Source organism: Bosea sp. 29B, assembly GCF_902506165.1.
Lineage (GTDB): Bacteria > Pseudomonadota > Alphaproteobacteria > Rhizobiales > Beijerinckiaceae > Allobosea.
Genome location: NZ_LR733817.1, coordinates 4,649,951 through 5,105,781, shown reverse-complemented (window position 1 = coordinate 5,105,781; position 455,831 = coordinate 4,649,951). Strand labels below are relative to the sequence as shown.

Here is a 455,831-nt window from a genome sequence, read left to right as displayed (position 1 = left end):
CCTTGCGTCTCAACCTGCAGAATCGGACCGACAAGCCGCTTTCGCTGCATTGGCACGGCCTGCGCGCCGACCACGCCATGGACGGTGTCGGCGGCTTCAGCCAGGAGCCGGTGCCTCCCGGCGGGCAATTCGAATACCGACTGACGCCACCTGATTCCGGCACATTCCTTTATCGGCCGATGCTGCTCGGCGGATCGTCCGAGCCGGCCGGGCGCGGGCTCTCCGGCCTGCTCATCGTCGAGGAGAAGGAGCCGCCCGCAGTCGATCTCGATTTGCCCGCCCTGATCGGCGACTGGCTGCTCGGCGACGACCAGAAACTTCTACCCTTTGCGGTGGACGCACAGGACGGCGCCGCGGCCGGCCGACTCGGCAGCTGGCTGACGGTCAACGGCAAGCCGCCGCCACTGCCGGTCAAGCTGCCGCCGGGCGCCCGCGTCCGGCTTCGGCTTGCTAATGCCTGCAATGCCCGGATCATGCGGCTGCGCTTCGACGAGATGAAGGCTTTCGTCGCCGCGGTCGACGGCCAGCCGACCGAGACCTTCGAACCGGTCCGGGGTCAGCTGCCTTTCGCGCCGGGCACGCGCTACGACGTGATCTTCGACATGCCCGAGACGGTCGGCGCCGCCGCCAGCGTCACCGCGCTGATCGGCCCCGGCGTGCCGCTGGTGCGCTTCGTCAGCGACGGGACGGCGAAGCCGGCGCGCCCGGCGATCACGGCCATGCCGCTCAATCCGGCGCTGCCGGCGGCGGTCAGGCTCCAGGACGCCAGGCGCTCCGAGATGATCATCGAGGGCGGCGCCAAGGTCACGCCGGAGAACAAGCTCGATCTCGCCGGCCTCGACCTCGCCAGGCCCTGGACCGTCAATGGCGGCCAGGGCGATCCGAAGGGCAAGCCGCTGTTCAGCGTCAAGCGCGGATCACCGGTGGTGATCGGCATCACCAACAAGACCGCCTTCCTGCAGCCCTTCCATGTCCACGGCCACTGCTTCCGCCTGCTGCATCCGCTCGACGACGGCTGGGAGCCCTATTTCCTCGACACAGTGCAAATCCCCGAGGGCAAGCGCCTGCATATCGCCTTCATCGCCGACAATCCCGGCCGCTGGCTGATCTCATCGACCGTGCTGGAGCGCTTCGACCGCGGGCTGTGGAGCTGGTTCGAGGTGACGTGAGTGATGACTGCGGGGCAGCAGGGCCTGCTCTGGCTGCTGGCGGCGTTTTATCTTGCTGCCGGACTGCTGCATCTGCGCTCGCCTGCAGCCTTCCTGCCGATCGTGCCGGATTGGGTCCCTGCGCCATACGGAACCGTGATCGCGACGGGCATCGCCGAAATTCTCGGCGCACTCGGCCTGTTGATTCCGCGGCTGCGCAAGACCGCAGGAACCGGCCTTGCGCTCTATGCGCTCTGTGTGTTCCCGGCCAATCTCAAGCACGCCCTAGAAGGTGTCGTCCTTCCGGGATTGCCGAGCAGCTGGTGGGATCATGGCCCTCGCCTAGCCCTGCAGCCGGTGCTGATCTGGGCGGCGCTGCACGCTTCCGGCGTCACGCGCTGGCCATGGCGGCGCTTGCCAGCCAAGTGAGCGGCTTCTAAACCAGCCGCCTCAGCCAGGAGCCTGCCATGACCGCCAACGCCATCGTCACCGTGGGCGCCGACCTCGCCAGGCCCGTCCGATTCGGTAACGGCCTGCCGCTCGCCTTGATCGCCGGCCCCTGCCAGATGGAGAGCCGCGATCACGCGCTGGAGATCGCCCTGGCGCTGAAGGAGACGTCCGAGAAGCTCGGCATCGGGCTGGTCTTCAAGGCTTCGTTCGACAAGGCCAACCGCACCAGCGTGAAGGGCCAGCGTGGCATCGGCCTGGAAGCCGCCCTGCCCGTCTACGCCGAGATCCGCGAGCGCACTGGCTTGCCAGTGCTGACCGACATCCACGATGTGAGCCAGTGCGCGCCGGTCGCCGAGGTGGTCGACATCCTGCAGATTCCGGCCTTCCTCTGCCGGCAGACCGACCTGCTCGTCGCCGCCGCCAAGACCGGCCGCGTCGTCAACGTCAAGAAGGGCCAGTTCCTGGCTCCGTGGGACATGGTCAACGTCGCCGCCAAGGTGACCGAGAGCGGCAATCCGAACGTGATGCTGACCGAGCGCGGCGCCTCTTTCGGCTACAACACGCTGGTCACCGACATGCGCGCCCTGCCGATCATGGCCGAGATCGGCGCGCCCGTGATCTTCGACGCCACCCATTCGGTGCAGCAGCCCGGCGGCAAAGGCGCCTCGACCGGCGGCCAGCGCGAATTCGTGCCGGTGCTGGCGCGTGCCGCGGTCGCGGTCGGCGTCGCCGGCGTCTTCATCGAGACCCATCCCGACCCCGACAACGCCCCGTCTGACGGGCCGAACATGGTGCCACTGCGTGACTTCCATGCACTGATCGCAGAACTGCAAGAGTTCGACCGGCTTGCCAAGCGCACGACGCATTCTACGCTGGCGTATGTCTGAGACGCCCGCCAGTACCGTTCCGCCCGCGCCCCCGCAAGGTTCGCTGAAGTCACTCATCCTGGTGCTCGGGGCGTGCGGCTTCGCCTCGACCTTCACCATGCGTCTGCTCGACCCGCTGGTACCGACGCTGGCGGCGGAGTTCACGCGCAGCATCGCGCAGGTCGCCGCGGTCGCGACGGCCTTCGCCTTCGCCTATGCGGTTGGCCAGCCCTTTCTCGGCCCGATCGCGGATTCGATCGGCAAGCTGCGAACGATCGCGGTCTGCCTCGGCGCGCTCGCCCTGCTCTCACTGGCCGCCGGCTTCGCCGGCTCTTTCGAGATGCTGACGGGCGTCCGCACGGTCGCCGGCATCGCTGCAGGCGGCGTCATTCCTGTCGCGATGGCGGCGATCGGCGACCGCGCGCCCATGGCCGAACGCCAGATCATGCTCGGCCGCTTCCTGGTGCTGATGATCGTCGGGCAGATGGTCGGCGCCGCCTGCTCCGGGCTGATCGCCGAGCACCTCGGCTGGCGCTACGTCTTCGTGATGGCGGGTGCGATCGCCGGAATCGCCGGGATGCTGGTCGTGCTGGTGCTGAAGCCCCGGCCGAACGCGTCGCGCCCGCCGCTCAGCTTCAAGACCGCGCTGACCAGCTATGCCGCCGTCTTCGCCAATCCACGCTCGAAGCTGCTCTATGGTCTCGTCGTGGTCGAGGGCAGCCTGATCTTCGGCATGCCGCCCTATATCGCCGCAATCCTGCACGAGCGCGCCGATGTCGGCCCGTCACAAGCCGGCCTCGTCATCGCCGGCACCGGGCTCGGCGGCATCATCTACGGCGTCCTGACCCGGATCCTGGTCGAGCGGCTCGGGCCGACCCGGATGACGACCCTGGGCGGCATCGTGATGGGCTTCGCCTATGCCCTGTTCTCGCTCGCCTTCCTGCCCTGGTGGAGTGCGGTCGCGATCTTCACGCTGAGTGGCTTCGGCTTCTTCCTGATGCACGGCACCTTCCAGGCGCAGGCGACCGAACTCGCGCCGACCGCCCGCGGCTCGGCCGTGGCGCTGTTCGCCTGCGCGCTGTTCTGTGGCCATGCGCTTGGGCCGGTGCTGATGGGCGCCGCCCTGCATCTGTTCGGCACCAGCAGCGCCATCCTGATCTTTGCCGCCGGGATCGCGGTGCTTGGCGTGCTGGCGCCGCGCATCCTGCCCTTGGCCGGAAGCCGGACTTAGAGCTTCAGTCCTGAGCGTCAGCGCCCGCGATAGGGCGCGACGCCCTGGTCGGGCAGCCAGAGGCCTTTCGGAGCCTCGCCGGTCTGGAAGAAGACGTCGATCGGGATGCCGCCGCGCGGATACCAGTAGCCGCCGATGCGGAACCATTTCGGCTCGAGCAGCTCGACCAGCGTCTTGCCGATGCCGACGGTGCAGTCCTCGTGGAAGGCACCGTGATTGCGGAAGGCGCCGAGATAGAGCTTGAGCGACTTCGATTCGACCAGCCAGTCGCCCGGCAGATAGTCGATCACCAGGATGCCGAAATCGGGCTGGCCGGTGACCGGGCAGATCGAGGTGAACTCCGGGCAGGTAAAGCGGGCGAGATAGTCGGTGCCAGCATGCGGGTTCGGCACGCGGTCGAGGCGAGCTTCCTCCGGCGAGCGCGGCAATTCGCTCGCCTTGCCGAGCTGGAGGGTCGAGGCGTCGATGGTCATGTCGTGGTCCTGATCGATGCACATCCGCCGTGGGCGGACGCTGAGTTGTCGCGGCTTTTAATCCCCGGCCCGGATAAATGCCACCGCCCCTTCCCGTCGCCGCCGCTTGTGTCTAGAAGCGCGACATCCCTTGCCCACCTAAGCTCCGGAGCCTGCCATGACCGCGATCATCGACATCATCGGCCGCCAGATCCTCGATTCCCGCGGCAACCCGACGGTCGAGGTCGATGTCGTGCTCGAAGACGGCTCGATGGGCCGCGCCGCTGTGCCGTCGGGCGCCTCGACCGGCGCGCATGAGGCGGTCGAGCTGCGCGACGGCGACAAGAGCCGCTATCTCGGCAAGGGCGTGCTGAAGGCGGTCGAAGCCGTCAACGTCGACATCGCCGAGGCGATCGTCGCGATGGACGCCGAGGACCAGGCCGCGATCGACCAGGCGATGATCGAGCTCGATGGCACGCCGAACAAGAGCAGGCTCGGCGCCAACGCCATTCTGGGCGTCTCGCTCGCCGTCGCCAAGGCTGCGGCGGACGCTTCGGGCCTGCCGCTCTATCGCTATGTCGGTGGAACCTCGGCCCGCGTCCTGCCGGTGCCGATGATGAACATCGTCAATGGCGGCGCCCATGCCGACAACCCGATCGACTTCCAGGAATTCATGGTGATGCCGATCGGCGCGCCCTCCTTCGCCGAGGGGCTGCGGATGGGTGCTGAAATCTTCCACACGCTGAAGAAGGCCCTGCACGACGCTGGCCACAATACCAATGTCGGCGACGAAGGTGGCTTTGCTCCCAACATCAAGTCGGCGGAAGCGGCGCTCGACTTCGTCATGCAGGCGGTCGAGAAGGCCGGCTACAAGCCCGGCGAAGACGTCGCGCTGGCGCTCGACTGCGCCGCGACCGAGTTCTTCAAGGACGGCGCCTATGTCTATGAAGGCGAACGCAAAACCCGCGACCCGAAGGCACAGGCGAAGTACCTCGCAAAGCTGGTCGCCGGCTATCCGATCGTCTCGATCGAGGACGGCATGGCCGAAGACGACTGGGAAGGCTGGAAGGCGCTGACCGATCTCGTCGGCAACAAGTGCCAGCTCGTCGGCGACGATCTCTTCGTCACCAATGTCACCCGCCTGTCGCAAGGCATCAAGTCGAAGACGGCGAACTCGATCCTGGTAAAGGTCAACCAGATCGGCACGCTGACCGAGACGCTGGCCGCCGTCGAGATGGCCCAGCGCGCCGGCTACACCGCGGTGATGTCGCATCGCTCGGGCGAGACCGAGGACGCGACCATCGCCGACCTCGCCGTCGCGACCAATTGCGGGCAGATCAAGACCGGCTCGCTGGCCCGCTCCGACCGGACGGCGAAGTACAACCAGCTGCTGCGCATCGAGGAAGAGCTCGGCGCGCAGGCGGTCTATGCCGGCCGCTCGGCGCTGAAGGCGCTGGCCTGAGTTTGTTGCGCTGCAATAGCCAGCGGCGCGGCCACGCCATGCGCTGATACCACTAACCGCATGCTCCAGCTTCGAACTAAGCTAGAGCATGCATCAATCCGTGCCCCTTTCGGACGAGCGGCTGCGCTGGCGCCGGCAACTCGCCTTTGCCGGCATGGCCTTCGCCATGCTGATCTTCGGGGCGAATTTCGTCGTCAGCCGTCACGCCGTGCTGAACGGCCTGTCATCGCACGACATGCTGGCGCTGCGCTTCGTCACCGCCGGCTTCCTGCTGCTGCCTAGCTTCATGATGGGCGGGGGATTGCGCGATTGCGCCGGTCTCGGCTGGAAGCGCGGTCTGGTCCTGGCGGTGATGAGCGGTTTCCCGATGAGCTTCCTGCTCATGACGGGACTGACCTATGCTCCCGCCGCCCATGGCGCGGTGATCGGGCCGGGCACCGTCACGGTGATCGGCATCGTCGGCAGCGTCGTCCTGTTCGGCGCGCTCTTGACGCGGCAGCTCGTGCTCGGCGTGATCGCGGTGCTCATCGGCCTCGCCTGCCTCGGCATTGCCGGCACGACGCATTCCAACCCGAGCATCGTCTTCGGCGATCTCTGCTTCCTCGGCGTCGGACTGGTCTGGGGCGGCTATCCGCTGCTGATCCAGCTCTGGCGGGTCAACGCCCTCAAGGCCACGGCCGTCGTCTCCGTGCTATCGATGGCCTATCTGCCGATCTACTTCGCCTTCTATTTCCGCGGCTTCGACGTCGCACCCTGGTGGGTCCTGCTGCTGCACGCGATCAATCAGGGCGTGCTCAACGTCATCGTCGGCCTGTGGATCTGGAGCTGGTCGACGCCGATACTCGGCCCCTCCGTCGCAGGACGCTTTCCGCCGATGATCCCGGTCGTCGGTACGTTGCTTGCGATTCCCGTGCTCGGCGAGATCCCGAGCGGGCTGCAGATCGGCGGCATCGCGCTGATCATCGCCGGGCTGTTCGTCGCCTCATGGCGTCGCCCAGCGGCGCCCTAGAGCCGGATCATCCCGTGATCGGCGGGGCATGCGCCTCCAGATTGCCGGCTGCAAAGAGCCGGTCGAGCGTCGCCACGAGCAGCGTCGTATCCGGGCAGATCAACAGGCGCGTCGCTCGCCCCCAGGCGAGATGCAGGACGTGGTGGCCGCGGTTGAAGGTGCGCACGCCATCGGTGCCGCTGTTGGTCTCGCGCCAATCCACGACCACGACCGCGTTCCATGGCGGTCCGGCGACATCGATCCGCTCGAGATCGAAGTGGATGTCGGGCAGCAGCCGGTAGAGACGCTCATACCAGTCGCGCACCGCCGAAAGCGAGGTGCGCGAACCACCAAGCGCGTGGTCGTCGCCGAGGAAGCGATGCTCGAAGGTTCGCGCGAAGGCGGCGATCACCGGCTCCGCGTCGCCCCTGTTCACCGCGTCGAACAGCGCACGCACCCGCGCCTGCACGATCCTCTGATACATCGTGCCAAACTCCTCGCTTCGACGACCGCAGCCGCGGCAGAGGCCTACGATACCCGGCGCCGGCGTCGCGCCAGTGACATCAGGCCGAGATTCCAGACGACGCAGACCAGCAGGCCGAGGCCGAGCGCCAGCCAGGAGCCGAGCGGCACGGCCGTGACATGGACCAGCGCCATCGCGAAGCCGAAACCGAGCAGCCCCAGCAGGCTGTTGGCGATGACCGCGGCGCTGGCCGGCCCGCCGATGCGCGGCTGCAGGATCGCGATCAGGCTCGACAGCACGATCGGAAAGGTCGCCAGCACGCCCGACCAGGCCGGGCCGACGCGCGCGCTGATGGTGGTAACCGTTCCGGCCAGGGCTGCGACCGCAGCGGCCCGCAGCGGGATGGCATACCAGGGCCGCCGCGGCGTGATCGCAGGACGTGCCGCGAGATAAGGCCGAACGATGCGGTGCAGGATCAGGAAGACGATCGGTGTCGCCACAAGCATGACACTGAAGGCTAAGGCCAACGCCTGCAGGCCGGAGACGAGCAGGAAGAAGGTCAGCAGCGCCGCAACCAGGCAGGTCACCGTTCCGAAACGCTGCGCCAGCAGCACATAGACCAGCGATAGACCGGCATTGGAGAGATTAGAGCTCATGCTGGCGAGCGCGCTCGCCGAGATGAAGGCGGAGTCGTGATCGAGCGCCAGGAAGACATAGACCGGCCCGGCCGAGATCGGCAGCGTCGCGATCATCGCCGCGAGCAACGGTCCCGATCGCTCGGCCAGCATCGAGCAGCTGACGACGATGGCGGCCGCGACCGCCATCTTCAGCAGCAGCAGACCGAGCCAGGGATCGATCACGCCGGCTCGCCTTTGGCCCAGCCTTCTTTCGTTTCAGCGATGAAGTCTTCCAGGCGCCCTGCGGCGATGGCAGCGCGCAGGCCCGCCATCAGCTCCTGGTAATAGGCGAGGTTCACCCAGGTCAGCAGCATCTTGCCGAGCATCTCTTCGGCCTTGACCAGATGGTGCAGATAGGCGCGCGAATAGCTGTTCGCCGCCGGGCAGGAGGATTGCGGATCGACCGGCCTGGCATCCTCGGCGTGCTTGGCGTTCTTCAGGTTCATCCGGCCGAAGCGGGTGAAGATCTGGCCGTGGCGGCCGGCACGTGTCGGCATCACGCAATCGAACATGTCGACGCCGCGCCTGACCGCCTCGACGATGTCGTCCGGCGTGCCGACGCCCATCAGATAGCGCGGCTTCTCACTGGGCAGATGCGGCTCGACCGTCTCGATCATCGCCAGCATCACATCCTGCGGCTCGCCGACCGCGAGGCCGCCGATCGCGTAGCCCTTGAGGTCCATGGCGGCGAGCTCGCGGGCGCTCTCGACGCGAAGCGCCGGCACGGCGCCGCCCTGGACGATGCCGAACAGCGCCCTGCCCGCCGGATCGCCAAAAGCCTTCTTGCAGCGCTCGGCCCAACGAAGCGACAGATGCATCGCCTTCTGCGCGACCTTGTCCTCGCAGGGCAGCGAGACGCATTCGTCGAGCTGCATGACGATGTCGGAGCCGAGCAGGTTCTGAATCTCGACCGAGCGCTCCGGCGTCAGCACATGTTTCGAGCCATCGATGTGGGACTGGAAGGTAACGCCCTCCTCGGTCAGCTTGCGCAGATTGGCCAGCGACATCACCTGGAATCCGCCGGAATCGGTCAGGATCGGATGCGGCCAGTTCATGAACTTGTGCAGGCCGCCGAGCCTGGCGACGCGCTCGGCACCCGGCCGCAGCATCAGGTGATAGGTGTTGCCGAGCACGACATCGGCGCCGAGCGCCTTGACCTGCTCGGGATACATGCCCTTGACCGTCGCGGCGGTGCCGACCGGCATGAAGGCCGGCGTGCGGATCACGCCGCGCGGCATGCGGACCTCGCCGGTGCGGGCAGAGCCGTCCTGGCCGAGGAGATGGAAGCTGAAATCGGTCGCGCCGGGTTGTGACACCTGCGGCTCGGACATGTCAGGCAGTGAGGTCATGGTTCGCGAGGTAGCGCAATCGGCAGCCTTGCGAAAGGCCATCCGTGCCGTGGCGGCCGCCCTCAGGCGCTCATCCGAGTGCGGTAAGATTGCCGCAACGCGAACACGAGAATTGCAACCGTCAGCCAGAGCCGGATCGTCGCGAAAATCAGGACATAGCTGAAGAAGAGCACGATCTTGAGGTCCTGCGGTGCTCCTTTCTTAAACCAGGCGTCGACGATCAGCTCCCGAAACCAGCCCTGGATCGGATGGAGCAGGATCGAAACCGCGGCTGCCAGAAGAATGCCAGGCACGAGCCAGAGAGCATGTCGACCGATCTCCTTGATTGCACGAGGCAAGCTGGGCTTGGCGTTTTCATCGACCTGCAGAACCATCATCAGGACAACAGCCGCGACGAAAGCGCTCCAGACCCGGCCGGGGTGCGTCCGCTGATCGAAGGCGATGCCGTCAAATCCCAGAATGAACTCCTGCGGCCGGGCGAAAAGGCCGGATCCAGCGGCAACAATCGCGGCCATGACCAGCAGACCAAATACGGGCAGCAGCACGCTCCGCGCCATCTTGAGCTTCGCGGGCAACCCCAATTGTCCAAGGCCGGTTCGACCATGGCTGGCCATGACCATGCGCCACGTCACGGTCACGAAGGCCATCAGCAATGAGACGTCGGCGATCACGATCGCGGGCACAGCGATCAGTCCGCCGGCGAATGCGAGCACACGCATCCACGCAGCCAATATCAGCCACGGCACCGCCCCAATGTGACGAAACGGGCCATAGGAGACTGAAGGTAATGCAATTTGCCGTGCAGAGCGGAGATCCGACATCCCGCATATCGTTCAATAAAACCTTGAACAGCCAGCTAATTAAACCCGGTCAGTCTGCCGGTTCCCTGATCGACAAGACACAGGTCCGCTTGCTCTCAGATTATCGCGCCCGGGAGAATGCGGCTGCGTAGACGTCGGGCTTGAAGGCGAGGATGCGGCGGTCGCCGAGATCGAGCACCGGGCGCTTGATCATGGTCGGCTGCGCCAGCATCAGTGCGATCGCCTTCTTCTCGTCGAGACCCTGCCTGTCGGCCTCGGGCAGCTCGCGGAAGGTGGTGCTTCCCTTATTGAGCACCTTCTCCCAGCCGAGCTCGCGGCACCAGGCCTCGAGCTTGGGCTTGTCGATGCCGGAGACGCGATAATCGTGGAAGGTGTAGGAAATCTCGTGCGCGTCGAGCCAGCTCCAGGCCTTCTTCATCGTGTCGCAGTTCTTGATGCCGTAGAGCGTGACCATCGTCCCGACCGTCCCTGATTGCCGTCGGCGCGGGGGTGGCATGGGCCTTTCCGGAGATCAAGCGACGTCTCCGCCGGGCCTCGGTGCACGAGGTGCACGGCAATTCGACGCCCCTCGCGTTCCGTCATCCGATCGGCAACGATGGCGGGTATCGGGCGAGCAGGGAATCGCATGGGCGTATCATGATCGATCGGCTGCAACAGGTCGCGAACCGCGACGACGACCTCGATATTCCGTTCCGCTCCTGGAAGAATCATCCTGCTGCCGGAGTGGATTTTCCCGACCTCTCCACCGCGACCAGCGAAGCGGCCCGAACCCGCCCGATCATCGACGCCCTCGCGTCGCGGATCCCGGCCGGGATCGAGGTGCTGGCCGGTCTCGACATTGGCGGGCTCGGCCTTGCGGGGGCACTGGCCTATCGCAACGGCCTCGGCTTCATCGACATCCGCAAGGTCGATTCGCTGCGCAACGAGGTGATGCGCAGCATCATGGCGAATTACGAGCTCGGCGAAGGCGTCGTGATCTCGAAAGGCGCCCGGCTGGCAGGCCGCCATGTCGCGATCGTCGACGATTGTTTGATCTCGGGCGGCACGGCGCTGGCGACGGCGCGGCTGATCCGCCGGCTCGGCGGCCATTGCAACACGGCGCTCTTCGTCTTCGACATCGAGGGCATGGGCGGGCTCGAGCGCCTGGCCCAGGGCGGCATCACGGCCGAGGTGCTGCGCACTGTCCCGCGCACGGCACCGGAGAATGCGGAGGGCGTCTAGATTACGTCGGCGCGATCGCGCAACGGCCAGCGAGCAAGATGGTCGTGATGGCTTGCGCCATGGACGCTGCGGATGAGCACGAACTCCCGGACTGGAAAGCTCTCAGGGGGGATTATCGGCTTGTCGAATGGGCATTCATCGTAGAGCAGCGTCACGTGCGGCCCGAATTTGGATGGCATCCAAAAACCTCTCGCCCGCATCTCGCGACATAGCCTCCTCTGAAGCCTATCGAGGATCGAGAACGTCTCGCTCGTCTCCAGAAAGATGGCCTGCCGATCGCCCGGGCCGCCATACCCCGCGACATGGTCGAAGGCGACAGAGAAACTCGGCGCGACAATGGACGCGGCGATCCTCTCCAAGGTCGCGATCTCCTCATCGGTGGCCCCGCCGTAACGCTCGATGCCCCCCAAAGTGAGGTGATAGCGTTCCGGTCCGATTGGCCACCCGCGCAAGCCGTGCGATCTGCGCAGAGCATGCGCGAAAGCGTGGATTGCCGCAGCGTGCTCCGGCGGCGGCACCAGCGCGAAGAAGTATCTGACCCAACCGGGTACAATTAGGGTTTTCGACCAGTCGCGGTCCGCCGCGATCCCATACCAGGGATCCCAACCGAACAGACCTGGTTGATCTGGAGACGGTTTTCCCATCTCCAGTATCTAGAACAAATAAAGAACAAATGCAATCCCCCTCACCCGGCCGCCCGGTATTCCGAGGGCGACATCCCCACCCGGGCGGCGAAGAAGCGGGAGAAATAGGCCGGGTCGGAGAAGCCGAGCCGGAAGGCGATCTGCGAGACCGGCGAGCGGGTGTAGACGAGGTCCCGCCGCGCCTCGATCATCAGCCGCCCCTGGATCACCCGCATCGCCGAATGGCCGAGCAATTCGCGGCAGACGCGGGTCAGATGCGGGCCGGTGACGCCAAGATCGCGTGCATAGGCATCGAGCGGCTCATGCGTGTGGAAATGGCTCTCGACCCGCTCGATGAAGCGGCGGACCAGGACGGCACGCGCGTCACCCGCGCCGCTGATCGCGACCGCATGAGAGCGCGCGGTGCGGGTGAACCAGATCGCGATCAGGCGCGCATGGGCGGCGAGCGCGAGCTCGCGGCTGCCACGATTGCGGCCGAACTCGGCAAGCGCCGCTTCCATCATCGCCGCGAGCTCGATGATGCTGGCATCGCCCGGCCCGCGCCTGCCGACGAACGCCTCGCCGAGCACGGCGCCGAGCGCGGGTTCCGCCTCGATCAGTGGCGCCAGGGTCGGACTTGCGACGCTGGCGACGAAGCCTTCGGTATCCGGCTCGAAGCGGAACTCGTGGATCGCCAGCGGCGGCAACAGCAGAACCGTGCCGGGGATGAGCCGATGGTCCGTGCCGTCGATCCGCACCAGCCCGCCGCCCGAGGCGATCAGGAAGAACTGGGCCATGTCCTGATGGCGATGCGGCTCGATTCGCCAGTCGCGCGGGGCGCTGCGAGCGCTGATCCGCTCGATATGCAGCGCATCCGGGAAACGCTGCTCGCGTGGCTCGTCATAGAGCCAGTAGGCGGGCACCGAGGCGAGCGTCATCGCACAATCCGATATTCGTTTTGTCCAAGAGGTTGGGTGAAAGCTCCATTCCGGTCAAGCGCTCGCAATGGCAGATTCGTGTGAAAGTACCGGGGCTCGGCGAGCACTGGATTCATGGGAGAACGCCATGCGCACCCAGGTCGTGATCGTCGGAGCGGGGCCGTCGGGCCTGCTGCTCGGCCAATTGCTGAGCCGCCAGGGCATCGACAACGTCATCCTCGAACGCAAGAGCACCGATTATGTGCTCTCGCGCATCCGCGCCGGCGTGCTTGAGCAGGGCACGGTCAACCTCCTGCACGAAGCCGGCGTCGGCCAGCGCCTCGCCGAAGAGGGCCTGCCGCATGACGGTTTCTCGCTCGCCTTCGAAGGGCGCCTGCAGCGCGTCGACCTCAAGGGCCTGACCGGCCAGCAGGTGACGGTCTACGGCCAGACCGAGGTGACGCAGGACCTGATGGAGGCAAGGCAGGCGGCCGGCACGACGACGTTCTACGAGGCCGAGGACGTCCAGCTCCATGATTTCGACGGTACATCGCCGCGCGTCAGCTTCATCGTCGAGGGCAAGCGGCGCGAGATCGCCTGCGACTTCATCGCCGGCTGCGACGGCTTCCACGGCATCTGCCGCGCCTCGGTGCCGTCAGGTGCGATCGAGACCTTCGAGCGCGTCTATCCCTTCGGCTGGCTTGGCCTGCTGGTCGACCGGCCGCCGGCAGCGCATGAGCTGATCTATGCCAGCTCGCCCTTCGGCTTCGCGCTGTGCTCGATGCGCTCGCAGACCCGCAGCCGCTACTATGTCCAGGTGCCGCTCGACGAGAAGGTCGAAGCCTGGCCGGACGAGCGCTTCTTCGACGAGTTGCGCCGGCGCGTGCCGGCGGACGTCGCGGCGGCGGTGATGCCGGGGCCGTCGCTGGAGAAGAGCATCGCGCCGCTGCGCAGCTTCGTCGCCGAACCCTTACGCTTCGGCCGGCTGTTCCTCGCCGGCGATGCCGGCCACATCGTGCCGCCGACCGGCGCCAAGGGGCTGAACCTGGCCGCCAGCGACGTGCATTACCTGTTCGAGGCGCTGCGCGAGCACTATGCCGAGCGCTCCGATGCCGGACTCGACGCCTATTCCGGCCGGGCGCTGGCGCGCGTCTGGAAGGCGGTGCGCTTCTCCTGGTCGATGACCAATCTGCTCCACCTCTTCCCGGAGGCCAGCGCCTTCGACCAGCGGATCAGGCGCGCCGAGTTCGACTACCTCACGCAGTCGCAGGCCGCGCTCACCAGCATCGCCGAAAACTATGTCGGCCTGCCCTATTGAGGCTGGGCAGGCCGCCGTGCCCTGCCCTCATCGCGGCGGCAGCTTCTCGTGCCTCGGAATGCCTGGAGGCACATGGTCCCAGGGCTGGGCGACCGAATGCCAGAACACCATCTCCGGCTTGTAGCGGCCGGGCTCGTCGAGGCTGCCGGCGCGGATGATGAACAGGTCGGGAATGTCCGGGAAGCTCAGGTAGACTGGTGAGCCGCAGGTTGGGCAGAAGGCGCAGCGCTTGACCGTGCCGCCTTCGCCGACCACGTCCCAAGTGCTGGCCTTGCCCTCGACCGTGACGGACGCTCCGACGAAGCTCAGATAGGAGCTGTGGCCGGTGCCGCTCTGCTGCTGGCACTGGCGGCATTGGCAGTCATTGCTCTCGACCGGCTCGGCCGAAATCTCATAGCGGATCGCGCGGCAGGCGCAGCCGCCGGTGTAGGCATGGCTCATCATCATGTCCTCGACAGATCAGTGGTAGACGGCAGTCTCGCGATGTCAGGCCGGCTCGCCAGCGACATCCCCGAGGCGGGGCAGGATGCTCTTCCAGCCGCGGCCCATATTGGTGAAGGCGGCCTCGTTGCGCGGCAGCTCGAAACCTGAGTGGACGAGGCGCACGCGGGTGCCGTTCGCTGCCTTGGACAGCGTCCAGGTGACGACCGTGTCGAGCCGGGAGCCGTAGCCGGCATTGCCGTCGTCTCCGCCCTTCCAGGAGTAGGCCAGGCATTCGTTCGGGGTCACCTCCAGCACCTCACAGCGGATCGTGCCGTCCCAGGCGCCGGCCGGCGTCGTCTTGAAGGTGAAGCGGGTCCCGGCGACCGGTGCGAAGCCGGAGGGCTCCATGATCCAGCGGGCGATCAGCGCGCTCGAGGTAAGCGCCTTCCAGATCGTCTCCGGGGCGTGCGGAAGGATTTCGTCGACGACGATGTCCTGTGTCGTGGGCTGCAGGTCGAGAGCGGTCATGGGTCGATCTCCTTGAGAAGGGTGCGGAGGTTGGCGAAGCGCTCGCGCCAGAACACGCCGTAATGGCCGATCCAGTCGACGAGCGGCGCCAGGCCTTCCGGCTCGGCGCGATAGAAGACATTACGGCCCTCCGGCCGCTCGGCGACGAGGCCCGCCTGCTTCAGTGATTTGAGATGCTGCGAGATGGCGCCCTGCGTCACGCCGCTGCCGCGAGTGAGTTCGGCGACGGTAATCTCGTCACAGGCCGAGATCCGCTCGAACACGGCCCGACGTGTCGGGTCGGCGAGCGCACGCATGACAGTGGAGACGGAAGCGATCTCAAGCATGGGAAATCAATTAGCAATCACTAATTCATTAGTCAACGCTAATTGAAAAAGACACAGGGACGCCGGCAGGCGACCGGCCCGCGCCTCGCCGTCTCTCAGTCGATGCGGTCGGTCAGCAGCTTGCGCGGCGCCGCAGTCAGCCTCCGGCAGCCTTCTGCCTCGACGACGATGGTCTCGCTGAAGCCGAGGCCGCCAGCCGAGACATACATGTGGAAGACCATGCCCTGCTCCAGCCGCCAGCGGGCATTCGGCAGGAAGACGCGAGAGAAGTCGCTGGTGCGTGGCGTGCGGCCATAGAGGCCGAGCGTGTAGCCGGTAACGTTGTCGTAGACCGGGCGCAGGCCCTCCGCCAGCACGGCCTCGCGCAGGACGGCATCGACCTCGCAGGCCAGGGCGCCCGGGCGCATCGTGGCGAATTGCTTGTCCTGCAAGGCGACGAGGCGCGCGGCCAGTGGCGCGAGGCCGCGCCGATCCGCCCCGATCAGGACCGGCCGCATCAGCCGGGCACCATAATTGCGGACCTTCGGGATCAGCTCGACATGCAGAATGTCGCCTTCGGCGAGCGGCCGGCCGGTCATGACGCCGTGCAGGAATTCGTGATCGCCGACGCCGGGCAGGATCGGCCCGGTCTCGCCGGTGTCGGCACCGTTCTCCAGGAAGCAGGCGGCGGCGATCGCAGCGGCGGCGCGCGGCGAGAATCCTGGCCGGGCCTGGGCCGCGATTGCAGCCATGGCCTTGTCGGCGATCCTCGACGCCTGCGCGATCAATGCGATCTCGGCCGGCGATTTCACCGCCCGCAGCAGGTCGCTCGCACGCGGCAAATCAACGAAACGCGCCTCTGGCAGCAGCCCGGCGAAGCGCTCGCGCGCTGCAGCTATGAAGCCATAGGAGGCGTGATCGGCGCCGATCGCAGCCTGTGCGAAGCCGCGCCGGCGGATTTCCCCTGCCATCACTTCATGCGGCTCGGCCGCATCGGCGAAGCCGACGATGTCGGCGAACCAGCAGGCATCGCGGCAGGGGCCGGCGTCGAGCGCGCGCAGCACGAACCAGGGCTCGCCCTCCCGCGGCAGGAAGGCGGCGCGGTACATCGTCTCCGAGACGGTGTAGCCGGTCAGCCAGGCCAGGAATTCGGCATGGTCCACCAGCAGCAGCTCGGCGTCCACCTCCGCCATCGCGGCCCGGGCCTGGGCGACCCGACCGGCAAACTCCTCGCGCGGGAAGAGCGGGCTCACGCCACTTCGCAGATGTCGAGAATGGTCAGCATGTAGATGCGGACCATGTCGAGGAAGTCGCGGATCTCGACTCGCTCGTCAGGCATGGTGTTGTAGCGCCCGCCCGGGCCGCAGACGATGCCTTCCATGCCAGCCTCGGCATAGAGATGGCCGGCATCGGTGCCGAAGAAGCCGGGCGGCTTGATCGCGCCGGTCGGTTGCGTCTCGCTGCGCACCACCTGGTAGGCCGCGTTGACGGTCTTTACGATCCGGGCGTCCTTGGCGACCTCGAAGGCCGGCATCGACTGGTGCCCTTCCTTCTTCTCGATGCGGATCGAGGCCTTGAGGCCGGGGAAGCGCTGCTCGAGCGCAGCGAGCTCGCGCTGCATGTCGGCAAGCGCACCGGCTTCCGTCTGCCCCGGCGCGTAGCGGCCGGAACCCTTGAGCTTGCAATAGTCCGAGACCTGCGGAGCGCGCCATTCGTGCAGCTCCTTGCCGAGCGCACCATGGACGACGCCGACATGGACGCGGTTGATCGATTCATGCTCGGGCGATGGCGCGCCGGAGAAGGTCATGGCGTTGAGCCGCGGGATCAGGTCGCAGGCGGCCATGATCGCATCGACCGCCTGCTCGCGCTTGGAGAGATGGCGGGTGTTGCCGGTGAGCTCGATGACGAAGGAGAAGGCACAGGCGTGCATGGTCACGGCCTGCACGTCGGTCGGCTCGCTGTTGACGAAATAGTCGGCGCGGATGCCGTTGCGGATCGCAGCGACCGTGCCGACGCCGCCCTGCAATTCGCCGACGACATAGGTCAGGATCACGTCGCCCTTCAGCTTCACGCCGGCGTCGCGCAGTGTCTTGACCGCGCAATAGGAGGCGGCGTCGCCTGCCTTCATGTTGGAGACGCCGATGCCGTAGATGAACTCGTCGTCGACCACCCCGCCCCAGGGATCGACCGTCCAGCCCTCGGTCGCCGGATTGGTGTCGAGATGGCCGTTGAAGAGCAGGCTCTTGCCGCCGCCAGTACCCTTCCAGCGGCCGATCGCGTTGGCTCGGCGCCCGTCGTCGAAGGGCTGCGCTTCCGCCTCGATGCCCATCGCCTGCATCTGACCGACGACATGGTGGACGAGCGCCTTCTCACCTTCGGTCTCGCTGTAGCTCTTGTGCTTCACCCAGTCGGAGAGCAGCGCGAGGCAGGCCTTCTCGTCGAGCACGTGGATCAGGTCACGGGGGTTCATCGTCAGCCTCGCAAGGTCAGGCGGCGGCCGTAGCCGGAGCGGGCACGGCGGCGAGCAGGGAGCGGGTGTAGGGATGGAGGTCGGCGCCGGAGAGCGCGGCGACATCGACGAGATCGACGAGGTCGCCGCGATACATCACCGCGATGCGGTGGGCGATCTGGCGGACCAGGTTGAGGTCGTGGGTGATGAAGAGATAGGCCGTGCCGAAGCGCTTCTGCAGGTCGACCAGAAGCTCGATCACCGAAGCCTGCACGGAAACGTCGAGCGCCGAGGTGATCTCGTCGCAGATCACCAGCTTCGGCCTGGAGGCGAAGGCGCGCGCGATGGCGACGCGCTGTTTCTCGCCGCCGGAGAGCTGGTGCGGATAGCGCTCGGCATAGGATGCCGGCAGGCGCACCTGCTCCAGCAGCGCGCCGATCGCGGCAGCATCCTTGCGCGCCCCCGGCCCGCCATAGAGCGCGAGCGGCCGCGACAGGATCTCGCGGATACGCTGGCGCGGATTGAGCGAGGAATCCGGGTGCTGGAAGATGATCTGGACGTCGCGGCGGTAGGCCCGGTCCATGTCGGAGAGACCGGTGATCCTGCGGCCGGCAAAGTGGATCTCGCCCTCGAAGCGGTTGAGGCCCGTCATCGCCTTGGCGAGCGTCGACTTGCCCGAGCCGGATTCGCCGACGATGCCGAGGATCTCGCCCGGCTTCACCGACAGGCTGACCTCGCGATTGCCGGTGAACTGCGTGTTCGTCCGACCGAGCAGGCGCCCGAGGAAGGGCTTGCGGCCATAATGGACGCTGACCTTCTCGACCTCGACCAGCGGCTTGTCCGCAGCCTCGGGAGCCGCCTCGACAAGGCGATTGTCAGGTCGCGGCACGGCGGCGAGCAGCCTTTGCGTATAGGCGTCGCGCGGACGGGCGAAGACCTCGGCCACGCCACCCTGCTCGACGACCCTGCCGCGATGGATCACTGCGACCCTGGTCGCGATCTGCGAGACCAGCGCGAGATCATGCGAGATGTAGAGCGAGGCGACGCCGGTCTCCTCTTGCAGGGTCTTGAACAGGTCGAGGATCTGCCGGGCGGTGATGACGTCGAGCGCCGTCGTCGGTTCGTCGAAGATGATGCATTCGGGCTGGCAGGCGAAGGCGGTGGCGATGACGACGCGCTGCTTCTCGCCGCCCGAGGCCTCGTGCGGATAGCGCCGCATCATCTGTCCGGGCACCTTGAGGCCGACATGGGCGAGGCGCTCCTCACCCTCCGCCCAGGCCTGGCGGCGCGTCAGGCCGCGATGGCGCACAAGCACCTCGGCGAGCTGCTCGCCGAGCGGCAGCGTCGGATTGAGCGAGGTGCTCGGGTCCTGGAAGACCATGCCGATCCGTCTGCCGCGGATCGCCTCGATCTGCGCCTCCGAGGCCTTGAGCAGGTCCTGCCCGGTCAGGCAGATGCTGCCGGCCTCACGCGCGTTCTTCGGCAGATGGTGCATGATCGCCCAGGCAAGCGAGGTCTTGCCGGAGCCGGATTCGCCGACGAGGCCGAGCACCTCGCCCTTGGCGATCGCCAGCGTGACCTCGTCGAGCGCACGGGTGAAGCCCGTCGGTGTCGCGTAGTCGAGGCTATAGCCGGCGATGTCGAGGATCGGTTCGCTCATCGCTCAGCTCCTCGGGTTCAGCACATCGCGCAGGCCGTCGCCGAGCAGGTTGAAGCCGATCGCGACCAGCGCGACCGCAAGGCTCGGCCACAGGATCATCCAGGGGCTCAAGTGCATGAAGCGCCGGGCTTCCGAGACCATCAGCCCCCATTCGGACGCCGGCGGCTGGGCGCCGAGGCCGAGGAAGGAGAGCGTCGCGAACAGCATCACCGCGAAGGCGACGCGGATCGTCATCTCGACAATGATTGGCGCGATCACATTGGGCAGCATCTCGCGCCCGACGATGAAGGCGGCGCTCTCGCCACGCGCGATCGCGGCGTTGACATAGTCCTGCTTGCGCACGGAGAGCGCGACCGAGCGGGTGACGCGCGCCATGCCCGGCGCGAAGGCGAGCGCGATGGCGAAGAGCGCGTTGAGACTGCTCTTGCCGAGCAGGTTCACGATCAGCAGCGCCAGCAGCAGGCTCGGGATCGACATGATCGCGTCGACGGTGCGCATGATCGCCTCGTCGCTGCGCCCGCCGAGGAAGGCCGAGACGGTGCCGATGACCGCCCCGACCAGCGTGCCGAGCGCGGTCGCCAGCACGGCAAGCAGAACTGTGGCGCGGGCGCCGTGCAGAAGCCGGCTCAGGATATCGCGGCCATACTGGTCGGTGCCGAGCCAGAACTGTGCGCTCGGCGGCTTGTAGCGCATCAAGGGCGCCATCTTCTCGGGATCTTGCGGCGCGAACCAAGGGCCGGCGATCACGACGAGCAGAATCAGCCCGACGATCAGGAGGCCGAGCGCGCCTTGCGGCGAGCGCAGCATGCGCCTGAGGATCTCAATCATACTGGATCCTCCGGTCGAGCCAGGCATAGGCGATGTCGGCGAGGAAATTGGCGATGGCATAGGTCGTCGCCATGATCAGCGCCCCGGCCTGGATCGAGGGCAGGTCTCGCGCCTGGATCGCGACGATGAGCTGCCGGCCGATCCCGGGCAGCGCGAAGATTTCCTCAACCACGATGACGCCGCCGAGCAGATAGCCGACATCGAGCGCCACGATGGTGATGGTCGGCAGCAGCGCATTGCGCAACGCATGCTTGAACAGCACCTGCCGCTTCGACAGACCCTTCAGCCGGGCAGCGCGGATGTAGTCGGAGTGCAAGACATCGACGAGCTCGGAGCGCACCATGCGCGAGACATGCGCGATCAGGATCAGCGACACCGTCAGCACCGGCAGGACGAGGTGCTTCAGGCCCCGCAGCGGATCCTCGGTCAGCGGCACGTAGCCGGTCGCCGGCAGCCATTGCAGCCAGTCGGCCAGCACCAGCACGATCAGCGTCGCGGTGACGAACTCTGGCAAGGAGACGCCGACATAGGAGAGGAAGCCGACGCCGAGATCGGCCGCCCTGCCCCGCCTGACCGCGGCAACGATGCCGAGCGGGATCGCCACCGCCAGCATCAGCGTGATCGAGAACAAAGCGAGCAGTAGCGAACGGCCGAGCGCCTCCAGCATCGCCGGGGCGACCGGCTGGCCGGTGCGCATCGAGACGCCGAAATCGCCGCGCACCACGCCGGAGAGCCAGTGCAGGTACTGCATCCAGATGGGGTCGTTCAGCCCCATCTTGGCGCGCAGCGCCGCCAGCGCGTCCGGCGTCGCATTCTCGCCCAGCATCATCACAGCCGCATCGGCCGGCAGGACCTGGGTGATCGCGAAGACGATCAGCGACACGACGAGCAACGTGTAGCCGATCAGCAGGATGCGCTTGAGGACGTAAGCCGGCGACACGGCGCTGCGATCCCGTCCGGCTCAGCCGCGCTTCGGCGCCTTGGCGCCGAGCGAGACATGGTCGAGCCGGAAGACGGCGCCGCGCGGGTGCAGCTGATAGCCCTCGACCCAGTCGCGCTGGGCGCCAAGCAGATCAAAGAAGGCCGGGATGATCGAGGGCACCTCGGCGTTCATCAGCTTCTGCGCCTCGCCGTAGAGCGCGCGGCGCTTGGCCTCGTCGACCGTGGCCCTGGCCTCGAAGACCAGCTTGTCGAAGACGGCGTTGTTCCAGCGCGTCTCGTTCCAAGCGGCGTTGGAGGTGTAGAGCAGCGAGAAGATGGCGTCGGCCGTCGCCTGCATGTTGTAGAAGCCGACATAGAACGAGCCCTTCTTCCAGACCTGGTCGAGATAGGTCGCGTGCGGCATGGTCTCGACCTTGATGTCGAAGCCGGCGGGCTTGGCCATCTCGCGCAGCGCGACCGCGAGCTGGGTGCGCTGGCCCGGCCGGTCGGAGGCGATCAGCGTCGCTTCGAGCCCCTTCTGATAGCCGGCCTCGGCGAGCAGCCCCTTGGCCTTGGCGATGTCGGCCTTCTTGGCCGGCAGGTCGGCATAGAAGCGATAGGCGGGGTTGAGCGGCGTGTCGTTGCCGGCCGAGCCGAAGCCCTCGGTGACGAAGTCGACCATCGCGGCACGATCGACGGTGAGCGCCAGCGCCTGGCGCACGCGCACGTCATTGAACGGCTTCTGGTCGCAGCCGAAATTGACGTTGCAGAACTGGCCCGAGGGCACGCGCAGCGCCTTGACGCCCGACGCCTTCTGCAGGCGCCCGAACTCGGTCGGCGGCGTGGTGGTGATGAGGTCGGTGTCGCCCGAGATCAGTGCGGAAGCCTCGGCGCTGACGTCCGGGTAGATCACGACCTCGATCCGGTCGAGATAAGGCCGGTCCTTGTCATAGAAGGCCTCGTTGCGAGCGACGACGATCAGGCGTTCCGGCTCGAAGGAGACGAGCTTGAACGGGCCGGTGCCGACCGCCTGGCGGTCGAGCTTCTCTAGCCCGCCTTTGATCACGGCGGCCGGCACGATCTTGGCGTTGGTGTAGGCCAGCGTCACCGGCAGGTCGGCGAACGGCGCCGACAGGTTGAAGACGACGGTGGCGTCGTCCTTGGCGGTGACCTTGGCGATCGGCCCGACATTCTGGCGGGCGGGCGAGGCGGTCTTGGCGTCGAGGATCGCCTCGAAGGTCGCGACGACGTCTGCTGCGGTGCAGGGCGAGCCGTCATGGAAGGTCAGGCCTTTGCGCAGGGCGAAAGTCCATTCGGTCAGGTCAGCGGAATTCGTCCAGGATTCAGCGAGATCCGACTCAGCGCTCATGTCGGGCTTCAGCCGGGTCAGGCCGGAATAGAGCAGTTCGGCGACGAGATATTCCGGGTTCACCCGGGTGACGAGCGGGTTGAGCTTGGCGACCGCCTGGTCGACGCTGACGCGCAGCGTGCCGCCACGGCGCGGCGCCTGGGCGAAGGCCGGCACGCCGGACAAAGCGAGACCGCTCAGCGCGGCGGAAGCGGCGAGGAAATCGCGACGATGGATGCTCGGCATGGGGCGCTCCTTCAGCTCTGGGACGGCGGGATGTCGGGGTTGAGATCGGGCCTGAAATCGGCGGCGAGATAGGACAGCACGGCCTGCGCCAGCGAGACGATGTCAGGCACCGTCGTGTATTCGCCGGGCGAATGGATGTTGCGGTCGGGCCGGCCAAGACCGCCGAGCAGCACCTCCTGCTGGCCGGTCGCGCGCTGGACCCAGCCGAAATCGGAGCAACTCGCCGCGCCCCAGCGCCGGAAATCCTCGGGCGCGTAGCCGAAGCCCTGCCCCATCGCCGCCTGCCAGCGCAGCCAATGTGGGCCGGCCGGATCGGCAGTCGGCATGAGATGGCCGACCAAGGCGGTCTCGACTGTGAGGCCCGGCACGGCGGCGACGCTGCGGTGGATCACCGCCTCGATCTCGGCCAACGCCGCCTCGAAGCGTTCCTCGGGGGCATAGCGCCGGTTGATCGTCAGTTCGAGGAGCGCAGGAACCTGGCCGCCGGCGGTGCCGCCCTCGATCGCGGCCAGGTTGAGCTGGGCGGTAAGCCGCGGTTTGCCGGGCGGTGGCGGTAAGGCGGAGGTCCGGGTCGCGATCTGTGCCTTCAGCTCCATCAGCGCATTGAGCAGCGGCAGGGCGCCCTCGATCGCGTTGAGGCCGGAGCCCTTGCGATTACCCTCGCCGGCGTGAACAGCCTGGCCGTGGATGCGCACCAGCAGATTGAACAGGCCAAAGCAGCCGGCCCAGATCCGCGCCTCGGCGCTGCCATTGAAGTTGAGGATGTGGCCGGGGAGATTCCCCTGCTCGGCGAGATAGCGGATGCCGGGATAAAGGCCGCCCTCCTCATCGGTGCAGAACAGCAACATGGGGTCATAAGCGAGCGCGACACCGCAGGCCCTCGCCGCACGCAAGGCCAGGAGGATCGCGGCGATGCAGCCCTTCATGTCGGCCGCGCCAAGTCCGATCAGGCAATCGCCATCGCGTCCCATCACGAGCGGGTTGCTTTCCCAGCCGGCCGCAGCAGGAACGGTGTCGACATGGAAGTAGAGGCCGCAGACCGGCCGGCCACTGGCGCGGCTGGCGATCAGGTTGGTGCGCGGGCCGGCGGCCGGACCGTTCGGCACCTTCCACCGGCTCTCGGGCACGGTCACGCGCTCGGTCGCGAAGCCGAGCGGTGCGACGAGTTCCTCCATCAGCCCGGCGAAGCCGTCATAGCCCAGGCCCGGCGGGAACGAGGTGTCGACCGCGATCATTCGGCCGAGCTCGGCGACGGCGCCTTCGATATTGTCGGCGATCCAGCTGCTGGCCTCGGCCAGCGCCTTTTCACCACGCGACAGGGATGCGGGCTCACTCATCGCTCAGCCCAACGACGCCGTGCTTGTCCAGCGGCAGCGTGATCTGCGATGGAACCCTCGAAAAGCCGCAGTTGGCAACGCCATTTGCGGATACCTCTCTTTCATATAAACTATATAGAAATAGGAACGATCGGCATGCCTCCTGTCAATGCCAAAAAAGCGACGGCCACTGCCGCCGGAACGGGCAACGGCGCCGGGGCCTCGGCACCGACCCTGCCGAATTTCGGCGCTGGGGAAGCCGCACCGCTCTATGAGCGCGTGAAACGGCACATGTCGGAGGCGATCCTCGTCGGCGAATGGCCGCCCGGCATGGTGCTGCCGAGCGAGACCTCGCTGGCCCAGGGCTTCGGCATCGCCGTCGGCACGGTCCGCCGGGCGATGGCCGATCTGGTGGCGGAGGGGCTGCTGACGCGCCGCCGCAAGACCGGGACGGTGGTGACCGGACGCACGCCGCATCACAGCCTGCGCTTCGTCTTCCAGTATTTTCGCCTCCACCGGGCCGATGGCAGCCTGGTGCGCTCGACCAGCCAGTTCCTCAGTGTCGAGGCCCTGCCTGCCACGCAAGCACAGGCCGAGGCTCTCCAGATCAAGGCCGGCGGCGTGATCAGCGTCCACCGCATCCGCCATGCCGACGGCCACCCGGTGATGCACGACAAGCTGCTGCTGGCGCAGGAGCGGCTGCCGGACTGGCCGCGCGACATCGCCGAGTTGCCGCCTTTGCTCTACCTCCACCTGCTCGAGCGCTACGGCATCCGGATTTCGGCCATGCGCGAGCAGATCACCGCCGACCTCGCAAGCGAGGAGGACGTCGCGCTATTGGCGCTCGCCGCTGGTGATCCGGTGCTGACGATCGACGAGGTCGCCTACGACCAGGCCGGTATCCCGACGATCCTCGGCTGGCATCGCGCCACGACGCGAGCCCATATCTACGTCAACGAGGTGCGGTAGCTGCGGCGCTTTCAGCAGCGCTGATAGATGTCCTCGATGCGGATGATGTCGTCCTCACCGAGATAGGAGCCGACCTGCACCTCGATGATCTCGAGCGGGATCTTGCCTGGATTGGCCATGCGATGGACGCAGCCGATCGGCAGGTAGATCGCCTCGTTCTCGTGCACGAGGATGGTCTCATGGTCGCGAGTCACCTGCGCGGTGCCGCGGACCACGACCCAGTGCTCGGCGCGGTGATGATGCTTCTGCAGGGAGAGCACGCCGTTCGGCTTGACAGTGATCCGCTTGACCTGATGGCGCTCGTCGAGATCGACGGAGAGATACTTGCCCCAGGGCCGGTGGATCTCGCGATGGCTGGCTGCTTCCGGCTCATGGTTCGCCGCGACCAGCGCGACGACGTCCTTGACCTTGTCGGCCTTGGCTTTCGACGTCACCAGGATGGCGTCGCGGGTCGCGATGACGGCGACATCGTCCAGCCCGGCGATGGCGACGACCGCATCCTCTGAGCGGACCAGGTTGTTCGCGCCATCGAGCACGTAGCCGCGTCCCTGGACGACGTTGCCGTGCGCGCCCTTCTCGGAAAGCTGCCAGACCGCGCTCCAGTTGCCGACATCCGACCAGCCGAAATGACCGGCAATCACCGCCGCCGTATCGGCCTGCTCCAGCACCTGAGGCTCTGCCGCGATCGCCGGCAAATCGGCGGAACCGTCGGCTTCGAGCATGCGGATGCCGAGATTGACCCCGTTAGCTTTACCGTTGCCGATCGGCGCCCTGGTAGCCGCCTGGAGCCTCACCTGCATCGTCGCCGCGTCGAAGACGACATTGCCGGAGTTCCAGAGATAGCCGTCGGCGAGATAGCGCGCCGCCAGCGCCGCGTCAGGCTTTGCCGCCACGTCCTCGACCCCGCGTACACCCTCGGCGATCTCGGTTCCCGGGCGGATATAGCCATACGCGGTCGCCGGATAGCATGGAGGTATGCCGATCGCGACGATACGACCCTGTGCGGCGACTGCCGCGGCCCTGGCGCAGGTTTCGACGAAGAGCTTGCCGTCCTGCACGACATGGTCGGCGGGGAAGATGCCAACGAGCGCGGATTCACTCCGGGCCAAGCCAAGCTCGGCCGCGATCGCCGCGGCGGAATGGGCGCCGCGCCCAGCCGGCTCCAGCACGATCTCGGCGCGCAGGCCGATCGCCTGCAACTGGTCGGCGACGGTGAAGCGCTGCTCCGCGTTCGTAACCACGATCGGTGTGTCGAACACGCCAGGATCGGACAGGAGCCGAAGCGTGCGCTGGAAGGTTGAGTCCCGGCCGAAGAGCGGGATGAACTGCTTGGGCATCGTCTCGCGCGCGATCGGCCACAGGCCGGCGCCATGTCCCGTGCATATCACGACCGGGATGATCTTCGGCATGGGCCCTGCTCCCAGAAAGCGGCTGCTGATCGCGCCGCAATACTGGAAGAGAAACCGCCGGGCTCAAGCGGCCATCTCGGCTGATCTCCCGAGCGAAGTTGCCGCATCGTCGGGCGATCGGCTCCTCCGATCGCCCTACCCCGTCTGCGCTCACTCCTCCCGGAAGCTCGACCGCATCGAGTCGGTCAGCGGCTGCATCAGATAGGCGATGGCAGTGCGCTCGCCGGTCGGGACATAGACCTCGGCCGGCATGCCGGGCCGGAGCTTGGCCCTGACCTTGGGCGGGAAGCCCGAGGCCGAGACGCTGACGCGCAATTCGTAGACCATCTGCTGCAGGACATCGTCGCGCAGCGCGTCCGCCGCGACGGATTTGACCTCACCGACGGTGAACGGCGTCGCCCGGCCCTTGAACGACGGCAGGCGCACCTCCGCGGCCATGCCCGGATGCAAGTTGTTCACGTCCATCGGCGAGACCTTGGCAGTGACGATGAGCTCGTCGTCCTGCGGCACGATCTCCATCAGAGTCTCGCCCGGCTTGACCACGGCGCCGACGGTATGGATCTTCGAAGCCACCACCCGCCCGGCCCGCGGCGCACGGACTTCCGCGCGCGCCAGCACATCCTCTGCCATGCGCAGCTTCTCGCGGGCATCGGCGAGCTTGACCCGGCATTCGGCGAGCTTGGTCGAGGCTTCTTCGGAGGCTTTCAGGCCGATCTGGCTCATCTGGAGCCTGATCTCGTCATTGGCGACCGAAAGCCGCGCCAGATCGGCCTCCAGCGAGCCCATGCGACCCTGCAATTCGGTCAGCGAGCGCTTTAGCGGGTTGATCCGCGTCGCGGCGACATAGCCCTTGTCGGCAAGAGGCCGCAGGCTGACGAGCTCCTCGTTGATGCTCGCGGCCTGCCCGATCGCGGCCTCGCGCTGCGCTTCGTTCGACTGGTACTGCTTTTCGGACTGCGTCAGCCGCTCCTTCAGGATCGAGACCTCCAGCTTCTGCGTGGATTGCCGTTCCTTGAACAGGCGCTCCTGGTCGAGCATGACCCGGCGTGCCTCCTTTGTTTCAGCGGTGTCGAGCAGTTCGCTCGGGAAAGTGATGCGGTCGAGCCGGTCGATTTCGGCCGTGAAGCGCGCTTCCTCACCCAGGGCCTGCAGCACGATCAGCCGCGCCACGCTGCGCTGCGCCGCCGCCTGCGTCGTATCGAGGCGCAGCAGGGTTTCGCCAGCCTTGACGTCGGCCCCGTCGCGCACCGCGATCGCCTCGACGAGCCCGCCTTCGAGATGCTGCACGGCCTTGCGATCGCTCTCGACGACGATGCTGCCATGCGCCACCACGGCGCTGTCGAGGCGCGCGGTCACCGACCAGAGGCCGCCGGCCCCCAGCGCGAGGCCGACCACGACATAGCCCTTGCGCACCGGGGCGCGCCAATCGCCATCCCCCGCAGCGGGCAAGCTCGTGCGCTGGAGCCATTGCCTCGCGACCGTGAACAGGGGTTCGAGGCGCCGGCGCCAGGCCAGCCGGTTCAGGATGGATTTCATTGTGTTCGGGACGAGCTTCAGCTTGTTCAGGACGGAATTCATCGACGTGCCCACCTTGCTGCCGAGAGCGGCTCGACCTGTCCCGTCTGGCCGCGCTGTGGCGGCTGGATGCGTGCGCCATTGCCCGGCTGCAGCAGCACCGGCAGGATTTCGTCGCGCCCGCCGACCCTGACGGCCTGGCCCTTCTGCATCAGGATGATCTTGTCGACCTGCGAGAGCAGTTGCGGGCGATGGGTGATCACGACGACGATCGCGCCGGCATCGCGCAGGCCGGCCAAGGAGCGCGCCAGCGCGGCATCGCCATCCATGTCGAGATTGGCGTTCGGCTCGTCGAGCACGACCAGCGCTGGCTGCCCGTAAAGCGCGCGTGCCAGCCCGATGCGCTGGCGCTGCCCGCCGGAGAGGATCGCTCCGCCCTCGCCGATCTGCGTGGCATAGCCGTCCGGGAAGCCCTGGATCAGCTCATGCGCCGAGGCGGCCGAGGCGGCAGCGACGGCGGCCTCGTCGGTCGCGTCGGGGTCGAAGCGGGTGACGTTGTCGCGCACGCTGCCGGCGAACAGTTCCACATCCTGCGGCAGATAGCCGAGGATGCGGCCGCGCTGCTCGTCGGGGAAATGCCTGATGTCGTTGCCGTCGAGCCGCACCACGCCATGGGCCGGGGACCAGACGCCGACCAGCGCCCGGGCCAGCGACGACTTGCCGGAGCCGGTCAGCCCGACCACGGCAGCGATCTCGCCGGGCTCGACCTCGAACGAGACGTTGTGCAGCAGCAAGGTCTTCCCGTTCGGGCTGCGCACGCTCAGGCCCTCGACCCGCAGCGAGCCGGCCGGGTTCGGCAAGGTCATCGGCGTCATATCATCCGACGGCGCCTTCAGGGTCCGGTTCAGGCGCTGCAAGGCGCTGCGGGCGGAGACGAAGCTCTTCCATTGGCCGACGGCGCCCTCGATGGGCGCGAGCGCGCGGCCCATGATCAGCGATGCCGCGAACATCGCGCCGGCCGCGAGGTTCTGGTTGATCGCGAGATAGGCGCCGACGCCGAGCACCGCGCATTGCAGCGTCAGCCGCAACAGCTTCGTCGCCGCCAGCAGCGTCCCGCCCCAATCGGCCGCGGCCGTGTGGTACGCCAGCGCCTGGCCACGCTGGCGCTGCCATTGCTCGCGGATCGGCTGGCCCATGCCGAGCGCCTTGATGATCTCGGCGTTGCGCAGCGAGGCCGTCAGCCGCTCGTTCGCGCCGTGGCCGAGCTCGGAAGCGCGGATCAGCGATCCCTTGGTGATGCGCTCGTTCAGTAGGGCGACACCCAGGATCGCGATGGCGCCTAGCGTGGCGACGGCGCCGATCGCCGGATGCAGGATGAAGCAGAGGGCGAGATAGATCGGAATCCAGGGCGCATCCATCAGCGACGGCACCAGGCTGCCGGAGAGAGTCGCCCGCAATGTCTCGACATCGCGAATGGGCAGGGTCGGCGAGCCCTTCGCGTCGAGCGCGCCGTTGAAGGCCGCTTCGAAGGCAGGCTCGGACAGCGCCTTGTCGACGCACAGGCCGAGCTGGACCAGCGCCCGGCTGCGGAAATGCTCGAGTGCGGCATAGGCCGCGAACAGGGCGAGCACGATCAGTGACAGCATGACCAGCGTGGTGCCGTTCCGGCTGGTCAGCACCCTGTCATAGATTTGCATCGTGTAGAGCGGGGAGACGAAGACGAACAGGTTCAGCACGAAGGAAAGCCCGAACAGCGATGCGAATGCGGGCGTCAGCTTGCGAACCGTTTGCGAGAGCATGTCCGTCGGTTTCCTTGGCGCGATTGCAGCCGTCGACGCCGGCGTATCCGGGCGGGCGGCAATCATTGGGAGAGGAAGGCATGGCCCCCGCGAAGCTCGTCGCGGAGATTGGCGACCCGGCCATCACGGCCGGGTCGCCTCGAGGCAGCGGCTAGATCGCCGTGCGTTCTAACGGACGCGAAATGGCGATCTAGCTCTTTGTTTCAGCATCGGATTTCCCGAAAAGTGGACTCCACTTTTCGGTCCGATGCTTCAGGCGCTACCAGTGCCAGTGCGAGAGCTGGCTGTGGCTGTGGTGGTCGTTGTCGTCGTCATGGCGCGACTGGCTGCCTCGCCAGTCATTACGGCTGGTGTCATCGCTGGCCACCTGACTGTCCCGCGACCAGTTGCGGCCGCCGCTATGGTCGTCGCCGCGCGATGAGCCGCCATCCCAGGACCAGCGGCCGCCACTGAGGCCGCCCCAGCCACCATGGCCGCTCCAGCCACCATGTCCGGAATTCGACGGAGTTTCCGCGTCCGTACCACCCGTACCGGCGTCGACCTCGGGAATGGTGATCACGTCCGGGTTCTCGGACGGATTGGAGACCGGCGTTTCCGATTGCGGCGTTTCGGGCTCGGCGGTGACCGGCGGGGTCTCGCTGCCAGGCTCGGAGGTGCCGGGCGTCGTGCCCTCCCCGGTCGCAGGCGTCGTCGGCGTCTCCTCGCTCGGCGTCGACGGCTCGGCGGTCACCGGAGGCGTCTCCGTAACCGGCTCGGAGGTCGTCGGCGGCGTGCCGCTCCCGTTCCCGCTGGATGGTGTCTCGACCTCGGGCGAGGTCCCGGTCAGCGCCGAACCGACCGAGTCGAACGGCACGGAGTCGATGCCATGCGCCTGCGCCATCGACCCTGAGACGAAGCCATAATTGCCGTTCGCCGCATCGACGAAGCCCGCTTGGCTCGTCTCGGCACTGCCGATATCGCCGCCCTGGCGCTGGAAGCTCGCCAGCGAGACGTCGGCGATGGTCAGCTCGCCACCATCCGGGTTGTAGTAGACGTTATCGTGGATCAGGCTCGGATCGGTCTGGTCGGTATCGATCGTGTTGCTGCCGTCTCCGGAGACCTGGATGAAGTTGTTGTAGGTCTCGTTGCCATTGATCGCGTGGTCGTCGGCCGTGATCGTCGAGATCCCGTACTTGCCGTTGTCGAGCAGCGTGTTGTCGTGGATCTCGTTGTTCGATCCGCCATGGACGAGGATGCCGCTGAACGTCGTCCCCTGAACGAAATTGCCGTAGATCTGGGCATTGCTCGCCATGTTGTCGAGATAGATGCCGGAGCTCCAGTCTTCCGCGAAGCCGCCATCCTTGGTGTTCGTTCCACCGGTGTCGACGATGGTGTTGTAGCGGATGACGCTGCCGTCCGCGCCGGAATCGTCGGCCGAGAACAGGTAGATGGCGCCGGTATCGGGCGTCTGCTGCCCGGAATGGCGGATGTCGTTGTATTCGATGGTGTTTCCGCCGGACTGGATGTCGGGATCGTAGTTGACCTCGGAGATGCCGAAGCGCGGCACGTTCGTGATCGTGTTGTGATCGATCTGGTTGCCCGCCGACTCCGTCATGTCGATCGAGCCGTACTGGACGAACACCTCGTTCGAATGGTCGACGGTATTGTTCGTGACGCGGTTGTCGCTCGTTCCTGCCGTCATCGCGACGGCGCTCGACCAGGTATGCTCGAAGCTGTTGCCCGAGACGGTATTCCCGCTGCTGTCGCCATGCAGGGCGACGCCGACGCCGACATTGGTGAAGTGGTTGCCCTCGACGACCAGTCCGGTTGCGTCATGCGCCTCGATCGCAGCGGTCTCGGGGTCGCCCGACTTCGAAGCGGTGTCGGTGAAGGTCATGCCCTTAAAGGAGACGTTGTCGGCGCCGTCGACGACGAAGATGCTGTGATCGCCGGAGACGACGCCGCCCTGGCCGGTGAAGCCGTCCGGAGCCTTGTACGAAATGGTCTGCGTCTCGGCGTCGTAGGACCACTCGCCAACATTGTCCGGCGTGTCCTGCGAAACATAGTAGCGGCTCGCGGCGCCAAGATCGTAATTGGCCTCCGTGGTGAAGGTCATCACATTGCCCTGGACCGAGGCGACGGTCAGCACCTCGCTGGAATAGCCGTTCTCGGTGAAGACCGTGACCGTGTCGCCGGCTTTCGGCTCCTCGCCGGCCGGGTAATCCGACGGGTTGTACGCCATCGACTTCTGGGCGTCGTATCCTGCCGGGAGATCCTGCCCCCAGAGCCAGCCGCCATGAACCGGATCGTTCGGATCGACGTCGGGGTAGCGGCTCTCGGTCTGCTTCTCGCCGTTGACGGTGAACTGCTGGACGTCCTCGGCATCGACATGCGCCGTCCAGATGCCGTTTGCACCTTCAGTCCAGCCGGTCACTTGCGTGCCGCCGCTGATGACGACGTTCTGTCCGGACATCGCTACGAAGGACGAACCGGAATCGGCGGAGGTCAGCTGGAGTGCGTCGTCCACATAATAGGTGCCACCGGCAATGTAGATCGTGTCTGCACCATTGCTCTGGTGCATGGCTTCCACCGCCCGCTCCAAAGTCTGGAAAGCTGAATTTGCATCCGATCCTGTATTGTTATCGTTTCCGGTGGTCGAGACATAAATTGTGGCCATAAAGGGGCTCCTTTTTTGGCGGGAACACATTAAGTGATCGCTGCCTAGATACCCTTGAGACCTGATTCGGCGCCACCTAAACCGACGAACGCTTACTCCGAGGGATTAGTCCAAACGAACTAATCCTCTTGTTTTGGCACAATATATCAATGGATTAATTCTTGGCGTCGCCAGCCTCATCCTGTTGATGGATTGGCCTCATACGCTCCGAGGCAGCGGTTTGCCTCACAGATCGGGCCCTCAAATGGCCTTATTCTCGAAACCAGAAGGCGAAATCACCGCTTATGTCAACGCGGTCGGGTCCGCCCCGGTTCCACCGTCCGAATGGCAGACCGTCAAATGATGGTCGCAGAACCGGGCACTCGCAGCCAGGCGATCGACATAGGCGCGGAAAGCCGCCAGCGTTCCGACGGGGCGCTGGCAGCCATCGCAGATGACCAGCGCCTCGGGTGACAGGTCGCTCGGCAGATGGACCGCGGGCGACCCGCATTCCTTGCAGCTGAACCCGCCCCCCGTCGATGGCGCAGGCGCGCCAATGTCCGGGGGCGCAAGCAGCGCTGCATAACGATGCAAGAGCCGGCTCATGCCGAAGCCTGATAGAAGGACTTGTAGTTGCGATAGACCCGGCCGCGGTCAGACACGTCGTACCGGCCCTGCTCCTCGAGATCGACGCCGTTGAGCACGACGCCTGCGACATCCAGACCGAGCTTGCCGAGATGGTCGAGCGTCGCGGAAACGGTGCTCTTCAGCGTGTCGTTCCATCTGACCACATGCAGCACGGTATCGGCGTGCTCGCGCAGCAAGGCGCTGTCGGCGGAGAGCAGCACTGGCGCCACCTCGAACAGGATGACGTCGTAGCGCGCCCGCGCCTCGCGCAACATCGCCTCGAAAGCCGGATTCGAATAAACGTTCTGGCTGTCGCGCAGGCCGGACGCGCGCCGGACCGTGGCGACCGGGCTCGTTCCCGGACCGCCGGCGTCGCCGACCTGCGGCAGGCACTGGTCGAGCAGCGCCTCGTGCGGGAAGTTCTGGCCGAGGAGAAGACGCCGCGGCGAGCCATCCACGACCAGGACCCGCTGGCCCATCATCGCCAGCACGCGCGCCATGGCGGAGGCGACGAAGGACTTGCCCTCCCCCGGCGCCGACGAGGTGATCAGCACGAATTTGGGCGGATTGCTGGCCGGAAACAGCTCGGCCACCATCGAGCGCACCGCCTCGGCGAAGACCAGGCTCTCCAGCCCGCCCGGATAATGCTCGAGATTCGGCAGAAGGCCGACGCAGTTGGTTCTCGTCTCGGTGGCGAACTCGTTCTCGCTGCGGAAGCCGCGATCGCGCTTCTCCAGCAGATAGGAGAGCCCTGCCCCGGCCATCAGCCCACCCGCCATGGCCAGCCCCAGCACCAGCGACGGCTTGATCGAGCTCGGCAGCGAGGGAATGTCGGCCGGCGCGACGATCTGGGCGATGATCGGCCGCAATTCGCTCACGGCGCTGGCCTGCTGATGGGCATCCGAAAGCTGCTTCAGGCGGTCGCGCGCCGCCGTCGCTTCGGCCTGCAGGGTGCGCAGCTGTCCTTCCAGCCCCCTCGCCTCGATCGACTTGGTCTGCAGCGCCGCGACGCGTTCGCGCAGCGCAGCCTCGGCGGCGCGGGCGGCCTGGACGTCGGTCTCGATATTGGCGACGGATTGCGCCAGCTGCTTCTGCAGCCGCTCCTGTACCGCCGTCAGCGACAGCCGCAGCCGCTGCACCGCCGGATGACGCTCGCCCGACACTGCGACCATCTCGTCGAGCGCCCGGCGGGCCTTGCCCTCTTCGTCGAGGAGCTGCTGGACCACCGGCGAGCTGCCGAGATCGCTGGTCTGCGGGACGTTGCCGGCCGCAAGCGAGACCCGCGCGCGCTGCAGGCGGGTCTCCTCGGCGAGCCGCGCGGCGGAAACCGTGTTGAGCTGGGTCAGCATGTCGCGAAGCTGCTGCTGCTGGATGTCGGCACCGTCCTGTCCGAGCTCGACGAAGCCGGTCCGTACTCGGAAGGTTTCGATCTCCTTCTCGATCCGTCCCAGATTGGCGCGGGCCTCCTGGGCCTGCGCGCCATACCACTGGCTGGAGCGCTGCGAGGCGTTCGCCGTAGCCTCCATCTTTCGACGCAGATACTCGTTCCCGAAGGTGTTGACGATCAGCGCCGCACGGTCGGGATCGGTGTCGCGATAGGTCAGCGTGACCAGATAGGCCTTGGTATCGTTGCTGACGCCGAGCGACGCGAGCAGCCGCTGGGCGGCGATGTCGCGCTGGGTCGGCTCGGCGGCATCGCCAAAACCGGTGAGGTCGCGCAACGTCCTGCGCACAGCCGACGGAAAGATCAGTTCGGCCGCCCCTCCGAGAAGGCCGGAGGACTGCGTCCTTGTCTCCTGGTCGAGACCCAGGCGCGCCGCGACGGCGCGCGCCGTCGCGAGCGAGCGGATGATCCGCGCCTCGCTTTCGACCAGCGTCGAGGCATCGAGCGCGACGCTGCTCGCCTTGCCGCCCCCGCCGCTGTCTTCGCGCGTGAAGTCGAATTGCAGCACCAGGTCGGCGGTGTAGCGCTGCGGCGTCACCATCAGATAGAGGGCCGCCATCAGCATGACCCCGCAGGTGACTGCGGCGATCAGCAATCTGCGGCGCCAAAGCATGGAGAGAAAGTCGAAGGTCACCACATCATAGTGCCTGGCGAGCGTCACAGGCTGACGGGGGCCTCGCATGTCGCTGAATAGATCCATGGCCTCGTGCCTCGCCTGCGGTTTCACCCGGGGATACCGACCGAACCGGCCGGCGCCTCGCGAGCGACCGGCTCCGGCTCAGATCGCCTTGCGCGCTATTTCGCGCCGCGCCCATGCAGAACGGCCGGGACCGTCTGCAGCAGCACGTAGAAATCCAGCCAGAACGACCAGTTGTGGATGTAGAAGCTGTCCTGCCGCTTCTGGACGACGAGATCGCCGTCGCTGCGGTCCGTGACCTGCCAGAGGCCGGTCAGGCCGGGCGGCACGCTGGTGCGCAGCGCCTGGAATGCGGTGTCGAAGCACTGGTTGTGATAGGCTGGGAACGGCCTCGGCCCGACGATGCTCATCTCGCCGCGCAGGACGTTCCAGAGCTGCGGCAATTCATCGAGGCTGGTGCGGCGGATGAGCTGGCCGATCCGCGGCAGGATCCGGGGGTCGTTCGACAGCTTGAAGAAGCGCTCCCATTCATGCCGCGCCGCGCTATCGGCCTCCAGATGCGCGGCGAGCCGCGCCTCGGCGTCGGCATACATGCTGCGCAGCTTGTAGACCTTGAAGACGTGGCCGTTCCGGCCGATCCGCGGCTGGGCATAGAAGGCGGGCCCGTTGTCGACCGCCTTCACCGCCAATGCGATCACTGCGATCACGGGCAGAGCCAGAAGGGCGAGCGGGATCGTGACGACGAGGTCGAGCACCCGTTTCAGGCGCAGGTTGCGCGGCATGTGGATGGCACTGCGCAATTCGAGGCCGAGCAGCCCGCCCATGGCCCGCAATTGGGGATTGAGGACCTGCAGCATCGAGGCGTCGTGGACCACGAAGATCTGGCGAAGCGGCAGGCGGGCCAGCCAGTCGGCCTTCTCGACATGGAGATCCCCCGAGGCGCAGAGCGCGACCTCGATCCCCGGCGAGATAATGTTGGCCTGGCCGCGGGTGATCACCGGAAGGCCCGCAGTCTCCAAAGCCTCGGTGAGCACATCGGCCTCCTCGTCGGTGAGGATGGCGACCGGCTTCAGGCCGAGCTCCGGGTGCAAAGCCAGATCGCGCGCCAGGGCCAGGCAGGCCGGCATCGTGCCGTAGAGCACGGTCGGGGCGGACCAGAGATCGCGCCGCACCAACGCGCCGCGAACCAGCGCCTCGACATAATAGCCGAGCACCACCGACAACCCCGCGCCGGCGACCACGAAGCCCCAGAGATGGCTGGCCGGATCATCCAGCGCGAGCCAGGCGAGCACCACGGCAGCGGCGACGACGTTGCCGAGCGTGCGCCGGCGCAAGCGGTCGACCGGTTCGGACCGGTCGGAACCATAAAGCCCGAAGCCGCCCAAGGCACCGCATAGCGCCAGGGCCCAGACCAGCATCAGGCTCGCCATATTGGTGTCGGTATCCGACACGGCGATAGCCGCGCCCAACTGCAGCAACCCGGCGACGATGGTCAGCGTGACGAGGTCCCCGACCATCAGAGCGGCGGCGACAAGCCGCCGCCGCTCGGCTGGCGTGACATTGGCGCCGAGCACCCGGCCCGGCTTTGCCATGCCGATAGAGGTGGGCACGACAGTCGTGACTACATCCGGCATGACAGACTCCTGGGATCTCGCTCGGCTGAGCATGTCCGCACTTCCTTGAAGCGCAGACATGCCCCAACTCTTTGTTTTGTCGCATTTTCTTCCCGCGAGCCGGTATCCACCTCGCTCGAAAATGCTCCAGGCGGAAAAGCGGCGCTACTGCGCCGCGATCGTGGGGATGTGCTCGATGCCGGCCTCGCGCTCGGCCCTCGCCTTCACCTCGCCCGAGATCCAGGCATAGGTCGGGATCAACCCCTCGCCGAGATGGATCGAGGGTTCCCAGCCGAGGACCTCGCGCAGGCGGTTGTTGTCGCTGTTGCGACCGCGCACGCCTTGCGGACGATTGATGTTGAAGCGCTTGTGGATCGTCTTTCCGGAGATCCCGGCGATGATGTCGACCAGCCCGCTGACATCGACCAGCTCGTCCGTACCGAGGTTGAGCGGCCCGGAATAGTCAGAGCGCATGATGCGGTAGATGCCCTCGACGCAGTCGTCGATGTACATGAAGGAGCGGGTCTGCTTGCCGTCACCCCAGACCTCGATCGTCTCGCCCGACTTCGCCATCGCGACCTTGCGGCAGATCGCGGCCGGCGCCTTCTCCTTGCCGCCGTCCCAGGTGCCGAGCGGCCCGTAGACATTGTGGAAGCGGACCAGCCGGGTCTGGAAGCCGTAGTCCTGGGTGAAATACTCGCACAGCTTCTCGGTGTAGAGCTTCTCCAGCCCGTATCCCGGCTCGGGATCGGCGGGGAAGGCATCGTCCTCCTTCAGGGGCACGACCGTAGGCACGTCCTGAAGATATTGCGGATAGACGCAGGCCGAGGACGAGAACAGGAAGCGCTTGACCTTGGCGTCGTAGGCCGCCTTCAGCATCTGCGCGCTGATCATCGTGTTGTTGAAGGTGATCGAGGCGTGCGCGCCGGAGATGTAGCCGATGCCACCCATGTCGGCGGCGAGATTGTAGACCTCGTCCATGCCGTGGACCGCTTCACGGCAATCATCCATCTCGCGCAGGTCGAGAATGCGGAATTCATCCGCCGCGCTGGCTTGGTACTCCGGGTCCTTGATATCGACTCCTCGGACCCAATAGCCTCGATCCTTGAGGTAATTGACAAGATGGAAGCCGATAAAGCCGCCAGCGCCAGTAACCAGCACAGATTTCTTGGACATTACTTCGCTCCACTGAAGAATGGGACTCAGTGATAGCGTTTTTATCTTTTTAAATCAGGTGGTTAAACGGAACTATAACCCTTTTGGGACGAGCTATCTCTTGGGGTTAGACCTACCTTTTGGAGGTAGCAGCCAGCGCGGTCCTCTGCCGGAGCAGTTGCAGGCTGGCGCCGAGCATGAACTGCGGCACGATCTTGCCGTAGCGGCGCCAGAGCCGCCGCGGTTCCGAGAGCAGCCTGAACAGCCATTCGAGCCCGCGCTTCTGCATCCAGGCCGGGGCCTGGCGCTTGGTGCCGGCGAGGAAATCGAATGCGGCGCCGACACCGATCATGACCGGCGCCTCGATCCGGTCGAGATGCGCGGCCATCCAGTATTCCTGCTTCGGCGTGCTGAGCCCGACCCAGACGATGTCCGGTTTGGCGGCGTTGATCATGCGCACGATCTCCTCGTCCTCCGCCGCCGATGAAGGACGGAACGGCGGCGAGAAGGTGCCCGCGACAGAAAGTCCGGGAAAGCGCGCGGTGAGACGCTCGCGCAGGCGCTCGGCAAGGCCGGGCGCGCCACCGAAATAATATTGGCGATAGCCCTTCTCGGCCGACAACGCCGTGAGACGCAGCATCAGGTCCGGGCCGTAGACCCGCTCGGTCCGGCCATGGCCGAGCTTGCGGGCCATCCAGACCAGCGGCATGCCGTCGGGCGTTGCCATCCCCGCACGCTCATGGATCGCCATCAGCCTGGGATCCGACTGGCTCTCGATCACGCCGTGGACGCCGGTGATGCAGACATAGTTCCGGGCCTTGCGGGCGATCCAGCCCTCGACCGCGCCGAGGGCGTCCGCCATGGTGATGGCGCTGACGTTGACGCCCATGATGCGTGCGCGGGGAAGCGTGCCGTCCTGCGTCACGAGCTCACCCTCGCGACCTCGACCCTACGCACGGGGTCGTGCATCTTCGACAGCACACCTTCGAAATAGGCGATCGTGCGCTTGAGCCCATCCCGCAGGGGCACCTTGGGCCGCCAGTGCAGCAGCTCGTGCGCCTTGCTGATGTCGGGGCAGCGCTGGCGCGGATCGTCCTGCGGCAGCGGCCTGAAGACGATCGGCGAGCGCGAGCCCGTCAGCGAGATGATCAGCTCGGCGATCTCGGCCATGGAGGTCTCGACCGGATTGCCGAGATTGACCGCGCTGTCCAAAGGCTGGGTCACGTTCATCAGCCGCATCAGGCCTTCGACCAGGTCGTCGACGAAGCAGAATGCGCGGGTCTGGCGGCCATCGCCATAGAGCGTGATCGGCTCGTTGCGCAGCGCCTGGACGATGAAGTTGGAGACGACGCGGCCATCCTCCAGATTCATCCGCGGCCCGTAGGTGTTGAAGATGCGGGCGACGCGGATCTCGACGCCATGGCGCCGCTTGTAGTCGTAGAACAGCGTCTCGGCGCAGCGCTTGCCTTCGTCATAGCAGGCGCGCGGACCGCTGATGCTGACGAGCCCGCGATAATCCTCGACCTGCGGATGGACGTCCGGGTCGCCGTAGATCTCGCTGGTCGATGCCTGCAAGATCGGGATGCCGAGCCGCTTGGCCATGCCGAGCATGTTGATCGCGCCGAGCACGCTGGTCTTCGTGGTCTGCACGGGGTCGCGCTGATAATGCACCGGCGAGGCCGGACAGGCGAGATTGTAGATCTCGTCGACCTCGAGATAGAGCGGGAAGGTCACATCGTGCCTGAGCGTCTCGAAATTGGGCAGGCCGAGCAACGCCGTCAGGTTCTCGCGGCGCCCGGTATAATAGTTGTCGACCGCAATGACCTGGTGCCCCTGGGCGACCAGCCGCTCACAGAGGTGGCAGCCAACGAAGCCGGCGCCACCTGTGACAAGGATACGCTTCTGCATGTCTGAGCTCCGCCGGATCGTGCACGGGAGGGAGCCAAAAGCTTTGCCGCAAGCGCCGCCTTCTCAAAGGACGCTTTGGGAGGTGAGCGCCCCGGCGCGAACAAGGAAGGGCTACTCCCACGCGACGCGAATGGCACCTCGGCCCGAGGATGGCTGCCGCGCTCGACTATGGGATTAATCCGGTAGCGACACGCCTTGGCCCGAATGCCAATGCGGAAAGCGGCCCTGCCCTGACATCCTGCCGGCATCGCATCGCCCCTCTTCGGGCACGACGATCGGAGCCGGCTTTGGACACGTCAATCCACCCCCGGAAACCTCACCATGCCTCGCGCGCCGCGGCACTCGCCGTCCCATCGGGATGGCATTGGCTCCAGCCGCTCATCCTGGCGCTGGTGGCTTGGGCACTCATCCTGGTCGTGACCGTCTCGGCCGCCGAGCGCGAGGCAGCCGACACGCTCTCGATCGGCGACAAGGTCACGATCTCGGTCTTCGGGCAGAGTGATCTCTCCGGCGACTTCGTCCTCGACGGCTCTGGCGCGGTCAACATGCCGCTGGCCGGGCGGATCAGGATCGCCGGGCTCTCGGCGTCGGAAGCGGAAGCGCGAATCCGCAGCGCGCTGATGGACGGCTATCTGCGCGATGCCGTGGTCAGCCTGCGGATCGCCGAGCTGAAGCCGGTCTACATCATGGGCGAGGTGCGCTCGCCGGGGACCTATCCCTTCCGGCACGGGCTCAACGTCCTCGCGGCGGTCGCACTGGCCGGCGGCTATCGGGTGGGCGACGAGTCGATCGCCGTCCTCAAATCCGAGCTCCTGCTCGCCGACGAGCGCGAGCAGCTGCTCACCGCCTCGCTCCAGACGTTGACGGCACGCCGCCAGCGCCTCGAAGCCGAGCGCGACGGCGTCAAGCAGCTCGTGGCCGATGCACGAAGCGCAGGCAGCGTCCAGATTCTGGCCGGCGAACAGGAGATCCTCGACTTCCAGCGCCGGGCGCGCGAGGGCGAGCGCGATTTGCTGAGCCAGCAGGTCGCGCGGCTCCAGTCCGAAAAGGCCGCCCTGACCGAGCAAGCTCGACTGGTCGAGCGGCAGGTCGAGCTGACGCGCGAGCAATCGAGCGAATACAACAAGCTGGCGACGACCGGCCACGGCTTGCGTACCGTCCAGGTCGAGCGCGAGCGCGACTATACCCGCACGCAGGGCGAAGCGGCGCGCCTGCGGGCGGAGCTGGCCAAGAGCGAGACGGCGCTCGGCGAGCTGACGCTGCGGCTGCGCGAGCTCGACACGACCTATATGCGCCGTGTCGTGCTCGAGCTGCAGGACACCCGGCAAAAGATCCTCGAGGTCGAGCGCAGCCTGCCGACCGCGCGCGAGATCGCTGAAAGCCGGCGTCGCAGGCTTGTGGCGAGCCAGGGCTCCGGTACGGCGGCGGATTGGGACATCAGGATCACGCGACAGGCCGGCCTCACGCCGGTGACGATCCAAGCGAATTTCGAAACCACCCTGCAACCCGGCGACATCGTCCAGGTGACCCCGAAGACGCGCGCTGCGGAGAGCTCCCTTCCAGGGGAGGCGGCAAAGACGCCGGTGCGCCAGCTCACCGGCCTCGCCAGCCAGCAATGACCCTGTCACGGCTCACGCCGGCTGCGCCGCCATGCCTGAAAAGGCAGTCGTCGACGACGTGGCCGAGCGCGATCCAGTTCAATGATCGGGCGATCTCAAGACGACGGGGAGAGCAAGCCCTCTCCCGGCCAGGACGGAGGCACTCTTGACGAGTTCGGAGAAGCACAGCCGGGACGATGGCAGCAGCGCACGCACCGCCCCCTTTCTTCCGGCGGTCCGGAACTCCGCCTTCGCGAAGCATTGGCTCGCTATCGACGAAGGCGGCGCGGAGCTGACCAAGGCCGTGTTCGGTGCGCCCATCCGGCGGGCACCGCCCGCGCCAACTCCGAACAAGGCGGCACAATCCTCGACCTCCTCCGCGCCCGCTTCGCACAGCGCGCCGGCCCCTTCCCGCCTGCGGGCAACCGTCGCCCTGCTCCTGCTCGTCCTGGCCGTGCTTTTCGCCACGCCTGCCGCCAGGCTGCTGGGTTTCGCGCCGCGGCCCGAGCGGGCCGGCACCGCCGAGGTCTCGCCGCGCGGCAAGGCGCCGCTACTGAAACCGAGCCCTCGCCCCGAGGCGAAACGCGCCGGCGAGGCCTGAACGATGCCCGCCAGCGCCACATGGAAACAGAGCCTGCGCCTGAGCGCCCGCACAGCCTCGGCGCACTGGCCCGGCATCGCCCAGTTCCGCCGGAAGCTCTACGAGGCCCGCTTTCGCGCCGGCCAATATCACTGCGGCTACAGCGGCAGGTTTGCCGGCTTCGAGGCGGCCGAGCGTGCCTTGCCGACCGGCCTGTCCGGCTTCGACCATGACGCGATGGCGGACATCGACCACTACACCACCATGGCCGGCGGAATCGAGCCGATGCCGGCGACCGAGTATCCGGTACTGTTCTGGCTGCGCGGCGCGCTCGACGAAGGCGCCCGGACGCTGCTCGATCTCGGCGGCTATGTCGGGCACGCCTTCCGCCAATACGACCGGTATCTCGGCTTTCCCGATGACTTCCGCTGGACCGTCTTCGACCTGCCGCACATCACCCGGGCGGGACAGGCGATCGCCGCACGGCAGCCCACGCCACGCCTGCGCTTCACCAACAGCGCCGACGACGGCTGCGGCATGGAGATCCTGCTCGCAGCGGGCTCGCTGCAATACCTGCCGGAGAACTATCTGCACGAGAGGCTGAAGGCCTGGCCGAAGCGCCCCCGGCACCTGATCGTCCAGCGCACGCCGCTCCACGCGCGGCACTCCTTCGCGACGATCCAGTCGGTGATCACGCGAACGGGCGAGGTCTCGTTCTGTCCTTACAGCGTTCCGGCGCGCACCGGCTTCATCGATGGCCTGCTCGCGCTCGGCTATGAGCTCGTGGATTCCTGGGAGAAGCCACGCAGCCTCGACGTGCCGTTCCATCCGGAATGCCATGTCGAGACCTATTCGGGGCTCTACTTCCGGCTAGGATCCTGACGTCCCCGAACCACGCCCCCGCATCCACAGCCCTTTCGGGCATGCTTTGCCCGGCTGAGCGCGCTTGGCATGTGTCATCCGCGCCGGGTGCGCCTACCCCATGGGAAGATGGCGTTACTCCACCTGCTCCAATGTTGTCGCGCGGGCTTGGCGCATAGCCTTCCCTGCATGACACAGACCATCGACAGGAAATCTGCCCGCCAGGCCCCGCGTCGTCGCCGGCCTCGGGCGTCCGCCGCTCCCGATCTCGCTGGAGCCGCCCGCCCGCAAGTCACCCGGCGAGAGGCGCCGCGAACCGCGCCAGCGACCCTGGTCGACCTCTTCGCCGCGCAAGTCGCGGCCCGGCCACGCGCCGTCGCCTTGTCCTTCGGCGCGACCCATCTCTCCTATGCGGACCTTGATGCGCGCGCCGAACGACTGGCCGAGCAGTTGACCGCGATGGGCGCCGGCCCCGGCGCAATGGTCGGGCTCTGCCTGCCGCGCTCGCTCGACCTCATCATCGCGCTGGTCGCGATCCTGAAGAGCGGCGCCGGCTATCTCCCGCTAGACCCGGCCTATCCGGGCGAGCGCCTCGCCTTCATGGTCGAGGATGCCGATGCCTCGCTCATCATCGCCTCCGAGCACGCCGACTGGCTGCCGCCCGGCCGGCAACGGATCGATCCGCATCCGGCCGAAGACGCCAGGGCGGCAGCTTCGCCGACGCGGCGCGCGGCTGCGGCCAGCGACCTCGCCTATGTGATCTACACCTCCGGCTCGACCGGCAAGCCGAAAGGCGTCGCCCTCGAGCATGCCGCAGTGACGCGGCTGTTCAGTGCGACGGATGGCTGGTTCGGCTTCCGGCCCAGCGATGTCTGGACCCTGTTCCACTCCGTCTCGTTCGACTTCTCGGTCTGGGAGATCTGGGGGGCGCTGCTTCACGGCGGGCGTCTCGTGATCGTGCCGGAGAGCACGACGCGGGACCCCGCCGCCTTTTTGCGGCTGCTCGCCGACGAGGGCGTCACGGTGCTCAACCAGACACCGTCGGCCTTCGCGGCCCTCGACCGCGCCGATCATGACCGCGGCGGACGCGACCAGCTCTCCCTGCGGCTGGTGATCTTCGGCGGCGAAGCGCTCGATCCGCGCCGCCTCGCCGGCTGGTACCAGCGCCGCGGCGAGCATGCCCATCTCGTCAACATGTACGGGATCACGGAGACGACGGTGCACGTCACCTATCGCCCCCTCTCGCCCACAGATACGGAACAGCGGTCGAGCCTGATCGGGCGGCCGATCCCGGACCTCAAGCTCCTGCTGCTCGACGGCGAGACCATGCGTCCGGTGCCGCGGGGCGAGATCGGCGAGATCTTCGTGGCGGGAGCCGGGCTCGCCCGCGGCTATCTCAACCGTCCCGAGCTCAACGCCGCGCGCTTCGTGCCGCATCCGGAGGAGCCCGGCGCCCGGCTCTACCGTTCGGGTGACCTTGCTCGGCAGGTCGAGGACGACGACTACGAATATCTCGGGCGGGCGGACCAGCAGGTGAAGATCCGCGGCTTCCGCGTCGAGCTCGGCGAGATCGAGACGGCGCTGATGGCGCATCCCGGAATCAGGCAGGCCGCCGTGCTGCTCCGCTCCGACGACGGGAACGAGCGGCTCGTCGGCTATCTCGTGGCCGATGGCGCGGAGCGTCCCTCCCCCGCAGCGCTGAAGGCCCATCTCGGCGAGACCCTGCCGGCGCATATGGTGCCCGCGGCGTTCGTCTTCGTGCCTGATATCCCGCTGACCGTGAACGGCAAGCTCGACCGCGTCGCGCTGCCGGCGCCCGGCCGCGCCCGGCCAGAGACGGCAGCGCCCTATGCTGCGCCCCGCAATGCGATGGAGCGGCGCTTCGCCGATGCCGTCGCCGATGTCTTCCAGATCGACATCGTCGGCATCGACGACAATTTCTTCGATCTCGGCGGCAATTCCCTGCTCGTCGCCGAATTGCACCGGCGCCTCGTCCGGGATCTGCCCTGGTTCGCCCTGGTCGACCTCTACCGTTACCCGAATGTGCGGGCGCTGGCCGGCCATCTGACGCCGCAGAAGCCGAGCGTGCTCGGCAGCCTCGCCGCGGCACGCGAACGCGGCCTGCGCTCGCGCGGCCTGCCCGCATCCTTCCCTGAAAGCACGTCGATAGGCGGCTCGCATGACTGATCCCCTCCCCGAGCGCGCCGTCGCGATCATCGGCCTGGCCGGCCGCTTCCCCGGCGCACCGACCGTCGGCACGCTCTGGCAGAACCTGCTGGACGGTGTGGAGTCGATCACGAGGTTCGATCCCGCCGCGCTCGAGGATGGCTTCGACGCGGCAACACGCGCGCTCCCGAACTTCGTTGCGGCGAAGCCCGTGCTCGACGGCATCGACCAGTTCGATGCACCCTTCTTCGGCATGATGCCGCGCGAGGCCGCGCTCACCGATCCGCAGCAGCGCCTGCTGCTGGAATGCGCCTGGGAAGCGCTCGAGGATGCCGGCTACGACCCCGCGGCGCCCGGCCACTGCATCGGCGTCTTCGCCGGCGCCACCTCCAGCACCTATCTGCTGCAGAACCTGCTGCACGACCGCTCGGCGATCGCCGACTACACCTCAGGCTTCCAGATCGGCAACCTGCCGCTGCTGGTCGGTTCGGCCGCGGATTTCACCGCGACGCGGATCGGTTACAAGCTCGGCCTCACCGGCCCCTGCGTTGCCGTCCAGTCTGCCTGTTCGACCTCGCTCTTGGCGGTCGCCCAGGCCGTGCAGAACCTGCTCTGCCATGGCTGCGACATGGCCCTGGCGGGCGGCGTCTCGATCACCTTCCCGCAGCGACGCGGCTATCTCGCCCAGGAGGGCGGCATCGTCTCGACGGACGGCCATTGCCGCCCCTTCGACGCCGGCGCCAACGGAACGATCTTCGGCAGCGGCGCCGGCCTCGTCGTCCTGAAGCGGCTGGAGGATGCGGTTGCGGATCGCGACCAGATCTACGCCGTCATTCGCGGTGTCGGCGTCAACAATGACGGCGCAGGCAAGGTCGGCTTCACCGCGCCGAGCGTCGACGGCCAGGCCGCGGCAATCGCCATGGCGCATGCCGCCGCCGATGTCGATGCGCGCTCGATCGGCTATGTCGAGTGCCACGGCACCGGCACGCCGATGGGCGACCCGATCGAGGTCGCCGGCCTCACCGCCGCCTTCCGGCTGACGACCGAGGACCGCGGCTTCTGCGCGCTCGGCTCGGTCAAATCCAATGTCGGCCATCTCGACGCCGCGGCCGGCGTCACCGGGCTGATCAAGACCGCGCTCGCGGTGAAGAACGGGATGCTGCCGGCGAGCCTGCACGTCACGCAGCCGAACCCGGCGCTGGAGTTGCCCGACAGCCCGTTCTTTATCGCCGACCACCGCCAGGAATGGGCCGGTCAGGACGGGCCGCGCCGCGCCGGCGTCAGCGCCTTCGGGTTCGGCGGCACCAATGTGCATCTCGTGCTGGAGCAAGCACCTGCAACTGAGCCCGTGGCGCCGGCCCGCCGTAACCAGCTCCTGACGCTCTCGGCCCGCAGCACAGCGGCGCTCGGCAGGGTGCGGGACAGGCTGGCGGAGCATGTCGAAGCGCACCCCGAGCAGAACCTCGCCGACATCGCCTTCACTTTGCAGGCGGGACGGCGTTCCTTCCCGCACCGCCTCGCCGTGGTCGCCGACAATCACGCCGAAGCTGCCGCGGCCCTGCGCAAGCAGAACACCGAGCGCGCCACGGCCGTGACCGGCGTCGGCGATCTCGTCTTCATGTTTCCCGGACAGGGCTCGCAATATCCGCAGATGGCGCGGGAGCTCTATGCCGGCGAGCCGGTCTTCCGCCGGACGGTCGACCTGTGCTGCGAATTGCTCAAGCCCGAGCTCGGGCTCGACTTGCGCAGCCTGCTCTATCCGAGCAATGGCGGCGATCCGGAGCGGCTCTCGGCGACGCTGCTCGCCCAGCCGGCGATCTTCACGGTCGAATACGCCCTGGCGCAGCTTTTGATGAGCTGGGGCCTGCAGCCCTCCGCCATGATCGGCCACAGCGTCGGCGAGTTCGCCGCCGCCTGCATCGCCAGCGTCTTCTCGCTGGAGGATGCGCTCTCGCTCGTTGCCAGGCGCGGCCGGATGATGCAGGAGCTGCCCGGCGGTGCGATGCTGGCCGTGCGCCTGCCCGACGCCGAGATTGCGGCGCTGGCGCAGGGCAATGTCAGCATGGCGGCGATCAACGCGCCCGGCATGGGCGTGCTCGCCGGGCCGTTCGAGGCAATCGAGGCGCTGGAAGCGGAGCTCGCGCAGCGCGGGGCGACGCATCGCCGCCTGCAGACCTCGCATGCCTTCCACTCCGGCATGATCGACCCGCTGGTCGCGCCCTTCACCGAGGCGGTCGCGGCCATTCGCCTCAATGCGCCGGAGCTGCCGTACATCTCCGGCGTGACCGGCGACTGGGTCAGCGCCGAACAGACCACCGACCCCTCCTATTGGGCGCGGCATGCGCGCGAGCCCGTGCGCTTTGCCGATGGCATCGCGACGCTCGTGCGCAGCCTCTCGCCCATCCTGCTCGAAGTGGGACCCGGCGCCGCACTGGCCAGTTTCGCATTGCAAGGTGCTGGTGCGGGCCGGGCCGCCATCTCCTGCCTGCCCGATGCGCAAGGCGATGCCGAAGCCATGCTCGCCGCCGCGCTCGGCCGCCTCTGGACCGCCGGGATCGTGCCCGACTGGTCGGCCTATCAGGCTGCCGGCAAGCCGAAGCGCGTCTCGCTGCCGACCTATCCGTTCGAGCGCAGCCGGCACTGGGTCGAAGCGCCGGCCGCCTCGGCCTCCCAGACAATGGCCGCGCCCGCGGCTGCGCCCGTTCAAACACCTCCCACTCAACCCGAGCAGGAACCGGCCATGGCTACCTCCGCGGACACCGACATCCCCCTGGGCCGTTCGGAGCTCGGCGGCCGGGTCGCAGCGATCTTCGAGAACCTTTCCGGGCGGCCCTTCGGCGCGGACGAGACGGGCGCGAGCTTCCTCGAGCTCGGCTTCGACTCACTCCTGCTGACGCAGGCCGCACAGGGCCTGCAGACGGCCTTCGGCGTCCAGATTCGCTTCCGCCAGTTGCTCGACGATCTGCCGAGCGTCGACGACGTCACGCGCCATATCGCCGAGCTTTGCCCGCAGGAAATGGCGAAGCCGGCTGTTGCAGTGCAAGCCGCTGCACCGGCCACACCTCTCTCTGCTGCTCCTGCCGTCGTGGCGACGGCTCCCGCCATCATGGCTGAGCGGCCGGCCGCCTCGGGCCTAGACGCGCTGATGCGCGAGCAGCTCGACGTGATGTCGCGCCTGATGGAGCGCCAACTCCAGACCTTGAGCGGCCAAGCGGCAGCGCCGGCCATCGCAGCCGTAGCGCCCGCCTTGCAGCCCTCCACCGCCCCGCAGCCGCAGGCGGCCACGCTGCTTCAGCCAGCCCCGGCTTCCCCGGCCGCGAGCGGCACGGCCGGTTCGACGGCACGCTTCAAGCCGTTGATCCGCACGGGCAACGAAGCGCTCACCGAGACGCAACGCGCCCATATCGCCCGACTGACGAAGCTTTATGTCGGCAAGACCGCGACCTCGAAGCGGCTCGCCGACCAGCACCGCCCGGTCCTGGCCGATCCTCGCACCGTCTCCGGCTTCGCCGCCGACTGGAAGGAAATGGTCTACCCGATCGTCTCCGCACGGGCGAAGGGCGCCAGAATCTGGGATGTCGACGGCAACGCCTATGTCGATCTCGTCAACGGCTACGGCCAGACCGCATTCGGCCATGCGCCCGATTTCGTCGTCGAGGCGGTTCAGGCACAGCTGACCGACGGCTTCGCCATCGGGCCGCAATCGCCGCTCGCGCATGAAGCCTCGACGCTGTTCTGCGAACTGACCGGCCATGCCCGCGTCGCCTTCTGCAATACCGGCTCCGAAGCGGTGATGGCGGCGATGCGGGTCGCCCGCACTGTCACCGGTCGTGACAGGATCGTTGCATTCTCAGGTGCTTATCACGGCCAGTTCGACGAAGTCCTGGTCCGCGGCGTCGGCGAGCAGCACCGTTCGGTGCCGGCAGCTCCCGGCATTCCGGCGGACGCCGTCGGGCGCATGACCATCCTGGACTACGGCACAGATGAGAGCCTCGCCTGGCTGCGCGAGCATGCGCATGAGCTCGCTGCGGTGCTGGTCGAGCCGGTGCAGAGCCGGCGGCCGGGCTATCTCCCCGTCGCCTTCCTCAAGGAATTGCGCGCCATTACCGAGAAGGCTGGTACCGCGCTGGTGCTCGATGAGGTCGTCACCGGCTTCCGCGTCCATCCGGCCGGCGTGCAGGCCCTGCTCGGCATCAAGCCGGACCTTGCGACCTATGGCAAAGTCGTCGGCGGTGGCCTGCCGGTCGGCCTGCTGGCCGGCACGCCGCGTTTCATGGACGCGCTCGATGGCGGCGCCTGGCGCTTCGGCGACGACAGCGTCCCCGAGGTCGGCGTCACCTTCTTCGCCGGGACTTTCGTCAGGCATCCACTGGCGCTGGCGGCGACGGTCGCCGTGCTCCGGCATATCAAGGAGAACGGGCCGGCGCTGACCGAGGCGCTGACGCAGCGCATGCAGGGCCTCGTCGAGGCGCTGCGGCGCGCCTTCGCGAGGGTCGGCTGGGACGTGCCGATCGAGAGCTATGGCAGCGTCGCCTATTTCGAGCCGGGCCGTGATCACCGCCTCGGCAGCCTGCTGCACTATCATCTGCGTGCCCGCGGCATCTTCATCCAGGAACACTATCCCTGCTTCCTGACGACCCAGCACGGCGACGCCGAGATCGCGGCGATCGTCGCCGCCTTCGAGGACAGCCTTGCTTTGATGCGCCGGGACGGAATGCTGCCCGGAACGGCCGCCGAAAGCCTGCCGCCGGACATGCCCGCCCCGACATCGGAGATCGAGCTTCCGCTGACCGAGGCCCAGACCGAGATCTGGCTGTCGGACCAGACCGGTCCCGAGGCCAGCGCCGCTTTCAACGAATCCATCAGCCTGACGCTCGACGGTGACGTCGATGCACTGCGCCTCGCCGAAACGGTCAGGCAGGTCGCGTGCCGGCACGCGATCCTCAATGCGCGCTTCTCGCCCGATGGCGAGATGATGCAGGTTTCGTCCTCGGGGACGTTGCCGGTCGCGATCAGCGACCTGCGCGGCGAGACCGACCCGCAGGCCGCGCTGCAGGCCAGGATCCAAGCTTATGCCAGCCGCCCATACGATCTCGTGCAAGGGCCGGTGGCCGAAGCCGAGATCATCCGGCTCGGCGAGCAGAAGCATGTGCTGATCCTGTCGGCGCATCACATCGTCTGCGACGGCTGGTCGACCAACATCCTGCTCGACGAGATCGCAACGGCTTATCGCTCCGGCATCGACGCGCTGCCGGCAGCAATGCCCTTCACGGACTACGCCTCGCAAACGCGGCAGGATCCGCGCACGGAAGAGGCTGCGGCCTACTGGACCAAGATGTTCGCGGAGCTTCCCGCCCCGCTCGAACTGCCAACCGACCGGCCACGGCAGGCGCCGCGCAGCTTCAATGGCGGCACACGCACCAGCTTCATCGAGGCCGAGCTCTATCGCAAGGTGAAGGCAGCGGGCGCTAAGCGCCGGCGGACGCTCTTCGCCACGCTCTTCGCCAGCTTCCAGGCGCTGCTGCTGCGGCTCTCCGGCCAGCGAGACCTCGTCATCGGCGTACCCGCCGCCGGGCAATCGCAGCTCGACGGCCCCTCGCCCGTCGGCCATTGCGTCAACTTCTTGCCGATCCGCAGCGGCATCGATCCGGCCGAGCCGTTCTCGGCCCATCTCGACAAGGTCGGACGCCTCGTCCTCGACGCCTATGACCATCAGAGCTTCACGCTCGGCGCCCTGCTGAAGCGACTGCGCGTCCCGCCGGTGTCCGGGCGGCTGCCGCTGGTCGAGGTGCAGTTCAATCTCGAGCGGCTGGCGGGCAATCTCGATTTCGGTGCCGGTGTCAAAGCCGGTGTAGAGCCGAACCCCAAGGCCTTCTCCACCTTCGATCTCTATTTCAACATCGGCGAATCCGACGACGGCTTGCGCATCGACTGTTGCTATGGCGCCGATCTCTTCGACGCGGCGACGATCGACCGCTGGCTCGGCCACTACCGGACGCTGCTCGCGGCCTTCGTCGCCAATTCCGACATGGTCATCTCGGCGATGCCGCTGATCGAGGGCGACGAGCGCCAGCGCCTCGTCTCCGAGATCAACGACACGCAGGTCGCGCTGCAGGGCGACGACGGCACGATCCAGGCCTTCGAACGCCAGGTCCAGCAGCAGCCCGAGGCTATCGCCGTCTCCTGCGGCGAGCAGCAGCTCTCCTATGCCGCCCTGAATGCCTGGGCCGACCGGATCGCGGCCGAGCTGACGGCGCGCGTCGACGCTCCCGAAAGCCGCATCGGCTTGTTAATCGAACGCTCGCCGGCGCTGATCGCCGGCATGCTCGGCGCGCTCAAGGCCGGCTTCCCCTATGTGCCGCTCGATCCCGTCATGCCGAAGGCGCGCATCCAGCGGATCCTGCGGGATTCAGAGGCCGTCGCACTTTTGACCGCGGGTCCGCTCGACCCGGCGATCGTCGAGCCAGATGAGAGCGTCATGCTGATCGATGTCGACCGGACCACGGCGAACCTCGCCGGGATCAGAACGGCGGCGATCGGGCCCGATCAGCTCGCCTATGTGATCTACACCTCCGGCTCGACCGGGGCGCCGAAGGGCGTCGAGGTCAGCCATGGCGGGCTGTCGAACCTGCTCTTCGCGATGGCGCGCGAGCCCGGCTTCGCCAGCTCGGACACGATGCTCGCCGTCACGACGGTGACCTTCGACATCGCCGCGCTCGAACTGCTGCTGCCGCTGATCCAGGGCGGCCGGGTCGCGATCGCGACCGCTGACGAAGCCAAGGACGGCGCCGAGCTACTGGCACGGCTGCAGCAGAGCGGCGCCAACGTGCTGCAGGCGACGCCGATGACCTGGCGCCTGCTGCTTGAAGCCGGTTTCCGCTCACGGCCGGGCCTGCGCATGCTCTGCGGCGGCGAAGCGCTGTCGCTCGACCTCGCCCGCAAGCTGCTCGAAGGCGGCGGCGAGCTCTGGAACATGTACGGGCCGACCGAGACGACGATCTGGTCCTCGGTCGCCCGCATCCAGCCGGAGGACGAGGTCGTCACGATCGGCCTGCCGATCGCCAACACGCAGTTCTACATCGTCGACGGCAACAACGAGCCTGTCGGCGTCGGCATCCCCGGAGAGCTGCTGATCGCCGGTACGGGCCTGGCGCGCGGCTACGCCAACAATCCCAAACTCACCGCCAGGAGCTTCATCGCCAACCCGGTCGATCCCGGCACCAGCGCCCGGGCCTACCGCACTGGCGACCGTGCCAAATATCTCCCCGACGGCCGTATCGTGCATCTCGGGCGGCTCGACCATCAGGTGAAGCTGCGCGGCTTCCGCATCGAGCCTGGCGAGATCGAGGCCGTCCTCGCCCGCAAGGCCGGCATCGTCTCGGCCGTGATCCTGCGCGAGGACGTGCCGGGCGAGCCGCGCCTGGTCTGCTACTACGTCACCAGCGCGGACAGCCCGCCGCCGGCCGAATTGCGGGCGGCGCTGGCGCAGGACCTGCCGGACTACATGGTCCCGACCGCCTGGGTCGGCCTGCCGGCCTTGCCTCTGAATCAGAGCGGCAAGCTCGATCGCGCCGCGCTGCCGGCGCCGGATGCCCAGAGCACAGCGCCCAGGGCCGAAAAGACGGCCGACGCAGCTGCGCCGCGGACCCCTGTCGAGGACACGCTGATCCGCATCTGGAGCGAGGTGCTGCGGCGCGAGGACATCGACGTCCACGACGACCTCTTCGACCTCGGCGCCGATTCCCTCAGCATCTTCCAGATCACCAGCCGTGCCCGCCGCGAAGGCCTCAAGGTCGCGGCCCGGGATTTCTTCCGGAACCGGACGATCGCCGCCGTCGCAGCCGCGCTTCCCGATGAGCCCGCCGCCGAAGCCACCGCGCCTGCCGCGACGTTCTGGAAGCGGCCATGGCGACGCCCGCGCGACGGTGCGCAGCAGCCGAACGAGCCAAGCGCCGTCTCGCAGCGCGAGAGAGGGTGAGCGATCATGGCAAACCAGTTCACCCGCGAGCCGGAGCCGCAATTGCGCGAGCCAGAGCACATCGTGATGACGGCCAGGTGCTCATCTGCGCAGCAGCGCTATTGGGAGATCGACGCCAGGGATCCCGGCACGCCAGCGCTCAACATCGCCGTGAAATGGCGGATTCGCGGTCATCTGGACGCATCCCTGGCGCAGGATGCGTTCCAGGCGATCCTCGATCGCCATGAATCCCTGCGGACCGCGATCCGGCTGGAGGATGGCCGGCCCGTCCAGGCGATTGCCGAGCAGGTTCCTTTCAAGCTGCCGGAGATCGATCTCTCCGGCCTGCCGGAGGCGGACAGGGCCCGGGAGGCTGATCGCATTGCTCAGAGCGAAGCCTGCACGCGCTTCGATCTCGGCGAAGCACCGCTGCTGCGGGCGACGCTGCTGCGCAAGAGCCGCGCCGAGGCGGTGATCCTGGTCGTCGCCCACCACATCGTCAGCGACGGCTGGTCGATGGGTCTCATCGCCAAGGATTTCGTCGCAGCCTATCAGGCGCTCGGCCGTGGCCGCGAGCCGGTCCTCTCCGAGCTTCCCCTGCAATATTCCGATTTCGCCGAAGGCAGCCAGGACAGCATGGAAGGCGGCGCGCTTGCACGCGAGGAAGCCTATTGGCAGCGCAAGCTCGCCGAGCTGCCCACCGTCGAGGTGCCGGGCGATCGTCCACGGCCGGCGACGCGGAGCACAAACGGCGCCTCGCTGTCGCGGCTGCTTCCCCGCCGCCTGACCGCGAACCTCGCCGATCTGGCACGCAAGGAAGGTACGACCTTCTTTTCAGTCGCTTACGCCGTTCTCCTGACCTTGCTCCGGCAACGCACCGGCGCCTGCGACCTCGTGCTGAGCACGCAGATGGCGAACCGGGACGATGTCGAGCTGGAGGCGATCGTCGGCCCGTTCGTCAACACGCTCGTGCTGCGGACAAAGGTTTCCGACGAGCAGAGCTTTCTCGATCTCTGTCAGGCCGCGCGCGACACCTTCGAGGACGCGGTCGATCATCACCAATGGCCGTTCGACAGGCTCACGGGACTGCTGCCAAGCCATCGCGACACCGGCCGGCCGCCGATCTCAGTCAACTTCATCGTCCAGCGCGCCTTCATCGGCGAGCTCGCCAATGACAGCTTCCAGCTGTCGGGGATTCCATCGCCTTTGCCGGGCGCGCTCTACGACCTGAACTTCATCCTGGTCGAGCGCGAGGAAGGCTGGCGCCTGACCTGCGAGTATCATCTCGACCTCTATGACGAGGCGACCGCAAGCGAGCTGGTGGCGCAGTTCGAGAGCCTGGCGGAGACGCTCGCCGCCAATCCGGCCGCACATCTGCCGCGCCCGGCACCGACCTCCCTGCCGATCGCATCGCCGCTCTGGCTGCCGGCGACGCCGGCATTGCCGCCGGTGATCGACGTGACGGGCCTGCGCCGGACGTGGCTGCAAAAAGGCGGCACGCAGCCGACCTTGTTCGCGCTCAACCACACCGCCCATAATCTGCGCCTGTATCGGCCGCTGGCGCAGGAACTCGGCCCCGACCAGCCTTTCGCCGCGCTGCAATTGCTAGACCCGCTAGTGAACGGCGCAGCGCCGAGCTCGATCGAACAACTCGCCGCGGCCTATTGCGAGGCGATCATCGCGACGGAGCCGGACGGCCGATATCGGCTCGCAGGCTTCTGCCGCTCCGGCGTGATCACCGTGGAGGTCGCAAAGCAGCTGGTAGCGAGCGGCAGGCAGGTCGATCTGGTGATGCTGATCGACTGCTGGGCGCCCGGCTACTTCCTGCGGCAGCCCTATGGCGCGCGCCTGTGGTTCCGCTTGAAGCGCGCGGGCCGCTTCGCCCGGCGCTTCTGGCAGGGCGGGCCACGCAGCTTCGTGACGCGGATGTCGTTCTGGCTGCAATCGACCGCCGCCGTCAGGCAGGCGAAGCGCCTGATCTTCTGGCGCCCGGCCGAGGAAGCCGCCGACGAGGCCGATTTCTGGCGGACGACCGACGAGCTCGAGGCGCTGGTCCAGCGCTATGCGTTGCCGAACTATGACGGGCGTGTCCTGGTCTTCCGGAGCGGCGCAATCCCGGCCGGCTGGCCGCCGGATGCGACGCTGGGCTGGGCCGGCCATCTCGTGCCGGGCACACCCTGCGTCTCGGTCGACGGCGAAGGCCATGAAGGCGCCTTCTCCGAAGCCGGATCGCGGACCATGGCCGAACACATCATCGAGATCACAGGGCGGAGCCGGGGCTGATCGCGGCGCCTTTGGTCGGCGAGGATCAAGGCCGGGCCATCCAGACCGGGGACCAGCCGCGATGGCGCGCGGCCAGCGTGCCGCAATAGCCGGGCGCCGGCTCCAGATCGGCGAGCTGCCAGAGATCGGCCTCGGCCGGGTCGGATTCCACCGTCAGAAGCCGCGCCCTGAACGGATCGAGCGAGACTTCGAAGCTCGATGGCGAGCCGTTGAGGCCGACGCCGATCGCCTTCAGGCAGGCCTCCTTGCGCGTCCAGCAGCGGATGAAGGATTCCTCGCGCAGCTCGGGCGTCAGAGCCGCGAGCATGGCGAACTCCCGCGGCGCGAGACATCCCGCCAGGAGATCGGCCGAAACCGGCCTGATCCGCTCGATATCGACGCCGACCGGCATGCCCTCGGCGACCGCGACGATCGCAAGCTCGCCGGAATGGCTGAGATTGAACGCGATCGGGCGCCCGCTGTGCTCGTTCACAAGAAACGGCTTGCCGAACGCCGTTTCGCCGAAGCGCAGCCGGGGCGGCGGAATCGGGACGTAGAGCGCCAGGACACGCCGCAGCCAGTTGCGCGCCACGACGAAAGCGACCCGCGCCTTCGCATCATGAAACCGGTCGGCGCGGGCGCGCTCCTCGTCCGACAGGATTGCACGACGCTCGGCCGCCTCCATCGGATGCAGATCGACACGACAGCACCAGAGATGCACCTGGGAGGGTGGCAGCTGCATCATGGCGAGGGCGCCGTCATCATGCGGCCGCTGACCGGCACAGCCGGCGGGCGGGCGAGCAGGCCCGGAACCCGCAGCGCGAGCATCACCAGGACGACAAGTGCGGCGAGTTCCGAGAGGAGGGTCACCGCGATCAGCCCAGCCACGCCGAAGGTCGCCGCCGCCGGATAGACCGTCAGCAGGCTGAAGCAACCTCCGACGAGCGATGCGAGGAAGACCGGCCGCGTGCGCTCCAGCGCTCGGAAGGCGCAACCGAGGACCAGGCTCGTCAGCGCCATCGGGAAGGCGAAGGCGTACCAGATGATCACCCAGTCGAATTCGAGGATCTCGCCGCCATAGAGCTGGTGCAGCAGCCAGGGACCGAACAGGCCGAGACCGAGAACCGTCGCGGCCCCGACGACGCCGGCGAACAGCATGGCGCGGCCGAGCGTTCGGTGGAGACCTTGCATGCCGCCCTCGGCAAAGGCCTTCCCGGCCATCGGCGGCACGATGTTCTCCAGCGCCTCGCGCACCACGTTGAGCACGGCGAGCAGGCTCTGCGCCGCCCGCAGCGCACCGAGCACCTTCGGCCCGAACAGGCCAGCCGTCACCAGGAGCCCGCTATAGCTCAGCACCCATTGCACCGAGCCGGTCAGGACGAGCCAGCGCGCCGAGCGCCATTGCCGCACGGTAACGCTGGTCAGGATCTGCCGGCGCCACAGCAGCGGTCCCGACATGCTCAATCCGCACAGCGTCGAGACGGTGGCAGCGCCGGCAACAGCCCATAGCGCATTCGCGACATCGAGCATCCCCGTCTGCCAGAGCGCTGCGAGCGCGCCGAGCTTGAGGAGCTGGTTGATCGCGTCGATCAGCAGGATTCCGGCGGGCCGCCGGCGGGCGAACAGGTAACGGCGCAGGAAATCCTGCGTCAGATAGGAGGCTGCCGCCATCGTGCCCGGCAGCGCGGCATCGGCCAGCGCTGAGTCCGCGCCTGCCGCGAAGACCAGGGCGGCGAAGATCGCGGCGGTCGCGACGACGACGTAACCGGCCTGATGCAGGAAGACGATCGTGTAGTAGGCCTCGGCCTCAGCCCCCTGCTCCTTCGTGCCGATGCTCATCATCGGGCTGACGATCAGGCCGAGCTGAAGGCTCATCGCCAGATAGAGCGCGAGCCAGACCATCGTGTAGACCCCGAAGGCTTCGAGCCCGAGCGCGCGGGCGAGCAGGATGGTCGTCAGGAAATTGCAGGCGCTCGACAGCGCCTGGTCGGTAAAGGACAACGCCGGATCACGCATTGCCCGCAGGCGTGCCCTCATGCCCTCGGATATCTTGCCCGGCCTGCGCTGATCTGAGCCGATACGACCCGGCTCGAGCCGCGCCCGGCCGAAATACCCACCCATCTTGCCCGCGCTGAACGTCATCGGGCCTCCGCTGACGATTGTCCGATCGCATCTTCTCGGGCGAAGTCTAGCGTCGCCCTCATCCTGACGGCGCTGGGCATAGGGACTGCCCAGAAGGAAGGTGGGCCAGTTGTCTCGCCGGCATGGCTACCTCGGATGCCCAGCCTGCTTCGGCCCGGCCGGGAGTTACGCTCCTCCCGGGACGGCAGCCGCCGCGCAGAGCAAGGGTCGACCGTGAAGGGAATGCCACGAGCACCGGCTGGCGCCGCGAGTGACCGGCGAGCGACCGATCGCTATTTGCCGATCCTGGCGTTCGGCTTTGCCGGCTATGTCGTTCTCGGCAAGAGCTTCGCCTATCTCGGCCTGCCACCGCTCTTCGTCGGCGAGATGCTGTTCGCACTCGGCCTGCTCGCCTTCCTCGCCTCGGGCTGCACCACGACGCTGCTCACAACCGTGCCGGCGCTCAGCGCGGCCCTGCTGATGGGCTGGGTCCTGCTGCGGACGCTGCAAGGCGTTGGCGCCTACGGGGTCGACGCGCTGCGCGACGGCGCGGTCGCGCTCTATGGCGGCTTCGCCTTCATCGTCGCAGCACTGATCGTGGAGCGTCCGATCCGCATCGCCCAGATCATGGGCTATTTCCGGATCCATGCGCGGGTGCTGATCCCGATCGCGATCGTCCTCTACCTGATCGCGCGGTTCTTCTTCGCCTCGATCCCGAAGCTCCCGGGCCAGAATGTCGAGATCATCTCGGTGCGCTCCGGCGAACTCGCCGCGCATCTCTGCGGTGCGCTCGTGCTCGTCCTGGTGGGGCTGTGCAAGGTCAGCCGGACCTGGCTCGTCGTCGCGCTCGGCGCGGCCCTGCTCATCGCCAGCCAGAGCCGCGGCGGCATGCTAGCCCTGCTGCTCCCCCTGGTTCTGGCCATGATCCTGACCGGCCAGATCGGCCGCTTCGCCGCCATCACCGCCGCCCTCACGGTCGTGATGCTCCTGGCTGCCGCCGCCGATCTCGAGATCGACCTGCCGCGTGGCGAGCGACCGATCAGCGCGGCCGCCGTGGTCGAGAACCTCGCCAGCGTCGCCGGATCGAGCGAGGCCAACAATCTCGACGGGACCAAGCAATGGCGGCTGGGCTGGTGGCAGGCGATCCGCAACTACACTGTCCACGGCCCCTATTTCTGGACCGGCAAGGGCTTCGGCATGAACCTGGCGGAGGCGGACGGCTTCGTCGTCGGCCTCGAACGCGGCGGACCGACCGTGCGCAGCCCTCACAGCGTGCACATGACCTATCTCGCCCGGGGCGGCGTGCCCGGCCTCGCCCTCTGGCTCCTGACCATCGGCAGCTGGACGATCGCGCTGCTGCGCGCTGCCCATCTCGCCTGGCGGCGCGGCGACCTCGACTGGGCGCGCTATTTCGTCTTCCTGGTCTGCTACCTCGCCTCGATCGTTATCGACGCCTCCTTCGACGTCGCGCTCGAGGGACCGATGCTCGGCATCCCCTTCTGGATCCTGTTCGGAATCGGCTTCGGCTCGCTTATGGTCTACCGCGCCTGGCACATCGTCGAGCCGCCGGTCCGCTTCGGTCGCGCCACGCGCGGCGGCGCGCACATCGCCGGTGCAGCTCTTCTCGGAGCGATGACATTGCTGGGCAGCTCGCGCTCCGAAGCTGCCGAAAATACGCATTGCCCATCCGGTTCGATCCTGGTTCCGGTCGGCGCATCCATCCAGGCGCTCGTCGACAAGGCTGCACCGGGCACAACATTCTGCATCGCAGCCGGCACTCATCGGGGCCAGTTGGTCTCGCCAAAGGACCGGCAGACCTTCATCGGTCAGCCCGGCGCCGTCCTGAACGGCGCCGAACTGATCACCGATATCAGCCGGAAGGACGCCTTCTGGGTGACCGCCATGCCCCAGTTCGGGATCAAGCCGTTCGGCTCCTGCCTGCCCAATCGCGCCCGCTGCAACGATCCGCGACGCTTCTTTCTCGATGGCCAACCGCTGGAGCCGGTCTCCGACCGTGCCGAGCTGCAGCCGGGCCGCGTCTATTCCGATGCCGCGACAGGGCTGAGCTATCTCGCGGACGACCCGCGCGGCCGGACCCTGGAGCGGACGCGCGTACTCTATGCTTTCAACAATCGAGGCGCACGCGGCGTCACCGTCAAAGGCCTGGTCGTCGAGAAATATGCGACACCCGCCCAGCAGGGTGCGATCTTCGGCGACGAGAACGCACGCGCTACCGACTGGCTGATCGAGGACAACGAGGTGCGCTTCAACAGCGGCGCGGGCATCGCGACCGGCGAGAGGAGCGTCGTGCGCCGCAACAAGGTGCATCACAACGGCCAGCTCGGGATCTCGCCCAATGGCAGCGATGTCGTGATCGAAGACAATGAGATCTACGAGAACAACATCTACGGCTTCGACGCCGCCTGGGAGGCCGGCGGCGTCAAGGCCGGCAAGGTCGAGCGCCTGACGCTGCGCGGCAACCATGTGCACGACAATTATGGCTCGGGACTCTGGTGCGATGTCGACTGCCGCAACGTCCTGTTCGAGAACAACCTCGTCGAGCGTAATTCTGACGCCGGAATCTTCTACGAGATCAGCTTCGACGCCATCATCCGCAACAATACGGTTCGCCTGAACGGGACCGGACGCGGCGGCCAGCAGGGCAGCGCCTGGATCTGGGGCGCCGGCATCCAGATCGCCGCGTCCGAAGGCGTGAGCGTCTACGGCAACAAGGTCACCGTAGCTTCCGGCGGCACCGGCATCGTCATCGTCGACCAGGGCCGTGAGCGGCTCGATCAACCCAGGTTGAAGGACGGCCAAAAGAAGCTGTTCTACCTGACGGCGCGCAACTCCGTGCACGACAACGAAATCGCCTACGACGGAAACTCCGGCCTGTCCGGTGGAGCAAGCGACGTTCCCGATTCCAATCCGAACTTCGGGATCATCGAAACAGGTGGCAACCGCTTCGACCGCAACACCTATGTGCTAAGCGGACCGACCAATGCCCCGCTCTTCATCTGGGGCGGAGAGCCGGTGTCCTACGAACAATTCCGCGATCTCGGCCAGGAAGCGAACGGCCGGATCATCCGGGCCGACCAGGGTCCGCCTGCCCAGAACGGCTTAGTCCAGAAACCCTAGCGTTCAGTCGTCGGACCAAGCTGCCAACTGAACGCCCGGCGCTAGGATCGCGCACGGGAACCGCACGTCATCGCGAGGCGAAGAGCTCATGAACATGATTCCGCGCTCGTTCCGCCGTTCCCAGTTCCGCGAGGAACGGTTCAAGACCTACGTCCGCCCGATCATCGACGCGGTGATCGAGAAGCGGGGCTCCTGCCGCATCCTCGACCTCGGAGGAGACGCCGATTACTGGCAGTTCGACCTGCCGCCTTCGGGGGTGGAGATCTCGCTCCTGAACATCGAAGCCAAGCCCCCCTCGCCCGATCCGCGCTTCCATGTCGTCCAGGGCGACGCGCGCGACGTCAATGCGTTCGGCGACCAGAGCTTCGACTTCGTCCACTCCAATTCGCTGATCGAGCATGTCGGCCGCTGGGCCGACATGAAGCGCGTTGCGGCTGAAATCAGACGGCTGGCACCGAACTACTACGTGCAGACGCCGAACTTCTGGTTTCCGCTCGATCCGCACAGCAATGCGCCGATCATGCACTGGCTGCCGCAGCCGCTGCAGCGGCGGATGGTGTCGAACAAGGCCCGCGGCTTCTACGCGAAAGCCGCCTCCCTCGACCAGGCGATGCAGATCGTCGAAGGCACCACGATGCTCGACCGGGCCCAGCTCGCCGAGCTCTTTCCGGACGCGGAAATCCTGACCGAGAACGTCCTGTTCCTGCCGAAATCGCTGATCGCCATCAGGGCTCCCGCAAGGTGAGACAGGCGGGTGACATCCGGCCGGATTTCGCCTTCCTGGCCCTGGCCAAGGATTGTGCCGCCACGATCCCGCCTTTCCTGGAGCTACTGCAAACGCTGCGGCGCAACGGCTCGAGTGTTGCCGCCTTCGTCGGGGAAAATGGCTCGCATGACGGAACGCAGGCGTTGCTCGAGCAGGCCCAGATGCGCGGGGAGATCATCCTCGTCCCGACCGCGTTCATGGCAAGCGAGCCGGAGCGGCTGAGGCGGATGGCGCTCGGCCGGGAGCGGCTCAAGAGCGAGCTCGAAGCATCGGGCCTCGAGCCCCGCTTCGTCTGTGTGCTCGACATCGACAACGTCATCGCCATGCCGCCCCCGATCCCGGCGCTGCTCGCCGCTGCCGCGAAACTGGATCGGCCGGGTGTCTTCGGAGTGTCGGCGAGCTCGCGCCCACATTATTACGATCTCCTGGCCTACGAAGACGAGCACAGATCCTTCACGACACTGCTCGATGAACTCGCGGGAAACCGCTCCGACATCGTCAGATACTACCGCTTCTTCCGCTCACGCATCTATCCGCACCAGCGCGCCCTTACCTCCGATCGCGAGATCGCCTGCGCCTCGACCTTCAACGGCCTGTGCCTCTATCGCGCCGAGACGTATCGTCTCGGCAGCTATCGTCAGGCGGGCCCCGCCATCTGCGAGCACCTCGTCTTCAATCGCCGCCTCGCCGCTCTGACCGGCGGAGCGATGCTGATCGACCCCGATCTGCTGCTGCGCACGCCGCCCGATCATGCCGAGCAGAGCTTCCTGCCCTTCGCCTGGCGACGCTTTCGCAAGCTGATCTCGCAGCCTCGTCCTCGGCACATTCGCCTGCCGAATCTGCCGGCCAAATGACGCAACGGAACTCTGTTGCGGCCAAGATCTTGACAAATGTGAACAGCCATCAACATTGACCTAGCGGCAACCGAGCAAGCCGATGCCTTGCGTGCCACTTTCGCCGCGGAATCGCGCGTGTGGACGCATCGATCACGAAATTCTTACCAGGAGGATGATTTGGCGGCCCGCCATCATTCGCACAGATACGAATCATTTTAGATGAACAAAATTTAGCCACATCTAGTCAGAACTATCATCTATTATAGAATCTAAGCTTATTTATCGCCACAAACATTCACCTGCAAATTGTTTGAATCTTATTTCAAATATTAAAATAGCATATATATTTGGATAATATTTTCCTATTTCTTTATCTATTCGACCCAAGGGGCGGCAACAACAGCTCTCTAAAACTCGAAACAAAATCGACGATACAACTTATGTTAGAATTCACAATTCAAAAAAAACGTTTTGGAAATACATCCTCGATTCAGGGCAGACAAACGCCGATAATGTGCTATTATCACCCTGAAGATAAGCACTCCGAGCCGAGATGGCTCGCACGATCCGTTCTATTGACGCCTTACTGGCCGCTGACCTCCTGTGTTTTTTTATCGGCATATCCAACATAAAACTCTCGGCAGAATTTGAGCAGAGCCATCTCAAGAGAACGATTTATTTCGATATTTTATGCTTTTGGAAATGGAACTCGTTTTATAATTATAATTTCGGAATATCTTTTATTTTGAACTCTATTTCAGTTTTTCACGAGAAACATTGCTCTTAAAACGATTTCTCGACGTAAAAAGAGAAACATACCAAGAAACACATCTCTGATCCAAGAGATAAGTTTCTGAACTATTCTTTCCCGAATGCCATCGGAGAAAGGCGATTGTTCTAACTTCCCAAGCGAATCAGCTGTCTCGTACAGAGCTGCGTGCGAAACATATTCACCTGGGACATCTGTCAATTCAGGGGGCTAGCGAGCGTGACTCCATCCGTCTCCAATATTTCGCCGAGTATCGGCGCTCTCGAGATCGACTTCGACCATCATGGTCTTTTCAATATCCTGGTGGCCGACATGGCCGAGCTGCTGGAAAGCATCGCAGGGGTCGAAGACGCCTGCGCCTATGTCAGCGGCATCGCCGCGCGCCTGGGCACCGATATCGAGAAACAGTACAAGACGGCACTTGGAGTCCAGCGCCTCAACCGCGATCAACTGCTCGAGATCCTGATCGACCTGAAAAACCGCGCCGGCGGTGCATTCTCGATCGTCGAGCAGGACGAAGACCGGGTCGTGTTCAGCAATTGCTCGTGCCCGCTCGGTCGGGCGGCAACGAACCATCCCTCACTGTGCATGCTGACATCGAACATCTTCGGCCGCCTGACCGCCAACGCAGTCGGATACGCCGCGGTCGATCTGGAGGAGACGATTGCCTCAGGGGCTGCTGGATGCCGTGTGGTCCTCCATCTGAAGCGGATGGAGCCTGGCCCGGGGACGAGGGAATATTTCCGAGATGATGCATCTGCAGCTTCGGCATGAGCTGGATCTCGAGGTCTATCTCGAGCCATCGGTCGTCGCCCTGACCGACGGAAGCATCCGCGCGCTCAATCGCGCCGCAAGCCAGCTGCTTGCCCCTGGCCACGCAGCCACGTCGCTGCTCGATATCTGCGCGAGCCGGGTCGATGCCTTGCGGACTTATCTCCTCGCCTGCTCGGGCTCGCGCCAGCCCCTGATCGAAAGGGTCAGCTTCACTGGCTCAGATGGCGCCGGCGATTACCGCTGCTTCGGCAATGTCCTGGTCCCGCGGCGCAAGAGCCAGCCGGCGACGCTCCTCCTGCGGTTCTTTCCCCTGCTCGATCCGCGGTTCTCGGCAGTTGCGGAGCGATTGAGACGCTTGACGGCCGAGCGGCAGCGTCGCCTTGCCATGCAGCAATTCGACGAGTTGCGCAGCGACCGCCTCCGGCTGGTCGAGCAATACTGCTTCGTCGCCGAGGCGCTGCGGGTCGTGGAGGCTCGGACGCATCAACTCCAGGACGAGCTCAACCACATCCGGACCGACGAGCGCGAGCGCATTGCACGGGACCTGCACGACCATGCCGGGCAAGAGATGGCCCAGGTCCTCGTCGAGCTGAGAGTCTTGCAGGAGAGCACGAAGGGACTGGCGAAACGGCGCATCGAAGAGATCGTCGAGCATGTCGCCGGGGTCGGGCGAAAGATCCACCATGCCGTCATCAGCGGCCGCCCCCGCATCGTCGAGGAGCTCGGCTTCAGCCGTGCCATCGAGGCCATGGCGACCTCGTTCGCCGCGGATGGGCGGCTCAATCTCTGCTTCAGGAAGAAGGGGCCCGAGCCCGACCCGATGCCTGCCGTCATCGAGGACGCACTCTACCGGGTGGCGCAGGAGGCGCTGACGAACACTCTCAAACACGCACTCGGCGCGCGAAAGCTCGATGTCGTCCTGGACTTCGCAAGCACGTCTGTCTCGCTGACCATAGCCGACGACGGCGCCGGGCTTCGAAGCCAGCCCGAGCGGCCGGGAGATGGCATCCACACCGGCATCGGGCTTCATGGCATGCGCCAGCGCATGGCGGATCTCGGCGGGACGCTGGGTATCGGGCCACGCTGCGGCAAGGGCACGATCGTCACCGCGGTCGCTCCCCTGACCGGCGTCGCGCCGCGGAGCGTCCCCTCGTGACGACGCGGATCATCCTGGTCGACGACCACCCGGTCGTTCTGGCCGGACTGAAGGCCCTCGTGCTCGGCCTGCCGGATTTCGAGCTGGTGGGACAGGCGAGTTGCGCGGCGGAGGCGCTCGCGCTCGTCCGTGGACAGCGCCCGGACCTCGCGGTTCTCGACATGGGGCTTCCCGGCATGAGCGGCCTGACGCTGGCCGAGCGCATCCTCGAAGAACTGCCCGACACCCTGATCGTCATGCTGACCCACTACGAAGAGCCGAGCTATGTCCAGAAGGCGCTGAGGGCCGGCATTCGCGGCTACGTCCTCAAGGCATCGGCGGGCGACAAGGTGGCCCAGGCGCTGAGGACGGTCCTGAGCGGCGGGGTCTACATCGATTCCGAGCTGGAGGATTTCCGCTCGGAATGGATTCGCAAGCTGTGTCCGGCGGCCGGCGTGAGCACGGCGACCGCGAGCGACACGCTGACCTATCGCGAGATGCAGGTCCTGCGCCTGGCTGCGGTCGGTCACTCCAACAAGGAGATCGCCCGACGCGTGGGCCTCGGCATCAAATCGGTCGAGACCTACCGCTACAGGGCCTGCAAGAAGCTGATGCTGCACTCACGTCTCGACATCATCAGATACGGCGCCAGCCATGGCTGGATTCTCGACGTCTGACGATACTGACTAAGCCGTTGGCGCGTTGAACTGCCAGACTTGCTCCTGTGCGGAGTACTCAGCTTGGCGTGACTGACACAATAATGGCCACGCCCCTGCAACGGCATCCCCCGAAGAGCGTCGCGACTTGAAGAGCCGTTCCCGCTACGACAGACCGGGGATAGGGGCCTGCGCTCGAGAACCGCCTTCGACCGGCGGAGCCCGACATCACGGCCGCATCCCCACCGAAAAAGCGACCAGAGCGGCGGCACGACCATGGCAAGGATTCTCGTTGCCGACGAACATGCGCTCTACCGCACGGGCCTGCGCACGATCCTGCAGGCCGCCTTGCCAGAGGCCGAGCTTCTCGAAGCCGAAGACTTCGACGGCCTGATGCGTAACCTGATGGAGGAACAGCCGATCCATCTCGTGCTGGTCAGCCTTGGCCTGACGGGATCCACCGATCCGGCGATCATCTGGGATTTCAAGCGAGCCTCCCCGACGACACGCTACGTCGTCATCTCGGGTAACGGCACCTTCGATCAGGTCCTCCATTACATCGCGGAGGGGTTCCACGGCTTCATCTCGAAGCTGCAGCGGGACGACGAGATCATCGAGGCGGTCCAGGAGGTTCTCGCCGGTCGCCTCGCGGTGCCCCGCGGCCTCACCCCGTTCGGCTCCGCCGCCGAGGCCTACCGCTCTCGCGAGGCGCCGCAGCGCCGGAGCAGCTCGCAGCAGGATCCGTTCGGGCTGACGCGCCGGCAGCGGGACGTCTTGGCGCTGCTGGCGGACGGGCTCTCGAACCGGGAGATCGCCCAGGCCCTCCATATCGCGGAGCCGACGGCCAAGATCCACGTCTCGGCACTGATGCGGACGCTCAACGTCCGCAATCGCACCGAGGCGGCCGTGCTCGCCAAGGATCTGATCCGCATCCTCAAGACCGACCCGACCGGCTGAAGCGGCTCGCGTAGAAAGCGGCCGAGCATCGACCGCCTTCCTCTACGGCAACCTGAAGACAATCTCTCTCCCAAATTGCAAGCCAAGCTGGTGAAATCGGACGCTTTGTCGCAGGTCGCGTGTAAGGATTTTCCTGACGGGATCGTATTTTTCCTGACAAGACGACTACATCCGAATGAACTAATTATTAACGATGACATTCAGGGTGTTTGCATCCCTCAGTGTCACTTTGTGGCCGTTTCGGATTAGTCACCGCCTGCTTCATCTCGGAATTTCTCAAACAGCGCTACGGAATACCTCCGCTGACGCGACTGGGCGATATGCGCCTCGCTGCGTCCGCCACCCCAGTTTTGTGTCGAGTAAGAGGGAAGTACCGATGTCAGACATCATCGAGACCGCTGTACTGAGCGACAATGCCCTTCTGCGCGAAGGCATAACCAAGTTGTTGGATGGTGCTCGCTTCCACGTAAGCCAGCGAACCGCCAGTCTCGACCTTCACCGATACGATATCGGCCAGCAAACACCGGACCTCTTCATCGTCGTGATCGATGACATGTCCTGCTCTATCGTCGGCGACATCAAGAGGCAGTTCAAGAGCGCCAAGATCGTCGCGCTCGCCCTGCGTGGCAGCCGCGAGTTGATGCATCGCGCGATGCAGCTCGGTGCGGTCGGCTATCTCGTCGAGTCCGTCTCGGCGCAAGATCTCATCACCTCGCTGGAAGTCGTCATCGCCAACGGCGCAGTGTTTCCGCCCGAGCTGCTGTCGCAACTCTCCGAGGTCGCGGTCGAGCCGCAGCGCCTGCTGCAGGGCGTACAACGCCGGGCTGACGGCTCCCCGTTCCAGGGGCTTTCGGCCCGCGAGGTGAGCATCCTGGAAGGTCTCATGCTCGGCGAGTCCAACAAGGTGATCGCACGCAAACTGGAGATCGCCGAAGCCACCGTGAAGGTGCACGTCAAGGCGATCCTTCGGAAGGTCCGGGTCAGGAACCGGACCCAGGCCGCGATGTGGGCCATGCAGAACGCGGTGACCCGGATTCCGGTCGTCGAAGAGGCCGATACCGCGGAAGCGGCGCCGATGCCGATCATCCCCGCGAGGCCCGAGATGGCGATCGCGCCTCGGCATGTCTGACCGCACCGGCTCCAGCAGCGGAACTGCGCCAATGATCGTGACAATAGTGACCCCGACGCTGAACGCCGTCGACTATCTCAAGGAATGCATCGAATCCGCGCGCCGGAACGCGACGCGCGGGATCGAGATCGAGCACGTCATCGTCGATGGCGGCAGCACCGATGGAACCGTGGAGCTCGCCCGCAGCTACGGACTGAAGGTGATGCAGGGCAAGGACAGCGGCATCTTCGACGCCATCAACAAGGGCTCCTTCAATTCCTCGGGCGAATTGCTGGGCTTCCTGGGCGCCGACGACGTGATGCTCCCGGGCGCGGCGGCGGCTGTCGTCGACGCCTACCGCAAGACCCGCCGGCGCTGGGTGGTCGGCGCGATCCGATGGATCGATTCGAACGGACACGGCCTCGGCGGGCTCGCGGCGCCCCCGAACTGGATGACGCCTGCCATGCTCGTCTGCCTGGGCTGGAATCCGATCATGCACATGGCGACCTATTTCTCCCGGACCTTTTTCGAGGAACTGGGCGGGTTCGACATCGCCTACAGAGATGCCGGCGACTACGACATGTTCTGCCGAGCCCTGGTGAAGGAACCCTATGGCCGGATCACCCAGCCGATCGCCTGCTTCCGACGGACGGGCGTCAACAATAGCGCGATCCATGGCAGCCGCACCGCCGCCGAATGCGCGAAGGTCTACGCCCAGCACGGGCCTTCATCGCAGGCGGAGCGCCTGTTCTGGCGGGTCCTGCTGAAGAGCTATTTCAATCTCGGCAATCCCGATTGGCTGCTGTCGAAGGTGGCCGACTCGACGCGCGCGACGCTGAAGCTTCAGCCGAAGGCGCATTTCTGATCCACCAGTCACCAGGTCGGCTGCTCTGGCAAACCACATCCCGACGGGCCATTCCAGCCCGCCGGGATGCCGGTTGTCCGGCGCTGAAGCGTCAGCGCATCGTGGGCAGACATTGGCGCTGCCCAAGACCGAGCTTCCGTCGTCCTTGTGCCAGCAGCAGGACACAGGCGACGAGCGGCCAGAAGGCGCAGACCAGAGCGACGACGAGGATGTCTTTCGCGGTGAGCCGATCGCGCTCGGCTTCGAGAACCGAATTGACCGCGATCAGGCTAGCGATACCCAGATAAGCCGCGAAGATGACGAGCGTGATGACCATCTGAACCGCCTCTCGGCGAATGGCTTCTGCACGTCACGCTAGCGCCGACAGAGGCATTAGCAACGAAGCAGGAAGATACCCCGCCGTCCCTTCGGGATTACCGCGTCGCCCCGGCGAACGGCGCGGCAACTGCCTCACCCGCAACAAACGTTGAGGATTTTGCTGCTCATCCGCTCGCTCTCAATAGGGGATGCACGTCTTCTTCGCCGCGTCCCAGCTGCTGTCCTGGCACGGCACATCGGCGAAGCCGGAAAGGGCCAGAGCCGCAAGCAACACGGCCAGGCAGCCCAATCCGGCGAGGATCGCAACGATGACAAGGCGTCTCACCGGCCGGAGGTCCATAGCTCGACGGCGTGATCGACGAGCGGCCGCATCCTGACCAGGATTCCTCGGCCCTCACCGAGCGAACGCGCAGTGGCCATTCCCGATCGCAGCACGCTCGCTCCGATCGGCAGAAACGCAGCACCATCCATTACGCTCGGGATGTCGAAGGCGACCCATTGCCGCTGCCCGTCGCGCATCAGCGGCGCACCCTCGGTGATCCTCGGCCGGTCGGGCCAGGCCCGGCGCTCGGCAAGATGCAAGGCGGTGCACTTGTCGAAATCGACACCGATCAGCAGGACCCTGGCATCAAGGCGGTAGAGCACGCCGAGCGGCGAGCCCTCCCCCAGCGGATCGGCCAGATCGTGATGGCCGATGATCTGCCGGGAGAGCGGGCCCAGCGCCGCAAACGAGGCCGACGGATGATCGCTGCGCTGGGTTCCGGGCCAGCCACGGAACAGCTCGGCGACCCTGCCCATGTCCCGCGTCGGCGTCGTGCCGGGATCGTAAGCCGGCATCGTCTCGCGGATCGTCTGATGCCATGACGCCGGAACGGGTGGAGCGCCCCAGTTGGCAGGGTCGGTCAGGTCCGCCGACTGCGCCGGCATGACGATGGTGCCCTCGGGCCCGACCGCTTCAAGCAGAGCTTGGATCACCGCGACCGGCCCGCCATTCACCCAGCCGAGAGAGCTGAGGGAGGCGTGGACGAGAAGCGTGTCTCCACGTGCTACCCCCAGCGACAGCAGGTCTCCCCCTAGGCTTGCCACCGTGACAGGCCTTGCGCTTCTGGCGATGCGCTCTTCTTCGGTCATCCGGATATCCCTGGAAACGCCGCCGGCTGATTTCCCGGGCGGAAGTGCCAGCCGCCTCTGGCAATCGAGTCAGCGAAACTCTCGCCCTCACCGACAAAACTCGGGTTTTTGTCGGCCATGAATGCTGTCGCGCATTCCAGCAATGCGTTGGCAAGTCGGCGCAACGGTTTTAGTGCCCCTCGCCGCCCCCAAGATAGGCGGCGATGAGCTTTGGATCGTGGATCAAGGTATCTGCCTTGCCCTGCTGGACGATCTCGCCGGTCTCCAGCACATAGCCGTAATCGGCGGTCTCGAGTGCGGCGCGGGCATTCTGTTCGACCAGCAACACCGAGACGCCGAGCTCGCGCAGGGAGGAGATCGTCCTGAAGATCTCGCGCACGATGAGCGGCGCCAGACCCAGGCTCGGCTCGTCGAGGATGAGCAGCTTCGGCTTGGCCATCAGGGCGCGGCCCAGCGCCAGCATCTGGCGCTCGCCGCCCGACAGCGTGCCGGCCTTTTGACGCCGGCGCTCCTGCAGCCGCGGGAAGCGCTGATAGACTTGCTGCAGGGCCGCATCGACGCCGGAGCGGTCCTTCAGGCTGTACGAACCGAGGATCAGATTGTCGGCGACGGACATGTCGGCGAACAGCTCGCGCTTTTCCGGCACGAGACAGATGCCACGCTCGACGCGCTCCTCGACGTCGAGCCCGGTGAGGCTGGAGCCCTCGAAGGTCACCTCCCCAGCCAACGGCAGAAGCCCCATGGTCGCCAGCATCATCGTCGTCTTGCCGGCTCCGTTCGGCCCGATCACCGAGACGATCTGGCCCGCCTCGACGTCCAGCGAGACGCCGCGGACGGCCTCCACCTTGTCGTAGGAAACGCTGACGTTGCGGAGGGATAGCAGCGCCATCAGACCGTGCTCCCCAGATAGGCTTCCTGCACGCGGGCATCGTTGCGGATCGCGGCCGGATCGCCCTCGCAGAGCTTGGTGCCGAAATCCATGACGACGATGCGGTCGACGAGGTTCATGACGAATTCCATGTCGTGCTCGACCAGCAGGATGGTGACATGCTCGCGGCGCAGATTGGCGAGAAGCTCGGCGAGCTTCTGCTTTTCGTTGCGGCGCAGGCCGGCTGCCGGCTCGTCGAGGACGAGCAGCAGCGGATCGGCCGCCAATGCACGGGCAATCTCCAGCAGCCGCTGGTTGCCGAGCGGAAGGTTGCCGGCGAGTTCGAAAGGATTATCGCCGAGGCCGATGCGTTCAAGTTGCCGCATCGCCTCGGCGCGGGCGCTCGCCTCCTCCTGCCGCTCCAGCCGGAAGGCGCCGGAGATGAGACCAGCCTTGGTCCGCGAATACGTGCCGAGCAGGACGTTGTCGAGCAGCGTCATGCGCGGGCGCAGCTTCACATGCTGGAAGGTGCGGGCGATGCCGGCACGCGCGATCTTCGCTTGCGAGAGCCGCTCGATGTTGCGGCCGGCGAAGACGATCTTGCCACTGTTGCAGGCGAGCGCACCCGTCAACAGGTTGAACATCGTGCTCTTGCCGGCGCCGTTGGGGCCGATCAGCCCTAGAATCTCGCCGGCGCGGACCTCGAACGAGACCTTGTTGACGGCGATGAGCCCTCCGAAGCGTCGCTCGGCGCCTTCGACCTGCAGCAGCACCTCGCCCGGCGCCGGCTGCTTGCGCAGCGGCAGGGGCGGCGCAGGCTCCGGGCGCTTCGGCTGCGGCTGAGGCAGGAAACGCGAGAGGAACGGCACGATGCCCTGCCGCGCACGCTGCAGGAACAAAATGAAGATGCTGGCGAAGACGACGATCTCGAGCTGGCCCGAGGCGCCCTTGGCGATCAGCGGCAGATAGTCCTGCACCGCGTTCTTCAGGAAGATGATGACCGCCGCGCCGACGATGCCGCCGAGCAGACTGGTCGCACCACCGATCATCGCCATCATCAGGTATTCGATGCCGGCCAGCGGCTCGAATGGTGTCGGGCTGATGAAGCGGCTGAGATGGGCGTAGAGCCAGCCCGACAGCGCCGCAAGGAAGGCGGCGATGACGAAAGCGGTGAGATTGACCCAATAGGCGCTGACGCCGAGGCTTTCGACCAGCGTCTTGCCGCCGCGCATGGTGCGCATGGCCCGGCCGAGGCGCGAGTTCAGCAGGTTGTGCAGCAGGATCAGCACGACCACCACGAACGCCCAGATCAGGTAGTAGATCTGCCAGCCCTCGCTCAGCGCATAGGAGCCGACCGAGATCGGCGGGATGTTGGACAGGCCGTTGAAGCCGCCGAGCCCGTCGATATTGCCGAACAGGAAGCCGATCGACAGCCCCCAGGCGATGGTGCTGAGCGAGAGGAAATGCCCTTGCAGGCGCAGCGTCACCAGTCCGAGCACGGCCGCGACGGTGCAGGTGAGGACGATCGCCAGGACGAGGCCGAGCCAGGGCGACTGGCCGTTGATCGCCGAGACCCAGGCCGTGGCATAGGCCGCGATGCCGATGAAGGCGGCCTGCCCGAAGGAGATGATGCCGACGATGCCGGTGAGCAGGACGAGGCCGACGGCGACGAGCGAGTAGATGCCGACATAGTTCAGCAGCGTGATCGAGAACGGGCTGAGCAGGAAAGGCGCCGCGGCGAGCGCCAGCACGGCCACGATCTTCACGGTGGCAAGCTGGGCGCGAGTCATTCCTCGACCTCTTCTTCGATATGCGGCGACACGATCGAGCGCCAGATCAGGATCGGGATGAGCAGGGAGAAGACGATCACCTCCTTCAGCGCGCTGCTCTCGAAGGAAGCGAAGCTTTCCAGCACGCCGACGAAGATGGCGCCGATAGCGGTGCCGGGATAACTGGCCAGTCCGCCGATGATCGCGCCGACGAAGGCCTTAAGGCCAAGCAGGAAGCCTGAATCGTAGAAGATGGTGTTGACCGGCGCGACCAGGATGCCGGAGACGCCCGCCATCAGCGAGCCGACGAGATAGGCGATGGTGCCCGACCTTGCCGGCCGGATGCCCATCAGCCGCGCGCCGGTGCGGTTCACCGCCGTGGCACGCAAGGCCTTGCCGGTCAGGGTGAAGCCGAAGAACAGATAGAGCAGCCCGCTGAACACGATCGAGGCGATCACGATCAGCAGCGTCTGGCCGTTGACGTGGACGCCGAGCACCTCGAAGGCGGAATCCGTCAGCGGTTGGGTGCGCACCCCCTCCGGCCCGAAGAAGAGCAGGCCGAGCCCAACCAGCGCGAAGTGCAGCGCCATCGAGACGATCAGCAGGAGGAGCACGCTCGCATCCGCGATCGGCCGGAAGACGATCCGGTCGAGCAGCGGCGAGATCGGCATGACGAGCAGCAGCGCCAGCACGATGCGGACCGGCATGGATGGCGCCAGCGGCATGGCCAACCGCACGAACAGGACGATCAGCACTGGCAGCAGCAGATAAAAGGCCAGCGCCTTCGGGATCTGACGCGCCCTCCCGCTCCGGCCCAGCGACCAGCACTCGGCCAGCGAGGCCAGCACTGCAAGCACCAGGACGAGGCCGACCGTTCCTGGGAGATGCCCGGTTTCGAGAGCCGCCAGGGTCAGCGCCGTGAAGGCCGCGATGTCACCGAAGGGAATGAACATCACGCGGGTGACCGTGAAGATCAGCACCGTCCCGACCGCAACCAGAACATAGATGGCGCCGGTCGCTATTCCGTCGATGGCGAGAATCGCCGCGATATCGCTCGTCATGCCGATGGTTCTCTATCCTCGCCTGGCCGCGCCTCAGGGTGCGTAGGTCCAGGCCCCGTTCTTCAGCTGAACCATCACGAGGCTGCGCTCGTCGACGCCGTGGGTCGCGCCGGGCTTGAAATTGTAGACGGCATGGACGCCAGGGACTTCCTTGGTCGAGAGCAAGGCGTTGCGCAGCTCGGTGCGAAATTCGGGCGAACCCGGCTGCGCAGATTTGAGCGCGCGCGGCACCGCGTCGAGCATCACGAGCCAGGCGTCGAACGAGTAACCCGAGAAGCCGTCGGTCGACGGAACCGCGTTGGCTTTCAGGAACGCTTCCCGGAAGGAGGCCGAGAGAGCCTTGGAGAAGTGGCCGTCCGGGAGCTGATCCGCGACAATGACCGGACCGGTCGAGACCAGGATGCCTTCGGCTGCCTTGCCGCCGACGCGCACGAAATCGGGATTGACCAGGGCTGTCGTGCCGTAGGTCTTGCCCTTGTACCCGCGCTCAGCCAGCGCCAGCAGCGGCAGCGCGCCCTGTGTGGCCGAGCCGCCGTCAAGGACGCCGTCCGGACGGGCGGCGACGACCTTGAGGATCTGGCCCGTGACGGAGGTGTCGGTGCGGGCATAGCGCTCATTGGTGACGATCTCGATGTCACCGCGGCTTTCGGCGGCCTTGGCGCCGTTGTAGACGAGATCGCCCCAAGCATCGGAGAAGCCGATATAGCCGACCTTCTTGACGCCGTCGCGCTTCATGCGGTCGGCCACCACCTTGACCAGTAGCGGCGCCGGCTGCGGGATCGCGATCGCCCATTGATTGTTCGGGTCGGCCGTCGGCTGGATCGGCGAGACGGCGATGAAGGGCACCTTCAGCTCGCTGGCGACGGCCGCCATCGCGATGGTCGAGGGCGCGGTCGCAGTACCGATCAGGATATCGACCTTCTCCTCCTCCGCGAGCTTGCGCGCGTTGCGGGTGGCGGCGGACGGATCGGAGGCATCGTCAAGCTGGATCAGCTTGATCTTCTGGCCCGCGACTTCGCTGCGATAGGCGAAGGCCGCGGCAATGCCGCGTCCATAGGGAATGCCGATCGAGGAACCTGCCCCGCTCAGCGAGGTGACGAAGCCGACAGTGATGTCGGCGCGGGCCACGGACGTCATCGCTGCGAGGGCAGCGAGCGAAATACAGGCCTTGCCAAAGCGTGACATATTATTTCCCCTCACCTGGTTGACATCAGTTATTGAAGATCAATAGCAGTATTGAACGCACCTATCATCGAATATCACTTGTTTCCGGAATGCATCTCTCATGCCGAAAACTGACCCCATCATTGAACGCAACTTCATCGGCGTCGAACATGGCCGCATGCACGCCGCGACGTGCGGCACGGGCTTTCCCGTCCTGCTGCTGCACCAGACCCCGCGCTCCTGGGACGAGTATCGCGACGTCCTGCCGCTGATCGGCGGACACCGGCGCGCCATCGCGATCGATACGCCGGGCTTCGGCGATTCCGAGCCGCTGCCGGGCATGCCCACCATCGAGGACTGGGCGGCGGCTGCCCTGGAGCTGCTGAGCGCCCTGGCTGTCGAGCGCTTCGCTGTCGTCGGCCATCACACCGGCGCCGCGATCGCAGTCGAGATCGCCGCTCGCGCGCCGGATCGCGTCGCGGCAGCCGTGCTCTCGGCCTGCCCCTTCGTCGACGCCGCCCGCCGAGAGCGCCATGCGAACCAGCGCGTCATCGACGACGTGACCGAGCGCGCCGACGGCAGCCATCTCGCCGAGCTCTGGAACCGCCGCCGCCCGTTCTATCCTGAAAACGACACCGAGCTGCTGGGCCGCTTCATGGCCGACGCGTTGCGCAGCGGGCCGATGGCGGTGGAAGGCCACCGCGTCGTCAATCGCTACCGCATGGAAGACCGGCTTGGCCTGATCGCCTGCCCCACATTGGTGCTGGTACCCGAGAATGACCCGAATGCCCGATCCGGCAATGCGGTCGCAGCTGCGATCTGCGGCAGCGTGATGCGCAGCATCCCAGGTGCGCAGGTGCCCTTCCCCGACCAGATGCCGGCGATCTTCGCCGAGCAGGTCGATGGCTTCCTGCGCGACCATGGCTGCTGATCCCGGAAACGGGATGCCTACAGCAGACAAAGTGAGCCTCGCCACGATCGTCTTCTCCGTTCCCCTTCGGCTCGCCTCGCCTCGGAGAGAGCGGCGGGGAGCAATTATTTAATGTCCTAAATATCTTTCGAAAATCCGTCAACCGTCATACTGCGGACTTTCCGTATCTCTCAGCTGACGAAAGCTGGCAAAATCGCATGAGATCGCGGCAAAACGCGCCGGATCAGCGCGGCCAAACCGAACATAAGGGGAGAGCGTCGCCCATCGGATCGCCGCCACTCGCGCTTGACCGAAAGATTCTTCGTGCTTTAATTAATTCGGGCATGAGCGATGATGCCCGCACCCCGAGGGATCTCGCGGCTCATGAAGATTTTCTGGCAAAGCTTCGTCGATGCGAGCCTCAACGGGCCCTATCTCAGCAAGCTTTCCTCCTATCTGAACGAGATTGCGGCGCCGGGCACAAGCGTCCATGTCACCGGGCTGACGCCACCCGACCGGGATTTCGGCCGGCTCAGCGAACTGCGCTGTGCCGTCGCAGCGATCGACAACGGGCTGAAAGCCGAAGATGACGGCTTCGACGCCTATGTCATGGGCCATTTCCAGGACCCCGGACTCTACGAGTTGCGCTCGGCCCTTCAGATCCCTGTCGTCGGCACCGGCGAGGCGACACTGCTGGCGGCCTCCCAACTCGGCCGCCGCCTTGGGCTGGTGACGATCGACAAGGTGTTTGCGACCTATCACTACGAGCAGGCCGATCGCTACGGCCTCGGCAGCCGCATCGGCGGCATCGTGGGGCTCGGCTGCAAGCCGGAGGATTTCTCAGAGGCCTTCGCCGGCAACGAGAGTGCCAGACTCAGGATGCTCGCCGATTTCACCGTCTGCGCCCAGCCCCTGATCGAGGCAGGCTGCGACGTGCTGGTGCCGGCAGGCGTCCTGCCCGGCTTGCTGCTCTGTTCCGAGCACAATCTCAGAGTCGCCCATGCGCCGGTCGTGAATTGCGCCGCCGTGGCGCTGAAATCGGCCGAGATGTGGGTCCAGCTCCAGCGCCTCAACGGTACGCAGCCGAGTAGAGGCTCGAGCTTCGCGCTCGCCAGCCGGCGCGCGCGTGACGATTTCAGCCGCCTCGCCCGACATGGCGGCGCCTCCATCACAGCAGCATCGAGCGAGGACCGCCCATGACCATCGTTCCGGACAAGATCCTCTTCGAGGCCGAGATGACTGCGACCGGCGGCCGCGAAGGCACGGCGAGCAGCCCTGGCGGCGCTTTCTCCCTGACGCTGTCGCTGCCGAAGGCGCTCGGCGGGCCGGGTGGCGAGGGGACCAATCCCGAGCAGCTCTTCGCAGCCGGCTATGCCGCCTGCTTCCTGGGCGCGGTCAAGCTCGTCGCCCGCACCAGCAAGGTGCCGCTGACGGACGATGCCAGCGTGACCGCCCGGGTCGGCATGGGCCCAATCGCCACCGGCTATGCGCTAGCGGTCGAGCTCAAGGTCTCCTTGCCCGGCGTCGAGCGGACTCTGGCGCGGGAGATCGTCGAAGGCGCGCATCAGCGCTGCCCCTATTCCAACGCGACGCGCGGCAATGTCCCCGTCGTACTGACGGTCGTCTGAGATGAGCGAAGCGGCGAGGCTGCGCCGCCCTTACGACGGCGTCGTCGTCGCGGCGCCTGTGACCATCCCCTATGAGCGCTACTCGATCGAGAGCGCGCAATGGTGGATCGGCCGGGCGCTGAAGGCGCTTGTCGAGAGCTCTGGCCTCGACAAGCGCGCCATCGACGGGCTGGTGATATCGAGCTTCACCCTCCAGCCCGACTCCGCCGTGGCACTGACCCAGCATTTCGGGCTCAGCACGCGCTGGCTCGACACGATCCCGCTCGGCGGCGTCAGCGGCGTCTCCGGCCTGCGCAAGGCGGCCCGCGCCGTCCAGGCCGGAGACGCCGATGTCGTCGCCTGCATCGCCGGCGACACCAACCAGGTCGACACCTTCCGGCGCACGCTGGAGAACTTCTCGCGCTTCGCCCAGGACGCCGCCTATCCCTATGGCGCCGGCGGCGCCAATGCCAGCTTCGCCCTGATCGCCCGGCACTACATGAATCGCTTCGGCGCGACCCGCGAGGATTTCGGCCGGATCGCCGTCTCCCAGCGCGCCAACGCCCTGCGCAACCCGCACGCGCTGATGAAGACGCCGCTCACGCTGGAACAATACATGGCGGCACGGCCGATCTCGGACCCGATCCATCTGTTCGACTGCGTGATGCCCTGCGCCGGCGCCGAGGCCTTCTTGGTCATGCGCGAGGACATTGCCGCCTCGCTGACGCTGCCGACCGCGCGGATCGCCGGCACGATCGAGCGCCACAACGCCTTCGCCGAGGACGTCGTCCAGACCCGTGGCGGCTGGGCGATGGACGTCTCCGATCTCTACGGCATGGCGGGGCTGCGACCCGACGAGATCGACGTCGTCCTCACCTATGACGACTATCCCTTCGTGGTGATGATGCAGTTCGAGGATCTCGGCTTCTGCGCCAAGGGCGAGGGCCCGCGCTTCGTGCGCGAGCACGATTTCACCATCGGCGGTGACTTCCCGCACAACACCTCCGGCGGCCAGCTCTCGGTCGGCCAGGCCGGTGCCGGCGGCGGTTATCTCGGCCTGACCGAGGCCCTGCGCCAGGTTCTGGGCCAAGCCGGCCCGACCCAGGTCGACGGCGCGCGCACGGCGCTGGCCTCCGGCTTCGGCATGATCAACTATGACCGCGGCCTCTCCTCCGGCGCAGCGATCCTCACGGGACCATCGGCATGACCGAGCCCCTCTCGCCGCCGCGCAAGCGCGATCCGCTCAACCGGACAAGGCTGCCCGCGCCGCCGCCGGCCGCCCGCAGCCGGACCTCGCACGGGCTGACGCGCGCCGCTGCGGAGGGCCGCTTCGCCCTGCAGCGCTGCGCCCATTGCGGAACCTTCTGCTATCCGGCCCGCGACATCTGCCCGCAATGCCTGTCGACGGAGCTGCCCTTCGCCGACGCGCCCACCGACGGCGTGCTCGTCTCGGAGACGGTGGTGCGCGTACCGGCCGACGTCTATTTCCGCGAGCGGGCGCCCTGGCGCATCGGCATCGTCAAGCTGGACTGCGGCCCGATCATAGTCTGCCATCTCCATGGCGATTGCGTCGAAGGGGAGCGCGTGCGTCTCTCGCTTCAGCTCGACAAGAGCGGACAGGCGGTCGCCTTCGCCAAGCCGCAGCAGGAGACACCGGCGATGCAGGACGACCGGCAATGGCGGGAACTCACCGCCGATCCGAAATTCCGGCGCATCCTGGTGACGAACGGGCGCTCCGCCGTCGGGCTCGCCACCGTCGACGCCCTGGTCAAGGCCGGCGCGCGCATCGTCCATGTCGGCGTGCCCGAGAACTGGAAGCCCTTCCCGGAAGAGGAGCGGCTGCGCGCCCTGCCCAGCGTCAAGCTCGTGCCGCTCGATCTCGGCGACGAGCGCTCGGTCCGCGACCTCGCCGCCGACATCGCCGGCAAGACCGACATCCTCGTCAACACCGCCGAGTTCGTGCGGCCGGGCGGGCTCACCGACCGCCAGGGCACCAGCTTCTTCCAGATGGAGCTGGCCGAGACCTATATGGGCCTCGTCCACCTCGCCCAGAGCTTCGGCCCGGTCATGCGCATGCGCGGCGCCGACGGCGTCGACAGCGCCGCCGCCTGGGTCAACGTCCTCTCCGTCTACGCGCTGGCGAATTGGCCGCCCTTCGGCGCCCATGCCGCCGCGCAGGCCGGCTGCCTCTCGCTGTCGCACTGCCTGCGGGCCGAATTGCGCAGCGGCGGGGTCAAGGTGATGAACGTCTTCACCGGGCCGATCGACGGCGACTGGTTCCAGACCCTGCCGCCGCCCAAGGTCGCGCCCCGCGCCGTCGCCGAGGCGATCGTCTCCGGCCTGCGCAACGGGCTGGAAGAGGTGTTCGTCGGCGACGTGGCACAGGATGTCCGCCGCCGCCTCGCCGCCAACCCCAAAGCGCTCGAACGCGAACTGGGCTGATTCAACGCCTTCATCGTCTCGACAGGAGCCTGCCATGGCCGCTTTCGACCTTACGACCTTCGCCTCCGCGCTGGCCGACGGCTCGGTGAAGGTAATCGACCTCACCTTCACACTGAGCCCGGATTTCCCGGTGATCGTGCTGCCGCCCGAATTCGGCCAGGCTTCGCCGCTCAGGATCGAGCAGATCTCGCGCTATGATGCCGCCGGCCCCGCCTGGTACTGGAACAACATCACGCTCAGCGAGCATACCGGCACGCATTTCGATGCTCCGATTCACTGGTTTACCGGCAAGGACCTGCCCAACAACGCGGTCGACACCCTGCCTGTGCGCGACCTGATCGCGCCGGCCTGCGTCATCGATTGCTCGGCGCAGGCCGCGGCCGATCCGGACTTCCTCCTGAGCATCGCCGACGTCGAGGCCTGGGAGGCGCGCCACGGCCGCATTCCCGAGCGCAACTGGGTGCTGCTGCGCACTGACTGGTCGAAACGCCAGGGGCGCGACTATGCCAATCTCGGCGAAGGCGGCCCGCATACGCCGGGACCGAACTCCGCCGTGATGCGCTGGCTGGTCGAGGAGCGCGGCATCATCGGCTTCGGCACCGAGACGATCGGCACCGATGCGGGCCAGGCCGCGCATCTGGAGCCGCCCTTCCCCGCGCATCATTTCCTGCATGGCGGCGGGCGCTACGGGCTGCAATGCCTGCGCGATCTCGACCTTTTGCCGCCGGCCGGCGCGATCATCATCGCGACGCCGCTCAAGATCGTGAACGGCTCGGGCAGCCCGGTGCGCGTGCTGGCGCTGGTCGGGGCGGCGACCTGAGCCCCGCCCCTCGCGCCATGCATCAATGCTTGCGCAGCCCGGCCTTGAGGGCGCGCAGGTCGATCACGCTTCCCTCGCTCACCGCCTTGGCGGCGAGCTGCTTGATCTCGCCGCGCGCGAGCTTCTTCGTGGCCGAGAGCGGCAGCTCCGTGACGAAGGCCAGATAGCCCGGCAGCTTGTGATAGGCGATCAGGGCAGCGCTCTCCCGCACGATCCGCTCGGCGAAGGCAGCCCTGTCCGCCAGGTCGTCGGGGTCGGCGACGATGAAGGCGAAGACCTCCTCGCCGCGCAATTCGTCGGGCACCGGCGTCACGGCCGTGGCGCGCACCCCCTCCTGGCGTTGCAGCACCGACTCGACCTCGAGGACGGCGATGTTCTCGCCGCTGCGGCGCACGATGCTCTTCTTCCGGTCGAAGAAGTAGAGCAGGCCGTCATCGCCGGTCTGGACGAAGTCGCCGGTATGGAACCAGCCGCCCTGCCAGGCCTCCTCGGTCGCGGCGGGATCGTCGAGATAGCTGCTGAAGAAGCCGGTGCGCGGATTCGCCCCGGCCGCGCGGACGAGAAGCTCGCCCGCCTGCCCGGCCGCGACCTCGCCACCCTGGTCGTCGACGATCCGGTATTCCATGCCGGCCGCCGGCTGGCCGATGCAGCGCGCGCCGAAGCCGGAAGGGACCTGCGCCGTCGTGGTCGCGGCGGCACCACCCGTCTCGGTCATCGCCCAGGCATCGACGATGCGAATCCCGAAGCGCTCCTCGAAAGCGGCGCGGTGGCGCACATCCACACCCGGCGCGAAGGCGAAGCGCACCTTGTGGCGGCGCTCGTCCGGGCTCGGCGGCAATTGCAGCAGGATGGCCGGTATGACCCCGAGGCAATGGATGATGGTCGCGCCGCTATCGGCGACACTCGCCCACCAGCGGCTGGCATGGAAGCGGTCGAGCGGCACGACGGCCCCGCCCTGCGCCATCATGCCGACAGCGCTGCAGCCCAGCGCGTTCATATGGAACATCGGCAGGGGCGTGAGATTGACCTCGCCCTCCGGCCGCAGGGCGGCGATGCCGCCCTGGCCGTGATACCATTGCGCGACCTGCAGGAAATAGCGGTTCGACAGGATGCAACCCTTGGGCTTGCCGGTGCTGCCCGAGGTGAAGAGCAGCGCGCATTCGGCCGCTAGATCGCCGGCCTGCGCCGTCACCGCCTTGCGGCAATCGGGAACGGGCGCGCCAAGCTCGATCGGCCGGAAACGGGCAAATTCGGGCGCACGGGCAAGCGGGGCAATGCGATCTCCCGTCCCGATGCCAAGGTCGACATCGGCAAGGGTCAATTGGTAGGCGAGCTCCTCCGGCCGCAGGTCCGGATTGATCGGCACGATCGACACGCCGAGCGCGCTGAGCGCGAGCCAGTGCACGAAGAACTCGGGACGATTGTCGAGCAACAGTGCCACCCGCGCGCCACGCCCGTAGCCGGCGCGGACGTAAGCTACCCTCGCCGCTTCGACCTGCATTCCGACCGCGCCGTAGGCGAGGCTGAAACCGTCGCGCGCATAAGGCAATTGGGCGCTCGCGGGCGCGACGAGGAAGGGCGCATCTGGCGATCGGAGAGCGGCGTTCTGGAAGGCGTCATGCGGCGACGAGAAGCGGCCAAGAACGTCCATGAAGCTTTCTCCGGATTGGAAGCTCCTCTTCTATAAGGCCATCTTGCCTCACGCGCGATAGCCACTTGCCAAATTACTTCAAGCATGAACTAAATTTGCGGAACGACACCCGCGCCACATCGGGCGCATCGCTTTCGCGAGAGATGGGAGAACCGCATGGACAGTCTCGATCGCAGCCGTCTGGCAGCAGTCGATGCGGTGAGGCGTTTCCAGCCGGCGGAGCGGGTGTTGCCGACGATCCTCCTGCGTCAGGCAGAACGCTATGGCGACCGCCGCCTCCTCGTCTTCGGCGACACGGTATGGAGCTTCGCCGATACCGCCAGGATTGCCGCAGCCTCGGCCCGGATGCTCGCCGATGCCGGCCTGCGCCATGGCGACCGCGTCGCGATCCTGTGCTCGAACCGGCCGGAATTCCTGCAAATCTATCTCGGCTGCGCCTGGCTCGGCATTATCGCCGTGCCGATCAACCTGGCGTTGCGCGGCGGCCAGCTCGAACATGTGCTGCGCAATGCCGGCCCTGCCCTTCTCGTCGTCGAGGACACCTCCATCCCGGCACTCGGCACGATCGACGCAAAGCTGCTGCCCGAAAAGGTCTGGATCGTCGGCGACGAAGCACCGTCGGACGCGCCCGCCCACTGGACGGGCCTGCCGGCACTGGGCGAAGGCATCGCGCCAGGAGCGGTGAAGCCCGGCGACACCGTCGCCATCCTCTACACCTCCGGCACGACGGGCCCGGCCAAGGGCGTCTGCTGCCCACAGGCGCAGATGTTCTGGTGGGGCGTCTATTCGGCCCGCGCGCTCGATATCCGCGAAGGTGAGACGCTGCTGACGACGCTGCCGCTGTTCCATACCAACGCGCTCAACGCCTTCTACCAGGCGATCATCAACGGCTGCACCTATGTGCTCGAGCCGAAATTCTCGGCCTCGCGCTTCTGGGATTCGATCCGGCGCCACGAGGCGAATGTCGGCTACCTGCTGGGCGCGATGGCGGCGATCCTGCTGGCGCAGCCGGAGCGGCCTGAGGACAGCGACCACAAGCTGCGGGTCGCACTGGGCGGCGGCGTGCCGGCCCGCTTCCACGATGCCTTCCTGAAGCGCTTCAACGTGCCGCTGCTCGACGGCTACGGCTCGACCGAGACCAATTTCGCCTTCGCCAGCCCGATCCCCTCCGACCATCCGGGCAGCCTCGGCTATCTCGCCGCCGGCATCGAAGCCCGCATCGTCGACGAGAACGATTCTCCCGTCCCCGACGGCGTCTCGGGCGAGCTGCTGCTGCGCCCGACCGAGGCCTATTCCTTCGCCGCGGGCTATTACAACATGGCCGAGAAGACGGTCGAGGCCTGGCGCAATCTCTGGTTCCATTCCGGCGACCGCGTCCTGCGCGAGCCCGGCGGCCATTACCGCTTCATCGACCGCATCAAGGACACGATCCGCCGGCGCGGCGAGAACGTCTCGTCCTGGGAGGTCGAGCAGATCCTGCTCGCACATCCCGCGATCGGCGCCTGCGCCGTCTATCCCCTTCCCTCCGAGCTCGGCGAGGACGAGGTCGCGGCGGCGATCCAGTTCGAACCGGGCGCCTCGCTGACGCCCGAGGAGGTCCTGCGCCATTGCGAGGACAGGCTTGCCTATTTCGCGCTGCCCCGCTTCCTGACCTTCGTCGAGGCTATGCCGCTGACCGAGAACGGCAAGATCAGCAAGCCGGCATTGCGCGAAGGCGGCGTGCGCCCGCAGACCTGGGACCGCGAGAAGTCAGGCTATCGGGTGAAGCGCTGAGAGGGGGTCGGAGACCGTCCAGCCTCCTCAACCCGCCGAGCGCATCGGCTGCTCTGCAGCGCCGCAGCGTTGGCGGTAGGCTTCGAAGGCCGCGCGCAGATCGTCGGGGACCGGCATGGCCTTGTGATCGACCAGCGACGTGACGACCGTGACGAAATTCCCCCGCGCGCATTCGACCCCATCCTTGAAGGCGTGCAGCGTCAGTGTCACGGAACTGCGGCCGAGCGCCTCGATGACGACGGCGACCTCCAGCGTCTCGCCCATGCGGGCCGGCATCGCGAAATCGGCCGAGGCGTGGGCATAGCCAAGGCCGGTGCGACGCGTGCCGATCAAATCGTAATAGGAGATGCCGAGCGCCTGCCCGTACCACTCTTCGAGGATGGTATTGAACAGATGGAAATATTGCGGCGTATAGACGATGCCGGCCGGGTCGCAATGGCCGAAATGGATCGCAAGAGTATGACGCCAGACAGCTGGCGAGAGATCGTTCGACCGCAGGGGAACGAACCGCGACATGAGCCCTCGCATTTAGTTAAGGCACTAATTAATTCATAGACAGCACCATCGGGACTGTCGAGCATCAAACACGCTTCCGGCAAAAAGATTGGTTCCACTGCGCATGTTTTTGCGCGATATCAGCGAAGACGGATATGAGGCCGACCGATCGGCCAAAGCTCAAAAGGATCATGCATTGAGCATCCAAAAGGATCTGGACGATCTCCGCCTCGGCGAGCGGTCCGGCGGCGATCAGGATCACCGGGGCGAAGTGCGCCTCTGGCTGCGGCTGCTCGCTTGCTCGACCCTGATCGAAGCCGAATTGCGTCGGCAATTCAGGGAGAACTTCGACTTCACTTTGCCGCGCTTCGACATCCTGGCGCAGCTCGACCGCGAGCCCGGCGGTCTGGTGCAAGGTGAACTATCAAAGCGGCTGATGGTTTCGCAGGCCAATGTCACGCCGATCATCGAGCGCCTGATCGCCGACGGCTTCGTCACCCGCAGCCCCTCCAATCTGGATCGGCGCATCCAGATCATCTGCCTGACGATCGAAGGCCGGCAGAAATTCCGCCGCATGGCCAAAAAGCACAACGCCTGGCTGGCGGATGCGATGGCTGGATTCCCCGAAGAGGAAATCGAGGAGATCGGCAAGAAGCTTGCGTTGCTCAAGCGCGCATTGATCGCCAACAGGAGCGACCCGCAGCGTTAGGACACTGCCCACGAGGTCGCCGCTCGTGCTCTATGATACTCACGCCTCGAAGGCGTGCTCCAGCGTCATGAGCGCGCCCGCCAATGCCTCGCCCTGCTCGTCGGCCAATGCCGCGGTGCGCAGGCGGCGCAGCCAGCCGGCGCTGTCGGGCTTGCCGACAAGGCCGGGCGCTGCCGACAGGACACGGTCGAACTTCGACTCGCCGCGCGCGTGGGTGTCGGAATAGCCCTTTATCAGCCGCCGGCAGCCCAGGACCTCCACGGCGAGCGGATAATCCTGCGCGACGATCCGCGTCGCCAGGGTTAGCCACCCCTCGATATGAGCCGTCTCGCGCGCATGGCGCAGCAGCCTCCGGCGCGCGAGGCGCAGCGCCGCGACGAGATTGAGCGAGAGGAACCAGCTGACATGACCCGTCTTGACGCGGCGGCCGCGATTGACCGCGCGGTCCAGCAGGCGGACGAGGCCCGGCTTGCCTTCGAGCCAAAGGCCAAGCCCTTTCGGCATGGTGCCGATGACCTCCTCCATGCGCGGATGCATGAACTCGGTCATGTAGAGCAATTGGTCGTCTCGCTTGCCGATCTCCTTGTCGATGCGCTCGAAACGCGACGCCCGCGTCTTGAGGTCGGCGACGCGGATGACATCGTCATAGGCCATGGCGACGGCGAGATATTTTGCAGCGGCATCGGTGAAGGCATAGCCTGCAACCTCCCCACCATGACGGCGGTCGAGCGCCAGCAAATCCCGCATCCGATCGAGATATTCGCCGGCATAGGCGACGTCCTGATAGTCCGTCAGGCGCTTGACGCCGGCGAACAGCATCGGCCGCACGGTCTCCGGAAACTCGCCGTGAATACGCATCAGCAAGCCATCGAGCTGCGGCACGCCGACACTCGTCGGGACAGGCGGCGGGGCTTCCGTGTCGGGCACAGGAGCGGTCTCGGCTGGACGCGAGGCCCGCTCGAAGCCGGCGCCGAAGGCGCGCAGGCTGGGCTCGACGCCCTTGCCGCCCTCGCGGATGGCGGCTTCGAAGGTCTCGCGCGGGAACGGCAGCACGCCGGACCCGGCCAGTGCGCCGAACATCACGGCCGAGATCACGCTGCCGTTCCGCTCCGCCAGCGCCTGCATGTCGAACTGAATCGCATGGCGCGCGGCGAAATCAGACGCTTCGAATACCGGCTCGGAGGATGCGATGCCGTCGCCAGGCTTTTCTTTCTCGCTCACTGCCAGGCTGCGATGGGTCGAGGCGATCAGCGTCGTCCGGTCCGGCGTGACGAGGCCCCGCAGCATGGCGCGGCCGGCTTCCATGAATTCAGCGGCAGCCACGACATCGACATCGCCTGGCGTCGGCATCAGCGAGAGCACGGGATGGCGTCCGTCGCGCGGCGGCAGCATTTCGACATAGTAGATTGTCGCACCGGTCCGCTGGGCCACGCCGGGCACGGAGGTCGATTGCGCGATCCAGCCGGCGTGTTCGGCTGCGGCAACGATCCAGTCGGTCAGGACACCGCCGCCCTGGCCGCCCATGGCGAGCACGGCGATCGACAGGGGGCGGTCGAAGGCTGGCAAACCGGCAGGGCTTACGGGCATCACGGCATTCACGAGAACACCACCCGGCGCGCGTCGCGGCGGCGCTGGAGATAGCCGATCACGGCGCCGCGCAGACGCGCCATCCAGCGATCGAGCCGCGTCGGGTTGTAGATGACGTCGGCGCGATAGAAGGACGGGCACAGCACGGCGGCCTCCGCCACCTCTCCGCAATTGCCGCAGCCGACGCAATTGTTGTCGATCGCGGCGACGGGGTCGTCGCGCAGCGGGTCGTCGAGATGCTTGACGGAGAGCGAAGGACAGCCGGAGAGACGCATGCAGGCATGGTCGCCGGTGCAGATATCCTCGTCCACGCCGAAGCGCTGCTTGACCGAGCGCTTGCCTTCCTTGACCGCCTTGTTGAACAACGGCTTCACACGGCGCTGCTTGTTCAACATGCATTCGGATGAGGCGATGATGATCTTCGGCCCCTCCTCCTTCGACGTCAGCGCCGCCTTCAGAGTGTCGCGCATCTTGGCCACGTCATAGGTGCGGTCGATCTCGCGCACCCATTTGGCGCCGATCCCGCGCACCGCCCTGGCAATCGGGTTCTTGGTGGAGCGGCGGTCATTGTCGGCACGCGAGGACATGATGTCCTGCCCGCCGGTCGCCGACGAATAGTAATTGTCGACAACCATGATGACCTGGTTCTGCTTGTTGAAGACAGCGTTGCCGACGCCCGACGACAGGCCGTTATGCCAGAAGCCGCCATCGCCCATGATCGAGATCGGCTTTTTCCCGGCCTCGACATTGAAGGCTGAGGCCGAAGCGGGCCCCAGGCCATAACCCATCGTCGTGCCGCCGAGATTGAAAGGCGGCAGGATCGAGAAGAGATGGCAGCCGATATCGGCCGAGATCTGGTGCGGACCCAGTTCCTTCTCGACGAGCTTCATCGCCGCGAAGATCGGCCGCTCGGGACAGCCGATGCAGAAGCCAGCCGGGCGCGGCGGCACGATCTCGACCAGTTGCTGGACGGGGGCGGCCGCAACGATCGCATCCGCGCTCGGCAGCGGCGGGCGGTTGCCGAGCAGATGCGGGGCGTTCTGGTCGAGAAAGGCGCCGATGCCCTTGCTCAGTACGGCCGCGGTATAGTCGCCTCCGAGCGGCAGCACATCCTTGCCTGCGAGCTTGGCCGCGATGCCGCGGCGGCGCAGCACCGTGCCGATCGCCTGTTCGATATATTCCGGGTGCCCTTCCTCCACGATCAGCACGGCGCGCTTGTCGCGGCAGAAATCGGCGACCTCGTCATCCGCCAGCGGATAGGTGACATTGAGGACGTAGAGCGGGATCTTGCTGTCGCCATAGGCGTCGGCCAAGCCGAGATATTGCAGCCCGCGCATCACGGAATTGTACATTCCGCCCTGCATGACAATGCCGATTTCGCCGGCATCGGGGCCGAAGAACTCGTTGAGCCTGCGGCGCTTGATGAAATCGACCGCCGCCGGCCAACGCTGTTCCAGCTTCTGCCGATCCTGCAGCATCGAGGCCGGCGGCAGCACGATGCGGTTGAGATCGCGCTGCGGATTCTCCAGCGCCTCGCGGATGGTGAAGGCGGGCTTGCGGTTGTCCTTGGCGATGAACTGGCCGTGGACATGGCAGGCGCGGATGCGGACCTGCAGCATGACCGGCGTGTTGGTGGCTTCGGAGAGCTCGAAACCGTCCTCGACCGATTTGACGATGGATTCGAGGTTAGGACGGGGATCGAGCAGCCAGAGCTGCGATTTCATCGCGAAGGCGTGGCTGCGCTCCTGCGGGATCGAGGAGCCCTCGCCGTAATCCTCCCCGAGGATGATGAGCGCACCGCCGGTCACGCCGCCCGAGGCCAGGTTGGTCAAGGCGTCGCTGGCGACATTGGTGCCGGCCGTCGACTTCCAGGTCACGGCGCCGCGCAGCGGGTACATCACCGAAGCCGAGAGCGAAGCAGCAGCGGCCGCTTCCGAGGCCGAGGATTCGAAATGGACACCGAGCTCGTCGAGCACGTCCTTAGCGTCGGCCAGCACGTCCATCAGATGGGAGATGGGCGAGCCCTGATAACCGCCGACATAGGACACACCGGATTGCAGAAGCGCCTTGGTGATGGCGAGGATGCCCTCGCCACGAAAGATCTCGCCCTCGCCGAGGCGCAGATCCTCGACCTCGCGCGCAAATGAGCGTTCCGCCATCGATCCCTCCACGCCAAACCGACGGCGGAACCGCTCGATGCACGCCCCCTCCCCTCGGGGCGCACGAGCCGAACCGCGCGGTCTTCAGGCTCTCTCGCCAATTACTTTATGCCTTAACTAATTCACGTCAAGCCTGCCGCCGGGCGAGGCCCTGCCTTTGCTGTGTCCACCTCTAAGGCAAGGCATTGAAATTCCTCACGATATCCTCTTTCACATATTTTCGTAAGAATTCCATTTCATCGAAAAACTTGACAGTGATTGTTCAGGCACGGATTGTCCCACCGCGCACGGCCATCACGCAAACTGCAGGGTCGCAAATATCCTGCGATTGGACGAGGCCATGCCACGCAGATGCAGATGGCGTGCCGCGAATGGCGACGCTCCAAACGATCATCATCAACAAGAGGGGAAATCTCGATGCGTCACCGGATCTGCGCCGCCGCGACGGCTATCTCGCTCGTACTCGCTGCGACGTCCGCACGCGCGGAAATCGTGGTCGGCTTCGTCACCGGCCTGAGCGGGCCGATTTCGTCGATCGGCATCCCCAACGCCAAGGGCATTGCGGCGGGCGCAGCCTATAAGAGCGAGGTCGGCGGCGAGACGATCCGCATCATCCAGCTCGACGACGCCTCCGACCCGACGGCCGCGGTCCGCAATACCCGCAAGCTCGTCGAGCAGGAGAAGGTCGATTTCCTGATCGGCACCTCAGGCGCTCCCCAGACAGTCGCGATGGCGACGGTCGCCACCGAACTCAAGGTGCCGATGGTCGCGATCTCACCGATCGCAGAGCCGGCGAAGGGCGATGGCGGCCCTTGGGTCGTGCAGATCCCGCACCCACAGATGCTGCTAGCGCAAGGCGTCGTCGCGGATATGAAGAAGCGCAACGTCAAGACCGCCGGCTTCATCGGCTTCAGCGACGCGCTTGGTGACCTGATGTATAATTCGCTGACCGCGGCGGCGCAGGAGGCCGGCATCAAGGTCGTCAACAACGAGCGCTATGCCCGCACCGACACCTCGGTGATGCCGCAGGTGCTGAAGACGATAGCAGCCCGCCCCGACGCGATCATGGTCGGCGGCACCGCCACGCCGGGCGCCCTACCCGTGCTGGCGCTCAGCGAACGCGGCTACAAGGGTCCGATCTATGGCAATAACGGTATGATCAGCACGGATTTCCTGCGCGTCGCCGGCAAGGCTGCAGATGGCCTGATCTGCCCGACCGGCCCGGTCGCCGTCGCCGAGCAGTTGCCGGACGACAATCCGATCAAGGCGGTCGCGCTGGCCTATCGAGCCGCTTACGAGAAGGCGAACGGCAGCAAGCCGACGGACGGCTTCTCCGCCTATGCCTTCGACGGCTGGGTCGTGTTCGTTGATGCCGCCAGGCGAGCGTTGGAGAGCGGCGCCAAGCCCGGCACGCCCGCCTTCAAGGAGGCGCTGCGCCAGGCGCTGATGTCGAGCAAGGAGGTCGTCGGCACCCACGCCGTCTATAACTTCACGCCGCAAAGCAGCTTCGGCGTCGACGAGCGCTCTCGCGTTCTGGTGAAGAGCGAACAGGGCGGCTGGAAGCTGCTGCCCTGACCCTGGAATGGCGCGCCGGCTTACTTGGCCGGCGCGCGCTCCATATAGCTTTCGACGATGGTCGAGGTCTTGCGATAATGCGCGGCAAGGAGCGCCGCGGCCTCGTCGCCACGGCGCTCCAGCGTCGCTTCCATGATCTGACGGTGTTCGAGCGCCACGTCGCGGCTGGCGGCGGGATTCTGGCCTGCCAGCGTCGGCAGGCGGTAGCGTTGCGTTTCGACATAGAGCTGGTCGGCAATGTCGATCAGGCGACGCGACCGGCAGCGGGCGATCAGGGCGCGGTGGAAATCCTGGTGCCGCGTCTCGAGCGCGATCAGTTCGTCATCGCCAATTCCGCCTGCGGCCGCCTTGCGGCGAACCTGCAGATCGAGCGCATGGAAGGCGGCAACGATGCCGGCCTCCCAATCGTCATCGCCATGGGCGATCGAACGACGCAGCGCCTCGCACTCGATCAGGATGCGCGTCTCGGTCGCGTCCCACATCTCCTCGATCGAAACCGGCGCGACCGAAAAGCCGCGCAGCGGGGCGGTCGCGACCAGACGCTCCGTCTGGAGCCGGTTCAGGGCCTCGCGCAGAGGTGAGAAGCTCAGGCCGTAGCGCTGCTTGAGCAGCTCCAGCCGCAAGGGTTGGCTCGGCGCGAAGACGCCGGCGACGATGTCCTGGCGCAGGCGCCGATAGGCGGCCTCTGCCAAGGTCGCGGCCCCGCCCTGAGAATCCAGGATCTCGTCATTCGCCGGCTGTGCTCCGCTTCGCCCCACACGCACCCGGTGTCTCCTCATTCGTCTCTCCCTTCAGGCTCTACACCAGCGTGGAGTCTAACGCAAAAATATCTTTCTTTCGAAAATATGACATGCCATATAAACCCCATCCTGATCCGAAGGGAGGCTCGCATGTCCAATTCCCGAGAGAACCACCGCGAGGACGTCGCCGGTCGCGCGAACGTCGAAGACACACCTGAGCTGCTGGCCTATTACGATCAGCTCGAACGCCTCGAGGCCGGCGCGCTCTGGACCGTCGCCAACAAGATCGAGCCCTGGCAGCCGAAATCGAAGTCCGAGCCGGTGCTGTGGCGCTATCGCGACCTGCGCGAGCACGTGCTGCGCTCGATCGAGCTGGTCACGCCGGAAAAGGCCGGGCGGCGGGTGATCTATCTCAACAATCCGGGCCGTCGCGACGTCTCGGCGGCCGTGGGCTGGCTCTATTCCGGCCTTCAGGTGATGAATCCGGGCGAAGTCGCCTCGGCTCACGCGCATTCAGCCTCGGCGTTGCGCTTCATCATGGAAGGCTCCGGCGCCTACACCATCGTCGACGGCCACAAGATGACGCTGGGCGCCAACGACTTCGTGCTGACGCCGAACGGAACCTGGCACGAGCATGGCGTCTCGGCGGACGGCTCGCCCTGTCTCTGGCAGGACGGCCTCGACATCCCGCTCGTCAACACGCTGGAAGCCAATTTCTACGCCGTCCATGAGGATCTGCAGCAGGCCGTCGGCTACCCCGTCGACGACGCCACGGGGACCTGGGGCAACCCGGGCCTGCGCCCTTACGGCACGCAATGGGACAAGCCCTATTCGCCGCTGCTGAAATACGAATGGGCACCGACCTACGAGGCACTGCAGCGTTACGCCAAGGTCACGGATGGCTCCGCCTTCGACGGCATCCTGATGAACTACGTCAATCCGGTGACCGGCGGGCCGGTGATGCAGACCATCGGCGCATCGATGCAGCTGTTGCGCCCCGGCGAGCGCACCAAGGCCCATCGCCATACCGGCAGCTTCATCTACCAGGCGGCGAAGGGCAAAGGCTACTCGATCATCAACGGCAAGCGCTTCGACTGGCAGGAGCGCGACATCTTCTGCGTGCCGGCCTGGGCCTGGCACGAGCACGCCAACGCCTCCGATCGGGATGACGTCGTCCTGTTCTGCTTCAACGACATGCCGGTGATGAACGCGCTTGGCCTCTACCGCGAGGAGGCCTTCGGCGAAAACGGCGGACAGCAGCCCCTGGCGGCCTGAGGACCTTCAATCATGCGTTTCGTGACCTATCGCAGCGTCGTCGACGCTGCGGCCCGCCTCGGCGTGATCGAGGACGATCTCGTCGTCGATGTCGAGCAGCTCGGTGCCAAGGCTGGACTGGGCTTCCCTTCCACCATGCTCGCATTCATCGAGCTCGGGCCGGCCGCCTTGGCGGCCCTGCGCCAGGCGCTCGACGATCAACGCGGGCGCTGGCCGGTGGGCGCGGCATTGCCGCTCGGCAATGTCCGGCTGCTGGCGCCGATCCCGCGCCCACGCAAGAACATCTTCGGCATCGGCCTGAACTATGTCGAGCATGTCGCGGAATCGGCCCGCACGCTCGACACATCCAAGGAACTGCCCAAGCAGCCGGTGATCTTCTCGAAGCCGCCGACCAGCGTCATCGGGCCGGGCGACGCGATCGAGCACAACCGGGCGATCACCCAGCAGCTCGACTGGGAGGTCGAGCTCGCGGTCGTCATGGGCCGGACCGCCCGGCGCGTCTCCGAGGCCGACGCCCTCGCCCATGTCTTCGGCTACAGCGTGCTGATCGACGTCAGCGCGCGCGACAACCGCCGCGCCGGACAGTGGATCTATTCGAAGGGACAGGACACCTACGCGCCCTTCGGGCCCTGCATCGTCACCGCCGACGAGATCGGCGATCCGCATGCGCTCGACCTGTGGCTGACGGTGAACGGACAGATCAAGCAGAAGTCGAACACGCGGCACATGCTCTTCAAAATCCCGACGCTGATCGCCGACATCAGCGCCGCGATGACGCTGGAAGCCGGCGACATCATCGCCTCCGGCACGCCGGACGGCGTCGGGGCCGGCAGGACACCGCAGGAATGGCTCTGGCCCGGCGACATCGTGGAAGCCGGCGTCGACGGCATCGGCACGATCCGCCATCCGGTCGTGGCGGTGTGACGAGTCGAGACGGCTGATTTTATTCCAACGAAACAAGAGGGGACGCACTAGATGACAAGGATATCCCTATCGCACCCGGCCATCGCCGCGGCCTTCCTCGCCGCGACCCTGGCCACGCCGGCCAGCGCCCAGAGCGGCCCGGCGACGCCGACCACGATCGGCTTCATCACCACGCTCTCGACCCCGGCAGGCTACATCGGCGAGGACATCCGCGACGGCTTCCAGCTTGCCTTGAAGGACGGCACGCTCGGCGGCGTGCCGGTCAAGCTCGAGATCGAGGATGACAGCCTGAAGCCGGCCAATGCCAAGCAGGCGGCCGACCGCATGGTACAGTCCGGCATCAAGCTCTTCACCGGAGTCAATTTCTCGAACGTGCTGGCGGCGGTCGTGCCTGGCGTCCTCGAAGCGGGCGGATTCTATGTCAGCCTCAACCCCGGGCCGTCGGTCTTCGCCGGCGAGAAGTGCAACCGCAACTATTTCGTCGCGTCTTACCAGAACGATGCCTTCCACGAGGCGGCGGGCCTGTCCGCCAATCGGCTGGGCTACCAGCGTGTCGTCCTGCTCGCGCCGGCCTATCAGGCCGGGCGTGACGCGCTTGAAGGGTTCAAGCGCACCTTCAAGGGCGAGATCATCGGCGAAATCTATACAAAGCTCGACCAGACCGACTTCTCGGTCGAACTTGCGCGCGTGCGTTCGCTGCAGCCCCACGCGATCTACCAGTTCCATCCCGGCGGCGCCGGCATTAACTTCGCCAAGCAATATGCCAATTCCGGCCTGTCGAAGTCCGTGCCGATGCTGATCCCGAGCTTCTCCATGGATGCGCGCATGATCGGCGCCACCGGCGAGGCCGCCGACGGCATCTATGCTTCCGCGGTCTGGACCACGGAACTCGACAATCCTGCGTCGAAGGCCTTCGTCGAAGCCTTCCGCAAGGCCTATTCGCGCACGCCGACGATGTATGCCCAGCAGGCCTACGATACGGCCAACCTCATCGGCAGCGCGCTCAAGGCGGTCAATGGCGACATCGGCAAGCAGGCGGAATTCCGCGACGCCCTGCGGAAGGCGCAGTTCACGGCGGTACGGGGCAAGTTCTCACTCGGGCCGAACCAGCACCCGATCCAGGACTACTACCTGACGAAGTTCGCGAAGAACGCCTCCGGCGAGATCGTGCAGACGATCATCAGGAAAGTCGCCGAGGACTACGGCGACGCCTACGCCGCGCGCTGCAAGATCGACTGACGTCGCGCGCCGCCGGCGGTCGAACGGTGGCGCTCTCAATCCATAAAAAGGGCGGTCCGGGGATGATCCTCTTGATCGAGCAGGTCCTGAATGGCCTGCAATACGGCGCCATGCTGTTCATGCTAGCGTCCGGGCTGACGCTGATCTTCGGTATCATGGGCGTCATCAACCTGACCCACGGCTCCCTCTACATGGTCGGCGCCTATTGCGCTGCCTTTGCGGTGCTGAAAAGCGGGTCCTTTCTCGTCGGCGTCGCCGCCGCCCTCGCCGGCGCCGGGCTCTATGCCGTCGTGCTAGAGCTTGCTGTCGTGCAATGGCTCTATCGCCGCGATCATCTCTACCAGGTGCTGGCGACGCTCGGGCTGATCCTGTTCACCAACGAGGCGGTGAGCCTGATCTTTGGCCGCCGCCCGCCCCTGATGGACATCCCGCCTTTCCTGCAGGGTTCGGTGGCCGTCCTTCCCGGACTCGACTATCCGCTGATGCGCCTGGCCTTCATCGGCGTCGGCGGCCTCGTCGCCATCGGGCTCTGGCTCCTCGTCAACCACACACGGCTCGGCATGCTGGTCCGGGCGGGCGCCGACGACCGCGAGATGGTGTCTGCGCTCGGCGTCGATATCCGCCGGCTCTACACGCTGGTCTTCGGTCTCGGCGGATTGCTCTGCGGACTGGCCGGCGTCATGGCGGCGCCGCTGCTCGCGGTCGAGATCGGCATGGGCGAGAGGGTGCTGATCACCACCTTCGTCGTCATCGTCATCGGCGGCGTCGGCTCGATCCGCGGGGCGCTCGTCGGGGCTCTGCTGGTCGGCATGGTCGACGGCCTCGGCCGCGCGTACCTGCCCCAAGGCCTGCAGATGCTGCTGCCGCCCTCGGTCGCCGATACGCTCAGCGCGGGCCTCGTTTCGGCGAGCATCTACGTCCTGATGGCGATCGTTCTGCTCGTGAGGCCCCTCGGCCTCCTGCCCGCGCGGAGCTGACTTATGCGCCTAACCTTGCGCACGATGGCGATCCTGCTCGGCCTCGCACTCTTCCTGGCCGTTCCGCCCGCCGCCGATGCGAGCGGCAGCCCGGCGCTGCTCGGCCTTGCGAACCGCATCCTGATCTATGCGATCGCCGCGGTCAGCCTCGACCTGATCATCGGCTACGGGGCCATGGTCAGCTTCGGCCACGCCATGTTCTTCGGCCTCGGCGGCTACACGGTCGGGATCGTCGCCCACCACACCTTCGGCGGCGATCCGCTGTTCGGCTGGTCGGGCACGAACGCGGCGCTGATCGTCTGGCCGCTCGCGCTCCTCGTCTGCGCGCTCATCGCCCTGGTGGTCGGCGCGCTGGCCCTGCGAACGAGCGGCGTCCAGTTCATCATGATCACGCTCGCCTTCGCGCAGATGGTTTTCTTCGTCCTGGTCTCGCTGCAGATTTATGGCGGCGACGACGGGCTGATGCTGGAGCGGCGCAACCAACTGCCACTGATCGATCTCGCCCGGCCGCAGACCTTCTACTATCTCTGCCTGGCGCTGCTCGTGGCCTGGACGGCAATCTGCGCCTCGATCGTCAACTCACGCTTCGGCCTCGTCCTCCAGGCGCTGCGCCAGAGCGAGCGGCGCGCCATCAATCTCGGCATCCGCCCCTTCCCGTTCCGGCTTGCGGCCTTCGTGATCTCAGCGGTCGGAACCGGGCTCGCCGGCGTGCTGTGGGCGAACTACGCGCGTTTCGTCACCCCGGACATGGCCGCCTGGAGCAAATCCGGCGAGTTCATGGCGATCGTCGTGCTGGGCGGGCTCGGCACCCTGCTCGGCCCCATCGCCGGCACGGCGGTGTTTATCGCGCTCGAGCAACTCCTCTCGACCTGGACCGAGCACTGGATGATCGTGATGGGACCGGTCCTGACGCTGGTTGCACTGTTCGGCCGGCGTGGCATCGCCGGCCGCCTGTTCGGAGGCCGTCGTGACTGATGCACTTCCCCGGATCGCCGCGACGCCCGTCCTTGCGATCGAAAAGCTTCGCAAGAGTTTCGGAGCGCTGGTCGCGACCGACGATGTCTCGCTGGAGGTCGGCCCCGGTGAGTTGCACGCGCTGATCGGGCCCAACGGCGCCGGCAAATCGACGCTGATCACCCAGATCTGCGGCGAGATCAGGCCGAATGCCGGGCGCATCCTGTTCGACGGCCGCGACGTCACCGGATTGCCGGCGCCGGCGCGCGCGCGGCTCGGCCTCGGCCGCACCTTCCAGATCACGCAACTCTGCCCCGACTTCACCGCGGTCGAGAACGTGCTGCTTTCGATCGAGGCGCGGCATGGCGGCTCCTTCGACATGCTGTCCAATCCGCGCCGGAATGCCGCCCATCTCGAGCTTGCGTGGGACTGGCTCGATCAGGTCGGCCTTGCAGCGCAGGGCGACCGCACGGTCGCGGAGCTGGCGCATGGCGAGCGCCGGCAGCTCGAGATCGCGGTGGCGCTGGCCCGCCAACCCAAGCTGCTGTTGCTCGACGAGCCGATGGCGGGAATGGGAGCGGAGGAATCGGCGAGCCTCACCAGGCTGCTCCAGAGCCTGAAACGCCGCTACGCCATCCTGCTCGTCGAGCACGACATGGATGCTGTCTTCGCGCTGGCCGACCGCATCAGTGTCCTGGTCTATGGGCGGGTCGTGTTCACGGGCACGGTCGAGGAGGTTCGCGGGCATCCGGAAGTCCGCGCCGCCTATCTCGGGGAGGATCGGCCATGCTGACGATCGAGGCATTGGAAGCCGGCTATGGACAGAGCCGGGTCCTGTTCGGCCTGTCGATGGTCGCGCGGGCCGGCGAGGTTGTCTCGCTGATCGGCCGCAATGGCATGGGCAAGACGACGACGGTGCGCGCCATCATGGGCATGACCCGTCCGACCGGCGGTAGTGTCAGCTTCGGAGGCCGCCCGCTCGCCGGTCTCGCGCCGCACGCGATCGCGCGGTTGGGACTTGGGCTCGTGCCGGAGGGACGGCGGATCTTCCCATCGCTGACGGTCGAGGAGAACCTCGTCGCCACCGCGCGCGCCGACGCGCAAAGCAGCGGTGCGTGGACGCTCAAGCGGGTCGTGGCGCTCTTCCCGCGGCTCGGCGAGCGGCGGCGGCAATCGGCGCGGACGCTCTCGGGCGGCGAGCAGCAGATGCTGGCGGTCGGGCGGGCGCTGATGACGAATCCACGCCTGCTCATCCTCGACGAGGCGACGGAGGGACTGGCGCCGCTGATCCGCGCCGAAATCTGGCGCTGCCTGCACCAGCTCAAGCAGGCGGGGCAGACCATCGTCGTCATCGACAAGAACCTGGGCGAGATGGCCGCGCTGGTCGACCGCCACCACATCGTCGAGAAGGGCCGCGTCGTCTGGTCAGGCACGCCCGGCGCGCTCGATCGCGAGGCCGACCTCGCCAAGCGCTATCTCGGCATCTGACGGAGGCGGAAGGATGACGCAGGCACCGATCCTCTATCACGGCATGGACAGAGCTACCCTGGCGCGCGAATACGATGCGCGCGGCAGCGTGCCGTCCTTCGATGCAGAATACGCACGCTACCTCGCGAACAGCCAGGCTGTGCACCGCGAGCATCGGCGCATCGCCGATATCGTCTATGACGAGGCCAGCGGCGAGACGCTCGACATCTATCCCGCCGAACCGGGCGCGCCGCTCTTCCTCTGGATCCATGGCGGCTATTGGCGGGCGACCTCGAAGGACGACAATGCCTTCGTCGTGCCCGGCCTGACGGCGCAAGGCTTTGCCGTCGCGGTGATGAATTACACCCTGGCGCCGCAAGCCTCGCTGGACGAGATCGTGCGCCAAACCCGCGCCGCCCTTGGCTTTCTCCATCGCGAGCGGGCGCGCTACGGCTTCGGCGGAGTTTCGGTAGGCGGCTCCTCGGCGGGCGGGCACCTCACCGCGATGCTGCTCGCCGGCGGCTGGCATGCCGCTTACGGCATGCCAGGGGATGTGATCGAGGTCGCGCTCGACCTCTCCGGCCTGCACGAGCTCGAGCCGCTTCGTCACATCGAGGTCAATAGCTGGCTCTCGCTCGACGATGCGATGATCGATCGCAACAGCCCCATCCGCCATATCCCCAGCCGCTCGTCGACGACGCTGATTACCGCCGTCGGCGGGCTCGAGACCAGCGAATTTCGTCGCCAGACCTCAGCTTACGCCACGGCCTGGGCCGATGCCGGACATCGCGGCGACACCATCGCCATGCCGCGACACAATCATTTCGACATAGCCCTCAGCCTCGGCGAACGCGACAGCGTCCTGGCGGCAAACGTCGCGGCCGCGCTGAGGCAGCAGTCCGCCTGACGACGGTAAGCCGGCGCCCTGACCTCGCGCATAGCGAACCTGCTGGACATCGCCGCCGAATTGCGGAATCTCGCGGCGATGACCGAAGCACCGCAAGCTGATGCGCATTTCCATCGTGCCGAATGGCCGTTCTACTGGATCGCGCGCGTCACCGGCCGCTATTTCCAGACCATGGAGACAGCGCTGGACCGGATCGGCATCGACGTTCCCAGCTATCGTGTGCTGATGACGCTCTATGAAGATCGTCGTGTCAGCGTTTCCGCCATCGCCGATGCCTGCGTGATCAAGCTCAGCACCGCCACGCGGATCGTCCAACGCATGGCGAAGGACGGGCTGGTCGAGACACAGCCGAGTCCAAGCGACCGCCGTGTCACCGAAGTCAGCCTGACGCCCAAAGGCGAGGCCCTGCGCCACCAGGCCTGGGCGATCGCGGAGGGTGTCCTTGCCCACGCCTTCGCCGGCGTCGATGAGCTCGAGCGGCAGCGTTTGAACCACCTGCTCGCCAACGTCTTCGATCGCCTGCCGGGCTGAGCGCCCCGTTCGCGCTCCTCACCCTACGGGACTGGCGGGCGTTCCGGCGCCCTTTGCGCATATGGCCGAAGGGTAGCGGGATGAGGGATTGCCAACACGGTAGGGATGCGTCATGTTACGTGAATAATCACGTAAATAACATTGAGAAACTCGCCCGCATGCCGTCGACCGCCGCGCGGCCAAGCCGCTGACGTGGCGGGCCAGGCGCAGCGCAAACTGTGGAGGGAAGAGCCATGAACAAGGCCTTGAACCCCGGCGCGGCTCGAGACGCCGTCCTGAGCGCACTTCTCGACGAGATCCGCGCGCGCCGCGACGAGTTCGAGAAGCTGACCTATGTGCCCCTCGACATGGTCGGCAAACTCAAGACTGTCGGAGCCTATCGTGCCTTCGTGCCGAAGGAGCTGGGGGGCGACGCAAGCAGCCCGGCCGAATTCTGCCGGCTCATCGAACGGCTTTCGGAGGCGGATGCCTCGACCGGGTGGGTCGCGAGCTTCGGCGTCTCCGCTGTCTATCTCGCCGCCCTGCCGCCCACGACCTTCCAGGCGATCTACGGGCAGGATCCCGACACCGTCTTCGCCGGAGCGCTTTTCCCGCCGCAGGCCGCGCGCGAGGTTGAAGGCGGTTTCGAAGTCCAGGGCCGCTGGCCCTATTGCTCGGGCTGCATGGGCGCGAGCCTGATCGGAGCCGGCATCCGCGTCGAGGGAGGCTCATCCTCGGGCCTGCCGCGCATGGCGGTGATGCCGCGCGACAAGGTCCAGATCAAGCACAGCTGGGACACGCTCGGGCTGTCCGCCACCGGAAGCCATGACGTGGTGGTCGATTGCGTGGTCGTCCCGGAGGAATGGACCTTCATCCGGGGCGGGCGCGCCCTGCGCGACGAACCGATCTTCCGCTATCCATCGATGGCGCTGGCCGCCCAGGTGCTGGCGGTCGTCGGACTGGGAACCGCCCGCGAGGCGCTGAACTGGCTTCACCGCGAGGCACGCGACAAGCCGGCGATCACCGGCGCTCCGCCGATCGGCGCCCGCCCGCACATCCAGGCCGAACTCGGCCGGGCCGAGGCCAGGCTGCGGTCTGCCCGCAGCTTTTTCTACGAGGCGATCGAAGAGGCGTGGGACGATATTCTCGCCGGCGACGAACTCGAGCGCGATGTGCATGTCCGTCTGCGCCTAGGTGCAACCGAGGCGGCCGCGGCCGGCGCCGAGGTCACCCGCATGGCCTTCGTCATGGCCGGGTCGGAGGCCATTCGCAGAGGCCATCTGATCTCGCGTTGCATGCTCGATGCCGCCGCCGTGGCGCAGCATGCCTTCCTTGGCCAGGGCACCTGGACGTCCGCCGGCGCGGCCTTGCTCGGCCAGCCCAGTTTCCCCGGCTATCCCTAAAGGAGATGGAAAATGACCGAAGCCAAGCCTATCCGCACCCTGTTCTGCATCGCCGTGCAGCAGAATTTCTTCGACCTGCCCTTCTCGCAGATTGGCCCGGTCTGGAAGGCCTTCGGCTCGATGATGAAGGGGATCTCGGAGCTTCCCGGCGTCAAGATCCTCGGCATGCTCGACGACGACGAAACCATGGTCGGCACATCTCCGGCCGGCTTCCCCTGGACGGCCTACATCATGGCCGACGTTCCGGACCGCGAGACCGTGCGGCTGGCCTGCAACCTCTTCCGCACCACGCCCGTGGGCGACACGGACGAGCGGCTTTGGAAGTACTGCCGGGTCGAGGCCCGGATGGGCCGGGCCCTGGAAGTTCCGACCAATCTCTGAAGGCAGCCCATCGCCTGCACGGAGCTCGCATGACCGCCAGCGACACCCCCCACACCGCCATCGTCACCGGCTCGGGCTCAGGCTTCGGAGCCGTCGCCACCCGCGCGCTGCATCAGGCCGGCCATCGGGTCGTCGTCACCGATATCGACGGCGATGCGGCACGACGTCTGGCCATGGAGCTCGACCCTGCCGGGGCGAGCGCCATTGCGGCCGTACTCGATGTCCGCCGGCCAGAGGATTTCGAACGCGTCCGCGACAAGGCGATCGGCCACTGGGGTTCGGTCGAGATTCTCGTCAACAACGCCGCCGTGACGGTTGCGCGGCCGCTGCTGGAGATCGAGCCAGCCGAGTTCAACGCCGTGATGGCGACCAATGCAGGCGGGGTCTTCGCCGGCAGCCAAATCCTCGGCCGGCACTTCAAGGAGCGCGGCTACGGCCGCATCGTGAACCTCGCCTCGCTCGCGGGCCAGAACGGCGGCACGGCGACCGGCGCCCATTACGCCGCCTCGAAAGGCGCGATCCTGACCCTGACGAAAGTCTTCGCTCGCGATCTTGCGCCCTTCGGCATCACCGTGAACGCGATCGCGCCGGGCCCGATGGACACTCCGCTCGTCCATGCGCTTGTGCCGGCAGAAAAGATGCCCGGCCTGCTCGCCAACATCCCGGTGGGGCAACTGATCGAGCCTGGCTTCGTCGCCTCGGTCGTCGTGCTGCTGGCGTCCTCCACAGCCTCCGCGGTGACCGGGGCCTGCTGGGACGTCAATGGCGGGCTCTTCATGCGCTGAGGCGCGACGCGCCGGACAAATTCGAGGGAGAGAGCCGATGGATGTCAGCGCCACGAGCTTCCGCGAAGGCATGAGCTGCCTGGGCGCCGCGGTCAGTCTCATCACCTCGGGTGGTCCCGAAGGGCGCCATGGGATGACCGCCTCGGCCGTCTGCTCGATCACCGACAGTCCGCCGACGCTGCTGGTCTGCGTGAACCAGAAGAACCGCTCGCACGACGTCTTCAACGGCAACGGCAATCTCTGCGTCAACGTCCTCGCCGGCAGGCACGTGGCGTTGGCGGACACTTTCGCCGGGCGCGGCGACACGACCCGCTTCGAGACCGGGAACTGGATGACCCTGGAGACCGGAGCGCCCGTACTGGTGGACGCGGTCGCCGCCTTCGACTGTCGGATCATGGAGCGTCGCGCGATCGGCAGTCATTCGGTCTTCTATGCGAGGGTCGTCGCCCTGCTCAAATCGGCACAGGCAGCCGAGACCGTGATCTGGTTCGACCGCCGCTATCACCCGCTGAAGGCGGCACTGCCGGAGCAAGGTGGCCCGGCCTGAGGAGCTGCGGCAATCCCCGTGCTCTTTTCCGCTTCCGCCGCGATCAATCGCCCCAGCCCGCAGCGCTGGATATGGCGGCGGCGCGTGAGCGCAGCGCCTCGGCGATCGGACCGGTGAGGTCGTCGTCCATGGTGCCGATCGGTCCCATCAGGGTGATCGCCGCGATCATCAACCCGGTCTGATCGAGAATCGGGGCCGAGAGCGAAGTGAAATTCGCCAGGAGCGCGTCACGGCAGCGGCTGATGCCTGCGGCGCGGATCGAGGCCAGCATTGTCTCGAGCTCGCCACGATCGCGCGGCGTGTCGTCAGGCCCTCCCCGCTCGTGCCGCGTCCGCTCCTCCTTGAGCGCCGCCACGACGAGCTCCTCGCTGAACGCGGGCGGCAGATGCGCGACGAAATTGCGCCCGAGCGCCGAGCGAAGCAGCGGCAGCACGCTACCGACGCGAAGCTCCAGAATGGGGCGATTCCCGCCGGCCTCGACACGGTAGATGATCGTCGGCCCGCGATTGCCCCAGACCCCGAGGAAGACGGTCTGGCCGATCTCCTCGGCGAGACCGGTCATGACCGGTCTCGCGGCCGTGAACACGTCGAACTGCTCGATCGCAGCCAGACCGAGCTTCAGCGCATAGGGGCCGAGCGCATAGCAGCCGGTGTCCTCCTCCTGCCGCACGATGCCCACCGCCTGGAAGCTGACCAGATAGTAGTGGACGTTGGCAGCCGACATACCGGTGCCCGCGGCGATGGCCTTGAGTGGCACCGGCCGCAGCGCCATGCGCAGATGATCGAGGATGCGGAAGCCGATCTCGATCGACTGGATGCCGCGCCGAGCCGGGCGTCCGGCCTTTTCATCTGCACCCGCGAAGAATTGTTCCGCGGCCGGCCTGGGCCGCTCGGCCTGCGAGGATGAAGCGGATCGCGACCGGGCCAGGCGCGCCGCCGAATCGGAATCGCCCGGCAAATTTCCCTTTTTTGTCAATTGAATAACCCCATTCGCGGCGTGCCTGAATTGTGGGCAAGGCCGGGTGGAATTTCAAGCTTGCTTGATTTGATAATATCAATCAGATTTGACGATAGAGAAAATGCAGCGGCTTCCGGCATCGACCTGAAGCACGACAACCGGGGAACGGGGGATATCATGGACACCGCGATGCGGGCCGGAGCGGCCCATCACGATCTGACACGCTCGGAGGAGAAGCAGGTCGTCCTCGCTTCGACGCTCGGGACGATCTTCGAGTGGTACGATTTCTTCATCTACGGCTCGCTCGCCGTCTTCATGAGTTCGGTCCTGTTCCCGCCGGACAATCCGACCGCCGCCTTGCTCGCATCGCTCGGGGCTCTCGCCGCCGGCTTCGTGATCCGCCCCATCGGCGCGATCTTCTTTGGCCGGCTGGGCGACCTCGTCGGCCGCAAGTACACCTTCCTGATCACCATCGTGATGATGGGCGCGAGCACGGCGCTGATCGGCTTCCTGCCGAGCTATGCGGCGGTCGGCCACGCCGCCTGGATCTCGCTCGTCGTGCTGCGGCTCGTTCAGGGGCTCGCGGTCGGCGGCGAATATGGCGGGGCGGTAATCTATGTCGCCGAGCATTCTGCCCCGGCGCGGCGGGGACTGCTGACGGGCTGGATCCAGATCACCTCCTCGATCGGGCTCGCCCTCTCGATCCTCGTCATCCTCGGGACGCAGGCGGCGATGAGCGATGCCGCCTTCCGGGAATGGGGCTGGCGGCTGCCCTTCATCCTCTCGATCGCCATGCTGGCCTTCTCCGTCTACATCCGCGCCAGGCTGCATGAATCGCCGGTTTTCGCCCGGATGAAGGCGGAGCGGCGGCTGTCGCCTACGCCGGTCAAGGACACGTTCGGCCGCTGGTCGAGCCTGCGCCTCGTGCTGATCGCCTTGTTCGGCGTCACCGCCGGAATGGGCGCGACCTATTTCACCGGCCAGTTCTACGTGATGATCTTCATGCAGCAGGTCGCCAAGATCGACCTGCAGACCTCCTACACGCTGATGGGAATCGGGCTGCTGATCGGTTCCCCCGCCTTTGTCCTCTTTGGATGGCTGTCCGACCGGGTCGGGCGCAAATGGCTGATGATGACGGGCCTGGCGCTCTCGGCGCTGCTCTACAAGCCGCTGTTCTCGTCACTGCTGGAAGCCGGCAATCCCGCCCTTCTCGCGGCGATGCGGACCGCACCGGTCACGGTCCATGCCGATGCCGCCAGCGACGCTTGCCGGTTCGGCCTCACCGCTTCGCTCATCAGTTCGCATCCCGACCACGCCAAGCCGTGCGTCCAGGCCAAGAAGCTGCTGATCGCGAGCGGAATCAACTTCCAGTACGGCACGCCGGTCGCCGGTACGCCAGTGGCCGTCAGCGTCGCGGGAACGACCGTTCCCGGCTTCGATCCGCCGGCGTACCGGCAGGCGCTGACCGCGGCGGGCTATCCCGCCAAGGCCGACCCGGCGCAAGTCGCATCAGGCCGGATCGTCGCGCTGATCGTCGCCATGACGCTGATCGTCGCCATGGTCTACGGCCCCGTCGCATCCTTCCTGGTCGAGTTCTTCCCTGCCAATATCCGCTACACGGCACTGTCCTTCCCCTATCACATCGGCGCCGGAATCTTCGGCGGGTTCCTGCCGTTCTTCGCGACCTGGCTGTCGCTGTCGGTCGGCGATGTCTTCGCCGGGCTCTGGTATCCCATCGTCATCACCGCGGTGGTGTGCGTGATCGGATCGCTGCTGCTGCCGAACCGTCCCGAGCTCGAGCCTGGCAACTGATCCCCTCAGCCACGCGGCGGCTCCGATCCGGGCTGCCGCGTGCACTCCCAATCATCGACTGAAGTGAGTTGATCCGATGCAGCAGCCACCCCTGCCACGCTACAAGGCTGCCGTCGCGCAGGCAGCCTCCGTTCCGGATGATGCGCAGGCTTCAACGGCGAAGGCCGCCGGGCTGATCAGGCAGGCGGCGCAGGCCGACGCGCGCCTTATCGTGTTTCCGGAGGCATTTCTCGGTGGCTATCCGAAGGGGCATTCCTTCGGTGCGCCGGTCGGCATGCGCAAGCCGGAGGGCCGGGAGGCGTTCCGCCGCTACTGGGAAGCGGCCATCGCGCTCGACGGACCCGAGGTTGCGCTGATCGCCGAAGCGACGGCCGAGACCGGTCTCTTCGCCGTCATCGGCTGCATCGAGCGCGACGGTGGCACGCTCTACTGCACGGTCCTGTTCTTCGACGGCGCGCGGGGCCTGGTCGGCAAGCACCGCAAGCTGATGCCGACCGCGGGGGAGCGGCTGATCTGGGGCTTCGGCGACGGCTCGACCATGCCCGTCATCGAGACCTCGCTCGGCCGGATCGGCGCCGTGATCTGCTGGGAGAACTACATGCCGATGCTGCGCATGCACATGTTCGCGCAGAACATCGGCATCTATTGCGCGCCTACCGCCGACGATCGCGACAGCTGGCTGCCCTCCATGCGTCATATCGCGCTGGAGGGCCGCTGCTTCGTGCTGAGCGCCTGCCAGCACATCCGCCGCGGTGCCTATGCCGGCGACTACGAATGCGCGCTCGGCGACGATCCGCAGACCGTGCTGATGCGCGGCGGCAGCGCCATCGTCGATCCGCTCGGCGCCGTCCTGGCCGGGCCCGACTTCGAAGGCGAAACGATCCTCTACGCCGAGATCGATCTCGGGCAGATCGCCCGCGGCAAATTCGATTTCGACGTGGCCGGGCACTATGCCAGGCCGGACGTGTTCCAGCTCACGGTCGATGACCGGCCCAAGCGCGCCGTCGCGACGCTCGGTGGCAAAGATATCACGTGGCAGGACTGACCTCGATGCTGTTCGACATGGAAGCGCTGCCGGCGCAGGAGCGCTACAAGATCCTGACCGCCACGATCGTGCCGCGCCCGATCGCCTGGATCACCACCCTGTCACGCGCAGGCATCGTCAACGCCGCGCCCTTCAGCTTCTTCAACATGATGGGCAACGACCCACCGACGGTCGCGATCGGCATCATGCCCCAGAACGGCAGGCTGAAGGATACCGCCGCCAACATCCTCGAAACCGGCGAGTTCGTGGTCAATCTCGTCGCGGAAGCGAATGCGGAAGCGATGAACGAGACCTGCATCGACGCGCCGCCCGAGGTCGACGAACTCGCGCTGGCGGGGCTGACGCCGCTGCCGTCGCACGCCGTCCAGCCGCCGCGCATCGGCGAGGCACCGGTCGCGCTCGAATGCAAAGTCCTGACCTCTCTGGTCACGGGACCGCTGCAAACCATCGTGATCGGCAGGGTGCTCAATGCCCATGTCGACGACCGCTTCGTCATCGATGCCGAGCGCCGCTACATCGACACGCCGGGGCTGAAGCTCATTGCCCGCCTGCACGCGAGCGGGGGATATCTGCGCTCGACCGACCACTTTCATATGGAGCGGCCGATTTGGGCGAAGCGGCAGGCAAAGCGTTCCGCAACGCGGGAAGCTTAACCCCCCTTTGGCATGCCCCAATGAACGGCCGGTTCAGGCTCGTCCATGCTTGGTTTGCGGCAAATCATTCCCACTCGATCGTGCCGGGGGGCTTGCTGGTCACGTCGTAGACGACCCGGTTGATGCCCTTGACCTCGTTGATGATGCGGGTCGCGGTGCGGCCAAGGAAGGCCATGTCATAGGGATAGAAATCCGCTGTCATGCCGTCGACCGAGGTCACGGCGCGCAAAGCGCAGACATGGTCGTAGGTGCGGTAGTCGCCCATCACGCCGACGGTGCGCACTGGCAACAGCACGGCGAAGGCCTGCCAGATCACGTCGTAGAGCCCGGCCTTGCGGATCTCCTCGAGATAGATCGCATCCGCCTTGCGCAGGATGTCGAGCTTCTCCTTGGTGATCTCGCCGGGGCAACGGATGGCGAGGCCCGGGCCCGGGAAGGGGTGGCGGCCGACGAAGGCCTCGGGCAGGCCGAGCTCGCGGCCGAGGACGCGGACCTCGTCCTTGAAGAGTTCGCGCAGCGGCTCGACGAGCTTCATCTTCATGCGCTCGGGCAGGCCGCCGACATTATGGTGGCTCTTGATCGTCACCGACGGGCCGCCGCTGAACGAGACGCTCTCGATCACATCGGGATAGAGCGTGCCCTGGGCGAGGAAGTCTGCACCGCCGAGCTTGGCCGCCTCGGCGTCGAAGACGTCGATGAAGAGCCGGCCGATGGTCTTGCGCTTGGCCTCCGGATCGGCGCCGCACTTGGCGAGCTCGCTCAGGAAAAGCTCTTCGGCCGCAACATGGACCAACGGGATGTTATAGTGATCTCTGAAGAGGCGCACGACCTCCTCCGCCTCGTTCATCCGCATCAGGCCGTGATCGACGAAGACGCAGGTGAGCTGATCGCCGATCGCCTCGTGGATCAGCACGGCGGCGACCGCCGAGTCGACACCGCCTGAGAGCCCGCAGATCACACGGCCAGTGCCGACCTGGTCGCGGATCTTCTTGATCATCTCGGCGCGATAGGCTGACATGCTCCAGTCGGGCTTGCAGCCGCAGATGTCGACGACGAAGTTGCGCAGCAGCTTGGCCCCGTCGGGCGTATGCACCACCTCGGGGTGGAACATCGTCGAATAGAAGCGCCTCTCCTCGTCGCTCGCCACCGCATAGGGGGCGTTCTCCGAGGTCGCCTTGACGGTGAAGCCGGCCGGCAGCTGCGTGACGCGGTCGCCATGGCTCATCCAGACCGGATAACGCCCGCCCTGCTCCCAGACGCCCGCGAACAGGGCCGAGGGGGTGACGATCTCGACATCGGCGCGCCCGAATTCGGCGGCATGACCGCCTTCGACCGTGCCGCCGAGCTGATGGGCCATGGTCTGCTGGCCATAGCAGATGCCGAGCAGCGGCAGCCCCGCGGAAAACACCTCCTGCGGCGCGCGCGGCGAATTGCCGTCGGGTACCGAGGCTGGGCCGCCGGAGAAGATCACGCCTTTCGGCTTCAGGCGCTGGAACGCCTCGGAGGCCGACTGGAACGGCGCGATCTCGCAATAGACCCCGATCTCACGGACCCGGCGCGCGATCAGCTGCGTGACCTGGCTGCCGAAGTCGATGATCAGGATGGAGTCGTGATGGGCGGGGTTTTGGGGCTGGGCGCTCATCGCGCCCGGTTACGCCATCGCGCGCGAGCGCGCAACGGCGCAGAAAGCGGATCAGGCCGGCACTGCATAAACCTCAGGACGAGACGCGGTTGAGGAAGATCAGCCGCAGCGGCTCGGCCAGCAGGCTGCCGGCCTTGGCCGCGAACGCCTGGAAGTGCGGCGTCGCCTTGTGAACCTCGAGCGCGGCCGCGCTGGTGAACGCCTCGCGCATGTAGAAGGTGCCGGGTTCGTCGCGCAGTTCGAACAGCACATAGTCGAGGCAACCCGGCTCGGCCCGCGTCGGCTCGATCAGCGCGAGCAGCCTCTCGCGCAACGCCTCTCGCTGGCCGGGCTTTGCCTTCAGGATCGCGATGGAGATCAAGGTCTCGTCGGTTGTCTGTGTCATGGGCGGCACCCTTGCTGATGAAGATACCGGAGATGTCGGCCCAGCCTGACCGGCGCAAGACGCACAAATCGTGCCCTTAGGGACAGGATTGATACCGCCGTCGCGTTGCGGCCATGGTCAGGCCGGCGCGGCAAGGCAGCTCAGATAGAACCCATCCGTCCCGGTCCGGCGCGGCGAGAGCTGCAGGCCGAAGCGCGTAGCGAAGCGAGCGAGCAGGCCGAAATCGACCTCGCCGGTATCGAGCAACGAACGCGTCGCCACCGGCGCGAAGCCGGCATGGCACGCCAGGAAGGCCTCGACGGCGCCGTCGTTCTCCTCTGGCAGCATCGAGCAGGTGATATAGGCGATGCGTCCGCCCGGCTTCACCAGGCTGGCGGCGCGGCCCAGCACCTGCGCCTGCTCCTTGACACGCTCGGCCAGCGCGCCAGGGCGCACCCGCCACTTCGCATCGGGATTGCGCCGCCAGGTGCCGGAGCCGGTGCAGGGCGCATCGACAAGCACGAGGTCGATCGTGCCTGACAGATCGGCGAGCGCGTCATGGCCGCGGTTCCTGGGCACGCGGACCTCGACATTCCCGGCCCCCGAGCGGGTAAGCCGGTCATGCAGCGGCGCCAGCCGGCGGCTGTCGAGATCGGTGGCGAAGATGCGGCCCTTGCCGCCGAGCACCGCAGCGAGCGCCAGCGTCTTGCCGCCGGCACCGGCGCAGAGGTCGACGACGCTCATGCCGGGCTGGGCGCCGGCGAGCAGGGTCACGAGCTGCGAGCCTTCGTCCTGAATCTCGAACTCGCCGTTGAAGAAGCTCGGCTCGCTCTGCAGCGACGGGCCGCGGCCATCAGGGCCGGGCAGGAAGCGCAAGGCATCAGGCGACCAGGCGCCCGGCTCGGGCTGAAGATGCGCCAGCGCGGCGCGCAGCCTGTCGCGATCGGTCTTCAGCCGATTGGTCCGGATATCGGCCGGCGCCCTACCCGCTAGCGCCTGCCCTTCTGCGATCGCATCCTCGCCGAAACCGGCCATAAAGGAGGGCCAGAGCCAGTCCGGTACATCGGCCTGCATCCAGCCGGGCGCGGCGTTGAGATCGAAGGCGGCGAGCCCGGCGACCTCGAACTCGGTCAGCGGTGCGGGGGCGTGATTCTGTCCGCTGCAGAGGTCCGAGATTTCCTCGACGCCCAGGCCGCGCTGGCTGACCAGCATGCCGAGCACGAGCGCCCGCGGCGTCTCCTCACCGAGCGCATGGACCGAGGAAGCGCGGCGGCGCAACGCGTCATAGACCAGCGAAGCGACGGCGGCGCGATCCTTCGAGCCGGCGAAACGGCGTGACAGCCCCCAGTCCTTCAGCGCGTCGGCAGCCGGGCGCCGGCGCTCGATCAGGTCCGCCAGGACTTCGATGGCGGCGCTGATGCGGGCAGCGGGGGTCATGTCCGGCAGTTCCTGTGCTTGCTTTGCATTGCGGTCCTCGAGCCCGGCGCCATTTGGAACGATTCCGAAGCGCGACAGCACCCTTGACGCCCTCGTCCCACAGGGCGCAAGACGATACAACTCCTTCCGCAACGCCAACCGCCCAGGAACCTCTGCAATGACCGCCCTCTCCCGCCTCGCGCTTGCCGGCCTGTTCTGCCTGTCGCTCGCCGCCTGCGCCACCCAGCCGGTCGACACCACGCCGCCGCCGGCCAAGCGCCTGGACGCCAAGACCTCGCTGGAAGGCCGCCGCTGAGATTTCGCGAAACGGGACAAGCCGGGGGCGCCACGCCTGGCTGGTCCCGTTTACGCCAACGGTCACACGAAGCCCGCTCCGGCCTCTGCCGAGGCGGGCTTTTTCTTGGCGAGGCGAGAGAGCGAGGGATCGGTGCAGGCCTGCGCTCCCGTAGTGCTCACTTTTTGCGAACGTCCAGGCCCAAAGCTCTGGCAACGACAATAGTCTGGTCGATCGTGATGATCGCGCCGCTGAGCTGGGTGTTGGCGGGCTCCAGCGCACTCAGATCGCTTCCTCGCAGATCACAATTCGAAAAATCGGCGCTGTGCAGCCAGGCTCCGGACAAATCGACCTCCCGGATCGAGCCATCCTGACACCGCGCGCCTGTCAGGTCCGCTTCCCGCAATCGGGTGCCGCGAAAGCTCGCTTTCCGCAAATCCGCCCCGGGAAGGCCGACGAAGGACCAGTCGCCGTCGATGACCTCCATGCTGTCAAACTGACAGCCGTCGAACATGCTTCCTACGAATTTGCATTCCGTGAAGGTGGTGTCGAAGAAATTGCACGCGGAGAAGGTGCAGTTCATGAAAGCCGCGCTGTGATGCGTAGAGCCGTTGAAGCGCGCCCGGCGAAAGGTGCATTCATTGAAGACGCAGCCCGTGTTCCGGGCCTCGCTCAGATCGAGATCGGTAAACAGCGTGCTTTGAAAGCGTCGCCGGTCGATCTCGTCGCCATACCAATCCGCACCGGCAATCGTTTCGACCGTCTTGGGGGCGGGCTCGCCATATCTCCGTTCAGCCATGATGTCCCTGCCCGTTCGAAACCCCGGCCTGCCTAGGGAGGGCGTCGGTCCGTTTCTGCTTGCAGCGCCGAGTTTCGAGTGGAGTGCGAACCGGCACCTGAGCCGATTCCCGACCTCCTCAAACCCGGGCGAGAGCCAAGACGCTTTCCTCGAATCCGAGCACTCGCTTTCATGGCCATGTCATATCCGCTGCCATAAGGTCGTGCACACTTCCGCGAGACTAGGTCAAACCATGATGAAGAACCTCCTTCTCTCGACATCGCTTCTCACCGCACTGGCGCTCCAGGCCTCGGCCGCACAGGCACAGAGCCCCGTGCCGACGCTCGACGGAAAGCCGGCCCTGATCGCCGGCCATCGCGGTGCCAGCGGCTATCTGCCCGAGCACACGCTCGAAGGCTACAAGCTCGCGATCGAGCAAGGCGCCGACTTCATCGAGCCGGATCTGGTCGCGACCAAGGACGGCCATCTCGTCGTCCGCCACGAGCCGATCATGTCGGGCACCACCGATGTCGCGACCCGGCCGGAGTTCGCCGCGCGCAAGACGACCCGCAAGGTCGACGGCGTCGACACCACCGACTGGTTCGCCTCCGACTTCACGCTCGCCGAGCTCAAGACGCTGCGGGCCAAGCAGGCCTTCGCCGATCGCGACCAGTCGCATAACGGCAAATACGAGATCCCGACGCTGCAGCAGGTCATCGATCTCGCCAAGTCCGAGAGCGCCCGCACCGGCCGCACCATCGGCATCTATCCGGAGATCAAGCACTCGACCTATCACTCGGCTCTGGGCCTGGCGATCGAGGACAAGCTGCTCGATCAGCTCAAGGCCGCCGGCTGGACGGAGAAAACCTCGCCGGTGATCATCCAGAGCTTCGAGACCGCCAACCTCAAATATCTGCGCGGCAAGACGCAATTGCGTCTGATCCAGCTCGTCGACGCCGATGATGTCGACAAGGATGGCGGCATCGTCCTCGCCGCCCCGTTCGACAAGCCCTACGACTTCGTCGTCACCGGCGACAAGCGCACCTTCAAGGACCTCGTCACTGCCGAGGGATTGAAGGAGATCAAGACCTATGCTGACGGCGTCGCCCCCTGGAAGCCCTATCTGATGCCGGCCAAGCAGGTGATCGGCGACGACGGGAAGCCGCGCGACCTCAATGGCGACGGCACGATCGACGAGCGCGACCGCGTACTGCTGCCACCGACCGACGTGGTGAAGAACGCCCACGCCGTCGGCCTCTTCGTCCACACCTGGACCTTCCGCAGCGAGCCCAAGCGCCTCGCCTCCGACTTCAAGGGCGATCCGCAGGCCGAATACAAGGCCTATCTGGCGCTCGGCATCGACGGGCTGTTCTCGGACTTCCCGGACCAGGCGGTGAAGGCACGCAACGCCAAGTAACCGCGCCGCAAAACAAGGCCGCCGCACCGACTGGGTGCGGCGGCCTCAAGAGACTCGACTGGACTTAACTCAACTCACGCTTAGTCGCAGACGCGTACCGTGCGACGCACCTCCCCACGCGGGGTTTCGCGAATCCGCGTCTCGGTGCGGCAATCACGCTCGGCACGATAGGCCCGGCGCCGCTCCCAGCGATCACGCTCGCGCCAGCGATCCTCGCGGTCCATCGCGCGCTGATGTGGCGTGCGCGGGTCGATCCTGACGCCGCCCGGCCCGATATCCACGGATTGCGCGAAGGCGCCGGAGCCGGCGAGCAGCAGGCCCGCGGCCAGGGTCGATGCAAGCAATTTCATCGGCTGTTCCTCCTGTGTTGGGAAAAGCAACGGCGAACGCCGGCAAAGGTTCCCTGTCGACATCGACTCCAGATGTGATGTCACCAACGCAAACGGCGCCCCTGAGGGCGCCGCCGCGATGACTTCCAGCGCTACCGGATCAGTGCAGGATCTGGCTGAGGAAGAGCTTGGTGCGCTCGTGCTGCGGGTTCTTGAAGAACTCGTTGGGCTCGTTCATCTCGACGATCTGGCCGGCGTCCATGAAGATGACCCGGTCGGCGACCTGGCGGGCGAAGCCCATCTCGTGGGTGACACAGAGCATGGTCATGCCCTCGTCGGCGAGCGAGACCATGGTGTCGAGCACCTCCTTGACCATTTCCGGATCGAGCGCCGAGGTCGGCTCGTCGAACAGCATGATCTTGGGGCTCATACAGAGCGAGCGGGCGATGGCGACGCGCTGCTGCTGGCCGCCGGAGAGCTGGCCCGGATATTTATGAGCCTGCTCGGGGATCTTCACGCGCTTGAGATAGTGCATGCCGATCTCCTCGGCGTCCTTCTTGGGCATCTTGCGCACCCAGATCGGCGCCAGAGTCAGGTTCTCGAGGATCGTCAGATGCGGGAACAGGTTGAAGTGCTGGAAGACCATGCCGACATCGCGGCGGATCTCGTCGATCTTCTTGAGGTCGTTGGTGAGCTCGGTGCCGTCGACGATGATCTGGCCCTTCTGGTGCTCCTCCAGCCGGTTGATGCAGCGGATCATCGTCGACTTGCCCGAGCCGGACGGGCCGCAAATGACCAGCTTCTCACCGCGCGACACCTTCAGATTGATGTCACGCAGCACGTGGAACTCGCCGTACCACTTGTTGACGCCGATCATCTCGACGGCGGTCGCGGTGTTGAGCGCGGTCTGCTTCAGCGCGGACGGGCGCGAGCTGGTGGTTTCTGCCATAGCCATGATTTGATCCCCTCAACGCTTCTGGCCGGCGGCGAGCCGCTTCTCGACCGCGATCGAGTAGCGAGACATGCCCCAGCAACACAGGAAATAGAAAACCGCAGCGAATGCATAGCCCGTCGCGCGGGTGGTCGGCGTCGCCCAGGTCGGATCGACCAAGGTCGCCTCGATGGTGCGCAGGAAGTCGAAGATGCCGACGATGGTGACCAGCGTCGTGTCCTTGAACAGCCCGATGAAGGTGTTGACGATGCCCGGGATCACGATCCGCAGCGCCTGGGGCAGGATGATCAACCGCATCATGCTCCAATAGCCGAGGCCGAGCGACATCGCGCCCTCGTACTGGCCCTTGGGCATGGCCTGCAGGCCGCCGCGCACCACCTCCGCCATATAGGCGGCAGCGAAGAGCGCGACGCCGACAAGCGGGCGCAGCAGCCGGTCCGGCGAATATTCCTGCGGCACGAACAGCGGCAGCATGGTGTTGGCCATGAACAGCACGGTGATCAGCGGCACGCCGCGGACGAACTCGATGAAGATCACCGAGAGCAGCTGGATGATCGGCAGCTTGGAGCGCCGGCCGAGCGCCAGGACCACGCCGAGCGGCAGCGAGAAGACGATGCCGACCGCCGCGATCAGGAAGGTCACGGTCATGCCGCCCCAGAGGCCGGTGTCGACCCTGGGCAGACCGGGGCTATTCGCGAGCAGGTTGAGGAGGACGAAGACCGCGAGAGCGAACAGGACGAGCTGTTTAGGCCCGGAGAAGCGCTTCCAGGTCGGCAACTCCCGGACCACACCGACCGCGGCCTCGCCAATGTAGAAGCTGACAAGCTGCGGCACGAATGACAGCACGACATAGAGCGCCGCGAGCACCAGCGTCACCGTCAGGCAGAAGCCAAGGAAGCGCTCGGCGCCAGGGCCGCCGAGCAGCAGCACATAAGCCGAGATCGGCAGCAGCACGAAGAAGAAGAAGATGCCGAGCTTCTTCTTCGGCGCGTTCGTCCACAGCAGCCAGACCACGCCGAGCGCGAACATGGCGAAGACGATGTTCACGCGCCAGCGCTGCGCGATCGGATAGGAGCCATAGATGAAGTACTGGAAGCGATCGGCGATATAGGCCCAGCAGGCGCCCACGGGCCGGCCGACCTTGTCGGCGAGGCAGGCGTCGCGGCTGGTGCCGGACCAGACCGCATCGAGGAAATAGAACCTGATCATCCCTGGCACCGTATCGATGACGAGATAGAGGCAGATCAGAGTCAGCGCGATGTTGAGCGGGCTGGAGAGCAGATGCTGCCTGACCCAGGCGAGCGGCCCGGCGACGGAGAGCGGCGCCGGCTGCTGCTCCAGCGTTTCCTTGCGGACGAAGGCGAAGGGGGCCATTTCGGTGGTTGCGTCGGTCATTGTGGCGCCCTCACCGTTCCACCAGCGCCATGCGCTTGTTGTAGATGTTCATGAACAGAGACGTGACCAGCGAGATGGTCAGATAGACCGCCATGGTGATGGCGACGACCTCGACTGCCTGGCCGGTCTGGTTCAGCACCGTGCCGGTGAAGACCTGGACGAGATCGGGATAGCCGATCGCGACCGCGAGCGAGGAGTTCTTGGTCAGGTTGAGATAGTTCGAGGTCAGCGGCGGGATGATCACGCGCATCGCCTGCGGAATGACGACGAGCTTGAGCGTCGGCCCCGCTCGTAGGCCGAGCGCATTGGCCGCCTCGGTCTGACCTTTGGATACAGCGAGGATGCCGGCACGGACCACTTCGGCGATGAAGCCGGCGGTGTAGGTCGTGAGGCCGACCAGCAATGCGACGAACTCCGGGAAGATCTGGATGCCGCCGCGCAGGTTGAAGCCGGCAAGCTCGGGATAGACGAAGGTGATCGGCCGACCGGTGACGAAATAGACCAGCGTCGGCAGGACGATGATCAAGCCGAGGGCGACGAGGCCGATGGGATATTGCTTGCCGGTCGCGGCCTGCTGCTTGCGGGCCCAGGACCGGAACACGAAGGTGGCGACGAGGCCGATCAGGAACGCCCAGATGATCAGGTTGCCGCCGGGCCCGAACTGCGGATCGGGAACGTAGAGCCCGCGGTTGTTGAGCAGGAAACCGGCCGGCAGCACGATCGACTGGCGCGGGTTGGGCAGCGGCTTCAGCACCGCATTGTACCAGAAGAACAGCTGCAGCAGCAGCGGCACGTTGCGGATGACCTCGACATAGATCATCGCGATCTTCGAGACGATCCAGTTGCTCGACAGCCGGGCGACGCCAACGAAAAAGCCGAGGAAGGTCGCCAGCACAATGCCGATCGAGGCGACGAGCAACGTGTTCAGCAGGCCGACCCAGAAGGCGCGGCCATAAGTGCCGGTCGAGGCGTCGTAGGGGATCAGCTTCTGGTTGATGTCGAAGCCGGAGGCGTTGTGCCAGAAGCCAAAGCCGGACGCGATCTTCTGAGCCCGCAGGTTCTCGATCGCGTTCGAGGCTGCGGACCAGATCAGGAAGCCCACCACGGCGAGCAACAGGAACTGATAGACATAGCCCCGGATCTTCGGGTCGTAGAGCAGCGAGGCCTTGCCCGGCTTGATCTCTGCGGAAGTGGTCGACACGTCTGACGCCCTTTTCGAGTGTTGGCGACCGAGGGTCCGGCAGCGACCCGAGAGGGTCACTGCCGGCCGGTATTCTTATCCGGTTCGCCGGAACAAGACAGCTTCAAGGATCAATGCGCAGTGGATGCCGCGCATTGGTGGTTCTCAGCGGATCGGCGGCGCGTATTGCAGCCCGCCCTTGCTCCAGAGCGCGTTCTGGCCGCGCGCAATCTTGAGGAGCGAGCCAGAGCCGACATTGCGCTCGAAGCTCTCGCCGTAGTTCCCGACGTGCTTGATGATCCGATAGGCCCAATCATTGGTCAGGCCCATCGGCTCGCCGAACTTGCCTTCGGTCCCGACGAAACGCTTGATCTCCGGATTGTCGGATTTGAGCATTTCGTCGGCATTGGCCTTGGTGATGCCCAGTTCCTCGGCATTGACCATAGCGAAGAGCGACCACTTGACGATATCGAGCCAGACATCGTCGCCATGGCGCACGACCGGACCGAGCGGTTCCTTCGAGATGATTTCCGGCAACACCATGTGGTCGTCCGGAGTCGAGAGGGTCAGGCGCTCGGCGTAAAGGCCCGAGGCGTCAGTGGTAAAGGCGTCGCAGCGGCCGGCCTCATAGGCCTTGACCGTCTCCTGGTTGGAGGCGAAGGCGACGACCTCGTACTTGATCTTGTTGCTGCGGAAATAGTCCGCGAGGTTGAGTTCGGTCGTGGTGCCCTGCTGGGTGCAGATCGAGGCGCCGGCGAGCTTCAGCACGGAATCGACGCCGAGCTTCTTGCGCACCATGAAGCCCTGGCCGTCGTAGTAATTGACGCCGGCGAAGTTCAAGCCGAGCGCGGTGTCGCGCGAGAGCGTCCAGGTCGTCGTGCGCGACAGCAGATCGACCTCGCCCGACTGCAGCGAGGTGAAGCGGTCCTTGGCCGAGAGCGGGATGAACTTGACCTTGGTCGGATCGTTGAAGACGGCCGCGGCGACGGCGCGGCAGACGTCGACGTCCATGCCGCTCCAGTTACCCTGCTGATCAGGGATGCCGAAACCGGCGAGACCCGTACCGGAGCCGCAATGCAGGATGCCGCGATTCTTGACCTGCGCCAGAGTAGGCGACTGGGCTAGCGCTCCGCTCGCGCATATGGCGGCGGAGACGGCGATGAGCGCCGCGCCAATGATCTGTTTCATTGTTGTTGTCCCCTGTTTGGCGGAACGGGTTTTCCCGCTCTCGGTTAGCTAGCAAGCTCCAGGCCAGTCCCCACCGGCCGCCTCCTCCTTTCCCACTCTCCCTGACAAAACCACCGCGCCGATCCGTCGGCGCCTACGCCGCCAGAACCTCACCGGATCGGCGGCGCGTACTGCAAGCCCCCCTTGGTCCAGAGCGCGTTCTGGCCGCGCGACATCCTCAGCACCGAGCGGCTGCCGACCGTGCGTTCGAAGCTCTCGCCGTAATTGCCGATATGCTTGACGATCCGGTAGGCCCAGTCGGCCGTCAGGCCGAGGCCTTCGCCGAACTTGCCGTCGATGCCGAGCAGGCGCCGGATCTCCGGGTTGGTCGAGCCCCGCATCTGGTCGACATTGGCCTTGGTCACGCCGAGCTCCTCGGCGTTCAACATGGCGAAATGGACCCAGCGCACCAGCTTGAACCATTGCGAATCGTTGTCGCGGGTCAGCGGGCCGAGCGGCTCCTTCGAGATGATCTCGACGAGGACCATGTGGTCGTCCGGCGCCGTCAGCTTCAGGCGCTCGGAATAGAGCGACGAGGCGTCCGTGGTGAAGGCGTCGCAGCGACCGGCATCGTAGGCCTTCAACGTCTCCGGACCGGTGTCGAAGGACACGATCGTGTGGCGCAGATTATTGGTCTTGAAGAAGTCGACGAGATTGAGCTCGGTCGTCGTGCCACGCTGCACGCAGATCGAGGCGCCGGCCAGCTGCATCACCGACATGACGCCGAGCTTGCGGCGCACCATCAGGCCCTGCCCATCGTAATAGTTGACGTTGGTGAAGAGCAGGCCGGGCGGGGTGTCGTTGCTGATCGTCCAGGTCGAATTGCGCACGAGCACGTCGACCTCGCTGGCCAGGAGCGCCTTGAAGCGGTCATTGGCCGAGAGCGGGATGAACTTCACCTTGCTCGGATCATTGAAGATCGCCGCGGCGATGGCGCGGCAATACTCGACGTCGAGGCCGCTCCAGTTGCCCTGCGGATCAGGCGCGCCGAAGCCGATCAGGCCGGTGTTGGAGCCACAGTTCAGGACGCCCCTGCTCTTGATCTGAGCGAGGGTCTGCTGCGCTTGCGCGCTCGCGGAGCCGAACAACGCCGCGACGGCGAACAGTGCCGCGCTGATGATCCTGATCATGCATGTCCCCTGTCTGGCGGAACGGGTTCGTCCCGTTCTCGGTCGGTGGGCGGGCGGGCCGTGACCGGCACGGCCCCGCAAGCCACCTTGTCCAGTGCCCTGGAAAAGAATCGGGGCGGACGCTGAAAGCGCCCGCCCCGCTTGGGCTTTTAGCGAACCGGCGGCGCGTATTGCAGGCCGCCCTTCGTCCACAGCGCGTTCTGGCCGCGGGCGATCTTCAGCAGCGAACCCTGGCCGACCGTGCGCTCGAAGCTCTCGCCATAATTGCCGACATGCTTGATGATCCGGTAGGCCCAGTCCGTCGTCAGGCCGATGCTCTCGCCGAACTTGCCCTCGGTGCCGAGCAGGCGCTTGATCTCCGGATTGCTGGATTTCAGCATCTCGTCGACATTGGCCTTGGTCACGCCGAGTTCCTCAGCGTTGAGCATGGCATAGTGGACCCACTTGATGAGGCCGAACCACTGGGCGTCGGTGTTGCGGGTCGCCGGTCCGAGCGGCTCCTTCGAGATGATCTCGGGCAGGACCATGTGATCGTCCGGAGCCGTCAGCTTCAGGCGCTCGGCATAGAGGCCCGAAGCGTCGGTGGTGAAGGCATCGCAGCGGCCGGAGTCATAGGCCTTGACCGTCTCGTCCGAGGTGGCGAAGGCGACGACTTCGTATTTCAGGTTGTTGGCGCGGAAGAAGTCGGCGAGGTTGAGTTCGGTCGTGGTGCCCTGCTGGGTGCAGACCGAGGCGCCATTGAGCTGCATGGCCGAGGTCACGCCGAGCTTCTTGCGGACCAGGAAGCCCTGACCGTCATAATAGTTGACGCCGGTGAACTGCAGGCCGAGCGCGGTGTCACGCGACATCGTCCAGGTCGAGTTGCGCACGAGCACATCGACCTCGCCCGACTGCAGGGCCGTGAAGCGGTCCTTGGCCGAGAGCGGGATGAACTTCACCTTGGCCGGGTCGTTGAAGATCGTAGCGGAGATGGCGCGGCAGAACTCGACGTCGAGGCCGGTCCAGTTGCCCTGCGCATCCGGCACGCCGAAACCGGCGAGGCCGGTATTGGAACCGCAGTTCAGGATGCCACGGCTCTTCACTTGACTAAGGGTCTGCGGCGCCTGCGCCTGTGCGCTCGCCGCCGCCAGCGCGAAGCCGAACCCGGCGACCGCGGCTGCCATGAATTTCTTCATATCGATTTCTCCCGTTGATGGCCCTGCCGGCGTTTGCCAGCCGGAACGTGCCGGTCCCCTCGCATCGTCGCGACTTGCTGCCCCGTTCGATGCCCAAAACTTATGCGAAGTTCGGCGCTGGCCGATTGCCAGAGCCATGCATGAGCGTCAAGCAAGGGCAGCTGGTATATCTGCCTCTTTTCACGGCCAACATCACATGCGACTTTCGGGGGGTGGTCAAGTGCGGCCACAACCTGCCCCATCCCGATCCCGCCCAGGCTCGTCTCCCGCCCCATGAAAAAGCTGTCCAAGCCCGAATTCGCGCGGCTGCGCGAGAAGACCCGCCTTGCCCTCGCCGGCCGCGACCCGTCCGACAGCTATGGCTTCGTCAACCCGCCGATCGTCCGCGGCTCGACGGTGGTCTACCCGAACACCGAGGATTTCCTCGTCCGCAAGGCGCGCTACAGCTACGGCACGTCGGGCAGCCCGACCATCGACGCGCTGCTTGCCGCCGCCGACACGATGGAGGGTGGCGCCGGCGTCCTCGCCTGCTCGTCCGGTCTGCTCGCCTGCACCTTGCCCACCCTCGCCTTCCTGAGGGCGGGCGACCACTTCCTCGTAACCGACAGCGTCTACCATCCGATGCGCAATTTCTGCGACCGGATGCTGCCGCGCTACGGTGTCGAGGTCACCTATTACGATCCGCTCATCGGCGAAGGCATCGCGGAGCTGTTCAAGCCGAACACAAGGGCGGTCTGGACGGAGTCGCCGGGTTCACAGACCCTGGAGGTCCAGGACATCCCCGCGATCGTGGCCGCGGCGCATGCCCGCGACATCATGGTGATGATGGACAACACCTGGGCGACACCGCTCTTCTTCGATGCGCACAAGTTCGGCGTCGACGTCTCGGTCCAGGCCGGGACGAAATACTATGCCGGGCATTCCGACGTGCTGATCGGCACGGTGTCGGCCCGCACGCCGGAGCACTATGCCCAGCTCAAGCTAACCTGGGACGCGCTCGGCGTGATCATCGCCGCCGAGGACGCCTATCTGACGCTGCGTGGCATCCGGACCCTGGCCGTCAGGCTAAAGGAACAGCAACCTGCCGGGCTGGAAATGGCGCGCTGGCTGGCCGCGCGCCCTGAGGTCGCCCGTGTGATCCATCCCGCGCTGCCCAGCGATCCCGGCCACGCCCTCTGGAAGCGCGATTTCACCGGCGCCTGCTCGCTGTTCTCCATCGAGCTCGAACCCGTCTCGATGAAGGCGGTGGCCGCCCTGCTCGACGGGCTCGCCTTGTTCGGCATGGGCGCATCCTGGGGCGGCTATGAGAGCCTTGTCCTGCCCTTCGACTGCAAGCGCTATCGCACCGCGACCAAGCCCGGGTTCAAGGGCCCGACGATCCGTCTCCATATCGGGCTGGAGGATCTGGAGGACCTGAAGGAGGATCTCGACGCCGGCTTCACGCGGCTGAGGGCGGCGAGCTGAGCACCGCCTCGATGTCGGAACGGCCGATCGTCTTCGCCTATCTCGACGAGCCGCCCTTCTGCTGGCCGGCAGCTGGCGGCACTGCGCAAGGCTGCGACGTCGAGCTGGTGGCGGCGGCTTTTCGGGCCCTCGACATCACGGAGTTCGAGCAGCAGCTGACGACCTTCGCCGAGCTGCTGCCTGGGCTCGCCAGCGGACGCTGGACGCTCACGACACCGCTTTTCATAACAGCCGAGCGCCGGCGGCTCGTCGATTTCGGCCGCCCTGTCTGGGCGCTTGCCGACGGGTTGCTGGTCCGGTCAGCCGATCATGAGCGGCTGACCGGCTATCGCGCCATCGCGGTGGCCGGCGCCCGCCTCGTCGTCGTCGGTGGGCAGGTTCAGGAGCAAGCCGGGCTCGCTGCCGGCATTGCGCCGGAGCGGATGATCCGCGTCGCGACACAGGAAGAGGCCGTAGCAGCGGTCAGGACTGGCCAGGCCGACGCCTATGCCAGTGTCAGCATGGCCCATCGCGGCTATCTCGCCCGCGAGCCCGATGCAGAATTGGCGATTGTCAAAGTACCAGACAGCGAAAGCACGCCAGCTGCCGGAGCCTTCGCCTTCGGCAAGCAGCACGCCGCGCTGCGGGAGCGCCTCAATACCGCCCTCGAAAGCCTCATTGGCAGCGGCTGGCACCGCACAATGATGGTGCGCCACGGCTTCCTTGCCGGTGAATACTAACGTCTCGCCTCAGCCTGGCCCGGAATTCGTGTCCTCGCCGCGTGCCTTCGCCCGCAGCACGAATTGCAGGTTGCGCAGGTAGACGAACACGCCGAAGCCCTGCCCGAGGATGAAGACCGGGTCGCGGCGGTAGAGCGCGTAGATCAGGAGCAGCATGCCGCCGCCGATCGAGAACCACCAGAAAGTCATCGGCACGACCGAGCGCTGCGCCTTCTCGCTGGCGAGCCACTGCACCACGAAGCGCATGGTGAACAGGCCCTGCGCGACCACGCCGAGCAGCACCCACCAATCGACATTGTTGACGAAGACGTCGTGGAAATAGTTCCCGATCATGTTCTGCAGGTCGATGAGCATCAGCGCGCCTCCGTCACGATCTGCGGCACGCGCTTGCGGCGCCTGATCAGCCACCAGACCCCGACAAGATCGAGGATGCCCACCCAGAGCCGGTCGAAGAAACCATAGTTCGAGACACCGGTGAGGCGCTGGCGGTCGCGCACCTCGTGGTGCAGGACGGCGAAGCCTTCGCGCACGACGAGCGCCGGCATGAAGCGGTGCAGCGCGTCGAAATAGGGCAGCGCCAGATACATCTCGCGCCGGAAACATTTCAGGCCGCAGCCGGTGTCGCGCGTGCCATCCTTGAGGATGGCGCCGCGGACCTTGTTGGCGATGCGCGATTGCATGCGCTTGAAGCCGGTGTCCTTGCGGCCGACGCGCTGGCCCTGGACCAGGCCGGCCGAGGGACCGGCCGCCTCGATCTGCGCCAGCATCGCCGGGATGAAGGCCGGGTCGTTCTGGCCGTCACCGTCGAGCGTCGCGACGATCGGCGCCCTTGCCGCCCTCACCCCGCTGCGCACCGCTGCCGACTGGCCGCAGGACTGGACATGACGGACGACCCGCAACCAGGGCCGTGTCAGTGCGAGATCGGCGAGCGCCGCGGCGGTGCCGTCGCTCGAGCCGTCATCGACATAGACCAGCTCGAAGGCGCCGATGCCGGCGCAGGCCGTCTCGATATCGCGGACGAGCGGGGCGATATTGCCCTGCTCGTTGCGGACAGGCACGACGATGCTGAGCCGGGGCTGGCCGTCTGAAGGCACGGGTTCGGTCACGGATTGAAGTCTTTCTGCATTGCGGCGCGCAAACTGCGTCAAGCGTCGCGACGGGGCAAGCGCCGATCACTCACGGACATAGACGCTCATCTCGAGGCGCTTGCCGCCATTGAGGTTGAAGCCGGCGACCGTGGTCAGCAGCCGCGGCGCGGCGCTCGAGGCGGCAAGCCCCTGCCGGAAACCGTCGAGGAAACGGCTCTCGACCAGTGCGACCCGGCAGCCTGGCTCGCGCAGGAAGGTAGCGGCGGTGCTGCCGTCCGCCCCCATGCGCAGATTGGTGCCGACCAGGAAGACGAGGCTCGGCTCGCGATAGCCGACGGTCATGACCTCGGGATTCGCGCAGGTGACGGCCTGCACTGCCTCGGCCAGCCGCGGCGAGAGCTTGAGGCCGCGCAGGCTTGGCGCTGCCAGGCCGTAGACGCCGGCTCCAAGCAGCAGACTCGCGACCACGCCACGCCAGAGTGCGCCCTCGAAGGCGCCCGCGCGGAACGCCAGGAAGCTGCGGAAGGCGACGATCAGCGCCAGCGCCAGCACCGGCAAAGCGAGCCAGGGCAAGGTCCTGTCGAGCGTCCAGGTGCCGTAGAGCAGCACGCCGACCAGCGCCGCCGGCACGGCAACGACGAGGAAAGCCGTCAGGTCGGAACCACGGCGGAAGCGATTGATGCCGCCATTGACCAGAGCGAGCAGGAGCAGCGCCGTGATCGCCGGATAGAGCGGCAGCACGTAATGCGGCAACTTGGTCGGTACCGCCTCGAAGACGATCCAGGACGGCACGATCCAGGCGAGGAGGAACAGGATCTGCGGCTCACGGCGCTTCACCCAGGCGAAGGGGATCGCCATCGCCGCCAGCGCAGCCGCGGGCCAATAAGTGCCGAAGAACAGCAGCAGATAGAGGCCGGGCGGCCCCCAATGCTTCTCCTGCCCCTCGCCGACCTTGGCGAGCATGTCCTTGCCGACGCTCTCGGCGAAGAAATCGCCGCCGGTCTTGATCGCGATGGCGACGAACCAGGGGAGCACCACGACGAGGCAAAGCAGCAGGCCGAGCCCCGGACGCAGCGGCGCGAACCAGCGCAGCGAACGCTCGCGGAGGCTGAGCACGATCACCGCCAGGCCCCAGACCATCGGTACGATCGGCCCCTTGAGCAGCAGGCCGAGCGCCGTCGCCGACCAGAACACCAGCCAGTTGTGGCGGCTCGGCACGAAGGCGAGCGAGCGAGTCCAGTCGAGCCAGGCGCGGGCGAGCGCGCCCATGGTCGCGACCGCACAGGCTGCGAGCAGCGCGTCGGTCTTGGCGAAGCGCGCCTCGACGCCGAGCAGCACGGCCGCAGCCATGAGGGCTCCACCGAGAAGAGCGAGACGGGCGCCGACGAAGGCGAGCAGCGCCCAGTAGGTCAGCAGCACGGTCGCGACCGCGCCGATGAGCGAGGGCAGCCGATAGAGCCACATCGTGGTCCGGGCCTGCGGCACGCCGAGCGCCTCGCCGGCGGCGACGCTTGCCGCCTGCAGCCAGTAGATGCCGACCGGCTTCTTGTGCCTCGCCTCGTCCTGGAAGCGGATATCGACGAAGTCGCGCGTCTCCAGCATCTGCTTGCTGGCCTGGGCGAAGCGGGGCTCGTCGCGGTCGAAAGGCTGCAGGCTGGCGAAGCCCGGCAGGAACGCCGCCAGCGACAACAGGACGAGCAGCAGGCAGGCGCGCCGATGGCTCGCGGACGCGAAGCTAGCGAGCCGGTCGAGACCGGAGCCGAGCGAGATCATCGACACTCCTTGTGGCCGAACCATGCATGGCCCGCCCCTTGCGGGTAGCGGACCGGCGAACAGGCAATCGGGTTGGCCGCGGCGCGTTTACGGCCTCGCATCGCTCGCGGCAAGCGCGCAGGCGCAATCCGTGGTGACGCGGGTCGGCACGTCCGAACCTGGCAGGCTCGCATTCGAGGCCAAGTTTGTCCTGAACATGGCGAAACGCGCGAAGGAACCCCAGATTGCGCCGGGGGTTGCTTGTGCGCACGGCGCGCCGGACGCCCGCGAGATCGTACACGCAGCAGGAAGGCAGGAGCACGATGAAGATGCCAATCGCCGTTCACACCGATGAAGACTATGAGCGCGCCCAGCAGCGCGTGACCGAGCTCAACGCCGCGCCCGACAGCAAGGACAAGGAGCGCGAGCTGGAAGCCCTGGCAGACGCCATGCTCGCCTTCGAGCTGCGCCGCGACGAGGCGGAGGACTGAAGCGGCGAGGCATCGACACCCCCTCTGAACTGAAGCCGGCGCAGACCTCATTTGTGTCATCGCCGACCCGCGGCACGCTCGCCAAAGCAGAATTTGCCACTTAATATCTGCAGCATTCGTCTTCACAGCAGCCTACTCTGCCCCAGCCTATGTGGCAGCCGAGCTTAGGTGATCCAGGACGCGATGAGCAGGCGCCACCATCATTCGAGCATGATCACGGCTCGAATCTTCACCCTTCTTGCGTTGATGCTCGGCTTTGCCGTGCCACCCGCCACGGCGGAGCCGTCACGCATCCTGGACGACAATTCGGATTCGATCGCGGTGGTAATCGGCAACCGCGACTACAAGCAGACCAGCACGGTCGACTTTGCCCATAACGATGCCGAGGCGATCCGCGACTATCTCGTCCGCGGGCTGCGCTTCCGCGAGCAGAACGTCTTCCTCTTGAAGGATGCGACGCTCGGCGAACTCACCCAGATGTTCGGCAGCGAGGCCAATCCGCAGGGCGGCAAGCTCTGGCGCAGCGCAGTCGAGGGCCGCTCCAACGTCTTCGTCTATTATTCCGGCCATGGCGTGCCGGATATTGCGACGCGGCAGCCCTTCCTGCTGCCACAGGACGGTAACCCCAACGCCAGCGAGAGCGGCTACGCGCTTCAGACGCTGTATCGAAACCTCGAACTGGTCCGCCAGAAAATTGGGGCCCAGCGGCAGTTGATCGTGATGATCGACGCCTGCTTCACCGGCGAGACCGGCCGCAAGGGGGAAAGCCTGCTGGCGGTATCCGCGCCGGGCTTCACGCCGGCCAAGCCGCGCAGCGGCGGCGGCATCGTCAAGCTTGTCGCAACCTCTGGCACGACCCCGGCCAATTGGGACACTAACCAGAACCTCGGTCTGTTCACCAGCCGCTTCCTGATGGGCGCGGCCGGGCTGGCGCAGGCTGGCAGCGACAGGCGGATCGGCTGGACCGAGCTGCAATCCTATGTCGTCCGCGAGGTCGAGATGGTCGCGCGGCGCGACAGCGGGCGCGAGCAGAAGCCCGAATTCGACACCGCCAGCCTGTCGCTGCCGATCGTCGAGCCGTCGGCCACGATCCGCCGCAGCTTCGAGAGCGCACAGGACGAAGCGCGCTGGCGCAGCGCGACGGCGGACGGCTCGCGCGAGGCCCTCGAACGCTATGTCGCGCAATGCACGGCCCCCTGCGCCTATCGACAGCAGGCGATTGATCGACTGCTGCAGCGGCAGCGCGATGCCGAGGCGACCAAAGATGACGAGAGCTGGCGGCAGTTCAGCGCCGAGGGCAAATACCAAGCCTATCTCGACGCCTGCAACCGGATCTGTGCCTACCGACAATTGGCGCTCGGCTATCTCGGCAAGGATCCGATCGCAGCGGCCGCGCCGGAGGGCACGCAAGCGAAGCCGCAAGTACTCGCAGCAACACCACAGCCGACCGTGACCAGCAATCCGGCCCGGGCCCTCGCCGAAGCGAAGGCGGCGGGAACGATCGAAGCGCTGGACCGCTTTCTCAAGCTCTACCCCGAAGGCAAGCTGGCGACGGAAGCTTTTGCCGCACGGGCAGCGCTGGTCCAATCTGCCAGGCAAGCTGGCGCGGGCCGCGCGCCGACCTCAGGCGCCAATGCGCGCTACTCCGCCGGTCAGACGCAAACCGACGCCATGGCTCCGGCAGGCTCCAACCGAACGCCCGGAGTGATCGGGGGAGATATACGCTTGGAGACATGCCGGTCCCAGGGCATCGTCGTGAAGCTCGGGCCCCGTCGTCCGGAAGACCCGAAGAGCGGGTTCCTGTCCGTGCGCTCCGGACCGGGCGGCAGCGGCTACTTCGAGACCGACCGAGTCTACAACGGCGATCTACTGATCATCTGCGACACGATCGGCCCGTGGCACGCGATCATCTACCCGAATCGTGGCCAGTCGCTTCAAGAGTGCCGAGCGCAGCTGAATGTGAAGTCAGCAGGCCCAGCGACTTACTCAGGCTCGTGCCGCTCAGGTTGGGTTCACAAAAATTATGTCGAGATAACCACAAGATAAGCGCGCACCTGCGCGGTGGCGCTCCTGATCACCGTATCGGACCCCGACGGTGCGCGTGGTAGTTTTGCCCCAATCGGAGCAAACAACTTAATGAAAACAGTGGCGAGCCCGACAGGATTCGAACCTGTGACCAGCAGCTTAGAAGGCTGCTGCTCTATCCAGCTGAGCTACGGGCCCTGAAGGGAGCGGCAGATTTGGTGTCCGCCGCTCACTTGAACTTCAATGCGTCCACTGGCCGACGCGGTTGAACTTGAAATTGTCCGAATAGGTCATGGCGCGGCGCTTGGCCTGATGCGGCTGCTCCAAGCGGTAGGCAATGCCGTTGCGCGTCGCATAGGCCACAGCCTCCTCGGCCGTGTCGAACCAGAGCCGGAGCTGACTCTTCATGTCGCCCGACGAGGTCCAGCCCATCAGCGGCTCGATCTCGCGCGGCCGCTCGGGCTCGTATTCCAGCAGCCAGCGGCCGCTCTTGGCCGTGCCGGACTGCATCGCGTTGCGCGCCGGCGAATAGATGCGTGCCGTCATGCTTCCCCTCGCCTTCCGGCAAAGCCCCGTCGAAATTGGTCGGGGCACCAGGATTCGAACCTGGGACCCTCTGCTCCCAAAGCAGATGCGCTACCGGGCTGCGCTATACCCCGAACATCCCTGCAAGTGCATGGAATCACTTGCCGAACTGCCGCAACACCTCGACGAAGCGAAGCGACGCGCTACGCCATAGCATCGAACTGGCAGGATGGAAACAGCTCGTGGCGCCGCAAGGCCTAGACGACGATCAAATCGCGCGAGCTCCGTGTCAGCAATTCGCAGCCGCCCCGGGTGACGAGGACGTTGTCGATGATGCGTGCGCCCAGCCCTTCCTCATGCAGGAAGACCGGCGGCTCGACGCTGACGACCATGCCGGCGCGCAGCGTATAGCGGCTGCCGCCGATCATATGCATCGGTTCACCCCAGCTCGGCGGGAAGCCGGGCGCGAGCCCGTAGCCGGAGGTGTGGACGCGGCCATGCTCGAGGCCGGCCTCGCCGATCACGCGCTTGGCCGCCTCATGCGGCGCGGTCGCAGGCGCTCCATCGCGAATCTCGGCGATGCAAGCGTCGCAGGCGCGACGGGCGACCTCGTAGAGCTCGCGCATCCTGGCGGTCGGCTGGCCGAGGCAGAATTGCCGGCCGAGCGTCGCGGTGTAGCGCCGGACGGTCGCGCCATATTCGACGCTGCCATAGTCGCCGGTTCGCAGCGGGCGTTCGGTCGGCGCGCCATGGCTGTAGCAGGAGCGCTCGCCGGAAACGAGGTTGATCGGGCTCGCAGCCAGGCCGCTGCCACGCGCCAGCAGCGCGCCATAGACCTCGCCAGCGATCTCGAGTTCGCTGCGACCCTGCCGCAGCGCCGCAGCGAAGACCGGGAGCGTCTCGTCCGCGATCGCCGCCGCCCGCCTGATGTAACCGAGCTCGGCCGGCGATTTCACCAGGCTGAGATCATGGACGAGATTGGTCGTCTCGACGAAGGCCACGCCGAAGAGATCGCGGATCGCGCTGTAGTGGTGCGGGTGGAGATAATAGGCCGGCACCTCGACGCCGACGCGACCCGCCAACAGGCCGAGTTCATCGGCAAGGCGCGCGAATCGCAGGATCGGGTCCTCGTTCTCGTTGCCGCCGAAGGTCTCCAACCGGTCGACCAGCGCATCATCGAGTATCTCGGCCCGCTCGCCCTCGCGCGCAATCATCGCCAGCGGCCCGTCGGCCGCCGGGATCAGCAGACACTGGAACTCCTGATAGCTCTTGGCGTCCGAGCCGGTCAGCCAGCGGATCGAGACGGGATGGAAGAGCACGAGCCAGTCCAGCCCCTGCTCCGTCATTACCCGTCGCACTTGGGCACGCCGTTCGGCGAATTCCTCGACCGCGAAGTCGTGCCTCGACATCTTCCGCGCCGTTCTCAGAGCGCCGGCAGCGGCTGCATCGGTCCGCCGAGCCACTTCCTGTGGAGCTCGTCGAGATCGCCGTTCAACGTGCTCTGGAAGATCAGCGTATCGAGCCAGCGCAGCAGGTCTTGCTCGCCGCGCCGGATGGTGATGTGCGCCGGGGCGCGCCGCAGCGCGAACTTGAAGTCGAATTCCTTGCTCGGGTTCTGCTTGGCGAGTTCGACCACGACGACACTGTTGGCCGCGAGCAACTGCGCATGGCCGGCCAGATAGGCCTGCACCGCCGTGGCATTGTCCTCGGTGCGCATGATGTCGGCCGAGGGCGCCAGCGCCGAGAGCACGAGGTCCTCGGTCGTGCCCTTGGCCACGGCGATGCGGCTCTTGCCGAGATCGGTGGCCGATTTCACCGCCAGCGACTTCGCGCCGTAGACCGCGAGCGCGGTATCGGCATAGGGCGCGCTGAACATCACCTGGCGGGCGCGCTCGGCGGTGATCGACATCGCCGCGATGTTCATGTCGGACTTGTCGGTGAGCAGGAACGGAATGCGGCTCGCCGCCGGCACCGGCACGAGCTCCAGCTTCACGCCGAGCGACTTGGCGACCAGCTTGGCCATGTCGACGTCGAAGCCTTCGAGCTCGCGCTTGGCGTTCATCATCCCGAAGGGCGGCACATCGGCGAAGACCGTGATGCGCACCACGCCCTTGGACAGGATGTCGTCGAGCTTGTCCGCATGGGCCTCGAGGCTGGCGATCAGCCCGGTGAACAGGGCAAGGGCGGCAAACAACGTCGATCTGAAACCGCGTGCCATGATGCTCCCCCGATGTTGACTGTTGTTGCCGGCCGCTTCTGCGACCGGATGGCCTGTCGCACCTGCCCTCCCCGGCAGCAGCGGCAATGACCTAGCGGAATGCTATTGGTTTCGTATATGCAGTCAAGCTTCGCTAATAAATCAAACCGGAGAGATCCGATGACGGCCGAGACCGCCGCCGATGCCCGCTCCCGCCCCTATCCGGCGCCCGCTCTGGAAAAAGGCCTGGAGATCATCGAGTTGCTGGCGCTGGCGCAGACACCGCTTTCGGCGCGGGCCATCGCGGAACGGCTCGGGCGCTCGAAGAACGAGATCTTCCGCATGCTGTTCGTGCTGATCGAGCGCGGCTATCTCGACCGCGACCCGGCGACCGACGAGATCGCGCTCAGCAACCGCCTGTTCGAGCTCGGCATGCGGGTGCCGCGCGCCCGCGACCTGGTCGAGGTGGCAACGCCGGCGCTGGAAGCCTTGAGCGAGACAATCGGCCAATCCTCGCATCTGGTCGTGCTGAGCAAGAGCGAGACTGTGGTGATCGTCGCCGTCGCCGGGCCGGGCGACATCAATTTCACGCTGCGGCTGGGCTATCGCCGGCCCGCTTCCGCCTCGACCTCCGGCCAGGTCATCCTCGCCCTCCGGGACGGCGCCGATTCAGATCCCGGGCTGGCGGCGATTGCAGCGGACGGCTTCCTGATCGCCGACAGCCACGACGTCGTCGGCGTGACCGACATCAGCGCGCCAATCCTCGATCGCAAGGGGCAAGCGATCGCCAGTATCGTCGTGCCCTATCTCAACCGGCGCGAAGCCCGCCCGCAGCATCGCGAGGCGCTGGCGGCGTTGCTCGCCACCTGTCGCGCCATTTCCGAAGAGCTGGGCTGAGCCGGAAGCCCGGCCTGGAGCACGCGCCGATCGGGTTGCGTAGCAACCCGATCGGATCACGCGTTCTCTATCAATAAGTTAGAGCCGGATATCAGCGCTTGAACAGCGGGTGCTCGACCTTGTCGCCGGGCTTGATGCCGAGCTTCTCGGCGATACCCGCGTTGAGCTCGAGCACCGAGAGTACCGGCTCGCCCGAGGGAATCGTCCGAGTCGAGAGCGGCTCCGCCCGCTCGGCGACGCGCGCGACCGTGCCGTCGGCGCGAATGAACAGCATGTCGAGCGAGATATAGGTGTTCTGCATCCACATCGCGACTGGCTCGACCTGCTTGAAGTCGAAGAGCATGCCGCGATCGACCGGCATGAACTGGCGGTGCATCAGTCCCCGCGCACGCTGATCGGGCGTACGCATCACCTCGACCTGGAAGGCATGGCGGCCAGAGCTCGTGACGATGGTGAGCGGCTCCATGCCATTGGCAGGCGCATTCTGAGCCCGTGCAGGCTCAGGCAGCATGGCGAAGGCGCCGACGACCAGCACGGCGGCAAAGACGCCCCGCAGCACACGTTCTACAACAGACATCATCGCGCCTCGCGCCCGACAGCCATCCCCGCGGCAGCCTTGCCGCGGCCTCGTGGCGGTTCTGGGGCCAATGGCACGAAGCTGCGCCCCGCCGTCAAGCTTTTCGCCGATCGGCGCCGCTCGCATCTTCCTTTCGCCGCCGCCTTGCGGCAGGGTCTGCGCCGACTTCCCACCGGAAGCGAATTTGCCGCGCCGTCGGCGAATCCGCCTCTGACGCCGCCAATCGGAGCTTGGCCCGGGCTATGCGCTCGCGGGCCTCGACGATGCTTCAGGAGACCATCAATGACGATCTTGTCCGGCCGCCGCCTCGCCAGCTCCCTGCCGCTGCCCACGGCGGGGCTCCTGCTCCTCCTCCTGACGGGCTCAGCTTCCGCCGCCGACTTCCAGCTCGACAATCTGAAGCTCGACTTCGGCAAGTTCGTCGTGTCGATCCCGAAGCTCGACGTGAAGGGCACGCCGCTCGACCGCGACAGCTTCCGCGCGCTGCTATTGTCGGGCACCAGCGCCACCCCGGCCGGCGGCGTGGCCGGTGCGATCGCCGGCGCGAGCCAGGCGGTCCAACCCGGCGAGAGCGCAATCACCCGGCTCGGCAAGCTCACGGCCAGCGAAATCAGCGCCCCGACCCTGGTGATGGAGCAGACGTTCGGCCCGCAGAAGCAGGTCACCACCTATCGCAACATCAAGTTCTTCGACATCAGCGAAGGCCGGATCGGGCGCGGCGAATCGAGCGACGGGTCCATCAAGGTCGAGGGCGCGGCCACCGGCCCGATGAACGGCGAGATCAAGCGCACCAGCTTCGAAGTGCTCGACCTGATGCAGATCGCCCGCATCTTCGGCGAGAAGGCCAAGCCCGGCGAGACCACTGCGCTGCAGCCGATCATCGGCAAGATCGATCAGGACGGCTACGTCCTCGACCTCGGCGAGCAGGGCAAGGTCACCGCCGGCAAGGCCTCGCTGCGTGGTTTCAAGGCGCGCGTCGCCTCTGAGCCGATGGGCGAGCTGCTGACCCGCATCGCCGAGCTCAGCGACGAATCGGAGAAGGCCTCGCGCAATCTCAACAGCAAGGAAGACCCGGCGATCGGCGAGGCGCGCGACCGCAAACTCCTCGTCGCCATGGCCGAGATCTTCGACGCCGTCGACTATGGCAGTGGCGAGGTCCGCGACATCGTGATGGCGCTGAAGACGCCTCCCAAGCCCGGCGCCAAGGCGGAGCCGGTGGACATGCGCTTCTCGCGCATCGCCTTCGGCGAGGACGCCCCTGAGAAGTCAGGCGTTGCCATCGAGGGGCTGCAGTTCGAAGGCAGCGGCGCCAAGGGCGTCATCGGCCTGCTCGGCTATTCCGGCTTCTCGCTGGAAGGTGTCATCCGCGAGGTCAAGGCCGTCGCCAACTCCGCCGTCGACATCAAGACGCTCGACTTCCGCCGCTTCATCCCGAAGCTCGGCACGGTCAAGATGAGCGGCGTGCAGATGAGCGTGCCGCAGGATGGCAAGCGCGGCCGCCCGGCCGGCCCGCCGATCCAGGTCGGCCTCGGCAATTTCGAGCTCAAGGCCGGCGAGCAGCTCAATGGCATCCCGACCGACATGACGCTGACGCTCGACAAGATCACCTTCCCGATCGTCGAGAGCGCCGACAATCCCGCCGCCAAGGACCTGCTGGCGATGGGCTACCGCAATATCGACCTCTCGGCGAAACTTGCGCTGGCCTGGCAGGAGGCGAGCAAGGAGTTCGCTATCCGTACGCTCTCGCTCGGCGGCGCCGGCATGGCCAAGCTCGACGCGACCGGCATGCTCGGCAATATCGGCAAGGAGGTCTTCACCGGTGATATCGCCCTGGCGCAGGTCGCGCTGCTCGGCGCCACCGCGAAGAATGTCGAGCTGAAGCTGCAGAATCTCGGCCTCGCCGAGAAGCTGATCGAGAACGAGGCGAAGAAGTCGAAGCGCAAGGTCGAGGACGTCCGTCGCGAATACGGCATGATGGCAAGCCTCGGCCTCGCGGCCATTCTCGGCCCGTCCGACGGCGCCAAGGCGCTGGCGAACGCGGTCGCCCGCTTCGTCGCCAAGCCGGGTACGCTGACCGTCAAGGCCTCCGCCAAGACGCCAGCCGGTCTCGGCCTCGCCGACGTGATCGCGCTCGGTGAGCCGACGGAGATCTTTGACAAGATCAATGTTGACGCCACGGCGGAGTGAGGTCGGCGCGTTGAGCTCGCCAATCCTGCCTGCTCCGGACGCCGACTGGCGCCCGGGTGCCCTTGCCACCTGGTGGGCCGGTCTCCCGACCGGCCCACGCGGCTTTCTGCGCCGCTGGATCAACCCGCATAACCAGACGCGCCTTCATCTCGCAAATCTGGTGGCGCGCTGGCCGGGCCAGATCACGATCGGCGCCTATTCCTATGGCCGGCCCAAGGTGCGCTTCGCCGAGAGCGGCGCGAAGCTGACGATCGGCCGCTACTGCTCGATCGCCGACGGGGTCGAGATCCTGCTCGGCGGCAACCACCGCACCGAATGGGCGACGACATATCCCTTCCCCGCCATGTCCGGCCTCTGGCCCGACGCCGCGGGCCTGGCCGGCGCCGATGTCTCGCGCGGCGACGTCGTCATCGGCTCCGATGTCTGGCTGGGCTCGCAGGCGCTCATCCTATCCGGCGTCAGCATCGGCCATGGCGCGGTCGTGGCTGCGCGCGCAGTGGTGACCAAGGACGTACCGCCCTATGCGATCGTCGCCGGCAATCCCGCCCGCATCGTGCGCTACCGGATGAGCGAGGAACGCATCGCGGCACTGCTGCACAGCGAATGGTGGCTGCTTCCGGAGGCTGAGATCAGGCGGCTCATTCCGACGCTTCTGTCCGAACGCATCGAGGACCTGCCCGGCGCCACGCCCTAGATAATTTGTCTTTTCGCATTTTCTTCACGCGAACCGGTGCCCACTTCGCTCGAAAATGCTCCAAATCATCGCGAGACAGGGTCCGCATCAGCGAGGAGCGGCTGCTCGCTCAGCCCCTGTCGCGCCAGCGCACTGCGGCCGGCCCGGCCGGCGAGCGTGCCCAGGGCCGAGCCGGCATGGGCGTACATCTTGTCGCGATTCAAGATCAGGCCGTAACCGATTGCCTTGGCGAGGTTTTCGGCGATCTTTCCTGAACCTGGCAGCGGCAGCCCCCATTTGCGTGCGACATGGCATTCCGACCAGGCGAGATGCCAGCGCGCCGTGAAACGGCGTTGCGGCGATGGCGCGCTCGACTTGCCGCGCCCATGCCGGGCGCCAGCGGCGTCGACATGGACCAGCGCCTGGCCGGCCTCGCGCAGGCGACGGCAGAGATCGTCATCCTCGTAGAACAGGAAGATCGCGGGATCGAAGCCCCCGAGCCCCAGGAAGACCTCGCGCCGCAGCAGCAGGCAGGCGCCCGACAGGAAGGGCAGGCAGGCATCGCCCTCAGGCAGGACGATCCGGCGCGCCCGGTTGAGATGATCGGGCGAGAGCAGCGAGCGTGGCTGCAGGAAGATCCGGCCCGACGGCTCGACCAGCCGCGGCGCAAAGGCGGCCGCGTCAGGATAAGCTTCCGCCGCCGCCAGCAGGGCTGCGACCGCCCCGGGCTGGATTTCGAGATCGGGATTGACGATCAGGACGAAGGGCGTCGTCGCCGCGCGCCCCCCCTGGTTGTTGGCGCGGCCATAGCCCTCGTTGCGCGCGTTGCGCAGGACCTGGGCACCATGGCTTGCAGCGAGCTCCGGCGAAGCGTCGCTGCTGGCATTGTCGACGACGATGGTCGCAACGCCCTCGCCTGCCAGCGCAGCGAGGCAGGCCGGCAGCACCTGCTCGCTGTCGAAGCTGACGACGATGGCGGTGACGTCGATAGCGGAATGGCTCATGGCCTGCATCTGCGCGGGATGAGCAGCTTTCGGCAAGAGCCGATCAGCGCTTGGAACCCAGGCGCAACTCCGCCTGTAGTCGCTCGCGCTCGGACGCCTCGCAGCGGCGCGGCGCGTTGTAGGACTTCACCGCATAGCTCGCATTGGCGGCGACGAAGCGGCCGCGCTGCTCGGCCGGCAGTCGCGCGATGATACCTCCCCGGTCGACCCTCAGCCCGCAATCATAGGCCCGCGAGACCTGCGCGGCCGTGAACTCGGGCGTGCCGGGCATCGGCCCGACGGCGGTGCAGCCGGCAAGGCCGATTGCCGCGAGCGCGACGAGACTGGGCTTCGGCAGAGTCATGGACGGTCAGGGCGCTTCGAAGCGGCCGGCGCGGACATCGTTCATCTTGCCGCGCAGCGTCGCCCGCTCCTCGGCGGTGCAGGGCTGCGGACGGATGTCCTGGTTGATCGTCTCGGCCTCGGAGATCGAGACATAGGCCGAGCGGGCCGCGGCAAGCTGATCGTCGCTCGCCCCGCGCGCCTTCTCGGCGGCGAGGAAGCGGTCCAGCGTCGTGCGCTGGGGTGAGCCGGCCTTGCAGGCGATGGCGCGCGACACGGTCGTCGCCAGCAGTGAGGCGCGCCCGGCGGCGGTCTCGGCGTGGCCGGCGACGCAGGCGCCGAGCGGCAGCGCGACGAAACAGGCGAGCAGCAAGGCTCGCCCGGCAGGCAGGAAGGCCATGGGTCGCTCAGCCTTCCTTTTCGGGCAGGTTCACGCGCAGATGCGCTTCGCGCAGCTGCTTCGGCGTCGCCGGCGAGGGCGCGCCCATCAGGAGGTCGACGGCCTGCTGGTTCATCGGGAACAGCGCGACCTCGCGCAGGTTCGTCGCGCCGGCGAGCAGCATGATGATGCGGTCGACGCCGGCAGCCATGCCACCGTGTGGCGGAGCGCCATACTGGAAGGCGCGGTACATGCCGCCGAAGCGCTCGATCACCGTCTCCTCGCCATAGCCGGCGATCTCGAAGGCCTTCACCATCGCCTCGGGGCGGTGGTTGCGGATGCCGCCGGAAGCGAGCTCGTAGCCGTTGCAGGCGATGTCGTACTGGAAGGCCTTGATCGTTAGCGGATCATCCTCCGTCAGCGACTTCAGGCCGCCCTGCGGCATCGAGAAGGGGTTGTGCGAGAAGTCGACCTTCTTTTCGTCCTCGTTCCACTCGAACATCGGGAAATCGACGATCCAGGCGAAGGCGAAGGCGTTCTCGTCGATCAGCCCGAGCTCGGAACCAACCTTGTTCCGGGCGCTGCCGGCGAACTTGTAGAACTTGTCGGGATCGCCCGCGGCGAAGAAGCAGGCGTCGCCGGCCTTCAGGCCCATCTGGGCGACGATTCCCGCGACGCGCTCGGGGCCGATGTTGTTGGCGATGGGGCCTTGGCCCTCGCCGCCTTCCTTGACCATCAGATAGCCGAGGCCAGGCTGGCCCTCGCCCTGCGCCCAGGAGTTCATCCGGTCGCAGAAGGCGCGGGAGCCGCCGCCTGGCGCAGGGATCGCCCAGACGCGGTTCTTCTCACCCTCGAGGATGCGGGCGAAGACCTTGAAGCCCGAGCCGCGGAAATGCTCGGAAACGTCCTGCATCTCGATCGGGTTACGCAGGTCAGGCTTGTCGGAACCGTATTTGCGCAGCGCCTCGGCATAGGGGATGCGCGGCCAGTTCCTGGTGACGGACTTGCCCTCGCCGAATTCCTCGAAGACGCCGGCGATCACCGGCTCCATGGTGGCGAAGACGTCTTCCTGCTCGACGAAGCTCATCTCGACGTCGAGCTGGTAGAACTCGCCCGGCAGGCGGTCGGCGCGCGGGTCTTCGTCACGGAAGCAGGGCGCGATCTGGAAGTAGCGGTCGAAGCCCGCCATCATCATCAGCTGCTTGTACTGCTGCGGCGCCTGCGGCAGGGCGTAGAACTTGCCTGGATGCAGGCGGCTCGGCACCAGGAAGTCGCGCGCGCCCTCAGGCGACGACGCGGTCAGGATCGGCGTCTGGAACTCGGAGAAGCCGGACGACTTCATGCGCTGGCGCAGCGAGTCGATCACCTTGGTGCGCAGCATGATGTTGCTGTGCAGCTTGTCGCGGCGCAGGTCGAGGAAACGGTACTTCAGGCGGGTGTCCTCGGGATATTCGAGGTCACCGAAGACCGGCAGCGGCAACTCGGCCGAGGGGCCCAGCACTTCGAGCGCCGTGGCGAAGACCTCGACGGCGCCGGTGGCGAGGTTGGCGTTCTCGGTGCCGGCGAGGCGCGGCTTGACCTTGCCGTCGATGCGGATGACCCATTCCGAGCGGGCCTTCTCGGCATCGGCGAAGGCCGGCGAATCCGGATCGACCACGACCTGGGTCAGGCCGTAATGGTCGCGCAGATCGATGAAGAGCACGCCGCCATGGTCGCGGATGCGATGGCACCAGCCGGAGAGGCGCACGGACGCGCCGATATCGCTCTCGCGGAGCGCGCCGCAGGTGTGGGAACGGTAGCGATGCAGGGTCACGGGTTCAGCTTTCCGGGCGTCCATGCGGCCGTGGTCGGGCGCGCAAGCGATTTGGCGCCGTAACCACACGCGCGCGGCGCGGTTGTCAAGAACGCCCGCGACATGGCGCGCTTTCATCTGCTAAGAGCGCCTGCCATGAAGCTGATCAATACCACCGAAGAGCTGGCTGACGCCTGCTCCCGCCTCGCCGCGCACCCGTTCGTCACCGTCGACACCGAATTCCTGCGCGAGACGACCTATTACCCGAAGCTCTGCCTGGTCCAGATCGCTTCGCCGGACGAGGCCGTCATGGTCGACCCGTTGGCCGAGGGGCTCGATCTCGCCCCCTTCATGGCGCTGATGACCGACCAGAACGTGGTCAAGGTCTTCCATGCCGCCCGGCAGGACCTCGAAATCGTCTGGATGCTCGGCCGCGTGCTGCCGACGCCGCTGTTCGACACGCAGGTCGCGGCCATGGTCTGCGGCTATGGCGACTCGGTCGGCTACGAGCAGCTGGTCAACGACCTCGCCAAGGCGCGCGTCGACAAGTCCTCGCGCTTCACCGACTGGTCGCGCCGCCCGCTCAGCGAGGCGCAGCTGGTCTATGCCGAATCGGATGTCACCCATCTGCGCGACATCTACCTCGCGCTGCAGGCCGATCTCGCCGCCAGCGGCCGCGAGAGCTGGGTCGCCGAGGAGATGGCGGTGCTGAATTCGCCCGGCACCTACGAGGTCAAGCCCGAGAATGCCTGGCAACGGCTCAAGGGGCGCCTGCGCAAGCCAAAGGAGCTGGCGGTGCTGATGGAGCTCGCCGCCTGGCGCGAGCGCGAGGCGCAGCATCGCGACGTGCCGCGCCAGCGTGTGCTCAAGGACGATGCGCTGATGGACATCGTCCAGCGCGCGCCGCGCTCAACCGAGGCGCTCGGCGAATTGCGCTCCGTGCCGAACGGCTTCGAACGCTCGCGCGCCGGCGGCGAGGTGCTCGCCGCGATCGAGCGGGCGCTGGCGATCGATCCGCGCGACCTGCCCCGGCTGGAGCGCGAGCGCGGCCGGCCAGGCAACGGCGCCGTGCTCGACCTGCTCAAGGTGCTGCTCAAGGCGACTGCCGATGCCGAGCGCGTCGCGCCGAAGATCATCGCCTCCACCGACGACCTCGAGGAGATCGCCGGTAACGACGAAGCGGATGTGCCGGCGCTGCATGGCTGGCGCCGCGAGATCTTCGGCGAGAAGGCGCTGGCGCTGAAGAACGGCTCGCTCTCGCTCAAGATCGTGCGCGGGCGGGTAACGGTCGGCTAGACGGTCACCACCGGGAAAGCCTGTTCCGGTCTATTCGGAAGGCGGGGCTTGTCCGGCGCGACGAAACTGAGGTCTGTTGCGATCGTTCGAGCGCTGACAGATTCCCGGGGGCGACGTGTTCATCCTGTTCCATCAATTGCCGCTGGCGGCGATGTTCCTCGCCGTGCTGGCGCTGAGCCTTGCGGTCTGCTGGCTGCTGATCGGCCTCGTGCGCTTCGCCATTCCACGGCTCGGCTACCGGCTGGACCAGCCGCTGCCGATCCGCGATTCCGTCATCAATGCCTGCGGAGGGTTGTTCGCGCTGATCGTCGCCTTCTCGGCCGCCGGCATCTGGAACGATGCCGTGTCGGCCCGCACGGCGGTACAGCGTGAGGCCGATGCGGTCGAGACCGCGCTCACCCTTTCGGTGGTGCTGCCGGAGGAGACGCGGTCCGAGCTGACCAGCGGGCTACAGGCCTATCTGCGCGAGGTCGTCGCGATCGACTGGCCGGCGATGGCCAGAAGCAGGCTGCTCAGCGACCCCGTCTTCGATCAGTCGGAAAAGCACTTGCTCGGCGCCATCCATCTGGTGTCCCGGCAAAATGCCGCGGCGGCCTATTCGCCGCTGCTCAACCAGCTTCTCGAGATCCGTCACGCCCGACAGGCGCGGCTGGCAGCCTCGATCGCCGGCATCACCTGGGCGCAATGGTTCGCGATGTGGCTGATCTCGACGACGACATTGCTCGCAATCATCATCTGCAACAGCCACGCCTTGCGCACGCAGATCGTGGCCGCGCATCTCTATCTGCTGGTCGCCTCGGCCGCCTATTTCGTCATCCTGGCGCATGACCGGCCCTTCGTCGGCCGGATCTCGATCCAGCCGACGGCCTTCCAGGGCCTGATAACGCGCTAGAAAAGATCTCGCGGCTCAGCGAAGGTCGATCTCGCGCCCGAGCAGCTTGGCGAGCTGCTTCAGCCGCCCGGTAACGCGTTCGCTCGCCAGCGACTTCAGATCATCCGGCAGGCGCAGGACGAGCCGGCTATCGACGCAGGCCAGCGGCGCCCGCGACAGGATGCCCGGCATGCCGGCCGAGATCAGATAAGCGACCCTGAAGGCCGCGGCGAGGATGTGCATGCGTTCGAGCAGGCGCATCGTCAGCAGCCGCCGCAGCCCTTCGGCCGCCGGCGCCGAGGCCTTCAGGCCGGCATAGCGATAGAACGCCGTCAGCGCCAGGAAGGCGCGGCCGGCATGATCGACGCCGCTGAACGAGGCATGGGCGATGACGTTCAGCGTCTGCTCGCCGCGATAGTCGGGATGGGCGCGCCAGCCGATGTCGGAGAGCAGGCAGGCAGCGAGCTGCAGCCGCTGCAAGGCCGGGTCGTCGTGCGGATAGGCGCTGGCGACGAGCTTGTCGGTCCAGGTGATCAAGTCGGCGGCATGGCGCGGATCGCGAGCACGCAGCTGGTTGTAGTCCTCGGCGCCGCGCAGCAGCGCGTCGGCAGAGCGCTCGCTTTCGTCGAGCTGCTCGTGCAGCAGGCCTTCGCGCACGCCATTGGCGGAGATCACGACATTGCGCGGCCGGCCGCGCTTGATGATCTGGTCGAGCACCAGCGCGCCATAGGCGAGCAGCGGACGCCGTGCCGAGGAGACCGCCTCGATCGCTTCCAGCATCGAGGCGTCGGCGCGCTCGACCAGCCGGACGAAGTCGCTCGCCTCGCGCGCCGGCACGATATAGCCGTGCATGACGTTGAGCGGGTAGCCCGACTGGCGCTGATGCAGGGTCGCCAGCGCACGCCAGGTGCCGCCGACGGCGTAGAAATCGCGCCCGCGCATGGCGGCGAGCTGCGGGTGATGGTCGAGATCGTCGCGGACGATCTTCTCGGCCGCCTTCATCGAGCTCCTCGAGCGGTCGATCAGCGCCAGGCCGCCGAGCGGCAGGCTGATCCCCTCCCCGACCTTGTCGCCGTCGACCGAGATCAGCTCGAGCGAGCCACCGCCGAGGTCGCCGACGACGCCATGCGGCTGGTCGAAGCCGGAGATCACGCCGAGCGCCGAGAGATAGGCCTCGCGGTCGCCGGAGATCAGCTCGATCTTCTGGCCGACGGCCGCTTCCGCCCGTGCGATGAAGTCGGGGCCATTCGAGGCATAGCGGGCCGCCGCCGTGGCGATGACCCTGAGCTGCCCGACATGCATCGCCTCGCAGAGGATGCGGAAGCGCACCAGCGCCGAGAGCGCCTTGTCGATCGCATCCTGCGCCAGCATGCCGGTCGAGGCGACCTGCCGGCCGAGGCCCGCCATCTCCTTCTCGTTGAAGACCTGCGCGGGCGCCCGCGACAGATTCTCGTAGACGACGAGACGGACCGAGTTCGAGCCGATGTCGATGATCGCAATGGTGTCGTCGACGCTCAGCCGGCCCGAAGCCTGCTCAGGCCTTCTTGCCGGCGCGGCGGGAGAGGCTGCGAGGGCTCGAACTGGAGAGAGATTTACCACGACCAGACAGGCTCGGATTCGTCATGAAATACTTGTGGGCGTTGAACGACTCTTCGGCCGATGGCGGGACAATGCGTCGCGAGCCGCCATCGGGCAAGATGGTCCAGCTCTGTTCGTTGTCGAGAAAGTTCGCCAGCATGATCTGCTCGAGCATCTGCTGGTGGACTGTCGCGTTCAGAATCGGCGTCAGCGCCTCGACGCGGCGGTCGAGATTGCGCGGCATCAGATCGGCCGAGGAAATGTAGAGCTTGGCCTTGGCCGAGGGCATGCCGTGGCCGGCGCCGAAGGCATAGACGCGGGTGTGTTCCAGGAAGCGCCCGACGATCGACTTGACGCGGATATTGTCGGAGAGCCCTGGCACGCCGGGCCTGAGGCAGCAGATGCCGCGCACGACGAAGTCGATCTGCACGCCGGCCTGGCTGGCGTCGTAGAGCGCGTCGATGATCTCGGGATCGACCAGCGAGTTGCACTTGCCCCAGATCGCGCCCCTGCGGCCGGCCTTCACATGCGCGACCTCCTCGGCGATGTCGTCGAGCAGGCGCTTCTTCAGGTTGACCGGCGAGACCGCCATGCGCTCAAGCTCGGCCGGCTCGGCATAGCCGGTGATGAAGTTGAAGATGCGGGCGACGTCCTGCGCCATCACCGGGTCGGCGGTGAAGAAGGAGACGTCGGTATAGATGCGCGCCGTGATCGGGTGGTAGTTGCCGGTCGCGATATGGCAATAGGTTGCGAACTGGCCGGCCTCGCGGCGCACCACCATCGAGAGCTTGGCGTGGGTCTTGAGCTCGATGAAGCCGTAGACGACCTGGACGCCGGCGCGCTCGAGATCCTTGGCCCAGCGGATGTTCGCTTCTTCGTCGAAGCGCGCCTTGAGCTCGACCAGCGCGGTCACCGACTTGCCGGCCTCGGCGGCCTCCGCCAGGGCCTGGACGATCGGCGAGTTCGAGGAGGTGCGATAGAGCGTCTGCTTGATCGCGACCACGTTGGGATCGCGCGCCGCCTGCTGCAGGAACTGCACGACGACGTCGAAGCTCTCATAGGGGTGGTGGACGATCAGGTCCTTCTGGCGGATGGCGGCGAAGCAGTCGCCGCCATGCTCGCGGATGCGCTCGGGAAAGCGGGCATTATAGGGCTTGAACTTCAGGTCCGGCCGGTCGGCGCCAACGAGCTGGGACAATTCGTTCAGGGCGATCATGCCATCGACGACCACGATCTCGTCAGGATCGACCTTGAGCTCGCGGATGATCATGCTGCGCAGATGCGCCGGCATGTCGGAATGGAGCTCGAGACGGATGACGACGCCGCGGCGACGCTGCTTCAGCATGGTCTCGAAGACGCGGACCAGGTCCTCCGCCTCCTCCTCGATGTCGAGGTCGGAGTCGCGGATGATGCGGAAGGAGCCGGTCCCCTTGACCTCGTAGCCAGGAAAGAGCTTGGCGATGAAGAGCGAGACAAGATCCTCCAGCATGATGAAGCGCTGGACGCCCTCGCGGGCAAGGTCAGGCAGTTCGATGAAGCGGTCCACCTTCACCGGCACGCGGATCAGCGCGTCGAGCGCGCGCCCGTCGCTGACCCGCTCAAGAGCGAGCGCGATGGTGAAGCCGAGATTGGGGATGAACGGGAAGGGATGGGCCGGGTCGATCGCCAGCGGCGTCAGCACCGGGAAGACATAGTGCAAGAAGCGGTCTTCCAGCCAGATGCGGTCCTGCGCGCCGATATCAGCGGGGCGCAGCAGCATGATGCGGTTCGCTTCCAGGTCCTGCTTCAGCTCGGTCCAGCGGATCTGCTGGTCGCGGGTCAGGGCCGCGACACCCTCGCCCAGGGCCGCGAGCTGCTCGGCCGGGCTGAGGCCATCCTGGCTCGGCGTCACCACGCCCGCCTTGAGCTGCTCGCGCAGGCCGGAGACGCGGACCATGAAGAACTCGTCGAGATTGTTCGCCGAGATCGAGAGGAAGCGCAGCTGCTCGAGCAGCGGATGGTTGCGGTTGGAGGCTTCCTCCATCACCCGGCGATTGAACTGCAGCCATGACAGCTCGCGATTCATGAAGCGCTTCGGCGATTGCCTGAGCTCCTCGTCGAGATGCAGGTCTGCAGCCGAGGGAACCGGGGCTACCGTCTTCGGGACCGGCAATTCCGCCACATCTTGGGTCATGCGCTTTGCTCTCGCTGTCGACGCCGCTCGTGCCACTGCCGGTCCTGTAGCTGTGCTATGTGTCGGTTTGCTTGCAGCCGAAGCGGCCGCCCTCGCCTTGAAGCCATCGTAGCGTGACGGTTCGATGACAGGCGAGACGCAAACGTCATGAACGCTCTTCGCTCACCGGATGTTTCAGCAAGCCGGCGAGGAAAAGATCGAGCGAGCGTTCCATCACGTTCTCGGCTTCGTTCTCCGCGATACCCCAACTCGGGAACTGCCCGTCGATCAGCATGCGCGCCAGGCCGTAGACCAGCGCCCGCCCGGTGATCTGGATCAGTTGCGGATCGCCGACGCGCAGGAGCCCGCGCCGGCCCGCCTCCTCGAGCAGGCTGACCATTTGCGCCTGGATCTGGGCATTGTCTGCGCCCAGCGAGGCCGAGCCGGCGAAATCGATCGCCCGGCGCGAAGAGATGATCTCGAAATGCGTCGGATTGCGCCTCGCCCAGTCGAGGAAGGCCTTGCCGATGGCGCGGATGCGCCGGATCGGGTCATCGCTGGTCTCGCGAGCCAGCGCGGCGGCGATCTCGACCCGGAAGCGCGCCATCGCCTCCTCGGCCACCGCCGTCATCAACGCCACTTTGTCGGGGAAATGCCGGAAGGGCGCCGCCGGCGAGACGCCGACGCGGCGCGCGACCTCGCGAATGCTGACCGCATCGAGCCCGCCTTCGGCAGCCAGCGCCAGCCCTTCCGCGATCAGCGCCTCGCGCAGATTGCCGTGATGATAGGACGAGGCGCTCGCTGCGTTCCCGCTCGGTCCCGTCCGATTCGCTTTCGTCGTGCTCATCGCAGCGAGCCTAGCCGAGTTCCCCGGCCAACAGCAGCCGAGCTTAAGCCGCCATACCGGGCCATCACGATCATGTAATCGCCGATTACATTCCATTGCCATCCCTCCATTAGAATGTAATCATTGATTACATTCTAATGGCACTCAAGCGGGTAGCGACAATGTCGAACGAACCAAAACGCAGCCCGGCACTTCCGATTGGCCTGGAAGGCTGGCCGCTATTGGGCGCGCTCACTGCAATCCTGACCATCGCAGCCCTTGCCGCGTTTGTTTCCGCTGGCAGCAGCGAGGGCATTCGCATGGCCATTCGGCTGACAGCGCGGACCTCGCTCGTCCTCTTCCTGCTTGCCTTCACCGCCTCTGCGCTGTTCCGCATCTGCCCCAATCCGTGGACGCGCTGGCAGCTGCGCAACCGGCGACAGCTCGGCCTCAGCTTCGCCGTCTCGCATCTGCTGCACGCCATCGCTATCGTCGCGCTTGCCGTCACCGATCCGAAGCTGTTCGCGGAGCTGGGCGGGTCGAGCATGCTGGTCGCCGGCGGCAGCGCCTATCTCGTGATCGTGGCGATGGCGGCGACCTCCTTCGATCGGACGGCCGCATGGATCGGCGCCGTCGCCTGGCGCCGCCTGCACCTGTTCGGCGCCTGGTACATCTGGCTGAGCTTCATGGTCACCTTCGGCAAGCGCGCCCAGCTCGACATGGCGTACTGGCCGTTCATCGCTGCGCTACTCAGCGCCGCCGCGCTGCGCATGGTCGTCAATTTCCCGCCATTTCCTGTGCTGCGACGCTGACGGCGCTTGCACCCGTTACGCCCCTGCTGTTTGGTCGGCATGTGAATCCCGCATGCCTTCAAACGTAGTCCAGAGAGCGAACTTGTCAGAGCAGAACCAGCAAGCCGACGACCACGGCGACATCGTCTACCCCTCGGCCATTCCCTTCGTGCTGGCGCATCTGGCCTGCTTTGGTGCGCTCTGGAGCGGCGTCAGCGCGACCTCGCTCTGGCTCGCCTTCGGTCTCTACTGGCTGCGCATGTTCGCGGTGACCGGCGGCTACCACCGCTACTTCTCGCACCGGACCTACAAGACCAGCCGGGCCGGCCAGTTCGTGCTCGCCCTCTTCGCCCAGTCGACGGCGCAGAAGAGCGTGATCTGGTGGGCCTCGAAGCACCGGCACCACCACCGCTTCTCCGACACAGAGCACGACGTGCACTCGCCGGTGCTGACCTCGTTCTTCTACTCCCATGTCGGCTGGATCTTCAGCAACGGCCATGATCGCTGCGACACCTCCACCGTCACCGACCTGACGCGCTTTCCCGAGCTCGCCTTCCTGCACCGGTTCGAATTGCTGCCGGCCTTCGCGCTGGCGCTGATCTGCTTTGCCATCGATGGCTGGAGCGGGCTGTTCGTCGGCTTCTTCTGGTCGACGGTCGCGGTCTACCACGGCACCTTCTGCATCAACTCGCTGGCGCATGTGCATGGCGACAAGGACTATGTCACCGGCGACGAGAGCCGGAACAACTGGTGGTTGGCGATCATCACCATGGGCGAAGGCTGGCACAACAATCACCACGCCTATCAGTACAGCGTCCGCCAGGGTTTTCGCTGGTGGCAGTGGGATCCGACCTATTACCTGATCCTCGGCCTGTCGAAGCTGCGCCTGACCTGGGATCTGAAGGCGCCGCCGCAGGCCGTGGTCGAGCGCTCGCAGGCGCTGCCGCCGCGCGTGATCGAGCGCTCGGCCGAGCGGCTCGCCGCCTCCGTCCCGGTGGAGCGCATCGTCCAATCCGTGCGCGACGCCTATGCCAACGTGCCCGGCCTGCCCGAGCTGCACCTGCCGACGCTGACGCTGCCGGAGTTCCGCGAAGCGCTCGCCGCCCTCCAGGCGCGGGCCAGCGAGCAACTGCATGCGATGCAGGCGCAGGCGCAGGACGCGATTGCGCAATGGCACATGCCGACCCTGCCGAGCCGCGAGGAATTGACCGAGAAGGCAGCCGCCATGTTCGTCAAGACGCCGTCGCTCGACGCGATCGCGGCGCGGGCGCACGACCTGCTGATCGAGACGATCCATGCCCGCCTGACCGGCACGGCGAATACGGCGAAGGCCTAAAGCCTCACTCGTCCGGGAAAAGCGAGGCGACCACCTCGGTGGCCATGGCGCGGGTGACGCGCCGGCCACGCTCGAGCGAAAGCCTGTCGAGTGCGTCGACAAGATCGCGCGCCGCGGCGAAGGAGCGCTCCATCCGCAGCGCCAGCGCTTCGATCGTGCCGGTGTCGACGATAAGTTGGCGGTCGACGAAGAGCTTGACCAAAAGCGCGCGCAGCAGTGCATCGTCCGGCGGCGCGATCTCGGCCTGCGGCGCCAGGCGCAGGCGCGAGAGCAGGTCCGGCACCTTCAGGCCCCATTGCCCCGGCTCCGTCCGTGCCGTCAGCAGCACGGAGGCGCCGCGCGCCTTGGTGGCGTTGAGCAGATGGAACAGCGCCGGCTCGTCGAGCGGAGCGCGGTCGCAATCCTCGATCACCAGCGCGCCACCTGAAGCCAGATGCGGCACCTTGGCCTCGTCGAGCTCGGCGGCGGACAGCGTCCAGGCATGGGCACGCGCCGCCCAGATCGCGGCGAGATGCGTCTTGCCCGCCCCTTCCGGGCCGACCAGACGCAGCCAGGAGGCCGGCCAGCCCGGCCAGCTCTCGATCAGTCCATAGGCCTGCTCATTCGAGGGGCCGACGAGGAAATCCTCGACGCCGTGGCGGCTGTCGACCGGCAGGTCGAAGGCGAGCTGGCGCGGCTTCACCGGCGGCTCAGGGTTCGGCACGGGGCACAGGTACCTGGCCGGTGTGGCCGCGATAATAAGGGCTGGCGAGATATTGCCGCAGCACGAAGCGGGCGAGCACGCCGATGATCGCCGCCAGCGGCACGGCGAGCAGCAGGCCGACGAAGCCGAAGAGCGAGCCGAAGGCGAGCAGCGCGAACATCAGCCAGACCGGATGCACGCCGATCGAGTCGCCGACGAGCTTGGGCTGCAGGATGTTGCCTTCGATGAACTGGCCGATGGCGAAGACGGCGAGCGTCAACAGCGGCATCGTCCAGTCCGGCCAGAACTGCACGGTGGCGACGCCGACGGAGAGCACGAGGCCGGTCAGCGAGCCGACATAGGGGATGAAGGAGAGGAAGCCGCTGATGATGCCGATCAGCGCGCCGAAATTGACGCCGACCAGCGACAGCCCGATCGCGTAGAACGTCCCGAGCAGCAGGCAGACCAGCGCCTGACCGCGCAGGAAGCCAGCGATGGCGACGTCCATCTCGTGCAGCAGGCCGCGGATCGTGTCGCGATGATCGAGCGGCAGCCAGCTATCGACCGTCGCGACCATGCGGTCCCAGTCGGCGAGCAGGTAGAAGGCGATGACGGGGGTGAGCACCAGCAGCGAGAACACGCCGATGATGGCCGTGCCGCCCGACCAGAGCGAGCCCAGGAGCTTGCCGACCCAGCTCGTCGCCTCGCCGACGAGGTTGCCGAGCGAGCTCTGGGCATCCTGCGCCAGCTTGGCGCCGCCGAAGCGCTCGATCAGAGGCGCGCCGCGCTCCATGATCAGCGCCTGCAATTTGGCCGCGTCGCCCGGCAGGCGCGCCACCAGCCCGGCGAGCTGCTGGCTGAGCAGCGGGGCGAGCAGCACCAGCCCGGCGACGAAGACGAGCAGGAACAGGCAGAGGATCGCGATCGTCGCGGTGAGCCGGCTGAGGCCCCAGCGCTCCAGCCGGTCGGCCAGCGGATCGAGCAGATAAGCCAGCGCCAGCGCCGCGATGAAGGGCAGCAGCACATCGCGGAACAGCATCAGCGCGAGCACGAGGACAGCGAGGGCAAGCAGCCAGAAGAGCAGTTGACGCTGAAGACTCATGCACTCGCCTCTACGGAACCTCTCGGTCCCTGATTATGGTGATCCGCCGGGGATCATCCAAGCTGTCGGTTCAGCCGGCCATGTGCCGCAGCCAGAGCGCGAGGTAGGCGCCCATGGAGGCGAGCGTCAAGGCCGCAACGATGATCTGCGCCGCAGGCATGATGGCGCCGACGTCGATCTCGAAGGATTTCGAACCGAGCACCAGCGCCGCGAAGACCAATTGGGCGGCGGTGTTGAGCTTGCTGACGACGATGGGCGCGATCGTCACCGGCTTCTCCAACAGCCAGGACAGGATGACCGCCGTGACGATCATCAGGTCGCGCGAGACGACGACGATCACCAGCCAGACCGGGATGATGCCGATGATGGCGAGGGTTATGTAGATCGAGACGATCAGCGCCTTGTCGGCGAGCGGATCGAGATAGGCGCCGAGCTCGCTCTTCATGTCGAAGCGCTTGGCGATGAAGCCGTCGATCGCATCGGAGACACCGGCCGCGACGAAGAGGAAAAAGGCTTCGTCCCAGCGGGCATTGACGATCATGACGATCACCAGCGGCACCAGGATCAGCCGGGCGATGGTGATCAGGTTCGGAAGCGTCATCGCGGGAAACCTGCCGACTGAATCGCAGCTCAGGGTAGAACATGGACGGGAGAAGTGCGAAACGCTTTCGCAGAAGGGCTTGCCCGCAGCCCTGCCCTTGCCTATTCGCTCGCGCAGCATGAGCAGTATCTGGTCAGGTCGAAGCGACCTGATCCGTAAAACAGGCTCTAAGGAGCGAAGCCGATGACCAAACCGGGCGCCAACGGGCTGACCTATGCGCAGGCGGGCGTCGACATCGATGCCGGCAATGCCATGGTCGATGCGATCAAGCCGCTGGTGCGCTCGACGCGCCGGCCCGGCGCCGACGCGGAGATCGGCGGCTTCGGCGGATTGTTCGATCTCAAGGCCGCCGGCTTCAGCGACCCGATCCTGGTCGCGGCCAATGACGGCGTCGGCACCAAGGTCAAAATCGCGATCGAGAGCGGCCGGCATTCGACCATCGGCATCGACCTCGTCGCCATGTGCGTCAACGACCTCGTTGTCCAGGGCGCCGAGCCGCTGCTCTTCCTCGACTATTACGCCACCGGCAAGCTCGACCCGAAGGCCGGCGTCGAGATCGTCCGCGGCATCGCCGAGGGCTGCCGCCAGGCCGGCTGCGCCCTGATCGGCGGCGAGACCGCCGAGATGCCGGGCATGTATGCCGGCAACGACTACGACCTTGCCGGCTTTGCCGTCGGCGCCGCCGAGCGCGGCACGCTGCTGCCGCGCGCCGATGTCATCGCCGGGGACGTCGTGCTCGGCCTGCCCTCCTCCGGCGTGCACTCGAACGGCTATTCGCTGGTCCGCCGCATCGTCGCGCTCTCGGGCCTCGCCTGGGAGGCGCCCGCCCCCTTCGCCTCGGACAAGACGGTGGCCGAGGCGCTGCTCGAGCCGACCCGGATCTATGTGAAGAGCCTGCTGCAGGCACTGAAGGCGGCGCCGGGCATCAAGGCGCTCGCCCACATCACCGGCGGCGGCTTCCCCGACAACATCCCGCGCGTGCTGCCCGACGATCTCGGCGTTGCGATCGACCTGCCGGCGATCAGCGTCCCGCCGGTGTTCGGCTGGCTCGCCCAGGTCGGCGGCGTCGCCGAGCGCGAGATGCTGCGCACCTTCAATTGCGGCATCGGCATGATCGTCGTCGCCGAGGCGGCGCAGGCGGATGCCGTCATGGCAGCGCTGGCTGAAGCTGGCGAGAAGCCGGTGCGACTCGGCGAGGTCACGGCGCGCGGCGCCGAGGAGGCTGTCACCTATCGCGGGAAGCTCGCCCTGTGAGCACGGCAAGGCGGGTTCGGACCGCGATCCTGATCTCCGGGCGCGGTTCCAACATGATCGCGCTGATCGAAGCGGCCACGGCTGCCGACTTTCCGGCTGAGATCGTGCTGGTCGCCGCCAATCTGCCGGATGCTGGCGGGCTGGAGCGGGCGGCCGCAGCCGGCATCGCCACGGCCAGCGTCGACCACCGCCCCTTCGGCAAAGACCGCGAGGCTTTCGAGCGGGCGCTGGACGCGGAACTGCAGGCTCACGGCATCGAACTCGTTGTGCTCGCCGGCTTCATGCGCGTGCTGACCTCATGGTTCGTGACGCGCTGGCAGGGCCGGATGATCAACATCCACCCGTCGCTGCTGCCCGACTTCCGCGGCACCCACACCCATGCGCGTGCGCTCGAAGCCGGCGTCGCCGAGCATGGCTGCACCGTGCATTTCGTCGTGCCCGAGCTCGACGCCGGGCCGACCATCCTGCAGGCCAGAGTGCCCGTGCTGCCCGGCGACGACGAGGCCAGCCTGTCGGCGCGGGTGCTGGAACAGGAGCACCGGATCTACCCGCAGGCGCTGGCGCTGGTGGCGTCCGGGGCGGCCAGGCTGGAAGACGGGACGGCGGTCGGCGCTTAGCTTCCCCCATGCGTCATCCTCGGGCGGAGCGAAGCGCAGACCCGGGAATCTTATGACGAGAAGGCGCTGACTGGAGCCTCCTCCGGCCAGAGATGCTCGGGTCAAGCCCGAGCATGACGCACCCGCCCCGTCGCTACTGCACCGGCACCGCCTCACCCTGCAAGCCGTGCTGCTCCATCGCCCGGCGGGCGGCAGCCTCCTGCTCCTCCTTCTGCCAGCGCCGAAACAGGTCGGCGCGGCGGGCGGGATAGCGCTCCTCGCGGGCGGTGAGCTCGGCGATGCGGTCGGTGCGGAAATGGCGGAAGGCCTGCCTAAGCTCGCACCAGGCGATGACGACGCGGACCCGGTCGAAGAAGGTCATGCCGATCGGCCAGATCATCCGCCGCGATTCGGCGCCAGCCTCGTCGCGATAGGCGATGTCGAGCTTGCGGCCATTGCGGATCGCGGCGCGGATCGCCGCGGCGTCGACCTGGTCGACGATCGCCGAATCCTTGCAATAGGCCGGCGCGAACAGCGCGCCGTCGAGCAGGATCGGACGCAAATGCGGCGGCAGCACCGCCGCGACCTTAGCGACGACGTCCTCGGCGGCGCGCGCCAACGTCGGATCGGCGCGCTCCGAGAGCCAGCGCATGCCGACCAGCACCGCCTCGATCTCGTCGGGCGAGAACATCAGCGGCGGCAGGTCGAAGCCGGCGTCGAGGACATAACCGATGCCGGCCTCACCGCGTACCGGCACGCCCTGGCGCAACAGCGCGGCGATGTCGCGATAGACGGTGCGGACCGAGACATCGAGCTCGGAAGCGAGCGTCTCGGCGGTGACGGGGCGACGCCGGCGGCGCAGCCCCTGAATCAGATCGAGCAAACGTTCAGCACGCTGCATGGCATAGTTCCGCTGATAGGAAGATGGCGTAAGCTCATCCTGCTCTACTCGCCCTGACATCAATTGTCAGGAGCGTGGCAGCAGCGCATGCTGCATACCGAATGCATCGGTCGGGGAGGAAACATGCTGGAGCTTCACGTCTTCGGGCCCGCCTTCGGCCAGCCCGACCCCAGCCCGTTCTGCATGAAGGGCATCATTCTGATGGAGATGTCCGGCCTGCCCTATCGCCGCGTACGCGGCAATCTGCAGAAGGCGCCGAAGGGCAAGTTCCCGGTGCTCCGCGACGGTGACAAGACAATCCCCGACACCACCTTCATCCGGATGTATCTGGAGCGGAATTACGGGGTCGATTTTGACAAGGGCCTGTCAGCCGAGCAGCGCGGCACGGCCTGGGCGGTCGAGAAGATGCTCGAGGATCAGGTCTACTGGCTGGTGGTGCAGGAGCGCTGGGCAAATCCTGCCAATTTCGACCGCGGACCGCGCCGCTTCTTCGACGCCGTGCCCGCACCGCTGCGGCCGCTGGTCATCGCGATGATCAAGCGCCGGATCAGCCGTAACCTGCATGGCCACGGCATCGGCCGTCACAGCGACGCCGAGCGGCTGGAGCTGGGGCGGCGGGCGCTCGACGCGCTCGCCGGAATCCTTGGCGGCAATCCCTACCTGACCGGGCCCGATCCATCCGGGGCCGATGCGACGCTCGGTGCCTTCATGATCGCAGGGCTATGCGACGTCTTCGACTCGCCGATCCGTGGCGCGCTGCAGGAGCACGCCAACCTCGTCGCCTATGCCGGGCGCATGCGCTCGCGCTATTTCAAGGACGAGGCGGCGTAGGCCGCCGTCCTGTCAGGGCCGCTTGAGCTTGCAGCGGTCGATGAACTCGAAGCCCTTCTCGCGGGCCGAGTCGTTGAAATAGCCGGTGTCGCGGAAGGCCTGGAGCTCGTCCTTGGTCATGGCGTTGACCGTGCCCTTTGCGTAGCAGCTGCACGGGGTGTGCACGGCCTCGCGGGTCGTGCTCATCAGCTGCGACTGGGTGACCAGGCAGGCGTCGAAGGCACGCAGCTGGATCATGTAGGGCGTCAGGTTCTTCGCCGTCGGGTCCGGCGGCGGCAGGGAACTCGTGCTGCCGGCAGCCAGCGCCGCTCCGGCGGAAACCAACAAGGACAACCCAGCAGCCCAGAGGACCGCACCAACCCGCCGCTTGATCATTGTTCGCACTGTCCGTTTCCGCGGCCGAGCCCGGGAGACCCGAATCTCCCCTTGACAGGCCATGCCGTCGCCCGGGCGCGGATGGTCCATAGCGCCAGCGAAAAAGCAATGACGCAAAGGTCACACCGCCTTGCGAATCCAGACCTTGTTGTCGTGGAAGGCGGCGCCGCCATAGGGCGCCGGCGAGTCGGCGCCGGTGATGGTGTTGATGCCGCGGCCGCCGCGATGGGCGCCGTTCGGCCAGATCGACTCGGCGATGGCAACACCGCGTACCAGCCCGTCGAACAGCACCGCGTCGAGCTCGACCGAGCCGCGCCGATTGCCGACGGTGACATGATCGCCTGCGGCGATGCCGAGCGCCGCCGCATCAGCCGGGTGCAGCATCAAGGTCGGCGCGCCCTCCTTCTTCTGCGAGGTCGGCGTCTCGGTGAAGCTCGAATTCAGGAAGTTGCGGGCCGGGCTGGTGGCGAGCCGGAACGGATGCTCGGCGTCGGCCGCTTCGATCACCGCCCAATGATCGGGCAATGAGGGCAGTGTCTCGTGCGGGCCGACCAGGCCGGCATTGCTGTTCGGCACCTTGGTCCAGTCCGGCTTGAAACGGAACTTGCCGCCCGGCCAGCCGAAGCCCTTGAGGTAATGCGCCGTCTCGAAATCCGGCTGGATGTCGATGAAATCATTGGCGACCAGCTCTTCCAGCGTGCCGCGGCCGGTTTCCTGCAAGGTCCAGTCGACGATCTCGCGCGGGGTCATCGCGAAGCCGCGATGCTCGGCGCCGAGGCGCTGCGCCAGGGCGCAGATCACCTCATGGTTGGAGCGGCACTCGCCCGGCGGGTCGACGAGCTTGCCGCCCCACATGATGTGCTGGTGGCCGCCGCCCTGGTAGAGGTCGTCATGCTCCATGAACTGCGTCGCCGGCAGCACGATGTCGGCCATCTGCGCAGTCTCGGTCATGAACTGCTCGTGCACGACGGTGAAGAGGTCGTCGCTGGCAAAGCCGCGCTTCACCAGCTCCTGCTCGGGCGCGACCGTGACCGGATTGGTGTTCTGGATGAACAGCGCCTTGACCGGCCCGCCCTGGCGCAGTGCCTGCGCATCGCCGGTGAGGACGCGGCCAATCTGCGACTGGTCGAGCTGACGGACATTGCGGTCGATCTTGTCGAGGCCCTCGATCAGGCCCTTGCGCCATTTGTAGATGCCGCTGTTCGAGTGGAAGGCGCCGCCGCCCTCGTATTGCCAGGCGCCGGTCACAGTCGGGATGCACGATGCCGCGTGAATATTGACCACGCCGTTGCGCTGGCGGGCAAAGCCGTAGCCGAGCCGGAAGAAGCTCTTCTTGCGGGTACCGATAAGGGTAGCGAATTCCTCGATCTCGGCGACTGAGAGGCCGGTGATCGCCGCCGCCCATTCCGGCGTGCGGGTGGAAAGATGGGCCTCCAGCTCCTCCGGAGCATCCGCGAAGCGGGCGAGATAGTCGCGGTCGGCATGGCCGTCGCGGAAGAGCACATGCATGACGGCGCAAGCGAGCGCACCGTCGGTGCCGGGCTTGAGCACGAGCGGGAGATCAGCCTGGTCGAGCGTGGCGTTGCGGTAGATGTCGATCGCGACGATCTTCGCGCCCCGCTCCTTCCGCGCCTTGACGGCGTGGTGCATGACGTTGACCTGCGTGTGCACCGGGTTCGTGCCCCAGATCACCACGCAATCCGACTTGGCCATCTCGCGCGGATCGGGGCCGGCGAGCCGGCCGGTACCGGCGATGAAGCCGGTCCAGGCCGTCGTCGTGCAGATCGTCGAGAACTGGCCGGAATAGCGCTTGGCGTGACGCAGGCGATTGATGCCGTCGCGCATCACGAGGCCCATGGTGCCGGCATAGTAATAGGGCCAGACCGCCTCGGCGCCGTGTTCGGCCTCGATCGCAAGGAAACGCCGGGCGATCTCGTCCAGTGCCTCGTCCCAGGAGATGCGCTCGAAGGCGCCGGAGCCCTTCGGGCCGGTGCGGCGCAGCGGATGCAGCAGCCGGTCCGGGTGATGGATGCGCTCGGCGTAGCGGGCGACCTTGGCGCAGATCACACCGTCCGTGTAGCTCTGGCGCTTGTTGCCGCGGACACGGCCGATCGTCCTGCCGTCGATGACCTCGACCTCGAGCGAGCAGGCCGAGGGGCAATCATGCGGGCAGACCGAAGGCAGGCGCGCGATACGGGGAAGCTCTGTCATGCCTCCTTCCTAGAACAGGTCCAGGGTCGGCGGAAGCGGGGCGGTTGCATTGTCCTGCGGCGGCGGCGCAAGGTGCCTTTATCCGGCGGCTGGGGATTCGGCCGGGCCATCAGCCAAACGAGCAGCGATGCCGCAGGCGGCTGCTCGTCAACTCCGGGTTAAGACTAATGATTCAAGTTGACCGCATCCGAGTAGTCCAAGGCGCTCACGCGCCGGAGTTCTGACGATGCGTTGCGTTGCGTTCCTTGCCGGCCTCGCGGCCGCCTGCCTGTCCCTGGCGCTGGCCGCGCCGGCGAAGGCACAGTCCTCCCAGTATGCGCAGTACACCTCGCCCGAGCAGGTGCAGAACTGGCATCTGACGCTGGGCGCCGGCCTGCGCTACCAGCCGGACTATTCCGGCTCGAACGACTACGTCTTCCGGCCGCGGCCGATCATCTCGCTGGGGCGCGGCACCAAGAGCACCTGGTGGACCTCCGAAGACGACGCGATCAGCATCGGCTTCTTCTCGGGCCAGGCCTGGCGCGTCGGCTTCTCCGGCAACCTGCTCTGGCAGCGCAAGGCCGACACCAATGTCGCCCTGCGCATCATGGGCGTGCCCGACACCAAGTTCGGTGCCGAGGCCGGCGCCTTCGTCGAATTCTACCCGACCTCCTGGCTGCGCACCCGCATCGACCTGCGCCGCGGCATCGTCGCCCATGACGCGATGGTCGCCGAGGCCAAGGTCGACGTGTTCCAGCGCATCGGCGCCTGGTCGCTCGGCGTCGGCCCGCGCATGACCATCGTCGGCGCCGACTATGTCCGCACCTATTTCGGCGGCACGACCGCGGGCACCGGCGGGCTGCTACAGCGCTACAACGCCGGCGTGCACTCGGTCGGTGCGATCGCGCAGGCGACCTATCACTGGTCCGACAAGCTGCAGACCACCGCCTATGTCGAGTACAAGCGCCTGATGGGCGACGCCGCCAAGACGCCGATCGTCAAGGCCTTCGGCGACCGCGATTCCGTCACGTTCGGCATCTCGGCGAGCTACGCCTTCGATCTCGGATTCTGAGGCGCTTCAGCCCGGCAAAGAAAAAGGGCGGGTCCAGCGGACCCGCCCTTCTTGTTTCCAGAACGGACTATCGGCTCAGCCGACGATCTCGTTGCCAGCGAAGAACTGCGCGATCTCGATCGCGGCGGTCTCCGGCGCATCCGAGCCGTGCACGGTGTTCTCGCCGACCGACTGGGCGAAGAGCTTGCGGACGGTGCCCTCGGCGGCATTGGCCGGGTTGGTCGCGCCCATCACTTCACGGTACTTGGCGATCGCGTCCTCGCCTTCGAGAACCTGCACGACGACCGGGCCCGAGGTCATGAACTCGACGAGCTCGCCGAAGAAGGGGCGTTCCTTGTGGACGGCGTAGAAGGTCTGCGCCTGCGCGGTGGTCATCTGGATGCGCTTCTGCGCGACGATGCGCAGGCCGGCCTTCTCGATGACCGCGTTGACCGCACCGGTGAGATTGCGCTTCGTCGCGTCGGGCTTGAGAATGGAGAAGGTACGCTGGACAGCCATCGTTGAGATCCTTGCGGGAAAATCGGGGAATGCGGCGCGCTTATAGCGGCGCCCTCCCCGGGCCACAAGGCTGCGACGGTCTTGTCGGCGCATGATCCGCCGCTATGATCAACGACATGATCACCGCGACCGCCCTCGTAATCCTGATGTCGACGCACCTGGAAGGGTGTGCGGGATCGGCATTGCGCTAGGCGCGCCGCGATCATCCCCCACAAACCCTGCCGCGGCGAGCAGGGTTCGATGGAATTCAGCTCTCCCGGTCATCTCGGAGAGCACATATGACAATTGGAAACGCCACGCAGCCCGATCGATCGAGGCATCGCGCTGCTTCGGACGGGCTCTTGATCCGAGCCGCGCGCAGCGATGATCTGGAAGCGCTGACGACGCTGGTCAACCTGCCTGGCTTTCGCGCCGGAACCCTGCGCCTGCCCTATCAACGGTCCGAAGTGACGCGACGCTGGCTGGAGGACCCGAACACCGATGGGCTCAATATCGTCGCGTTCCGTGACGGCGAGCTGGTCGGCCAAGCCGGCTTCGAGCGCTATCGCGGCCGAAGGGCACATGTCGCCTATATCGGCATCGGCGTGCATGACGAACATCACGGCACTGGCATCGGCACGGCGCTGCTCGGCGAACTCGTCGATGCTGCCGACAACTGGTTCGGCCTGAAGCGGCTGGAGCTAACGGTCTACTCGGACAATGCGGTGGCGATCGCGCTCTACCGCAAGTTCGGCTTCGAACCGGAAGGGCTTCTGCGCGCCTACGCTTTCCGCGCCGGCGCCTATGCCGATGCGCTCACGATGGCGCGGCTGCGAAGCTGAAGTTCAGTGCCGGGTCAGGAACCGGCGGGCCTCGCGCAGCGCCTCGGCGACCTCGTCGCGGCTCATCTCCAGCGCCAGCTCGGAACGATGCGAGGCGGCGCGGGCGCAGCCCTTGGCGAAGGCGACGTTGAACCAGGTCTGCGCCGCGACCAGATCGACCGGGCCGGAGCGGCCGGACGCATGCATCAGGCCGAGCTCGTAATAAGCGTCGGCGGAGGCTTCCATCGGGATCGCCAGCGAGGCCGGGATCGCGCTCATTTCCATGCGTGCCATGACAAACTCTCCCTGTTTTCCTTCGATGCCAGCCCGTTTGGAGGCCGCGGCTTGTGAGGAGAGGTTCGGGCCGGGCGGTAAAACAACCCGCTAAATTTTGAGATGAATCGAAGCTCAACGAGTCGCAAACGAGCGGTTAAAGCAAGATTCGATTCAGACTCATCCGGCCAATTCACCAGCGATTTCAATATGATCGAAATCCGGCAGCGACTGGCGCGTCAACCCGCGATTCACCTTGCCCCAAGGTCAGCCTGACGAGCGCGCCTTCATGAAGTGCCATCTTGGAAGCCGGCGCGGCTTCGGATATGGTTTATATCTGAACCATCTGAGCGACGAAGATCGCCACCACCGAGGAGGAACGCCATGGCCATTCGCCCCATCATCACCGCTGCCGGCCTGCTGCTCGCGCTCGCCGTTCCCGCTGCGGCGCAGGACGTCACCGGCACCTGGCTGCGCGACACCGGCGCCTCCAAGGTGCGCTTCACCAAATGCGGCGAGGCGATGTGCGGCACGATCTCCTGGCTCAAGGAAGCCAATGGCCCGGCCAAGGTCGGCCAGCGCATCTTCTACGACATGAAGCCGGCCAGTGCCGGCAAGTGGAACGGCAGCGCCTTCAACCCGGAGGACGGCAAAACCTATTCCGGCACGATGTCGCTCTCGGGCGACACGCTGACCACCGCCGGCTGCGTCTTCGGCGGGATGATCTGCCGCTCGGTGAAGTGGTCGCGCAGCAACTGATTACTCGGGAGCGTCATCCTCGGGCGAAGCGGAGAGCAGACCCGAGGATCTCTTGTCCGGAGATGCTCGGGTCAAGCCCGAGCATGACGCTCAACTCAGCGCGCCTTCTGGCCGAACAGAACTGCCTTTTCCTCGGGCGTCGAGATGCCGGCCGGGTTGCGCAGTTCCTCGGCGACGGCAATGCCGCGCTTCACGGCAGGACGAGCCAGCACCGTGTCGAGCCAGCGCCCGACATTGGGGAACTGCTTGATGTCCTGGCCCTGGCGCTCCCAGCCGCGGGCCCAGCCGACGCAGGCCATGTCGGCAATCGAATAGTCGTCGCAGATGTAGTCGCGGCCTTCGAGGCGCCTGTTCAGCACGCCGTAGAGGCGATTGGCCTCGTTGGTGTAGCGGTCGATCGCGTAGGGCACCTTCTCCGGTGCGTAGATACGGAAATGGTGGGTCTGCCCGAGCATCGGGCCGAAGCCGCCCATCTGCCAGAACAGCCATTCGTCGACGGCGACGCGGCCGCGCTCGTCCTTCGGATAGAACTGCCCGGTCTTGCGGCCGAGATATTGCAGGATCGCGCCGGATTCAAAGACCGAGATCGGCTTGCCGTCCGGCCCTTCGGGATCGACGATCGCCGGCATGCGGTTGTTTGGCGAGATCGCCAGGAACTCCGGCTTGAACTGCTCGCCCTTGCCGATGTTCACCGGGATGACATTGTAGGGCAGCCCGGTCTCCTCGAGCATGATGGTGATCTTCCAGCCGTTCGGCGTCGGCCAGTAATGGAGATCGATCGGCTTGCCCTGCACTGCTGACATGTCCCAGTCCTCGCGGGTTGTTGCGGGTCAACAGGACATCTAGGTCGCGGGTCCGGCCAGCGTAAGCGCCGGGGCCGTGCGCCCGAAGCGGGCGCGGCATGCGGCTAGAGCCGGATGCTCACAGCACCAGCTTGAAGCCTTCATGGCTCTGGTTGAAGCCGATGCGAAGATAGAAGCGATGCGCCGCCTCGCGCGTCTTGTCCGAGGTGAGCTCGACCAGGCCGGCGCCCTTCTGGCGGGCGACGTCGACGGCATGGGCGACCATGGCCTCGCCGACGCGCCGGCCGCGCAGGTCCGGATGGACGTGGACGCTTTCGAGCTTGGCGCGCTTGCGGCCGCGATAGGCCAGGCCCGGGATCAGAGTGAGCTGCAAGGTGCCGACCACCTTGCCATCGAGTTCGGCGACGAAGAGCGTGTTGTAAGGGCTGGCATCGACCTCCTCGAAGGCGGCGAGATAGGCCGGGTGCTGCGCCTCCTCCTCGATCTGCGCGAGCGTGCGTGTCTGCGTGGCGGCCCCCAGCATGATCAGGGAGGCGATGCGCGCGACATCCTCGCGGCGGGCCGGACGAATCTGGATCATATCATTGTCCAAAGTGGTCATCAGCAGGCTTCTTATTTTTGCTCGTAATGTCAGGGCCTTGTGACGGTGGATCTCTTCTCCAAGCTATAGCCTCAGCCTCGCTGATTGCCCTGCCGACATGCGTCATTTGATAGGCTGCGGCGGAAAGCGCCTCTGCAACGAGGCCTGACTTGACGAGGACATAGATGCTGTCGACCAGTATGTTAGCAAAATTTAGCCTGCGCTCTCTGCGCACGATGCAGTCATGCTGATCAGCATAACCGTCCGAGAGCACGATCTTGCAGGCGGTGGCGTAACATTGTCCGGAGTCAAATTTCTCCAGGAAGCCTGTAACGGGCCAAAAGTGAAGCAGGAACGTCCGTTCACCGAAAGGGATCACGTCGTAGGTTTTCATCCAACGAAGAGCCGCTTGGCCATGATCAGCGTATTGGGCGTGTCCTCGCGCCCGTCGAAGCGAGCCTGGCGCTGCAGGAAGAAGCCCATGCGCTCATAGAACGCGATGGCAAGCTCGTTCTGGCTCTCGACCTCCAGCCGCGCCACCGGCGCATCGGGAAAGCAGGCGAGCGCGACCTGCAGCAGCGTGCGCCCGATGCCCCCGCCCTGCCGCACCGGCGAGACGTAGAGCCGCGTCAGCATGGCAGCGCGGTCGGGCTCGCGACGGGCGGAAGCGGTGCCGACGATCTCGTCGCCCAGCAGCGCGATCAGGAAGACGCCGCTGTCGCGGCCGAGCTGGGCATTCAGCGCGTCGAGCGAATGCCAGGCATTGGTGATCTGCGCGACCCGTTGCCAGCCATAGATGCCGTCATAGGTGTCGTGCCAGGTCTCGACCAACAGCGAGCGGACCGCCGGCAGATCGGCGGCGAGCGCATCGCGGATGATCAAGTCCTTTTGCGTCACTCGATTCCCAACTTGGCTTTCAGGATCTCGTTCAGCGCCTGCGGGTTGGCCTTGCCGCCCGAGGCCTTCATCGCCTGGCCGACGAACCAGCCCAGCATGGTCGGCTTCGCCTTGACCTGCTCGACCTTGTCCGGGTTGGCGGCGATGATCTCGTCGACCGCCTTCTCGATCGCGCCGGTGTCGGTGACCTGCTTCATGCCGCGGGCCTCGACGATCTCGCGCGGGTCGCCGCCTTCGGTCCAGACGATCTCGAACAGGTCCTTGGCGATCTTGCCGGAGATCACGCCCTCGCCGATCAGGTCGACGAGACCGCCGAGCTGCGCCGCCGAGACCGGCGAATCCGAGACGTCCTTGCCTTCCTTGTTGAGGCGGCCGAACAATTCGTTGATCACCCAGTTGGCGGCGGCCTTGCCGTCGCGCCCCTTGGCGACCGCCTCGAAATAGTCGGCCTGATCGCGCTCGGCGACGAGGACCGAGGCATCATAGGGCGAGAGCCCGTACTGCGCGATGAAGCGACCCTTCTTGGCGTCGGGCAGCTCCGGCAGCTGCGCCTTCAGCTCAGCGACGAAGGCGTCGTCGAATTCGAGCGGCAGCAGGTCCGGATCGGGGAAGTAGCGATAATCGTGCGCCTCTTCCTTGGAGCGCAGCGAGCGGGTCTCACCCTTGCCGGGATCATAGAGGCGGGTCTCCTGGTCGATCGTGCCGCCATCCTCGAGGATGCCGATCTGGCGGCGGGCCTCGACCTCGATCGACTGACCGATGAAGCGGATCGAGTTGACGTTCTTGATCTCGCAGCGCGTACCGAAGGGCGCGCCCGGCTTGCGCACGGAGACGTTGACGTCGGCGCGCAGATTGCCCTTCTCCATGTCGCCATCGCAGGAGCCGATATAGCGCAGGATGGTGCGCAGCTTCGAGACATAGGCCTTGGCCTCGTCGGCCGAGCGCAGGTCCGGCTTGGAGACGATCTCCATCAGCGCCACACCCGAGCGGTTGAGATCGACGAAGCTCATGGTCGGGTGCTGGTCATGCATCGACTTGCCGGCGTCCTGCTCGAGGTGCAGGCGCTCGATGCCGACGCTGATCTGCTCGGTCGGCGACAGGTCGACCGCGATCTCGCCCTCGCCGACGACCGGGTGCTTGTACTGGCTGATCTGGTAGCCCTGAGGCAGGTCGGGATAGAAATAGTTCTTGCGGTCGAAGACCGAGCGCTTGTTGATCTGCGCATTGAGGCCGAGCCCAGTGCGGACCGCCTGGCGCACGCATTCCTCGTTGATCACCGGCAGCATGCCCGGCATCGCCGCGTCGACCAGGCTGACATGGGCGTTCGGCTCGCCGCCGAAAGCGGTCGAGGATCCCGAGAACAGCTTGGCGTTGGAGGTGACCTGCGCATGAATCTCGAGGCCGATCACGATTTCCCAGTCGCCGGTCGCACCCTTGATCAGCTTCTTGGGGTCGGCGGGGCGGACATGCGCATTCATGAGGGGACTTCCACGAGATGTTGCTGCTGACGCTGTCGCGTGCGTCCCTCAGGTAGAGCTTCGGCCCGTCGCCAGCAAGCGCCTGTTGTACCGGTTCCAGCCGGCGATGGAGCGAACATGGCCCGTTCGGGTGAAAATTGCAGCAAAATGTCGAGTGAAGAAACTTGACAATCGTCAGTGTGATGGAGTTGTTGCGCATTGGCCGGAAACCGTGAAGGTTGCGCCGCGCCCGCATTTTCGGAGTTTCACATGATCCGCCGCTCCAGCCGGGCCCTTGTTGCCCTGGCGGCCCTGCTCCCGGCCCTCTCAGCCGAGGCCCTCGCCCAAGGTGCGCCGCCGGCCCCGCCGGTCACGGTCGCGACCCCGCTCGCCAAGCGCGTCACCAACTGGGACGAGTTCACCGGCCGCTTCGAGGCCAGTGAACAGGTCGAAGTCCGCGCCCGCGTCTCCGGCTTCCTTGATTCGGTGCATTTCCGCGACGGCGACCTGGTTAAGGCCGGCGACCTGCTCTTCACCATTGACCAGCGGCCCTACAAGCTCGCCGTCGATGCCTCCCGGGCAGAGGTCGCGCGTGCCAAGGCGCAGGTCGACCTCAACCAGAACGAGGTCGAGCGTGCCGAGGCGCTGACGCAGAACCGCACCATCACCGCCCGCGACATCGACCAGCGCCGCGCCAACCTCAACGGCGCGATCGCCAGCCAGCAGGCGGCCGAGGCCAATCTGAAGACGGCCGAGCTCAACCTCGAGTGGACGCAGGTGCGTGCGCCGCTCGCCGGCCGCGTCTCGAACAAGCGCGTCGACCAGGGCAACCTGATCGCCGGCGGCCAGTCGGGCGCGACGCTGCTGACCACGATCGTCGCCGTCGATCCGATCAAGTTCGTCTTCGACGCCTCGGAGGCCGACTATCTGCGCTATGCGAAATCGCAGGATCTGCGGAAGCCCGGCACGCCGGTGCGCGTGCGGCTTTCGAGCGAAACCAAATGGGACCGCGAAGGCAAGATCGACTTCGTTGACAACGCGCTGAACGCCCGCTCGGCGACGATCCGCACCCGCGCCGTCTTCCCGAATCCTGACGGGCAGCTGACGCCTGGGACCTTCGGGCGGCTGCGGCTCTTCGCCGGCGAAGGCGACGCGTTGCTGGTGCCGGATGCGGTCATCGTCTCCGACCAGGCCAACAAGATCGTGTTCACGGTCGGCGCCGACAACAAGGTGGTGCCGAAGCCGGTTCAGCTCGGCGCGATCAGTGACGGGCTGCGCGTCATCACCAAGGGCCTCGCTGCGAGCGACAAGGTGATCGTGAACGGCATCGCCAATCCGATGGTGCGCCCGGGCGTCGCTGTGACGCCGCAGCCGACCGAGATCAAGGCCGCCGCCGCCAACTGACGGCCGCAACAGGCCGTACCAAGAGCGGACGGCATTGTCCGTCCGCCCTGCCCAAGCCTTCGTGTTCGCCGCAACTCCGAACGGAAAACTGGTCTCCACTTTTCCTGGAATTGCTTAAGGCCAGGACCATCGCATGTTCCGCTTCGCCCATTTCTTCATCGACAGGCCGATCTTCGCCACCGTGCTCTCGGTGCTGCTGACGATCGCCGGCGCCATCACGCTGCGCACCCTGCCGATCGCCGAATATCCCGAGATCGCGCCGCCGACCGTCACGATCACCGCGAACTATCCGGGCGCCTCGGCCGAGGTCGTCGCCTCGACGGTCGCCGCGCCGATCGAGCAGGAAGTCAACGGCGTCGACGACATGCTCTACATCTCGTCGCAGTCGACCGGCGACGGGCGCGTGACGATCAACGTCGTCTTCAAGGCCGGCACCGACGTCGACCAGGCACAGGTGCTCGTCCAGAACCGCGTCTCCGCGGCCGAGCCGCGCCTGCCGCAGGAAGTCCGCACGCTCGGCCTGCAGGTCCGCAAGGCCTCGCCGGACTTCCTGATGGTCATCCACATGCTGTCCCCGGACGGCTCGCGCGACCAGCAATACGTCTCGAACTACACCACGCTGAACGTCAAGGACGTGCTGACCCGCGTCGAGGGCGTCGGCGACGTCCAGGTCTTCGGTGCGCGCGACTATGCAATGCGCGTCTGGCTCGACCCCGCCAAGGTCGCGGCGCGTAACCTGACCGCCGGCGACGTCGTCGCGGCGATCCGCGCCGCCAACATCCAGGTCGCGGCGGGTGCGATCAACCAGCCTCCGGCGAAGTCGGACGGGGCTTTCCAGCTCTCGGTCAACACGCTCGGGCGCCTGACCAGCATCGACGAGTTCTACAACATCGTCGTCCGCTCGGATGCCGCCGGCGGTACGATCCGCGTGCGCGACGTCGCCCGGGTCGAGCTCGGCGCACAGGACTATCTGTCGAACTCCTATCTCGACAACAAGGAGGCCGTCGCGATCGGCGTCTTCCAGCGTCCGGGGACGAACGCGCTGGCGGCCTCCGAGGCGCTCATCAAGACGATGCAGACGCTGTCGAAGAACTTCCCGGCCGGCGTCGAATACACCATCGTCTACAACCCGACCGAGTTCATCAGGGAATCCGTCTCGGCCGTCGTCGCGACGCTGCTCGAAGCGATCGTGCTCGTCGTGATCGTGGTGATCCTGTTCCTGCAGACCTGGCGCGCCGCGATCATCCCGATCATCGCGATCCCGGTCTCGCTGGTCGGCACCTTCCTGATCATGAGCGCGGTCGGGATCTCCTTCAACACGATCTCGCTGCTGGCGCTCGTGCTGGCGATCGGCATCGTCGTCGACGACGCGATCGTCGTGGTCGAGAACGTCGAGCGCTATCTGGCGCAGGGAATGAGCGCGGTCGATGCGGCTCACAAGACGATGGACGAGGTCGGCGGCGCACTGCTGGCGATCGCCCTCGTGCTCTGCGCCGTGTTCATCCCGACCGCCTTCATCACCGGCCTGCAAGGCACCTTCTACCAGCAGTTCGCAGTCACGATCGCGGCCTCGACGGCGATCTCCTGCTTCGTCTCGCTGACCCTGTCGCCGGCCCTGGCGGCGATCCTCCTGAAGCCGCACAGCCATGAGGAGCCGAAGGGCTTCCTGGCGATGCTCAGCGCGCCGCTGCGCTGGTTCTTCAAGTACTTCAACAAGGCCTTCGACTGGCTTTCGCACGCTTACGGCTCGGCGACCTCGCGCCTGATCCGTTTCGGCGTGATCATGCTGCTGGTCTATGCGGGCTTGATCGCGGTCGCCGGCCAACGGCTCGCCGCAATCCCGACCGGCCTCGTCCCGCAGCTCGACCGCGGCTACTTCATCGCCGTCTTCCAGCTGCCGCCCGGCTCCTCCCTGCCCCGAACCGACGCGGTCATCCGCAAGGCGACCGATGTTCTGCTGTCGCGGCCGGGCGTCGCCCATGCCGTCGCCTTCGCCGGCCTCGACGGCGCGACCTTCACGCTCGCCCCCAATGCCGGCGTCGCCTTCGTCACGCTCACCGACTTCAAGGAGCGGGCCAAGCAGGGTCTCACCACACAAGGCATCCTCAACGATCTGCGTACCCAGCTGTTCTCGATCGGCGAGGCTTTCGCGCTGATCATCGAGCCCCCGGCGGTTCCCGGCATCGGCAATGGCGGCGGTCTCAAGGGTTACGTCCAGGATCGCGGCGGCAAGGGACTGGCAGCGCTGGAAGGCGCGACCTGGGCCGTGGCCGGGACAGCGGGCCAGACGCCCGGCATCCAGCAGCCCTTCACGCTGTTCTCGACCAGGACGCCGCAGATCTATGCCGATATCGACCGGACCAAGGCGGAGATGCTCGGCGTCCCCGTGACGCGCGTGTTCGAGACGCTGTCGATCTATATGGGCTCGGCCTATGTGAACGACTTCAACATCCTCGGCCGCACCTTCCGGGTCACGGCCCAGGCCGACAATCCCCAGCGGCTCGATATCCGCGACGTCGCCGATCTGAAGACGCGCAATGCCGATGGCGAGATGGTGCCGATCGGCTCGGTCGCGACCTTCTCGGACACGACCGGCGCCTATCGTGTGCCGCGCTACAACCTCTATCCGGCGGCTGAAGTGCAGATGTCGATGGCGCGCGGCTACTCGACCGGCCAGGGCATCGCGGCGGTGGAGAAAATCGCGAGCCAGGTGCTGCCGGCCGGCTTCGGCTTCGAATGGACCGAGATCGCGCTGCAGGAGAAGCTCGCCGGCAATACCGCGATTATCGCCTTCGGCCTCGCCGTCGTCTTCGTCTTCCTCTTGCTGGCGGCGCTGTATGAAAGCTGGACCTTGCCGCTGGCGGTCATCCTGATCGTGCCGATGTGTATCCTCGCGGCGATGATCGGCGTCGGCTACAAGGACTTCGACCGCAACGTGCTCGTCGACATCGGCCTTGTCGTGCTCGTCGGCCTCGCGGCGAAGAACGCGATCCTGATCGTCGAGTTCGCCAAGCAGGCCGAGGACGAGGGCATGAGCCGGCGCGATGCCGCGATCGCGGCGGCCCGGACCCGGCTGCGGCCGATCCTGATGACTTCGCTCGCCTTCATCCTCGGCGTCCTACCCCTGACGACGTCGGTCGGCGCCGGCGCCGAGATGCGCCAGGTGCTGGGTATCGCGGTGTTCTCCGGCATGATCGGCGTCACCTTGTTCGGCCTGCTGTTCACCCCGGTGTTCTACGTTGTGGTGCGCTGGCTCGCCGGGCTCGGCAGCCGCAAGAAGCCGGCGGAGCCGAAACAGGCGACGCCGCAAGCGCACTGACGAGGTGGCGCAATGAACGCCGCCGCCATCATCATCGGCATGGTGGTGGCGGTCGTTCTCCTGCTCGTCGCGGGCAATGCGCTCGCATCGTATCGGCGCCTGCGCCGGGCGGAGTTCATCCGGCGCTACCTCTGGCCACGCGGGCTACTCGACAAGCTCGCCCAGCATCACCCCGGCTTCACCCGCAAGGAGTCGGCGCTGGTCTCCGAGGGCCTGCGGCAGTTCTTCCTGGCCTACCTCAATTCCGGGCGGCGCGAGGTCGCGATGCCCTCACAGGTCGCGGATGATCTCTGGCACGAGTTCATCCTCTACACCCGCGACTATGGGCGGTTCTGCAACCAGGCCTTCGGGCGCTTCCTGCATCACACGCCGGCCATCATGCTGCGTGAAGGCGCGCGCCGCGACAATTCGGCCCTGCGCCGCGTCTGGTGGCAATGCTGCCGCGACGAGAATATCGACCCGGCTCGCCCGACGCGCCTGCCGCTGCTCTTTGCGCTCGATACCAAGCTCAAGATCGCAAACGGCTTCGTCTATGCGCCCGATTGCGAGGCGCTCAGGCGCAATGGCGACCGTGGTACGCAATGCGGCGGCGACTTCTCGAGCTCATCCGTCGACGGAGGCACAGACGGCTTCGGCGACAGCAGCAGTTCCTCCGACAGCAGCAGCTCCGATAGCAGTGGAAGCGACGGTGGCGGAGGCGATGGCGGGGGCTGCGGCGGTGGCGGGGGCGACTGAGCCGCTGCTCAATTCTGCTTGATCTTCGAGCCCTTGATCACGACGTCGGAGCTCGCCGTCGCATTGATCTTGCCGCTCGCCCGGATCGTGATGTCCTTGCCCTTGAGATCGACGGAGCCGTCCTTCTTCAGGTTGAGTCCGGCCGAACCGGTGTCGAGCAGGATGCTGTCGGCAGCTTTCACCACGAGCGCCTTGCCGCTGGCGATCTCGAAGTCCTTGCTGCTGTCGAGATCGATGCTGACCGCGGCGGCGACCTCGAAGGCGCGCGTCGCCAGGCTGATCTCGCGATTGGCGTTCATGTTGAGCGCGGTGCCCGCGATGATGCCGATACTCGTGCCCGCAGTCGTTCGCATGCCGCTGCCGACATTCACGAGATAGGCCGAGCCCACAGACGTGCGGAAATTGCTTCCGACCGTCAGGGCGAGTTCGGCGCCGACATTGACGGTGCAGGTGCCGCCGACCGTGATCGAGAGCCCGGCCGGGGCCGTGATCGCGACCGCGCCGCCACGCCCGACATTGAAGGCCTGCAGCAGGGCTGCGAGTTGCGCCTCGAGCGCGGCGATCCGCCGGCTCAGCGCCTCGACTTCCGGCGTAGCCATCAGCCCATCCCCTTCTTTTTGCGCGCAGCCGACATAATCTATCACGAACCGCAGCAACGATGGCGTCGCTATCCTTTTGCGTCGTGAAACTGATTCCGCTGCGCCAGCGTATGAGAACAGTGCATCGAGAGGCCGCCCCGAGTGACCGAACGCCCTGCCCTGCTCTGGTTCCGCGACGATCTGCGCCTGTCCGACAATCCAGCCTTGAGAGCGGCGAGCGAACACGGCCCGCTCACCTGCCTCTACATCCTCGACACATCGGCGGAGCGCCGGCCGCTCGGCGGCGCTGCGCGCTGGTGGCTATCGCGCTCGCTGACGGCGCTGTCGAATGCCATCGCGGCAAAAGGCGGCGAACTGCTGATGCTGCGCGGCGATCCGGCGGAGCTGCTGCCCGATGTCGTTGAGCGCACCGGCAGCCGCTATGTCGCCTGGAACCGGCGCTATGATAGCGCCGCGATTGCGCTCGACAAGGCGCTGAAGGCCACGCTCACCAAGGCCGGTGTCGCGGTCGAGAGCTTCAACGCCAATCTGCTCAACGAGCCCTGGCAGGTGAAGACCAAGGCGGATGGGCCATTCAAGGTGTTCACACCCTATTGGCGCGCCGTGCGCGAAGGTGGCGAGCCCTCGGCGCCGCTCCCTGCCGCTGCCAGGCTGAGCAAAGCGAGGTTACCAGCAGCACTGCGCGAACAGGCTCTCACGGTCGCAGATCTTGCTCTGGAGCCGACGACGCCCGACTGGACCAGCGGGCTGCGTGAAGCCTGGACGCCGGGCGAGGATGGAGCACGGGATCGGCTCGACGCCTTCCTCGACGAGACGATCGCCGGCTATCGCAAGGCCCGCGACCTGCCCGATCGGCTGTCGACCTCGCGGCTGTCGCCGCATCTGCGCTTCGGCGAGATCAGCCCGCGCCAGATCTGGCATGCGACCCAAGCCGCTCGGGAGGCTGGCAGCACGCCAGGCTCGGCCGCCGACGTCGAAAAATTTTTCAGCGAGATCGGCTGGCGCGAGTTCTCCTACCATCTGCTCTTCCACAATCCGGGCCTCGCCAGCATCAACTATGATCGCCGCTTCGACGCGATGTCGTGGGAGAAGGACGAAACCGGCCTGACGGCATGGCAGAACGGCCTGACCGGCTATCCGATCGTCGATGCCGGCCTGCGCGAGCTCTGGCAGACCGGCTGGATGCACAACCGCGTCCGGATGATCACGGCCTCCTTCCTGATCAAGCATCTGCTGACCGACTGGCGCGCGGGCGAAACCTGGTTCTGGGACACGCTGGTCGATGCGGACCCCGCCAATAATCCGGCGAGCTGGCAATGGGTCGCTGGCTCCGGCGCCGATGCGGCACCTTATTTCCGCGTCTTCAATCCGGTGACGCAGGGCGAGAAGTTCGATCCGAAGGGCGTTTACGTCCGGCGCTTTATTCCCGAGCTGGCAGAGCTGGACGACAAGTTCATCCACCGTCCCTGGGATGCACCTGCGGGCGAACTGAAAAAGGCCGGGATCATCCTCGGCAGGGACTATCCGAAACCGATTATCGCCCTCGACTTCGGCCGCCGGCGCGCCCTCGACGCCTTTGCCGCCCTCCGTTCGGAATAACTGATCGCCATGGCATCGCCCCTCGCCGCCTTCGTCACGCGAGCCTCGCTCGCTGCCGACCTGTCCCGGCTCGGCCTTGCGCCCGGCGACGCCGTCATGGTCCACGCCGCCGTGAGCAAGGTCGGCCGCCTGCTCGATGGCCCCGACACGATCATCGCCGCTCTGTGCGACGCAGTCGGCCCCCAGGGCACGGTCCTCGCCTATGCCGACTGGGAAGCACGTTACGAGGATCTCGTGGACGACGAAGGCCGCGTACCGCTGGAGTGGCGTGAGCATGTTCCGCCCTTCGACCCGCAGCGTTCGCGCGCGATCCGTGACAATGGCGTGCTGCCGGAGTTCTTGCGGACCACGCCCGGCGCCCGGCGTAGCGGCAACCCCGGCGCCTCGCTCGTGGCGCTCGGCGCGAAAGCGGAGTGGTTCACCGCCGACCACCCGCTCGACTACGGCTATGGCGCGGGCTCGCCATTGGCGAAGCTGGTCGAGACCGGCGGCAAGGTGCTGATGCTCGGGGCGCCGCTCGATACGCTGACCCTGCTGCACCATGCCGAGCATCTGGCCGACATCCCCGGCAAGCGCATCCGGCGGATAGAGGTGCCGCTGGTGACGCCCACCGGCACGCAATGGCGCATGATCGAGGAATTCGACACCGGCGACCCGATCGTCGCGGGACTGGAGGATGACTATTTTGCGGGAATCGTCACGGAATTCCTCGCCACCGGCCAAGGCCGGCAAGGCTTGATCGGCGCCGCTCATTCCGTGCTGGTCGAGGCTGCGGCGATCACCGCCTTCGGCGTCGCTTGGCTGGAGTCGCGGTTCGGCTCGTCTTCACCTCGACTATGAACCTTCTTGCCCAACCCGTTGGATCAGGAGTCTTCTGCGGTTACACCGCACCATCGCGGCGGCCGCCACGATGTTCGCCGGCCAGTTTGCCCACCACCCAGAAATAGACCGGATAAGGCAGCAGCCGCAGCGCCTTCATCAGCCAGGCTAGTCGGCGGGGAAAGGTGATTTCGAAGCCGCCGCGGGTAAAGCCGTCGACGATGCGCGCCGCAGCCTCGTCGAGCGGCAGCATGAACGGCATCGGGAAGCTGTTGCGCTTCGTCATCGCCGTGTCGACGAAGCCGGGATTGACCAGTTGCAGCCGGATGCCGTGCCGTTCGCAGTCGAACCGCAACGCCTCGCAGAGATGGATCGCGGCCGCCTTGGAGGCGCCATAGGCCGCCGCGCCCGGCAAGCCGCGATAGCCAGCCAGCGAGGCATTGACCGCGATCTGACCCTTGCCGCGCGCGGCCATGCGCGCCGCGACGGCGGCGGCCCCACGCACGACGCCCAGAAGATTAACCGCGAAGACCTGCTCAAAGGCAGCGACATCGATCAGGCCCGGCCCATTGCGCGGGGCAGTGCCGGCATTGAGGAAGGCGAGCGCGATCGGCCCGTGCACGCTCTCGATGCCTTCGACTACCGCCGCCATCGCGGCGGGATCGACGACGTCGCCGACATGGGCGACGATCCGCCCCGGCAGCCCGTCTGCGCTGAGCGCCAGCGCCTCGAGCTTGTCGAGCCGGCGCGCGGTCGCTGCGACCGTCCAGCCGCGTCGTGCCAGTTCGAATGCCACAGCCGCGCCGATGCCCGAACTCGCCCCGGTCACCCAGGCGACACCGTCCTTGGGCTGCATGCGCGGCGGGGTCATGTTGCGATCGGGCCTCCATGCCGCGGCAGTCCTGGCCGGACCCTAGTGATGCGGAGGCCGCAGCGGAAGCCCTGCCAGCGGCATCTCCGCTTGGCTACCCACCATCTTTTCCGCACCGGCCGCGCCTGCGATAAGTTCAGGCGATGAAGGAGATCGCGATGCCGACCGAATTGCTGTTCCGAGACGACGCCTATCTTGCCGAAACGCCCGCGACCGTCGTCGCGATCAACGAGCGCGGCGGCGTCGAACTCGACAGAACCGTATTCTACGCCACCGGCGGCGGCCAGCCGGGCGATGCCGGCGTGCTCGTCCGCAGCGATGGGTCGCAGATCACGATCGGCACGGCGATCTACAACCCTGAGGACAAGAGCCGGATCCTGCATGTCCCGCTCGAAGGCCAGATAGCGCCGACCGTCGGCGAGGTCCTGGTCGCAAAGCTCGACTGGGAACGCCGGCTGAAGCGCATGCGCATCCACACCGCACTGCACCTGCTCAGTGTCGTCCTGCCCTATCCGGTCACCGGCGGCGCGATCGGCGATAGCGGCGACGGCCGGCTCGATTTCGACATTCCCGAAGGCGGGCTCGACAAGGCGGAGCTGACCGAGAAGCTCGGCGCATTGGTGGCGAAGAACGCAGCGATCAGCGAGCGCTGGATCACCGACGAGGAGCTCGACGCCAATCCCGGCCTGGTCAAGACGATGTCGGTCAAGCCGCCGCGTGGTTCCGGCCGGGTCCGGCTGGTCTCGATCGAGGGTATCGACCTGCAGCCCTGCGGCGGTACGCATGTCCGCAACACCTCTGAGATCGGCGCGGTCGTGGTCACCGATGTCGAGAAGAAGGGCAAGCAGAACCGGCGCGTGCGCATCGCACTCGCTTGAGCTTTGCATCACAACATCCTGAGAACAGACTCATTTTCGAGGAACCGCGCATGGCCCGCAACGACATCTTCGTCTCCACGCAATGGCTGGCCGAACGGCTCGACGCTCCCGACATCGTCGTGCTCGACGGCTCGTACTACCTCCCTGCCCAGAAGCGCGACGCGGATGCCGAATATGCGCAGCAGCGCATTCCTGGCGCAGTGCGTTTCGACATCGACGTGGTGAAGGACAAGAGCTCCAGCCTGCCGCACATGCTGCCGCGGCCGGACGCCTTCGCCGCCGCGGTCGGCGCCATGGGCATCGGCGATGGCATGCGCATCGTCGTCTATGACGGGCTCGGCCTGTTCTCGGCGCCACGCGTGCGCTGGACGTTCCGCACCTTCGGCGCCAAGGACGTCGTCATCCTCGATGGTGGCCTGCCGCAATGGCTGACCGAGGGCCGGCCGGTCGAGGACGGCGCGCCACGGCCGCGGGCGCCGCGCAGCTTCACCGCCAGGCTCGACCATTCCGCCGTAGCCGACGCCGATGACATTGCGCGCGCCATCGCGAGCAACTCGGCCCAGGTCGTCGATGCGCGCGCCGCCGACCGCTTCCGCGGCGAAGCGCCGGAGCCTCGCGCCGGCCTGCGCTCCGGCCATATTCCCGGCTCGCTCAACCTGCCCTCCTCGGCGCTGGTGGCGGACGGCAAGCTCAAATCGCCCGAGGCCATCCTCGCCGCCTTCAAGGACGCCGGCGTCGATCTCGACCGGCCGGTGATGACGACCTGCGGCTCCGGCGTCTCCGCCGTGATCCTGTCGACGGCGCTGGAATCGATCGGCAAGTCGACCCGGGCTGTCTATGACGGCTCCTGGTCGGAATGGGGCGCGAGCGACCGCCCCATCGCAACCGGGCCGGCGAAGGGCTGAGCCTTCAAAAGACAGACCAGCCGGTGCGCTCGACCAGGCGCTCGAGTGCGAGCGCGCCGACATGCGAGGTGCCGGCGGCGTTGAGTCCCGGCGACCAGACCGCGATCGCTGCCTGCTTCGGCACGATGGCGAGGATGCCGCCGCCGACACCGCTCTTGCCGGGCAGGCCGACCTTGAAGGCGAATTCGCCGGACGCGTCGTAATGGCCGCAAGTCATCATCAGCGCCTTGACGCGGCGCGCCCGTGCCGGGCGGCAGATCACGGCGCCGCTCAGCGGATCGACGCCGTCGCCAGCGAGGAAGAGGCCGGCGCGGGCGAGTTGGGCGCAGCTCAGGCTGAGCGCGCATTGGTGGAAATAGACGTCGAGCACGTCGGCGACCGGGTTCTTCAGATTGCCGAAGGCGCGGATGAAATTGGCGAGGCTGGCATTGCGGAAGCCGGTCTGCGCTTCCGAGCCCGCTACCTCCTGGTCGATCGAGACCGTGCGATCGCCCGAGCACTTGCGCAGGAAGGCGAGGATCTCGGCCGCCGTCTTCTTCGGCGTCCTGCCGGTCAGCAGCGCATCCGTGACGACCAGCGCCCCGGCATTGATGAAGGGATTGCGCGGCACGCCGCGCTCCTGCTCGAGTTGGACGATCGAGTTGAAGGCCGAACCTGACGGCTCGCGTCCGACCCGGTGCCAGAGCCGGGCACCGACCCGCTCCAGCGCCAGCGTCAGGGTGAAGACCTTGGAGATGCTCTGGATCGAGAACGGCACATCGGCGTCGCCAGCCTCGGCGCTCTCTCCCGTGCAGGTGACGACGGCGAGCCCGAAACGGCGCGGATCGACCCGTGACAAGGCCGGGATGTAGTCGGCGACCTTGCCGGCGCCGATATGCTCGGCCATGTCGGCATGAATGCCCGCGACGATGTCCGACAGGTTGCGCATGTCCGAACTCCGCCACGGCTTGGTCGAGGCGACCTTGGCATTCGCCCGACCGCGTCGCAATCGGACAGTCCGGAAGCAAAGCGAAGACCGCGGCGCCATTATCGTCATTGCGAGGGGCGCAGCGACGAAGCAATCCAAGGGGACGTCGAGCGAGCCCTCTGGATTGCTTCGCTTACGCTCGCAATGACGGAGAAGTCAGCGCCGAGATTGCGTGAGTCGCCCTTGGCAGAAGCGGCAACCCTGCGCATTCTGCGCTTCGTGCTGGGAGCCACCCATGACCTATTGCCTCGGGATCCTGCTGCCGTCCGGCCTGATCCTCGCCTCCGATTCCCGCTCCAGCGCCGGCGTCGACCAGATCGCGGTGGTGAAGAAGCTCGCTTTGTTCGAGGTGCCGGGCGAGCGCGTGATCGCGATCCTCTCGGCCGGGAACCTGGCGACGACGCAGGCCGTGATCACCATGATCCGGCAGTACACCAGACATAAGCAGGACAGCGCTGCCGGCGGCGAGAACCGCGATATCCTGGCGGCACGCACCATGTTCGACGTGGCGCAGATCGTCGGTGGCGTGCTGCGCGAGGTGCTGCGCGCTAATCGCGCCTTCGTTGAACCCTATGGCGACCCGAACGGCTCCTTCATCGTCGCTGGCCAGATCGCCGGCGAGCCGCACCGGCTGTTCCAGGTCTATTCGGCCGGCAACTTCGTCGAGGCCTCCGGACGCACCCAGTTCCTCCAGCTCGGCGAGACAAAATACGGCAAGCCGATCCTCGACCGGGCGCTGCAGGAGGCGAGCGGCCTCGACGAGGCGGCCAAGCTGACTCTGCTGTCCTTCGATGCGACGGTGCGCTCGAACCTCTCGGTCGCACCGCCGATCGACCTCTTGCGTTATGAGGCCGACAGCTTTTCGACCCGGCATCTCGCCAAATACGACAGCAATCACCCTTACTGGGCCGATCTGCGCCAACGCTACAGCGACGGTCTCACTGCGCTGGTCGCGAGCCTGCCGGCGCCGGATTTTCCGAGCTGACTACTGCAGCAGCGCGACCATCGCCGCGTAGCCTCGGCGACGGGCATGTTCGAGCGGGGTGGAGCCCTCGCTGTCGGCAAGGTCGCGGCGCGCACCGGCGCCGACCAGTGCCCTCACCGTCTCGACATGGCGCGGCCCGCCATTGCCGAGGATCACCGCCTCGATCAGGGCGGTCCAGCCGAGATTGTTGACATGGTCGAGCGGCGCGCCGGCCGCGATCAATTCGCGCACCACGCCGTCATGGCCGAGATGGGCGGCCGCGATCAGAGCCGTGCCGAGATAGGGGCTGGTGATGGCGCGCGGGTCGCCGCCGATGGCGAGCGCAGTGCGCATGGTCTCGATATCATCCGCGACCGCCGCGATGGTGATCGCGTCATAGGCGCGGCTGTCGAGGGCACGAGGATCAGCACCTGCCCTGGCGAGCTCGCGCATCGCCTCGCGCTGGCGGGCATGGGCGGCGGCAAGCAATGCGGTACGGCCCTCACCGTCGCGGGTTTCGAGGCCATGGCCGGTCGCGATCGCCTGCCGGAGGGCTACAAGATCGCCGCGATAGGCCGACAGATGCAGCCCGTCATAGGCAGACACCTCGGCCGACGATGGCGGAACCTGAGCGCCGGCAGTCCCGCCCACGCTCATTGCCACAGTGATGAACAATGCTGAAAATCCATTTCGGCAAACGTTCGCCCCGCGTCGTTTCGTCTCAGGCATTTGCTTTTCACCTGCCATTTCGCCCGATCGGCGCGAAAAAACGCAATCTGCTCAAATTAGGGTCAGCTTTGCTGTCCCTTCCCCCTTGCAGCCTGGCCTGGAGGGCCTTATCTCGTGTGCACCGCAGCAGCGATGTTGCGGCGCCCTCCTTGGGCGTTTCCTCCCTAGACTTGGGCCTGCGCTCCGGCGTGGGCCTTTTTCTTTTGCGGGAAGGCTAGCGCGGCCGGCATCGGCCGCGCAACGATCAGTCGATCGCGATCATCACGTCGGAGGCCTTCACCACGGCATAGGCCTGCTGCCCGACGGTAAGCTTGAGCTCATCGACCGCGGCATTGGTGATCGCCGAGGTGACGATGGTGCCGCCGACATCGAGCTTCACATGAGCGGTGGTCGCGCCCTTCACGATCTCGACGATGGTGCCCTTGAGCTGGTTGCGGGCGGAAATCTTCATATCGGTCTCCTCGATCTGACATCCTTGCGAGCCGGCACCCACCGGACTCGACCTTTGGTCACTCGCCGTTATATTCGGCCGCACATAGCGACAGCAACCGTAGCGAGGACCCTCATGCCATCGAACCGCCGTCACGTGGGCTTCAGCTTCCTGGGTTTCACCGCCGCACTGCTGATCGGCGTCGCTTCCTTCACCGGTCCGGCCTTCGCCCAGAGCAAGGAACTGGTGGTCTTCGCCGCCGCGAGCCTGAAGAACGCGCTCGACGAGGCCACGGCCAACTGGGTCAAGGAGAGCGGCAAGCCGGCGCCGAAGATCTCCTATGCGGCGAGCAATGCGCTGGCCAAGCAGCTCGAGCAGGGCGCGCCGGCCGATCTCTTCCTCTCGGCCGATCTCGACTGGATGGACTACGCGGCCAGCAAGAGCCTGATCAACAAGGAGAGCCGCGTCAGCCTGCTCGCCAACCGGATCGCGCTGATCGCGCCGGCCGACGCCAAGATCACGGCGACCTTGGCGCCGGGCGTCGACCTCTCCGCTGCGCTCGGCTCCAGCCGACTCGCCATGGGCAATGTCGATTCGGTGCCGGCCGGCAAATACGGCAAGGCGGCGCTGGAGAAGCTCGGCGGCTGGGACAAGGTCAAGGACAAGATCGCGCAGAGTGACAATGTCCGCGCCGCGCTGCTGCTGGTCTCGCGCGGCGAAGCGCCGCTCGGCATCGTCTACACCACCGACGCCGCCGCCGATCCGAAGGTCAAGGTGATCGCAACCTTCCCGGAGGATACCCATCCGCCGATCGTCTATCCCGTCGCCATCACCAAGGATTCGGCTAACCCCGACGCGCAGGCCTTCCTGACCTATCTGCGCGGCAATGGTGCCAAAGCCAGCTTCGAGAAGCAGGGCTTCACGGTCCTGAACAAGCCTGCCAGCTCCTCGTAAGGTCTTGTTCGTGAGCGACTGGCTGACGCCGGAGGAGTGGACGGCCGTCCGCCTCAGCCTGATCGTCGCCACCACCGCCATGCTGGCGAGCCTCCCTCTGGGGCTCGCCATCGCCTGGTTGCTGGCGCGCGGGCGCTTCTGGGGCAAGTCGCTGCTCGACGCCGTCATCCACCTGCCGCTGATCCTGCCGCCGGTCGTCACCGGCTATCTCCTCTTGCTCGGCTTCGGCCGGCGCGGGCCGATCGGCCAGTTCCTTTATGACTGGTTCGGCATCGTGCTCTCCTTCCGCTGGACCGGTGCGGCGCTAGCATGCGCGGTGATGGGCTTTCCGCTGATGGTCCGGGCGATCCGGCTCTCGATCGAGGCGATCGACCGCAAGCTCGAGGATGCGGCGGGGACGCTCGGCGCCGGCCCGTTCTGGGTGTTCCTGACGGTGACCCTGCCGCTCGCATTGCCCGGCATCCTCGCCGGCATGATCCTGTGCTTCGCCAAGGCGATGGGCGAGTTCGGCGCGACCATCACCTTCGTCTCAAACATCCCCGGCGAGACGCAGACCCTGCCTTCGGCGATCTACACCTTCACCCAGGTGCCGAACGGCGATGCCGGGGCGATGCGGCTGACCCTGATCTCGATCGCGATCTCGGTCGCGGCGCTGTTCGCCTCGGAATTCCTGGCGCGGCTGGTCGGCAGGCGGATCGCCGTCGAATGAACGCGGTCATCGAGGTTTCCGTGGCGCACCGGCTGGGCGCCTTTTCGCTCGATGCCGAATTCGCCTCGGACGGGCGGCTGACGGCACTGTTCGGTCGCTCCGGCTCGGGCAAGACCTCGCTGGTCAACGTCATCTCCGGCCTGATCCGGCCGCAATCCGGCCGCGTCGTCATCGACGGGCGGGTGATGGTCGACAGCGCAGCCGGTATCTTCGTGCCCAAGCACAAGCGCCGGATCGGCTATGTCTTCCAGGAGGCGCGGCTCTTCCCGCATCTCTCAGTCAGGCAGAACCTGCTCTATGGCCGCTGGTTCGCGCCAAAGGCGGAGGATGGCGGCAGCAAGCTCGACGACGTGCTCGACCTGCTCGGCATCGGCCATCTCCTGCAGAGGCAGCCGGGGGCGCTCTCCGGCGGCGAGAAGCAGCGCGTCGCGATCGGCCGCGCCTTGCTGGCCAAGCCACGCCTGCTGCTGATGGACGAACCGCTCGCTTCGCTCGACGAAGAGCGCAAGGCCGAGATCCTTCCCTATATCGAGCGCCTGCGCGACGGCTTCGGCATCCCGATCGTCTACGTCTCGCATTCGATCGCCGAGGTGGCGCGGCTCGCCACCCATCTTGTCATCCTCGACCAAGGCAAGGTCTCGATGAGCGGGCCGACGGCCGAATTGATGTCCCGGCCCGATGTGCCGATCCTCTCCGCTTCGGCGGAGGCCGGCGCGATTCTCGACGCGCGCGTGCTGCACCACGAGCCGGAGCACGGCCTGACGATCCTGGAGACCGCAGCCGGGCCGTTGCAGATCGCCCGGCGCAATGTGCCGGAAGGAGCGGCACTGCGCGTGCGCATCCTCGCCAGCGACGTGATGCTGAGCCTGAAACCGCTCGATGGAATCAGCGCGCTCAACGTCCTGCCGGGACGGGTCTCGGCACTCGGCGCCCGGCATGGCGATGGCGGCGCGCTGGAGGTGCGGCTCGATTGCAACGGCGCCGGCCTGCTCGCCCGTCTCACGGTGAAGTCGGCCGAGCAATTGCGTCTGGCGCCCGGCAGCCCGGTCTATGCGGTGATCAAGAGCGTCTCGATCGATACGCCGTAGCCTGGCTCTTGCCTTGCTTGGACGGCGCCATTAGGAGAGCGGCCCCCACCACAACCGGCAGGAGGGTGCCATGACCAACAAAATCCGCCACTTCGACAACCAGCCGTCCTTTTGAGGTCACGAGCAAGCGCCGTAAATCCTATCCGTCCGAGACCTCCGTCAAACGCGGCATCCGCATCATCCATGGCGATGTCGAACTGCAGGAGAAACTTGGCCGCAACGATCTGTGCGTCTGCGGATCAGGACGCAGATTTCAAACGCTGCTGCATGCGCAGCGGCCGCTTCGACGGCTCAGACCGCGACGACTACTTTCAGGGACTGATCGTCGCCGGGACTGAGCGACGGAACTGATCTGTCCCGCCTCTCCGGAAGCCCATGCTTGAGCATACTCAGGCATGGGCTTCAGATTGTCACTCCGCGGGCAAATAAGGCCCCGTGCGCTCTCAGGAATCACGCAGGGCAACAGCACCCCGCAACGCCTCTATCTCCGCGGCCCCCGCTTCCAGCGCCTTCGCCTCGATGGCGCGATAGTTGGCGACGATCTCGCGGCCGAGCGCCGTCAGATGGGCGCCCCCGCCCTTGGCGCCGCCGGGCTGCGCCTCGACCAGCGGCGCGCGGAAGATGCGGTTGAGATCGTCGACCAATAGCCAGGCGCGGCGATAGGACATCTTCATCGAGCGACCGGCGGCGGAGATCGAACCGGTCTCGCCGATCGCCTCCAGCAATTGCATCTTGCCGGGCCCGAGGCGTCCGCCTGGTGTGAAATCGAGCCGGAAGCTGAAGCGCGTCGCCGGCAAGGACTGGTCAGCCTTCGACAAGGTCAGCCCTCCGCGGCCGCGCGCGCTCAATAGAGCCGCGAGCGGTAGGCCTCTTCCAGATTGGCATCGGCCTCGGCGGCATCAACCGCCTTGGTCTGCTCGGCGACGATGCGGCCAAGCGTCGGAAAGCTGCTGCGCTCGACCTGCGCCTCCTGAGCCCAGAGCTTCGAGCGGAGCAGCGCCTTGCCGCAATGGAAATAAGCCTCATCCACCTCGACGATCAGGCCGAGCTTCGGTGCCTTCTCCTGCATCGCCATGGGTTCCAGCAGCGCAGCGTCGGTGGTCATCCGCGCCCGTCCATTGACGCGCAGCGTCTCGGTGATCCCCGGCACGAAGAAGACCAGCCCGACGCCCGGTGCGCTCAGCACATTGCGGAAGGAATCGATCCGGTTGTTGCCGCGCCGGTCCGGGATCAGCAGCGTCCGCTCGTCGAGGACCTCGACGAAGCCCGGCCCGTCGCCGCGCGGGCTGGCATCCACGCCGCCCTCGCGGTCGGCGGTGGCCAGCACGAGAAAGGGCGAGAGCGCGATGAAGTCGCGGCAGAATGTGTCGAGCCGGTCGAGCACCTTCTTCTGGACGACCAGGGATTCCTCGCCGACGATCGCGCGCAGCTGGGCTGCATCATCGACCGTCGTGCCCGGCTTCTCGCTGATCGCGCTCATTTGGCTTCTCCGAAGGCATGCCGGCCCGGCCGGCAAAGCAGGCATAACATGGCTTCGAAATCGGTCGAAGCCTCACCGTACAACCTCAGGTGATGCGCCGGACGCTGTCGGCGATCTCCTGCGGCTCGAACAGGCGCTTCCAGTCCGGCCGAAGAATGGTCTCCTTGCCGAAGACGATCGCCTTGTTGCAGGCGTCGGAGAACACACCCTGGACCTCGCCGAAGGTCACCGCCGCCAGGATGTTCATATGGCCGAGCAGGAAGTCGCGCGCGGCCTCGCGCGGCACGCCGCGGGCGATCGTCTCCTCCATCGCCTCGCGCATCGCATCTAGCAGCGTGGCGCAGACGGTTTCCGACAAGCCGGGCTCGAGGATCGCCATCTGCTCGACGGTTACGCGGTGCGAGCGCATCACCGGCGCCCAGATCGCCCGGGCGACCTCCTCGCCAAGCGCGTAATGCGCCTCCGGCCCCTGCATCAGCGCGTTGACGATGTGCTGCTTTGCCGCGATGCCGCCAAAATGGTCCGCCCTTGCGGCTTCCTCGGTCTCGTCATTGAAGATCGGCGGATGGCAGGGATGGGTGACGAAATAGGTGATGTCGGCGCGCTCGGGCAGATGACCGGCATGAGGCGCGGCCGCGTCGAGGATGACGACGATCGTCCCAGCCGCCAGCTTCGGCACGAGATCGCGGGAGACAGCGCCGACGACGGTATCGGGCACCGCGAGGATCACGACCTCGGCCCCCGCGATCGCCGCGCCCGGATCGATGCAAGGCACGCCGAAGGCTTCGCGGATACGGTCCTGGCCGGCCGGGCTGATCTCGACATGGCGCGTCTCGAAGCGCGAGCGCGCGAGATTGCGGCCGAGGCGCATGCCCATCTTGCCGCCGGCACCGAACAGTGCAACCACCGTCATCGTCTTCCTCCGGGCTCCTGCGTCAGTTGCCGACGCTGCCCGACAAGCTCGCAAGGCTTTCCGCCGGACGTCAACGCCCGTGTTCCGCGACTCGCCAGCTCCCGTTGTCCGGTTGGCGCATGGGTCGCCTACCGATCTTGCATGCAAGATGGCGTCAAAGATTGACGCCTTGGGATGATGACGGGATAGTCGGCGCCCTCTGTCACGCATCCGGATCATCATGCCCCGCCCGACGCCGTCCACTGCCCTCGAACGCTTGCGCGTGCTCGACCTGACGCGCGTGCGCGCCGGGCCGACCTGCGCCCGCATCTTCGCCGATTTCGGCGCGGACGTGATCAAGATCGAAAGCCCGCCGGGTGTCGATCCCAACGAGAACATGAGCGGGCCGCGGCATGGCTACGACATGCAGAACCTGCATCGGAACAAGCGCTCGCTGACGCTCAACCTGAAGACTGCGTCCGGCAAGGCGATCCTGCGCAAGCTGATCGTCGATGCCGACCTCCTGGTCGAGAACTTCCGGCCGGATGTGAAGGAGCGGCTCGGACTCGATTTCGAGACGCTGCATGCGCTCAACCCGCGGCTGATCCTGGTCTCGATCTCGGGCTTCGGCCAGAGCGGTCCCTATCGCCTGCGCGCCGGCTTCGACCAGATCGCCCAGGGCATGGGCGGCATGATGTCGGTCACCGGCCTGCCCGGCCAGGGGCCGGTGCGCGCTGGCATCGCCGTCGCCGACTCCGCCGCCGGGCTCTATGGCGCGATCGGCGCGCTGGTCGCACTGCAGGAACGCGCGGTCTCGGGCAAGGGCCAGTGGGTGCAGACCTCGCTGCTCGAAGCCCAGATCGGCATGATGGACTTCCAGGTCGCGCGCTATCTGGTCGAGGGCAAGGTGCCGCCGCAGGCCGGCAACGACCATCCCTACGCGACGCCGATGGGCGTCTATGCGACGCGCGACGGCCACATCAATCTCGGCGTCGGCGCCGAGGGGCATTGGCGCTCCTTCTGCAGCGCCATCGGCCGGCCGGAGCTCGCCAGCGACCCACGCTATGACAATATGGAGAAGCGCTTCGCGGCGCGGCCGGAACTGCGCGTGCTGCTCGAGGAGATCATGTCCACGCAGGACAGCGCCTACTGGCTCGACGCCTGTGAGAAGGCTTCCGTGCCGGCCGGGCCGATCTATGCGGTCGATGCCGTCTTCGACGATCCGCAGGTGCAGCATCTCGGCATCGCGCAACCCGTCAGCCATCCCGCGATCGGCGACATCCGCGTCGTCGGCCAGCCGGTCAGCCTGTCGCGCACGCCGTCCAGCATCGCGACGCCGACGCCGGATGCCGGCGACCACAACCTCGAAATCCTCACCGAGCTCGGCTTCGACGAGGCGGCCATCGCCGGCCTCAAAGCCGAAGGCGCGATCTGAAAGGCATCCGATGAACGACGAGATTCTCTACGACGTCGCCGATGGGGTCGGCACCGTCACGCTCAACCGCCCACAGGCACGCAATGCCCTGACCTTCGCCATGTATGAAGGGCTGGCCGAGATCCTCGGCAATCCCGAGAAGCACGGCGCGCCGAAAGTGTTCGTCGTCACCGGCGCCGGCGAGAAGGCCTTCGCCGCCGGCACCGACATCTCGCAGTTCCGCGAATTCAAGACGGCGGAGGACGCCCTCGCCTATGAGAACCGGATCGAGCGGGTGATCACCACAATCGAGAGCTGCACGGTGCCGACCATCGCGGCGATCGCGGGCGCGGTCACCGGCGGCGGCGCGGCGATCGCCTGCGCCTGCGACCTCCGGATCGCGACGCAATCGGCCCGCTTCGGCTTCCCGGTGGCGCGCACGCTCGGCAACTGCCTGTCGATGGCGAACTATGCCCGGCTCGCCAGCCTGCTCGGCCCGGCCCGCGTCAAGGACATCATCTTCACCGCGCGGCTGGTCGAGGCCGAGGAAGGTCATCGCATCGGCCTCTACAACGAGCTCGTCGTCGACCATGCCGCACTGATGGCGCGCGTGAAGGAGCTTGCGCAGACGATCCGCGGCCATGCGCCCTTGACGATGCGCGCCACCAAGGAGGCGCTGCGCCGGCTCACGGCGGCGGCGAGCGCCGACATCGACGGCGATGATCTCGTCACCCTCTGCTACACCAGCGCCGATTTCCGTGAGGGCATGGAAGCCTTCCTCGGCAAGCGCACGCCGAACTGGCAAGGCAAATGAGCGAGACGATCGGCTTCATCGGCCTCGGGCTGATGGGCGCGGGCTTCTGCAAGCGCCTGATCGCGACCGGTCGCAAGGTGGTCGGATACGATCTCTACCCGGCCCGGCGGGCTGAGGCCGAAGCGCTCGGAATCGCCCTTGCCGGCTCCCCGGCCGAGGTGGCCGAGCGCGCCAATCCCATCTGCATCGCAGTGACCACCACCAAGGCGGTGCAGGCGGTGGTAACAGGCGAAGGCGGCATCCTCTCGGCCAAACCAAAGCAGGGCGCCATCGTCATCGACTTCTCGACGACCGAGATCGGCGTGACCAAAGCGCTCGGAGCGGCGCTGGCGGAAGCTGGTATCGGTTTCATCGACGCGCCGGTCTCGGGCGGGCCACCCGCGGCGGAAGCGGGCAAGCTCGCGATCATGGCCGGCGGCGCGCCTGAAACGATTGAACAGGTGCGGCTGCTCGCCGAGAGTCTTGGCCTCTTCACCCATATGGGCGCGGTCGGCGCCGGCCAGGCGACCAAGCTGGTCAACCAGGCGCTGTGCCTGACCAATTATGTCGTGGTGGCGGAATCGCTGCGGCTGGCCGAGGCCTATGGCGTCGATGCCGACAAGATCCCGGCGGCGCTGGCGCCGGGCCTCGGCAATTCGGCGGTGCTGCAGGCGATGATGCCACGCATGGTCGCGCGCGATTTCGCGCCGAAGGGCTATGCCAGGCAGGTGCTGAAGGACCTGGAGATGCTGATGGAGGCCGGGCGTGAGCAGCATTTGGCCATGCCGATGGTCGCTCAGGCGACGACGCTCTATCGCATGCTCGTCGCGCAAGGCCATAGCGAGCTCGACGCGATCGCGGTGCTGAAGGTGCTGCCGGAGGCCGAGCAGGCGCACTGAGGATAGGCACGCAACTGCCTATGCCGTCTTTCCGGGGCGCTGCGCAGCAGCGAGCCCGGAACCCATGACCACGACTCTGGTCCAGCTCGTCATGCTCGCCCTTGTGGCGAGCATCCACGTCTTGAACACCACACTCGGCGAAGGAAGACATGGATGGTCGGGACAAGCCCGACCATGACGGAAAGGGTAGTGTTCATGGGTTCCGGGCTCAGGCCTGCGGCCTGCCCCGGAATGACGGTGTGGTGGCTCAACGCCCCTCCGCAGCCGCTCCCCTCTCCTTCAGTGCCGCGACGAGCCCCGACAGCCCGTTGCGGACGTGCTCACGCAGGCGCTGGCTCGCCAGCGCGGCGTCGCCGGCGGTCAGCGCCGCCAGGATCTGCTCATGCTCCTGGATCGCCATCTTCCAGCGCTTCGGCCAGAGGTTCGAGGAGTAGCGGGCGCGGTCGACCCGCAGCGCCAGCAACTCCCAGATCCAGAGCAGGACGGGATTGCCGGAAAGTTCGACGATGCGGCGGTGGAAGGCCTTGTTGGCCTCGAAATAGCCCGGCAGCTCGTCGCGGGTGTGATGCAGCATCATCTTGTAGTGCAGCATGCCGATCTCGGCGACGGCCTCGTCGGTGGCACGCGCTGCGGCGAGCTCGCCGGCCAATCCCTCGATCGTCGAGACAACATCGATCAGCGCCTCGATCTCGCCGACATCGAGCTCGGCGACCACTGACGACTTGTTCGGCAGCGCCCGCAACAAGCCATCCTGGGTCAGCGTCTTGATCGCCTCGCGCACCGGCGTGCGTGAGACGCCGAGCTGCAGGCAGAGCTCGCGCTCGTTCAGCTTGGCGCCCGGCGCCAGCGCCCCGGTGACGATCAGATTGCGTAGTTTTGCGACCGTGCTGCCGTGCAGAGCGCCCTTGCGCCGGCCCGGCTCGGGCTGCGGTACCTGAGCGAGAAGCGCTGCGAGCGGGGTCGTGTCGGCCGGACTATCCATGATGCCCTGTATATCGCGCGGCTGGCCCGCTGTCGAAAAATTCTTGCATACAAGAATTCGGACACCTAGAACGGAGCCGCCGGCTAGCCGGCATCCCTTTCCGCAATCCAGGCAGGGCCATGCACATCGTCGACCTTTCCATGCCGATCGCACCGCATTTCCGCTGGCCGGTGGAGCTTTCGATCAAGGGCGATATCGCGGCGGGAGACCAGTTCCGGGTCTCGAAGATCAACGGCCCCTGCCATGGCTTCTCGCATGTCGATGCGCCGGCCCATTTCGTCGCCGGCGCGCCGACGATCGAGGCGACGCCGCTCAGCCGGGTCGTCGGCCCCTGCCGGGTGCTTGATCTAAGCGAGCGCCCGGCCAATGAGCCGATCGGCCCCGAGCATCTCGCCGCTGCCGATGCCGGCGGGGCCGATGGCGAGATCCTGCTGTTGGCGACGCAGTGGAACGACCGGCGCGACTATCATGACAAGAGCTTCTGGACCGAAGCGCCCTGGCTGACGCTGGAAGCGGCGCAGTGGCTGGCGGAGCGCAAGCCGACAGCCGTCGCCTTCGACTTCCCGCAGGACTACCCGATCCGCCTCCTGCTCGAAGGCAAGGAAGTGCCCAAGCCCGAGCATGTCACCCACCACGTCCTGCTCAGCCATGGCGTCACGCTAATCGAATATGTCGTCAACACCAGCAGGCTGACGGCACCGCGCAACCTGTTCTCGGCCGCGCCGCTGCTGATCCCGAACGCCGACGGCGCCCCCGCGCGCATCTACGCCATCGAGGGCCTGGCCGTCTGACGGCCGCCGCCCTGCCTTGCCCGAACGAAAGCGACCCCAGTGAACATCGAGAACCTCTTCGCGCTGAAGCCCAGCGCGCCCGATCGCGTGATCTCCGCCGCCCTGGTCGGCGCCGGCGAATTCGGCGCGAGCTTCATCGGCCAGGCGCGCCGCGCCCCGCATATCGAGCCGCGCGTCGTCTGCGACCTCGATATCGGCCGCGCCCGCAAGGCAGCGCTCGCCGGCGGCCTGAGTGAGGCTGAGGTCGTCGACTGCCATAGCGCCGCCGAGGCCAAGGCCGCTCTCGAACGCGGGCTGGTCGCGCTGATCGGCGATGCCGCCCATCTCGAAGGACTGCCGGTCGACGTCGTCGTCGAGGCGACCGGCGATCCGGAAGGCGCGGCGATGACTGCGCTCGCGGCGATCGAGGCCGGCCGCCACCTCGTCATGGTGACCAAGGAGGCCGAATGCATCATCGGCCCGATCCTCGCTCACCGCGCCAGGCAGAAGGGCGTCGTGCATACCCCGGTCGACGGCGACCAGCCGAGCCTGCTGATCGGACTGATCGGCTGGGCCCGCGTCCTCGGCCTGCCGATCGTCGCCGCCGGCAAGTCATCTGAGTCCGATTTCGTCTGGGATCCGGAGGCCGGCACCGTCACAGCCTGGGAGAAGGCTGTGACGGCCGCCGATTTCGCCGCGGCTTTCGGCAAGCTCGGCAGCGACCCGCTTGGCCTGCTCGAGGCCCGTGCAAAGCTGCCCTTCCCGCGCGCCACTGTGCCCGACCTTTGCGAGATGGGCATCGTCGCAAACCATACCGGGCTGATGCCGGACGTGGCCGCGATGCATGCACCGATCGCGCGGACCACGGAATTGCCGAGCCTGTTCCGGCCGGCGGCCGAGGGTGGCCTGCTCTCCGGCACCGGTCGCGTCGACATGTTCAACTGTCTCAGGCGGCCGGACGAGCTCTCCTTCGCCGGCGGCGTCTTCGTCATCGCCGAGACGCCTGATCTGGCGACCGGCAAGCTCTTTGCCGGCAAAGGCATCCCCTGCTCGCCGGATGGCCGCTATGTCCTGCTGCACAACCCTGTGCACCTGCTCGGAGCGGAAGCGCCGGTGTCGGCGCTCTCGGCCGCCCTCCTTGGCCAATCGACCGGCGGCGCCGAGGTCCTGCCGCGCGTCGACCTGACGGCGCGGGCGAGCCGCGACCTCGAGCCGGGCGAGACCCTGACCATGGGCTATCGCCACGTCATCGAGGGGTTGGAGCCGCAATTGACCCCTGCCCGTCCGCTCGGACCGAGCGAGCCGGTCCCCTATTACCTCACCGCCGGCCGGCCGGTGGTGCGCAAGGTGGCGCGCGGCGCGGTCGTCACCTGCGCCGATGTCGCCCTCGACGAGACCACCACCCTGGTTCGCCTGCGCCGCGAGCAGGACGCGTTGTTCAACCCCGGCGCGCTTTGACTCCGCGGCAACATTCTGTATGCAGCATACAACACTCAGATAGAACTAATCGAAAGCGGGCGACCGCTGAGGAAACGATCGGGAGGCAGGGATGACGGGCGCAAGCACCGGACCGGCCGGGCACAGCCCGAACCACACCTGCCTTCCGCCGCAGCGGAGCTGAGCCATGCCGGCAAGCTCCGACCAGCGCGCCCGCTTCCTCGCCTCCGGCAGCGATGACGACCTGCCGATCATCGACGCGCACCACCACTTCTTCGACCTCGCGCGCAATTATCATCCCTGGCTGAGCGACCACCCGGTCGCCTTCCGCTATGGCGACTACAGCGCGATCAAGCGCGACTTCATGCCGGCCGATTATCGCCGCGCCATCGACGGGCATCTCGTCGTCGGCAGCGTGCTGATGGAAGGCGAATGGGACCCGCGCGATCCGATCGGCGAGATGCGCTGGGCGTCCGAGGTCGCGCACGAGCATGGCCTGCCGAGCGCCGCGATCGGCCAGATCTGGCTCGACCGCGCCGATGTCGGCGAGGTCGTCGTGGCCTATCGCGAGATGCCCCTGGTCCGCAGCGTCCGGCACAAGCCAAGAGCCGTCGCCCGCGCGGATCACCGTTTGGATTTCGCTGCGCCCGGCTCGATGCGCGATGCCAAATGGCGCGATGGCTATGCTTTGCTCGCCGGCGCCGGACTCAGCTTCGACCTGCAAACGCCCTGGTGGCATCTGGACGAAGCCGCCGAGCTCGCCCGCGACTTCCCCGAGACCACCATCATCCTGAACCATGCCGGCCTGCCGGCCGACCGCAGTCCTGAGGGCCTTGCCGCCTGGCGCGCGGCGCTGGGCCGGCTGGCGCGCGAGCCGAACGTCGTCGCCAAGATTTCCGGCATCGGCGTGCCCGGACAGGCCTGGACGCTGGAGCTGCAGGCGCCGGTGATCGACGGCGTGATCGCGGCCTTCGGCGCCAGTCGCTGTGCTTTCGCCAGCAATTTCCCCGTCGACAGCCTCTGCGCCTCGTTCGGCACGATCTTCGACGTGTTCAAGGCCGCGGTCCGCCAGCGGCCAGCCGCCGAGCGCCTCGCTTTGTTCCACGACAACGCCGCGCGCTGGTACGGGCTCGCCGCCGAAGGAGCCGCCTGATGAAACTCCGCGCCCTGCTCCTGCGCCTGATCGAGGATGTGCTGATCGCCGGCTTCGTCGTGATGATCGCCATGGTCTTCGGCAATGTCGTGCTGCGCTACGCCTTCAGCTCCGGCATCATCTCCTCGGAGGAATTGTCGCGGCTGATCTTCGTCTGGCTGACCTTCGGCGGCGCCTTCCTGGTGGCGAAGGACGGCCAGCATCTCGGCATGACCACCGTCGTCACCATGCTCGGCCGCAACGGCCGCTGGTGGTGCCGGCTCGCGGTCGAGGCGCTGTCGCTGCTCTGCATGGGCATGCTGGTCGTCGGTTGCTGGCAGCAGGGCGTGATCAATATCGAGAACCACCAGCCGGTCACCGGCGTCCCGGTCGCTGTGACCTATCTTGCCGGGCTCGTCGGCGGCGTCGGCATCGGCGCGCTCAACCTGATCGCGCTGACGCGGCTGCTGACCGGCCGCATGCCCGATGACGAGCTCGTCGTCGGGGCGGAATCGGAGGAACTCACCGCCTTCGAGAACCAGCAGGCGGCGGAGAAGCGCTCGTGACCGTCTTCATCTTCCTGGGCTCGCTGATCGGGGCGATGGCGCTCGGCATGCCGATCGCCATGGCGCTGCTGGTCTGCGGCGTCGCGCTGATGCTGCAGCTCAGCACCTTCGACTCGCAGATCCTGGCGCAGAACCTGATCGGCGGCGCCGATTCCTTCCCGCTGATGGCGGTGCCCTTCTTCATGCTGGCCGGCGAACTGATGAATGCCGGCGGCCTGTCGCGCCGGATCATCGCGCTGGCGGTGACGCTGATCGGCCATGTCCGCGGCGGGCTCGGCTATGTCGCGGTGCTGGCGGCGCTGGTGATGGCGAGCATTTCCGGCTCGGCCGTCGCCGACACTGCGGCGCTCGCCGCGATCCTGCTGCCTATGATGCGCCAGGCCGGCTACAACCTGCCGCGCGCCGCCGGGCTGATCTCGGCCGGCGGCATCATCGCGCCGGTGATCCCGCCCTCGATCGGCTTCGTCGTCTTCGGCGTCGCCGCCGGCGTCTCGATCACGCGGCTCTTCATCGCCGGCATCGTGCCCGGCATTCTGATGGGCCTTGCGCTGATCCTCACCTGGTACATCGTCGCGCGCGACGAGCCGACCGCCCGTGCGAAGCGCGCCAACCTGCGCGAGATCGGCCAGGCGGTCCTGGACGGGCTCTGGGCGCTCGGCCTGCCGTTCCTGATCATCGGCGGCATGAAGGCCGGCGCCTTCACGCCGACGGAAGCAGCGGTGGTCGCGGCGGTCTATGCCGCTTTCGTCGGCGGCTTCATCTATCGCGAGCTGAAGTTCGAGCATCTGCGCCCGGCCCTGCTCGCGGCGCTGAAGACCTCGGCGGCGGTGATGTTCCTGGTCGCGGCGGCAATGGTCTCGGCCTGGCTGATCACCATCGCTGACATCCCTGCCCAGGTCTCGGCCCTGCTCGGCCCGCTGATCGACAACAAGACGCTGCTGATGCTGGCGATGATGTTCCTCGTCGTCATCGTCGGCACCGCGCTCGACTTCATCCCGACCGTGCTGATCCTGACGCCGGTGCTGATGCCGATCGTCAAGCAGGCCGGGATCGACCCGGTCTATTTCGGCGTGATGTTCATCATCAACAACGCCATCGGCCTTCTCACCCCGCCCGTCGGCACGGTGCTCAACGTCGTCTGTGCCGTCGGCCGCATCCCGATGGACCGCGTCATCAAGGGGGTGATGCCGTTCCTGCTGGCGCAGCTCGCCATCCTGCTTCTGCTGATCTTCGTGCCCGAGATCGTCACGGTCCCGGCGCGCTGGCTCTACGGGCGCTGACGCGCCCTGCTCTGCCTGCCCAACCAACGACAAGACCGGAGGACGCCATCATGACCATCACCCGCAGAACCGCCCTCACCGGCGCCGGCGCCGGCATCGCCCTCTTCGCCATCGGCCGCCCGGTCCTGGCCCAGGCGACGAAATTGCGCTTCGCCCACCCACATCCGGAGGCCGACAGCTGGCACAAGGCCGCCCTGCTCTTTGCCGAGCAGGTCAAGGCCAAGAGCCAGGGCCGCTACGAGGTCCAGGTCTTCCCGAACGGCGCGCTCGGCTCCGATGCGCAGACGATCAGCGCGGTGCGCGGCGGCTCGCTCGACATCTGCCTGACCGGCAACCCGTTCTTCACCGGCCTCGCACCCAAGCTCAACGTGCTCGACCTGCCCTTCCTGATCCAGAGCCGCAAGCACGCGGCCGCAGTGATGGACGGCCCGATCGGCGACGGCCTGCGCAAGGAGCTCGAAGGCTCGAACCTCAAGGCCCTCGCCACCTGGGAGATCGGCTGGCGCAACCTCACCAACAACCGCCGCCCTGTCGCAACCGCCGCCGACCTCAAGGGCCTGAAGATCCGCACCACGCCGAACCCGGCCCATATCAAGGCCTTCCAGCTGCTCGGCGCGATCCCGACCCCGATGGCCTTCACCGAGCTCTTCACCGCGCTGGAGACCGGCACGGTCGACGGCCAGGAGAACCCGGTCACGCTGATCCTCAACGCCAAGTTCAACGAGGTGCAGAAGCATCTCTCGCTGACGCGCCACGCCTTCACCACCGGCCCGGTCGTGATGAACAAGAGCAAGTTCGACGCGATGCCGGCCGACATCCAGCAGATGCTGGCTGCGATCGCGCTCGAATGCGCCGGTATCCAGCGCAAGATGAACGAGGATACGGAAGGGTCCAGCCTCGACGCGCTGAAGAAGGCCGGCATGCAGGCGGTCGAGAATCCTGATCGCGACTCCCTGGCCAAGGTCGTCACCGCCGAGGTCGAGAAGGAGTTCGTCGGCAAGTACGGCAGCGACGTGCTGGACGCGATCAAGAAGGCGGCTGTCTGAGGAAGCTGGCACCAACGCGTCATGCTCGCCCTTGTGGCGAGCATCCACGTCTTGAACACTGCCTTGCCCGAAGGAAGACGTGGATGGTCGGGACAAGCCCGACCATGACGAGGAGGCTAGCCGGCCCAGAACGGAACTTCTCCGGCTTCCGCGCGAACTGAGACGAACCCTCTACTCTGGTCGCTCCCCGGAGACGATTCTTGGCTTTTTGCGCGGCGCCATGGCGCGCCGGCTAAGGCAGGCATAGCTCAGCCTCCATTGAGCAACCGCCTGCCGAGGCCAGCCATGACGACCGCGCGCCAGCTTCATCTCGGGGCCTTCATGCGCCCCGTCAGCATCCATACCGGCGCCTGGCGCTATCCCGGCGCCTATCCCGATGCGAACTTCAATTTCGGGCATCTCAAGCGCTTCGCCCAGAAGTTGGAGGCCGGCAAGTTCGACGCCTTCTTCATGGCCGACCATCTCGCCGTGCTGAACATGCCGGTCGAGGCGCTGAGGCGCAGCCACACGGTGACCTCGTTCGAGCCGTTCACCCTGCTCTCGGCACTCGCCGGCGCGACCGAGCGCATCGGCCTCGTCGCCACCGCCTCGACCACCTTCGACGCGCCCTATCACATCGCCCGGCGCTTCGCCTCGCTCGACCATATCAGCGGCGGCCGCGCCGGCTGGAACATCGTCACCACCTCGAATCCGGACGCGGCGCTGAATTTCGGCCTCGACGCCGAGGTCGACCATGGCGAGCGCTATGACCGGGCGCGCGAGTTCTACGATGTCGTCACCGGCCTGTGGGATTCCTTCGCCGACGACGCCTTCATCCGCGATCGCGAGAGTGGGCTTTATTTCGATCCGGGTAAAATGCGACGCATCGATCACAAGGGCGAGCATCTCTCGGTGCGCGGGCCGCTCAATATCGCGAGGCCGCCGCAGGGCTGGCCGGTGATCGTCCAGGCCGGCGCCTCCGAGTCCGGCCGGCAGCTCGCGGCGGAGACGGCCGAGGTCGTGTTCGCTGCGCATGGAACGCTCGCCGCCGGCCAGGCTTTCTATGCCGATGTGAAGGGCCGGATGGAGGCTATCAGCCGCAATCCCGATCATCTCAAGATCCTGCCGGGTGTGCTGACCGTCGTCGGCGACAGCGTCGAGGAAGCCCGCGAGAAGCGGGCGCTGCTCGATTCCTTCGTGCATTACGACAGCGCCATCGCCTCGCTCTCGATCGCGCTCGGCCATGACGCCACCGGCTTCGATCCGGATGCCCCGCTGCCCGAAATCCCCGAGACCAATCACAGCAAGAGCGGCCGCGAGCGGACGATCGCGCTCGCCCGCCGCGAGAACCTGACCGTCCGCCAGCTCGCCCAGCGGCTCGGCGGCTATGGCGGACTCGCCTTCGTCGGCACGCCGAAGACGATCGCCGACGAGATGGAGCAATGGCTCACCGAGCGCGGCAGCGACGGCTTCAACGTGATGTTCCCCTATCTGCCGGAGGGGCTCGACGACTTCGTCGACAAGGTCGTGCCGGAACTGCAGCGTCGCGGCCTGTTCCGCCGGGAGTACCAGGGGCCGACTCTGCGCGACCATCTGGGCCTGCCGAGGCCGGCCAACCGGCATTTCGCCTGAATATTCCCCGGCGGGCCACCGCCGGGGACAATTCCACCTGCTGTCATCAAATCTTTGAACACCCGTTTCATTGACCCCGCAGCGGTGATTGCGAATGATTTGAAGATCGGACCGCAGCGATGCGGGCCGGTCGCGGGATTTGCCGGAGCAGCTTGCACCGCGTCACCAAAGCTAAAAGCGCCACGAGATTGTCGTGGGCTCCCGATCTGGAGACGCATGATGGTCTACGTGCTCTATTTCGCCACACGGCAGCTGCGGCGGCTCTCCGCCTTCCTGCTCTGGACGCGCAGCTGCCCCCCGCCTTCCGACCGGCGATAACCCTCGCAAAATCCGCTCGGGCGGCGCATATCCAGCCTCGACTTTACGGAGGCGAGCGATGTTCCAGGCGGCGACGATATCGGCCAGCGACAAGCCCGGCTTCTACAGGGAGCTCGTGCAGCAGCTCGAAGGCCTGCTGCATGGCGAGCGCGACGCGATCGCCAACGCCGCCAACCTCTCGGCGCTGCTCTATGATGCGATGCCGACTCTCAATTGGGCCGGCTTCTATCTGATGCGCGGCGGCGAACTGGTGCTCGGCCCGTTCCAGGGCAAGCCGGCCTGTGTGCGCATCCCGGTCGGGCGCGGCGTCTGCGGCACGGCCGTCGCAAAGCGTGAGTCGGTGCTGGTCGAGGACGTCCACTCCTTCCCCGGCCATATCGCCTGCGACGCCGCCTCGCGCTCGGAGCTGGTCGTGCCGCTGATCTGCGACGGCGAGGTGATCGGCGTGATCGACCTCGACAGCCCCGAGCCCGGCCGTTTCGACGCCGACGACCAGGCCGGCATCGAAGCGATTGCCAGCCTCTATCTCGAAGCCAGCGACCGCTTCTGACGGCTCAGCCCACCCGGCGCGGATCGGGCTTGGTCCGGTTGGCGCCCTGGCGCTCCAGCATCCAGCCCGGATATTCCTTCGGCAGGGCGCTGACGGCGTCGAGCTTCGCCAGTTCGTCAGCAGTCAACGTGATCTCGCTCGCAGCGATATTCTCCGCGAGTTGCTCAGGCCGCTTGGCGCCGACGATCACGCTGGTCACGGCCGGCTGGTGCAGCAGCCAGGCGAGCGCCACCTGCGCGACGCTGGCCTTGTGCGCCTCGGCGATCGGCCGCATCGCGTCGATCACATCATAGCCGCGCTCGCGATCGACCGGCGGGAAGTCGAAGCTCGCCCGCCGGCCCTCGCCGCCCTGCTCGTTGCGGCGGTCGTATTTGCCGGAAAGCAGGCCGCCGGCGAGCGGGCTCCAGACCATCAGCCCGACCTTCTCGGAGAGCAGCATCGGCGCGATCTCGCGCTCGAGGTCGCGGCCGGCAATGGTGTAATAGGCCTGCAGCGAGGCGATGCGGGCAAGATGCTTCCGCTCGGAGATGCCGAGCGCCTTGGCGACCTGCCAGGCCGCCCAGTTGGAGACGCCGACATAGCGCACCAGCCCCTGCCGGACGAGCGCATCGAGTGCTTTCAGCGTCTCCTCCATCGGCGTGACGCTGTCGAAGGCATGGATCTGGTAGAGGTCGATATGGTCGAGCTGGAGCCGCTTCAGGCTGGCCTTGGCCTGCTCGAGGATATGGTAGCGGCTGGCGCCCGAGCCGTTCGGCCCCTGCCCCATCCGGCCGAAAACCTTGGTGGCGACCACGACCTCGTCGCGAGCGATGCCGAGATTGCGCAGGGCCTGGCCGGTGATCTGCTCGGAATTGCCCTCGGCGTAGACATTGGCGGTGTCGATGAAATTGATGCCGGCATCGAGCGCGGTCTTCACCAGCGCATCGGCCTCCTGCTGGTCGAGCCGGCCGATATTGCCCCAGATGCCGGTGTCACCGCCTCCGAAGGTCATGGTGCCCAGGCACAGTTCGGAGACGAGCAGGCCGGTCTGGCCAAGCGTTTGATAGCGCATGACGTGTCTCTTTCGACGATAGGATTTTTTCGACTGACGCGGCCGCGGCGGGAAACGCCCATATGGCGCGGGGCGGCCTCCTCATAGGATAGGAGCCCGCCCCCGCGACGCGCAACGCGCCGGCGCTCACCGTTGCGTGATCAGCCGGCTACGATCAGCTCGCAGCGGGTGTCGCGGATCATTTGTGCCGTCGCAGGAGCCGGCTGTCGGTCCGTGACCAGCGTCGAGATCTCGCTGAGATGCGCCAGGCGCGACATGGCTACCCGGCTGAACTTGGTGTGGTCGGCGAGGAGCACCGAGCGGCGAGCATTGCGCAGCATGGTGCGCCCGACTACGGCCTCGTCGTCGCGGTATTCCAGCAGGTTCCCGGCCGCGTCGATGCCGCCGATGCTCGTCATGTGCAGATCGCAGCGATAATTCTCGATGAACGCGGCGGCGTGCATGCCGCCGCAGGCGCGGTTCGGCCCGAGCCAGTGGCCGCCCGTGATCAGGATCGAGATCTCCGGGCACTTGTCGAGGATCGCGGCGGCGGCCGTGCTGTTGGTGACGACGCGCAGGCCGCGCGGGCGGCGCTCGGCGATCGCCTTGGCGAGCGCGTCCATCGTCGTGCCTGGCGTCATGAACAGCGACGTGCCCGGCGTCACCAGCTCGGCGGCGGCCTGGGCCATCGCGGCCTTCTCCCCCGCCGTCTCGACGACACGAAGGCCGTAGTCGGTATTCGCCGTCGAAAGGTTGGCGCTCGCTCCGCCGTGATGGCGTCGCAGCAAGCCGCGGTCGGCAAGGTCCTGCAGATCGCGCCGAACCGTCTGCGGCGTGACGTTGAAGGCTGAGACGATCTCCTCGATCGCGACATAGCCGCGCTTGCCGAGGATATCGAGAATGTCTGCGTGACGTTTGCTCAGCGGTTCCATTGCAGGCCTGCTTCAGAGCCGAACCCGGATGGGTTGTATCAACCCAGCGATGAAACCGTCTCTACGACCAGTAGCGCTCTTCGCGCAATGCGCGTTTGCGAAAATAGTGTTGCGAAAGTGAAAGCGTCGGGCATCATTCCTTTCGCCGCGCAACCGGATCCTGCCGGCACGACAGAGAATGAGATCCGGCGGGACGAAACATGTTGACCACGCGGCCAGGGAGCCGGCGGATATCCCGCCATGCGCGCCTCATCCAATCGATCGCCCTTTCCGCCAGGGCGCAACAGGCATGAGCGGCCGTCTGATCGTCTGCGTCGGCAACCTCGTCCAGGACGAGGTTTTCGAGGTCGAGGCCTTGCCCTCCGCCGGGATCAAGACCGGCGTCCTCGGCTACACTGAACGTTTTGGCGGACCAGCCGCGACGGCGGCGGTGGCGATCTGCCATCTCGGCGGCAAGGCCGCCTATTGGGGCCGGGTCGGTGCCGATGCCGCCGGCGACACTGGTTTGCGGCTGTTGCGCGGCCACGGCGTCGATTGCAACGGTGTCGCGATCCTGCCCGAGGGACGCACGCTGCGGGCGATCGTCCTGGTCGACAGGCGCGGCGAGCGCAGCATCGTCTCGAACCGGCGCAGCCTGTCGCAGGATGCGAGCGTGCTGCCGCAGGGCGGGCTGGACCAAGCGGGCGCCGTGCTAGCCGACACGCGCTGGCCGGACGCAGCGGCAGTCGTGCTGGATCGCGCCCATCAAGCCGGCATCCCGAGCGTGCTCGATGTCGACGGCGGCACGCCGGAGGATAATCGCCGCCTGATCGCCAAGGCCGACCACATCGTTTTTTCGGCCGAGGGGTTGCGTGATTTCGCCGGCGACGGCCCGGCCGACGAACTGCTGCGGCGCTGCGCCGACGGTTCCGGCAAGGTCTTCGCCGTGACGCGCGGCAGCGCCGGCAGCCTCTGGCTGATCAATGGCGAGCTCGTCAGCGTCCCCGCCTTCAAGGTCGCGGCGAAGGACACCACCGGCTGCGGCGACGTCTTCCACGGCGCCTATGCTCTCGGGCTCTGCGAGGGGCAAAGCCCGATCGAGGCTGCGCGCCTGGCGGCCGCCGTCGCGGCACTCAAGGCCGAGCGGGCCAATGGCTGGGACGGCATGCCCGACCGCGCTGCCGTACAGGCCTTGCTGGCTACCGGCGAAACGCATCCGAACTGAGGTTCGGAGCAATTGCGCATTGCAACATGACTTATGTTGCAATGCGCGAAAACGATAATATGACTTGCGATAACGAAAACGGCATGCATTGATTGCGAACGTGATGAGGCGGGCTTCCGGCCCGCCCAGCCGGAGGCCCGGAAGCCCGCCGACGCTCTCCGTTTCGAAGCCGTTTTCGAAGGTATGACCCATGGCATGCGCCTCGCTCGCTGAGCTGACCGACGACCTCAAGACGATCGGCGTTGATCTCGCCGGTTCCTCGCCCGACTTCAGCAACAGCAAGCGGCCGCCGGATGCGATGATCGACCGCTGGGCCGAGACCGCTGCGCTGGCCGAGCCGGAGACGCGCGCGGTGGCGATCTGGGCGATCCGCGAAGCTGCCCATGCCGCCGGCATCGTGCCGGCATCGATCCAGGAACTCTATCTCGCCTGCGCCGCCGGCAAATGGTCAGGCAAGACCGTGCCGGCGATGAACCTGCGCGGCTGGAGCTATCACACCTGCCGCGCCGTCTTCCGCGCCGGCAAGGAGCTCGATTCCAAGCTCTTCATCTTCGAGCAAGCGGTGGGCGAAGCGCTCTATGCCCAGCAGCCGCCGCTTGAATACGCCGCAGCGGTGCTCGCCGCGGCGCTGCGCGAGGGCCACACCGGTCCGGTCTTCCTCCAGGCCGACCACGACCAGATCAACGCCAAGGCCTATCTCGCCGATCCGAAGGCCGAGGTCCGCAAGCTCGAAAACATCATGCGCGAGCAGGTCGCGGCCGGCATGTACAGCATCGACATCGACGCCTCCACCGTGGTCGACCTGTCGCTGGCGACGGTCGAGGACCAGCAGCGCGTCAACGCCGAGCTGACCGCGCATTTCACCGAGTTCGTGCGTGGCATCGAACCCAATGGCGTCTCGATCTCGCTCGGCGCCGAGATCGGCGAGGTCGGCCACGAGAACACCACGCCGGAAGAGCTGCGCGCCTTCATGAAGGTCTATCTCGAGGAGATGGCCAAGCGCAGCGCCAAGCTGCCGATCGTCAGCAAGATCTCGATCAATTCCGGCACCTATCACGGCGGCAAGGTGCTGCCGGACGGCACGCTCGCGCAGGTCAATGTCGACTATGATCTGCTGAAGACGATCTCGACGATCTGCCGCAGCGAGTACAACATGGCCGGCGCGGTCCAGCACGGCGCCTCGACCCTGCCCGGCACACAGCTCGCCAAACTGCCGAAGGCTGAGGCGGTCGAGGTCCATCTCGCGCTCGGCTTCAACAACCTGATCTTCGACCACCCGGCGCTGCCGCAGGCGATCAAGGACCAGATTCGGGAATATACCTTCGCCAATCACCTCTCGGAGAAGGGAGCGGGCGAGACCGACGCGCAGTTCTTCTACAACACCCGCAAGAAGTCCTGGAAGGTGATGAAGAAGCCGTTCTGGGAGATGCCGAAGGCGGCCGAGACGGCGATCATGGCCTCGCTCCAGGAGATGTTCCGCAACATGTTCACCTGGATGAATGTGGGTGGCACGAGCAAGCTGGTCGACGACAACACCACGCTGGTCAAGGTCGCCCCGCCCGTTCCGGAAGCCCTGCGCAAGGCGCGCGCGGCCTGAAAGTTGCGTTCGTGACTACGGCGCGCCCGCAACGACGGGCGCGTCGCCCAAATCTAAAAACGACAATCAACCGGGAGGAAACGCATATGGATCAGCATCGCAGGTCTTCCTTGCTGACGCTCGCGGCGATGGCGCTCGCCTCGGCGATCAGCCTGCCGACGCTCGCAACTGCCCAGCAGAAGGAAGTTCGCTGGGGCCAGTGGAAGGGCACCGAGGTCGGCGAGAAGTTCATGGGCGAGCTCAAGGCCGCCTTCGAGAAGGACCATCCCGACATCAAGCTGACGCCGGTCGACTCGCCGTTCACCGGCTTCCATGACCGTGCCATCGTGCTGCATCAGGCCAAGAAGCTGCCGGACGTGCTGCTGGTCCAGGTCGACTGGGTGGCGGAGTTCGCCGATCTCGGCATGATCGAGCCGATCGATGCGCGCATCGCCAAGGAACCGAAGGAATTCTTCTCGAACATCCCGGAGACCTTCCATGCGAAGTGGAAGGGCAAGCAGTACTACCTGCCGATCGAGAGCGGCGCGGTCGCGCTGTTCTGGAACACCGACCGGTTCAAGGAAGCCGGCCTCTCTGGCCCGCCCAAGACCTGGGACGAGTTCGCCGAGTACTCGCGCAAGCTGACCAATCCGGACAAACGCCAGTTCGCGATCACCGGCACGCTCCAGGCCGAGCCGCCGACCAACATGACCTACGACATCTACCCGCTGCTGCTGCAGGGCGGCGCGACGCTCATGGACCCGGCGACCAACAAGGCCGTGTTCAACAGCCCCGAGGGCGTCGCCGCGATCGAATGGTACATCGAGCGGGTGAACAAGGACAAAGTCTCGGTGCCGGGCGTGCTGAGCAATGGCGAGAAGGAAAAGCGCGCCAACTTCGCCTCGGGCAATGTCGCGATGATGTTCGAGGGGCCCTGGGGCGTCGCCATCCAGAAGCAGCTCAACCCGAACCTCAACTATGACATCGCCCCGCTGCCGAAGGGCAAGAGCACCGGCACCATGGTGCGCGGCTCGCTCAACACCATCAGCAGCCAGGCGCAGGACAAGGACGCCGCCTGGACCTTCATGAAGTGGCTCTCGGGGCCGAAGGGCATCGAGATGTGGGCGAAGGGGTCGGGCGGTTTCCCGGCCCGCACCGACGTCGCCAACCAGGACTGGTTCAAGGAGCGCAAGCTCTTCCAGGCCTTCGTGACCCAGATGGCGCAGCCGAACGCGCAGTCGCCGTTCCTGTCGATGCCCAACGCCGTGCAGATGAACAAGGTGATGAGCACCGAGATCCAGAATGCGGTGCAGGGCAAGAAGACCGCCAAGCAGGCGCTGGATGACGCCGCGGCCGAGTGGAACAAGGTCCTCTCCGCGGCCAAGTGACGCCAAGACACTCGTCGTCCCGGGCGACCGAAGGGAGACCCGGGACCCACGCCTGAGCCTTCATCTGCGAGGCTCCGGCATGGATCCCGGATCGGCGCGGCTACGCCGCTTGTCCGGGATGACCCCGATTTTCTGACAGGCCGGCCGTAAGCCGCCCTTCCGCAACGATCGGCGAGTCATGCTGCTGACGCTCAAACGCAAGTACCGCGAGGAATTCCTGGCCGCGTCCTTCCTGTGGCCGTCCCTGCTGATCCTCGTCGCGCTCCTGATCTACCCGCTGATCGACGTGGTCCGCCTGAGCTTCCACGACAGCAACCTCCAGCGCGAGGTCTGGGTCGGCTTCGGCAACTACATCGCGCTCGCCAACGACCCATTGTTCTGGCGCGCCTTCTGGCAGACCGTCGTCTTCACCGTCTTCAGCGTCCTGCTGCATCTGGTGATCGGGCTCGGCCTGGCGCTGCTGCTCAACATGAATCTCGACCCGGCCTTCCGCACCGTCGCGCGCGGCCTGCTGATCGTGCCCTGGCTGCTGGCGCCGACCGTCGCGGGCATGATCTGGGTGCTGATGCTGCAGCCCTTCGGCGTGCTCAACGGACTTCTCGCCTCGCTCGGCATCATCGACGCCAACTTCACCATCTCCTGGCTCGGCGATCCCTCGACGGCGCTGGGGTCGGTGACGGCGATGAATGTCTGGCGCGCCTTCCCCTTCTTCATGGTGATGCTGCTCGCCGGCCTGCAGGCGATCCCCAAGCAGCTTTATGAGGCCGCCGAGATCGACGGCGCCTCGCTGTTCCGGCAGTTCTGGCACATCACCCTGCCGCAGCTGCGCGGCGTCATCACCACAATCGTGCTGCTCGACTCGATCTGGACGTTCCGCGCCTTCGACCCGGTCTATGTGATGACTGGCGGTGGCCCGGCGCACAGCTCGGAAGTGCTGGCGACGGCGATCTATTTCGACGGCTTCCAGAAGCTGAAGTTCGGCTACGCGTCGGCCGAGGCCGTGGTCATGTTCATCGTGCTCTTCATCGTGAGCGCCATCTATGTCCGCCGAACCATGAGCAATCAGCAATGACCGTCGCCCAGTACGGCGCTGTAGCGCACACCCGGCCCTATCTCGGCAAGATCGGCATTCGCGGGCGCGAGCGCCTGATCAACGCCGCCTCCTATCTCCTTCTGCTGATCGCGATCGCGATCGTGTTCTTCCCGCTCGCCTGGATGCTGACGGTCTCGGTCAGGCCGAACATCGAGGTGATGCGGATGCCACCGACATGGCTGCCGCAGGTGTTCACGCTCGAGGGCTACCGCAAGATCTTCGCGAGCCCGCGCTATCTCCTCGTCTTCGCCAACACGATGGTGGTCTCGCTGGTGGTGACGGCGCTGTCCCTCATCCTCGGAGCGATGGCTGCCTATGCGCTGGCGCGCTTCAAGTTCGCCGGCCAGCGCGCGGTGCTGATGTTCCTGATCACCACGCAGATGTTCCCGCTGGTGCTGCTCTGCATCCCCTATTTCCGGATCTTCATCACGCTCGGGCTCTACGACACCCGGACCTCGCTGATCGTGGTCTACCTGACCTTCACTTTGCCTTTCTGCATCCTGATGCTGCGCAGCTATTTCATCAACATTCCCCGCGACATCGAGGAAGCGGCGATGGTCGATGGCTGCTCGCGGCTGGGCGCGATCTTCAGGACGCTGGTGCCGATGTCCTATCCCGCCTTCATCGGCGCCGGACTCTACACCTTCCTGCTCGCCTGGAACGAGTTCCTGTTCGCGGTAGTGCTGATCGAATCCTGGGAGAACCGGGTGCTGACCATGGCGATCTACAGCTTGATGGCCGAGTTCGTCACCGACTGGAACACGATGATGGCCTTCTCGGTGCTGGCGAGCCTGCCTTTGGTGATGGCCTTCATCTTCCTGCAGAAATTCATGGTCCAGGGCATGACCGCAGGCGCGCTGACGTCTTAGCGGAGGCTCGCCGCCATTCCAGCTCGTCATGCTCGCCCTTGTGGCGAGCATCCACGTCTTGAACACCGCGCTCGCCGACAGAAGACGTGGATGGCCGGGACAAGCCCGACCATGACGGGAGAGGCTGCGTTTTACCCCACCGGCACGCTGAGCCCCGTCTTGACCCGGTCCATCGCGACGAAGGTGCGGAACTTGCGGATGTTGGCGTCGGCGAAGAAGAGCCGGCGGGTCAGCGCCTCATAGGCCGTCATGCTCGGCACCAGCACGACCAGCATGAAATCGACCTCGCCGGTGACGTAGTAGCATTGCTGCACCTCCGGCGCGGCGAGGAAGGCGCGCTTGGCGGCGTCGATGTCCTTCGCTGTCTCGCTGACCAATTCGACCTCGACGAAGAGCGTGATCGGATGACCGAGCGCCGCTGGCTCGACGACCGCGACATTGGCGGTGATGACGCCGTCCTTCTCCATCCGGCGGATGCGACGCTGCACGGCCGGCGCCGAGAGGTTGACCTTCTCGCCGATCACACGCTGCGGCGTCGTGTTGTCCTGCTGCAGGATGGCGAGGATCGCCCGGTCGAAAGCGTCGAGGGTGGAGGCGGACGTTTCACGCAAGCGCAGCTCCAGGGGCAATGATTATGAAACAAACTTGCAAGGCTGACGAGTGATTGCAGCGCCTTTTTCGTGACGCTTGCAATATCTCTTCACCTGGACATCTCAATGAGGCAAGCCGTGCTCCTGCTCAACCAGCTCCCGGACTTCCGCCAGCCGCTCCACCCGGTCGATGCGCAGACACTCGGCCCCACCGGCGCCGACGCGATCGAGCGGCATCTCGCAGGCAGGGCCGAGCACGTACCGACGCCGCTTTGTGCCCTGCCCAGCCTTGCCGCCGCGCTCGGCATCGGCGCGCTGCATCTCAAGGACGAAGGCCAGCGGCTCGGCCTCGGCAGCTTCAAGGCTCTGGGCGGCGCCTATGCCGTGACGCGCCTGGTGCTGGAGGCAGCAGCTGAGCGGCTCGGACGAACCCTCGCCGAAGCCGACCTGACCTCGCCTGAGGTTCGCGAGATCGCGGCCGGGATGATCTTCGCCTGCGCCACCGACGGCAATCACGGCCGCTCGGTCGCGCAGGGGGCGCAGCTCGTCGGCGCGCGCTCGGTGATCTTCATTCATGGCGGCGTCAGCGAGCCGCGCGCCGCGGCGATCGCCCGCTTCGGAGCGGAGATCGTTCGTGTCCCTGGCACCTATGACGATTCCATCGTCGAGGCCGCCCGCGTCGCCGATGAGCAGGGCTGGACCACCGTCTCCGACACCTCCTGGAACGGTTATGAGCGCATCCCCGGCCTCGTCATGCAGGGCTACACCGCCATCATCCGCGAAGCCCTGCGCCAGTTGCCGGAGCCGCCGACCCACGTCTTCGTCCAGGCCGGTGTCGGCGGCATCGCTGCGGCGATCGCGGCACAGCTGTCGCTGGTTCTTGGCGACAAGCGGCCGCTTTTCACCGTGGTCGATCCGGCCCGCGCCGCCTGCCTGTTCGAGAGCGCCCGCGCCGGGCAGCCGACCAAGATCGCCCATGGCGCACCGACGGTGATGGCGATGCTGGAATGCTACGACCCCTCGCCGCTGGCCTGGCGCGTGCTGTCGCGCACGGCCGACGCCTTCATGACGGTCGAGGACGAAATCGCGGTCGAGGCGATGAACCGGCTGGCACGCCCGGCCGGCAGCGATCCGGCCATCGTCGCCGGCGAGAGCGGCGCGGCAGGGTTCGCCGGGCTGCTCGCGGCGCTGCGCGATCCGCAGGCGCGCACGGCGCTGAAGCTCGACGCGTCCTCGCGCGCCTTCGCCGTCGTCACCGAGGGCGCGACCGATCCGGAGCGCTATGCCGAACTGGTCGGGCTGACGCCGGCCGAAGTCGCCGGGACGGCGTGATGTCGGGCAAGCTCACGCTGCTCTACCAGAGCCACTCGCCCTATGCCCGCAAGGTGCTGGTCTGCGCGCATGAGCTCGGGTTGGTCGACCGTCTCGAAGTGATCCACCATGAGACCAGTCCGACCAACCGCAACGATGCCGTCTTCGCTCGGAACCCGCTCGGCAAGGTGCCGGTGCTGCTGACGCCCGATGCCGGCGCCCTCTTCGATTCCGTGGTGATCTGCGACTATCTCGACCGGCTCGCCGGTGAGGGCTCGCTGATCCCGCGCGAGGGGCCGGCGCGCTATGAAGCGCTGCGGCTGCAGGCACTAGCGCAAGGGCTGTGCGATGCCGGCATCGCCGTGCGCTGGGAGACCGAGCGCCGGCCGGAAGCGCAACGCTATCCGCCGCTCGCCGAGGGGCAAACGACCAAGCTGCTCGAAGCCTATGACTATCTGGAAACGCAGGTCGATCTCGACGGGCCGGTGACCGTCGGGCAGATCGGGCTCGCGACTGCGCTCGCCTGGCTGAGCTTCCGGCGCCTGCCAGATTTCCGCGCGCGGGCACCAAGGCTCGCCGGCTGGTATGACCGCTTCAACCAGCGCCCGTCGATGCGCGCCACGCCCTATGAGGGCGAGACGCAGGACTGATCGTCAATTTGGCGCCGAGCCACGCCGTCATTCCGGGACTTCGCGCAGCGAAGGGCCCGGAACCCAGAGCCGATGCCGGTTGTCATGATTGCGCGGCGGGTTGAGCTCCTCCGGGGATGACATCGGTTCTGGGTTCCGGGCTCAGGCCTTCGGCCTGCCCCGGAAAGACAGCCGTCAGCCTTCGGTCGGCACCATCGCTGCGACGACCAGATCGCTGGGGCGTTCACTCGCTCCCAGCCCCTCGGCAACGCCAACACGATCGGCCAGCGGGCGGTTCTGGCTCATCTTGCGCTTGCCTTCGAGCCGGGTGATCGGGATGCGCAGGCCGACGATGCCGCGCAGCTGCGCTTGCACGAAGGCGGGCGGCGCGTCATCGACCGCCCAGGGCTGCGCCCGGGTGCCCTCATGCAGATTGGTCAGGCGCGTGACCGCGTCGAGCAGACGCTCGGGATCGTCGAAGAACTCGGCCTGGCCATAGGCATGCACCGCCTGGTAGTTCCAGGTCGGCACGACCTTGCCGGTCTCGCGCTTGGTCTCGTACCAGGACGGCGTGACATAGGCATCGGGGCCATTGAACAGGACCATGGCCTCACCGATCGCCGCCTTCTGCCATTGCGGATTGGCACGGGCGAGATGGCCATGGAGCACGCCGAACTCGCCCTCCTCCTCCGCCAGGATTAGCGGCAGCGGCGTCGCGAGCAACCCCTCGGCCGTGGCCGTGACGAGGGTAGCGAGCCGGCAGGCGCGCATCATCGCGTGGATCTCGGCGCGGTCGTCGACGCGGAAGGCCGGCGGCGTGTACATGGAACAGGTCTCCTTGCGAGCGCCGTCGTCATGCCGCTAATCTGGACTGCATGAAACGACCAGTTTCGAGCATTCCAACTGGACCAGTCGAAAGCGAGATCGGTGCCCAACGCCGGGTCATCGCGGCGATCAAGCGCGAGATCGCGGCCGGTGTCCATGCACCCGGCTCGCGCCTGCCGTCGACGCGGGCGCTTGCGGCCGAATGGGGATTGTCGCGCACCACCGTCACCGCCGCCTTCGAGCAATTGGCGGCCGAGGGCTATCTCGAAACGAAGGCTGGCGCACGGGCTCGGGTGGCAGCTGGGTTGGCTCAGGCGGAGTCGGCAGCGAGAGACACTCCTTCGCCTCGCACGACCGAGCTCTCAGCTTATGGCCGACGGCTGGCGGCCGCCGCGCCGATTCCGTGGAACCCGCAGCCCTTCGCGCTCGATTTCCGCTACGGCGAGCTCGCCGGCGGCGATTTCCCGACATTGGCCTGGCGGCGGGCGCTGGCCAATGCCGTGACCAAGCGGCCGGCCCGCTTGCGCTATGGCGATCCGCGCGGCTTGCCAGAGCTGCGCGCTGCGCTGCAGGGCTATCTCTGGCGCGGCCGCGGCCTGCGTTGCGAGATCGACGACATCCTCGTCGTCAACGGCTCGCAGCAGGGCTTCGATCTCTGTACAAGGCTGCTGCTCGATCCCGGCGACCGCGTCGTCATCGAGGACCCCGGCTACAATCTGGCGCGCCAGGCCTTCCTGGCGGCAGGCGCCGAGCTTTCGCCGCAGCCGGTCGATCGCGAAGGCATGCAGACCGCTACGTTGCCGCCGGCACGGCTCGCCTTCGTCACGCCCTCGCATCAATTGCCGCTCGGCAGCATCCTCTCGGCGCCGCGCCGGCAGGAATTGCTGGCATGGGCGGCGCGCCATCGCGCTTTCGTCATCGAGGACGATTACGACGCCGAATATCGCCATGGCGTCGGCCCGGTGCCACCGCTGCGCTCGCTCGACCAGGCCGGCAGCGTGATCTATCTGGGCACGGTCTCGAAGACGCTCTCACCGACCTTGCGGCTCGGTTATCTCGTGCTGCCACCGGCGCTGCGCGAGATCTTCGCGCGGGCCAAGCGCATGGTCGACCGCCACACGCCCGAGCTGGAGCAGGCTGCTCTCGCCGAATTGATCGCAAGCGGCGCCTATGAGCGGCATGTCCGCCGCATCCGCCGCCGCAATGGCGAGCGGCGGGTCACCCTGCTGAAAGCCCTGCGCGAGCGGCTCGGCGAGCGCGTCGCGATTGCCGGCACCGATGCCGGCCTGCATGTCCTCGCCTGGATCAACGGGCTGCCGCAATCGCGCGAGAGCGAGCTGACGGAGCGGGCAGCTGCGGTGGCGCTCGGCCTCTATGGCATCAGCGGGCTCTATGACCGGCCTGATGATCCCGAGCGCCGTGCCGGCCTCGTCATCGGCTATGCCGCGCTCGATGAGGCGCAGATCACCGCCGGCATCGCGCGGCTGGATGGCTTGCTGTTGGAGCTGGGCTCCTAGCCCTCAATCCCGATAGACAGGTTCCTCGGCGTCGAGCTGGCGGCGGATCGAGGCCAGGTGCAGGCGCGCCGATTCCGGATCGCCCTCGCGCATCTGCCGATAGGCCGCCTCGGCGATCTCGGGCTTCACCGGCAGCACCTGGCGGCCGGTCGAGAGCGCCAGGGTCTGCACCTCGCAGGCACGCTCGAGATAATAGAGATCGTCCCAGGCCTCGGCGATGTTGGGGCCGAGCACCATGACACCGTGATGCTTCATGAAGACGATGTCGGCGTCGCCGACTGCGCCGGCGATGCGGTCGCCCTCGCGCTCGTCGAGCGCCAAGCCGTTATAGTCGCGGTCGAATGCCGTGCGGCCATAGAACTTCAGCGCCGTCTGCCCGGCAAAGATCAGCGGATCGCCTTCGGTCATCGAGAGCGCCGTCGCATAGGGCATATGAGTATGGAAGGCGACGCGGGCGCGCGGCAGGTTCTTGTGAACGCGGGCGTGGATGTAGAAGGCGGTCGCTTCGGGCTGGCCCTCGCCGGCGACGACATTGCCGTGGAAGTCGCAGATCAGCAGCTTGGAGGCGGTGAGCTCGCGGAAGGCCCAGCCATAGGGATTGACGATGAAGAGATCGTCATAGCCCGGCACCAGCGCCGAGAAATGGTTGCAGATGCCCTCCTCGAAGCCATAGCGCGCCGCCATACGGAAGCAGGCGGCGAGATCGCGCCGAGCCTCCCAGACCGCGTCGGAATCGAGGTTCGGTTGGTTCAGGCCAGCGGAGACGGCTGCCGGCGTCGCGCCGGCCTTGAGGGAGTGTGCCATGGCACCAGTCTAGGGCTGCTCCGAAGCGAGGCAAGCGAGCTGCCCTGCGCCTGGCGAAGAGGCCGGCGGTCATCCCCGCATATCGGGCGCGGGCCCGGCCGTCCGATCGAGTTTCGGCAGCAGCAGCGTCAAGCGCAAGCCGCCCTCGGCCCGGTTCTCCAGCGTGATCGAGCCGTCATGCGAGCGGGCGATGGCCAGCGCGATGGTGAGGCCGAGGCCCGAACCGCCGGTCTGACGGCCACGCGATTCCTCCAGCCGCACGAAGGGATGGAACACTCGTTCCCGATCGGCCTCGGCGATGCCCGGCCCCTCATCCTCGACGAGGACGGCGAAGCTCTCGCCAGCTTCGGCGATGGTGACCTTCGCAGCCTCACCGTATTTCACCGCGTTACCGATGATATTGGAGGCCGCACGCTTCAGGGAGAGCACCCTGCCCTGGACCGGAGCGGAGTTCAGCCCGACCAGCGAGACGCGGTGGCCCTGATCGACATGCTCGTCGACAATCGTCTCGATCACCGAGGCGAGATCGACCGGGCGCAGTGGCTCGCTCGAGGTGCCGCCGCGCAGATAGTCCAGGGTCGAGTCGATCATCGCTTCCATCTCGCCGAGATCGGCGTCGATCAGGCTGCGGGTTGCCTCGTCTTCCAGGAATTCGGACCGGAGCCTGAGGCGCGTGATCGGCGTGCGCAAATCATGCGAGACCGCGGCCATAGCCTGCATGCGCTCGGTGACCAGATTTCGGATGCGCTCGCGCATCGTGTTGAAGGCGCGCGCGGCGCGGCGCACCTCGACAGGCCCGGTTTCGGGAAGGGGTTGGAGAACCTGGTCGAGGCTGAAGCGCTCAGCCGCTAAAGCGAGATCGCGCAGGGGCCGCGTCGCCCAGCGCAGCAACAGCAGCGCAACGACGACGATGGCGACGGCGAAGCAGATCATGATCGCCGTCAGGCCCCAGTCGAGATGCTGCGAGGCGCCTAGCGCTGACGACGAGAAATTGACCCAGGAGCCGTCGTCGAGCCGGACCGAGACCAGCATCATGTGCTTGTAGGCATTGGCCTCGCCGGCGCCGAGGGCACCGTCGTCGGCGAAACCAACCCGGAAGGATTCCGCCGCCAGCTCCGGAGCGAGTTCCTTGAGCCGCGCCTCCATCGCGCGGGTCCGCTCGGTCATCGGCGCCGTGCCGAGCACCAGGCTGACCTTGCTCCAATGCACTTCCAGGCTGGCGCTCGACAGGTCATGCGCGACGCGGTCGCGTTCCGGCGCCTGCGGCAGGCTCGCGATCGCCCGCTTGATCGAGACGATACGCTCGGCGAGGCCGCGGTCCTGGCCTGCGGTCGCGAGGTTCTCGACGCCGACGCGATAGGCCCAATAGCCGAGCAGATGGAAGGCGAGCAGCGCTGCGACCAATATGAGGATGGCGCGGCTGGCGACGGTATCGGGCCAGAGCCGCTTGGCGAGGTGCGTCAAGCGGGCAGTCCTTGCTGATGGTCGACCTGCGAGGCGAACAGGTAGCCGGCGCCGCGGACCGTCTTGATCAACTGCCCACCCCGGCTGTCAGCCTCGAGCTTACGGCGCAGGCGGCTGATCTGGACGTCGATGGTGCGGTCGAAGGGATCGTCGCTCATCCTTGCCTTGGCGAACTGCATCAGTGCCTCGCGCGACAGCACCCGGTTGGCATGCTCGACGAAGGCGACGAGCAGGTCGAACTCGCCGGTCGAGAGGTCGATCAGCGTCCCCGAGGGTGACTGCAATTCGCGCCGCCGCAGATCCATGCGCCAGCCATCGAAGCTCACGACCGCATTCGACTGCGCGGCGGCGGTGCCCTGCCCTGCCCTTGCCCGGCGCAGCAATGCCCGGATCCGGGCCAGCAATTCCCGCGGGCTGAACGGCTTGGTGACGTAGTCGTCCGCCCCGCCCTCCAGACCGGTGATGCGATCGCTCTCCTCGGTCCGCGCCGTCAGCATCACGATCGGCACCTGCGAGGTGGCGCGCACGTCGCGGCAGAGCTCCACGCCGGAGCGCCCGGGCAGCATCAGGTCGAGCACGATCAGGTCGATGGCGCTATGCGCCAGCGCCTCCAGCATGGCTCGCCCGTCCGGTGCGCCGGTAACCTGATAGCCGTGCCGCTGCAGGAAGCGCGCGACGAGCAGCCTGATCTGCGGATCGTCGTCGACCACCAGGATATGGCCGTGGTCGTCGACGGTCGTCGCGACGGGAGCCTGCTCCATCTCTGGCTGTGCTTCGGTTGGAATGTCCGTGTCCCCGCGAGCGGGCTCCTGTCATCTCGCCAGCACAATAGCGCGCTCGCGGGCCAACCGCCCGCACCGCTTTGAAACAATTTGTAACGGACGCCCGCGAAAGGCCGCTGCTACCCCTGCTGCATCGAAACAGGGGAGCCGAGTCGTGAGGTTGGTGAAGGTGCCGTTGCTGATGGCGGTTGGTCTGGCGCTGGGCGCCTGCGCCGCAACGATCCCGGACCATCTGGCGCGGCCGGCCGATCCGAACGCCCGCGTTCCTGCTGTCGGCTATCGCAGCGTGACGGCCGGCGCCGCGAGCTTCCGCCCGGCCGAGCCCAAGGATTGGCACGAGCTGAACCGCCAGGTCGGGCCGAAATCATGACGCTGCCCGTCCAACCGATCACTTCGCTTGCTCCGTCGCTTGAAAGGCCGACCTTGATCGCTCCGACCATGCCGAATGCCCGCCGCATGCTGCGCTGGGGCCTGCTCGCCGGCACGACAGCGCTGCTCGGCGGCTGTGCCGGCTTCTCGCCCGATGGCGGGATGGCGCCGATCCAGGCCGCGACTTACGCCGATATCGGCAAGGACGTGGTCAAGATCGGCGACGACAGGATAGCGCTCACGGCGAAGGCGCGGATCGACCAGCTCCTGCGCAAGCCGCTGACCGCCGACAGCGCCGTCCAGGTCGCGCTGCTCGGCAATCGCGGGCTGCAAGCGTCCTTCAACGAGCTCGGCATTGCCGAGGCGCAGATGGTCGCCGCCAGCCTGCCGCCCAATCCGCGCTTCGGCATCTCCAAGCTCTCCGGCCGCTTCGAGGTCGAGGTCGAGCGCCAGATCGTCGGCAGCCTGCTCGCGCTCATCACCTTGCCGGCGAGGGCCGAGATCGCTGGCGATCGCTTCAAGACCGCGCAATTGCGCGCGATCGAAGCGGTGCTTCGGCTCGCTGCCGATGCCCGCCGCCAGTACTACCGGGCCGCCGCCGCCAATGCCCAGGTCGCCTTCTACCAGGAGGCCAAGAACTCCGCCGACGCCGCTTCCGAACTGTTCAAACGGCTCGGCGAGTCCGGCGGCGTCAACAAGATCGACCAGGCGCGCGAGTTCGCCTTCGAGGCCGAATTGACGGTTCAGCTCGCCCAGGCGCGCCAGCAGCAACGCCAGGAGCGCGAGCGGCTCATTCGCCAGCTCGGGCTCTGGGGTGACGACCTGAAATTCCGGCTCGGCAGCTTGCCTCCGCTGCCGCGGCTGCAATCGGTCAAGGCGATCGAGGCCGAGGCGCTGCGCAAGCGCATCGACATCCAGATTGCGCGGGCCGAGCTCGACACGCTGGCGAAGTCGCTCGGCCTCGCCAATGCGACGCGCTTCGTAGACGATATCGACCTGCTCGGGCGCCGCACCTATGACCGCAGCCGCAGCATCGACGACCATGGCCATGTCGAGCGCGAATCCAGCCGCAGCAGGACGCTGGAGCTGGAGATCGACATCCCGATCTACGATTTCGGCCAGTCCAAGGTCGCGCTCGCCGAGCAGACCTACATGCAAGCCGCCAACAGGCTGGCGGAAAAGGCGGTCAATGCCCGCTCCGAGGCGCGCGAGGCCTATACCGCCTACCGCGCCAACTACGACATCACCCGGCAATACCAGAACAATGTCCTGCCGCTGCGCAAGATCATCCAGGAGCAGTCGCTGCTGCACTACAGCGGCATGCTCAACGACGTGACCGACCTGATCACCGATGCCCGCAACCGCATCCTCTCGAATGTCGCGGCGATCAATGCCCGGCGCGATTTCTGGATCGCTCATACCGACTTCAAGCACGCGCTGATCGGTGGCGGCAGCGGAGGCGGAGGCGCGGCCACGGTCGCCGCTGCAGGCGGCGGCGATGCCGGCGGCGGGCACTGAGCGGGCGGAAGGAGCGGAACAATGACCACGCTATCGCGCAGAGGCTTCATCGGCTCGTCCGGGCTCGTCCTGGCCGGAGCAACCGCAGTGTCGGGACGCACAGCCTTCGCCGCTGTGCCGGAGGCACCCACCATGGCCGAGGCGACGACGCAGGCGCCTCTGGTTCCGACGACGGGGCCGGATTACCAGCCGGTTGCGACCCTGAACGGCTGGTCGCTGCCCTGGCGCATGAACGGCGACTGGAAGGAGTTCCATCTCGTCGCCGAGCCGGTGGTGCGTGAGTTCGCCCCCGGCATGAAGGGCTATCTCTGGGGCTATAACGGCCAGTCGCCGGGGCCGACGATCGAGGCGGTCGAGGGCGACAAGGTCCGCATCTACGTCACCAACAAGCTGCCGGAGAGCACGGCGGTGCACTGGCACGGCCAGCGCCTGCCCAATGGCATGGACGGCGTCGGCGGTTTGACGCAGCCGCATATCCCGCCGGGCAAGACCTTCGTCTACGAGTTCCAGCTGCGGCGCTCGGGCACCTACATGTACCACCCGCACTCGGACGAAATGGTCCAGATGGCTATGGGCATGATGGGTTTCTTCGTCGTCCATCCGAAGGACCCGGCCTTCCGCCGTGTCGACCGCGACTTCGTCTTCCTGCTCAACGCCTTCGACATCGAGCCCGGCTCCTATGTGCCGCGCGTCGCCGAGATGACCGAGTTCAACATGTGGTGCTGGAACAGCCGCGTGTTCCCGGGCATCGACCCGCTCGTCGTCGGCAAGAACGACAAGGTCAGGATCCGCTTCGGCAACCTGACCATGACCAACCACCCGATCCACATGCACGGCTACGAGTTCAAGGTCTCGTGCACGGATGGCGGCTGGGTCGATCCGGCGGCGGCCTGGGACGAGGTCTCGATCGACTGCGCCGTCGGCCAGATGCGCGCCTTCGACTTCGTCGCCGACGAGCTCGGCGACTGGGCGATCCATTGCCACAAATCGCATCACACCATGAATGCGATGGGGCATTCGGTGAAGAACTATATCGGCGTCAACAAGAAGGACCTGGCCAAGCGCATCGCCAAGATCGCGCCCGGCTATATGCCAATGGGCTCGAACGGCATGGGCGAGATGGGCTCGATGGAGATGCCGCTCCCCGAGAATACCCTGCCGATGATGACCGGTTTCGCCCAGTTCGGCCCGGTCGAGATGGGCGGCATGTTCTCGGTGGTGAAGGTCCGCGAGGGCCTCGCCAGGAACGACTACAAGGACCCCGGCTGGTTCAAGCATCCGGAGGGAACCGTCGCCTTCGAATACAAGGGCCAGAAGCTCGCCGAGGCGCCGCGCGGCACCTCCCCCGACAGCGGCGTCGACCCGACCGAATGGCGGGTCAAGGACCCGCGCAAGCCGAGCCTCGGTCCGGACGGCAAGCCCCGGCCTGCGGCCAAGAACTCTCATTCCAATCACTGAAGACATCGATCTCAGCAGGAGAGCCTCATGACGACAGCATTCAAGCTCGCCGCGATCGCGGTTCTGTTCTCCGCCGGCACTGCCCTGGCAGGCCCCGGTGGCGCCGGCCACGGCCATGGCGACGAGACCGCCTATGGCAAGCCGGGAGACCCCAAGAAGCCGGCGCGGATCATCGCCGTGGCGATGGCCGAACGCGACGGCAAGATGTCCTTCATCCCCGACCGGATCGAGGTGCGCCGCGGCGAGCAGATCCGCTTCCAGCTGCGCAACAATGGCGAGCTCGACCATGAGCTCGTCCTGGCGACGCTGGAAGAGAACCTCAAGCACGCGGTCGAGATGCAGAAGAACCCCGACATGGAGCATGACGATCCGAACGCCAGGCGCCTTCAGCCGAAGAAGACCGGCGAGATCGTCTGGGCCTTCACCAAGGCGGGCGAATTCGACTTCTCCTGCCTGATCCCTGGTCACCGCGAAGCGGGCATGACCGGCAAGATCATCGTCAAGTAATTCTCAGAGAAAGGAGCACCCCGTGCTCAGGACGACAGCGACCCTCGCCCTTCTTCTCCTTGCCCTGCCGGCCGCAGCGCAGTCGGTCAGCGGCACCGTCACCAAGGTCGACGAACCCCAGGGCAAGCTCACCATCAATCATGGCCCGATCAAGAATCTCGACATGGACGCGATGACCATGGTGTTCCGCGCTGGCGATCCGGCCATGCTGAAAGGGTTGAAGGCCGGAACCAAGATCGAGTTCGATGCTGACCGGGTCAACGGCCAGATCACCGTCACCAAGCTCCAGAAGGCAAAGTGACCCTGCGGCCTCGGGGTGGATCACTCCGGTCCGCTCCTCTGCGTCGGGGCGGTGCCCCGGCGCTGGTTCTTCTGGGCGGGCTGTCCGCCGCGCTTGCCTCCGACGGCGATCTGCAGCGCGTCCTGCTCGAACGCGGCTGCGTCAAGCCGCGGATCGAGACGGTGCTGAGGCAGGGCTCGCTTACCGCCTACCGGGCCAATTGCCTGGGGACCTCGCACAAGGTGCTCGATGTCGTCTGCACCGAGCATGGCTGTAGCGCCGCCGCTCCTAGGCCTCCTCAGGCGGAGAGCCAGTGAAGCGCCCCCGAGGCGAGCTTCAAGCTGGCCTCGCTCCCAACCTCGAACAGCTCACGCCCGGACTGGAACGGCATGTCGACCGCAACCTCGGCGGAGCCGATCCGAGCGCCGTAGCGGACGCTCGCGCCGAGGAATTCGCGGTTGGCGATGGCGCAGGGCAAGGACAGCGCGCCGCCCTGCGAGCCGGCCCGCTCGACGAGGCTGGCATGCTGCGGACGGAAGACCAGCGCCGCACCATCGGGAACGGACACCCCCTCGCCGATCGGGAATTTCGTGCCGCCGTCGATCTCGAAGCTGCGCCCGGCGCCGCTGCCGACGACCCGCCCCTTCAGGATGTTGGCCGTGCCGAGGAAGCCGGCAACGAAGAGGTTGGCGGGGCGCTCATAGAGCTCCATCGGCGTGCCGACCTGCTGGACGATGCCGTCGTTCATCACGGCGATGCGGTCGCAGATCGAGTTCGCCTCCTCCTGGTCATGGGTAACGAAGATCGTGGTCAGGCCGAGCCGCTGCTGCAGGTCGCGCAATTCGCGCCGGACCTGCACGCGCATCTTGGCGTCGAGATTGGAGAGCGGCTCGTCGAGCAGCAGCACCTTGGGCTCGACCGCGACGGTGCGCGCCACCGCGACGCGCTGCTGCTGGCCGCCGGAAAGCTGCGAGGGCCGGCGCTCGGCGAGATGGGCGAGCCCGACGAGGCCGAGCGCCGCCTCGACCCGCCGGTCGATCTCGGCGCGCTTCACGCCGCGTTCCTCCAGCCCGAAGGCGACGTTGCGGCGCACGCTCATATGCGGCCAGAGCGCATAGGACTGGAAGACCATGCCGACATCGCGCTTCCACGGCGGCAGGCCGGAGATGTCCTGCCCGCCGATCGCGACGCGGCCGGTATCGGCGTGGTTGAAGCCGGCGATCAGCCTAAGCAGCGTGGTCTTGCCGCAGCCGGACGGACCGAGGAAGGCGAAGAATTCGCCCGGCTCGATCGCGAGGTTGACGTCCTTCAGCACATGGTTGTCGCCATAGGAGAGGTTGACGCCCTCGATCGCGACCGAGACGGCCGGCGTGGTCAGGGAGACGTTTGCGTTCATGTCAGTGGCCCATTCCCTTGGCCTTCTGGCTGCGTTCGACGATGAGGTGCGAGAGGAAGGTACAGGCGGCGACGAGCACGACCGCGACGACGCCGAGCGCCGCGCCGGGCCCGCGCCCGGCAGCCGACTGCATGAAGACATAGAGGCCATAAGCCAGCGGTGCGTCGGAATTGGACTGCACCAGCATCAACGTCGCCGAGAGCTCGACCGCCGCCGTCGCGAAGGAGGTGACGAAGCCGGCGAGGATGCCGCCCGTCATCAAGGGCACGACGATGCGGCGCACCGTGCGGGCCTTGGTGGCGCCGAGATTCTCAGCCGCCTCCTCCAGCGAGACCGAGATCTGCTGGAGCGCGGCATGGCAGGCACGCAACGCATAGGGCAAACGGCGGATCGCCAGCGCCATCACGATGGTGATCCAGAGTGCCGCCAGCGGCGTCCCGTCCGGCAGGGTGATGCCGTAGAAGGTCCTGAGATAGCCGATGCCGAGCACGACACCGGGAATGGCGAGCGCCGAGGTCGCCATCCAGTCGAGCCATTCGCGGCCGATCAGCTTGGTGCGCAGCACAAGATAGGCGATCGCGACGCCGAGCACGATGTCGATGCCGCCGGCGAGCGTGGCGTAGATCAGCGTGTTCTTGATGTAGAGCGAGCTCTCACCGAAGACGCGGCCATAATGGGCGAGCGTATAGGCGTCCGGCAGTGGCGAGAACGACCAGACCGTGGCGAAGGAGAGCAGCAGCAGCGCCAGGTGCGGCGCCAGCACCAGCGCCAGGATCAGGATGACGACGCCGTAGCCGAGCACCGCCTCATGCGGGCGCATCACCCGCCGGGCGAGTCCGCCGCCGCCGCGCTGGGTCGTGGCGTAGTCGCGCCCCTTCAGCGCCAGCGCCGAGAGCCACATCGCCAGCACCGAGGCGACGATCAGCACGACCGAGATGACGTAGCCCATCGGGTCGGCGATGCCGATCGAGGTCACCCGCAGATAGGCCTGCGGCGCCAGCATGTCCTTGACGTTGAGCAAGAGCGGCGTCGCGAGATCGTCGAAGACCTTGACGAACACCAACGAGGCGCCGGCGAGATAGCCCGGCAGCGCCAGCGGGAAGACGATGCGGCGGAACAGGCGAAAGCCGGAAGAGCCGAGATTCTGCGCGGCTTCCTCCATGGCGCGGTCGATATTGCGCAGCGCCGCCGAGAGGTTGATCAGGATGAACGGGAAATAGTGGACCGACTGGACGAAGATGACGCCGTTCAGCCCCTCCATGAAGTCGATCTTGAAGCCGAACCAGTCGTCGAGCAGCAGGTTGATCGAGCCGTTGCGGCCGAAGAAGAGCTGCATCGCCACGGCGCCGACGAAGGGCGGCATGATCAGCGGCAGGAAGCCGAGGGTCTGGACGATCGCGGCGCCCCGGAAGGCGAAACGCGTGGTGAGATAGGCGAGCGGCAGGGCGAGCACGGAGGCCCAGACCACCGACATCGCAGAGACATAGAAGGAGTTCCACAACGAGCGCATGAACAGCTCGGTGCGGACGAAATCGTAGAAATTGACCAGCGTGAAGGTCGAGGTGCCCTTCTCGGTGAAGGCGACATAGATCACCGTCGCCACCGGCAGGACCAGGAAGACGAGCAGGAAGGCCGCGATGGCGAGCGCCAGCGCGATCTGGCCGGGCGTGGCGGAGAACGCGCGAGCGCGAGGCGGAGTGGTTGCAGAAATGGCGGTCATGTCTGGCCTGATCGCTGATCAATCAAAGCACCGTCATCCCGGACAAGCGGTGAAGCCGCGCCGATCCGGGATCCATTCCTGAACCGTTCCGGAATGGATCCCGGGTCTCCGCTTCGCTACGCCCGGGATGACGGCGGAGCTTGAAAAGCCTGTCACTTCGCCGCCTTCAGCGCCTCCTCGGCCTTGGCCTTCGCCTTTGCATAGTTGTCGCGGGCGAAGCTTGCCCATTGCGCCTCGACCTCGGCCTGGCGCGCACCCTTCTCCTTGCCGCCGGTGAAGGCGGCGCGCAGCTCCGGGCTCGCGGCCTGCGCCTCGGTGACGGGGAGCGCCGCAATCAAGTTGCGCGCCTCGTCGGCGAGCGCCTTGGCCTGGGCGTTCGGCTTCTTGGCCAGCGCCGCATCGACCTCGTGCAGCGTCTTGGTGACGCCCTTCAGCGCATCGAGCTGGAAGGAGATCAGCTGGTCGAACAGCGTGTCGACCACGGCGGTGCGCGCTTCCGACTTGTCGACGTCGAAGCCGATCATCTTCTGGAAGCGCGGATCCGTGAACGGGTTCGGATAATCGGCGCCGGCCTTGGCATAGACCGCAGGGTTGACCGGCAGGCGACGGATGCCCGGCTCGAGCAGCACCTCCTGCCCGGTCGGCGAGAGCAGGAACTCGATGAAGGCCTCGGCCGCCGCCTTGTTCGGCGGGTTGGCGATGATGCCGACATTGGCCGGCACGACCGTGGTGACCGTCGGGTAGACGAACTTGACCGGGAAGCCCGAGGCCTGCGCCGAGAAGGCGAAGAAGTCAATGACGATGCCGACGCCGACCTGGCCGGAATTGACCGCCTCCGGCACGCCGAAGGAGCGCTCGGTGATCGAGTGGAAATTGCCGGACATCTCCTTGAGGGTACGCCAGCCCTTCTCCCAGCCCTCGCCCTGCAGGATGGTCTCGACGGTCAGATGCGTCGTACCCGAGCGTGCCGGCGAGGCGATCGAGACATGGCCGTAGAAGGCCGGCTTGGCGAGGTCCTGCCAGTCCTTCGGCTCGGGCAGCTTGTTGGCCTTAGCATAGCGCTCGTTCCACATGATGCCGTAGCCGGACGCGGCGAAGCCGAAATAGAAGCCGGCCGGGTCGTTGATCGGATAGGAGCCGATCTTGTCGGGGATGCCGGTCGCCTTCGGCTTGTAGGCAGAGAGCAGGCTCTTGCCTTTCAGCACCTCGAAGGCGTCGGGCGCTGAGGCCCAGAACAGGTCGACCTGATTGTTGGCCTTGGTCTCCTCGACATATTTCACGCCGGCATTGGTGTTGCGGTTCTGGACCTCCAGCGTGACACCGGGCACTGCCTTCTCGAAGGCCTTCTTGATCGGGTCGGTGACGTCCTTCGAGAACGAGGTCACGACCGTGACCTTGCCCGACGGCGCTTGCGCATGAACAGCCGAGGCGGCCAGGGCCAGTCCGAGCGCCGAGACGAGCGCGATCCTGCGTGTAAACATCCAAATCCTCCCTTTCGTCTTCTGTGCCCGCCGACGTCGAGGCCGGCGGCTGGCAAAACCGGTGAATCCGGATTGCCGTTGTCGCAAAACTGTCACAAAAGGCGCAGGCGTGTCATCCCGCTCATTTGCCGCGGGGCGGACTAAGTTGGTGAGAGGCCGTTCCGATGCTGGGCTGGTTCCAGAAGCTGCTGCCGAAGGAAGACAAGTTCTTCGTGCTGTTCGAGCGTCATGCGCAGACGCTGCAGGCGGGCGCCGCGGCGCTCGACGGCCTGCTCAGCGGGGCGACGCCGATCGAGGCCGGCTGTTCCGAGATCTTCGCCGAGGAGAACCGCGCCGACGCGATCGCCGGCGAGGTCATGCTCGAGGTCGGCCGCACCTTCATCACGCCCTTCGACCGCGGCGACATAGAGGAACTGATCGGCTCGATGGACGACGCCATCGACCAGATGCAGAAGACTGCCAAGGCGATCCGCCTGTTCGAGGTCGAGAGCTTTACGCCCTGCATGCAGGAGCTCGGCAAGACGGTCGTCGCAGCCTCGCAGAAGGTCGGCGAGCTCCTGCCGATGCTGCGCGACATCAAGAAGCACGCGGTCGGCATCGGCGCGCTCGCCAAGGAGATCGGGGCAATCGAGGAGCACTCCGACCAGCTTTACGATCAGGGCCTGAAGGAGCTGTTCAAGGCCCATCGCGGCACCGACGCCATGGGCTTCATCGTCGGCGCTGAGATCTACGACCACTTGGAAAAGGTGGTCGACCGCTTCGAGGACGTCGCCAAGCGCGTCAGCCGCATCGTGCTCGAACACCTCTGAGCGGCGCGGCCTCCTGTGGACTTCGCCAGCTTCGCCCCTGCCCTCCTCTTCCTGATCGCCGTCGCGCTGCTGTTCGATTTCCTGAACGGCCTGCATGACGCCGCCAACTCGATCGCGACCATCGTCTCGACGCGGGTGCTGGCGCCGCAATGGGCGGTGTTCTGGGCCGCCTTCTTCAACTTCATCGCCTTCCTGTTCTTCGGCCTGCACGTCGCCCAGACGGTCGGCTCCGGCATCATCCAGGCGACGATCGTCGACGACCGCGTGATCTTCGGCGCACTGACCGGCGCGATCGTCTGGAATGTCGTGACCTGGATCGCCGGCATCCCGTCGAGCTCGTCGCATGCGCTGATCGGCGGGCTGGTCGGCGCCGGCCTGTCCAAGGTCGGCCTCTCGTCGATCGTCTGGTGGGGGCTCGGCAAAACTTTCCTCGCGATCTTCATGTCGCCGGCGATCGGCTTCGCGCTGGCGCTGCTGCTGGTGCTGATCGTCTCCTGGACCTTCCTGAAGGCGGCGCCGATCAAGGTCGATTCGACCTTTCGCCTCCTGCAATTCGTCTCGGCCTCGCTCTATTCGCTCGGGCACGGCGCCAATGACGCGCAGAAGACGATGGGCATCATCGCCGTGCTGCTATTCTCGCACGGCATGATGGGCGAGACCTTCTCGGTGCCGTTCTGGGTGGTGATCTCCTGCCAGGCGGCGATGGCGCTCGGCACGCTCTGCGGCGGCTGGCGCATCGTCCACACCATGGGCTCCAAGATCACCCGCCTCTCGCCGCAACAGGGCTTCTGCGCCGAGACCGGCGGCGCCATCACCCTGTTCCTGGCGACCTATCTCGGCGTCCCCGTCTCGACCACGCACACCATCACCGGCGCGATCATCGGCGTCGGCGCGGCAAGGCGGGTCACCGCAGTGCGCTGGGGCGTCGCCCGTGGGATCGTCTTCGCCTGGATCGTCACCATGCCGGCGGCGGGCCTGATCTCGGCGCTGGCCTATGCTCTGTCAGGCTTCTTCCTGACCGGCCGTTGAGGCGCTTCCGCCTCTAGTTGGAATCACACCGTCTTTCCGGGGCAGGCCGAAGGCCTGAGCCCGGAACCCAGAACCGATGCCCTCTCCGGAAAAGCGCGTCGGCCACAACGCCATCCTGACAACCGGCATCGGTTCTGGGTTCCGGGCCCTTCGCTGCGCGAAGTCCCGGAATGACGGCGTGGTTCCGCATGAAATCGGCATGCTCTAGCCGAGCAGCGGCAGCGCATAGGTCGGGCTACGCCCGGCGCGGGCAAAGAGCGCAAGACAGCTCGACGGGTCCATCCCCGCGCCATCCCAAGCGATCTCGCCGCGATGAATGCCGCCGCCGATGAAGACGCTGTCGATGCCGGCGCCTTGCGCACCGGCGATGTCGTGCTCAAGCGAATCGCCGATCGCCACGACCCGGCTGCGGTCGAGCCCGAGCTTCGCCTGGCAAGTGCGATAGATTCGCGGCTGCGGCTTGCCGTGATAGCGCACGGCGCCGCCGAGCTGCTCATAGGCCCGCGCGACGAGGCCCGGCGCTTCCTGCAGACCACCCTCCGGGCTGGCGCGGTGCAGGTCGGGATTGGCACAGAGCATCGGCAGGCGCCGCTCACCGGCAGCCTTGAGCAGATCCATCCAGCCGGCTACCGACTGCCGTGGTGGGTCCATCGTCATCAGCAGGATGAAGTCAGCGATGGCGACATCATCGACCAGGTCGAGGCCGAGCCCCTCCGCCAGATGCACCTCACCCTCGCGCGCCAGCAGCAGGCAACGGTGGCCGAGCGTGCGGTGGAACGGCTCGTCGCGCGCCCTCAGCGCCTCGCGGGCATCGTCCCCGGCCGAGACGACCTCGTCATAGAGCTCGCGCGCAAAGCCCATCTTCGCCAGCAGCACGGCGTTCTCGGTTCCGCGGCGCCCGGAATTGGAGAGGATGATCACGCGCTTGCCCGCCCGGCGCAGCATCTCCAGCGCCGCCACGGCTCCCGGATAAGGCCGGACGCCGTCATGCAGCACGCCCCATTGGTCGAGCAGGAAGCCGTCATAGCGCGGCATCAGCGTCGCGAGGCTGTCCGGAAAGGTTGTAGAGGAGCGCTTTTGCATCATCAGGATTGAGGCGGAGCCTGCTCTCGTCGTGGACAAGGCCACTTTAGTCGTAAGATCAGGGGTCCGGTCCGGCTGGAATATGACAGTTTTGTGTCACATACTATAGCCAGCTCATAATCAAGATCGACCGGGAGAGACGCCGACTATGACCAAGATGCTGACTTGCCTGTCCGCCACGACTTCGTTGCTCCTTAGCCTCGGGCTCACTGGGGCGGCGCAGGCGCAGGACGCCTGCCCCAATCGCGGCCAGCTCGACACGATGTATTGCGACGCTAACAAGGACCTGGTCGCCGACGTGCCGACCGAGGCCTCGAAGCTGAAGGATCCGTCGGCGCTGGTCTGGGCCTATACGCCGGTCGAGGACCCTGCCGTCTACGCCAACATCTTCAAGCCGCTGACCGACCATCTCGCCGCCTGCACTGGCAAGCGCATCGTCTATTATCCCGTGCAGTCGAACTCAGCCGAGATCGAGGCGATGCGCTCGGGCCGCCTGCACTTTGCCGGCTTCTCGACCGGCCCGACCGGCTTTGCCGTCAACCTCGCCGGCGCGATCCCGTTCGCCGCCAAGGGCTCCGCCGCCGGCGTGCGCGGCTACAACCTCGTCGCCGTGGTCAAGGCCTCCAGCCCCTATCAGAAGCTGTCGGATCTCAAGGACAAGAAGGTCGCCCACACCTCGCCCTCGTCCAATTCCGGCAACCTCGCCCCGCGCGTGCTCTTCCCCGAGCATGGGCTCGAGGCCGACAAGGACTACAAGCCGCTGATGTCGGGCGGCCATGACAAGTCGATCCTCGGTGTGGTCTCGGGCGACTATGACATGGGCGCGGTCGCCGGTGACGTCTATGAGCGCATGATCGTGCGCGGCACGATCAAGAAGGAGGACACCCGCGAGATCTATCGCAGCGCGATCTTCCCGACCTCGTCCTTCGCCTATGCGCACGACCTCAAGCCCGAGCTCGCCAAGAAGCTGACCGACTGCTTCTTCTCCTTCCGCTTCACCCCGGAGATGACCAAGGAGTTCAACGGCGACGATCGCTTCCTGCCGATCACCTACCAGAAGGACTGGGCGGTCGTGCGCGATGTCGCCGAGAAGTCGGGCACGCCCTACAACAAGTCGGCCTACGACACCGAAGCCAAGCGCGAGGCCGACGAGCTCGCCAAGAAGAAGGCGCAGCAGCCCGCGCCGGCCAAGGCTCCCTGACGCGAAAGCCATAGCAAGCTCATGAGCGCGCTTCCCGCCGCAGAGGCGCCCGGCCATGGCCGGGCGCTCATCATCCGCAACCTCGTCAAGGAGTACCGCAAGGGGCAGCCGGTCCTGCGCGACATCTCGCTCAGCGTCACCGAGCCTGGCATCGTCGCGATCATCGGCCCGTCCGGCACCGGCAAGTCGACGCTGATCCGCTGCATCAACCGGCTGGTCGATCCGACCTCCGGCTCAATCATGCTGGGCGGAACCGATCTGGCGAAGCTGCAGGGTGAGCCGCTCAGGGCCGCACGCCGGCGCCTCGGCATGGTCTTCCAGGAATACAACCTGGTCGAGCGGCTGACGGTGATCGAGAACGTGCTCTGCGGCCGACTCGGCTATGTCCCGGTCTGGCGCGCCTGGACGCGGCGCTTCCCCGAAGAGGATATCGCCCGCGCCTTCGCACTGCTGGAATCGGTCGGGCTCGGCGACTTCGCCACCCGCCGCGCCGACCAGCTCTCCGGCGGCCAGCGCCAGCGCGTCGGCATCGCCCGCGCGGTGATGCAGGAGCCGGACCTCATCCTCGCCGACGAGCCGACCTCCTCGCTCGATCCCAAGACCTCGGTCGAGATCATGGAACTGCTCGCCAAGGTCGGGCGCGAGCGCAATATCCCCGTGCTGGTCAACATCCACAACGTGGCGCTGGCTCGCCGCTATGCGCTGCGGATGATCGGCATGTCGAAGGGCCTCGTCGTCTATGACGGCCCGCCGGCCGGGCTGCAGGACAGCCATCTCGCCGAGATCTATGGCGGCGAAGGCTGGATGGAATGAGCGCTCCTCCCCTCAGCGAGGGCCTCAGCCTGCGCGCCCGTGCCTTCCCGCCGAACTGGCCGCTGCGCCTCGGCGCGGTGCTGTTCGTCGCCTATGTGATCTATGCGGCGGGGATCGTCGACATCCGCTGGGAGCGTTTCGTCCAGGGCCTCGGCAATGGTGCGCGCTTCCTTGGCCGCATGTTCCCGCCGAACCTGGCGCAGGACAAGATGCAGCTGCTCGCGCAGGGCATGCTGGAATCGCTGCAGATCGCCATCATCGCGACCGGCGCCGGCGTGCTGCTCGCCCTGCCAGTCGGTCTCTGCGCCGCCCGCAACCTGATGCCGCTGCCGGTGACGATCCTGGCACGCGGTTTGATCGCGCTCTGCCGGACCTTCCACCCGGTCATCGTCGCCATCCTCTTCGTCAAGGCGGTCGGCTTCGGCGCGCTCGCCGGCATCCTGGCGCTGATCGTCGCCACCATCGGCTTCATCGCCAAATTGATCGCCGAGGCGATCGAAGAGATGTCGATGAAGCCGATCGAGGCGCTGCGCGCCGCCGGCTCACCCTTCCTCTCGGTCGTGGTCATGGGCGTGGTGCCGCAGGTGCTGCCGCGCTTCATCGGCTTTGCCGCCTACCAACTCGACTCGAACCTGCGCAATTCCGCCCTGGTCGGCCTCGTCGGTGGCGGTGGCATCGGCGCCACCCTGTTCACCGCCTTCCAGCGCTTCGACTACGACTTCGTGCTGACCATCATCATCGCGATCATCCTGGCGGTGATGGCCGGCGAGATCCTCTCGGCCTTCATGCGCCGGGTCTACCAGGACGAGGCGCCAAGCGGCGAGGTCAAGGCCGGTGCCAACGGCCCGGTCTGGCACCGCTTCACTGCGGCCGAGCGCGGCATGCGCCTCGCCTTTTGGGCCCTGGCGGCGCTGGCGCTGGGCTGGTCGGTCCAGACCATCGAGGTGATTCCGGAATTCCTCTATGACGCGCCGGCGCAGACGGCCGACCTCTTCGCCAGGATGTGGCCGATCGACTGGGCTTACTTTCCCAAGACCGTGCAGCAGGCGCTGATCGAGACGCTGCACACCGCGACGCTCGGCACGGTGCTGGCGATCCTCATGGCGACGCCGGTGGCGCTGATGTGCGCCCGCAACATCTCGTCCTCGGCCTGGGTCAACACGCTCGGCCGCTTCATCCTGGTCGCGACCCGCTCGGTGCATACGCTGGTCTGGGCGCTGCTCTTCGTCGCCGTGTTCGGGCCCGGCGCGCTCGCCGGCGTGATGGCGGTGGCGGTGCATTCGATCGGCTTCACCGGCAAGTTCCTGGCGGAGGCGATCGAGGAGGCCAAGCCCGGCCCGATCGAGGCGCTGCGGGCGGCGGGAGCACCCTGGCGTTCGGTGCTGCTCAAGGGCTTCTGGCCGCAGGTGAAGCCGGCCTTCCTCGCCGTCAGCCTGTTCCGCTGGGACATCAATGTGCGCGAGAGCGCCGTGCTCGGCCTGGTCGGCGCGGGCGGCCTCGGCGTCGCCCTGCAGGCGGCGATGGACAATCTCTACTGGGATCAGGTCGGGCTCGTGCTCGTCGTGATCTTCGCGGTGGTGGTGGTCACCGAGATCGTCACCGCGACGTTGCGCGCGAAGGTGATCTGAGCGCAGGACCGACAGCCCGAGACGGGAGGCAGGCGCCTCCCGTTTCAGGCCCGCAGCAAGGGCAGCAGCTGGTCGCCCTGCCGCCTGATCTCGGGCAGATAGGGTGTGTCCGACAGGACGAAATAGCTGATGCCGAGGTCACGGTACTTGCGCAACGAACGCGCCACGTCCTCGGCCGAGCCGACCAGCCAGGTGGTGCCGGCCCCGCCGCCGCCGAACTTGCCCGGCGTGGTGTAGAGATTGTCGTCGAGCACCTCGCCGCGGCCTTGCAGGTCGAACAGGCGCTGCTGGCCGACAGCGACGCCGCGCCGATGGTCGTTCCAGCCGCCGCCCTTGCCCTGCGCCATCTCGGCGACTTTGACCTGCGCATCCGCCCAGGCCTGCTCCGTGGTGTCGCGAACCAGGGTCGTGATCCGCAACCCAAATTCGAGCGGCGGCAGGTCGCGGTCGAGATCGCGGCTCAGCCTCTGCAGCCGCTCGATGCGCTGTCTGATATCCTCGAGCGGCTCGCCCCAGAAGAGCTGGACGTCCGCGTCAGCCGCAGCTACCCGCTCGGCCGCCTCGGAGGCGCCGCCGAAATAGAGCCTGGGATGGCGCCGAGCGCCGCGCTGCTCGATACGCGGCACTACGGTCGATCCGTCGACCCGGAAATGCTCGCCGGCGAAGTCGACATTCTCTTCAGTCCAGAGCCGGCGGACGAGGCGCATGAACTCCCTGGTGCGGCCATAGCGATGCGCCTGGTCGCCCTCGCTGTCGCCATAGGCGGCGAGATTGTCCTTGCCGGAGACGATGTTGATGCGCACGCGCCCGCTGGTCAGGTGGTCGAGCGTCGCCACGGCGGAGGCGAAGTTCGCCGGCCGCCAATAGCCCGGGCGGATCGCGATCAGCGGCTCGAAGCTGGTGGTGCGGGCTGCAAGCGCGGCCGCCACCGTGAAGGTGTCCGGCCGGCCCCAGCCGGTGCCGATCAGCGCGCCCTTCCAGCCGTGCTCTTCCAGCGCCCTGGCGTGGCTGGTCAGCGTCTCCAGGCTGTTATGGCCCTTACCCGCGGAATCGCCGCGATGACCGGGCTCGACGACATTGGGGATGTACCAGAGGTATTCGGATTCAAGGCTCATATCGTCGTGTCGCAGTCGGCCGGTCAGCAAGTTTGCAGCTCGCCCGAAGACAGCATCGGGCAGCATTTGCGCGTGCCCCAGACTGCGCGCCCGCTCAGCGCCGCGTCAATGAAACGTTCTTTCAAAAGAACGATGCAGATGGAATAACGACCTCCGCTTTTGCCCGAAGGGAGAAAGCCGTCCTCGATCGACTCATTTTCAAGCCCCTGTCGGGTGTTCAGCCGCAAGGCAGCCTCTTCAGATGGGCGAAAACAGGCCGCCGCAGAGCTGCCCGGCCGTAGAGCCTGCGGCCAGCGTCATGCAGCCATGGCTGAGATGAGCGCTGCGCTCGCTGCCGAGCCGGGCCGCAGACGAGCTGAACTTCGCCAGCAGATCGGAATCTGACAAAGGGCGCCCCCGGTCGCCGCGTGCGGTCATGGTCTCGGATTCCACGATTTGCCCCGATTTGAGGATAATGCGCAGGCGCGCCAGTCTCTCCGCCGGGAAACACCAGGAGAATTCGGCCGCTTCGACCAGCCTTATACGTCGCAGCATGCCCTGGATCGCGGGATCGGCGAGGCCACCGCCGCCGATCTCCTCGGCGCCAAGCCGCCCGCGGACGATGAAGGCGGCCAGCGGGAAGCCGATCGCGTACTGCGCCGCCTCCGTTGTCGCCGGCAGTTGCGCGCCGAGCCGCACGGCTTCATGGAACGTCTCGACCTCGATCAGATCAATGTCCGAAGCCTCGAAGTCATACCCGCCAAGAAGGCTGCTCGCCGCCTCGATCGCCGGTTGCGCCCAGCGGCAGACCGGCCATGGCTTGAAGTACTGGTCGAGGATCAGCCAGCGCTCTCCGAGATCGGCCCAGATCGCGGCCTGCTCGGGTGCCTCCATGGTGATCGCCGGCGCGCCGGTGAAGCCGTCCTTTGCCAGATAGGCCGCGCTGACGCCGGCGAGAGCGCCCCAGCCCGAGCCGTCCTTGACCATGGTCGGATGGTCGATGCAGCGCATCATCTGGCTGCGCGGGCCGTGATATTCGGCGATGCCGAGCGCGTGGCGGGTGCGCTCGCTGTCGAGGCCAAGCAGATGAGCTGCGACGGCGGCACAGCCGAGCGCATTCCAGGCGCCGGAGGTGTGGTAATCGCAGGCGCTGGCATGCAGGGCGATCCCGGCCCGTGTCGCGATCTCGTAGCCGAGGACGAGGCAGGTCAGTAGCGCCTCGCCGTCGAGAGCGCCCTCATCGAGCAGGCCTTCGGCATCGGCGACAGCAAGTAGCGTAGGCAGGATGGCGACGCCGGCATGGCCCTTGGTCAAGGCGTGGCCGTCATGGGCGTCGAAGGAATCGATCGTCGTCGCCCCGGCGAAGGCAGCACCCGCAGCGCTCGCCCGACGCCCGTCGAAGAGCAGGCGTGCGCCCTTGTGCCCGGCGCCGAGATGATCGACCGCGAAATCATGCGCGATGCGGGACAATTGCGTCTGCCGCCCACTAATCGCGACACCGACGAGATCGAGCAGGCAGCGGCGGGCCTGATGGACAACCTCCGGCGGCAGCTGGGCGAAATTCAAGCCATGGATGAAGTCGATCGGGTCGGTCATGAACGCTGGCTTTCGTTGTGCGAGATCAGGCTGCACAGCAACTCGCCGACCAAAACGGGATCGCTGTCGCGGGCGGTCGGCAGGCGGTGGCGCGCCGTCTCGCCATCGGCCTGCGACAGCTCCGCCATGATGAGACCGGGGCCAGTTCCCGCTCGCGCCAGCTCATGGCCGGACGCATCGAGGATGCGCGATCCGCCCCAGAACGCGGCACCGCCGCGCGCGCCGCAATGATTGGCGAAGAGGGTCGGCAGGCCGTATGTCATTGCGGTATGACCGAGATTGATCTGCCAGCCGCGTGGATTGTCGAAGCCACCGCCGACGGCAGCGAGCGCCGAGGCTGCCGGCAACAGCAGCAGATTGGCGCCGCCGAGGGCGGCGAGCCAGGGCAATGCCGGGTTCCAGGCATCGGCGCAGATCAGCGTGGCGACGCGCCAACCTGCCGCAAGTTCGACCGAAGCGAGATCGCCGCCGCGGGTGTAGACGCGGTCCTCGCGCAGGGCGCCGTAACCCGGCAGGTTGAGCTTGCGATGGACCGCGAGCAGCCTGCCGTTGCGGAAAAGGCCCTGACTGTTAAAGAAGCGGCCCTGCTCGCCGCGTTCGATGAAGCCGGCCGAAACCGTGATGCCGTCAGCCGCCGCGGCGAGACGGTCGAGCAAGTCGGCACCTTGGCTGAGGGCCAGCGCCGCGCAGTCGGGAGCGGCGAGATAGTCGGTCAGCGACAGCTCGGGAAAGAGCAGCAGCTCTGCGTCCTCCCCACGCGCCCTCGTGATGGCGTCAAGATGTGCGGCAAGGTTGGCGGAGAGATCGGCCGGCTCGCAGTGGATCTGAGCGACCGCGACCTTCAGCGACGACATTGGATCCTCGCGGGACAGCCGGAGACGCAGTGCGCCTCCGGCCTCGGCGGAACGATCAGACCAGCGACTGCGCCTTGAGGAAGCCGGCGGCGACCTCCTCGATGCTCTTCTTGTCGACATCGACGGAGGCGTTGAGCCTGGCCATCGTCGCATCGTCGAGCTTGGCGGAGAGCCCGTTCAGCAGCTCGGCCAGCTTCGGGTTCTTGTCGAGCGTCTCCTTGCGGACGACAGGGGTCATCGCATAGGTCGGGAAATAGCCCTTGGTATCGGCCAGGATGACGAAATCGAAGGCCGGGACGCGCCCGTCGGTAGCGAAGACGAGCCCGACATCGACTTGGGCATCGCGCAGCGCCTGGTAGATCAGGCCGGTATCCATGCGCACCACGTTCTCGCGGCCGAAGTCGAAGCCATAGGTCTTCTGCAGCGGGGCGAGCCCGTCGGGACGGGCGTAGAACTCGGCGTTGCAGCCAAGCTTCAGGGCCTGGCCAGCCTTCAGCTTGGTTGCGAGATCGTCGAGCGTCTTGACGCCCTTGGCCTCGGCGTCCTTCTTGCGCATGGCGAGCGCATAGGTGTTGTTGGCCTTGGACGGATTGAGCCAGACAAGCCCCTTGGCGGCGTCGAGCTCCTTGACCTTCGTATAGGTCGCGGCCGCATCCATCTTGTCGGAGACCTTGTTGAAGGTGATCAGCGAGGTGCCCGTGTACTCCCAGTAGAGGTCGATCTGTCCGGCTTCCTGGGCCTGGCGCAGCGGCGCGGTGCCTAGGCCCGCGCGCTTGTCGACGGTGAAGCCCTTGGCCTTGAGCAGCTGCGTCGTCATCTCCGACATGATCTGCTGCTCGGTGAAATTCTTGCCGCCGACGACGATGGTCTGCGCCTGCGCGGCAAGCGGCAGGGCGGCGAAGGCCAAAGCGGCGGAAGCGAGCCTCAGGAAACTGCGCTTGTGCATGGTCGTACTCCCGTTTTCTGGTTGTGTTGACCGCTGCTCAGCGCAACGGGTTGACGCCTTTCGGGACCAGCCAGAACTGGATCTGGCCGATCAGGAAATCGACGAGCACGGCAAGCAGCGCCGTCGGGATCGCGCCCGCCAGCAGCATGCTCGGCTCCATCAGGTCGATGCCGGTGAAGATGAGTTCGCCGAGGCCGCCGCCACCGATCAGGAAGGCCAGCGGCACGGTGCCGATATTGATGGCGAAGGCTGTGCGCACGCCTGCCAGGATGACGAAGACGGCGTTGGGCAGTTCCACCCGCCGCAGGATCTGGCCGGGCGCCATGCCCATGCCGCGCGCCGCCTCGATCAGATGCTGCGGCACCGAGCGCAGGCCGGCGATGGTGTTGAGCACGATCGGCAGCAGCGTCAGCACGAACAGCGCGAAGACCGCGGGCGGCGAGCCGATGCCAAGGAACGACATCGAGATGGCGAGCAGCGCCAGTGTCGGGATGGTGGTGCCGAGATTGACGAGCTGCGTCACTGCATCGGCGAACATCTCGAAGCGCGGGCGCGTCAGGACGATGCCCAGCGGAATGCCGACGGCGAGCGCGATGGCGCCCGACATCGCGGCGAGGGCGAGATGCTGGCGGATGAGATAAGTCACGTCCTGCGCATGGCCGAGGATCGCCGGGATGGTGCCGCGCGCCTGCAGCCAGGCGCCGAGCGCGAAGGCGCCGAAGACGACGAGCCAGCGAAGCGTCCCTGCCAGGCCCGCAAGCGCCATCTCAGCTTTCCCGATAGGTCGCGCCGAGCACCTGGGTGATGCTCTTCTGGGTAACGTAGCCCTTGTAGAAGCCGTCATCGTCGACGCAGGCGAGCCAGGTCACGCCATGGGTAAACATCTGCGAGACGGCGGTGCGCAAATCGTCGCGGATGTTGACGACGCCCGGCAGCGGCTCCTGATGCTCGCCGACCGTGCCCTTGCGCTCGCGCGCCTCCTCCAGCCGCACCACGCCGCGCGCCCGGCCGCGCGGCCCGACCATCACGATCGCGACATGGCCGTGCTCCTCCATCAGCCGGACGGCGGTGTCGAGCGGGTCCTCGGCGCGCACGCGCGGCGGCTGCGCCATCATCGCGTCGGTGACCTTGATCAGCCGCAGCCGCTTCAGAGTCCGATCCGAGCCGACGAACTCGGAAACGAAGGCGTCGATCGGATGGGCGAGGATGTTGTCGGGCGTGTCGTACTGGATCAGCTTGCCGTCGCGGAAGATCGCGATGCGGCTCGCCATCTTCACGGCTTCGTCGATGTCGTGGCTGACGAAGACGATGGTCTTCTTCAGCTCCGCCTGGAGCTTCATGAACTCGTCCTGGATCACCTCGCGGTTGATCGGGTCGATCGCGCCGAAGGGCTCGTCCATCAGCAGCACCGGCGGATCGGCGGCGAGCGCGCGCACCACGCCGACGCGCTGCTGCTGGCCACCGGAGAGCTGCTTGGGATAGCGCTTCAGGAAGACCGACGGGTCGAGATTGACCATGTCGAGCAGCTCGGAGGCGCGCTTGCGCGATTTGCCCGCCGGCCAGCCGAGCAGGTCCGGCACGACGCAGATGTTCTCCTCGATCGTCATGTTGGGGAACAGGCCGATCTGCTGGATGACGTAGCCGATCGAGCGCCGCAGCGTGACCTCGTCGACGCCAGCCGTATCCTTGCCGTCGACATAGATCCTGCCCGAGGTCGGCGGGATCAGCCGGTTGATCATCTTCATCGTGGTGGTCTTGCCGCAGCCCGAGGGGCCTAGCAGGACGCAGACAGCGCCGGCCGGCACCTCCATGTCGATGCGGTCGACGGCGATCATCGTCCCGAAATGCTTGGAGACCTGCTCGAGACGGATCATTTCAGCTTCAATCCCGGCGAGGTGAGCAGGCGCTGCGCGAAGAGCAGTCCGTAATCGGCGAGGATCGCGAGCAGGCTGACGGCAATGGCGCCGGTCAGGAGCTGGCGGATGTCGGTCTGCGAGATGCCCCGCGAGATGAAGGTGCCGAGCCCGCCGGCGCCGATATAGGTCGCAATCGCGGCGATCGCGATGTTCAGCACCACGGCGCTGCGCACCCCGTTCAGGATCACCGGCAGCGCCAGCGGCAGCTCGACGCGGCGCAGCCGCTCCAGCGTGGTCATGCCCATGCCGCGGGCCGCCTCGCGCAACGCCGGATCGACGTTCATGATCGCCGTATAGGTGTTCCGGATGATCGGCAGCTGCGCATAGAGGATCAGCGCGATCACCGCCGGCAGGTAGCCGATGCCGTGGCCGATGGCCGAGAGCAGCGGGATCAGGAGGCCGAACAGCGCGATCGAGGGGATCGTGATGATGATCGAGGCGATGTAGAGGACGAGATCCGCCGCACGCCTGCTCTGGGTGATGGCGATGCCGGTCGGCACGCCGGTCAGGATCGCGACGCCGACCGAGACGGCGACCAGCGAGACATGCTCGAGCATGCGCTGCCCGATCACCGGAAGATTCGCCATGATGAAGGCGATCGTGTCCACTGCCGCTCCCCGCCGACGGTTATCCGTCTTGCAGCGAAAGTGTCGATCAGAACCGTTCCAGCCTCGGGCCGGGAAAGCGACATCGCATGTCGCGCTTGCGACCTGCCGTGCTCAGCTGGCCGAGGCCGGTGTCGCCTCCTCGCTCGCAGGCCGTCCGCGCAGCTGGCTCGGCCGCACGCCCTGCAGCTTTTTGAACCAGTGGGCGAAATGCGAGGTCGAGGTAAAACCGGCCGCGATCGCGACCTCGAGGACCGGACGATCGGAATAGAGCAGCAGCTCACGCGCCCGGTCGATGCGCAAAGAGAGATAATAGCGCGCCGGCGAGGTCTGCAGATAGCGCAGGAACAGCCGCTCGAGCTGGCGCGGGCTCATGCCGACCTTCTCGGCGATCTCGGCGATCGAGATCGTATCCTCGACATGGCGTTGCATCAGCTTGAGCGCGTTGCGCACGGCGGGCGGCAGGCTCGACATCCGCTCCAGCCGCCCGCCGCTCTGGTTGTCGCGCTCGTCGCGGATGCGGTCATGGTGGAACTGGTTGGCGACGCGGCGGGCGAGATCGGCGCCATGGCGCTCGGTGATCAGGTGCAGCATCAGGTCCATCGCCGCAGAGCCGCCCGAGCAGGTCATCCGGTCGCGGTCGATCTCATAGAGCTTGTCGGTGCAGACGAGATGGGGAAACTCCTCCTGAAAGGCGGGGCGGTTCTCCCAGTGGATCGTCGAGCGATAGCCGTCGAGCAGGCCGGCGCGCGCCAGCAGATAGGTGCCGGTCGAGAGCGAGCCGACGCGCACGCCGCTGCGCGCCGCCTTGCGCAGGATGGACAGGTAGCGCCGCTCGTCGACCGACTGGATGCGCAGGCCGCCACAGACGAAGAAGTAGTGCGAGCCGGGCAAGGCGGTCTCGGCAGCCTCGGCCGGGATCGGAATGCCGTTCGACGCGGCGAGGACGCCGCCATCGAGGCTCGCCAACCGCCAGCGCCAGGCCTCGCGGTCGACCAGGCGATTGAGCGAGCGCAGCGGCTCGATGGCCGAGGCGACGCTCATCATCGAGAAACCCTCGACGAGCAGCAGCGTGACGATCTGGGTACCGGCTGACGCCTCTCTCATCATGCCTCGACCTCCTCCCCTGATGATCCCGCCGGGAACCGGTCAAAGGAAGCGGATTTCCGACATTGTTGCAATGAAAGCGACATTCCCTCGTCGCAAAGCTTGCCGGCCAGGTCGGAATGCTCCGGCCTCCCGCCCCTGCGACGGCGCAAGATCGCCTCCATCCTCCGCAGGGGTCACCAGCCGATGATCGATCGCGACCGCATCCGCCAGCTCCTCGCCGAGCGCCGCGAGGGCTATAGCCTGCCGCAGGCGTTCTATGTCGATCCGGCGATGCACGAGACCGACATCAAGGCCGTGTTCGAGAGCGACTGGCTGTTCGCCTGCAATGCCTGCGAGATCAGGAAGCCGGGCGACTACCTGACCCTGACCGTCGGCGAGAACCCGGTCGTGGTGCTGTGCGACCGGGACGGCCAGGTGCGCGCCTTCCACAACAGCTGCCGCCATCGCGGCTCGCGCATCTGCGGCCATGAGAAGGGCCGCGCCAACCGGCTCGTATGCCCTTATCACCAGTGGGTCTACGAGCTCGACGGCTCGCTGCTCAATGCCCGCCAGATGCCGGCCGATTTCGACCGCTCGGCCCATGGGCTGAAGCCCGTCCATGTCGAGGTGATCTGCGGCATGGTCTATATCTGCCTTGCAGAGAGCCCGCCCGACCTGACGCGCTATCGCGAGGCGGTGACGCCCTATATCGCGCCGCATATGCCGGAGCGGACCAAGGTCGCCTTCGAGATGACCCTGATCGAGGACGCCAACTGGAAGCTCGTCATCGAGAACAACCGTGAATGCTACCACTGCGCCGGCAATCATCCGGAGCTCCTGGTGACGCTGGTCGAATTCGCATTGCCGGACGATCCGCACGGACCGGCCGAGTTCAAGGGACTGATGGACCGCAAGACGGCGAAATGGGATGGCCTCGGCCTGCCGCATCAGCCGGTCGATGGCGGGCAGGAGTTCCGCTGTATCCGCCTGCCGTTCCATGAGGGAGCGCTATCGTTCACGATGGATGGCGGGCCGGCCTGCAACAAGCTGCTCGCCGACTTCACCGAGCCCGATCTCGGCTCGGTTCGGATGTTCCGGGTGCCGAACAACTGGAACCACTTCCTCGCCGACCACATTCTGCATTTCAGGGTGCTGCCACTCTCCCAGGACAAGACCGCGGTGCGCACGACCTGGCTGGTGCACGAGGATGCGGTCGAGGGCGTCGATTACGACATCCAGCGGTTGACCGAGGTCTGGATCGCGACCAATGCGCAGGATGCCGAGCTCGCGGCGGTGAACCATGCCGGCATCCGCTCGATGGGCTATCAGCCCGGCCCCTATGCTCCGACCGAGTTCATGCTCACCAACTTCACCAACTGGTATGCCGGCAAGATGGCCACCTATGCCGGCGAGCCCGCGCCGTTCAGGATCGCCGCCGAATGAGCCTGGACAGCCTCGAAGCACCAGCCGCAGCTGCCCCAGCTGCCGATCTGCTGCAGCTCACCGTCGCCAAGATCCGCGACGAGACGCACGATGTGAAAACTTTCACCTTTCGGCCGGAGGGTGGCGTACCGCGCTACGCTGCCGGCCAGTCGATGACGCTGAAGCTCTCGATCGGCGGTGAGACGCTGTTCCGCACTTTCTCGCTCGCCTCTGCGCCGGATGCCTCCGGTACGATTGCGATGACGATCAAGGCGCATGCCACGGGCCGCATCACCCGCTGGCTGCACGATGAACTCGTGGTCGGCGCACGGCTCGAAAGTCGGCCGCCGAAGGGCCGCTTCACTATCGACAGCCGCACGACCGACAGGATCGCCCTGGTCTCGGCCGGCTCCGGCGCAAGCCCGTTGATGGCGATGTTGCGCCATCTCGCTGCGACCAAGCCTGATATCGATGTGCATTGGCTCCATGCCGCACGGACGCCGCGCGACATCCTGTTCGCCCGGGAACTCGCCGAGCTGCAGGCGCGGATGCCCAATCTCAAGGTCGCGATGCTCGCCAGCCGGCCAGAGCCCGGCTGGTTCGGCTTCGCCGGCCGGCTCGGGCGGCGACTGGTCTCGGTCGCACTGCCGGATTACGGGCGCCGCGAGGTCTTCTGCTGCGGCCCTGCCGGCTTCATGGAGGAAGCGCGGCTGATCCACGCTGCCGAGGGCGGCGCCCGGGACCTCTTCCATGTCGAGCATTTCGGTGCCGTCGCACCTGTGGCTCCGCCGCCGGTTCCGGCCGATGCGCCGGCCGGGGGCTATGCCGTGACGTTCGGCGACAAGCATTTCATCGCCCGGCCGGGCGAGACGCTGCTGCAGGCAGCAACGCGCCAGACCATCGTCATCCCCTGCGGCTGTGCCTCCGGGATGTGCGGCACCTGCCGGGTCAGCCTCGTCGAAGGCTCGGTCGAGATGCGGCACGAGGGCGGGATCTCGCCCGAGGAGGAGGCGCAGGGCTATATCCTCGCCTGCTCGTCCCGCCCACGCTCGGATGTGACGATCGCGTTGTAGGACGCGCTGCCGGCGTTGCGGCGAAGCGCTCCGGGAATGTGGATTGCCCCGTTCAAAGCGATGACTGAAGCCTTTGGGCCGCCAAGCCTCCCGCGGCGCAGGCTGGCCATCGTACCAGCACCACCAGGGATTGTGCAGGAAGCTGGGGATTGGCCTGCTGCTCTGCGTCGCGCTCGGCTAACATGGCCATTGGCAAACTCCTTGGCCGGCGCCTTCGCAGCCTGCCGAACGACAGGTGGAGGCCGGCAGGACGGCATGAAGACGCTTATCGACTCCACCCATGCGCTGATCGACGGACTGGCCGCGATCCGCCGGCAATTCAGCGTAGCGGACCAGTTTCCGTCCGAAGTCCTCGCCGCAGCGAAAGCAGCAGCCGGGCGCATGCCGACCGAGCATGCCGATCGCACCGACCGGCCCTTCGTCACGCTGGACCCCGCGACCTCGACGGATCTCGACCAGGCCTTCGCGATCGAGCGCAGCGGCCGCGACCTGCTGCTGCACTACGCCATCGCCGATGTCGCCTGGTTCGTCGACGATGGCGACGCAGTCGACCGGGAGGCCTGGCGACGCGGCACGACGATCTACCTGCCGGACGGCAAGGCCGGGCTGTATCCACCGGCCCTGACCGAGGGCGCAGCGAGTCTGCTCCCGGCGGTCTCCCGGCCGGCCGTGATCTTCACGACCCGGGTCGACGCGGACGGCAATGTCCATCTCGACGGCGCCGAGCGGGCCGTCATCCGCAGTACGGCCAAGCTCGCCTATGACTGCGTCCGCGCCGCCGACCTGCCACCCGATTTCGAGGAGCTGTCCCGCCGTATCGACGCTGCCGAAAGCCGGCGCGGCGCGGCGCGCGTCGACCCGCCCGAACAGGAGGTCAGCGCTCTCGATGATGGCCGCTACCAGCTGACGTTCCGGCCGCGCCTGCGAAGCGAGGAGCAGAATGCGGCCTTGTCGCTGGCCAGCAATCTCGCCATCGCCGACGCCCTCCTGGCAGCCCATACCGGCCTGTTCCGGGTCATGCCCGAGCCGGATGAGAAGGCCGTTCAGCGCCTGCGTCACACGGCGCAGGCGCTGGGATTGTCATGGCCGGGGATGGAGCCCCTCGTCCAGTTCGAGAAGACGCTGAACCTCGCCGACAGCAGGCACGCGGCCTTCATGCTGGCGGTGAGGAGGGCCAGCGGCGGCGCGAGCTATGTTCCCTACCGCGAAGGCACCCTACCCTGGCATGCGCCGATGGCAGCGAGCTATGTGCATGCCACGGCGCCGCTGCGCCGTCTGGCCGACCGCTATGTCGTGCGTGCCGCCCTGGCGATCGCAAACGGCCAGCCGGTGCCGCCGGCGGTATCGGCCGCATTCGAACAATTGCCCCCGGTGATGGCGCGGGCCGACGCCCGCGACGGTCAGATCGACCGAGCCGTGATCGATCTGGCCGAGGCCGTGATGCTGAAAGGCAGTGAAGGCACCACATTCAAGGCAGTGGTGACCGATGCGGACGAGCACGGCCTGCGCATCCAGCTCTGCGACCTGCCTGTTGTCGCGCGGGTTCGCGGGCAAGGTGGCAGCCCGGGCGATGCGATCCAGGTCAAGCTGACTGCCGCCAATCCCCCGCGCCACATGGTCACCTTCGAACGAGCAGGTTGAGCGCGAGCGCCTCGCCCCCGGGGCTGCGCCGGGTCAGCCCTTGGCCAGCCAGGCGTTGAAGCGCTCGTTCAGCGCCTCGAGATTGTCGTTCCAGAACTGCTCGTCGTAGCGGACGTTCTGCTCGAGGTTCTTGCCGACCGGCATCAGCGGCAAGCGGTCGGGTGCGAGCAGGCCGGCGGACTTGCCGTTGACCGGCGCGACCGGCTGGATCGCCGAAAAAGCGGCCTGCGCCTCCGGTGAGGTCGCGAAATTGATGAACTCGTAGGCCCGATCGATGTTCTTGCCGCCGCTGACGATGGTCCAGTAGTCGATCGTGTAGAAGGCGTCCTGCCAGCCATAGCCCAGCGGCGCCCCTTCGGCGCGGGCCTCGAGGATGCGGCCGATGAAGGAGGTCGACATCACGACATTGCCCGAACTGAGCCAGTCCGAGGGCTGCGCTCCGGCCTCCCACCACTGGATGCTCGACTTGATCTCGTCGAGCTTCCTGAAGGCGCGGTCGATACCGGCGGGCGTCCGCATGACCTTGTAGACATCCTCGCGCGTAACGCCGTCCGCCAGCAGGGCGATCTCCAGCGTCGCCTTCGGCTGGCGACGCAGCGCGCGCTTGCCGGGATATGTCTTCAGATCCCAGAAATCGGCCCAGGTCTTCGGCTGCTCGCCTGTCAGCTTGCTGTTGTAGGCCAGTACCAGCGACCAGCCGACGGAACCGATGCCGCAAGGTGTGATGCCGCCGGCCGGGAAATCGGCGGCGTGCGTCAGCTTCGACTTGTCGAGCTCGACGATCGCCCCCTCGGCGCAGGCGTTGATCGTCTCCGGGGAACCAAGCGTGATTACGTCCCAGACGGTGTTCCTGGCTTCGACCATCGCCCGGATCTGGCCGAGCCCTCCAGTGTAGACGGCGTCCCGTACTACGGTACCTGTTTTCTTGGTATAGGGCTCCATCAGTACCGAGCGCTGCTTCTGGGTGTAGCTTCCGCCCCATGTCGCAACCGTGAGACTGTCGGCTAATGCGGCTGAAGATGCTAAAGCGATCGCTGAAAATCCAGCCAGAGCGGCGAGGCCCGTCATGATGATTCCCCTTTTTGGTTTCGCGATTCAATGGCTGTCGTGTTGAGTTCAGACGCCATTTTTACGAAACGATGTTTCTTTATAAGAAACGTATATTCCCTCACTTTCTCTGTCAACGGAACCACGCGTCGACGCAGAGGCGCGAGCGCGGGCGACCCGACGCTGGTACGCCGACAAGCGGGGATGGCGATGGTGAAGGCCGTCACGGCGCGGCAGCGGCCGGCGACGGATGCGGCGCGATTGCCCGGAACTGTCCGGCTGGCTTCTTGACGCCAGGCGCGGCCGTCAGGCCGGGCGGCGCAGCGGAATGATCGAGCCCTTGTAGCCGAGATTCCACGACGCCTTGATCGCGGCGCGCAGAACGGCGTCGACCTGTGCCTTGTCCGGCTCGGCCTTGATGTACTGGATCGAGCCGACGATCGCGATCGAGCCGATCGCCGTGCCGGTCTCGTCGAGGACGGGGGCCGCGAGCGCGTTGATGCCGAGCGTGTCCTCGTTCGGAGCCACGGCGTAGCCGCGTTCCCTGACGCAATCGAGCTCGCGCGCCAGCGCATCGCGTGACGAGATCGTATGTTCGGTGAGGATATCGAGCTTGCGACGGTCGAAGGCCTGGACGATCTGTGCCGAGCCGAAGGCAAGCGTCACCTTGCCCTGCGCCGTCGCATGCAGCACCAGCTCGCTGCCGGCGCGCACCCCGATCTCCAGCGGGGACTTGCCGAGGATCGTGCTGAGGACGACGAGATTGGGGCCGACACCACCGCTGATGACGACGGTTTCTCCGAGTTCCTCCCGCAATTCGCGGGCCGGAACCTCGCAGGCGGAGAGCAGATTGAGCTGGCCTGTCGCGCTGCGGCCGAGGATGTGGGCCCGCAAGCCGAGCTTGTAGCGCGAGGTCGCGGCGTTCTGTTGGCAATAGCCGCGATCGACGAGCGTCTGGAGATGACGGAAGATCGTGCCCTTCGTCGTCCCGAGCGCGAGAGCGAGCTCGCTGACGCCGACCTCCCCTTCCGTCGCCGCGATGGCTTCGAGGACATCGAAGGCAAGCTGCACGGACTTGACCCCGGCTTCACCCCGTTCCGAATCCGACGCCATTCCTCGTCTCTTCCTTCTGCACGCCAGCTACCGATCGCGCGCGGAAGCCCGTCAGAGCATACTGCCGACACAACCTCAATAGCGTGAACCGCGTCGAGGTCGCGCGCCGGGCGCTCCCGTCAGCTTTCCTGCAGGCCGCGCGCTTTGGCCGATCGACGCCGCAGCGCCTCCACGCAGACCATGCCGCCAACAGAGACGAAGAGCATGATCGTCGCCGCCGAGATCACCACCGGCGTCAGCTCGTCGCGAATGCCGTCGAAGAGGCGGATCGGCAGCGTCACCTGCTCCGGGCTGGCCAGGAACAGCGAGATCACCACCTCGTCGAAGGAGACGACGAAGGCGAACAGCGCCCCTGCCACGATGGCCGGCTTGATGATCGGGAAGACCACGCGCCGCTGCGCGCTCCATGGCGAGGCGCCCAGGCTTTTGGCGGCGCGCACCAGCGTCGTATCGAAGTTCTGCAGCGCCGCGTTGACCGAGATCATGACATAGGGCGCGCCGACGATCGTGTGCGCGAGCACCATGCCGGCAAGCGAGCCGGTGAGCCCGAGCTTCGAGAAGAACAGGAACAGCGCCACCGCCAGGATGATGATCGGCACCACCAGCGGCGCTATGAACAGCCCATAGGCGAGCGCCCTCGCCTTCGGCGGCAACGAGGTCAGGGCCAGCGCGGCGCTGACTCCGAGCACCGACGACAGCGCCGCGGCGCAGACGCCGACGATCGCGCTGTTCTTCAGGGCAAGCAGCCATTTGTAGTTATGCGCGAGCTCCTCGTACCAGCGCAGCGACAGGCCCGGCATCGGATAGGTCAGGAAGGAGCCGGCGCTGAAGCCGAGCGGCAAGACGACGATGATCGGCAGGAGCAGGAAGGCGTAGACCAGCACCGAGATCACGATGGTCAGGATGCGCCAGGGCGATGGGCCGAGGTGCTGGCGGGGCGCAGTGGATCCGGACATCTCTCACCCCTTCACGACGATCTTCTGGCGCCGGCCGACCAGGGCATAAAGGCCGGTGACGAGCAGGATGGACAGGCTGAGGACGATGGCGAGCGCCGCGGCGAGCCCCCAATTGACCGTCTGTTTGGTGTAGAAGGCGATGAAATAGCTCATCATCTGGTCGGTGTTGCCGCCGACGAGCAGCGGCGTGACGTAGTAGCCGGAGCAGACCACGAAGGTCAGCAGCGTGCCCGACCAGATGCCCGGCCAGACCAGCGGCAAATAGACCTTGAAGAAGGCCCGCGGGCCGCTGGAGCCGAGGCTGAAAGCGGCGCGCAGATACTCCCGCGAGATGTTCGACATCACGCTGTAGAGCGGCAGCACCATCAGCGGCAGCAGCACATGGATGAACGAGATGTAGACGCCGGTGCGGTTGAAGATCAGGCGCAGCGGCGTCTCGATCAGGCCGACGCGGAGCAGCATGCTGTTGATCATACCGTTGTCCTGCAGCAGCACGACCCAGGCGCTGGTGCGCACCAGCAGCGAGGTCCAGAACGGCAGCAGCACCAGCAGCAGCAGCAGATTGCGCCAGCGCGGCGTGCTCGATGCGATGTGATAGGCGACCGGGAAGGCGAGCAGCAGGCAGCTCACCGTGACGACGAGCGAGATCCAGAGCGTGCGGCCGAGCACGCCGAGGAAGATGGCGCTGTCCTGCGGCGCCGCGCCGATGCTGCCGTCGGGCCGGACCTCCAGATCGAGCGCGGCCAGGAGATAGCGCGGCGTGATCGGCGACGCGGCCCGGCGCAACGCCTGCCAATAGCTGTCCTCGCCCCATTTGGGATCGACGGCGATGAGGTCCGCCTTGCCCTGCGTGCCGGCAGCGCGCGCCGCGGTCTTCAGGATCAGGGCGCGGTAGCCGGGTATCTCGTAATTGAGCCTGCGGCCCGCCTCCGCGATGGCGCGCCGGTCCGCGGCGCGCAGATCGGCGATGAGCGATTCGAAGGCAGCATCGTCCGGCAGCCCCTGCCCGCTCCAGGCCAGAGCGGCGCGACTGGCCTGGGGCAGCGCCTGCGACACCTCCGGGCTATGGACACCCCCGGTCAGCAAGGAGAGGATCGGCCAGACGAACAGGCCGAGCATGAACAGCAGGCAAGGCAGCAGCAGCCCGTAGCGGCTGATCGGCGCGCGCAGGGCCTGCGGCAGGGATAGTCCGCTCATGGCTTCCTCCGCCCGTTCAATGGCGCAAGGCTTCGCTCTCGACGTCGAGAGCATGGCAATCGTCCTCGTCCCAGCCGACGACGACCGACGAGCCGGCGACGGGAACCTCGATGCCCACGACATTGGAAAGCTTGGCGACGAAGCCGTCCTGGCCGGCGACCTGCATGGCGACGCGGACATGGTCGCCATGGAAGACGACGTTCCTGACCAGTCCTTCGAAGCGGTTGGCGCGGGTCGCAGCCGCAGCCCCGAGCACGACGCGCTCGGGCCGGACCGACAAGGTCGAGGACGAGCCGACCGCGCCGGCATTGACCGGCCGGGCGCGCAGGCGCGCCCCGCCGGCGAGCGTCACCGCGCAGGAGGAGCCGTTCCGTTCGCTCACCTTGCCGACGAGGCGGTTGTTCTCGCCGATGAAGCGGGCGACGAAGGCATTGGCCGGCGCCTCGTAGATCTCGCGCGGCGGTGCCAATTGCTGGATGACGCCGGCATTGAACACCGCGATCCGATCCGACATCGTCAGCGCCTCGGACTGGTCGTGCGTCACATAGACCACGGTCACCCCGAGCTCCTGCTGGATGCTCATGATCTCGTACTGCATCTCCTCGCGCAGCTGCTTGTCGAGCGCCCCGAGCGGCTCGTCCATCAGCACGAGGCTCGGCTGGAAGACGAGCGCACGGGCGAGCGCCACGCGTTGCTGCTGGCCGCCTGACAACTGGCCCGGGAGCCGGCTGGCGAAGCTCTCCAGCTTGATCATCGCCAGCGCGCGTTTGACCTGCGCCTCGATCTCCGCCGAGCGCAGCTTCCGGCAGGTGAGCGGAAAGGCGATGTTCTCGGCCACGGTCATGTGCGGGAACAGCGCATAGCTCTGGAAGACCATGCCGATATTGCGCTTCTGCGCCGGGACATAGCCGATCGAGCGGCCATCGACGAGGATGTCCCCTTGCGACAGGGTCTCGAAGCCCGCGAGCATCAGGAGGCAGGTCGTCTTGCCCGAGCCGGAGGGCCCGAGCAGCGTGATGAACTCGCCGCGCTTGATGTCGAGGTTCAGGTCATGGACCACCTTCGCGGCCCCGAAGGACTTCTGCACGCCGACGAAGCGGACGAAATGCTCGTCCATGGTGGAAGAGGTCATGCCAGGTCCATCGCAGCCAGCCGGTGGAATGGGTGATCGCCGCCGCCCGCTCAGCGGGCGAGCCAGGCGTTGAAGCGCTCGGTCAGGGCGTCGATGTTCTCGACCCAGAACGTGTCGCTGAAGACGGTTCCTTGCTTCAGGTTCTCGCCGATCGGCATGATCGCCAGCCGCTCAGGCTTCAGCAGCGCCGCAGCCTTCTGGTTGACCGGCGCGACCGGCTGGATCTCGGAGAACGCAGCCTGGGCCTTGGCGCCGGTGGCGTAGTCGAGGAAGGCATAAGCGTCCGTCTGGCGCTTGGTGCCGTCGACGATCGCCCAGGAATCGACCGAGTAGAACGAGCCGCCCCAGCCGAAGGAGACCGGCGCCTTCTCGGCGCGGGCTTCGAGCAGGCGCCCGACATAGGAGGTCGCCATCGCGACCTCGCCACGCGCCAGCCATTCCGGCGGCTGAGATCCTGCTTCCCACCACTGGATATGCGGCTTCAGCGCATCGAGCTTCCGGAAGGCCCGGTCGACCCCCTCCTTCCTGGCGAGCGTCGCATAGAGCTCCGCCGGCGCGACGCCATCGGCGAGCAGCGCCGCTTCCAGCGCATATTGCGGCGAACGGCGCATGGCGCGCTTGCCGGGATAGGTTTTCACATCCCAGAAATCGGCCCAGGACTGCGGCGCCTGCTTCACCAGATCGGAGTTGTAGCCGATCACGATCGACCAGCCGACCGCGCCGACCCCACATTCGCTGGCGCCGCCGGGCCCCAGATCGGACAGGTTGGCGAGCTTGCTCTTGTCGAGCCGCAGGACCAGTCCCTCGGCGCAGGCGGCGATCAGGTCTGGCGCCTCGAGCTGCACCACGTCCCATGTGCTGTTGCCCGCCTCGCGCATCGCCCGCAACTGGCCGAGCCCGCCGGTATAGGGCGCATCGAGCACCCGCACGCCCGCCTCCTTCGCGAACGGGTCGATGATCGTGGCCCGCTGCTTTTGGGTATAGGTCCCGCCCCAGGTCGCAACAGTGAGCTGGCGCTCCTGCGCATTGGCCCCGGCTGCCCCCGCAAAAAGGAACAGAGCCGCAAGCGACATCCTGCCGTAAGTCATGATCCTATTCCCCTTGCTTTCGATCCAGCCCCGGAGCGTCGCCTCGCAATCGCGAGCCTCAGATCGGAACGGTGTATTGTTTTGCGAAACGCTATTGCCTTGTCGCAAACGCGTCAATGCCCAATTTTCGCGAACGAGGCAGCAGGAGCGGCTGGCGCCGGATTTCAATCAGAAGCGCATTTCAGCCGAAGCGCGCGCCGGCATTGAACCAATGAAGAAATATCACTTAATGCATTGTAATAATTTGGCTATTTTTACATTGAGATGCAAACCGCAGCTCCGGACGCGCAACCGGCGACAAGCCACCAGAGGCAGGTTCGCTACACCTCAAGCATCGTAATATCGTATCTTTATGCAAAACATTGTCACGCTAAACGGTAAATGCTAGCGTGATCGGAAGGTGCCGCCAGCGCATTGCGCCGATGGCTGCCGCCCGCTGCCAGGAGATCGACATGTCGCCTCAACCCCAGTCGAACCGTGCGCGCGACATCGCGTATCACATCCACCCGCAGACCAATCTGCGCCAGCACGAGAGCGCGGGTCCGATGGTCATTGAGAGCGGCGACGGCATCCATGTCATCGACGACGAGGGCCGGCGCTTCATCGAGGGCATGTCCGGCCTGTGGTGTGCCTCGCTCGGCTTCAGCAACAAGCGGCTGGCGGAAGCCGGTGCGCGCCAGCTCCATATGCTGCCCTACCAGCAGGTCTTCGCGCACCGCTCGAACGGGCCGGTGATCGAGCTCGCCGACGCCCTTGTCTCGGTCGCGCCGGCGGGGCTGACCCGCGCCATGTTCCAGTCTTCCGGCTCGGAGGCGGTCGACACGGCGATCAAGTTCGTCTGGTACTACCATGACGCGATCGGCAAGCCGGAGAAGCGCAAGATCATCGCCCGGCTCGGCGCCTATCACGGCACGACGATCGCAGCCGCCAGCCTGACCGGCCTGCCGAACATGCATCGCTCCTTCGGCCTGCCGCTGCCCGGCTTCCTGCATGTGACCGCGCCGCATTTCTACCGCAACGGACAGGAGGGCGAGAGCGAAGCGGCTTTCGTCGAGCGCCTTGGCAACGAGCTGGAGGAGCTGATCCTGCGAGAGGGTCCCGAGACGATCGGCGCCTTCTTCGCCGAGCCGGTGATGGGCACGGGCGGCGTCATCGTGCCGCCGGCGGGCTATTTCGAGCGCATCCAGGCCGTGCTGCGCCGCCACGACATCCTCTTCATCGCGGACGAGGTCATCTGCGGCTTTGGCCGCACCGGCAATTACTGGGGCTGCCAGACCTTCGGCATCTCTCCCGACATGCTCACCTGCGCCAAGGGCCTGTCGGCGGCCTATGCCCCGATCTCGGCGCTGCTGGTGAACGACAAGATCTACGAAGCCATCGCCGACCGGACGAAGGCGCTCGGCGGCTTCGGCCACGGCTATACCTATGGCGGGCATCCGGTCTCGGCCGCGATCGCAGTCGAGGCCCTGAAGATCTACGAGGAAGAGCGGATCGTCGACCATGTCCGCACGGTCGCGCCACGCCTGCAGGACGGGCTGCGTCGCCTCTCCGGCCATCCCCTGGTGGGCGAGGTGCGCGGTGTCGGCCTGATGGCCGCGATCGAACTGGTCGAGGACAAGGCCAGCCGGCGCTCCTTCCCGCTCGAGCGCGGGGCCGCGCAGGCCCTGTCGAGCGCCCTCGCCCAGCGCGGCATCCTGCTGCGTGCCCTGGGCCACACGCTCGTGTTCGCCCCGCCGCTCATCATCCAGGCGGCCGACATCGACAGCATCGTCGCGAGCGTTGCCGACAGCCTCGACGAGATCGCCGGCCCCCTGCGGAATGCGGCATAGCGAGCTTCCTCGCCCCGAGCTTGCGCTTCGAGGTCCGGCGACGACGCCGGACCTCGTCCTGTACCGCAAGACGAATGTCGAAGGCGGAAGCGCCTACCGGAGCACGAAATAGGCGATCGCAAGCAACAGAGATGCGCCGCCGAGCGTCGCGGCGAGAAGCCGGGACAGGTGCCTGTCCGCCTCGATCGGTATGCCCGCCGCTCTTGCAGCGTCGCGGAAGCTCACCGCCTCCGCCTCGGAGGCGAATGTCACACGCAACTCCTGCTCATCGACGATCACGTCGCAGAACAGGCGGCCTCCGCTCCGGCCGAAGACACAGCCAGTCGCTCGCGGCAGCAAGATCGACGGGTCGCGCTCCCACGAAGAGCCGTGTTCATTCCTGGCCGTCATCGTGACCTTCCAGCTCCGCGAGCCATGTTCCGAAGCGGCCGGGAGCATCGCGTCGCTCTCAACCGCGCAGGATGAAGTCGGCACAGCGTTCTCCGATCATGATCGCCGGCGCGTTGGTGTTGCCGCTGACGATGGTGGGGACCACCGAGATGTCGGCGATGCGCAGGCGCGGCACGCCGCGCACTCTCAGCGTGGGATCGACGACGGCGAGCTCGTCCGTGCCCATGCGAGCGGTACCGGCGGGGTGGTAGACGGTCTTGGCGATGGTGCGGATATGGTCCTCGACGACGCTGTCGGGCACATCCTCGTCGCGTGCTGGTGCGATCTCGTGGCTGACCAGCTTGGCGAGCGAAGGCGCACGCAGGATGCGCCGCGCCAGGCGCACGCCGCGCACGAGCGTCGCCATATCCTCCGGCGCACTGAGATAGTTGCCGTTGAGCACGACGGGATCGCTCGCACCCTTGCCGCCGAGACGAACCGTCCCGCGCGATTTCGGTCTGAGGTCGCAAGGGTTGATCGAGATGCCGTGGCCGCCCGGCGGCAGGCGGTCGACGTCCCCGACCAGGTTGGGCACGACGTGGAACTGCACGTCCGGCCGGCCCGTCCCGGCCGTATCGACGAAACCGCCGCTCTCGACCACGTTGGAGGTCAGAAGGCCGTGCCGGAGCGCGATATAGGAGAGGCCGTGGCGGAGCGCCTTCAGGCCCTTGTCGTTGCCGAGCAGGCTGATCTCCTCGCGGGTCTGGCCGTAGACCGAGGCCGAGAGATGGTCCTGGAAATTCTCGCCGACGCCGCGCAGCTCGCGCCGCACCGGGATGTCGAACTCCGAGAGATGCTCGGCCTGGCCGATGCCGGACAGCATCAGGATCTTCGGGGTCGAGAGCGCGCCGGCGGAGAGGATCACCTCCTCGCGCACCCGCGTCTCGATCTCCTGCCCGTTGTCGTGGCGCGTGCGCACGCCGACCGCCGCGCCGTTCTCGAGCACGAGGCCGAGCACATGCGCGTTGGTCACGACTTTGAGCAGCTTGTTGCCGCGCACCGCGCGCAGATAGGTCGCGGCCGAGCTGGCGCGGCGCTCCGCAAAGGTGGTCGTCTGGAAATAGCCGACGCCGTCCTGGCGCGCGCCGTTGAAGTCGTCGTTATAGGGAAGCCCGACCTCCTGCGCCGCCCGCAGGAAGGCGGCGCTCAGCGGGTGTCGATGCCTGACATCGCTGACCTTGAGCGGTCCCTCCGTACCGTGGAGCGGGCCTGACAGCCGCTCATTGCCCTCCGCCTTGCGGAAGAAAGGCAGCACGTCCTCGTAGCCCCAGCCGGTGCAGCCGGCCGCGCGCCAGTCGTCATAGTCCTGCGCCTGGCCGCGGATGTAGATCATCGCATTGACCGAGCTGCCGCCGCCGAGCGTGCGGCCCTGCGGCACATAGACCTGGCGGCCGTTGAGCTGCGGCTCCGGCGCCGAGCGGTACATCCAGGTCCGCGCCGTGCCGTGCACCCGGATGAAGGTCGCGGGGATATGGATGTAGGGATGGTTGTCCTTCGGCCCAGATTCGAGCAGCAGCACCGACTTTCCGGCCTCGACGAGGCGGGAAGTCACGGTACAGCCGGCCGAGCCGCCCCCGACGACGATATAGTCGTAGGTCTCCATCAGGGCCGCCGCGGCTCGGCGCCGATCTGGCTGACGAACTTGGTCGAGAGATAGGCCTCCAGCCCTTCCGAGCCGCCTTCGCTGCCATAGCCGGAGTCCTTGATGCCGCCGAAGGGCGTCTCGGGCGCGGCGAGGCCGAAATGGTTGATCGAGACCATGCCGCTCTCCAGCTCGTCACCGAGCTGCGTGGCGCGGGAGACCGAGCTGGTGAAGGCGAAGGCCGCGAGCCCGAAAGGCAGGGCGTTGGCCTGCGCGATCGCCTTGTCCAGCGTGTCGAAGCGGTTCACCGCCGCGATCGGCCCGAACGGCTCGTCCCGCATCAGCCGCGCCTTGTCCGGCACATTGGCGAGCACCGCCGGCGCATGGAAGAAGCCGCGATTGCCCGGCCGCTCGCCGCCATAGGCGAGATCAGCGCCGGCATCGACCGCATCGCGCACGAAGCCCTCGATCGCATCGACACGGCGAGCATGGGCGAGCGGGCCCATCTGCGTACCCTCAGCCGCGCCGTCGCCAAGCTTCAGCGCCTTCGCCGCCTCGACGAAGCTCCCAAGGAAGGTGTCGAAGACGCTGTCCTGCACATAAAAGCGCGTCGGCGAAGCGCAGACCTGCCCGCCATTGCGGAACTTGAGCGTGGCGCCGAGCTTGGCGGCGGCGGTGACGTCGACATCGTCGCAGACGATGAAGGGGGCGTGGCCGCCGAGTTCCATCGTCGCGCGCTTGACGTGGCGGGCGGCGAGCGCGCCGAGATGACGGCCGACCGGCACCGAGCCCGTGAACGACACCTTGCGGATGATCGGCGAGGCGATCAGGTGCTCGGAGATCTCCGCCGGCACGCCAAAGACGAGGTTGACGACGCCGGCCGGTACGCCGGCATCGTGGAAGGCGCGGATCAGCTCGATGCAGGAGGACGGCGTCTCCTCCGGCGCCTTGGCGATGATCGAGCAGCCGGCCGCGAGGGCCCCGGCGACCTTGCGCACGAGCTGGCCGGTGGGGAAATTCCACGGGCTGAAGGCGGCGACAGGGCCGACCGGCTCGCGCAGCACGATCTGGCGGGCGCCGTATTGCCGGGGCGGGATGACACGGCCATAGGCGCGCCGGCCTTCCTCGGCATACCAGTCGATATGGTCGCCGAGGCCACCGGCCTCCATGCGCGCCTCGGAGAGCGGCTTGCCCTGCTCGCGGGTGATCAGCTGGGCGATGCTCTCGGCGCGCTCGCGCGTCAGGTCGGCGGCGCGGCGCAGGATCTTCGAGCGGTCATAGGCGGAGGTCTTGCGCCAGACTTCGAAGCCCTTCTGGGCAGCGGCGAGCGCCCGGTCGAGATCGGCGATCTCGGCGAAGGGCACCTCGCCGATCTGCTCGCCGGTCGCAGGGTTCAGCACCGCGCCGCGGCGGCTGCCCGAGCCGTCGGTCCACTGACCGTCGATGAGGAATGAAGGCATGGGTGATCTCCTGGACGGGCGGCAGGCCGCGCCATGCGCGGCCTGCGAAAGGCATCAGTTGGCGGCGGGTGCGAGGCCGGCGAGATCGGCGGCATTGCCGGCCGTCATCAGGCGGATCTGATCGTCGGAGAAGCCGGCGTCGATCAGCATGGCGATGATCTGCTCGAAGCCTTCGACCGGGGTCGGATTGTTGTTCTGGCCGAGATCGGAGCCGAACAGCGTGTTCTCGACGCCGGCGGCCTCAATCACCGCCTTGAGATGGTCGGCATCGAACAGCAGGAAGGTCGAGGGCACGAACATGCAGATCGAATGCTCCATCTTGACGCCGAGCGAGGCGAGATGGCGCACGTCCTGCAGCGAGCATTCGTTGACATAGGTCGGGTGGTTGAGCAGCAGCCGCTTGACGCCGCGCGCCTTGGCCTCCTCGTAGAAGGGCAGCAATTCGCTGACATGATGGTGCCCGCCGGAGACCACCGCATCGGCGGCGGCGACGAGATCGAGGATCGCCTTGACCTCGTCGGCGATCTTGCCGTCGGGGCCGAGCAGCGAGAGTGGCGCCGGCGCCAGTGTCTTCTGCGTCGCGACCGGGAATTTGGAGTCGAATTTCGCGTCGGTCTTGTAGTGGTCGAGATGGTTGTTGGCGTGCGCCGTCGGCATCCAGACGACGCGCGCGCCCTGCTTCAGCGCGTAATCGACGGCCGAGGGGTTGATGCTGCCGAGCGGGTTGTTGAGCACGATCGCACCCAGCACCTTCACGCCCTTCGAAATGTGCGTCTCGAGGATCGTGGCCAGCGGCATGGTCGGGTAATAGTGATCCTTGAGCAGGATCGCGGCGAAGCCGGCCTCGTCGGCCTGCTGGACGGCCTCGACATGGTCGATCTTGCGCGGCATCAGCGAAGGGCCGCTGTGGATGTGGAGGTCGACCGCGCCCTTGAGCAGGGCCTTGATGCGGGCGTCCTGCGACGTTGCAGCTGCATCGGTCATGATCATTCTCCTGCGATGGTCCGCGCCTGCGGCACGTAGTTGCGCCAGTTGTCCTGGCGCCGGGGCATGTCGGCGAAGGCCTTGCGGTGGTTGACCGCGACGCCGACGAGATCGGCAGCATCGATGCCCTTGGCATCGAGATAGTCCTGGAACTCGGTGAGCGACTGGCCGAGCAGTTCGAAGCCGCGCAGCATCACTGGCGAGGCGATGCCGACGGCGGAGGCGCCGGCCAGCATCATCCGCGCGATGTCGAGCCCGCTTTGCGCGCCGTTGATACCGATCAGCGGCCGCTCGGGACCGAGCGCGAGCCGCGAGGTCGCGAGCCAGTGGCAGGTCAGCGGCAGGTTCCAGAAGCCGCCGATGCCGAGGCTAGTGCCGAGGAAGGGCTCCATCGTCTCGACATCGGGCAGGAAGCCGAGCAGCCGGCCGGCCATGACGACGGAATCGGCGCCAGCCTCGAAGGCGGCGCGCGCCAGCTCCGGCACGCGCTCGCTCTGGCCGGTGACCTTGATCCAGAGCGGCAAAGAGACGGCCCCGCGCATCGCCTGGACGAGATGGCTGATGCGCTCGGGCAAGAGTTCGGTCGAGACGGCGCCCTTCGCCGCCTGGCTGGCATAGGGCGTGCCGATGTTGAATTCGAGCACGCGCAAGCCGGCCTGCTCGACCTTGCGCGCCATGGCGAGCGCATGGTCGAGATCGCCGAGGATCAGGCTGGGGATCGCGTAGGAATCCAGCGCCCTCGCCTCGCGATCGAGCATCGCGGTCTGCTCCAGCCAGGGCTCGAAGCCAAGCGGGTGCAGGCCGGAGCGGCAGGCGATGGTGGCGCCGCGCGGCGCGTCCGGTCCCCAGGGCACCGGCCGCCAGTGCTCGTCGAGCACCATGTATTCGGCGCGCTGGAGCTGGTCCTTCGCCGCCTGGACCTCGTTGGTCGACTTGACCACGACGGCCCCTGCCCCGGCCTTCAGCGCGGCGCGAACCCCGTCGGCATCGATCAGATGCTCGGCGGAGGCCGCGATCAATGGGTTCTTGAGTTCCGTGCGGCCGATGCGCGTGGTGAGCGACCGTGTCATGCCCCGATCCTCATTTGACCAGGAGATTGGGCAGGAACAGCACCAGCTCGGGCACGAAGGCGATCAGCATCAGCAAGGCGAGCGCGATGCCGATCATCGGCAGCGCCTGCATGGTCACCTTCTCGATCGGTGACTTCGCCACCCCGGAGACTATGAAGAGGCACAGGCCCAGCGGCGGATGCACGAAGCCGATGATGGTGTTGAAGGTCACCATCACGCCGAGATGGACCGGATCCATGCCGATCGCGGCGCCGATGCCGACCAGCGCCGGCACGGTCAGGATCAGCACGCCGGCGACGTCGAGGAACATGCCGAGCACGAGCAGCGCGAGGTTGACCATCAGGATGATCAGCACGCGGTTGTCGGTGAGTTGCTGGATGCCGGCGACGATGTTCTGCGGCAGCCGCTCCAGCGCGAAGACGAAGGCGGCGATGTTCGCCATGGCGATCAAGAGGTAGATCGCCGAGGAGATCACCGCGGTCGCGATCAGCGCATGGCGCAGATGGGCCCAGGTCAGTACCCGGTACCAGAAGGCGGCGACGACCAGGGCGTAGATCGCCGCGATGGCGGCGGCCTCGGTGGCGGTGAAGGCGCCGCCGCGGATGCCGACCACGATCAGCACCGGCAGGAACAGCACCGGCAGCGCGGTCAGCGTCAGCCGGCCGATCTGCGCCAGCGAGGGCGGCGCCAGGCGCGGATAGCCGCGCTTGTGGGCGACGTAGACCGCGTAGGCCGTTAGCGAGAAGGCCAGCAGAATGCCCGGCACGATGCCGCCGATGAACAGCTTGGCGATCGAGGTCCCGCTGAGTGCGCCATAGATGATCATGGTGATGCTGGGCGGGATAAGCGGGTCCATCAGCGACGCCACCGCGATCAGGGCGGCGGCGTAGTTCACGTCGTAGCCCTGCTTCTTCATGTCGGGGATCAGCACCGAGCCCATGGCCGCGGCGTCCGCCGCGGCGGAGCCTGAGATGCCGCTGAACAGGAAGCTGCCCCAGATCGCGGTCAGCGACGTGCCGCCACGGAAGCGGCCGACGAAAGCGTTGGCGAATTCGAGCAGGCGGCGCGTCAGGCCACCGGTGTCCATCAGCGCGCCGGCGAGCACGAACAGCGGGATCGCGAGCAGGATGAACTGGTCGACGCCGGCGAACATGCGTTGCGGGATGACCAGGAGATATTGCGTCTGGCCCGTGAGGACGAAATAGGCGAACGCGCTGATCCCGAGGACGAAGATCACCGGGATGCCCATCAGGATGGTGAAGACGAAGGCGGAGAACAGCCAGACCATGCGGGCGCGCCTCAGAGCGAGTGCGAGGTCTCTTCCTTCGGCAGGGCCGAACGGAAGAGGTCTGCGAAGGCGACATGGACAGCGAGCAGCAGGCACCCGACGGGGATCGCCGCATGCAGCCAGCCGAGCGAGATTTCGAGCGAGACCGCTTCCTGCTCGCTGGTGCGCATGGTGAAGAGCCAGCCATACCAGGCGACCACCAGCAGGAAGAGCACGATCAGCACACGGCCCGCGACGTCGATCTTGGCGGTGAGCGAGGGCCGCAGCCCGTCGACGACGAAGCGCATGCCGAGCATCTCGCCGCGCGAATAGGCGATGCCGGCGGAGAGGAACGCGATCCAGACCATCAGGGAGCGCATCAGCTCCTCGGACCAGAACAGCGACTCGCCGACGACGTAGCGGAAGAAGACCTGCAGCGCTGCGACGACCACGAGGGTCGCGACGCCGGCCATCGCCAGATAGTGCAGCGCGCGCAGATAGAGCGACACGGCGCGCAGGAGCCGGGGATTGTGGCGGGACATCCTGGATGGATCCATGGCTTGGAAGGAGCCCCGGCCGCCGCTGCGGCCAGGGCTCGGGCTGCGATCAGGGACGGAGCTTCTCGGCCGCGGCCACGAAGGCGGCGATCTCGGGGCTCTTCTTCACATAGGCCTCGACGACCGGGCGCGTGCGCTGCTTGAGCGCGTCGAGCAGCTCCTTGGAGGGCTCGGTGATCTTCACGCCGCGGCCCTTCAGCTCGCTGATCAGCTTCTTGTCGAGCTCGGCGACGGCCATGACCTGCGGCGCGACCGTCTCGTCGGCGGCCTTGCGGATGGCGGCCTTCTGCTCGGCGGTCAGGCCGTCGAACTTCGCCTTGTTGATCAGCAGGTAGCTCGGCCAGAAATACTGCCCGGTCAGGCTCACATTCTTGCCGACCTCGTAATACTTCTCGCTGTCGATCGAGGTGAGATTGATCTCGACGGCATCGAGCGCGCCGGTCTCCAGTGCCGAATAGACCTCGCCATAGTTGAGCGGGGTCGGGTTCACGCCGACGGCACGCCAGGTGTCGAGGAAGAGCCGGTTCGGCGCGATGCGCGTCTTGAGTCCCTTGAAATCCTCGACCGCGGCGACCGGCTTCTTGACCGACAGGAAATGCCGCTGGCCGCCATCATAGAGCGCAAGTGCGATCATGCCGTGCTTCTCGAGTCCGGCCGCGACGGCCTTGGCTTCGGGCGAGACGGCGAGCTTGGCGAAGGCCTCGTAGCTGCCGATCACGAAGGGGAGCTGCAGGGCGTCGGTGGCCGGGACCAGCGTGGACAGCGCCGAGGTCGAGTTCACGGTCATGTCGACAGTGCCGAACTGGACCCCTTCCATCAGCTCCTTGACGTCGCCGAGCTGGCGCGAGGGGTAGATCTGGATCTTCACCGAGCCCTTCGACTCGCGCTCGACCGCCTCTTTGAAGCGGACGGCGGAGTCATGGTTCGGGTGGCTCTCGAACACGGCATGGCCGAGCTTGAGCGTGACGTCCGCAGCCAGGACTGAGGCGGCAGCGCCCAGCACGGCCGTGAAGGCGACGGCGGGCACAAGCATCTGGCGAAAACAGCGGAACATGAATCCTCCCTCGATCGTCTGCCTGTGAGACACGCTTGTTCTCACTGTGCGTTTGTGGTTCTCTTACTGAGAACGGATATAGTCACAGCGAGAACCGCCGGTCAATGCTGCACCAGGCCCGTGCGGAGCTCCGATCCGCTCGGCCGGTAGCGGAGAGAGACCAAGGCCCCCGCTTTTGACAAGCCACAGGGAAGGCTCCAAATAAGTGCGGAGCTTGAACTGCCCCCGTAAAACGAGAATGAGAGGGATGGGAACGTGGCCACAGGCCAACCTGAGAAACAGGAAAGATCAGAGAACGCTGTTCGCGCTGGAGAAACAACACTCCTCGTCCTGGAAACAGTCGCATTCGCGGACGAGCCGATGGGCGTGACGCAGATCGCCAACCGTCTCGGCATCGCCAAGAGCGCCATTCACCGGCATCTGCAGGGCCTGACCGAGCGCGGCTACCTGACCCAGAACCAGTCGACCACCCGCTATTCGCTGGGCCCGAAAGCCTACCTCATCGGCCGGCTCGCGCCTGGAATCGAGGACGTCGCCACTGCGGCGGACGGCCCGATGCGGGATGCGCGTGACAAGATGGGGCTGACGACGGTCCTGACCGCTCCTTCGATGAGCGGGATGGTAGTCCTCAAGACGGTGCATGGAACCACGTCCATTGCCATCGGCGCGCGCCCCGGCAGCGAACTTCCGATGCACGCCTCCGCGCAAGGCCATGTCGCCCTGGCCTTCGGCCCGAGCCTCCATCTCGAGCGGACGCTCCGGCAGCCGCTGGCGCCGCTGACCGCCCACACCATCACGGAGCCGGAGAAGCTCAAGGCGATGGTCGAGACGGTTCGCCGGAACGGGCACGCGAGCGCACCCGAGCAGGCGCTTCTCGGCATCAACGCCCTGGCTGCTCCCGTCTTCAACGCCAATGACGAATTCGTCGCCGCAGCGGCGATCGTGAGTTCCATCCAGTTCGTTCCCGCCGAGCCCGATGCGGGGATGATCGCCGCGGTCGTCGAGATGGCCCGCCAGATCTCGCGCAATCTCGGCCACGGCTATGCCGGCCAGCGCCCCGCCCAGTAGCGGCGGGCGGCCGGCAAGCAGCACCCTTTCGGAAAAGGAGAGAGAAATGACCGTCCATCATGTCGACTGGGACGCCATCGAGTGGAAGACGATCCGCCACGGCGTCGAACAAAAGGCCTTCTCGGGCGACGGCGCCACGATGGCCCTGCACCGGCTCTGGCCCGACCACGAGCCGAAGCCGCACTCGCATGTGCATGAGCAGCTGGTCTACATCCTCTCCGGCGAGGTCGACTTCCACGTCGGCGACGAAATCGTGCGCCTGCGTGGCGGTGGCCTGCTCGCCGTGCCGCCGAATGTCGTCCACTACGCCGTCGTCGTCGGCAACGAGCCGGTGCTGAACCTCGACGTCTTCACGCCCTGCCGGCCGGAATATGCGATCAGCGCCTCGCAGGCCGTCGGGGCGACATCGTGAGCGCATTGCGCGCGGGCACGGGCGCGGGCCAGTCCCGGACCGGCACCTTCATCAAGATCCCTCACCCGATCATCGCCGAGCTTCTCGGCGGTGCGGGGCTGGATTTCGGCGTGGTCGACGCCGAGCACGCGCCCTTTGACCGGGCCTCGCTCGACATGATGCTGATGGCCGGGCGCGCCGGCGGGCTACCTTTGCTCGTCCGCATCCCCGACGGCACGCCCTCCTTCATCATGTCGACGCTCGACATGGGGGCGGACGGCATCGTCGTGCCGCGTGTCGACAGCGCAGCCGAGGCGCGCGCGATCATCGCCAGCGCCCGCTTCGAGGGTGGCCGGCGCGGCCTGTCGAACTCGCCGCGCTATGCCGCCTATGGCAAGCTCAGCCCGGCCGAAGCCGCACGCCACGGCGATACCGCCATCGTCATGTGCCAGATCGAGAGCGCGGGCGGGCTGGCCGAGGTCGAGGAGATCGCGGCGACGCCCGGCGTCGACGGGCTGTTCATCGGCCGGGCCGATCTCAGCCAGGCGCTCGGCGTCTCCGATATCCGCAGTCCCGACGTCACCGAAGCCTGCAAGCGCATCGTCGCGGCCGCCCTGCGCCATGGCAAGATCGCCGCGATCTTCCTGCCCTCGGTCGAGGAGCGCGACGCCTTCGCCGCGCTTGGCGTGACCTGGTTCATCGTCAACTCCGACCAGGGCCTGATGAAAGCCGCAGCCGCGAAACTGCAGGGCAAGTGACAACGCCCGATGGTTGCGGGCAGATGGCGGGATGACGACTCAAAGCCCTGCCCGCGCCTATCTCTACCTCCTGGTCGCGACGCTCTTCTTCGGAAGCAATGTGGTCGCCGGCAAATTGTCCGTCGGCGAGATGTCGCCGATGGCGATCGTCATGCTGCGCTGGGTCATCGCCGCGACGTGCCTGGCCTTCATCGCCAGGCGGGCGCTGCTCGCCGAATGGCGCGTCCTGCGTGGTCGCTGGCCGTATATGCTCGCCATGGGCGGCATCGGCTTCACCATCTTCAACATCCTGTTCTATGCCTCCGCGCATACGACCAGCGCGATCAACATGGCGATCATCCAGGGCGCGACGCCGATCGTCGTGCTGCTGGTCTCGGGCGCGCTGCTCGGGACCTGGCCGCCTGCCCTGCAATGGCTCGGCGCGACGATCACCGTCCTCGGCGTCGTGGTCGCCGCCTCGCACGGCTCCCTCGCCGTTCTGGTCGAGCTGTCCTTCAATCGCGGCGACATCCTGATGATCGTGGCCAGCATCATCTATGCAGTCTACACCGTCGGCCTGCGCTGGCGGCCGCAGGTGTCGCCGCTCGTCTTCATCGCCGGGCTCGCCTTGGCGGCCCTGCTCACCTCGATTCCGCTCGCGATCGGCGAAGCCGCCCTCGGTCAGTTTCAATGGCCGACGCCCAAGGGCTGGGCGATCCTGCTGTTCATCGGGCTTTTCCCGTCGCTGCTGTGCCAGCTGCTCTATCTACGCAGCGTCGAGCTCATCGGCGCCGCGCGGGCCGGCGTCTTCTACAATCTCGTCCCGATCTTCGGCATCGTCCTGTCAGTCGCCGTCGCGCATGAGCCGTTGCGGCCTTACGCGGTCGTGGCCATCGCCCTCGTCATCGGCGGGATCGCCGTCTCGGAGATACGCAAGGGCGCCTGAGAACGACGTCTCGACGCGCGACCGCACCGTCCTGGCGAGGATAGCCGTGCCGCGCCAGCTGGATGCTCGCGCCATTGGGCCATAGCCGAGGGCTACGGCCGGGCCGCTGCCGATCTGAGCATTTTCGCGCGAAGTGGATACCGGTTCGCGTGCAGAAAGCGCGATAAAACAAAGATCCAGAACATCGGCGGGCGACAAGACCAGCCCCCGGATGAGCGTGGCGGCTGCTACTGCGCTCCAGGATGTCTCTTTAAAATCAGCCACTTAGGTAAGTGGCTGGGGGACTAGGATTCGAACCTAGACAACCAGAGTCAGAGTCTGGGGTCCTACCGTTAGACGATCCCCCAACGGGCGCGTTGTCTGCGACGCGTCGGATGGGGGCGATCTAAACAACCTCGCGCCTCGTTGCAAGCCTTCTGTGACGATTTCGACATGCGAGCCGTTCACGGCACCTTGCACGGCAGCTCAAACGATCGCCGGAGCCCACGCGACGGGATATCGGCGCGCGCTTCAGCTGCCGCTCAATGTGCGCCTGACGGCGTCGCGCCAGCCGGCGACGTGGTTGTGGCGCGTCTCCTCGGCGAGGCTAGGGGAGAATCGCCGCTCCAGCCGCCAGCGATCGGCGAACTGGGTCGGTTCCGGAAGCAGGCCGGCGTCGAGGCCGGCAAGATAAGCGGCCCCCAGCGCGGTGGTCTCCAGCACCTGCGGCCGGTCGACCGGGGCGGCGAGGATGTCGGCAAGGCGCTGCATCGTCCAGTCGGAGGCGACCATGCCGCCATCGACGCGCAGCACCGTCTCCGCCCCGTCCGCCTCCGGCCAGTCGGAGCGCATCGCCTCGAGCAGATCGAGCGTCTGGAAGCAGACCGAATCGAGCGCGGCACGGGCGAACTCGCGTGGACCAGTGTTGCGGGTCAGGCCGAACATGGCGCCGCGGGCGTTGGCATCCCAATGCGGCGCGCCGAGGCCGGTGAAGGCCGGCACCAGATAGACCTGCTGCCCAGGATCAGCCTTGGCCGCGAGCGGGCCGCTGTCGGAGGCCTTCTCGATGATGCCGAGCCCGTCGCGCAGCCATTGCACGGCAGCACCGGCGATGAAGATCGAGCCCTCCAGCGCGTAATGGCGCACGCCCTTGAGCTGGTAGGCGATGGTCGAGAGCAGGCGATTCTGCGACGTCACGGCCTTGGTGCCGGTGTTGAGCAAGGCGAAGCAGCCGGTGCCATAGGTCGACTTCAGCATGCCGGGCTCGAAGCAGGCCTGGCCGACGGTCGCCGCCTGCTGGTCGCCGGCGATGCCGCGAATCGCGATGGCGCCGCCAAGCAGGCCGGGCTCACTGTCGCCGAAATGCGCGGCGCAGTCGCGGACGTCCGGCAGCATCGCCGCGGGAATGTCGAGCAGCGCCAGCAGCTCCTCGTCCCAACGCCCCTTGTGAATATCGAACAGCATGGTGCGCGAGGCATTGGTCGCGTCGGTGGCATGGACGCGCCCGCCGGTCAGGCGCCAGAGCAGGAAGCTGTCGACCGTGCCGAAGGCGAGCTCGCCACGCTTCGCCCGCTCGCGGGCGCCAGGGACATGATCGAGGATCCAGGCGATCTTGGTGCCGGAGAAATAGGGATCGATACGCAAGCCGGTGCGCTCGGCGACCAGCTTGCCGTGCCCCTCGGCTTCCAGCGCGGCGCAGCGCTCGGCGGTACGCCGGTCCTGCCAGACGATGGCGCGGTGGATCGCCTGGCCGGTTGTGCGATCCCAGACCAGAGTGGTCTCGCGCTGGTTAGTGATGCCGATCGCCGCGACCTCCCCTGCCCGCGCCTCAGCGCGAGCGAGCGCCTGCCGGCAGACCGAGAGCGTGCTCTCCCAGAGATCCTCCGCCTCGTGCTCGACCCAGCCCGAGGCCGGATAATGCTGCGGGAATTCCTGCTGGGCGCTGGCGACCGGCTGCAGATTCTCGTCGAACAGGATGGCGCGGGAGGACGTCGTGCCCTGGTCGATCGCCAGAATCATGCGCCGCGCCGCCATGCCGTTTCTCCCGATAGGTCGCCGCCAGCCTCATTATGCCGGCCAAGGCCGAGCTTTGCCGCGAAGACGGGGCACAGGCAAGCACAGCCGACCCTCGCCGCAGTTTCGCCACAGGTTCCGCTTGGCAGGGGACGCGTGCTGTTGTTACGCTGCCCATCGAATGGAAACGTTCCAGCTTCTTGCTGGACTCCGGCAGGCCATCATCACGGTCCTGACTGGCGAAGGGTTAGCAAGTGACGGTCGAAGACCGCCAGGATTCCGACCGCCCCCTCGTGGCGGCGGTCCCCCTACCGGGCGAGCGGCTCGCGCCGCCGGACGCGGTTCGGTTCGCTCCGGCACCGTTCCAGCGCCCTCATCCGACCACCTATGCCGCGCTCGATCTCGGCACCAACAACTGCCGTCTGCTGATCGCCCGGCCGGCCCAGCACGGCTTCCGGGTCGTCGACGCCTTCTCGCGGATCGTGCGACTCGGCGAGGGGCTCGGCGCCAGCGGGAAGCTTTGCGACGACGCGATGGATCGGGCCGTCGAGGCTCTCAAGATCTGCAAGAGCAAGATGGACCATCGCGGCGTGACGCGGGCCCGCCTGATCACGACCGAAGCCTGCCGGGCTGCGACCAATGGTGTCGAGTTCGTCCGCCGTGTCGGCGAGGAAGCAAAGCTCGAACTCGAGATCGTCGACCAGCGCACCGAAGCCTCGCTCGCCGTCTCTGGTTGCGCTGCGCTGGCGGCGCCCGAGGCCGGCGCGGTGATCGTCTTCGACATCGGCGGCGGCTCGACCGAGATCGTCTGGCTCGGCGGGCGCGAGGCCGGGCGCGACCCGGCCCAGCGCATCCGCGAATGGGCCTCGCTGCCGATCGGCGTCGTCTCGGTGGCGGAGCGCTATGGCGGCATCGAGGTTGGGCGTGAGAAGTTCGAGCGCATGGTCACCGATTGCAGCGAGGCGCTGGCGCCGTTTGCGGCAAAGGCGGCGGCAGCGCGGAACGCGCCGAATTTCCACCTGCTAGGCACCTCCGGCACCGTAACCACCGTCGCCGGCATCCATTTGCGCCTGCCGCGCTATGACCGGCGCCAGGTCGACGGCTTGTGGATGCAGGACCGGGACATCTGCAGCGTCATCGACGAACTCGTCGCGATGGACTATGCCCAGCGTCAGGCCAATGCCTGCATCGGCCGCGAGCGGGCCGATCTGGTGCTCGCCGGCTGCGCCATCTTCGAGGCGATCCGGCGGGCCTTCCCGAGCCCGAAGGTGCGCATCGCCGATCGCGGCCTGCGCGAGGGCATCCTGCTCAGGATGATGCATGAGGATCGCGCCTGGTGGCGCCGAAGGCAATGACGACAACGAAATCCGGCAGCGGCGGTGGCGCACGCGACCTGCGCATCAAGGTCAAGAAGCCTGCCAAGCGCAGCCATTCCTCGCAGCTCTGGCTCGAGCGCCAGCTCAACGACCCCTATGTGAAGCGGGCGCGCGAGATGGGCTATCGCTCGCGCGCGGCGTTCAAGCTCGCCGAGATGGACGAGCGCTACAAGTTCCTGAAACCCGGCCAGAAGCTGCTCGATCTCGGTTGCGCCCCGGGTGGCTGGTGCCAGGTCGCGGGCGCCAAGATCGGGCTTGAGAACGGCAAGGGCCGGATCGTCGGGATCGACCTTTTACCGGTCGATCCTATCCCGCATGTCGAGCTGATCGAACTCGACTTCATGTCGGACGAAGCCCCTGCCCTGCTGATGGAAAAGCTCGGCGGCAAGGCCGACGGCGTGATGTCCGACATGGCCGGAAATACCACCGGCCACAAGAAGACCGACCATCTCAGGATCATCGGCCTCGCGGAGGCGGCGCTCGAGTTCGCCAACAACGTGCTGGCACCGGGCGGCTTTTTCCTGGCCAAGCTCTTCCAGGGCGGCGACACGGCCGGGTTGCTGGCGGAGCTGAAGCGCGACTTCATCCAGGTCCGCAACATCAAGCCTGCGGCGAGCCGGGCCGATTCCTCCGAGCTCTACGTGCTGGCGACGGGTTTCCGGCGCAAGGCCGAGGCGGACGCGGAAGACTGACCGTCTCAGCTCTCGGCCAGCCGGCCGTCGACGAGATGGATGCGGCGGCTCGCCTTCGCCGCGATTTCGGTGTCGTGGGTCACGGCGATGACCGTCTTGCCACGCTCGCGCACCAACGCATCGAGAATCGAAAAGACCTGCTCGGAATTCTTGCTGTCGAGGCTGCCGGTCGGCTCGTCGGCGAGGATCACCGGCGGATCGTTTGCAAGAGACCGGGCGACGGCGACGCGCTGGCGCTGACCACCGGAGAGCTGGTCGGGCCGCTTGTCGAGGTGATCTGCCAAGCCGAGCGCGCTGAGCAGTTCGGTCGAACGCTCATGCATGGCAGTTGCGCCAAGGTGGCCGAGACGGCGCATCGGGATCTCGACATTCTCGCGCACCGTGAACTCCGGCAGCAGGAAGTGGAACTGGAAGACGAAGCCGAGCGTCCCCAGCCGGATCGCGGCGCGCTCGCGTTCGCCGAGCCCGGCCGTATCCCTGCCCTCAATGGCGAGCGTGCCTTCGGTCGGCTTGTCGAGCAGCCCGAGCAGGTAGAGCAGCGAGGACTTGCCCGAGCCTGATGGACCGGTGATCGCCACGAATTCGCCCGTCCCGATCGCGAGCGTGACGCCCTGGACCAGCGTCACCGGCACGGCGGCGGGCAGGACGCGGGCCAGCCCCCTGGTCTCGATCAGCGCACTCATGTCGCGCCCCGGATGATGTCGACCGGGTTGAGCCGCGCCGCCTGCCTTGCCGGCAGGTAGCCGGCGACGCCGGCCGAGACCAAAGCGAAGCCGGCAGCGATCAGATAGTGCCAGATGCTCCAGGCCAGCGGCAGGCGCGTGATCTCCTGGGCGACGCTGGCGCCCGACAATTCGAAGCGGACCAGCGAGAGCGCAAAGCAGAGCGAGAAGCCGACCGCCCAGCCGACCAGCGAGCCACCGGCGCCGAGCGCCACCCCTTCCAGCAGGAAGAGGCGGCGCATATCGGTCTCGGTGAAGCCGAGCGACTTCAGGATGGCGATGTCACGCGCCTTCTCATGGGTGATCGTCGAGATGATGTTGAAGATGCCGAAGCCGGCCACCAGCAGGATCGCGCCGACGACCGTGTACATGATGACATTGCGGATCACGAGCGCCTGCAGCAGCGACTCGTTCGCCTCCTGCCAGGCCATCGCCTTGTAGCCGATCTGCGCCTCGGCCCGGCGCGCCACCTGCGGCGCGGCGTTGGGATCGTCGAGCTTCAGCCTGATCTCGTTGATCGCATTCGGGCGCTCGCTCAGAATCTGGGCGTTCTTGAGAAGGACATAGCCCTCGCCTTCGTCACGGGCGGTGGTGCCGGTGTGGAACAGGCCGACGATCTTGAAGGCGCGGCTCTGGCCGGTTGAGGAGACGACGGTGACGGTGGTGCCGGGTTCGGCGCCGAGGCGCTGGGCCAGCCGGTCGCCGACGACGATGTTGTTGCCGCCGGCGATCAGCGAGGTGAAGCTGCCCTGGCGGAAATCCTTGGCGAGCGAGGAGACCTTCATCTCCGCCTGCGGCTCGATGCCGATGATGGCGATGCCGACGTCGCGGCCGGAATAATGCACCACCCCTTGCGTCTTCAGGCTGAGCGCCAGCCGCCCCGGCACCCAGGCCCGCAGCATCGCGACTGCCTCGGTCGGGTTGAGGATGCCGCGCCGGTCGTCCTTCGGCCGCAGGCCGGCAATGTGGACCGCAGCAAAGGCATCCTGCGCCGGCTGGCGGCGGGCGTCGCGGTATTCGTCGGTGATGTCGACATGCGGCATGGTGTCGACGAGGCGCGCGACGAAATCATCCTCGCCGCCCTGCATCAGCGCGGCCATGGCGATCGAGAACCCGACGCCAAGCGCAACACCGATGATCGCGACCAAAGTCTGCCGGCCGCGGCCGCGGATATGCGTCAGCGCCAAGGCAAGGATCAGCCGCACGGCTCAGCTTCCTTGGGCCTTGACCCGCGCGCCATCCGCAAGCTTGTCCGGGAACGGCGTGATGATGCGGGCCTGCTCGGGCAGCCCCGAGAGCACCTCGACATCGCCGGTGCCGCGAATGCCGATCGATAGCTCGCGGCGGCGGGCGCGATCGCCTTCGAGGACGAAGACGGCGTTGCCCTGCACGGCGGCGACCGGCAGCAACAGCGCTTCCTTCGTCACCCGCGCGATGATGTTGAGCTCGACCGTCATGCCGATCAGCAGCGGCGTGTCACCCGGCAGAGCGAGATAGACGCGATAGGTCTTGGCAACGGGATCGCCCTTGGGCGTGATGCTGTCGACGGTCCCCTCCAGCGTCCGCCCCGGGAAGGCGTCGGCCCGGATCAAGGCGCGCTGGCCGGGCTTGACCTGCGGGATGTCCTCCTCGTTGACCTCGGCGACGACGCGCAGCGGCTTGGCCTCACCGATCCAGAACAGCACGGTGCCGGGCTCGGCGATCTCGCCGACCTCGCCGTCGCGGCGCAGCACTGTGCCGCGCATCGGGGCGCGCAACAGGTAGTTCTCCAGGCGCGCGGTCTGGCCGGCGATCAGGGCCGAGGCCTGGCTCATCTCGCTGCGAGCGCGGTCGAGCGCTTGCTGGCTCATCACATTGCGCTCGACCAGCACGGCGAGTCGGTCATGCTCGGCAGTGGCGAGCTTCTGGCGTGCCTTGAGCTCGGCCAGGGTCGCCTCGGCCTGGACACTGTCCAGCCTGGCGAGGACATGACCCCGCTCCACGCGCTGGCCCTCGCAATCGCAGCGCTCGACGATGCGCTCGCGCACCAGCGCCGTGACCTTGGCCCAGTTGCGCGGCTCGACCGTGCCGGTGGCGTAGACGATCTCGGCCGCATCGCCGCGCCTGGGCGCGACCGTCGCGACCGCAGTGGGCTTCGTCAGGAACCAATACCCGCCCCCGGCAGCGAGGAGCACCACGACGGCAAGAAGACTGCGAGCGAACGTCACAAAACCCTCCACAGGAGGCGTCGCGCCGAGCTTTCCCTGTTCGCGATCGCCGCGATCCGGGAGCGTTGCGCCGGCAGCGTCTTACGCGCACAATCGCGAAGACCGACCGTCGGTCACTTTACAGACCGACGGTCGGTCGTCAAGGAAAAGCGTGTTGCATGCCCCGTATCGTTAAGTCCGCGGACGATCGCAGGAACGAGATCCTCGACGGCGCGCAGGCGCTGTTCTTCGAGCGCGGCTATGAGCGGACGACAGTGAACGACGTCATCGCCAGCGTCGGTATTTCGAAGGGCGGCTTCTACCACCACTTCGCGGCCAAGGAGGATCTGCTGGAGGGGATCACCGCCCGGCTGGCGCAGGATGCCGTCGCGCGCGTCCGCGATATCCTCGACGACCCCGCGCTCAGCGCCCTGGAGCGGCTGAACGGCTTCATGGCGCGCTCGCGCAGCATGAAGCTGGCGGACGCACCGAAATTTCGGGCTGCCTTCGACGTGGTCTTCCGGCCGGAGAACCTACTGCTCTATCACCGGATCAACGCCGCCTCGATCGCGGTGATGCGGCCGGTCCTGACCAGGATCATCGCCCAGGGAAAGGCCGAAGGCGCCTTCGCCGTACCCGATCCCGAGGCCGCGGCGGAGATCCTCCTGCACCTCAACGCCAGCACGCACGACGCCGTCGCGCGCACCATCGATGCGATGGGAACGTCCGGGGAAGACGCCGCGATCGCGGCTCTGGATCAGCGCTTCCAGTTCCAGGGCATCGCGATGGACCGCATCCTCGGGCTGCCCGACGGCAGCCTGACCATCGTCGAACCAGGATTCACCCGTGCGGTGATGACGGCGCGCTGAGCGCGCCGTCGGCGGCCCGAGGCCGGATCAGTCGAGCTTGAACTTCGACAGCTCGCGGTGCTCGCCATAGATGCGGCGCACGGTGCCGGTGATCGAGCGGTAGACGATCGTCTCGGTCTCGATCACCTCGGGCCCGAAGCGCACGCCCGAGAGCATACCGCCATCGGTGACGCCGGTGGCGCAGACGATGACGTCGCCCGAGGCCATCTCCGACATGTCATATTTCTTGTTCGGGTCCTTGACGCCCATGGTCGCGGCGCGCGCCCGCTTCTCCTCGGTGTCGAGGATCAGGCGGCCCTGCATCTGGCCGCCGACGCAGCGCAGCGCCGCCGCAGCGAGCACGCCTTCCGGCGCGCCGCCGATGCCGAGGTAGAGGTCGATGCCGGTCTTTTCCGGCTCGGTGCAGAAGATCACGCCGGCGACGTCGCCATCGGTGATCAGGCGGATCGAGGCGCCGGTCTTGCGGACTTCCGCAATGAGCTTCTCGTGGCGCGGCCGATCCATGATCAGCGTGTTGATCTCGTGCGGCTTCACACCCTTGGCGCGAGCGAGCGCGTTGATGTTGTCCGCGGCCGAGGCGTCGAGATCAACGATTCCCGGCGGATAGCCCGGGCCGATCGCGATCTTGTTCATGTAGACGTCGGGGGCGTAGAGCAGCTGGCCGGCGCCGGCCATCGCCATCACCGCGATCGAGCCCGGCATGTCCTTGGCGCAGAGCGTCGTGCCCTCGAGCGGATCGACGGCGATGTGGACCTTGGGGCCCTGCTTGTTGCCGACCTTCTCACCGATGAAGAGCATCGGCGCCTCGTCGCGCTCGCCCTCGCCGATGACGATCTCGCCGTCGATCGGCAGGCGATTGAGCTCGCGCCGCATCGCATCGACCGCGGCCTGGTCGGCCGCCTTCTCGTCGCCATGGCCGCGCAGGCGGGCGGCGGCGACGGCGGCGCGCTCGGTGACGCGCACCAACTCCATCGAGAGATAGCGCTCGATGATCTGGTCGGGCGAGATGCGGAGATCGACGGACATGGGGGACTCCCTGAGCGCGTTAGCGGATGGCCGAGGTGAATAGCGAACGGATTGGCGATGATATGGCGAAGCCGTGGACGACCGCGCCTTTCACGCTCATTCCCGCTCGATGCGGATGACTTGCGGCGCCTCGGCGATATGGCCGTCGGCGCTGACCTTCTCCAGGGCGCCGCGGATGGCCTGCTCGCTGGTGGCGTAGGTGATCAGCACGACCGGAACCGGCGCGCCGGAGCGCCCGCCGGGATCCTGCTGGGCGGCGATCTCGGAACGGCGCTGGACGATGCTCTCCAGCGAGATATCAGCCTGCGCCATCCGGGTCGCGATCGCGGCGGCCGCACCGGGACGGTCGGCGACCGCCAGGCGAATGTAGTAGCCGCCCTCATGGCGCTGCATCGGTGCCCGCGTCGGCTGCTCCAGCCGGGCGACCGGCATGCCGAAGGGCTGGCCGGCCGTGCCGCGGGCGACATCGGCGATATCGGCGATCACGGCGGAGGCGGTCGGGCCACCGCCGGCGCCGGGGCCGACCAAAGTGATCTCGCGCACCGCATCGGCGTCGATCGTCACCGCGTTGGTGACGCCCATGACCTGCGCGATCGCCGAGGATTTCGGCACCATGGTCGGGTGCACGCGCTGCTCGATCCCGGTCTTGGTGCGCTCGGCGACGCCGAGCAGCTTGATCCGGTAACCGAGCTCGTCGGCCATCTTCAGGTCGAGCAGCGTGATCGAGGAAATGCCTTCGACATGAATCGCTTCGGCGTCGATCTTCGTACCGAAGGCGAGGCTGGTCAGGATGGCGAGCTTGTGGGCGGTGTCGAAGCCCTCGACGTCGAAGGTCGGGTCGGCCTCGGCATAGCCGAGGCGCTGGGCGTCCTTCAGGCAAGCCTCGAATGTCAGGCCCTCGAGCTCCATGCGCGAGAGGATGTAATTGCAGGTGCCGTTGAGGATGCCGTAGAGCCGGCTGACATTGTTGCCCGAGAGTGCCTCGCGCAGCGTCTTCACCACCGGGATGCCACCCGCCGAGGACGCCTCGAAGGCGAGCGCCGCGCCGTTGCTCTCGGCGAGTTCGGCGAGCGCGACGCCATGGGCCGCGAGCAGCGCCTTGTTGGCAGTGACGACATGCTTGCCGGCGGACAGCGCGGTCTCGACCGCCTGCTTGGCCGGCCCATCCGAGCCGCCGATCAGCTCGACCAGGCAGTCGATCTCGGGGGATGCGGCGAGCGCGACCGGATCGTCGAACCAGGTAAAGCCGGAGATGTCGATGCCGCGATCGCGATTGCGATCCCGGGCCGAGACCGCCGTCACGCGGATCGGCCGGCCGCAGCGGGCGGCGAGCGCGTTCTCCTGGCGCTTCAGAATGCCGGCGACCGCAGCGCCGACTGTTCCCAGGCCGGCAATGCCGACGCGCAGGGGCCTGATCTCGGAGGGAGCAGCGTGCATGGTCATGAGCGGCGGGGTCGCATGAGGCGCGCGGGGAGTCAACGGCGAAGGGGTAGAGGGAACCTCTCCGGAAACGCCGGATTGAGTACGCAACGAGGAGATATCGCGATGCTGAAGGTTGGCTCGATCGTCTGGGGCGTGCGCGACGTGCCGCGCGCCATCGCCTTCTGGACGCAAGCGCTCTCCTATGAGCCGCTGCGGCCGCCCTCGCCCGACTGGGCGATCCTGGTGCCGCGCGAAGGCGCAGGGGTGCAGCTCGCGATCACGCAGGTCTCGTCGGACGCAGAGAACCACCAGCGCCACCATCTCGATCTTTACGCCAGCGATCGGAAAGCCGAGGTCAAGCGTCTGCTGCGCCTCGGCGCTAAGCGGGCCGAGTGGCGCTACCCGGACGGCGCCGACTACATCGTGCTGGAGGACCCGGACGGAAACCGCTTCTGCGTCATCGAGAAGTGAGAGCCTGCCGCCCTCACTCGAAGCGGCAGACGACCTCGGCGGCGAGCTTGTGGATCTTGCCGTTCTCGAAGCCGAGATAGAGCCGCAGCAGCTGGTTGCCGAAGGCGGTGATCTTGATGGTGCGCAACGCCTCGACGCTGTCGCCGTCGGCCTGGGTCGAATTCTCGTCGATCGGCTTCCAGAACCAGGGCTTCGGCGCCCGGATCACCGTCTGCGCCAGCAATTGCTCGGCTTCGGCCCGGCCCATGCCGGTCGGAAAATACTTGCCGGCGATCTCGGTCGCGTCGCGACCGCATTCCTTGGCTCGCGAGGCGGTCAGCACCTCGGCGATCAGGGCAGAATCGGTGTCACTGGTACGGCCGCGCGAGAAATCATAGGTCGCGAACAGGCAGACCAGCGCGAACAGGCCGAACATGATCCCGATCAACCGGCCCTTCGAGACCATGATGCGCTCTTTATCCCTGCTATCCGCCCCCGGTGCTGGGTTCCCATGTTTCGACGGCCCGGTCCAGTGCCGACGCGCAACACTGGGAGGCGTCTTTCCGGGGCAGCCCAAAGGGCTGAGCCCGGAACCCAGAACCGATGCCCATCATCGCGAAGGCTCGGATATCGAGAGCTTCAGCTTGAATGGCGTCGGTTCTGGGTTCCGGGCTCGCTGCTCCGCAGCGCCCCGGAAAGACGGCCCACTCTTGCCCTACCCCGCCTTCGGCATCTGGATGACGTTGTGCAGGGTCTGGTCGGCGCTCTTCAGGAAACGGCCGATATTGCGCGCCGCCTGACGGATACGCTGCTCGTTCTCGACGATGGCGATGCGGACATAGTCGTCGCCATGCTCGCCGAAGCCGATGCCCGGGGCGACCGCGACTTCGGCCTTCTCGATCAGCAGTTTGGAGAACTCGAGCGAGCCGAGATGGCGGAACTTCTCAGGGATCGGCACCCAGGCGAACATCGAGGCCTGTGGAGCCGGAAACTCCCAGCCGGCCTTGCCGAAGCTCTCGACCAGCGCGTCGCGGCGCTTGCGATAGACATCGCGCATCTCTCGGATGCAGTCGTCCGGGCCGTTGAGCGCCGCAGCGGCCGCGACCTGGATCGGCGTATAGGCGCCGTAGTCGAGATAGGACTTCACGCGGGCGAGCGCCGCCAGCAGCCTCTCGTTGCCGACAGCGAAGCCCATACGCCAGCCGGCCATGGAGAAGGTCTTCGACATCGAGGTGAACTCGACGGCGACGTCGATCGCGCCCGGCACCTGCAGCATCGAGGGCGGCGGGTCGTTCTCGTCGAAATAGACCTCGGCATAGGCGAGGTCCGACAGCAGGATCAGCTCGTGCCGCTTCGCAAAGGCGACGAGGTCGCGGTAGAAATCGAGCGAAGCGGTATAGGCGGTCGGATTCGCCGGATAGCAGGTGACCAGCGCGATCGGCTTCGGCACCGAATGCGCCATCGCCCGCTCGAGCGCCGGGAAGAAGGCCGGGGTCGGCTCGGCGGGGACGGAGCGGATCACGCCGCCCGCCATCAGGAAGCCGAAGGCATGGATCGGATAGCTCGGATTGGGCACGAGCACGACGTCGCCGGGACCGGTGATGGCCTGCGCCATATTGGCGAAGCCTTCCTTCGAGCCGAGCGTGGCGACGACCTGCGTGTCGGGATTGAGCGTCACGCCGAAACGGCGCTGATAATAATACGCCTGGGCGCGGCGCAGGCCGGCAATGCCCTTCGAAGCGGAGTACCGATCGGTGCGCGGCTTGCCGGCGGTCTCGACCAGCTTGTCGATGACGTGCTTGGGCGCCGGCAGATCGGGATTGCCCATGCCGAGGTCGATGATGTCGACGCCCTTGGCGCGCTCGGCAGCCTTGATCTTGTTGACCTGTTCGAAAACGTAGGGCGGCAGGCGCTTGATGCGGTGGAAATCGGTCATCTCGACAACAGGTCCTTGCGGATCGCCGCACCGTCGCGCGCGGCAAATCACATTCTTGCGTTGCGATGCCTTACCACCGCAACTTCCGTCCCGACAGCAGAAAAAACGCAAGATTCAGCGAACGACGGTGCATGCCGCATTGCTGCAACGCTTCAAGCTGGTGGAATGAAGGGCTGGCTGATCGTCTTGAACACGTCGAGTGCTTCGCAACGCGCGGAATGTGCCTCCAGAGCCGGATAATCGCCGAGGACGACGAGATCAGGATGCGCATCGCTGGCAAAGCGCAGTGCACAGGCGAGCGCGATGTCGGCATGTCCGATCCGATCGCCGAACCACCAGTCGCCGAGGCGCTCCTCCCGCTCCCGCTCGAGAGCAACAAGGACACCCAGGATCTGAGAGCGGCAGCGCCCAGCCCAGACCTCGGAAACCTGGTCGTGCAAACGCAGCTCGTAGAACAGGCTCACCGCCTTCTCGGCGAGCCCCATCGCCAGCGCCGCAACGCGCAAGGCCCTGTGACGACCCGGCTCGGTGCGCGGGAACAGGGCAAGCTCGGGAGGAACGAGACCGTCGAGATAATCGAGGACGGCATGGCTCTCGACCAGCACGAACCCGTCATCGAGCTCGAATGTCGGCACGCGAACCAGCGGGTTGAGAGGTGCGATCCTGTCGCCGTCGCCGAAAACCGACCAGGGTCGATGCTCGAAAGACAGCTCATAGAGCGTCAGCGCGATGCCGACACGGCGCACGAAGGGCGAATCATACTGGCCGATCAGGATCATCGCTGGCGCTCCACCGAGAAGCCGCCATTGGGGCGCCCCGCGCGGCACAAGGCAAGCGGCCTACGCCCGCCGCCCTCATTCCTTCGGCTGCGGCGGTGGTGCCGGCGGCGGCAGGACCTTGCCGAGGCTCTGCGCCTGCGCGCCGGCAGCGTCGTTGGAGATTCGCTTGGCTTCCAGTTCGGCCTCGAGCTTCTTGAACTCGTCGACAGTCTTGCGCTTGGCCTGCCGCGAGACGGTGGTGCCGATCGGGATATATTTCGGATCCTGCGGCCGGGTCTCGGTGACGAAAGGCTTGGGCTCGCCGGGTTTGGTGGCGAGATCGGTCATTTCAGCCACGCCGCGCGTGGCTTCGCAGCCTCCGAGGCCGACTCCGACCAGCAGAACCAGTCCAATCGCCCCGAGCGAGATTTGAGTCCGCCTGTCAGCCATCGCCCCGCTTCCGCAAAATTTCTTTGTCACTCATACCGGTTAGGTCCTTAATGGGTCCAAAATGGGGAGTGCAACTCCTGCGTAAGGCTATCAAGGGGAACGCCATCATGTGTCCGCCAGCTGACGAGAAGGGCAAGACCGGGCCAAAGCCAGCGGAGGCGCCGTTCGCCGAGCTTCCGGCCGTGCCCGATTTCGATGCGATGGCGCAGAACATGGGCAAGCTGGTCGAGCAGGCCGGCAAGGTGACGGCCGCCTATCTGAAACCGATCGAACGCGGCGAGGCCAAGACCGGCCAGGCCGATGAAGCCAGCGAAATGGTCAAGGTGCTCGGGCGCGTCGCCGAGCGCTGGGTCAGCGACCCGCAGAAGATCATCGAGGCCCAGGGCGCGATCACCAGCGACTTCCTCTCCCTGTGGAGCTCGACCCTGAAGCGCCTGAGCGGCGAACAGGTCGAGCCAGTGATCGCCCCCGAGAAAAGGGACGCTCGCTTCGCCGATCCGGAGTGGAACAGCCATCCGGTCTTCGATTTCGTCAAGCAGGCCTATCTGCTGACGACGCGCTGGGCCGAAGGCATGGTCGAGCAAGCGGATGAGCTCGACCCGCATACGCGTGACAAGGCCCGCTTCTACGTCAAGCAGATCGCCGGCGCCCTCTCCCCCTCCAACTTCGTCGCGACCAATCCCGAGCTGCTGCGCGAGACCATGGCGCAGAACGGCGAGAACCTGGTGCGCGGCATGAAGATGCTGGCCGAGGACGTCGAGGCCGGCGGCGGCGAGCTCAAGATCAGGCAATCCGATGCCGGCGCCTTCCAGGTCGGCGTCAACATCGCGACGACGCCCGGCAAGGTCATCTATCGCAACGATATCATCGAACTGCTCCAGTACGCGCCGGCGACCGAGACCGTGCTGAAGCGGCCGCTGCTGATCGTGCCGCCCTGGATCAACAAGTTCTACATCCTCGACCTCAATGCCGAGAAGAGCTTCATCCGCTGGTGCGTTTCGCAAGGGCTGACGGTCTTCTGCATCTCCTGGGTCAACCCGGACCACCGCCACGCGCTCAAGGATTTCGAGAGCTATATGCGCGAGGGCATCTTCGCCGCGCTGGAGGCGATCGAGCAGGTCACCGGCGAGAAGCAGGTCTCGACGATCGGCTACTGCGTCGGCGGCACGCTGCTCGGCGTGACCCTGGCCTATATGGCGGCAACCCGGGACAAGCGCATCGCCAGCGCGACCTTCTTCACCACGCAGGTCGATTTCAGCCACGCTGGCGAGCTCTCGGTCTTCGTCGACGAGGAGCAGATCCGCGCCGTCGAGGAGCAGATGGCCGAACGCGGCTATCTCGACGGCTCGCGCATGTCGGGCGCCTTCAACATGCTCCGGCCCAACGACCTGATCTGGTCCTATGCCGTCAACAACTACCTGAAGGGCAAAGCGCCGACCCCCTTCGACCTGCTCTACTGGAATTCGGATTCGACCCGGATGCCGGCGGCGAACCACTCCTTCTACCTGCGCAACTGCTATCTCGAGAACAAGCTGAGCAAGGGCGAGATGCGCCTCGGCGGCAAGCGGCTCGACCTCAAGAAGGTGACGATCCCGATCTACAATCTGGCGACGCGCGAGGACCACATCGCCCCGGCGAAATCAGTGTTCGTGGGATCGCAGACCTTCGGTGGCCCGGTCGACTATGTCATGGCCGGGTCCGGCCACATTGCCGGCGTGGTCAACCCGCCGAACAAGGTGAAATACCAGTACTGGACCGGCCCGAAGCCGGAAGGCGCCTTCGAGGACTGGATGAAGACGACGCAGGAGCATCCCGGCTCCTGGTGGCCGCATTGGCTCGCCTGGCTGGATAAGCAGGCGCCCAAGCGCGTCAAGCCGCGTATTCCCGGCGAGGGCCCCCTGCCCGCGCTCGAGGACGCGCCGGGGAGCTATGTGAAGATCAAGGCGTAACGCTCCGGCATAGCGGCGGATTCGCCACATCGCGGTTTTTAGCGCGGATGTGAACGGCTGTTCATTGCCTTGGCGCCAACATGGCCTAAGCCTGCCATGTCGGCCGGGGCTTCTTGATGTCACTGCGAATCAGTTCGAAGCGCGCGCGGATGTCGTTGGGACGCGGCCCGCAGCCAAGGCGGCTATACGCTTCGACATCGATATTCGCGCTCGCCCTTGCCTTGCTCGCCAGCGCGCCTGCGGTCTCCGCTCCCTCGGTGGAGGCGACCGGCGACGTCAACCCGGGCGGCCCCGGGCCAAAGCCCGCGAACTGGAACCTGGGCGGCGCGACCCTCACGGTCGGGGACCTCGCCGATGGCACGCTGACCATCACCGATGGCGGCCTTGTTTCGAGCGGCCCCAGCGCTATTGGATTTACCGGCCGAGGCACCGTGACGGTGACCGGCCAGAATTCAAGCTGGACCGCTGGCCCCCTCTCCGTTGGCTTTGGCGCGGCCGGCACGCTGACGATCCTCGAAGGCGGCAGCGTCCATGCCACGAGTATCGTGATCGGCCAGGATCCGTTCGGGACTGCGGCAGATCCATCGACCGTAACGGTGAGTTCGGTGGGATCCCAATTGATCGCCACGGGCTCCATCGACGTCGGAACCAGCGGCTTCGGCACCCTCGTCATCAAGGACGGGGGACTGGTCCGGTCGCTGTCGGTCAGCGTGTCTCGCTCCGGAGCGACCGGGGTCTTGCGCCTGCTTGGCGATGCGGTGAACGGCCGTGGCGTGCTGGAGACCCGCCAGGTCATGAGGTTCGGAAGCGGGACGGCCGTGGTCGAGCTGAACGGCGGAATCCTGCGGGCGATGGCCAACCAGGCCAACTTCATCACGGGCTTCACGACGCTGACCATCGGCACGAACGGCGCCTTCTTCGACAGCAACGGGTTCAGCATCGGCGTCTCGACCAGTTTCGACGGCACGGGCGGCCTGACCAAGCAGGGCGCGGGCACGCTGACCTTGTCCGGCACCAACACCTATTCCGGGGTGACCACGGTCGAAGCCGGTACGCTCTCCATCGAGGGCTCCGGCGCGATGTCGGCCGCCTCGGATTACAAGGTCGCATCGGGCGCGACGCTGCAGGTCAGCGATGGGCTCAGCGCCGTCACCGCCGGCTCGCTCGCCGGGGCCGGCTCGATCCAGGTCGGCACCGGGACGACGCTGAAGGCCGGCAGCAGCAATGCCTCGACCACCTTCTCGGGCACGATCACCGGCAATGGCGGGCTCGACAAGACCGGCACGGGCACGCTGACGCTGACGGGCACGAACACCTACACCGGCGGCACGACGGTCTCGGGCGGCAAGCTGGTGGTCAACGGCTCGATCACCGGCTCGGTGAGCTTGAGTGGCGGCACGCTCGGCGGCTCAGGGACGGTCGGGGCGCTCGTCGTCGCCAACGGCGGCACGGTCGCGCCGGGCAATTCGATCGGGACCTTGAAGGTCTCGGGCAACGTCGCCTTCACCGCGGGCTCGACCTATCAGGTCGAGGTCAACGCCGCCGGCCAGAGCGACAGAATCATCGTTTCAGGCTCGGCGACGATCTCGGGTGGGACCGTGCAGGTCCTGGCGGAGAACGGCAACTACGCAGCCTCGACCAGCTACACCATCCTGACGGCCTCGGGCGGGGTCAGCGGAACCTTTAGCGCGGTGACCTCGAACCTCGCCTTCCTGACGCCGTCACTGAGCTATGACAGCCAGAACGTCACGCTGACGATGACGCGCAATGGCAACTCCTTCGGTCCCGATAACGGTGACGGCACGTCCGGTGGCGTAACATCCGGAGGCGGCACTGATACGAGCAGCACGGGCGGCACTTATATCGCCGCCACCCGTAATCAGGGCTTCATCGCGATCGCGGCCGAGCGGCTGGGCGTGGGCAATCCGGTCTATGACGCGCTGGTCTCGGCGACGGCGGCCGAGGCGCGGGCCGGCTTCGACCTGCTCTCGGGCGAAGCGCATGCCCAGGCGGTCAGCGTGATGATCGACGAGAGCCGGCTGGTGCGCGACACCATCCTTGGCCATCTGCGCGGCCCGCTGCTGACGCAGGCGCCCGGTCAGGTCGCGGCGAGCTTCAGCGCCGATCTGCCCGGCCGCAAAAGCGGGGTCGTGATGCCTGCGCCAGTGCCACAGCCGCGCTATGCGCTCTGGGGCACGGCCTTCGGCAGTACCGGCAACACCGATGGCGACGGCAATGCCGCGAGCCTGAGCCGCCGCAGCGGCGGCGCCCTGCTCGGCGCCGATTTGATGCTCTACGACGCGCCGGGTTCGTCGTTGAAGGTTGGCGTCGCCGGCGGCTACAGCCAGTCGCGCTTCGATCTCGACGCCCGCCGCTCCAGCGGCAAGCTCGAGAGCGGCCATGCCGCGCTCTATGCCGGCGCCCGCTTCGGCCAGCTCAGGCTCGATGCCGGCGCGGCCTACTCATGGTCCGAGAGCGACATCCGCCGCCAGGTCTCGGTCCGTGGCTTTGGCGACCTGCTGCGGCTGCAGCGTCCGGGTTCGGTGACGCAAGGGTTCGCCGAGCTCGGCTATGGCTTCGCCTTCAGCGGCATCGCACTCGAACCCTTCGCGCAGCTCGCCCTGATCCGGGTCTCGACCGATGCCGGCACCGAGCGCGGCGGGGCGGCGGCCCTGCGTGTTCTCTCCTCCGACCAGACGCTCGGCTTCGCCACGCTCGGCCTGCGGGCCGAGGCGCAGCTCGGGGCGATGCCGCTGTTCGCCCGGGCGATGCTCGGTTGGCGCCATGGTTTTGGCGAGCTGACGCCGCAGGCCCACACCGCCTTCGTCGCCGGCACCACGCCGGCCACGGTCTTCGCCGCGAGGATCGACCGCGAGGCACTGGTGGCGGAAGCCGGCCTCGACTGGCGCATCTCCCAGGCCACCACGCTCGGCCTGACCTACTCCGCGACAATCGGCGAACGCTCCCGCGACCACGCCCTCAAGGGACGCGTCGAGATGAGGTTCTGAAGCGGCAGGCGATCAGCCTCCGTTGGCCGAGCAAGCCTTTTCTGCCCTTCCTTTGTTCGGTCGCCTGCGGGCAATGCTCTGAACTCTTCCCCAAGGCGCGACCCAACAAAAAAGCCGGCCCGAAGGCCGGCTCTTTCGTTAGCAGAGGACGAACCGCTCAGTTCTTGCGGACGACCGGGCGGACCGGGATCGTCTCGGCCGGATTGTCCCAACGATAGGTCAGAGCGGCGGAGACGACGTGGATATAGGGCTCGGCCTGGCCGGTATAGGACACCGCCCGCAGCGACGGATTGAAGACCTGCTGCGGATTGTTGCCGGTATAGTTCACCTTGGCCTTGTTGACGTGGATATAGGTGTAGCCGACGTCGAGCTTGAACTTCTCGGTAAGCTGGTAGCTCAGACCGGCGCTGAGCCAGAGCCGGTCGTTGTCCGAGATGAAGATCTGGCGGTTGTCGTCGTTCACGGCCGAGAGCTCATAAGCCACACCGGCGCGCAGGGTCAGGTCGCGGTTATACTTGTACTCGAGACCGGCCGAGAAGAACCAGCTGTCGTCATACTGGAAGTTCAGGCTGGTGACCGGGGTACCGCCAGCGCGGGTCACGACCGGGATGTTGCGGAAGCGGCTCCAGTTCGTCCACTCCACGCCGAGATGAGCCTGCCACTGATCGTTGATGACCTGCGAGACACCCAGCACGACCGAGTCGGGCAGGTTCAGGTTAGCCTTGACCGGAATGTAACCGGTAGCCGCACTCCGCAAGCTGCCTTCCAGCGTCTGCTTGACCGAGGAGCGGTAGGCCAAGCCGATCGTCGTGCCGTCGAACGGGGTCAGCGTGGCGCCGAAGCGATAGCCGAAATCGATCGTGTCGCCCTGGATGATGATCGGCGTCGCGGCGGCAGTGACGCCGTTGGCCTGCTTCAGGCTGGCCTTGAAATACTGCACCTGCAGCGCCGCACCGATCGAGAGCCAGTCGTTGACCTTGTAGCCGATCGTCGGGGAGACGTTGATCGTCTGCACCTTGGCCGAACGACCGAAGACCTGCGCCGCATTGACCTGGTTGTCGGGCTTCGAGCGCAGGCCGAACGGCGCGCCGGTGGTAAGACCGATCCAGAACCGGTCGGTCAGCTGCCACGACGAATAGGAGGCCGGGATGAAGGCGCCATCGCCGCCGATATTGCCCGTCCCGAGGGTGCTGCCGCCGGCGGCCTGGATCGGAACCGTGACGCCCGTGGGGGTGCGCACCGTGGTCGTCGAGGTCGGCTGATAGTCGCCGTTTGCATAGAGATAAGTGAAGTTCCACTGGCTGTTGCGGCCCGGGAACATGGTGATCGTCGCCGGGTTCCAGGCCATCGAACCCATGCCGATGCCGCCCGCCGCCGCGCCGGCATAGGCCATGCCGAGACCTTCGGCGCTCTGGCCCGAGCGGATCGCGAAGGAACTCGCCGAAGCCGCGCCGGCCGCCAGCAGCGCCGAAAGCGAGACGGTGGCGGCGGTGGTGAGTTTCAGAAGGCTCTTCATCGCGGCGTCTTCCCCAGGCTGAGGTTCTTGTTGTGGCGGTTGCGGCGAAGCAGGCCGCGGAATCTGTCATCACCATGCCGCCTGCCGGTTTCCGCCGCAATCCCGCCTTGATCGCCGCCAAATCGACTCGCTCGGCCGCCTTTCCGCATCGGCAGGGCCAAAAACGTGCAAAAAAGCCGCGTTTCGCGTGTCCCGCGGCAAAGCCGGCGACCGAAAAGATAGTTTAGATGCGAACTATCGTGGATTTTGCCATTGTGCGCCGCAGCATAAACCCAACCGCCAGCTCCGAACTCGGGCGCGCTTTCGTGAGGAGCGTTGCATAAGCGCCACAACTCCCGGCACACCCGCAAGCATGGCATGCGTCGCGGCGGGCTTGCATCGCAGGAGCAGTCCGCACAGGATCGGCGCGACCTTCGGTCTAGCCTTACACACCTTGTTTGAAACGATTGAAAAGGGGGAAACGACGTGAAACTGGTTCGTTACGGCGCATTCGGTCAGGAGAAGCCCGGCGTTATCGACTCTGCCGGCAAGCTGCGCGACCTCTCGGCGCATGTCTCCGACCTCGCCGGCGCGGCGCTCAAATCCGCTTCGCTCGCCAAGCTGAAGGCCCTGTCCCCCGAATCACTGCCGCTGGTCGATGGTTCGCCGCGCATCGGCGCCTGCGTCGGCGATGTCCGCAATTTCATCGCCGTCGGCCTCAACTTCGCCGACCATGCCGCCGAGACCGGCGCCGCGATCCCGGCCGAACCGATCCTGTTCAACAAGGCCCCGAACTGCATCGTCGGCCCCAATGACGACGTGATCATCCCGAAGAACTCGAAGAAGACCGACTGGGAGGTCGAGCTCGCCATCGTGATCGGCGATGGCGGCTCCTATATCGCCGAGAAGGACGCGATGGCCGCGATCGCCGGCTTCTGCGTCTGCAACGACGTCTCCGAGCGCGAGTTCCAGACCGAGCGCGGCGGGCAATGGGCCAAGGGCAAGGGCTGCCCGACCTTCGGCCCGCTCGGCCCCTGGCTGGTGACCCCGGACGAGATCGCCGACGTGCAGAATCTCGCCATGTGGCTCGAAGTCGACGGCGAGCGCGTCCAGAACGGCTCGACCAAGACGATGATCTTCGGCGCCGCCTATCTCGTCCACTATATCAGCCAGTTCATGCAGCTCGATCCGGGCGACGTCATCACCACCGGCACACCGCCCGGCGTCGGCCTCGGCTTCAAGCCGCCGCGCTTCCTCAAGGGCGGCGAGACCGTCGCCCTCGGCATCGAGGGCCTCGGCACGCAGAAGCAGCTCTTCAAGCCCTACACAGGCTGAAACGGCAGCGGCCGGCCGCCTTTGCAGGCGAGCCGGCCGCGACCTCGATCCAACGTCTAGAGCCGAAAGAAAAAGCGCTGCCGGGGCTGTTCGACCTCACCCCGACAGCGCTGGCAGCCGTACCCTGGCACGGCTGCTTTCAGTCCCTGAGACGCCCATTCGGGCTTGGAAACCTGAGCACTTGCGCAGATGCCGGCATCTGCATGCCGGCCGGGGCGTCAGACGCATCATCTCTTCGGACGGCGATATCGAGCCCGTCCTGAGACAGCCGCTCGATGCTCACCTCGGCGCGCTCGCGCTCAAGTCTGCGCCGGCTGCGCGCCAGACGCACGCCCAACGTATCGAATCCCGGCATCGAATCGCCCCCGCTCTCTAGCCGCCACGTTCAGCTATGATCGCTAGCAGAAATGGCCGCATCCCCCATTTGGGGGGTGCAGCCACTGTTTCGTCACGAGCAAGGCAAGATTTCGTGCGGACCAGGGAGGCTGGTGTCAGCCCTCCGGCAGGCCGAGCATCAGGCGGATATTCTGGACGGCTGCGCCCGATGCGCCCTTGCCGAGATTGTCGAGCCGGGCGACGAGTACCGCCTGGCCGAGATCGGCATTGCCGTAAACGCGCAGCTCGAGCTTGTTGGTGTCGTTGAGCGCCTCCGGCTCGAGCTTGCCGCCAGCTTCCGCCGGCAGGACGCCGACATAGGTCGAGCCGGCATAGCGCTCGGCCAGCGCCGCTTCGAGATCGACGGGCTTGGGCTTGCCCGGCAGGGTGTCGAGATGCAGCGGCACCGAGACCAGCATGCCCTGCCGGAAATTGCCGACCGATGGCACGAAGATCGGCCGCCGCTCCAGCCGCGAATAGACCTGCAGCTCGGGCAGGTGCTTGTGCTTGAGGCCGAGGCCGTAGAGTTCGAAATCGGGCGCCGTGCCGGCCTCATAGGCTTCGATCATGCTCTTGCCGCCGCCGGAATAGCCGGAGACCGCGTTAACGGTGATCGGATAGTCGGCTGGCAGCAGGCCGGCATCGACGAGCGGGCGCAGCAACGCGATGCCGCCGGTCGGATAGCAGCCGGGGTTGGCGACGCGGTTGGCATTGGCAACCTTCTGGGCAAAGCCCGGCTCCAGCTCGGCGAAGCCATAGGTCCAGTCCGCTGCGACGCGATGGGCGGTCGAGGCGTCGACGATCTTGGGAGCGTCGCTGCCGAGTTCGTCGGCGAGCGCGACGGATTCCTTCGCTGCATCGTCGGGCAGGCAAAGCACGACGAGATCGACATCGGCCATCATCGCCTTGCGGGCGGCAGGATCCTTGCGCTTGTCGGGATCGATGCTCTTGACCACGACCTCCACCACATCGGCGAGGCGCTCGCGGATGCCGAGCCCGGTGGTGCCGGCTTCGCCGTCGATGAAGATGGATTTCAGGTTCTGGCTCATCGGACCCTCGCAAGGCGTCTGGTGGAAGCGGGCGGAACTGGTTGGCTGGCTTTGGAACTTGGCCTTGTCGCAAAACCGGACATCAGTTTTGCGACGGGCATAAAAAAACCGCGCTCTGGGCGCGGTCGCGGGCGTTCGGGCTAGAAGCCGAGCGTCATCGCGGGCGCGCCGGGGCGGCTTGTTCACTGCGACGTCGGGTCGGGTTCGTGGTCATGCGGGGCTATATGTTCCGGGCGGAGACAGCTGTCAATGATGGGGCACTGGAACCGCAACGCAAACTCCTCTCCTGGAAGGAGAGGAGTAGAGGTGAGGTGTTCGAATTGGAAACGTTGGCTGGAACCTAACCGCGCGGTGAGCGCTCACGGCACTGGTCTTACCGCCCACACCTCACCCTGCCCTCTCCTTCCAGGAGAGGGTTCCCCGCGCCTCGATATCGCAACGTTCGGAATCACATGGCGGCCGAAGCTGCCACCCCAATTCAACCCGCCTTCTTCAGCGCCAGCGCCTGCAGATAGTGCTGCGCCACCGCCGCTCCGGCGATCGCGGTCGCGTCGGCATGGTCATAGGGCGGCGAGACCTCGACGATGTCCATGCCGCGGAAATCGAGATCGCGGATCGCCCAGACCAGGCGCAGCGCGTCTGCCGAAGAGAAGCCACCAGAGACGGGTGTGCCCGTGCCGGGCGCGAAGGCTGGATCGAGTGCATCGATGTCGAAGGTGAGATAGGCCGGCCCCTGCCCGACCCGCTCCCTGATCCGCGCCGCGATGCCTTCTACGCCGAGGCCATGCGCTTCATAGGCGTTGAGCACCTCGATGCCGCAATCGCGCGGCGCGACTGTGCGGATGCCGACCTGGATCGAACGATCCGTGTCGATCAGCCCCTCGCGCACCGCCTCGAGCACGAAAGTGCCGTGGCTGATCGCGCCGACGCCGTCGTCCCAGGTGTCCTGATGCGCGTCGAACTGGACGATCGCGAGCTTGCCGTGGCGGGCGACATGGGCTCGCAGCAGCGGCAGGGTGATGAAATGATCGCCGCCGAGCGTGACGAGCTGGGCGCCGCTGGCGATGATCGCCGCAGCCTCGCTTTCGATCGCCCGGGCGCAGCCCTGCAGGTCGCTGCGCGGAAGCAGGCAATCGCCATAGTCGACCACGGCGAGCGTCTCGAACGGATCGACCCGCGAGGGATACTGCAGATCGCCGTCGAAGATCGCGCTGACGCGGCGCATCGCCTGCGGCCCGAAGCGGGTGCCGGGCCGGTTCGAGACAGCGAGGTCGAACGGCACGCCCCAGACCACCGCATCGCAGCCGGCGACGTCCTTGCTGTAGCGGCGCCGCATGAAGGAGAGCGCGCCGGCATAGGTTGGGTCATGCGCCGGGCCCTTGCGGTCGCCGGTGAAGGCGTGGTCGATCGGCGGGATCTGAGCAGATTCGGTCATGTCAAAAAATCCGTCGGAAAATCAGCGCCGGCCATTCAGCCAGACATAGAGGCACCAGGGCAGGATCAAAGCGAGCCCGGTCAGGACAAGCCGCAGCGTCGTCCAGACGACCGGATATTGCAGCGCCCTGCCGTCGAGCTCCGGCACGCCATGGATCAGGCCGAGCGCAAAGGCCGGGGCCAGGAAGACGATCAGCGCGTTGACGATCCGACGGCCGCGCGGCAGGTCGCTGCGCGCCAGCGCGAGCAGCGCCGGCACCGCGACCATGCCGAAGGCGATCAGGACAAACAGGGCGCGCATGGCGGCTTCCGGTTGAACAGGACGGCAGCCGATTTAGCACGCCACGGCTCCGGCTCCAGCCGTCTGCGGCTGTTCTTGCAGCCGATTCTGTCGTTTGAGCGCCCAGAGTGACTTATCGCCCGCCACCGACCCGGATGATCGAGCCGACCATGTAGGACGCGGCCTCGGAGAGCGCGAACAGCACGGCTTCGGCGATCTCCTCCGGCTCGGCGACGCGCCGCAGCGGGATCGTCGGCGCTATGCGGTCGACGCGGCCGGCATCGCCGGCCGAGAGCGCGTGGATCTCCGTCCGCGTCATGCCGGGCGATACCGCATTGACGCGGATGCCGGCCGGGGCGAGCTCGATCGCCAGCCCCACGGTCATGGAATCGACTGCCGCCTTCGAGGCAGCGTACCAGACGTATTCGTTGGGCGAGCCGAGCCCGGCCGCGATCGAGGAGATGTTGACGATGGCGCGGTTCTTCGCGCCCTCGTTGGCGAGCAGGGCCTGCGCCGCCTCGCGCGCCACCAGGATCGCGCCGGTGACGTTGAGGTCGATGCAGGCGCGGATGACCTGCGGATCCGACTTGGCGAGCGGGCTGCTTTTGCCGGTGATGGCAGCGTTGTTGACCACCGCGGTCAGCGGACCGAGCGCCGCCTTGGCCTCGGCGAAAACGCGAGTGATGTCAGCGAGGTTCGCCATGTCGCCCTGGATCGCGACCGCCCTCGCCCCAGCTCTGCCGCAGGCTGCGACGACATCGGCCGCCGCCTGCGCATTGCCCTGATAGTTGACGGCGACGTCATAGCCGCGCTCGGCGGCAAAGCGGCAGATCGCAGCGCCGATGCCGCGGCTGCCGCCGGTGACGAGAAGGACGGGACGGTCGGACATGCGGACGGCTTTCCTGTGACATCAATTGGAATGGATGGCGGCCGGACTCAGGTGCTGCTGGCGATCGCCTCGATCTTCTCCAGGCCGCCGAGCTTCGGCGCGAAGGAAGCCCAGACCTTGCGCGCGCCGGCCTCCCAGCCGGGACGATCCTCCGGCTGCACGACCTTGCCGCCCTCGGCCTTGGCCTTGGCCATCGAGGCGTCCTCGTCGGCGACGATCAGATCGTCGAAATAGCCCGCCCCTTCCGCAGTCGCCGCGGCGAAGGCTGTCTTGTCCTCAGCAGAGAGGCCCTTCCAGAAGGGCGCAGAGACAGCAACGACACCGGTCGCCCAGATATGGCCGGTCTCGATCAGATAGGGCACGACCTCGTGCAGCTTGAAGCCGACATAGGCCGACTTGGTCAGGTCCATGCAATCGACCACGCCGGTCTTGAGCGCGTTGTAGGTCTCGGGGATCGGGATCGGCGTCGGATAGGCGCCCAAGCCTGACCAGAGCTCGGTGTGCAGCGGGCTCTGGATGACGCGGATGCGCTTGCCCTTGATGCTGGCCGGCGTGGTCAGCGGCTCCTTGGCGAGGAGATGGCGAGCGCCGTAATTGATGAAGCCGAGCACGACGAAGCCCTGCGCCTCGTATTTGCGCTTGAGTTCCTCGCCAAGCGGCCCGGCCAGCACGCGCTTCAGATGCTCCCGATCGCGGAACAGGAAGGGCAGATCCAGCAGTTGCCCGTCCGGCACCCAGGACGACAGCGCCGAGATCGTAAACAGCGAGGCCTGGACCGAGCCGAGCCTCAAGCCCTCCGCGACCTCCTTTTCGCCGCCGAGCGCGGCATTGGGCACGACGCGCAGGTCGAAGCGACCGGCTGCGCTCTGCGCGAGCTTCTGCGTGACTCGGCGCCAGATCTTCGTCTCCGGCTTGTCCTCGCCGAGCAGCGAGGCGACCGTGACCGGCCGGCCTGCGGCGATGGCGCCGCCCGACAGGATGACTGGTGCCGCGATCGAGGCGGCAGCGAAGGCGCGGCGGGTCAAAGCCATCGGAACAACTCCTTGATGGAGACAGGTAGCGACGGCCAGACTGCCACCGCAAGACAGAGGACGAAGAGCGCGACCAGCAGGCTCGCCAGCAAGGGCAGCACCGCCCGGAACACCGCAGCGGGCGATAAGCGCATGATGCCGCTGACGACAAAGACGAGGATGCCGAGCGGCGGCGTCAGCCCGTGAATCATCAGGTTGACCACCAGCACGACGCCGAACTGGATCGGGTCGAGCCCGGCCGCAATCGCGGCCGGCAACAGCAGCGGCGCCAGCAGAAGGATCGCCGCACCGATATCGAGGAAGAGGCCGGCGATCAGCAGGACGAGGTTGGAGAGCAGCATCACCGCGAGCGGCCCACCGCCGAGCGCCGTGACCAGCCCGGCCATCTGCTCGGAGACACGATCGACCGCGAGCAGGAAGGCGAAGGGCGCCGAGGCGCCGATCAGCAAGCCGACCGCCGCGGCCTCCCCCGCCGCCTTGCGCAGGGAAGCGAACACGGTCGCTCCATTCAGGCTGCGCAGCAGCAGGCAGGCGACGAGCGCGTAGGCGACGGCGAGCGCCGAGGCTTCGGTCACCGTGACCACGCCGAAGCGGATGCCGACCACGACGACGATGCCGAGCCCGATCGCCGGCAACGCGCCGATAAAGGACCGTGCCCGCTCCGCACCGCTGGCACGGGGCGCGGAATCGACGACGCCGCGCACGCTGAGATGGATGCCGATGGCGAGCGCCAGCGTGAGCGCACCACCCGCGACGAAGCCGCCGACGAGCAATGAGCCGACAGAGAGATTGGTCGCCGCCGCCAGGATCAGGAAGGCGATCGAGGGCGGGATGATGTTGTCCAGCATCGAGACGCCGGCGACGATCGCCGCCGCATTAGCGGGCGGATAGCCGCGCGCGACCAGAGCCGGTGCCATCACCTTTGCACCGAAGGCGGCGTTGGCGACCGAGGAGCCGGAGGCGCCGGAGAACAAGACACTGGCGACCAGAGCGGTCTGGGCCAGCCCGGCCCGAAGGTGCCCGACAAGGGCGGCGGCAAAGCGTACCAGCCGCTCGGCCAGGCCCCCCGCGGTCAAGAGTTCGCCGGCAAGCAGGAAAAACGGGATCGCCAGCAGCAGGAATTTCGAGACGCCCGCCACCGTGTTCTGGACGATGGCCGGCTCGGGCAGGAGGCCGCCGAAGGCGCCCGAGAGCGAGACGCCGGCCAGGAGCGCAAAGGGCAACGGCGCGCCGAGCAGGAGTCCTGCCCCGGCGGCGAGCCCGGCAATCAAGCTCGGCGTTTCGACGAAGACGCCGGTCACGCTGTTTGCCAGCCCATAGAGACCTGCACCGATCACGAGCGCCCCGAGCGCCGCCGGCCAGGATTGTGTGAGCACCGCCCGCCAGAGCACGACAACGAGCGTCAGGCCCCCACCGGCCGCGAAGGTCGCAAAGCGCAGGCTCTCGGGCAGGCCGAGCACGGTCGAGGTGCCGCCGACCAGCGCCGCGACGCTGGCGCCGCCGAGCGCCAGAACCAGCGCGCCGTGGACGGCGATCGCTTCCGCCAGAATGGCGGCGATGCGTCGCCCCGGCGCCGGCAGCAGGTTGACGACGACGTCGAGCCGCATGGCGAGCGCACTGGTCGCCGCGAGCGGCGCGCCGACGGCCACGAGCGCGACATTGAGCCAGATCGCGAGCTCATCCGACCAGACGAGGCCGTCTCCGAGCAGATAGCGGCGCGTGACGGCGGCCATCACCACGAGGAAAAGCACGGCAAGGATCGCCGCACCCAGCCATTCGAGGCCAGCCACGAGCAGAGCGAGCCTCCGTTCGCCCAGCGGCCGGAGGGGCGGGCTGGTTGGCGCAGCAGCCATGGCGGCGCCCTGCACCAGCTCAGCGCAGCGGCGAGAAATGCGTCGGCCTGAGGATCCGGCTGCGCATTTCGAGGACGTAAGGGGCCGCCTTGGCGCGGAAGACCTGCCAGCGCGGATCGGCTTCCATCGCGGCGCGCCGGCGCTCGCGATCGCCGGCATCCTCGAAGCGCCACATATGCACGACCTCATTGACGACGCCGCTATCGGTGGTGAACCAGCCGATCAGGTGGCCGAGATGGGAGATCTGCAGCTCCATCCCCTCGGCGACATAGAGGTCGAGATAGTCGCGCACATGCGCGGGCTTGATGGCGTAGGTGCGCTCGTCGAGGATCATCGTCCTGCCGGTCCTTGATGGCAAAGCCGCCCAGCGGCCGAGCGATCAGTAGCCGTCTTCATGGCAAAGCCCAACCGGCGCAGCTCCGGCCGAGCCTGCAATCGGCGCATGGCGGCGGCCCATCACAGCCGGTGAGCCGCTGTCGGTGACGGGACTTCGCGCGAGCCCCGCGTCGCGGAGAAGAATGAACTACGATCGAGCCGGCCAGGAGCAACATCTTGCTTTTTTTGAGCGACCGGGGCGCTCAGCCGCCATGCAGATAAAGATCCGCCCCGGCATCGCCACGATAGCCCGGTTCGGCCAGCACGAATCCGGCCCGTCGCAACAGATGCACCGAGGCGCCATTGGCCGGATCGACCGTCGCCCTCACCGGCGTGATGCCGCGCTCCACGGCAAAGGCGACCAGGCCGGCGAGCAATTCAGAGCCGAATCCCCTGCGCCAGCTCGTTCGCCGCAGCCCGTAGATCACCTCCTGCGTGCCGTCGTCCGGCCGGGCGAAGCCGGCCCAGCCGATCAACCCGCCGCCGGCGCGCTCGACCACAGCGCCGGTGCCGTAGCCGAAGCGTTCGAGATTGGCTGCCGAGCGCTCGATCCAGAGCGCAGCGACATCAGGCGCAAGCGGCTGCCCATCGTCGACGAAGCGATGGACCTCCGGGTCGGCAAAGAGCGCGACAAGCGACGGGGCGTCGGCCTGCATGAAAGGCCTGACGACAAGCCGCGCCATTTCAAGCTGCGATGCATGGATCATGGGGCTGACTTAAATAGCCATGGCGGCACGAACCCGGCAGGAACGGCAGCACCACACCCCACGCCCGTCAGATCGAAGGCCGGGGACCGGAGGCTATTCTTCTTCGGAGCTATAAGGTCGTTCGGCGCGGGAGATCCGCTGCCCCGCCTGGCGTTCGTAGCGGCGGTCGCGGTCGCGATCCTGCGTCATGACGCAGTTGGCGTAGGCGTCGGTGCCGCGCTGGAAGCCATAGGCGTCGCAGCGCGAGCGGTCCTCGACGATCGGGTCCGGCGTGCTCGCGCAAGCACTGAGCGCCAGGGTGAGAGCAGATGCAGCGATGATCCTCATGAGGTGAGGATGGAAATACCGCATGGCTGCTTTGGGGCGACAATCCGGCGGCTATGGGGAGAGAGCTGCGCCGGCTCACGGCGTCAGCGTTCGGTGCTCTCGACAGCGCTTTCGAGAATCCTGACAGTCTCTTCCAGGCTTTCCTTCACGCCGAGCTGGAAGTCCTTGCGGAAGGCGATGATCGTGTCGGGGGGCTGGCCCTTGAAGGTGTAGACGACACTGACCTGGTCGGGATTGACGTAGACCGGCTTGCCGTCGCTGGGCGAGGTGAATTTGCAGAGTTTTGGCACGGGTTCTCTCCGGGACGACCGAGCGATTCACCGGACCCTAGCAAAAAACGGAGGCCCCGCCCCCCTCTTAGGGAGCGGGGCCTGCAGTATCAGCGCGCGATACGGGGGCGCCCGCCGCAGAACTGCTGCTCGACCGCACGCTCGTAGCCGAGCTCGCGGTCATAGACCATGACGGTGCGCGTCAGGCAGTCGCCATCCTGCACCAGCCCTGTGTTGATGAGCCGGCCGTTGGGATCGGCGACGACGGTCGGGCCGCAGGCCGCGGCAGCGGACGCAAGGCCAAGGGCGACGATGAACTTCGCGGTACGGGTCATGTCAGCCGCTCACATATAGAGGCCGCGGCCACAACGGCGCACGCGCCGGTTCTCGTAGTAGCCGGTGTAGCGGTTGAAGACTCGCACCGTCTTGTAGAGGCAGTACTTGCCGTCGTTGCGACCGTCGTAATAGGTCCGGCCGGTATCCATGTCGACGCCAAGGAATTCGTCCTTGCCCTTCTTGCCCTGGGCGAAAGCCGGAGCGGCCGCGAGGCTGAGAGCAGCGAACCCTGCTGCGGCGATGGCTATCTTGAGCATGGCATTTCTCCTGTCTTGCGGCGGAAATGTGTCCAGCACCGCTTGCCGCGGCTTGCGTCGGTCAGTACGGTTTTCGCGCGCGCCCCGCATGTTTATCGATGGTGAGCAGCCAGATCGGCGGGCAGATCACCGCTCTTCCCCCCATGAACGCATAGCAGATCAGCTTGCGGCTTTGCTACCCGCAACGCGCCGCAATCTAGCCACGATTATGCCACGAGCCAGAATCGATGATTTCGCGAGATGTCGATGCGTGCCCGCAAGCCTATGCGTCCGACCGGAGCGTCCCGCCCGCCAAACTGGTCAGTGCGGGCTGAAGGAGGCGTAGCGCATGATCTTGACGTCCTGCTGGACGAAGGTGCCGCGGTTGCCGCGCCGGAACTCGTGCCAGGCCGGATCCGCGTCGAGCTTCGCCCGCCGCTCCTCGCGATCGGCGAGGCTGTCATAGACCCAGATATAGAGGACCTCGTTGAGCCGCCCGATCTCGCTGACGAAGACGCCGAGCAGCCGCCCAAGGTACTTTTGCTGCACCGGCAGCCCCAGCTGCCGGTAACGTTCGAGGTATTCTTCGGTCCGCCCGTGCTCGACGACATAGGTCCGGTGTTCGATGATCATGGCCAGGGTGATCCTGCTCAGGCTGATGGCTCAGGTGGGGTCAGAACGGCGCCGGAGGTGAAGAAGGCGTCGAGATTGGCGATCACCAGCGCTTCCATGGCGCGCCGCGTCTCATGCGTGCTCGCGGCGATATGCGGCAGCAGAACGACCCTGTCGCTGTCGAGTAGGCCGGCCGGTACGTTCGGCTCGTCGGCATAGACGTCGAGGCCTGCGCCGGCGATGCGGCTTGCGGCAAGCGCCTCGATCAAAGCCGCCTCGTCGACGACGCTGCCGCGCGCGACATTGATCAGGAAGCCGTCGCTTCCGAGCGCCTCGAGCACCGCCGCCGAGACGAGATGGTGCGTCGCCGGACCGCCGCTGCAGGACAGGACGAGGATATCGGCCCAGCGCGCCAGATCGATGAGGTCGGGGACGAAGCCATAGGGCACGTCGGCCTGTCGGCGCCGGCCGAAATAGCGAATGTCCATACGGAAACCGGCGGCGCGACGCGCGATCTCCCGGCCGATCTTGCCGAGCCCGACGATGCCGAGACGCTTGCCCGTCGTCTGCGTCGCGAGCGGAAAGGCACCGGCCTTCCAGCGCCCTTCGCGCACGAAGCGGTCGGCGCTCACGAGCTGCCGCGTCGTCGCCAGAATGAGCCCGAGGGCCGTATCCGCAACGCAGTCATTGAGGACATCGGGCGTGACCGCGACCTGGACACCGAAGCGGGCCGCCGCCGCCAGATCGAGCTTCTCGGTGCCGACGCCGAAGGAGGCTACCACTCCGCCGGGGATCGCCGCGAACAGCTCGGCCGAGCAGGCATGACGCGCCATGGTGACCGCGCCGGCGAAAGCGCCGTGATGGCTGGCGAGGAAGCCGGCCGGATCGGCTTCCTGCCAGAGCGGATGCACGGCGAAACGCTCGCGCGCGGCTTTGCTCAGCCCTGGCGGCAGCGGGCCGATTTCGAGAAGGCGGGGTGTTGGACTGGGCATGGTGTGTCGCGCCTCGACATCAGAACGGTATCCGCGAAGCGCCGGCGCGGGCCATCTCTGCCCTGCCCTCGGCGTAGCGCGGCGAAAGCGGCCTCAGGCGCGCAGCAAAGCGAGATAACGCTCCGCGATGCGCTGCCCGAGTTCGGCGAGTTCGGCGGCCGCGCGCGCTTCCGTTTCCGCGGAGAGCGCCGCGGTCGGTATCGTGCGGGCGAGACTGCCGACGACGCGCGAGCCGTCGGGCGGCAGGATCGGCACGGCGACACCGCTGAGATAGGGCGTGATCCGGCCATGGCTGGTGGCGTAGCCGGCGCGCCGGATCGTCGCCATGGCGCGGCGGAACTGGTCCCAGCTGTCGCCGAGGCCGGCCGCTGCGATCTCCGCGGGGCTGCGCAGATAGATCTCGCGGATGCGATGGGCCGAGAGATAGGGCAGCAACGCCAGCGAGGCCGCGCCCTGGAACAGCGGGAAAGGCAGGCCCCGCGCCCGGCGGATGATGACGCGCTTGCCGTCATGCTCCAGCGCGTCAGGCCCTTCCTTGAAGATGCAGAGCACCTTGTCGCCATAGAGGCTGTGCAGCAGCAGCGCGCTGTTGTCGCAAGGCTGTCCGTGCAGTACCTCCTGCCCGGCCCGGTAGAGTGGGTCGGTCAGCGCGACCAGGCGTTCCAGTTCGATGATGCGCGCGCCTAGGCCATAGCTGCCGTTCGAGGCCGGGCTGAGCAGGCCGACATCGCTCAATTCCTTCAGATAGCGATAAGCCGTCGACCGGCTGCAGCCGAGCTGGGCGATGATCTCCTCGACCGCCACCAGCGGCGTCGACAATGAGAACATGTCAAGCACGCTCAAGGCCCGGCCAAGGCTGCTCAGCAGCGACTCGCCCTCCTTCGCGGCGCCATCGCCGGGTTCGGCGGTGTCCTCGATCGTCTCGACCAGGAAGGCCTCGTTCGACACGTCCTGCCCCTTCACATCAAATCCCATAATACGAGATCACTTCTCTCTTTCGAGAGCTATCAGAGCTCCTTCGCTTTGCCAAGTGAAACGAAATCAGCGCCTTTTCCAAAGCGTTATGAGCGAAACTCACGCATATCTCAAAAAATCTCATAATACGGGATCATTGACGAAGCGCTTATTGTAGGACAGCATCCCGGCCAACAGAGAAGGATGGACGGGTGGAGATCGCCTTTCTGACGCCGGTGATGCCTGAGGTGCGTGCGGCCATCGCCGCCTGCGCCCATGCGGATCAGCGTCTGCGTTTCGCGGACAGCGAGGCGCGCCAGGAGCAGCTCGCACTGGTGCTGGCGGCCGAGGTGATCGTCTCGGCCGGCTCACCGGTCGATGCGGCGCTGATCGCCGGCGGCGAGAAGGTCCGGCTCATCCAGAAATGGGGCATCGGTGTCGACAAGATCGATCTCGACGCTGCGCGGGCGCGTGGCATCCCGGTCGCGATCACCGCCGGCGCCAGTGCCGCTCCGGTGGCAGAACATGCGCTCGCCTTGATGCTCGCGGTCTATCGGCGCCTGCCGCTCGCCGATCGCCAAATGCGGGCCGGCATCTGGCAGCCGGCGCAATTGCGCGTCGCCTGCCGGCAGATCACCGGCAGGACGATCGGGCTGCTCGGCTTCGGCAATATCGCGCGCATGCTGGCCCACCGGCTGCGCGGCTTCGATGTCGAGATCCTCTATCATGACGTCCGGCGCGCCGACGCCGTGACCGAGCGCGGCTTCGGCGCCCGCTATGTTCCCTTCGATGCCCTGCTCGAACGCAGCGACATCCTCAGCCTGCATCTGCCGCTGACCGCGGAGAGCCTCGAGATCATGAATGCGGCGGCATTCTCACGGATGCGCGAGGGCGCCGTTCTGATCAACACCGCCCGTGGCGGCCTGATCGACGAAGCAGCGCTACACGAGGCGCTGCTGAGCGGGCGGCTCGCCGGCGCCGGGCTCGACACCTTCGCGACCGAACCGGTCGCGGCCGATCATCCGCTGCTCGCGCTCGACCAGGTGGTGGTGACGCCCCACTCGGCCGGCAGCGTCTTCGACAACATCCCTAACATCGCCGGCCACGTCCTCGACAACATCGCTCGCTTTGCGCGCGGCGAGCCGCTTTCCCCGGCCGACATCGTCGTCCCGGCCGGGCCTCCTCCAGCATCCGCAGGCGCCTTTCCATGACCAAGCCCCTGACCGGCCGCGTGCCGCCCGAAGCCATTCGGCGGACTGAGCTGCCGCGCCTGTCGCCCGATCTGCTGCAGCGCTATGGCGCGCTCTCCGACCTGACCAGCGCGGTCTGCGACGCGATGGACAATCTCGGCCTGTTCGGCGCGGTCCCGGCCTCGACGCTGACGCCGACACTGATCACGGGCCGCGTCGTCGGTCAGGCCGTCACCGTGCGCAATGTCGAGCGTCCGCACAGCGCGACCAGGGCCGCGGCGAGCCGAGTCGGCAAGATGGGTGAGCACGAGGCCTACAACCAGGCCGAGCCCGGCGATGTCGTGGTGATCGAGGGCCTGACCGGGCTGTCGAACATGGGCGGGCAGTCGGCCGCCGTCGCCCATCGCGCCGGCTGCATCGGCGCCGTGATCGACGGCTCGTTCCGCGACCCCGATTCCTCGCGCGAGCGCAATTTCCCGATCTGGTCGCGCGGCGTCACGCCGATCACCGGCAAATGGCGGCTGGAGACGGTCGAGATCAACGGCCGCGTCCGCATCGCCGGCGTCTCGGTCGATGCCGGCGACCTGGTCGTCGCGGACGAGGCCGGCATCGTCTTCGTGCCCTTCGCCGAAGCCGAGGCCGTGCTGCGCGAGGCCGAGAAGATCGACGCCGGCGACAACCGGCAGAAGAGCGACATCGCCGCCGGCATCGACCTGAAGACGCTCGCCGCCACCAAGTACAAATGAGGCCGACCATGACCGTGGAAGACGATGTCGAGGTCCGTTGCGTCGTGCAGAGCGCCGACATCCTCGGCGAGACGCCGCGCTGGTGCGAGCGGACGAAGCGGCTGTGGTGGGTCGATGTGCGCCGGCCGGCGCTGCAATCCTACGACCCGGCCACTGGCAAACACGAGGCCCGCAGGCTGCAGGCCGACCTGATGATCGGCTCGATCGCGCCGCGCGAGGCCGGCGGCTTCGTCATGGGCACCAATAGCGGCATCTATGTCTACGACCCCGCGACGAGCGAGCCGCCCAGGCGGATCGCCGATCCGGTCGGCGACGTCCCCGGCATGCGGCTCAATGACGGGCGCTGCGATCCGCGCGGGCGCTTCTGGGTCGGCAGCATGCACGACCACAACCGTGTTCCGGTCGGCGTGCTCTACCGGCTCGACGCCGACCATGGCTGCCGGGCGATGCATGACGGCTTCGTGCTGCCGAACTCGATCGCCTGGAGCCCGGACGGTGGCACGATGTACTTCGCCGATACGCACAACCAGACGAGCTTCGCTTTCGACTACGACCTAGACGCAGGCACGATCAGCAACAGGCGCGTCTTCGCCGACTGGACGCACCAGCTCGGCCGGCCCGACGGCGCCACCGTCGACGCCGAGGGCTATCTCTGGACCTGCATGGTCGCGACCGGCCAGCTCGTGCGCCAGGCGCCGGACGGGAGCGTCGACCGGATCATCCAGCTGCCGGTGACCAACCCGACCTGCCCGGTCTTCGGCGGCAAGGATCTCGCCACGCTCTACATCACCAGCCACTCGCAGCGCCTGGCGCCGGAGACACTCGCAGTCGAGCCGCTCGCCGGCGCCCTGCTGGCGCTCGATGTCGGCGTGCGCGGCCTGCCCGAGCCGCGCTTCGCAGGCTGAAGCAACAATAAAGACAGTCTGGGAGGACGAAGCATGCATCGGATCATCAAGGCGGTCGCGCTCGTCGCGATCCTGGCGACGCCGGCCAAGGCGGCCGAGACCATCAAGCTGCTCGTTCCGTTCGCGGCCGGCGGGCCGACCGACCTGTTCGCGCGGATCATCGCCCCCGATCTCGGCAAGGAGCTCGGCGGCACGGTGATCGTCGAGAACCGCGGTGGGGCCGGCGGCACGATCGGCACGGCGGCGGCGACCCGCGAGAAGCCGGACGGGCGCACGCTCCTGTTGACGACCTCGGCGCTGGTGCTGAGCGCCGGCACGATGGCGAGCGTGCCTTACGATCCGCAGAAGGACATCGAGCCGGTCTATCTGCTCGGCGAGGTGCAGACGATGATCGCGGTGCGCCCCTCGCTCGGCGTCAACGATCTCAAGGGCCTGGTCGAGAAGGCGAAGGGGACGAAACTCAACTACGGCTCGACCGGCAGCGGCGGCACCATGCATCTCGGCGCCGAGATCTTCGCCAAATCGGCCAAGGTCGCGATGGAGCAGATCGCCTATCGCGGCGCGGCACCAGCGCTGACCGACCTGATCGCCGGCTCGGTCGACTTCGTCAACGCCGACGTGCCGATCCTGCGCCAATACGTCAAGGACGGCCGGCTCAAGGGCCTCGTCATCTTCGACACCAAACGCTCGACGCTGCTGCCCGAGATCCCGAACGCGGTAGAGGCCGGCATGCCGGATTTGATGCTGACCAACTGGTACGGCGTGCTGATGCCGAAGGGCGCTTCCCCGGCGCAGAAGCAGAAGATCGCCGATGCCATCGCCAAGGTGGTCAAGCAGCCGCAGATCGCGGCGAAGCTCGCCGATAACGGGCTGACCGATCCGCAGGATACTGCCGCCTTCAAGACGCGGCTCGACGCCGATTTCGCGCGCTGGCTGCCCTGGCTGAAGGCGAACGGCATCCGCGCCGAATGAGGCGCGACCTATCCCGGCGCCTGAGCTTTCGACATCGAGAACCCATGATATGAGCAGCAAAGCGCCCGGGCGTATCGCCGGCAGCAAGGACCTCTGGTCCGGCCTGATCTTCATCGCTTTCGGCGCCGGGGTGATCGCTCTCGCCCGCGGCTATGCGATGGGCCATGCCGGGCGCATGGGGCCGGGCTATTTCCCGACCGCGCTGGGCGGCGTGCTCGCATTCATCGGCCTCGTCCTGGTCGTGCAGGCATTCCTGTCGTCGGGCGAAGCGATGACGGGCTTCGCCTGGCGCAAGGCCGCGCTCGTCCTCGTCGCCAGCGGCCTGTTCGGCGTCACCGTCGAAGGGCTCGGCCTCGCGGCCTCGACCGTGCTGCTCGTGATGATCTCGGGTCTCGCCAGCGAGCAGTTCCGGCTCTGGCCCTTCCTTGCGCTGGCGATCGGCCTCTCCGCCTTCAGCGTGCTCACCTTCGTCACCCTGCTCGGGCTGCCGATCCCGGCTTTCGGCCCCTGGCTCGGCTTCTGAGGCGGCGCGATGGAGCTCTTCGACAATCTCGCGCTCGGCTTCTCGACCGCCTTCACCCTCACCAACCTGTTCTATTGCCTGATCGGCACGATCCTCGGCACTGCGGTCGGCGTGCTGCCGGGGCTCGGCCCGCTCGCGACCATCGCGATGCTGCTGCCGGCGACCTTCGCGCTGCCGCCGGTGACCTCGCTGATCATGCTGTCCGGCATCTATTACGGCGCCCAGTATGGCGGCTCGACCACGGCGATCCTGGTCAACCTGCCCGGAGAATCCTCCTCGATCGTCACGGCGCTCGACGGCTATGCGATGGCCCGCAATGGCGAGGCCGGCAAGGCGCTGGCGACCGCGGCGCTCGGCTCCTTCTTCGCCGGCTGCGTTGCGACGCTGCTATTGGCGCTGTTCGCCCCGCCGCTCGCCGTGGTGGCGCTGACCTTCGGGCCGGCCGAATACTTCTCGCTGATGGTGCTCGGCCTCGTCGCCTCGGTGGTGCTGGCCAATGGCTCGGTGCTGAAGGCGGTCGGCATGATCCTGCTCGGCCTGCTGCTCGGGCTGATCGGCCTCGACGTCAATTCCGGCATCCCGCGCTTCACCTTCGGCATGCCCCAGCTCTATGATGGGGTGAATTTCGTCGTGGTGGCCATGGGCGTGTTCGGGCTCGGCGAGATCATCCACAATCTCGAACAGGGCGAGGCGCGCTCGATCATCTCGCGCAAGATCGGCGGGCTAATGCCGACGCGGGCCGATTTGAAACGCATCGTCGCGCCGGTGCTGCGCGGCACCGTCGTGGGCTCGGCTCTCGGCATCCTGCCGGGCGGCGGCGCCATGCTCGCCTCCTTCGCCGCCTATGCGCTGGAGAAGAAGGTCTCGCCCAACCGCGCGCAGTTCGGCAAGGGCGCGATCGAGGGCGTGGCAGCGCCGGAAGCAGCCAACAATGCCGGCGCCCAGACCTCCTTCGTGCCGATGCTGACGCTCGGCATCCCCTCGAACCCGGTGATGGCGCTGATGGTCGGCGCCATGGTGATCCAGGGCATCCAGCCTGGTCCGGCCGTGCTGACCGAGCAGCCCGCCCTGTTCTGGGGCATCGTCGCCTCGATGTGGATCGGCAACGTCTTCCTGGTCCTGCTCAACCTGCCGCTGATCGGCCTATGGGCGCGCATGATCATGGTGCCCTATCACTACCTTTTCCCGACCATCCTGGTGTTCTGTGCCATCGGCGTGTTCAGCCTGAGCAACAGCAGCTTCGACATCGTGCTGATGGTCGGTTTCGGCCTGTTCGGCTATCTCTGCGCCAAGCTCGGCATGGAACCGGCGCCGATGCTGCTCGGCTTCATCATCGGCCCGATGATGGAGGAGTACCTGCGGCGGGCCCTGCTGCTCTCGCGCAGCGATCCGATGGTCTTCCTGCAGCGGCCTATCAGCGCGGCCATGCTGGCGCTCGCCGCCCTCCTCCTGGTGCTCGTGCTGCTGCCCTCGCTGCAGAAGAAGCGCGCCGAAGCCTTCCAGGAGTGAGCCATGGATCTCACCGACCTGCCGCGCAATCGCGTCAAGGAGCGGCTGGCGCGCGACGAGATCGCGGCGACCATGGCGGTGCGGCTGGTCCGCGGCGTCGAGATCGCGCGCATCGCCGCCACCGCCGGGCTCGACTCGATCTATGTCGATCTCCAGCATGCGATGTTCGGCGCCGAGACGACCGGGCAGATCTGCCTCGCCGCGCTCGACATCGGCATCACGCCGCTGGTGCGGCTGCCGGCGAACCAGCCCGAGCACATCGCCCGCGCCTTCGAAGGCGGCGCGATGGGCATCATCGCCCCGCATGTCCGCTCGGCTGAGGAGGCGCGGGCGATCGTCGATGCCGCCAAGTTCGCGCCGCTGGGCTCGCGCGGTGTCGCCAGCCTGTCGCCGCTGACCCGCTTCCGCAGCTATCCCAACGCCGAGGCGATGGCCTTCATCAACGCCCTGACGATGGTGATCGTGATGATCGAGTCCGGCGATGGTGTCGCTGAGGTCGAGGAGATCGTCGCGGTCGCGGGCGTCGACGTCGCCTTCATCGGCGCGGTCGATCTCGCCGCCGATCTCGGCATCCCCGGCGAGTTCGACCATCCGCGGCTGCATGCGGCGATCTCGGCTGTCATCGCGGCCTGCCGGCGCGCCGGCAAGCATGCCGGGCTCGGCGGGCTGGCGGCGCGGCCCGACCTGATGAAGACCTATGCCGCAATGGGCGCCCGCTTCATCTCGACCGGAGCCGACCTGAATTTCCTGCTCGGCGCCGCCCAGCAGCGGGCGCGGGGCGCGCACAGCCTGCTGGACTAGCCGGGCTCCGGCTCACTCCTTGATCGCGTCCGGAAGCTGCTGCCAGATGCGCTTGGAGCGCAGCTCAGCCACGATCGTCTCGATCAGGTCCTTGATCGCCACCAGCGACAGCCGCCGCTGCTGGTCGTTGCGCATGGCGATGCCGAGCGGCCAGGGCACGTCGGGATTGCGGATCGCCGCGACGTCGAAATGGCCCTGCTCAAGCTCGCCGACCACGGAGCCGAAGGTCACCATGGTGTAGCCGGCGCCGGCCCGCAGCAGCGATTTCGTCAGCCAGAAACCGTTGCAGATCAGTTCGACGTTCAGCCTTACGTCGCGCAGTTGCGCGATATGGTCGATCCGCAGGCGCAGCAGATTGGGTGCTTCCGGCAGGATCAGCGGAAAGGCCGCCGCTTCCTCGAAATTATAGGTCGGCTTCGCCAGCGAGCCAGCCCGTCCGACGAGGCAGAGATAGTCGACCAGCAGATCGTAAACGACGATGTCCGGATGCGGCTCCGGCGCATGCACGATCGCGATGTTGATCTCCTGATTGACCAGCATCCGATGCAACGCGCCGCTATAGCCCTCGACGATGCGGAAGCGGACTTCCGGATAGAGCCGGCGGGCTTCCTCGATCAGGCGCGGGACGATGTATTCGCCCGGCGTCGGCATGACGCCGATCGCGACGACGCCACGCGGCGTCTCGCCCGAGATCGTGGTGTGATCGCGCAGTTGCTCGATTTGGCGGAACAGGGTGTAGGCGTTGCCGAGCAGGCTCTCGCCGGCCTCCGTCAGGTCGACGCCGCGGGTGTGGCGGGCGAAGAGCTGGACACCAAGATCCTGCTCCAAGGCCTTGATCTTGCGACTGATCGCCGGCTGCGCGATCCGCAAGCGGGCCGAGGCCCGCGAGAAGCTGCGCTCCTCCGCGACGACCGAGAAATAATGGAGGCCGGTGATATCGAAATGAGAATAGGATCTCACCCTCGCCTCCGCCGGCCCGTCAGGTCGTCCACCGTCAACCCATAGATGACCGGCAACGCTGCAGCCAGCGTTCTACTGCGCGGTGAGCCCGCCATCGACGACGAGGCTCGAGCCGGTGATGAAGCCGGCATCGTCCGAAGCCAGGAAGATGATCGCCTTGGCGACGTCCTCGACCGTGCCGAAGCGACCGATCGGGTGGTTCGCCAGGGCGATCGAGCGGGCTTCGTCGAGGTCTCCCGATTGCAGCTTCTTGGCGCGGGCGACGAAGGTCTGCTTGCCCTGCGCCGTCTCGATCACGCCGGGATGCACCGCATTGACGCGGATGCGGTAGCCCTGCCGCCCGAACGACAAGGCCGTCGCCTTGGTGAACAGGGTGATGCCGCCCTTGGTCATCGAATAGAGCGGATCGAGCGGCGAGCCAACAAGGCCGGAAACAGAGGAGAGGTTGACGATCGCGCTGCCTTCCGGGCTGGTTCGCCCGCGCTCGCGCAGCGCCGGCAAGGCGATCTTGGTGCCGAGGAAGGTGCCGGTCTGGTTGACCGAGGACATCTTCTGCCAATCCTCGAGCCGGGCCTCCTCGACATCCTTGCCGAACAGGATGCCGGCATTGTTGACGAGGATGTCGAGCCCGCCAAAGCGCTTGCTCGTCGTGGCGACCGCCTGCTCCCAATCGGCCTGGCGGCTGACGTCGAGATGGACGAACGTGGCCTCGCCTCCCTCTGCGCGGATAGCCTCGGCGACCGCCTCGCCTTCCTCGTCGAGGATATCGCCGAGGACGACTTTGGCGCCCGCGCGTGCCATCATCGCCGCCGTCCCGGCGCCGATGCCGATCGCGCCGCCGGAGATGAAGGCGATCTTGCCGTCCAGCCGGTTCATGGTGGTTTCCTCACTGCGCCGCCGGCATCAGTCGCAGCGGCTTCACGCTGATCTAGGAAGCTCCGCCGCTATAGATCAAAGGCTAAACTTTGATGGGGGCGATGCCGATCCGGCATAAGCTCAGCCCGCACAAGGCGGTGACGCGATGCTGAACCGGCATGGCGACAATCGAAATATGGTCTTGGATACCAAACCACGAACCATCCCAAGATGAGCTGAAGCCGAGGCCAAGCATCGACCTCAGAATGCCCGGCTCATCTGGGAGGAAAATCATGCTTGCAGCATCGTCGCTGATGCGCCGGCTCGGTCTGGCTGCTGTTCTCCTGCCTCTGGCGGGAAGCCTGCCTGTCTCGGCACAGAGCGAAAAGGAGCTCTACGAGGCCGCCAAGAAGGAAGGCTCGATCAACTGGTACACCGGTTTCGTCCAGAACCAGCTGGTGCGCCCGGTCGTCGCCAATTTCGAGGCAAAATATCCCGGCCTGCGCATCAACGTCACCGGCGGCCGTGACATCGACATCATGATCAAGATCCTGGCCGAGGCGAAGGCAGGCAGTCTCCAGGCCGATCTGGTCGAGGGCCCCTCGGTGGTGAAGCCGCTGCGGGAAGCCGGCCTGATCCAGCCCTATGTTCCCGAGGCCGCCGCCAAGCTCGCGCCGAACCACAAGGACGCCAAGGGCGACTGGAACGCGGTGCTGGTGCACTACCTCGTTCCCGCCGTGAACACCGAGCTGGTGAAGCCCGCCGACGAGCCGAAATCGCTCGACGACCTGCTCGACCCGAAATGGAAGGGAAAGATCGCCTGGACCGGCGAGATGACCATCGCCGGACCACCCGGCTTCATCGGCTCCGTGCTCAACGCCTATGGCGAAGAGAAGGGCATGGCCTATCTGGAGAAGCTCGGCGCACAGAAGGTCGCGACCATTCCCTCCAATCCCCGCGTCGTGCTCGACCAGGTGATCGCCGGCCAGTATGCGATCGGCCTCGTCACCTATAACCACCATTCCGCCATCAGCATCGCCAAGGGCGCGCCGGTGAAATGGCTGCCGGTCAATCCGGCGATCGGCGCGATGGCGCGCGAGGTGTTGCTGAAGGGCGGACCGCACCCGAACGGCGCCAAGCTCCTGATCAACTACCTGCTCTCGCCCGAGGGCCAGAAGGTCATCCAGGAGGCCGGCTATATCCCGTCCAACCCGGCGGTCGACGCCAAGGACCCTTCGCTGAAGCCGGAAGTCACGGGCTTCAAGGTGTTCTCGCCGCCGCCGGCCGATGAGGATCGCGATATCGATAAGTGGATCGCGATCTACAAGAAGCTGTTCCAGTAACCTGCACTCGGGCGGTCCGGAACATCGACGATGACGAATTCCTCTCTGCCCGCTTCAGCGCCCCTGCAGCGCCGCGCGTTCTGGAGGCGTCCGCAAGGGAGCCTCTTCACCTGGCTGGCGCCGGCCAGCGTCGGCCTCGTGCTGGCGCTGCTGGTCCTCCCGCCGATCGCGGTCCTGATCAAGACCAGCCTGACGGAGGCGCAGACCGGCGCCTATACCATCGCGCATTTCCGCGACCTGTTCGCCGATCCGCAGTTCTACACCGCGACCTGGAACTCGCTGCTGTTCTCCGGGCTGTCGACGGCGCTGTCGATCCTGTTCGGCACCACGGTCGCCTGGGTGGTGGTGCGCACCAATGCACCCTGGCGCGGCCTCGCCTATGTCACGGCCGCGGTCTCGCTCGGCACGCCCTACATCCTGCACGTGATGGCCTGGCTGTTCTTCTTGGGACGGTCGGGACCGGTCAACGAGCTCTACCGGGCCTTCGCCAGCACCGGCGACAACCTGTTCGACGTCTTCTCGATGAGCGGCATGGTGCTCATCCAGGGCATGCTGTGGTCGCCGCTGGTCTTTCTCCTGCTTGCCGCGACCTTCGAGCGCTCCAACGCCGAATGGGAGGAAGCAGCGCGGATGTGCGGCGCCTCGATCGCCCGCACCATGTGGTCGATCTCGTTCCGGCAAGCCTGGCCGGCGATCACCGGCATGGCACTGTTCGTCTTCATCCGGAACCTCGAATCCTTCGACGTGCCGGTGCTGGTCGGTGGGCCCGGGCGGGTCTACCTGCTCACCACCGACATCTATCTCAGCACCACCGAGATGCCGCCAAAGATGGGCCGAGCCAGCGCCTTTTCGGTGATTCTGATCGCCGTCCTCTCGGCGGCGCTGTTTTGCTACAACCGCTACTCCGCCAATGCGGACCGCTATGCCAGCGTGACCGGCAAGGGCTATCGCCCCCGCCCCTTCGATCTCGGCCGCCATAAATGGCTGGGCACGGCGGTCGTCGTCCTGAACTTCCTGTTCGTGCTGGGGCTGCCGCTCCTCGTCTCGCTCTGGCTGTCGCTGATGCCCTTCGCCCGGCCTTTCGCGCTGGCGGCACTGCCCTTCGCGACGCTGGAGAACTTCCAGCAAGTCCTGGCCGACCGGCATCTGATCGGGCTCGGCATCAACACGCTGGTCGTCGCGGCGGAGGCGGCGACCATCGCCATGCTGATCGCGGCGGTGGCGGGCTGGCTCGTGGTGCGGCACCAGGCCGGGGCGCGCCTGATCGAAGTGCTCTCGAGCATCCCGATCGTCTTCCCCGGCATCGTCGTCGGCGTCGCGCTGATCCTGATCGCGCTCAACCTGCCGATCCCGCTCTACGGCTCGCTGACGCTGATCATGCTCGCCTTCCTGATCCGCTTCCTGCCCTATGCGATGCGCTACGCCCATACCGGCGTACTGCAGATCCATCGCGAGCTCGAAGAAGCGGCAGGAGCCTCGGGCGCCGGCCCGTTCACCGTCTTCCGCAGGATCGTCGTGCCGCTGCTGGTGCCGGCGCTGGTCTCGGGCTGGGTCTTCATCTTCCTGCTCGGCGCCAACGAACTTTCGATGTCGATCCTGCTCGCCGGCGCCAATTCGCAGGTCATGCCGGTCGCGATCTATGACCGCTGGAGCAGTGGCCAGAATGTCGAGGTCTTCGCGCTCGGCCTGGTCTGGACCGCCTTCATGAGCGTGCTGATGCTGGTGCTCTATCTGACCGGCCGCCGCTTCCTCGCCGCGCTGCGGCCCGCCAATCTCTGAGCCCTCTCTGGTGCAATCATGGTGCTTGTCGTTTCCGATCTCGTCAAACTGTTCGGCGCCAATGCGGCGAGCAGCGCCGGCCTCCACCCGCTCAGCTTCTCGCTGAAGGACGGCACCTTCTTCACGCTGCTCGGGCCGAGCGGCTGCGGCAAGACCACGACCTTGCGCTGCATCGCCGGGCTGGAGCGGCCGGATCGCGGCAGCATCCGCCTCGGCGACACCGTGCTGTTCGACGGCAAGGACGGGGTCGAGGTGCCGCTCAATCAGCGCGGCATCGGCATGGTGTTCCAGTCCTATGCGATCTGGCCGCATATGAGCGTGTTCGACAATGTCGCCTTCCCACTGCGTGTCACGCGCGGGACCAAGCTCAGCCGCAGCGAGATCGAGATCCTGGTCGAGGATGCCCTGCGCCGCGTCGACCTTGCCGGCTTCGGGCCGCGCTCGCCGACGCAGCTCTCCGGCGGCCAGCAACAACGCGTCGCGCTTGCCCGCGCCATCGTCAGGCGGCCGAGGCTGCTGCTGCTCGACGAGCCGCTCAGCAACCTCGACGCACGCCTGCGCGACGAGATGCGGGCCGAGCTCAAGCGCCTGCAGCGCGAGCTCGGCATCACCACCGTCTATGTCACGCACGATCAATCCGAAGCGCTGGAATTGTCGGACCTGATCGCCGTGCTCGACAAGGGCCGGCTGCGCCAGCTCGGCAGTCCGCGCGAGATCTTCTTCGACCCGGCCGACAGCTTCGTCGCCAATTTCATGGGCTCGCCCAACCTGCTGGCGGGCCGCACGCTTGCGGATGTCGCAGCCGGCGGCATGGGCAAGGTCGAACTGGCGAACGGGCGGACACTGGTCTGCCGCTTCCCCCGTACGCTGGCCGCCGGCGCCAACGCGATCGTGTCGCTGCGGCCGGAAGCGATCAGCGTCACCACGCCGGAGACGCCGCTCGCCTCGGACGGGCAGACCAACCGGCTCGACGGCAGGCTGATCTCGCTCGACTTCCAGGGCTATGGCAGCCGCTGCCTCGTCGATATCGACGGCCACGCATTGCAGGCCAACATCGATTCACGGGCAGGCGTCGAGGCGAACGCAGCCGTAGCGCTGAGTTTTCCCGCGAATGAGGCACTCGCCCTCGCCCAATGACGAGCGGCGCAACCGAAAAAGATCGGCTGCCCGGGCCACCACCATGCTTGGCTCGCCCTACGCACTGGCGCAATGCCCGGTGCGATCAACGCGGCGTCGGCCATGGCCTATGCTGGTCATGAAGAGATTGGAGCGGGTGGAGGGAATCGAACCCTCGTATTCAGCTTGGAAGGCTGCTGCTCTACCATTGAGCTACACCCGCGTCGGCCGCCAAATTCCGCATCAGGCCGGTAGGTGTCAACCCATCCCGGCGAAGAAGATGGCTTCATCCACCTGAGGCGTGCGGGCGCAAGCTCACATATCGCTCAAGGCACGCTGGCCGAGCCAGATCGCCGCGCCGGTGAACAGGCCGAGCGCCGCCCCGCCGACGAGCGTGCCGAAGGCCAGCGCGCCGGCAGCAGCCACTGCCGTGCTGAAAAGCGTAATCCCCATCATCCGTCTCCCGGCGGCAAATCTAACGACGCCGCGCCCCACGGCAGCCCCCATTTGGGGGAGGAAGAGCAGATTTCGAGTCCCAATAAACTAAAAGTGAGCGTCGAATCCCCCCAAATGGGGGGCGATCGAGCACCTCGCGGCTGATACCGATAGGCTGGGGGAAATCACATGTCCGAACTCGGCGAGCTCTATTGCCCGTTCAGAGCCGAGATCATCTCGGCGATTCCGCTGCGATTGGCGATGCTGATCCACGGCATGGGCATGCTGGCCCTGCTATTTCTCGAGTTCTGATCAGCTCTGCTGGGTCGCCGCGCGTTCGCCGACACCGCACCGGCAACATGAGGGCCGGCGCCGCCCTGCCGCAACTTCAGCGTTTTGCCATCTCGATATCGGGGATCGTCGGTCCGCTGGCGCCACGCTCGCCTTCGACGATGGGCGGCGATGGATTCCGCGAGATCCGCAGCGCGATATAGATCGCGACCGCGACCGAAAGCGCGACGAGATAGATCAGCATGCCCTGCGGCCCTCTGAGCTGCATCAGCAAGGTCGCAGCCAGCGGCCCGATCGCCGAGCCAGTGCCCCAGAGGAAGAGAAGCTGGGCCGAAAGCCCGACGGCCTGGTCGCGCCCCATGCGGAAATAGGCATGCGTGACCGCGACCGTATAGAGCGGGATGCTGCAGCCGCCGATCAGGGCGAACAGACCGAAGAGCCAGATGCGGCCATGGGCAGCGTCGACCTCAAGCAGCGTCGCGAGTCCGGCCGCAGCCACCGCGACGAGGCTGGTGGCGACCAGCATGATCAGGCGGCTGGCGACCCGGTCCGCCAGCAGGCTCATCGGCCACTGCAGCAGGAGAGCGCCGATCTGGATGCCGGCGGTGAGCAGGATGGTGGCCCGCAGGTCGAGGCCGGAGAGAATGCCATAGGCGGGCGCGACGCTGGTCAAAGGGCCGCCGACCATGCCGACATAGAGGCAGCCGACCACCGCGGCCGGCGCCTGCTGCCACAGCGTCCGCAGGCCGACCGAGACGATCTCGCTCGATTCGGGGCCCCTCGCCCGCGTCAGGGCCACCGGGATCAGCGCGATCGAGAAGGCCATGCTGGCGAACAGGAAGACGTCCTGCGACTGGATCGCGACATAGCCGATGCCGATCTGCGAGCCGATCAGCGCGACGCGGTTGAGGATCTGATAGATGCCGAATATCCGGCCGCGCTGCGACCGGTTGGCCTGCCCGCTGATCCAGCTCTCGATGCAGATGCCGTGGCCGGCCGCCGCCAGGCCCATGACCAGTCGCGAGATCCCCCACCAGGCTTCCGGCAGCAGCGGGAGCGTCAGTGTCGAGACCGCCTGGAAGGCGGCGAACACGGCAAAGCCGCGGATATGGCCGACGCGGCGGACGAGCGAGGGATTGACAAAGCAGCCGATCAGGAACCCAAGCGAATAGGCCGAGGCGACGAGGCCGATCAGCAGCGGCGGCTGGTTCGCGATCGCCATCTGCAGCGGCACGACCGTGTTCACGATCGTCCCGGCGACCTGCAGGATCAATGCGCCTGCCACGATGGCGCCGAGCGCGGCGACAGAACCGCCCCCTTGGGTCTTTGCTGTCACTGCACCGTCATACCCGAATAGCCGATCAGGCGAGGCTATCAGCTCGCCCGGATTCGGGGAAGGCAGAGTATTCGCCACTCTCGCCGTGCGGGGTCGCCACGGCGACGCTGCGGGCAGAGAGCTGAAAAATGGAAGGAAGACAGCCCTCAGGGGGCAAGGTGGTGGGGGAAGCAGGACTCGAACCTGCGAAGGCATAGCCAGCGGATTTACAGTCCGCCCCCTTTGCCGCTCGGGACATTCCCCCGCCTTGCCGCAGGCCAACCCGAGAGCTGGCCGCAACCGCCTGTTTCACTTTTGTGAAGGGCGGCAGGCGCGGGCGGACTTATGAGGAGAGGGCCGCCGCCTGTCAACGCCTAAAAGGCATCTGACGACAGGCAATCGTTGCAAGCGCCTTCTAGCCCTGCGGCCAAGCGCTGCGGTGACGCCTGCGCCAGGCGAGCGCAGCCGGGACGAAGGCCTGGAACGGCGTTTTTTCCGGCCGCTCGATCGCGTCGGCGAGATCGGGCGGGGGGTGAATCAGGCTGCGCACGCCATGGCGATGCACCCAGACCGGCAGTTCCCCCTGCCGGGCGAACATGGCGACGACCTGCCTGACCAACCCGCTGCGCAGCGCCCGCGAACTGCCGACGGGCCGTGCCACCACGCAAAAGCGCGCGAACGGGTTCGGATGATCCTCCTCGCCCTCCAGGCAGAAGATCACGCCGCAACGATCAGGTCGCGCCTCGTCCGGCATGGCGTCGATGCGCCGCCACAGGCAGAACCAGCGTCGGCAGATCTCCGGCCGCGTCGCATGGATGCCGCAGCCGTTGCCTGTGTTGTGGCGGCACATGATGCCGGCCGGCTTGCCGACCTCGGGATCGACGATGCGCAGCACCTCGCAGCAGGCGACGCAGTCGCCGCAATCGCGTCCAGGCACGAGATGGTTGAGCGTCCGGCCGGAGCGCATCGTGCCAGCCTGCGAGCTTTCCACCATGACGCGCCTCCCGGGCAGCGACGAACGGCCGAATCTAGCGCGGATCATGACCTGCCGGAAGCGAGACCTCGGACGCACTCCAGCACGAATGCGACGCGCGTCTCGACATCGGCGCGCGGCAGTTCGACCAGCTCGTAGCCATGGTCGCGATAGGCCGCCGTGACCGCCTCATGAGTGCCCTCGGCCTCGGCAAAATCCTGCTTGCGCTCGGCATCCTGTGCGTAGATCTCGCGCCAGGGCGGTGCGACGAAGACGGTGCGGGCATAGCGGACGGCACGGGCCGCGCGGTCGATGTGCTCCGGCACCGGCAACCCGCACAGCCGCAGATAGCCAATGCTGTCGGGCACGCCGCGATCGAAGAAGACCGGAGCCGTGCCCGCCTGCGCTTCGGCATGGGAGCGCAGGTCGAAATTCAGCATCAGCTCGGCGAACAAGGCCCGGTCTCGGCAGGGCAACGCCGGGCCATCGATGGCGAGCTGGTCGCGGATGATCGCTCGCCCGGCTTCGGGGGCGGTCACATGGCCTGCCGCAGCCAGCGCCGCCAGCAAAGTGGTCTTGCCGGCGCCCGGCCCGCCGGTCAGCACGAACAGGCGCTGTTCTATCTTCGTCATCTGCGTTTTCTCCTTGCGATGAATTGGATGAAGGTGCTGCTCACCAGCCTTCGGGCTGGCCAAGCCGGCCGCGCCATGGCAGGGCATGGCGTCACCTTTCCGGAGCCATGATGTCCGCCCCGTCCCGCCCCCGTTTCCAGAATCGCCGCGGCCGTCCGGATCGTGATGGCCCGCCGCCGCATCGGCCCGGCGAGATCGACGAGGCGATTCTCTATGGCGCTCATCCGGTGATCGAGGCGCTGCGCAATCCGCACCGGCGCTTCCGCAAGCTGCTCGCCACCGAGAACGCGCTGAAGCGCCTGAGCGAGGAGATCGGCGAATTGCCGATCGAGCCGGAAATGGTCAGACCTTCGCAGATCGACCGGCTGCTGACACCCGACGCGGTGCATCAGGGGCTCTATCTCGTCTGCGATCCCCTGCCCTCGCCCGATCTCGATAGCCTGCCGGACGATGCGATCGTGCTGGCGCTCGACCAGATCACCGATCCGCACAATGTCGGGGCGATCCTGCGCTCGGCCGCCGCTTTCGCGGTCGCCGCCGTGATCGTCACGATCCGCCATTCGCCCGCCGCGACGGGCGTGCTGGCCAAATCGGCCTCCGGCGCGCTCGAGCACGTACCGCTGGTCGCGGTGAAGAATCTGGGAGATGCGCTCGACAAGCTCGGCGAGCGCGGATTCCTGCGGCTCGGCTTCGATTCGGAAGGGGACGTCTCACTCGACGAGGTCCCGCTACGCCGTCCTTTGGTACTGGTGATGGGCGCCGAGGGCAAGGGCCTGCGCCAGCGCTCGCGCGAGCTCTGCGATCACCTCGCCCGGCTCGACATGCCCGGCGCGATCAAGAGCCTCAACGTCTCGAACGCGACCGCGATCGCGCTCTACGCCGCGACAAGGCGCTAGAGCATCGGACCGAAAAGTGGAATCCACTTTTCGGACGAATCCGATGCGATACCTTTGATCTGACCCTCAGCGCCGCGCCACACGGCCATCGCTGCTGAAGCGCATGACCCGGACCACCGGCTGGCCCTGCCGCGTCTCGATCCGATACAGCACCGGATCGGCCGCCGGCGGGCGTGCGATGCCGATCGCGACGGGAATCGAGCGTTCCTTTTCCGGCGGCGGCTCGCTTACTTCCGGCAGCACGACCACGACCCGCTGATCGCCGGATCCGCCGTAGAAGCCGGGATAACCGGCGCCGTAGACGCCCACCCGACCGCGACGGACGTAGCCGGACTTCAGGGCCGGCCGCATCGCTGAAAGGCGCGGCGCCGGACCGGAAAATCCGCCCTTGGCCGGCCCCGCGGCGAAACCGGGAGCCGCTACGGCCGAAGACGCGGCGACGCATAGTCCCGCCAACACGATACCCAGAGGCATTCCGGAGCGAACTTTCATCGCCACCTCCCCTTCCTGCGCTCACCGCCGACCCGGGCCGACATGGTTAGCGAAAGGTTAGCGGCTTGCGCCCGGCAAGGCGAGTCATGACGGGATTTTGAGCCGAGCCACCCCTGCCGAATGCTCAATCCTTCGTCTTACGCCTTTCGGTGCAAGACCAAGTGCTCGGTTGAAGATTGCGGGGGGTAGACGCATTCCTAACCCATCAAACTTGGCTTTTCCAAGGCCTTTATCCTGAGTCGGCTTGCCCGGCTCCAAGCGAAGAACCGCCAGCAAGGCGGCGTGAGGGTGCAGCGGGTGGTCCGCAGCGCCCGGGGGAACGATAAGACGGGAGCGCGACATGAGCATGGCACAGGCATCCGGGGCGGCTGGACCGCGCCCGATGACCAGGGAGGAAAGGAAGGTCATTCTGGCCTCCTCCCTGGGCACGGTCTTCGAATGGTACGATTTCTACCTCTACGGCTCGCTCGCCACGATGATCGGCGCGCACTTCTTTTCGGCCTTCGACGCCAACACGCGTGCCATCTTCGCGCTGCTGGCCTTCGCCGCCGGCTTCCTGGTGCGTCCGTTCGGCGCGCTGTTCTTCGGCCGGCTCGGTGACCTGATCGGCCGCAAATACACCTTCCTCGTCACCATCCTGATCATGGGCGCCTCGACCTTCTTGGTCGGCCTTCTGCCCAGCTATGCCGCGATCGGCTGGATCGCCCCGGTCATCCTGATCGCGCTGCGCATGCTGCAGGGTCTGGCGCTCGGCGGCGAATATGGCGGCGCGGCGGTCTATGTCGCCGAGCATGCCCCCCCAGGGCGGCGCGGCTTCTACACCTCCTGGATCCAGACCACGGCGACACTCGGCCTGCTGCTCTCGCTGATCGTCATCCTGGGCATCCGCACCCTCATGGGCGAGGCTGACTTCGCCGCCTGGGGCTGGCGTATTCCGTTCCTCGCCTCGATCCTTCTGCTCGGAATCTCGGTCTACATCCGCCTCCAGATGCAGGAATCGCCTGCCTTCCAGAAGATGAAGGCCGAAGGCACCGGTTCGAAGGCGCCGCTCTCGGAAGCGTTCGGCCAGTGGAAGAACGCCAAGATCGCGCTGCTCGCGCTGTTCGGCCTCACTGCCGGCCAGGCCGTGGTCTGGTACACCGGCCAGTTCTACGCGCTGTTCTTCATCCAGAGCATCCTCAAGGTCGATCTCTACACCTCGAACGTGCTGATCGCCTGGGCGCTCATCCTCGGCACCGGCGGCTTCATCGTCTTCGGCTCGCTATCCGACAGGATCGGCCGCAAGCCGATCATCCTGGCCGGCTGCCTGATCGCGGCGCTGACCTATTTCCCGCTGTTCGGCGCGCTCACCAAGGCGGCCAATCCCGGCCTCGCGGCGGCGCATGAGAACGTCAAGGTCCAGGTCGTCGCCGATCCCGCCACCTGCGGCTCGGTCTTCGATCCGGTCGGCGTGCGGACCTTCACCCAGCCTTGCGACATCGCCCGCCGCGCGCTGGCCTCGCAGGCGATCCAGTACACCCAGGCCCCGGCCCCGGCCGGCACGGCTGCCAAGGTCACGGTCAACGGCAAGGACGTCGCGATCGACGCCGCCTTCGCCGCCAATATCGGCAAGGAAGCGGTCGCGGCCGGCTATCCGGCGCCGGGCGATGCCCGCATCGTCAAGACCGGCTTCCTGGGCGCCCTGTTCAGCGCGCAGTCGCTGACGATCATCGCGATCCTGACCGTGCTCGTCATCTATGTGACGATGGTCTATGGCCCGATCGCGGCGGCGCTGGTCGAGCTCTTCCCGACCCGCATCCGCTACACCGGCATGTCGCTGCCCTACCATATCGGCAATGGCTGGTTCGGCGGCCTGCTGCCGGCGACGTCGTTCGCCATGGTGGCCGGCACCGGCGACATCTTCTACGGCCTCTGGTACCCGATCGTGATCGCGATGATGACCTTCGTCATCGGCATGCTCTTCGTGCCCGAGACCAAGGATCGCGACATCCTGACCCACGACAACGGCTGATACCTCAGCCAGGATCGGCCCCGCCGACCTTCGAACCCCGCCCGAAAGGGCGGGGTTTTGTCGTTCGGAGCTGGCAGATACCAAGAGGCGCCGCTCCTCTGCTTGCCGGGTGAGCTATGCTCCCTCGACGCCATCCTCACGCCAGGAGAAGGTCGGGTCCAGCGTCATGCTGTAGTTCGGGTGGTTCTGGATGGCGGCCGCCAGTTCCTGCAGCTCGGGCATCGTGGCATCGAGGGCTCTTCTTTTTTCGTCGACGACGATCGACGCAACCTTGTTTGCGGCCATGAAGACATCGTCCCGCAGACTATCTTTTCCCTGCCTGGGATTGATAGCGAAATACATATGCAATATACCAGTCGTTATATAGGCTATGACTTCTGTCGTGATAGCCGGAACCACGGTCTTCTTGATGTCAAGAATACAGTGCACGGCCTCGTGTGCTATCGATGCCTTCTCGTGACTGACCGTTCCGTAACTCGCCTTGGGAACGAAGAAGGTGTTTTCTCCGTCTCCGCTCACGACATACATGGCAGCCGCATCGTGAGGGACATTGCCGACGATGACGTGAACCGCATTCTTGCTGATAGCGGTCGCGACTCTTTTGAAATCGGCGTGATTTATCCTGATCCCATTGTAACTATACGAGACGACCTGAACGGGGCCATAGAGGAGAGCGTTGATCAAGCGCTTCTTCAGCGCCTTCATCTCACCAGCGGTCGCCATGGCTGCCTCCCATCTCTGGACGAGCGAGCCTAGGTCAGCGCGCAGCCGTGAAGCATCCTCCATATGACGGACGAGATCGGACGCGGGGGATTTCCGGCCCGGCGGGACCGTGCGGGCTGGAGCTACGGAATCCGCGCGTGACTCGCCCTGCCCCACGAGATCGAGACCCGTAGCCCAGTCACACCGGCAGCACGGTGACCGGCGTTCCGAGCGCGACCCGGGCATAGAGGTGGATGATGTCCTGGTTGATCATCCGGATGCAGCCCGAGGAGACATTGGTGCCGACGGTATAGGGCTCGGTCGTGCCGTGGATGCGGTAGCCGAGATCGCGCCCCTCGCCGAAGAGATAGAGGGTGCGAGCCCCCAGCGGGCTCTTCGGCCCGCCGCGGACGCCGGGGCCACGCGACGTCGGCTCGAGCTGGGCCCTGATCTGCGGGTCGCGGTCGATCATCTCCTGCGGCGGCACCCAGTCGGGCCAGTCGCGCTTCATGTTGATCTTCGCCTGGCCCGTCCAGCCGAAGCCCTCACGGCCGACGCCGACGCCATAGCGCGTCGCGACGCCCTGCGATTCGACGAAATAGAGGTGGTAGGAGCCCGGGTCGACGACGATCGAGCCCGGCGGCTCCGGCCGACGGAACTCGACCGTCTGGCGCAGATAACGCGGCTCTATGCTCTGGTAGTCGATCGCCGGCACCGCAAAGCGCTCGCCCGGATATTCCACATAGACCTGCGCATAGTTCGGGCGCGCCAGCGTACGCGTCAGGCTGGGCCCTCTCGGAGCGGCAATCTCCGGCAGGCCCACGATGCTGCCCCCTCCGCCGCAGCCGGCGAGGCCGGGGGCGAGGAGCGACAGGGACGACATGGTAAAGGAGCGGCGGCTCAGCATGGGCACATCTCAGACAAGGCTTTTGCAAAAGCATCGACTTAGATGGTTACGAGCCGGTGAATGCCGGTGCGTTAGTTTCCGCTTCGCTCAGAATCGCATCTCGACCCTGCCCTTGAGGGCGTGGTCTCTGGAGCGTTCGCCGATGGCGGCGGAGTAGGTCAGGCCGAGTGCGGTGGCCGAGGAGATGCGCCAGTCGAGGCCGGCCTCGGCGGTGAGGGCGTCGCGGTCGATCGGGGCGGCGAAGACCTGCGCCGGCGTGGTGCCGGCGACGAAGGCGGTGCGCGCCTGCGGCGTCAGCTCGCCAAAACCGTGGCGCCAGCCGAGCATGGCCCGGGCGAACAGCGGCATCGCCCCAAGCTGCGCCTCGGCCCTTAAGCGCATGGCGTCAGCAAGCCAGTCGGCGGCGGAGCGGGCGCCCGCTCCGCCGCCGACTGGCTTGCTGACGCCATGCCGCCCGCCCGCGCCGCCGCCACCCAGCGACTGCGCTTCGGCTCTCGATTGCATCATGAGGGTCGCGACCACGACTGCGCTTGCCAGAATCCCGGCAAGCGCCGTGGACGAGCGCAGCGCGGCACGATTCTCCCGTTTGGGGCCGAAGGCCGATTTCACTGCGACTGCCGTCATGGGCGAGCCACCCGGGCCGCCTTACACGTCGGATTGCAGCGCGGGTTCCGATCTCTGGCGGTGCGGTGGCAGCGAAGCGGCATCGGCGGAGCAGGTTTGTCGGTCGATCTCCCATATTTTCGCGCGCGGACGGCGCGGCAAGCGGATTTCGACCAATGGACATGCCGGTTCGACGAACGGTGGCTCAAGCCCGATTCATCGTGAGAAATCAGTTAAATGGCAGCGGACCGGACCGCTTTGCGAATCAGCAGCGCGCCCTCACACGCCGAGGCGTTGCCGCAGCTCCTGCCGATAGGGCCGCGACACCGGCCAGGGCTCAGCGAGCTGGCCGAGCCCGATCGTCCAGCGATCCCCGACGCGCCGGTCGAGGCCGCTGACATGCTGCAGATTGACGATCGCGGTGCGGTGGATGCGCAGGAAGAGCGCCGGCGGCAGGAGCCCGGCCCAGAGCGTCAGCGGGCGGAGGTCGAGCACCGTCGAGCCGTCCCGCAGCCAGACCTTGGCATAGTCGCGCGCCGAGCGGACGCCGAGGATGGTTTGCGGGTCGACCCCGACGATCTGTCCCTGTCGGCGCAGATAGATCAGCGGCGCGAATGTCCTGGCGGCGTCGGCGAGCGGCTGGCCGTCGCGGGGCGAGCCGTAGCGCGCCAATGCGATCAGCTCGGCGCAGCGGAACAGCGCGCCGATCTCGGCGGCTGACCAGCGGCGCTCGGCCGCGGTCGCATCGAAGCCGATGCAGGCGCGCAAGCGCCCGTCATGGAAGACCGGCACGCTGAGCACGCTCCTGTCGCCCTGCCTGAGCATCTCGACCTGGAGCGGGCGGGCCGGACGCGGCAGCTCGGCAACCCGATTGATCATCACCGCCCTGCCCTTCGCCAGGAACTGGTGAAGCCAGGCGATCATGGTCACCGGCGTGTCCTGCAGATCCTCGACGAAGGATCGCACACCCTGCCGGCTCCATTCATGCGTGTTTCGGAAACGCAGTAGCTCGGCGTCGTATTCGAACATCCAGGCGCGGTCAGCGCCGGCGAGAGTGCCTATCTCTGCCAGGGCCGCGGTGATCGCGATATCGATGGGCTCCTGCAGCAACCGCCTGGCCACGTGATAGGGCCAGTCGAATCCGGTCGCCTCACTGCACTCGCCGAGCGCATAGGCTTCGTAGATGGGATCGGTTGCCGAGGTGGAGCGTTCAAGCATGCCGTGAGCGATCTTCCGCTATCATCCGCCCAGGGCAAGCCTGCGCTTGCGCTGGGCGACGTCGCATCAGGCCGGCGCGGCGGGAGCACCGGCCCATTCGGTCCTTGCCGGGATCGCCTCGCCCTTCATGACGATGGTGAGGAGACCGAGCCGGGCATGGTCGCCGATATCGGTGTCGTAGAGCACCGTGGTCAGCCCGCCGAGCGCGCAGCCCTTGCCGATCTCGATGCGCCCGACCTTCATCACCCTGTCCTCGAAGAGGTGGGTCTGGAGGTTGGCGGTCGCGTTGATCGCGGCGTAGTCGCCGATGCTGACGCAATCGAACTCGGTGATATCGGTCGAGTCGAGATAAACGCCCTGGCCGATCTTCACGCCGAAGAGGCGCATCGCCCAGGGCAGCATCGGCGTGCCGCGCAGCGCATTGAGCAGGATCGCGCCGGCCGTGCCCCAATAGAGCGTCGTCATCGCCTCGGTGCGCAGCGCCCACCAGGACCAGAGGCCGCGATTGCCGGGCCGGTAGACGCCCATCAACAACCATTTCACCAACAGCACGGCCGTTGCCAGGGCGATCGAGGTACCGATCGCGCAGGCGATGAAAATCGGGGCGAACTCGGCCCAGCTCTGGGCGCGCTCGAGGGCGGGGAAGAGGAAGAGCTCGGCCGTGATTGTACCGAAGGTGATGAACATCATCGTCGGCATCGAGGCGCTGAACAGTTCGAAGACGGCGCGCAGGACGCGGCGCCAGAGCGGCGGCCGGAAGGTCTTGGCGATATCGGCATCGTCGAAGCGCTGGCGTGAGGGCAGCAGGATCGGCGGGCTGCCGAAGCGTGTCTCGCCGGGCTGCATCGCGACATCGCTGGGCGGCTTCGACTTGATGCCAAGCAGCGAGCCGCTCGGCAGGAAGGCACCGGGCGGCACGACCGCATCATTGCCGATGAAGACCTGATCGCCGGTGCGCACGGGCTTGGCGGTCATCCAGCCGCGGCGGACATCCTCGTCGCCGAGCACGACCTCGTCGGCGACGAAGCAGCGATCGCCGATCTCGATCATGTCGTAGCGGCCGGCGAAATTGGTGGCGATCTCAGTGTCCTTGCCGATCTTCGCGCCCATCATCCGGTACCAGAGCCGCATGTAGATGGTGGAGAACAGCGAGGACAGGCTCTGGAGCATCACCTCCGAGGCGAGGCCGACGGTCCATTTGCGCAGGCCGTAGCCGGAGGCGATGGCGTGCGTGCCCTCGATCGAGCGCGGCTGCACCAGCCAGCGGATCGCGGTGACGAACAACACGGTGCCGAGCATCAGCACCATCGCGGTCGGCCAGGCGATGACCGGCAGGACCCAGCGATAGTCGATGCCGACCAGCTGCTGCAGCGGCCCGTCGAACCGGTCGAGGATGACGAAGGCCGGGAAGATCGGCAGCAGCGCCAGCGCCGGCATCAGCACCAGCATGGCGGCGAAGAAGACGCCCTGCAGGGCCCTGACCGGCATCGAAAGCTTGGGCGCGGGCTGCGGCCAGGCGGCGGGGTCGACCGCGCCGATACGGCGGCCGGGCGAGCCGTCCCAATGCTCGAAGGCGCCGATGCGGCTGCCCGCGGCGAGCGCTGTCAGGTCGGCGAGTTCGGCACCTTCGCCGATCACCGTGTCGTGGCCGATGGCGCAGGAAGTGCCGATATAGGCGTCCTTGCCGATCGTGATCCTGCCGATCACCAGCTCGTTGCCGACCACCTCGGCATTGGCGAGGCTGAGTTTGCCGCCGAGCGTGACGTCGTCGCCGATCTCGACGAGGTCGATCGCACCGGCCTCGAAGCCGCTGACGAAGACGCCCTTGCCGACCTTGGCGCCGAGCAGGCGCATGGCAATGCTCGCCAGCGGCGTGCCCTGCATCAGGCTGAGATGGATCATCGCGGTGAACTGGCGGGCAAGCCACCAGCGGAAGAAATAGACACCCCAGAGCGGATAACGGCCCGGCGTCGTGCGCCAGAGCACCAGGCGCTTGCCGACGATGCCGGCGAGCATTACCGTGAGCACAACGAGGGCGTAGATGCCCATCATCATCAGGACTTCGCGCAGCTCGATCACCCCGTCCGAGGTGATCAGCTCGTAGATCACGTAGATCGTCAGCCAGGGGCCTGTCAGCGCCAGCAGCAGCAGCGGCATGCAGGCGAGCTGGGCGAGCCCGCAGAGCAGGCGGCGCGATAGCGGCGGCGGCTCGAAGGAAAGATCGCGTGCCGGCTTGCCCGCATTGGCCTGCCTGCGCTCGTCGAGCCGGGCGGCGATCGCGCGCAGCGTGCGCAGGCTGTAGACGTCCTCCAGCGTGATGCTCGGCAGGTCGGGATTAGCGCGCACGCCGGCGAGGAAGGTCGCGGCCAGCAGCGAATGGCCACCGAGATCGGCGAAGAAATCGGCCTCGAACCCGACCGACTGGCCCGGGAAGAGCGGCTTGGCGGCGGCGAGCAGGGCGGCCTCCGTCGCGCTCTGCGGTTCCTCCTGCTCCTCGGCGGAGGCTACCAGCGTCAGCGGTGCCGCCTTCAGCGTCTTGCGGTCGGCCTTGCCCGAGGTCAGGCGCGGCAGGCTCGCCATCTCCTCGAAATGCGAAGGCACCATATAGGGCGGCAGGGTCTCCTTCAGGGCGGTGCGCACGACGCCGCGGTCGAAGGCGGCGCCTGCATCCGGCACCACGAAGGCAACGAGCCGGTCGATGCCGTCATCACGGCGCAGCACCACGGTCGCCTGCGAAATGCCGGGCAGGTCGCAGAGCCTCGCCTCGATCTCGCCGAGCTCGAGCCGGAAGCCGCGCAATTTGACCTGGTCGTCGATGCGGCCGTGGAAGAGGATCTTGCCCTTCTCGGAGATGCTGACCGCGTCGCCCGAGCGGTAGAGCACCGGGTCGGTGCCGTCACCGCCGAAGGGGTTGGCGATGAATTTCTCGGCAGTGAGCTCGGGGCGACCGAGATAGCCGGCGGCGACGCCGGGGCCACCGATCAGCAATTCGCCCTCGGTGCCGGGGCCGACGATCCGCATCTCCTCGTCGACGACATAGCAGGTGTAATTCGGGATCGGCACACCGATGGTCACCGCCTCGTCCGGCGTGACCTCGTCGACGGTGGCGACGACGGTGGCCTCGGTCGGCCCGTAGGAGTTGAAGACCTTGCGGCCCGGGCGGCACCAGCGCTGGCGGACGGCGGGCGGGCAGGCTTCGCCGCCGAGAATGATGATGCGCAGGCTCGGAATGTCCTGCGGCATCATGGCGAGCAGCGTCGGCACGGTGTCGAGCACGGTGATGCCGGCTTCCGCCATCAGGGCCGGCAGGCGCTCGACCTCTCCGAGCACCTGCGCCGAGGCGACCCAGAGCGTCGCGCCGACGAGATAGGGGACGAAGATCTCCTCCAGCGAGAGATCGAAGGCGACGGAGGCGCCCTGGAAGGAGATATCGTCCGCCGCCATGCCGTAGACGAGGTTCGACGAGCGCAGATAGTGGCAGATGTTGCTGTGGGCGATCACGATGCCCTTGGGCTTGCCGGTCGAGCCCGAGGTGTAGATCGCATAGGCCGGGCTCGCCGGCGTCACACCGTCGGCGCGCGGATCGACCGGCGGGGCATCAGTGCCCACGGCGATCAGCTCGCGGCAGCTCACGGCGTCAGCAGGCAGTTCCCGATCGAGCTTCGCGCGGGTGGCGTCGTCAATGACGATGATCTTCGCGGCGCAATCCGCCAGGCATTCGCCGATGCGCTCGGGCGGAGCGTCGGCGTCGAAGGGGATATAGGCCGCGCCGGCCTTGAGGACGCCGAGCAGCGCGACGTGCAGTTCGAGCGAGCGGGACATCCACAGGCCGACGAAGGAGCCGGCCGTGATGCCGCGCGCCCGGAGCGCACGCGCGACCTTGTCCGCCCGGGCGTCGAGCTCGGCGTAGGTGACGCGTTCGGCTCCGAAGATGATGGCGGTCCGATCGGGCGTGCGCCTGGCGGAAGCCTCGAAGATCTCGCCGAGCAGTTCGTCACGCAGGAGCGACGGCTCCACGGCACCCACGAGCTTCCCGGCCTCGCGCCCGACGATGGCGTGCATGACCCGCTTCCCCCAGCCAGATGCCGCAAGGCCGAGCCGCCGTTGCGAGACCGGAGTTATTAGCGGCGAGACATGTAAATTGCGTTAGGACGTTGCGACGGGTTGTTCCCTCACGCAATCCGAGCAAGCGCTTCGCACCTCTCCTTCGCACCGTCGTCGCCATCGCCTCGCCCAATGGGACGAGCGTGCAGGGAACTCGCCAATCCGGAACGGCCGGCCCATGATGCGGATCATGAGCGCCTGCGAGGTGCGCTATCGTCGCTTGTTAGTCACACGAAAAATGGTTACAAACGCAACTATATCATAACTGCTGCCGGCGCCGAAGCGGCCATGGCAGGAGGGCTGGCGGGCCTTTCGGGAGGATGGTCATGAACGTTCGGAATACGACTGCCGCGCAGGCGCAGGACGGCACGACCAGGAGCGCGATTGCGGCCGGCTACATGTCCGGCTTCGGCAACGGCTTCGAGACCGAGGCCCTGCCGGGCGCATTGCCGCTCGGCCGCAACTCGCCGCAGCAATGCGCCTACGGGCTCTATGCCGAGCAGCTCTCCGGCTCGCCCTTCACCGCGCCCCGCACCACCAATGAGCGCTCCTGGCTCTACCGCATCCGGCCGACGGTCGCCCATTGGAACACGTTCAGGAAGGTCGACACCCGGCTCTGGCGCACGGCACCGGCTCGCGAGGTCGACATGCCGATCGCGCCGCTGCGCTGGAGCCCGATCCCGATCCCATCAGAGCCGCTCTCCTTCGTCGAGGGCGTCCACAGCATCACCACGGCGGGCGACGCCGGCAGCCAGGGCGGCATGGGCGCGCATGTCTACCTGATCACGCGTTCCATGGTGGACGAGTATTTCTACAATGCCGATGGCGAGATGCTGTTCGTGCCGCAGCAGGGCTCCTTACGCCTGTGGACCGAGTTCGGCATCATCGACATCGAGCCGGGCGAGATCGCGGTCATCCCGCGTGGCGTCAAGATCCGGGTCGAGCTCACGGATGGCCCGGCGCGGGGCTATATCTGCGAGAACTATGGCGGCGCCTTCACCTTGCCGGAACGCGGGCCGATCGGCGCCAACTGCCTCGCCAATCCCCGTGACTTCCTGACGCCGGTTGCCGCCTATGAGGACCGCGACGCGCCCTCGAAGATGTATGTCAAATGGGGCGGCAATCTCTGGGCCGCCGACATCGCGCATTCGCCGCTCGACGTCGTCGCCTGGCACGGCAACTACGCGCCCTACAAATACGATCTCAGGCGCTTCTCGCCGGTCGGCCCGATCCTCTACGACCACGCCGATCCGTCGATCTTCACCGTGCTGACCTCGCCCTCGGAGACCCCCGGCACCGCGAATATCGACTTCGTCATCTTCTCCGACCGGTGGCTGGTGGCCGAGAACACCTTCCGCCCGCCCTGGTACCATATGAACGTGATGAGCGAGTTCATGGGGCTGGTCTACGGCGTCTACGACGCCAAGACCGGCGGCGGCTTCGTGCCGGGCGGCATCTCCCTGCACAACACGATGCTGCCGCACGGCCCGGACCTCGACGCCTTCGAAAAGGCCAGCACCATCGACTTGAAGCCGCACAAGCTCGAAGGCACGCTTGCCTTCATGTTCGAGACGCGTTTCGCGCAGCAGGTCACCGCCTTCGCCGCGCAGAGCGAGGCGCTGCAGCAGGACTATGGCGGCTACGGCCACAAGCTGACCAAGCATTTCGACCCGAACAAGCCCTGAGGCCGGGGGCCGCATTGCAGCGCGCAGCGTCTCAGATGCCGAGATAGGCCTCGCGGATGCGTGGGTCGGCGATCAGCTCCTCGGCCGTGCCGCTGATGCTGATGCGGCCGGTCTCCATGACGTAGCCACGATCGGCGATCCGCAGCGCCGCATAGGCGTTCTGCTCGACCAGCAGCACGGTCACCCCGAGCGCTTTCAGGGTCTTCACGACATCGAAGATCTGCGCGACGAGGATCGGCGCCAGCCCCATGCTGGGCTCGTCGAGCAGCAGGCATGCGGGCCGTGCCATCAGGGCACGGCCGATCGCCAGCATCTGCTGCTGGCCGCCGGAAAGGCCGCCGGCCGGCAAATTGCGTTTCTCCTTCAGGATCGGGAACATCGCGAAGGCATCGGCCATGTCGCGCTCGACGCGCTCGTCGGCGAAGAGATAGGCGCCGAGCCGCAGGTTCTCCTCGACGGTCAGGTTGGTGAAGATCAGCCGGCCTTCCGGCGATTGCGAGAGGCCGAGGCCAACCCGGCGATGGGCCGGGATCGCCTTCAGCGCCTCGCCGCGGAAGATGATCGCGCCGCCGCTCGCCGGCTGGACGCCGGAGATGCAGCGCAGCAGCGTGGTCTTGCCGGCGCCGTTGGCGCCGACGACGGTGACGATCTCGCCGGAACCGACCTCCAGGTCGACGCCGTGCAGGACCTCGATGCGGCCATAGCGCGAGCGCAACCCCTCAACCGAGAGCATCGCCCGCCTCCGTCGCTTGCGTTCCGAGATAGGCCTCGATCACCCTGGGATCGCGCGAGACGGCAGCCGGCGCGCCCTCGGCGATCTTCTCCCCGCGATCGAGCACGACGATGTGCCTGGAGATGCGCATCACCATCTTCATGTCGTGCTCGACCAGGAGGATGGCGACGCCGGACTTCGCGACCTCGGCGATCAGGTGGTCGATCTCCTCGGTCTCGACCGCGTTGCAGCCGGCAGCCGGCTCGTCGAGCAGGAGGATGCGCGGCTCCAGCGCCAGCGCCCGGGCGATTTCGAGCCGCTTCAGCGCGCCATAGGAGAGCGAGGACGCCTCCCGCTCAGCGCCGCGCGCCAGGCCGACGCGTTCCAGCAATTCGCTCGCGCGGGCGCGGGTGGCGGCACTGCGGCGGCGCGAGGACGGCAGGCTGAGGAGATCGCCGAGGATCGGGCCGCGCTCCTTGAGGTGGCAGCCGGTCATGGCGTTCTCGAGCACGCTCATGCGCTGGAAGATCTGCAGGTTCTGGAAGGTGCGCGACAGGCCGCGCTCGGCCAGCCGGTTCGGCGCCATGCCGGTGACGTCCTGGCCGTCCAGCGCGATCCGGCCGCGCTGGGGCTGGTAGACGCCCGAGATCATGTTGAACAGCGTGGTCTTGCCGGCGCCGTTGGGGCCGATCACCGAGACGATCTCGCCCGGCGAGACCGAAAAGCCGACATCGTTGACGGCGGTGAGGCCGCCAAAATCGATGCCGAGGCCCTCGACGGAGAGGAGCGTCATCAGCCCCTCCCCTTCAGGCGGCGCATGAGCGAAGGCAGCAGCCCCTCGCGCATGAAGATCATCACCAGCATCATGATCAGGCCGAGGATGAGGTTCTCGTATTGCTGCAACACGGTCAGCGCCTGCGGCAGCAGGGTCAGCGCCGCCGCGCCAAGGATGGCGCCCGGCACCGAGCCGACGCCGCCGAACACCGTCATCGTCACCAGCTCGATCGAGTGCAGAAAGCCGGCAACGTCGGGCGTGATGAAGCGGTTCATCAGCGCCAGCAGCGAACCGGAGAGCGAGGCATAAACGGCCGAGATCACGAAGGCCGAGAGCTTGAGCCTGGCGACGTCGACGCCGACGGTGCGGGCCGCGACCTCGGAATCGTGCAGGGCGCGCAGCGCCCTTCCCGAGGGGCTGTCCTGCAGGTTGAGCGCGACCCAGGCGCCGGCCAGCATGGAGATGCCGGTGGCGGCGTACCAGAACTGGGCATTGCTCAGGCCGATACCGATCGAGGCGAGCGCGCTGCGCAGGCCGAGCTCGGCGACCTCGCGCCCGTCCGGACCGCCGGTGATCTTCGCTTCGTTGGCCAGCACCATCGAGACCAGGATGCCGAAGCCGAGCGTGGCGACGGCGAGGTAATAGCCCTTGAGCCGCAGGATCGGCCGGCCGATCAGCCAGGCGACACCACCCGACAACACCGCGCCGAGCAGCATGGCGAGGCCAGGATGCAGGCCAAGGTAGCCTGGCGCCAGAGCACAGGCATAGGCGCCGATCCCGGCGAAGCCGGCATGGCCGAGGCTGATCTGGCCGGCGAAGCCGATCAGGACGACGAGGCCGGTGACCGCGAGTCCGTTGACGAAGATCAGCGCGCCGATGCGGTAATAGAAATTCGAAGGGAAGAGGGCCGGTGCCAGCGCGATCAGCACGGCGAGCACGATCAAAGTGAGATGCTTCTGGGACAGGCGCATCGTCACACCCGGTCCATCGCCTTGCGGCCGAACAACCCTTGAGGCCGGGCGAACAGGATCACGAGGATCAGCACGAAGGCGACGGCGTCCTTGTAGACGGAACTGACATAGCCGGCGGTGAGCGCCTCGATCAGCCCGAGCAGCAAGCCGCCGGCCAGCGCACCGGCCGGAACGCCCATGCCGCCGAGCATGGCGGCGGCGAAGCCCTTCAACGCCATCGCGACGCCGAGATCGTAGCTGGTCAGGGTGATCGGGGTGACAAGCACGCCGGCGAGGGCGCCGATCGCGGCCGAGACGGCGAAGCTCAGCGTCATCATGTGGTTGGGGTTGATGCCGACGAGGCTCGCCGCGATGCGGTTGTTAGCGGTTGCGAGCACGGCCTTGCCGGTCAGCGTACGGGCGAAGAACAGCCACAGGACCAGGAAGATCGCGACCGCTCCGGCGATGACCCAGAGGCCCTGCGGCAGGATCGTCGCGCCGAAGATCCTGAGCGGGTCGTCGCCGGAGAAGCTCGGGAAGCGGTGGAGCTGCTTGTCAAAAACGAGCTGGGCGCTGCCGCGCAGGAAGATCGAGGCGCCGATGGTGATGATGATCAGGCTAGCGACGGGGGCGCCGCGGGCCGGCTCGATCGCCAGCTTGTTGAGGAGGACGCCGATCGTCGCCGCCGCGAGAATGGCGAGCAGCGCCGCCAGCGGCAGCGGGATGCCGGCCTGCCAGGCGAAGAAGGTGATCATGCCGCCGAGCATGACGAACTCGCCCTGGGCAAAGTTCACCACATCGGAGGCGTTGTAGATCAGGGTGAAGCCGAGGGCGACCAGCGCATAGACCGCCCCGACTGTCACGCCCGACAACAGGTATTGCAGAAGTTCGGGCACTCTATGCTCCCCGTGGCTCACCCGGATGCCGAAGGCCAGTCCAACTCGTCATGCTCGCCCCTGTGGCGAGCATCCACGTCTCGAACACCGCCCTGCCCGAAGGAAGACGTGGATGGTCGGGACAAGCCCGACCATGACGGAGAGGGTGCCGCCCAGCGACCGCCGATGCCCCGTTCCTGCGCCTTACTGCACCAGCGCCCAGTTGCCGCCCTTGATCTCGAGCATACGGAAGGCGGAGAGATCGAGGCCGAGATGGTCACCCGCTGCCATGTTGAAGGTGCCGGTCACGCCGACGAAGCCCTTGGTGTTCTCGAGCGCGTCGCGGATCGCCTTCGGCTCGGCCTTGCCGGCGCGCTTGATCGCATCGACCAGGAGCCGCAAGCCGTCATGCGCGTAGCCGCCGAAGGTCGAGGCGGGCTGGTTGAACTTCGCCTGGTAGGCGCTCGTATAGGCGGAGACGACCGCCTTCTGCGGGTCGTTCGCCGGCAGGAGACTGGCGACGAGGACGGCTGTGCCGGGCAGGCGCACGCCTTCGGAGGCCGGACCGGCAAGATCGATGAAGCTCTTCGAGGCGACGCCATGCGACTGGTAGAGCGGCGTCTTGATGCCGAGCTGGCCGTAATTGCGGGTGACGATCGCCGGGCCCTGGCCGAAGCCCGGATTGAGGATCGCCTGCACGTCCGCCTTGGAGCGGATATTGGTCAGCTGCGGGGTCATGTCGGCGTCGTTCGGGCCGTAGGTCTCCTCGGCCAGCACGGTGATACCGAACTCGCCGATGACCTGCAGGCATTGCTTGCGCATCGAGGCGCCGAAACCGTCCGAGCCGGAGATCAGGGCGATCTTGCTATAGCCCTTGGCCTTCATGTCCTCGAAGATCTTGCGGCACGCCATCCGATCGGTATGCGGCGTCTTGAAGACGAAAGGCTTGACCGGGTCGATGATCTCGATCGCGCCCGCCAGCGAGATGAACGGGATCTTGGCGTTCTCGACGACCGAGATGATCGACATGGTGGTGCCGGTGGTCGAGCCGCCGACGATGGCGACGACCTCGTCATCCTCGACCAAACGGGTGGCGAAGGTGCGCGCCTTGTTCGGGTCCCCGCCGTCGTCATAGAGGACGAGCTTGATCTTCTGGCCGAGCACACCGCCGGCGGCGTTGATCTCGTCGACCAGCAATTTGAGGGTCTTGGCCTCGGGATCGCCGAGCGAGGAGGCCGGTCCCGTCTCGGAGACCGAGGCGCCGATCTTGATGTCGGCGAGGGCCGGGCCAGCCAAGCCGAGCGTCAGCGCGAGCGCGCCGCCGATAACTCCGAACTTCATCGTTTCCTCCACCGTCCCGGGCGCTCTTTTGTCGAAGCGCTTTGTGGTTGTCGCCGCACCGCCAAAGGCTCGGAGCGCGGTCGTTATCGTTCCCCGCAGGCGCAGTGCCAGCCCTGGATCGTATGGACCCGTCCAGCTCGCTCGCGCCTTCGTTGAGTTAATAATTGACCGACCGTTCGGACTATGCAAGGAATTTTTTGAAGCGACGGCCCAAGGCTGCGACTTGAATGGGAGGAAGGCTCGTGTCCGACACGGTCAAGATAGAGCTCGCCGACGGCCTGCTCCGGCTGACGCTCAATCGTCCCGACAAGCTCAATTCCTTCAATGACGAGATGCATCTGGCGCTGCGCGCCGGTTTCCAGCGCGCGCATGACGAGAGCGCTGTCCGCGCCGTCCTGCTGACGGGCGCCGGCCGCGGCTTCTGCGCCGGCCAGGACCTGGGCGATCGCGATCCGCGCAAGGAGGCCGCGCCGGATCTCGGCCGCACGATCGAGACTTTCTACAATCCCCTCATCCGGCTGATCCGCAGCCTCGACAAGCCGGTCATCTGCGCGGTCAACGGCGTCGCCGCCGGCGCCGGCGCCAATATCGCGATCGCCTGCGACATCGTGCTGGCGGCGCGTTCAGCGAAGTTCATCCAGGCCTTTTCCAAGATCGGCCTCGTGCCCGATTCCGGCGGCACCTGGAGCCTCGCGCAAATGCTCGGCGAGGCGCGCGCCAAGGCACTCGCCCTGACGGCGGAACCGTTGACGGCAGAAACTGCGGCGGCCTGGGGACTGATCTGGCGCGCCGTCGACGATGCAGAGCTGATGAGCGAGGCCGAGGCGCTCGGCAGGAAGCTCGCCGCCGGACCGACTTTAGGGCTCGGCCTGATCAAGCAGGCAATCCAGGCCTCGGCCGGCAACACGCTCGACCAGCAGCTCGACCTCGAACGCGACCTGCAGCGCCAGGCCGGCCGCAGTGCCGACTATGCCGAAGGAGTCCTCGCCTTCCTCGACAAGCGCCAGCCAAAGTTTAGCGGACGATGAGCCTCGATTTCTCCGACCCGCTCGCCGTCGCCCGCGCTTCTGCCGCGGCAATGTGGGAGAACGACCTCGCCTCCCGCAGCCTCGGCATGAGCCTCGACAGCGTCGGGCCGGGCGAGGCGACGCTGTCGCTGACCGTGACGGCGGCGATGACCAACGGCCACAAGACCTGCCATGGCGGCTACATCTTCACTTTGGCGGACTCGGCCTTTGCCTTCGCCTGCAACAGCTACAACCAGAACACCGTCGCGCAGCATTGCTCGGTGACGTTCCTGCGCCCGGCCTTCGAGGGCGACCACCTCACTGCAAGCGCCCGCGAGGTCTCGCGCATCGGCCGCGGCGGCATCTACGACATCAAGGTGACGAACCAGAACGGCGAGCATGTCGCGGAATTCCGCGGCCACTCCCGTACCGTCAAGGGCACGCCGATACCCGCGCCGGGCTGAACGTTCCGGCCGAAACAAGACAAAGCGGAGGACACCCATGGAAGACCTTTCGCCCCGCCCGGGCGATCTAGATCCCATCGAAACCGCCTCCCGCGACGAGATTTCGGCGCTCCAGCTCAAGCGGCTGAAGACGACGCTCGACCACGCCTATCGCAACTCCCCGCATTACCGGGCGCAGTTCGACAAGGCCGGCATCCATCCCGATGATCTGAGGACGCTGTCCGACCTCGCGAAATTCCCCTTCACGGTGAAGAAGGACCTGCGCGACACCTATCCGTTCGGGATGTTCGCGGTGCCTCAAGAGAGGGTCGCCCGCATCCACGCCTCCTCCGGCACGACCGGCAAGCCGACGGTCGTCGGCTACACCCGGAACGACATCGAGATGTGGGCGACCTGCGTCGCCCGCTCGATCCGGGCCGCGGGCGGCCGGGCCGGCGACATCTGCCATGTCGCCTATGGCTACGGCCTGTTCACCGGCGGCCTGGGCGCCCATTACGGCGCCGAGAAGCTCGGCTGCACGGTGATCCCGATCTCTGGCGGCATGACCGAGCGCCAGGTCTGCCTGATCCAGGATTTCAAGCCGCGCATCATCATGGTGACGCCGTCCTACATGCTGTCGATCCTCGACGAGTTCCGCCGCCAGGGCATCGATCCGCGCAGCTCCTCGCTGGCTGTCGGCATCTTCGGGGCCGAGCCCTGGACCAATGCGATGCGCGAGGAGATCCAGCAGGATTTCGACATGCATGCCGTCGACATCTACGGCCTGTCCGAGGTGATCGGCCCGGGCGTCGCCAGCGAATGCGTCGAGACCAAGGACGGGCTGCATGTCTGGGAGGACCATTTCTACCCGGAGATCATCAACCCGGAGACCGGCGAGGTCCTGCCCGACGGCGAGATGGGCGAGCTGGTCTTCACCTCGCTGACCAAGGAGGCGCTGCCGATCATCCGCTATCGCACCCGCGACCTGACGCGCCTGCTGCCCGGCACGGCACGGGCGATGCGCCGGATCGAGAAGATCACCGGCCGCACCGACGACATGATGATCCTGCGCGGCGTCAATATCTTCCCGACGCAGATCGAGGAGCAATTGCTGAAATGCGATGGCCTCGCCCCGCATTTCCAGATCGAGCTCGTGCGCGCCGGCCGGATGGACGACATGGTCGTGCATGTCGAGGCGATGCCGCACGCCACCGATGAGGCCGCGCGCGCTTCGTCAGCCAAGGAACTTGCGCACCACATCAAAAGCGTGGTGGGGGTGAGCACCAAGATACGGGTCGGTGATCCCGATTCGGTCGAGCGTTCGGCCGGCAAAGCCAGGCGCGTCGTCGACAACAGGCCGAAAGGATAACAGGTGATGGCCCGCACCAGGGCTGCGGATTTCGACGAGAAGCGGCGCAGCATCCTCGACAGCGCCGCGGCCGTCTTCGCCAAGCTCGGCATGGAGCGCGCCTCGATGGCGCAGATCGCCCAGGAGAACAATGTCTCCAAGGCGCTGCTCTACCATTACTATCCGAGCAAGGACCTGCTGATCTTCGATATCGGCCGCACCCATCTTGTCGAGCTGGAGGCGGCGATCATTGAGGCCGACCGGCCCGATCTCGAGCCACGGGCACGCTTGCGCCATCTGATCGGCGGCGTGCTGGAGAACTACCGCACGGCGTCGAACTTCCACCAGGTCCTGCTCAACGGCACCGGCTCGCTCACCGAAGCCCAGCGGCTGGAGCTGCGGGAGATGGAACGCCGTATCGTCAAGGCGTTCTCGGACGTGCTGGTCGACATCAACCCGGCGCTGGCGGACAACCGCGCCGGGGTGACGCCGGTCACCATGTCGCTCTTCGGCATCCTCAACTGGGTCTACACCTGGTTCCGGCCGAGCGGAGCGCTCAGCCGAGAAGGCTATGCCGACATGGTCACCGCGCTGTTCCTCGACGGCGCCAGCGCGATGAAGTAGCGGCGCTCAAGCCGGCCAAGTCTTCGCCACCATGGTCAGCACGTCGTATTGCGCGACGAGCTGGGCGTCCTGGTTGGTGACCGTGCAGTCCCAGCGCACCTCGCCATAATCCTCGGTCTCGCGCGGATTGATCTGCTTGCAGGTCAGCGTCACCTGCAAGCTGTCGCCCGGATTGACCGGCGTCAGGAAGCGCAACGCGTCGACGCCGTAATTGGCGAGCACCGGGCCCGGCGCCGGATCGACGAACAGGCCCGCCGCGAACGACACGATCAGATAGCCATGCGCGACGCGCCCGTCGAAGAACGGGTTCGCCTTGGCCGCCTCCTCGTCCATATGGGCGTAGAAGGTGTCGCCGGTGAAATGGGCGAAGTGCTCGATGTCCTCCAGCGTCACCGTGCGCGAGGCCGTGACGAGCTGGTCGCCGATCTCCAGCTCGGCCAGCGACTTGCGGAAGGGATGGATGCCGTCCTGCCGCGTCTTGGCGCCCTGCATCCAGCGGCCGGTGACCTCCGACAGCAGCCAGGGCGCGCCCTGGACGGCGGTGCGCTGCATGTAGTGCTTGACCGAGCGCATGCCGCCAAGTTCCTCGCCGCCGCCGGCGCGACCTGGCCCGCCATGGACCAGCACCGGAAGCGGCGAGCCATGGCCGGTCGAGGACTTGGCGCTGACGCGGTTGCCGAGCATGACGCGGCCATGCCAGGGCCCGAGCGCCTCTACGGCCTCGCGCGCAAAGGCGGCGTCGTTGGTGAAGACCGAGGCGACGAGGCTGCCCTTGCCGCGCCGCGCCAGCTCTGCCGCCTCCTCGGCAGTCTCGTAAGGGATGATCGTGCTGACCGGGCCGAAGGCCTCGACATCATGCACGGCCTTGGCGGAGCCGGGCTTGTCGCAATAAAGCAGCACGGGGCTCAAGAAGGCGCCGGTCTGCGCATCACCCGACATCAGATTGGCTTGAGCTGGATCGCCGGCGACGATCTCGGCATCCCCCTGCAGCTCCGCGATCCGGGCGCGGACCTCGTCGCGCTGGGCGAGGCTGGCGAGCGGGCCCATGCGGGTCGCCTCCTCGCCGGGATTGCCGAGCACGGTCTTGGCGAGCCGGTCTCCTAGCGCTTTGATCAGCGGCTCGACGGTGGCGCGCGGCGCGATCACGCGGCGGATCGCCGTGCACTTCTGCCCGGCCTTTACCGTCATCTCGCGGGCGATCTCCTTGACGAAGAGGTCGAACTCCTCGGTTCCCGCGACGGCGTCGGGGCCGAGGATGGCGGCGTTGAGCGAATCCGCCTCCATGGTGAAGCGCACGGAGTTCTCGACGATCGCCGGATGAGTCTTGAGCTTGCGGCCGGTGGCGGCTGAGCCGGTGAAGGTCACGACATCCTGGCAATCGACATGGTCGAGCAGGTCGCCGACCGAGCCGCTGATCAGTTGCAGCGCGCCCTTGGGCAGGATGCCGGTCGCGATGATCTTCCGCACCATCAACTCGGTCAGATAGGCGGTCTGGCTCGCCGGCTTGACGATCGCCGGCATGCCGGCGAGCAGCGTCGGCGCCAGCTTCTCCAGCATGCCCCAGCACGGGAAGTTGAAGGCGTTGATGTGGATCGCGACGCCTTCCAGCGGTGTCAAGATGTGCTGGCCGGAGAAGGTATTGTCGCGCGAGAGCGCCTCGACATCGCCATCGACCAGCGTGCGCGTGTTCGGCAATTCGCGCCGGCCCTTCGACGCATAGGACAGCAAGGTGCCGACCCCGCCTTCGATGTCGATCCAGCTATCGGTGCGTGTCGCACCGGTCGCGGTGGAGAGCGTGTAGAACTCTTCCTTCGCCTCCATCAGCGCCTGGCCGAGCGCCTTCAGCATCAACGCGCGCTCGTGGAAGCTCATCTTGCGCAGCGCCGGCCCGCCCGCCTCGCGGCCATGGTTCAAAGCACGCTTCATATCGAGACCGCTCGCGTCGATCAGCGCGACCTCGGCCCCCGTCGCCGCATCGAGCAGCGGCACGGCCTTGCCGGCGCCGCGGACCCAGTCTCCGGCGATGAAGGATTCAAGCTGGCGGACGGTCTTCACTGGCGCGTTCATCCCTGGAGATCCCTTGTCGATCGCGGTGTGCGGCTTGGCGCCGTCGTCGGTTGGAAGTGCTGGTCAGGCGATGCCGGCATTGCGCAGCACGTCGTCGACCTGCCGCTCCCAGGCAGCGGCGAGCTCGGCATTGCCGGTATGGCGCAGGCCGAATTTCTTCTGCGTCTCGAAATGCGCCGAGCTGCCGCGGCCGAAGCTCGCCGCGACGCGCGGGCGCCAATAGGCAAGCGCGTCGGCGACCAGCGGCCGATTGGCCGGCTCCTGCAGCAATTTCCGCAAGCCCTCCTCGCCGAGCTCCTTGTGCCGACGCTCGCGCGGCAGGATGGCACGGAAGATCTCGCCGAGGGGCTGGTAGGAGAGCCTGGCGAACTCCTCGATCTGGATCACCACGGCGTGGCCCATCAGCACGTTCATCACGACCGCATCGAGCCAGCCCTGCAGGGGATAGTGCAGCACGGCGAGCCGCGTGTCGGCGCCGTGGCGGGCGGCACCGAGATCGCTGTCGCGGGCCACGCGCTCGGCCCAGGGATGGTGATTGGCATAGCGCGAGATGTCGGCGCCGAACTCGCCCATCACCGCCAGCACCCGCTCGGCATGATCGAGCTTCTCCAGCACGATGCGGGAGGCTGCGATGCGCTCCTTGATGCCCGGGCCCTGATTGATGATGTCAGCGAAGCCGGCGGCCCCGGCGAGCTCGCTGTCGACGAAGGTCGCCATCAGCCTGAGCAATTCGCCACGATAGCGCGGCGGCGCGTTCTCGGGCGTGGTCAGCTTGCCGCCCTGCGCCAGATAGGCCTCGAGCGGCATGGTATCGGCGGTGTTACTGGTCATAGGTCACCACCACCCGGTCCGAGAGCGGATAGCATTGGCAGGTCAGGACATAGCCCTGGCGGACCTCGTAGTCTTCGAGAGCGTGATTGGTCTCCATCTCGACCTCGCCCTCGACGACCATGGCGCGGCAGGTCGAGCAGACACCCGCCTTGCAGGCATAGGGCGCATCGAGGCTGGCCCCGAGCGCGGCCTCCAGGATGGTCTGCCCGGTCTTTGCCATCTCGATCACCCTAGTCATGCCGTCGAGCGTGATCGTCGCGGTGCAGGTCGCGGCCTTGCCGGCGTCGGCGGCGGTCCTGACGATATGCTTGCCGCGGCGCGGTGCTGAGGCGAACAGCTCGAACTTGATCTGGTCGTCGCGCAGGCCATGCTCGCGTAGCGCCGCCGCGATCGCCAGCATCATCGGCTCGGGCCCGCAGATGAAGGCCATGTCGATGGCGGCGATGTTGATCCAGCCCTTGAACAGCCTGGCGCATTTCTCGGCGTCGATACGGCCGGAGAAGAGCTCGACCTCCTGCGCCTCGCTCTCCAGCACATGGACCACGTTGAAGCGGCCGAGATGGGAGTTCTTGATGTCCTCCAGCTCCTCGCGGAACATGATCGAGTTGATCGAACGGTTGCCGTAGACCAGCGTGAACCGCGATTTCGGCTCGCGCGCCAGCGTCGTCTTGATCAGCGAGAGCACCGGCGTGATGCCGCTGCCGCCGGCGAAGCCGAGATAATGCCGCTTCTCCTCCGGTCGCAACGGCACATGGAAGGCGCCCATCGGCGACATCGCCTCGACCACGTCGCCGGGCTTCAGCTCCTCGTTCGCCCAGGTCGAGAAGGCGCCGCCGTCGACGCGCTTGATGCCGACCTTGAGGATGCCCTCATCCTTGCCGGCGCAGATCGAATAGGAGCGGCGCAGCTCCTCACCCTCGAAGTCGCGGCGGAAGGTCAGGTATTGGCCCTGCGTGAAGTCGAAGGCGGCGCGGTCCTCAGGCCGCGGCGCGAGCGTGACGACGACCGCGTCGCGCGTCTCGCGGCGGATATCGGCGACCTCCAGCGGAAAGAAGCGTGCCATCAGATGCTCTTGAAGTAGTCGAACGGTTCGAGGCAGTCGGTGCAGCGGAAATGCGCCTTGCACGGCGTCGAGCCGAACTGGCTGATACGCTCGGTCCGGAGCGAGTCACAGCGCGGACATGAGACTTCGAGCGGCACCAGCGCGCCGGCGCACGCAGCCGTGCCCTCGACCGGCGGGGCGATGCCGTAGTCGCGCAGCTTGGCGCGGCCTTCGGCGCTGATCCAGGCAGTGGTCCAGGCCGGCGACAATTGCCGCTTCAGGACGAGCTTCTCGATGCCGTGCTCGCGCAGGCCGCGCTCGATCTCGAAATTGATGACACCGGTCGCCGGGCAGCCGGAATAGGTCGGGGTCACGGTCACCTCCAGCAGGTCATCGGCCCAGGCGACATCACGGATGATGCCGAGATCGACCAGCGAGATCACCGGGATCTCGGGATCGGGAATCTCCCCGAGCCAGGACCAGATCTCGGCAACAGCCGGGCGCGTGGCTAGCCCTCCCCCCGCTTGCGGTGGGGAGGGTTGGGTGGGGGGCTGTGCCGCTTGGTGCAACATCGAAGAATGGTCGAGCCTTGCTTTCCGCCCCCCCATCCCTAGCCCTTCCCCACCGCGAGCGGGGGGAAGGGAATGAGCATCGCTTTCAAGCAATTGCCTTGGCATGGCGGCGTCCATCAGCGCCTCCTCACCAGCTGGCGCCGGGATAGGCACGCTGCAGGAACTGCATCTCCGCCAGGATGAAGCCGAGATGCTCGGAATGGACGCCGCGGCGGCCGCCCTTGTGGGCAAAGCTCTTCTCCGGCGCCTTCAGCGTCGCATCGGCGAAGGTGCGGCTGACATGCTCCTGCCAGGCGGGCTTCAGGGAGCCCGGCTCCGGCGCGAGGCCCGATGCCACCAGTTCCTCGTCGAGCGCATCGGCGATGAACATCTCGCCGGTATAGGGCCAGAGGAAATCCACGGCCGCCTGCATGCGGGTGTGGCTTTCCGCAGTGCCGTCACCGAGGCGGACGACCAGATCGGCGCTGCGCTCGAGATGATAAGCGACCTCCTTCGAAGCCTTCTCGGCGATCGCGGCGATGCGCGCATCGGCCGAGCCCATCAGCGCCTTCAGCAACGGCAGATGCCAGGCGTCGAACAGGTATTGCCGCATCAGCGTGCGGCCGAAATCGCCGTTGGGCTGCTCGACCAGCAGAAGATTGCGGTAGCCCGAGACATCGCGCAGGAAGGCGAGCTCGTCGGATGTCCGGCCCTTGCCCTCGGCTTCGCAGGCGAGCCCGAGCCAGAGTTGGGTCTGGCCGATCAGGTCGAGCGCGGTGTTGGCAAGCGCGATGTCCTCTTCCAGCGCCGGGGCATGGCCGCACCATTCCGAATTGCGATGGCCGAGGATCAGGCAATTGTCGCCCATGCGCAGCGCAAACTCGGCGACAGCCGTGGAAGAGATCGGGGCGATCATCACATGTGCCCCACTTCGTCCGGCACGTCGAAAAAGGTCGGGTGCCGGTAGACCTTGGCGTTGGCCGGGTCGAACAGCGGGCCCTTGTCGGAGGGCGCGCTGGCGACGATGTCCGCCGAACGCACCACCCAGATGCTCACGCCCTCATTGCGGCGCGTATAGACGTCGCGGGCATTGAGGATCGCCATCTCGGCGTCGGGCGCGTGCAGGCTGCCGACATGCCGGTGGTTGAGGCCGTGCTGGCCGCGGATGAAGACCTCCCAGAGGGGCCATTCGCTGGACATCGTTTCGCTCCTTCCGCTGGCGGCGCGTTACTCGGCAGCGATGCGCGAGGCCTGGCGCCGCGCCGCCTGCTTGCTCGCATGGGCGGTCAGCCCGTCGCGGAACCAGGCACCGTCGTTCCAGGCCTTGCGGCGCGCCTCTAGCCGCTCGCGATTGCATGGGCCCTCGCCGGCGATCACCGCGAAGAACTCGGTCCAGTCCGGCTCGCCGAAGTCATGGCCGCCCTTTTCCTCGTTCCACTTCAGCACGGGATCGGGGACGGTGAGGCCGAGATACTTGGCCTGCGGCACGGTCTGGTCGACGAATTTCTGGCGCAGCTCGTCATTGGAATCCTGCTTGATGTTCCAGGCCATCGACTGGGCCGAATGCACGGAGGCATCGTCCGAGGGGCCGAACATCATCAAAGACGGCCACCACCAGCGGTCGAGCGCGTCCTGCGCCATCGCCTTCTGCTCCGGCGTGCCCTTGCTGAGCACGGTCATGATGTCGAAGCCCTGGCGCTGGTGGAAGCTCTCCTCCTTGCAGATGCGCACCATCGCGCGGGCGTAAGGCCCGTAGGAGCAGCGCTGCAGCGGCACCTGGTTCATGATCGCGGCACCATCGACCAGCCAGCCGATCGCGCCGATATCGGCCCAGCTCAGCGTCGGATAGTTGAAGATCGAGGAGTATTTCGCCTTGCCGGAATGGAGCTGCTCGTACATCTGGTCGCGGCTAATGCCGAGCGTCTCCGCCGCGCAGTAGAGGTAGAGGCCATGGCCGGCCTCGTCCTGCACCTTGGCGAGCAGGATGGCCTTGCGCTCCAGGGTCGGCGCACGTGTAATCCAGTTGCCTTCCGGAAGTTGGCCGACGATCTCGGAATGGGCGTGCTGGCTGATCTGCCGGATCAGCGTCTTGCGATAATCCTCCGGCATCCACTCCTTCGGCTCGATCTTCTGGCCGGCGTCGATGCGCTCCTGGAAGGCGCGCTCCTGCGGCTCCATCTCGTCGAGGCTGCGGACCCGCTTCGCCTCGGTCTTGACCATCTGGGCATACATCGGCTCGCCTCCTGTTCCGGTTTGCGCGTCAGACGCGCTCGAGGATCACTGCAATTCCCTGCCCGACGCCAACGCACATCGTGCACAGGGCAAAACGCCCGCCGCTACGCTGGAGTTGCCACATCGCCGTCGTCGCCAGCCGGGCGCCGCTCGCCCCCAGCGGATGGCCGAGCGCGATCGCGCCGCCATTGGGGTTCACCTGCGGGGCATCGTCCGGCAGGCCGAGCTCGCGCAACACCGCCAGCCCCTGCGCCGCGAAGGCCTCGTTCAGCTCGATCACGTCCATCTGCGCGAGCTCCAGCCCAGCGCGCTGCAGCACCTTGCGCACCGCCGGCACCGGGCCGATGCCCATGATACGCGGTGCAACGCCGGCCGCCGCCATGGCGATGACGCGGGCGCGCGGCGTCAGGCCGTTCGCCTTCGCCGCCTTCTCGCTCACCACGATCAGCGCCGCCGAGCCGTCATTGACACCCGAGGCATTGCCGGCGGTGACGCTGAGATCGGGGCCGTTGACGCCCTTGAGCTTCGCCAATTGCTCCAGCGTTACGTCCGGGCGCGGATGCTCGTCGCGATCGACGATGATGGCATCGCCCTTCTTCTGTGGCACGGAGACCGGCGCCATCTCGTCGGCGAAGCGGCCGGCAGCTTGCGCCGCGGCCCAGCGCTGCTGGCTGCGCAGCGCGAACGCATCCTGGTCAGCGCGCGAGACGCCGAAATCGGCGGCGACATTGTCGGCCGTCTCGGGCATGGAATCGATGCCGTAGGCCTTCTTCAGCTTCGGATTGACGAAGCGCCAGCCGATCGTGGTGTCGTAGACCGCATTGGCGCGCGAGAAGGCGGCGTCGGCTTTCGGCATCACGAAGGGCGCGCGCGACATGCTCTCGACGCCGCCGGCGAGCATCAACTCGCAATCGCCGGCGCGGATCGAGCGAGCGGCGAGCCCGAGCGCATCGAGACCCGAGCCACAGAGCCGATTGACCGTGGTGCCGGGAACCTCGACCGGCAGTCCGGACAACAGCACTGCCATGCGCGCCACATTGCGATTGTCTTCGCCTGCCTGGTTGGCGCAGCCAAAAATGACATCGTCGACACCGGCCCAGTCGACTGACGGATTGCGCTGCATCAGCGCCGCAAGAGGGATCGCCGCGAGATCGTCGGCACGGACGCTTGAAAGCGCCCCGCCATAGCGGCCGACGGGCGTGCGAACCGCATCGCAGATGAAAGCGTCCGCCAAGGTGCCTCTCCCCGAAATCCGTCGTTTCTTTTTTATCAACCGACCGGTCGGTCATTTAATTGCACGAATTCCAGTGGAGATCAACTGTCCTGACGCATTGTCGCGGCTGGCCAGGCATGCCGGTCAACGCCACTTCGGAAACGGAAACGGGCCCCGAAGAGCCCGTTGTCGATCAAATGTCCCCGCAACCGACGATCACGTCGGGCGCCGGCCGCTTAGTTGCAACCGCTGCTTATCCTAGGGAGCGCGGCGGGATGCTGGCGCCCGGCGCGGTCGTTCAGCCGCCGGGGACGCCCTGCGTGTTGACGTAGAGCGAATAGACGCCGCGACCGGTGACCATGAACAGCCGGTTGCGCTTGGGGCCGCCGAAGCAGAGGTTTGCCGCCCGCTCCGGCAGAGCGATCGCGCCAATGCGCTTGCCCTCGGGCGACAGCACCAGCACGCCGTCCATGCCTTCCTTCACAGCGCCATAGGCGCACCAGAGATTGCCGTCGACATCGCAGCGGATGCCGTCGGGGGCCTCGCCCTCCCCGCAGCTGAAGAACACCGAGCCGTTGGCGAGGTTCGTGCCGCCGTCGACGACGTCGTAGACGCGGATGCTCACCGGCTTCGAAAAGGAATCGACGATGTAAAGCTTCTTCTCGCCCGGCGAGAAGCAAAGGCCATTGGGCGCGGTGACGTCGCTGGCGACGACGCTCGCCTTGCCCGACGGGTCCACACGATAGACGTTGTTGGGAAGCTCGGGCGTCGCCTTGTCGCCGGAATAATGGCCGGAGATGCCGAAAGGCGGATCGGTGAACCAGATCGCGCCATCCGAGGCGGCGACGACATCATTGGGCGAGTTCAGTTTCTTGCCGTCATAGCTGTCGATCAGCACTGTGACGCTGCCGTCATGCTCGGTGCGGGTGACGCGCCGGCCATGCTCGGCGGCGACCAACCGGCCCTGGCGATCCCGCGTCAGGCCGTTGGCGTAATTCGCCGGCCGCCGGAAGATGCTGACCGCGCCGGTTTCCTCCTCCCATTTCAGGATGCGGTTGTTGGGGATGTCGGTCCAGAGCAGATAGCGCCCGTCGCCGAACCAGACCGGGCCTTCGGTGTAGCGGGTCTCGCCGGTGGCGATGCGCTCCACCGCGGCGAAGAAGACCATGTACTTGGCAAAGCTCGGATCGAGCGCCCGCACCGCCGGGTCCGGATAGCGCGGGCTCGGCTGCCATTCGGCACTGGCCGTCCGCACCCATCCATTCGCTGCGATTGCCCCGGAACCGGCCAGCAGATGCCGTCGCGAGATGCCCATGGCGTTCACCCTCCCAACCAAGCCGTTGCGCTTCCAACAATTTTGATCGCTCTTTGTCGCGTTTTCTGCTTTACTATGATATTAAAATCGCTGATACAGCAATAGTGAATGCCACTGTTAGCGCAATGAGCAGCTTTCACAGGGGAGAAACCGGGGAGGTTCGCTCGCAGCGCGGCAGCGCAGGCGACGACGCCTTGCGGGAGAACGCCATGACGAGAATGCTGGCCAGCCGCCGACGTGACCTGGACGTAGAAGTGCCGGACGAGTCCGCCGGGCAGCGCAGCGGCCCTGCGGCGGAGCTGATCGCGGAAGAGGCGCGCTGGCGGCGCGAGACCTTCGCGCCGGATGCGGCCCGGGCCGAGCGGCAACGCAATTTCGTCACCGATTGCGGCATCGAGGTGAAGCCGCTCTACACCCCGGCCGATCTCGACGCGATCGGCTTCGACCATGCCGCCGATCTCGGCTTCCCCGGCGAATTCCCGTTCACCCGCGGCGATCGCGGCGCGATGAATCGGGGCGAGCCCTTCGTCGTCTCCGCCTATTCCGGCTTCGGCGAGGCTGAGCGTTGCAACCAGCGCTTCCGCACCCTGATCGACTGGGGCGCCGAGCAGATCCTCGTCGCCTTGGACCTGCCGACCCAGTGCGGTTACGATTCAGACCATGCCATGGCGACGGCCGAGGTCGGCCAGGTCGGCGTCGCCGTCAGCTCGCTCGCCGATATGGAGCTGCTCTTCGACGGCATTCCGCTCGACAGCATCAAGCGCGTCGGCACGCTCGGCAACTCGATCGGCCCGATCGTCCTGGCGCTGTTCGCCGCGCTCGGCGAGAAGCAGGGCATTCCCTGGGCGAACTACGTCGTCAACCTTCAGAACGACCCGCTCAAGGAATACATCGCCCGCGGTACCCAGATTCTGCCGGCGGAACCGGCCGCCAAGCTCGCCTGCGACGCGGTCGAATGGTGCATCGACAATGCGCCGAACTGGTCGCCGATGACAGTCTGCGTCAATCACATCAATGCCGGCGGCGCCGGCTCCAGCCTGGGCACCGCGATCGCCCTCGCCAACGCGCATTATTATCTCGACGATCTCCTGGCGCGCGGCCATTCGATCGACGAGGTCGCACCGCTGCTGCATATGTTCGCCGACGAGCGGCACGACTTCTTCGTCAGCGTCGCCAATCTGCGCGCGCTGCGGCGGATCTGGGCGCGGCGCATGCGCGAGCGCTATGGCGCGACGCTGCCGGCCGCCATGGCCCTGCGCCTGACCGTCTACGGCCACGGCCAGGAGTCATTGCAGGAGCCACTCAACAACATCTCGCGCATCGCTTTCGGCACGCTCGCCTATGTGCTGGGCGGCGCTTCTTACGTCTACATCGCCTCCTATGACGAGGCGGTCTCGACGCCGGGCGAGCAGTCGCTGAAGGTCGCGCTGCGGACCCAGCAGGTGATCGCCAGCGAGCATGGCTTCGCCGACACGGTCGATCCGCTCGGCGGCTCCTATTATGTCGAGAGCCTGACCCATGGCGTCGAGCGCCAGATTCTCGATGCGCTCGGCATGATCGAGGAGAAGGGCGGCGCGCTCGCCGTCATCCGCGACGGCATCGGCCGGCGCCTGATGACCGAGGGCGCGGTGCGCCGGCAGAAGGCGATCGACAGCGGCCAGCGGCCCTGGGTCACGGTCAACCAGCGGCCGCAGAAGCCCGACGTCGCCAACACCGCCTTCCGCATCGATCCGGGTGCCGCGGTCGATCAGGTGACGCGCCTGAAGCGCGTGCGCGCCGAGCGCGACGAGGCCCGCGTCAGCGCGGCGCTGGCGGCAGTACGCGAGGCGACTGCATCGGGCGCCAATGTCACGCCTTCGGTGCTCGAAGCGGTGCGCGCCTATGCCACCGTAGGCGAGATCGTCGAGATCTGGCGCGACATCTTCGGCCATTTCTCGCCCTCGACCGAATTCTGAGCCGATGACGCTGTCGAACCGCAAGATCCGCGTCCTGATGGCGAAGGTCGGCCTGGACGGCCACGATGTCGGCGCCCGCGTCGTCGCGCGCGGCCTGCTCGAAGCCGGCATGGAGGTGATCTACACCGGGCTTCGCCGCACGCCCGAGCAGGTCGCGCGCGCCGCCGTCGAGGAAGACGTCGACTGGATCGGGATCAGCATCCTCTCCGGCGCCCATCTGACCCTGCTGCCGCGCCTGCGCCGCCTGCTCGACGAGAATGGGGCGGAGGACATCCGCATCATGGCCGGCGGCATCATCCCGCAGGAAGACATTCCCGAGCTCAGCAAGGCGGGCGTCTCCCGCATCTTCCTGTCGGGCACGGCGATCGCCGAGATCGTCGATTATCTGATGGCCGAGACTGTCCATGACTGAGCCCTGCGCACCGCCGACCCTCCCCGAGCTGATGCGCCGGGCAGCGCAGCGCTTTGCCGAGCGCATCGCGCTGATCGCCGGCGAACGACACTGGACCTTCCGCGAATTCGACGAGATCGCCACCACCCTTGCCAGCAATCTCGCGCAACGACTGCCGGCCGGAGCGCGGGTCGGGCTCTTCATGGCCAACCGGCCGGAATATCTGATGTTGCAGAGCGCGATCGAGCGCGCCGGGCTAGTGCGCGTGCCACTCAACGCCCGGCTGACCAGCGTCGAGGCCGCAGCGATCCTCGCCGATTGCGGTGCGGCTGCCGTCTTCCACGATACCGAGACCGCGGCCCTGCTGCCGACTGCGGAAGCGCTCTGGCTCTGCCCAGTCGATGGCGGCGATGCCAGCGGCGGCCCGAACTTCGCGGGGCTGCTCCAGCCCGCGGCTGCTGCGGCCGAGCGCCTGCCTGCGCCGGACGATCTCGCCTCGATCAACTACACCTCAGGCAGCTCGGGGCGGCCGAAGGGCGTGATGCTGGAGCATCGCCACTGGCTGGCGGTGACCCGCAACATGCTGCTCGATCGCGACATGCGCCGCGACGACGTCGTCGCCCATATCGGCCCGCTCACCCATGCCAGCGGCACCTATTTCGCGCCCTGGTCCCTGCGCGGCGCGACCAGCGTGCTCGTCTCCGGCGTCGATACCCTGCTCGATGCGATCCCGGCGCTGGGCGTCACCGCCTTCACCTGCGTGCCGACGGTGCTGACGCGCATCGTCAACCATCCCCGCATCGGCCGGATCGACACCTCCTCGCTGCGCTTCATCGGCTATGGCGCCGAGCCGATCCCGCGCAACACGCTGGAGAAGGCGCTCGCCCGTTTCGGGCCGATCCTGACCCAGAATTACGGGTTGACCGAAGCGATGATGACCTGCGTCTTCCTGCCGCCAGAAGACCATTTCGATGCCGATGGCGCGCCGCGGATCGGCTGCATCGGCCGGCCCTACAGCTTCGTCGAGATCGTCGCGCGCGCCCCCGACGGCAGCCCGGTGCCCGCCGGCGAGATCGGCGAGCTGACCGTGCGCGCCGACCATGTCATGCGCGGCTATTGGGGCATGCCAGAAGAAACCGCGAAGGTGCTGCGCGAGGGCTGGCTCTGGTCGGGCGATCTCTGCCGGATCAGCGAGGACGGGCTGGTGACGCTGACCGGGCGGAGCAAGGACATGCTGATCAGCGGCGGCTTCAACATCTACCCGCAGGAGGTCGAGGCGGTGCTGACCAGCCTCGCGGATGTCGCCGAGGCCGCCGTGCTCGGCATGCCCGACCCCGACTGGGGCGAGGTCGCCGTCGCCTTCGTCGCGCCGGTGCCGGGCAGGAGGCTCTCGGTCGACGAGGTCCGCGCCGGCTGCCGCGCCATCCTCGGCTTCAAGGCGCCCAAGCGCATCCTGATCGAGGACACCCTGCCGAAGAACCCGAACGGCAAGGTCGACAAGAAGCTGCTGCGCCAACGCCTCACCGAACCGGAGCGGGAGGCCGATCATGTCTGAGGGCAACGACGTCGTCGTCACCGCTTTCGCGCGCACCCCGTTCGGCCGCTTCGGCGGCGCCCTCGCCGAGGTCTTCGCGCCCCGCCTCGCCGCGATAGCGATCGATGCGGTGCTCGACCGGACCGAGCTCGAGCCCGCCACGGTCGAGGCGCTCTATATGGGCGTCGGCATGATCGCCTCGGCCGCGTTCACCCCGGCGCGGCAGGCGGTCCTCCTGTCGCGTTTGCGGCAGGAAACGCCCTCGCTCGCCATCGACCGCGCCTGCTGCTCCGGCATGAGCGCGATCGGCCTCGGCTGGCGCGACATCCGCCTCGGCTTCGCCGATGCGGTGATCTGCGGCGGCGTCGACAATCTCAGCCAGACGCCGCTGCTCTGGCCGCGGCGGCGCGACAAGCCGCTCGGCGCCGTCACCGCCGAGGACCCGCTGCTGCTGCGCTCGCCGACGGTCGACGCCGCGATCGCGGCCTATACCTCGCGCGAGGCGATCAGCCACGGCATCGACCGCGCCGCGCAGGACGACTGGGCAGCCGGCAGCCATGAGCGCTATTTCACAGCCGAGGCAGCGGGCTATTTCGAGGCCGAGCGCGTGCCGCTCGACCTGCCCGGCAAGAGCGGCAATGAGCGTATCGCCACCGACGAGTCCCCGCGCCGCGACAGCTCGCGCGAGAAGCTCGCGACGCTGCGGACCGTCTATGACAGCGAGACCATCACCGCCGGTAACGCGCCCGGCCTCAATGACGGCGCCGCCTTCCTACTACTGGTCTCGCGCCGGCTCGCAGAGGCGCGCGGGCTGCCGATCCTGGCCGAGATCACGCATTACGGCCAGGTCGCGGACGGGCCGACCTCGGGCTCCTATACGCCGGCGATCAGCATCTCCCGGCTGCTCGCCAAGGCCGAGCGCTCGATCGCCGATCTCGACCTGATCGAGATCAACGAAGCCTTCGCGGCGACGCCGCTGGTCAGCACGCTGCGCCTTGCCGACGGCGATGTCGGAGCGGCTGAAAAATTGCGCGCCCGGACCAACCGGCATGGCGGCGCCGTAGCACTCGGCCACCCGCTCGGTGCGAGCGGCGCGCGGCTCGCCATGACGCTGGTCAACGGCCTGACGCGGCGCGGCGGCGGGCGTGGCGCAGCGGCGATCTGCGGCGGCTACGGCCAGGGTGACGCCCTGCTGATCGAGGTCGGTGCATGAACGGCGCAGGAGCGCTCGACGGCCGGAGCGTGCGCCGGCTGTCGCGCGCGATCAGTACGGTCGAGGATCGCGCAGTCGGTTATGAGGAGATCCTCTCGGGCGCCTATCGGGCCCCGGCGAAGGCCAAGGTGATCGGCGTCACCGGCCCGCCGGGAGCCGGCAAGTCGACGCTGGTCGATGCGCTGACCGCCTATTGGGCCGGAACCGGGGAGCGTGTCGCAGTCCTCGCGGTCGACCCATCTAGCCCCTTCTCCGGCGGCGCCGTACTGGGCGATCGCGTCCGCATGGACCGCAGTTCCGACCTGCCCGGCGTCTATCTGCGTAGCATCTCGGCGCGCGGCGAAGGCGGCGGCCTCAGTGCGGCGGTCAGCGACATCGTCGCACTGCTCGACGAGGCCGGCTTCGACCGTGTCGTGATCGAGACGGTCGGCGCCGGCCAGGCCGACATCGCCGTGGCCGACGCCGCCGACTGCACGCTCGTCGTCTTCGTGCCGGGTTTGGGAGACGATATCCAGGCGGCCAAGGCCGGGCTGATGGAGGTCGGCGACGTCTACGCGGTGAACAAGGGCGACCTGCCCGGCGCCAAGGCGACCGTCGCCGAGATCAACGGCGCGATCGGCGTCGCCTATGTCGGCACGCCCGGCATCAACGCGGCCGACCCCGCCCTGACGACGGCACAGCCGGCCTCCTCGCCCGGCCGCCTCGCCGTATTGCGGCGGCACGGCGATCCAGCCCGCGACGGCACGCTCTGGCGCCCGCCGGTCCAGCTGGTCAGCGCTCGCAATGGCGAGGGCGTCTCCGAACTCGCTGGGGCGATCGACGCCTTCCTCGGCTGGTGCAGCGAAAGCGGACGACTGGCGCAGCGCCGGCGCAGCCGCATCCGGGCGCAGATGCTGCGAACCCTCGGCTCGGCGCTGATCGAACCTTATCAGCAAGCCACCGGGCACGCTGCAGAAGCGCTTGCCGGCAGCATCGAGCGCGTCCTCGCCAGCGCTACGAGCCCGGCAGAGGCGGTGGCTGAGCTGGTCAGACGCGGATCGCGCTGATCAGCGCGCCTTGCCGCTCTTCTTGGGCGCGGGTTCGACTTTCGCAGCCTGCTCCCGCGGAGACCTGCTCGGGCGCATCACCGAGGGCTTCGGCATGAACTTGAAGGCCCGCTTGTGGACCTCGAGGATGGTGCGGGTGTTGACGCGCACGATGCCCTCGACCTGCGACAGCCGGTTGGTGACGAAGTCGACGAGCTCGGTGTTGTCGGAGAAGGTGGCGCCCGCGAAAATGTCGAAGCCGCCGGTGGTGATATAGACGAAATACATCTCCGGAATCGCCGACAATTCGCGCGCCGCCTGCCTGATCCGGCGCGTCTCGACCTCGATCTCCATCATCACCCAGACGGAATGGCCGAGTTGCAGCGGGTTGGAGAGGGCGACGAACTCGATCACGCCGGATTCGACCAATCGCGCCATGCGGTTGCGGATGGTCGACTCGGGGATTTCGAGCGCTTCGGCAATAGACTTGGCGGGAGCGCGGGCATCCTTGTGCAGGAGATTGATGATGCCGACGTCGATTTCGTCCAGAGCCGCCACCCGCTTCTCCTGCAATTGCGCTCACGAATCGCAAAACCATAGGAGGCGCGCGAGGCAGTCGCAACATGCTGCACCGCCGAAAGGAGCCGAATTGCCCGCCGGAAATCGCGGAAACGCCGGGATCGGGCCGGTTTCAGGCCTGATCAAGCAAGCTCCTCATCCCCCTTTGCCAGGCATGGCGAACGCGGCCGGATCGAGGAAGCGCTCCAGCACGTTCCGGGTCAGCCGCGAGATGGTGTTGTCGTAGCCATTGTGGGCGAGGCTGCCGACATAGGCGATCGAGCCGGTCGAGAACACCGCGCCGCCCGACGGGCATTCGAAGAACACCATGTCGGCGCGGATGCGGGCGCTCTGCAGCGCATTGGTCGCCCCGTTCGGGACGAGCACCGCATCATTCGCCATATGGAAGGCGTTGGTATGGTTTTCCGAAGAGGCCAGGACCAGCGTATGCGGCGGCGAGCCGGCGCTGACATCGCAGGCGTCGATCTCGTCGCCGGCGGCGCCGCCGCCGAGATGCCCGAAATCGCCGAGGATCTCGTCCTCGATGCCGGCGAAGATGAAGGCGGCGCGCGGATCGCGGCTCTCGGGGCGCCGGCGGTAATAGGACGAGGCGTCGAAGCCCTGGGCGATGAAGCCGACGCCGGCCAAGGTGTTCGGCGAGCGGCCCTGGCGGCTCCAAAGCCCGCCATATTCGCCGGTGAAGCTCATATAGTATTCGCCGGGCGCCGCATGCCAGGCGCGGGTGCCGTCCTCGGCCCGCCGCACCTCGATGATCCCGTCAGAATGCGGGTGATAGGCGACGCGCCAGTAGAAGCCGTTGCCGCCGAGATACATCAGACGGCCGCCGCCCTTCAGATAGCCCTCCAGCGCGTTCATCATCTCGAGCGAGACATATTCGGGATGCGAGCCGGTCAGCACGGCCTGGTAGCCTTCGAGCAGGCTCGCGCCTTCGCGGTGCAGATCGTCATCGGTGACGACGTCGTAGTCGCAGCCGATCCCCTCCAGCCAGTCGACGACGAAGAGATCGCTGGAGAAATTCCAGAGCCGCCCCTTCGGCCGAAAATTGGTCATCGGGCGCAGGCGCGTGCCGTAGCAGACGCCGCTGCCGTCATTGTGGACGCAATAGGTCGAGAGCCCGATCGGATGGTGCAGCAGCTGCATGTCGGTGACGTCGAAATCGAGCAGATGCCCGCGCAGCATCTCGGTGCCCGAGGCGAGGAAGCGGGCCTTGTTGTTGGCGTAGATCGTGTAGGTCGCGGTCGGCGCGAGATAAGCGACCTTGGCGGTGCGCCGGCCGCGCGGCGGGCGCACGAAGAAGGGGACATGGGTCTCGGCGCCCTCGCCGCGCAGGCGCGCGGCATAGATGCCGCTCTTGCAATCCTCGGGGACGGTGAAGACGAAGCTCGTCTGCCAGCGGGCATCGTCGATATCGTCGTCATGGAAATGGATCGCGCCGTATTGCTGCGGCGCCTGCTTCCAGTCCATCTCGGCCGCGTCCCAGTTGTGTCCGGTCACGGCGCGTGTCGGCAGATTGACCGTCCGGCCGTGCAATTGATGCGGCCCGCGATCGATGATGCGGTCGGAGCCGATCTCCCGCGAGAAGTCCCAGGCGGCGACGAGCGCTTCGCCGGCAATCTCAGCCGCGATCGGTTGGTCGAGCCGCTCCCACGGCCGCGCCTGCGCGAACAGGCGCGGCGCCTCCAGCTTGCCGTTGTAATGGGCGCCGGGCGCCAGGCCGTCAGGGCTCGCATCCGGCCAGGCTGCGATCATCAGCGGCGTATCCGGCGCGGCTGGCATGATCGCGACATCGCGCGTGACCGAGGCCGCGCGGCCGGTGTGGACGCTGTGGTCCTCCAGCGGCCGCTGCGATAGCTCGACCCGGCGCGAGGCGGCATCGAAGCTCGCCGAGAACAGATGCCAGCGCCGCTCGGCCACGGCGATCCCTGTGGAGATATCGACGACCTCGGTCCCGTCGCCAAGCCGCAGCGCCAGCGCGCCAGTCTCATCGAGATAGAGGCCGAAACCGCGTTTCGAGCGCTGCGACCAGGCGCCGAGCAGCGCCCGTGGCTGCGTCCCGATCAACGTCGGCCAGGCCAGGATCTGCAGGCTGAAGCTCTCCAGCGACACAGGCAGCTCAGGCAACTCGATGTAGGAGCCAAGCCGCAGCGTCTGCTCGCCACCCGGATAATCGCCGCTCGCGGGCGAGGCGATCTCCGTCTCGCGATAGCCCTCCCCGCTCCGGCCGGTCTGCGGCGCGTGCAGGCGGACGAAATCGGCGCGGTAGCCGGCGATCCCCGGCGTGCTCACCTTGAAGGCGATGCTGTCTCCAGGCGCGGCGCTGATGCTATCGGCATAGGCGAGGATGGCCCTGGCCGGATCAGGCACGACGACCGGCGGCCCGTCGACCGGCGGCTCCGGAATGGCGAGCTCGCCCAGGGTGGTGGCGAGATCGTGGCCTGTCATGGCGTGCCAGCGCAGCTTGAAGACCGTCCATTCGGCCTCGGCGAGATCGGTGAAGACGACGTCGGGCACGGGCACGGGCCGCAAGGGATTGCCGGTCATCCGCGCCAGCAGCCAGCGCGCCCTTGGTGTCTCGACGATCAGGCAATGCTTGCCCTCGATCGGCGCGCTCCTCATCCGGTCGAGCACCGCCTGCAGTTCGGGGCTGTGATGGCCGAGCGGGCGGCGCCGGAACTCATGCGCCAGGTCCAGGCGCGAGGGATCGATCTCGTACATCGCAGGCCTTCATTCCCCGTGGCGCCAATCTGCCCGGCTGGCCGGGGCTTCGCCAGCGCGACCAGCGCATGCCCAACCTGACCGAATCCGCCGATACGCGGAGGATTGCTCGCCGAAAACGCCCAACTGCTTCCATGTTTCTGCATAAAGCGCAATATAAGAACAAAATTTCTGTTGAATGAGCATAATCGCGTCGCTAATGTCGCGGTAACGGCGACCAACGCCGGTCCGGGGAGGACGACATGGAGACGCTCAGCAGGACGGGTTCGATCAACCGGCGGCAGCTCATGGCGGGAGCAGGCGCCCTTTCGGCAGCGACCTTGTCAGGGGCCGGCCGCTTCGGCGCCGCACAGGCGGCAGCGCCGATCAACTTCGTCGGCTGGACCTTCCGGCCGGACATGGTCCAGGGCTATGTCGACTTCTACAACAAGAGCTATGGCGAGCAGGTCAGCTACTCGACGCTGCCCTGGCCGCAATATCACCAGACGCTGGAACAGCGCGCCTTCGCTGGCGACATCGTCGACGTGATGTACTGCTTCCACACCTTCCGTGAGCGCTGGGCGCAGACTGGCATGATCCGCACGCTCGACGACCTGCCGGGCGTTGACGAGCTCAAGAAGGCGATGATGCCGGCCAATCTCGAAAGCCTGCTCAACCGCGAGGGCAAGCTCATCGCGCTGCCCTATTTCGTCAATCTCTACATCCTGATGCACAACGAGCCGATGCTGCAGCAGGGCGGCTTCGACAAGCCGGCGGCGAGCTTCGACGAGCTGATCGAGCACTGCGTCAAGCTGAAGAAGGACAAGATCGCCGAATATCCCTACCTGCCGAACTGGAACCCGACGATCACCGGCACGACGCCGCAATTCCTGACCGACTGCTTCGCCGAGGGCGCGACCGTCTTCGACGCCAGGAACAAGCTGGTGATCGACCAGGACCCGGCAGTGGCTCAGGTGCTGGAGCGCTGGAAGAAGGTCTATGCGCTCGGCCTGGTCACGCCCGAGATCTTCACCAAGCCGTCCTCGACCGACGTGCACCGGATGATGTTCACCGGGCGCTACGCCTATCACAGCAACATCTCGAACTATCTCCAGACGATCGCCAGCGACACCAAGGAATCCCTGCTCGCACCGAAGAAGGCGAGGATGACGCCTTATCCGGGGAAGGTCGGCAGCACGTATATGTGGACCGATTCCTATGTGCTCAACGCCAACACCAAGTCGATCGAGAGCGCCTGGAAGCTGATGCAGTTCGTCGGCGGCAACCTGCACAAGGATTGGTATGTGCAGCAGCAATGGGCGATCGGCTCGGGCCTCGATAACGTCTACCCCGATCTCTACAAGGAACCGGCGGTCGTCACCTCCTACGCCAACTGGGTCGACCTGCCGATGCTGCGCGCCCAGTACGACAAGGGCAAGGTCAGCGGCGCCTTCAAGGAGCAATGGTATCCGGAATACGACGCCCGCTCGGTGACGATCCTGCACGACATGATCCGCAAGAACCTGTCGGTCGCCGAGACGATCAAGGCGCTCGTCGCCCTGCACAAGTCGCTGGCCTGAGCGCATGACCGCGCTCGACCCCGGCCGGCCCGACCTTACGCTCCAGCCGGAGGCTTCGGCCTCCGGCCCGGCGCGAACCCGCTGGTTCGCGCGCAAGGACCGGCAGGCTGTCCAGTCAGAGGGCTGGTTCGCGGCGATGCTGGTTTCGCCGGCATTGCTGGTGATCCTGCTGATCGTCTTCCTGCCGCTGGTCTATTCTGTCTGGCTAAGCTTCGCCGAGGTCGACCTGCTGCGGCCGGGCGGCACGGCGATCACCCTCTTCGGCATGCGGCTGCCGCTCTACCGCTTCACGGGGCTCGCCAACTACAGCAAGGTGCTGTCCGACCCGCTCTACTGGCAGGCGCTGCTGCGCACAGTCTATTTCGTCGCGCTCTTCGTGATCGAGGCGGTGGTGATCGGCCTTGCCATGGCGCTGGTGCTCAATGCCCAATTCGCCGGGCGCGGGCTGATGCGGGCGATGCTGCTGGTGCCATGGTCGATGTCGCGCATCGCCGTCGGCATCCTCTGGCTCGGCATGCTCGATGCCGATTTCGGCGCGATCAACGGCATCCTCTACCGCCTAGGCCTGATCGACCACTATTTGTCCTTCTTCAGCGACGGCTTCACGGCGCTCAACGTGCTGATCGTCGTCTATGTCTGGAACCAGGCGCCGTTCGCGACGATCCTGTTCCTGGCCGGGCTGCAGTCGATCCCGCAGGACCTCTACCACGCGGCCTCCGTCGACGGCGCCGGCTTCTGGCGCAAGCTCTGGCACATCACCCTGCCCTCACTGCGGCCGATGATGTTCCTCGTGCTGGTGCTGGCGACCGTCAACGGCTTCCTCATGCTCGACCTGATCTATGTGATGACCTCGGGCGGCCCCGGCAACGACACCACCACGGTGACCTGGCTCGGCTACCGCACCGCATTCAGCTTCTTCAAGTTCGGGCCGGGCACGGCGATCCTGTTCACGCTGACGCTGATCTGCGTCGGGCTGACGGTGATCTACCACCGCCTCATCCTGTCGAAATTCCAGAGCGAGTAGGAGGCGCGCCATGCCGACCGTCATTGCGCGCAACCACAGCAAGCTCTGGCCGGTGCTGGGTCTCTACGGCCTCGTCACGCTGGTCGCACTCTGGCTGATCGGGCCGTTCCTCTGGCTGTTCATCAGCAGCATCAGCGAGCAGCGCGACCTGCTTGCCCGGCCGATGCCGCTCTTCCCGCCGAATCCGAGCTTTGCCAACTACGCCAAGATCTTCGGGCTGGTCGAATTCCACGCCCAGCACCAGTCGGCGCAGATCCTGCCCTCGCTCGGCAACAGCGTCGTCGTCACGCTGATCGTCACCGCGCTCAACATCGTGCTCGGCAGCGGCGCCGGCTACGCCTATGCGCGCTTCCAGCATCCGGTGATGAAGATCACGCTCTACGCCATCCTGTTCACCCGGATGCTGCCGGTGGTCGTGCTGATGCCGGCGCTGTTCCTGATCATGCGCCAGCTCGGCCTGCAGAACACGCTGAGCGGGCTCGTGCTGGCCTATTGCTCCTTCACCTTCCCCTTCACGATCTGGATTCTGAAATCCTATTTCGAGACCATCCCGCGCGAGCTCGAGGAGAGCGCGCTGGTCGATGGCTGCTCACGCCTGCAGGCCTTCGTGAAGGTCATCCTGCCGATCTCGGGACCCGGCCTAGTCGCCGCCGGCGCCTTCACCTTCGTGCTGTGCTGGAACGAGTTCCTGGTGGCGCAGGTGCTGAATTCGAAACCGGGCACCACGACCTTGCCGCCGACCGTCGCCGGCATGCTCGGCCAGGCCAATATCGACTACTCGGTGATCGCCGCCTCGGGCTTCCTCTCGGCCATTCCGGCCGTGATCCTCGCCCTCGTCTTCCAACGGTACATGGTCCAGGGGCTCACCGCCGGGTCGGTGAAGGGCTGATCGTTCCCTGAGACCGCCTGTCGCTCGCAAGACGCGCCGACAGGCCTTTCAAAACCGCGCATCCGCGAAAGGACAGATCCGATGACGATCGTGCCAAGAAAGCCCGACATGCACCTCGCCTTCCTCGAAGGCGGCCCCAAGAAACTGCTGATCGACGGCCGCTGGGTCGAGGCCGCCTCCGGCAAGACCTTCGAGACGATCGACCCGTCCACCGGACAGGTGCTGGCCCGCGTCGCCGAAGGCGATCGCGAGGACATCGACGCCGCCGTCGCGGCGGCCCGGCGCGCCTTCGACGGCCCGTGGCGCAAGTTCAAGCCCTTTGATCGCCAGCAGATCATCCTCAAACTCGCCGATCTCGTCGACAAGCATTTCGACGAGCTCTCGCTGATCGACACGCTCGACATGGGTGCCCCGATCAGCCGCACCCGCGCCTCGCGCCGGCGCCTGCTCGGCCTGCTGCGCTATTATGCCGGCATGGCGACGGCGCTGCATGGCGAGACGGTCGACAACTCCATGCCCGGCGACTTCGTCACCTATACGCTGAAGGAGCCGGTCGGCGTCGTCGGCGCGATCACGCCGTGGAACGGCCCGCTGGTCTCCTGGATCTGGAAGATCGGCCCGGTCCTCGCCACCGGCTGCACCGCCGTGCTGAAGCCGGCCGAGGAATCGCCGCTCTCGGCCCTGCGTATGGGCGAGCTCCTGCTCGAAGCCGGCCTGCCCGATGGCGTCGTCAACATCGTCACCGGCTTCGGCGAGACCGCGGGCGCGGCGCTCGCAGGCCATCCCGATGTCGACAAGATCGCCTTCACCGGCTCCTTCGAGACCGGGCAGAAGATCGTCCAGGCCTCGGTCGGCAATCTCAAGCGCGTCACGCTCGAGCTCGGCGGCAAGTCGCCCGACATCGTCTTCGCCGACGTCGATCTCGACCTCGCCGTACCCGGCGCCGCCATGGGCTGCTTCGGCAATTCCGGCCAGGTCTGCAGCGCCGGCACGCGCCTCTTCGTCGAGGACAAGATCTATGACGAGTTCATGGAGCGCGTCGCCGCTTTCAGCCGGACGCTGAAGGTCGGCAACAGCCTCGACCCCGAGGTGCAGATCGGGCCGCTGGTCTCCGAACAACAGCTCAGCCGCGTCTCCAGCTATCTCGACATCGGCCAGCAGGAGGGAGCCAAGCTCCTTTCCGGCGGGCGCCGGCTGACCGAGGACGAGCTCGCCAACGGCTATTTCATCCCGCCGACCGTCTTCGCCGGCGTCCGCGACGAGATGCGGATTGCACAGGAAGAGATCTTCGGACCAGTGGTGTCGAGCCTGCCCTTCAGCGATCTGGAGGAGGTCGCGCGCCGGGCCAACAACACCATGTACGGGCTCGGCAGCGGCGTCTGGACCAATGATGTGCGCAAGGCGCACTATCTCGCCAAGGCGATCCGCGCCGGCTCGGTCTGGATCAACTGCTACCAGATGATGGATCCGGCGATGCCCTTCGGCGGCTACAAGCGCAGCGGCTATGGCCGCGAATCCGGCGTGCAGCAGTTCAACGACTATCTGAACGTGAAGTCGGTCTGGCTGCGGACCGCCTGATGACGAGCAAGCTGTTCTCGCCGATCACGCTCGCGGGGGTCACCTTCCCCAACCGCGTGGTCATCTCGCCGATGTGCCAGTACAGCGCGCCCGATGGCGCGGCCTCGGACTGGCACATGGCCCATCTCGGCCAGTTCGCCATGTCGCGCGCTGGTCTCCTCCTGCTGGAGGCGACGGCGGTGGAGCCGGCCGGGCGGATCTCGCCGCTCTGTCTTGCGCTCTATTCCGATGCGCAGGAGGGGGCGCTCGCCCGCGTGGTCGCGATGCTGCGCTATGCCGGCGGCGACATGCCGCTCGGCATCCAGCTCGGCCATGCCGGGCGCAAGGGCTCCTGTCACATGCCCTGGGATGGCGGCCATGGCCTGAAGCCCGAGGAAGGCGGCTGGCCGATCTGCGGCCCGAGCGCCCTGCCCTATGACGGCAAGCGCGCCGTGCCGGAAGCGCTCGACGAGACCGGCATGGAGCGCATCGCCGCGGCCTTCGTCGATGCGGCGAAACGGGCCGACCGCATCGGCTTCGATGTGGTCGAATACCACTGCGCCCATGGCTATCTCCTGCACTCCTTCCTGTCGGCGCAGAGCAACCGGCGGCAGGACGGCTATGGCGGCTCGCTCGAGAACCGCATGCGCTTCCCGCTCGCGGTGGCGCGGCGGCTGCGCGAGGCCTGGCCCGCCCGGAAGGCGCTGGGCGCCAGGCTCGATGCCGAGGATGCGACCGATGCAGCCTCCCTCGCCGAGACGATCGCCTATGCGCGCGAGCTCAAGGCGATCGGCTTCGACTATGTCTGCCTGTCGCGCGGCAGCCTTTCCGGCGCGCAGAAGATCATCTCCTGGCCGGGCTATCTGCTGCCGCTCGCCGCAGCTTTGCGCAAGGCGACCGGGCTCGTCACCCAGGCCGTCGGGCTGATCGTCGATCCGCGCATGGCGGAGGAAGCGGTCGCGTCGGGACAGGTCGACATGGTCGCGCTGGCACGCGGCTTCCTCGATGATCCGCGCTGGGTTTGGCACGCAGCCGAGACGCTCGGTGCCGAGCTCACCTATCCGCCGCAATACCGGGGTGCCGATCCCTCGCTCTGGAAGGGCGCGACCTTGCGCCCGCATGCCCATGCCGCCGGCTGATCCCGGCCGCCATCTCACATTCATCCTGTTGCGGAGACCGACATGATCCTTGAGGCCCTGATCTCGACCTGGCGGCTGAAATCGCACCGGCAGGAGCTGCCGGAGACCGGCGAGGTGCTCTATCCGCGGGGCGACAAGCCGCAGGGGCTGCTGACCTACACCAGCGACCGCCGCTTCTCGATCATCAACGCGCCTGAGGAACGGGCGCCGCCCAAGGGTCTCGGCCCGACCGACGAGGAGGCGCTCGGCCTGTTCAAGGGCCTGACCGCCTATGCCGGCCATTACTCGGTTTCCGGCGAGACCGTGACCCACCATGTCGAGGTCTCCTGGAACGAGGCCTGGTCCGGCACCGACCAGGTCCGCCGCTACAAGCTCGAAGGCGACATCCTGATCATCATCGCCGGCCCCTCGCACAGCCCCTGGGACGGCCGGCTGACGATCTCGACGCTGATCTGGGATCGCGTGCGCTGATCCCGCGCTGAGCAGCCTGACAACTCACTGAGCCACGCCCCGGCGGATCCGATGCTCCGCCAGGGCGATCGATCGCTGCTGCGCGTGTGCTGCGGCGCATGCATCGGCTTTTCGCAAAACGACAGGAGACGAACGATGACCTCCGCCAACCTTCGTCACAACCCCGATGCCGTCGCGCCGCCGACGCAGAACCTCTACGCCCATGGTGTCGAGGTCCCGAAGAACAGCCGCCAGCTTTATGTCGCCGGCCAGGTCGGCGTGCGCCGCGACGGCTCGCTACCAGCGACGCTGGAGGAACAGGTCGAGCAGTTGATGGCGAACTTCGAGGCGATCCTCGCCTCGGCCGGCATGGACTTCACCGATGTCGTGAAGATCACCGCCTTCTGCCTGAAGCCGGCCGACATCATCACCTACGCCAATATCCGCAACCGCTATTTCAAGGGCAATCCGCCGGCCACGACCGCAGTCGTCGTCGCCGGGCTCGCTCTGTCGGAGTGGCTGATCGAAGCCGATCTCACCGCCGCCAAGCGGGATTGATCTAATAGCCGATGGCGGGGCGACGAAGGGTTGCTCCGCCGTCAGGCGTGGACGGGCTCGCGCAAGGGGTAATGGCAAGCGACGAGGCGTTCGCCCCCGGCGAGCTCGGGCACAGCCTCGCGGCAGGCGGCGCTCGCGCGGACGCAGCGGGGGTGGAAAGCGCAGCCGGCCGGCGGCGCGAGCGGGCTCGGGAACTCGCCCTTGAGATGCAGCTCGGGCAGGCCGCGGCCCGGCTCTGGCGGCAGGATCGCCTGCATCAGCTCGCGCGTATAGGGATGGCGCGGCTCGGCGAAGACCGCCTCGGTCGGCCCGGCCTCGACGACCTTGCCGAGATACATCACCGCGACCCGGTCGGCGAGATGACCGACCACGGCAAGGTTGTGGCTGATCAGCACGATGGTCAGCCGGAAGCTGCGATGCAGGCGGGCGAGCAGGTTGAGGATCTGCGACTGCACGGAGACGTCGAGCGCCGAGGTTGGCTCGTCGCAGATCAGGATCTTGGGCTCGCCGATCAAAGCGCGGGCGATGGCGACGCGCTGGCGCTGCCCGCCCGAGAGCTGGCTCGGATAGGCGCCGGCGAGATAGCGCGCCAGACCGACGGCATCCATGATCTCGTGGACCGCCGCGAGGCGCGAGCGGCCATTGCCGACGCCCCGGACTTCGAGCGGAGCGGCGATCGCACCTCCCACCGTCGTGCGCGGATTGAGCGAGGAATACGGGTCCTGGAAGATCGGCTGGATCAGCTTGGCCCGCTCGACTCGGCCATAGGCTCCGATCGGCTTGCCGCCGACCGTGATGCTGCCCGAACTCGGCTCCTCGATGCCGAGCAGGAGCCGGGCGAGCGTGCTCTTGCCGCAGCCGGACTCGCCGACGATGGCGAGGATCTCGCCCTCCTCGACCGCGAGGTCGATGCCGCGCACGGCCTGCAGCACCCGCCCGCGGCGCAGGCCGGCGCTGACCTGATAGTGGCGCGTCGCGCCGGTGACTTCGAGCAGGCTCATCTTGCCCTCATGCAATGGCCGTCGCGGCGGCGAGCGGCTCGGCCGGCTGGCGCGGTGTCTCGATCGGCAGGAGGCAGCGCAATTGGCGCCCACCAGCGCCGCCACGCAGGGGAATCGGCGCCGCCCCACAGGCCTCGTGGCGGAATTCGCAGCGATCAAGGAAGCCGCAGGCGGTCAGCGGCGCGATCGGGCGCGGAACGAGGCCCGGGATATGCCCGAGCGACTGGCCGCGACGCGTCCGCCCCGGCACCGGGATCGAGCGCATCAGCCCGGCGGTGTAGGGATGGCGCGGGCTGCCGAGCACCTCGTCGGTGGTGCCGCTCTCGACGACTTCGCCGCCATACATCACCACCACCCGGTCGGCGAGGCCGGCGACGACGCCGATATCGTGCGTGACCAGGATCAGCCCGACGCCGGTCTCCTTCTGCACATCAGCGAGGAGCCGCAGGATCTGCGCCTGGATGGTGACGTCGAGCGCGGTCGTCGGCTCATCGGCGATGATCAGCTCGGGCTCGCAGAGCAAGGCTGTCGCGATCATCATGCGCTGGCGCAGCCCACCCGAGAGCTGGTGCGGGAACTGGTCGAGCCGATCTTCCGGCGCCGGCACGCCGACCCGCTTGAGCAGGGCGACGATCCGCGCGCGCGCCTCGCCCCGCGACACCCGGCGATGCTGGCGCAGGATCTCGGCCATCTGGTCGCCCATGCGATAGCAGGGATCGAAGGCCGTCATCGGGTCCTGGAAGATCATCGCGATGCGCTTGCCGCGGATCGCCTGCCAGCGCCGCCGGTCGAGCCCGAGCAGTGTCTCACCCTGGAAGGCCAGGCGCTCGGCGGAGAGCCGCGCGTTCTGCGGCTGCAGGCCCATCACCGCGAGCGAGGTCAGGCTCTTGCCGCAGCCGGATTCGCCAACGATGGCGACGGTCTCGCCGCGCTCGACGGTGAGGTCGACGCTGCGGATCGGGCGCAGCAGCCCATCATTGACAGGGATTTCCAGGCTGAGATTGCGGATTTCGAGCAAGGGTGCCACGGCTCAGGCCCTCCCCTCGGGCGAGAGGACGTCGCGCAACGCATCGCCGAGGATGTTGATCGCCAGGATCAGCAGGATCAGCGCCGTGCCGGGAATGGCGATCAGCCAGGGCCGGAACAGGAATTGGCTCTTCGCCTCGGAAATCATCAGCCCCCAGGAGGTCAGCGGCGGCTGGATGCCGAGCCCGAGGAAGGTCAGCGTCGCCTCCATCAGGATCGCGCGGGCGAGCTCCAGCGTGCCGACGACGATCAGCGCGCTGGTGATGTTCGGCAGGATCTCGCGCAGCAGGATGCGCGGCGTCGAGCTGCCGATGGCGCGCGCGGCGGTGACGAATTCTCGCCCGACCAGCTGCTGCGTCGCGGTCCGCGTCACGATCACCAACCGGTCCCAGAGCAGGCCGCCGATCACGAGCACCAGCAAGGGCAGCGATTGGCCGAGCACCGCGACGGCGACGAGCGCGACGAGCACGACCGGCAGCGTCAGGCGGACGGTCAGCAGGAAATTGACGAAGAGATCGACCCGCCCGCCCCAATAGCCGGCGGCAACGCCGAGCACCGTGCCGATCAGGCCAGAGATCAGCACGGTGGCGAAGCCGACGAAGAGCGAGATGCGGGCGCCATAGAGCAGCAGTGCGAGATAGTCGCGGCCGAGATGGTCGGTGCCGAGCGGATGCTGCCAGCTGCCGGCGCTGCTCCAGACCGGCGCCGCCAGCCGACGCGCGAGATCCTGCGTACCGGGGTCGTAGGGCGTCAGCAAAGGAGCGGCGATTGCGGCCAGCACGAAGACGCCGAGCACGACCCCGCCGAACCAGAAGCCGGGATGGTGGGCCATGCGCCTGAGCGCGATCTGGCCCGGCGTCAGCATCGGCTTTGCCGAAGGCGCTGCGGACACTGGCGCCGATGCGCCGTCGATGAGGCTGGTATCGGCCATCAGCTCGTCCGGATCCGGGGGTCGAGGGCGGCGTTCAGGAGATCGGCCGCGAGCGTCAGCACCGCATAGGTCGCCGCGATCACGAGCAGGATCGCCTGGATGACCTCAACGTCGTAGCGGCGGATCGAGAGCCAGGCGAGATTGCCGAGCCCGTTCATCGAGAACACCGCCTCGACCACGACCGAGCCGCCGAGCATGTAGCCGAACTGCACGGTCGCGACTGCCACCACCGGGATGATCGCATGGCGCAGGCCATGGCGTAGCACGACGCGCCAGGGGCTGAGGCCATAGGCGCGCGCAGTGCGGACATGGTCGGATTTCAGCACATCCATCATGCCGGAGCGGGTCAGCCGCATGATCGCCGGCGCCGCGTAATAACCAAGCGCAACCGCCGGCAGGATGTAGTGCTGCCATGTCGCCGTGCCTGAGACCGGCAGCCAGCGCAGCATGACGCCGAAGCCGTAGATCAGCGCCAGCGAGGACAGGAAGGACGGCATCGCCTGCCCGGCCACCGCCAGCACCAGCGCGATCCGGTCGATGATCGTGTTGGGCCAGAGCGCGGCGATGACGCCGAGCGGCACCGCGACCAGCAACGCGAAGGCGAGCGCCAGCACGCCGAGCGTCGCAGTGATCGGGATATGCCGCGCCAGGACCGGGCCGACATCTTCCTTGAGATAGGTGGAGCGGCCGAAATCGCCGCTGACGAAGCGGCCGACCCAGTTAAGATACTGCTCATGGAACGGCCGGTCATAGCCATAGGCTTTGCGGATCTCGGCGATCTGCTCGGGCGAGGCGCGTTCGCCCGCCATCGCCACCGCCGGATCTCCGGAGAGATGGACGAGCGAGAAGGAGATGATCGAGACAACGATCAGGACGAGGACGGTGACCAGCAACCGCTTCAGGACGAAGGAACCCATTCCGCACTCCGTGCGGCGAGGCGGCCGGCCGCAGCCGGTCGCCCAGCCTGATGCCAGCTACTTCCAGCGCGCCAGATAGAAATGGGCGAGCTCGTCCGGGGTCACCGGATAGTCGAGATCCTTGGTGTAAGCGTAGGCCCGGCCATAGGCGAAGAGCGGCACGCCATAGGCCTGGGCATTGATCCGCTCCAGGGCCTTGGCGTAGAGCGCGCGGCGCTGCGCCGGGTCCATGGTGCTGTCGGCCTTGTCGAGCAGGTCCTTGACCTCGGCATCGCGGGCATAGTCATCGGCACCGAACTTGAAATAGAGGCTAACCGAGGCGGAGGCGTCCTGCATGCCCTGCGAGCCCCAGGTCAGATGCGCGAGCTCGGCCTTGCCGCCGATGATCAACGGCCGCAGCGCGACATTCTGGATGAAGCGGAAATCGGGCTCGATGCCGACGGCGCGCAGGTAGGCGAGTACCGCCTCCGAATAGGATTTGTCGCGATAGGCATAGAAGGGAAGCTTGAGACCCTTGGCATAGCCGGCCTCGGCCAACAGCGCCTTGGCCTTGGCCGGATCATAGGCGTGCTGGGTGACGTCGGCGGTGCAGCCGACCTGCGTCGGATAGCACATCGACTTCAGCACCTCGGCCGAGTTGCCGACGAGCTTCGCGACCGCCTCCCGGTCGATGGCATGGAAGATCGCCTGGCGGACCCGAACATCCCTAAGCGGCGTGTCGCCCGAGCGCCCGGCGGCGTCGAACAGCAGGAAGGACATCCGCGTCGTCGGCGCGGTCTTGACGGTGACGCCCATGGCGGAGAGCTGCGACACGTTCTCGGGCGGCACACCCCAGATCCAGTCGACGGTGCCGGCGAGCAGCTCGGCGAGCTGTGCCTCATTGTCAGCGATGGTGCGGTAGACGATCTTGCCGATCTTCGGCTGCCCTTTCGGGCTCTCCTTGAAGTAATCGGGGTTCCTCACGAAGGTGGCGGACTGGCCGGCCTTGAAGTCCTTCATGATGTAGGGGCCGGTGCAGACCGGCCGGACCGCGCCCCAGTCGCGCCGGGTCTTGCCACCGGCAGCGCTGACGACTGGCGCCTTGTCGTAATGGCCGGACGGGTAGATCGCGGTGTTGCCTGAGAGGAATTCGAGCGCAGCCGGCGTCGGCGCCTTGGCGATGAAGCGGACCTTATAGGGATCGACGGCCTCGACCGACTTGATCCAGTCGATCGCGAGGCGGACATTGATGCCGCTATCGGCCGGCATCACATGGCGGAAGGTCGAGACGACGTCCTCGGCGTCGAGCTCGGTGCCGTCATGGAACTTGATGCCCTTGCGCAGCTCGACCTCAAGCGTGACATCGTCGACCCAGCGATAGGACGAGGCCAGAAGCGGCTTGTATTCGCCGCTGGCGGGATCGCGATGGAACAGGGAGTCGCAATTGAACATGGTCGCGATGACCACTTCACGCAGACCCTGATAATAGATGTCGAAGGTGTCGATCTCGGTCGACGTCGCCCAGGTCAGCGTGTCGTCGCCTTTCCCGGCTGTCGCCGGGGTCGTGAACGCTGCACAGGCCAGAACACTTCCGACGAACGCCGCCATCGAGCGTTTGAACATCGCGATTCTCCCTCGCGGCGCTCTGCATTCTTGTCGAGGCCTCAGCGGGCCGCAGGCGCCATTCCTAGGATTTTGCGCTTTCCGTTTAATATGTCAATTGAGATTGCTGTTGCAGCCAAATCAAATTCAAAAAATTGCCATATCAGCGACAATAGCGAGACGCAGACCCGCGACACCCCGAAACTAACCGTGTCTCGGGAGCCAGGATCGTCCCGACTCCCGAGGTGACCTTTTGACGCTCAGGCGCTGTGCTTGCCGATGAAACCCAACACCAGCTCGTTCCAGATCTCCGGGCGTTCCCAATAAGCGGAGTGGCCACAATCGGGGATGAGACTGAACTCGGCGCCCTGGATGCGGGAATGGACGAGGCGTGCCATCGAGGGCGGCGTGTAGAGATCGCCATCGCCGGTCACCACCAGCACCGGCATGCGCCAGGCCGCGATCGACGTCCAGGTGACGTTGTTCTCGTAGGCCTGGCTCTCCATCTTCCCCGTCTTCGCCTTGTGCTCCAGCTCGTTCCAGAGGCGGCGGCCCTCCTGATCGAGATGGCGATAGGACGGGCCGAGCTCCTTGAAGTCGTGCGGCAGGGCATCGAACTCCTTCGGCCAGATCAGCTTGTAGATTGCCCGGTAATCCTCATCGCGGATGCCGACGATCGTGTTGGAGAGCACGAGGCTGCGCAGTCGCTGCGGATGCGACACGGCGAAATCGGTCGCGACCATGCCGCCGGCCGCCGAACCGACGAGATGGAATTTCGTCAGCTTGAGATGGTCGACCAGCTTGAGCAGGTCGCCGGCCCCGGTGCCGGGCTTGGCGGGATCGCCGACGACCGAGCCGTGATAGCCGCGCCGGGAATAGCCGATGACGCGATAGCCCGCCTTGGCGAAGACCGGCGTCTGGTAGAGCCAGACCAGCCCGCTGCCCGTCCCCGCATGCAGGAAGATCACCGGGACGCCGGTGCCGCCCGTATCGAAATACCAGAGGCTGTGCCCGTCCCCGACCTCGACCAGACCCTCGGTCGCCTTGATCGGAGCCGGGAGCGGTACCGGCTTCACGCCCTGATCGGCGGGCGGAGCAGCGCTGGCGCCGCTCGCTTGTGAGAACGCGAAGGCAGCCAGGCCAAGGGCGGCGCCGGCTCGCAGAAGCCTTCGCCGATCAGGCTCGTGACCTTGCAAGGCGTCGGCAGAAGCAGCTTTGTCGTCAGAATTCATGACCACCCTCTTCTTGTTATGACAATCACGAAGGCAATCAACGCAGATTATTTACTCTCCATCCATGTCAATTTTCTCATCGAAAAACGATCAAAACTCAAACCAGGAAAGCAACTCTGCCATTTCAATACCGGCAGATCACGGGCTCAGGCCGCCTCCGCCGTGACGTCCGAGGCAAGGCCCAGCGCCGCCTCGTCGCGCACGTCGAGGCAAACCGCGGTGCCGTTGCCGAACACCGTCTCGGCGCCGGCGCTGACCTGGAGCACGCCCCCGGCCACCCGAACGCGATAGCGCATCATGTTGCCGAGGAAGCCGGAGACCTCGACCGTGCCGGTGAGCCGGCTCGCCCCCTCCGCTACCGGCTCCTGCGGCCTCCGCAGCATGAAAGCCTCGGGCCTGATCGAGACGGCGACCGGCTGGCCTACCGCAACGCCGACGCGCTGCAGCACGCAGCCGACCTCACCGGCAACGCCCAGGCTGACCCTGGCGATGCCGTGGCTGTCGGGCGGCGCGACGAGCATGCCGTCGAGCAGGTTGGTCGCGCCGACGAAGCCAGCGACGAAACGATTGGCCGGGCGGAAATAGACCTCGCGCGGATGATCGAGCTGGACAATCCGGCCGCGATCCATGACCGCGACGAGATCGGACATTTCCAGCGCCTCGGCCTGGTCATGCGTGACGTAGATGGTGGTGACGCCGACCTCTTGCTGCAGCCGCTTCAGCTCAGTGCGCATCTCCTCGCGCAAGGTCGCGTCGAGATTGGAGAGCGGCTCGTCGAGCAGCAGCAGCTTCGGCTGGCGCACGATGGCGCGGGCGAGCGCGACGCGCTGCTGCTGGCCGCCGGAGAGGCGCGTCGCCGAGCGGCTGCCATAGCCGTCGAGGCCGACCCGCTTCAGCGCATCATTGGTCATCCGCTCGATCTGCGAGCGGTCGAAGCCGTGGTCCTTCGAGACGCGCAAGGGGAAGGCGACGTTCTCGAACACGCTCATATGCGGCCAGATCGCATAGGACTGGAAGACCATGCCGATATTGCGCCGGTTGAGCGGCACGTTGACGCCGGCGGTATCGTCGAAGAGCGGCTGGGTGCCGACGCGGATCAGGCCGCGATCGGGCTGCTCCAGCCCGGCGATGCAGCGCAGGGTCGTGGTCTTGCCGCAGCCGCTCGGCCCGAGCAACGTGAAGAAGGTGCCGGGCTTGAGCGTGAAGGCGACATCGCGAACGCCGCCGGCCGGGCCGTCCTGCGTGTTGAAGAAAATCTTTTCGAGGCCCCGAACCTCGATCGCTGCGGTGGTGTCCGCCGTCATTGTCTGTCCTCCCGCGACACGCATTCACCTCAGCGAAAATGTGAGGGGCGCGTCGGTCAATTCCTGCAATCTGCCTTGCGTCATCCCCGGCGCCATCGCGCGCACCACGAAGCCGCCCTCGGTCAAGTCGATGACCGCGAGATCCGAGTAGATGCGGTTCACCGCCTTCGCCGCGGTCAGGGGATAGCGGCATTGCCGCACGAGCTTGGGCTCGCCCGCCTTGGTGACATGGGTGGTCATCACCCAGACATTGCGGGCGCCGGCGGCGAGGTCCATGGCCCCGCCGACCGCCGGCGTGCGATCACTGCCGGAGGTCGACCAGTTGGCGAGGTCGCCGGTCTCGGCGATCTCGAAGGCGCCGAGGACGCAAAGGTCGATATGGCCGCCGCGGATCATCGCGAAGCTGTCGGCATGGTGAAAGAGCGCAGCGCCCGCCACCAAGGTGACGTTCTCCTTGCCGGCATTGACCAGCCAGGGATCGGCCTCGTTCGGGCCGGGCACCGGCCCCATGCCGAGAATGCCGTTCTCCGAATGCAGCACGACCTCGCGCCCGGCGGGGATGTGGTCGGCAACCAGGGTCGGCAGGCCGATGCCGAGATTGACGTACCAGCCCTCGGCGATGTCGTTCGCGACGAGACCAGCCATCTCCTTGCGGCTGAACGGGGTGTGATCCAGCGCGGCAGTCATCGGGCGCCCTCCTTGCTGGCTGATGTCGTCGCCAAGGGCGGATCGCCGCCTGCGACCGTCAGCACGCGGTTCACGAAGATGCCGGGGGTGACAATGATGTTGGGATCGAGTTCGCCGAGCGGGGCGATGCTGGCGACCTGGACAATGGTGAGCCTGCCCGCCATCGCCATGATCGGATTGAAGTTCCGGCCGCTGCCCTTGTAGGTCAGGTTGCCCCAGCGATCGGCGGTATAGGCCTGGATCAGCGCGACATCGGCGCCAAGCGCGTATTCGAGGACATGATCGCGCCCGCCGATGTTGCGGGTCTCCTTGCCCTCGGCGAGGCGCGTGCCCGCGCCGGTCGGGGTGTAGAAGGCGCCGACCCCGGCGCCGGCTGCCCTGATCCGCTCGGCCAGCGTGCCCTGCGGCACAACCTCGAGCTCGATCTCGCCCTTCTCATAGCGCGCATCGAAGGCGGTCGAGCCGCGCGGGAAGCTACAGATCAACTTAGACACCGCGCCGCTGCCGATCAGCTTGCCGAGCCCGGTCTGCGGTTCGAAGCCGGCATTATTGGCGATCACCGTCAGATTGCGCACGCCGCTCAGCGCCAGCGCGTCGATCAGTGCATTGGGCTGGCCGACCGCGCCGAAGCCGCCCACGAGGACGGAGGCGCCGTCGCCTATATCAGCCAGCGCCGCGGCCATATCGGGAACCTGCTTGTCGATCATAGGCCTCTCGTTTCCAGTCTCAGCGCCCGGTGAAGACGGGCGGGCGTTTCTCGGCGAAGGCGCGCCGGCCTTCAGCCCTGTCCTGCGTATCGCGCAGCATGCCCCAGACCAGCCGCTCCAACCGCAGCGCCTCGGGCAATGGCAGTTCGCCGCCGCTGCGGACGAGGCGCTTGACCGCCCGGACCGAGAGCGGCGCATTCGCCGCGATCCTGGCGGCAAGCGCTTGCGCTTCCGCCAGCAGATCCGGCGCAGGAACAATCCGGCTGATCAGCCCAAGGCGCAGCGCCTCCGGTGCGTCGATCATGTCGCCCGAGAGCAGCATCAGCATCGCATCGCTCTGCCCGATGCTGCGCGGCAGACGCTGCGTGCCGCCGGCTCCCGGGATCGTGCCGACCTTGACCTCCGGCAGGCCGAAGCGCGCCTGCGGCGCCGCCAGCCTGATGTCGCAAGCCAAGGCGAACTCCAGCCCACCCCCGAGAGCCAAGCCATTGATCGCGGCGATCAACGGCTTCTCGCAATCGAGCGCCGCGGCGAAGCTGCTATCGCCGCCGCCGGCGAAAGCCTGCGCCGCATAGGGGCCGGAGACCTCGGCGGTCTTCTTGAGATCGGCGCCAGCGCTGAAAGCCCGCTCGCCCGCTCCGGTCAGGACCACGGCCCGGATGCCGTCATCGCGTGCGATATGCTCGAAGCAGGTGACGAGCGCCGCTCCCGTCTCCGGGTCGATCGCGTTCAGCGCCGGCTGCCGGTCGAGCACGATGGTGGCGACATGACCGGCCTGGCTGAACTGTAGCGATGGGGTGTCGGGGACCATCCAGACTCTCCGCCGGATCAAACGCTGACTGCAGTCGAGGTAGGACCGGCGCCATCACCGGTCAAACGAGTTAACCGCGCAGTCGAATGAGCTTTCCTCAATCGAAAGCTCAATACGGCCGCTCTTTGCGGCCGCTCATCATCGCGATCACTCAACGATTGAGCGTTCCGACATTCGCGACCTCGTCGAGCCTGATCAGGCTGGCGAAGAGCTTTTCCGCCTGCGGCTGGGCGAGCTGCTTGCTGCTGCAGGACCAGAATTTCTGCCAGAGTTCGGCCTCGCTCATCGGCCGCGTCCAGTGACCGCGGGCGTAATCGACACTGGGGCTTTCGAGCACGCGGCCATCGGCGAGATGCAGCCGGACGCCGCCGCTGAAGCCGAGATTGGGCTGGGTGTCAGCCGGGATGCGGCTGTCGGCGACGGTCTCGACCTTCTGCAGGAGCGCCTGGACGTCCGGGCGGCCGTGGAAGCTCTCCTCCAGCGCATCGAAGGTGACGCGCTTCTCGAACAGCGCCGCAACGACCGCCAGCGGCACGCTGTGCGACGGCACGAAATGCAGCACCGAGGGCGATTTCGAGATCACCGCGTATTGGGCGTCGCTGATCAGCAATTCGACCCGCATGACCTGCTGAGGCTTGACGTCATGCGCGTTCGCAAGGTCGAGCGCGCCGTCCACGGCTCGCTGCGCGATATTGCCGAACGGGTACTGCTTGACGTTGATGCCGATGCTTTCGAGGCGCCAGGCACTGCCAAGATCATCGAGCGGGCTCTCCAGATCGACGGCGCCCTTGGGCGAGAGCGCGACCAGCATGCCGCGCCCCGAGCGTTCCAGCGCATCGGCCGGCGCCGACATGCCGGCCTCGGCGAGCTGCACCGCCAGCACGCCACCGGCGGCGCCACGGCCGATCTGGAACGGACCGACATCGGTGTCGAAGCTCGCGGTGATGCCGCCCGACATCGAGGCGGCGATGCCGAGTGCGCGCAGCGTCGTCGCCTCGTCGAAGCCGCGCAGATTAGCGAGGGCGAGGGCAACGGCCAATGGACCGAAGCATGCGGTGGCGTGCCAGCCCTTGCTCGAATAGCTGTCGGGATCGCGCTCGGCGAGCCGCGCCCAGGCTTCGTAGCCGGCGGCATAGGCCTGGATGACCCGCCTGCCGCTGGCGCCGATCCGCTCGCCCTCGGCGAGCAGCGCCGGCATCAGCACGGTGCTGGTATGGCAGCCGGCGAAGGCGACGTCGTCGAAGACGACGCTGCTGGTCGTCACAGCGTTGACCAGCGTCGCATCGGCGACCGAGGCTGTCTCGGTACCGAGCTGGATGCGGGCCTCATTCTTGACGCCGCGCGTGCCGAGGCTGGCGAGGACATGACGGGAGACCGGCATGTCGATGCCGGAGAGCATGACGCCGACCGTATCGGCCATGCCGATGCGGACAGCCTCAATCGCCCGGGCCGGCAAGTGCTCATACCGCAGGCCGGAGGCGAAACCGGCAAGCGCGCGTGACAGGGCTGTCGGCATGGTCGTTTCCTCTGATCTCGTTATGGTCGCGCGCGGCGTGATCGAGCACGCGGCGCCAATCGGTGTGGCGTAGGCGCGCCTCAGACGAGCCTGAACACCGGCAAGGTGATGCCGTCTTCAGCCTCATGGCCGAAGGCGATCTCGACGGGCCTGCCGATCGCGATCTCCCCGAAGTCGCTGCCGACGATATTGGTCATCATGGTCGGCCCCTCCGCGAGGGTGACATAGGCGATGGCGAAGGGCTCGGCCGCCGTGCGGGCGATGCTGTAGGAGTAGATCGTGCCCCGCCCGCTCGCCGCCCGCCATTCCGTCTCCGGGCTGGCGCAATACGGGCAGATCGCCCGCGGATACCAGTGCGCCCGCTCGCAGGCACGGCAGTGGCGCAGCTTGAAGCGGCCCTCGGCAAGCTCGCTCCAGAACGCCCTGGTCTCGGGCTGGTGATCCAGCGCCTCACGCAAAACCGACATGGGCCTCACTCCCGCTCCATGATGAGGGTGGCGCCGCCATGCCGGGTGCCAAGCATGCCGCCGGTGCCGTGCGCCAGCGCGATGTCGCAATTGGCGACCTGGACGGCCGGATGCGCCTCGCCGCGCAATTGCCGGACGGCCTCGATGATCTTGGTGATGCCGCCGCGATTGAACGGATGGTTGTTGCACAAGCCTCCGCCATCGGTGTTGACCGGCAAGCGGCCGACACCGGCGATCAGGTTGCCGTCGGCGACGAAGCGGCCGCCCTCGCCCTTGGCACAGAAGCCGAGATCCTCGAGCTGCACGATCACGGTGATGGTGAAGCTGTCATAGACCGAGGCATATTTGACGTCGGCCGGCGTCAATCCGGCCTCGGCGAAGGCCGCAGCGCCGCTGAAACGGCCGGCCGAATAGGTCAGATCGATCGCGCCGCCAGCGGTGTGCTTCACCGCCTCGCCGGCGCCGCGGATCTTGACCAGCGGGCGCTTCAGTTGGCGGGCGATCTCGGGCCGGGTGACGATGACGGCGCCGCCGCCATCCGAGACGATGCAGCAATCGAGCTTGTGCAGGGGGTCGGCGACCAGCGTCGAGTTCAGCACGTCGTCGACGGTGACGAGATCGCGCAGCATGGCGTTGGGATTGTGCTGCGCGTGATGCGAGGCCGCGACCTTGACCCAGGCCAGTTGCTCGGGGGTCGTGCCGAATTCGTGCATGTGGCGCATCGCACACATGGCGTAGACGTTGAGGATCGTCATGCCGAAGGGCGTTTCCCAGGCATAGTCCGGCTGGACCGGGCTGTCGGCCCGCTTCAGCCCGCCCTTGGGAACGCCCTCGCTGCGCGGCCGGCCAGCGAGCGTGACCAGCGCCACATCGCATTTCCCGGCGGCAATCGCCTGCGCCGCATGGTTGACGTGCAGGATGTAGGAGGCGCCGCCGATATTGGTGGAATCGGCGTGGCGGACCTTGAGATTGAGATAGTCGACCATCGAGAACGGGCCGGTGCCCGGCACGTCGCCGCCGCAGAAATAGCCGTCGACATCGTCCTTGCTCAGCCCGGCATCGGCGAGCGCGCCGAGTGCGACCTCGGCATGCAATTGCGCCAGCGACTTGTCCGGCGCCTTGCGCAGCGGATGCTCATAGGCGCCGACGATATAGGCCTGTCCGTTGACACTCATGCCCTGCCCTTCTGGCGCGACAGGGCGGAGCCGGCCGTCGCGAGTTCGTCGTAATGCACCGTCGCGGCGACGGAGGGGCGCTGCTGCGCCGCCTGCCACCATTGCGCCAGGCGCGGATAGCGCTCATGCCAGAGGAAATCCGGCGCGAAGCGGAAATCGAGATAGCCGAGCGCCGCGACGATCGCGGCATGGCCGACATCGAAGGTCGCGGCATCCGCCGCGGCGGCCTCAGCCTCGAGCACCCGGAAGATGTGCGGTAGCTTCTTGTGCACGGCGGCGATGCGCATCGCCGATTGCTCGCCCTGCCGACGCGAGCGCTCGCCCAGCCAGTTGAGCAACAACCAGGAGAGCCCGTCGCCGAGCGCCTGGCGCCGCAGCGCGGCCGTCCGTGCCTCGGGGACTGCCGGATGCAACCGGCCATCGCCGCGCACGACGTCGAGATAATGGCAGATCGCCACGGAATCGTAGATTGCCTCGCCGCCCTCGGTGACCAGCGTCGGAATCTGGCCGAGCGGATTGAGCGCGAGCAGCGTGTCGTTCGGCTGAGTAGAGAGGATGACCATCGGCACGCGCTCAATCGCATCGTCGAGGCCGACCTCATGGACGACGACCAGGACCTTGCGAACGAAAGGCGAGCGTGGCGACCAGAAAAGCCTCATCATTTGGCCGCCTCAGGCTCAGGAAAAATCACATGAGACGGAACCGCCGCGGAATCTAGCCGCGGCGCTCGCACCTGCATCGAAATCGGCTCGAAACCGAGGCAAAACATGCTTCATCCTGTTGATGATCCAAGCGATTTGATCCATCATCGCCCGCGACCCACAAGCAACGCGAAAAGCGCAAAAGCGTCAATCGACTAAAAGGGAGGCCACCTGTGAGGAATCATCAAGCGTGTGAGATATGCTGCGTCGCCTGCCCCCGCTGAACGCGTTGCGCGCCTTCGAGGCGGCCGGCCGGCATGTCAGCTTCACCAAGGCCGCCGACGAGCTCTCGGTGACGCCCGGCGCGATCAGCCGGCAGATCAAGCTGCTGGAGGACGTGCTCGGGGTCGAGCTGTTCGAGCGCACCGGCCGGGATCTGCGCATCTCCGCCGAGGCGAACGACTATGTCGCGGCGCTCGGCACCGCCTTCGACCAGATGGAGCGCGCCACCAAGCGGCTAATGGGCGCGCAAGGGGAAAGCTCGCTGCGGGTGCACTGCCCGATGACCTTCACCTTGCGCTGGCTCGTGCCGCGCCTGCCGCTGTTCCATCGCCTCTATCCGAAGCGCGAGATCCAGCTTGCGACCTCACTCTCGCCGCGGCCGATCAACCAGCTCTCGATGGGTGATATCGACATCGCGATCCAGCAGGGCGACGGCGATTGGCCGGGGCTGGTCTCGCACCGCCTCGCCGGCAGCGCCCTGATCCCGGTATGCAGCCCGGCCTTCCTGGAGCGCCTCGGCCCCGAGATTGGCATCGACATCCTCGTCGAGCAGACCCTGCTGCACTCCACCGTCCGCCCGACTGACTGGCGCGAATGGCTCGATGCCGCCGGCGGCGAGCAGATCGAGAGCGACCGCGGCCTCTATTTCGAAAGCTCGACCCTCGCCTATCAATCGGCGATGGAAGGCATCGGCATGGCGATCGGGCAGATGGCGCTGGTGCTGGAGGACCTGAATGCAGGTCGGCTGGTCGCACCGTTCGACTTCATCCACGACAACGGCATTGCCTACTACCTCACCTATGTCGAGCATGCGGTGAAGAAGCCGGGCGTCGCCGAATTCCGCGACTGGATCCTCGGGCAATCGATCGAATACGAAGCGACCGTCCGCCATATGCGGCTGCCTGGCGGCGAGAGCCTGGTGCCGGCCTGAGCGGCCGGCACCCTTCGCCTCAGCGCGCGGTCTCGACGATCCCCGCCGCGGCGAAGTCGGCGATCTCGCTGCGGCTATAGCCGGCGATCCCGGCAAGGACGGCATAGGTCTCGGCGCCAACTTGCGGAGCCGGACGTGCGATCGCGAGCGACGCCTCGTCGACCTGGAGCGGGAAGCCCTTGACGATCAGGCCTTGCTCGTCGCGCTGCAGCGCGTGCTGCCAGGCCTCGCCCCAATCGATCATCATGCCGTTGCCGTCATTGACGATAGCGGCGGGCACGCCGAGTCCGACGAAGAAGCTCACCGCCTCCCGGGCCGGCCGCGCCTTGATCGCAGCAGTGACGGCGGTCCGCAGGGCATCCAGGCGATCGAGATCACCAGCCGCGAGCACATCCAACAGCAGCGGCAACGCCGGGGCCGAGACTGAAAGCGCGACCCAGATGCCATCGGCGGCGAGGAAACAGTCCTGCAGCGGATATTGCGGCTGGGCATTGCCCTGGCGAGTGACGGCCTCGCCCTGCGAGGCAGCGGCAAAGCGATCGCCAATCATGAAGGCGGCGAGATCGCGCTGCGACAGGTCGAGATGGCTGCCGCCCTCGCCCTTGCGCACCGAGCGCAGCGCGGTCGCGATCGCCCCGGCCGCGAACAGCGCGACGATCTGGTCGGGATAGTTGACGTCGCGGCCGGAAACTTCCGGCTTGCCGCCCTCATAGCCGGTCACCCAGGCGAGGCCGCTCAGCGCCTCCAGCGTCGAGCCATAGGAGACATGGCCGGCATCGGGACCGGTCTCGCCCTGGCTCGAGATAGAGGCGAGGATGATGTCGGGATTGGCCTCGCGCAGCCTGGCGAAGCTCAGTCCGAGCCCTTCCATCACGCCACGGCGAAAATTCTCGACCACGACATCGGCACGACGGACCAGGCGCAGCAGGATCGCCTGCCCTTCCGGCCGCTTCAGGTCGATGCTGATCGCGCGCTTGTTGCGGTTGGTGGCGCGGAACAGTGGCGGCATCGCGCCCGGCTCGTCCTGCGCGCTCCAGGCGCGGAACGGATCGCGATAGGTCGGCGATTCCACCTTGATCACCTCGGCGCCGAAATCGGCGAGCAAAGCGGCGGTCGCAGCGCCCGCGGTGATGATGCCGAGATCGAGGACGCGGCAGCCTTCCAGCAGCTTCATCAGGCTGCTCCCACCGTAATCTCAGCTTGTCGAGCCGCCGCTTGATCGAGCCAGGCCAGCGGCAGGCGCGGTGCCTGCACTCCAGGATCGACACCAAGTGGCTCGAACAGGCCGCGCGCCTGGTTGTGCGGTTCGTCGAAAGCCTCGGTCGGGCTCCAGACTGGCCCGAGCGGCAGGCGGTGCTGCCGGGCCAAGCCGTGGATCTCCCGGCGGGTCAATGTCAGGAAGCGCCGCTCGATGATCGCGGCGAGCTCAACCAGATAGGCGAGCCGGCTGGCGCGTGTCGAAAAGCGCGGCTCGCCCAGCGCGGGCTCCGCCAGTGCCGCCTTCAGCCGCGGCCAGTCCGGCTCCTGATAGACCAGCACAGCGTAGCCGTCGGCGCAGCGCAGCACCTGCCATTCCGCGGCAGCGCCGGTGCGGCCCGGCAAGACATCGTAGCCCTCCAGCGGCACGGCCTTCCAGTTCAGCCAGACGAGGGTCTCGAGCAGGCTGGCCCGGATCGTGACGGGAACGCCTTTTGGACGCGCCGAAGCCAGCGCCGCCGCCACGCCGCCATAGGCGCAGAGACCGAGGGCGAAGGCCTCCTGGTGGCCGCCGAGGCGCAAGGGCTCGCGCTGGGGATCGCCCACCATCGCCAGCAGTCCGGCCGAAGCCGCGGCGGTGAAGGCGCTGGCCGGCCTGTCGCATTCAGCGAGGGCTCCGCCGAATAAGCTGAGCACCGCAGTGACGGTAGGCAGGCCCGCCCGCCCACGTTCCAGCAGCACAGCGCCATCGACGAGTGCAACACCGGCGCGAGCGAGCAGTTCGCCCACACTCTCGTTCGACCTCGTCTTGCCGCGCGACAGGAACAGCTCGGTACTATCATCGAAGCCGCGTTCGCGCCCCTGCCGGCAGATCACCTCAGCGCCGAGATCGGCGAGGATGCGTCCCGTCATGCCGGCGGCGAGCACGAGCGCATCGTCAGCCGCGTCTGAGATCACCTCGGCAACGGTGAGGCCGGCATAGGGGCGCCGCGCCGTCATGGCTGCGTCCGATCGTGCATGTTGCGCGCTATCGGGCCCATGAGCTTACGCCAGCGTCCGCTTCCAGAGCGCGAAGAGCTTGGTCCAGGTCGCCTCGGCCGCCTCCGGCTGGTAGCAGCGGCCAGCGGTAAAGCAGTAGCCGTGCTCGCTGTTCGGGAAGACGTCGACATCATGCGTCACGCTGGTCGCGGCGAGCGCCTCCTGCAGCGCGGCGATCGTCGCCGGCGGGGCAGCGCCGTCGGTCTCGGCGAAGGCGAAATAGAGCTCGCCCGGCACCTTCGCGACCAGCTTGTGCGGCGAGCCCTCATCCTCGGTGACAAGGCCGACGCCATAGAGCGAGGCGGCCGAGGCGATGCGCGGGCCGAACTTGGCCGCGGCCGCGACGACATAGCGCCCGCTCATGCAGAAGCCGAGGCAGGAGACCTTCTGGGCATTCGCTTCCGCTTCGCCATCGAGGAAGGCGAGCATGCCGGCGGTATCGTCGGTGGTGCGCTCATTGTCGATCGAGCGCATGCAGGCGCCGACCACGGCCGACATGCGCTCATCACGCCGCGGCAGGTCGAAACGCACGGTGCCGATCCGGTAATAGAGATCGGGCAGCAGGCAGTAATAGCCGGCGGTCGCGATCCGGCGCGCCATATGGCGCAACTCCTCGCGGATGCCGGGCGCGTCCATATAGAGGATGACGACCGGGTAGGGTCCCGGCCCCTCCGGCCTGACGGCGAAGGCCGGCATCCGGCCGTGCCGGGTGACGATGGAAACGTCTTTCTCGAACATGATCTTCTCCAGGCGACCGCGCGCCGTCAGGGTTGCTGAGACAGCATGAAGGCGTGCTGCGTGCGATCAAGACGACGGTGATAGGCGAGCTTGACGCGCCGGCCGATCCACTCGCCCTCCGGCTCCGGGCCGATCAGGTTGGAGACGACGATCGGCCCTTCGTCGAGCCTGATCGCGACGGCGTTGTAGGGCGGCGGATGATCGTCGAAATAGGCGCGGTGGAAGCGCACCCAGGAGAGGATCTCGCCGCCGCCCGAAAGATCGGTCCAGCGATAATCGAGGCTGGTGCAGGCCGTGCAGATCGGCCCGGGCGGGTAGCGCAGTGTGCCGCAATGGCCGCAGGACTGGAGCTGCATCCGCTCGCGGGACAAGCTCTCCCACATCGGGGCGTCGTAGAGCGTGACGACGGGCTGACTGTTCGCCATGGCTCAGGCTCCGTAGATGATCGAGATCGCCTTGCCGGCGACGTCGGAGCTGTAATGGACATGGCGGCAGCCCTCGACCTGATGGTCTCCGGCCTCGCCGCGGACCTGCCGGACCGCTTCGATCTGGTGGTTCCAGCCCTGCATGTAGCTTTCGGAGAGGTGCCCGCCGCTGGTATTCACCGGCAGACCCTTGGCCAGCGAGATGCCGGTCTCGCGCATGAACTGGCCGGCGCCGCCGACTGGGCAATAGCCATAGCCTTCGAGCGCGAGCGGGATATGCAGCGAGAAGCTGTCGTAAATCTGCAGCGCGTCCATGTCCTTGGGACCGAGCGAGGCCATCTCGAAGACCTGGGCGGCGACCGCCTGCTGCGCCGGCAAATAATAATCGAGCAGGCGGGGCTCGAGGCTGGTGGCGCCGCGGTTGAGGTCATAGCGGCCGACGCCCTTAATCGCGACCGGAGCCCGGCCAATTCGCTTGGCCTTGCCGGCCTCGGCAATGATCAGTGCGACGCCGCCATCATTGATCAGGCAATAATCGAAGAGATGCAGCGGCTCGCAGATGAAGGGCGAGGCGAGATAATCCTCGACGCTTATCGGCTTGCGCATTAGCGCGCGCGGATTGCGCGAGGCGGCGAGGCGCTGCGCCACCGCGACCTCGCCAAGCTCGGCTTCGGTCAGGCCGCGCTCATGCATGTAGCGGCGCGCCATCATCGCATAGAGCGCGCCCTGCGAGGTGAAGCCCCAGGGCGCGTGGTAGACATAGGCGAGGAAGGCGCCACCGCCCTGCGCATCCGAGCCGCCATAATTGACCTGCGCCGAGCGCTGGTCGTTGCCGTAGACCAGCGCGACGACCGAGGCGAGGCCGGAACGGATCGCCATGCAGGCCTCCATCACCGCCGTCATCGCATCGGCCTGCCCGCCCCAGCGGACATTGAGGCCGAGCAGTTCGCCGACACGCTCATAGGCCGTGGTCGGCCCGACGATCAGCCCGTCGATCTCGTCGCGCGCAATGCCGGAATCGACCAGCGCCGAGAGGAAGGCCTGCGCGCCATAGCCATAGGAATCATGCGGCCGCTCGCCGGCCCGAACCCGCTGGTGGTCGCCGACCCAATCGCTCTGGCCGATGCCGATCACCGAAGCGACCCCGGACAGCGAACCCGTCATGCGGAAACCTCATACTGACTTGCGCGAGAGCCCCGGCCGGATCGCCGTCGAGACCTCGGAGGTTTTTCGCAACGCCGGCGAAGGGTCAAACGACTTAACCGAAAGAGCGATTGAGCAATGCTCACAAGAGCCGTTGCCGCAGCATTCCTCAAGCCCGGCTCAGTTTCCCTCGTTTGACGCCGGCTCGAGACAACGCCAAGGCTCGCGGCGGGAGGTGTGCTTCATGCCGAACCGCTGGATCGAGGCCAACGGCATCCAACTGCGCTACGAGCTGAAGGCGGGGCCGCCCACGACAATCGTGCTGCTGCATGAGATGGGCGGAATGCTGGAGAGCTGGGACGCGGTCGTGCCGCTGCTTACGCCCTTTGCCAGCGTGCTGCGCTATGACCAGCGCGGCGCCGGGCTGTCGGAGAAGCCGCCCGGCCCCTACACCGTCGCGCAGGCGGCCGATGACCTTGCCGCCCTGCTCGCCGCGCTCGCCATCACCGGGCCCGTCGCCGTCGCCGGCGCTGCCGTCGGGGCGGCGGTGGCCGCTGCCTTCGCCGCGCGTCATCCGCAGGCCGTCGCCGCGCTTGCCTTGCTCGCGCCGGCGACCGTGCTTGACGAGGCGAAGCGGGCACGGACCGAGCAGCGTATCGCGGCGATCGAACGCCTCGGCATCCGCCAGGCATTCGCCGACGAGGGTTCCAGGCCGCTCTCACGCTATGAGGAACTGCGCCTCGCCGCAGATCCGGCTGCGCTGGCAGCGACTTGGCGAATGCTGGCAGGGCTCGATCTCGACGCCGATCTGGCCGCGATACGCTGCCCGACCCTCGTCGTCGCTGGGCGCCACGATGCGGCGCGCCCGCCGGAGCATGTCGAGGGCGTCGCCAACAAGATCGCGGGGGCGGAATTCCTGGTCCTGGAGACCGGCCATGTCATGGCGATCGATACGCCGGAACTGGTGGCAGCGACACTCCGGGATTTCTTCGACCGAACGGGTTTCGTGGATGCCGGGCCAGCGGATGGTCAACCCCGAGACCATTGAGAATTCCTCATACGCCTGTCTCGTTTACTCGTTTGACCCACCCCGGCCGCGCGGGCAGTTTCGCCTAGCATGCTCCCCTCTCGATCGAGGGGTGCCACGGCGGCAGCAGATCGCCAGGAATTCGAGGCGCCGGCACCGGCGTCCAGTGAGGATTGGGAGGAAGGACATGCAGACCAGACGCGGCTTCATTGCCGGGGCGAGCACGCTCGCGCTGTTGCCGACCGCAGGCTTCGCCCAGAGCCAGCCTGCAGCCGATTTGATCGCCAAGGCCAAGGCCGAGCGCCAGCTCGTCTGGTACACCGGCATGGTGGTCAGCCAAGTGGTACGGCCGCTGGCGGAGAAGTTCCAGGCCAAGTACGGCATCGAAGTTCGCTACGCGACGGCCGGCGATTCCGACACGGTGCTGAAGATCACCAGCCAGGCGCGGGCCGGCAAGATGGAGGTCGACCTGTTCGACTCACCGGGAACCTCGATCCCGCCGCTGACCAAGGCCGGGCTGATCGAGCCCTTCGTGCCCGATGCGCTCGCCAAATATGCGCCGACCTTCAAGCCGCAGAGCCAGCTCTATTCCGGCATCTACGCACTGTATCTGACGACGACCTACAATACCGACCTGGTCAAGGCGGCCGAGGCGCCCAAGACCTATGACGACCTGCTCGACCCGAAATGGCGCGGCAAGATGGTCTGGACCGATACCCGCGCCATTTCCGGACCGGCCGGCTTCATCGGCAATGTCCTCTCCGTGATGGGCCAGGACAAGGGCATGGCTTATCTGCGCGAGCTCTCGAAGCAGAAGATCGTGCGCGAGCCCGGCAACCAGCGCGTCATCCTCGACAAGGTGATCTCGGGCCAATACGCGATCGGCCTGATGACCTATAACCATCACGCAGTGATCAGCCGAGCCAAGGAAGCTCCGATCGCCTGGGTCAAGATGGAGCCGCTCGTGGCCAATCTCGGCGTCATCGCGCTGGCCAAGGGCGCGCCGCACCCCAATGCCGCCAAGCTCTTCCTCGAATTCATGTTCTCCGACGACGGCCAGAAGATCATCGCCGAAGCCGGCTATCCGCCGGGCAATCCCGATGTGCCGCCGAAGGATCCCTCGATCGGCCCGGTGACCGGCAACTTCACCTCGACCCTGCTCGCACCGGAGATCTCCTCGCAGGAGAGCGAGCCGCTCGCGGGCTGGCTGAAGATCTACGACGAGCTGTTCAAATGACCGAAGTCATCGACGCTGCCGCGGCACTGCCGCAGCAACGCCGCGCCGGGCTGGCCAAACGCCCGGCGCAGACCAATCTGCTGGCGCAGGCGATGCTGCTCGTCATCGCCTGCCTGGTGCTGCCGCCTGTCGTCACGCTCATCCAGAACAGCCTGTTCGTGATGAACCCGGACGGCTCGCACGGTGCCTTCACCTTCGACAACTTCACGCATCTCGCCAGCGAGAAGGGCATCCTCGCCAGCGGCTGGAACTCGATCCAGTTCGCAGCACTATCGACGCTGTTCTCGCTTCTCTTCGGTGCCTCGCTCGCCTGGGTGGTGGAGCGGACCGACGCGCCGCACCGCTCCCTCGCCTATCTGATGACGGTGGTGTCGCTCGGCATACCCTTGATCATCTATGTCCCGGCCTGGCTCTTCCTGCTCGGCCCGGTCGGCCCGTTCAACGAGCTCTACCGCAACCTCACCGGCAATGGCGGCAACCTGTTCACCGTCAACTCGATCGCCGGCATGGTCGCGATCGAGACGCTGGGGTGGCTGCCGATGTCGTTCCTGCTCTTCGCCGCGAGCTTCCGCACCGCCAATGCCGAACTGGAGGAAGCGGCGCGCATGAGCGGCGCCGGCATTCTCACCATGGTGCTGCGCGTCTCGATCCCGCTGGCGGCCCCGGCCGCGCTGGCAACGGGCCTGTTCATCTTCATCAAGACGCTGCAGGCCTTCGACGTACCCAAGCTCGTCGGCACCTCGGCCGGGATCAAGCTGCTGACCACTGACATCTATGACGATATCCGCGCCGCGGTGCCGCCCAAGGTCGGCCAGGCCAGCGCCTATTCGGTCGTGCTGACCGTGCTCGTCGCCGGCCTGATGTATCTCTACAGCCGCCTGTCGCTGAACGCCTCGCGCTTCGCCACGGTGACCGGCAAGGGCTTTCGCCCGCGCCCCCTGCCGCTCGGGCGGCTGCGCTGGCTCGGCGGCGGGCTGATCTGGGCCAATTGCATCGTCGTGCTGGTACTGCCGATCCTGACCCTGCTCTGGATCGCGCTGACGCCCTTCGTCCGGCCGGTTCGCGTCGCGGCGTTCAAATCGCTGACGCTCGACAATTTCAGGATCGTGCTCGGCAGCCAGGGCTATTTCGAGCTGATCGTCAACACGCTGATCACGGCCGCCGCCGCGGCGAGCATCACCATGGCGCTGATGGTGGTCTGCGGCTGGCTCGTCGCGCGCCGCCAGGCCTTCCATACCGTCACCGACCAGTTGATCACGCTGCCGATGATCCTGCCCGGCATCGTGCTCAGCGTCGCGATGATGGATGTCGCGCTGCGCGCGCCGATCCCGCTCTATTCGACGTTGACGATCGTCGTGATCGCCTTCGTCATCCACTTCCTGCCCTTCGGCATGCGCTACACCTATGGCGGCGTCTTGCAGATCCATAAGGAACTCGAGGAATCGGCCGGCGTCTGCGGTGCCTCGCCCGGCAAGATCCTGCTGAAGGTCGTAATGCCGCTGCTCTTGCCAGCGATCATGGCCGGCTGGGTCTTCATCTTCCTCAACGCCGCACGCGACCTCTCGACCGCGATCATCCTCTCCGGCCCCGACACCAAGACCATCGCGGTCGCGATCTTCGATCGCGCCGTCAATGGCGAGCTCAGCGAAGTCGCGGCGCTCGGCCTGCTCTGGTCGCTGCTGATGAGCACGATCGCGACGGCCTTCTACCTGGTGATGAAGCGCCGCGGCACGATGATCTTCGGGGTGTGATCGCCGGGCCGGCTGCAGGGTGATTGGGCGCCCTGCAACCGGAATCAGGCCGCGCCACCGCTTCTGGTCGTGTCATCTTTGCCTCTTCCTTCCGAAATTAACTTTCTGATAAGAGGTTCGGGTTTCCTTGCCGGTGACGATGGCTCGCTGATTGCGGCAGCCGAGATCCCGTAATCAGGAGGTCACCGCATGAAGCGGACCGTGATCGCTGCCAATGCCGTCCGTTCCACCGGAGAGAACCGCCACGGCCGCGCAGCGATCCCGCTTCTGATGGCTCTGGCCGCGCCGGCGCTGGCCGCCTGCAGCACCGCCCCGGTCCAGACCGCTGCGACGACGACGGCCAGTCCCGGGACGACGACGAAGCAGACCCACGAGACCCGCAAGCGCGCGATCGAGCTGGCCAAGGCCGACCCGCGCGAGCGGGAATGCCTCGTCCGCGCGATGTACTTCGAATCGAACCGGTCGAGCGAATCAGGCCTGCTCGGCGTCGGCACCGTCGTGATGAACCGGGTGGGATCGCCGCGCTATCCGGAGACGATCTGCGGTGTCGTCGGCGCTCCGCGCCAGTTCGCGCCGGGCGTACTGACGCGCCAGATGGTGGCACGCGACATGCCGAAGGCCGAGGCCGCCGCCGACGCCATCCTCAACGGCAAGCGCAACGAGGCCGTCGGCAACGCCAAGCATTTCCACATGGCCGGCCTGCGCTTCTCCTACGCCAACATGCATTACGTGACGGTGGCGGGCGGCAACGCCTTCTATGTCAAGGGCGAGCGTCCGGAACGCCGCCGCATCGAGGAGCCGAGCTACCAGCTGGCTGCAGTCACCGCGCCGGCACCGCTCGCCGCCAGTGCCTCCTCCGTGCCGACCTCCTTCGCCAACGCACCGCTGGCTTTCGCTCCGGAAGCCCCCGCTGCCGCCGCACCTGCCGGCCAGACCACGCACCTGGTCAGCAAAGCGACGCTGCCGCCGAGCCGGCCGTTCGATCTCGACATGCCCAAGAAGCTGGCGCGAACCTTCATCGCACCGCCGAAGGCCGATGCCCGGATCGCGGCGCTGCTGCCGCCGCCCCGCGGTTTGCGCGGCAGCGTGTCGCAAGACTGAGCTGCACCTTATGGCAGGATCCGCCCCGGGTTGACGCAGATCAATCCGGGGGCGCTGCGACCATCTGGACCTCCAATAGACCTATCCGGCGGCATGAATCGTTAATCATGCCGGCTCCAGAGCTTCCTCGACCGTTCCTGCGCCCAAAGCGGCGACATGTTGAGGAAAGAAGTGATGTCTGCGTCCGACGATCTCGCCCGGCGGCTCGAATTCCTGCAGCTCGATGGGACTTCGCGGCAGCGCCTCCGTGATGTCGAGCCGACGATCGTCGCTGCTCTCCCGACTGCGCTCGACGCGTTCTACGCGCAGATCAGGGCCTTTCCGGAGACCATGGCCCTCTTCAGCAGCGAAGCGCAGCTCGGTGGCGCCAAGACGAGCCAGGTCTCGCATTGGGCCGGGATCGCCAAGGGACAATTCGACCAGGACTACGTCGCCGCCGTCACCCGCGTCGGCCAGGTCCATGCCCGGATCGGGCTCGAGCCGCGCTGGTATATCGGCGGCTACGCGCTGCTGCTCTCGCAACTAATCGGGAAGGTGCTGGAAGCGCGTTGGCCGAAGAGCCGCTTCGGCTCCAAATTGCCGGGGGCGGATCAGCGGGCTGCGGAGATCGCTGCGATCGTCAAGGCCTGCCTGCTCGACATGGACTACGCCATCTCGGTCTATCTCGAAGCCTCGGAAGCGGCCCGCCTGAAGGCCGAAGCGCAGGCGCGCGCCAGCGAGCAGGCCAAGGCGGCGGAGCGCGAGAAGGCGATAGCCCTGATGAGCGAAGGCATGGCGGCGCTGGCGAAGGGCGATCTCACCGTCCGCATCGCACAGGACATGCCGGCCGAATACGCCCAGATCGGCACCCATTTCAACGACGCCATGGAAAGGCTCGGCGAGATGATCGCGACGATCAAGACGAGTTCGACAGCCATCGCCGCCTCCTCGCAGGAGATCAGCGACGGCGCCGCCGACCTCTCGGAGCGCACCGAGGAGCAGGCTTCCGCCTTGGAGCAGACCGCGGCGACGACGGAGGAGCTCGCGGCTTCGGTGAAGAGCTCGGCTCAGGCCTCACGCACCTCGACGGCTCTGGCCGACGAGGCGACGGGGGTCGCGCGTACGGGTGGCGGCATCATCCGCGAGGCGATCGCGGCGATGGCCCGGATCGAGGACGCCTCCAGGAAGATCTCCGAGATCACCGGCGTGATCGACGGCATCGCCTTCCAGACCAATCTCCTGGCGCTGAACGCGGCCGTCGAGGCTGCGCGCGCCGGCGATGCCGGGCGTGGATTTGCCGTCGTCGCCGCCGAGGTCCGGGCGCTGGCACAGCGCTCGGCCGAGGCCGCCAAGGACATCACCGGCCTGATCGGCACCTCCGGCACCGAGGTGACCGAGGGTGTGCGGCTGGTCAGGCTCGCGGGCGACACGCTGGAACAGATCGTCGGCGCCTCAGGCCGGGTCTCGACGACGGTCGGCGAGATCGCGGCCGCGGCGGGCGAGCAGGCCAGCGGCATCGAGGAAATGAGCCAGGCCGTCAGCCACATGGACGAGATCACACAGCGAAACGCCGCGCTGGCGGAGCAGAGCGCAGCCTCGGCACGCATGCTGCTGACGCAGATCGAACGGCTGAGCCAGCTCGTCTCGGCCTTCCGGACCGAAGACGAACTTAGGCCATCCGCCATGGCTCCCACACGGCGCAACCGGGCGGCGTGAACCCGCAACCCGACTGTTGTCGGGCTTCCGGCCGGATCACATCCGGCCGGCGTCGACCTTGATGCGCTCGGAGGTGATCGAGGACGACTGCTCGCTCGCCAGGAACAGGGCGGCGCGCGCCACCTCTTCCGGCTCGACCCAGCGCTTCAGCGCCGCCTTGTCGGTGTAGTTGGCCCGGACGATCTCCGCCGCCGGCCGGTTCTCCTTGGCGGCACGGGCAGCGATGACGCGCTGCATCAGTTCGCCATTGACCGCGCCGGGACAGAGCGCGTTGACCCTGATGCCGTGGATGCCGACCTCCTGCGCCACGGCCTCGGTGATGCCGATCACCGCGAACTTCGTCGCGGTATAGGCGCTGCGCATCGGATAGCCGCGCAGCCCCATCAGCGACGACATGTTGATGATCGAACCGCCGCCACGCGCCCGCATCAGCGGCACGCAATGCTTGATGCACAGGATCGTGCCGCGGATGTTGATCGCCATGGTCTCGTCCCATTGGGCGATGTCGAGGTCCTCGGCATTGGCGACCTGCCCGGTCACCCCGGCATTGTTGACGAGGATATCGACGCCGCCGAAGCGCGCGGCCGTCTCCTTGGCGAGCCTCGTGGCATCGGCCTCCAGCGAGACATCGGCGGCAATGGCATGCGCCCCGATCCCCGCTGCAGCCTTGTCGAGCGAGGCCTGGGAGCGTCCGGCGATCACCACTTGCGCGCCCTCATCGATGAAGGCCTTGGCGATGGCGAGGCCGATGCCGGTGCCGCCGCCCGTGACGATCGCGACCTTGCCGGAAAGAGCTGGAGCACGAGACGATTGCGATGTCATGATGCAGCCTTATCCTCACGCAATCGGCCAGATGCCGATGATTGCCGTTTGATATACGAGAATCAGTTTTGCATATCAATTATGCGAGCTGAACCATAGCCGTGTTCAACCCCATCGTCGTCAGCCGCCGAGATCGTCCGGGATCGCAATGCCCAGGCGGTTGGCCTGGTCATGCAACGCCGCCAGCGTCCCCGCGGCCAGTGCGCAGCTGCCATCGAAACGCTTTCGCGCGTCGGCAGCGCGATCACCAGGCAAACGGATCGGAGCGGCGCTTGGGGCCGCCTTCGACTGCCGGATGTGATCGGCGAAGCCACTGGCAGCCGCTTCATAATCTGGGAGCGGCCGCATCCCCTCGATCTCGATTGCCATGATGAGGTTGGCGCTGCCATAGGGCCGGGAGAGATCGCCATAGAGCGGCTGGACCTCGGCGCCGATGCCGCCGGCCGATAGGCCGCCGGCGAGCAGATCAACCATCACGGCGAGACCGAAACCCTTCGCGCCTGCCGCCGGCAGGAGCACGCCCTTGATCGCTTCGGCGGCGTCGCGGGTCGGCAGCCCCTCGGCGGTCAGGGCCCAGCCTTCGGGAATGGGCTCGCCCTTGCTCGCCGCCAGCCGGACCTTGCCCATCGCGCCGGCGCTCATGGCAAGGTCGAGCACGATGGGCTCGCCACCGGTCGGGACCGCGATCGCCAGCGGGTTGTTGCCGACGACGGCCTCGGCACCGCCCGGCGCCGGCAGCATCGGGCGGGTATTGGCCATGACGATGCCGATCTTGCCGGCGAGCGCGATCCTGCGGGCGAAACGCCCGGCCGCGCCGAAATGGAAAGCGTTGCGGACCGCGACGATGGCGACGCCATGCTCGGCGGCGCGGGCGATCGCGATCTCGCAGGCGCGCTCGGCCGTGACGTGGCCGAGCCCGTTTTGAGCATCGAGCGTCAACCGGGAGCCAGCATCGACGACGATCTCGCCAGTGGCGGCCGGATCGACCGAGCCTCGCGCGATCCGCTCCAGATACATCGGCAGCTGGAGCAGGCCATGCGAGGCCAGGCCCTCGATATCGGCGTCGACGAGAGCTTTGGCCACGATGGCGGCATTGCCCGGCGGCGCTCCGGCCGCTTCGAGCAAGGCGACCGCGAAGGATCGCAGCGCCTCAGCGGGATAGCGGCCCGACTTCGGCATCAGCGCACCGGCGGCGCGTATTGCAGGCCACCTTGGGTCCAGAGCTTGTTGAGGCCGCGCTCGATTCCGAGCTTCGAGCCCTTGCCGACATTGCGCTCATAGACTTCGCCGTAATTGCCGACCTGCTTGACGATCTGCAGCGCCCAATCCGGCTTCAGCCCCATCGGCTCGCCGAGATTGCCGGTGCTGCCGAGCAGGCGCTGCACTTCGGGCGAGCCGGTTTTTTTCTGCTCCTCGACATTGGCGGAGCTGACGCCGAGCTCCTCGGCGACGAGCATCGCATAGAGCGACCAGCGCACGATGCTGGTCCAGGTCTCGTCGCCTTGGCGCACCACCGGGCCGAGCGGCTCCTTCGAGATCAGCTCCGGCAGGATCACATATTCGGTCGGGTTGACCAGCTTCAGCCGATAGGCCGAGAGCGCCGAGACGTCGTTGCTGAAGACGTCGCAGCGGCCGGATTCGAACGCCTTGGCGACCTGATCGCCGGCCTCGAAAGCGACGCCCTCGAACTTCATGCCATTGGCCCGGAAATAATCGGCGATGTTGAGCTCGGTGGTCGTGCCGGTCGGCACGCAGACCGAGGCGCCGTTCAGCTCCTTCGCCGATTTGATGTTCAGCGACTTGCGGACCATGAAGCCCTGGCCGTCGTAATAGCCGACGCCGACATAGCGCAGGCCCATCTGGGTGTCGCGCGAGAGCGTCCAGGTCGCCTGGCGCGAGAGCACGTCGATCTCGCCGCTCTGCAGGCTGACGAAGCGATCCTTCGGGCTGAGCGGGGTGTAGCGGACCTTGCCGGCATCGCCGAAGACGGCGGCAGCGACAGCCCGGCAGATGTCGACATCGAAGCCGCCCCAGCGCCCGGCCTCGTCCGGCACCGAGAAGCCAGCGACGCCCGGGCTGACGCCGCAGATCATCTCGCCGCGGCCCCTTGCGGTTTCCAGAGTGCCGGCGGCGGCCGGCATGGCGCAGGCGGCCATCAGGCCGGCGATCAGCAATAGGCGAGTCTTCATTCGGATACCCTTCCCCCCGAGTGTCGTATCCGACGTTTCTCCGTCAGATCCCAGGGCGATCCTGACGGCTTTCTGACGCAGGGGGCGCGCGCCTCGGCTGATTTCGAGATGTGAAACGCCAGGACTTCCGGCCATATCCGGGAACGGGAGTGCCATCATCCGGTCATCGACATCGGCACGGCAGACCATGCAGACATCCGCCCAGTCCAGCTTCCGTCAGCGCCTCGTCAGCGGCGCCTTCCTGGCGGGGAGCTTCGTCAAGACGCCGAGCCCGCATGCGACCGAGATCCTCGGCAATAGCGGCTTCGACTTCATCGTCGTCGACCAGGAGCACGCCCCCTTCGACCGCGTCACCACGGATCTCGTTCTGCTGGCGGCGCGGGCGGCCGGCGTCGCCGGGGTCGTGCGCGTGCCGACGCTGACGAGCGACGCGATCCAGGCTTCGCTCGACTGCGGCGCGGTCGGCATCCTCGCCCCGCATGTCGCGAGCGTCGCGGATGCGCAGGCGCTCGTCGCGGCCTGCCGCTATCGCGGCGGCAAGCGCGGCTTCTCCGGCGTCACCCGCGCCGGCCGCTATGGCGGCAGCAAGATGTGGAACCTCGTCGACGCGGCCGATGCGTCGGTCGCGACGATCGCGATGATCGAGGACCCGTCGGCGCTGGGTGAGATCGACGCCATCCTCGCCGTCGAGGGGCTCGACGCCGTCTTCATCGGCCGCGGCGACCTCACCGTCGCCTTCGGCGCGCCGACCCGTGATGCACCGGAAGTCCGCAATGCGGTCGAGACGATCCTCGGCGCGGCGAAGAAGGCCGGCAAGCCGGTCTGCGTGATGACCGACAATGGCGAGGAATCCACTGGGTTCGCCGAGCGCGGCGCCAGCGCCTTCATCCTCTCCTCCGACCAGGGTTTTCTGCGCAAGGCGGCGAGTGAAACCCTGGCGCAGATGCAGACAGCCAGGAGCCGGGTCGAAAACCCCGGCACGCGATAGGAGACATCGATCCGTGAGCTATCCCGCCAGCGACCCACGCTCGAAGCTCGCCGCTCCGGCAGCGGCGAAAGCCTCCCCGGTCAAGGCCTATGCCGGCGCCGACTATGCCCGCTTCTACGCAGAAGAACCGCAGCAGGCGAACGAGACCGAGCGCACCTGGCTGGCGCGCGGCCAGAACTTCATCACCGCCTATTCCGACGTGAAGCCGGGCGCCGTGCTGGCACGTGCCGCGCAGCCGGACGAATACTGCCTGATCCTGCCGGAGAAGGAGCTGGGAGCGACCGTCACGGCCGGAGCCGAGACGGTCGAGGTCGCGGGCGGCTCGATCGTCTTCGTGCCGCCGGGCGCCTCGCACATCACGCTCAAGGGCGCCGGGCGCGTCATCCGCATCTTCTCCAGCGTCGCGGCCGATCTGGCGGCCGCCTGTTCCAACGCCGCTTCTTACGCGCAGCCCCATGCCAATGTCGCGCTGCTGACGCCCTGGCCGGAACCATCAGGCGGCTTCAAGATCCGCGCCTACAGCCTCGATGCCGGCGGCGGCGAAGGCCGCTTCGGTCGCATCTTCCGCTGCACCACGCTGATGGTGAACGTGCTCGATCCGCGAAACGGCCTGCGCGACGTCACCGCCCTCTCGCCGCATCACCATGACGATTTCGAGCAGGGCTCCCTCGTGATCGACGGCGGCTACATCCACGACATCCGCTGGCCTTGGACACCCGACATGCGGATCTGGCGCGAGGACGAGCACGAACTGATGGCCGCCCCGTCGCTGACCGTGATCCCGCCGCCCTCGATCCACACCTCGCGCTCGGTCCTGTCCGGGCTGAACCAGATGATCGACATCTTCTCGCCGCCTCGCCTCGACTTCTCGCAGAAGCCCGGCTGGGTCATCAACGCCGCGGATTATCCGATGCCCGGCGAAACCGCCTGAGGGCCCGCGACATGACCGCCACCTCCCCGGATACCGACGCGCGCAGCCGGCAGATCGCCGATCTCCTGGTCGGCGCCGTCGACCTGCACTGCCATAGCGGCCCGGCCGCGATGCCGCGCATCCTCGACCATCACGAGGCGATGCTCGACGCCGCCGCGGCGAAGTTCCGCGCCGTCGTCTACAAGGATCATTTCTACCTGGGCACCGCCCATGCGATCCTGCTCGAGAAGCTGGTGCCGGACACCGGCGTCAGGCTGTTCTCCGGCATCGCGCTCAACAATGCCTCGGGCGGCTTCAACCCGCATGCGGTCGACCATGCCATCAAGCTCGGCGGCAGAATCGTCTGGATGCCGACGCTCTCGGCCAGGAACCATATCGAGGTGCTCGCCTCCGGCGCGGTGAAGACCTTCCCGAAGACCGCGCAGAAGATGCTCGATCCCATCCCGCTGACCCCCTTCGGGGCCGACGGCAAGCTTACCGACGACGTCAAGCTGATCCTCGACCTGATCGCGGCCGGCGACATCATCCTCGCCGGAGGGCACCTTTCGACGCCGGAGCTCTTCGCTGTGTTCGAGGAGGCCAGGGCGCGCGGCGTCAGGAAGCTCCTCGTCAATCACCCGACCTACATGGTCAACAACTGCAGCGATGCTGAGATCCGCGACCTCGTCTCGCTCGGTGCGGTGATGGAGCACTCGATCTGCATGTTCGTCGAGGGTAAGTCGAAGAAGTTCGAACCGCCGGAGCTGCGCCGGGTGATCGAGGTCGCCGGCGTCGAGAACACCGTGCTCTGCTCGGATCTCGGCCTCACCGGCTCGCCGCGCCCGATCGACGGCTACCGCGAGATCGTCGGCCACCTGCTCGACCTGCAATTCACGGAAGCCGAGATCAAGCGGCTGACCGGCGGGCATGCGGCGGAATTGCTGGGGTTGGGGCTGGAGGCTGCCGTCCAATAAGTAGGCGGACAGGCAGCTCACGCCCCTTAGCGGAAGGCGTCAGGCGCCGTTAATTGCGCTCTCAAGCGCCGTCCTTTGGGCGATGCACCTGCTCATTCTCAAACGCCTCTCCGAGACGCCGCAGGATGGGCCAAAGCAGCACCGCACCTAAGATAGCCATGAACAAGTACGGCCACGAGCTACCAAAGATCGCCTTGCCAAGAGGGTAGACGATCCATCCCATCAGAGGGAAAACAACGAACCACAGCAAAAAGAAGCTACCGCACCCAAAGTCGAGGCGGCTGTCAGGCGGGGGTGGATGTGTGTGGTCGGCCACGATTGTCCGGTCAATGAGGCGTCTTAAGATGGCATCTCACGGTCTTGGGGACAACTTCCGCTCCCGACCCATAGCTGACAGACGGTCTGTTGGTTTGCTAAGTGCAAAATCCCCTGTCGTCCGGGCGCCAACCTCATTGGAGTGGCCCATGCCCTGCCAAGCGGGGGTTTGTGTGGACCTCTTCCCAGCCCCGCAGCGGCCCGCCGTAGAGCCTTTCGCCAACTGGGCCTATCAAACCCATTAGTGCTAAGCCCAGGTTCGAGAGAACGCAGGTCCAGCCTTGATTGGCACCTAGTCCCAGCGAAGCTAAGTGAGCGGTCGCGTGCTCACCCGCACCGGAGCAACGGTGCTCAAAATGAAGAATGCCGGCCTCATCCCGGAAAGAGGTGCCGTACTGAAGCCAGACCCAAAGCATGTGAAAGGCTCCCTTAAGGACTGGGTCCGTCGGGCAACCGGTCTCGTCGCGCTCAATTTCCACGGTCGAACCTAGCTCAATGTCGAAGCGGAAAAGGTTATCATGATCTCTACGCGAGCGATCGCTTTCGACCCGGTCGCAACATTCGCTACGTCAGGTCTGTCAGCTATAGCTGAATGGAAAGCCAGAGCCTGGCCCGGCAAACCTCCGGCCAGGCTTTTGGTTCGTAACTTTCAGCTCAATCCAGCGAGATCGCCGCGGCCTTCACGACGTCCGCCCATTTCGCCACTTCCTGCGTCTGCGCGTTGCGCACCGCCGCGGCATCGCCGCTGAGCGAGCGCACGCCGATCGTCGCGAGTTTTTCGCGCCCTTCCGCGCTCTCGACATAGGCGCGGGTGATCGCCGCGATGCGCGCCACGATCGGCTCCGGCAGGCCCTTCGGCCCGACCATGGCGAACCAGCCGGTGGCGTTGACGTCCGGCAAGCCGGCCTCGGCCAGGGTCGGCACCTCAGGCAATTGCGGGGCGCGCTGGTCGCTGGTCACCGCGAGCGCACGGATCGCGCCGCTTTTGACATGTGGGATATAGGCCGGGATGAAGTCGATGGCGACATTGACCGTGCCCGCGAGCAGGTCGGTCGAGAGCGGGGCCGAGCCGCGATAGGGCACATGCGTCATCTGGAAATCGGCCTTGCGCTGGATCAGCTCGCCGGTGACGTGACCCATCAGCCCGAAGCCCGGGCTGCCGAAGGTCAGCTTGCCGGGATTGGCCTTGCCGTAGGCGACGAGCTCGGCGAAGGACTTGACCGGCAGCGAGGGATGCACCGCGACGATGCCTTGGACGTCGCCGAGCAATGCGACCGGGGCGAAATCGGCGAGCGGATCGAAGGTCAGCTTCTTGTAGAGCAGCTTGTTGGTGGCAAGAGGGCCCGAGGACGAGAACAGCAGCGTGTAGCCGTCCGCCGCCGCCCGGACGACGCCGGTCGCCGCGATATTGCCGCCGGCGCCGGTCTTGTTCTCGACGACGAAGCCCTGGCCGAGCTCGCTGCGCAAACGCTCTGCCAGCAGGCGAGCGACCACATCGGTCGAGGCGCCCGCCGGGAATGGCACGACGATGGTGACCGGCCGGCTCGGCCAGGTCTCGGCAAAGGCTCGCCCCTGGACTGCCAGCGCACCGGCGCCTGCCATGGACGCGATGAAGCCACGGCGTGTGATCGGCCGCATCATTGAGGTTTCCTCCGGACAAGATCGCTTTGCAGCGGTTGTCCGGACACTAGGCACGAGCCGATCGCCCCCCTCAGGAAAGCGCCGCTATTTCTCGCCTTGAAACGCGACGCCCATGGATTGCGAGAGCGCCTCCAATTGCGCCTCGATATTCGCCGCCGCCTTCTTCAGCGGATGGATGATCCTGGCCTTGTCCTCGGGATTGGGCACCGCGGCGCGGAAGAAGGTGACGCCGAAGGTCGCGAGCACGCGCTCGCCGAGCTTGATCGGCACCGCAATCGTCGCGGAATTCTTCGGCTCGGCGGCAGGATCGCGCTCGGTATAGCCGCGCCAGCGCGCCTGCTCGATCATGCGCTCGACGTCCTCGTCGCTGAGGCTGCTGTTCTCCGGCTCGGTCGAGGTCCGCATCGCGGCGCGCAGCACCTCGCGCTCCTCGTCGGGGCAGAAGGCGAGATAGGCGCGGCCCAGCGCCCGGCCGCCAAGGTTCAGCCGGTAGCCCAGCGTCGCATGGAACGGCGAGATCGGGCTGTCGGGGATCGTCGAGAAGCGCACGACCACGGCGTCATAGTCGAGCAAGCAGACGGCGCAGGGCCATTTGATCTGGCGCGTCAGCGCGGTCGCCCAGGGCCGCGCCGCCTCGATCACCAGCGGCGCGCCATGGAAGCCCGCGCTCAGATGCGCGACCTGCGAGGTCACGAGATAGCCGCGCATGCGCTCGTCACGGACGACATAGCCGGCCTCCATCAGCGTCTCGAGCAGGCGCACGATCGTCGGCTTCGGGATACCGGTGCGGCGATGCAATTCGCCTACGGTCGCGACGCTGCAGCGATTGACCTCGGTCAGCAGCCGCAGCGCCTTGAGAACGGACTGAACAGGCGCGAAGGAGAACACGCGGCGGATCCGGCTAAGCGAGCACGAACCGCTGTTCTAAATGAGAATTCTCCAAACCCGCTAGCTATTCGCGCAGTCCGGCGGACTATTCCGGCATGGTCAGGACGACCTTGCCGACCTGATCGCCGGCATCCATCAGCGCATGTGCGTCGCGGACATCGCGCCAGTCGAAGCTCGCGCAGATATGGCTGCGGATCGCCCCGCTTTCCAAGAGCGGCCAGACCTTCTCGACCAGCTTGGCGGCGATCCGCCCCTTATAGGCGGCATCGCGCGGCCGCAGCGTCGAGCCCGTCAGGGTCAGGCGGCGGCGGACGATGTTGCGGGCATTGACCTCGGCCATCTGGCCGAGATGGCTGGCGATCAGCACGACGCGGCCATCGGGCGCGAGCAATTGCAGCTGCTTCTCGGTATAGGGCCCGGCCTGCGCGTCGAGGACGACGTCGACCTTCTCCTTGCCGATCGCCGACTCGATCTCACCCACCCAGTCGGCACGGTAGTCGACGGCGAGATCGGCGCCGATATCCAGGCAGACCGCGCGCTTCTTGGCGGTCCCGGCGGTCGCGATCACGCGGGCGCCCCGGAGCTGCTTGGCGATCTGGATCGCGGCCATGCCGACGCCGCTGGTACCGCCCTGGACCAACAGGGTCTCGCCATCAGCGAGCCGGCCGAGCCAGACGACATTGTTCCAGGCGGTGAAGAACACCTCCGGCAGCGCCGCCGCCTCAGCGAAAGAGAAGCCGGCCGGCAGCGGCATGCATTGCAGGGCCGGCACCGCACAGAACTCGGCATAGCCGCCGCCATTGGCAAGCGCACAGACGTCATCGCCGACCTTCGGCCAGCTGACCTCGGTGCCGACAGCCTCGACCACACCGGAGACGTCGAGCCCGGGCAGGTCGGTCGCGCCGGGCGGCGGCGGATAGAGGCCGCGCCGCTGCTGGATGTCGGGCCGGTTCACGGCCGCTGCCCGGACGCGGATCAGCACGTCGCCGGGACCGAGCGCTGGCAAGGGACGGTCGCAGAAGGCGAGGACCTTGGGTCCGCCCGGCCTGGTGATCTCGATCGCTTGCATCAGTCGGTCCCGTCGTCATGTTCTGTGGAGTGGAGCGAGCGGATAATCTCCGGCAGGCGCTCGCGGGCAGACGTCATCAGGCGCTCATAGATCGAGTTGCCATGAGCATCGATCGCGACGATCACCGGGCCAAAGCCGTTCAGCCGGAGCCGATTCAGGCGGAATTGCATGATCAGGTCGCGCCAGGCGCAATCGGTCACTGCTTCGACGCCCTCGCTCAGCAGGGCCGAGGCGCCGCCGACGAAGGAGAAATAGACGCAGCCGACCTCGCGCATGGCCTCGACGCTCCCCTGCGAGAGCCCGCCCTTGCCGCCGGTCGCGGTGAGGCGCAGGCCGCGGATCAGCGTCGGCATCAGATGGTTGAAGCGGCTGGAGGTGGTCGGGTTGACGTAATGGACCGGGCCGGGCCGGCCGCCATCGTCCTCATAGCTCACGCCCATATGGAAGAAGGTGCCGTCGCGCAGGGATAGCGGCAGTTCGCGGCCGGCCTCCAGCTCCGAGACCATGCGCTTCTGGGTCGGCATGCCGACGGTCGCAACCGCGTCGCCATCGAGCAGAACGACATCGCCGACCTTGAGCGCGCGCGCCGCGTCTGGCGTCAATGGTAGGCTCAGGCGGATGGGAGACAGACTCGTCATTCGATCCGCTCCACCACGCCGGAATTGTAGATCCGCGCCCGCGTCCGCCGGTTGATCCAGCAGTTGAACGAAACGGCGACCGGGGTGAAGCCGTGGCCGGAGGCGTAGTAGACATGCACGCCGAAGGTCGTGGTCGAGCCGCCGACGCCCATCGGGCCGAAGCCCATCTGGTTGACCGCGCGGGTCAGCCGCTCCTCCATCTCCGCCACCATCGGCTCGGGATTGCACTCGCCGAAGGGGCGTAGGGTCGCGTCCTTGGAGAGCTTCGCCGCATGGTCGAAGGTGCCGCCGATGCCGACGCCGATCACCACCGGCGGGCAATGCTGGCCGCCTGCCCTGAGCACGATCTCCAGGATGCAGCGCTCGATCTCGTCGAGACTCGGGCTGACCAGGATCTCGACCGCGGCCCAGCGCCCGCCACCGAGCGCCTTGGGCGCGCAGGTGATGTCGAGATAGTCGCCCTCGCCGACGAGGTCCCATGAGACCAGCGGCATGTCCTTGCCGTGGAAGCTGCGCTCATTGGTCAAGGGGTTGGTGACGAAGCGCAGCAGCGGCGGCTGGATCGTGCGGGTAAGCTCGGCAAAGCCATCGACGATCGCCTGGCGGATGTCGCCCTCCATCCGGGCGCCGGAGCCGATCTTGATGCTGTAGCTCGGCACGCCGGCATCCGAGCACAGAAATTTGCCGGTGGTCTCGGCGCGCTTGGCGCTGTCGAGCATGAAGGCGAGCGTCTGGCGGGCCTGCGGCTCGGTCTCGCTCACCAGTGCCTTGCGGAATTCGGCCTTGGAGGATTCGGGGATGCGGCGCAGCGACCAATCATAGAGATTGGCGGTGACTTCCTTGACCAGCTCGTAGGTGATTGCCATGCGCACCGTCCGTTCGACGGCGTGAAACTAGTCGAATGACAGAAACCGGCTCGGCGCCCACGCCTCGTTTCGCGAGGTGAAATCGAGGCCATGCCCCTCCTCGCGCCCCAGCTCCGCTTTATTGAGCAAGCGAGCGGAAATGCGCCCGAGGACAGGACGAGCGATCATGAGCCATGTCGACATCACCGGCTTCGACCTGACGATCGATCAGATCGTCCGCGTCGCCAGGGAGAAGGCACCGGTCGCCGTCACGCCGGAAGCGGTTGAGCGGATGAAAGCCGCTCGCGCCATCATCGACGACGCCGTCGCACGCGGCGAGAAGATCTATGGCGTCACCACCAGCGTCGGCGCCAAGACCGGCGTGCCGCTCGCGCCGGAGCGCATCGGCGAGTTCAACCGCCGCCTGCTGCTCACCCACAACGTCGCGCACGGCCCCCTCGCCGCGCCCGAGACCGTCAGGGCAATGATGCTCGTCCTGCTCAACTCGATGGCGAGCGGGCGCCTCGGCGTGCGCCCGCTGCTGGCCGAGAAACTCATGGCCGCTCTCAACGCGGACCGACAGATCGACGTGCATGTCTGGGGCTCGATGGGCCAGAGCGACATGGCGCCGATCACCGACCTCGCGCTCGCGCTCTATGGCGATCTCGACCTGCAGGCCGGCGAAGCTCTGGCGATGCTGAATTCCAGCGCGCTCGCGCTCGGCATTGCGGCACTGGCCATGGCCGATCTGCAGCGCAGCCTCGACCTCTGGAGCCTGATCGCGGCGCTGAGCATGGAGGGCTTCGCCGCCAACCCGTCGATCGTCTCGGAGGCCGCGCTGCGCTCGCGACCCTTCGCCGGGCTGGAGCGGCATGGAAGCCGGATCAGGCGCTATCTCGATGGCAGCTACATCCTGGCCCAAGGCGGCCCGCGCCATCTGCAGGACCCGTTGAGCTTCCGCTCGCTGCCCCTGCTGCACGGCACGGCGGCGGACAGCCTGGATTTCGCCTGGCGCCAGATCGAGACCGAATTCCGGTCGAGCCAGAACAATCCGATCGTCTCACTCGAAGATCGCTCGCTGGTCTCGGTCGCCAATTTCGACACGGTCTGCCTGTCGATGGCGCTCGATATCGCCCGGCTCGCCTTCGCACCGGTCGTGACGGCTTCAGCCGAGCGCGTCGCCAAGCAGGTCGATTCCTTCTGGTCAGGCCTGACGGTCGGGCTGATCGAGGAGGACGGCGTCGGCCTGCCCGGCTTCAACGGCCTCGCCCAGTTCCACAAGGCGATCACCTCGGAGGCGCGGCTGGCGACCGCCCCGGTCGTTCAGGAACTCGCCAGCTCCAGCCATTCCAACGGCAATCTCGACCGGGCGGGCATGGCGACCTTTGCCGCGCGCAAGACCGCGGAGGTCGCAGGCCTGTGCAAGTCGATCGCCGGCGTCGAGCTGATGGTCGCGGCGCAGGCGGTGGAGAGCCGGAAGGCAACGCCGCTTGGCGCAACGACCGGCAAGCTCTTCGCCCTGGTGCGCGAGGCTGTCCCCTTCGCTGCGGCCGGCGACCGCGTGCCACATCTCGATCCGCTGCTGCGGCATGTCGAGGCGAGGCGCAAAGAGATCGACGCCCTGATCGGCGCGGACGACTGAGCTTTCACGCCCCCGCGGCGTAGCCGGCACGGTCGAGCGCGTTGACCGCGCGGACCTCGCCGGAAGGTTCGCCGGTGGCGCCTGCGCGGCGGTGCAGGCGGATCCGGCGCGGCTCGCCCGGCGCCAAATGGAACCAGCTCCGCTCGGGGCGCCAGCCGGCATCAACGATCTCGACCGATTGCGCCAAGCGCCGGGTCGAGAGTGCGAGGCTCCAATCGTCGCCCTCGCGCTCCAGCTGCGCGATAAGTCCGCAATGATGGCGCTCATGACCGCGCCCGAGCGGAAAGTGGAAGGCCTCCGCCAGCACCGCGTCGCTCGCGGCATCGCGCAGCACCGCCGAGGTCACGTCATGGCCGGGCGGGCCGAAGCGGTAGGCATAGGCGATGTCGAAGAAGCGGCCGATCAACTCGAAGGCCGAGAGTGTCACCGCCGCGCGTGGAGCGAGCGCGACGTCGCGCTTGGCCTTGATGACCTCGACCTCGCCGGCGCGCCAGCAGGTCAATTCAACCGTCGCAGCCAAAGGCTCGGGACGCTCGTTCAGGACATGCAGGCCGAGCCCGTTGACGCCCTCGTCGGTCAGCGCGAGCTGGACCGGGCGGAAGGCGCGGGCGAGCCCGTGCCAGGCCGATTTCGGCTCGCCATCACTGGCGATGACGCCCCAGCCGGCGCCTGGCTGGAGGTCCTGCAGCAGCCAGACCAGCGCGCCTGATGTCGGCGAGGCCGGCCGCCGCCATTCGGCGAAGGTTTCCTCCATCACCTCGGCGACGGTCGCGCGCGACAAAGCGAAATAGCGCTCTGGGTCCTCGCGCCGCAAACGCGCCGGCTCGAGCCCGTAGAGCCGTTCGAGGTAGTGGTCGCGCACATCCTCGAAATCCCAGGAGGCGCCGGCATCGCGCGGCACGGCGCGCTTCCAGTCGGGATGATGGGTGATCGCCGGCGGCTTGCCACCACGCAGCGAGACCTCCTCCGGCACATTGGCAAAGGCGAGGCTTTCGGCGGCGAAGCGGACATTGGCACGGCGCGCATCGTCGAACCCACGCATATAGGCGCCGACGCCGTAATAATGCGTCACGCCCTTGTCGGCGACGAAGGGCAGCGGCCCGCCCGAGGGCGAGTTCGGAACATAGGCGATGTCCGGCCTTAAAGCGGCGACCGCCTCAGGCAGGATCTCGTCGAAGACCGGTCCGGACCATGCTTCCGGCGGCGCGCCCAGCATCGCCGATTGCTGGAAGACCTCGCTGCCGCCGCAGAGCACGGCAAGGCTCGGCGAGCCCTGCGTGCGGCTGAGCAGCGCCTCCGCCTCGGCCGCGATCGCCGCGCGGAAGCCGGCATCGCCCTGCGGATAGTCGAAATTGGCCAGCATCATCTCCTGCCAGACCATGATGCCGAGCTCATCGCAGAGCGCGAAGAAGGCATCGTCCTCATAGGTCATCACGCCGGGCAGGCGGATCATGTTCATGCCGGCCTCGCGCGCCAGCCGGAGCCAAGGCTCGTAGGCTGCACGGCCACCCGCCAACGTCGTAACGTCGGCATTGCTCCAGCAGGCGCCGCGGCAGAACACCGGGACGCCGTTGACGATCAGGCCGAAGCCCTCGCCATCGTCGCCGCGATCGACTTCGAGCGAGCGGAAGCCGACACGGCCGAGATCGATCGTCTCGCCATCAAGCATGAGCGTAAGATCGTGCAGCGCCGGCTCGCCATGGGTGTGCGGGAACCAGGGCACGATGCCGGGCAAGGATAATGTGCCAGCTAATTGACTACCCCCACCCGAGTGGAGGGGCGCCTCGCTGCCGGCACAGCGCATGATAGCGCTCCTTGGCATCTGCGAGTTCGCAGCAAACGTCAGACTCAGTGCGACAGTGCCGGTCTGCCTGTCATAGCGCGTGCGCAGATCGACAGCGTCGATCTGCGGCGCATTCATCTCGCTCTCGATCCGCAGCACAGGACGATACGGCCCGGTCGGCAGGCCGGGCGGACACCAGCCCGGCATCGAGCCGAGCGCGCTGGTGCGGAACCAGCGCAGGCCATTGGGCTGGATCATCGCCGGCCGCCAGCGCGAACGGCGCGGGGCCGTGGCGAGCTTCGGCGCCAAAGCGCGGAAGCACAAGGCTATCTCGGTCCCAGCCGGACAGTTGGCGGCGATCTCGACAGCCGCGAACATCGAGGCGCTGTCGGCCTGCCTGATCCCGCCGACCCAGATCTCGGTGACGGTCGCCAACCCTTCGAAGCGCAGGCGCCCGTCGAGGGCTTCCGTCAATCGCGTGCGATACCAGTGATCCTGCTGGCCGATAGCGTTGGCGCTGATGTCGTCGAGCCGACCAAGGCTGCGCAGCGTCCCGGCAACGGTGCCGGGCACGGCAGCTTCCTGCCAGTCGCCGCCCTCCGGCAGATCGGCCGGCGTCGTAGCGGCATCGGCCGGGGTCGCAAGCCAGGACCAGCCCGCGAGCGGCAGGGTCCGTTCTCCGCTACGCGCGACGATGCGGGCCATGGCTCAGCCGGGGAAGCGCTGCCCGAGCGCCTCGCTGACCTGGTCATGCTCGCCGATGAGGCCGGCCAGCGTCGCATCGAAACGTTCGAAGCGCTTCTGCTTCATCGCCCGTGCCAGATGGAACTGCGCTACCTTGGCGCCCTCGGCGATGCGCAGGGAGCCGTCGCGGGCGACCTCCAGCCCATCGACCGACTGACCGAGCCAGGAGAGATGGCTCGCGAGCAGCTCGAAATTGGCGCCGAGCTGGCGCAGCGTGTTGAAGGCGTAGTGGTGGAAGGCTGCGCCGGGCCGCTCGGCCAGCGCCTCGGCCTGCGCGGTCGCCACTGCCCGGAAGGCCGCGACGGGATTGTCGCTCGGCCGGCGCGCGACATGGCGGGCGAGCAGCTTCAGCGCAGTCGCGCGCAGGGTTGCCTCATCCGGCCGGCGCTGCGGCAGGCGCACCATCTCGGCATAGGGGAAGAGCGTGTCCTCGCGCATCTGCCCCGGCAGCAGCCGGAACAAGCCGTCGAAATCCTCGCCCTCGGCGCGATGCAAGCCGTCATTATGGAAATAATCGAGCTCGCGGGCGGCGCGGTCGAGCCGGTTCACCGCGATCGTCGTCTTGCCGTGGCTGTCGCGATAGGAGACGCCGCGGGTATCGGGCATGTAGAAGGAGTCGAGTTCGAGCAGGACGAGGCGGCCGAGCCCGATCTGCTGTTCGATATGGCCGATCAGATCGTCATACAGCGCAAGCTCCGTGACCTTGAGACCGTAGAGCGCCTCCAGGTCATCGAGCGGCGGCTTGAAGAAGGTGAACTGGTCGCCCTCGAAATCCTGCGTGATCGTGAAGCCGAAGGCCGCCGCCGGCTCCAGGCCAAGCGCATGCAGGATCTCGATCCAGAGATCGGCATAGCAATTGGTCTGCGGCCAATGCCGCTCGCCGGCATGCATGGCATGCCTGTCATAGGCGAGCGGATCGACCGGCAGGAGCCGGCCCGCCATGGCGGCGGGCGCGGCGATCTTTTGCTGTGCCGTCATCGCGCTCACGGCCAGAGCACGTTGCGGACCGCAGTCGGCCAGCGCTCGACGTCGTAGCCGTGGTGCTTGAACAGCGCGAGCGCGACCCGCTCCATGCCGAAGCCGACGCAGGCGGTGTGCGCGGTCTCGCCGGCCGCGGTCTGGATACCCCAGGTCGTGCCGAAATGGTCCTGATGGTAGTTGAAGGAGAGGCAGGCGGTCGGCTTCTCCTCGCTCTCGATCGGGATCAGCAGCTCGAACTTCAGGCGCTGGTCGCGCTGGTTGTTGGCGAGCATGCGGCCGGCGCGGCCGAAGAACGGGTCGTTGGCGACGTCGAGATGCAGGGGCACGCCGAGCGAAGCCATCATCTCTCGGCCGCGTTCGAGCCAGAGCGCACGGAACTCTGTGACCTGCTCGGGCGTGCCGAAGCAGACATATTCGCGCATCCGGAAGAGCTGCATCCGGGCCGGGTCCTTCGAGGGCTCGTGCCGGAAGCAGTAGGATTGCAGGTCGAACAGCGCGCCTTCCGCCTTGAGCGGGCCGCGCTTGGCCACGACCGGATAGAGCGGGTAGCAGGCGGCCGGGGTCAGCACGACCTCGGTCGAGACCTGTCCGTCCGTCCAGTCGACCCCGTCAGCCACCTTGTGCAGCAATTCGGCATGGGCGCGCTCGTCACCTGCAAAGGAATGCACGGTGCCGGCAAGCTGCGGGAAACTCTTGAGATAGCCGCTCTTCTCGAAATGCTTGCGGCTCATCGCCGGCGGAAAGCGTACGACCTCGGCGCCGTCCTTGCCGCCATGGCGGGTGATCAGGTCGTCGAAGCGGGCGATGACCTGCTCGAACAGGCCGCTGCGGCCATAGAGCCCATCGACGCCGATGTCGATCAGCAGGCCGTTATCGATCAGTTCCGCGAGGAAGCCCTGCGGCTGGGGGCAGTTCTGGCACATGCGATCACCTGGAAAGGCTGGGGTCGTGCTTGTAGACCGCCAGCAGGTTGGAGGTGTTGCCGAGGATTCGGTCGTTGTTGATCATGATCGGCGCCGAGAGCGCGTCGCGCATCAGGCGCGCCAGGCTCGCCGGGCTGTCATTGCGATAGCCCTGGATGCCGCAGATCAGGAAGGCCTGCATCACGATCTCGCCGACGCTCTGCGAGGCCACGACCTTGATGCTGTTCATCGCCACGACGAAGCCCATCGAGGAGAGTTCGTCGGCATCGCCGCGGGCGCGCTCGTAGCGATCGAGCCCGGCGACGACCAGCGCCTTGAACTGCTGCAGGCGGGCGAGCAGCTCGGCCAGGCGCAGCGCGCTCGGCGGGGTCGAGCCCGGACGCTTGCGCGCCTCGCTGCGAACGAAGCCCTCGGCGCGGGCGACGGCCTCGGCGGCGATGCCGTACCAGACCGAGGCCCAGAGCAGATGCGCGTTGGGGAGCATCGACTGCGCCGCGATCTCGGCGAAGGGAACCGGGATGATCTGCTCGGCCGGAGCCCGGCCGGCGAAGGTGAAATTGTCGGAGCAGGTGCCGCGCATGCCCATCGTGTCCCAGGCGGCGCTGCGCTCCAGCGTGTACTGGTCCTTGGTCAGGACGGACATGACCTGGTCGGAAGGCGGGGCCTCGGGCGTACGCCGGGAGGTGATCAGGATGGCGTCGGCCTGCGCGCCGTAGGAGATCAGGCAGCCTTCCTTGTCGAGGGTAAAGTCGTCACCCTCGCGCACCACGCCGCAGATCGACGAGCGCAGGTCACCGCCGACGCCGCCGCCCTCGGTGGTGGCCGAGGCGAGCAGGAGCTGCTCGCGGGCAATGCGCGCCATGAAACCGGCATGCCAGGGATCGTCATTGCAATGCACGACCAGGCTCGACGCCTTGATCTGGTGCATCGCGTAGATCATGCCGCTTGAGGCACAGGCCTGGGCCAGCACTGAACAGATCTCGGCAATGGTCGCATGGCTCGCCTGCTCGCCGCCATGGGCCGCCGGGATCATGATCCCCAGCAGGCGCTCACGTTTCAGCGCCTCGAAGACCTCGTGCGGAAAGCGCGACTTGGCATCGACATCGCCGGCATGCTCGGCCGCGAGCTTGGCGATCTTGCGCGCCTTGGCGATCATTGCCTTCTGCGCCTCGGCGCTGGCGCCCGATGTCTCGGAGGTGAGCTGGTAGCCGGCTTCGGCGAGGCGGGCGAGCGTCGTCATCAGACGTGCTCGCTCTGGATGGTGCGGATCGCGGTCTCGATCGCGGCGATCGAGGCGAAGTTGCGCCGGTTCATCATATTGTCGGGAAACTCGACCTCGAAGGCCTCTTCGAGCGCCATCATCAGCTCGACCGTGCCGAAAGAGGTGAGGCCGGCATTGTAGAGATCGGCCTCATCGGCGAGGGTGGCGACATCGACCGGCAGCTTGCCGGTGGTCTTGAGGATTTCGCGGATCCTGGTCTTCATCGTTCGGTCCTGCCCTGTCTGATGCCATCGCTGCTGCGGTGCAGCCCCGTTTTGGCTCCGCCCCCCGGCGCGCGGCGGCATACGCTGGCGCAGGGCGCTGGCGATCGCCGTCGGGACGCTTCGGTCGGTTGGTTTGACGCCGTGTTGTTCGTTGCGTCAGGCCTAACGCATAAAATTTAAAGTTACCTTGCGCCGGCCGCAGAATGACTGGCGGAAGCGTCGCACAGCCCGGCGTCTGGAGATGTGGTAAACAGCGGATTGCCGCGAATACTCGGTTTCCAGTGAATTCAGCCGGTCGCTGCAGCGGAATAGTTGGGAACCATGCTGCGCTCGGCGGCCGGTGTCGGCTCAGACCCCGCATCGGCGTCGCTCGATCCGGTCATGAACCAGAGCAAGGCCGCCGTCTTGATCGAATAGACGGAGTCGCTGACGATCATCAGCAGGCAGATATAGGTCGCGACGCAGACCTTGAAGCGCCAGGCTCGCGGCGACTTCTCCGGCGCGAAGATGAACAGGCTCCAGAAGCCGATGACGCCGAAGAGCCCGATCTGGTTCAGCGAATAGGCATAGCCGGAATCCGACAGGAAGGGCTTGTCGGGAGACAGGCCGAAAACCGCGGCCGGAGAGAGCGAGGTGATCAGGCGCGACGTCCAGAGCATGCGGCCGGCGAAATTGTTCTGCCAGTTCACCTCGGCGCTGACGAAGCCATAGATCGCGAAGCCGATCAGCATGACGAAGGGCGCCACCAGCCAGACGAAGCGCGGCGTGATCGGCGCTGTGAGATAGGCGACTGTCGCGACGATGCAGACATTGGCGCCGAAGCGGGAATCGCTGAGCACGATCGCGGTCATGCCCGCGGCCATGGTCAGCCAGCGCTTGGCCATCTGCGGACGATTCAACGCCCAGATATAGAGGATCGCGCCGAAATTGCCGGTCGAGATCGGCTCCAGGAAGACCGAGGAGGCCCGGTGCGGCCCGAGGAAGGGCAGCAGCGTCCGCGAATCGGGCCTGAGGCCGCTGGCGAAGAGCGCCCCGGTCTGGCTGCTGACGTCGCTCGGCGCGACCGTGCCGCGCGCGACATAGTATTTGATGATGTTGAAATAGGTGACGTAGAGGTCGAGGGCGAGGAATTCGAACAGGCCGAAGACGACAACGATGAGCCCGCTGATCAGGGCAGCCCGATCGGCCAGGCGCGGATCGTTGCAACTCTTGCCGAGCAGATAGAAGGCGACCGGAATCAGGAAGTCGCGGACCGCCTTGGGGTCGATCAGCGGCCGCATCGCCATCAGCAGCACGGCATAGGAGAAGAACACCGCCAGCAGCAGATAGGGCGCGGCGTTGCGGCCGAGGCCGAGATAGAGCGCGGTCGCGACCAGCACGACCTCGCACCCCATCACCATGGTGTCATTGATGCCCATGACGTTGGTGTTGATGAAGCACAACGCCATGTTGAAGGTGAGCGCGCCGATCAGCAGCGCGAGCGGCAGGATCGGCATCGGGCGGGCAGGATCGACGCCATCAGACATCGCCGCCTGCCCGGTCACGCCGCCGCCTGAGCCGGGCGACGCAGCCAGCGCGACGCCAGGCCGCGCGCGCCGGTTCCCGCATCTTCGGGAATGACGAGCGCGACGATGTGCTCGCCGACCGGGTCGATCGCCGCCGCCTGGTCGACCAGACTGCGCGGAGTCTCGCCGGTCAGGGACGCGGCAAACACGATCGCATCCGGACGCGCACCCGCCTTGCCGTCCGACGGGGAGGTGCGCCGCATGATGATGAAGTTGCGCCGCCGCCCGGGCTTGGCCGTGGCCGAGGCGGGCGGCTCGATCCGGCGGATGTTCATGTCGCGGCCCGAGCCGTCCTGGCAGAGCAGAACACTCTCGCCATGCGCCGCCAGGCTGTTGGCGAGATGTTCGGCGAGCGCCGCCTGCGTCGCGTCGTCGACCGAGCCGGCGATCATCACGGAGGCCGGCAGATGCGGGCCCAGCGTCCGCTGCAGCAGGCGTGTCACCGGTATGAGCGCATCCTCGCGACGGGCTGTCGCGGCCGGCAGAGATACCACCGTGCCGACGCCTATCGCCTGGCCGGCGGCCTCCGGCGTCAACGCTGCCATCGGCTTCAGCCGCTCGGGGATGATCCGCGAGGATGGCAGCCATTCCAGCAGATAGGCGATGCCGAGGCCGGCGCAGGCGCCGAAGAGCAGGGCTGCGGCGAGCACGACCGGAGCCGGCGGCTTGGTCGGCTGCGCCGGCGCGACCGCTTCCGACAGCATGCGCGAATTATTGGTCTCGATCCGCTTCTGCTGCTCCAGCTCCTTGGCGCGCTGCAGCGAGGCGCTGTAGACGACGCGCACCGCCTCGGCCTCGCTCTCGAGCTGGCGCAGTTTGATCTGCGCGGCGCCGCTGACCTCCTGCGACTTGGTCAGCTCCGTCGCCCGCTTCCTGAGATTGGCGAGATTGGCCTCCGTCTGGCGATAGCTTTCCTGCACCGTCGAACGCAGGCGGGCGAGCTCTCCGGACAGCAGCCTGCGCGTTTCGGCGAGCTCGGCCCGGATCTCGATCAGGCGCGGATGCTGCGGCGCGAGCGTCTGGGCAAGGCTCGCCGCCTCGCGCGCGCTCTGGGCGTATTGCCCCCTGAGCGAGGTCACCACCGAGGAGGTGAGCGCCTCCGGCAGGGTGTCGGACAAGGGATCGCGGCTCTGATAGCGGGCGAGCTGGTCGCGCCTTGCCTGCTGGCGCGCAAGCTCGGCCTCCGCCTGGCTGATCTGGCCATAGAGATCGCGCAATTGCTGCGAGATGATGAGCCCGCCCTCGCCGGTACTGACGAGGCTGTGCTGGCTGCGGAAGCTCTGGACGGCGCGTTCCGCCTCGTCGAGCTGCGTGCGCAGGCCGGCGATCTGGCCGATCAGCGAGATGTTGGCGCGCTCGACGACGGCGCGGCGGCCGTCATTGCCCTGGCGGAAATAGACTTGAGCCAGTCCATTGGCGATGTCGGCCGCCTTTTGCGCCTGCGGATGCGAGACGGTGATGCGGAAGACCAGCGAGTTGTCGACGCGCTGGATCACGATCGCCTTCTTGAGCGCATCGACCGCCTGGGCCAGGCGCTGCTCGGGCGTCGGCTGCACCAGCTTGCCGAGCAGGCGCGAGACCAGTCCCGGCGGCCGGACGAAGGCGGGATCGTTCTCGAGGTCGAGCTCCTCGATCAGCTGGCGCAGCACGCCGGTGGAGGTCATCACCAGGGCTTGGCTGTCGACGTTGGCGAAGTCGATCGAGGCCGAGGTGTCGGTGCGCACGATGTCCTTGCCGACGACCTGGAGCGCCTGCGGATCGACGAGCAGCTCGGCGGTCGCGCGGTAGACCGCGACCTGCACCGCAAGATAGGCGAGCGCGAACAGCAGGCAGATTGCGGCACTGGCGATCACCAACCAGCGGCGGCGGCGCAGCAGCTGGAGCAAGTCGGACAGACTGAAAGCGGCGGAGTCGCGGTCCTTCACCGGCGCCTCCTCCCGTCTCCCCGCCTCGAACGCAGCCGACACCACAAGCCTCCTCGATCCGGCCCGGCACGGCGCATCCACGGCCGGACGCGCCGACGGCTCGGCTGGAATTCCACCGCGCATCCTGCCGAGGCGTAGTTAACATTTCGGCAACAGACTCAGGGCGATTTGATTCAAGTATTCAATCAATCAGCTCGCCGAAAATTAACTACACAGCCAAAGCATTTTCAAAGACATGTTTCGTTCCAGGGCCGCCGATGATAGTTCAACATTTACGAAAATCAGCGTGATCGGAACGGCTTTTCGACCAGCCTATCTGCGACCTGCGCGATCCCGTTCATGCCTCGTTTACAACGGGAAGAAATCCCTCGGTCACGCCAACCTTTGCTTAGCTCGTGCCGGTTATTCCTGCCCTTGGGAAAGGCCGCCCCGGCAAACGCGCCGTGACGAGGACGAGTCCAGACAGCATGCGTATCCTGATGGCCTGTGCAGCGTTCCCGCCCTTCATCGACGGCGGCGGGCCGATCTCGGCGATGATCGTCGCCAAGCTGCTGCTCGCGGCCGGCCATGACCTGACCGTCGTCAACGTCTCCGGCGAGGACAAGCACGAGACCTATGACGGCGTGCCGGTGCACCGTCTGCGCTCGCTCAACATCGACTGGAACTACCGGCTGCCCCGGCCAGGCTGGAAGAAGGCGATCTGGCATGCGCTGGAGAACTTCAATCCGCGCGCCTTTTTCGTGATGCGCCGCGAGATCAGGCGCCTGCGACCGGACGTCGTGCTGACCGACTCGATCGAGAACATCAATGTCGCGACCTGGGCGGCGTCGAAGAGCTGCGGCGTGCCGGTCGCGCATATCCTGCGCAGCACCTTCCTGCTCTGCTGGAAAGGCAGCATGTGGCGCGGCAACGACAATTGCGGGCGCGCCTGCGGCTCCTGCCAGGCGACGTCCTATGGCAAGAAGCTGAATTCGCGTTTCGTCGACGCGGTGATCGGCGAGACCGATTTCATCATCGGCCGCCACACCGAGCACGGCTATTTCCCGAACGCGTCGACGCACGCCATTCCCGGCGCGATCGCGCCCGTCCCCGGCGCCCTGCCCCGTACGGCGCCGCCAACGGAGCGCCCGCTGCGCATCGGCTTCATCGGCGTCCATGATCCGGTCAAGGGCCTGGACACGCTCGCTGCCGCCGCCCAGCGGCTCGCAGGCGAACCGGTCGAGTTCCTGATCGCCGGCACAGGCCAGAGCGACTATGCCAAGGCCCTGCCCGAGCGCTTCCCGGCGCAGAACACCCGCTTCCTCGGCTGGACCAAGCCCGACGCGTTCCTGCCTGAGATCGACGTCCTCGTCGTCCCCTCATTGTTCCGCGAGCCGTTCGGGCGGGTGGTGATCGAGGCCTTCGCCCATGGCGTACCGGTGATCGGCGCCCGGTCCGGCGGCATCCCCGAGACGATCCAGCCGGGCGTCAACGGCGCCCTGTTCGAGCCGGGTGACGACGCCGCGCTGGCCGAGCAAATCATGACTTACGCCAGGGATCGCACGCTCGTCGCGGCGCAGTCGGCCGGCACGCTCGCCGCTGCCGCCCGCTACAGCCCGGATCGAATCGCCGCCGCCTATGGCGCCGTCTTCGATGGTCTCGTCGGCAAGCCGGCCGGGAACGCCCTCCTGCAGCCGCGGGAGGCGAGGCCGTGAGGGAATTGCTCGATCTCGCCTGGAACGGAGCCGGCCGCTTCCTGCCGGCTTTCTCGTCGCGCTTCAGCAGCACGCTGCTCAGCTTCCTCGTCCTGCTGGCCGCAAGCCATTTCCTGCCGACCTCGGAATATGGGCTCTACGTCTTCCTGTTCTCCATCGGCAGCGCACTCGGGCTGATCGCCGTGCTCGGCCAGCAGATCCTGGTGGTGAAGCATTATCGCCGGGCCGAAGCGAGCGGCCATCCGCTCAACCAGGCCCTGCTCGGCGTCAACGCACGCTGGCTCGCCTTGGGCTGCTTCGTGCTGCTGGCGGCGGCGCTGCCGCTCTGGCTGTTCGCCGACCGGCTGCCGCCGACCTATCACTATCTCTGGCTCGCCTTCGTCTTCGCCGCGATCTTCGCGCTCAGCGAATACCTCCAGAACTATTTCCGCATCCATGGCCGGATCAACATGTCGCTGGTGCCGCGCGAGATCGTCTGGCGCAGCAGCTCGATCCTGTTGATCGCGGGGGCTGGGCTCGCCGGCTTCCTGAGCGGCGGCGCGGGCGCGATGGCGATCATCACCGGCCTGCTCGCCGCGACCACGCTCTACCAGAGCGTCTGCTTCCTGCAGGACGAGGGAGTGAGCTGGCTCAGGGCGCGCGACCAGGTGCCGCCGGAGACCCATGGCGAGTGGCGCCGGGAGAGCGGCTATTTCATCGCCAACAACGTGCTGAACTCGGCCTCGGCCTATCTGGAAACCATCCTGATCGGCGCGCTGCTCGGCCTGAACGAGGCGGGCTTCTATTTCGTCGCGCTGCGGATCTCGATGCTGCTCCTGCTGCCACTGGCGGCGATCGACACGGTCGGCATCCCGATGATCGCCGCCCGTTTCCAGAAGTCCGACACGGCCGGCGCCCAATTGCTGATCGGGCGACTGTCCTTCGCGAGCTTCTGCATCTCGCTGCTGGGTGCGCTGGCGCTCGCCGTCGTCGCGCCCTTTATCCTGCATTTGTTCAATCCGGAATTCGTCAAGCATGAGGACGTGCTGACCGCGCTCTGCGTGCTCTCGGTCTCGCTCGCCTTCTTCGGTCCCGGCTCCTGGCTGCTGATGATCGGCGGCGGCGAGCGCTTCTTCCTGATCGCGCGGGCGATCATGTTCGTCCTCTATCTCGGCCTGCTCTACGCGCTGGCGCGGGTCGGCGGGCTGATGGGCATCGCCATCGCCGGGCTGGCCTTCAGCACCGCCTCCAGCCTCGCCGCCTGGTACTGGATCAAGCAGAAATGGCGGATCGACAACATGGCGACCGCTTTCTTCCGGCCCTTCCTGTTCGGCGGCGCGCCGCAGGACAAGCCAGACCCGCTGCCGACCGGCCGCGCCAGCGAAGGAGCCGGCCGATGACGGCAGCTGCAGCCTATCGTATCGATCCGGCCGGCGAGACGAGCACGGCCCCCTCGCCTTTCGGCACGCCGGTGACCTTTGGCGGCAGCATGGGCATGCTCCATGCAGGCCGCGCCCCGATCGCGGTGCTGATGCTCGGCGCCATCGGCTATGAGGAGCTCTGCCTGCGCGCGACATGGCGCAGCCTGGCGCAGGCGATCTCGGACAAGGGCATCGCCTGCCTGCGCTTCGACTATCCCGGCCAGGGCGACGCCCATGAAGCCGCCGATGTGCAAGGGTTGGAGGACTGGTTCGAGACCATCCGCGCCGCCGCCGACCTGCTGCGCCGCGCCAGCGGCTGCGAGCGCCTCATCCTGCTCGGCCAGGGCCTCGGCGGCACGCTGGCGCTCAGGCTCGCCGAGGAGCTCGCGCCGGTCGCAGCCAGCGTGCTGATGGCTCCGGTCGCCAACGGCAAGCGCTATCTGCGCGAGCTCTCGGCCTGGACGCGCATCGTCTCGGACCGGATCGGCATCGGCACCGACCCCGATGACGATACGCGCTGTGCCGTTGCGGGCCTGCGCATCGCCCCCGGCCGCCTGCCCGCGATCGCGACGCTCGGCACGGGAGCACTCAGCCAGGCGCCGTCCGAGCAGGTGCTGCTCCTGTCCCGCCCCGGCCATGGCGGCGATGCGACCCTGGCAGAGGCGCTGTCCGGCCTCAGCGCCGCCGTGACGCAGCGCGACTATGACGGCTACGAGATCCTGACCACCGACCCGACCGCGGCGCGCCCGCCCATGGCGACCGTCGCCGGGATCGTCGACTGGATCGCCAAGCGAGCGGCGGCGGCCGGCTCTGCTCCCGCCGACATCGGGACGCTGCAATTGCCCGGCCCGGCGGAAGGCCTGCTCGGCGACGGCTTCGTCGAGCGTCCGATCCGCTTCGGCCCGGATGGCCGGCTCTTCGGCGTGCTCTGCGAGCCGGTCGGGCCGACGGCGCGCGAAACCATCGTCTTCGTCAATGCCGGCCGCGACTACCATATCGGTTGGGCCCGGGTCAGCGTCAGCCAGGCGCGCGCCTTTGCCCAGCGCGGCATCGCCTCCCTGCGCTTCGACGCCAGTAGCGTCGGCGACAGCGGGATCGCCGCCGACGGGCCGGAGGAGATCCTCTATTCGCAGGCGCAGATCGACGATGTCCGCCTCGCCATCGACGCCATGCAGGCGCACGGCTTCGACGCGCCGATCCTGATCGGGCGCTGCAGCGGTGCCTATGCTGCCTTCCACGCCGCCGTCGTCGACGAGCGCATCCGCCGCCTCGTCATCATCAACAATGAGCGCTTCGTCTGGGATCCGGACGAGAGCGTCGAGGATGCGATCCGCTATGCCCATCGCAGTGCCGGCGATCTCGGCGCGACACTGGCCCGCAAGGACGGCTTGCGCCGCCTGCTCACCGGCAAGCTCCGGGTCGGGCCGGCCGGGCGCTATCTGATCTACCGGTACCGTAAGCGGCTCTCGGTCAAGCTCGCGCCGGTTCTCGGCCGGCTGACCAAGCATGGCCGGCTCCACCACCAGTGCCATCGTCATTTCGCCACGCTCACGGCGCGCAATGTCGAATTGTCGCTGCTCTATGCCGATGGCGATGTCGGCATGGCCGAGCTCGAGACCTATTTCGGCGAGGCCGGCAAGGGCCTTGCCGCCTATCCGAACGCCTCGCTGACCATGCTCGCCGACGCCGACCACAACTTCACGCATCTCGCTGCCGGGCGCCGGCTGCTCGATGCGCTGATGCGGATTGTCGTGCCGTGAGGCTGGCCGCGCTCACACTGGTGCTGCTCACCGCCCTGCCGGCGCAGGCGGAGACTTGCCTGCGCGGCGTCAACTTGTCTGGCGCCGAATTCGGCGACACGCCCGGCAAGGTCGACACCGACTACACCTATCCGAGCGAACAGGCGATCCAGCGGCTCGGCAAGCTCGGCGCCAGCGCCATCCGCCTGCCCTTTCGCTGGGAGCGCATCCAGCCAGAGCTCAACGGCGGGCTCGACATCATGGAGCTGGCCTATCTCGACCAGACGGTCCGCCGGATCAACGAGGCCGGGCTGATCGCCATCATCGACCTGCATAATTACGGCTACTACGCCAAGAAGCAGCTCGGTTCCAAGGAGCTTCAGGCGGAGGCACTCGCCAATGTCTGGAGCCGGCTCGCCGCGCATTATCGCGACCGGCCCAAGCTCGTCTTCTCGCTAATGAACGAGCCCTACGACATCACCAGCGCCAACTGGGCGAAGTTCCAGAACGTCGCCATCGCCGCGATCCGCAAGGCTGGCGCCAGGCAGCTCCTGCTGGTCACCGGCACGGCCTTCGGCGGCGCCCATAGCTGGACCTCGGACCTGCCGGTCGGCAACAATGGCCGCGACCTCCTCGGCGTCGTCGACCCGCTCGACCGCTACGCCTACGACTTCCACCAATATCTCGACGCCGACTATTCCGGCCGCGCTCCCGAGTGCTCGGCCGCGGCCGGTGCGCTGAAAGCGATCGACGACGTCACCGCCTGGCTCAAGGCCAATGGCCGCCGAGGCTTCCTCGGCGAGTTCGCCGCGTCCGACAAGCCGGAATGCCTGACTGCGCTCAGGCAGATGGCGACGAAGGTCGATGCCAGCCCGCAGCAATGGCTCGGCTGGACCGCCTGGGGCGCCGGACCCTGGTGGCCAGCAGACTATGTCTTCAATCTCGAACCGACCAAGGCCGGCGAGCGCCCGCAGATGAAGGTGCTGCTCGAGCGCTTGAAGACGAAGCGGCCCAGCGCCATCTGCGGCCGGGAGGCCAAATCGTGACCGCTCCGTTCTCGCATCGCGCCGCGCCGGCACTGCCGGCCGGCACGCGCATCGTCCATATCGTGCGCCAGTTCCTGCCCAATCGCGGCGGGCTCGAGGACGTCGTCGCCAATCTCTGCCGGGCGCAAGCCGCGCTCGGCCTCAAGCCCTCCGTGGTGACGCTCGACCGGCTGTTCTCGCGACCGGAGCTCGTCCTGCCGGCGAGCGACGTCATCGACGGCATCCCCGTCACCCGCATCCCCTTCCGTGGCTCGACGCGCTATCCGCTCGCACCTCAGGTCTTCTCGCATCTGCGCGATGCCGATCTCGTCCATGTCCACGCGATCGACTTCTTCTTCGATGCGCTCGCTCTGGGCTGGCTGCTGCATCGCAAGCCGCTCGTCGCCACCACCCATGGCGGCTTCTTCCACACCACCGATTTCGCCGGCCTGAAGAAGCTCTGGTTCAACGGCCCGACCCGGCTTTCGGCGCAGGTCTATCGTGGCATCGCCGGCTGCAGCACGAACGATGCCCGCATGTTCGAGCGGCTCGCGCCCGGCAAGGTCCGCGTGATCGAGAACGGCGTCGACCTCAACAAGTTCGCCGGCGCCTCCAGCCTCGACCCGCAGCGGCGCCTCGTCAGCATCGGCCGCTTCTCCAAGAACAAGCGACCGGACCGGCTGATCGCGATGATGGCGGCGCTCGTGCGGCGCGAGCCTTCCTGGCAGCTCGACATGCTCGGCGTCGCCTCCGACTGGACCGAAGAGGCGCTGCGCAAGGCGATCGCCAACGCCGGCATGGAGCAGAATGTGACGCTGCATCTCGGCCTCGACGATGCCGGCGCGCGAACGGTGATGAGCCGTGCCTCGCTCTTCGTCTCGGCCTCGGAGTTCGAGGGTTTCGGCCTTGCCCTGGTCGAGGCGATGAGCGCCGGCCTGGTACCGATCGTCCAGCCCAATGCCGCCTTCGCCGGCCTGGCGAGCAAATTCCCGGTCGTCCGCACCGTCGATTTCGCCGATGCGGACGAGGCTGCGTTGGCCGTCGAGCAGGCTCATGCCGATCTCGTCCGCTATCCCGGCAATACGCGTCCACGCCTCTCGGACCTCGCATCCTATTCCTGGCACGAGGTCACGCGCCGCTATCTCGAATTCTACGCCGCCGCGCTCTGACCCTCCGACGCCATGGCGCTGTCACCGCGCAAGCCCCTTGCGCGCCGCCCGATTCTAGCTTTGTAATAGTGGATACACTCATACAGAGCGGCTGACCGAGTGCAGACGGCTTGCGGGGAAACGGGATGAGCTTCGCCTCGAAAGGCATGGCTGCGACGGCGCAGGACGAGGCCTATCGCGCCATCCTCCAGGACATCCGCAGCGGGCGCTATCAGCCCGGCGAGCGCTTGATTCCCGAGACGATCGCGCGCGAACTCGCCATGAGCCGCATGCCGGTGCGCGAAGCCTTCCAGCGCCTCGCCAATGAAGGCCTCGTTCTCATCCGCCCCAATCGCGGCTGCGTCGTCTCCGGCCTGACCATCGAGGAGATCTACGAGCTCTTCGAGATCCGCTCGGTGCTGGAGGGGCTGGCGGTCCGCCTCGCCATGCCGCGCTTCGATGCCGCCGCCCTGGCCGAGCTCGACGACCATGTCGTCCGTATGCACCGCGCCGGCGCGGCTGGCGGCGCCGACTGGCTGAGCCGGCACCAGGAATTCCACGCTTATATCTGCGGGCTGAGCCGGCGCCCCAAGCTGATCGCCCAGATCGCGGCGCTGCACATCGCCGTCGAGCCCTATATGCGCGTCTGGCTCCACCATGTCGCCCAGCCCGCCCATGCCACCGAGCGCCAGGACGAGGTCGTCGAGGCGATCAGGACCGACGATGCCGAGCATGCCGAGGCGGTGATGCGCGACCACGTCCTGCGCACTGCGCCGCGCCTCGCCGAGTTCCTGCGCAGCCGCGGCCAGGCAGCCGGAATTCCATCGACCTTGCCGGCCAGCGCGCAGCTCTGACCCAAACGACGCAGCGGCTCGTCAGCAGGCCGCGCTCCCGAGGAACGTCTGGGGATCCAAAAGAAAATGAGGGGAATTACGATGGATCGACGCCAGTTCCTGAAAGCCTCGGCCGCGGCCACCTTCCTGCCGGCCGCGCCGCATCTCGCCAGCGCTCAGGACACCAAGACCCTGCGCTTCGTGCCCTATTCCGACGTCGCGATCATCGATCCGATCTGGACCAACGGCTATTCGACGCGCACCCACGCCCTGCTGGTCTGGGACACGCTTTACGGGCTCGACGAGCAGTTCCAGCCGCAGCCGCAAATGGTCGAGGGCCATGTCGTCGAGGAGGACGGCAAACGCTGGACGCTGACGCTGCGGCCCGGCCTCGTCTTCCATGATGGCAGCAAGGTGCTGGCGCGCGACGCCGTCGCCTCGATCAAACGCTGGGGCGCCCGCGACACTTTCGGCCAGGCGCTGATGGCCGCGACCGACGAGCTTTCCGCGCCTGATGACCGCACCATCGTCTTCCGCCTGAAGACGCCATTCCCGCAGCTGCCGGCGGCGCTCGCCCGCCCGAGCGCGCTCGTCGCCGCGATCATGCCGGAGCGCCTCGCCCAGACCGATCCGTTCAAGCAGATCCCCGAGGCGATCGGCAGCGGCCCCTATCGCTATCTCACCGCCGACCGGATCGCCGGCGCCCGCCATGTCTATGCACGGCACGAGGGTTACGTCCCGCGCCCGAGCGGCACGCCGAGCTTCACCGCCGGGCCGCGCACGCCCCATCTCGACCGCATCGAATTCACTGTCATGCCCGATGCTGCGACCGCGGTCGCAGCGCTGCAGACCGGCGCGGTCGACTGGGTCGAGCAGCCGATCATCGATCTGCTGCCGCTGCTGCGGAAGGACCCGAACATCGTCGTCGAGGTCAAGGACCGGACCGGCATGGCCGGGCAGCTCCGGCTCAACCATCTGCAGCCGCCCTTCAACAATCCGGCGGTGCGCCGCGTCATCCTCCAGGCGATCGACCAGGAGGAGTGCATGAACGCCGTGTGCGGCGGCGATCCGCAGGTCGAGCGCGGCAGCATCGGCTTCTTCCCGAACAACTCGCCGATGGCGTCCGACGTCGCGGCCAAGACCCTGAAAGCTCCGAAGGATTTCGGCAAGCTCAAGCAGGAACTCGCTGCGGCCGGCTACAAAGGCGAGCGCGCCGTCTTCCTTGCGGCGCAGGATGTGCCGCGCATTGCCCTGGTCTGCGATGTCGCCGCCGATGCGCTGCGCAAGATCGGTGTCAATGTCGACTTCGTCGCCGCTGACTGGGGCACCGTCCTGCAGCGCATCAGCAGCCGCAACCCGGTCGAGCAGGGCGGCTGGAGCTGCTACGTCACCTATTGGGCCGGGCTCGATCTCGGCTCGCCGGCGACGAGCTCACCCTTGCGCGGCAATGGCGCCAAGGGCAGTCCGGGCTGGCCCGACAGCCCGCAGATCGAGGCGTTGCGCGCTCGCTTCCTGACCGCCGCGGACCCGACCGAGCAGAAGGCGATCGCTCGTGAGATCGAACTGCAGGCGATGCAGGACGTGCCTTATGTCCCGGCCGGCCAGTACCTGCAGCCGGTCGCCTATCGCAAGAACCTCACCGGCATGCTGAACGGCGTCCCGGTCTTCACCAATCTGCGCAAGGGCTGAGCGCCCTTCGCTTCCCTCCCGAAAACCCGGCGGCACTGCCGCCGGCCCCTATCTTCACGAAAGCCTCTTCCATGCGTGATCTAGAGCTTCCCGGTCGGCCCCTCGCCATCAGCCGCAATGCGATGGCGGCGACCTCGCATCCCGCCTCGACGCTCGCCGCGCTCGACATCATGAAGGCCGGCGGCAACGCGATCGATGCAGCGATCGCCGCCTGCGCCGTGCAATGCGTCGTCGAGGCCGGCTCGACCGGCGTCGGCGGCGACTGCTTCGTGCTCTACTCGCGCGGCGGCTCGACCGATGTCATCGCCTATAACGGCTCGGGCCGGACGCCCGCCGCCGCGATACTGGATTGGTACGAGAAGGCCGGCATCGCCTCGCTGGAGCGGCATTCGCCGCATGTCGTCACCGTGCCCGGCGCGATCGACGCCTGGACGCGGCTCAACAAGGATCATGGCCGCCTGCCACTCTCGGAAGTCCTGGCGCCCGCCATTGCCTATGCCCGCGACGGCTATGCGCTGACGCCGCGCGTCGCCTATGACCTTGCCGCCCAGCACGAGCTGCTGATCAAGGACGCCAACGCGGCCGCGACCTTCCTGGTCGACGGCAAGGCCCCGGCGGCCGGCGCGGTCCAGCGCCAACCGGCCCTTGCCGAGACCTTTGAGGCGATCGGCCGCGAGGGCCGCGACGCCTTCTATCGCGGCGAGATCGCCAGGGAGATGGTCGACTATCTCCAGGCCGCCGGCGGCCTGCACACGGCTGACGACTTCGCCGCGGCCGAGGGCGAATACGTCAAGCCGATCAGTGCGAGCTTCCGTGGCCGCACCGTCTATGAGTGCCCGCCGAACGGCCAGGGCGTCATCGCCCTGCTGATCATGAGGATCCTCGAGCGCTTCCAGCCCAAGGGCGGCCCGCTCGCGGTCGAGAACCTGCATATCGAGCTGGAAGCCACCCGCCTCGCCTATGCCGCCCGCGACCGCTTCCTCGCCGACCCCGCCAAGGCCGAGGTTCCGGTCGAGCATCTGCTGTCGGACGCGCTCGCCGACGAGCTCGCCGGGATGATCGATCCCAATCGCGCGCTCGATCCGCTCCCGGTCATCCCCGGCGGCGCCGAGCACAAGGACACGGTCTACATCAGCGTCGTCGACAAGGACCGGAACGCCGTCTCCTTCATCAACTCGATCTTCTCGCCCTATGGCAGCGGGCTGATGACCAGGAAGTCCGGCGTACTCTTCCACAATCGCGGCCAGAGCTTCGTGCTGAAGCGGGGTCACCCCAACGCAATCGCGCCGCGCAAGCGCCCGATGCACACCATCATCCCCGGCATGCTCGCCGAGAACGGCCGCGTCGTCATGCCCTTCGGCGTGATGGGTGGGCACTATCAGGCGATGGGCCACGCCCATTTCCTGGCGAAGCTGTTCGACCACGGCCTCGACCTGCAGGAGGCGATCGACCTGCCCCGCCTCTTCCCGCTGCCGGGCACGAACATCGTCGAGACGGAAAAGCGCCTGCGCGACAGCGTCGGCGCGGCCCTCACCGCGCGCGGCTTCAAGATCGAGGTTCCGAAATCGCCGATGGGCGGCGCGCAGGCGATCTGGATCGACTGGGAGAAGGGCACGCTGACCGGCGGCTCCGATCCGCGCAAGGACGGCTGTGCCCTCGGCTACTGAGTGTCCAGCGCGAGGCCGCCCTGCACAAGGCGGCCTCGACAGCGCCGGCGATCCCGGCAAGCTTCTTCTTGAGAACAAGTCGAGGGAGAAGCGGGCATGGCGAGCGAGGAACCGAAGGGGCGCGGCATTGCCGGCGGGCTGACCAATTACGGCGACCCGGACTTCGCGGCATACCTCCGCCGCTCCTTCGCCCGCTCGATGGGCTATTCCGACGAGGCGCTGGCGCGCCCGATCGTCGGCATCGCCAACACCTATAGCGGCTTCAACAACTGTCACCGGCACTTCCCGGAATTGCTGGAAGCGGTGAAGCGCGGCGTGCTGATGGCCGGTGGCCTGCCCGTCGAGTTCCCGACGATCTCGCTTGGCGAGGTCTTCCTCAACCCGACCAGCCTGAAGTTCCGCAACCTGATGGCGATGGGCACGGAGGAGATGATCCGAGCCCAGCCGATCGACGCCGTCGTGCTGATGGGCGGCTGCGACAAGACCGTGCCGGCGCAATTGATGGCGGCGCTCTCGGCCAATGTCCCGGCCGTCCAGCTCGTCGGCGGGCCGATGTCGACCGGCCGCCACAAGGGCGAGCGCTTGGGCGCCTGCACCGATTGCCGCCGCTTCTGGGCCCGCTTTCGTGCCGGCGAGATCGACCAGGAGGAGATCGACGTGGTCGAGGGCCGGCTCGCCACCACCGCCGGCACCTGCGCGGTGATGGGCACCGCCTCGACCATGGCCTGCATCGCCGAGACGCTTGGGCTGTCGCTGCCGCGCTCGGCCGCGATCCCCGCCGTGCATGCCGACCGCCTGCGCTGCGCCGAGGAAAGCGGCAAGCGCGCCGTCGCGCTGATCGGCACGCAAACCCTGCTGCCGCGCCAGATCGTCACCGAGCAGGCGGTCGAGAACGCCTGGCGCGTGCTGCTGGCGATTTCCGGCTCGACCAATGCCGTCGTCCACCTCACTGCGATCGCCCGCCGCGCCGGCATCAAGGTCGACCTCAACCGGCTCAACCAGCTCTCCGACGAGACGCCGGTGCTGGTGAACCTGAAGCCGGTCGGCAACAACTATATGGAGGACTTCTTCGCCGCCGGCGGCGTGCCCGCCGTGCTGCGGGAACTGCGGGACCTCCTGCATCTCGACTGCCTGACGGTCACTGGCAGGACATTGGGCGAATTGATCGACGAGCCCCTGATCGATCAGCTCGACCGCACGATCATCCGCTCGCGCCAGGAACCCGTCGATCCCGATGGCGGGCTCGTCGCCGTGTTCGGCTCGCTCGCGCCGCGCGGCGCCATCGTCAAGCGCGCCGCCGCCGAGAAGCGCCTGCTCGAGCATGAGGGCCGCGCCATCGCCTTCTCGTCACTCGAAGACCTTGCCGCCCGCATCGACGACCCCGATCTCGACGTCGGCCCGGACGACATCCTCGTCCTGCAGAATGCCGGCCCGAAGAGCGCCGCTGCCATGCCGGAAGCCGGCTATCTGCCGATCCCGCGCAAGCTTGCGGCCAAGGGCGTCAAAGACATGGTCCGCATCTCCGACGCCCGCATGTCCGGCACCGCCTATGGCGCAATCGTGTTGCATGTCGCGCCGGAGGCGGCGGTGGGCGGCCCCCTCGCCCTTGTGCGCACCGGCGACCGCATCCGGCTGAGCGTCGCCGAGCGAAGGCTAGATCTCCTGGTCGACGAGGCCGAGCTCGCGGCACGCCGGACCGCCCTGCCGCAGCCGGTGCCGATCCAGCGCCGCGGCTACGACCGGCTCTATAACGAGCACGTGCTCCAGGCCGACGAAGGCGTCGATTTCGACTTCTGCTGAGCGGCCTCAGGCGAGGTGGCAGGCGATCTCCAGTTCGCCCTCACGCCGCAGCGCCGGCGCCTCGGTACGGCAACGCTCGACGGCTTGCGCGCAGCGTGGATGGAAGGCGCAGCCCGGCGGCGGCGCGATCGGGCTCGGCACCTCGCCCGACATCGGCCGGCGCTCGCGGTTCGGCTTCTCGACATCGGGAATCGTGTCGAGCAGTAGCCGCGTATAGGGGTGGCGCGGCCGGCCGAACACCTCCTCCGCCGGCCCGCTCTCGACGAAGCGGCCGAGATACATGATGGCGAGATGGTCCGACATGTGCCGGACCACCGAGAGATTATGGCTGATGAAGAGATAGGTCAGCCCGAACTCCTTCTGCAGGCGGACCATCAGGTTGAGAATCTGCGCCTGCACGGAGACGTCGAGCGCCGAGGTCGGCTCGTCGCAGACGAGGAAATCCGCTTCGGTCGCCAGCGCCCTGGCGATCGAGATGCGCTGGCGCTGGCCGCCGGAGAACTCGTGCGGGAAACGGCTCGCATCCGCCCGCGACAGGCCGACGATCTCCAGGAGGTCGCCGACGCGGGTCGCCGTCTCGCTCTCGTCGTTGCGCAGCTTCAGTTCGCGGATCGGCTCGGCGATGATGTCGCCGACGCGCCAGCGCGGATTGAGTGAGGCGTAGGGGTCCTGGAAGATCATCTGCACGCGCGGCGGCCCGACCGAGCCGTCGGCGCGCCTGATGTCCTTGAAATCCAGCATGCCCTGCGTCGGCCGCTGCAGGCCGACGACCATGCGTGCCAGCGTCGACTTCCCGCAGCCGGATTCGCCGACGATGCTGAAGGTGGTGCCCCGCGCGACGCTGAAGGAGACGTTCTCGACCGCCCGCAGGATGCGGCGCGGCTCGTGCGAGAACAGGCGCGACAGGGCCGGGGCCGAGACGTCGAAGCGGCAGGAGGCGGATGCGACTTCGAGGATGGTGTTCGCCTCAGCCATGGGCCATCTCCCGCAGCGGGAAATGGCAGGCGGCAGCGTGGCCCGCCAGCGGCAGACCGGGCTTGGTCTGACGGCAAAGATCGGTGGCAAAGCCGCAGCGCGGATTGAAGGCGCAGCCGGCGGGAATGGCGGTCAGCCGCGGCATCGAGCCGTCGATCTGGTTGAGATGGGCATTGCGGCGGTGGACGCTCGGGATCGAGGCCATCAAACCGGCGGTGTAGGGATGGCGCGGCCGGCGCGTCACCTCCTCGACCGGGCCGATCTCGACGACGCGCCCGGCATACATCACCGCAACCCGGTCGGCCGTCTCGGCGATCACGCCCATATCGTGCGTCACCAGCATGATCGCGGTGCCGTGCTCGCGGCAGAGCCGCTTCAGCAGCGTCGTGATCTGCGCCTGGATGGAGACGTCGAGCGCCGTCGTCGGCTCGTCGGCGATGATCAATATCGGCTCGGCGCAGAGCGCGAGCGCGATGACGACGCGCTGGCGCATGCCACCGGAGAACTGGTGCGGATAATGGTCAATCCGCGTTTCCGCCGCGGGAATGCCGACCTCTTTCAGAAGATCGAGCGCGCGCTTCCGCGCCTCGGCCTTGCCGACCGGCAGATGCGTGGTGATGGTCTCGACCAATTGCTCGCCGACGGTCAGCAGCGGATGCAGCGAGGTCAGCGGATCCTGGAAGATCGCGCCGATCCGGCGGCCGCGCAGCTTGCGCATCGCCTCGGCCGGCAGGTTATCGATGCGCTGGCCGGAGAGCTTGATCTCGCCGCCGGCCAAGCGCCCCGGCGGATCGAGCAAGCCGATCACCGCCGTGCCGGTCAGCGACTTGCCGGCGCCGGATTCACCGACGACGCCCAAGATCTCCCCCGGCGCGATCTCGAAGGAGACGCCATCGAGCGCCGTCAGCGGGCCGCGCCGCCCGTCGAAGACGATGCGCAGGTCGCGGACCGAGAGCAGCGCTGGCTGGGCGTTCACGCGGTGTCCTCCTTACGTTCGATTGCGTAGCTGGACGAGAAGATCTCGCTCATCGGCGGGTTGCCGAGGGTGCGCTGCGGATAGCGCGCCATCACGCCCTCGAACTGTTTCTGGGCACGGACGTTGTCGGCGGCCTCGTCCTGGCCCGGAATGGCCCGGTTCTCCATGACGAAGCGCCCGTCGATCACCACGGTCGAGAAATCACGGCCATGGCCGGTCAGCATCATCGTCTGGATGGGGTCGATGACCTGCCCGCTATGCGGCCGGTCGAACTCGAAGACGGTGATGTCGGCGCGAGAGCCCGGCTGAAGCCGGCCGAGATCGGGCCGCTGCAGCGCATCCGCGCCACCGATCGTCGCGGCGTCGTAATAGTCCTCGGAGCGCACGGCGCCGACATTGCCGGCCATGGTGCGGGTGAGGATCATACCGGTCTGCAGGTTCATCACCATGTCCGGCGGGGCGGTGTCGGTCCCCATGGCGATGTTGAGGCCCATGGCGCGATAGCTGCCGAAATGGTTGATGGCATTGCCATGCCGGCCCGAGACCAGCGGGCAATGGACGATGCTGGCGCCGGAATCGCGGATGATCTCGAGGTCGCGGCCGGGACGGTCGATCAGGCGGCTGCCGGAGACCACGGTGCCATGCGGCAGGAGGCAGCGCTCATTTAGGAAGCCAAGGCTTTCCAGCCATTCCGGCGGGCTCATGCCGTGCTGGGCGAGGACGAGGTCGTATTCGATCTTCGACTGGCAGCAGTGCAGCCGGACGGGGATGTCGAGTTCGCGCGCCGCGGCGGCGGTGCGGCGCAGCAACTCGGCCGTCGAGGTCTCGATGCGGTCGGGCGCAAGCATCGCCCGGATCAGCCCGCCGGCCGCGCCTTCATGACGCCTGGCGAAGTCGATGGCAGCGTCGAGCTCGGCGAGGCCGCGCGGTTCATCGTAATGGGTGACGATGCGCCCGTCGGCTTCGACCAGCTGGTTGCCGGTCCGATAGCCGGGGCCGAGATAGGCGCGCAGGCCGAGATCGGCGGCGGCTTCCGCGGCGTCCTCGAACTCCTGCACCGTCTCGCCCCAGGCGCGGTAGAACAGCGAGGCGATCGGCAGCGCCGTGGTGATGCCGTTGCGGATCAGCTGGGAGAAGGCATAGCGCTTCTGGAAGGCCAGCTCCTCATGCGTGTACATCTCGTAGGGGCCGGCCTCGAGATAGCTGCGCGGCCAGACGCGGCCCTTCTTCCAGGCCGGCTGGTTGTCGTAGCCGAGAATGGTGGTGTCGAGGTCGGAGAGCGCATCGCAATCGATGAAGCCCGGCCCGATCAGGGCGTGGCCGTAATCGAGGCGCCTGATGACCTCGCCCGGGAAGCCGTGGCCGACGAAGACGACCTCGCCGTTCTCGAACACGACCTCGCCGTTCTCATAGAGGCGATGGCGGCCCTGCTTGTGGCCGACCACCCAGCGTGCGGTCATCAGGATGCGGCCTTCCGGCCGCTTCTTGGCTTGCAGGGTCACGGCGCGGTCCTGATCGAGACGCCGTCGCGGGCGACGATCTTGCCGCGCTTGATCACGCGACGCTGGGCCGGACGGGTCGCGACGGCCTCGGCAATCGACTCGGTCGGCAGCAGGACGAGATCGGCGACGCAGCCGACATCGAGCCCGTAACCCTCGATCTCCATCACCTTGGCGCCCTCGGTGGTGCAGACGTCGAGCGCCAGCCGGACCTCGTCGTCGCGGCGGAAATTGTTGCGCAGCCCGACGAACATGGCCCGCTCCAGCATGTCGGCGTTGCCATAGGGGCTCCAGGTGTCGCGGATGCCGTCAGAGCCGGAGCAAACGCGCACGCCGGCCTGCAGCAGCTTCTTCACCGGGGGAGCAGGACGGCTTGCCGGAGCCGTCGTCATGATCGCGATGTCGAGCGCGGCGAGCTCATCAATCAAGGGATCGATCAGGGCCGGGTCGGGCGTGCCCAGGCAGAAGGCGTGGCTGACCGTGACCTTGCCCTTCATCCCGAGCGCGCGGGTGCGCTCGATGATCATGTCGAGCGAGAAGGCGCCGACCTCGCCGGGCTCGTGCAGGTGGATGTCGAGCGGCTTGCCATAGCGCTGGCAAAGGCCGAAGACGGCGTCGAGATGGCCCTTCGGGTCGCGGTCGATCGTGCAGGGGTCGAGCCCTCCGACGATCTCGCAGCCGGCCTTCATCGCCCGGTCCATCAACTCGAGCGTACCCGGCCGGCGCAGCAGGCCGGATTGCGGGAAGGCGACGAGCTCGATGTCGACGATGTCGCGATAGGCGTCGCGGGTCTTCATCACGCCCTCGACGCCCCACATCCCGTGCTCGGTGTCGACATCGACATGGCTGCGGATATGGGTCGTGCCCTTGAGCGAAGAGAGGATGCTCTGGCGGGCGGACTGGCGCTCGGGATCGATGTCGAGCCGCTTCTTGTTCATCCGCTCATTGTCGATCTTGTCGAGCAGCTTGGGGCCGACCTCGTTGGTGTACCAAGGCAGGCCGAGCAGGCTCTTGTCGAGATGGGTGTGGGCCTCGACCAGGCCGGGGATGACGATCTCGCCCTTGCCGTCCTCGACCACAACGCTGGCAGGCGCGGACAGGTTGGCACCGACCTGCGTGATCTTGCCGTTCTCGATCAGCAGGTCGACGGCCTTGCCGGCATAGGGGCGGACATTACGGAGCAGCAGGGAAGCGGTCATCGCAGGCGTATCCTCGTTTGGTTTCTTGTCGTCAGCGCAGCTTCGGGTTCAGCGCGTCACGCAGCCAGTCGCCCAGCAGGTTGACCGAGAGCACGATCAGGCCGAGCTGCAGCGAGGGGAAGACGACGAGCCACCAGGAGCCGGAGAACAAATACTGGTTGCCGATGCGGATCAGCGTGCCGAGCGAGGGCTGGGTGATCGGCATGCCGACGCCGAGGAAGGACAGGGTCGCTTCCGAGAGGATGGCGAGGCCGAGATTGAGCGTGGCTGCGACCATCACCGGGGTCAGCGTGTTCGGCAGGATGTGCCGGCGCATGATCCGCCCGGCCGGCACCTTGATGATGCGCGCCGCCAGCACATACTCCTTGCGTCGCTCGACCATGGTCGAGGCGCGCACGGTGCGGGCATACTGGACCCAGCTGGTCAGCGCGATCGAGACGACGAGCACCGCGGCGGCGAAAGGATCACGCAGGCCGGGCGGCAGCAATTCGCGGAAGATCGCCGAGACCAGGATGGCCATCAGCAGCGTCGGGATCGACAGCACGGTGTCGCCGAGCCGCATCAGGAGATTGTCGATCCGCCCGCCATAAAAGCCGGCGGCGAGGCCGAGCGAGACGCCGATCACCATCGAGACCATAACGGCCGAAAAGCCGATGATCAGCGACACTCGCGTGCCGTAGAGGATGGCGGAGAAGACGTCGCGCCCTTGCGGGTCGGTGCCGAGCAGGAAGGGCCATTCGCCGTCCGCCGACCAGATCGGCGGGATTTCGGCCTTGTCGATGAAGACCTGGGCGAGGTCGTGCGGGTTCTGCGGCGCGATCAGCGGGCAGAACAACGCGGTCAGGATCAGGATCGCCAGCACCAGCGTCGAGAGCCAGGCGGCCGGCGTGCGCCGGAAGCTCCAGCCGATGTCGCTGTCGAGGAAGCGGCGCAAGCGGCCGGGTTTGGCGGCTTCAGCGGGCATTGGCGCCTCCCGAAAGCGCGTCCTCGCGCAGGCGCGGATCGACCCAGGCATAGGTCAGGTCGACCAGCGTATTGAGCGAGACGAAGATGAAGGAGACGACGATCAGATAGGCCGCCATCACCGGGATATCGACGAAGGTGACGGCCTGGACGAAGAGCATGCCCATGCCCGGCCATTGGAACACCGTCTCGGTGACCAGGGCGAAGGCAATCAGGTTGCCGATCTGCAGGCCGGTCACCGTGATCACCGGCATCAGGCAGTTGCGCAGTGCGTGCCGGAAATTCACGACGCGGGCCGGCAGGCCGCGCGCCCTGGCGAAACGGATGAAATCGGTCCGCATCGTCTCCAGCATCTCGGCCCGCACCAGCCGCATCACCAGCGTGATCTGGAAGAGCGAGAGCGTGATGCCGGGCAGGATCAGCGCCTTGCGGCCGGAGGCGGTCAGCAGCCCGGTGCTCCACCAGCCCAGCTGCACGACCTCGCCGCGGCCGAAGGCCGGCAGCCACTGCAGGTTCACCGAGAAGACCAGGATGAACAGGATGCCGAGCGCGAAGCTGGGCAGGGAGACACCGAGCACCGAGATGAATTGCAGTGCCTTGGCGAGCAGGCTCTCTCGTCGGATCGCAGTGTAAACGCCGAGCGGGATGCCGACCGCCAGCGACAGGAAGGTCGCGACCAGCACCAGCTCGAAGGTCGCCGGGAAGCGCTCGGCGATCAGCGTGAACACCTCCTGCTGGTTGCGATAGGAGATGCCGAAATCGCCGCGCACGGCGTTGCCGACGAAGGTCGCGAACTGCAGCACGAAGCCCTTGTCGAGCCCGAGCCGCGTCCGCAGTTCGTCGCGTTGCGCCTGGCTCGCCTGCTCGTTCAGCATCAGTTCGACGGGATCGCCGACGAAGCGGAAGGTCAGGAAGGCGAGGAACGCCACCGCCAGCATAACGCCGGCTGCATTGACGAAGCGCTTGAAAAGGAAGGCCGGCATGGAATGGCTACTCCAGCTCTCGGATGAACCCCGCCGTCATGCTCGGGCTTGACCCGAGCATCTCAGGACCAGGGGGCGGCATTGCCTTCTCGTCACGAGATTCTCGGGTCTGCGCTTCGCTTCGCCCGAGAATGACGACTTGCCTTCACTTCATCATGGTCAGCCACAGCCGCGGCTTGTTGTCCGACGCCTGCACAGTGGAGACGACGGTGTTGCGCATCGCCCAGGCCATCGGCTGCTGGTGCAGCGGGATGAAAAGCTGCTCGGCCTTGGCGATCTTCAGCGCTTCCTTCATCAGCGCGATGCGCTTGGGCGTATCGAGTTCGACGCCGGCCTTGTCGACGAGCGCGTCGATGCGCGGATCGCCCCAATTGCCCCAGTTGAATACGCCGCCCGTGCCGCTCTTCGAGCGCAGCACCTGCACCAGCAGCGAATAGGCGTCGATCATCGGCTCATTGGCCCAGCCGAAAGAGATCACGTCGAAATCGCCCTTGACCCGCTTCGGCGTCTGCTGGCTGCGCGGCGCCAGGCTGAGATTGGGCTTGAGGCCGGCACGCGACCACATCGCCGCCACCGCCTGGCAGAACTCCTCTTCGTTGACGAGCGAGTCGCTCTGGCAGTTCATCAGGAAGGAGAAGCCATTGGGATAGCCGGCCTCGGCCAGCAGCTTCTTGGCGCCGGCGAGGTCGAAGGGCAGGCGCTCATCCTGCGAGGGCTCGTAGCCGGGGATCGCCGGGGCGACGAGCGCGCCGGTGTTGCGCGAGAGGCCGCGCATCGCCCGCTTCTGCACGGCGTCGATGTCGATGGCGCGGTAGAGCGCCTCGCGCACCTTGATGTCCTTGAGGGGGTTCTTGTCCTTGACGTCGCTCTCGACCAGCTTGTCGGTCAGGTTGAAGGCGAAGAAGACCGAGCGCAATTCATTGGTCTGCAGCACCTTGACCTCGTTGGAAGCCGAGAGGCGCGGCAGGTCCTGCAGCGGCGCGACATTGGTGTAGTCGATCTCGCCGGAGAGCAGCGCCGCGACGCGGGTCGAGGACGAGGTGATCGGCGTGAACTCGATCACGTCGATATTGTGCTGCGGCTTGTCCCACCAGTCCGGGTTCCTGGCGAAGACCGTCTTGGCGTCGACGCGGCGGCTCTCGATCTTGAACGGGCCGGTGCCGTTGGCGTTGTCGGTGGCGTAGCCCTTCACGCCCTTGCCGGAATCGGTGGGGAGCAGCGAGTTGTTCGCCTCCATCCACTCCTTGTCGAAGATGAAGATGTTGGTGAGGTCGTTGAGCAGCAGCGGATAGGGGCCATTGACTTCGAGCTCGACCGTGTAGTCGTCGATCTTCTTCGAGCTCTTATAGGCCGGCAGATTGCCCTTGAGCGGCGAGGTGTCGTGGGTGACCCGCGCCAGCGAGGCGATGACGTCGTCCGCCGTGAACGGGTTGCCGTTGTGGAACTTGACGTTCTTGCGCAGCTTGAAGCGCCAAGTCGTCGGCGTCACCGTCTCCCAGGATTCCGCCAGCGCCGGCTCTATCTTGAGATCGCCGGTATAGCGCACCAGCCCTTCATAGACATGGTTCAGCACGGCGAGCGTGAAGGTCTCGCCATAGGAATAGGGGTCGAGCGAGGCGATCTCGCGCGACGCGCCCCATTTCAGCGTCTTCGCTTCGACCGCGCCGTTCAGCGCAAAGGCGGCAACGGCCGCCAGCAGCCAGGCCTTCTTCATCGAACTCTCCCCTTTTTCGTTGCTCGCCGCCGGCCCGCGCTGCGTACCGGGGAATGCCGTTTCGTTGCCGCCTCTGTGACCATCGTGGCGCTTTGCGCGCCATCTCGTGTGCGATAATTCATCAAACTTGCATACGATACAAGAACCGTATTGTATGCGATTATTGAAGACAAGCGGAAACTCGATTCATGCCGCGCCCTGCCCGCCCGCTCGCTGCGAACAAGTCAGACTCCAACGGCAAGATGCCCGAGAAGGGCGCGCCGGTGCCGCGCGCGCAGGCGGTCTACAAGGCGTTGCGGCGTGCCATCATCGAGCAGGCGCTGAAGCCGGGCGTGAAGCTGCCGGAGGATGCGATCGGCGAGCAGCTCGGCGTCAGCCGCACGCTGGTGCGCGAGGCCTTCGGACGGCTGGCCGTCGAGGGCCTGGTCGAGCTCAAGCCCAATCGCGGCGCCAATGTCGCCTATCCGACACTGGAGGAGGCGCGCGACGTCTTCGATGTCCGCCGCGGACTGGAGCGGCTCGTCGCCGAGAACCTGGCGGGGCGCTTGACCGCCGCGCAGGCAGCCGAGCTCGAGGCCCATGTCCGGCTCGAGGAAAAGGCCCATGGCCAGGACGGTCCGGAATCGATCCGGCTCTCCGGCGAGTTTCACATCCGCCTCGCCGAGATGACCGGCAATGCGCTGCTGCTGCGCTATGTCCAGGAAGCGTCGTCGCGCTGCTCGCTGATCCTTGCCATCTATGGCCGCCCGCACTCCTCCGAATGCGCCGTCTCCGAGCATCGCCAGCTGATCGAGGCCCTGCGTGCCGGCGATGCCGCCCGCGCCGCCGCGCTGATGGACCACCACCTGCAGTCCGTCGTCACGCGCGCCTTGCTGGCCCCGCGCGCCGAACGCGACATCCGCGACGTGCTCGCGCCCTATGCCTTGAGTGAAGGATTGACCCCATCGTGACCCAGACGCTGACGCAGGACCGGCCGGCCTCCGCCGAGATCGTCACCTTCGACTTCGCTGCTCTGACCCCGCGCGAGCGCTACAAGCTCCTGATCGGCGCGGTGGTGCCACGGCCGATCGCGCTGGTGACCACGATCGACGCCAATGGCGTCGTCAACGCCGCTCCCTTCTCGTTCTTCAACTGCCTCTCGGCTGATCCGGCGATCCTGGCGCTCGGCGTCGAGTACCGCCAGACCGGCGGGCAGAAGGACACCGGCCGCAATGTCCGCGAGACGCTGGCCTTCACCGTCAACATCGTCTCCGACGCGCTGCTCGACGGCATGAACGCCTGCGCCGTGCCGTTCGAGCCGGGCACGGACGAGCTCGCCGAGGCCGGCCTTTCCGCCATGCCCGGCGTCAAGGTGCCCTGCCCCTGGATCGGCCAGGCACCGGCCGCCTTCGAATGCCGCCACCACACCACGCTCGGCATCGGGAATTCGCGCGAGATCATCCTGGGCGAGGTCGTCTACGCGCATTTCCGCGCCGACACGGTCGATCAGGTGAAGCACTATGTCGACCCGGTCGCGCTCGATGCGATCGGCCGCATGGGCGGGCATGGCTACGCCACGACGCGCGACTATTTCGACCTGCCGACCATGTCGGTGGCCGATTGGCGCGGCGACCGCTCCAAGGCAAGGCGCACACGGCCCGACCGGCGCTGAACGAATGCGCCCTCTGCTCGGGAGCGGTTGACCCGGGCAGGATTTCGGCCAGCAATGCGGCCTCGCAAATCAGTTCGACGAGGCCCTCATGAACAAGCACGTCTCCGGCATCGACGCCAACAAGCTCGACAAGCTGGCGCAGGTCGCGATCAAGGTTGGCCTCAACCTGCAGCCCGGTCAGGACCTGTTCCTGACCGCCCCGGTCGCGGCACTGCCGCTGGTCCGGCGCATCGCCGAGCACGCCTACAAGGCCGGCGCCGGCCTGGTCACGCCGATCCTTTCCGACGAGGCGCTGACCCTGGCGCGCTATCGCTTCGGCCAGGATGTCAGCTTCGACCGCGCCCCGACCTGGCTCTATGAGGGCGTCGGCAAGGCCTTCGCCGCCAACACCGCACGCCTCGCCATCGTCGGCGACAATCCGATGCTGCTCGCCGAGCAGGACCCGGCCAGGGTCGCGCGCGCCAACAAGGCGAACTCGATCGCCTACCAGCCGGCGCTGGAGAAGATCGCCAATTTCGACATCAACTGGAACATCGTCTCCTATCCCGGCGCGGCTTGGGCTCAGCAGGTGTTCCCCAGTGATGCGGAGGAAGTCGCAGTCGCCCGTCTCGCCGAGGCGATCTTCGCGGCATCGCGGGTCGACCGCGACGATCCGATCGCGGCCTGGGCAGAGCATAACGCCGCACTGGCGCAGCGCACGAAATGGCTGAACGGCCAGCGCTTTTCGGCGCTGCATTTCACCGGGCCGGGCACGAACCTCACCATCGGCCTCGCCGACGGGCATGAATGGGAAGGCGGCGCCTCCACCGCGAAGAACGGCGTCACCTGCAACGCCAACATCCCGACCGAGGAGGTCTTCACCACCCCGCATGCCCGCCGCGTCGACGGCCATGTCTCCTCGACCAAGCCGCTCTCCTATCAGGGCACGCTGATCGACAATATCCAGGTGCGCTTCGAGGAAGGCCGGATCGTCGAGGCCAAGGCGAGCCGCGGCGAAGAGGTGCTGAACAAGGTGCTCGACACCGACGCGGGCGCGCGCCGGCTCGGCGAGGTCGCGCTGGTACCGCACTCCTCACCGATCTCGCGGAGCGGCATCCTGTTCTACAACACGCTCTTCGACGAGAACGCCTCCTGCCACATCGCGCTCGGCCAGTGCTATTCGAAATGCTTCATCGACGGCACCAAGCTGACGCCGGAGCAGATCGCAGCGCAGGGCGGCAACAAGAGCCTGATCCATATCGACTGGATGATCGGCTCGGGCGAGGTCGACATCGACGGCATCAAGCCCGACGGCAGCCGCGTCGCGGTGTTCCGCAAAGGCGAATGGGCCTGAGGATCGTCCGGGCCGGCGCCTACCGCCTGAAGCGGTTGCGGTAGGCGGCCGGCGAGGTCCGGGCGATCTCGAAGAAGGCCTTGCGGAAGCTCTCTGGCGAAGCGAAGCCGCAGGCAGCGCCGATATCGGCGAGCGCCATGTCGCTCTCTTCTAGCAGCTTCATCGCCCGGCCGATACGCTCGCGCCTGAGCCATTTCAGCGGCGTCACTCCGGTGCCGTCGCGGAAGCGGCGCAGGAAGGTGCGTTCGCTGAGACCGGCATGGCGCGCCATCGCGCCGATCTCCAAGGGCTCAGCCAGGCGCTCGCGCGCCCAGTCCAGCACGGCCGCGATCGAGCGGCCGGGCCGCGCCTGGATCGGCGCTTCGACATATTGCGCCTGGCCGCCGTCGCGATGTGGCGGCATCACCAGCCGGCGCGCAACGATATTGGCGGTCTTCGCGCCGTGATCGGCGCGGATCAAATGCAGGCACGCGTCGATGCCGGCACTGCTGCCGGCCGAGGTGACGACGCCCCCATCCTCGACATAAAGCACGTCGTCGACCAGCGTCGCGCCCGGGCAGGCATCGGCGAGATGCGGTGCGTGCCGCCAATGCGTCGTCGCCCGCCTGCCATCAAGCAGGCCGGCTGCCGCCAGCACGAAGGCGCCCGAGCAGATCGAGAGCAACCGCGCCCCGCGCCGATGCGCCGCTTGCAGCGCCTCGACCAGCGCAGGAGGCGGAGCCTCGTCGCGATTGCGCCAGCCGGGGATGACGATGGTCTGCGCTTCGATGAGAATCTCCAGTCCGGCATCGACCTGCAGCGAAAAGCCGCCCATCGCCCGTATAGGCCGCTCCGCGGCCGCGACGCGGAAGCGATACCACGGGAAGTCGAACTCCGGCCGCGGCAGGGCGAAGGCCTCGACGACGATGCCGAACTCGAAGGTGCACAACCCATCATAGGCGATGGCGACGACCTCGTGCGGCGCCGCGAAATGGTCCATTCCAGCATCAGCATGCATTTGGCGAAAACCTGCCAGACATTGTCATTTCCGCTACTGCCTGAAATCAGCGCCGGCCGCTACCCCTATGGCCATCACAAACCCCTGGAGGACCGCCATGGCCACCGCAGTCACTGAAATCCCCGCCGCTCCCTCCCATATCGCCCGCGCTCATTTCGAAGCGATGCTGACCTTCGAGACCGATTGCTGGGACACGCATGAGGCGCTGAAGGCGAATGACCGCGACTTCGTCCTCGTCGACGTGCGCTCGCCCGCGCTCTATGCCGAGGGGCATATCGACGGCGCGATCAATATCCCGCATGGCAAGATGACTGCCTCAAGGATGACCGAGCAGCCGGAGGGCAAGACCTTCGTAGTCTATTGCGCCGGCCCGCATTGCAACGGCGCCAACCGCGCCGCTGTCCGCCTCTCGCGTCTCGGCCTGCCGGTCAAGCTGCTGATCGGCGGCGTAACCGGCTGGCTCGACGAGGGCTTTTCGCTGACCAGCACCAGCTGAGCTAGTCGATCCGACCCAGCGCCTGCTCGATCGTGGTGAAGATCTCCTCGATTTCGGCGGGCACGATCACCAGCGGTGGCGACAGCACCAGCGTGTCGCCGGCATTGCGGATCAGCACGCCGGCATCGAGGCAAAGACTGTTCGCCTCCCCGCCCCTGGCGCCATCGGCGCCCGGACGCGGCGCGAGATCGATCGCGCAGAGCAGGCCGGCGGTGCGGATGTCGACGACATGGGCCGCGCCCTTCAGCCGGTGCGCCCGCTCCTCCCAGAGCGGCAGCACCTTGGCGAGCTGCCCAAGGATGTCCTGCTCGGCGAAGACGTCGAGCGTCGCCATGCCGGCAGCGCAGGCGAGCGGGTGGGCCGAATAGGTATAGCCGTGGAGGAGCTCGATCGCCTCGGGCGGGCCGGCCATGAAGGCCTCGTAGACATGGCCGGCGACGAGGACGCCGCCCATCGGCACCGCGCCATTGGTCATGCCCTTGGCGCAGCTCATCAGATCCGGCCTGACGCCATAGGCCTGCGCCGCGAAGGGGCTGCCCAGCCGGCCGAAGCCGGTGATGACCTCGTCGAAGATCAGCAGGATGCCGTGCTTGTCGCAGATCGCGCGCAGGCGTTCGAGATAGCCCTTCGGCGGCGGATAGACCCCGCCCGAGCCGGTCACCGGCTCGACGATGACAGCCGCGACCGTCTGGGGATCGTGGATCTGCAGCAGGGTCTCCAGCGCCTCGGCCGCGGCGAGCCCGCCCTCCGGCCGGCCGCGCGAGAAGGCCATCGTCGCGCGGTCATAGGGCAGCGGCAGATGCGCGACATCGGGCAACAGCGGCCCGAAGGCAGCCTTGTGCCGGCCGATGCCGGAGACCGAGAGCCCGCCCCAGCCCATGCCGTGATAGCCCTTGGCCCGGCCGATCAGCTTGGTCCGCCCGGCTTGGCCGCGCGCCTGATGGTAGGCCCGGGCGATCTTCAGGGCGGTGTCGACCGCCTCCGAGCCGGAATTGACGAAGAAGACATGCTCGATCCCTTCAGGCGCGAAGTCGCAGAGCCGGGCCGCATAGGCCTGTGCATCGGGATGACTCATCTTGAAGGAGGAGACGAAATCGAGCCGGCCGGCGGCGGCGCGGATCGCCTCGGTGATCCTGGCCTGGCCGTGTCCGGCATTGACGCACCAGAGCCCAGCCATGCCGTCGAGCACGCGCCGCCCGTCCGGGGCGATGTAGTGCATGCCCTCAGCCCGCTCGAACAGGAGCGGCGCCTGCCGGAAGGCGCGCATGGGAGTGAACGGCATCCAGAACGCGTCGGGAGCGTTGTCGCAGCGGCTTTCGGCGGCAAGTGCATGCGCGGTCATGGCGAGTCCTCGCTACGGATCGCCACATGATGTCTTTCTTAAATTCAAAAGACAACAGTGAGAATGCCGAGCCGCATCAGTCCAGCCCGTCCGGCCGGCGCAACTGCATGGCGCGCTGGAGATGGCTGCGCATCAGGGCGCTTGCAAGCTGGAGATCGCCGGCCTCGATCGTCGCCAGCATCTGCAGATGCTCGCGGCTGTTCACCACGACGCGCTCATAGCCATAGGTCCAGTCATAGTTGGAGAGCCGGCGCATCTGGTTCTGCCGGCGGATGGCGGAATGGATGAAGCGGTTGCCCGAGGCCGCCGCCAGCCCCTCGTGGAAATCAGCGTTCATCTCATAGAAGCCAATCGCCGAGCTTTCCTTCCAGTGCTGCGACAGGGTCTGCTCGTGCCGGGTCCGCATCTCGTCGATCCAGTCTTGGTCGAGCGAGAAACCGGGCTCGAGGAAGACCATCGGCTCGATCAGCAGGCGGAAGCGGTAGCGCTCGTCATGAGCCGACTGGTCGCGCGGCTCATGCAGGAACCGCCAGCCATAGCCGCGCTTGCGCTCGACCATGTCGAGATCGGCCAGCCGGGCCATCAGCCGCTGAACCTCGGGCCGGCCGAGCTCATAGCGCCGCATCAGTTCGAGTTCGGAAATCTCGTCGGGCAGGCGCCCGCCATGCCGATCCTGCGCCACTTTGACCATGGCGAGTTCGGTCGCGTCAGTGCTCGCACCGAGATCCGCTGACGCCTCGGGCGTGCTCAGCAGCTCGACGCCCTTGTTCGGATGCCGGCGCACCAGCCCCTGAAGGGCAAGATGGTCGATCGCGGCCCGCACCGGCGTGCGCGAGACGTTGAGGCGACGCGCCGCGCTGTTCTCGTTGAGCCAGGCACCAGCTTCGAGCCCATCCTCGCGGACCATGCGGAGAATCCGCTCGGCGATCTCCTGCTGCAAGCGTGTCGGCGTCATCATTGAAAGGCTCTTGATTGTCTTAGTTTGAAATGAAATACATCACAGCCAGACACAGCACCAGTGCGAACCCGCGGAGATCCGGCCATGGTCGAACCCTTTCCCTTCGTCGATGTCTCCGGCACGCCCTATGAGCGCGGCCGCCAGCATGGTGCGGCGGTGCCGAAGCGCGTCAAGCGCTCGATCGAGCTCTATGGCGGACAGCTCGGCGAGCTCGGCTATGACGCCGACGCCAAGTCGCGCCTGATCGGTGAGTTCGCCCGCGAGATCGAAGCCTTCGGTGCACACTATGTCGAGGAGATGCGCGGCATCGCGGATGGAGCCGGCGTCGCGCTCGAAGACGTCATCATGATCAACGCCCGCACCGAGGTGATCGCCAAGGCGAAGCTGGAGAAAAGCAAGCCGGTCGGGGCCGAGGAGGAGCTCGACGACGGCTGCACCGGTGCGATCATCCTGCCGGAGCGCAGCGCTTCGGGCGAACTGATCCACGGCCAGAACTGGGACTGGAAGGCCGAATGCGCGGAGACGGCGATCGTGCTGCGCGTTCGCCGCGAGGACGGCCCCGATTTCCTGACCTTTGTCGAGGCCGGCGGCCTCGCCCGTTGCGGCATGAACGCCGCCGGCATCTCGATCACCGCCAATTATCTCGAAAGTGAGCGCGACTTCACGCAAGTTGGCGTGCCGCTCGCCCTGATCCGTCGCAAGGTGCTGGAGCAAGAGCATCTCGCCTACGCCATCAAGGCAGTCGCGACGACGCCGAAGGCTTGCTCCAATAACATGATGCTCTCGACCGTCGCCGGCTTCGGCATCGACTTCGAATGCGCGCCCGACGCCGCCTTCCCGCTCTATCCCGAGGACGGGCTGATCGTGCACGCCAACCATTGGGTCGGCCAGGTCGCGCTGACCAAGATCACCGATACCGGCACGCCGCGCGTGCCCGAGAGCTTCTATCGCGACTGGCGCGTCAAGAAGCTGCTGAACGAGGCCGGCCGCAAGCTGACGGTCGATGATCTGAAAGCAGCCTTCTTCGACGATTTCCTGACCCCGCATTCGGTCTGCCGGCCGCCGCGCCTCAACGACACCGGCAATCTCTCGGCCACCGTCTCCATGGTGATCATGCAGCCGGCCAAGGGCACCATGGAGGTCGCGCCCCTGCCCGCTCTCAACCGCACCTTCACCCGCTACAGCCTCACGGATGAACCAATGACGCTAGAGCAGGATGCGAAAAAGTGGGAACCGGTTTTTCGCAAGAATCCTGCTCTAACTCTTTGATGAGAGACGGATTCAGATTTCGAATGGGATCGCAGAGCGAGCCCATTTGAAATCATCCGGCTCTCGCACAAGCCGCCGAATAAGGCGGCAACGACGCGTCCAGATCATAAAACAAGGGGAACCTGCCGATGCACAGCCGACGCCGCCTTTCCCTCGCCCTCGCCGGATTGGGCCTTGCGACCGCAGCCATAATGCCGGCCGCGGCCGCGACGCTGAAGGTGCACCTCAACGCCGACATTCGCGGCATCAATCCGGGGGTCAACCGCGACGACAATACCGACTCGGTCATCCTGCATGTCGTCGAGGGTCTCGTCGCCTATGGCGAGGACTCGGCGGTGAAGCCCCTGCTCGCCGAGACGATCGCGGTCTCGCCGGACGGGCTGAGCTATACCTTCACCCTGCGCAAGGGCCTGAAGTTCCACAATGGCGCCGACGTGACCTCGGCCGACATGGTCTGGAGCTGGAACCGCTATATGGACGCGAAAGCCGACTGGCGCTGCCTGTCGGAATTCGACGGGCGCGGCCGCGTCAAGGTCGAGGCGGTGACGGCGCCCGATCCGGCGACCGTCGTCTTCAAGCTGGACAAGCCGAGCTCGCTCTTCCTCGCCAATCTCGCCCGCACCGACTGCGCGATGACGGCAATCCTGCACAAGGACTCGCTCAAGCCCGACGGCTCCTTCGACAAGCCGATCGGCACCGGCCCTTACAAATTCGCCGAATGGAAGCGCGGCGAGTTCGTCCGCCTGACCCGTAACGAGGCTTATGCCAGCCTGCCCGGTGCGCCAGACGGCTATACCGGCGGCAAGCGCCCGCTCATCGACGAAATCCGCTTCATGGTCATCCCGGACGGCGCCACCGCCAAGGCGGCGCTGCTGCGCGGCGATGTCGACGTGATCCCGGACGTCGCCAATGCCGAGGTCAAGGAACTCAGGAAGGACCAGCGCATCGGGCTCTCGATCACACCAAACATGGGCCTGGTCGGTATCCTGCTGCAGACCCGCGATCCGCTACTGGGGAACGTCAAGCTGCGCCAGGCGATCGCTGCGGCGATCGATACCGAGGAACTGGTGGCGCAGGTCACCGACGGGCTCGGCAAGCGCAACAATTCGATCGTGCCGTCGATGTCGTCCTATTACGGCCCGGCCCAGGTCAAGGGCTACACATACGACCTCGCCGCAGCCAAGAAGCTGCTGCAGGAAGCCGGCTACAAGGGCGAGCCGCTGGTGATGCTGGCGAACAAGCGCTACCCGCAGAGCTTCGACGCTGCCGTCGTCTCGCAGCAGATGCTGCAAGCCGCCGGCATCAACGTTCAGATCGAGGTGCTCGAATGGGCGACGCAGCTCGACCGCTATACCAAGGGCAACTACCAGCTCCAGGCCTTCCCCTATTCGGCCAGACTCGACCCCGCTCTCAGCTTCGAATCGATGACCGGCCCGAAGGCGACGCAGCCGCGCAAGGTCTGGGACACCCCGGAGTCGCAGGCGCTGCTCGACAAGTCGATGGTCGTCTCCGACAAGGCCGAGCGCCAGAGGCTATTTGACGAGCTGCACCAGCGCTTCATCGCCGAAGTGCCGATGGTGATGCTCTATAACGGCATCGACGCCGGCGCCTATGGCAAGCGGGTCAAGGGCTACAAGTCCTCGATCCTGTCGAAGCCGCGGCTCTGGGAGGTTACCGTCGCGGACTAAGCCGCACCGCTGACCTCGATCAGGTCCTTGAGGATGTGCTGGCTGATCAGCTCGGCCAGCCGCTCGCCATCCCCGGCGCGGATCGCCGCGACCATGGCGTGGTGGTCCGCGTCGCTGGCCAGCAGGGCCTGATGCGAGGCCCAGACCGTGACCGCCGAACCACGCGAGCGGTCGCGCAGACTCCAGATCGTCTCCACCAGCACCGGATTGCCGCAATGGGCATAGATCAGGCTATGGAAGGCGCGGTTGATCTCGCTCTGCTCGACGCGCGTACCGCTCTGCACCGCCTGGCTGAACTCGTGGGCGAGCGCATCGAGCCGGGCAACGGCATCATCGTCCACCCTGCCGATCACCAGGCGGGACGCGGCGCTCTCCAGGATGATGCGGGTGTCGCGGATCGCACGGTAGGTGGCAAGATCGACCTCGACGACACGGTAGCCGCGATTGGGCACGTGCTCGATCGTCTTGCGCACGGAAAGCTCGTCGAGCGCGGTACGGACATCGAAGCGCGTCGCCTGGAAAGCCTCCTCGAGATCGATCTGCCGCAGCCACTCGCCCGGGCGATAGGCGCGGATATGGATCGCCTTGGCGATCTCGTTGGCGAGTTCGCCCTTGGCGCGCTGGCGGGTTTTTGGACGGCTGGCCATGACGGGTCTCTAGAGCATTGGAGCGATGCTTGCGAGCCGGCTCGCTTGCCTCGGCCACAACCGACGCTGCCCCTATCGAATCCGGCTTGCAGGGGCGATCGTATCATGCAACAAAATTGGCGCCAATCTTATAGCCAATAAGGAAACGCCGCATGACTGCTCCCGTCGCAAGCCAGAGCAAGCAGGACGATGCGGCCACGATTGCGCGCGCGCTCTACGATCTCGGCCCGACGCCGGTCACCGCCTGCAAGGCCGATCCGCGTTTCAGCTATTGCCTCTATGTGCCGAAGAGCCTCGGCAAAGGTGGCCAGCCTCCCGAGCTCGTCGTCACCATGCACGGCACCGGCCGCGGCTTCACCGGCTATCGCGACGCCTTCGAGGCCTTCGGCCGCTGGAACAACTGCGTCATTCTCGCCCCGCTCTTCCCGATCGGCGTGATGGGCGACGGCAACCGCAACGGCTTCAAATACATGCGCGAAGGCGAGGTCCGCTACGACCACATCCTCCTCGCCATGGTCGAGGAGGTCGCCCAGCATTACGGCCTGCGCTTCGACCGCTTCGCTCTGTTCGGCTATTCCGGCGGCGGCCATTTCACCCATCGCTTCCTGATGCTGCAGCCCCACAAGCTCTGGGCCGCCTCGATCGGCGCGCCGGGCTCGGTGACGCTGCTCGACCCGACGCGCGACTGGTGGGTCGGCACCCGCAACATGGCCGAGCTCTTCGGCACCGCCCCCGACATCGAGGCGATCCGTAAGGTCGCGGTGCAGATGATCGTCGGCGCCGCCGATCTCGAAACCTGGGAGATCACCCACAAGCCCGGCGATCGCAGCTGGATGCCGGACGCCAACCGGGCCGGCACGAACCGCCCGGAACGGCTCGATACCCTGCGCCGCAACTTCGAGGAGCACGGCATCAACGTTCGCTTCGACCTGGTGCCGAACATGCCGCATGACGGGTTGAAGGCTGTCTCGCGGGTCGAGGACTTCTTCGCCGACGAGCTGGCCAAACGCCGATCCGGGGCGGCCAAGGCCGCCTGAGGCCAGCGATCGCACGCACAACGACAAGACCAAGACAACAAGACAAAAAGGGGAATTGCCGATGAACCGCCTGCTCGCCTCCGCCTTCGCTTTGCTGGCGCTCGCCAGCCCCGCCGCGGCGCAATCCATCACCGTCGCCGTTGCTGCCGACATCCGCAGCAACAATCCCGGCGTCAATCGCGACGACAACACCGACGACTTCGCGTTGCAACTGGTCGAGGGCCTCGTCGGCTACAATGAGGGCGGCGTCGCGACGCCGCTGCTGGCCGAGAAGGTCGACCTCTCCGCCGACGGCAAGACCTACACCTTCACGCTGCGCCAGGGCGTCAAGTTCCACAACGGCGCCGAGCTCACCTCGGCCGACGTGCTGTGGAGCTGGAACCGCTACATGGACGCCAAGACCGACTGGCGCTGCACCTCGGAATTCGATGGTCGCTCCGGCCTCAAGGTCGAGTCGGTGACGGCGCCGGACGCCCGCACCGTGGTGATGCAGATCGACAAGCCGAACGCGCTCTTCCTCGACACGCTCGCCCGCACCGACTGCGCGATGACCGCGATCCTGCACAAGGATTCGGTCAAGGCCGATGGCTCCTGGGACAAGCCGATCGGCACCGGCCCCTACAAGTTCGGCGAGTGGAAGCGCGGCGAATATTTCACCATGACCGCCTTCGAGGGCTACAAGTCGCCGAAGGACGGCGGCAAGGCCGACGGCTATGTCGGCTCCAAGCGGCCCCTGCTCAAGGACATCAAGTTCCTGGTCGTCAAGGATCCGGCGACGGTGAAGGCCGGCCTGATCTCCGGCGCGCTCGACATGGCCGAGATCCTGCCGAGCGACGCGGCCGAGCTGAAGAAGAACCCGAAGCTCTCGGTCGCGGCCGAGCCCAATGCCGTCAGGCACGTCTTCCTGATCCAGACCAAAGACGCGGTGATGGGCAACCAGAAGCTGCGCCAGGCGATCGCAGCCTCGCTCGACATGGATGAGATCGTCGCCTCCTTCTACAACGACCTCGGCAAGCCCAACACCTCGCCGATCTATTCCGGCTCGAGCTATTTCGGCGAGGTCGAGAAGAAGGGCCATGTCTATGACGCTGCCCGCGCCAAGAAGCTGCTGCAGGAGGCCGGCTACAAGGGCGAGAAGATCGTGATCCTCGCCAACAAGCGCCCGACCGTACCGAGCTTCCCGGCTGCGGTTGTGGCCCAGCAGATGCTGCAGTCCGTCGGCGTCAATGCCGAGATCGAAGTGCTGGACTGGGCGACCCAGCTCGATCGCTTCAACAAGGGCAACTACCAGATGCAGTCCTTCTCCTTCTCAGCCCGCTTCGATCCCGCGATCGCCTTCGAGCAGTTCTCCGGACCGAAGGACAAGCAGCCGCGCAAGACCTGGGACAACCCGGAAGCGCAGAAGCAGATCGACAAGCTCTACGTGACCTCCGACCGGGCCGAGCGGCAGAAGCTCGTCGACGAGCTGCACAATCGCGTCATCGACGAAGTTCCGATGATCTTCGCCTTTAACGGCCTCGACATCATCGCCCATGCCAAGCGCGTCCAGGGCTTCAAGCCGTGGCAGTCGAAGCTGCGCATGTGGGAAGTGACGCTGGCGAACTGACGCCACCTGCCACGCGCATCCGGGAGGAAACCGATGCTGCGCTTTGCGCTGACGCGCATCCTGATGTCCGTGCCGACACTGCTGATCGTGTCGGTCTCGGTCTTCGCCTTGATCCGGCTGATCCCGGGCGATCCGGCCTCGCTGATGCTGGGGGATCTGGCGACCCCGGCCTCGATCGCCGACCTTCAGGCCAGACTTGGCCTCGACCAGAGCCTGCCGGTCCAGTTCGGCATCTGGTTCGGCAATCTTCTCAAGGGCGATCTCGGCCAGTCGATCAACTCGCAGCAGGCGGTGCTGCCGCTGATCCTGCAGCGCTTCTGGATCTCCGCCCAGATCGTGCTGGTTGCGGTCGCGCTCGCCAGCCTCGTCGCGGTTCCCGCGGGCGTGCTCGCCGCCTGGAAGCAGGACACCTCGCTCGACTTCAGTCTCGTCGCCGTCGCGACGTTGCTGCTCTCGATCCCGACCTTCTGGCTCGGCCTGCTGCTGCTGCTGTTCTTCGGGCTCAAGCTCGAATGGCTGCCGGTGGTCGGCTACGTCTCGATCGCCGAAAATCCTATGGCCGGCATCCTCTATCTGATCATGCCGATCATGACGCTGTTCCTGCACGAAATCGGCGTGATCCTGCGTATGGCGCGCGCCTCGACGCTGGAAGTGCTCCGGCTCGACTACATCACCCATGCCCGCGCCAAGGGCCTGACCGAGAGCGCCGTGCTCTGGAACCACGCCTTCAAGAACGCCTTCGGCCCGACCTGGACGCTGATCGGCCTCGTGCTCGGCAACCTGCTCGGCGGCATCGCCGTCGTCGAGACCGTCTTCACCATTCCCGGCCTCGGCCGCCTGCTGGTCGATTCGATCTTCGCCCGCGACTATCCGGTGATCCAGGGCTGCATGCTCTTCGTCGCCTTCACCTATGTGCTGGTCAATCTGGTGATCGACCTCTGCTATCCGATCTTCGATCCGAGGGTGACGGCGCAATGAGGCTCCCCGCTCCCAACGCCCTGGTCGGCGGCACGCTGATCGGCTTCCTCGCCATCGTCGCAAGCGTCAGCTCCGTCTGGACCCCCTACGACCCCTTGCGGCTCTCGTTCCGAGCCAAGCTCGCGGCGCCCTCGGCGATGCACTGGCTCGGCACCGACGAGTTCGGCCGCGACGTGCTCTCGCGCCTGATGGCGGGCGCCGCCACATCGGTCTGGATCAGCCTGCTGACCGTCGCGCTCGCCGTCTCGCTCGGCACGGTGATCGGCCTGTTCTCGGGCTATGTCCGCGGCTGGGTCGACCGCACCATCATGGCCTTCAACGACGCGCTGCTCGCCTTCCCCGGCATCCTGCTGGCGCTCGGCCTGCTCGCCGTGGTCGGCGCCAATAAATACGGCATCATCCTGGCGCTCGGCATCGCCTATGCGCCCTCGGTCGCCCGCATCGTGCGCGGCACGGTGCTCTCGCTGCGCGAGCGCGAGTTCATCTCGGCCTCGCGGGTGATGGGCAACTCCGAGGGCTTCACCATGCTGCGCCACATCCTGCCGAACTGCATCGCGCCGCTGACCGTGCTGGCGACCTCCATGTTCGGCTGGGTGCTGCTGGCGGAGAGCTCGCTCTCCTTCCTCGGCCTCGGCGTGCCGCCACCGGCGCCGACCTGGGGCAATATGCTCGCGGGCTCGCGGCCCTATATCGGTCAGGCCGTCTGGCTCGGCATCTTCCCGGGCCTGTGCATCTCGCTGACGCTGCTCGGCATCAACCTGCTCGGCGATGCGCTCCGCGACAAGCTCGACCCGCGGATGAGGGGTGCGCGATGACCAAAGCGTTTTCAAGCGAAGTGGGCACCGGTTCGCGTGAAGAAAACGCGTCGAGCAAAAGCCCCAAACCCCTGCTCGAAGTCGACGGCCTAACGCTGAGGATCGGCGCGAGCGGCCGCACCGTCGTCAACGATGTCAGCTTCTCCGTCTCGCCCGGCGAGATCGTCGGCATCGTCGGCGAGTCCGGCTCCGGCAAGACGCTCGCGGCCCGCGCCGTGATGGGCTTCATCCCGCCGGCGGTGCGCCTGATCTCGGGCTCGATCCGCTTTGACGGCGAAGAGGTCACGACCATGGCCCCAAAGCGCCTGCGGGCGATCCGCGGCGCCAAGGTTGGCATGGTCTTCCAGGAGCCGATGACCTCGCTCAACCCCTCCATGCTGATCGGGCGCCAGCTCGAGGAGGGCCTCGCGCTGCATCTCAAGCTTGATGCAGCAGGCCGGCGCGAGCTCATCCTCGACATGCTCCGCCGCGTCGGCATCCGCGATCCCGAGGGCGCCTTCAACGCCTATCCACACCAGTATTCCGGCGGCATGCGCCAGCGCATCATGCTGGCCTCGGTCATGCTGTTGAAGCCGGCGCTGCTCCTCGCCGACGAGCCGACCACCGCGCTCGACGCCGTCGTCCAGCGCGACGTCATGGAGCTGATGGTCGACCTGACCAAGGAGAACGGCACTGCCGTGCTGCTGATCTCGCATGATCTCGGCATGGTTGCGCGCTATTGCAGCCGCATCGTCGTGATGTGCCAGGGCGATGTCGTCGAGCACGGCAACAGCGAAGACATCCTCGCCCGGCCGCAGCACCCCTATACCCGCAAGCTGCTGGCAGCGATGCCGCATCGCGAGCCGGCGCGCGATCTGCCCGAGGCAAAGACGCCGCTCGTCGCGGTCGACGGTCTCGTCGTCGACTATGGCGGCCGCCAGGGCTTCTTCCGCAAGGAGCAGCCCAAGCGCGCTTTGCACGGCATCAGCCTGTCAGTGAAGCCCGGCGAGGTCGTCTCCGTCGTCGGCGGCTCCGGCTCGGGCAAAACCACGCTCGGCCACGCCATCGCCGGACTGATCAAGCCGAGCGAGGGCGCGATCCTGTTCAACGGCAAGCCGATCGACAAGAGCGAGACGGCCTATTGGGACTACCGGCTCAACTGCCAGATGGTCTTCCAGGACCCCTATTCTTCGCTCGATCCGCGCATGACCATCGGCGAGCTCGTCGGCGAGCCCCTGCGGCTGGTCAAAGGCATGGGCTCGGCCGAGAAAAAGGCGCGCTTGCAGGAGGTCCTCGGCGAGGTCGGGCTCGGCGACGGCTTCGCCGAGCGCTATCCGCACGAGCTCTCAGGCGGCCAGCGCCAGCGCGTCGCCATTGCCCGCGCCATCATCCGCCGGCCGAGCTTCGTCATCGCCGACGAGCCGGTCTCGGCCCTCGACGTGACCGTGCGCGCTCAGGTGCTGGAGCTCTTCGCGCAGCTGCAGAAGAAGCACGGCTTCTCCTGCCTGTTCATCAGCCACGACCTCGGCGTGGTCGAGCAGGTCTCCGACCGCGTCATCGTCATGCAGGACGGCCGCATCGTCGAGGAAGGCACGCGCGACCAGATCTTCGACGCACCCCAGCACGACTACACCCGCAAGCTGCTCTCAGCCGTGCCCGGGTTGGAAAGCACGGAAGATGGCGGCGTTCGCCTGTTCTGGCGGCTCGCTGAGCCGGCGTGATGACAGCCGTCATGCTCGCCCTTGTGGCGAGCATCCACGTCTTGAACACCGCCCTGCCCGAGGGAAGACGTGGATGGTCGGGACAAGCCCGACCATGACGGAAAGTGCAATGCGAACTGAAGAGCCCTCGCCATGAAGAACGGAATGATCGTCGCTCCGCAGCCGGAAGCCGTCGAAGCCGGCGCCGCGGTGCTGGAGCGCGGCGGCAATGCGATCGACGCGGCGATCGCCTGCGCCTTCATGCAGGGCGTAGTCGATCCGCTGATGTCGGGCATCGGCGGCTTCGGCTCGATGCAGCTCTACATGCCCGGCAAGGGCGTCCATGAGATCGTCGAGTTCTACGCCCGCGCCTCTTACTCCGCGAAGCCGGAGATGTGGCAGGACAAGCTGCGCGGCCAATCGCGCGATGGCTTCGCCTTCCTGCTCGAAGGCGGCATCAACGAGTTCGGCCATCTCGCCGCCTGCACGCCTGGCAGCGTCAAGGGCTATGACTATGTGCTCTCGCGCTTCGGCACGATGGACTGGGCCGATGTCATGGCGCCGGCGATCAAACAGGCCCGCGAGGGCGTGCTGGTGCGCCCGCACATGCACTGGTTCTGGACGCAGGACCAGAGCGGCTCCGGCCAGGTCAACACCTCGGACAAGCTGCGCTACAGCGAGACCGGCAAGCGCCTCTATTTCCGTCCTGATGGCAGCGCGAAACGCCCGGGCGACATCATCGTCAATGCCGACATGGCCAATACGCTCGAGCGGCTCGCCAAGGGCGGCGCCGACCTGTTCTACCATGGCGAACTCGCCGAGGAGATTGCCGCCGACTTCGCCAAACATGGTGGCCTGATCTCGCGCGAGGACCTCGCCCGCTACGAACTCTCCGTCGCCGAACCGATCTGGGGCTCCTATCGCGGCCACCGCATCTCGACCTCGCCGCCGCCGGCGAGCGGCATGTCGATGCTGCAGATCCTTCACATGCTCGAGCCCTTCGACATCGGCTCGCTCGACCATGGCTCGGCCGAGCATGTCCGCCTGCTGGCCGAGGCGATGAAGCGCATGACCATCGACAAGGACCAGTTCATGGGCGACCCGGCCTATGTCGACGTGCCGGTCGAGCGCCTGATCTCGAAGGAGCATGCGGCAAGCCAAGCCGAGAGCATCCGCCGCGGCGAGCGTGCCGACGTGAAGCGGCTGGAGCGCTCCTCGTCGCGCGAGACCACCCATGTCACCGTGGTCGATCGCCATGGCAATGCGGTCGCGCTGACCCATACGCTCGGCAGCCCGTCGGGCGCGATCACCGAGGGTCTCGGCTTCATCTACAACGGCACGATGAGCCGCTTCGACCCGCGCCCCGGCCGTGCCGGCTCGATCGCGCCCGGCAAGCGCCGCTCCTCCTCGGCCGCGCCGACCATCGTCTTCAAGGGCGACAAGCCCTTCATCGTCATGGGCGCGCCGGGCGGCAGCTATATCGCCCCGGCGATGGCGCAGGGCATCATGAACGTCATCGATTTCGAGATGTCGATGCTGGAAGCGGTGGCGGCGCCGCGCGTGATGGGCGTGTCGAACTCGATCGACATCAGCAACCGCATCCGCCGCAGCGTCGAGGCGCAGCTCAAGGCCAAGGGCTACGACGTCAAGCGCTCTGCCCAGAGCTATCCCTTTGCCGCGCTGCACGGCGTCAAGATCGAGGACGGGCTCGCGACCGGCGGCGCCGACCCCCAGCGCGACGGCATGGCGATCTCGGTGCCGGCGTAGAGGCGACTAAACCGGCGCGATCTGCAGCGGGTCGACCGAGATCGCCCGCTTCAGGGCGCGCAGGCCGAAGGTCGTGCGCGACTGCCGCATGCCCGGCAGGCGGTAGATCTTCTCGCGCAGGAAGCGCTCATAGTGCTCGGTGCCGCTGACCACGGCCTTGACCAGGTAGTCGTAGTCGCCGGTGACGAGATAGGCCTCGACCACCTCGGGAATGCGCGCCAGCGCCTCGCCGAAGCGGTCGAGCAGCTTGTCGTCATGCTTGTCGAGCGTGATCTCGATGAAGACGACATTGTCGAGCCCGAGCGCGCGATGGTTCAGCACCGCGACATATTTCTCGATCGCGCCGCTCTCCTCCAGCCGCTTCACCCGCGTCCAGCACGGCGAGGGTGAGAGCCCGACCTTCTCGGCCAGCGCATTGATCGTCAGCCGGCCATCCTCGTTCAGCGCCGACAGGATGCGCCGGTCGATCTGGTCAAGCTCCTCGCTGCGCCGCGCCTTGATCGCCATCGGGCGAATTTTCCGCTTAATATCGAGATTGCAGAAAGATCATCCGAGCGAAGGCAAATCTCAAGGCCATTTCGGCAAGAAATCGATGTGTTACCACCCTAACATGCCCGAATAATGACGGCGTCTCGACGGACGCACCGGCAAACGTGCCTTGCGGCCAGCATCGCAAGGCGGAATGCTGGACCCGACAGAGCCTAGGGAGCGCGGACATGACAGACCCCTCACCGCTTCGGTTCCACGTTCCCGTCCCCGCCAGTCGTCCCGGCGAGAAGCCCGATTTCTCGCATGTCGTGATCCCGAAGGCCGGCTCGGTGCAGCGCCCGCCAGTCGATGTCGATCCCCGGGAAATCCGCGACCTCGCCTATTCGATCATCCGCGTGCTCGACCGTGAGGGCGAGGCGGTCGGTCCCTGGGTGCCCGAGCTCTCCAAGGACGAGCTGATCCGCGGCCTGCGCCATATGCTGACGCTGCGCGCCTTCGACGCCCGGATGCAGATGGCGCAGCGCCAGGGCAAGACCTCGTTCTACATGCAGCACACCGGCGAGGAGGCGGTCAGTTGCGCCTTCCGCATCGCGCTCGGCAAGGGCGACATGAACTTCCCGACCTATCGCCAGGCCGGGCTGCTGATCGCGCACGATTATCCGCTCGTCGAGATGATGTGCCAGATCTACTCGAACGAGCGCGACCCGATGAAGGGCCGGCAATTGCCGGTGATGTACTCCTCCAAGGAGAACGGCTTCTTCTCGATCTCGGGCAACCTCACCACCCAGTATGTGCAGGCTGTCGGCTGGGCGATGGCTTCGGCGATCAAGGGCGACAACAAGATCGCGGCCGCCTGGGTCGGCGACGGCTCGACCGCCGAATCCGACTTCCACGCGGCGCTGGTCTTCGCCTCGACCTACAAGGCCCCGGTCGTTCTCAACGTCGTCAACAACCAATGGGCGATCTCGACCTTCCAGGGCATTGCGCGGGGCGGCTCCGGCACCTTCGCCGCCCGCGGCCTCGGCTTCGGCATCCCGGCACTGCGCGTCGACGGCAACGACTACCTCGCCACCTATGCCGTGGCGCAATGGGCGATCGAGCGGGCCCGCCGCAATCTCGGGCCGACGCTGGTCGAATACGTCACCTACCGCGCCGGCGCGCATTCGACCTCGGATGACCCGTCCGCCTATCGGCCCAAGCACGAATCCGACGACTGGCCGCTCGGCGACCCCATCGTCCGGCTAAAGCAGCATTTGATCGCGATCGGCGCCTGGACCGAGGAGCGCCACAAGCAGGCCGAGGCCGAGATCATGGCGACCGTGATCGCCGCGCAGAAGGAAGCCGAGAGCTTCGGCACGCTGCATGCCGGCGGCAAGCCCTCCTCGCGCGACATGTTCGAGGACGTCTATGCCGAGCTGCCGCCGCATCTGCGCCGCCAGCGCCAGCAGATCGGAGTCTGAGCCATGGCCCGCATGACCATGATCGAGGCGATCCGCTCGGCCCTCGACGTCTCCATGGGCCGCGACGACAACGTCGTCGTTTATGGCGAGGATGTCGGCTATTTCGGCGGCGTCTTCCGCTGCACCCACGGCCTCCAGCAGAAATACGGCGTCAACCGCTGCTTCGACGCACCGATCAGCGAACTCGGCATCGTCGGCACCGCGATCGGCATGGCCGCCTATGGCCTGCGCCCCTGCGTCGAGATCCAGTTCGCCGACTACATGTACCCGGCCTATGACCAGATCGTCTCCGAGGCGGCGCGCCTGCGCTACCGCTCGGCCGGCGACTTCACCTGTCCGATGGTGATCCGCATGCCGACCGGCGGCGGCATCTTCGGCGGCCAAACCCACAGCCAGAGCCCGGAAGCCCTGTTCACCCACGTCTCCGGGCTGAAGACGGTGGTGCCGTCCAATCCGCGCGACGCCAAGGGCCTGCTGATCTCGGCGATCGAGGATCCCGATCCCGTGATCTTCCTCGAGCCGAAGCGGCTCTATAACGGCCCCTTCGACGGCCATCACGACCGCCCGGTCACGCCCTGGTCGAAGCACGATCTCGGCGAGGTCGAGGAAGGCCACTACACCATCCCACTCGGCAAGGCGGCGATCCGCCGCGAAGGCTTGGCCGTCACCATCGTCACCTACGGCACCATGGTCCATGTCGCGCAGGCCGCCACCGAGGAGACCGGCATCGACGCCGAGATCATCGACCTGCGCACCCTGCTGCCGCTCGACCTCGACACGATCGTCGCCTCGGTCTCGAAGACCGGGCGCTGCATCGTCCTGCACGAAGCGACACTGACCTCGGGCTTCGGCGCCGAGCTGGCCGCGCTCATCCAGCAGCATTGCTTCTACCATCTGGAGGCGCCGGTCGTGCGCGTCACCGGCTGGGACACGCCTTATCCGCACGCCCAGGAATGGGACTACTTCCCCGGCCCCGCCCGTCTCGGACGGGCGCTTCGCGACATCATGGAGGCACGCTGATGGCCGAGCGCATCATCAAGCTGCCCGATGTCGGCGAGGGTATCGCCGAGGCCGAGCTGGTCGAGTGGCACGTCAAGGTCGGCGACATCGTCCGCGAGGACGATTTGATCGCCGCGGTGATGACCGACAAGGCGACCGTCGAGATCCCCTCGCCGGTCGAAGGCGAGGTCACCTGGGTCGGCGCCGAGATCGGCGACACCGTCGCGATCGGCTCGGCGCTGGTGAAGCTGAAGGTCCCAGGCGGGACCGCGAGCGAGGAGCCGGCCGAGGCCGAGGCGCCTGTCGAGCCGCCCAAGGAAAAGCCCGCTGCTGCGGCTGCCTCGGCCACGCCGGCGGCAGCTCCGGAGCCCGCTCCCAAGCAGATGCCGACGCCGAAGCCCGCGGCTCCGGTCCGCCCAGCTCCTGTCATCACCACACCGGCGCCGCGCCGGCCGGTCGGCGAGAAGCCGCTGGCGTCGCCCGCCGTCAGGCTGAAGGCGCGCGAAGCCGGTGTCGACCTGCGCCAGGTCCAGGGCTCCGGCCCGGCCGGCCGCGTCACCCATGAGGACATCGACGCCTTCATCCTGCGCGGCCCCGAGGCTCCGGCCAAGGGCGGGCTCGTCGCCAAGACTGCGATCACCGATGTCAAGGTCGTGGGCTTGCGCCGCCGCATCGCCGAGAAGATGGCGCTGTCGAAGTCGCGCATCCCGCACATCACGATTGTCGAAGAAGTCGATGTCTCCGCTCTCGAAGACCTGCGCGCCGCGCTCAACAAGAAGCCGACGGCCGAGCGGCCGAAGCTGACGATACTGCCCTTCCTGATGCGGGCGATGGTCAAGGCGCTCGGCGAACAACCCGGCCTCAACGCGCTCTATGACGACGAGGCCGGCATCGTCCACCAGCATGCCGGCATCGATATCGGCATCGCCACGCAGGCCCCATCCGGCCTGATGGTCCCGGTCGTCAAGCATGCCGAGGCGCGCGACCTCTGGGGCTGCGCCATCGAACTCTCCCGCCTCGCCGAACGGGCCCGCGACGGCTCGGCGACGCGCGACGAGCTCACCGGCTCGACCATCACCATTACCTCGCTCGGGGCGCTCGGCGGCATTGCCACCACCCCGGTGATCAACCATCCCGAGGTCGCGATCGTCGGCGTCAACAAGATGGTGGTCCGTCCGGTCTGGGACGGCACGACCTTCGTGCCGCGCAAGATGATGAACCTCTCCTCCAGCTTCGACCACCGCGTCATCGACGGCTGGGACGCCGCCGTCTTCGTGCAGCGGCTGAAAGAATTGCTGGAGACGCCGGCGACCTTGTTCGTCGATATCTGAACCGGGACGCGCGACATGACCGAGATCACCTGTAAGCTGCTCGTCATCGGCGCCGGCCCCGGCGGCTATGTCTGCGCCATCCGCGCCGGGCAGCTCGGCATCGACACCGTCATCGTCGAGAGCGGCAAGCTCGGCGGCAGCTGCCTCAATGTCGGCTGCATCCCCTCCAAGGCGATGATCCATGTCGCCGAGGAATTCGAGAAGGCCGCCCATGCCGCCGCCGGCAAGACGCCGTTCGGCCTCACCGCCGCCGAGCCGAAGCTCGACCTGAAGCAGGCCGTCGCCTGGAAGGACGGCATCGTCCAGCGCCTCAACAACGGCGTCGCCGGCCTGCTGCGCAAGGCCAAGGTCAAGATCGTCCACGGCCAGGCTCGCTTCCGTGACGGCAAGACCGTGGCGGTCGAGACCGAGACCGGCCCCAAGATCATCAAGGCCGAGACGATCGTGATCGCGACGGGCTCTCATCCTGTCGAACTGCCTTTCCTGCCCTTCGGCGGCAATGTCATCTCTTCGACCGGCGCGCTCGCGCTGACCGAACTGCCGAAGCGCCTCGTCGTGGTCGGCGGCGGCTATATCGGGCTGGAGCTCGGCACCGCCTTCGCCAAGCTCGGCAGCAAGGTCACCGTGGTCGAGGCGCAGGACAAGATCCTGCCACTCTACGACGCCGAATTGACGGGGCCCGTCGCCAAGAGCCTCTCGGCCCTCGGTGTCGAGGTCCTGCTCGGCGCCAAGGCGCTCGGCCAGACCGCCAAGGGCGACGGCCTGCGCATCGAGACGGCCGACGGCAAGGAGCGCGAGCTGCCGGCCGACAAGATCCTGGTCACGGTCGGCCGTGCGCCTGCGACGGCCAAGCTCGGCCTCGACGAGCTCGTGCTCGACATGGACGGCCGCTTCATCCGCATCGGCGAACGCTGCGAGACCTCGATGCGGGGCATCTACGCCATCGGCGACGTCACCGGCGAGCCGATGCTGGCCCATCGCGCCATGGCGCAGGGCGAGATGGTCGCCGAGATCGTCGCCGGCGAGCCGCGCGTCTGGGACAAGGCCTGCATCCCGGCGATCTGCTTCACCGACCCGGAGATCGTCACCGCCGGTCTCTCGCCGGCGGAGGCCAAGGCCGCCGGCTTCGAGACCAAGATCGGCCAGTTCCCGTTCCAGGCCAATGGTCGCGCCATGACCCGCCATGGCGAAGCCGGCTTCGTCCGTGTCGTGGCGCGAGCCGACAACCATCTCGTCCTCGGCATCCAGGCCGTCGGGCAGGGCGTCTCGGAGCTTTCCGCCGCCTTCGGCCTCGCCATCGAGATGGGCGCGAGGCTTGAAGACGTCGCTGGCACGATCCACGCCCACCCGACCTTGGGCGAGGGCTTCCAGGAATCGGCACTGAAGGCGCTCGGTCACGCCTTGCACATCTGAGCCTTGCACATCTGAGGCGAACGCAGGCCGGGGTTCAACCCGGCGAGGGTTGACGTAGCGGCTGATGCCGCTTCGACTGGCAGGACGGGTCGCGTCGGACCCGCCCTGACTGCCGGAGCTTTCTGCCGTGACCGAACCCTGCGATCTCGATGCCGTCACCGCCCGCCGCCTGATCGGCGAGAAGAAGCTCTCGGCGGCCGAGCTGCTCGACAGCTGCCTCGCCCGGATCGACGCGGTCGACCCGGCCGTCAACGCCATGGTGGCGCGCGACGACGAGCGGGCGCGGGCGACCGCGAAGGCCGCCGATGCCGCCACCATGCGCGGCGACGCTTTGCCGGCACTGCACGGCCTGCCGATCGGCATCAAGGACCTAGAGGATGTCGCCGGCCTGCGCACCACCTATGGCAGCCCGCTCTTCGCCGACCATGTCCCGACGCAGGACCAGGGCATCGTCGCCTCCGTGCGCAAGGCCGGAGCCGTCATCGTCGGCAAGACCAACACGCCGGAATGGGGCGCCGGCGCCAACACCCGCAATGCCGTCTATGGCGTCACCGGCAACCCGTTCGATCCCTCGCGCTCGGCCGCCGGCTCCTCCGGCGGCTCGGGCGTCGTGCTCGCGACCAACATGGTGCCGATCGCGACCGGCTCGGACACCGGCGGTTCCTTGCGCAACCCGGCTGCCTTCAACGGCATCGTCGGCTTCCGGCCGACGCCGGGGCTGGTGCCGAGCGACAAGCGCCCGCTCGGCTGGAACCCGCTCTCGGTGCTCGGCCCGATGGCGCGCACCGTGCCCGATCTCTGCCTCCTGCTCTCGACGATGGTCAGCGACGACGCCGTCGACCCGCTGGCGACGACGATCCATGGCAAGCAAGTCAGGCGGGCGGAAGACTTCGCCCGGCCGGACCATTGCGATCTCGCCTCGCTGAAGGTCGCGATCACCCCGGATTTCGGCTTCACACCGACCGAGAAGCACATCCGCGAGGTCTTCGCCGACAAGGTCGGCCGCTTCAGCAAGGTCTTCGGCCGGGCTGACGAGGCAACGCCGAACTGCGCCGGCACCGATGAGAGCTTCGAGGTGCTGCGCGCCGTCTCCTTCCTCGCCAGCCATCACGACCGCTCGATCAAGACGCCCGACAAGGTCGGCCCCAATGTCCGCGCCAATGTCGAGGAAGGCCTGCGCTACAGCGCGCTCGACGTCACCCGCGCCCTGAAGCAGCAGACGGTGCTCTATCACGAGTGGCAGCGCTTCTTCGAAGACTACGACGTCATCCTCTCGCCGGCGATGACGCTGTCGCCGCGGCCCTGGTCCGAGCTCTATCCGGCCGAGATTGACGGCAAGCCGACACGGACCTATTTCCACTGGCTGGCGAATGCCTATGCCGTGACGATCGTCGGCCATCCCGCAATCTCGCTGCCGGTCGGGCTCGACCGCAACGGCATGCCCTTCGGCCTGCAGATCGTCGGCCCTCGCGGCGGCGACGCCAAGGTCCTTGCCGTTGCGGCGGCGCTGGAGCAGCTTCTTGCGGGCGATCCGCTGACGGCACGGCCGGTGCCCGATATCGCCAGGCTGAAGGCCGCCCCGAAGCTGGCGGACAGCCCGAATTTTCTTGGCTTCGACTAATCGAGGCCAACCTTTTTCGTCCTATCGAGCAGCAGAAAGAACCGGGTTTATCGGCAAGTCGATTCAATCATAAAAGGGGAGAGATATATGAAGCGTCGTCAGTTCCTGCAGGGCACGGCAGCCGCCGCCCTGCTCGCTCCAACGCTCGCACGAGAGGCTTGGGCCCAGGCACCGAGCGCGACCGTGCTCAAGATGGCGCCACAAGCCAACCTCACCTCGCTCGATCCGATCTGGACGACGGCGACCGTGACCAACAATCACGGCTACTACGTCTACGACACCCTCTATGGCGGCGATCTCGACCTGAAGCCGCAGCCGCAAATGGCCGAGGGCCACGAGATCTCCGCCGACGGCAAGATCTGGAAGATCAAGCTGCGCGAGGGCCTGGCCTTCCATGACGGCCAGCCGGTCCGCTCGATCGACTGTATCGAGAGCCTGAAGCGCTGGTGCCAGCGCGACCCCTATGGCCAGCTCCTGATCAAGGCCGTCGAGGCCTGGGGCGCGCCGGACGAGCGCACCATCGAGATCAAGCTGACCCGGCCCTTCCCGATGATGCTCGACTGCATGGCCAAGGCCGACAACCCGCCCTTCATCATGCCGGAGCGCCTGGCCAAGACCGAGGCGACCAAACAGGTCACCGAGATGACCGGCTCGGGCCCCTACAAGTTCGTCGCCAGCGAGTACGTCTCGGGCAGCCGCGTCGTCTACGAGAAGAACGAGGCCTACAAGCCGCGCAGCGAACCGCCGAGCCGCAATGCCGGCGGCAAGGTCGCGCATTTCAAGCGGATCGAATGGCCGATCCTGCCCGACCCGGCGACCGCCGCCGCCGCCTTGACCAAGGGCGAGATCGACTGGTGGGAACGCCCGCTCGCCGACCTCCAGCCCTTGCTGGCCAAGAGCCCGGATGTCGTCCGCGAGGTCATCGACAAGAACGGCCGCGGCTCGATCATGCGGCTGAACCATCTCCAGCCGCCCTTCAACAATCCGAAGGTCCGCGCCGCGGTTCGCCTGGGCGTCAACCAGGAAGACTATATGCGGGCGTCGCAGGGCGACGACACCACCGCCTGGCAGGTCTGCCGGAATCTGTGGTGGCGCGGCACGCCCTATTACACCGGCGAGCTCGAGGATTTGATGCCGCAGAGCGTCGACAAGGCCAAGGCGGCGCTGAAGGAGTCCGGTTACAATGGCGAGAAGGTCGTCATCATCAACCCGACCGACTTCCCCGATATCGGCCCGCTCGGCGACGTCACCTACGAATTGCTGAAGGCGATGGGCATGAATGTCGAGATGGCGGCCAGCGACTGGGGCACGGTGATCCAGCGCCGCAACAGCCGCGAGCCGGTCGAGAAGGGCGGCTGGAGCATCTTCCACACCACCGGCGCCGCCGTCGGCTGGGGCAACCCGGCGCTCTCCAATCTCGTGCGCGGCCCTGGCGACAAGGGCTGGTTCGGCTGGTGGACCAACACCAAGGCCGAGGAGATGGCGGAGGAATGGCTCTACGCACCGGACGAGGCCAAGCAGAAGCAGGTGGCAGTCGCGCTCGGGCGCCTGGCGCTGGAGGAATGCGCCACGATCCCGCTCGGCCAGTTCGTGATCAAGACCGCCTATCGCAAGGGCCTGACCGGCATGCTGCCGGGCTCGGCGCCTTATCCGTGGGGGCTGAAGCGGGGTTGAAATCTCGCCGTCATTCTCGGGCGGCGCGTAGCGCCGACCCGAGAATCTCATGACGAGAAGGCGCTGGCTGGCGCCTCCTTCGGCCTGAGATGCTCGGGTCAGGCCCGAGCATGACGCCTAACTCAATTCGCCGCCACCGCCGCCGACCAGGGCGAGGCGGCGTCGCTGATGCCTTCCTGCCCGTCCTGCCCGGTTCGCACCATGTTCGGGCAGGCAAAGTTGAGCGGCAGCACGCCATGCTCGACCACGGTTAGCGAGCCGGCTGCCGCCAGCGCATCGAGCGTACCCTCGGGCAGGCGGGCATCGGCGCTGGTGCCGTCGGGACCGGAGACGTCGATGCGCGGCTGGTGCGCGGCATCCTCCAGGCTCATGCCACTGTCGAGAGTGAAGGCCAGCATCTGGTAGACGCTCGCGAGGATGCGCCGCCCGCCCGAGGCGCCGGCGCCATGGCGCGGATAGGCGCCATCGGCAGGGGTCACCACCACCGGACACATATTGCACAAGGGACGGGCTCCCGGCGCGATCGCATTGGCGCTGCCTGGACGCGGGTCAAACCACATCATGCCGTTGTTCATCAGCACGCCGGTGTCGGGCAGGACGAGGCGGCTGCCCATCGAGGACAGCAGGGTCGTGGTCAGCGCGACGATCGTGCCCTCGCCGTCGACCACGGTGAGATGCGTGGTGCAGGTCTCGCCCGGCTCCTTCGCGGCTTGCGCCGCGCCGAGCCCTTCGAGCCGGCTTGCATAGGCCTCGCGCATCACCTGCGACAGCCTGGCGAACCAAGTCGAGTCCGGCCCGCCCTCCGGCGGCGGACTTGCCGCCATGCCCTCGACCACAGCCTGCAAAGTCGGTGCAGCGGTCAGCCCGCCGGCGGTGTGGATCCGGTGCGTGCCGCGCCAGTCGATCACCGGCGCCTCGCGCACGCTCGCGCGGCAGTCGGCGAGGTCCTGCGCATCGACGACGCCACCGGCCGCGGCAATGTCGGCAGCCAATCTCTTCGCCAGCTCGCCGCGATAGAAATCGTCGAGCCCGGCCTTGGCGAGATGTTCGAGCGTCGCACCGAGATTGCCGAGCGTCCGGAAGCCCGGCACGCCCTGATAGGGCGGCACCGGCGGCAAGCCGCCCGGCAGGTAGATGCGGGCGCTCTCCTCGTAAAGCCTGAGCACAGAGGCCGAGGAGGCGATCTTCAGCGTCGTGTACCAGTCCTGCGCCAGACCGCGCCTGGCCAGGACGATCGCGGGCTGAAGCAGCTCGGAGACGGGCATGCTAGTGCCGAACGTCTCCTTCAGCTTGGCGTAGCCGGCAACAGAAGACGGGATGCAGAAGGAGAGCGGTCCGTGGATGTTGCGATCGCCTTCGACCTCCGGCCAGGCGAACAGGTCGAACTTCATCGCGCCGGTCATCGGATAATCGGCCGGATCGGCGCGGCGCGGCGCGACAGGGCCGAAATCCACGACTTGGGCTTTGCTTTCGCCGGCCTTGAGCACAACGCCGAAACCGATGCCGCCGAGTCCACTGTTCCAGGGCTCGACCGCTGCCAGCGCGAAGGCGGTGGCGACTGCGGCATCAGCGGCGTTGCCGCCGGCTTCCAGGATCGCCGCCCCGGCGGCGGCGGCCTCGTGGTTCTGCGAGACGACGACGCCCTTGCGTCCGCGCGCCGAAGGCTTGGTCAGGCTCCAGTTCTGGGTGCGATAGGCCTTGGCGCGGCTCGGCTCGGTCGTCATTGGGCAGGATCCGGTCTCGATAGGGACGCCCCATCGTGGCATGCCGCCATCCGGGCGTCACTTGAGGATGCCTCAAGCCTGCCCCGCGACCGGCGCTCGCCCTGCACCCGAAAACCGGCCCGGCAGCCACGGCGGATGCCGCGCCGCCGGACCGGCCAAATCGGCGTCAGGCGGCAGACCGCAGCTTCACGCCCGGGAAGTCCACAGGGACGTCGAAGGCGACGTTGACGTAGTTGGTGAACAGGTTGAGCGCGACATGCGCCATGATCTCGACGATCTCGCCATCGTCGAAGCCGGCCGCCCGCAACGCCGCGACATCGCTCTCGCCGATCGCGGCGCGGTTCTCGACGACCTTCAGCACGAAGGCGAGCGCCGCCGCGGTGCGTGGATCGCTGGAGAGACCAGCCTGCGCCTCGCTCATCTCGGCAGCGCTGGCACCGGTCTTACGGCCCAGTGCTGTGTGGGCGGCGAGGCAGTAGTCGCAAGCGTTGCGATCGGCGATCGCAACCGCGATCTGCTCACCGAGCTTGGCGCCGAGGCGGCCGCCACCGAGCACGCCGAACGAGCCCCACATGCTCGCCAGCGCAGCCGGCGAGTTGGCGACGGCGCGGAACATGTTCGGCGTCACGCCGAAGGCGTTCTTGATCTCGGCGAGGAGCGGAGCAGCCTCGGCCGACGCCGCGGCTGGATCGATCAGGTTGATACGTGTCATGATCATGGTCCTTCTCTATCGTCTGGAGGGGGAAAACCGGGCGGTGCGCCGATGGCAGTCGACGCGCCGCCCATCCAGCCGGATCACCGGCGGATATCCGCCGGCATCACTTCGCCGGAGCGACCTTGCCGGGCAGGCTGAGATTGCCCGAGGCGACCTTGAAGACATCGGCGACGCAGAGCAGCGGCGCATGCAGGTTGGCGTTGACGCGCAAGCCTGCGGTGACGCCGTCGAAGGAGGCGCCCTTCAGCGCCCCGAGCTTGTCGAGCGGCACATGGACCTCGACCGTGCTGCCGGAAAGCGCGGTCTTGTAGGCTGGGCTGTCGATCAGGAGCGGCACGCCGGGCCAGGTCTCGGGCACACGCGGCTTTGCCCCATCGGGAATATCGCGAACCTTCAGGCCACCACCGCAGGCCTTGTCCTCGGCCAGCACGACCCAGTGCGGGTGCCAGACGTCGCGATTCCTGGCACTCTTGGCGCCGTCGTCGAAGTCGGGGTGGAAGGTCACGGCGAGCGCGACGATACCCTGGCCCTTGTCGAAGCCGACCTCGGCGCTGTCGAGCGAGGTCGGCCAGACATAGGCATAGACCTCGGAGCCGGCGAACTTGCCGGTCGCGGCGGGCTTGGCGGCGCCGGCATCGCCACGCAGGCGGCTGCGGAAGATTGCATGGCCGTGATCGGTAGTGATCGCGGTCTCGATGATGTCGAACGAGGCCTGCACGGCCTGATTGCCGGCGCTCTTGATCTCATGTGCCCCGGCGGCGCCGACCAGGCACAGCGCGGCCGTTGCGGCGAGGCCGATACCCCGCAGCTCAAATCTCTTCATGGTGTTTGATCCTTCCTAGCGGTTCGTCTGGAGGGGTGCGGACGCCGTGAAGTCCCGCCAGGTGGCAGCCTGGGCGGACGGCTCCGCGGTTTCATGCTCGCCGCAATCGAGCCGGAGATGCCGGGTCCCGAAAGCGGCGTTCACGAAGGCGCAATGATGCGGCATGTCAGTGCCGGGATGGGCCTTCGGCCGGAAATGGCGGCAGGTCACGCAAGCGCGCTGTTCCGGCAAGGCGCCGGCGAGCTGCAGCGAGCGGATCAGCTTGACGACGAGCAGGAGCAGATCGGCCTGCTCGGCGGCGGACAGGCCAGCTAACGCTGTATTGGTCGCCGTGGTGGAAAGCCCGATCGCCTTGACCGCATCGCGTCCCGCCTCGGTGACCCGTACCGCGACCGCGCGCGCATCGCTGGCATCCGGCCCCTTGGTGACTAGGCCCTTGCGCTCCAACGCCGCGATCGAATCCGTCGCGGTTGGCTGC

The 455,831-nt window shown here is 66.8% G+C and carries 419 protein-coding genes and 5 tRNA genes (2 of these 424 running past the window's edge); 192 read left to right on the top strand and 232 right to left on the bottom strand.

The window, feature by feature from the left end; all coding sequences use genetic code 11:
• The 4 genes in view from GV161_RS24730 to GV161_RS24715 are tightly spaced (at most 38 nt apart) and all read left to right on the top strand, a layout consistent with a single transcriptional unit that may run on beyond the window.
• On the top strand, nt 1–1,169 hold the 3' portion of the coding sequence (locus GV161_RS24730) for a multicopper oxidase family protein (RefSeq protein WP_152014565.1). The gene continues 277 nt to the left of window position 1, outside the view; only the last 1,169 of its 1,446 coding nucleotides appear in the window; its start codon lies beyond the left edge, outside the window; it ends in the stop codon at nt 1,167–1,169.
• Nucleotides 1,170–1,172: 3 nt separating this feature from the next.
• The gene (locus tag GV161_RS24725; RefSeq protein ID WP_152014564.1) at nt 1,173–1,577 is read left to right on the top strand and encodes a DoxX family protein; all 405 of its coding nucleotides are present in this window, start codon (nt 1,173–1,175) and stop codon (nt 1,575–1,577) included.
• Between the two features lie 38 nt (nt 1,578–1,615).
• Nucleotides 1,616–2,485 (top strand): 3-deoxy-8-phosphooctulonate synthase, encoded by an 870-nt coding sequence (gene kdsA, locus GV161_RS24720; protein WP_152014563.1) that lies wholly within the window; start codon nt 1,616–1,618, stop codon nt 2,483–2,485.
• Nucleotides 2,478–3,695, top strand: a complete 1,218-nt coding sequence (locus tag GV161_RS24715) for an MFS transporter (protein WP_152014562.1) — start codon at nt 2,478–2,480, stop codon at nt 3,693–3,695. Before kdsA ends, GV161_RS24715 begins: the two co-directional genes overlap by 8 nt.
• Before the next feature lie 17 nt (nt 3,696–3,712).
• Here GV161_RS24715 and queF read toward each other — a convergent pair whose 3' ends face one another.
• Complete coding sequence (gene queF, locus GV161_RS24710; protein ID WP_152014561.1) at nt 3,713–4,168, bottom strand: preQ(1) synthase; 456 nt, start codon at nt 4,166–4,168, stop codon at nt 3,713–3,715.
• A 157-nt stretch (nt 4,169–4,325) separates the two neighbouring features.
• On the opposite strand from queF, the gene eno reads away from it, so the two are divergent.
• A complete protein-coding gene (eno, locus tag GV161_RS24705; protein WP_152014560.1) occupies nt 4,326–5,609 on the top strand; it encodes a phosphopyruvate hydratase in 1,284 nt (427 codons plus the stop codon).
• An 88-nt stretch (nt 5,610–5,697) separates the two neighbouring features.
• Entirely contained in the window at nt 5,698–6,618 is a 921-nt protein-coding gene (locus tag GV161_RS24700; protein ID WP_152014559.1) for a DMT family transporter, read from the top strand.
• 7 nt (nt 6,619–6,625) lie between these two features.
• On the opposite strand, the gene GV161_RS24695 is transcribed toward GV161_RS24700, so the two are convergent.
• The 5 genes from GV161_RS24695 to GV161_RS24675 form a co-directional block, all read right to left on the bottom strand.
• Entirely contained in the window at nt 6,626–7,081 is a 456-nt protein-coding gene (locus GV161_RS24695) for a nuclear transport factor 2 family protein (RefSeq protein WP_152014558.1), read from the bottom strand.
• A 44-nt stretch (nt 7,082–7,125) separates the two neighbouring features.
• A complete protein-coding gene (locus GV161_RS24690; RefSeq protein WP_244624067.1) occupies nt 7,126–7,920 on the bottom strand; it encodes a hypothetical protein in 795 nt (264 codons plus the stop codon).
• Nucleotides 7,917–9,068 carry a tRNA guanosine(34) transglycosylase Tgt gene (gene tgt, locus GV161_RS24685; protein WP_152014949.1) on the bottom strand — a complete coding sequence of 384 codons (1,152 nt, stop codon included), beginning with the start codon at nt 9,066–9,068 and terminating at the stop codon, nt 7,917–7,919. The genes GV161_RS24690 and tgt overlap by 4 nt, the downstream gene beginning before the upstream one ends.
• An 80-nt stretch (nt 9,069–9,148) precedes the next feature.
• The gene (locus tag GV161_RS24680; RefSeq protein WP_152014557.1) at nt 9,149–9,907 is read right to left on the bottom strand and encodes a hypothetical protein; all 759 of its coding nucleotides are present in this window, start codon (nt 9,905–9,907) and stop codon (nt 9,149–9,151) included.
• A gap of 100 nt (nt 9,908–10,007) precedes the next feature.
• Nucleotides 10,008–10,403: an ArsC family reductase gene (locus GV161_RS24675; protein ID WP_244624066.1), complete on the bottom strand. Its 396-nt coding sequence runs from the start codon at nt 10,401–10,403 to the stop codon at nt 10,008–10,010.
• Between the two features lie 140 nt (nt 10,404–10,543).
• Here GV161_RS24675 and GV161_RS24670 point away from each other — a divergent pair, with 140 nt between their 5' ends.
• Complete coding sequence (locus tag GV161_RS24670; protein ID WP_152014556.1) at nt 10,544–11,128, top strand: phosphoribosyltransferase family protein; 585 nt, start codon at nt 10,544–10,546, stop codon at nt 11,126–11,128.
• Here GV161_RS24670 and GV161_RS24665 read toward each other — a convergent pair.
• Both GV161_RS24665 and GV161_RS24660 read right to left on the bottom strand, forming a co-directional pair.
• Nucleotides 11,125–11,772, bottom strand: a complete 648-nt coding sequence (locus tag GV161_RS24665; protein WP_152014555.1) for a 2'-5' RNA ligase family protein — start codon at nt 11,770–11,772, stop codon at nt 11,125–11,127. The two genes, GV161_RS24670 and GV161_RS24665, sit on opposite strands and share 4 nt — an antisense overlap.
• Before the next feature lie 41 nt (nt 11,773–11,813).
• On the bottom strand, nt 11,814–12,689 hold the full coding sequence (locus tag GV161_RS24660; protein ID WP_152014554.1) for a helix-turn-helix domain-containing protein: 876 nt from the start codon (nt 12,687–12,689) through the stop codon (nt 11,814–11,816).
• Nucleotides 12,690–12,816: 127 nt separating this feature from the next.
• Between GV161_RS24660 and pobA the strand changes: the two genes are divergently transcribed.
• A complete protein-coding gene (pobA, locus tag GV161_RS24655; RefSeq protein ID WP_152014553.1) occupies nt 12,817–13,986 on the top strand; it encodes a 4-hydroxybenzoate 3-monooxygenase in 1,170 nt (389 codons plus the stop codon).
• Between the two features lie 27 nt (nt 13,987–14,013).
• Here pobA and GV161_RS24650 read toward each other — a convergent pair whose 3' ends face one another.
• The 10 genes from GV161_RS24650 to GV161_RS24605 form a co-directional block, all read right to left on the bottom strand.
• Nucleotides 14,014–14,427 carry a GFA family protein gene (locus tag GV161_RS24650; RefSeq protein WP_152014552.1) on the bottom strand — a complete coding sequence of 138 codons (414 nt, stop codon included), beginning with the start codon at nt 14,425–14,427 and terminating at the stop codon, nt 14,014–14,016.
• A 45-nt stretch (nt 14,428–14,472) separates the two neighbouring features.
• Nucleotides 14,473–14,937: an SRPBCC domain-containing protein gene (locus tag GV161_RS24645; RefSeq protein WP_152014551.1), complete on the bottom strand. Its 465-nt coding sequence runs from the start codon at nt 14,935–14,937 to the stop codon at nt 14,473–14,475.
• Complete coding sequence (locus tag GV161_RS24640; RefSeq protein ID WP_152014550.1) at nt 14,934–15,263, bottom strand: metalloregulator ArsR/SmtB family transcription factor; 330 nt, start codon at nt 15,261–15,263, stop codon at nt 14,934–14,936. The genes GV161_RS24645 and GV161_RS24640 overlap by 4 nt, the downstream gene beginning before the upstream one ends.
• Nucleotides 15,264–15,358: 95 nt before the next feature.
• Nucleotides 15,359–16,495 carry a Xaa-Pro peptidase family protein gene (locus GV161_RS24635; RefSeq protein ID WP_152014549.1) on the bottom strand — a complete coding sequence of 379 codons (1,137 nt, stop codon included), beginning with the start codon at nt 16,493–16,495 and terminating at the stop codon, nt 15,359–15,361.
• Nucleotides 16,492–17,712 carry a M20/M25/M40 family metallo-hydrolase gene (locus GV161_RS24630; RefSeq protein WP_152014548.1) on the bottom strand — a complete coding sequence of 407 codons (1,221 nt, stop codon included), beginning with the start codon at nt 17,710–17,712 and terminating at the stop codon, nt 16,492–16,494. Before GV161_RS24630 ends, GV161_RS24635 begins: the two co-directional genes overlap by 4 nt.
• 16 nt (nt 17,713–17,728) lie before the next feature.
• A complete protein-coding gene (locus GV161_RS24625) occupies nt 17,729–19,351 on the bottom strand; it encodes an ABC transporter ATP-binding protein (RefSeq protein ID WP_152014547.1) in 1,623 nt (540 codons plus the stop codon).
• A 3-nt stretch (nt 19,352–19,354) separates the two neighbouring features.
• Nucleotides 19,355–20,179 (bottom strand): ABC transporter permease, encoded by an 825-nt coding sequence (locus tag GV161_RS24620; protein WP_152014546.1) that lies wholly within the window; start codon nt 20,177–20,179, stop codon nt 19,355–19,357.
• Nucleotides 20,172–21,119, bottom strand: coding sequence for an ABC transporter permease (locus GV161_RS24615; protein ID WP_152014545.1), 948 nt, complete (start codon nt 21,117–21,119; stop codon nt 20,172–20,174). The genes GV161_RS24620 and GV161_RS24615 overlap by 8 nt, the downstream gene beginning before the upstream one ends.
• Before the next feature lie 21 nt (nt 21,120–21,140).
• Entirely contained in the window at nt 21,141–22,694 is a 1,554-nt protein-coding gene (locus GV161_RS24610) for an ABC transporter substrate-binding protein (RefSeq protein ID WP_152014544.1), read from the bottom strand.
• Nucleotides 22,695–22,705: 11 nt separating this feature from the next.
• Entirely contained in the window at nt 22,706–24,031 is a 1,326-nt protein-coding gene (locus tag GV161_RS24605; RefSeq protein ID WP_152014543.1) for a M20/M25/M40 family metallo-hydrolase, read from the bottom strand.
• A 135-nt stretch (nt 24,032–24,166) separates the two neighbouring features.
• On the opposite strand from GV161_RS24605, the gene GV161_RS24600 reads away from it, so the two are divergent.
• Nucleotides 24,167–24,979, top strand: a complete 813-nt coding sequence (locus GV161_RS24600; protein WP_152014542.1) for a GntR family transcriptional regulator — start codon at nt 24,167–24,169, stop codon at nt 24,977–24,979.
• Between the two features lie 11 nt (nt 24,980–24,990).
• On the opposite strand, the gene GV161_RS24595 is transcribed toward GV161_RS24600, so the two are convergent.
• The 9 genes from GV161_RS24595 to GV161_RS24555 all read right to left on the bottom strand — a co-directional run bounded on the left by GV161_RS24595 (nt 24,991) and on the right by GV161_RS24555 (nt 39,721).
• Nucleotides 24,991–26,388 carry a mannose-1-phosphate guanylyltransferase/mannose-6-phosphate isomerase gene (locus GV161_RS24595; protein WP_152014541.1) on the bottom strand — a complete coding sequence of 466 codons (1,398 nt, stop codon included), beginning with the start codon at nt 26,386–26,388 and terminating at the stop codon, nt 24,991–24,993.
• Nucleotides 26,389–26,538: 150 nt separating this feature from the next.
• Nucleotides 26,539–27,966, bottom strand: coding sequence for an HlyD family type I secretion periplasmic adaptor subunit (locus GV161_RS24590; protein WP_244624065.1), 1,428 nt, complete (start codon nt 27,964–27,966; stop codon nt 26,539–26,541).
• Nucleotides 27,963–29,702, bottom strand: coding sequence for a type I secretion system permease/ATPase (locus GV161_RS24585; protein WP_159650400.1), 1,740 nt, complete (start codon nt 29,700–29,702; stop codon nt 27,963–27,965). The genes GV161_RS24590 and GV161_RS24585 overlap by 4 nt, the downstream gene beginning before the upstream one ends.
• Before the next feature lie 259 nt (nt 29,703–29,961).
• Complete coding sequence (locus GV161_RS24580) at nt 29,962–32,262, bottom strand: right-handed parallel beta-helix repeat-containing protein (protein WP_159740919.1); 2,301 nt, start codon at nt 32,260–32,262, stop codon at nt 29,962–29,964.
• 677 nt (nt 32,263–32,939) lie between these two features.
• Nucleotides 32,940–35,090: a polysaccharide biosynthesis tyrosine autokinase gene (locus GV161_RS24575; RefSeq protein ID WP_159650398.1), complete on the bottom strand. Its 2,151-nt coding sequence runs from the start codon at nt 35,088–35,090 to the stop codon at nt 32,940–32,942.
• A gap of 113 nt (nt 35,091–35,203) precedes the next feature.
• Nucleotides 35,204–36,679, bottom strand: a complete 1,476-nt coding sequence (locus GV161_RS24570) for an exopolysaccharide biosynthesis polyprenyl glycosylphosphotransferase (protein ID WP_152014537.1) — start codon at nt 36,677–36,679, stop codon at nt 35,204–35,206.
• Nucleotides 36,680–36,823: 144 nt separating this feature from the next.
• A complete protein-coding gene (locus GV161_RS24565) occupies nt 36,824–37,834 on the bottom strand; it encodes an NAD-dependent epimerase/dehydratase family protein (RefSeq protein WP_152014536.1) in 1,011 nt (336 codons plus the stop codon).
• Between the two features lie 112 nt (nt 37,835–37,946).
• Entirely contained in the window at nt 37,947–38,702 is a 756-nt protein-coding gene (locus GV161_RS24560) for a WecB/TagA/CpsF family glycosyltransferase (RefSeq protein WP_152014946.1), read from the bottom strand.
• Between the two features lie 32 nt (nt 38,703–38,734).
• Nucleotides 38,735–39,721 carry a UDP-glucuronic acid decarboxylase family protein gene (locus GV161_RS24555; protein WP_152014535.1) on the bottom strand — a complete coding sequence of 329 codons (987 nt, stop codon included), beginning with the start codon at nt 39,719–39,721 and terminating at the stop codon, nt 38,735–38,737.
• A gap of 392 nt (nt 39,722–40,113) precedes the next feature.
• Here GV161_RS24555 and GV161_RS24550 point away from each other — a divergent pair, with 392 nt between their 5' ends.
• From GV161_RS24550 to GV161_RS24525, 6 genes are all read left to right on the top strand, one after another.
• The gene (locus tag GV161_RS24550; RefSeq protein ID WP_159650397.1) at nt 40,114–41,340 is read left to right on the top strand and encodes a polysaccharide biosynthesis/export family protein; all 1,227 of its coding nucleotides are present in this window, start codon (nt 40,114–40,116) and stop codon (nt 41,338–41,340) included.
• A gap of 145 nt (nt 41,341–41,485) precedes the next feature.
• Nucleotides 41,486–41,920: a hypothetical protein gene (locus GV161_RS24545; protein ID WP_152014533.1), complete on the top strand. Its 435-nt coding sequence runs from the start codon at nt 41,486–41,488 to the stop codon at nt 41,918–41,920.
• A gap of 3 nt (nt 41,921–41,923) precedes the next feature.
• The gene (locus GV161_RS24540) at nt 41,924–42,781 is read left to right on the top strand and encodes a methyltransferase, TIGR04325 family (RefSeq protein ID WP_152014532.1); all 858 of its coding nucleotides are present in this window, start codon (nt 41,924–41,926) and stop codon (nt 42,779–42,781) included.
• A 168-nt stretch (nt 42,782–42,949) separates the two neighbouring features.
• The gene (locus tag GV161_RS24535; RefSeq protein WP_159650396.1) at nt 42,950–44,947 is read left to right on the top strand and encodes an amino acid adenylation domain-containing protein; all 1,998 of its coding nucleotides are present in this window, start codon (nt 42,950–42,952) and stop codon (nt 44,945–44,947) included.
• Nucleotides 44,940–52,904, top strand: coding sequence for a non-ribosomal peptide synthetase/type I polyketide synthase (locus GV161_RS24530; RefSeq protein WP_152014530.1), 7,965 nt, complete (start codon nt 44,940–44,942; stop codon nt 52,902–52,904). Before GV161_RS24535 ends, GV161_RS24530 begins: the two co-directional genes overlap by 8 nt.
• A 6-nt stretch (nt 52,905–52,910) precedes the next feature.
• Nucleotides 52,911–55,166, top strand: coding sequence for a condensation domain-containing protein (locus tag GV161_RS24525; RefSeq protein WP_152014529.1), 2,256 nt, complete (start codon nt 52,911–52,913; stop codon nt 55,164–55,166).
• A gap of 25 nt (nt 55,167–55,191) precedes the next feature.
• Here GV161_RS24525 and GV161_RS24520 read toward each other — a convergent pair whose 3' ends face one another.
• Both GV161_RS24520 and GV161_RS24515 read right to left on the bottom strand, forming a co-directional pair.
• Nucleotides 55,192–55,890, bottom strand: a complete 699-nt coding sequence (locus GV161_RS24520; RefSeq protein ID WP_152014528.1) for a 4'-phosphopantetheinyl transferase superfamily protein — start codon at nt 55,888–55,890, stop codon at nt 55,192–55,194.
• Nucleotides 55,887–57,287 (bottom strand): lipopolysaccharide biosynthesis protein, encoded by a 1,401-nt coding sequence (locus GV161_RS24515; RefSeq protein WP_152014527.1) that lies wholly within the window; start codon nt 57,285–57,287, stop codon nt 55,887–55,889. The genes GV161_RS24520 and GV161_RS24515 overlap by 4 nt, the downstream gene beginning before the upstream one ends.
• 276 nt (nt 57,288–57,563) lie before the next feature.
• Here GV161_RS24515 and GV161_RS24510 point away from each other — a divergent pair, with 276 nt between their 5' ends.
• The 9 genes from GV161_RS24510 (at nt 57,564) to GV161_RS24470 (ending at nt 68,270) form a co-directional block, all read left to right on the top strand.
• Nucleotides 57,564–60,404 carry a right-handed parallel beta-helix repeat-containing protein gene (locus tag GV161_RS24510; protein WP_159650395.1) on the top strand — a complete coding sequence of 947 codons (2,841 nt, stop codon included), beginning with the start codon at nt 57,564–57,566 and terminating at the stop codon, nt 60,402–60,404.
• Between the two features lie 88 nt (nt 60,405–60,492).
• On the top strand, nt 60,493–61,149 hold the full coding sequence (locus GV161_RS24505) for a class I SAM-dependent methyltransferase (protein WP_152014525.1): 657 nt from the start codon (nt 60,493–60,495) through the stop codon (nt 61,147–61,149).
• Complete coding sequence (locus GV161_RS24500) at nt 61,146–62,024, top strand: glycosyltransferase family 2 protein (protein WP_244624063.1); 879 nt, start codon at nt 61,146–61,148, stop codon at nt 62,022–62,024. The genes GV161_RS24505 and GV161_RS24500 overlap by 4 nt, the downstream gene beginning before the upstream one ends.
• Before the next feature lie 970 nt (nt 62,025–62,994).
• Nucleotides 62,995–63,549, top strand: coding sequence for a methanogen output domain 1-containing protein (locus GV161_RS24495; RefSeq protein ID WP_152014523.1), 555 nt, complete (start codon nt 62,995–62,997; stop codon nt 63,547–63,549).
• Nucleotides 63,524–64,705 carry an ATP-binding protein gene (locus GV161_RS24490; RefSeq protein WP_152014522.1) on the top strand — a complete coding sequence of 394 codons (1,182 nt, stop codon included), beginning with the start codon at nt 63,524–63,526 and terminating at the stop codon, nt 64,703–64,705. Before GV161_RS24495 ends, GV161_RS24490 begins: the two co-directional genes overlap by 26 nt.
• On the top strand, nt 64,702–65,361 hold the full coding sequence (locus tag GV161_RS24485) for a response regulator transcription factor (protein WP_244624062.1): 660 nt from the start codon (nt 64,702–64,704) through the stop codon (nt 65,359–65,361). The genes GV161_RS24490 and GV161_RS24485 overlap by 4 nt, the downstream gene beginning before the upstream one ends.
• Nucleotides 65,362–65,616: 255 nt before the next feature.
• The gene (locus GV161_RS31230) at nt 65,617–66,297 is read left to right on the top strand and encodes a response regulator transcription factor (protein WP_244624061.1); all 681 of its coding nucleotides are present in this window, start codon (nt 65,617–65,619) and stop codon (nt 66,295–66,297) included.
• A 205-nt stretch (nt 66,298–66,502) separates the two neighbouring features.
• Nucleotides 66,503–67,426, top strand: a complete 924-nt coding sequence (locus GV161_RS24475) for a response regulator transcription factor (protein WP_159650393.1) — start codon at nt 66,503–66,505, stop codon at nt 67,424–67,426.
• Between the two features lie 31 nt (nt 67,427–67,457).
• Nucleotides 67,458–68,270, top strand: a complete 813-nt coding sequence (locus tag GV161_RS24470) for a glycosyltransferase family 2 protein (RefSeq protein ID WP_152014519.1) — start codon at nt 67,458–67,460, stop codon at nt 68,268–68,270.
• 91 nt (nt 68,271–68,361) lie between these two features.
• On the opposite strand, the gene GV161_RS24465 is transcribed toward GV161_RS24470, so the two are convergent.
• The 7 genes from GV161_RS24465 to GV161_RS24440 all read right to left on the bottom strand — a co-directional run bounded on the left by GV161_RS24465 (nt 68,362) and on the right by GV161_RS24440 (nt 74,602).
• Entirely contained in the window at nt 68,362–68,586 is a 225-nt protein-coding gene (locus GV161_RS24465; protein WP_152014518.1) for a hypothetical protein, read from the bottom strand.
• Nucleotides 68,587–68,766: 180 nt separating this feature from the next.
• On the bottom strand, nt 68,767–68,913 hold the full coding sequence (locus GV161_RS30985) for a hypothetical protein (protein ID WP_193219550.1): 147 nt from the start codon (nt 68,911–68,913) through the stop codon (nt 68,767–68,769).
• A complete protein-coding gene (locus GV161_RS24460; protein WP_152014517.1) occupies nt 68,910–69,719 on the bottom strand; it encodes an AAC(3) family N-acetyltransferase in 810 nt (269 codons plus the stop codon). The genes GV161_RS30985 and GV161_RS24460 overlap by 4 nt, the downstream gene beginning before the upstream one ends.
• 169 nt (nt 69,720–69,888) lie before the next feature.
• The gene (locus GV161_RS24455) at nt 69,889–70,611 is read right to left on the bottom strand and encodes an ABC transporter ATP-binding protein (RefSeq protein WP_152014516.1); all 723 of its coding nucleotides are present in this window, start codon (nt 70,609–70,611) and stop codon (nt 69,889–69,891) included.
• Nucleotides 70,608–72,377, bottom strand: coding sequence for a branched-chain amino acid ABC transporter ATP-binding protein/permease (locus tag GV161_RS24450; RefSeq protein ID WP_152014515.1), 1,770 nt, complete (start codon nt 72,375–72,377; stop codon nt 70,608–70,610). Before GV161_RS24450 ends, GV161_RS24455 begins: the two co-directional genes overlap by 4 nt.
• Nucleotides 72,374–73,417, bottom strand: a complete 1,044-nt coding sequence (locus GV161_RS24445; RefSeq protein ID WP_152014514.1) for a branched-chain amino acid ABC transporter permease — start codon at nt 73,415–73,417, stop codon at nt 72,374–72,376. Before GV161_RS24445 ends, GV161_RS24450 begins: the two co-directional genes overlap by 4 nt.
• A gap of 33 nt (nt 73,418–73,450) precedes the next feature.
• The gene (locus GV161_RS24440; protein WP_193219538.1) at nt 73,451–74,602 is read right to left on the bottom strand and encodes an ABC transporter substrate-binding protein; all 1,152 of its coding nucleotides are present in this window, start codon (nt 74,600–74,602) and stop codon (nt 73,451–73,453) included.
• Between the two features lie 100 nt (nt 74,603–74,702).
• Here GV161_RS24440 and GV161_RS24435 point away from each other — a divergent pair, with 100 nt between their 5' ends.
• The 6 genes from GV161_RS24435 to GV161_RS24410 all read left to right on the top strand — a co-directional run bounded on the left by GV161_RS24435 (nt 74,703) and on the right by GV161_RS24410 (nt 80,360).
• A complete protein-coding gene (locus GV161_RS24435; RefSeq protein WP_152014513.1) occupies nt 74,703–75,512 on the top strand; it encodes an alpha/beta hydrolase in 810 nt (269 codons plus the stop codon).
• Between the two features lie 363 nt (nt 75,513–75,875).
• Nucleotides 75,876–76,691 carry an aspartate/glutamate racemase family protein gene (locus GV161_RS24430; protein WP_152014512.1) on the top strand — a complete coding sequence of 272 codons (816 nt, stop codon included), beginning with the start codon at nt 75,876–75,878 and terminating at the stop codon, nt 76,689–76,691.
• The gene (locus GV161_RS24425; protein WP_152014511.1) at nt 76,688–77,119 is read left to right on the top strand and encodes an organic hydroperoxide resistance protein; all 432 of its coding nucleotides are present in this window, start codon (nt 76,688–76,690) and stop codon (nt 77,117–77,119) included. The genes GV161_RS24430 and GV161_RS24425 overlap by 4 nt, the downstream gene beginning before the upstream one ends.
• Before the next feature lies 1 nt (nt 77,120).
• A complete protein-coding gene (locus GV161_RS24420; RefSeq protein ID WP_152014510.1) occupies nt 77,121–78,305 on the top strand; it encodes a thiolase family protein in 1,185 nt (394 codons plus the stop codon).
• A complete protein-coding gene (locus tag GV161_RS24415; protein ID WP_152014509.1) occupies nt 78,302–79,540 on the top strand; it encodes an SDR family NAD(P)-dependent oxidoreductase in 1,239 nt (412 codons plus the stop codon). Before GV161_RS24420 ends, GV161_RS24415 begins: the two co-directional genes overlap by 4 nt.
• Before the next feature lie 34 nt (nt 79,541–79,574).
• The gene (locus tag GV161_RS24410) at nt 79,575–80,360 is read left to right on the top strand and encodes a cyclase family protein (protein WP_152014508.1); all 786 of its coding nucleotides are present in this window, start codon (nt 79,575–79,577) and stop codon (nt 80,358–80,360) included.
• 22 nt (nt 80,361–80,382) lie between these two features.
• On the opposite strand, the gene GV161_RS24405 is transcribed toward GV161_RS24410, so the two are convergent.
• A complete protein-coding gene (locus tag GV161_RS24405) occupies nt 80,383–82,011 on the bottom strand; it encodes an AMP-binding protein (protein WP_152014507.1) in 1,629 nt (542 codons plus the stop codon).
• Between the two features lie 156 nt (nt 82,012–82,167).
• On the opposite strand from GV161_RS24405, the gene GV161_RS24400 reads away from it, so the two are divergent.
• On the top strand, nt 82,168–83,784 hold the full coding sequence (locus GV161_RS24400) for an ATP-dependent acyl-CoA ligase (protein ID WP_152014506.1): 1,617 nt from the start codon (nt 82,168–82,170) through the stop codon (nt 83,782–83,784).
• A gap of 27 nt (nt 83,785–83,811) precedes the next feature.
• Here the strand turns inward: GV161_RS24400 and GV161_RS24395 are convergent, their stop codons facing one another.
• Nucleotides 83,812–84,300 carry a thioesterase family protein gene (locus tag GV161_RS24395; protein ID WP_152014505.1) on the bottom strand — a complete coding sequence of 163 codons (489 nt, stop codon included), beginning with the start codon at nt 84,298–84,300 and terminating at the stop codon, nt 83,812–83,814.
• 103 nt (nt 84,301–84,403) lie between these two features.
• Between GV161_RS24395 and GV161_RS24390 the strand changes: the two genes are divergently transcribed.
• Complete coding sequence (locus GV161_RS24390) at nt 84,404–84,988, top strand: MarR family transcriptional regulator (protein ID WP_152014504.1); 585 nt, start codon at nt 84,404–84,406, stop codon at nt 84,986–84,988.
• Nucleotides 84,989–85,027: 39 nt separating this feature from the next.
• Here GV161_RS24390 and GV161_RS24385 read toward each other — a convergent pair whose 3' ends face one another.
• Both GV161_RS24385 and GV161_RS24380 read right to left on the bottom strand, forming a co-directional pair.
• Nucleotides 85,028–86,575, bottom strand: coding sequence for an indolepyruvate oxidoreductase subunit beta family protein (locus GV161_RS24385; protein ID WP_152014503.1), 1,548 nt, complete (start codon nt 86,573–86,575; stop codon nt 85,028–85,030).
• A gap of 8 nt (nt 86,576–86,583) precedes the next feature.
• The gene (locus tag GV161_RS24380) at nt 86,584–88,734 is read right to left on the bottom strand and encodes an indolepyruvate ferredoxin oxidoreductase subunit alpha (protein ID WP_152014502.1); all 2,151 of its coding nucleotides are present in this window, start codon (nt 88,732–88,734) and stop codon (nt 86,584–86,586) included.
• A 417-nt stretch (nt 88,735–89,151) separates the two neighbouring features.
• On the opposite strand from GV161_RS24380, the gene GV161_RS24375 reads away from it, so the two are divergent.
• The gene (locus tag GV161_RS24375) at nt 89,152–90,309 is read left to right on the top strand and encodes an ABC transporter substrate-binding protein (protein WP_152014501.1); all 1,158 of its coding nucleotides are present in this window, start codon (nt 89,152–89,154) and stop codon (nt 90,307–90,309) included.
• A gap of 20 nt (nt 90,310–90,329) precedes the next feature.
• Here GV161_RS24375 and GV161_RS24370 read toward each other — a convergent pair whose 3' ends face one another.
• Nucleotides 90,330–91,073, bottom strand: coding sequence for an FCD domain-containing protein (locus GV161_RS24370; protein ID WP_244624060.1), 744 nt, complete (start codon nt 91,071–91,073; stop codon nt 90,330–90,332).
• A gap of 126 nt (nt 91,074–91,199) precedes the next feature.
• Here GV161_RS24370 and GV161_RS24365 point away from each other — a divergent pair, with 126 nt between their 5' ends.
• The 13 genes from GV161_RS24365 (at nt 91,200) to GV161_RS24305 (ending at nt 102,418) form a co-directional block, all read left to right on the top strand.
• Nucleotides 91,200–92,324, top strand: coding sequence for a cupin domain-containing protein (locus GV161_RS24365; protein WP_152014499.1), 1,125 nt, complete (start codon nt 91,200–91,202; stop codon nt 92,322–92,324).
• A 12-nt stretch (nt 92,325–92,336) separates the two neighbouring features.
• Nucleotides 92,337–93,248 carry a fumarylacetoacetate hydrolase family protein gene (locus GV161_RS24360; protein WP_152014498.1) on the top strand — a complete coding sequence of 304 codons (912 nt, stop codon included), beginning with the start codon at nt 92,337–92,339 and terminating at the stop codon, nt 93,246–93,248.
• 51 nt (nt 93,249–93,299) lie between these two features.
• Entirely contained in the window at nt 93,300–94,487 is a 1,188-nt protein-coding gene (locus tag GV161_RS24355) for an ABC transporter substrate-binding protein (protein ID WP_152014497.1), read from the top strand.
• A 62-nt stretch (nt 94,488–94,549) separates the two neighbouring features.
• Nucleotides 94,550–95,464: a branched-chain amino acid ABC transporter permease gene (locus GV161_RS24350; protein WP_152014496.1), complete on the top strand. Its 915-nt coding sequence runs from the start codon at nt 94,550–94,552 to the stop codon at nt 95,462–95,464.
• 3 nt (nt 95,465–95,467) lie between these two features.
• Nucleotides 95,468–96,439, top strand: a complete 972-nt coding sequence (locus tag GV161_RS24345; protein WP_244624059.1) for a branched-chain amino acid ABC transporter permease — start codon at nt 95,468–95,470, stop codon at nt 96,437–96,439.
• Nucleotides 96,432–97,211 (top strand): ABC transporter ATP-binding protein, encoded by a 780-nt coding sequence (locus GV161_RS24340; RefSeq protein WP_244624058.1) that lies wholly within the window; start codon nt 96,432–96,434, stop codon nt 97,209–97,211. Before GV161_RS24345 ends, GV161_RS24340 begins: the two co-directional genes overlap by 8 nt.
• Entirely contained in the window at nt 97,205–97,906 is a 702-nt protein-coding gene (locus tag GV161_RS24335; RefSeq protein WP_152014495.1) for an ABC transporter ATP-binding protein, read from the top strand. The genes GV161_RS24340 and GV161_RS24335 overlap by 7 nt, the downstream gene beginning before the upstream one ends.
• Before the next feature lie 13 nt (nt 97,907–97,919).
• Nucleotides 97,920–98,792, top strand: coding sequence for an alpha/beta hydrolase (locus tag GV161_RS24330; RefSeq protein WP_244624057.1), 873 nt, complete (start codon nt 97,920–97,922; stop codon nt 98,790–98,792).
• A 78-nt stretch (nt 98,793–98,870) separates the two neighbouring features.
• Nucleotides 98,871–99,323, top strand: a complete 453-nt coding sequence (locus GV161_RS24325; RefSeq protein ID WP_152014494.1) for a MarR family winged helix-turn-helix transcriptional regulator — start codon at nt 98,871–98,873, stop codon at nt 99,321–99,323.
• A gap of 233 nt (nt 99,324–99,556) precedes the next feature.
• Complete coding sequence (locus tag GV161_RS24320; protein WP_152014493.1) at nt 99,557–100,705, top strand: acyl-CoA dehydrogenase family protein; 1,149 nt, start codon at nt 99,557–99,559, stop codon at nt 100,703–100,705.
• A 12-nt stretch (nt 100,706–100,717) separates the two neighbouring features.
• On the top strand, nt 100,718–101,086 hold the full coding sequence (locus tag GV161_RS24315) for a hypothetical protein (protein ID WP_152014492.1): 369 nt from the start codon (nt 100,718–100,720) through the stop codon (nt 101,084–101,086).
• Nucleotides 101,087–101,115: 29 nt separating this feature from the next.
• Nucleotides 101,116–101,871, top strand: coding sequence for an SDR family oxidoreductase (locus GV161_RS24310; protein WP_152014491.1), 756 nt, complete (start codon nt 101,116–101,118; stop codon nt 101,869–101,871).
• Nucleotides 101,872–101,908: 37 nt separating this feature from the next.
• Nucleotides 101,909–102,418 (top strand): flavin reductase, encoded by a 510-nt coding sequence (locus GV161_RS24305; protein ID WP_193219537.1) that lies wholly within the window; start codon nt 101,909–101,911, stop codon nt 102,416–102,418.
• Nucleotides 102,419–102,461: 43 nt separating this feature from the next.
• On the opposite strand, the gene GV161_RS24300 is transcribed toward GV161_RS24305, so the two are convergent.
• Complete coding sequence (locus GV161_RS24300; protein ID WP_152014490.1) at nt 102,462–103,190, bottom strand: IclR family transcriptional regulator; 729 nt, start codon at nt 103,188–103,190, stop codon at nt 102,462–102,464.
• A gap of 16 nt (nt 103,191–103,206) precedes the next feature.
• On the opposite strand from GV161_RS24300, the gene GV161_RS31015 reads away from it, so the two are divergent.
• From GV161_RS31015 to GV161_RS24285, 4 genes are all read left to right on the top strand, one after another.
• Nucleotides 103,207–103,398 carry a hypothetical protein gene (locus GV161_RS31015; protein WP_152014489.1) on the top strand — a complete coding sequence of 64 codons (192 nt, stop codon included), beginning with the start codon at nt 103,207–103,209 and terminating at the stop codon, nt 103,396–103,398.
• Nucleotides 103,399–103,553: 155 nt separating this feature from the next.
• Nucleotides 103,554–105,188 (top strand): MFS transporter, encoded by a 1,635-nt coding sequence (locus GV161_RS24295; protein WP_152014488.1) that lies wholly within the window; start codon nt 103,554–103,556, stop codon nt 105,186–105,188.
• Nucleotides 105,189–105,264: 76 nt separating this feature from the next.
• Nucleotides 105,265–106,233: a carbon-nitrogen hydrolase family protein gene (locus GV161_RS24290; RefSeq protein WP_152014487.1), complete on the top strand. Its 969-nt coding sequence runs from the start codon at nt 105,265–105,267 to the stop codon at nt 106,231–106,233.
• On the top strand, nt 106,221–106,886 hold the full coding sequence (locus tag GV161_RS24285) for a flavin reductase family protein (RefSeq protein WP_244624055.1): 666 nt from the start codon (nt 106,221–106,223) through the stop codon (nt 106,884–106,886). The genes GV161_RS24290 and GV161_RS24285 overlap by 13 nt, the downstream gene beginning before the upstream one ends.
• Before the next feature lie 64 nt (nt 106,887–106,950).
• On the opposite strand, the gene guaA is transcribed toward GV161_RS24285, so the two are convergent.
• From guaA to GV161_RS24270, 3 genes are all read right to left on the bottom strand, one after another.
• Nucleotides 106,951–108,528: a glutamine-hydrolyzing GMP synthase gene (gene guaA / locus GV161_RS24280; RefSeq protein WP_152014486.1), complete on the bottom strand. Its 1,578-nt coding sequence runs from the start codon at nt 108,526–108,528 to the stop codon at nt 106,951–106,953.
• Between the two features lie 73 nt (nt 108,529–108,601).
• Nucleotides 108,602–108,913, bottom strand: coding sequence for a putative quinol monooxygenase (locus GV161_RS24275; RefSeq protein ID WP_152014485.1), 312 nt, complete (start codon nt 108,911–108,913; stop codon nt 108,602–108,604).
• 117 nt (nt 108,914–109,030) lie between these two features.
• Nucleotides 109,031–110,329, bottom strand: a complete 1,299-nt coding sequence (locus GV161_RS24270; RefSeq protein WP_152014484.1) for an RsmB/NOP family class I SAM-dependent RNA methyltransferase — start codon at nt 110,327–110,329, stop codon at nt 109,031–109,033.
• 157 nt (nt 110,330–110,486) lie between these two features.
• Between GV161_RS24270 and GV161_RS30980 the strand changes: the two genes are divergently transcribed.
• Nucleotides 110,487–110,624: a hypothetical protein gene (locus tag GV161_RS30980; protein ID WP_167561506.1), complete on the top strand. Its 138-nt coding sequence runs from the start codon at nt 110,487–110,489 to the stop codon at nt 110,622–110,624.
• 157 nt (nt 110,625–110,781) lie between these two features.
• Here the strand turns inward: GV161_RS30980 and GV161_RS24265 are convergent, their stop codons facing one another.
• A complete protein-coding gene (locus GV161_RS24265; protein WP_152014483.1) occupies nt 110,782–111,402 on the bottom strand; it encodes a pentapeptide repeat-containing protein in 621 nt (206 codons plus the stop codon).
• Between the two features lie 235 nt (nt 111,403–111,637).
• On the opposite strand from GV161_RS24265, the gene GV161_RS24260 reads away from it, so the two are divergent.
• On the top strand, nt 111,638–112,798 hold the full coding sequence (locus GV161_RS24260; protein WP_201303051.1) for a glycerophosphodiester phosphodiesterase: 1,161 nt from the start codon (nt 111,638–111,640) through the stop codon (nt 112,796–112,798).
• A gap of 80 nt (nt 112,799–112,878) precedes the next feature.
• Here the strand turns inward: GV161_RS24260 and GV161_RS24255 are convergent, their stop codons facing one another.
• The 7 genes from GV161_RS24255 to GV161_RS24225 form a co-directional block, all read right to left on the bottom strand.
• Complete coding sequence (locus tag GV161_RS24255) at nt 112,879–113,148, bottom strand: hypothetical protein (RefSeq protein ID WP_152014481.1); 270 nt, start codon at nt 113,146–113,148, stop codon at nt 112,879–112,881.
• Nucleotides 113,149–113,287: 139 nt separating this feature from the next.
• On the bottom strand, nt 113,288–114,004 hold the full coding sequence (locus GV161_RS24250; protein WP_152014938.1) for an amino acid ABC transporter ATP-binding protein: 717 nt from the start codon (nt 114,002–114,004) through the stop codon (nt 113,288–113,290).
• Nucleotides 114,005–114,094: 90 nt separating this feature from the next.
• The gene (locus tag GV161_RS24245) at nt 114,095–115,474 is read right to left on the bottom strand and encodes an amino acid ABC transporter permease (RefSeq protein ID WP_152014480.1); all 1,380 of its coding nucleotides are present in this window, start codon (nt 115,472–115,474) and stop codon (nt 114,095–114,097) included.
• Between the two features lie 10 nt (nt 115,475–115,484).
• The gene (locus GV161_RS24240; RefSeq protein WP_244624054.1) at nt 115,485–116,675 is read right to left on the bottom strand and encodes an amino acid ABC transporter permease; all 1,191 of its coding nucleotides are present in this window, start codon (nt 116,673–116,675) and stop codon (nt 115,485–115,487) included.
• A 144-nt stretch (nt 116,676–116,819) separates the two neighbouring features.
• Nucleotides 116,820–117,842 (bottom strand): amino acid ABC transporter substrate-binding protein, encoded by a 1,023-nt coding sequence (locus GV161_RS24235; RefSeq protein ID WP_152014479.1) that lies wholly within the window; start codon nt 117,840–117,842, stop codon nt 116,820–116,822.
• A 149-nt stretch (nt 117,843–117,991) separates the two neighbouring features.
• Entirely contained in the window at nt 117,992–119,011 is a 1,020-nt protein-coding gene (locus tag GV161_RS24230) for an amino acid ABC transporter substrate-binding protein (protein ID WP_152014478.1), read from the bottom strand.
• Nucleotides 119,012–119,160: 149 nt separating this feature from the next.
• On the bottom strand, nt 119,161–120,174 hold the full coding sequence (locus GV161_RS24225; protein WP_193219546.1) for an amino acid ABC transporter substrate-binding protein: 1,014 nt from the start codon (nt 120,172–120,174) through the stop codon (nt 119,161–119,163).
• 285 nt (nt 120,175–120,459) lie between these two features.
• Between GV161_RS24225 and metC the strand changes: the two genes are divergently transcribed.
• Nucleotides 120,460–121,650 (top strand): cystathionine beta-lyase, encoded by a 1,191-nt coding sequence (metC, locus tag GV161_RS24220; RefSeq protein ID WP_152014476.1) that lies wholly within the window; start codon nt 120,460–120,462, stop codon nt 121,648–121,650.
• Nucleotides 121,651–121,661: 11 nt separating this feature from the next.
• Nucleotides 121,662–122,369, top strand: a complete 708-nt coding sequence (locus GV161_RS24215) for a transporter substrate-binding domain-containing protein (RefSeq protein ID WP_152014475.1) — start codon at nt 121,662–121,664, stop codon at nt 122,367–122,369.
• A gap of 9 nt (nt 122,370–122,378) precedes the next feature.
• Here GV161_RS24215 and GV161_RS24210 read toward each other — a convergent pair whose 3' ends face one another.
• The 3 genes from GV161_RS24210 to GV161_RS24200 all read right to left on the bottom strand — a co-directional run bounded on the left by GV161_RS24210 (nt 122,379) and on the right by GV161_RS24200 (nt 125,230).
• Nucleotides 122,379–122,723, bottom strand: coding sequence for a lipid-A-disaccharide synthase N-terminal domain-containing protein (locus GV161_RS24210; RefSeq protein WP_152014474.1), 345 nt, complete (start codon nt 122,721–122,723; stop codon nt 122,379–122,381).
• Entirely contained in the window at nt 122,723–123,475 is a 753-nt protein-coding gene (locus GV161_RS24205) for a glycosyltransferase family 2 protein (protein WP_152014473.1), read from the bottom strand. Before GV161_RS24205 ends, GV161_RS24210 begins: the two co-directional genes overlap by 1 nt.
• 66 nt (nt 123,476–123,541) lie before the next feature.
• Complete coding sequence (locus GV161_RS24200; RefSeq protein ID WP_244624053.1) at nt 123,542–125,230, bottom strand: glycosyltransferase family 39 protein; 1,689 nt, start codon at nt 125,228–125,230, stop codon at nt 123,542–123,544.
• 308 nt (nt 125,231–125,538) lie between these two features.
• Between GV161_RS24200 and GV161_RS24195 the strand changes: the two genes are divergently transcribed.
• Both GV161_RS24195 and GV161_RS24190 read left to right on the top strand, forming a co-directional pair.
• Nucleotides 125,539–125,700 carry a hypothetical protein gene (locus GV161_RS24195; RefSeq protein ID WP_159650392.1) on the top strand — a complete coding sequence of 54 codons (162 nt, stop codon included), beginning with the start codon at nt 125,539–125,541 and terminating at the stop codon, nt 125,698–125,700.
• Between the two features lie 183 nt (nt 125,701–125,883).
• Complete coding sequence (locus tag GV161_RS24190; protein WP_152014471.1) at nt 125,884–127,746, top strand: caspase family protein; 1,863 nt, start codon at nt 125,884–125,886, stop codon at nt 127,744–127,746.
• A gap of 100 nt (nt 127,747–127,846) precedes the next feature.
• On the opposite strand, the gene GV161_RS24185 is transcribed toward GV161_RS24190, so the two are convergent.
• From GV161_RS24185 to GV161_RS24165, 5 genes are all read right to left on the bottom strand, one after another.
• Nucleotides 127,847–127,923, bottom strand: a tRNA-Arg gene (locus tag GV161_RS24185).
• A gap of 42 nt (nt 127,924–127,965) precedes the next feature.
• The gene (locus GV161_RS24180) at nt 127,966–128,271 is read right to left on the bottom strand and encodes an ETC complex I subunit (protein ID WP_152014470.1); all 306 of its coding nucleotides are present in this window, start codon (nt 128,269–128,271) and stop codon (nt 127,966–127,968) included.
• A 36-nt stretch (nt 128,272–128,307) separates the two neighbouring features.
• Nucleotides 128,308–128,384, bottom strand: a tRNA-Pro gene (locus GV161_RS24175).
• Between the two features lie 123 nt (nt 128,385–128,507).
• Nucleotides 128,508–129,659 carry a Xaa-Pro peptidase family protein gene (locus GV161_RS24170; RefSeq protein WP_152014469.1) on the bottom strand — a complete coding sequence of 384 codons (1,152 nt, stop codon included), beginning with the start codon at nt 129,657–129,659 and terminating at the stop codon, nt 128,508–128,510.
• Between the two features lie 14 nt (nt 129,660–129,673).
• Complete coding sequence (locus GV161_RS24165; RefSeq protein ID WP_152014468.1) at nt 129,674–130,468, bottom strand: transporter substrate-binding domain-containing protein; 795 nt, start codon at nt 130,466–130,468, stop codon at nt 129,674–129,676.
• Nucleotides 130,469–130,627: 159 nt separating this feature from the next.
• Here GV161_RS24165 and GV161_RS24160 point away from each other — a divergent pair, with 159 nt between their 5' ends.
• Nucleotides 130,628–131,344 (top strand): IclR family transcriptional regulator, encoded by a 717-nt coding sequence (locus tag GV161_RS24160; protein ID WP_159650391.1) that lies wholly within the window; start codon nt 130,628–130,630, stop codon nt 131,342–131,344.
• Between the two features lie 91 nt (nt 131,345–131,435).
• Here the strand turns inward: GV161_RS24160 and GV161_RS24155 are convergent, their stop codons facing one another.
• Nucleotides 131,436–131,921, bottom strand: coding sequence for a DUF192 domain-containing protein (locus tag GV161_RS24155; protein ID WP_152014466.1), 486 nt, complete (start codon nt 131,919–131,921; stop codon nt 131,436–131,438).
• Between the two features lie 282 nt (nt 131,922–132,203).
• Between GV161_RS24155 and GV161_RS24150 the strand changes: the two genes are divergently transcribed.
• Nucleotides 132,204–134,108 (top strand): hypothetical protein, encoded by a 1,905-nt coding sequence (locus GV161_RS24150; protein ID WP_152014465.1) that lies wholly within the window; start codon nt 132,204–132,206, stop codon nt 134,106–134,108.
• A 106-nt stretch (nt 134,109–134,214) separates the two neighbouring features.
• The gene (locus tag GV161_RS24145) at nt 134,215–134,802 is read left to right on the top strand and encodes a CatB-related O-acetyltransferase (RefSeq protein ID WP_244624110.1); all 588 of its coding nucleotides are present in this window, start codon (nt 134,215–134,217) and stop codon (nt 134,800–134,802) included.
• A 65-nt stretch (nt 134,803–134,867) separates the two neighbouring features.
• Here GV161_RS24145 and GV161_RS24140 read toward each other — a convergent pair whose 3' ends face one another.
• Genes GV161_RS24140 through aspS form a run of 4 tightly spaced genes read right to left on the bottom strand, consistent with a single transcriptional unit; the run spans nt 134,868 to nt 138,292 of the window.
• Nucleotides 134,868–135,785 (bottom strand): glycosyltransferase family 2 protein, encoded by a 918-nt coding sequence (locus GV161_RS24140; protein WP_152014463.1) that lies wholly within the window; start codon nt 135,783–135,785, stop codon nt 134,868–134,870.
• A 43-nt stretch (nt 135,786–135,828) separates the two neighbouring features.
• Entirely contained in the window at nt 135,829–136,128 is a 300-nt protein-coding gene (locus GV161_RS24135) for a hypothetical protein (RefSeq protein ID WP_152014462.1), read from the bottom strand.
• A gap of 6 nt (nt 136,129–136,134) precedes the next feature.
• Nucleotides 136,135–136,506, bottom strand: coding sequence for a hypothetical protein (locus tag GV161_RS24130; RefSeq protein WP_152014461.1), 372 nt, complete (start codon nt 136,504–136,506; stop codon nt 136,135–136,137).
• A 7-nt stretch (nt 136,507–136,513) separates the two neighbouring features.
• Complete coding sequence (gene aspS, locus GV161_RS24125) at nt 136,514–138,292, bottom strand: aspartate--tRNA ligase (RefSeq protein WP_152014936.1); 1,779 nt, start codon at nt 138,290–138,292, stop codon at nt 136,514–136,516.
• A gap of 141 nt (nt 138,293–138,433) precedes the next feature.
• On the opposite strand from aspS, the gene rnd reads away from it, so the two are divergent.
• Nucleotides 138,434–139,573, top strand: a complete 1,140-nt coding sequence (gene rnd / locus GV161_RS24120) for a ribonuclease D (RefSeq protein WP_152014460.1) — start codon at nt 138,434–138,436, stop codon at nt 139,571–139,573.
• Nucleotides 139,574–139,688: 115 nt separating this feature from the next.
• Entirely contained in the window at nt 139,689–140,465 is a 777-nt protein-coding gene (locus tag GV161_RS24115) for a DUF4239 domain-containing protein (RefSeq protein ID WP_152014459.1), read from the top strand.
• A gap of 15 nt (nt 140,466–140,480) precedes the next feature.
• Here GV161_RS24115 and ppx read toward each other — a convergent pair whose 3' ends face one another.
• The 3 genes from ppx to GV161_RS24100 all read right to left on the bottom strand — a co-directional run bounded on the left by ppx (nt 140,481) and on the right by GV161_RS24100 (nt 145,021).
• Nucleotides 140,481–142,043, bottom strand: coding sequence for an exopolyphosphatase (gene ppx, locus GV161_RS24110; RefSeq protein WP_152014458.1), 1,563 nt, complete (start codon nt 142,041–142,043; stop codon nt 140,481–140,483).
• Complete coding sequence (locus GV161_RS24105; RefSeq protein WP_152014457.1) at nt 141,979–144,195, bottom strand: RNA degradosome polyphosphate kinase; 2,217 nt, start codon at nt 144,193–144,195, stop codon at nt 141,979–141,981. The genes ppx and GV161_RS24105 overlap by 65 nt, the downstream gene beginning before the upstream one ends.
• A gap of 145 nt (nt 144,196–144,340) precedes the next feature.
• A complete protein-coding gene (locus GV161_RS24100) occupies nt 144,341–145,021 on the bottom strand; it encodes a TetR/AcrR family transcriptional regulator (protein ID WP_152014456.1) in 681 nt (226 codons plus the stop codon).
• A gap of 299 nt (nt 145,022–145,320) precedes the next feature.
• Here GV161_RS24100 and GV161_RS24095 point away from each other — a divergent pair, with 299 nt between their 5' ends.
• Both GV161_RS24095 and GV161_RS24090 read left to right on the top strand, forming a co-directional pair.
• Nucleotides 145,321–145,812 carry a hypothetical protein gene (locus GV161_RS24095; RefSeq protein WP_244624052.1) on the top strand — a complete coding sequence of 164 codons (492 nt, stop codon included), beginning with the start codon at nt 145,321–145,323 and terminating at the stop codon, nt 145,810–145,812.
• 82 nt (nt 145,813–145,894) lie between these two features.
• Nucleotides 145,895–147,127, top strand: coding sequence for an acyl-CoA desaturase (locus tag GV161_RS24090; protein ID WP_244624051.1), 1,233 nt, complete (start codon nt 145,895–145,897; stop codon nt 147,125–147,127).
• A 4-nt stretch (nt 147,128–147,131) separates the two neighbouring features.
• Here GV161_RS24090 and GV161_RS24085 read toward each other — a convergent pair whose 3' ends face one another.
• The 3 genes from GV161_RS24085 to GV161_RS24075 form a co-directional block, all read right to left on the bottom strand.
• On the bottom strand, nt 147,132–147,809 hold the full coding sequence (locus tag GV161_RS24085) for a hypothetical protein (RefSeq protein WP_152014453.1): 678 nt from the start codon (nt 147,807–147,809) through the stop codon (nt 147,132–147,134).
• 7 nt (nt 147,810–147,816) lie between these two features.
• On the bottom strand, nt 147,817–148,911 hold the full coding sequence (locus GV161_RS24080) for an AI-2E family transporter (protein WP_152014452.1): 1,095 nt from the start codon (nt 148,909–148,911) through the stop codon (nt 147,817–147,819).
• 70 nt (nt 148,912–148,981) lie between these two features.
• Nucleotides 148,982–149,512, bottom strand: coding sequence for a CDP-alcohol phosphatidyltransferase family protein (locus GV161_RS24075; protein ID WP_152014451.1), 531 nt, complete (start codon nt 149,510–149,512; stop codon nt 148,982–148,984).
• Between the two features lie 183 nt (nt 149,513–149,695).
• Between GV161_RS24075 and purM the strand changes: the two genes are divergently transcribed.
• Nucleotides 149,696–150,766 (top strand): phosphoribosylformylglycinamidine cyclo-ligase, encoded by a 1,071-nt coding sequence (gene purM / locus GV161_RS24070; protein ID WP_152014450.1) that lies wholly within the window; start codon nt 149,696–149,698, stop codon nt 150,764–150,766.
• Nucleotides 150,763–151,383: a phosphoribosylglycinamide formyltransferase gene (gene purN / locus GV161_RS24065; protein WP_152014449.1), complete on the top strand. Its 621-nt coding sequence runs from the start codon at nt 150,763–150,765 to the stop codon at nt 151,381–151,383. Before purM ends, purN begins: the two co-directional genes overlap by 4 nt.
• Before the next feature lie 133 nt (nt 151,384–151,516).
• Here purN and GV161_RS24060 read toward each other — a convergent pair whose 3' ends face one another.
• A complete protein-coding gene (locus GV161_RS24060) occupies nt 151,517–152,263 on the bottom strand; it encodes a YafY family protein (protein WP_152014448.1) in 747 nt (248 codons plus the stop codon).
• 123 nt (nt 152,264–152,386) lie between these two features.
• Between GV161_RS24060 and GV161_RS24055 the strand changes: the two genes are divergently transcribed.
• On the top strand, nt 152,387–153,094 hold the full coding sequence (locus GV161_RS24055) for a glutathione S-transferase family protein (protein WP_152014447.1): 708 nt from the start codon (nt 152,387–152,389) through the stop codon (nt 153,092–153,094).
• Nucleotides 153,095–153,106: 12 nt separating this feature from the next.
• Here the strand turns inward: GV161_RS24055 and GV161_RS24050 are convergent, their stop codons facing one another.
• Nucleotides 153,107–153,418: a hypothetical protein gene (locus GV161_RS24050; RefSeq protein ID WP_152014446.1), complete on the bottom strand. Its 312-nt coding sequence runs from the start codon at nt 153,416–153,418 to the stop codon at nt 153,107–153,109.
• A gap of 171 nt (nt 153,419–153,589) precedes the next feature.
• Complete coding sequence (locus GV161_RS24045; RefSeq protein WP_152014445.1) at nt 153,590–155,680, bottom strand: molybdopterin-dependent oxidoreductase; 2,091 nt, start codon at nt 155,678–155,680, stop codon at nt 153,590–153,592.
• Between the two features lie 226 nt (nt 155,681–155,906).
• On the opposite strand from GV161_RS24045, the gene GV161_RS24040 reads away from it, so the two are divergent.
• Nucleotides 155,907–156,731: a MipA/OmpV family protein gene (locus GV161_RS24040; protein ID WP_152014444.1), complete on the top strand. Its 825-nt coding sequence runs from the start codon at nt 155,907–155,909 to the stop codon at nt 156,729–156,731.
• A gap of 75 nt (nt 156,732–156,806) precedes the next feature.
• Here GV161_RS24040 and ndk read toward each other — a convergent pair whose 3' ends face one another.
• Nucleotides 156,807–157,229, bottom strand: coding sequence for a nucleoside-diphosphate kinase (ndk, locus tag GV161_RS24035; RefSeq protein WP_057192434.1), 423 nt, complete (start codon nt 157,227–157,229; stop codon nt 156,807–156,809).
• Nucleotides 157,230–157,507: 278 nt separating this feature from the next.
• Here ndk and GV161_RS24030 point away from each other — a divergent pair, with 278 nt between their 5' ends.
• Nucleotides 157,508–158,050 (top strand): GNAT family N-acetyltransferase, encoded by a 543-nt coding sequence (locus GV161_RS24030; protein ID WP_152014443.1) that lies wholly within the window; start codon nt 157,508–157,510, stop codon nt 158,048–158,050.
• A 3-nt stretch (nt 158,051–158,053) separates the two neighbouring features.
• Here the strand turns inward: GV161_RS24030 and GV161_RS24025 are convergent, their stop codons facing one another.
• On the bottom strand, nt 158,054–158,323 hold the full coding sequence (locus GV161_RS24025) for a hypothetical protein (protein WP_082613718.1): 270 nt from the start codon (nt 158,321–158,323) through the stop codon (nt 158,054–158,056).
• 363 nt (nt 158,324–158,686) lie between these two features.
• Here GV161_RS24025 and GV161_RS24020 point away from each other — a divergent pair, with 363 nt between their 5' ends.
• Nucleotides 158,687–159,061, top strand: coding sequence for a DUF2147 domain-containing protein (locus GV161_RS24020; protein WP_152014442.1), 375 nt, complete (start codon nt 158,687–158,689; stop codon nt 159,059–159,061).
• 95 nt (nt 159,062–159,156) lie between these two features.
• Here GV161_RS24020 and GV161_RS24015 read toward each other — a convergent pair whose 3' ends face one another.
• From GV161_RS24015 to gatB, 5 genes are all read right to left on the bottom strand, one after another.
• The gene (locus tag GV161_RS24015) at nt 159,157–159,864 is read right to left on the bottom strand and encodes a glutathione S-transferase N-terminal domain-containing protein (RefSeq protein ID WP_152014441.1); all 708 of its coding nucleotides are present in this window, start codon (nt 159,862–159,864) and stop codon (nt 159,157–159,159) included.
• 118 nt (nt 159,865–159,982) lie between these two features.
• Nucleotides 159,983–160,444 carry a GNAT family N-acetyltransferase gene (locus GV161_RS24010; protein ID WP_201303050.1) on the bottom strand — a complete coding sequence of 154 codons (462 nt, stop codon included), beginning with the start codon at nt 160,442–160,444 and terminating at the stop codon, nt 159,983–159,985.
• Nucleotide 160,445: 1 nt separating this feature from the next.
• Nucleotides 160,446–160,838, bottom strand: a complete 393-nt coding sequence (locus tag GV161_RS24005) for a hypothetical protein (protein ID WP_152014439.1) — start codon at nt 160,836–160,838, stop codon at nt 160,446–160,448.
• A complete protein-coding gene (locus GV161_RS24000) occupies nt 160,835–161,341 on the bottom strand; it encodes a GNAT family N-acetyltransferase (RefSeq protein ID WP_159650390.1) in 507 nt (168 codons plus the stop codon). Before GV161_RS24000 ends, GV161_RS24005 begins: the two co-directional genes overlap by 4 nt.
• Complete coding sequence (gene gatB, locus GV161_RS23995) at nt 161,338–162,819, bottom strand: Asp-tRNA(Asn)/Glu-tRNA(Gln) amidotransferase subunit GatB (protein WP_152014437.1); 1,482 nt, start codon at nt 162,817–162,819, stop codon at nt 161,338–161,340. The genes GV161_RS24000 and gatB overlap by 4 nt, the downstream gene beginning before the upstream one ends.
• A gap of 249 nt (nt 162,820–163,068) precedes the next feature.
• Here gatB and GV161_RS23990 point away from each other — a divergent pair, with 249 nt between their 5' ends.
• The 3 genes from GV161_RS23990 (at nt 163,069) to GV161_RS23980 (ending at nt 168,256) form a co-directional block, all read left to right on the top strand.
• On the top strand, nt 163,069–164,202 hold the full coding sequence (locus GV161_RS23990; protein WP_152014436.1) for an efflux RND transporter periplasmic adaptor subunit: 1,134 nt from the start codon (nt 163,069–163,071) through the stop codon (nt 164,200–164,202).
• Between the two features lie 133 nt (nt 164,203–164,335).
• Nucleotides 164,336–167,521 (top strand): multidrug efflux RND transporter permease subunit, encoded by a 3,186-nt coding sequence (locus GV161_RS23985; RefSeq protein WP_152014435.1) that lies wholly within the window; start codon nt 164,336–164,338, stop codon nt 167,519–167,521.
• Between the two features lie 12 nt (nt 167,522–167,533).
• Complete coding sequence (locus GV161_RS23980; protein WP_152014434.1) at nt 167,534–168,256, top strand: hypothetical protein; 723 nt, start codon at nt 167,534–167,536, stop codon at nt 168,254–168,256.
• An 8-nt stretch (nt 168,257–168,264) separates the two neighbouring features.
• Here GV161_RS23980 and GV161_RS23975 read toward each other — a convergent pair whose 3' ends face one another.
• On the bottom strand, nt 168,265–168,855 hold the full coding sequence (locus tag GV161_RS23975) for a DUF2345 domain-containing protein (protein ID WP_152014433.1): 591 nt from the start codon (nt 168,853–168,855) through the stop codon (nt 168,265–168,267).
• 141 nt (nt 168,856–168,996) lie between these two features.
• On the opposite strand from GV161_RS23975, the gene GV161_RS23970 reads away from it, so the two are divergent.
• Nucleotides 168,997–170,454, top strand: coding sequence for a deoxyribodipyrimidine photo-lyase (locus tag GV161_RS23970; RefSeq protein WP_152014432.1), 1,458 nt, complete (start codon nt 168,997–168,999; stop codon nt 170,452–170,454).
• Between the two features lie 9 nt (nt 170,455–170,463).
• A complete protein-coding gene (aac(3), locus tag GV161_RS23965; RefSeq protein ID WP_152014431.1) occupies nt 170,464–171,294 on the top strand; it encodes an aminoglycoside 3-N-acetyltransferase in 831 nt (276 codons plus the stop codon).
• A gap of 40 nt (nt 171,295–171,334) precedes the next feature.
• Here the strand turns inward: aac(3) and GV161_RS23960 are convergent, their stop codons facing one another.
• On the bottom strand, nt 171,335–172,144 hold the full coding sequence (locus tag GV161_RS23960; protein WP_152014430.1) for an SDR family NAD(P)-dependent oxidoreductase: 810 nt from the start codon (nt 172,142–172,144) through the stop codon (nt 171,335–171,337).
• A 158-nt stretch (nt 172,145–172,302) separates the two neighbouring features.
• Here GV161_RS23960 and GV161_RS23955 point away from each other — a divergent pair, with 158 nt between their 5' ends.
• Entirely contained in the window at nt 172,303–173,022 is a 720-nt protein-coding gene (locus GV161_RS23955) for an alanyl-tRNA editing protein (protein WP_152014429.1), read from the top strand.
• A gap of 50 nt (nt 173,023–173,072) precedes the next feature.
• Nucleotides 173,073–173,927 (top strand): 3-mercaptopyruvate sulfurtransferase, encoded by an 855-nt coding sequence (gene sseA, locus GV161_RS23950; protein ID WP_152014428.1) that lies wholly within the window; start codon nt 173,073–173,075, stop codon nt 173,925–173,927.
• Between the two features lie 4 nt (nt 173,928–173,931).
• Here sseA and GV161_RS23945 read toward each other — a convergent pair whose 3' ends face one another.
• Nucleotides 173,932–174,855 (bottom strand): glutaminase, encoded by a 924-nt coding sequence (locus GV161_RS23945; RefSeq protein ID WP_152014427.1) that lies wholly within the window; start codon nt 174,853–174,855, stop codon nt 173,932–173,934.
• Between the two features lie 274 nt (nt 174,856–175,129).
• On the opposite strand from GV161_RS23945, the gene GV161_RS23940 reads away from it, so the two are divergent.
• Nucleotides 175,130–175,879 carry a peptidase gene (locus tag GV161_RS23940; protein WP_152014426.1) on the top strand — a complete coding sequence of 250 codons (750 nt, stop codon included), beginning with the start codon at nt 175,130–175,132 and terminating at the stop codon, nt 175,877–175,879.
• Here GV161_RS23940 and GV161_RS23935 read toward each other — a convergent pair whose 3' ends face one another.
• The gene (locus GV161_RS23935; protein ID WP_244624108.1) at nt 175,880–176,515 is read right to left on the bottom strand and encodes an ankyrin repeat domain-containing protein; all 636 of its coding nucleotides are present in this window, start codon (nt 176,513–176,515) and stop codon (nt 175,880–175,882) included. It lies immediately after the preceding gene.
• 316 nt (nt 176,516–176,831) lie between these two features.
• Nucleotides 176,832–177,038: a molybdopterin-binding protein gene (locus GV161_RS23930; protein ID WP_152014424.1), complete on the bottom strand. Its 207-nt coding sequence runs from the start codon at nt 177,036–177,038 to the stop codon at nt 176,832–176,834.
• Between the two features lie 114 nt (nt 177,039–177,152).
• Between GV161_RS23930 and modA the strand changes: the two genes are divergently transcribed.
• From modA to GV161_RS31225, 4 genes are all read left to right on the top strand, one after another.
• Complete coding sequence (modA, locus tag GV161_RS23925; protein ID WP_152014423.1) at nt 177,153–177,971, top strand: molybdate ABC transporter substrate-binding protein; 819 nt, start codon at nt 177,153–177,155, stop codon at nt 177,969–177,971.
• Between the two features lie 4 nt (nt 177,972–177,975).
• Nucleotides 177,976–178,680, top strand: a complete 705-nt coding sequence (gene modB, locus GV161_RS23920) for a molybdate ABC transporter permease subunit (protein WP_152014422.1) — start codon at nt 177,976–177,978, stop codon at nt 178,678–178,680.
• Nucleotides 178,677–179,768: a molybdenum ABC transporter ATP-binding protein gene (gene modC, locus GV161_RS23915; protein WP_152014421.1), complete on the top strand. Its 1,092-nt coding sequence runs from the start codon at nt 178,677–178,679 to the stop codon at nt 179,766–179,768. The genes modB and modC overlap by 4 nt, the downstream gene beginning before the upstream one ends.
• A gap of 170 nt (nt 179,769–179,938) precedes the next feature.
• On the top strand, nt 179,939–180,106 hold the full coding sequence (locus GV161_RS31225; protein ID WP_348521670.1) for an SEC-C metal-binding domain-containing protein: 168 nt from the start codon (nt 179,939–179,941) through the stop codon (nt 180,104–180,106).
• Between the two features lie 105 nt (nt 180,107–180,211).
• On the opposite strand, the gene GV161_RS23905 is transcribed toward GV161_RS31225, so the two are convergent.
• The 3 genes from GV161_RS23905 to GV161_RS23895 form a co-directional block, all read right to left on the bottom strand.
• A complete protein-coding gene (locus tag GV161_RS23905) occupies nt 180,212–180,565 on the bottom strand; it encodes a winged helix-turn-helix domain-containing protein (RefSeq protein ID WP_244624106.1) in 354 nt (117 codons plus the stop codon).
• Nucleotides 180,566–180,612: 47 nt separating this feature from the next.
• Nucleotides 180,613–181,248 (bottom strand): pyridoxamine 5'-phosphate oxidase family protein, encoded by a 636-nt coding sequence (locus tag GV161_RS23900; RefSeq protein ID WP_152014420.1) that lies wholly within the window; start codon nt 181,246–181,248, stop codon nt 180,613–180,615.
• An 85-nt stretch (nt 181,249–181,333) separates the two neighbouring features.
• Nucleotides 181,334–182,161 (bottom strand): phosphogluconate dehydrogenase C-terminal domain-containing protein, encoded by an 828-nt coding sequence (locus tag GV161_RS23895; RefSeq protein ID WP_152014419.1) that lies wholly within the window; start codon nt 182,159–182,161, stop codon nt 181,334–181,336.
• 220 nt (nt 182,162–182,381) lie between these two features.
• On the opposite strand from GV161_RS23895, the gene GV161_RS23890 reads away from it, so the two are divergent.
• The 3 genes from GV161_RS23890 to GV161_RS23880 are packed head-to-tail and all read left to right on the top strand — an operon-like array spanning nt 182,382 to nt 185,246.
• Entirely contained in the window at nt 182,382–183,575 is a 1,194-nt protein-coding gene (locus GV161_RS23890; protein ID WP_152014418.1) for a CoA transferase, read from the top strand.
• Nucleotides 183,576–183,585: 10 nt separating this feature from the next.
• Nucleotides 183,586–184,368, top strand: a complete 783-nt coding sequence (locus GV161_RS23885) for an enoyl-CoA hydratase/isomerase family protein (RefSeq protein ID WP_152014417.1) — start codon at nt 183,586–183,588, stop codon at nt 184,366–184,368.
• The gene (locus tag GV161_RS23880) at nt 184,365–185,246 is read left to right on the top strand and encodes an NAD(P)-dependent oxidoreductase (RefSeq protein ID WP_152014416.1); all 882 of its coding nucleotides are present in this window, start codon (nt 184,365–184,367) and stop codon (nt 185,244–185,246) included. The genes GV161_RS23885 and GV161_RS23880 overlap by 4 nt, the downstream gene beginning before the upstream one ends.
• Nucleotides 185,247–185,493: 247 nt before the next feature.
• Here the strand turns inward: GV161_RS23880 and GV161_RS23875 are convergent, their stop codons facing one another.
• Nucleotides 185,494–186,228, bottom strand: coding sequence for a GntR family transcriptional regulator (locus tag GV161_RS23875; protein ID WP_152014415.1), 735 nt, complete (start codon nt 186,226–186,228; stop codon nt 185,494–185,496).
• Between the two features lie 119 nt (nt 186,229–186,347).
• Here GV161_RS23875 and GV161_RS23870 point away from each other — a divergent pair, with 119 nt between their 5' ends.
• The 8 genes from GV161_RS23870 (at nt 186,348) to GV161_RS23835 (ending at nt 194,938) form a co-directional block, all read left to right on the top strand.
• Nucleotides 186,348–187,019: a cyclase family protein gene (locus GV161_RS23870; protein WP_152014414.1), complete on the top strand. Its 672-nt coding sequence runs from the start codon at nt 186,348–186,350 to the stop codon at nt 187,017–187,019.
• 39 nt (nt 187,020–187,058) lie between these two features.
• A complete protein-coding gene (locus tag GV161_RS23865) occupies nt 187,059–188,456 on the top strand; it encodes a flagellar biosynthesis protein FlgA (protein ID WP_152014413.1) in 1,398 nt (465 codons plus the stop codon).
• Nucleotides 188,457–188,622: 166 nt separating this feature from the next.
• Nucleotides 188,623–189,588, top strand: a complete 966-nt coding sequence (locus GV161_RS23860; protein ID WP_152014412.1) for an amidohydrolase family protein — start codon at nt 188,623–188,625, stop codon at nt 189,586–189,588.
• Complete coding sequence (locus GV161_RS23855; protein WP_152014411.1) at nt 189,588–190,133, top strand: TRAP transporter small permease; 546 nt, start codon at nt 189,588–189,590, stop codon at nt 190,131–190,133. Before GV161_RS23860 ends, GV161_RS23855 begins: the two co-directional genes overlap by 1 nt.
• Nucleotides 190,130–191,413: a TRAP transporter large permease subunit gene (locus GV161_RS23850; protein WP_152014410.1), complete on the top strand. Its 1,284-nt coding sequence runs from the start codon at nt 190,130–190,132 to the stop codon at nt 191,411–191,413. Before GV161_RS23855 ends, GV161_RS23850 begins: the two co-directional genes overlap by 4 nt.
• A gap of 50 nt (nt 191,414–191,463) precedes the next feature.
• Nucleotides 191,464–192,459, top strand: a complete 996-nt coding sequence (locus tag GV161_RS23845) for a TRAP transporter substrate-binding protein (protein WP_152014409.1) — start codon at nt 191,464–191,466, stop codon at nt 192,457–192,459.
• Nucleotides 192,460–192,744: 285 nt separating this feature from the next.
• Nucleotides 192,745–194,070 carry an LLM class flavin-dependent oxidoreductase gene (locus GV161_RS23840; RefSeq protein ID WP_152014408.1) on the top strand — a complete coding sequence of 442 codons (1,326 nt, stop codon included), beginning with the start codon at nt 192,745–192,747 and terminating at the stop codon, nt 194,068–194,070.
• 376 nt (nt 194,071–194,446) lie between these two features.
• Nucleotides 194,447–194,938 carry a GAF domain-containing protein gene (locus GV161_RS23835; RefSeq protein ID WP_152014407.1) on the top strand — a complete coding sequence of 164 codons (492 nt, stop codon included), beginning with the start codon at nt 194,447–194,449 and terminating at the stop codon, nt 194,936–194,938.
• A 4-nt stretch (nt 194,939–194,942) separates the two neighbouring features.
• Here GV161_RS23835 and GV161_RS23830 read toward each other — a convergent pair whose 3' ends face one another.
• Entirely contained in the window at nt 194,943–195,989 is a 1,047-nt protein-coding gene (locus GV161_RS23830) for an aldo/keto reductase (protein ID WP_152014406.1), read from the bottom strand.
• A gap of 140 nt (nt 195,990–196,129) precedes the next feature.
• On the bottom strand, nt 196,130–196,900 hold the full coding sequence (locus tag GV161_RS23825) for a DeoR/GlpR family DNA-binding transcription regulator (protein ID WP_152014405.1): 771 nt from the start codon (nt 196,898–196,900) through the stop codon (nt 196,130–196,132).
• 289 nt (nt 196,901–197,189) lie between these two features.
• On the opposite strand from GV161_RS23825, the gene GV161_RS23820 reads away from it, so the two are divergent.
• The 5 genes from GV161_RS23820 to GV161_RS23800 all read left to right on the top strand — a co-directional run bounded on the left by GV161_RS23820 (nt 197,190) and on the right by GV161_RS23800 (nt 203,030).
• The gene (locus tag GV161_RS23820) at nt 197,190–198,104 is read left to right on the top strand and encodes a PfkB family carbohydrate kinase (RefSeq protein WP_159650389.1); all 915 of its coding nucleotides are present in this window, start codon (nt 197,190–197,192) and stop codon (nt 198,102–198,104) included.
• A gap of 190 nt (nt 198,105–198,294) precedes the next feature.
• Nucleotides 198,295–199,701: a class II fructose-bisphosphate aldolase gene (locus GV161_RS23815; protein WP_152014403.1), complete on the top strand. Its 1,407-nt coding sequence runs from the start codon at nt 198,295–198,297 to the stop codon at nt 199,699–199,701.
• A gap of 86 nt (nt 199,702–199,787) precedes the next feature.
• Nucleotides 199,788–201,068 carry an ABC transporter substrate-binding protein gene (locus GV161_RS23810; RefSeq protein WP_152014402.1) on the top strand — a complete coding sequence of 427 codons (1,281 nt, stop codon included), beginning with the start codon at nt 199,788–199,790 and terminating at the stop codon, nt 201,066–201,068.
• A 178-nt stretch (nt 201,069–201,246) separates the two neighbouring features.
• On the top strand, nt 201,247–202,140 hold the full coding sequence (locus tag GV161_RS23805) for a sugar ABC transporter permease (protein ID WP_152014401.1): 894 nt from the start codon (nt 201,247–201,249) through the stop codon (nt 202,138–202,140).
• Nucleotides 202,137–203,030 carry a carbohydrate ABC transporter permease gene (locus tag GV161_RS23800; protein WP_152014400.1) on the top strand — a complete coding sequence of 298 codons (894 nt, stop codon included), beginning with the start codon at nt 202,137–202,139 and terminating at the stop codon, nt 203,028–203,030. The genes GV161_RS23805 and GV161_RS23800 overlap by 4 nt, the downstream gene beginning before the upstream one ends.
• 131 nt (nt 203,031–203,161) lie before the next feature.
• Here GV161_RS23800 and GV161_RS23795 read toward each other — a convergent pair whose 3' ends face one another.
• Entirely contained in the window at nt 203,162–203,641 is a 480-nt protein-coding gene (locus tag GV161_RS23795; RefSeq protein ID WP_152014399.1) for an Lrp/AsnC family transcriptional regulator, read from the bottom strand.
• A 117-nt stretch (nt 203,642–203,758) separates the two neighbouring features.
• Here GV161_RS23795 and GV161_RS23790 point away from each other — a divergent pair, with 117 nt between their 5' ends.
• Together GV161_RS23790 and GV161_RS23785 are read left to right on the top strand one after the other, a co-directional pair.
• Complete coding sequence (locus GV161_RS23790) at nt 203,759–204,952, top strand: diaminopropionate ammonia-lyase (RefSeq protein WP_152014934.1); 1,194 nt, start codon at nt 203,759–203,761, stop codon at nt 204,950–204,952.
• Entirely contained in the window at nt 204,952–205,581 is a 630-nt protein-coding gene (locus GV161_RS23785) for a glutathione S-transferase family protein (protein WP_152014398.1), read from the top strand. The genes GV161_RS23790 and GV161_RS23785 overlap by 1 nt, the downstream gene beginning before the upstream one ends.
• A gap of 174 nt (nt 205,582–205,755) precedes the next feature.
• Here GV161_RS23785 and GV161_RS23780 read toward each other — a convergent pair whose 3' ends face one another.
• Nucleotides 205,756–206,385 (bottom strand): FMN-binding negative transcriptional regulator, encoded by a 630-nt coding sequence (locus GV161_RS23780; RefSeq protein ID WP_152014397.1) that lies wholly within the window; start codon nt 206,383–206,385, stop codon nt 205,756–205,758.
• Nucleotides 206,386–206,435: 50 nt separating this feature from the next.
• On the opposite strand from GV161_RS23780, the gene GV161_RS23775 reads away from it, so the two are divergent.
• Nucleotides 206,436–207,902: a PLP-dependent aminotransferase family protein gene (locus GV161_RS23775; protein WP_152014396.1), complete on the top strand. Its 1,467-nt coding sequence runs from the start codon at nt 206,436–206,438 to the stop codon at nt 207,900–207,902.
• A 3-nt stretch (nt 207,903–207,905) separates the two neighbouring features.
• Here the strand turns inward: GV161_RS23775 and GV161_RS23770 are convergent, their stop codons facing one another.
• The 3 genes from GV161_RS23770 to GV161_RS23760 all read right to left on the bottom strand — a co-directional run bounded on the left by GV161_RS23770 (nt 207,906) and on the right by GV161_RS23760 (nt 210,931).
• On the bottom strand, nt 207,906–208,706 hold the full coding sequence (locus GV161_RS23770; protein WP_152014395.1) for an aldolase: 801 nt from the start codon (nt 208,704–208,706) through the stop codon (nt 207,906–207,908).
• A 69-nt stretch (nt 208,707–208,775) separates the two neighbouring features.
• The gene (locus tag GV161_RS23765; RefSeq protein WP_152014394.1) at nt 208,776–210,170 is read right to left on the bottom strand and encodes an ATP-binding protein; all 1,395 of its coding nucleotides are present in this window, start codon (nt 210,168–210,170) and stop codon (nt 208,776–208,778) included.
• A complete protein-coding gene (locus GV161_RS23760; protein WP_152014393.1) occupies nt 210,167–210,931 on the bottom strand; it encodes a response regulator transcription factor in 765 nt (254 codons plus the stop codon). Before GV161_RS23760 ends, GV161_RS23765 begins: the two co-directional genes overlap by 4 nt.
• Before the next feature lie 175 nt (nt 210,932–211,106).
• On the opposite strand from GV161_RS23760, the gene GV161_RS23755 reads away from it, so the two are divergent.
• Genes GV161_RS23755 through GV161_RS23735 form a run of 5 tightly spaced genes read left to right on the top strand, consistent with a single transcriptional unit; the run spans nt 211,107 to nt 215,105 of the window.
• Nucleotides 211,107–211,322 carry a hypothetical protein gene (locus GV161_RS23755; RefSeq protein ID WP_152014392.1) on the top strand — a complete coding sequence of 72 codons (216 nt, stop codon included), beginning with the start codon at nt 211,107–211,109 and terminating at the stop codon, nt 211,320–211,322.
• Between the two features lie 53 nt (nt 211,323–211,375).
• Nucleotides 211,376–212,839 (top strand): TolC family protein, encoded by a 1,464-nt coding sequence (locus GV161_RS23750; protein WP_244624050.1) that lies wholly within the window; start codon nt 211,376–211,378, stop codon nt 212,837–212,839.
• A gap of 21 nt (nt 212,840–212,860) precedes the next feature.
• Complete coding sequence (locus tag GV161_RS23745; protein WP_152014391.1) at nt 212,861–214,297, top strand: copper oxidase; 1,437 nt, start codon at nt 212,861–212,863, stop codon at nt 214,295–214,297.
• 27 nt (nt 214,298–214,324) lie between these two features.
• A complete protein-coding gene (locus GV161_RS23740) occupies nt 214,325–214,804 on the top strand; it encodes a cupredoxin family protein (protein ID WP_152014390.1) in 480 nt (159 codons plus the stop codon).
• Nucleotides 214,805–214,826: 22 nt separating this feature from the next.
• Nucleotides 214,827–215,105 carry a copper-binding protein gene (locus tag GV161_RS23735; protein WP_152014389.1) on the top strand — a complete coding sequence of 93 codons (279 nt, stop codon included), beginning with the start codon at nt 214,827–214,829 and terminating at the stop codon, nt 215,103–215,105.
• Nucleotides 215,106–215,382: 277 nt separating this feature from the next.
• Here GV161_RS23735 and GV161_RS23730 read toward each other — a convergent pair whose 3' ends face one another.
• The 3 genes from GV161_RS23730 to GV161_RS23720 all read right to left on the bottom strand — a co-directional run bounded on the left by GV161_RS23730 (nt 215,383) and on the right by GV161_RS23720 (nt 219,681).
• A complete protein-coding gene (locus tag GV161_RS23730) occupies nt 215,383–216,480 on the bottom strand; it encodes an ABC transporter ATP-binding protein (protein ID WP_152014388.1) in 1,098 nt (365 codons plus the stop codon).
• Between the two features lies 1 nt (nt 216,481).
• Entirely contained in the window at nt 216,482–218,200 is a 1,719-nt protein-coding gene (locus GV161_RS23725) for an iron ABC transporter permease (RefSeq protein ID WP_152014387.1), read from the bottom strand.
• Between the two features lie 152 nt (nt 218,201–218,352).
• Nucleotides 218,353–219,681 carry an extracellular solute-binding protein gene (locus GV161_RS23720; protein WP_152014386.1) on the bottom strand — a complete coding sequence of 443 codons (1,329 nt, stop codon included), beginning with the start codon at nt 219,679–219,681 and terminating at the stop codon, nt 218,353–218,355.
• Between the two features lie 164 nt (nt 219,682–219,845).
• Between GV161_RS23720 and GV161_RS23715 the strand changes: the two genes are divergently transcribed.
• Together GV161_RS23715 and GV161_RS23710 are read left to right on the top strand one after the other, a co-directional pair.
• Complete coding sequence (locus tag GV161_RS23715) at nt 219,846–220,490, top strand: DUF47 domain-containing protein (protein WP_152014385.1); 645 nt, start codon at nt 219,846–219,848, stop codon at nt 220,488–220,490.
• A gap of 15 nt (nt 220,491–220,505) precedes the next feature.
• Entirely contained in the window at nt 220,506–221,519 is a 1,014-nt protein-coding gene (locus GV161_RS23710) for an inorganic phosphate transporter (protein ID WP_152014384.1), read from the top strand.
• Nucleotides 221,520–221,723: 204 nt separating this feature from the next.
• Here the strand turns inward: GV161_RS23710 and GV161_RS23705 are convergent, their stop codons facing one another.
• Complete coding sequence (locus GV161_RS23705) at nt 221,724–222,602, bottom strand: TIGR01459 family HAD-type hydrolase (protein ID WP_159650388.1); 879 nt, start codon at nt 222,600–222,602, stop codon at nt 221,724–221,726.
• A 157-nt stretch (nt 222,603–222,759) separates the two neighbouring features.
• Between GV161_RS23705 and phnD the strand changes: the two genes are divergently transcribed.
• Genes phnD through phnE form a run of 3 tightly spaced genes read left to right on the top strand, consistent with a single transcriptional unit; the run spans nt 222,760 to nt 226,244 of the window.
• The gene (gene phnD, locus GV161_RS23700) at nt 222,760–223,803 is read left to right on the top strand and encodes a phosphate/phosphite/phosphonate ABC transporter substrate-binding protein (protein WP_152014932.1); all 1,044 of its coding nucleotides are present in this window, start codon (nt 222,760–222,762) and stop codon (nt 223,801–223,803) included.
• A 21-nt stretch (nt 223,804–223,824) separates the two neighbouring features.
• Nucleotides 223,825–224,616: a phosphonate ABC transporter ATP-binding protein gene (gene phnC, locus GV161_RS23695; protein WP_152014382.1), complete on the top strand. Its 792-nt coding sequence runs from the start codon at nt 223,825–223,827 to the stop codon at nt 224,614–224,616.
• Complete coding sequence (gene phnE / locus GV161_RS31220; RefSeq protein WP_244624049.1) at nt 224,613–226,244, top strand: phosphonate ABC transporter, permease protein PhnE; 1,632 nt, start codon at nt 224,613–224,615, stop codon at nt 226,242–226,244. Before phnC ends, phnE begins: the two co-directional genes overlap by 4 nt.
• A 44-nt stretch (nt 226,245–226,288) precedes the next feature.
• On the opposite strand, the gene GV161_RS23685 is transcribed toward phnE, so the two are convergent.
• The 9 genes from GV161_RS23685 to GV161_RS23645 all read right to left on the bottom strand — a co-directional run bounded on the left by GV161_RS23685 (nt 226,289) and on the right by GV161_RS23645 (nt 234,365).
• Complete coding sequence (locus GV161_RS23685) at nt 226,289–227,359, bottom strand: LLM class flavin-dependent oxidoreductase (protein ID WP_152014381.1); 1,071 nt, start codon at nt 227,357–227,359, stop codon at nt 226,289–226,291.
• A 23-nt stretch (nt 227,360–227,382) separates the two neighbouring features.
• Nucleotides 227,383–227,586: a hypothetical protein gene (locus GV161_RS23680; RefSeq protein WP_152014380.1), complete on the bottom strand. Its 204-nt coding sequence runs from the start codon at nt 227,584–227,586 to the stop codon at nt 227,383–227,385.
• 10 nt (nt 227,587–227,596) lie between these two features.
• On the bottom strand, nt 227,597–228,934 hold the full coding sequence (locus GV161_RS23675; protein WP_152014379.1) for an MmgE/PrpD family protein: 1,338 nt from the start codon (nt 228,932–228,934) through the stop codon (nt 227,597–227,599).
• Nucleotides 228,931–229,788, bottom strand: coding sequence for a nitrilase-related carbon-nitrogen hydrolase (locus GV161_RS23670; protein WP_159650387.1), 858 nt, complete (start codon nt 229,786–229,788; stop codon nt 228,931–228,933). The genes GV161_RS23675 and GV161_RS23670 overlap by 4 nt, the downstream gene beginning before the upstream one ends.
• A 55-nt stretch (nt 229,789–229,843) precedes the next feature.
• The gene (locus tag GV161_RS23665; RefSeq protein ID WP_152014377.1) at nt 229,844–230,734 is read right to left on the bottom strand and encodes a glycine betaine ABC transporter substrate-binding protein; all 891 of its coding nucleotides are present in this window, start codon (nt 230,732–230,734) and stop codon (nt 229,844–229,846) included.
• A 37-nt stretch (nt 230,735–230,771) separates the two neighbouring features.
• The gene (locus tag GV161_RS23660; protein WP_152014376.1) at nt 230,772–231,500 is read right to left on the bottom strand and encodes an ABC transporter permease; all 729 of its coding nucleotides are present in this window, start codon (nt 231,498–231,500) and stop codon (nt 230,772–230,774) included.
• Nucleotide 231,501: 1 nt separating this feature from the next.
• On the bottom strand, nt 231,502–232,608 hold the full coding sequence (locus GV161_RS23655; protein WP_152014375.1) for an ABC transporter ATP-binding protein: 1,107 nt from the start codon (nt 232,606–232,608) through the stop codon (nt 231,502–231,504).
• Nucleotides 232,605–233,258, bottom strand: a complete 654-nt coding sequence (locus tag GV161_RS23650; protein WP_280179044.1) for an ABC transporter permease — start codon at nt 233,256–233,258, stop codon at nt 232,605–232,607. Before GV161_RS23650 ends, GV161_RS23655 begins: the two co-directional genes overlap by 4 nt.
• A 111-nt stretch (nt 233,259–233,369) precedes the next feature.
• Entirely contained in the window at nt 233,370–234,365 is a 996-nt protein-coding gene (locus GV161_RS23645) for a GlxA family transcriptional regulator (RefSeq protein WP_152014374.1), read from the bottom strand.
• A 183-nt stretch (nt 234,366–234,548) separates the two neighbouring features.
• On the opposite strand from GV161_RS23645, the gene GV161_RS23640 reads away from it, so the two are divergent.
• From GV161_RS23640 to GV161_RS23630, 3 genes are all read left to right on the top strand, one after another.
• Nucleotides 234,549–235,787, top strand: a complete 1,239-nt coding sequence (locus GV161_RS23640; protein WP_201303049.1) for an aromatic ring-hydroxylating dioxygenase subunit alpha — start codon at nt 234,549–234,551, stop codon at nt 235,785–235,787.
• On the top strand, nt 235,784–236,839 hold the full coding sequence (locus GV161_RS23635) for a hybrid-cluster NAD(P)-dependent oxidoreductase (RefSeq protein WP_152014373.1): 1,056 nt from the start codon (nt 235,784–235,786) through the stop codon (nt 236,837–236,839). Before GV161_RS23640 ends, GV161_RS23635 begins: the two co-directional genes overlap by 4 nt.
• Before the next feature lie 255 nt (nt 236,840–237,094).
• Complete coding sequence (locus GV161_RS23630; RefSeq protein WP_152014372.1) at nt 237,095–238,480, top strand: RNB domain-containing ribonuclease; 1,386 nt, start codon at nt 237,095–237,097, stop codon at nt 238,478–238,480.
• Nucleotides 238,481–238,513: 33 nt separating this feature from the next.
• Here GV161_RS23630 and GV161_RS23625 read toward each other — a convergent pair whose 3' ends face one another.
• The 6 genes from GV161_RS23625 to GV161_RS23600 form a co-directional block, all read right to left on the bottom strand.
• The gene (locus GV161_RS23625; RefSeq protein ID WP_159650386.1) at nt 238,514–239,422 is read right to left on the bottom strand and encodes an ABC transporter substrate-binding protein; all 909 of its coding nucleotides are present in this window, start codon (nt 239,420–239,422) and stop codon (nt 238,514–238,516) included.
• Between the two features lie 411 nt (nt 239,423–239,833).
• Nucleotides 239,834–240,640, bottom strand: coding sequence for an IclR family transcriptional regulator (locus GV161_RS23620; RefSeq protein ID WP_152014370.1), 807 nt, complete (start codon nt 240,638–240,640; stop codon nt 239,834–239,836).
• 119 nt (nt 240,641–240,759) lie between these two features.
• Nucleotides 240,760–241,596 (bottom strand): ABC transporter permease, encoded by an 837-nt coding sequence (locus tag GV161_RS23615; protein ID WP_152014369.1) that lies wholly within the window; start codon nt 241,594–241,596, stop codon nt 240,760–240,762.
• 3 nt (nt 241,597–241,599) lie between these two features.
• Nucleotides 241,600–242,793 (bottom strand): ABC transporter permease, encoded by a 1,194-nt coding sequence (locus GV161_RS23610; RefSeq protein ID WP_159650385.1) that lies wholly within the window; start codon nt 242,791–242,793, stop codon nt 241,600–241,602.
• 16 nt (nt 242,794–242,809) lie between these two features.
• A complete protein-coding gene (locus GV161_RS23605) occupies nt 242,810–243,925 on the bottom strand; it encodes an ABC transporter ATP-binding protein (protein ID WP_152014367.1) in 1,116 nt (371 codons plus the stop codon).
• Between the two features lie 50 nt (nt 243,926–243,975).
• The gene (locus GV161_RS23600; RefSeq protein ID WP_152014366.1) at nt 243,976–245,013 is read right to left on the bottom strand and encodes an ABC transporter substrate-binding protein; all 1,038 of its coding nucleotides are present in this window, start codon (nt 245,011–245,013) and stop codon (nt 243,976–243,978) included.
• 452 nt (nt 245,014–245,465) lie between these two features.
• On the opposite strand from GV161_RS23600, the gene GV161_RS23595 reads away from it, so the two are divergent.
• Nucleotides 245,466–246,842, top strand: a complete 1,377-nt coding sequence (locus GV161_RS23595; protein ID WP_152014365.1) for an aminotransferase — start codon at nt 245,466–245,468, stop codon at nt 246,840–246,842.
• A 93-nt stretch (nt 246,843–246,935) separates the two neighbouring features.
• Here GV161_RS23595 and GV161_RS23590 read toward each other — a convergent pair whose 3' ends face one another.
• From GV161_RS23590 to GV161_RS23555, 8 genes are all read right to left on the bottom strand, one after another.
• On the bottom strand, nt 246,936–247,280 hold the full coding sequence (locus tag GV161_RS23590) for a hypothetical protein (protein WP_152014364.1): 345 nt from the start codon (nt 247,278–247,280) through the stop codon (nt 246,936–246,938).
• 10 nt (nt 247,281–247,290) lie between these two features.
• Nucleotides 247,291–248,874, bottom strand: a complete 1,584-nt coding sequence (locus tag GV161_RS23585) for a GMC family oxidoreductase N-terminal domain-containing protein (RefSeq protein ID WP_152014363.1) — start codon at nt 248,872–248,874, stop codon at nt 247,291–247,293.
• Nucleotides 248,874–250,313, bottom strand: coding sequence for an NAD-dependent succinate-semialdehyde dehydrogenase (locus GV161_RS23580; protein ID WP_152014362.1), 1,440 nt, complete (start codon nt 250,311–250,313; stop codon nt 248,874–248,876). Before GV161_RS23580 ends, GV161_RS23585 begins: the two co-directional genes overlap by 1 nt.
• 54 nt (nt 250,314–250,367) lie before the next feature.
• A complete protein-coding gene (locus GV161_RS23575) occupies nt 250,368–251,297 on the bottom strand; it encodes a DUF6282 family protein (protein ID WP_152014361.1) in 930 nt (309 codons plus the stop codon).
• Nucleotides 251,298–251,299: 2 nt separating this feature from the next.
• Complete coding sequence (locus tag GV161_RS23570; protein WP_152014360.1) at nt 251,300–252,367, bottom strand: dihydroorotate dehydrogenase; 1,068 nt, start codon at nt 252,365–252,367, stop codon at nt 251,300–251,302.
• 10 nt (nt 252,368–252,377) lie between these two features.
• Complete coding sequence (locus GV161_RS23565) at nt 252,378–253,655, bottom strand: TRAP transporter large permease (protein WP_152014359.1); 1,278 nt, start codon at nt 253,653–253,655, stop codon at nt 252,378–252,380.
• Between the two features lie 11 nt (nt 253,656–253,666).
• The gene (locus tag GV161_RS23560) at nt 253,667–254,176 is read right to left on the bottom strand and encodes a TRAP transporter small permease subunit (protein WP_159650383.1); all 510 of its coding nucleotides are present in this window, start codon (nt 254,174–254,176) and stop codon (nt 253,667–253,669) included.
• 64 nt (nt 254,177–254,240) lie between these two features.
• Nucleotides 254,241–255,245 carry a TRAP transporter substrate-binding protein gene (locus tag GV161_RS23555; RefSeq protein WP_152014357.1) on the bottom strand — a complete coding sequence of 335 codons (1,005 nt, stop codon included), beginning with the start codon at nt 255,243–255,245 and terminating at the stop codon, nt 254,241–254,243.
• A 255-nt stretch (nt 255,246–255,500) separates the two neighbouring features.
• Between GV161_RS23555 and GV161_RS23550 the strand changes: the two genes are divergently transcribed.
• From GV161_RS23550 to GV161_RS23535, 4 genes are read left to right on the top strand one after another with little or no spacing between them, the layout of a single operon-like run.
• Entirely contained in the window at nt 255,501–256,313 is an 813-nt protein-coding gene (locus GV161_RS23550) for an IclR family transcriptional regulator (protein ID WP_280179043.1), read from the top strand.
• Nucleotides 256,314–256,359: 46 nt separating this feature from the next.
• Entirely contained in the window at nt 256,360–256,725 is a 366-nt protein-coding gene (locus GV161_RS23545) for a cupin domain-containing protein (RefSeq protein ID WP_152014355.1), read from the top strand.
• Nucleotides 256,722–257,462 carry an aldolase/citrate lyase family protein gene (locus GV161_RS23540; protein WP_159650382.1) on the top strand — a complete coding sequence of 247 codons (741 nt, stop codon included), beginning with the start codon at nt 256,722–256,724 and terminating at the stop codon, nt 257,460–257,462. The genes GV161_RS23545 and GV161_RS23540 overlap by 4 nt, the downstream gene beginning before the upstream one ends.
• Nucleotides 257,463–257,493: 31 nt before the next feature.
• Complete coding sequence (locus tag GV161_RS23535) at nt 257,494–258,387, top strand: DMT family transporter (protein ID WP_152014353.1); 894 nt, start codon at nt 257,494–257,496, stop codon at nt 258,385–258,387.
• Between the two features lie 273 nt (nt 258,388–258,660).
• Here the strand turns inward: GV161_RS23535 and GV161_RS23530 are convergent.
• Nucleotides 258,661–258,734 (bottom strand) — tRNA-Gln (locus GV161_RS23530).
• A 163-nt stretch (nt 258,735–258,897) separates the two neighbouring features.
• A complete protein-coding gene (gene glpK, locus GV161_RS23525) occupies nt 258,898–260,400 on the bottom strand; it encodes a glycerol kinase GlpK (protein WP_152014352.1) in 1,503 nt (500 codons plus the stop codon).
• 233 nt (nt 260,401–260,633) lie between these two features.
• Between glpK and GV161_RS23520 the strand changes: the two genes are divergently transcribed.
• Both GV161_RS23520 and GV161_RS23515 read left to right on the top strand, forming a co-directional pair.
• On the top strand, nt 260,634–261,734 hold the full coding sequence (locus tag GV161_RS23520) for a Ppx/GppA phosphatase family protein (protein ID WP_244624048.1): 1,101 nt from the start codon (nt 260,634–260,636) through the stop codon (nt 261,732–261,734).
• A complete protein-coding gene (locus GV161_RS23515) occupies nt 261,731–262,447 on the top strand; it encodes an RlmE family RNA methyltransferase (RefSeq protein WP_152014928.1) in 717 nt (238 codons plus the stop codon). The genes GV161_RS23520 and GV161_RS23515 overlap by 4 nt, the downstream gene beginning before the upstream one ends.
• 5 nt (nt 262,448–262,452) lie before the next feature.
• On the opposite strand, the gene GV161_RS23510 is transcribed toward GV161_RS23515, so the two are convergent.
• From GV161_RS23510 to GV161_RS23500, 3 genes are read right to left on the bottom strand one after another with little or no spacing between them, the layout of a single operon-like run.
• A complete protein-coding gene (locus GV161_RS23510) occupies nt 262,453–263,130 on the bottom strand; it encodes an ABC transporter ATP-binding protein (protein ID WP_152014351.1) in 678 nt (225 codons plus the stop codon).
• Nucleotides 263,127–264,374, bottom strand: coding sequence for an ABC transporter permease (locus GV161_RS23505; RefSeq protein ID WP_152014350.1), 1,248 nt, complete (start codon nt 264,372–264,374; stop codon nt 263,127–263,129). The genes GV161_RS23510 and GV161_RS23505 overlap by 4 nt, the downstream gene beginning before the upstream one ends.
• Nucleotides 264,375–264,377: 3 nt before the next feature.
• Nucleotides 264,378–265,376 (bottom strand): efflux RND transporter periplasmic adaptor subunit, encoded by a 999-nt coding sequence (locus tag GV161_RS23500; RefSeq protein ID WP_152014349.1) that lies wholly within the window; start codon nt 265,374–265,376, stop codon nt 264,378–264,380.
• A gap of 158 nt (nt 265,377–265,534) precedes the next feature.
• Here GV161_RS23500 and GV161_RS23495 point away from each other — a divergent pair, with 158 nt between their 5' ends.
• Entirely contained in the window at nt 265,535–266,224 is a 690-nt protein-coding gene (locus GV161_RS23495) for a TetR/AcrR family transcriptional regulator (protein WP_152014348.1), read from the top strand.
• A gap of 27 nt (nt 266,225–266,251) precedes the next feature.
• Here the strand turns inward: GV161_RS23495 and glpX are convergent, their stop codons facing one another.
• Nucleotides 266,252–267,250 carry a class II fructose-bisphosphatase gene (gene glpX / locus GV161_RS23490; RefSeq protein ID WP_152014347.1) on the bottom strand — a complete coding sequence of 333 codons (999 nt, stop codon included), beginning with the start codon at nt 267,248–267,250 and terminating at the stop codon, nt 266,252–266,254.
• A 96-nt stretch (nt 267,251–267,346) separates the two neighbouring features.
• Complete coding sequence (locus GV161_RS23485) at nt 267,347–268,687, bottom strand: homoserine dehydrogenase (protein WP_152014926.1); 1,341 nt, start codon at nt 268,685–268,687, stop codon at nt 267,347–267,349.
• Nucleotides 268,688–268,795: 108 nt separating this feature from the next.
• On the opposite strand from GV161_RS23485, the gene GV161_RS23480 reads away from it, so the two are divergent.
• Nucleotides 268,796–269,143 carry a VOC family protein gene (locus tag GV161_RS23480; protein WP_152014346.1) on the top strand — a complete coding sequence of 116 codons (348 nt, stop codon included), beginning with the start codon at nt 268,796–268,798 and terminating at the stop codon, nt 269,141–269,143.
• 13 nt (nt 269,144–269,156) lie between these two features.
• Here the strand turns inward: GV161_RS23480 and GV161_RS23475 are convergent, their stop codons facing one another.
• From GV161_RS23475 to GV161_RS23460, 4 genes are all read right to left on the bottom strand, one after another.
• Entirely contained in the window at nt 269,157–269,588 is a 432-nt protein-coding gene (locus tag GV161_RS23475; RefSeq protein WP_152014345.1) for a hypothetical protein, read from the bottom strand.
• A gap of 249 nt (nt 269,589–269,837) precedes the next feature.
• The gene (locus tag GV161_RS23470; protein WP_152014344.1) at nt 269,838–271,058 is read right to left on the bottom strand and encodes an LL-diaminopimelate aminotransferase; all 1,221 of its coding nucleotides are present in this window, start codon (nt 271,056–271,058) and stop codon (nt 269,838–269,840) included.
• Between the two features lie 152 nt (nt 271,059–271,210).
• Nucleotides 271,211–271,837: a glutathione S-transferase family protein gene (locus tag GV161_RS23465; protein WP_152014343.1), complete on the bottom strand. Its 627-nt coding sequence runs from the start codon at nt 271,835–271,837 to the stop codon at nt 271,211–271,213.
• 75 nt (nt 271,838–271,912) lie between these two features.
• Entirely contained in the window at nt 271,913–272,164 is a 252-nt protein-coding gene (locus tag GV161_RS23460) for a hypothetical protein (protein ID WP_152014342.1), read from the bottom strand.
• Between the two features lie 302 nt (nt 272,165–272,466).
• On the opposite strand from GV161_RS23460, the gene phaC reads away from it, so the two are divergent.
• Both phaC and GV161_RS23450 read left to right on the top strand, forming a co-directional pair.
• Nucleotides 272,467–274,215, top strand: coding sequence for a class I poly(R)-hydroxyalkanoic acid synthase (gene phaC, locus GV161_RS23455; RefSeq protein WP_244624105.1), 1,749 nt, complete (start codon nt 272,467–272,469; stop codon nt 274,213–274,215).
• A gap of 149 nt (nt 274,216–274,364) precedes the next feature.
• Nucleotides 274,365–277,223: an autotransporter domain-containing protein gene (locus GV161_RS23450; RefSeq protein WP_159650381.1), complete on the top strand. Its 2,859-nt coding sequence runs from the start codon at nt 274,365–274,367 to the stop codon at nt 277,221–277,223.
• 157 nt (nt 277,224–277,380) lie between these two features.
• Here GV161_RS23450 and GV161_RS23445 read toward each other — a convergent pair whose 3' ends face one another.
• Complete coding sequence (locus GV161_RS23445) at nt 277,381–278,739, bottom strand: outer membrane protein transport protein (protein ID WP_152014339.1); 1,359 nt, start codon at nt 278,737–278,739, stop codon at nt 277,381–277,383.
• A 465-nt stretch (nt 278,740–279,204) separates the two neighbouring features.
• Between GV161_RS23445 and GV161_RS23440 the strand changes: the two genes are divergently transcribed.
• Entirely contained in the window at nt 279,205–280,053 is an 849-nt protein-coding gene (locus GV161_RS23440; protein WP_152014338.1) for a fumarylacetoacetate hydrolase family protein, read from the top strand.
• Nucleotides 280,054–280,544: 491 nt separating this feature from the next.
• Here the strand turns inward: GV161_RS23440 and argC are convergent, their stop codons facing one another.
• From argC to GV161_RS23365, 15 genes are all read right to left on the bottom strand, one after another.
• Nucleotides 280,545–281,477: an N-acetyl-gamma-glutamyl-phosphate reductase gene (argC, locus tag GV161_RS23435; RefSeq protein WP_152014337.1), complete on the bottom strand. Its 933-nt coding sequence runs from the start codon at nt 281,475–281,477 to the stop codon at nt 280,545–280,547.
• 478 nt (nt 281,478–281,955) lie between these two features.
• Nucleotides 281,956–282,912 (bottom strand): agmatinase, encoded by a 957-nt coding sequence (speB, locus tag GV161_RS23430; RefSeq protein WP_152014336.1) that lies wholly within the window; start codon nt 282,910–282,912, stop codon nt 281,956–281,958.
• A gap of 21 nt (nt 282,913–282,933) precedes the next feature.
• Nucleotides 282,934–283,212 carry a hypothetical protein gene (locus GV161_RS23425; RefSeq protein ID WP_152014335.1) on the bottom strand — a complete coding sequence of 93 codons (279 nt, stop codon included), beginning with the start codon at nt 283,210–283,212 and terminating at the stop codon, nt 282,934–282,936.
• A gap of 112 nt (nt 283,213–283,324) precedes the next feature.
• Entirely contained in the window at nt 283,325–284,080 is a 756-nt protein-coding gene (locus tag GV161_RS23420; RefSeq protein ID WP_152014334.1) for an SDR family oxidoreductase, read from the bottom strand.
• A gap of 47 nt (nt 284,081–284,127) precedes the next feature.
• A complete protein-coding gene (locus GV161_RS23415; protein WP_152014333.1) occupies nt 284,128–285,111 on the bottom strand; it encodes a TRAP transporter substrate-binding protein in 984 nt (327 codons plus the stop codon).
• A complete protein-coding gene (locus GV161_RS23410) occupies nt 285,102–286,964 on the bottom strand; it encodes a TRAP transporter large permease subunit (RefSeq protein WP_152014332.1) in 1,863 nt (620 codons plus the stop codon). Before GV161_RS23410 ends, GV161_RS23415 begins: the two co-directional genes overlap by 10 nt.
• Before the next feature lie 19 nt (nt 286,965–286,983).
• Complete coding sequence (locus GV161_RS23405) at nt 286,984–287,298, bottom strand: NIPSNAP family protein (RefSeq protein WP_092157056.1); 315 nt, start codon at nt 287,296–287,298, stop codon at nt 286,984–286,986.
• A gap of 244 nt (nt 287,299–287,542) precedes the next feature.
• Nucleotides 287,543–288,046 (bottom strand): GNAT family N-acetyltransferase, encoded by a 504-nt coding sequence (locus tag GV161_RS23400; protein ID WP_152014331.1) that lies wholly within the window; start codon nt 288,044–288,046, stop codon nt 287,543–287,545.
• A 93-nt stretch (nt 288,047–288,139) separates the two neighbouring features.
• Nucleotides 288,140–288,397 (bottom strand): hypothetical protein, encoded by a 258-nt coding sequence (locus tag GV161_RS23395; protein WP_152014330.1) that lies wholly within the window; start codon nt 288,395–288,397, stop codon nt 288,140–288,142.
• Between the two features lie 59 nt (nt 288,398–288,456).
• On the bottom strand, nt 288,457–288,663 hold the full coding sequence (locus GV161_RS23390; protein ID WP_152014329.1) for a hypothetical protein: 207 nt from the start codon (nt 288,661–288,663) through the stop codon (nt 288,457–288,459).
• 89 nt (nt 288,664–288,752) lie between these two features.
• A complete protein-coding gene (locus tag GV161_RS23385; RefSeq protein ID WP_091829864.1) occupies nt 288,753–288,977 on the bottom strand; it encodes a hypothetical protein in 225 nt (74 codons plus the stop codon).
• Between the two features lie 9 nt (nt 288,978–288,986).
• Nucleotides 288,987–289,235 carry a hypothetical protein gene (locus tag GV161_RS23380; RefSeq protein ID WP_152014328.1) on the bottom strand — a complete coding sequence of 83 codons (249 nt, stop codon included), beginning with the start codon at nt 289,233–289,235 and terminating at the stop codon, nt 288,987–288,989.
• A gap of 300 nt (nt 289,236–289,535) precedes the next feature.
• A complete protein-coding gene (locus tag GV161_RS23375) occupies nt 289,536–289,847 on the bottom strand; it encodes an NIPSNAP family protein (RefSeq protein WP_152014327.1) in 312 nt (103 codons plus the stop codon).
• Nucleotides 289,848–289,864: 17 nt separating this feature from the next.
• A complete protein-coding gene (locus GV161_RS23370; protein WP_152014326.1) occupies nt 289,865–290,818 on the bottom strand; it encodes a 2-hydroxyacid dehydrogenase in 954 nt (317 codons plus the stop codon).
• A gap of 93 nt (nt 290,819–290,911) precedes the next feature.
• On the bottom strand, nt 290,912–291,766 hold the full coding sequence (locus tag GV161_RS23365; RefSeq protein WP_159650379.1) for a helix-turn-helix domain-containing protein: 855 nt from the start codon (nt 291,764–291,766) through the stop codon (nt 290,912–290,914).
• A gap of 218 nt (nt 291,767–291,984) precedes the next feature.
• Between GV161_RS23365 and GV161_RS23360 the strand changes: the two genes are divergently transcribed.
• Genes GV161_RS23360 through GV161_RS23330 form a run of 7 tightly spaced genes read left to right on the top strand, consistent with a single transcriptional unit; the run spans nt 291,985 to nt 298,418 of the window.
• Nucleotides 291,985–292,983: a 2-hydroxyacid dehydrogenase gene (locus tag GV161_RS23360; protein WP_152014324.1), complete on the top strand. Its 999-nt coding sequence runs from the start codon at nt 291,985–291,987 to the stop codon at nt 292,981–292,983.
• The gene (locus GV161_RS23355) at nt 292,980–293,708 is read left to right on the top strand and encodes an RraA family protein (RefSeq protein ID WP_152014323.1); all 729 of its coding nucleotides are present in this window, start codon (nt 292,980–292,982) and stop codon (nt 293,706–293,708) included. Before GV161_RS23360 ends, GV161_RS23355 begins: the two co-directional genes overlap by 4 nt.
• Before the next feature lie 8 nt (nt 293,709–293,716).
• Nucleotides 293,717–294,613 carry an SMP-30/gluconolactonase/LRE family protein gene (locus GV161_RS23350; RefSeq protein WP_152014322.1) on the top strand — a complete coding sequence of 299 codons (897 nt, stop codon included), beginning with the start codon at nt 293,717–293,719 and terminating at the stop codon, nt 294,611–294,613.
• A 33-nt stretch (nt 294,614–294,646) separates the two neighbouring features.
• Nucleotides 294,647–295,585 carry a tripartite tricarboxylate transporter substrate binding protein gene (locus GV161_RS23345; protein WP_152014321.1) on the top strand — a complete coding sequence of 313 codons (939 nt, stop codon included), beginning with the start codon at nt 294,647–294,649 and terminating at the stop codon, nt 295,583–295,585.
• Nucleotides 295,586–295,634: 49 nt separating this feature from the next.
• Nucleotides 295,635–296,108 (top strand): tripartite tricarboxylate transporter TctB family protein, encoded by a 474-nt coding sequence (locus tag GV161_RS23340; RefSeq protein ID WP_152014320.1) that lies wholly within the window; start codon nt 295,635–295,637, stop codon nt 296,106–296,108.
• A gap of 9 nt (nt 296,109–296,117) precedes the next feature.
• On the top strand, nt 296,118–297,617 hold the full coding sequence (locus GV161_RS23335) for a tripartite tricarboxylate transporter permease (RefSeq protein ID WP_152014319.1): 1,500 nt from the start codon (nt 296,118–296,120) through the stop codon (nt 297,615–297,617).
• 3 nt (nt 297,618–297,620) lie between these two features.
• On the top strand, nt 297,621–298,418 hold the full coding sequence (locus tag GV161_RS23330; protein WP_152014318.1) for an aldolase/citrate lyase family protein: 798 nt from the start codon (nt 297,621–297,623) through the stop codon (nt 298,416–298,418).
• Nucleotides 298,419–298,430: 12 nt separating this feature from the next.
• Here GV161_RS23330 and GV161_RS23325 read toward each other — a convergent pair whose 3' ends face one another.
• Both GV161_RS23325 and GV161_RS23320 read right to left on the bottom strand, forming a co-directional pair.
• On the bottom strand, nt 298,431–299,378 hold the full coding sequence (locus GV161_RS23325) for a LysR family transcriptional regulator (protein ID WP_152014317.1): 948 nt from the start codon (nt 299,376–299,378) through the stop codon (nt 298,431–298,433).
• 72 nt (nt 299,379–299,450) lie between these two features.
• Complete coding sequence (locus GV161_RS23320) at nt 299,451–300,254, bottom strand: glucose 1-dehydrogenase (protein ID WP_152014316.1); 804 nt, start codon at nt 300,252–300,254, stop codon at nt 299,451–299,453.
• Nucleotides 300,255–300,526: 272 nt separating this feature from the next.
• Here GV161_RS23320 and GV161_RS23315 point away from each other — a divergent pair, with 272 nt between their 5' ends.
• From GV161_RS23315 to GV161_RS23305, 3 genes are read left to right on the top strand one after another with little or no spacing between them, the layout of a single operon-like run.
• Nucleotides 300,527–301,576: an extracellular solute-binding protein gene (locus GV161_RS23315; protein WP_159650378.1), complete on the top strand. Its 1,050-nt coding sequence runs from the start codon at nt 300,527–300,529 to the stop codon at nt 301,574–301,576.
• A 30-nt stretch (nt 301,577–301,606) separates the two neighbouring features.
• Nucleotides 301,607–303,355 (top strand): iron ABC transporter permease, encoded by a 1,749-nt coding sequence (locus tag GV161_RS23310; protein ID WP_152014314.1) that lies wholly within the window; start codon nt 301,607–301,609, stop codon nt 303,353–303,355.
• An 18-nt stretch (nt 303,356–303,373) separates the two neighbouring features.
• Nucleotides 303,374–304,492 (top strand): ABC transporter ATP-binding protein, encoded by a 1,119-nt coding sequence (locus tag GV161_RS23305; RefSeq protein ID WP_152014313.1) that lies wholly within the window; start codon nt 303,374–303,376, stop codon nt 304,490–304,492.
• A 128-nt stretch (nt 304,493–304,620) separates the two neighbouring features.
• Here GV161_RS23305 and GV161_RS23300 read toward each other — a convergent pair.
• Both GV161_RS23300 and GV161_RS23295 read right to left on the bottom strand, forming a co-directional pair.
• Nucleotides 304,621–304,694: transfer RNA gene (locus GV161_RS23300), tRNA-Gly, on the bottom strand.
• A gap of 92 nt (nt 304,695–304,786) precedes the next feature.
• On the bottom strand, nt 304,787–304,924 hold the full coding sequence (locus tag GV161_RS23295; protein ID WP_159650377.1) for a hypothetical protein: 138 nt from the start codon (nt 304,922–304,924) through the stop codon (nt 304,787–304,789).
• A 171-nt stretch (nt 304,925–305,095) separates the two neighbouring features.
• On the opposite strand from GV161_RS23295, the gene GV161_RS31375 reads away from it, so the two are divergent.
• Entirely contained in the window at nt 305,096–305,218 is a 123-nt protein-coding gene (locus GV161_RS31375) for a hypothetical protein (RefSeq protein WP_280179042.1), read from the top strand.
• Between the two features lie 76 nt (nt 305,219–305,294).
• On the opposite strand, the gene GV161_RS23290 is transcribed toward GV161_RS31375, so the two are convergent.
• The 4 genes from GV161_RS23290 to GV161_RS23275 all read right to left on the bottom strand — a co-directional run bounded on the left by GV161_RS23290 (nt 305,295) and on the right by GV161_RS23275 (nt 308,117).
• Nucleotides 305,295–306,533, bottom strand: a complete 1,239-nt coding sequence (locus GV161_RS23290; RefSeq protein ID WP_159650376.1) for an MFS transporter — start codon at nt 306,531–306,533, stop codon at nt 305,295–305,297.
• 159 nt (nt 306,534–306,692) lie between these two features.
• Nucleotides 306,693–306,777, bottom strand: a tRNA-Tyr gene (locus GV161_RS23285).
• Nucleotides 306,778–306,927: 150 nt separating this feature from the next.
• Nucleotides 306,928–307,506 (bottom strand): YkgJ family cysteine cluster protein, encoded by a 579-nt coding sequence (locus GV161_RS23280; protein WP_152014311.1) that lies wholly within the window; start codon nt 307,504–307,506, stop codon nt 306,928–306,930.
• A gap of 44 nt (nt 307,507–307,550) precedes the next feature.
• Nucleotides 307,551–308,117, bottom strand: coding sequence for an AAA family ATPase (locus GV161_RS23275; protein WP_152014310.1), 567 nt, complete (start codon nt 308,115–308,117; stop codon nt 307,551–307,553).
• Between the two features lie 107 nt (nt 308,118–308,224).
• On the opposite strand from GV161_RS23275, the gene rlmB reads away from it, so the two are divergent.
• A complete protein-coding gene (gene rlmB / locus GV161_RS23270) occupies nt 308,225–309,013 on the top strand; it encodes a 23S rRNA (guanosine(2251)-2'-O)-methyltransferase RlmB (protein ID WP_152014309.1) in 789 nt (262 codons plus the stop codon).
• 66 nt (nt 309,014–309,079) lie between these two features.
• On the opposite strand, the gene GV161_RS23265 is transcribed toward rlmB, so the two are convergent.
• Nucleotides 309,080–309,505, bottom strand: coding sequence for a hypothetical protein (locus tag GV161_RS23265; RefSeq protein ID WP_152014308.1), 426 nt, complete (start codon nt 309,503–309,505; stop codon nt 309,080–309,082).
• Between the two features lie 340 nt (nt 309,506–309,845).
• Here GV161_RS23265 and GV161_RS23260 point away from each other — a divergent pair, with 340 nt between their 5' ends.
• Nucleotides 309,846–311,516, top strand: a complete 1,671-nt coding sequence (locus tag GV161_RS23260) for an MFS transporter (RefSeq protein ID WP_193219536.1) — start codon at nt 309,846–309,848, stop codon at nt 311,514–311,516.
• Nucleotides 311,517–311,630: 114 nt separating this feature from the next.
• Here GV161_RS23260 and GV161_RS23255 read toward each other — a convergent pair whose 3' ends face one another.
• The 5 genes from GV161_RS23255 to GV161_RS23235 form a co-directional block, all read right to left on the bottom strand.
• Nucleotides 311,631–312,239 (bottom strand): hypothetical protein, encoded by a 609-nt coding sequence (locus tag GV161_RS23255; RefSeq protein WP_152014307.1) that lies wholly within the window; start codon nt 312,237–312,239, stop codon nt 311,631–311,633.
• Nucleotides 312,240–312,417: 178 nt separating this feature from the next.
• Nucleotides 312,418–313,125: a L,D-transpeptidase gene (locus GV161_RS23250; RefSeq protein WP_244624047.1), complete on the bottom strand. Its 708-nt coding sequence runs from the start codon at nt 313,123–313,125 to the stop codon at nt 312,418–312,420.
• 87 nt (nt 313,126–313,212) lie between these two features.
• Nucleotides 313,213–313,749 carry an autotransporter domain-containing protein gene (locus GV161_RS23245; RefSeq protein ID WP_159741842.1) on the bottom strand — a complete coding sequence of 179 codons (537 nt, stop codon included), beginning with the start codon at nt 313,747–313,749 and terminating at the stop codon, nt 313,213–313,215.
• 258 nt (nt 313,750–314,007) lie between these two features.
• Nucleotides 314,008–314,946 carry a LytTR family transcriptional regulator DNA-binding domain-containing protein gene (locus GV161_RS23240; RefSeq protein ID WP_152013260.1) on the bottom strand — a complete coding sequence of 313 codons (939 nt, stop codon included), beginning with the start codon at nt 314,944–314,946 and terminating at the stop codon, nt 314,008–314,010.
• Between the two features lie 66 nt (nt 314,947–315,012).
• The gene (locus tag GV161_RS23235) at nt 315,013–319,008 is read right to left on the bottom strand and encodes a Pls/PosA family non-ribosomal peptide synthetase (RefSeq protein WP_152013261.1); all 3,996 of its coding nucleotides are present in this window, start codon (nt 319,006–319,008) and stop codon (nt 315,013–315,015) included.
• Nucleotides 319,009–319,376: 368 nt separating this feature from the next.
• On the opposite strand from GV161_RS23235, the gene hmgA reads away from it, so the two are divergent.
• Entirely contained in the window at nt 319,377–320,735 is a 1,359-nt protein-coding gene (gene hmgA, locus GV161_RS23230) for a homogentisate 1,2-dioxygenase (protein WP_152013262.1), read from the top strand.
• Nucleotides 320,736–320,766: 31 nt separating this feature from the next.
• Here hmgA and GV161_RS23225 read toward each other — a convergent pair whose 3' ends face one another.
• The 5 genes from GV161_RS23225 to GV161_RS23205 form a co-directional block, all read right to left on the bottom strand.
• A complete protein-coding gene (locus GV161_RS23225; protein ID WP_152013263.1) occupies nt 320,767–321,468 on the bottom strand; it encodes an ABC transporter ATP-binding protein in 702 nt (233 codons plus the stop codon).
• The gene (locus tag GV161_RS23220; RefSeq protein WP_152013264.1) at nt 321,455–322,240 is read right to left on the bottom strand and encodes an ABC transporter ATP-binding protein; all 786 of its coding nucleotides are present in this window, start codon (nt 322,238–322,240) and stop codon (nt 321,455–321,457) included. Before GV161_RS23220 ends, GV161_RS23225 begins: the two co-directional genes overlap by 14 nt.
• Nucleotides 322,240–323,193, bottom strand: a complete 954-nt coding sequence (locus GV161_RS23215; RefSeq protein ID WP_193219509.1) for a branched-chain amino acid ABC transporter permease — start codon at nt 323,191–323,193, stop codon at nt 322,240–322,242. The genes GV161_RS23220 and GV161_RS23215 overlap by 1 nt, the downstream gene beginning before the upstream one ends.
• Before the next feature lie 2 nt (nt 323,194–323,195).
• Nucleotides 323,196–324,068 (bottom strand): branched-chain amino acid ABC transporter permease, encoded by an 873-nt coding sequence (locus tag GV161_RS23210; protein WP_152013266.1) that lies wholly within the window; start codon nt 324,066–324,068, stop codon nt 323,196–323,198.
• A 183-nt stretch (nt 324,069–324,251) separates the two neighbouring features.
• Entirely contained in the window at nt 324,252–325,388 is a 1,137-nt protein-coding gene (locus GV161_RS23205) for an ABC transporter substrate-binding protein (RefSeq protein ID WP_152013267.1), read from the bottom strand.
• Nucleotides 325,389–325,630: 242 nt separating this feature from the next.
• Here GV161_RS23205 and paaG point away from each other — a divergent pair, with 242 nt between their 5' ends.
• From paaG to GV161_RS23185, 4 genes are read left to right on the top strand one after another with little or no spacing between them, the layout of a single operon-like run.
• Entirely contained in the window at nt 325,631–326,416 is a 786-nt protein-coding gene (gene paaG, locus GV161_RS23200) for a 2-(1,2-epoxy-1,2-dihydrophenyl)acetyl-CoA isomerase PaaG (protein ID WP_244623946.1), read from the top strand.
• Nucleotides 326,413–326,859 (top strand): hydroxyphenylacetyl-CoA thioesterase PaaI, encoded by a 447-nt coding sequence (gene paaI / locus GV161_RS23195; RefSeq protein WP_152013269.1) that lies wholly within the window; start codon nt 326,413–326,415, stop codon nt 326,857–326,859. Before paaG ends, paaI begins: the two co-directional genes overlap by 4 nt.
• Nucleotides 326,860–326,896: 37 nt before the next feature.
• Entirely contained in the window at nt 326,897–328,207 is a 1,311-nt protein-coding gene (paaK, locus tag GV161_RS23190; RefSeq protein WP_152013270.1) for a phenylacetate--CoA ligase PaaK, read from the top strand.
• A gap of 6 nt (nt 328,208–328,213) precedes the next feature.
• Nucleotides 328,214–328,810 carry a TetR/AcrR family transcriptional regulator gene (locus GV161_RS23185; protein ID WP_152013271.1) on the top strand — a complete coding sequence of 199 codons (597 nt, stop codon included), beginning with the start codon at nt 328,214–328,216 and terminating at the stop codon, nt 328,808–328,810.
• A 6-nt stretch (nt 328,811–328,816) separates the two neighbouring features.
• Here GV161_RS23185 and paaZ read toward each other — a convergent pair whose 3' ends face one another.
• The 9 genes from paaZ to GV161_RS23140 all read right to left on the bottom strand — a co-directional run bounded on the left by paaZ (nt 328,817) and on the right by GV161_RS23140 (nt 338,061).
• Nucleotides 328,817–330,877, bottom strand: coding sequence for a phenylacetic acid degradation bifunctional protein PaaZ (gene paaZ / locus GV161_RS23180; RefSeq protein WP_152013272.1), 2,061 nt, complete (start codon nt 330,875–330,877; stop codon nt 328,817–328,819).
• A 63-nt stretch (nt 330,878–330,940) separates the two neighbouring features.
• Nucleotides 330,941–331,708, bottom strand: coding sequence for a Phenylacetic acid catabolic protein (locus tag GV161_RS23175; protein WP_152013273.1), 768 nt, complete (start codon nt 331,706–331,708; stop codon nt 330,941–330,943).
• Nucleotides 331,698–332,771, bottom strand: coding sequence for a 1,2-phenylacetyl-CoA epoxidase subunit PaaE (gene paaE / locus GV161_RS23170; RefSeq protein ID WP_152013274.1), 1,074 nt, complete (start codon nt 332,769–332,771; stop codon nt 331,698–331,700). The genes GV161_RS23175 and paaE overlap by 11 nt, the downstream gene beginning before the upstream one ends.
• Nucleotides 332,771–333,322 carry a 1,2-phenylacetyl-CoA epoxidase subunit PaaD gene (gene paaD / locus GV161_RS23165; RefSeq protein ID WP_152013275.1) on the bottom strand — a complete coding sequence of 184 codons (552 nt, stop codon included), beginning with the start codon at nt 333,320–333,322 and terminating at the stop codon, nt 332,771–332,773. The genes paaE and paaD overlap by 1 nt, the downstream gene beginning before the upstream one ends.
• A gap of 127 nt (nt 333,323–333,449) precedes the next feature.
• The gene (gene paaC / locus GV161_RS23160; protein ID WP_152013276.1) at nt 333,450–334,217 is read right to left on the bottom strand and encodes a 1,2-phenylacetyl-CoA epoxidase subunit PaaC; all 768 of its coding nucleotides are present in this window, start codon (nt 334,215–334,217) and stop codon (nt 333,450–333,452) included.
• Nucleotides 334,217–334,501 carry a 1,2-phenylacetyl-CoA epoxidase subunit PaaB gene (paaB, locus tag GV161_RS23155; RefSeq protein ID WP_038360406.1) on the bottom strand — a complete coding sequence of 95 codons (285 nt, stop codon included), beginning with the start codon at nt 334,499–334,501 and terminating at the stop codon, nt 334,217–334,219. Before paaB ends, paaC begins: the two co-directional genes overlap by 1 nt.
• 27 nt (nt 334,502–334,528) lie before the next feature.
• The gene (gene paaA, locus GV161_RS23150; protein ID WP_152013277.1) at nt 334,529–335,533 is read right to left on the bottom strand and encodes a 1,2-phenylacetyl-CoA epoxidase subunit PaaA; all 1,005 of its coding nucleotides are present in this window, start codon (nt 335,531–335,533) and stop codon (nt 334,529–334,531) included.
• Nucleotides 335,534–335,561: 28 nt separating this feature from the next.
• Nucleotides 335,562–336,767, bottom strand: a complete 1,206-nt coding sequence (gene pcaF, locus GV161_RS23145) for a 3-oxoadipyl-CoA thiolase (RefSeq protein WP_152013278.1) — start codon at nt 336,765–336,767, stop codon at nt 335,562–335,564.
• A gap of 277 nt (nt 336,768–337,044) precedes the next feature.
• Entirely contained in the window at nt 337,045–338,061 is a 1,017-nt protein-coding gene (locus GV161_RS23140) for an SMP-30/gluconolactonase/LRE family protein (protein ID WP_152013279.1), read from the bottom strand.
• A 209-nt stretch (nt 338,062–338,270) separates the two neighbouring features.
• On the opposite strand from GV161_RS23140, the gene GV161_RS23135 reads away from it, so the two are divergent.
• From GV161_RS23135 to meaB, 5 genes are read left to right on the top strand one after another with little or no spacing between them, the layout of a single operon-like run.
• Complete coding sequence (locus GV161_RS23135) at nt 338,271–340,016, top strand: methylmalonyl-CoA mutase family protein (RefSeq protein WP_159650375.1); 1,746 nt, start codon at nt 338,271–338,273, stop codon at nt 340,014–340,016.
• A gap of 4 nt (nt 340,017–340,020) precedes the next feature.
• The gene (locus tag GV161_RS23130; RefSeq protein ID WP_152013281.1) at nt 340,021–340,428 is read left to right on the top strand and encodes a cobalamin B12-binding domain-containing protein; all 408 of its coding nucleotides are present in this window, start codon (nt 340,021–340,023) and stop codon (nt 340,426–340,428) included.
• Complete coding sequence (locus GV161_RS23125) at nt 340,421–341,962, top strand: AMP-binding protein (protein WP_152013282.1); 1,542 nt, start codon at nt 340,421–340,423, stop codon at nt 341,960–341,962. Before GV161_RS23130 ends, GV161_RS23125 begins: the two co-directional genes overlap by 8 nt.
• The gene (locus GV161_RS23120; RefSeq protein WP_152013283.1) at nt 341,955–343,154 is read left to right on the top strand and encodes a thiolase family protein; all 1,200 of its coding nucleotides are present in this window, start codon (nt 341,955–341,957) and stop codon (nt 343,152–343,154) included. The genes GV161_RS23125 and GV161_RS23120 overlap by 8 nt, the downstream gene beginning before the upstream one ends.
• On the top strand, nt 343,151–344,200 hold the full coding sequence (meaB, locus tag GV161_RS23115) for a methylmalonyl Co-A mutase-associated GTPase MeaB (protein ID WP_152013284.1): 1,050 nt from the start codon (nt 343,151–343,153) through the stop codon (nt 344,198–344,200). Before GV161_RS23120 ends, meaB begins: the two co-directional genes overlap by 4 nt.
• Here the strand turns inward: meaB and GV161_RS23110 are convergent, their stop codons facing one another.
• A complete protein-coding gene (locus GV161_RS23110) occupies nt 344,201–344,737 on the bottom strand; it encodes an Lrp/AsnC family transcriptional regulator (RefSeq protein ID WP_159650374.1) in 537 nt (178 codons plus the stop codon). It lies immediately after the preceding gene.
• 156 nt (nt 344,738–344,893) lie between these two features.
• On the bottom strand, nt 344,894–347,473 hold the full coding sequence (locus GV161_RS23105) for a N,N-dimethylformamidase beta subunit family domain-containing protein (RefSeq protein WP_152013286.1): 2,580 nt from the start codon (nt 347,471–347,473) through the stop codon (nt 344,894–344,896).
• A gap of 242 nt (nt 347,474–347,715) precedes the next feature.
• Here GV161_RS23105 and GV161_RS23100 point away from each other — a divergent pair, with 242 nt between their 5' ends.
• The 7 genes from GV161_RS23100 to GV161_RS23070 all read left to right on the top strand — a co-directional run bounded on the left by GV161_RS23100 (nt 347,716) and on the right by GV161_RS23070 (nt 354,649).
• Nucleotides 347,716–349,032, top strand: coding sequence for an extracellular solute-binding protein (locus tag GV161_RS23100; protein WP_152013287.1), 1,317 nt, complete (start codon nt 347,716–347,718; stop codon nt 349,030–349,032).
• Between the two features lie 4 nt (nt 349,033–349,036).
• Entirely contained in the window at nt 349,037–350,056 is a 1,020-nt protein-coding gene (locus GV161_RS23095) for a sugar ABC transporter permease (protein ID WP_152013288.1), read from the top strand.
• A 10-nt stretch (nt 350,057–350,066) separates the two neighbouring features.
• Nucleotides 350,067–350,945: a carbohydrate ABC transporter permease gene (locus GV161_RS23090; protein WP_152013289.1), complete on the top strand. Its 879-nt coding sequence runs from the start codon at nt 350,067–350,069 to the stop codon at nt 350,943–350,945.
• A gap of 81 nt (nt 350,946–351,026) precedes the next feature.
• Nucleotides 351,027–352,523, top strand: a complete 1,497-nt coding sequence (locus tag GV161_RS23085; protein ID WP_152013290.1) for an aldehyde dehydrogenase family protein — start codon at nt 351,027–351,029, stop codon at nt 352,521–352,523.
• Nucleotides 352,523–353,641: an NADH:flavin oxidoreductase/NADH oxidase gene (locus tag GV161_RS23080; protein ID WP_152013291.1), complete on the top strand. Its 1,119-nt coding sequence runs from the start codon at nt 352,523–352,525 to the stop codon at nt 353,639–353,641. Before GV161_RS23085 ends, GV161_RS23080 begins: the two co-directional genes overlap by 1 nt.
• Before the next feature lie 42 nt (nt 353,642–353,683).
• The gene (locus GV161_RS23075) at nt 353,684–354,112 is read left to right on the top strand and encodes a lipocalin-like domain-containing protein (RefSeq protein ID WP_152013292.1); all 429 of its coding nucleotides are present in this window, start codon (nt 353,684–353,686) and stop codon (nt 354,110–354,112) included.
• A 135-nt stretch (nt 354,113–354,247) separates the two neighbouring features.
• Nucleotides 354,248–354,649 (top strand): RidA family protein, encoded by a 402-nt coding sequence (locus GV161_RS23070; RefSeq protein ID WP_159650373.1) that lies wholly within the window; start codon nt 354,248–354,250, stop codon nt 354,647–354,649.
• A 41-nt stretch (nt 354,650–354,690) separates the two neighbouring features.
• Here GV161_RS23070 and GV161_RS23065 read toward each other — a convergent pair whose 3' ends face one another.
• The 14 genes from GV161_RS23065 to GV161_RS23000 form a co-directional block, all read right to left on the bottom strand.
• A complete protein-coding gene (locus GV161_RS23065) occupies nt 354,691–355,650 on the bottom strand; it encodes an oligopeptide/dipeptide ABC transporter ATP-binding protein (protein WP_152013294.1) in 960 nt (319 codons plus the stop codon).
• Between the two features lie 7 nt (nt 355,651–355,657).
• A complete protein-coding gene (locus GV161_RS23060) occupies nt 355,658–356,677 on the bottom strand; it encodes an ABC transporter ATP-binding protein (protein WP_152013295.1) in 1,020 nt (339 codons plus the stop codon).
• 3 nt (nt 356,678–356,680) lie between these two features.
• Nucleotides 356,681–357,607 carry an ABC transporter permease gene (locus GV161_RS23055; protein ID WP_152013296.1) on the bottom strand — a complete coding sequence of 309 codons (927 nt, stop codon included), beginning with the start codon at nt 357,605–357,607 and terminating at the stop codon, nt 356,681–356,683.
• A complete protein-coding gene (locus tag GV161_RS23050; RefSeq protein WP_152013297.1) occupies nt 357,607–358,524 on the bottom strand; it encodes an ABC transporter permease in 918 nt (305 codons plus the stop codon). The genes GV161_RS23055 and GV161_RS23050 overlap by 1 nt, the downstream gene beginning before the upstream one ends.
• A 57-nt stretch (nt 358,525–358,581) precedes the next feature.
• Complete coding sequence (locus GV161_RS23045) at nt 358,582–360,126, bottom strand: ABC transporter substrate-binding protein (RefSeq protein WP_152013298.1); 1,545 nt, start codon at nt 360,124–360,126, stop codon at nt 358,582–358,584.
• A gap of 239 nt (nt 360,127–360,365) precedes the next feature.
• Complete coding sequence (locus tag GV161_RS23040; protein ID WP_159650372.1) at nt 360,366–361,181, bottom strand: alpha/beta hydrolase; 816 nt, start codon at nt 361,179–361,181, stop codon at nt 360,366–360,368.
• Nucleotides 361,182–361,483: 302 nt separating this feature from the next.
• A complete protein-coding gene (locus GV161_RS23035; protein ID WP_152013300.1) occupies nt 361,484–362,641 on the bottom strand; it encodes an ABC transporter ATP-binding protein in 1,158 nt (385 codons plus the stop codon).
• Nucleotides 362,642–362,665: 24 nt separating this feature from the next.
• A complete protein-coding gene (locus GV161_RS23030; protein WP_193219510.1) occupies nt 362,666–363,328 on the bottom strand; it encodes a 3-oxoacid CoA-transferase subunit B in 663 nt (220 codons plus the stop codon).
• The gene (locus GV161_RS23025) at nt 363,325–364,035 is read right to left on the bottom strand and encodes a 3-oxoacid CoA-transferase subunit A (protein WP_152013301.1); all 711 of its coding nucleotides are present in this window, start codon (nt 364,033–364,035) and stop codon (nt 363,325–363,327) included. The genes GV161_RS23030 and GV161_RS23025 overlap by 4 nt, the downstream gene beginning before the upstream one ends.
• 19 nt (nt 364,036–364,054) lie before the next feature.
• On the bottom strand, nt 364,055–364,846 hold the full coding sequence (locus GV161_RS23020) for an enoyl-CoA hydratase/isomerase family protein (RefSeq protein ID WP_152013302.1): 792 nt from the start codon (nt 364,844–364,846) through the stop codon (nt 364,055–364,057).
• 151 nt (nt 364,847–364,997) lie between these two features.
• A complete protein-coding gene (locus GV161_RS23015) occupies nt 364,998–366,362 on the bottom strand; it encodes an MmgE/PrpD family protein (RefSeq protein ID WP_152013303.1) in 1,365 nt (454 codons plus the stop codon).
• Nucleotides 366,363–366,442: 80 nt separating this feature from the next.
• Nucleotides 366,443–366,829, bottom strand: coding sequence for an OB-fold domain-containing protein (locus GV161_RS23010; protein WP_152013304.1), 387 nt, complete (start codon nt 366,827–366,829; stop codon nt 366,443–366,445).
• 5 nt (nt 366,830–366,834) lie between these two features.
• Nucleotides 366,835–368,004, bottom strand: coding sequence for a thiolase domain-containing protein (locus tag GV161_RS23005; RefSeq protein WP_152013305.1), 1,170 nt, complete (start codon nt 368,002–368,004; stop codon nt 366,835–366,837).
• Entirely contained in the window at nt 368,001–368,666 is a 666-nt protein-coding gene (locus GV161_RS23000) for a glutathione S-transferase (protein ID WP_152013306.1), read from the bottom strand. Before GV161_RS23000 ends, GV161_RS23005 begins: the two co-directional genes overlap by 4 nt.
• Nucleotides 368,667–368,904: 238 nt before the next feature.
• Between GV161_RS23000 and gcvA the strand changes: the two genes are divergently transcribed.
• A complete protein-coding gene (gcvA, locus tag GV161_RS22995; RefSeq protein WP_152013307.1) occupies nt 368,905–369,858 on the top strand; it encodes a transcriptional regulator GcvA in 954 nt (317 codons plus the stop codon).
• A 19-nt stretch (nt 369,859–369,877) separates the two neighbouring features.
• Here the strand turns inward: gcvA and GV161_RS22990 are convergent, their stop codons facing one another.
• Genes GV161_RS22990 through GV161_RS22970 form a run of 5 tightly spaced genes read right to left on the bottom strand, consistent with a single transcriptional unit; the run spans nt 369,878 to nt 374,420 of the window.
• Nucleotides 369,878–371,032, bottom strand: a complete 1,155-nt coding sequence (locus GV161_RS22990; RefSeq protein WP_152013308.1) for a CoA transferase — start codon at nt 371,030–371,032, stop codon at nt 369,878–369,880.
• Nucleotides 371,032–372,054, bottom strand: coding sequence for a CoA transferase (locus GV161_RS22985; RefSeq protein ID WP_152013309.1), 1,023 nt, complete (start codon nt 372,052–372,054; stop codon nt 371,032–371,034). The genes GV161_RS22990 and GV161_RS22985 overlap by 1 nt, the downstream gene beginning before the upstream one ends.
• A 45-nt stretch (nt 372,055–372,099) precedes the next feature.
• Complete coding sequence (locus GV161_RS22980; RefSeq protein WP_152013310.1) at nt 372,100–372,831, bottom strand: dienelactone hydrolase family protein; 732 nt, start codon at nt 372,829–372,831, stop codon at nt 372,100–372,102.
• A 26-nt stretch (nt 372,832–372,857) separates the two neighbouring features.
• Nucleotides 372,858–373,256, bottom strand: a complete 399-nt coding sequence (locus GV161_RS22975) for an OB-fold domain-containing protein (RefSeq protein WP_152013311.1) — start codon at nt 373,254–373,256, stop codon at nt 372,858–372,860.
• 3 nt (nt 373,257–373,259) lie between these two features.
• Nucleotides 373,260–374,420 (bottom strand): thiolase family protein, encoded by a 1,161-nt coding sequence (locus GV161_RS22970; protein WP_152013312.1) that lies wholly within the window; start codon nt 374,418–374,420, stop codon nt 373,260–373,262.
• Between the two features lie 223 nt (nt 374,421–374,643).
• Between GV161_RS22970 and GV161_RS22965 the strand changes: the two genes are divergently transcribed.
• From GV161_RS22965 to GV161_RS22945, 5 genes are all read left to right on the top strand, one after another.
• Nucleotides 374,644–375,447: an alpha/beta fold hydrolase gene (locus GV161_RS22965; protein ID WP_159650370.1), complete on the top strand. Its 804-nt coding sequence runs from the start codon at nt 374,644–374,646 to the stop codon at nt 375,445–375,447.
• A gap of 166 nt (nt 375,448–375,613) precedes the next feature.
• The gene (locus GV161_RS22960) at nt 375,614–376,663 is read left to right on the top strand and encodes an extracellular solute-binding protein (protein WP_159650369.1); all 1,050 of its coding nucleotides are present in this window, start codon (nt 375,614–375,616) and stop codon (nt 376,661–376,663) included.
• Nucleotides 376,660–378,414: an iron ABC transporter permease gene (locus GV161_RS22955; protein ID WP_244623948.1), complete on the top strand. Its 1,755-nt coding sequence runs from the start codon at nt 376,660–376,662 to the stop codon at nt 378,412–378,414. The genes GV161_RS22960 and GV161_RS22955 overlap by 4 nt, the downstream gene beginning before the upstream one ends.
• 189 nt (nt 378,415–378,603) lie before the next feature.
• Nucleotides 378,604–379,515, top strand: a complete 912-nt coding sequence (locus tag GV161_RS22950; RefSeq protein WP_244623949.1) for a cell wall hydrolase — start codon at nt 378,604–378,606, stop codon at nt 379,513–379,515.
• A 174-nt stretch (nt 379,516–379,689) separates the two neighbouring features.
• Nucleotides 379,690–381,210 (top strand): globin-coupled sensor protein, encoded by a 1,521-nt coding sequence (locus tag GV161_RS22945; RefSeq protein WP_159650368.1) that lies wholly within the window; start codon nt 379,690–379,692, stop codon nt 381,208–381,210.
• 36 nt (nt 381,211–381,246) lie between these two features.
• Here the strand turns inward: GV161_RS22945 and GV161_RS22940 are convergent, their stop codons facing one another.
• The 3 genes from GV161_RS22940 to GV161_RS22930 all read right to left on the bottom strand — a co-directional run bounded on the left by GV161_RS22940 (nt 381,247) and on the right by GV161_RS22930 (nt 384,221).
• On the bottom strand, nt 381,247–382,032 hold the full coding sequence (locus tag GV161_RS22940; protein WP_152013316.1) for an SDR family oxidoreductase: 786 nt from the start codon (nt 382,030–382,032) through the stop codon (nt 381,247–381,249).
• Between the two features lie 120 nt (nt 382,033–382,152).
• Nucleotides 382,153–383,211, bottom strand: a complete 1,059-nt coding sequence (locus GV161_RS22935) for an Ldh family oxidoreductase (protein ID WP_152013317.1) — start codon at nt 383,209–383,211, stop codon at nt 382,153–382,155.
• Complete coding sequence (locus GV161_RS22930) at nt 383,211–384,221, bottom strand: amino acid ABC transporter substrate-binding protein (RefSeq protein WP_152013318.1); 1,011 nt, start codon at nt 384,219–384,221, stop codon at nt 383,211–383,213. The genes GV161_RS22935 and GV161_RS22930 overlap by 1 nt, the downstream gene beginning before the upstream one ends.
• Before the next feature lie 187 nt (nt 384,222–384,408).
• Here GV161_RS22930 and GV161_RS22925 point away from each other — a divergent pair, with 187 nt between their 5' ends.
• The 3 genes from GV161_RS22925 to GV161_RS22915 are packed head-to-tail and all read left to right on the top strand — an operon-like array spanning nt 384,409 to nt 387,093.
• Complete coding sequence (locus GV161_RS22925) at nt 384,409–385,209, top strand: aldolase/citrate lyase family protein (RefSeq protein WP_152013319.1); 801 nt, start codon at nt 384,409–384,411, stop codon at nt 385,207–385,209.
• Nucleotides 385,210–385,222: 13 nt separating this feature from the next.
• On the top strand, nt 385,223–386,140 hold the full coding sequence (locus GV161_RS22920) for a hypothetical protein (protein ID WP_152013320.1): 918 nt from the start codon (nt 385,223–385,225) through the stop codon (nt 386,138–386,140).
• Nucleotides 386,141–386,151: 11 nt separating this feature from the next.
• Complete coding sequence (locus GV161_RS22915; protein WP_152013321.1) at nt 386,152–387,093, top strand: DUF6282 family protein; 942 nt, start codon at nt 386,152–386,154, stop codon at nt 387,091–387,093.
• Between the two features lie 969 nt (nt 387,094–388,062).
• On the opposite strand, the gene GV161_RS22910 is transcribed toward GV161_RS22915, so the two are convergent.
• The 5 genes from GV161_RS22910 to GV161_RS22890 all read right to left on the bottom strand — a co-directional run bounded on the left by GV161_RS22910 (nt 388,063) and on the right by GV161_RS22890 (nt 392,510).
• A complete protein-coding gene (locus tag GV161_RS22910; RefSeq protein WP_159650367.1) occupies nt 388,063–389,046 on the bottom strand; it encodes a tripartite tricarboxylate transporter substrate binding protein in 984 nt (327 codons plus the stop codon).
• Nucleotides 389,047–389,133: 87 nt separating this feature from the next.
• A complete protein-coding gene (locus GV161_RS22905) occupies nt 389,134–389,937 on the bottom strand; it encodes a DNA-binding transcriptional regulator (RefSeq protein ID WP_159650366.1) in 804 nt (267 codons plus the stop codon).
• Between the two features lie 85 nt (nt 389,938–390,022).
• A complete protein-coding gene (locus GV161_RS22900) occupies nt 390,023–391,006 on the bottom strand; it encodes an NAD(P)H-quinone oxidoreductase (protein WP_152013324.1) in 984 nt (327 codons plus the stop codon).
• Entirely contained in the window at nt 391,006–391,644 is a 639-nt protein-coding gene (locus GV161_RS22895) for a fumarate hydratase C-terminal domain-containing protein (RefSeq protein WP_244623950.1), read from the bottom strand. Before GV161_RS22895 ends, GV161_RS22900 begins: the two co-directional genes overlap by 1 nt.
• On the bottom strand, nt 391,641–392,510 hold the full coding sequence (locus GV161_RS22890) for a fumarate hydratase (protein ID WP_152013325.1): 870 nt from the start codon (nt 392,508–392,510) through the stop codon (nt 391,641–391,643). The genes GV161_RS22895 and GV161_RS22890 overlap by 4 nt, the downstream gene beginning before the upstream one ends.
• A 166-nt stretch (nt 392,511–392,676) precedes the next feature.
• On the opposite strand from GV161_RS22890, the gene GV161_RS22885 reads away from it, so the two are divergent.
• A complete protein-coding gene (locus GV161_RS22885; RefSeq protein ID WP_159650365.1) occupies nt 392,677–394,131 on the top strand; it encodes an aromatic amino acid ammonia-lyase in 1,455 nt (484 codons plus the stop codon).
• Nucleotides 394,132–394,135: 4 nt separating this feature from the next.
• Here GV161_RS22885 and GV161_RS22880 read toward each other — a convergent pair whose 3' ends face one another.
• From GV161_RS22880 to GV161_RS22850, 7 genes are all read right to left on the bottom strand, one after another.
• Nucleotides 394,136–396,619: a glycoside hydrolase family 2 protein gene (locus tag GV161_RS22880; RefSeq protein WP_152013327.1), complete on the bottom strand. Its 2,484-nt coding sequence runs from the start codon at nt 396,617–396,619 to the stop codon at nt 394,136–394,138.
• Between the two features lie 3 nt (nt 396,620–396,622).
• Nucleotides 396,623–397,636: a DUF1839 family protein gene (locus GV161_RS22875; RefSeq protein WP_244623951.1), complete on the bottom strand. Its 1,014-nt coding sequence runs from the start codon at nt 397,634–397,636 to the stop codon at nt 396,623–396,625.
• Nucleotides 397,637–397,641: 5 nt separating this feature from the next.
• On the bottom strand, nt 397,642–398,562 hold the full coding sequence (locus GV161_RS22870; protein ID WP_152013328.1) for an amino acid--[acyl-carrier-protein] ligase: 921 nt from the start codon (nt 398,560–398,562) through the stop codon (nt 397,642–397,644).
• A 4-nt stretch (nt 398,563–398,566) separates the two neighbouring features.
• The gene (locus tag GV161_RS22865; protein ID WP_280179028.1) at nt 398,567–399,802 is read right to left on the bottom strand and encodes an acyl-CoA dehydrogenase family protein; all 1,236 of its coding nucleotides are present in this window, start codon (nt 399,800–399,802) and stop codon (nt 398,567–398,569) included.
• Nucleotides 399,802–400,047 (bottom strand): acyl carrier protein, encoded by a 246-nt coding sequence (locus GV161_RS22860; RefSeq protein WP_152013329.1) that lies wholly within the window; start codon nt 400,045–400,047, stop codon nt 399,802–399,804. Before GV161_RS22860 ends, GV161_RS22865 begins: the two co-directional genes overlap by 1 nt.
• 287 nt (nt 400,048–400,334) lie before the next feature.
• Nucleotides 400,335–401,591 carry a UDP-phosphate alpha N-acetylglucosaminyltransferase gene (locus GV161_RS22855; protein ID WP_152013330.1) on the bottom strand — a complete coding sequence of 419 codons (1,257 nt, stop codon included), beginning with the start codon at nt 401,589–401,591 and terminating at the stop codon, nt 400,335–400,337.
• Nucleotides 401,588–403,579: a GumC family protein gene (locus GV161_RS22850; protein WP_159653962.1), complete on the bottom strand. Its 1,992-nt coding sequence runs from the start codon at nt 403,577–403,579 to the stop codon at nt 401,588–401,590. Before GV161_RS22850 ends, GV161_RS22855 begins: the two co-directional genes overlap by 4 nt.
• 425 nt (nt 403,580–404,004) lie before the next feature.
• Between GV161_RS22850 and GV161_RS22845 the strand changes: the two genes are divergently transcribed.
• From GV161_RS22845 to GV161_RS22805, 9 genes are all read left to right on the top strand, one after another.
• Nucleotides 404,005–405,231, top strand: coding sequence for a glycosyltransferase family 4 protein (locus tag GV161_RS22845; protein WP_152013332.1), 1,227 nt, complete (start codon nt 404,005–404,007; stop codon nt 405,229–405,231).
• Nucleotides 405,228–406,610 (top strand): lipopolysaccharide biosynthesis protein, encoded by a 1,383-nt coding sequence (locus tag GV161_RS22840; RefSeq protein WP_152013333.1) that lies wholly within the window; start codon nt 405,228–405,230, stop codon nt 406,608–406,610. Before GV161_RS22845 ends, GV161_RS22840 begins: the two co-directional genes overlap by 4 nt.
• Nucleotides 406,607–408,391, top strand: coding sequence for an alpha/beta fold hydrolase (locus GV161_RS22835; RefSeq protein WP_159650363.1), 1,785 nt, complete (start codon nt 406,607–406,609; stop codon nt 408,389–408,391). The genes GV161_RS22840 and GV161_RS22835 overlap by 4 nt, the downstream gene beginning before the upstream one ends.
• Nucleotides 408,388–409,416: a glycoside hydrolase family 5 protein gene (locus tag GV161_RS22830; RefSeq protein WP_152013335.1), complete on the top strand. Its 1,029-nt coding sequence runs from the start codon at nt 408,388–408,390 to the stop codon at nt 409,414–409,416. The genes GV161_RS22835 and GV161_RS22830 overlap by 4 nt, the downstream gene beginning before the upstream one ends.
• Entirely contained in the window at nt 409,410–410,564 is a 1,155-nt protein-coding gene (locus GV161_RS22825; protein ID WP_244623971.1) for a glycosyltransferase family 4 protein, read from the top strand. The genes GV161_RS22830 and GV161_RS22825 overlap by 7 nt, the downstream gene beginning before the upstream one ends.
• Before the next feature lie 125 nt (nt 410,565–410,689).
• Nucleotides 410,690–411,397 carry a GntR family transcriptional regulator gene (locus GV161_RS22820; protein WP_152013337.1) on the top strand — a complete coding sequence of 236 codons (708 nt, stop codon included), beginning with the start codon at nt 410,690–410,692 and terminating at the stop codon, nt 411,395–411,397.
• Between the two features lie 81 nt (nt 411,398–411,478).
• Nucleotides 411,479–413,065, top strand: coding sequence for an ABC transporter substrate-binding protein (locus tag GV161_RS22815; RefSeq protein ID WP_152013338.1), 1,587 nt, complete (start codon nt 411,479–411,481; stop codon nt 413,063–413,065).
• Nucleotides 413,066–413,136: 71 nt separating this feature from the next.
• The gene (gene ggt, locus GV161_RS22810) at nt 413,137–414,732 is read left to right on the top strand and encodes a gamma-glutamyltransferase (protein ID WP_152013339.1); all 1,596 of its coding nucleotides are present in this window, start codon (nt 413,137–413,139) and stop codon (nt 414,730–414,732) included.
• Between the two features lie 96 nt (nt 414,733–414,828).
• On the top strand, nt 414,829–416,532 hold the full coding sequence (locus GV161_RS22805) for an IlvD/Edd family dehydratase (RefSeq protein ID WP_152013340.1): 1,704 nt from the start codon (nt 414,829–414,831) through the stop codon (nt 416,530–416,532).
• Nucleotides 416,533–416,538: 6 nt separating this feature from the next.
• On the opposite strand, the gene GV161_RS22800 is transcribed toward GV161_RS22805, so the two are convergent.
• The 7 genes from GV161_RS22800 to GV161_RS22770 all read right to left on the bottom strand — a co-directional run bounded on the left by GV161_RS22800 (nt 416,539) and on the right by GV161_RS22770 (nt 424,841).
• Nucleotides 416,539–417,507, bottom strand: a complete 969-nt coding sequence (locus GV161_RS22800) for an oligopeptide/dipeptide ABC transporter ATP-binding protein (protein WP_152013341.1) — start codon at nt 417,505–417,507, stop codon at nt 416,539–416,541.
• The gene (locus GV161_RS22795; protein WP_152013342.1) at nt 417,500–418,483 is read right to left on the bottom strand and encodes an ABC transporter ATP-binding protein; all 984 of its coding nucleotides are present in this window, start codon (nt 418,481–418,483) and stop codon (nt 417,500–417,502) included. The genes GV161_RS22800 and GV161_RS22795 overlap by 8 nt, the downstream gene beginning before the upstream one ends.
• The gene (locus tag GV161_RS22790) at nt 418,480–419,943 is read right to left on the bottom strand and encodes an amidohydrolase family protein (protein ID WP_152013590.1); all 1,464 of its coding nucleotides are present in this window, start codon (nt 419,941–419,943) and stop codon (nt 418,480–418,482) included. Before GV161_RS22790 ends, GV161_RS22795 begins: the two co-directional genes overlap by 4 nt.
• A 38-nt stretch (nt 419,944–419,981) precedes the next feature.
• Nucleotides 419,982–421,181, bottom strand: coding sequence for an amidohydrolase family protein (locus GV161_RS22785; RefSeq protein WP_152013343.1), 1,200 nt, complete (start codon nt 421,179–421,181; stop codon nt 419,982–419,984).
• 31 nt (nt 421,182–421,212) lie between these two features.
• The gene (locus tag GV161_RS22780) at nt 421,213–422,145 is read right to left on the bottom strand and encodes an ABC transporter permease (RefSeq protein ID WP_152013344.1); all 933 of its coding nucleotides are present in this window, start codon (nt 422,143–422,145) and stop codon (nt 421,213–421,215) included.
• On the bottom strand, nt 422,135–423,127 hold the full coding sequence (locus GV161_RS22775; RefSeq protein ID WP_152013345.1) for an ABC transporter permease: 993 nt from the start codon (nt 423,125–423,127) through the stop codon (nt 422,135–422,137). Before GV161_RS22775 ends, GV161_RS22780 begins: the two co-directional genes overlap by 11 nt.
• Nucleotides 423,128–423,272: 145 nt before the next feature.
• On the bottom strand, nt 423,273–424,841 hold the full coding sequence (locus GV161_RS22770) for an ABC transporter substrate-binding protein (protein ID WP_152013346.1): 1,569 nt from the start codon (nt 424,839–424,841) through the stop codon (nt 423,273–423,275).
• Between the two features lie 242 nt (nt 424,842–425,083).
• Here GV161_RS22770 and GV161_RS22765 point away from each other — a divergent pair, with 242 nt between their 5' ends.
• From GV161_RS22765 to GV161_RS22755, 3 genes are all read left to right on the top strand, one after another.
• Entirely contained in the window at nt 425,084–425,791 is a 708-nt protein-coding gene (locus tag GV161_RS22765; RefSeq protein WP_152013591.1) for a GntR family transcriptional regulator, read from the top strand.
• Complete coding sequence (locus GV161_RS22760; protein WP_244623952.1) at nt 425,788–426,492, top strand: flavin reductase family protein; 705 nt, start codon at nt 425,788–425,790, stop codon at nt 426,490–426,492. Before GV161_RS22765 ends, GV161_RS22760 begins: the two co-directional genes overlap by 4 nt.
• A gap of 88 nt (nt 426,493–426,580) precedes the next feature.
• The gene (locus tag GV161_RS22755) at nt 426,581–427,825 is read left to right on the top strand and encodes an aminopeptidase (RefSeq protein WP_152013347.1); all 1,245 of its coding nucleotides are present in this window, start codon (nt 426,581–426,583) and stop codon (nt 427,823–427,825) included.
• Nucleotides 427,826–427,844: 19 nt separating this feature from the next.
• Here GV161_RS22755 and ftrA read toward each other — a convergent pair whose 3' ends face one another.
• Nucleotides 427,845–428,804, bottom strand: a complete 960-nt coding sequence (gene ftrA / locus GV161_RS22750; protein WP_152013348.1) for a transcriptional regulator FtrA — start codon at nt 428,802–428,804, stop codon at nt 427,845–427,847.
• A 115-nt stretch (nt 428,805–428,919) separates the two neighbouring features.
• On the opposite strand from ftrA, the gene GV161_RS22745 reads away from it, so the two are divergent.
• Nucleotides 428,920–429,318, top strand: a complete 399-nt coding sequence (locus GV161_RS22745) for a rhodanese-like domain-containing protein (protein WP_152013349.1) — start codon at nt 428,920–428,922, stop codon at nt 429,316–429,318.
• Between the two features lies 1 nt (nt 429,319).
• Here the strand turns inward: GV161_RS22745 and GV161_RS22740 are convergent, their stop codons facing one another.
• A complete protein-coding gene (locus GV161_RS22740; RefSeq protein ID WP_152013350.1) occupies nt 429,320–430,660 on the bottom strand; it encodes an aminotransferase class III-fold pyridoxal phosphate-dependent enzyme in 1,341 nt (446 codons plus the stop codon).
• 76 nt (nt 430,661–430,736) lie between these two features.
• A complete protein-coding gene (locus GV161_RS22735; RefSeq protein ID WP_152013351.1) occupies nt 430,737–431,618 on the bottom strand; it encodes an FCD domain-containing protein in 882 nt (293 codons plus the stop codon).
• Nucleotides 431,619–431,702: 84 nt separating this feature from the next.
• On the opposite strand from GV161_RS22735, the gene GV161_RS22730 reads away from it, so the two are divergent.
• Together GV161_RS22730 and GV161_RS22725 are read left to right on the top strand one after the other, a co-directional pair.
• Complete coding sequence (locus tag GV161_RS22730; protein WP_152013352.1) at nt 431,703–432,887, top strand: C45 family peptidase; 1,185 nt, start codon at nt 431,703–431,705, stop codon at nt 432,885–432,887.
• Nucleotides 432,888–433,015: 128 nt separating this feature from the next.
• Nucleotides 433,016–434,575 carry an ABC transporter substrate-binding protein gene (locus GV161_RS22725; protein WP_152013353.1) on the top strand — a complete coding sequence of 520 codons (1,560 nt, stop codon included), beginning with the start codon at nt 433,016–433,018 and terminating at the stop codon, nt 434,573–434,575.
• On the opposite strand, the gene GV161_RS22720 is transcribed toward GV161_RS22725, so the two are convergent.
• Nucleotides 434,572–435,222 (bottom strand): GntR family transcriptional regulator, encoded by a 651-nt coding sequence (locus GV161_RS22720; RefSeq protein WP_152013354.1) that lies wholly within the window; start codon nt 435,220–435,222, stop codon nt 434,572–434,574. The two genes, GV161_RS22725 and GV161_RS22720, sit on opposite strands and share 4 nt — an antisense overlap.
• A gap of 152 nt (nt 435,223–435,374) precedes the next feature.
• Between GV161_RS22720 and GV161_RS22715 the strand changes: the two genes are divergently transcribed.
• From GV161_RS22715 to ggt (GV161_RS22690), 6 genes are all read left to right on the top strand, one after another.
• On the top strand, nt 435,375–436,259 hold the full coding sequence (locus tag GV161_RS22715; RefSeq protein WP_152013355.1) for an alpha/beta hydrolase: 885 nt from the start codon (nt 435,375–435,377) through the stop codon (nt 436,257–436,259).
• A 61-nt stretch (nt 436,260–436,320) separates the two neighbouring features.
• The gene (locus tag GV161_RS22710; protein ID WP_193219512.1) at nt 436,321–437,865 is read left to right on the top strand and encodes an ABC transporter substrate-binding protein; all 1,545 of its coding nucleotides are present in this window, start codon (nt 436,321–436,323) and stop codon (nt 437,863–437,865) included.
• Nucleotides 437,866–437,898: 33 nt separating this feature from the next.
• Nucleotides 437,899–438,843, top strand: coding sequence for an ABC transporter permease (locus GV161_RS22705; RefSeq protein WP_152013357.1), 945 nt, complete (start codon nt 437,899–437,901; stop codon nt 438,841–438,843).
• Nucleotides 438,840–439,658: an ABC transporter permease gene (locus GV161_RS22700; protein WP_152013358.1), complete on the top strand. Its 819-nt coding sequence runs from the start codon at nt 438,840–438,842 to the stop codon at nt 439,656–439,658. The genes GV161_RS22705 and GV161_RS22700 overlap by 4 nt, the downstream gene beginning before the upstream one ends.
• A complete protein-coding gene (locus GV161_RS22695; protein WP_152013359.1) occupies nt 439,655–441,358 on the top strand; it encodes an ABC transporter ATP-binding protein in 1,704 nt (567 codons plus the stop codon). The genes GV161_RS22700 and GV161_RS22695 overlap by 4 nt, the downstream gene beginning before the upstream one ends.
• Before the next feature lie 132 nt (nt 441,359–441,490).
• Nucleotides 441,491–443,104: a gamma-glutamyltransferase gene (ggt, locus tag GV161_RS22690; protein ID WP_152013360.1), complete on the top strand. Its 1,614-nt coding sequence runs from the start codon at nt 441,491–441,493 to the stop codon at nt 443,102–443,104.
• Nucleotides 443,105–443,110: 6 nt separating this feature from the next.
• On the opposite strand, the gene GV161_RS22685 is transcribed toward ggt (GV161_RS22690), so the two are convergent.
• Nucleotides 443,111–443,611: an Lrp/AsnC family transcriptional regulator gene (locus GV161_RS22685; protein ID WP_129157374.1), complete on the bottom strand. Its 501-nt coding sequence runs from the start codon at nt 443,609–443,611 to the stop codon at nt 443,111–443,113.
• A 209-nt stretch (nt 443,612–443,820) separates the two neighbouring features.
• Here GV161_RS22685 and GV161_RS22680 point away from each other — a divergent pair, with 209 nt between their 5' ends.
• The 6 genes from GV161_RS22680 to GV161_RS22655 all read left to right on the top strand — a co-directional run bounded on the left by GV161_RS22680 (nt 443,821) and on the right by GV161_RS22655 (nt 452,091).
• The gene (locus GV161_RS22680) at nt 443,821–445,053 is read left to right on the top strand and encodes a 3-methyl-2-oxobutanoate dehydrogenase (2-methylpropanoyl-transferring) subunit alpha (RefSeq protein WP_152013361.1); all 1,233 of its coding nucleotides are present in this window, start codon (nt 443,821–443,823) and stop codon (nt 445,051–445,053) included.
• 3 nt (nt 445,054–445,056) lie between these two features.
• A complete protein-coding gene (locus GV161_RS22675) occupies nt 445,057–446,073 on the top strand; it encodes an alpha-ketoacid dehydrogenase subunit beta (protein ID WP_152013362.1) in 1,017 nt (338 codons plus the stop codon).
• A complete protein-coding gene (locus GV161_RS22670) occupies nt 446,073–447,383 on the top strand; it encodes a dihydrolipoamide acetyltransferase family protein (RefSeq protein ID WP_152013363.1) in 1,311 nt (436 codons plus the stop codon). Before GV161_RS22675 ends, GV161_RS22670 begins: the two co-directional genes overlap by 1 nt.
• A gap of 15 nt (nt 447,384–447,398) precedes the next feature.
• Nucleotides 447,399–448,796, top strand: a complete 1,398-nt coding sequence (gene lpdA / locus GV161_RS22665; protein ID WP_152013364.1) for a dihydrolipoyl dehydrogenase — start codon at nt 447,399–447,401, stop codon at nt 448,794–448,796.
• 127 nt (nt 448,797–448,923) lie between these two features.
• Nucleotides 448,924–450,417 (top strand): amidase family protein, encoded by a 1,494-nt coding sequence (locus GV161_RS22660; RefSeq protein ID WP_152013365.1) that lies wholly within the window; start codon nt 448,924–448,926, stop codon nt 450,415–450,417.
• A gap of 87 nt (nt 450,418–450,504) precedes the next feature.
• A complete protein-coding gene (locus GV161_RS22655; protein ID WP_152013366.1) occupies nt 450,505–452,091 on the top strand; it encodes an ABC transporter substrate-binding protein in 1,587 nt (528 codons plus the stop codon).
• A gap of 122 nt (nt 452,092–452,213) precedes the next feature.
• Here GV161_RS22655 and GV161_RS22650 read toward each other — a convergent pair whose 3' ends face one another.
• The 4 genes from GV161_RS22650 to GV161_RS22635 form a co-directional block, all read right to left on the bottom strand.
• Complete coding sequence (locus tag GV161_RS22650; RefSeq protein ID WP_152013367.1) at nt 452,214–453,815, bottom strand: gamma-glutamyltransferase; 1,602 nt, start codon at nt 453,813–453,815, stop codon at nt 452,214–452,216.
• 166 nt (nt 453,816–453,981) lie between these two features.
• On the bottom strand, nt 453,982–454,527 hold the full coding sequence (locus tag GV161_RS22645) for a carboxymuconolactone decarboxylase family protein (RefSeq protein ID WP_152013368.1): 546 nt from the start codon (nt 454,525–454,527) through the stop codon (nt 453,982–453,984).
• Between the two features lie 106 nt (nt 454,528–454,633).
• Nucleotides 454,634–455,353 carry a hypothetical protein gene (locus tag GV161_RS22640; RefSeq protein ID WP_152013369.1) on the bottom strand — a complete coding sequence of 240 codons (720 nt, stop codon included), beginning with the start codon at nt 455,351–455,353 and terminating at the stop codon, nt 454,634–454,636.
• 15 nt (nt 455,354–455,368) lie between these two features.
• On the bottom strand, nt 455,369–455,831 hold the 3' portion of the coding sequence (locus GV161_RS22635) for a MarR family winged helix-turn-helix transcriptional regulator (RefSeq protein ID WP_152013370.1). Its footprint extends 209 nt past the window's final position; 463 of the gene's 672 nt are visible here — the last part of the coding sequence; its start codon lies beyond the right edge, outside the window; it ends in the stop codon at nt 455,369–455,371.

Bases quoted from the DNA above. Each gene is read 5' to 3' on its own strand.
- GV161_RS23900 (WP_152014420.1), bottom strand. From the start codon at position 181,248: ATGAGCGCGATCAGCGAGAAGCCGGGCACGACGGTCGATGATGCAGCC.
- GV161_RS22740 (WP_152013350.1), bottom strand. From the start codon at position 430,660: ATGACCGCGCATGCACTTGCCGCCGAAAGCCGCTGCGACAACGCTCCC.
- GV161_RS23010 (WP_152013304.1), bottom strand. From the start codon at position 366,829: ATGTCGGTTTTGCGTGAGGCGCTGGATCACCAGCCCGAGACCAGGGCG.
- GV161_RS24155 (WP_152014466.1), bottom strand. From the start codon at position 131,921: ATGTCTGTTGTAGAACGTGTGCTGCGGGGCGTCTTTGCCGCCGTGCTG.
- GV161_RS24610 (WP_152014544.1), bottom strand. From the start codon at position 22,694: ATGCCGAGCATCCATCGTCGCGATTTCCTCGCCGCTTCCGCCGCGCTG.
- GV161_RS22835 (WP_159650363.1), top strand. From the start codon at position 406,607: ATGACGGCAGCTGCAGCCTATCGTATCGATCCGGCCGGCGAGACGAGC.
- GV161_RS23775 (WP_152014396.1), top strand. From the start codon at position 206,436: ATGAAACGACCAGTTTCGAGCATTCCAACTGGACCAGTCGAAAGCGAG.
- GV161_RS22675 (WP_152013362.1), top strand. From the start codon at position 445,057: ATGGCCCGCATGACCATGATCGAGGCGATCCGCTCGGCCCTCGACGTC.
- GV161_RS23425 (WP_152014335.1), bottom strand. From the start codon at position 283,212: ATGCGCGCCCTGTTTGTCCTGATCGCCTTCGGCATGGTCGCGGTGCCG.
- GV161_RS24580 (WP_159740919.1), bottom strand. From the start codon at position 32,262: ATGCACCAGAGCAATGGTGCAGACACGATCTACATTGCCGGTGGCACC.
- GV161_RS23120 (WP_152013283.1), top strand. From the start codon at position 341,955: ATGTCTGAGGGCAACGACGTCGTCGTCACCGCTTTCGCGCGCACCCCG.
- GV161_RS22725 (WP_152013353.1), top strand. From the start codon at position 433,016: ATGCACAGCCGACGCCGCCTTTCCCTCGCCCTCGCCGGATTGGGCCTT.
- GV161_RS23250 (WP_244624047.1), bottom strand. From the start codon at position 313,125: ATGCTGAGCCGCCGCTCCTTTACCATGTCGTCCCTGTCGCTCCTCGCC.
- GV161_RS24250 (WP_152014938.1), bottom strand. From the start codon at position 114,004: ATGATCGGCGTCAACAAGTGGTACGGCGAGTTCCACGTGCTGCGTGAC.
- GV161_RS23225 (WP_152013263.1), bottom strand. From the start codon at position 321,468: ATGCTCTCGGTTGAGGGGTTGCGCTCGCGCTATGGCCGCATCGAGGTC.
- GV161_RS23175 (WP_152013273.1), bottom strand. From the start codon at position 331,708: ATGACCAGTAACACCGCCGATACCATGCCGCTCGAGGCCTATCTGGCG.
- GV161_RS24605 (WP_152014543.1), bottom strand. From the start codon at position 24,031: ATGAGTGAGCCCGCATCCCTGTCGCGTGGTGAAAAGGCGCTGGCCGAG.
- GV161_RS24040 (WP_152014444.1), top strand. From the start codon at position 155,907: ATGCGTTGCGTTGCGTTCCTTGCCGGCCTCGCGGCCGCCTGCCTGTCC.
- GV161_RS23205 (WP_152013267.1), bottom strand. From the start codon at position 325,388: ATGAAGTTCGGAGTTATCGGCGGCGCGCTCGCGCTGACGCTCGGCTTG.
- GV161_RS23660 (WP_152014376.1), bottom strand. From the start codon at position 231,500: ATGGCGCTTGCGGGCCTGGCAGGGACGCTTCGCTGGCTCGTCGTCTTC.
- GV161_RS23025 (WP_152013301.1), bottom strand. From the start codon at position 364,035: ATGATCGACAAGCAGGTTCCCGATATGGCCGCGGCGCTGGCTGATATA.
- GV161_RS24360 (WP_152014498.1), top strand. From the start codon at position 92,337: ATGCGTTTCGTGACCTATCGCAGCGTCGTCGACGCTGCGGCCCGCCTC.
- GV161_RS24355 (WP_152014497.1), top strand. From the start codon at position 93,300: ATGACAAGGATATCCCTATCGCACCCGGCCATCGCCGCGGCCTTCCTC.
- GV161_RS24255 (WP_152014481.1), bottom strand. From the start codon at position 113,148: ATGAAATTGCTTGCATCGACCCTGGCCGCGGGCCTGCTGCTCGCCGGC.
- GV161_RS23320 (WP_152014316.1), bottom strand. From the start codon at position 300,254: ATGAACCGGCTGGACGGCAAGATCGCCTTCATCTCCGGCGGCGCGATC.
- GV161_RS23460 (WP_152014342.1), bottom strand. From the start codon at position 272,164: ATGACCGATCTCGCCACCAAACCCGGCGAGCCCAAGCCTTTCGTCACC.
- GV161_RS23605 (WP_152014367.1), bottom strand. From the start codon at position 243,925: ATGACCTCTTCCACCATGGACGAGCATTTCGTCCGCTTCGTCGGCGTG.
- GV161_RS23800 (WP_152014400.1), top strand. From the start codon at position 202,137: ATGACCGTCGCCCAGTACGGCGCTGTAGCGCACACCCGGCCCTATCTC.
- GV161_RS23610 (WP_159650385.1), bottom strand. From the start codon at position 242,793: ATGAGCGGACTATCCCTGCCGCAGGCCCTGCGCGCGCCGATCAGCCGC.
- GV161_RS24350 (WP_152014496.1), top strand. From the start codon at position 94,550: ATGATCCTCTTGATCGAGCAGGTCCTGAATGGCCTGCAATACGGCGCC.
- GV161_RS23845 (WP_152014409.1), top strand. From the start codon at position 191,464: ATGACCATCACCCGCAGAACCGCCCTCACCGGCGCCGGCGCCGGCATC.
- GV161_RS23415 (WP_152014333.1), bottom strand. From the start codon at position 285,111: ATGGCTTTGACCCGCCGCGCCTTCGCTGCCGCCTCGATCGCGGCACCA.
- GV161_RS24345 (WP_244624059.1), top strand. From the start codon at position 95,468: ATGCGCCTAACCTTGCGCACGATGGCGATCCTGCTCGGCCTCGCACTC.
- GV161_RS23090 (WP_152013289.1), top strand. From the start codon at position 350,067: ATGCCGACCGTCATTGCGCGCAACCACAGCAAGCTCTGGCCGGTGCTG.
- paaC (WP_152013276.1), bottom strand. From the start codon at position 334,217: ATGATCGCCCCGATCTCTTCCACGGCTGTCGCCGAGTTTGCGCTGCGC.
- GV161_RS24465 (WP_152014518.1), bottom strand. From the start codon at position 68,586: ATGGTCATCACGCTCGTCATCTTCGCGGCTTATCTGGGTATCGCTAGC.
- GV161_RS24375 (WP_152014501.1), top strand. From the start codon at position 89,152: ATGCGTCACCGGATCTGCGCCGCCGCGACGGCTATCTCGCTCGTACTC.
- GV161_RS22945 (WP_159650368.1), top strand. From the start codon at position 379,690: ATGTCTGCGTCCGACGATCTCGCCCGGCGGCTCGAATTCCTGCAGCTC.
- GV161_RS24385 (WP_152014503.1), bottom strand. From the start codon at position 86,575: ATGCCCGTAAGCCCTGCCGGTTTGCCAGCCTTCGACCGCCCCCTGTCG.
- GV161_RS31375 (WP_280179042.1), top strand. From the start codon at position 305,096: ATGTCCGAACTCGGCGAGCTCTATTGCCCGTTCAGAGCCGAGATCATC.
- GV161_RS23545 (WP_152014355.1), top strand. From the start codon at position 256,360: ATGACCGTCCATCATGTCGACTGGGACGCCATCGAGTGGAAGACGATC.
- GV161_RS23685 (WP_152014381.1), bottom strand. From the start codon at position 227,359: ATGAGCCTTGAATCCGAATACCTCTGGTACATCCCCAATGTCGTCGAG.
- GV161_RS22885 (WP_159650365.1), top strand. From the start codon at position 392,677: ATGAGCCATGTCGACATCACCGGCTTCGACCTGACGATCGATCAGATC.
- GV161_RS23485 (WP_152014926.1), bottom strand. From the start codon at position 268,687: ATGCACGCTGCTCCCTCCGAGATCAGGCCCCTGCGCGTCGGCATTGCC.
- GV161_RS22880 (WP_152013327.1), bottom strand. From the start codon at position 396,619: ATGGCCCGCATCGTCGCGCGTAGCGGAGAACGGACCCTGCCGCTCGCG.
- paaD (WP_152013275.1), bottom strand. From the start codon at position 333,322: ATGTTGCACCAAGCGGCACAGCCCCCCACCCAACCCTCCCCACCGCAA.
- GV161_RS24725 (WP_152014564.1), top strand. From the start codon at position 1,173: ATGACTGCGGGGCAGCAGGGCCTGCTCTGGCTGCTGGCGGCGTTTTAT.
- GV161_RS23770 (WP_152014395.1), bottom strand. From the start codon at position 208,706: ATGGCACACTCCCTCAAGGCCGGCGCGACGCCGGCAGCCGTCTCCGCT.
- GV161_RS23885 (WP_152014417.1), top strand. From the start codon at position 183,586: ATGAACGACGAGATTCTCTACGACGTCGCCGATGGGGTCGGCACCGTC.
- GV161_RS22735 (WP_152013351.1), bottom strand. From the start codon at position 431,618: ATGATGACGCCGACACGCTTGCAGCAGGAGATCGCCGAGCGGATTCTC.
- GV161_RS22895 (WP_244623950.1), bottom strand. From the start codon at position 391,644: ATGACGAGTCTGTCTCCCATCCGCCTGAGCCTACCATTGACGCCAGAC.
- GV161_RS23445 (WP_152014339.1), bottom strand. From the start codon at position 278,739: ATGAAGAGCCTTCTGAAACTCACCACCGCCGCCACCGTCTCGCTTTCG.
- GV161_RS23035 (WP_152013300.1), bottom strand. From the start codon at position 362,641: ATGACGGCGGACACCACCGCAGCGATCGAGGTTCGGGGCCTCGAAAAG.
- GV161_RS23535 (WP_152014353.1), top strand. From the start codon at position 257,494: ATGACGACTCAAAGCCCTGCCCGCGCCTATCTCTACCTCCTGGTCGCG.
- GV161_RS23385 (WP_091829864.1), bottom strand. From the start codon at position 288,977: ATGACCCGTACCGCGAAGTTCATCGTCGCCCTTGGCCTTGCGTCCGCT.
- GV161_RS24700 (WP_152014559.1), top strand. From the start codon at position 5,698: ATGCATCAATCCGTGCCCCTTTCGGACGAGCGGCTGCGCTGGCGCCGG.
- GV161_RS23495 (WP_152014348.1), top strand. From the start codon at position 265,535: ATGCCCCGTATCGTTAAGTCCGCGGACGATCGCAGGAACGAGATCCTC.
- phnE (WP_244624049.1), top strand. From the start codon at position 224,613: ATGAGCGCTCCTCCCCTCAGCGAGGGCCTCAGCCTGCGCGCCCGTGCC.
- GV161_RS23640 (WP_201303049.1), top strand. From the start codon at position 234,549: ATGATCGATCGCGACCGCATCCGCCAGCTCCTCGCCGAGCGCCGCGAG.
- GV161_RS24490 (WP_152014522.1), top strand. From the start codon at position 63,524: ATGATGCATCTGCAGCTTCGGCATGAGCTGGATCTCGAGGTCTATCTC.
- GV161_RS22780 (WP_152013344.1), bottom strand. From the start codon at position 422,145: ATGCCCGCTGAAGCCGCCAAACCCGGCCGCTTGCGCCGCTTCCTCGAC.
- GV161_RS23015 (WP_152013303.1), bottom strand. From the start codon at position 366,362: ATGCCGACAGCCCTGTCACGCGCGCTTGCCGGTTTCGCCTCCGGCCTG.
- GV161_RS22890 (WP_152013325.1), bottom strand. From the start codon at position 392,510: ATGGCAATCACCTACGAGCTGGTCAAGGAAGTCACCGCCAATCTCTAT.
- metC (WP_152014476.1), top strand. From the start codon at position 120,460: ATGAAAAAGCTGTCCAAGCCCGAATTCGCGCGGCTGCGCGAGAAGACC.
- paaK (WP_152013270.1), top strand. From the start codon at position 326,897: ATGGAAGACCTTTCGCCCCGCCCGGGCGATCTAGATCCCATCGAAACC.
- GV161_RS24030 (WP_152014443.1), top strand. From the start codon at position 157,508: ATGACAATTGGAAACGCCACGCAGCCCGATCGATCGAGGCATCGCGCT.
- GV161_RS22980 (WP_152013310.1), bottom strand. From the start codon at position 372,831: ATGTTCGAGAAAGACGTTTCCATCGTCACCCGGCACGGCCGGATGCCG.
- modC (WP_152014421.1), top strand. From the start codon at position 178,677: ATGAACGCGGTCATCGAGGTTTCCGTGGCGCACCGGCTGGGCGCCTTT.
- tgt (WP_152014949.1), bottom strand. From the start codon at position 9,068: ATGTCCGAGCCGCAGGTGTCACAACCCGGCGCGACCGATTTCAGCTTC.
- GV161_RS22960 (WP_159650369.1), top strand. From the start codon at position 375,614: ATGCAGACCAGACGCGGCTTCATTGCCGGGGCGAGCACGCTCGCGCTG.
- GV161_RS22640 (WP_152013369.1), bottom strand. From the start codon at position 455,353: ATGAAGAGATTTGAGCTGCGGGGTATCGGCCTCGCCGCAACGGCCGCG.
- GV161_RS23815 (WP_152014403.1), top strand. From the start codon at position 198,295: ATGGCATGCGCCTCGCTCGCTGAGCTGACCGACGACCTCAAGACGATC.
- GV161_RS24645 (WP_152014551.1), bottom strand. From the start codon at position 14,937: ATGACCGCTCTCGACCTGCAGCCCACGACACAGGACATCGTCGTCGAC.
- GV161_RS23045 (WP_152013298.1), bottom strand. From the start codon at position 360,126: ATGTTCAAACGCTCGATGGCGGCGTTCGTCGGAAGTGTTCTGGCCTGT.
- GV161_RS24390 (WP_152014504.1), top strand. From the start codon at position 84,404: ATGTTTTTGCGCGATATCAGCGAAGACGGATATGAGGCCGACCGATCG.
- GV161_RS23820 (WP_159650389.1), top strand. From the start codon at position 197,190: ATGAGCGGCCGTCTGATCGTCTGCGTCGGCAACCTCGTCCAGGACGAG.
- ndk (WP_057192434.1), bottom strand. From the start codon at position 157,229: ATGGCTGTCCAGCGTACCTTCTCCATTCTCAAGCCCGACGCGACGAAG.
- pobA (WP_152014553.1), top strand. From the start codon at position 12,817: ATGCGCACCCAGGTCGTGATCGTCGGAGCGGGGCCGTCGGGCCTGCTG.
- GV161_RS22925 (WP_152013319.1), top strand. From the start codon at position 384,409: ATGCAGACATCCGCCCAGTCCAGCTTCCGTCAGCGCCTCGTCAGCGGC.
- GV161_RS23350 (WP_152014322.1), top strand. From the start codon at position 293,717: ATGACCGTGGAAGACGATGTCGAGGTCCGTTGCGTCGTGCAGAGCGCC.
- GV161_RS24670 (WP_152014556.1), top strand. From the start codon at position 10,544: ATGATCGATCGGCTGCAACAGGTCGCGAACCGCGACGACGACCTCGAT.
- GV161_RS23055 (WP_152013296.1), bottom strand. From the start codon at position 357,607: ATGGCCGATACCAGCCTCATCGACGGCGCATCGGCGCCAGTGTCCGCA.
- GV161_RS23875 (WP_152014415.1), bottom strand. From the start codon at position 186,228: ATGGATAGTCCGGCCGACACGACCCCGCTCGCAGCGCTTCTCGCTCAG.
- GV161_RS23960 (WP_152014430.1), bottom strand. From the start codon at position 172,144: ATGACCCCGCCGCGCATGCAGCCCAAGGACGGTGTCGCCTGGGTGACC.
- GV161_RS23615 (WP_152014369.1), bottom strand. From the start codon at position 241,596: ATGTCCGGATCCACTGCGCCCCGCCAGCACCTCGGCCCATCGCCCTGG.
- GV161_RS22715 (WP_152013355.1), top strand. From the start codon at position 435,375: ATGACTGCTCCCGTCGCAAGCCAGAGCAAGCAGGACGATGCGGCCACG.
- GV161_RS23100 (WP_152013287.1), top strand. From the start codon at position 347,716: ATGGAGACGCTCAGCAGGACGGGTTCGATCAACCGGCGGCAGCTCATG.
- GV161_RS23465 (WP_152014343.1), bottom strand. From the start codon at position 271,837: ATGATCCTGATCGGCCAGTATGATTCGCCCTTCGTGCGCCGTGTCGGC.
- GV161_RS23080 (WP_152013291.1), top strand. From the start codon at position 352,523: ATGACGAGCAAGCTGTTCTCGCCGATCACGCTCGCGGGGGTCACCTTC.
- GV161_RS23870 (WP_152014414.1), top strand. From the start codon at position 186,348: ATGCACATCGTCGACCTTTCCATGCCGATCGCACCGCATTTCCGCTGG.
- GV161_RS23935 (WP_244624108.1), bottom strand. From the start codon at position 176,515: ATGAGCGTGGGCGGGACTGCCGGCGCTCAGGTTCCGCCATCGTCGGCC.
- GV161_RS24430 (WP_152014512.1), top strand. From the start codon at position 75,876: ATGAAGATTTTCTGGCAAAGCTTCGTCGATGCGAGCCTCAACGGGCCC.
- GV161_RS23985 (WP_152014435.1), top strand. From the start codon at position 164,336: ATGTTCCGCTTCGCCCATTTCTTCATCGACAGGCCGATCTTCGCCACC.
- GV161_RS23420 (WP_152014334.1), bottom strand. From the start codon at position 284,080: ATGTCCGACCGTCCCGTCCTTCTCGTCACCGGCGGCAGCCGCGGCATC.
- GV161_RS22790 (WP_152013590.1), bottom strand. From the start codon at position 419,943: ATGACCGCACGCTGGGTGGTCGGCCACAAGCAGGGCCGCCATCGCCTC.
- GV161_RS23675 (WP_152014379.1), bottom strand. From the start codon at position 228,934: ATGACCGACCCGATCGACTTCATCCATGGCTTGAATTTCGCCCAGCTG.
- GV161_RS24535 (WP_159650396.1), top strand. From the start codon at position 42,950: ATGACACAGACCATCGACAGGAAATCTGCCCGCCAGGCCCCGCGTCGT.
- GV161_RS22745 (WP_152013349.1), top strand. From the start codon at position 428,920: ATGGCCACCGCAGTCACTGAAATCCCCGCCGCTCCCTCCCATATCGCC.
- GV161_RS24100 (WP_152014456.1), bottom strand. From the start codon at position 145,021: ATGAGCACGACGAAAGCGAATCGGACGGGACCGAGCGGGAACGCAGCG.
- GV161_RS22765 (WP_152013591.1), top strand. From the start codon at position 425,084: ATGCCCGAGAAGGGCGCGCCGGTGCCGCGCGCGCAGGCGGTCTACAAG.
- GV161_RS23305 (WP_152014313.1), top strand. From the start codon at position 303,374: ATGGTGCTTGTCGTTTCCGATCTCGTCAAACTGTTCGGCGCCAATGCG.
- GV161_RS24565 (WP_152014536.1), bottom strand. From the start codon at position 37,834: ATGTCCAAGAAATCTGTGCTGGTTACTGGCGCTGGCGGCTTTATCGGC.
- GV161_RS24160 (WP_159650391.1), top strand. From the start codon at position 130,628: ATGACGGCCGAGACCGCCGCCGATGCCCGCTCCCGCCCCTATCCGGCG.
- GV161_RS23635 (WP_152014373.1), top strand. From the start codon at position 235,784: ATGAGCCTGGACAGCCTCGAAGCACCAGCCGCAGCTGCCCCAGCTGCC.
- GV161_RS22655 (WP_152013366.1), top strand. From the start codon at position 450,505: ATGAAGCGTCGTCAGTTCCTGCAGGGCACGGCAGCCGCCGCCCTGCTC.
- GV161_RS24055 (WP_152014447.1), top strand. From the start codon at position 152,387: ATGCTGGAGCTTCACGTCTTCGGGCCCGCCTTCGGCCAGCCCGACCCC.
- GV161_RS24265 (WP_152014483.1), bottom strand. From the start codon at position 111,402: ATGGCTGAACGGAGATATGGCGAGCCCGCCCCCAAGACGGTCGAAACG.
- GV161_RS22785 (WP_152013343.1), bottom strand. From the start codon at position 421,181: ATGACCGCTTCCCTGCTGCTCCGTAATGTCCGCCCCTATGCCGGCAAG.
- argC (WP_152014337.1), bottom strand. From the start codon at position 281,477: ATGAGCCAGAACCTGAAATCCATCTTCATCGACGGCGAAGCCGGCACC.
- GV161_RS24575 (WP_159650398.1), bottom strand. From the start codon at position 35,090: ATGCGAGGCCCCCGTCAGCCTGTGACGCTCGCCAGGCACTATGATGTG.
- GV161_RS24150 (WP_152014465.1), top strand. From the start codon at position 132,204: ATGACGATCTTGTCCGGCCGCCGCCTCGCCAGCTCCCTGCCGCTGCCC.
- GV161_RS24530 (WP_152014530.1), top strand. From the start codon at position 44,940: ATGACTGATCCCCTCCCCGAGCGCGCCGTCGCGATCATCGGCCTGGCC.
- paaZ (WP_152013272.1), bottom strand. From the start codon at position 330,877: ATGAACGCGCCAGTGAAGACCGTCCGCCAGCTTGAATCCTTCATCGCC.
- GV161_RS24025 (WP_082613718.1), bottom strand. From the start codon at position 158,323: ATGGCACGCATGGAAATGAGCGCGATCCCGGCCTCGCTGGCGATCCCG.
- GV161_RS24640 (WP_152014550.1), bottom strand. From the start codon at position 15,263: ATGCTTGAGATCGCTTCCGTCTCCACTGTCATGCGTGCGCTCGCCGAC.
- GV161_RS24630 (WP_152014548.1), bottom strand. From the start codon at position 17,712: ATGAACCCCCGTGACCTGATCCACGTGCTCGACGAGAAGGCCTGCCTC.
- GV161_RS23895 (WP_152014419.1), bottom strand. From the start codon at position 182,161: ATGACGGTGGTTGCACTGTTCGGTGCCGGCGGCAAGATGGGCATGCGC.
- GV161_RS22930 (WP_152013318.1), bottom strand. From the start codon at position 384,221: ATGAAGACTCGCCTATTGCTGATCGCCGGCCTGATGGCCGCCTGCGCC.
- GV161_RS23945 (WP_152014427.1), bottom strand. From the start codon at position 174,855: ATGCGCAACCTGTCGGACATCGTCGCGGGCATTCATGCCGACATGGCC.
- GV161_RS22800 (WP_152013341.1), bottom strand. From the start codon at position 417,507: ATGGCTGAGGCGAACACCATCCTCGAAGTCGCATCCGCCTCCTGCCGC.
- GV161_RS23330 (WP_152014318.1), top strand. From the start codon at position 297,621: ATGGATCTCACCGACCTGCCGCGCAATCGCGTCAAGGAGCGGCTGGCG.
- GV161_RS23785 (WP_152014398.1), top strand. From the start codon at position 204,952: ATGTCGGGCAAGCTCACGCTGCTCTACCAGAGCCACTCGCCCTATGCC.
- GV161_RS23830 (WP_152014406.1), bottom strand. From the start codon at position 195,989: ATGCGCTATCAAACGCTTGGCCAGACCGGCCTGCTCGTCTCCGAACTG.
- GV161_RS30980 (WP_167561506.1), top strand. From the start codon at position 110,487: ATGACCGCCCTCTCCCGCCTCGCGCTTGCCGGCCTGTTCTGCCTGTCG.
- GV161_RS23860 (WP_152014412.1), top strand. From the start codon at position 188,623: ATGCCGGCAAGCTCCGACCAGCGCGCCCGCTTCCTCGCCTCCGGCAGC.
- GV161_RS24505 (WP_152014525.1), top strand. From the start codon at position 60,493: ATGAACATGATTCCGCGCTCGTTCCGCCGTTCCCAGTTCCGCGAGGAA.
- GV161_RS23240 (WP_152013260.1), bottom strand. From the start codon at position 314,946: ATGCTTGAACGCTCCACCTCGGCAACCGATCCCATCTACGAAGCCTAT.
- GV161_RS23220 (WP_152013264.1), bottom strand. From the start codon at position 322,240: ATGACGCTCCTCTCCGTCGAGGGCCTCGGCATCGATTTTGGCGGCCTC.
- GV161_RS24245 (WP_152014480.1), bottom strand. From the start codon at position 115,474: ATGACCGACGCAACCACCGAAATGGCCCCCTTCGCCTTCGTCCGCAAG.
- GV161_RS22870 (WP_152013328.1), bottom strand. From the start codon at position 398,562: ATGTGCCAGAACTGCCCCCAGCCGCAGGGCTTCCTCGCGGAACTGATC.
- GV161_RS23740 (WP_152014390.1), top strand. From the start codon at position 214,325: ATGACGACAGCATTCAAGCTCGCCGCGATCGCGGTTCTGTTCTCCGCC.
- GV161_RS24210 (WP_152014474.1), bottom strand. From the start codon at position 122,723: ATGCTCATCGACCTGCAGAACATGATCGGGAACTATTTCCACGACGTC.
- GV161_RS23625 (WP_159650386.1), bottom strand. From the start codon at position 239,422: ATGGAGCCCTATACCAAGAAAACAGGTACCGTAGTACGGGACGCCGTC.
- GV161_RS23075 (WP_152013292.1), top strand. From the start codon at position 353,684: ATGATCCTTGAGGCCCTGATCTCGACCTGGCGGCTGAAATCGCACCGG.
- GV161_RS23760 (WP_152014393.1), bottom strand. From the start codon at position 210,931: ATGGAGCAGGCTCCCGTCGCGACGACCGTCGACGACCACGGCCATATC.
- GV161_RS24595 (WP_152014541.1), bottom strand. From the start codon at position 26,388: ATGCCGAAGATCATCCCGGTCGTGATATGCACGGGACATGGCGCCGGC.
- GV161_RS23720 (WP_152014386.1), bottom strand. From the start codon at position 219,681: ATGTTTACACGCAGGATCGCGCTCGTCTCGGCGCTCGGACTGGCCCTG.
- GV161_RS24005 (WP_152014439.1), bottom strand. From the start codon at position 160,838: ATGAAAACCTACGACGTGATCCCTTTCGGTGAACGGACGTTCCTGCTT.
- GV161_RS24315 (WP_152014492.1), top strand. From the start codon at position 100,718: ATGACCGAAGCCAAGCCTATCCGCACCCTGTTCTGCATCGCCGTGCAG.
- GV161_RS24405 (WP_152014507.1), bottom strand. From the start codon at position 82,011: ATGGACGTTCTTGGCCGCTTCTCGTCGCCGCATGACGCCTTCCAGAAC.
- GV161_RS23665 (WP_152014377.1), bottom strand. From the start codon at position 230,734: ATGCACAAGCGCAGTTTCCTGAGGCTCGCTTCCGCCGCTTTGGCCTTC.
- GV161_RS24415 (WP_152014509.1), top strand. From the start codon at position 78,302: ATGACCGAGCCCCTCTCGCCGCCGCGCAAGCGCGATCCGCTCAACCGG.
- GV161_RS23630 (WP_152014372.1), top strand. From the start codon at position 237,095: ATGAAGACGCTTATCGACTCCACCCATGCGCTGATCGACGGACTGGCC.
- GV161_RS24060 (WP_152014448.1), bottom strand. From the start codon at position 152,263: ATGCAGCGTGCTGAACGTTTGCTCGATCTGATTCAGGGGCTGCGCCGC.
- GV161_RS23005 (WP_152013305.1), bottom strand. From the start codon at position 368,004: ATGAGTGTCAACGGACAGGCCTATATCGTCGGCGCCTATGAGCATCCG.
- GV161_RS23185 (WP_152013271.1), top strand. From the start codon at position 328,214: ATGGCCCGCACCAGGGCTGCGGATTTCGACGAGAAGCGGCGCAGCATC.
- GV161_RS22950 (WP_244623949.1), top strand. From the start codon at position 378,604: ATGAAGCGGACCGTGATCGCTGCCAATGCCGTCCGTTCCACCGGAGAG.
- sseA (WP_152014428.1), top strand. From the start codon at position 173,073: ATGGCCCGCAACGACATCTTCGTCTCCACGCAATGGCTGGCCGAACGG.
- GV161_RS23890 (WP_152014418.1), top strand. From the start codon at position 182,382: ATGCCCCGCCCGACGCCGTCCACTGCCCTCGAACGCTTGCGCGTGCTC.
- GV161_RS24675 (WP_244624066.1), bottom strand. From the start codon at position 10,403: ATGCCACCCCCGCGCCGACGGCAATCAGGGACGGTCGGGACGATGGTC.
- GV161_RS24235 (WP_152014479.1), bottom strand. From the start codon at position 117,842: ATGAAACAGATCATTGGCGCGGCGCTCATCGCCGTCTCCGCCGCCATA.
- GV161_RS23725 (WP_152014387.1), bottom strand. From the start codon at position 218,200: ATGACCGCCATTTCTGCAACCACTCCGCCTCGCGCTCGCGCGTTCTCC.
- GV161_RS24660 (WP_152014554.1), bottom strand. From the start codon at position 12,689: ATGACGCTCGCCTCGGTGCCCGCCTACTGGCTCTATGACGAGCCACGC.
- rlmB (WP_152014309.1), top strand. From the start codon at position 308,225: ATGATGTCCGCCCCGTCCCGCCCCCGTTTCCAGAATCGCCGCGGCCGT.
- GV161_RS24300 (WP_152014490.1), bottom strand. From the start codon at position 103,190: ATGGCGCTGCGGCCGGTGCCACTCAAGGCCATCGCCGCGGGCACCGGT.
- GV161_RS23395 (WP_152014330.1), bottom strand. From the start codon at position 288,397: ATGCGGTATTTCCATCCTCACCTCATGAGGATCATCGCTGCATCTGCT.
- GV161_RS24075 (WP_152014451.1), bottom strand. From the start codon at position 149,512: ATGACGCTTCCGAACCTGATCACCATCGCCCGGCTGATCCTGGTGCCG.
- GV161_RS23810 (WP_152014402.1), top strand. From the start codon at position 199,788: ATGGATCAGCATCGCAGGTCTTCCTTGCTGACGCTCGCGGCGATGGCG.
- GV161_RS22650 (WP_152013367.1), bottom strand. From the start codon at position 453,815: ATGACGACCGAGCCGAGCCGCGCCAAGGCCTATCGCACCCAGAACTGG.
- GV161_RS24010 (WP_201303050.1), bottom strand. From the start codon at position 160,444: ATGATCCAGATTCGTCCGGCCCGCCGCGAGGATGTCGCGCGCATCGCC.
- GV161_RS24130 (WP_152014461.1), bottom strand. From the start codon at position 136,506: ATGGCCTTCCTGCCTGCCGGGCGAGCCTTGCTGCTCGCCTGTTTCGTC.
- GV161_RS22755 (WP_152013347.1), top strand. From the start codon at position 426,581: ATGAACAAGCACGTCTCCGGCATCGACGCCAACAAGCTCGACAAGCTG.
- GV161_RS23805 (WP_152014401.1), top strand. From the start codon at position 201,247: ATGCTGCTGACGCTCAAACGCAAGTACCGCGAGGAATTCCTGGCCGCG.
- GV161_RS22910 (WP_159650367.1), bottom strand. From the start codon at position 389,046: ATGCGGCCGATCACACGCCGTGGCTTCATCGCGTCCATGGCAGGCGCC.
- GV161_RS22915 (WP_152013321.1), top strand. From the start codon at position 386,152: ATGACCGCCACCTCCCCGGATACCGACGCGCGCAGCCGGCAGATCGCC.
- GV161_RS24200 (WP_244624053.1), bottom strand. From the start codon at position 125,230: ATGATCTCGCTCGGCTCCGGTCTCGACCGGCTCGCTAGCTTCGCGTCC.
- GV161_RS23670 (WP_159650387.1), bottom strand. From the start codon at position 229,788: ATGTCGTCGCTGAAGGTCGCGGTCGCTCAGATCCACTGCGAGCCGGCC.
- GV161_RS23275 (WP_152014310.1), bottom strand. From the start codon at position 308,117: ATGACGAAGATAGAACAGCGCCTGTTCGTGCTGACCGGCGGGCCGGGC.
- ggt (WP_152013360.1), top strand. From the start codon at position 441,491: ATGAAGAACGGAATGATCGTCGCTCCGCAGCCGGAAGCCGTCGAAGCC.
- GV161_RS23730 (WP_152014388.1), bottom strand. From the start codon at position 216,480: ATGAACGCAAACGTCTCCCTGACCACGCCGGCCGTCTCGGTCGCGATC.
- GV161_RS24225 (WP_193219546.1), bottom strand. From the start codon at position 120,174: ATGGCAGCCGCGGTCGCCGGGTTCGGCTTCGCGCTGGCGGCGGCGAGC.
- GV161_RS22685 (WP_129157374.1), bottom strand. From the start codon at position 443,611: ATGGCGATCAAGGCGCGGCGCAGCGAGGAGCTTGACCAGATCGACCGG.
- guaA (WP_152014486.1), bottom strand. From the start codon at position 108,528: ATGAGCGCCCAGCCCCAAAACCCCGCCCATCACGACTCCATCCTGATC.
- GV161_RS23655 (WP_152014375.1), bottom strand. From the start codon at position 232,608: ATGATCCGTCTCGAGCAGGTCTCCAAGCATTTCGGGACGATGATCGCC.
- GV161_RS24170 (WP_152014469.1), bottom strand. From the start codon at position 129,659: ATGTCGAGGCACGACTTCGCGGTCGAGGAATTCGCCGAACGGCGTGCC.
- GV161_RS23280 (WP_152014311.1), bottom strand. From the start codon at position 307,506: ATGGTGGAAAGCTCGCAGGCTGGCACGATGCGCTCCGGCCGGACGCTC.
- GV161_RS24330 (WP_244624057.1), top strand. From the start codon at position 97,920: ATGACGCAGGCACCGATCCTCTATCACGGCATGGACAGAGCTACCCTG.
- GV161_RS23940 (WP_152014426.1), top strand. From the start codon at position 175,130: ATGACCTATTGCCTCGGGATCCTGCTGCCGTCCGGCCTGATCCTCGCC.
- GV161_RS24620 (WP_152014546.1), bottom strand. From the start codon at position 20,179: ATGATTGAGATCCTCAGGCGCATGCTGCGCTCGCCGCAAGGCGCGCTC.
- GV161_RS23975 (WP_152014433.1), bottom strand. From the start codon at position 168,855: ATGGCTACGCCGGAAGTCGAGGCGCTGAGCCGGCGGATCGCCGCGCTC.
- GV161_RS24540 (WP_152014532.1), top strand. From the start codon at position 41,924: ATGCCCGCCAGCGCCACATGGAAACAGAGCCTGCGCCTGAGCGCCCGC.
- GV161_RS23215 (WP_193219509.1), bottom strand. From the start codon at position 323,193: ATGCGCCTGTCCCAGAAGCATCTCACTTTGATCGTGCTCGCCGTGCTG.
- GV161_RS24335 (WP_152014495.1), top strand. From the start codon at position 97,205: ATGCTGACGATCGAGGCATTGGAAGCCGGCTATGGACAGAGCCGGGTC.
- GV161_RS23590 (WP_152014364.1), bottom strand. From the start codon at position 247,280: ATGCTCCCGGCCGCTTCGGAACATGGCTCGCGGAGCTGGAAGGTCACG.
- GV161_RS23565 (WP_152014359.1), bottom strand. From the start codon at position 253,655: ATGGTCTGGCTGTTCTCCGCCTTCGTCTTCACCATCCTGATGGGCATC.
- gatB (WP_152014437.1), bottom strand. From the start codon at position 162,819: ATGAATGCGCATGTCCGCCCCGCCGACCCCAAGAAGCTGATCAAGGGT.
- GV161_RS24015 (WP_152014441.1), bottom strand. From the start codon at position 159,864: ATGTCAGCAGTGCAGGGCAAGCCGATCGATCTCCATTACTGGCCGACG.
- GV161_RS23255 (WP_152014307.1), bottom strand. From the start codon at position 312,239: ATGGCGACCGCTGGTGAGATGAAGGCGCTGAAGAAGCGCTTGATCAAC.
- GV161_RS23645 (WP_152014374.1), bottom strand. From the start codon at position 234,365: ATGATGAGAGAGGCGTCAGCCGGTACCCAGATCGTCACGCTGCTGCTC.
- GV161_RS22700 (WP_152013358.1), top strand. From the start codon at position 438,840: ATGAGGCTCCCCGCTCCCAACGCCCTGGTCGGCGGCACGCTGATCGGC.
- GV161_RS22900 (WP_152013324.1), bottom strand. From the start codon at position 391,006: ATGCAAGCGATCGAGATCACCAGGCCGGGCGGACCCAAGGTCCTCGCC.
- phaC (WP_244624105.1), top strand. From the start codon at position 272,467: ATGGCGCAGAACATGGGCAAGCTGGTCGAGCAGGCCGGCAAGGTGACG.
- GV161_RS24045 (WP_152014445.1), bottom strand. From the start codon at position 155,680: ATGACAGAGCTTCCCCGTATCGCGCGCCTGCCTTCGGTCTGCCCGCAT.
- GV161_RS23020 (WP_152013302.1), bottom strand. From the start codon at position 364,846: ATGGTCCCCGACACCCCATCGCTACAGTTCAGCCAGGCCGGTCATGTC.
- GV161_RS23345 (WP_152014321.1), top strand. From the start codon at position 294,647: ATGCATCGGATCATCAAGGCGGTCGCGCTCGTCGCGATCCTGGCGACG.
- GV161_RS22990 (WP_152013308.1), bottom strand. From the start codon at position 371,032: ATGAAGCTGCTGGAAGGCTGCCGCGTCCTCGATCTCGGCATCATCACC.
- GV161_RS23260 (WP_193219536.1), top strand. From the start codon at position 309,846: ATGAGCATGGCACAGGCATCCGGGGCGGCTGGACCGCGCCCGATGACC.
- GV161_RS22860 (WP_152013329.1), bottom strand. From the start codon at position 400,047: ATGAAGACCAGGATCCGCGAAATCCTCAAGACCACCGGCAAGCTGCCG.
- GV161_RS24310 (WP_152014491.1), top strand. From the start codon at position 101,116: ATGACCGCCAGCGACACCCCCCACACCGCCATCGTCACCGGCTCGGGC.
- GV161_RS24095 (WP_244624052.1), top strand. From the start codon at position 145,321: ATGGCCATTCGGCTGACAGCGCGGACCTCGCTCGTCCTCTTCCTGCTT.
- GV161_RS24305 (WP_193219537.1), top strand. From the start codon at position 101,909: ATGGATGTCAGCGCCACGAGCTTCCGCGAAGGCATGAGCTGCCTGGGC.
- GV161_RS23380 (WP_152014328.1), bottom strand. From the start codon at position 289,235: ATGCTCAAGATAGCCATCGCCGCAGCAGGGTTCGCTGCTCTCAGCCTC.
- GV161_RS24365 (WP_152014499.1), top strand. From the start codon at position 91,200: ATGTCCAATTCCCGAGAGAACCACCGCGAGGACGTCGCCGGTCGCGCG.
- GV161_RS22710 (WP_193219512.1), top strand. From the start codon at position 436,321: ATGAACCGCCTGCTCGCCTCCGCCTTCGCTTTGCTGGCGCTCGCCAGC.
- GV161_RS22705 (WP_152013357.1), top strand. From the start codon at position 437,899: ATGCTGCGCTTTGCGCTGACGCGCATCCTGATGTCCGTGCCGACACTG.
- GV161_RS23450 (WP_159650381.1), top strand. From the start codon at position 274,365: ATGTCGTTGGGACGCGGCCCGCAGCCAAGGCGGCTATACGCTTCGACA.
- GV161_RS24450 (WP_152014515.1), bottom strand. From the start codon at position 72,377: ATGACTCGCGCCCAGCTTGCCACCGTGAAGATCGTGGCCGTGCTGGCG.
- GV161_RS24180 (WP_152014470.1), bottom strand. From the start codon at position 128,271: ATGACGGCACGCATCTATTCGCCGGCGCGCAACGCGATGCAGTCCGGC.
- glpX (WP_152014347.1), bottom strand. From the start codon at position 267,250: ATGTCCGTCGATCTCCGCATCTCGCCCGACCAGATCATCGAGCGCTAT.
- GV161_RS23140 (WP_152013279.1), bottom strand. From the start codon at position 338,061: ATGGGCATCTCGCGACGGCATCTGCTGGCCGGTTCCGGGGCAATCGCA.
- GV161_RS23560 (WP_159650383.1), bottom strand. From the start codon at position 254,176: ATGTCCCGCCACAATCCCCGGCTCCTGCGCGCCGTGTCGCTCTATCTG.
- GV161_RS24230 (WP_152014478.1), bottom strand. From the start codon at position 119,011: ATGATCAGGATCATCAGCGCGGCACTGTTCGCCGTCGCGGCGTTGTTC.
- hmgA (WP_152013262.1), top strand. From the start codon at position 319,377: ATGAACGTTCGGAATACGACTGCCGCGCAGGCGCAGGACGGCACGACC.
- GV161_RS23095 (WP_152013288.1), top strand. From the start codon at position 349,037: ATGACCGCGCTCGACCCCGGCCGGCCCGACCTTACGCTCCAGCCGGAG.
- GV161_RS23335 (WP_152014319.1), top strand. From the start codon at position 296,118: ATGGAGCTCTTCGACAATCTCGCGCTCGGCTTCTCGACCGCCTTCACC.
- GV161_RS23470 (WP_152014344.1), bottom strand. From the start codon at position 271,058: ATGACCGATTTCCACCGCATCAAGCGCCTGCCGCCCTACGTTTTCGAA.
- GV161_RS23840 (WP_152014408.1), top strand. From the start codon at position 192,745: ATGACGACCGCGCGCCAGCTTCATCTCGGGGCCTTCATGCGCCCCGTC.
- GV161_RS24195 (WP_159650392.1), top strand. From the start codon at position 125,539: ATGCCAATCGCCGTTCACACCGATGAAGACTATGAGCGCGCCCAGCAG.
- GV161_RS31230 (WP_244624061.1), top strand. From the start codon at position 65,617: ATGGCAAGGATTCTCGTTGCCGACGAACATGCGCTCTACCGCACGGGC.
- GV161_RS22970 (WP_152013312.1), bottom strand. From the start codon at position 374,420: ATGACGGGTTCGCTGTCCGGGGTCGCTTCGGTGATCGGCATCGGCCAG.
- GV161_RS23585 (WP_152014363.1), bottom strand. From the start codon at position 248,874: ATGGAGACCTACGACTATATCGTCGTCGGGGGCGGCTCGGCCGGCTGT.
- purM (WP_152014450.1), top strand. From the start codon at position 149,696: ATGACCAAACCGGGCGCCAACGGGCTGACCTATGCGCAGGCGGGCGTC.
- GV161_RS22965 (WP_159650370.1), top strand. From the start codon at position 374,644: ATGCCGAACCGCTGGATCGAGGCCAACGGCATCCAACTGCGCTACGAG.
- GV161_RS24560 (WP_152014946.1), bottom strand. From the start codon at position 38,702: ATGGGCGTCAACGTCAGCGCCATCACCATGGCGGACGCCCTCGGCGCG.
- GV161_RS22940 (WP_152013316.1), bottom strand. From the start codon at position 382,032: ATGACATCGCAATCGTCTCGTGCTCCAGCTCTTTCCGGCAAGGTCGCG.
- GV161_RS24080 (WP_152014452.1), bottom strand. From the start codon at position 148,911: ATGAGTCTTCAGCGTCAACTGCTCTTCTGGCTGCTTGCCCTCGCTGTC.
- GV161_RS23620 (WP_152014370.1), bottom strand. From the start codon at position 240,640: ATGGCGTCGGATTCGGAACGGGGTGAAGCCGGGGTCAAGTCCGTGCAG.
- GV161_RS23745 (WP_152014391.1), top strand. From the start codon at position 212,861: ATGACCACGCTATCGCGCAGAGGCTTCATCGGCTCGTCCGGGCTCGTC.
- paaI (WP_152013269.1), top strand. From the start codon at position 326,413: ATGAGCCTCGATTTCTCCGACCCGCTCGCCGTCGCCCGCGCTTCTGCC.
- GV161_RS24440 (WP_193219538.1), bottom strand. From the start codon at position 74,602: ATGTCACGCTTTGGCAAGGCCTGTATTTCGCTCGCTGCCCTCGCAGCG.
- GV161_RS23955 (WP_152014429.1), top strand. From the start codon at position 172,303: ATGCCGACCGAATTGCTGTTCCGAGACGACGCCTATCTTGCCGAAACG.
- GV161_RS22815 (WP_152013338.1), top strand. From the start codon at position 411,479: ATGGATCGACGCCAGTTCCTGAAAGCCTCGGCCGCGGCCACCTTCCTG.
- GV161_RS23715 (WP_152014385.1), top strand. From the start codon at position 219,846: ATGCTGGGCTGGTTCCAGAAGCTGCTGCCGAAGGAAGACAAGTTCTTC.
- GV161_RS24410 (WP_152014508.1), top strand. From the start codon at position 79,575: ATGGCCGCTTTCGACCTTACGACCTTCGCCTCCGCGCTGGCCGACGGC.
- GV161_RS22875 (WP_244623951.1), bottom strand. From the start codon at position 397,636: ATGACGGCACAGCAAAAGATCGCCGCGCCCGCCGCCATGGCGGGCCGG.
- GV161_RS24515 (WP_152014527.1), bottom strand. From the start codon at position 57,287: ATGACGTTCAGCGCGGGCAAGATGGGTGGGTATTTCGGCCGGGCGCGG.
- phnD (WP_152014932.1), top strand. From the start codon at position 222,760: ATGCTGACTTGCCTGTCCGCCACGACTTCGTTGCTCCTTAGCCTCGGG.
- GV161_RS24260 (WP_201303051.1), top strand. From the start codon at position 111,638: ATGAAGAACCTCCTTCTCTCGACATCGCTTCTCACCGCACTGGCGCTC.
- GV161_RS24190 (WP_152014471.1), top strand. From the start codon at position 125,884: ATGAGCAGGCGCCACCATCATTCGAGCATGATCACGGCTCGAATCTTC.
- GV161_RS23295 (WP_159650377.1), bottom strand. From the start codon at position 304,924: ATGGGGATTACGCTTTTCAGCACGGCAGTGGCTGCTGCCGGCGCGCTG.
- GV161_RS23050 (WP_152013297.1), bottom strand. From the start codon at position 358,524: ATGGGTTCCTTCGTCCTGAAGCGGTTGCTGGTCACCGTCCTCGTCCTG.
- GV161_RS23855 (WP_152014411.1), top strand. From the start codon at position 189,588: ATGAAACTCCGCGCCCTGCTCCTGCGCCTGATCGAGGATGTGCTGATC.
- ggt (WP_152013339.1), top strand. From the start codon at position 413,137: ATGCGTGATCTAGAGCTTCCCGGTCGGCCCCTCGCCATCAGCCGCAAT.
- GV161_RS22645 (WP_152013368.1), bottom strand. From the start codon at position 454,527: ATGACACGTATCAACCTGATCGATCCAGCCGCGGCGTCGGCCGAGGCT.
- GV161_RS23575 (WP_152014361.1), bottom strand. From the start codon at position 251,297: ATGACCGATGCAGCTGCAACGTCGCAGGACGCCCGCATCAAGGCCCTG.
- GV161_RS24105 (WP_152014457.1), bottom strand. From the start codon at position 144,195: ATGACCCAAGATGTGGCGGAATTGCCGGTCCCGAAGACGGTAGCCCCG.
- ftrA (WP_152013348.1), bottom strand. From the start codon at position 428,804: ATGGACCATTTCGCGGCGCCGCACGAGGTCGTCGCCATCGCCTATGAT.
- GV161_RS23030 (WP_193219510.1), bottom strand. From the start codon at position 363,328: ATGACTGCCGCGCTGGATCACACCCCGTTCAGCCGCAAGGAGATGGCT.
- GV161_RS24470 (WP_152014519.1), top strand. From the start codon at position 67,458: ATGATCGTGACAATAGTGACCCCGACGCTGAACGCCGTCGACTATCTC.
- GV161_RS23235 (WP_152013261.1), bottom strand. From the start codon at position 319,008: ATGCACGCCATCGTCGGGCGCGAGGCCGGGAAGCTCGTGGGTGCCGTG.
- GV161_RS24140 (WP_152014463.1), bottom strand. From the start codon at position 135,785: ATGAGCCATTCCGCTATCGACGTCACCGCCATCGTCGTCAGCTTCGAC.
- GV161_RS23880 (WP_152014416.1), top strand. From the start codon at position 184,365: ATGAGCGAGACGATCGGCTTCATCGGCCTCGGGCTGATGGGCGCGGGC.
- GV161_RS24555 (WP_152014535.1), bottom strand. From the start codon at position 39,721: ATGCAGAAGCGTATCCTTGTCACAGGTGGCGCCGGCTTCGTTGGCTGC.
- meaB (WP_152013284.1), top strand. From the start codon at position 343,151: ATGAACGGCGCAGGAGCGCTCGACGGCCGGAGCGTGCGCCGGCTGTCG.
- gcvA (WP_152013307.1), top strand. From the start codon at position 368,905: ATGCTGCGTCGCCTGCCCCCGCTGAACGCGTTGCGCGCCTTCGAGGCG.
- GV161_RS24380 (WP_152014502.1), bottom strand. From the start codon at position 88,734: ATGGCGGAACGCTCATTTGCGCGCGAGGTCGAGGATCTGCGCCTCGGC.
- GV161_RS23705 (WP_159650388.1), bottom strand. From the start codon at position 222,602: ATGCAAAAGCGCTCCTCTACAACCTTTCCGGACAGCCTCGCGACGCTG.
- GV161_RS24435 (WP_152014513.1), top strand. From the start codon at position 74,703: ATGCCGAAAACTGACCCCATCATTGAACGCAACTTCATCGGCGTCGAA.
- GV161_RS24275 (WP_152014485.1), bottom strand. From the start codon at position 108,913: ATGACACAGACAACCGACGAGACCTTGATCTCCATCGCGATCCTGAAG.
- speB (WP_152014336.1), bottom strand. From the start codon at position 282,912: ATGACCGAATCTGCTCAGATCCCGCCGATCGACCACGCCTTCACCGGC.
- GV161_RS23825 (WP_152014405.1), bottom strand. From the start codon at position 196,900: ATGGAACCGCTGAGCAAACGTCACGCAGACATTCTCGATATCCTCGGC.
- eno (WP_152014560.1), top strand. From the start codon at position 4,326: ATGACCGCGATCATCGACATCATCGGCCGCCAGATCCTCGATTCCCGC.
- kdsA (WP_152014563.1), top strand. From the start codon at position 1,616: ATGACCGCCAACGCCATCGTCACCGTGGGCGCCGACCTCGCCAGGCCC.
- lpdA (WP_152013364.1), top strand. From the start codon at position 447,399: ATGACCGAGATCACCTGTAAGCTGCTCGTCATCGGCGCCGGCCCCGGC.
- GV161_RS23355 (WP_152014323.1), top strand. From the start codon at position 292,980: ATGACCAAGCCCCTGACCGGCCGCGTGCCGCCCGAAGCCATTCGGCGG.
- GV161_RS24325 (WP_152014494.1), top strand. From the start codon at position 98,871: ATGACCGAAGCACCGCAAGCTGATGCGCATTTCCATCGTGCCGAATGG.
- GV161_RS23370 (WP_152014326.1), bottom strand. From the start codon at position 290,818: ATGCCCAGTCCAACACCCCGCCTTCTCGAAATCGGCCCGCTGCCGCCA.
- queF (WP_152014561.1), bottom strand. From the start codon at position 4,168: ATGACCATCGACGCCTCGACCCTCCAGCTCGGCAAGGCGAGCGAATTG.
- GV161_RS24625 (WP_152014547.1), bottom strand. From the start codon at position 19,351: ATGAGCGAACCGATCCTCGACATCGCCGGCTATAGCCTCGACTACGCG.
- GV161_RS23375 (WP_152014327.1), bottom strand. From the start codon at position 289,847: ATGATCATCGAACACCGGACCTATGTCGTCGAGCACGGGCGGACCGAA.
- GV161_RS31015 (WP_152014489.1), top strand. From the start codon at position 103,207: ATGCGGAAGCCGATCTCGATCGACTGGATGCCGCGCCGAGCCGGGCGT.
- GV161_RS23930 (WP_152014424.1), bottom strand. From the start codon at position 177,038: ATGAAGATTTCCGCCCGCAACCAGCTCAAGGGCACCATCGTCGAGATC.
- GV161_RS24525 (WP_152014529.1), top strand. From the start codon at position 52,911: ATGGCAAACCAGTTCACCCGCGAGCCGGAGCCGCAATTGCGCGAGCCA.
- GV161_RS22955 (WP_244623948.1), top strand. From the start codon at position 376,660: ATGACCGAAGTCATCGACGCTGCCGCGGCACTGCCGCAGCAACGCCGC.
- glpK (WP_152014352.1), bottom strand. From the start codon at position 260,400: ATGGCGGCGCGGCGCATGATTCTGGCGATCGACCAGGGCACGACGTCC.
- GV161_RS23410 (WP_152014332.1), bottom strand. From the start codon at position 286,964: ATGGCTGCTGCGCCAACCAGCCCGCCCCTCCGGCCGCTGGGCGAACGG.
- GV161_RS23595 (WP_152014365.1), top strand. From the start codon at position 245,466: ATGTCGCCTCAACCCCAGTCGAACCGTGCGCGCGACATCGCGTATCAC.
- GV161_RS24650 (WP_152014552.1), bottom strand. From the start codon at position 14,427: ATGAGCCATGCCTACACCGGCGGCTGCGCCTGCCGCGCGATCCGCTAT.
- GV161_RS23510 (WP_152014351.1), bottom strand. From the start codon at position 263,130: ATGAGTGCGCTGATCGAGACCAGGGGGCTGGCCCGCGTCCTGCCCGCC.
- GV161_RS23265 (WP_152014308.1), bottom strand. From the start codon at position 309,505: ATGAAAGTTCGCTCCGGAATGCCTCTGGGTATCGTGTTGGCGGGACTA.
- GV161_RS23135 (WP_159650375.1), top strand. From the start codon at position 338,271: ATGACGAGAATGCTGGCCAGCCGCCGACGTGACCTGGACGTAGAAGTG.
- GV161_RS23405 (WP_092157056.1), bottom strand. From the start codon at position 287,298: ATGATCCTCGACGAGCGCACCTACGCCATCAAGCCCGCGCATGTGCGC.
- GV161_RS22865 (WP_280179028.1), bottom strand. From the start codon at position 399,802: ATGACGACGCTCGCCCGCCTCGCCGAAGCCGGCTACCAGCTCACCTCC.
- GV161_RS23475 (WP_152014345.1), bottom strand. From the start codon at position 269,588: ATGGTCTCGAAGGGCCGGTTGATCGGGATCATGTTCGGCCTGTTCGCG.
- paaA (WP_152013277.1), bottom strand. From the start codon at position 335,533: ATGTATGCCCAGATGGTCAAGACCGAGGCGAAGCGGGTCCGCAGCCTC.
- GV161_RS24020 (WP_152014442.1), top strand. From the start codon at position 158,687: ATGGCCATTCGCCCCATCATCACCGCTGCCGGCCTGCTGCTCGCGCTC.
- modA (WP_152014423.1), top strand. From the start codon at position 177,153: ATGCCATCGAACCGCCGTCACGTGGGCTTCAGCTTCCTGGGTTTCACC.
- GV161_RS23245 (WP_159741842.1), bottom strand. From the start codon at position 313,749: ATGACGGCAGTCGCAGTGAAATCGGCCTTCGGCCCCAAACGGGAGAAT.
- GV161_RS23480 (WP_152014346.1), top strand. From the start codon at position 268,796: ATGCTGAAGGTTGGCTCGATCGTCTGGGGCGTGCGCGACGTGCCGCGC.
- GV161_RS23515 (WP_152014928.1), top strand. From the start codon at position 261,731: ATGACGACAACGAAATCCGGCAGCGGCGGTGGCGCACGCGACCTGCGC.
- GV161_RS24590 (WP_244624065.1), bottom strand. From the start codon at position 27,966: ATGAATTCCGTCCTGAACAAGCTGAAGCTCGTCCCGAACACAATGAAA.
- GV161_RS22695 (WP_152013359.1), top strand. From the start codon at position 439,655: ATGACCAAAGCGTTTTCAAGCGAAGTGGGCACCGGTTCGCGTGAAGAA.
- GV161_RS23555 (WP_152014357.1), bottom strand. From the start codon at position 255,245: ATGTTCCGCTGTTTTCGCCAGATGCTTGTGCCCGCCGTCGCCTTCACG.
- GV161_RS24425 (WP_152014511.1), top strand. From the start codon at position 76,688: ATGACCATCGTTCCGGACAAGATCCTCTTCGAGGCCGAGATGACTGCG.
- GV161_RS23085 (WP_152013290.1), top strand. From the start codon at position 351,027: ATGACGATCGTGCCAAGAAAGCCCGACATGCACCTCGCCTTCCTCGAA.
- GV161_RS22805 (WP_152013340.1), top strand. From the start codon at position 414,829: ATGGCGAGCGAGGAACCGAAGGGGCGCGGCATTGCCGGCGGGCTGACC.
- GV161_RS22720 (WP_152013354.1), bottom strand. From the start codon at position 435,222: ATGGCCAGCCGTCCAAAAACCCGCCAGCGCGCCAAGGGCGAACTCGCC.
- GV161_RS24270 (WP_152014484.1), bottom strand. From the start codon at position 110,329: ATGACCCCCGCTGCCCGCATCAGCGCCGCCATCGAAGTCCTGGCGGAC.
- GV161_RS24320 (WP_152014493.1), top strand. From the start codon at position 99,557: ATGAACAAGGCCTTGAACCCCGGCGCGGCTCGAGACGCCGTCCTGAGC.
- phnC (WP_152014382.1), top strand. From the start codon at position 223,825: ATGAGCGCGCTTCCCGCCGCAGAGGCGCCCGGCCATGGCCGGGCGCTC.
- GV161_RS22775 (WP_152013345.1), bottom strand. From the start codon at position 423,127: ATGCCGGCCTTCCTTTTCAAGCGCTTCGTCAATGCAGCCGGCGTTATG.
- GV161_RS23315 (WP_159650378.1), top strand. From the start codon at position 300,527: ATGCTTGCAGCATCGTCGCTGATGCGCCGGCTCGGTCTGGCTGCTGTT.
- GV161_RS24695 (WP_152014558.1), bottom strand. From the start codon at position 7,081: ATGTATCAGAGGATCGTGCAGGCGCGGGTGCGTGCGCTGTTCGACGCG.
- GV161_RS23580 (WP_152014362.1), bottom strand. From the start codon at position 250,313: ATGCCTTCATTCCTCATCGACGGTCAGTGGACCGACGGCTCGGGCAGC.
- GV161_RS23980 (WP_152014434.1), top strand. From the start codon at position 167,534: ATGAACGCCGCCGCCATCATCATCGGCATGGTGGTGGCGGTCGTTCTC.
- GV161_RS23835 (WP_152014407.1), top strand. From the start codon at position 194,447: ATGTTCCAGGCGGCGACGATATCGGCCAGCGACAAGCCCGGCTTCTAC.
- GV161_RS23600 (WP_152014366.1), bottom strand. From the start codon at position 245,013: ATGACTTACGGCAGGATGTCGCTTGCGGCTCTGTTCCTTTTTGCGGGG.
- GV161_RS24295 (WP_152014488.1), top strand. From the start codon at position 103,554: ATGGACACCGCGATGCGGGCCGGAGCGGCCCATCACGATCTGACACGC.
- GV161_RS23000 (WP_152013306.1), bottom strand. From the start codon at position 368,666: ATGATGAGGCTTTTCTGGTCGCCACGCTCGCCTTTCGTTCGCAAGGTC.
- paaE (WP_152013274.1), bottom strand. From the start codon at position 332,771: ATGGCACGCTTCTTTCCGCTGGAGGTCGCCGATATCCGCCGCGAGACG.
- GV161_RS24420 (WP_152014510.1), top strand. From the start codon at position 77,121: ATGAGCGAAGCGGCGAGGCTGCGCCGCCCTTACGACGGCGTCGTCGTC.
- GV161_RS24460 (WP_152014517.1), bottom strand. From the start codon at position 69,719: ATGACCGAAGAAGAGCGCATCGCCAGAAGCGCAAGGCCTGTCACGGTG.
- GV161_RS24715 (WP_152014562.1), top strand. From the start codon at position 2,478: ATGTCTGAGACGCCCGCCAGTACCGTTCCGCCCGCGCCCCCGCAAGGT.
- GV161_RS22935 (WP_152013317.1), bottom strand. From the start codon at position 383,211: ATGCCGAAGTCGGGCCGCTATCCCGCTGAGGCGCTGCGATCCTTCGCG.
- GV161_RS24135 (WP_152014462.1), bottom strand. From the start codon at position 136,128: ATGACTCTGCCGAAGCCCAGTCTCGTCGCGCTCGCGGCAATCGGCCTT.
- GV161_RS23400 (WP_152014331.1), bottom strand. From the start codon at position 288,046: ATGATCCATGCATCGCAGCTTGAAATGGCGCGGCTTGTCGTCAGGCCT.
- GV161_RS23340 (WP_152014320.1), top strand. From the start codon at position 295,635: ATGAGCAGCAAAGCGCCCGGGCGTATCGCCGGCAGCAAGGACCTCTGG.
- GV161_RS22975 (WP_152013311.1), bottom strand. From the start codon at position 373,256: ATGGCGAACAGTCAGCCCGTCGTCACGCTCTACGACGCCCCGATGTGG.
- GV161_RS24400 (WP_152014506.1), top strand. From the start codon at position 82,168: ATGGACAGTCTCGATCGCAGCCGTCTGGCAGCAGTCGATGCGGTGAGG.
- GV161_RS24585 (WP_159650400.1), bottom strand. From the start codon at position 29,702: ATGCTCTCGCAAACGGTTCGCAAGCTGACGCCCGCATTCGCATCGCTG.
- GV161_RS22680 (WP_152013361.1), top strand. From the start codon at position 443,821: ATGACAGACCCCTCACCGCTTCGGTTCCACGTTCCCGTCCCCGCCAGT.
- GV161_RS24395 (WP_152014505.1), bottom strand. From the start codon at position 84,300: ATGTCGCGGTTCGTTCCCCTGCGGTCGAACGATCTCTCGCCAGCTGTC.
- GV161_RS22730 (WP_152013352.1), top strand. From the start codon at position 431,703: ATGGTCGAACCCTTTCCCTTCGTCGATGTCTCCGGCACGCCCTATGAG.
- GV161_RS24165 (WP_152014468.1), bottom strand. From the start codon at position 130,468: ATGGCACGCGGTTTCAGATCGACGTTGTTTGCCGCCCTTGCCCTGTTC.
- GV161_RS23310 (WP_152014314.1), top strand. From the start codon at position 301,607: ATGACGAATTCCTCTCTGCCCGCTTCAGCGCCCCTGCAGCGCCGCGCG.
- rnd (WP_152014460.1), top strand. From the start codon at position 138,434: ATGAAGCTGATCAATACCACCGAAGAGCTGGCTGACGCCTGCTCCCGC.
- GV161_RS23065 (WP_152013294.1), bottom strand. From the start codon at position 355,650: ATGAGCCTGCTCGAAGTCACCGGCGCGACGCGCCACTATCAGGTCAGC.
- GV161_RS24215 (WP_152014475.1), top strand. From the start codon at position 121,662: ATGTCGGAACGGCCGATCGTCTTCGCCTATCTCGACGAGCCGCCCTTC.
- GV161_RS23780 (WP_152014397.1), bottom strand. From the start codon at position 206,385: ATGTACACGCCGCCGGCCTTCCGCGTCGACGACCGCGCCGAGATCCAC.
- GV161_RS24520 (WP_152014528.1), bottom strand. From the start codon at position 55,890: ATGATGCAGCTGCCACCCTCCCAGGTGCATCTCTGGTGCTGTCGTGTC.
- GV161_RS23990 (WP_152014436.1), top strand. From the start codon at position 163,069: ATGATCCGCCGCTCCAGCCGGGCCCTTGTTGCCCTGGCGGCCCTGCTC.
- GV161_RS22770 (WP_152013346.1), bottom strand. From the start codon at position 424,841: ATGAAGAAGGCCTGGCTGCTGGCGGCCGTTGCCGCCTTTGCGCTGAAC.
- GV161_RS23570 (WP_152014360.1), bottom strand. From the start codon at position 252,367: ATGACACGGTCGCTCACCACGCGCATCGGCCGCACGGAACTCAAGAAC.
- GV161_RS24290 (WP_152014487.1), top strand. From the start codon at position 105,265: ATGCAGCAGCCACCCCTGCCACGCTACAAGGCTGCCGTCGCGCAGGCA.
- GV161_RS24680 (WP_152014557.1), bottom strand. From the start codon at position 9,907: ATGTCGGATCTCCGCTCTGCACGGCAAATTGCATTACCTTCAGTCTCC.
- GV161_RS23070 (WP_159650373.1), top strand. From the start codon at position 354,248: ATGACCTCCGCCAACCTTCGTCACAACCCCGATGCCGTCGCGCCGCCG.
- GV161_RS22845 (WP_152013332.1), top strand. From the start codon at position 404,005: ATGCGTATCCTGATGGCCTGTGCAGCGTTCCCGCCCTTCATCGACGGC.
- GV161_RS22985 (WP_152013309.1), bottom strand. From the start codon at position 372,054: ATGACGGCGCGGCGCCCCTATGCCGGCCTCACCGTTGCCGAGGTGATC.
- GV161_RS24600 (WP_152014542.1), top strand. From the start codon at position 24,167: ATGCCTCCTGTCAATGCCAAAAAAGCGACGGCCACTGCCGCCGGAACG.
- paaB (WP_038360406.1), bottom strand. From the start codon at position 334,501: ATGTCCAGCGAATGGCCCCTCTGGGAGGTCTTCATCCGCGGCCAGCAC.
- GV161_RS24445 (WP_152014514.1), bottom strand. From the start codon at position 73,417: ATGACGAGCGATATCGCGGCGATTCTCGCCATCGACGGAATAGCGACC.
- GV161_RS23105 (WP_152013286.1), bottom strand. From the start codon at position 347,473: ATGTACGAGATCGATCCCTCGCGCCTGGACCTGGCGCATGAGTTCCGG.
- GV161_RS24665 (WP_152014555.1), bottom strand. From the start codon at position 11,772: ATGGGAAAACCGTCTCCAGATCAACCAGGTCTGTTCGGTTGGGATCCC.
- GV161_RS23125 (WP_152013282.1), top strand. From the start codon at position 340,421: ATGACTGAGCCCTGCGCACCGCCGACCCTCCCCGAGCTGATGCGCCGG.
- GV161_RS22820 (WP_152013337.1), top strand. From the start codon at position 410,690: ATGAGCTTCGCCTCGAAAGGCATGGCTGCGACGGCGCAGGACGAGGCC.
- GV161_RS22670 (WP_152013363.1), top strand. From the start codon at position 446,073: ATGGCCGAGCGCATCATCAAGCTGCCCGATGTCGGCGAGGGTATCGCC.
- GV161_RS24570 (WP_152014537.1), bottom strand. From the start codon at position 36,679: ATGCCGGATGTAGTCACGACTGTCGTGCCCACCTCTATCGGCATGGCA.
- GV161_RS23130 (WP_152013281.1), top strand. From the start codon at position 340,021: ATGACGCTGTCGAACCGCAAGATCCGCGTCCTGATGGCGAAGGTCGGC.